This window comes from Tateyamaria sp. 7Alg 36 (assembly GCF_059882455.1).
The window spans coordinates 737,024-1,190,687 of sequence record NZ_CM187613.1 but is presented as its reverse complement, the minus strand read 5'-3'; the positions used below and the strand labels follow the sequence as shown (position 1 = coordinate 1,190,687).

At 61.4% G+C, this 453,664-nt stretch carries 424 protein-coding genes, 7 tRNA genes and 10 pseudogenes (1 of these 441 only partly in view); 204 read left to right on the top strand and 237 right to left on the bottom strand.

What is annotated here, in order from left to right; genetic code table 11:
- The 5 genes from AC6GQJ_RS05735 to AC6GQJ_RS05715 all read right to left on the bottom strand — a co-directional run.
- Positions 1-639, bottom strand: the 5' portion of a protein-coding gene (locus AC6GQJ_RS05735; RefSeq protein WP_500772648.1) for an imelysin family protein. The gene continues 624 nt to the left of window position 1, outside the view; 639 of the gene's 1,263 nt are visible here — the first part of the coding sequence; the start codon lies at positions 637-639; its stop codon lies beyond the left edge, outside the window.
- Positions 640-652: 13 nt separating this feature from the next.
- Positions 653-1,144 carry a hypothetical protein gene (locus AC6GQJ_RS05730; RefSeq protein WP_500772646.1) on the bottom strand — a complete coding sequence of 164 codons (492 nt, stop codon included), beginning with the start codon at positions 1,142-1,144 and terminating at the stop codon, positions 653-655.
- Positions 1,141-1,305: a hemin uptake protein HemP gene (gene hemP, locus AC6GQJ_RS05725; RefSeq protein WP_500772644.1), complete on the bottom strand. Its 165-nt coding sequence runs from the start codon at positions 1,303-1,305 to the stop codon at positions 1,141-1,143. The genes AC6GQJ_RS05730 and hemP overlap by 4 nt, the downstream gene beginning before the upstream one ends.
- Complete coding sequence (locus AC6GQJ_RS05720; protein WP_500772642.1) at positions 1,302-1,475, bottom strand: hypothetical protein; 174 nt, start codon at positions 1,473-1,475, stop codon at positions 1,302-1,304. The genes hemP and AC6GQJ_RS05720 overlap by 4 nt, the downstream gene beginning before the upstream one ends.
- A gap of 278 nt (positions 1,476-1,753) precedes the next feature.
- Positions 1,754-1,837: transfer RNA gene (locus AC6GQJ_RS05715), tRNA-Tyr, on the bottom strand.
- 121 nt (positions 1,838-1,958) lie between these two features.
- On the opposite strand from AC6GQJ_RS05715, the gene rlmB reads away from it, so the two are divergent.
- The 3 genes from rlmB to AC6GQJ_RS05700 all read left to right on the top strand — a co-directional run bounded on the left by rlmB (position 1,959) and on the right by AC6GQJ_RS05700 (position 3,748).
- The gene (gene rlmB / locus AC6GQJ_RS05710) at positions 1,959-2,735 is read left to right on the top strand and encodes a 23S rRNA (guanosine(2251)-2'-O)-methyltransferase RlmB (RefSeq protein WP_500772640.1); all 777 of its coding nucleotides are present in this window, start codon (positions 1,959-1,961) and stop codon (positions 2,733-2,735) included.
- 12 nt (positions 2,736-2,747) lie between these two features.
- A complete protein-coding gene (locus AC6GQJ_RS05705; protein WP_500773817.1) occupies positions 2,748-3,044 on the top strand; it encodes a hypothetical protein in 297 nt (98 codons plus the stop codon).
- Positions 3,045-3,274: 230 nt separating this feature from the next.
- Positions 3,275-3,748, top strand: a complete 474-nt coding sequence (locus AC6GQJ_RS05700) for a CoA-binding protein (RefSeq protein ID WP_500772638.1) — start codon at positions 3,275-3,277, stop codon at positions 3,746-3,748.
- A gap of 70 nt (positions 3,749-3,818) precedes the next feature.
- On the opposite strand, the gene AC6GQJ_RS05695 is transcribed toward AC6GQJ_RS05700, so the two are convergent.
- The gene (locus AC6GQJ_RS05695; RefSeq protein ID WP_500772636.1) at positions 3,819-4,199 is read right to left on the bottom strand and encodes a DUF2147 domain-containing protein; all 381 of its coding nucleotides are present in this window, start codon (positions 4,197-4,199) and stop codon (positions 3,819-3,821) included.
- 134 nt (positions 4,200-4,333) lie between these two features.
- On the opposite strand from AC6GQJ_RS05695, the gene hisA reads away from it, so the two are divergent.
- Positions 4,334-5,053, top strand: a complete 720-nt coding sequence (hisA, locus tag AC6GQJ_RS05690) for a 1-(5-phosphoribosyl)-5-[(5-phosphoribosylamino)methylideneamino]imidazole-4-carboxamide isomerase (protein ID WP_500772634.1) — start codon at positions 4,334-4,336, stop codon at positions 5,051-5,053.
- Between the two features lie 4 nt (positions 5,054-5,057).
- Here the strand turns inward: hisA and AC6GQJ_RS05685 are convergent, their stop codons facing one another.
- Positions 5,058-5,510: a DUF302 domain-containing protein gene (locus AC6GQJ_RS05685; RefSeq protein ID WP_500772632.1), complete on the bottom strand. Its 453-nt coding sequence runs from the start codon at positions 5,508-5,510 to the stop codon at positions 5,058-5,060.
- A 173-nt stretch (positions 5,511-5,683) separates the two neighbouring features.
- On the opposite strand from AC6GQJ_RS05685, the gene hisF reads away from it, so the two are divergent.
- From hisF to AC6GQJ_RS05645, 8 genes are all read left to right on the top strand, one after another.
- Positions 5,684-6,445 (top strand): imidazole glycerol phosphate synthase subunit HisF, encoded by a 762-nt coding sequence (hisF, locus tag AC6GQJ_RS05680; protein WP_500772630.1) that lies wholly within the window; start codon positions 5,684-5,686, stop codon positions 6,443-6,445.
- Between the two features lies 1 nt (position 6,446).
- On the top strand, positions 6,447-6,755 hold the full coding sequence (locus AC6GQJ_RS05675) for a phosphoribosyl-ATP diphosphatase (RefSeq protein ID WP_500772628.1): 309 nt from the start codon (positions 6,447-6,449) through the stop codon (positions 6,753-6,755).
- A gap of 130 nt (positions 6,756-6,885) precedes the next feature.
- Positions 6,886-10,332: a pyruvate carboxylase gene (gene pyc, locus AC6GQJ_RS05670; RefSeq protein ID WP_500772626.1), complete on the top strand. Its 3,447-nt coding sequence runs from the start codon at positions 6,886-6,888 to the stop codon at positions 10,330-10,332.
- A gap of 65 nt (positions 10,333-10,397) precedes the next feature.
- The gene (locus tag AC6GQJ_RS05665) at positions 10,398-11,117 is read left to right on the top strand and encodes an SH3 domain-containing protein (protein ID WP_500772624.1); all 720 of its coding nucleotides are present in this window, start codon (positions 10,398-10,400) and stop codon (positions 11,115-11,117) included.
- Between the two features lie 113 nt (positions 11,118-11,230).
- Complete coding sequence (locus AC6GQJ_RS05660; protein ID WP_500772622.1) at positions 11,231-12,379, top strand: MFS transporter; 1,149 nt, start codon at positions 11,231-11,233, stop codon at positions 12,377-12,379.
- Between the two features lie 22 nt (positions 12,380-12,401).
- Positions 12,402-12,797: a VOC family protein gene (locus AC6GQJ_RS05655; RefSeq protein WP_500772620.1), complete on the top strand. Its 396-nt coding sequence runs from the start codon at positions 12,402-12,404 to the stop codon at positions 12,795-12,797.
- 81 nt (positions 12,798-12,878) lie between these two features.
- Positions 12,879-13,265, top strand: coding sequence for an MAPEG family protein (locus AC6GQJ_RS05650; RefSeq protein WP_500772618.1), 387 nt, complete (start codon positions 12,879-12,881; stop codon positions 13,263-13,265).
- A 161-nt stretch (positions 13,266-13,426) separates the two neighbouring features.
- Positions 13,427-13,501: transfer RNA gene (locus AC6GQJ_RS05645), tRNA-Gly, on the top strand.
- A gap of 241 nt (positions 13,502-13,742) precedes the next feature.
- On the opposite strand, the gene AC6GQJ_RS05640 is transcribed toward AC6GQJ_RS05645, so the two are convergent.
- The gene (locus AC6GQJ_RS05640; protein WP_413821080.1) at positions 13,743-14,063 is read right to left on the bottom strand and encodes a DUF6280 family protein; all 321 of its coding nucleotides are present in this window, start codon (positions 14,061-14,063) and stop codon (positions 13,743-13,745) included.
- A gap of 221 nt (positions 14,064-14,284) precedes the next feature.
- Between AC6GQJ_RS05640 and efp the strand changes: the two genes are divergently transcribed.
- Positions 14,285-14,848, top strand: coding sequence for an elongation factor P (efp, locus tag AC6GQJ_RS05635; RefSeq protein WP_500772616.1), 564 nt, complete (start codon positions 14,285-14,287; stop codon positions 14,846-14,848).
- Between the two features lie 85 nt (positions 14,849-14,933).
- Here the strand turns inward: efp and ygfZ are convergent, their stop codons facing one another.
- A complete protein-coding gene (gene ygfZ / locus AC6GQJ_RS05630) occupies positions 14,934-15,692 on the bottom strand; it encodes a CAF17-like 4Fe-4S cluster assembly/insertion protein YgfZ (RefSeq protein ID WP_500772614.1) in 759 nt (252 codons plus the stop codon).
- A gap of 67 nt (positions 15,693-15,759) precedes the next feature.
- On the opposite strand from ygfZ, the gene AC6GQJ_RS05625 reads away from it, so the two are divergent.
- Positions 15,760-16,428: a TIGR04283 family arsenosugar biosynthesis glycosyltransferase gene (locus AC6GQJ_RS05625; RefSeq protein WP_500772612.1), complete on the top strand. Its 669-nt coding sequence runs from the start codon at positions 15,760-15,762 to the stop codon at positions 16,426-16,428.
- 22 nt (positions 16,429-16,450) lie between these two features.
- Here AC6GQJ_RS05625 and AC6GQJ_RS05620 read toward each other — a convergent pair whose 3' ends face one another.
- Positions 16,451-18,325: an ABC transporter ATP-binding protein gene (locus tag AC6GQJ_RS05620; RefSeq protein WP_500772610.1), complete on the bottom strand. Its 1,875-nt coding sequence runs from the start codon at positions 18,323-18,325 to the stop codon at positions 16,451-16,453.
- A gap of 155 nt (positions 18,326-18,480) precedes the next feature.
- On the opposite strand from AC6GQJ_RS05620, the gene AC6GQJ_RS05615 reads away from it, so the two are divergent.
- On the top strand, positions 18,481-19,689 hold the full coding sequence (locus AC6GQJ_RS05615; protein ID WP_500772608.1) for a pyridoxal-phosphate-dependent aminotransferase family protein: 1,209 nt from the start codon (positions 18,481-18,483) through the stop codon (positions 19,687-19,689).
- 77 nt (positions 19,690-19,766) lie between these two features.
- On the opposite strand, the gene AC6GQJ_RS05610 is transcribed toward AC6GQJ_RS05615, so the two are convergent.
- Complete coding sequence (locus AC6GQJ_RS05610) at positions 19,767-19,985, bottom strand: hypothetical protein (protein ID WP_500772606.1); 219 nt, start codon at positions 19,983-19,985, stop codon at positions 19,767-19,769.
- Between the two features lie 58 nt (positions 19,986-20,043).
- Positions 20,044-21,147: a pyridoxal phosphate-dependent aminotransferase gene (locus AC6GQJ_RS05605; RefSeq protein WP_500772604.1), complete on the bottom strand. Its 1,104-nt coding sequence runs from the start codon at positions 21,145-21,147 to the stop codon at positions 20,044-20,046.
- A gap of 97 nt (positions 21,148-21,244) precedes the next feature.
- On the opposite strand from AC6GQJ_RS05605, the gene AC6GQJ_RS05600 reads away from it, so the two are divergent.
- A complete protein-coding gene (locus AC6GQJ_RS05600) occupies positions 21,245-21,412 on the top strand; it encodes a Tat pathway signal protein (RefSeq protein ID WP_500772602.1) in 168 nt (55 codons plus the stop codon).
- Positions 21,413-21,493: 81 nt separating this feature from the next.
- Positions 21,494-22,291: a crotonase/enoyl-CoA hydratase family protein gene (locus AC6GQJ_RS05595; protein ID WP_500772600.1), complete on the top strand. Its 798-nt coding sequence runs from the start codon at positions 21,494-21,496 to the stop codon at positions 22,289-22,291.
- A gap of 144 nt (positions 22,292-22,435) precedes the next feature.
- Here the strand turns inward: AC6GQJ_RS05595 and AC6GQJ_RS05590 are convergent, their stop codons facing one another.
- From AC6GQJ_RS05590 to AC6GQJ_RS05510, 17 genes are all read right to left on the bottom strand, one after another.
- Positions 22,436-25,474 (bottom strand): valine--tRNA ligase, encoded by a 3,039-nt coding sequence (locus AC6GQJ_RS05590; protein ID WP_500772598.1) that lies wholly within the window; start codon positions 25,472-25,474, stop codon positions 22,436-22,438.
- A gap of 131 nt (positions 25,475-25,605) precedes the next feature.
- The gene (locus AC6GQJ_RS05585; protein WP_500772596.1) at positions 25,606-27,069 is read right to left on the bottom strand and encodes a mannitol dehydrogenase family protein; all 1,464 of its coding nucleotides are present in this window, start codon (positions 27,067-27,069) and stop codon (positions 25,606-25,608) included.
- On the bottom strand, positions 27,069-27,842 hold the full coding sequence (locus AC6GQJ_RS05580) for an L-iditol 2-dehydrogenase (protein ID WP_500772594.1): 774 nt from the start codon (positions 27,840-27,842) through the stop codon (positions 27,069-27,071). The genes AC6GQJ_RS05585 and AC6GQJ_RS05580 overlap by 1 nt, the downstream gene beginning before the upstream one ends.
- The gene (locus tag AC6GQJ_RS05575; protein WP_500772592.1) at positions 27,839-28,843 is read right to left on the bottom strand and encodes an ABC transporter ATP-binding protein; all 1,005 of its coding nucleotides are present in this window, start codon (positions 28,841-28,843) and stop codon (positions 27,839-27,841) included. Before AC6GQJ_RS05575 ends, AC6GQJ_RS05580 begins: the two co-directional genes overlap by 4 nt.
- Before the next feature lie 12 nt (positions 28,844-28,855).
- Positions 28,856-29,686: a carbohydrate ABC transporter permease gene (locus AC6GQJ_RS05570; RefSeq protein WP_500772590.1), complete on the bottom strand. Its 831-nt coding sequence runs from the start codon at positions 29,684-29,686 to the stop codon at positions 28,856-28,858.
- 14 nt (positions 29,687-29,700) lie between these two features.
- Complete coding sequence (locus AC6GQJ_RS05565; RefSeq protein ID WP_500772588.1) at positions 29,701-30,567, bottom strand: carbohydrate ABC transporter permease; 867 nt, start codon at positions 30,565-30,567, stop codon at positions 29,701-29,703.
- 128 nt (positions 30,568-30,695) lie between these two features.
- Complete coding sequence (locus AC6GQJ_RS05560; protein ID WP_500772586.1) at positions 30,696-32,009, bottom strand: ABC transporter substrate-binding protein; 1,314 nt, start codon at positions 32,007-32,009, stop codon at positions 30,696-30,698.
- A 105-nt stretch (positions 32,010-32,114) separates the two neighbouring features.
- The gene (locus tag AC6GQJ_RS05555; protein ID WP_500772584.1) at positions 32,115-33,152 is read right to left on the bottom strand and encodes a LacI family DNA-binding transcriptional regulator; all 1,038 of its coding nucleotides are present in this window, start codon (positions 33,150-33,152) and stop codon (positions 32,115-32,117) included.
- Between the two features lie 205 nt (positions 33,153-33,357).
- On the bottom strand, positions 33,358-34,320 hold the full coding sequence (locus AC6GQJ_RS05550) for an XdhC family protein (protein ID WP_500772582.1): 963 nt from the start codon (positions 34,318-34,320) through the stop codon (positions 33,358-33,360).
- Complete coding sequence (locus tag AC6GQJ_RS05545; protein WP_500772580.1) at positions 34,313-34,765, bottom strand: SRPBCC family protein; 453 nt, start codon at positions 34,763-34,765, stop codon at positions 34,313-34,315. The genes AC6GQJ_RS05550 and AC6GQJ_RS05545 overlap by 8 nt, the downstream gene beginning before the upstream one ends.
- A 111-nt stretch (positions 34,766-34,876) precedes the next feature.
- Positions 34,877-35,671, bottom strand: a complete 795-nt coding sequence (locus tag AC6GQJ_RS05540; RefSeq protein WP_500772578.1) for an XdhC family protein — start codon at positions 35,669-35,671, stop codon at positions 34,877-34,879.
- Positions 35,668-36,849, bottom strand: a complete 1,182-nt coding sequence (locus AC6GQJ_RS05535) for a vWA domain-containing protein (protein ID WP_500772576.1) — start codon at positions 36,847-36,849, stop codon at positions 35,668-35,670. The genes AC6GQJ_RS05540 and AC6GQJ_RS05535 overlap by 4 nt, the downstream gene beginning before the upstream one ends.
- A complete protein-coding gene (locus AC6GQJ_RS05530) occupies positions 36,846-37,721 on the bottom strand; it encodes an AAA family ATPase (RefSeq protein WP_500772574.1) in 876 nt (291 codons plus the stop codon). Before AC6GQJ_RS05530 ends, AC6GQJ_RS05535 begins: the two co-directional genes overlap by 4 nt.
- A 59-nt stretch (positions 37,722-37,780) precedes the next feature.
- Positions 37,781-40,210, bottom strand: coding sequence for an aerobic carbon-monoxide dehydrogenase large subunit (locus AC6GQJ_RS05525; RefSeq protein WP_500772572.1), 2,430 nt, complete (start codon positions 40,208-40,210; stop codon positions 37,781-37,783).
- Entirely contained in the window at positions 40,207-40,701 is a 495-nt protein-coding gene (locus AC6GQJ_RS05520; protein ID WP_500772570.1) for a (2Fe-2S)-binding protein, read from the bottom strand. The genes AC6GQJ_RS05525 and AC6GQJ_RS05520 overlap by 4 nt, the downstream gene beginning before the upstream one ends.
- Before the next feature lie 13 nt (positions 40,702-40,714).
- On the bottom strand, positions 40,715-41,569 hold the full coding sequence (locus AC6GQJ_RS05515) for an FAD binding domain-containing protein (protein ID WP_500772568.1): 855 nt from the start codon (positions 41,567-41,569) through the stop codon (positions 40,715-40,717).
- Positions 41,570-41,680: 111 nt separating this feature from the next.
- Positions 41,681-42,832: an MHYT domain-containing protein gene (locus tag AC6GQJ_RS05510; RefSeq protein WP_500772566.1), complete on the bottom strand. Its 1,152-nt coding sequence runs from the start codon at positions 42,830-42,832 to the stop codon at positions 41,681-41,683.
- Between the two features lie 193 nt (positions 42,833-43,025).
- Here AC6GQJ_RS05510 and AC6GQJ_RS05505 point away from each other — a divergent pair, with 193 nt between their 5' ends.
- On the top strand, positions 43,026-44,324 hold the full coding sequence (locus tag AC6GQJ_RS05505; protein WP_500772564.1) for a malonyl-CoA decarboxylase: 1,299 nt from the start codon (positions 43,026-43,028) through the stop codon (positions 44,322-44,324).
- 136 nt (positions 44,325-44,460) lie between these two features.
- Entirely contained in the window at positions 44,461-45,147 is a 687-nt protein-coding gene (locus AC6GQJ_RS05500) for a D-lyxose/D-mannose family sugar isomerase (protein WP_500772562.1), read from the top strand.
- Between the two features lie 42 nt (positions 45,148-45,189).
- Here AC6GQJ_RS05500 and AC6GQJ_RS05495 read toward each other — a convergent pair whose 3' ends face one another.
- The 3 genes from AC6GQJ_RS05495 to AC6GQJ_RS05485 all read right to left on the bottom strand — a co-directional run bounded on the left by AC6GQJ_RS05495 (position 45,190) and on the right by AC6GQJ_RS05485 (position 48,601).
- Complete coding sequence (locus AC6GQJ_RS05495) at positions 45,190-46,173, bottom strand: 2-dehydropantoate 2-reductase (RefSeq protein WP_500772560.1); 984 nt, start codon at positions 46,171-46,173, stop codon at positions 45,190-45,192.
- Between the two features lie 4 nt (positions 46,174-46,177).
- On the bottom strand, positions 46,178-47,707 hold the full coding sequence (locus AC6GQJ_RS05490) for an acyl--CoA ligase (protein ID WP_500772558.1): 1,530 nt from the start codon (positions 47,705-47,707) through the stop codon (positions 46,178-46,180).
- A gap of 207 nt (positions 47,708-47,914) precedes the next feature.
- The gene (locus AC6GQJ_RS05485; RefSeq protein WP_500772556.1) at positions 47,915-48,601 is read right to left on the bottom strand and encodes a fumarylacetoacetate hydrolase family protein; all 687 of its coding nucleotides are present in this window, start codon (positions 48,599-48,601) and stop codon (positions 47,915-47,917) included.
- A gap of 142 nt (positions 48,602-48,743) precedes the next feature.
- Here AC6GQJ_RS05485 and AC6GQJ_RS05480 point away from each other — a divergent pair, with 142 nt between their 5' ends.
- A complete protein-coding gene (locus AC6GQJ_RS05480; RefSeq protein ID WP_500772554.1) occupies positions 48,744-49,463 on the top strand; it encodes a FadR/GntR family transcriptional regulator in 720 nt (239 codons plus the stop codon).
- A 251-nt stretch (positions 49,464-49,714) separates the two neighbouring features.
- Positions 49,715-51,937 (top strand): NADP-dependent isocitrate dehydrogenase, encoded by a 2,223-nt coding sequence (locus tag AC6GQJ_RS05475; RefSeq protein ID WP_500772552.1) that lies wholly within the window; start codon positions 49,715-49,717, stop codon positions 51,935-51,937.
- 101 nt (positions 51,938-52,038) lie between these two features.
- On the opposite strand, the gene AC6GQJ_RS05470 is transcribed toward AC6GQJ_RS05475, so the two are convergent.
- Together AC6GQJ_RS05470 and AC6GQJ_RS05465 are read right to left on the bottom strand one after the other, a co-directional pair.
- Positions 52,039-52,950: an NAD(P)/FAD-dependent oxidoreductase gene (locus tag AC6GQJ_RS05470; protein ID WP_500772550.1), complete on the bottom strand. Its 912-nt coding sequence runs from the start codon at positions 52,948-52,950 to the stop codon at positions 52,039-52,041.
- Positions 52,951-53,046: 96 nt separating this feature from the next.
- Positions 53,047-54,240 (bottom strand): alpha-D-ribose 1-methylphosphonate 5-triphosphate diphosphatase, encoded by a 1,194-nt coding sequence (locus AC6GQJ_RS05465; protein WP_500772548.1) that lies wholly within the window; start codon positions 54,238-54,240, stop codon positions 53,047-53,049.
- On the opposite strand from AC6GQJ_RS05465, the gene AC6GQJ_RS05460 reads away from it, so the two are divergent.
- On the top strand, positions 54,239-54,910 hold the full coding sequence (locus AC6GQJ_RS05460; RefSeq protein WP_500772546.1) for a DUF1045 domain-containing protein: 672 nt from the start codon (positions 54,239-54,241) through the stop codon (positions 54,908-54,910). The genes AC6GQJ_RS05465 and AC6GQJ_RS05460 overlap by 2 nt on opposite strands.
- Here the strand turns inward: AC6GQJ_RS05460 and phnN are convergent.
- The 7 genes from phnN to phnG form a co-directional block, all read right to left on the bottom strand.
- Positions 54,892-55,464 (bottom strand): phosphonate metabolism protein/1,5-bisphosphokinase (PRPP-forming) PhnN, encoded by a 573-nt coding sequence (phnN, locus tag AC6GQJ_RS05455; protein WP_500772544.1) that lies wholly within the window; start codon positions 55,462-55,464, stop codon positions 54,892-54,894. The two genes, AC6GQJ_RS05460 and phnN, sit on opposite strands and share 19 nt — an antisense overlap.
- Entirely contained in the window at positions 55,461-56,144 is a 684-nt protein-coding gene (phnL, locus tag AC6GQJ_RS05450) for a phosphonate C-P lyase system protein PhnL (RefSeq protein WP_500773815.1), read from the bottom strand. The genes phnN and phnL overlap by 4 nt, the downstream gene beginning before the upstream one ends.
- Positions 56,145-56,147: 3 nt before the next feature.
- On the bottom strand, positions 56,148-56,918 hold the full coding sequence (gene phnK, locus AC6GQJ_RS05445; RefSeq protein WP_500772542.1) for a phosphonate C-P lyase system protein PhnK: 771 nt from the start codon (positions 56,916-56,918) through the stop codon (positions 56,148-56,150).
- A complete protein-coding gene (locus tag AC6GQJ_RS05440) occupies positions 56,915-57,778 on the bottom strand; it encodes an alpha-D-ribose 1-methylphosphonate 5-phosphate C-P-lyase PhnJ (RefSeq protein WP_500772540.1) in 864 nt (287 codons plus the stop codon). Before AC6GQJ_RS05440 ends, phnK begins: the two co-directional genes overlap by 4 nt.
- Before the next feature lie 91 nt (positions 57,779-57,869).
- Positions 57,870-58,958: a carbon-phosphorus lyase complex subunit gene (locus AC6GQJ_RS05435; RefSeq protein ID WP_500772538.1), complete on the bottom strand. Its 1,089-nt coding sequence runs from the start codon at positions 58,956-58,958 to the stop codon at positions 57,870-57,872.
- On the bottom strand, positions 58,958-59,521 hold the full coding sequence (gene phnH, locus AC6GQJ_RS05430; RefSeq protein WP_500772536.1) for a phosphonate C-P lyase system protein PhnH: 564 nt from the start codon (positions 59,519-59,521) through the stop codon (positions 58,958-58,960). The genes AC6GQJ_RS05435 and phnH overlap by 1 nt, the downstream gene beginning before the upstream one ends.
- On the bottom strand, positions 59,521-59,976 hold the full coding sequence (gene phnG / locus AC6GQJ_RS05425) for a phosphonate C-P lyase system protein PhnG (RefSeq protein ID WP_500772534.1): 456 nt from the start codon (positions 59,974-59,976) through the stop codon (positions 59,521-59,523). The genes phnH and phnG overlap by 1 nt, the downstream gene beginning before the upstream one ends.
- Positions 59,977-60,057: 81 nt before the next feature.
- Between phnG and phnF the strand changes: the two genes are divergently transcribed.
- Positions 60,058-60,777, top strand: a complete 720-nt coding sequence (gene phnF, locus AC6GQJ_RS05420; RefSeq protein ID WP_500772532.1) for a phosphonate metabolism transcriptional regulator PhnF — start codon at positions 60,058-60,060, stop codon at positions 60,775-60,777.
- On the opposite strand, the gene AC6GQJ_RS05415 is transcribed toward phnF, so the two are convergent.
- The 5 genes from AC6GQJ_RS05415 to phnC form a co-directional block, all read right to left on the bottom strand.
- Complete coding sequence (locus AC6GQJ_RS05415) at positions 60,755-61,414, bottom strand: LbetaH domain-containing protein (RefSeq protein ID WP_500772530.1); 660 nt, start codon at positions 61,412-61,414, stop codon at positions 60,755-60,757. The genes phnF and AC6GQJ_RS05415 overlap by 23 nt on opposite strands.
- A complete protein-coding gene (gene phnE, locus AC6GQJ_RS05410; protein WP_500772528.1) occupies positions 61,414-62,727 on the bottom strand; it encodes a phosphonate ABC transporter, permease protein PhnE in 1,314 nt (437 codons plus the stop codon). The genes AC6GQJ_RS05415 and phnE (AC6GQJ_RS05410) overlap by 1 nt, the downstream gene beginning before the upstream one ends.
- Entirely contained in the window at positions 62,724-63,599 is an 876-nt protein-coding gene (gene phnE, locus AC6GQJ_RS05405) for a phosphonate ABC transporter, permease protein PhnE (RefSeq protein WP_500772526.1), read from the bottom strand. The genes phnE (AC6GQJ_RS05410) and phnE (AC6GQJ_RS05405) overlap by 4 nt, the downstream gene beginning before the upstream one ends.
- Positions 63,600-63,663: 64 nt before the next feature.
- On the bottom strand, positions 63,664-64,581 hold the full coding sequence (phnD, locus tag AC6GQJ_RS05400; RefSeq protein ID WP_500772524.1) for a phosphonate ABC transporter substrate-binding protein: 918 nt from the start codon (positions 64,579-64,581) through the stop codon (positions 63,664-63,666).
- A 54-nt stretch (positions 64,582-64,635) separates the two neighbouring features.
- Positions 64,636-65,451, bottom strand: coding sequence for a phosphonate ABC transporter ATP-binding protein (gene phnC, locus AC6GQJ_RS05395; protein ID WP_500772522.1), 816 nt, complete (start codon positions 65,449-65,451; stop codon positions 64,636-64,638).
- 210 nt (positions 65,452-65,661) lie between these two features.
- Here phnC and AC6GQJ_RS05390 point away from each other — a divergent pair, with 210 nt between their 5' ends.
- Positions 65,662-65,955 carry a hypothetical protein gene (locus AC6GQJ_RS05390; RefSeq protein ID WP_500772520.1) on the top strand — a complete coding sequence of 98 codons (294 nt, stop codon included), beginning with the start codon at positions 65,662-65,664 and terminating at the stop codon, positions 65,953-65,955.
- Between the two features lie 106 nt (positions 65,956-66,061).
- Here the strand turns inward: AC6GQJ_RS05390 and AC6GQJ_RS05385 are convergent, their stop codons facing one another.
- Positions 66,062-67,564, bottom strand: a complete 1,503-nt coding sequence (locus AC6GQJ_RS05385; protein ID WP_500772518.1) for a CoA-acylating methylmalonate-semialdehyde dehydrogenase — start codon at positions 67,562-67,564, stop codon at positions 66,062-66,064.
- A 96-nt stretch (positions 67,565-67,660) separates the two neighbouring features.
- Between AC6GQJ_RS05385 and AC6GQJ_RS05380 the strand changes: the two genes are divergently transcribed.
- Complete coding sequence (locus tag AC6GQJ_RS05380; RefSeq protein WP_500772516.1) at positions 67,661-68,554, top strand: LysR family transcriptional regulator; 894 nt, start codon at positions 67,661-67,663, stop codon at positions 68,552-68,554.
- Positions 68,555-68,571: 17 nt separating this feature from the next.
- On the opposite strand, the gene AC6GQJ_RS05375 is transcribed toward AC6GQJ_RS05380, so the two are convergent.
- The 6 genes from AC6GQJ_RS05375 to AC6GQJ_RS05350 form a co-directional block, all read right to left on the bottom strand.
- Positions 68,572-70,239, bottom strand: coding sequence for a GMC family oxidoreductase (locus AC6GQJ_RS05375; RefSeq protein ID WP_500772514.1), 1,668 nt, complete (start codon positions 70,237-70,239; stop codon positions 68,572-68,574).
- 157 nt (positions 70,240-70,396) lie between these two features.
- The gene (locus tag AC6GQJ_RS05370; RefSeq protein WP_500772512.1) at positions 70,397-71,203 is read right to left on the bottom strand and encodes a DeoR/GlpR family DNA-binding transcription regulator; all 807 of its coding nucleotides are present in this window, start codon (positions 71,201-71,203) and stop codon (positions 70,397-70,399) included.
- A gap of 69 nt (positions 71,204-71,272) precedes the next feature.
- The gene (locus tag AC6GQJ_RS05365; protein WP_500772510.1) at positions 71,273-72,328 is read right to left on the bottom strand and encodes an ABC transporter permease; all 1,056 of its coding nucleotides are present in this window, start codon (positions 72,326-72,328) and stop codon (positions 71,273-71,275) included.
- A complete protein-coding gene (locus AC6GQJ_RS05360) occupies positions 72,325-73,884 on the bottom strand; it encodes a sugar ABC transporter ATP-binding protein (RefSeq protein WP_500772508.1) in 1,560 nt (519 codons plus the stop codon). Before AC6GQJ_RS05360 ends, AC6GQJ_RS05365 begins: the two co-directional genes overlap by 4 nt.
- Positions 73,881-74,513, bottom strand: coding sequence for a DUF2291 family protein (locus AC6GQJ_RS05355; RefSeq protein WP_500772506.1), 633 nt, complete (start codon positions 74,511-74,513; stop codon positions 73,881-73,883). Before AC6GQJ_RS05355 ends, AC6GQJ_RS05360 begins: the two co-directional genes overlap by 4 nt.
- A gap of 59 nt (positions 74,514-74,572) precedes the next feature.
- The gene (locus AC6GQJ_RS05350) at positions 74,573-75,526 is read right to left on the bottom strand and encodes a D-ribose ABC transporter substrate-binding protein (protein WP_500772504.1); all 954 of its coding nucleotides are present in this window, start codon (positions 75,524-75,526) and stop codon (positions 74,573-74,575) included.
- A 254-nt stretch (positions 75,527-75,780) separates the two neighbouring features.
- On the opposite strand from AC6GQJ_RS05350, the gene AC6GQJ_RS05345 reads away from it, so the two are divergent.
- The 4 genes from AC6GQJ_RS05345 to AC6GQJ_RS05330 are packed head-to-tail and all read left to right on the top strand — an operon-like array spanning position 75,781 to position 80,490.
- Complete coding sequence (locus tag AC6GQJ_RS05345) at positions 75,781-77,253, top strand: L-fucose/L-arabinose isomerase family protein (protein ID WP_500772502.1); 1,473 nt, start codon at positions 75,781-75,783, stop codon at positions 77,251-77,253.
- Positions 77,254-77,258: 5 nt separating this feature from the next.
- Positions 77,259-78,092 (top strand): transketolase, encoded by an 834-nt coding sequence (locus AC6GQJ_RS05340; RefSeq protein WP_500772500.1) that lies wholly within the window; start codon positions 77,259-77,261, stop codon positions 78,090-78,092.
- Positions 78,089-79,054, top strand: a complete 966-nt coding sequence (locus AC6GQJ_RS05335) for a transketolase family protein (protein ID WP_500772498.1) — start codon at positions 78,089-78,091, stop codon at positions 79,052-79,054. Before AC6GQJ_RS05340 ends, AC6GQJ_RS05335 begins: the two co-directional genes overlap by 4 nt.
- Positions 79,051-80,490 carry an FGGY family carbohydrate kinase gene (locus AC6GQJ_RS05330; protein ID WP_500772496.1) on the top strand — a complete coding sequence of 480 codons (1,440 nt, stop codon included), beginning with the start codon at positions 79,051-79,053 and terminating at the stop codon, positions 80,488-80,490. The genes AC6GQJ_RS05335 and AC6GQJ_RS05330 overlap by 4 nt, the downstream gene beginning before the upstream one ends.
- 7 nt (positions 80,491-80,497) lie before the next feature.
- Here the strand turns inward: AC6GQJ_RS05330 and AC6GQJ_RS05325 are convergent, their stop codons facing one another.
- Positions 80,498-81,163 (bottom strand): GntR family transcriptional regulator, encoded by a 666-nt coding sequence (locus AC6GQJ_RS05325; RefSeq protein WP_500772494.1) that lies wholly within the window; start codon positions 81,161-81,163, stop codon positions 80,498-80,500.
- Between the two features lie 136 nt (positions 81,164-81,299).
- On the opposite strand from AC6GQJ_RS05325, the gene AC6GQJ_RS05320 reads away from it, so the two are divergent.
- The 6 genes from AC6GQJ_RS05320 to AC6GQJ_RS05295 all read left to right on the top strand — a co-directional run bounded on the left by AC6GQJ_RS05320 (position 81,300) and on the right by AC6GQJ_RS05295 (position 88,462).
- Positions 81,300-82,772 carry an FAD-binding oxidoreductase gene (locus AC6GQJ_RS05320; RefSeq protein WP_500772492.1) on the top strand — a complete coding sequence of 491 codons (1,473 nt, stop codon included), beginning with the start codon at positions 81,300-81,302 and terminating at the stop codon, positions 82,770-82,772.
- Between the two features lie 42 nt (positions 82,773-82,814).
- A complete protein-coding gene (locus AC6GQJ_RS05315; protein ID WP_500772490.1) occupies positions 82,815-83,771 on the top strand; it encodes an MBL fold metallo-hydrolase in 957 nt (318 codons plus the stop codon).
- Positions 83,772-83,802: 31 nt separating this feature from the next.
- Positions 83,803-84,750: a tripartite tricarboxylate transporter substrate binding protein gene (locus tag AC6GQJ_RS05310; RefSeq protein ID WP_500772488.1), complete on the top strand. Its 948-nt coding sequence runs from the start codon at positions 83,803-83,805 to the stop codon at positions 84,748-84,750.
- A 62-nt stretch (positions 84,751-84,812) separates the two neighbouring features.
- Positions 84,813-85,241, top strand: coding sequence for a tripartite tricarboxylate transporter TctB family protein (locus tag AC6GQJ_RS05305; protein ID WP_500772486.1), 429 nt, complete (start codon positions 84,813-84,815; stop codon positions 85,239-85,241).
- Between the two features lie 9 nt (positions 85,242-85,250).
- Complete coding sequence (locus tag AC6GQJ_RS05300; protein WP_500772484.1) at positions 85,251-86,804, top strand: tripartite tricarboxylate transporter permease; 1,554 nt, start codon at positions 85,251-85,253, stop codon at positions 86,802-86,804.
- Complete coding sequence (locus tag AC6GQJ_RS05295) at positions 86,804-88,462, top strand: sulfatase-like hydrolase/transferase (RefSeq protein WP_500772482.1); 1,659 nt, start codon at positions 86,804-86,806, stop codon at positions 88,460-88,462. Before AC6GQJ_RS05300 ends, AC6GQJ_RS05295 begins: the two co-directional genes overlap by 1 nt.
- An 18-nt stretch (positions 88,463-88,480) precedes the next feature.
- Here the strand turns inward: AC6GQJ_RS05295 and AC6GQJ_RS05290 are convergent, their stop codons facing one another.
- A complete protein-coding gene (locus AC6GQJ_RS05290) occupies positions 88,481-90,361 on the bottom strand; it encodes an FAD-binding monooxygenase (RefSeq protein WP_500772480.1) in 1,881 nt (626 codons plus the stop codon).
- Between the two features lie 94 nt (positions 90,362-90,455).
- Between AC6GQJ_RS05290 and AC6GQJ_RS05285 the strand changes: the two genes are divergently transcribed.
- Entirely contained in the window at positions 90,456-90,890 is a 435-nt protein-coding gene (locus AC6GQJ_RS05285) for a MarR family winged helix-turn-helix transcriptional regulator (RefSeq protein WP_500772478.1), read from the top strand.
- Between the two features lie 52 nt (positions 90,891-90,942).
- Here the strand turns inward: AC6GQJ_RS05285 and AC6GQJ_RS05280 are convergent, their stop codons facing one another.
- From AC6GQJ_RS05280 to pobA, 5 genes are read right to left on the bottom strand one after another with little or no spacing between them, the layout of a single operon-like run.
- A complete protein-coding gene (locus AC6GQJ_RS05280) occupies positions 90,943-91,776 on the bottom strand; it encodes a 3-oxoadipate:acetyl-CoA acetyltransferase (RefSeq protein WP_500772476.1) in 834 nt (277 codons plus the stop codon).
- 6 nt (positions 91,777-91,782) lie between these two features.
- On the bottom strand, positions 91,783-92,397 hold the full coding sequence (gene pcaG / locus AC6GQJ_RS05275; RefSeq protein ID WP_500772474.1) for a protocatechuate 3,4-dioxygenase subunit alpha: 615 nt from the start codon (positions 92,395-92,397) through the stop codon (positions 91,783-91,785).
- Between the two features lie 2 nt (positions 92,398-92,399).
- Entirely contained in the window at positions 92,400-93,146 is a 747-nt protein-coding gene (pcaH, locus tag AC6GQJ_RS05270; RefSeq protein ID WP_500772472.1) for a protocatechuate 3,4-dioxygenase subunit beta, read from the bottom strand.
- Positions 93,143-93,523: a 4-carboxymuconolactone decarboxylase gene (pcaC, locus tag AC6GQJ_RS05265; RefSeq protein ID WP_500772470.1), complete on the bottom strand. Its 381-nt coding sequence runs from the start codon at positions 93,521-93,523 to the stop codon at positions 93,143-93,145. The genes pcaH and pcaC overlap by 4 nt, the downstream gene beginning before the upstream one ends.
- Positions 93,524-93,534: 11 nt before the next feature.
- Positions 93,535-94,704 (bottom strand): 4-hydroxybenzoate 3-monooxygenase, encoded by a 1,170-nt coding sequence (gene pobA / locus AC6GQJ_RS05260; RefSeq protein ID WP_500772468.1) that lies wholly within the window; start codon positions 94,702-94,704, stop codon positions 93,535-93,537.
- Positions 94,705-94,812: 108 nt separating this feature from the next.
- Between pobA and pcaQ the strand changes: the two genes are divergently transcribed.
- Positions 94,813-95,727, top strand: coding sequence for a pca operon transcription factor PcaQ (gene pcaQ, locus AC6GQJ_RS05255; RefSeq protein ID WP_500772466.1), 915 nt, complete (start codon positions 94,813-94,815; stop codon positions 95,725-95,727).
- A gap of 519 nt (positions 95,728-96,246) precedes the next feature.
- Positions 96,247-100,839, top strand: coding sequence for a Hint domain-containing protein (locus tag AC6GQJ_RS05250; RefSeq protein ID WP_500772464.1), 4,593 nt, complete (start codon positions 96,247-96,249; stop codon positions 100,837-100,839).
- Positions 100,840-100,938: 99 nt separating this feature from the next.
- Here the strand turns inward: AC6GQJ_RS05250 and AC6GQJ_RS05245 are convergent, their stop codons facing one another.
- Together AC6GQJ_RS05245 and AC6GQJ_RS05240 are read right to left on the bottom strand one after the other, a co-directional pair.
- Positions 100,939-101,613, bottom strand: coding sequence for a flavin reductase family protein (locus AC6GQJ_RS05245; protein ID WP_500772462.1), 675 nt, complete (start codon positions 101,611-101,613; stop codon positions 100,939-100,941).
- A complete protein-coding gene (locus tag AC6GQJ_RS05240) occupies positions 101,610-102,299 on the bottom strand; it encodes a GntR family transcriptional regulator (protein ID WP_500772461.1) in 690 nt (229 codons plus the stop codon). The genes AC6GQJ_RS05245 and AC6GQJ_RS05240 overlap by 4 nt, the downstream gene beginning before the upstream one ends.
- A gap of 166 nt (positions 102,300-102,465) precedes the next feature.
- Between AC6GQJ_RS05240 and AC6GQJ_RS05235 the strand changes: the two genes are divergently transcribed.
- The 9 genes from AC6GQJ_RS05235 (at position 102,466) to AC6GQJ_RS05195 (ending at position 111,787) form a co-directional block, all read left to right on the top strand.
- Positions 102,466-104,043 (top strand): ABC transporter substrate-binding protein, encoded by a 1,578-nt coding sequence (locus AC6GQJ_RS05235; RefSeq protein ID WP_500772460.1) that lies wholly within the window; start codon positions 102,466-102,468, stop codon positions 104,041-104,043.
- A gap of 73 nt (positions 104,044-104,116) precedes the next feature.
- Positions 104,117-105,100, top strand: coding sequence for an ABC transporter permease (locus AC6GQJ_RS05230; RefSeq protein ID WP_500772459.1), 984 nt, complete (start codon positions 104,117-104,119; stop codon positions 105,098-105,100).
- A gap of 13 nt (positions 105,101-105,113) precedes the next feature.
- Positions 105,114-106,070, top strand: a complete 957-nt coding sequence (locus tag AC6GQJ_RS05225; protein WP_500772458.1) for an ABC transporter permease — start codon at positions 105,114-105,116, stop codon at positions 106,068-106,070.
- A 5-nt stretch (positions 106,071-106,075) separates the two neighbouring features.
- A complete protein-coding gene (locus AC6GQJ_RS05220; RefSeq protein ID WP_500772456.1) occupies positions 106,076-107,257 on the top strand; it encodes an amidohydrolase family protein in 1,182 nt (393 codons plus the stop codon).
- Positions 107,257-108,693: a chlorohydrolase family protein gene (locus tag AC6GQJ_RS05215; protein WP_500772454.1), complete on the top strand. Its 1,437-nt coding sequence runs from the start codon at positions 107,257-107,259 to the stop codon at positions 108,691-108,693. Before AC6GQJ_RS05220 ends, AC6GQJ_RS05215 begins: the two co-directional genes overlap by 1 nt.
- Positions 108,690-109,685 carry an ABC transporter ATP-binding protein gene (locus AC6GQJ_RS05210; protein ID WP_500772452.1) on the top strand — a complete coding sequence of 332 codons (996 nt, stop codon included), beginning with the start codon at positions 108,690-108,692 and terminating at the stop codon, positions 109,683-109,685. The genes AC6GQJ_RS05215 and AC6GQJ_RS05210 overlap by 4 nt, the downstream gene beginning before the upstream one ends.
- On the top strand, positions 109,682-110,656 hold the full coding sequence (locus AC6GQJ_RS05205; RefSeq protein WP_500772450.1) for an ABC transporter ATP-binding protein: 975 nt from the start codon (positions 109,682-109,684) through the stop codon (positions 110,654-110,656). Before AC6GQJ_RS05210 ends, AC6GQJ_RS05205 begins: the two co-directional genes overlap by 4 nt.
- The gene (locus AC6GQJ_RS05200; RefSeq protein ID WP_500772448.1) at positions 110,646-111,143 is read left to right on the top strand and encodes a nucleoside deaminase; all 498 of its coding nucleotides are present in this window, start codon (positions 110,646-110,648) and stop codon (positions 111,141-111,143) included. Before AC6GQJ_RS05205 ends, AC6GQJ_RS05200 begins: the two co-directional genes overlap by 11 nt.
- A 2-nt stretch (positions 111,144-111,145) precedes the next feature.
- Positions 111,146-111,787, top strand: coding sequence for an aspartate/glutamate racemase family protein (locus tag AC6GQJ_RS05195; RefSeq protein WP_500772446.1), 642 nt, complete (start codon positions 111,146-111,148; stop codon positions 111,785-111,787).
- 155 nt (positions 111,788-111,942) lie between these two features.
- Here AC6GQJ_RS05195 and AC6GQJ_RS05190 read toward each other — a convergent pair whose 3' ends face one another.
- Genes AC6GQJ_RS05190 through AC6GQJ_RS05165 form a run of 6 tightly spaced genes read right to left on the bottom strand, consistent with a single transcriptional unit; the run spans position 111,943 to position 117,722 of the window.
- Entirely contained in the window at positions 111,943-112,407 is a 465-nt protein-coding gene (locus tag AC6GQJ_RS05190; RefSeq protein ID WP_500772443.1) for a phosphatase domain-containing protein, read from the bottom strand.
- Positions 112,404-112,949 (bottom strand): histidine phosphatase family protein, encoded by a 546-nt coding sequence (locus AC6GQJ_RS05185; RefSeq protein WP_500772442.1) that lies wholly within the window; start codon positions 112,947-112,949, stop codon positions 112,404-112,406. Before AC6GQJ_RS05185 ends, AC6GQJ_RS05190 begins: the two co-directional genes overlap by 4 nt.
- Positions 112,946-113,962, bottom strand: coding sequence for an MBL fold metallo-hydrolase (locus AC6GQJ_RS05180; protein WP_500772440.1), 1,017 nt, complete (start codon positions 113,960-113,962; stop codon positions 112,946-112,948). The genes AC6GQJ_RS05185 and AC6GQJ_RS05180 overlap by 4 nt, the downstream gene beginning before the upstream one ends.
- Positions 113,963-114,013: 51 nt before the next feature.
- Positions 114,014-115,063 carry an ABC transporter ATP-binding protein gene (locus AC6GQJ_RS05175; protein ID WP_500772438.1) on the bottom strand — a complete coding sequence of 350 codons (1,050 nt, stop codon included), beginning with the start codon at positions 115,061-115,063 and terminating at the stop codon, positions 114,014-114,016.
- Complete coding sequence (locus AC6GQJ_RS05170; protein WP_500772436.1) at positions 115,051-116,754, bottom strand: ABC transporter permease; 1,704 nt, start codon at positions 116,752-116,754, stop codon at positions 115,051-115,053. The genes AC6GQJ_RS05175 and AC6GQJ_RS05170 overlap by 13 nt, the downstream gene beginning before the upstream one ends.
- Positions 116,754-117,722, bottom strand: a complete 969-nt coding sequence (locus AC6GQJ_RS05165; RefSeq protein ID WP_500772434.1) for an ABC transporter substrate-binding protein — start codon at positions 117,720-117,722, stop codon at positions 116,754-116,756. Before AC6GQJ_RS05165 ends, AC6GQJ_RS05170 begins: the two co-directional genes overlap by 1 nt.
- A gap of 118 nt (positions 117,723-117,840) precedes the next feature.
- On the opposite strand from AC6GQJ_RS05165, the gene AC6GQJ_RS05160 reads away from it, so the two are divergent.
- Complete coding sequence (locus AC6GQJ_RS05160) at positions 117,841-118,656, top strand: DeoR/GlpR family DNA-binding transcription regulator (RefSeq protein ID WP_500772432.1); 816 nt, start codon at positions 117,841-117,843, stop codon at positions 118,654-118,656.
- A 219-nt stretch (positions 118,657-118,875) separates the two neighbouring features.
- On the opposite strand, the gene AC6GQJ_RS05155 is transcribed toward AC6GQJ_RS05160, so the two are convergent.
- Entirely contained in the window at positions 118,876-119,793 is a 918-nt protein-coding gene (locus tag AC6GQJ_RS05155; protein ID WP_500772430.1) for a hydrogen peroxide-inducible genes activator, read from the bottom strand.
- A 95-nt stretch (positions 119,794-119,888) separates the two neighbouring features.
- Between AC6GQJ_RS05155 and AC6GQJ_RS05150 the strand changes: the two genes are divergently transcribed.
- The 7 genes from AC6GQJ_RS05150 to AC6GQJ_RS05120 all read left to right on the top strand — a co-directional run bounded on the left by AC6GQJ_RS05150 (position 119,889) and on the right by AC6GQJ_RS05120 (position 125,479).
- Entirely contained in the window at positions 119,889-120,860 is a 972-nt protein-coding gene (locus AC6GQJ_RS05150; RefSeq protein WP_500772428.1) for a sodium-dependent bicarbonate transport family permease, read from the top strand.
- A 122-nt stretch (positions 120,861-120,982) separates the two neighbouring features.
- Positions 120,983-121,315, top strand: coding sequence for an ArsR/SmtB family transcription factor (locus AC6GQJ_RS05145; RefSeq protein ID WP_500772426.1), 333 nt, complete (start codon positions 120,983-120,985; stop codon positions 121,313-121,315).
- Positions 121,316-121,341: 26 nt separating this feature from the next.
- Positions 121,342-122,409 carry an ACR3 family arsenite efflux transporter gene (gene arsB, locus AC6GQJ_RS05140; RefSeq protein ID WP_500772424.1) on the top strand — a complete coding sequence of 356 codons (1,068 nt, stop codon included), beginning with the start codon at positions 121,342-121,344 and terminating at the stop codon, positions 122,407-122,409.
- Positions 122,406-122,828 (top strand): arsenate reductase (glutaredoxin), encoded by a 423-nt coding sequence (gene arsC, locus AC6GQJ_RS05135; RefSeq protein WP_500772422.1) that lies wholly within the window; start codon positions 122,406-122,408, stop codon positions 122,826-122,828. The genes arsB and arsC overlap by 4 nt, the downstream gene beginning before the upstream one ends.
- Positions 122,821-123,531, top strand: coding sequence for an arsenical resistance protein ArsH (gene arsH, locus AC6GQJ_RS05130; RefSeq protein ID WP_500772420.1), 711 nt, complete (start codon positions 122,821-122,823; stop codon positions 123,529-123,531). The genes arsC and arsH overlap by 8 nt, the downstream gene beginning before the upstream one ends.
- 140 nt (positions 123,532-123,671) lie before the next feature.
- Positions 123,672-124,712 carry a tRNA dihydrouridine(20/20a) synthase DusA gene (gene dusA / locus AC6GQJ_RS05125; RefSeq protein WP_500772418.1) on the top strand — a complete coding sequence of 347 codons (1,041 nt, stop codon included), beginning with the start codon at positions 123,672-123,674 and terminating at the stop codon, positions 124,710-124,712.
- Positions 124,712-125,479: a hypothetical protein gene (locus AC6GQJ_RS05120; protein WP_500772416.1), complete on the top strand. Its 768-nt coding sequence runs from the start codon at positions 124,712-124,714 to the stop codon at positions 125,477-125,479. Before dusA ends, AC6GQJ_RS05120 begins: the two co-directional genes overlap by 1 nt.
- 18 nt (positions 125,480-125,497) lie before the next feature.
- Here AC6GQJ_RS05120 and AC6GQJ_RS05115 read toward each other — a convergent pair whose 3' ends face one another.
- The 4 genes from AC6GQJ_RS05115 to AC6GQJ_RS05100 are packed head-to-tail and all read right to left on the bottom strand — an operon-like array spanning position 125,498 to position 127,610.
- Positions 125,498-125,749 carry a DUF1289 domain-containing protein gene (locus AC6GQJ_RS05115; protein ID WP_500772414.1) on the bottom strand — a complete coding sequence of 84 codons (252 nt, stop codon included), beginning with the start codon at positions 125,747-125,749 and terminating at the stop codon, positions 125,498-125,500.
- On the bottom strand, positions 125,746-126,222 hold the full coding sequence (gene ruvX / locus AC6GQJ_RS05110) for a Holliday junction resolvase RuvX (RefSeq protein ID WP_500772412.1): 477 nt from the start codon (positions 126,220-126,222) through the stop codon (positions 125,746-125,748). The genes AC6GQJ_RS05115 and ruvX overlap by 4 nt, the downstream gene beginning before the upstream one ends.
- Complete coding sequence (gene ccmI, locus AC6GQJ_RS05105; RefSeq protein ID WP_500772410.1) at positions 126,219-127,436, bottom strand: c-type cytochrome biogenesis protein CcmI; 1,218 nt, start codon at positions 127,434-127,436, stop codon at positions 126,219-126,221. Before ccmI ends, ruvX begins: the two co-directional genes overlap by 4 nt.
- A complete protein-coding gene (locus tag AC6GQJ_RS05100) occupies positions 127,437-127,610 on the bottom strand; it encodes a hypothetical protein (RefSeq protein ID WP_500772408.1) in 174 nt (57 codons plus the stop codon).
- 51 nt (positions 127,611-127,661) lie between these two features.
- Here AC6GQJ_RS05100 and AC6GQJ_RS05095 point away from each other — a divergent pair, with 51 nt between their 5' ends.
- The 6 genes from AC6GQJ_RS05095 to AC6GQJ_RS05070 all read left to right on the top strand — a co-directional run bounded on the left by AC6GQJ_RS05095 (position 127,662) and on the right by AC6GQJ_RS05070 (position 134,043).
- Positions 127,662-128,906: a sarcosine oxidase subunit beta family protein gene (locus tag AC6GQJ_RS05095; RefSeq protein ID WP_500772406.1), complete on the top strand. Its 1,245-nt coding sequence runs from the start codon at positions 127,662-127,664 to the stop codon at positions 128,904-128,906.
- 112 nt (positions 128,907-129,018) lie between these two features.
- Positions 129,019-129,210, top strand: coding sequence for a hypothetical protein (locus tag AC6GQJ_RS05090; RefSeq protein WP_500772404.1), 192 nt, complete (start codon positions 129,019-129,021; stop codon positions 129,208-129,210).
- A gap of 102 nt (positions 129,211-129,312) precedes the next feature.
- Positions 129,313-129,642, top strand: coding sequence for a sarcosine oxidase subunit delta (locus AC6GQJ_RS05085; protein WP_500772402.1), 330 nt, complete (start codon positions 129,313-129,315; stop codon positions 129,640-129,642).
- Between the two features lie 58 nt (positions 129,643-129,700).
- Positions 129,701-132,715, top strand: a complete 3,015-nt coding sequence (locus tag AC6GQJ_RS05080; protein ID WP_500772400.1) for a sarcosine oxidase subunit alpha family protein — start codon at positions 129,701-129,703, stop codon at positions 132,713-132,715.
- Positions 132,708-133,286, top strand: coding sequence for a sarcosine oxidase subunit gamma (locus AC6GQJ_RS05075; protein ID WP_500772398.1), 579 nt, complete (start codon positions 132,708-132,710; stop codon positions 133,284-133,286). The genes AC6GQJ_RS05080 and AC6GQJ_RS05075 overlap by 8 nt, the downstream gene beginning before the upstream one ends.
- Before the next feature lie 157 nt (positions 133,287-133,443).
- Positions 133,444-134,043, top strand: coding sequence for a superoxide dismutase (locus AC6GQJ_RS05070; protein WP_500772396.1), 600 nt, complete (start codon positions 133,444-133,446; stop codon positions 134,041-134,043).
- A 134-nt stretch (positions 134,044-134,177) separates the two neighbouring features.
- Here the strand turns inward: AC6GQJ_RS05070 and AC6GQJ_RS05065 are convergent, their stop codons facing one another.
- Positions 134,178-134,717, bottom strand: a complete 540-nt coding sequence (locus AC6GQJ_RS05065; protein ID WP_500772394.1) for an LOG family protein — start codon at positions 134,715-134,717, stop codon at positions 134,178-134,180.
- 127 nt (positions 134,718-134,844) lie between these two features.
- Here AC6GQJ_RS05065 and AC6GQJ_RS05060 point away from each other — a divergent pair, with 127 nt between their 5' ends.
- A complete protein-coding gene (locus tag AC6GQJ_RS05060; protein WP_500772392.1) occupies positions 134,845-136,194 on the top strand; it encodes a LysM peptidoglycan-binding domain-containing protein in 1,350 nt (449 codons plus the stop codon).
- Between the two features lie 82 nt (positions 136,195-136,276).
- Positions 136,277-138,151 carry an ABCB family ABC transporter ATP-binding protein/permease gene (locus AC6GQJ_RS05055; protein ID WP_500772390.1) on the top strand — a complete coding sequence of 625 codons (1,875 nt, stop codon included), beginning with the start codon at positions 136,277-136,279 and terminating at the stop codon, positions 138,149-138,151.
- A gap of 61 nt (positions 138,152-138,212) precedes the next feature.
- On the opposite strand, the gene AC6GQJ_RS05050 is transcribed toward AC6GQJ_RS05055, so the two are convergent.
- Positions 138,213-138,566 (bottom strand): hypothetical protein, encoded by a 354-nt coding sequence (locus tag AC6GQJ_RS05050; RefSeq protein WP_500772388.1) that lies wholly within the window; start codon positions 138,564-138,566, stop codon positions 138,213-138,215.
- A 320-nt stretch (positions 138,567-138,886) separates the two neighbouring features.
- Between AC6GQJ_RS05050 and AC6GQJ_RS05045 the strand changes: the two genes are divergently transcribed.
- Together AC6GQJ_RS05045 and AC6GQJ_RS05040 are read left to right on the top strand one after the other, a co-directional pair.
- The gene (locus AC6GQJ_RS05045) at positions 138,887-139,273 is read left to right on the top strand and encodes an NUDIX hydrolase (RefSeq protein ID WP_500773813.1); all 387 of its coding nucleotides are present in this window, start codon (positions 138,887-138,889) and stop codon (positions 139,271-139,273) included.
- Positions 139,274-139,353: 80 nt separating this feature from the next.
- Complete coding sequence (locus AC6GQJ_RS05040; protein ID WP_500772386.1) at positions 139,354-140,838, top strand: inorganic phosphate transporter; 1,485 nt, start codon at positions 139,354-139,356, stop codon at positions 140,836-140,838.
- 107 nt (positions 140,839-140,945) lie between these two features.
- Here the strand turns inward: AC6GQJ_RS05040 and AC6GQJ_RS05035 are convergent, their stop codons facing one another.
- Positions 140,946-144,836 carry an efflux RND transporter permease subunit gene (locus AC6GQJ_RS05035; RefSeq protein WP_500772384.1) on the bottom strand — a complete coding sequence of 1,297 codons (3,891 nt, stop codon included), beginning with the start codon at positions 144,834-144,836 and terminating at the stop codon, positions 140,946-140,948.
- Complete coding sequence (locus AC6GQJ_RS05030) at positions 144,833-146,128, bottom strand: efflux RND transporter periplasmic adaptor subunit (protein ID WP_500772382.1); 1,296 nt, start codon at positions 146,126-146,128, stop codon at positions 144,833-144,835. The genes AC6GQJ_RS05035 and AC6GQJ_RS05030 overlap by 4 nt, the downstream gene beginning before the upstream one ends.
- 251 nt (positions 146,129-146,379) lie before the next feature.
- Between AC6GQJ_RS05030 and AC6GQJ_RS05025 the strand changes: the two genes are divergently transcribed.
- From AC6GQJ_RS05025 to der, 3 genes are all read left to right on the top strand, one after another.
- Positions 146,380-147,051, top strand: coding sequence for a hypothetical protein (locus AC6GQJ_RS05025; RefSeq protein ID WP_500772380.1), 672 nt, complete (start codon positions 146,380-146,382; stop codon positions 147,049-147,051).
- Between the two features lie 13 nt (positions 147,052-147,064).
- Positions 147,065-148,441 carry an outer membrane protein assembly factor BamB family protein gene (locus AC6GQJ_RS05020; protein ID WP_500772377.1) on the top strand — a complete coding sequence of 459 codons (1,377 nt, stop codon included), beginning with the start codon at positions 147,065-147,067 and terminating at the stop codon, positions 148,439-148,441.
- An 82-nt stretch (positions 148,442-148,523) separates the two neighbouring features.
- Positions 148,524-149,984, top strand: a complete 1,461-nt coding sequence (gene der, locus AC6GQJ_RS05015; protein WP_500772375.1) for a ribosome biogenesis GTPase Der — start codon at positions 148,524-148,526, stop codon at positions 149,982-149,984.
- Between the two features lie 30 nt (positions 149,985-150,014).
- Here the strand turns inward: der and AC6GQJ_RS05010 are convergent, their stop codons facing one another.
- Positions 150,015-150,713, bottom strand: coding sequence for a TspO-related membrane protein (locus tag AC6GQJ_RS05010; protein WP_500772373.1), 699 nt, complete (start codon positions 150,711-150,713; stop codon positions 150,015-150,017).
- 103 nt (positions 150,714-150,816) lie between these two features.
- Here AC6GQJ_RS05010 and AC6GQJ_RS05005 point away from each other — a divergent pair, with 103 nt between their 5' ends.
- The gene (locus AC6GQJ_RS05005) at positions 150,817-151,920 is read left to right on the top strand and encodes a T6SS phospholipase effector Tle1-like catalytic domain-containing protein (protein WP_500772371.1); all 1,104 of its coding nucleotides are present in this window, start codon (positions 150,817-150,819) and stop codon (positions 151,918-151,920) included.
- On the opposite strand, the gene serS is transcribed toward AC6GQJ_RS05005, so the two are convergent.
- Both serS and AC6GQJ_RS04995 read right to left on the bottom strand, forming a co-directional pair.
- A complete protein-coding gene (gene serS, locus AC6GQJ_RS05000; protein WP_500772369.1) occupies positions 151,912-153,204 on the bottom strand; it encodes a serine--tRNA ligase in 1,293 nt (430 codons plus the stop codon). The genes AC6GQJ_RS05005 and serS overlap by 9 nt on opposite strands.
- Positions 153,205-153,328: 124 nt before the next feature.
- Positions 153,329-154,786 carry a pentapeptide repeat-containing protein gene (locus tag AC6GQJ_RS04995; protein ID WP_500772367.1) on the bottom strand — a complete coding sequence of 486 codons (1,458 nt, stop codon included), beginning with the start codon at positions 154,784-154,786 and terminating at the stop codon, positions 153,329-153,331.
- Positions 154,787-154,921: 135 nt separating this feature from the next.
- Between AC6GQJ_RS04995 and yajC the strand changes: the two genes are divergently transcribed.
- The 10 genes from yajC (at position 154,922) to AC6GQJ_RS04945 (ending at position 161,826) form a co-directional block, all read left to right on the top strand.
- Positions 154,922-155,200 carry a preprotein translocase subunit YajC gene (gene yajC, locus AC6GQJ_RS04990; RefSeq protein ID WP_500772365.1) on the top strand — a complete coding sequence of 93 codons (279 nt, stop codon included), beginning with the start codon at positions 154,922-154,924 and terminating at the stop codon, positions 155,198-155,200.
- Positions 155,200-156,864 (top strand): protein translocase subunit SecD, encoded by a 1,665-nt coding sequence (secD, locus tag AC6GQJ_RS04985; RefSeq protein WP_500772363.1) that lies wholly within the window; start codon positions 155,200-155,202, stop codon positions 156,862-156,864. Before yajC ends, secD begins: the two co-directional genes overlap by 1 nt.
- 3 nt (positions 156,865-156,867) lie before the next feature.
- Complete coding sequence (secF, locus tag AC6GQJ_RS04980) at positions 156,868-157,836, top strand: protein translocase subunit SecF (protein ID WP_500772361.1); 969 nt, start codon at positions 156,868-156,870, stop codon at positions 157,834-157,836.
- Between the two features lie 18 nt (positions 157,837-157,854).
- The gene (locus tag AC6GQJ_RS04975) at positions 157,855-158,640 is read left to right on the top strand and encodes a sulfite exporter TauE/SafE family protein (protein ID WP_500772359.1); all 786 of its coding nucleotides are present in this window, start codon (positions 157,855-157,857) and stop codon (positions 158,638-158,640) included.
- A 3-nt stretch (positions 158,641-158,643) separates the two neighbouring features.
- Entirely contained in the window at positions 158,644-158,997 is a 354-nt protein-coding gene (locus AC6GQJ_RS04970) for an Mth938-like domain-containing protein (RefSeq protein WP_500772357.1), read from the top strand.
- A gap of 113 nt (positions 158,998-159,110) precedes the next feature.
- Entirely contained in the window at positions 159,111-159,725 is a 615-nt protein-coding gene (gene ccmA / locus AC6GQJ_RS04965; protein ID WP_500772355.1) for a heme ABC exporter ATP-binding protein CcmA, read from the top strand.
- Positions 159,722-160,378, top strand: a complete 657-nt coding sequence (gene ccmB / locus AC6GQJ_RS04960) for a heme exporter protein CcmB (protein ID WP_500772353.1) — start codon at positions 159,722-159,724, stop codon at positions 160,376-160,378. Before ccmA ends, ccmB begins: the two co-directional genes overlap by 4 nt.
- A 36-nt stretch (positions 160,379-160,414) precedes the next feature.
- Positions 160,415-161,146 (top strand): heme ABC transporter permease, encoded by a 732-nt coding sequence (locus tag AC6GQJ_RS04955; RefSeq protein ID WP_500772351.1) that lies wholly within the window; start codon positions 160,415-160,417, stop codon positions 161,144-161,146.
- Entirely contained in the window at positions 161,139-161,294 is a 156-nt protein-coding gene (gene ccmD / locus AC6GQJ_RS04950; RefSeq protein WP_500772349.1) for a heme exporter protein CcmD, read from the top strand. The genes AC6GQJ_RS04955 and ccmD overlap by 8 nt, the downstream gene beginning before the upstream one ends.
- Positions 161,287-161,826, top strand: a complete 540-nt coding sequence (locus AC6GQJ_RS04945) for a DsbE family thiol:disulfide interchange protein (protein WP_500772347.1) — start codon at positions 161,287-161,289, stop codon at positions 161,824-161,826. The genes ccmD and AC6GQJ_RS04945 overlap by 8 nt, the downstream gene beginning before the upstream one ends.
- A 177-nt stretch (positions 161,827-162,003) precedes the next feature.
- On the opposite strand, the gene acnA is transcribed toward AC6GQJ_RS04945, so the two are convergent.
- The gene (gene acnA / locus AC6GQJ_RS04940; protein WP_500772345.1) at positions 162,004-164,772 is read right to left on the bottom strand and encodes an aconitate hydratase AcnA; all 2,769 of its coding nucleotides are present in this window, start codon (positions 164,770-164,772) and stop codon (positions 162,004-162,006) included.
- A gap of 242 nt (positions 164,773-165,014) precedes the next feature.
- On the opposite strand from acnA, the gene AC6GQJ_RS04935 reads away from it, so the two are divergent.
- Complete coding sequence (locus AC6GQJ_RS04935) at positions 165,015-165,740, top strand: DUF1223 domain-containing protein (protein WP_500772343.1); 726 nt, start codon at positions 165,015-165,017, stop codon at positions 165,738-165,740.
- Between the two features lies 1 nt (position 165,741).
- Here AC6GQJ_RS04935 and AC6GQJ_RS04930 read toward each other — a convergent pair whose 3' ends face one another.
- The 6 genes from AC6GQJ_RS04930 to purB form a co-directional block, all read right to left on the bottom strand.
- Positions 165,742-166,656 carry a lysophospholipid acyltransferase family protein gene (locus tag AC6GQJ_RS04930; protein WP_500772341.1) on the bottom strand — a complete coding sequence of 305 codons (915 nt, stop codon included), beginning with the start codon at positions 166,654-166,656 and terminating at the stop codon, positions 165,742-165,744.
- 9 nt (positions 166,657-166,665) lie between these two features.
- Positions 166,666-167,550, bottom strand: a complete 885-nt coding sequence (locus AC6GQJ_RS04925) for a DMT family transporter (protein WP_500772339.1) — start codon at positions 167,548-167,550, stop codon at positions 166,666-166,668.
- A gap of 117 nt (positions 167,551-167,667) precedes the next feature.
- On the bottom strand, positions 167,668-168,738 hold the full coding sequence (locus AC6GQJ_RS04920) for a flagellar motor switch protein FliG (RefSeq protein WP_500772337.1): 1,071 nt from the start codon (positions 168,736-168,738) through the stop codon (positions 167,668-167,670).
- A gap of 76 nt (positions 168,739-168,814) precedes the next feature.
- The gene (locus AC6GQJ_RS04915) at positions 168,815-169,420 is read right to left on the bottom strand and encodes a tetratricopeptide repeat protein (protein ID WP_500772335.1); all 606 of its coding nucleotides are present in this window, start codon (positions 169,418-169,420) and stop codon (positions 168,815-168,817) included.
- Between the two features lie 110 nt (positions 169,421-169,530).
- Complete coding sequence (locus tag AC6GQJ_RS04910; RefSeq protein ID WP_500772333.1) at positions 169,531-169,704, bottom strand: hypothetical protein; 174 nt, start codon at positions 169,702-169,704, stop codon at positions 169,531-169,533.
- Positions 169,705-169,845: 141 nt separating this feature from the next.
- Positions 169,846-171,153, bottom strand: a complete 1,308-nt coding sequence (gene purB / locus AC6GQJ_RS04905) for an adenylosuccinate lyase (protein WP_500772331.1) — start codon at positions 171,151-171,153, stop codon at positions 169,846-169,848.
- An 82-nt stretch (positions 171,154-171,235) separates the two neighbouring features.
- Between purB and AC6GQJ_RS04900 the strand changes: the two genes are divergently transcribed.
- Both AC6GQJ_RS04900 and AC6GQJ_RS04895 read left to right on the top strand, forming a co-directional pair.
- Positions 171,236-171,664, top strand: coding sequence for a DUF6314 family protein (locus AC6GQJ_RS04900; RefSeq protein WP_500772329.1), 429 nt, complete (start codon positions 171,236-171,238; stop codon positions 171,662-171,664).
- 225 nt (positions 171,665-171,889) lie between these two features.
- Positions 171,890-172,489, top strand: a complete 600-nt coding sequence (locus AC6GQJ_RS04895; RefSeq protein WP_500772327.1) for a biotin transporter BioY — start codon at positions 171,890-171,892, stop codon at positions 172,487-172,489.
- A 168-nt stretch (positions 172,490-172,657) separates the two neighbouring features.
- On the opposite strand, the gene AC6GQJ_RS04890 is transcribed toward AC6GQJ_RS04895, so the two are convergent.
- From AC6GQJ_RS04890 to fnrL, 10 genes are all read right to left on the bottom strand, one after another.
- Positions 172,658-173,875: a bifunctional alpha/beta hydrolase/OsmC family protein gene (locus AC6GQJ_RS04890; protein WP_500772325.1), complete on the bottom strand. Its 1,218-nt coding sequence runs from the start codon at positions 173,873-173,875 to the stop codon at positions 172,658-172,660.
- 96 nt (positions 173,876-173,971) lie between these two features.
- A complete protein-coding gene (gene ccoS / locus AC6GQJ_RS04885; RefSeq protein WP_500772323.1) occupies positions 173,972-174,112 on the bottom strand; it encodes a cbb3-type cytochrome oxidase assembly protein CcoS in 141 nt (46 codons plus the stop codon).
- The gene (locus AC6GQJ_RS04880; RefSeq protein ID WP_500772321.1) at positions 174,109-176,226 is read right to left on the bottom strand and encodes a heavy metal translocating P-type ATPase; all 2,118 of its coding nucleotides are present in this window, start codon (positions 176,224-176,226) and stop codon (positions 174,109-174,111) included. Before AC6GQJ_RS04880 ends, ccoS begins: the two co-directional genes overlap by 4 nt.
- Positions 176,223-176,672 (bottom strand): FixH family protein, encoded by a 450-nt coding sequence (locus AC6GQJ_RS04875; RefSeq protein ID WP_500772319.1) that lies wholly within the window; start codon positions 176,670-176,672, stop codon positions 176,223-176,225. Before AC6GQJ_RS04875 ends, AC6GQJ_RS04880 begins: the two co-directional genes overlap by 4 nt.
- Positions 176,669-178,087, bottom strand: a complete 1,419-nt coding sequence (gene ccoG / locus AC6GQJ_RS04870; protein ID WP_500772317.1) for a cytochrome c oxidase accessory protein CcoG — start codon at positions 178,085-178,087, stop codon at positions 176,669-176,671. Before ccoG ends, AC6GQJ_RS04875 begins: the two co-directional genes overlap by 4 nt.
- A 151-nt stretch (positions 178,088-178,238) precedes the next feature.
- A complete protein-coding gene (gene ccoP / locus AC6GQJ_RS04865) occupies positions 178,239-179,102 on the bottom strand; it encodes a cytochrome-c oxidase, cbb3-type subunit III (protein WP_500772315.1) in 864 nt (287 codons plus the stop codon).
- Entirely contained in the window at positions 179,095-179,310 is a 216-nt protein-coding gene (locus AC6GQJ_RS04860; RefSeq protein WP_500772313.1) for a cbb3-type cytochrome c oxidase subunit 3, read from the bottom strand. Before AC6GQJ_RS04860 ends, ccoP begins: the two co-directional genes overlap by 8 nt.
- Before the next feature lie 12 nt (positions 179,311-179,322).
- Positions 179,323-180,147: a cytochrome-c oxidase, cbb3-type subunit II gene (gene ccoO, locus AC6GQJ_RS04855; RefSeq protein ID WP_500772311.1), complete on the bottom strand. Its 825-nt coding sequence runs from the start codon at positions 180,145-180,147 to the stop codon at positions 179,323-179,325.
- Positions 180,148-180,158: 11 nt separating this feature from the next.
- Complete coding sequence (gene ccoN / locus AC6GQJ_RS04850; RefSeq protein ID WP_500772309.1) at positions 180,159-181,760, bottom strand: cytochrome-c oxidase, cbb3-type subunit I; 1,602 nt, start codon at positions 181,758-181,760, stop codon at positions 180,159-180,161.
- 127 nt (positions 181,761-181,887) lie between these two features.
- Positions 181,888-182,619: a transcriptional regulator FnrL gene (fnrL, locus tag AC6GQJ_RS04845; RefSeq protein WP_500772307.1), complete on the bottom strand. Its 732-nt coding sequence runs from the start codon at positions 182,617-182,619 to the stop codon at positions 181,888-181,890.
- On the opposite strand from fnrL, the gene hemN reads away from it, so the two are divergent.
- On the top strand, positions 182,618-184,024 hold the full coding sequence (gene hemN, locus AC6GQJ_RS04840; RefSeq protein ID WP_500772305.1) for an oxygen-independent coproporphyrinogen III oxidase: 1,407 nt from the start codon (positions 182,618-182,620) through the stop codon (positions 184,022-184,024). The two genes, fnrL and hemN, sit on opposite strands and share 2 nt — an antisense overlap.
- A 34-nt stretch (positions 184,025-184,058) precedes the next feature.
- On the opposite strand, the gene AC6GQJ_RS04835 is transcribed toward hemN, so the two are convergent.
- On the bottom strand, positions 184,059-185,627 hold the full coding sequence (locus tag AC6GQJ_RS04835; protein WP_500772303.1) for a peptidoglycan-binding domain-containing protein: 1,569 nt from the start codon (positions 185,625-185,627) through the stop codon (positions 184,059-184,061).
- 208 nt (positions 185,628-185,835) lie between these two features.
- Between AC6GQJ_RS04835 and AC6GQJ_RS04830 the strand changes: the two genes are divergently transcribed.
- A complete protein-coding gene (locus AC6GQJ_RS04830; protein ID WP_500772301.1) occupies positions 185,836-186,570 on the top strand; it encodes a heme-dependent oxidative N-demethylase family protein in 735 nt (244 codons plus the stop codon).
- On the opposite strand, the gene AC6GQJ_RS04825 is transcribed toward AC6GQJ_RS04830, so the two are convergent.
- The 5 genes from AC6GQJ_RS04825 to AC6GQJ_RS04805 all read right to left on the bottom strand — a co-directional run bounded on the left by AC6GQJ_RS04825 (position 186,567) and on the right by AC6GQJ_RS04805 (position 190,986).
- The gene (locus AC6GQJ_RS04825) at positions 186,567-187,010 is read right to left on the bottom strand and encodes a glyoxalase superfamily protein (protein WP_500772299.1); all 444 of its coding nucleotides are present in this window, start codon (positions 187,008-187,010) and stop codon (positions 186,567-186,569) included. The genes AC6GQJ_RS04830 and AC6GQJ_RS04825 overlap by 4 nt on opposite strands.
- Positions 187,011-187,203: 193 nt before the next feature.
- Positions 187,204-188,013 carry a lytic murein transglycosylase gene (locus tag AC6GQJ_RS04820; RefSeq protein ID WP_500772297.1) on the bottom strand — a complete coding sequence of 270 codons (810 nt, stop codon included), beginning with the start codon at positions 188,011-188,013 and terminating at the stop codon, positions 187,204-187,206.
- A 421-nt stretch (positions 188,014-188,434) separates the two neighbouring features.
- Complete coding sequence (locus AC6GQJ_RS04815; RefSeq protein WP_500772295.1) at positions 188,435-189,061, bottom strand: hypothetical protein; 627 nt, start codon at positions 189,059-189,061, stop codon at positions 188,435-188,437.
- A 149-nt stretch (positions 189,062-189,210) separates the two neighbouring features.
- The gene (glnA, locus tag AC6GQJ_RS04810) at positions 189,211-190,614 is read right to left on the bottom strand and encodes a type I glutamate--ammonia ligase (RefSeq protein WP_500772293.1); all 1,404 of its coding nucleotides are present in this window, start codon (positions 190,612-190,614) and stop codon (positions 189,211-189,213) included.
- A 33-nt stretch (positions 190,615-190,647) separates the two neighbouring features.
- A complete protein-coding gene (locus AC6GQJ_RS04805; RefSeq protein ID WP_500772291.1) occupies positions 190,648-190,986 on the bottom strand; it encodes a P-II family nitrogen regulator in 339 nt (112 codons plus the stop codon).
- A gap of 172 nt (positions 190,987-191,158) precedes the next feature.
- Here AC6GQJ_RS04805 and AC6GQJ_RS04800 point away from each other — a divergent pair, with 172 nt between their 5' ends.
- Complete coding sequence (locus AC6GQJ_RS04800; RefSeq protein ID WP_500772289.1) at positions 191,159-192,787, top strand: NAD(P)H-hydrate dehydratase; 1,629 nt, start codon at positions 191,159-191,161, stop codon at positions 192,785-192,787.
- A 72-nt stretch (positions 192,788-192,859) separates the two neighbouring features.
- Here AC6GQJ_RS04800 and AC6GQJ_RS04795 read toward each other — a convergent pair whose 3' ends face one another.
- Positions 192,860-193,360: a Hint domain-containing protein gene (locus tag AC6GQJ_RS04795; RefSeq protein WP_500772287.1), complete on the bottom strand. Its 501-nt coding sequence runs from the start codon at positions 193,358-193,360 to the stop codon at positions 192,860-192,862.
- 141 nt (positions 193,361-193,501) lie between these two features.
- Between AC6GQJ_RS04795 and AC6GQJ_RS04790 the strand changes: the two genes are divergently transcribed.
- Both AC6GQJ_RS04790 and AC6GQJ_RS04785 read left to right on the top strand, forming a co-directional pair.
- Positions 193,502-193,585: transfer RNA gene (locus tag AC6GQJ_RS04790), tRNA-Leu, on the top strand.
- Positions 193,586-193,874: 289 nt separating this feature from the next.
- Positions 193,875-194,807, top strand: coding sequence for a YihY/virulence factor BrkB family protein (locus tag AC6GQJ_RS04785; protein ID WP_500772285.1), 933 nt, complete (start codon positions 193,875-193,877; stop codon positions 194,805-194,807).
- Here AC6GQJ_RS04785 and AC6GQJ_RS04780 read toward each other — a convergent pair.
- The 7 genes from AC6GQJ_RS04780 to AC6GQJ_RS04750 all read right to left on the bottom strand — a co-directional run bounded on the left by AC6GQJ_RS04780 (position 194,773) and on the right by AC6GQJ_RS04750 (position 201,326).
- Positions 194,773-195,702, bottom strand: a complete 930-nt coding sequence (locus AC6GQJ_RS04780; RefSeq protein WP_500772283.1) for an AEC family transporter — start codon at positions 195,700-195,702, stop codon at positions 194,773-194,775. The genes AC6GQJ_RS04785 and AC6GQJ_RS04780 overlap by 35 nt on opposite strands.
- Before the next feature lie 67 nt (positions 195,703-195,769).
- Positions 195,770-196,573 carry an MBL fold metallo-hydrolase gene (locus AC6GQJ_RS04775; RefSeq protein ID WP_500772281.1) on the bottom strand — a complete coding sequence of 268 codons (804 nt, stop codon included), beginning with the start codon at positions 196,571-196,573 and terminating at the stop codon, positions 195,770-195,772.
- A complete protein-coding gene (locus AC6GQJ_RS04770; protein ID WP_500772279.1) occupies positions 196,570-197,373 on the bottom strand; it encodes a TatD family hydrolase in 804 nt (267 codons plus the stop codon). The genes AC6GQJ_RS04775 and AC6GQJ_RS04770 overlap by 4 nt, the downstream gene beginning before the upstream one ends.
- On the bottom strand, positions 197,370-198,488 hold the full coding sequence (locus tag AC6GQJ_RS04765; protein WP_500772277.1) for a DNA polymerase III subunit delta': 1,119 nt from the start codon (positions 198,486-198,488) through the stop codon (positions 197,370-197,372). The genes AC6GQJ_RS04770 and AC6GQJ_RS04765 overlap by 4 nt, the downstream gene beginning before the upstream one ends.
- 135 nt (positions 198,489-198,623) lie before the next feature.
- Complete coding sequence (tmk, locus tag AC6GQJ_RS04760; protein ID WP_500772275.1) at positions 198,624-199,253, bottom strand: dTMP kinase; 630 nt, start codon at positions 199,251-199,253, stop codon at positions 198,624-198,626.
- Positions 199,250-200,416 carry a D-alanyl-D-alanine carboxypeptidase family protein gene (locus AC6GQJ_RS04755; RefSeq protein WP_500772273.1) on the bottom strand — a complete coding sequence of 389 codons (1,167 nt, stop codon included), beginning with the start codon at positions 200,414-200,416 and terminating at the stop codon, positions 199,250-199,252. Before AC6GQJ_RS04755 ends, tmk begins: the two co-directional genes overlap by 4 nt.
- 25 nt (positions 200,417-200,441) lie before the next feature.
- Entirely contained in the window at positions 200,442-201,326 is an 885-nt protein-coding gene (locus tag AC6GQJ_RS04750; protein ID WP_500772271.1) for an SPOR domain-containing protein, read from the bottom strand.
- Positions 201,327-201,513: 187 nt separating this feature from the next.
- On the opposite strand from AC6GQJ_RS04750, the gene AC6GQJ_RS04745 reads away from it, so the two are divergent.
- Positions 201,514-201,603, top strand: a tRNA-Ser gene (locus tag AC6GQJ_RS04745).
- 246 nt (positions 201,604-201,849) lie between these two features.
- Here AC6GQJ_RS04745 and AC6GQJ_RS04740 read toward each other — a convergent pair.
- Positions 201,850-202,308 carry a hypothetical protein gene (locus AC6GQJ_RS04740; RefSeq protein WP_500772269.1) on the bottom strand — a complete coding sequence of 153 codons (459 nt, stop codon included), beginning with the start codon at positions 202,306-202,308 and terminating at the stop codon, positions 201,850-201,852.
- Positions 202,309-202,372: 64 nt separating this feature from the next.
- On the opposite strand from AC6GQJ_RS04740, the pseudogene AC6GQJ_RS04735 reads away from it, so the two are divergent.
- Both AC6GQJ_RS04735 and AC6GQJ_RS04730 read left to right on the top strand, forming a co-directional pair.
- A pseudogene (locus AC6GQJ_RS04735) lies at positions 202,373-202,694 on the top strand (transposase); the annotation flags it as partial.
- 173 nt (positions 202,695-202,867) lie between these two features.
- Positions 202,868-205,390, top strand: coding sequence for a calcium-binding protein (locus AC6GQJ_RS04730; protein WP_500772267.1), 2,523 nt, complete (start codon positions 202,868-202,870; stop codon positions 205,388-205,390).
- A 111-nt stretch (positions 205,391-205,501) separates the two neighbouring features.
- On the opposite strand, the pseudogene AC6GQJ_RS04725 reads toward AC6GQJ_RS04730, so the two are convergent.
- A pseudogene (locus AC6GQJ_RS04725) lies at positions 205,502-206,428 on the bottom strand (IS5 family transposase); the annotation flags it as partial.
- A gap of 374 nt (positions 206,429-206,802) precedes the next feature.
- On the opposite strand from AC6GQJ_RS04725, the gene AC6GQJ_RS04720 reads away from it, so the two are divergent.
- Complete coding sequence (locus AC6GQJ_RS04720; protein ID WP_500772265.1) at positions 206,803-208,317, top strand: hypothetical protein; 1,515 nt, start codon at positions 206,803-206,805, stop codon at positions 208,315-208,317.
- Positions 208,318-208,401: 84 nt separating this feature from the next.
- Here AC6GQJ_RS04720 and AC6GQJ_RS04715 read toward each other — a convergent pair whose 3' ends face one another.
- Both AC6GQJ_RS04715 and AC6GQJ_RS04710 read right to left on the bottom strand, forming a co-directional pair.
- Positions 208,402-209,217: a hypothetical protein gene (locus AC6GQJ_RS04715; RefSeq protein WP_500772263.1), complete on the bottom strand. Its 816-nt coding sequence runs from the start codon at positions 209,215-209,217 to the stop codon at positions 208,402-208,404.
- A 240-nt stretch (positions 209,218-209,457) separates the two neighbouring features.
- Positions 209,458-210,519, bottom strand: a complete 1,062-nt coding sequence (locus AC6GQJ_RS04710) for a glycosyltransferase family 61 protein (protein WP_500772261.1) — start codon at positions 210,517-210,519, stop codon at positions 209,458-209,460.
- A 210-nt stretch (positions 210,520-210,729) separates the two neighbouring features.
- On the opposite strand from AC6GQJ_RS04710, the gene AC6GQJ_RS04705 reads away from it, so the two are divergent.
- Positions 210,730-211,944, top strand: a complete 1,215-nt coding sequence (locus AC6GQJ_RS04705) for a calcium-binding protein (RefSeq protein ID WP_500772259.1) — start codon at positions 210,730-210,732, stop codon at positions 211,942-211,944.
- A gap of 96 nt (positions 211,945-212,040) precedes the next feature.
- Here the strand turns inward: AC6GQJ_RS04705 and AC6GQJ_RS04700 are convergent.
- A pseudogene (locus AC6GQJ_RS04700) lies at positions 212,041-213,126 on the bottom strand (IS3 family transposase).
- Positions 213,127-213,212: 86 nt separating this feature from the next.
- Between AC6GQJ_RS04700 and AC6GQJ_RS04695 the strand changes: the two are divergent.
- Positions 213,213-213,646 (top strand): annotated as a pseudogene (locus tag AC6GQJ_RS04695) (transposase); the annotation flags it as partial.
- Positions 213,647-213,721: 75 nt separating this feature from the next.
- On the opposite strand, the gene AC6GQJ_RS04690 reads toward AC6GQJ_RS04695, so the two are convergent.
- Positions 213,722-214,327, bottom strand: coding sequence for an acyl-homoserine-lactone synthase (locus AC6GQJ_RS04690; RefSeq protein ID WP_500772257.1), 606 nt, complete (start codon positions 214,325-214,327; stop codon positions 213,722-213,724).
- Positions 214,328-214,616: 289 nt separating this feature from the next.
- On the opposite strand from AC6GQJ_RS04690, the pseudogene AC6GQJ_RS04685 reads away from it, so the two are divergent.
- Positions 214,617-215,679: pseudogene (locus AC6GQJ_RS04685) on the top strand (IS3 family transposase).
- An 881-nt stretch (positions 215,680-216,560) separates the two neighbouring features.
- Here the strand turns inward: AC6GQJ_RS04685 and AC6GQJ_RS04680 are convergent.
- The 6 genes and pseudogenes from AC6GQJ_RS04680 to AC6GQJ_RS04655 form a co-directional block, all read right to left on the bottom strand.
- Positions 216,561-216,955: pseudogene (locus tag AC6GQJ_RS04680) on the bottom strand (transposase); the annotation flags it as partial.
- 463 nt (positions 216,956-217,418) lie between these two features.
- On the bottom strand, positions 217,419-218,606 hold the full coding sequence (locus AC6GQJ_RS04675) for a M20 metallopeptidase family protein (RefSeq protein ID WP_500772254.1): 1,188 nt from the start codon (positions 218,604-218,606) through the stop codon (positions 217,419-217,421).
- A 78-nt stretch (positions 218,607-218,684) separates the two neighbouring features.
- Positions 218,685-219,635: a TRAP transporter substrate-binding protein gene (locus AC6GQJ_RS04670; protein WP_500772252.1), complete on the bottom strand. Its 951-nt coding sequence runs from the start codon at positions 219,633-219,635 to the stop codon at positions 218,685-218,687.
- A 4-nt stretch (positions 219,636-219,639) separates the two neighbouring features.
- Positions 219,640-220,470, bottom strand: coding sequence for a creatininase family protein (locus tag AC6GQJ_RS04665; protein ID WP_500772250.1), 831 nt, complete (start codon positions 220,468-220,470; stop codon positions 219,640-219,642).
- A 17-nt stretch (positions 220,471-220,487) separates the two neighbouring features.
- A complete protein-coding gene (locus AC6GQJ_RS04660; protein ID WP_500772248.1) occupies positions 220,488-221,765 on the bottom strand; it encodes a TRAP transporter large permease in 1,278 nt (425 codons plus the stop codon).
- Positions 221,766-221,774: 9 nt separating this feature from the next.
- A complete protein-coding gene (locus tag AC6GQJ_RS04655) occupies positions 221,775-222,281 on the bottom strand; it encodes a TRAP transporter small permease (RefSeq protein WP_500772246.1) in 507 nt (168 codons plus the stop codon).
- A 96-nt stretch (positions 222,282-222,377) separates the two neighbouring features.
- Between AC6GQJ_RS04655 and AC6GQJ_RS04650 the strand changes: the two genes are divergently transcribed.
- Positions 222,378-223,295, top strand: coding sequence for a LysR family transcriptional regulator (locus AC6GQJ_RS04650; protein ID WP_500772244.1), 918 nt, complete (start codon positions 222,378-222,380; stop codon positions 223,293-223,295).
- A 22-nt stretch (positions 223,296-223,317) separates the two neighbouring features.
- On the opposite strand, the gene AC6GQJ_RS04645 is transcribed toward AC6GQJ_RS04650, so the two are convergent.
- From AC6GQJ_RS04645 to AC6GQJ_RS04625, 5 genes are all read right to left on the bottom strand, one after another.
- Positions 223,318-224,043 (bottom strand): SDR family NAD(P)-dependent oxidoreductase, encoded by a 726-nt coding sequence (locus AC6GQJ_RS04645; RefSeq protein WP_500772242.1) that lies wholly within the window; start codon positions 224,041-224,043, stop codon positions 223,318-223,320.
- Positions 224,040-224,690: an isochorismatase family protein gene (locus AC6GQJ_RS04640; protein WP_500772240.1), complete on the bottom strand. Its 651-nt coding sequence runs from the start codon at positions 224,688-224,690 to the stop codon at positions 224,040-224,042. The genes AC6GQJ_RS04645 and AC6GQJ_RS04640 overlap by 4 nt, the downstream gene beginning before the upstream one ends.
- 10 nt (positions 224,691-224,700) lie before the next feature.
- Positions 224,701-225,561, bottom strand: coding sequence for an isocitrate lyase/PEP mutase family protein (locus AC6GQJ_RS04635; RefSeq protein WP_500772238.1), 861 nt, complete (start codon positions 225,559-225,561; stop codon positions 224,701-224,703).
- 35 nt (positions 225,562-225,596) lie between these two features.
- Positions 225,597-226,325, bottom strand: coding sequence for a maleate cis-trans isomerase family protein (locus tag AC6GQJ_RS04630; RefSeq protein WP_500772236.1), 729 nt, complete (start codon positions 226,323-226,325; stop codon positions 225,597-225,599).
- Between the two features lie 126 nt (positions 226,326-226,451).
- On the bottom strand, positions 226,452-227,456 hold the full coding sequence (locus AC6GQJ_RS04625; protein ID WP_500772234.1) for a CE1 family esterase: 1,005 nt from the start codon (positions 227,454-227,456) through the stop codon (positions 226,452-226,454).
- Between the two features lie 166 nt (positions 227,457-227,622).
- On the opposite strand from AC6GQJ_RS04625, the gene AC6GQJ_RS04620 reads away from it, so the two are divergent.
- The gene (locus AC6GQJ_RS04620; RefSeq protein ID WP_500772232.1) at positions 227,623-228,399 is read left to right on the top strand and encodes a GntR family transcriptional regulator; all 777 of its coding nucleotides are present in this window, start codon (positions 227,623-227,625) and stop codon (positions 228,397-228,399) included.
- Between the two features lie 14 nt (positions 228,400-228,413).
- Here the strand turns inward: AC6GQJ_RS04620 and AC6GQJ_RS04615 are convergent, their stop codons facing one another.
- Genes AC6GQJ_RS04615 through AC6GQJ_RS04585 form a run of 7 tightly spaced genes read right to left on the bottom strand, consistent with a single transcriptional unit; the run spans position 228,414 to position 235,282 of the window.
- Positions 228,414-229,331: an MBL fold metallo-hydrolase gene (locus tag AC6GQJ_RS04615; RefSeq protein ID WP_500772230.1), complete on the bottom strand. Its 918-nt coding sequence runs from the start codon at positions 229,329-229,331 to the stop codon at positions 228,414-228,416.
- Complete coding sequence (locus AC6GQJ_RS04610) at positions 229,300-230,118, bottom strand: SDR family NAD(P)-dependent oxidoreductase (RefSeq protein WP_500772228.1); 819 nt, start codon at positions 230,116-230,118, stop codon at positions 229,300-229,302. The genes AC6GQJ_RS04615 and AC6GQJ_RS04610 overlap by 32 nt, the downstream gene beginning before the upstream one ends.
- 22 nt (positions 230,119-230,140) lie before the next feature.
- A complete protein-coding gene (locus tag AC6GQJ_RS04605) occupies positions 230,141-231,646 on the bottom strand; it encodes an aldehyde dehydrogenase (RefSeq protein WP_500772226.1) in 1,506 nt (501 codons plus the stop codon).
- Positions 231,643-232,359 (bottom strand): GntR family transcriptional regulator, encoded by a 717-nt coding sequence (locus tag AC6GQJ_RS04600; RefSeq protein WP_500772224.1) that lies wholly within the window; start codon positions 232,357-232,359, stop codon positions 231,643-231,645. The genes AC6GQJ_RS04605 and AC6GQJ_RS04600 overlap by 4 nt, the downstream gene beginning before the upstream one ends.
- Positions 232,356-233,282, bottom strand: coding sequence for a polysaccharide deacetylase family protein (locus tag AC6GQJ_RS04595; RefSeq protein WP_500772222.1), 927 nt, complete (start codon positions 233,280-233,282; stop codon positions 232,356-232,358). The genes AC6GQJ_RS04600 and AC6GQJ_RS04595 overlap by 4 nt, the downstream gene beginning before the upstream one ends.
- Before the next feature lie 9 nt (positions 233,283-233,291).
- Positions 233,292-234,038, bottom strand: a complete 747-nt coding sequence (locus AC6GQJ_RS04590) for a maleate cis-trans isomerase family protein (RefSeq protein WP_500772220.1) — start codon at positions 234,036-234,038, stop codon at positions 233,292-233,294.
- A 38-nt stretch (positions 234,039-234,076) separates the two neighbouring features.
- Positions 234,077-235,282, bottom strand: a complete 1,206-nt coding sequence (locus tag AC6GQJ_RS04585) for an FAD-dependent oxidoreductase (RefSeq protein WP_500772218.1) — start codon at positions 235,280-235,282, stop codon at positions 234,077-234,079.
- Between the two features lie 281 nt (positions 235,283-235,563).
- On the opposite strand from AC6GQJ_RS04585, the gene AC6GQJ_RS04580 reads away from it, so the two are divergent.
- From AC6GQJ_RS04580 to AC6GQJ_RS04555, 6 genes are all read left to right on the top strand, one after another.
- Positions 235,564-236,481 (top strand): branched-chain amino acid ABC transporter permease, encoded by a 918-nt coding sequence (locus AC6GQJ_RS04580; RefSeq protein ID WP_500772216.1) that lies wholly within the window; start codon positions 235,564-235,566, stop codon positions 236,479-236,481.
- Between the two features lies 1 nt (position 236,482).
- Positions 236,483-237,409, top strand: coding sequence for a branched-chain amino acid ABC transporter permease (locus AC6GQJ_RS04575; RefSeq protein ID WP_500772214.1), 927 nt, complete (start codon positions 236,483-236,485; stop codon positions 237,407-237,409).
- A complete protein-coding gene (locus AC6GQJ_RS04570; protein WP_500772212.1) occupies positions 237,406-238,203 on the top strand; it encodes an ABC transporter ATP-binding protein in 798 nt (265 codons plus the stop codon). Before AC6GQJ_RS04575 ends, AC6GQJ_RS04570 begins: the two co-directional genes overlap by 4 nt.
- The gene (locus tag AC6GQJ_RS04565) at positions 238,196-238,915 is read left to right on the top strand and encodes an ABC transporter ATP-binding protein (RefSeq protein ID WP_500772210.1); all 720 of its coding nucleotides are present in this window, start codon (positions 238,196-238,198) and stop codon (positions 238,913-238,915) included. Before AC6GQJ_RS04570 ends, AC6GQJ_RS04565 begins: the two co-directional genes overlap by 8 nt.
- A gap of 40 nt (positions 238,916-238,955) precedes the next feature.
- Positions 238,956-240,140 carry an ABC transporter substrate-binding protein gene (locus AC6GQJ_RS04560; RefSeq protein WP_500772208.1) on the top strand — a complete coding sequence of 395 codons (1,185 nt, stop codon included), beginning with the start codon at positions 238,956-238,958 and terminating at the stop codon, positions 240,138-240,140.
- Positions 240,141-240,229: 89 nt separating this feature from the next.
- Positions 240,230-242,164 carry a TRAP transporter permease gene (locus AC6GQJ_RS04555; protein WP_500772206.1) on the top strand — a complete coding sequence of 645 codons (1,935 nt, stop codon included), beginning with the start codon at positions 240,230-240,232 and terminating at the stop codon, positions 242,162-242,164.
- Between the two features lie 106 nt (positions 242,165-242,270).
- Here the strand turns inward: AC6GQJ_RS04555 and AC6GQJ_RS04550 are convergent, their stop codons facing one another.
- Positions 242,271-243,236 (bottom strand): TAXI family TRAP transporter solute-binding subunit, encoded by a 966-nt coding sequence (locus tag AC6GQJ_RS04550; protein ID WP_500772204.1) that lies wholly within the window; start codon positions 243,234-243,236, stop codon positions 242,271-242,273.
- A 244-nt stretch (positions 243,237-243,480) separates the two neighbouring features.
- On the opposite strand from AC6GQJ_RS04550, the gene AC6GQJ_RS04545 reads away from it, so the two are divergent.
- Entirely contained in the window at positions 243,481-245,199 is a 1,719-nt protein-coding gene (locus AC6GQJ_RS04545) for a thiamine pyrophosphate-requiring protein (RefSeq protein ID WP_500772202.1), read from the top strand.
- Positions 245,200-245,220: 21 nt separating this feature from the next.
- On the opposite strand, the gene AC6GQJ_RS04540 is transcribed toward AC6GQJ_RS04545, so the two are convergent.
- From AC6GQJ_RS04540 to leuC, 3 genes are read right to left on the bottom strand one after another with little or no spacing between them, the layout of a single operon-like run.
- Positions 245,221-246,171 carry a 3-hydroxyacyl-CoA dehydrogenase NAD-binding domain-containing protein gene (locus AC6GQJ_RS04540; protein ID WP_500772200.1) on the bottom strand — a complete coding sequence of 317 codons (951 nt, stop codon included), beginning with the start codon at positions 246,169-246,171 and terminating at the stop codon, positions 245,221-245,223.
- Positions 246,168-246,785: a 3-isopropylmalate dehydratase small subunit gene (gene leuD, locus AC6GQJ_RS04535; RefSeq protein WP_500772198.1), complete on the bottom strand. Its 618-nt coding sequence runs from the start codon at positions 246,783-246,785 to the stop codon at positions 246,168-246,170. Before leuD ends, AC6GQJ_RS04540 begins: the two co-directional genes overlap by 4 nt.
- On the bottom strand, positions 246,785-248,188 hold the full coding sequence (gene leuC / locus AC6GQJ_RS04530; RefSeq protein ID WP_500772196.1) for a 3-isopropylmalate dehydratase large subunit: 1,404 nt from the start codon (positions 248,186-248,188) through the stop codon (positions 246,785-246,787). Before leuC ends, leuD begins: the two co-directional genes overlap by 1 nt.
- A gap of 167 nt (positions 248,189-248,355) precedes the next feature.
- Between leuC and AC6GQJ_RS04525 the strand changes: the two genes are divergently transcribed.
- Complete coding sequence (locus tag AC6GQJ_RS04525) at positions 248,356-250,416, top strand: hydantoinase/oxoprolinase family protein (protein WP_500772194.1); 2,061 nt, start codon at positions 248,356-248,358, stop codon at positions 250,414-250,416.
- A gap of 3 nt (positions 250,417-250,419) precedes the next feature.
- Positions 250,420-252,195 (top strand): hydantoinase B/oxoprolinase family protein, encoded by a 1,776-nt coding sequence (locus AC6GQJ_RS04520; RefSeq protein ID WP_500772192.1) that lies wholly within the window; start codon positions 250,420-250,422, stop codon positions 252,193-252,195.
- 61 nt (positions 252,196-252,256) lie between these two features.
- Here the strand turns inward: AC6GQJ_RS04520 and AC6GQJ_RS04515 are convergent, their stop codons facing one another.
- On the bottom strand, positions 252,257-253,297 hold the full coding sequence (locus AC6GQJ_RS04515; RefSeq protein WP_500772190.1) for a LacI family DNA-binding transcriptional regulator: 1,041 nt from the start codon (positions 253,295-253,297) through the stop codon (positions 252,257-252,259).
- Between the two features lie 131 nt (positions 253,298-253,428).
- Between AC6GQJ_RS04515 and AC6GQJ_RS04510 the strand changes: the two genes are divergently transcribed.
- From AC6GQJ_RS04510 to hisD, 4 genes are all read left to right on the top strand, one after another.
- Positions 253,429-254,538: a sugar ABC transporter substrate-binding protein gene (locus AC6GQJ_RS04510; protein ID WP_500772188.1), complete on the top strand. Its 1,110-nt coding sequence runs from the start codon at positions 253,429-253,431 to the stop codon at positions 254,536-254,538.
- A gap of 5 nt (positions 254,539-254,543) precedes the next feature.
- Positions 254,544-256,154, top strand: a complete 1,611-nt coding sequence (locus tag AC6GQJ_RS04505; RefSeq protein WP_500772185.1) for a sugar ABC transporter ATP-binding protein — start codon at positions 254,544-254,546, stop codon at positions 256,152-256,154.
- Positions 256,151-257,158, top strand: coding sequence for an ABC transporter permease (locus AC6GQJ_RS04500; protein ID WP_500772183.1), 1,008 nt, complete (start codon positions 256,151-256,153; stop codon positions 257,156-257,158). Before AC6GQJ_RS04505 ends, AC6GQJ_RS04500 begins: the two co-directional genes overlap by 4 nt.
- Before the next feature lie 85 nt (positions 257,159-257,243).
- Positions 257,244-258,554 carry a histidinol dehydrogenase gene (hisD, locus tag AC6GQJ_RS04495; protein ID WP_500772181.1) on the top strand — a complete coding sequence of 437 codons (1,311 nt, stop codon included), beginning with the start codon at positions 257,244-257,246 and terminating at the stop codon, positions 258,552-258,554.
- Between the two features lie 81 nt (positions 258,555-258,635).
- Here the strand turns inward: hisD and AC6GQJ_RS04490 are convergent, their stop codons facing one another.
- Both AC6GQJ_RS04490 and AC6GQJ_RS04485 read right to left on the bottom strand, forming a co-directional pair.
- On the bottom strand, positions 258,636-259,514 hold the full coding sequence (locus AC6GQJ_RS04490) for an isocitrate lyase/PEP mutase family protein (protein ID WP_500772179.1): 879 nt from the start codon (positions 259,512-259,514) through the stop codon (positions 258,636-258,638).
- Between the two features lie 3 nt (positions 259,515-259,517).
- The gene (locus tag AC6GQJ_RS04485; RefSeq protein ID WP_500772177.1) at positions 259,518-260,261 is read right to left on the bottom strand and encodes a GntR family transcriptional regulator; all 744 of its coding nucleotides are present in this window, start codon (positions 260,259-260,261) and stop codon (positions 259,518-259,520) included.
- Between the two features lie 207 nt (positions 260,262-260,468).
- Here AC6GQJ_RS04485 and AC6GQJ_RS04480 point away from each other — a divergent pair, with 207 nt between their 5' ends.
- From AC6GQJ_RS04480 to AC6GQJ_RS04465, 4 genes are all read left to right on the top strand, one after another.
- Positions 260,469-261,458 (top strand): tripartite tricarboxylate transporter substrate-binding protein, encoded by a 990-nt coding sequence (locus tag AC6GQJ_RS04480; RefSeq protein WP_500772176.1) that lies wholly within the window; start codon positions 260,469-260,471, stop codon positions 261,456-261,458.
- A 105-nt stretch (positions 261,459-261,563) separates the two neighbouring features.
- Entirely contained in the window at positions 261,564-262,073 is a 510-nt protein-coding gene (locus AC6GQJ_RS04475) for a tripartite tricarboxylate transporter TctB family protein (RefSeq protein ID WP_500772174.1), read from the top strand.
- A 13-nt stretch (positions 262,074-262,086) separates the two neighbouring features.
- Positions 262,087-263,601: a tripartite tricarboxylate transporter permease gene (locus AC6GQJ_RS04470; protein ID WP_500772172.1), complete on the top strand. Its 1,515-nt coding sequence runs from the start codon at positions 262,087-262,089 to the stop codon at positions 263,599-263,601.
- A gap of 115 nt (positions 263,602-263,716) precedes the next feature.
- Positions 263,717-264,883, top strand: a complete 1,167-nt coding sequence (locus tag AC6GQJ_RS04465) for an iron-containing alcohol dehydrogenase (protein ID WP_500772170.1) — start codon at positions 263,717-263,719, stop codon at positions 264,881-264,883.
- A gap of 166 nt (positions 264,884-265,049) precedes the next feature.
- On the opposite strand, the pseudogene AC6GQJ_RS04460 reads toward AC6GQJ_RS04465, so the two are convergent.
- Together AC6GQJ_RS04460 and AC6GQJ_RS04455 are read right to left on the bottom strand one after the other, a co-directional pair.
- A pseudogene (locus AC6GQJ_RS04460) lies at positions 265,050-265,301 on the bottom strand (glycosyltransferase family 2 protein); the annotation flags it as partial.
- 17 nt (positions 265,302-265,318) lie between these two features.
- A complete protein-coding gene (locus AC6GQJ_RS04455; protein WP_500772168.1) occupies positions 265,319-265,528 on the bottom strand; it encodes a hypothetical protein in 210 nt (69 codons plus the stop codon).
- Here AC6GQJ_RS04455 and AC6GQJ_RS04450 point away from each other — a divergent pair.
- Both AC6GQJ_RS04450 and AC6GQJ_RS04445 read left to right on the top strand, forming a co-directional pair.
- Entirely contained in the window at positions 265,523-265,831 is a 309-nt protein-coding gene (locus AC6GQJ_RS04450; protein ID WP_500772166.1) for a hypothetical protein, read from the top strand. The genes AC6GQJ_RS04455 and AC6GQJ_RS04450 overlap by 6 nt on opposite strands.
- Positions 265,828-267,111, top strand: a pseudogene (locus tag AC6GQJ_RS04445) (O-antigen ligase domain-containing protein). The gene AC6GQJ_RS04450 and the pseudogene AC6GQJ_RS04445 overlap by 4 nt, the downstream one beginning before the upstream one ends.
- Before the next feature lie 93 nt (positions 267,112-267,204).
- Here AC6GQJ_RS04445 and AC6GQJ_RS04440 read toward each other — a convergent pair.
- From AC6GQJ_RS04440 to AC6GQJ_RS04430, 3 genes are read right to left on the bottom strand one after another with little or no spacing between them, the layout of a single operon-like run.
- Positions 267,205-269,394, bottom strand: a complete 2,190-nt coding sequence (locus AC6GQJ_RS04440; protein ID WP_500772164.1) for a xanthine dehydrogenase family protein molybdopterin-binding subunit — start codon at positions 269,392-269,394, stop codon at positions 267,205-267,207.
- Entirely contained in the window at positions 269,391-270,377 is a 987-nt protein-coding gene (locus AC6GQJ_RS04435) for an FAD binding domain-containing protein (protein ID WP_500772162.1), read from the bottom strand. Before AC6GQJ_RS04435 ends, AC6GQJ_RS04440 begins: the two co-directional genes overlap by 4 nt.
- Positions 270,374-270,880, bottom strand: coding sequence for a 2Fe-2S iron-sulfur cluster-binding protein (locus tag AC6GQJ_RS04430; protein WP_500772160.1), 507 nt, complete (start codon positions 270,878-270,880; stop codon positions 270,374-270,376). Before AC6GQJ_RS04430 ends, AC6GQJ_RS04435 begins: the two co-directional genes overlap by 4 nt.
- A 281-nt stretch (positions 270,881-271,161) precedes the next feature.
- Between AC6GQJ_RS04430 and AC6GQJ_RS04425 the strand changes: the two genes are divergently transcribed.
- From AC6GQJ_RS04425 to AC6GQJ_RS04415, 3 genes are read left to right on the top strand one after another with little or no spacing between them, the layout of a single operon-like run.
- Positions 271,162-274,500: a transglutaminase family protein gene (locus tag AC6GQJ_RS04425; protein ID WP_500772158.1), complete on the top strand. Its 3,339-nt coding sequence runs from the start codon at positions 271,162-271,164 to the stop codon at positions 274,498-274,500.
- Between the two features lie 3 nt (positions 274,501-274,503).
- Positions 274,504-276,921: a circularly permuted type 2 ATP-grasp protein gene (locus AC6GQJ_RS04420; protein WP_500772156.1), complete on the top strand. Its 2,418-nt coding sequence runs from the start codon at positions 274,504-274,506 to the stop codon at positions 276,919-276,921.
- A 3-nt stretch (positions 276,922-276,924) separates the two neighbouring features.
- The gene (locus AC6GQJ_RS04415) at positions 276,925-277,803 is read left to right on the top strand and encodes a transglutaminase family protein (RefSeq protein WP_500772154.1); all 879 of its coding nucleotides are present in this window, start codon (positions 276,925-276,927) and stop codon (positions 277,801-277,803) included.
- Between the two features lie 13 nt (positions 277,804-277,816).
- Here the strand turns inward: AC6GQJ_RS04415 and AC6GQJ_RS04410 are convergent, their stop codons facing one another.
- Together AC6GQJ_RS04410 and AC6GQJ_RS04405 are read right to left on the bottom strand one after the other, a co-directional pair.
- Positions 277,817-278,551 (bottom strand): proteasome-type protease, encoded by a 735-nt coding sequence (locus AC6GQJ_RS04410; protein ID WP_500772152.1) that lies wholly within the window; start codon positions 278,549-278,551, stop codon positions 277,817-277,819.
- A 139-nt stretch (positions 278,552-278,690) separates the two neighbouring features.
- Positions 278,691-279,473 (bottom strand): transglutaminase-like domain-containing protein, encoded by a 783-nt coding sequence (locus AC6GQJ_RS04405; protein ID WP_500772150.1) that lies wholly within the window; start codon positions 279,471-279,473, stop codon positions 278,691-278,693.
- A gap of 291 nt (positions 279,474-279,764) precedes the next feature.
- Between AC6GQJ_RS04405 and AC6GQJ_RS04400 the strand changes: the two genes are divergently transcribed.
- The gene (locus AC6GQJ_RS04400; RefSeq protein WP_500772148.1) at positions 279,765-280,877 is read left to right on the top strand and encodes a class I SAM-dependent methyltransferase; all 1,113 of its coding nucleotides are present in this window, start codon (positions 279,765-279,767) and stop codon (positions 280,875-280,877) included.
- Here AC6GQJ_RS04400 and AC6GQJ_RS04395 read toward each other — a convergent pair.
- The 9 genes from AC6GQJ_RS04395 to gabT all read right to left on the bottom strand — a co-directional run bounded on the left by AC6GQJ_RS04395 (position 280,855) and on the right by gabT (position 294,642).
- Positions 280,855-282,180: an aspartate aminotransferase family protein gene (locus AC6GQJ_RS04395; protein ID WP_500772147.1), complete on the bottom strand. Its 1,326-nt coding sequence runs from the start codon at positions 282,178-282,180 to the stop codon at positions 280,855-280,857. The two genes, AC6GQJ_RS04400 and AC6GQJ_RS04395, sit on opposite strands and share 23 nt — an antisense overlap.
- An 11-nt stretch (positions 282,181-282,191) precedes the next feature.
- Positions 282,192-283,163, bottom strand: a complete 972-nt coding sequence (locus AC6GQJ_RS04390) for a C45 family autoproteolytic acyltransferase/hydrolase (RefSeq protein ID WP_500772145.1) — start codon at positions 283,161-283,163, stop codon at positions 282,192-282,194.
- Positions 283,164-283,176: 13 nt separating this feature from the next.
- Complete coding sequence (locus AC6GQJ_RS04385; protein ID WP_500773811.1) at positions 283,177-284,637, bottom strand: biotin carboxylase; 1,461 nt, start codon at positions 284,635-284,637, stop codon at positions 283,177-283,179.
- Positions 284,638-284,648: 11 nt separating this feature from the next.
- Positions 284,649-287,390 carry an ornithine decarboxylase gene (locus AC6GQJ_RS04380; RefSeq protein ID WP_500772143.1) on the bottom strand — a complete coding sequence of 914 codons (2,742 nt, stop codon included), beginning with the start codon at positions 287,388-287,390 and terminating at the stop codon, positions 284,649-284,651.
- A 73-nt stretch (positions 287,391-287,463) separates the two neighbouring features.
- A complete protein-coding gene (locus AC6GQJ_RS04375) occupies positions 287,464-288,438 on the bottom strand; it encodes a carbon-nitrogen hydrolase family protein (protein ID WP_500772141.1) in 975 nt (324 codons plus the stop codon).
- Positions 288,439-288,507: 69 nt separating this feature from the next.
- A complete protein-coding gene (locus AC6GQJ_RS04370; protein ID WP_500772139.1) occupies positions 288,508-288,939 on the bottom strand; it encodes a universal stress protein in 432 nt (143 codons plus the stop codon).
- A 19-nt stretch (positions 288,940-288,958) separates the two neighbouring features.
- Entirely contained in the window at positions 288,959-291,730 is a 2,772-nt protein-coding gene (locus AC6GQJ_RS04365) for a TRAP transporter permease (protein ID WP_500772137.1), read from the bottom strand.
- 102 nt (positions 291,731-291,832) lie between these two features.
- On the bottom strand, positions 291,833-292,789 hold the full coding sequence (locus AC6GQJ_RS04360; RefSeq protein WP_500772135.1) for a TAXI family TRAP transporter solute-binding subunit: 957 nt from the start codon (positions 292,787-292,789) through the stop codon (positions 291,833-291,835).
- Positions 292,790-293,199: 410 nt separating this feature from the next.
- A complete protein-coding gene (gabT, locus tag AC6GQJ_RS04355; protein ID WP_500772133.1) occupies positions 293,200-294,642 on the bottom strand; it encodes a 4-aminobutyrate--2-oxoglutarate transaminase in 1,443 nt (480 codons plus the stop codon).
- Between the two features lie 220 nt (positions 294,643-294,862).
- Here gabT and AC6GQJ_RS04350 point away from each other — a divergent pair, with 220 nt between their 5' ends.
- Positions 294,863-295,417: a cupin domain-containing protein gene (locus AC6GQJ_RS04350; protein ID WP_500772131.1), complete on the top strand. Its 555-nt coding sequence runs from the start codon at positions 294,863-294,865 to the stop codon at positions 295,415-295,417.
- A gap of 10 nt (positions 295,418-295,427) precedes the next feature.
- Here the strand turns inward: AC6GQJ_RS04350 and AC6GQJ_RS04345 are convergent, their stop codons facing one another.
- The 4 genes from AC6GQJ_RS04345 to AC6GQJ_RS04330 form a co-directional block, all read right to left on the bottom strand.
- Positions 295,428-296,732 carry a glycosyltransferase gene (locus tag AC6GQJ_RS04345; protein WP_500772129.1) on the bottom strand — a complete coding sequence of 435 codons (1,305 nt, stop codon included), beginning with the start codon at positions 296,730-296,732 and terminating at the stop codon, positions 295,428-295,430.
- 77 nt (positions 296,733-296,809) lie between these two features.
- The gene (locus AC6GQJ_RS04340; protein ID WP_500773809.1) at positions 296,810-297,610 is read right to left on the bottom strand and encodes a metal ABC transporter permease; all 801 of its coding nucleotides are present in this window, start codon (positions 297,608-297,610) and stop codon (positions 296,810-296,812) included.
- Positions 297,603-298,388, bottom strand: coding sequence for a metal ABC transporter ATP-binding protein (locus tag AC6GQJ_RS04335; RefSeq protein ID WP_500772127.1), 786 nt, complete (start codon positions 298,386-298,388; stop codon positions 297,603-297,605). Before AC6GQJ_RS04335 ends, AC6GQJ_RS04340 begins: the two co-directional genes overlap by 8 nt.
- On the bottom strand, positions 298,379-298,861 hold the full coding sequence (locus AC6GQJ_RS04330) for a transcriptional repressor (protein ID WP_500772125.1): 483 nt from the start codon (positions 298,859-298,861) through the stop codon (positions 298,379-298,381). The genes AC6GQJ_RS04335 and AC6GQJ_RS04330 overlap by 10 nt, the downstream gene beginning before the upstream one ends.
- Positions 298,862-298,959: 98 nt before the next feature.
- On the opposite strand from AC6GQJ_RS04330, the gene AC6GQJ_RS04325 reads away from it, so the two are divergent.
- Positions 298,960-300,060 (top strand): zinc ABC transporter substrate-binding protein, encoded by a 1,101-nt coding sequence (locus AC6GQJ_RS04325; protein ID WP_500772123.1) that lies wholly within the window; start codon positions 298,960-298,962, stop codon positions 300,058-300,060.
- Between the two features lie 2 nt (positions 300,061-300,062).
- Here AC6GQJ_RS04325 and AC6GQJ_RS04320 read toward each other — a convergent pair whose 3' ends face one another.
- Complete coding sequence (locus AC6GQJ_RS04320; protein WP_500772121.1) at positions 300,063-301,289, bottom strand: FAD-binding domain-containing protein; 1,227 nt, start codon at positions 301,287-301,289, stop codon at positions 300,063-300,065.
- Between the two features lie 158 nt (positions 301,290-301,447).
- Between AC6GQJ_RS04320 and AC6GQJ_RS04315 the strand changes: the two genes are divergently transcribed.
- The 6 genes from AC6GQJ_RS04315 (at position 301,448) to AC6GQJ_RS04290 (ending at position 305,260) form a co-directional block, all read left to right on the top strand.
- Positions 301,448-302,086 carry an ATP-dependent Clp protease proteolytic subunit gene (locus AC6GQJ_RS04315; protein WP_500772119.1) on the top strand — a complete coding sequence of 213 codons (639 nt, stop codon included), beginning with the start codon at positions 301,448-301,450 and terminating at the stop codon, positions 302,084-302,086.
- Positions 302,087-302,269: 183 nt separating this feature from the next.
- A complete protein-coding gene (gene clpX, locus AC6GQJ_RS04310; RefSeq protein ID WP_500772117.1) occupies positions 302,270-303,535 on the top strand; it encodes an ATP-dependent Clp protease ATP-binding subunit ClpX in 1,266 nt (421 codons plus the stop codon).
- Positions 303,536-303,606: 71 nt separating this feature from the next.
- Complete coding sequence (locus AC6GQJ_RS04305; RefSeq protein ID WP_500772115.1) at positions 303,607-303,966, top strand: RidA family protein; 360 nt, start codon at positions 303,607-303,609, stop codon at positions 303,964-303,966.
- A gap of 80 nt (positions 303,967-304,046) precedes the next feature.
- Positions 304,047-304,430 carry an NADH:ubiquinone oxidoreductase subunit NDUFA12 gene (locus tag AC6GQJ_RS04300; protein WP_500772113.1) on the top strand — a complete coding sequence of 128 codons (384 nt, stop codon included), beginning with the start codon at positions 304,047-304,049 and terminating at the stop codon, positions 304,428-304,430.
- 12 nt (positions 304,431-304,442) lie between these two features.
- Entirely contained in the window at positions 304,443-304,895 is a 453-nt protein-coding gene (gene mlaD / locus AC6GQJ_RS04295; protein WP_500772111.1) for an outer membrane lipid asymmetry maintenance protein MlaD, read from the top strand.
- Entirely contained in the window at positions 304,892-305,260 is a 369-nt protein-coding gene (locus tag AC6GQJ_RS04290) for a DUF2155 domain-containing protein (RefSeq protein WP_500772109.1), read from the top strand. The genes mlaD and AC6GQJ_RS04290 overlap by 4 nt, the downstream gene beginning before the upstream one ends.
- Here the strand turns inward: AC6GQJ_RS04290 and aat are convergent.
- The 8 genes from aat to AC6GQJ_RS04250 all read right to left on the bottom strand — a co-directional run bounded on the left by aat (position 305,224) and on the right by AC6GQJ_RS04250 (position 313,371).
- Positions 305,224-305,856, bottom strand: coding sequence for a leucyl/phenylalanyl-tRNA--protein transferase (gene aat, locus AC6GQJ_RS04285; protein WP_500773807.1), 633 nt, complete (start codon positions 305,854-305,856; stop codon positions 305,224-305,226). The two genes, AC6GQJ_RS04290 and aat, sit on opposite strands and share 37 nt — an antisense overlap.
- A gap of 193 nt (positions 305,857-306,049) precedes the next feature.
- Positions 306,050-307,399: an acetyl-CoA carboxylase biotin carboxylase subunit gene (gene accC, locus AC6GQJ_RS04280; protein ID WP_500772107.1), complete on the bottom strand. Its 1,350-nt coding sequence runs from the start codon at positions 307,397-307,399 to the stop codon at positions 306,050-306,052.
- A 10-nt stretch (positions 307,400-307,409) separates the two neighbouring features.
- A complete protein-coding gene (gene accB, locus AC6GQJ_RS04275; protein WP_500772105.1) occupies positions 307,410-307,910 on the bottom strand; it encodes an acetyl-CoA carboxylase biotin carboxyl carrier protein in 501 nt (166 codons plus the stop codon).
- Between the two features lie 194 nt (positions 307,911-308,104).
- Entirely contained in the window at positions 308,105-308,860 is a 756-nt protein-coding gene (locus AC6GQJ_RS04270; RefSeq protein WP_500772103.1) for an ABC transporter ATP-binding protein, read from the bottom strand.
- A 66-nt stretch (positions 308,861-308,926) separates the two neighbouring features.
- Positions 308,927-309,691 carry an ABC transporter ATP-binding protein gene (locus tag AC6GQJ_RS04265; protein WP_500772101.1) on the bottom strand — a complete coding sequence of 255 codons (765 nt, stop codon included), beginning with the start codon at positions 309,689-309,691 and terminating at the stop codon, positions 308,927-308,929.
- A gap of 12 nt (positions 309,692-309,703) precedes the next feature.
- Positions 309,704-310,903, bottom strand: coding sequence for a branched-chain amino acid ABC transporter permease (locus AC6GQJ_RS04260; protein ID WP_500772099.1), 1,200 nt, complete (start codon positions 310,901-310,903; stop codon positions 309,704-309,706).
- 2 nt (positions 310,904-310,905) lie between these two features.
- Positions 310,906-311,937: a branched-chain amino acid ABC transporter permease gene (locus tag AC6GQJ_RS04255; protein WP_500772097.1), complete on the bottom strand. Its 1,032-nt coding sequence runs from the start codon at positions 311,935-311,937 to the stop codon at positions 310,906-310,908.
- Positions 311,938-312,033: 96 nt separating this feature from the next.
- A complete protein-coding gene (locus tag AC6GQJ_RS04250) occupies positions 312,034-313,371 on the bottom strand; it encodes a substrate-binding protein (protein WP_500772095.1) in 1,338 nt (445 codons plus the stop codon).
- A 230-nt stretch (positions 313,372-313,601) separates the two neighbouring features.
- On the opposite strand from AC6GQJ_RS04250, the gene AC6GQJ_RS04245 reads away from it, so the two are divergent.
- The 5 genes from AC6GQJ_RS04245 to AC6GQJ_RS04225 all read left to right on the top strand — a co-directional run bounded on the left by AC6GQJ_RS04245 (position 313,602) and on the right by AC6GQJ_RS04225 (position 319,696).
- Entirely contained in the window at positions 313,602-314,900 is a 1,299-nt protein-coding gene (locus AC6GQJ_RS04245) for a short-chain fatty acyl-CoA regulator family protein (protein WP_500772093.1), read from the top strand.
- Between the two features lie 98 nt (positions 314,901-314,998).
- On the top strand, positions 314,999-315,373 hold the full coding sequence (locus AC6GQJ_RS04240) for a response regulator transcription factor (protein ID WP_500772091.1): 375 nt from the start codon (positions 314,999-315,001) through the stop codon (positions 315,371-315,373).
- The gene (locus AC6GQJ_RS04235) at positions 315,370-315,663 is read left to right on the top strand and encodes a hypothetical protein (RefSeq protein WP_500772089.1); all 294 of its coding nucleotides are present in this window, start codon (positions 315,370-315,372) and stop codon (positions 315,661-315,663) included. The genes AC6GQJ_RS04240 and AC6GQJ_RS04235 overlap by 4 nt, the downstream gene beginning before the upstream one ends.
- On the top strand, positions 315,663-318,344 hold the full coding sequence (locus AC6GQJ_RS04230) for an ATP-binding protein (protein ID WP_500772087.1): 2,682 nt from the start codon (positions 315,663-315,665) through the stop codon (positions 318,342-318,344). The genes AC6GQJ_RS04235 and AC6GQJ_RS04230 overlap by 1 nt, the downstream gene beginning before the upstream one ends.
- A gap of 104 nt (positions 318,345-318,448) precedes the next feature.
- On the top strand, positions 318,449-319,696 hold the full coding sequence (locus AC6GQJ_RS04225; protein WP_500772085.1) for a hypothetical protein: 1,248 nt from the start codon (positions 318,449-318,451) through the stop codon (positions 319,694-319,696).
- Here AC6GQJ_RS04225 and AC6GQJ_RS04220 read toward each other — a convergent pair.
- Positions 319,693-320,127, bottom strand: a complete 435-nt coding sequence (locus AC6GQJ_RS04220; protein ID WP_500772083.1) for a protein tyrosine phosphatase family protein — start codon at positions 320,125-320,127, stop codon at positions 319,693-319,695. The genes AC6GQJ_RS04225 and AC6GQJ_RS04220 overlap by 4 nt on opposite strands.
- An 84-nt stretch (positions 320,128-320,211) precedes the next feature.
- Complete coding sequence (locus AC6GQJ_RS04215) at positions 320,212-320,436, bottom strand: hypothetical protein (RefSeq protein ID WP_500772081.1); 225 nt, start codon at positions 320,434-320,436, stop codon at positions 320,212-320,214.
- Between the two features lie 126 nt (positions 320,437-320,562).
- Between AC6GQJ_RS04215 and AC6GQJ_RS04210 the strand changes: the two genes are divergently transcribed.
- Positions 320,563-320,826: a DUF2312 domain-containing protein gene (locus AC6GQJ_RS04210; RefSeq protein WP_500772079.1), complete on the top strand. Its 264-nt coding sequence runs from the start codon at positions 320,563-320,565 to the stop codon at positions 320,824-320,826.
- Between the two features lie 65 nt (positions 320,827-320,891).
- Here AC6GQJ_RS04210 and AC6GQJ_RS04205 read toward each other — a convergent pair whose 3' ends face one another.
- The gene (locus AC6GQJ_RS04205) at positions 320,892-321,767 is read right to left on the bottom strand and encodes a hypothetical protein (RefSeq protein ID WP_500772077.1); all 876 of its coding nucleotides are present in this window, start codon (positions 321,765-321,767) and stop codon (positions 320,892-320,894) included.
- Between the two features lie 132 nt (positions 321,768-321,899).
- On the opposite strand from AC6GQJ_RS04205, the gene AC6GQJ_RS04200 reads away from it, so the two are divergent.
- From AC6GQJ_RS04200 to AC6GQJ_RS04185, 4 genes are all read left to right on the top strand, one after another.
- Positions 321,900-321,975, top strand: a tRNA-Thr gene (locus AC6GQJ_RS04200).
- 61 nt (positions 321,976-322,036) lie between these two features.
- Positions 322,037-323,215, top strand: a complete 1,179-nt coding sequence (locus AC6GQJ_RS04195; RefSeq protein ID WP_500772075.1) for a DUF6538 domain-containing protein — start codon at positions 322,037-322,039, stop codon at positions 323,213-323,215.
- Between the two features lie 769 nt (positions 323,216-323,984).
- Positions 323,985-324,518, top strand: coding sequence for a response regulator (locus AC6GQJ_RS04190; RefSeq protein WP_500772073.1), 534 nt, complete (start codon positions 323,985-323,987; stop codon positions 324,516-324,518).
- Positions 324,519-324,643: 125 nt separating this feature from the next.
- Positions 324,644-327,217, top strand: a complete 2,574-nt coding sequence (locus AC6GQJ_RS04185) for an ATP-binding protein (protein ID WP_500772071.1) — start codon at positions 324,644-324,646, stop codon at positions 327,215-327,217.
- Positions 327,218-327,636: 419 nt separating this feature from the next.
- Here the strand turns inward: AC6GQJ_RS04185 and AC6GQJ_RS04180 are convergent, their stop codons facing one another.
- The 4 genes from AC6GQJ_RS04180 to AC6GQJ_RS04165 form a co-directional block, all read right to left on the bottom strand.
- Positions 327,637-328,272 (bottom strand): tyrosine-type recombinase/integrase, encoded by a 636-nt coding sequence (locus tag AC6GQJ_RS04180; RefSeq protein ID WP_500773805.1) that lies wholly within the window; start codon positions 328,270-328,272, stop codon positions 327,637-327,639.
- A 346-nt stretch (positions 328,273-328,618) separates the two neighbouring features.
- Positions 328,619-328,900, bottom strand: a complete 282-nt coding sequence (locus AC6GQJ_RS04175; protein WP_500772069.1) for a hypothetical protein — start codon at positions 328,898-328,900, stop codon at positions 328,619-328,621.
- A 14-nt stretch (positions 328,901-328,914) separates the two neighbouring features.
- Entirely contained in the window at positions 328,915-329,397 is a 483-nt protein-coding gene (locus AC6GQJ_RS04170) for a hypothetical protein (protein WP_500772067.1), read from the bottom strand.
- Between the two features lie 8 nt (positions 329,398-329,405).
- The gene (locus tag AC6GQJ_RS04165; protein WP_500772065.1) at positions 329,406-329,711 is read right to left on the bottom strand and encodes a hypothetical protein; all 306 of its coding nucleotides are present in this window, start codon (positions 329,709-329,711) and stop codon (positions 329,406-329,408) included.
- Positions 329,712-331,258: 1,547 nt separating this feature from the next.
- Here AC6GQJ_RS04165 and AC6GQJ_RS04160 point away from each other — a divergent pair.
- The 3 genes from AC6GQJ_RS04160 (at position 331,259) to AC6GQJ_RS04150 (ending at position 336,642) form a co-directional block, all read left to right on the top strand.
- Complete coding sequence (locus tag AC6GQJ_RS04160; protein ID WP_500772063.1) at positions 331,259-332,932, top strand: hypothetical protein; 1,674 nt, start codon at positions 331,259-331,261, stop codon at positions 332,930-332,932.
- Positions 332,933-333,511: 579 nt separating this feature from the next.
- Positions 333,512-334,069, top strand: a complete 558-nt coding sequence (locus tag AC6GQJ_RS04155) for a heme oxygenase-like domain-containing protein (protein WP_500772061.1) — start codon at positions 333,512-333,514, stop codon at positions 334,067-334,069.
- Positions 334,066-336,642 carry an HWE histidine kinase domain-containing protein gene (locus AC6GQJ_RS04150; RefSeq protein ID WP_500772059.1) on the top strand — a complete coding sequence of 859 codons (2,577 nt, stop codon included), beginning with the start codon at positions 334,066-334,068 and terminating at the stop codon, positions 336,640-336,642. Before AC6GQJ_RS04155 ends, AC6GQJ_RS04150 begins: the two co-directional genes overlap by 4 nt.
- Before the next feature lie 61 nt (positions 336,643-336,703).
- On the opposite strand, the gene AC6GQJ_RS04145 is transcribed toward AC6GQJ_RS04150, so the two are convergent.
- From AC6GQJ_RS04145 to AC6GQJ_RS04110, 8 genes are all read right to left on the bottom strand, one after another.
- Complete coding sequence (locus tag AC6GQJ_RS04145; protein WP_500772057.1) at positions 336,704-338,089, bottom strand: PepSY-associated TM helix domain-containing protein; 1,386 nt, start codon at positions 338,087-338,089, stop codon at positions 336,704-336,706.
- A 67-nt stretch (positions 338,090-338,156) separates the two neighbouring features.
- Positions 338,157-338,528 (bottom strand): hypothetical protein, encoded by a 372-nt coding sequence (locus AC6GQJ_RS04140; protein WP_500772055.1) that lies wholly within the window; start codon positions 338,526-338,528, stop codon positions 338,157-338,159.
- Positions 338,529-338,610: 82 nt separating this feature from the next.
- Positions 338,611-339,492, bottom strand: coding sequence for a metal ABC transporter substrate-binding protein (locus tag AC6GQJ_RS04135; RefSeq protein WP_500772053.1), 882 nt, complete (start codon positions 339,490-339,492; stop codon positions 338,611-338,613).
- Between the two features lie 14 nt (positions 339,493-339,506).
- A complete protein-coding gene (locus tag AC6GQJ_RS04130; protein ID WP_500772051.1) occupies positions 339,507-339,845 on the bottom strand; it encodes a hypothetical protein in 339 nt (112 codons plus the stop codon).
- Positions 339,842-340,612 carry a DUF4198 domain-containing protein gene (locus tag AC6GQJ_RS04125; protein WP_500772049.1) on the bottom strand — a complete coding sequence of 257 codons (771 nt, stop codon included), beginning with the start codon at positions 340,610-340,612 and terminating at the stop codon, positions 339,842-339,844. Before AC6GQJ_RS04125 ends, AC6GQJ_RS04130 begins: the two co-directional genes overlap by 4 nt.
- 18 nt (positions 340,613-340,630) lie before the next feature.
- Positions 340,631-341,800 (bottom strand): ABC transporter permease, encoded by a 1,170-nt coding sequence (locus tag AC6GQJ_RS04120; RefSeq protein ID WP_500772047.1) that lies wholly within the window; start codon positions 341,798-341,800, stop codon positions 340,631-340,633.
- Positions 341,797-342,465 (bottom strand): ABC transporter ATP-binding protein, encoded by a 669-nt coding sequence (locus AC6GQJ_RS04115; RefSeq protein ID WP_500772045.1) that lies wholly within the window; start codon positions 342,463-342,465, stop codon positions 341,797-341,799. The genes AC6GQJ_RS04120 and AC6GQJ_RS04115 overlap by 4 nt, the downstream gene beginning before the upstream one ends.
- Entirely contained in the window at positions 342,462-343,043 is a 582-nt protein-coding gene (locus AC6GQJ_RS04110; RefSeq protein ID WP_500772043.1) for a hypothetical protein, read from the bottom strand. Before AC6GQJ_RS04110 ends, AC6GQJ_RS04115 begins: the two co-directional genes overlap by 4 nt.
- A 167-nt stretch (positions 343,044-343,210) precedes the next feature.
- On the opposite strand from AC6GQJ_RS04110, the gene AC6GQJ_RS04105 reads away from it, so the two are divergent.
- Genes AC6GQJ_RS04105 through AC6GQJ_RS04095 form a run of 3 tightly spaced genes read left to right on the top strand, consistent with a single transcriptional unit; the run spans position 343,211 to position 349,117 of the window.
- On the top strand, positions 343,211-344,611 hold the full coding sequence (locus AC6GQJ_RS04105; protein WP_500772041.1) for a hypothetical protein: 1,401 nt from the start codon (positions 343,211-343,213) through the stop codon (positions 344,609-344,611).
- A complete protein-coding gene (locus tag AC6GQJ_RS04100) occupies positions 344,608-348,663 on the top strand; it encodes a hypothetical protein (RefSeq protein WP_500772039.1) in 4,056 nt (1,351 codons plus the stop codon). The genes AC6GQJ_RS04105 and AC6GQJ_RS04100 overlap by 4 nt, the downstream gene beginning before the upstream one ends.
- Before the next feature lie 19 nt (positions 348,664-348,682).
- Complete coding sequence (locus AC6GQJ_RS04095) at positions 348,683-349,117, top strand: hypothetical protein (RefSeq protein WP_500772037.1); 435 nt, start codon at positions 348,683-348,685, stop codon at positions 349,115-349,117.
- Between the two features lie 33 nt (positions 349,118-349,150).
- On the opposite strand, the gene AC6GQJ_RS04090 is transcribed toward AC6GQJ_RS04095, so the two are convergent.
- The 4 genes from AC6GQJ_RS04090 to AC6GQJ_RS04075 all read right to left on the bottom strand — a co-directional run bounded on the left by AC6GQJ_RS04090 (position 349,151) and on the right by AC6GQJ_RS04075 (position 352,328).
- Positions 349,151-349,534 carry a response regulator gene (locus AC6GQJ_RS04090; protein WP_500772035.1) on the bottom strand — a complete coding sequence of 128 codons (384 nt, stop codon included), beginning with the start codon at positions 349,532-349,534 and terminating at the stop codon, positions 349,151-349,153.
- Positions 349,535-349,621: 87 nt separating this feature from the next.
- On the bottom strand, positions 349,622-350,332 hold the full coding sequence (locus tag AC6GQJ_RS04085) for a histidine kinase dimerization/phospho-acceptor domain-containing protein (RefSeq protein WP_500772033.1): 711 nt from the start codon (positions 350,330-350,332) through the stop codon (positions 349,622-349,624).
- 54 nt (positions 350,333-350,386) lie between these two features.
- Positions 350,387-350,776 (bottom strand): response regulator, encoded by a 390-nt coding sequence (locus AC6GQJ_RS04080; protein WP_500772031.1) that lies wholly within the window; start codon positions 350,774-350,776, stop codon positions 350,387-350,389.
- Positions 350,769-352,328 carry a sensor histidine kinase gene (locus tag AC6GQJ_RS04075; RefSeq protein WP_500772029.1) on the bottom strand — a complete coding sequence of 520 codons (1,560 nt, stop codon included), beginning with the start codon at positions 352,326-352,328 and terminating at the stop codon, positions 350,769-350,771. Before AC6GQJ_RS04075 ends, AC6GQJ_RS04080 begins: the two co-directional genes overlap by 8 nt.
- A 240-nt stretch (positions 352,329-352,568) precedes the next feature.
- On the opposite strand from AC6GQJ_RS04075, the gene tig reads away from it, so the two are divergent.
- A complete protein-coding gene (tig, locus tag AC6GQJ_RS04070) occupies positions 352,569-353,903 on the top strand; it encodes a trigger factor (RefSeq protein WP_500772027.1) in 1,335 nt (444 codons plus the stop codon).
- Positions 353,904-353,981: 78 nt separating this feature from the next.
- Here the strand turns inward: tig and AC6GQJ_RS04065 are convergent, their stop codons facing one another.
- The 5 genes from AC6GQJ_RS04065 to rpsF form a co-directional block, all read right to left on the bottom strand.
- Positions 353,982-355,085 (bottom strand): hypothetical protein, encoded by a 1,104-nt coding sequence (locus AC6GQJ_RS04065; protein ID WP_500772025.1) that lies wholly within the window; start codon positions 355,083-355,085, stop codon positions 353,982-353,984.
- 173 nt (positions 355,086-355,258) lie between these two features.
- Positions 355,259-355,813 (bottom strand): DUF4329 domain-containing protein, encoded by a 555-nt coding sequence (locus AC6GQJ_RS04060; RefSeq protein ID WP_500772023.1) that lies wholly within the window; start codon positions 355,811-355,813, stop codon positions 355,259-355,261.
- 149 nt (positions 355,814-355,962) lie between these two features.
- Positions 355,963-356,595: a 50S ribosomal protein L9 gene (gene rplI, locus AC6GQJ_RS04055; protein WP_500772022.1), complete on the bottom strand. Its 633-nt coding sequence runs from the start codon at positions 356,593-356,595 to the stop codon at positions 355,963-355,965.
- A 12-nt stretch (positions 356,596-356,607) separates the two neighbouring features.
- Positions 356,608-356,835, bottom strand: a complete 228-nt coding sequence (gene rpsR / locus AC6GQJ_RS04050; RefSeq protein ID WP_039018159.1) for a 30S ribosomal protein S18 — start codon at positions 356,833-356,835, stop codon at positions 356,608-356,610.
- 18 nt (positions 356,836-356,853) lie between these two features.
- Positions 356,854-357,216: a 30S ribosomal protein S6 gene (rpsF, locus tag AC6GQJ_RS04045; protein WP_500772019.1), complete on the bottom strand. Its 363-nt coding sequence runs from the start codon at positions 357,214-357,216 to the stop codon at positions 356,854-356,856.
- A gap of 301 nt (positions 357,217-357,517) precedes the next feature.
- Here rpsF and AC6GQJ_RS04040 point away from each other — a divergent pair, with 301 nt between their 5' ends.
- Complete coding sequence (locus AC6GQJ_RS04040) at positions 357,518-358,003, top strand: hypothetical protein (RefSeq protein WP_500772017.1); 486 nt, start codon at positions 357,518-357,520, stop codon at positions 358,001-358,003.
- Between the two features lie 156 nt (positions 358,004-358,159).
- Entirely contained in the window at positions 358,160-358,732 is a 573-nt protein-coding gene (locus AC6GQJ_RS04035) for a YceI family protein (protein WP_500772015.1), read from the top strand.
- 194 nt (positions 358,733-358,926) lie between these two features.
- Here the strand turns inward: AC6GQJ_RS04035 and AC6GQJ_RS04030 are convergent, their stop codons facing one another.
- The gene (locus AC6GQJ_RS04030) at positions 358,927-360,132 is read right to left on the bottom strand and encodes a cytochrome b/b6 domain-containing protein (protein ID WP_500772013.1); all 1,206 of its coding nucleotides are present in this window, start codon (positions 360,130-360,132) and stop codon (positions 358,927-358,929) included.
- 158 nt (positions 360,133-360,290) lie between these two features.
- Between AC6GQJ_RS04030 and fabD the strand changes: the two genes are divergently transcribed.
- From fabD to cysE, 26 genes and pseudogenes are all read left to right on the top strand, one after another.
- Positions 360,291-361,223 carry an ACP S-malonyltransferase gene (gene fabD, locus AC6GQJ_RS04025; RefSeq protein WP_500772011.1) on the top strand — a complete coding sequence of 311 codons (933 nt, stop codon included), beginning with the start codon at positions 360,291-360,293 and terminating at the stop codon, positions 361,221-361,223.
- Positions 361,195-361,659: a GyrI-like domain-containing protein gene (locus tag AC6GQJ_RS04020; protein ID WP_500772009.1), complete on the top strand. Its 465-nt coding sequence runs from the start codon at positions 361,195-361,197 to the stop codon at positions 361,657-361,659. Before fabD ends, AC6GQJ_RS04020 begins: the two co-directional genes overlap by 29 nt.
- Positions 361,660-361,681: 22 nt before the next feature.
- Entirely contained in the window at positions 361,682-362,086 is a 405-nt protein-coding gene (locus tag AC6GQJ_RS04015; RefSeq protein WP_500772007.1) for a hypothetical protein, read from the top strand.
- Positions 362,087-362,149: 63 nt separating this feature from the next.
- Complete coding sequence (fabG, locus tag AC6GQJ_RS04010) at positions 362,150-362,887, top strand: 3-oxoacyl-ACP reductase FabG (protein ID WP_500772005.1); 738 nt, start codon at positions 362,150-362,152, stop codon at positions 362,885-362,887.
- Between the two features lie 183 nt (positions 362,888-363,070).
- Entirely contained in the window at positions 363,071-363,304 is a 234-nt protein-coding gene (locus AC6GQJ_RS04005) for an acyl carrier protein (protein ID WP_407593363.1), read from the top strand.
- Between the two features lie 164 nt (positions 363,305-363,468).
- Positions 363,469-364,005: a GNAT family N-acetyltransferase gene (locus AC6GQJ_RS04000; RefSeq protein WP_500772003.1), complete on the top strand. Its 537-nt coding sequence runs from the start codon at positions 363,469-363,471 to the stop codon at positions 364,003-364,005.
- Positions 364,006-364,102: 97 nt separating this feature from the next.
- Entirely contained in the window at positions 364,103-365,362 is a 1,260-nt protein-coding gene (fabF, locus tag AC6GQJ_RS03995) for a beta-ketoacyl-ACP synthase II (RefSeq protein WP_500772001.1), read from the top strand.
- Complete coding sequence (gene mltG / locus AC6GQJ_RS03990) at positions 365,362-366,528, top strand: endolytic transglycosylase MltG (RefSeq protein WP_500771998.1); 1,167 nt, start codon at positions 365,362-365,364, stop codon at positions 366,526-366,528. Before fabF ends, mltG begins: the two co-directional genes overlap by 1 nt.
- A gap of 298 nt (positions 366,529-366,826) precedes the next feature.
- Positions 366,827-367,171: a hypothetical protein gene (locus tag AC6GQJ_RS03985; RefSeq protein WP_500771996.1), complete on the top strand. Its 345-nt coding sequence runs from the start codon at positions 366,827-366,829 to the stop codon at positions 367,169-367,171.
- Positions 367,095-368,450 carry a DNA-packaging protein gene (locus tag AC6GQJ_RS03980; RefSeq protein WP_500773803.1) on the top strand — a complete coding sequence of 452 codons (1,356 nt, stop codon included), beginning with the start codon at positions 367,095-367,097 and terminating at the stop codon, positions 368,448-368,450. The genes AC6GQJ_RS03985 and AC6GQJ_RS03980 overlap by 77 nt, the downstream gene beginning before the upstream one ends.
- 164 nt (positions 368,451-368,614) lie before the next feature.
- Complete coding sequence (locus tag AC6GQJ_RS03975; protein ID WP_500773801.1) at positions 368,615-369,802, top strand: phage portal protein; 1,188 nt, start codon at positions 368,615-368,617, stop codon at positions 369,800-369,802.
- Complete coding sequence (locus AC6GQJ_RS03970) at positions 369,795-370,019, top strand: GTA head formation protein, RCAP_rcc01685 family (RefSeq protein ID WP_500771994.1); 225 nt, start codon at positions 369,795-369,797, stop codon at positions 370,017-370,019. The genes AC6GQJ_RS03975 and AC6GQJ_RS03970 overlap by 8 nt, the downstream gene beginning before the upstream one ends.
- A 17-nt stretch (positions 370,020-370,036) precedes the next feature.
- Positions 370,037-370,600: an HK97 family phage prohead protease gene (locus AC6GQJ_RS03965; protein WP_500771992.1), complete on the top strand. Its 564-nt coding sequence runs from the start codon at positions 370,037-370,039 to the stop codon at positions 370,598-370,600.
- 37 nt (positions 370,601-370,637) lie between these two features.
- The gene (locus tag AC6GQJ_RS03960; RefSeq protein WP_500771990.1) at positions 370,638-371,828 is read left to right on the top strand and encodes a phage major capsid protein; all 1,191 of its coding nucleotides are present in this window, start codon (positions 370,638-370,640) and stop codon (positions 371,826-371,828) included.
- Positions 371,829-371,995: 167 nt separating this feature from the next.
- Positions 371,996-372,592: a head-tail connector protein gene (locus AC6GQJ_RS03955; protein WP_500771988.1), complete on the top strand. Its 597-nt coding sequence runs from the start codon at positions 371,996-371,998 to the stop codon at positions 372,590-372,592.
- On the top strand, positions 372,589-372,927 hold the full coding sequence (locus AC6GQJ_RS03950; protein WP_500771986.1) for a head-tail adaptor protein: 339 nt from the start codon (positions 372,589-372,591) through the stop codon (positions 372,925-372,927). The genes AC6GQJ_RS03955 and AC6GQJ_RS03950 overlap by 4 nt, the downstream gene beginning before the upstream one ends.
- A complete protein-coding gene (locus AC6GQJ_RS03945; RefSeq protein ID WP_500771984.1) occupies positions 372,924-373,334 on the top strand; it encodes a DUF3168 domain-containing protein in 411 nt (136 codons plus the stop codon). The genes AC6GQJ_RS03950 and AC6GQJ_RS03945 overlap by 4 nt, the downstream gene beginning before the upstream one ends.
- Positions 373,335-373,454: 120 nt before the next feature.
- Complete coding sequence (locus AC6GQJ_RS03940; RefSeq protein ID WP_500771982.1) at positions 373,455-373,874, top strand: phage major tail protein, TP901-1 family; 420 nt, start codon at positions 373,455-373,457, stop codon at positions 373,872-373,874.
- Positions 373,874-374,191, top strand: a complete 318-nt coding sequence (locus AC6GQJ_RS03935; protein WP_500771980.1) for a gene transfer agent family protein — start codon at positions 373,874-373,876, stop codon at positions 374,189-374,191. Before AC6GQJ_RS03940 ends, AC6GQJ_RS03935 begins: the two co-directional genes overlap by 1 nt.
- Positions 374,188-374,427, top strand: coding sequence for a rcc01693 family protein (locus AC6GQJ_RS03930; protein WP_500771978.1), 240 nt, complete (start codon positions 374,188-374,190; stop codon positions 374,425-374,427). The genes AC6GQJ_RS03935 and AC6GQJ_RS03930 overlap by 4 nt, the downstream gene beginning before the upstream one ends.
- The gene (locus AC6GQJ_RS03925) at positions 374,424-375,089 is read left to right on the top strand and encodes an RcGTA-type gene transfer agent tail tape measure protein (protein WP_500771976.1); all 666 of its coding nucleotides are present in this window, start codon (positions 374,424-374,426) and stop codon (positions 375,087-375,089) included. Before AC6GQJ_RS03930 ends, AC6GQJ_RS03925 begins: the two co-directional genes overlap by 4 nt.
- A 23-nt stretch (positions 375,090-375,112) precedes the next feature.
- A complete protein-coding gene (locus AC6GQJ_RS03920) occupies positions 375,113-375,748 on the top strand; it encodes a phage distal tail protein, Rcc01695 family (protein ID WP_500771974.1) in 636 nt (211 codons plus the stop codon).
- Positions 375,745-376,633: pseudogene (locus AC6GQJ_RS03915) on the top strand (phage/gene transfer agent baseplate hub protein). Before AC6GQJ_RS03920 ends, AC6GQJ_RS03915 begins: the two are co-directional and overlap by 4 nt.
- A complete protein-coding gene (locus tag AC6GQJ_RS03910; RefSeq protein WP_500771972.1) occupies positions 376,630-377,079 on the top strand; it encodes an NlpC/P60 family protein in 450 nt (149 codons plus the stop codon). The pseudogene AC6GQJ_RS03915 and the gene AC6GQJ_RS03910 overlap by 4 nt, the downstream one beginning before the upstream one ends.
- On the top strand, positions 377,079-381,044 hold the full coding sequence (locus AC6GQJ_RS03905; RefSeq protein ID WP_500771970.1) for a baseplate multidomain protein megatron: 3,966 nt from the start codon (positions 377,079-377,081) through the stop codon (positions 381,042-381,044). Before AC6GQJ_RS03910 ends, AC6GQJ_RS03905 begins: the two co-directional genes overlap by 1 nt.
- A gap of 193 nt (positions 381,045-381,237) precedes the next feature.
- Entirely contained in the window at positions 381,238-382,050 is an 813-nt protein-coding gene (gene cysE / locus AC6GQJ_RS03900; protein WP_500771968.1) for a serine O-acetyltransferase, read from the top strand.
- A gap of 75 nt (positions 382,051-382,125) precedes the next feature.
- Here cysE and AC6GQJ_RS03895 read toward each other — a convergent pair whose 3' ends face one another.
- The 6 genes from AC6GQJ_RS03895 to AC6GQJ_RS03870 all read right to left on the bottom strand — a co-directional run bounded on the left by AC6GQJ_RS03895 (position 382,126) and on the right by AC6GQJ_RS03870 (position 388,417).
- A complete protein-coding gene (locus AC6GQJ_RS03895; RefSeq protein ID WP_500771966.1) occupies positions 382,126-383,463 on the bottom strand; it encodes a pyruvate dehydrogenase complex dihydrolipoamide acetyltransferase in 1,338 nt (445 codons plus the stop codon).
- 10 nt (positions 383,464-383,473) lie between these two features.
- Entirely contained in the window at positions 383,474-384,856 is a 1,383-nt protein-coding gene (locus AC6GQJ_RS03890; protein ID WP_500771964.1) for a pyruvate dehydrogenase complex E1 component subunit beta, read from the bottom strand.
- 14 nt (positions 384,857-384,870) lie between these two features.
- A complete protein-coding gene (gene pdhA, locus AC6GQJ_RS03885) occupies positions 384,871-385,881 on the bottom strand; it encodes a pyruvate dehydrogenase (acetyl-transferring) E1 component subunit alpha (protein ID WP_500771962.1) in 1,011 nt (336 codons plus the stop codon).
- 126 nt (positions 385,882-386,007) lie between these two features.
- On the bottom strand, positions 386,008-386,307 hold the full coding sequence (locus AC6GQJ_RS03880; RefSeq protein ID WP_500771960.1) for an FtsB family cell division protein: 300 nt from the start codon (positions 386,305-386,307) through the stop codon (positions 386,008-386,010).
- Positions 386,308-386,398: 91 nt separating this feature from the next.
- A complete protein-coding gene (locus AC6GQJ_RS03875; RefSeq protein ID WP_500771957.1) occupies positions 386,399-387,175 on the bottom strand; it encodes an SDR family NAD(P)-dependent oxidoreductase in 777 nt (258 codons plus the stop codon).
- A 54-nt stretch (positions 387,176-387,229) separates the two neighbouring features.
- Entirely contained in the window at positions 387,230-388,417 is a 1,188-nt protein-coding gene (locus AC6GQJ_RS03870) for a phosphoglycerate kinase (protein ID WP_500771955.1), read from the bottom strand.
- Between the two features lie 126 nt (positions 388,418-388,543).
- Here AC6GQJ_RS03870 and AC6GQJ_RS03865 point away from each other — a divergent pair, with 126 nt between their 5' ends.
- Both AC6GQJ_RS03865 and AC6GQJ_RS03860 read left to right on the top strand, forming a co-directional pair.
- Positions 388,544-389,053 (top strand): peptidylprolyl isomerase, encoded by a 510-nt coding sequence (locus AC6GQJ_RS03865; RefSeq protein WP_500771953.1) that lies wholly within the window; start codon positions 388,544-388,546, stop codon positions 389,051-389,053.
- Positions 389,043-389,597 (top strand): peptidylprolyl isomerase, encoded by a 555-nt coding sequence (locus AC6GQJ_RS03860; protein WP_500771951.1) that lies wholly within the window; start codon positions 389,043-389,045, stop codon positions 389,595-389,597. The genes AC6GQJ_RS03865 and AC6GQJ_RS03860 overlap by 11 nt, the downstream gene beginning before the upstream one ends.
- 75 nt (positions 389,598-389,672) lie before the next feature.
- Here AC6GQJ_RS03860 and AC6GQJ_RS03855 read toward each other — a convergent pair whose 3' ends face one another.
- From AC6GQJ_RS03855 to bcp, 4 genes are all read right to left on the bottom strand, one after another.
- A complete protein-coding gene (locus AC6GQJ_RS03855; protein WP_500771949.1) occupies positions 389,673-390,191 on the bottom strand; it encodes a bactofilin family protein in 519 nt (172 codons plus the stop codon).
- Positions 390,181-391,512, bottom strand: a complete 1,332-nt coding sequence (locus tag AC6GQJ_RS03850; RefSeq protein WP_500771947.1) for a DUF5930 domain-containing protein — start codon at positions 391,510-391,512, stop codon at positions 390,181-390,183. The genes AC6GQJ_RS03855 and AC6GQJ_RS03850 overlap by 11 nt, the downstream gene beginning before the upstream one ends.
- A gap of 174 nt (positions 391,513-391,686) precedes the next feature.
- Positions 391,687-392,496 carry a ferritin-like domain-containing protein gene (locus AC6GQJ_RS03845; protein ID WP_500773799.1) on the bottom strand — a complete coding sequence of 270 codons (810 nt, stop codon included), beginning with the start codon at positions 392,494-392,496 and terminating at the stop codon, positions 391,687-391,689.
- Positions 392,496-392,957: a thioredoxin-dependent thiol peroxidase gene (bcp, locus tag AC6GQJ_RS03840; RefSeq protein ID WP_500771945.1), complete on the bottom strand. Its 462-nt coding sequence runs from the start codon at positions 392,955-392,957 to the stop codon at positions 392,496-392,498. Before bcp ends, AC6GQJ_RS03845 begins: the two co-directional genes overlap by 1 nt.
- A 73-nt stretch (positions 392,958-393,030) precedes the next feature.
- Here bcp and AC6GQJ_RS03835 point away from each other — a divergent pair, with 73 nt between their 5' ends.
- The 7 genes from AC6GQJ_RS03835 (at position 393,031) to uvrA (ending at position 405,342) form a co-directional block, all read left to right on the top strand.
- Positions 393,031-396,432, top strand: coding sequence for a YhdP family protein (locus AC6GQJ_RS03835; RefSeq protein ID WP_500771943.1), 3,402 nt, complete (start codon positions 393,031-393,033; stop codon positions 396,430-396,432).
- A 22-nt stretch (positions 396,433-396,454) separates the two neighbouring features.
- Positions 396,455-397,528 carry a tRNA preQ1(34) S-adenosylmethionine ribosyltransferase-isomerase QueA gene (queA, locus tag AC6GQJ_RS03830; protein ID WP_500771941.1) on the top strand — a complete coding sequence of 358 codons (1,074 nt, stop codon included), beginning with the start codon at positions 396,455-396,457 and terminating at the stop codon, positions 397,526-397,528.
- Positions 397,529-397,604: 76 nt separating this feature from the next.
- Entirely contained in the window at positions 397,605-398,867 is a 1,263-nt protein-coding gene (locus tag AC6GQJ_RS03825) for an MFS transporter (RefSeq protein WP_500771939.1), read from the top strand.
- 82 nt (positions 398,868-398,949) lie between these two features.
- Positions 398,950-399,531, top strand: a complete 582-nt coding sequence (locus tag AC6GQJ_RS03820; RefSeq protein WP_500771937.1) for a DUF924 family protein — start codon at positions 398,950-398,952, stop codon at positions 399,529-399,531.
- Between the two features lie 118 nt (positions 399,532-399,649).
- Complete coding sequence (gene lpdA / locus AC6GQJ_RS03815; RefSeq protein WP_500771935.1) at positions 399,650-401,047, top strand: dihydrolipoyl dehydrogenase; 1,398 nt, start codon at positions 399,650-399,652, stop codon at positions 401,045-401,047.
- 147 nt (positions 401,048-401,194) lie between these two features.
- Positions 401,195-402,349, top strand: coding sequence for an MFS transporter (locus tag AC6GQJ_RS03810; RefSeq protein ID WP_500771933.1), 1,155 nt, complete (start codon positions 401,195-401,197; stop codon positions 402,347-402,349).
- A 104-nt stretch (positions 402,350-402,453) separates the two neighbouring features.
- A complete protein-coding gene (gene uvrA / locus AC6GQJ_RS03805; protein ID WP_500771931.1) occupies positions 402,454-405,342 on the top strand; it encodes an excinuclease ABC subunit UvrA in 2,889 nt (962 codons plus the stop codon).
- 107 nt (positions 405,343-405,449) lie between these two features.
- On the opposite strand, the gene mmsB is transcribed toward uvrA, so the two are convergent.
- The 5 genes and pseudogenes from mmsB to AC6GQJ_RS03780 form a co-directional block, all read right to left on the bottom strand.
- Positions 405,450-406,322 carry a 3-hydroxyisobutyrate dehydrogenase gene (gene mmsB, locus AC6GQJ_RS03800; RefSeq protein ID WP_500773797.1) on the bottom strand — a complete coding sequence of 291 codons (873 nt, stop codon included), beginning with the start codon at positions 406,320-406,322 and terminating at the stop codon, positions 405,450-405,452.
- Between the two features lie 75 nt (positions 406,323-406,397).
- Positions 406,398-407,363: pseudogene (locus tag AC6GQJ_RS03795) on the bottom strand (enoyl-CoA hydratase/isomerase family protein); the annotation flags it as partial.
- Positions 407,360-408,502, bottom strand: a complete 1,143-nt coding sequence (locus tag AC6GQJ_RS03790; protein ID WP_500771929.1) for an acyl-CoA dehydrogenase family protein — start codon at positions 408,500-408,502, stop codon at positions 407,360-407,362. The pseudogene AC6GQJ_RS03795 and the gene AC6GQJ_RS03790, both read right to left, overlap by 4 nt.
- Before the next feature lie 39 nt (positions 408,503-408,541).
- Complete coding sequence (locus tag AC6GQJ_RS03785; RefSeq protein ID WP_500771927.1) at positions 408,542-408,997, bottom strand: hypothetical protein; 456 nt, start codon at positions 408,995-408,997, stop codon at positions 408,542-408,544.
- Between the two features lies 1 nt (position 408,998).
- Entirely contained in the window at positions 408,999-410,498 is a 1,500-nt protein-coding gene (locus AC6GQJ_RS03780; RefSeq protein WP_500771925.1) for a CoA-acylating methylmalonate-semialdehyde dehydrogenase, read from the bottom strand.
- 581 nt (positions 410,499-411,079) lie between these two features.
- Here AC6GQJ_RS03780 and AC6GQJ_RS03775 point away from each other — a divergent pair.
- The 3 genes from AC6GQJ_RS03775 to AC6GQJ_RS03765 all read left to right on the top strand — a co-directional run bounded on the left by AC6GQJ_RS03775 (position 411,080) and on the right by AC6GQJ_RS03765 (position 412,709).
- Positions 411,080-411,514 carry a CBS domain-containing protein gene (locus tag AC6GQJ_RS03775; protein ID WP_500771923.1) on the top strand — a complete coding sequence of 145 codons (435 nt, stop codon included), beginning with the start codon at positions 411,080-411,082 and terminating at the stop codon, positions 411,512-411,514.
- Between the two features lie 64 nt (positions 411,515-411,578).
- Positions 411,579-412,076 (top strand): pantetheine-phosphate adenylyltransferase, encoded by a 498-nt coding sequence (coaD, locus tag AC6GQJ_RS03770; RefSeq protein ID WP_500771921.1) that lies wholly within the window; start codon positions 411,579-411,581, stop codon positions 412,074-412,076.
- Positions 412,077-412,433: 357 nt separating this feature from the next.
- Positions 412,434-412,709: a hypothetical protein gene (locus tag AC6GQJ_RS03765; protein ID WP_500771919.1), complete on the top strand. Its 276-nt coding sequence runs from the start codon at positions 412,434-412,436 to the stop codon at positions 412,707-412,709.
- A 77-nt stretch (positions 412,710-412,786) separates the two neighbouring features.
- On the opposite strand, the gene gap (AC6GQJ_RS03760) is transcribed toward AC6GQJ_RS03765, so the two are convergent.
- The 3 genes from gap (AC6GQJ_RS03760) to gap (AC6GQJ_RS03750) form a co-directional block, all read right to left on the bottom strand.
- Positions 412,787-413,791, bottom strand: a complete 1,005-nt coding sequence (gene gap, locus AC6GQJ_RS03760) for a type I glyceraldehyde-3-phosphate dehydrogenase (protein WP_500771917.1) — start codon at positions 413,789-413,791, stop codon at positions 412,787-412,789.
- Positions 413,792-413,920: 129 nt separating this feature from the next.
- Entirely contained in the window at positions 413,921-414,064 is a 144-nt protein-coding gene (locus AC6GQJ_RS03755; RefSeq protein ID WP_500771915.1) for a hypothetical protein, read from the bottom strand.
- A 74-nt stretch (positions 414,065-414,138) separates the two neighbouring features.
- Positions 414,139-415,140 carry a type I glyceraldehyde-3-phosphate dehydrogenase gene (gene gap, locus AC6GQJ_RS03750; protein ID WP_500771913.1) on the bottom strand — a complete coding sequence of 334 codons (1,002 nt, stop codon included), beginning with the start codon at positions 415,138-415,140 and terminating at the stop codon, positions 414,139-414,141.
- 203 nt (positions 415,141-415,343) lie between these two features.
- On the opposite strand from gap (AC6GQJ_RS03750), the gene AC6GQJ_RS03745 reads away from it, so the two are divergent.
- Entirely contained in the window at positions 415,344-416,300 is a 957-nt protein-coding gene (locus AC6GQJ_RS03745; protein ID WP_500771911.1) for a DUF808 domain-containing protein, read from the top strand.
- A gap of 217 nt (positions 416,301-416,517) precedes the next feature.
- Positions 416,518-416,832, top strand: a complete 315-nt coding sequence (locus AC6GQJ_RS03740) for a DMT family transporter (protein WP_500771909.1) — start codon at positions 416,518-416,520, stop codon at positions 416,830-416,832.
- Between the two features lie 97 nt (positions 416,833-416,929).
- On the opposite strand, the gene tkt is transcribed toward AC6GQJ_RS03740, so the two are convergent.
- The gene (gene tkt / locus AC6GQJ_RS03735) at positions 416,930-418,945 is read right to left on the bottom strand and encodes a transketolase (RefSeq protein WP_500771907.1); all 2,016 of its coding nucleotides are present in this window, start codon (positions 418,943-418,945) and stop codon (positions 416,930-416,932) included.
- Positions 418,946-419,239: 294 nt separating this feature from the next.
- Between tkt and AC6GQJ_RS03730 the strand changes: the two genes are divergently transcribed.
- From AC6GQJ_RS03730 to AC6GQJ_RS03720, 3 genes are all read left to right on the top strand, one after another.
- Positions 419,240-419,740 (top strand): hypothetical protein, encoded by a 501-nt coding sequence (locus tag AC6GQJ_RS03730; protein WP_500771905.1) that lies wholly within the window; start codon positions 419,240-419,242, stop codon positions 419,738-419,740.
- The gene (locus AC6GQJ_RS03725; protein ID WP_500771903.1) at positions 419,733-420,125 is read left to right on the top strand and encodes a cell division protein ZapA; all 393 of its coding nucleotides are present in this window, start codon (positions 419,733-419,735) and stop codon (positions 420,123-420,125) included. The genes AC6GQJ_RS03730 and AC6GQJ_RS03725 overlap by 8 nt, the downstream gene beginning before the upstream one ends.
- Positions 420,126-420,223: 98 nt before the next feature.
- The gene (locus AC6GQJ_RS03720) at positions 420,224-420,448 is read left to right on the top strand and encodes a hypothetical protein (RefSeq protein WP_500773795.1); all 225 of its coding nucleotides are present in this window, start codon (positions 420,224-420,226) and stop codon (positions 420,446-420,448) included.
- 81 nt (positions 420,449-420,529) lie between these two features.
- Here the strand turns inward: AC6GQJ_RS03720 and grxD are convergent, their stop codons facing one another.
- From grxD to AC6GQJ_RS03705, 3 genes are read right to left on the bottom strand one after another with little or no spacing between them, the layout of a single operon-like run.
- Complete coding sequence (gene grxD, locus AC6GQJ_RS03715; RefSeq protein WP_500771901.1) at positions 420,530-420,892, bottom strand: Grx4 family monothiol glutaredoxin; 363 nt, start codon at positions 420,890-420,892, stop codon at positions 420,530-420,532.
- A gap of 1 nt (position 420,893) precedes the next feature.
- Positions 420,894-421,205, bottom strand: a complete 312-nt coding sequence (locus tag AC6GQJ_RS03710) for a hypothetical protein (RefSeq protein ID WP_500771899.1) — start codon at positions 421,203-421,205, stop codon at positions 420,894-420,896.
- Complete coding sequence (locus AC6GQJ_RS03705; protein ID WP_500771897.1) at positions 421,202-421,444, bottom strand: BolA/IbaG family iron-sulfur metabolism protein; 243 nt, start codon at positions 421,442-421,444, stop codon at positions 421,202-421,204. The genes AC6GQJ_RS03710 and AC6GQJ_RS03705 overlap by 4 nt, the downstream gene beginning before the upstream one ends.
- Before the next feature lie 162 nt (positions 421,445-421,606).
- On the opposite strand from AC6GQJ_RS03705, the gene AC6GQJ_RS03700 reads away from it, so the two are divergent.
- From AC6GQJ_RS03700 to AC6GQJ_RS03680, 5 genes are all read left to right on the top strand, one after another.
- Positions 421,607-422,611: an XdhC family protein gene (locus AC6GQJ_RS03700; protein WP_500771895.1), complete on the top strand. Its 1,005-nt coding sequence runs from the start codon at positions 421,607-421,609 to the stop codon at positions 422,609-422,611.
- Positions 422,612-422,785: 174 nt separating this feature from the next.
- Complete coding sequence (locus AC6GQJ_RS03695; protein WP_500771893.1) at positions 422,786-423,271, top strand: (2Fe-2S)-binding protein; 486 nt, start codon at positions 422,786-422,788, stop codon at positions 423,269-423,271.
- 149 nt (positions 423,272-423,420) lie between these two features.
- Positions 423,421-425,781 (top strand): xanthine dehydrogenase family protein molybdopterin-binding subunit, encoded by a 2,361-nt coding sequence (locus tag AC6GQJ_RS03690; protein WP_500771891.1) that lies wholly within the window; start codon positions 423,421-423,423, stop codon positions 425,779-425,781.
- A 99-nt stretch (positions 425,782-425,880) separates the two neighbouring features.
- Positions 425,881-426,669 (top strand): FAD binding domain-containing protein, encoded by a 789-nt coding sequence (locus AC6GQJ_RS03685; RefSeq protein ID WP_500771889.1) that lies wholly within the window; start codon positions 425,881-425,883, stop codon positions 426,667-426,669.
- A gap of 159 nt (positions 426,670-426,828) precedes the next feature.
- On the top strand, positions 426,829-428,691 hold the full coding sequence (locus tag AC6GQJ_RS03680) for an OmpA family protein (protein ID WP_500771887.1): 1,863 nt from the start codon (positions 426,829-426,831) through the stop codon (positions 428,689-428,691).
- Between the two features lie 91 nt (positions 428,692-428,782).
- Here AC6GQJ_RS03680 and infC read toward each other — a convergent pair whose 3' ends face one another.
- The gene (infC, locus tag AC6GQJ_RS03675; protein WP_500773793.1) at positions 428,783-429,247 is read right to left on the bottom strand and encodes a translation initiation factor IF-3; all 465 of its coding nucleotides are present in this window, start codon (positions 429,245-429,247) and stop codon (positions 428,783-428,785) included.
- A 291-nt stretch (positions 429,248-429,538) separates the two neighbouring features.
- Between infC and AC6GQJ_RS03670 the strand changes: the two genes are divergently transcribed.
- Positions 429,539-430,654 (top strand): hypothetical protein, encoded by a 1,116-nt coding sequence (locus AC6GQJ_RS03670; RefSeq protein ID WP_500771885.1) that lies wholly within the window; start codon positions 429,539-429,541, stop codon positions 430,652-430,654.
- A gap of 100 nt (positions 430,655-430,754) precedes the next feature.
- Here the strand turns inward: AC6GQJ_RS03670 and AC6GQJ_RS03665 are convergent, their stop codons facing one another.
- From AC6GQJ_RS03665 to cysG, 6 genes are all read right to left on the bottom strand, one after another.
- On the bottom strand, positions 430,755-431,606 hold the full coding sequence (locus AC6GQJ_RS03665) for a ferredoxin--NADP reductase (protein WP_500771883.1): 852 nt from the start codon (positions 431,604-431,606) through the stop codon (positions 430,755-430,757).
- A 62-nt stretch (positions 431,607-431,668) separates the two neighbouring features.
- On the bottom strand, positions 431,669-432,079 hold the full coding sequence (locus AC6GQJ_RS03660; RefSeq protein WP_500771881.1) for a DUF934 domain-containing protein: 411 nt from the start codon (positions 432,077-432,079) through the stop codon (positions 431,669-431,671).
- Positions 432,080-432,083: 4 nt separating this feature from the next.
- Positions 432,084-432,836 carry a phosphoadenylyl-sulfate reductase gene (locus AC6GQJ_RS03655; protein WP_500771879.1) on the bottom strand — a complete coding sequence of 251 codons (753 nt, stop codon included), beginning with the start codon at positions 432,834-432,836 and terminating at the stop codon, positions 432,084-432,086.
- 4 nt (positions 432,837-432,840) lie between these two features.
- Complete coding sequence (locus tag AC6GQJ_RS03650; protein ID WP_500771877.1) at positions 432,841-434,505, bottom strand: nitrite/sulfite reductase; 1,665 nt, start codon at positions 434,503-434,505, stop codon at positions 432,841-432,843.
- The gene (locus AC6GQJ_RS03645; protein ID WP_500771875.1) at positions 434,505-434,804 is read right to left on the bottom strand and encodes a DUF2849 domain-containing protein; all 300 of its coding nucleotides are present in this window, start codon (positions 434,802-434,804) and stop codon (positions 434,505-434,507) included. The genes AC6GQJ_RS03650 and AC6GQJ_RS03645 overlap by 1 nt, the downstream gene beginning before the upstream one ends.
- Before the next feature lies 1 nt (position 434,805).
- The gene (gene cysG, locus AC6GQJ_RS03640) at positions 434,806-436,221 is read right to left on the bottom strand and encodes a siroheme synthase CysG (RefSeq protein WP_500771873.1); all 1,416 of its coding nucleotides are present in this window, start codon (positions 436,219-436,221) and stop codon (positions 434,806-434,808) included.
- 146 nt (positions 436,222-436,367) lie between these two features.
- Here cysG and AC6GQJ_RS03635 point away from each other — a divergent pair, with 146 nt between their 5' ends.
- Entirely contained in the window at positions 436,368-436,835 is a 468-nt protein-coding gene (locus AC6GQJ_RS03635) for an Lrp/AsnC family transcriptional regulator (protein ID WP_500771871.1), read from the top strand.
- A 90-nt stretch (positions 436,836-436,925) separates the two neighbouring features.
- Here the strand turns inward: AC6GQJ_RS03635 and AC6GQJ_RS03630 are convergent, their stop codons facing one another.
- Positions 436,926-438,095: a cytochrome P450 gene (locus AC6GQJ_RS03630; protein WP_500771869.1), complete on the bottom strand. Its 1,170-nt coding sequence runs from the start codon at positions 438,093-438,095 to the stop codon at positions 436,926-436,928.
- Between the two features lie 151 nt (positions 438,096-438,246).
- On the bottom strand, positions 438,247-438,993 hold the full coding sequence (gene tpiA, locus AC6GQJ_RS03625; protein ID WP_500771867.1) for a triose-phosphate isomerase: 747 nt from the start codon (positions 438,991-438,993) through the stop codon (positions 438,247-438,249).
- Positions 438,994-439,082: 89 nt separating this feature from the next.
- Between tpiA and AC6GQJ_RS03620 the strand changes: the two genes are divergently transcribed.
- Positions 439,083-439,991 (top strand): isopenicillin N synthase family dioxygenase, encoded by a 909-nt coding sequence (locus tag AC6GQJ_RS03620; RefSeq protein WP_500771865.1) that lies wholly within the window; start codon positions 439,083-439,085, stop codon positions 439,989-439,991.
- A gap of 10 nt (positions 439,992-440,001) precedes the next feature.
- Here the strand turns inward: AC6GQJ_RS03620 and AC6GQJ_RS03615 are convergent, their stop codons facing one another.
- The 8 genes from AC6GQJ_RS03615 to rimK all read right to left on the bottom strand — a co-directional run bounded on the left by AC6GQJ_RS03615 (position 440,002) and on the right by rimK (position 445,236).
- Positions 440,002-440,325, bottom strand: a complete 324-nt coding sequence (locus AC6GQJ_RS03615) for a TfoX/Sxy family protein (protein ID WP_500771863.1) — start codon at positions 440,323-440,325, stop codon at positions 440,002-440,004.
- 1 nt (position 440,326) lies between these two features.
- Positions 440,327-440,704, bottom strand: a complete 378-nt coding sequence (locus AC6GQJ_RS03610) for a HesB/IscA family protein (RefSeq protein WP_500771861.1) — start codon at positions 440,702-440,704, stop codon at positions 440,327-440,329.
- A gap of 224 nt (positions 440,705-440,928) precedes the next feature.
- Entirely contained in the window at positions 440,929-442,161 is a 1,233-nt protein-coding gene (locus tag AC6GQJ_RS03605; RefSeq protein WP_500771859.1) for a glycerophosphodiester phosphodiesterase family protein, read from the bottom strand.
- A gap of 137 nt (positions 442,162-442,298) precedes the next feature.
- On the bottom strand, positions 442,299-442,661 hold the full coding sequence (locus AC6GQJ_RS03600) for an SUF system Fe-S cluster assembly protein (RefSeq protein ID WP_500771857.1): 363 nt from the start codon (positions 442,659-442,661) through the stop codon (positions 442,299-442,301).
- Between the two features lie 91 nt (positions 442,662-442,752).
- Positions 442,753-443,064: a hypothetical protein gene (locus AC6GQJ_RS03595; protein WP_500771855.1), complete on the bottom strand. Its 312-nt coding sequence runs from the start codon at positions 443,062-443,064 to the stop codon at positions 442,753-442,755.
- Positions 443,061-443,378 carry a helix-turn-helix domain-containing protein gene (locus tag AC6GQJ_RS03590; protein ID WP_500771853.1) on the bottom strand — a complete coding sequence of 106 codons (318 nt, stop codon included), beginning with the start codon at positions 443,376-443,378 and terminating at the stop codon, positions 443,061-443,063. Before AC6GQJ_RS03590 ends, AC6GQJ_RS03595 begins: the two co-directional genes overlap by 4 nt.
- On the bottom strand, positions 443,379-443,675 hold the full coding sequence (locus AC6GQJ_RS03585) for a hypothetical protein (RefSeq protein WP_500771851.1): 297 nt from the start codon (positions 443,673-443,675) through the stop codon (positions 443,379-443,381).
- Between the two features lie 184 nt (positions 443,676-443,859).
- On the bottom strand, positions 443,860-445,236 hold the full coding sequence (gene rimK, locus AC6GQJ_RS03580) for a 30S ribosomal protein S6--L-glutamate ligase (protein ID WP_500771849.1): 1,377 nt from the start codon (positions 445,234-445,236) through the stop codon (positions 443,860-443,862).
- Between the two features lie 132 nt (positions 445,237-445,368).
- Here rimK and tgt point away from each other — a divergent pair, with 132 nt between their 5' ends.
- Entirely contained in the window at positions 445,369-446,496 is a 1,128-nt protein-coding gene (gene tgt / locus AC6GQJ_RS03575; RefSeq protein WP_500771847.1) for a tRNA guanosine(34) transglycosylase Tgt, read from the top strand.
- Positions 446,497-446,657: 161 nt separating this feature from the next.
- On the opposite strand, the gene AC6GQJ_RS03570 is transcribed toward tgt, so the two are convergent.
- Positions 446,658-448,844, bottom strand: coding sequence for a glycosyltransferase family 2 protein (locus AC6GQJ_RS03570; RefSeq protein ID WP_500771845.1), 2,187 nt, complete (start codon positions 448,842-448,844; stop codon positions 446,658-446,660).
- A 21-nt stretch (positions 448,845-448,865) separates the two neighbouring features.
- Complete coding sequence (locus AC6GQJ_RS03565; protein ID WP_500771843.1) at positions 448,866-448,988, bottom strand: hypothetical protein; 123 nt, start codon at positions 448,986-448,988, stop codon at positions 448,866-448,868.
- A gap of 12 nt (positions 448,989-449,000) precedes the next feature.
- On the opposite strand from AC6GQJ_RS03565, the gene AC6GQJ_RS03560 reads away from it, so the two are divergent.
- The 6 genes from AC6GQJ_RS03560 (at position 449,001) to AC6GQJ_RS03535 (ending at position 453,591) form a co-directional block, all read left to right on the top strand.
- Positions 449,001-449,339 (top strand): hypothetical protein, encoded by a 339-nt coding sequence (locus AC6GQJ_RS03560; protein ID WP_500771841.1) that lies wholly within the window; start codon positions 449,001-449,003, stop codon positions 449,337-449,339.
- 115 nt (positions 449,340-449,454) lie between these two features.
- The gene (gene lon, locus AC6GQJ_RS03555; RefSeq protein ID WP_500771839.1) at positions 449,455-451,863 is read left to right on the top strand and encodes an endopeptidase La; all 2,409 of its coding nucleotides are present in this window, start codon (positions 449,455-449,457) and stop codon (positions 451,861-451,863) included.
- A 214-nt stretch (positions 451,864-452,077) separates the two neighbouring features.
- Positions 452,078-452,545: an HU family DNA-binding protein gene (locus tag AC6GQJ_RS03550; protein ID WP_500771837.1), complete on the top strand. Its 468-nt coding sequence runs from the start codon at positions 452,078-452,080 to the stop codon at positions 452,543-452,545.
- A gap of 61 nt (positions 452,546-452,606) precedes the next feature.
- Positions 452,607-452,681 (top strand) — tRNA-Val (locus tag AC6GQJ_RS03545).
- Between the two features lie 217 nt (positions 452,682-452,898).
- Complete coding sequence (locus AC6GQJ_RS03540; protein WP_500771835.1) at positions 452,899-453,480, top strand: histidine phosphatase family protein; 582 nt, start codon at positions 452,899-452,901, stop codon at positions 453,478-453,480.
- A gap of 35 nt (positions 453,481-453,515) precedes the next feature.
- Positions 453,516-453,591, top strand: a tRNA-Val gene (locus AC6GQJ_RS03535).
- The last annotated feature ends 73 nt before the right edge of the window (positions 453,592-453,664 follow it).

Below are 453,664 nucleotides of genomic sequence, written 5' to 3'. Positions count from 1 at the left end.
GCCACGGCGGTCGCAGTTGTCATTGGTGCAGTCAGCGCCAGTGGCATAATCGGTCCACGGACGGTTGCCTGCGCCGGTGCCGTGGCCGTTCAGATCCTGACCCCAAAGCAGGAATTCAATCGCGTGATAGCCCGTAGCCACATTCGCCTCGACACCGTCGGCTTCCTGCAATGTCTCTTCCAACAGGGCAGGGGTGATCGTGGTGGCATCGACCTCGGTTCCCGACAGGGTGAAGGTCGGGTTGGCGATCACATTCAGCGCGGCAAAGGCGTTTTCATCCGACGGCCCGCCATAGGACGCGTCCACATAGTCGATCAGCCCTTCGTCCAGCGGCCACGCATTCACCTTGCCCTCCCAGTCATCCACGATCGGGTTGCCAAAGCGGTACACCTCGGTCTGTTGATAGGGCACGCGCGCGGCCAGCCATGCGGCCTTGGCTGCTTGCAGGGCCTCGGCGGACGGATCGGACACCAGCGTGTTCACAGCCGCCTGAAGCGTTTTGGCGGTGGTCAGGCTGTCCTCATAGGCCGCAGCGGCAATATCCGCATAGGTTTGCAAAACGTCCGCGCGTTCAACAGCAAAAGCAGGCGTGGCCAGTGCAAGAAGCAAAGCCGTCGAAGTCAGATACGTGCGTTTCATCAATAAGTCCCTGTTAGTGAATCGTCGTTGGATAGGAATGGGGTGTCGGGGGCTGGCCGCGCAGATCTTTTGGCGCGGCGAGGTTCATACGCATCAGCGCGTGGCCGAAATCGGCGGCAAGGGCTGTGACCACGGGCGCCATATCGGGGCGCACCAGCAAGGTGGCGAACATCATCGCATCTTCGCGATTCCCCGTGGCGGCGCTGGCGATGAAATTGGCAAAGCAGGATTCGTCCGCGCCAAGGCATTTGCAGTCGACCGAATGGCGCATGAGCGGGCGGCGTCCGTGGCGGGCGCACAATCCGCACAGATCCTCGAACGCGGTCATGGCACGGCGTCCGCGATCCGATCCAAGGCTGCTGGTCAGATCGTTCCAGACGGCGGACTGGCTTTCTGGGCCGTCGCACCACAGGCGCAGATAGATGACGGATGCGGCTTCGATCTTGTCGAGTTCCGAAACAAAACCGACGGGCGCACCGCCGCGGTGGGTGTGCGCGCCGCTCATTTTGTCAGGATCAGTTTGCCCGCGCGCGTGATGCGCAGGGTATAGGTCTGATCCCCCAGCACGATCTGGGCGACGTCACCGTCCTGCGTCAGATCCTTGGCGGAATACGTGGGCAGGGTGGTTGCGGGGAATTGCTTGGGGGGGGAGGCGTGAAAGCTCATGCGGTGGTCCGTCCTTTGTCAGAGGTCGTGTCCAGTTGCGCGTCAACAAACCAGCCGATGTTGGTAATCCCCGCTTCCGCGGCGGCGGCCAGCAGTTCCATATCCTCGCCTTTGGTGCGGGCGGTGCTCAGCGGCGTGTGGTCGGGTTTGGGCATTTTGGGCGTGTTCATCTGGAAGTCCTCACATGGTTGGTGTGTCGGGCTTCCCTTCATTGGACTCAGGGTGGCTTGACTTGGCCCATTCCTGAGTGAAGGAGTCGGATAAGTCAACCTGACAAATTTAGTCGGATAAGGGGCGGCGGGCGTGCGCCGATAATTCGGGCAGTCGCGGCATCGTGTTTTTGGCATATAGATAGATGGGAGGGAGCGGCCCAAAACCGCGCAGGAAACGCCGCGTGCGGGGCATGTGCCCCGTGCGCGTCTCAACACTTATCTCTATAAAGGAAAAGTGGTGGGCGACCCTGGAATCGAACCAGGCGTGCGTCTCCGCGAGGGAGTTACAGTCCCCTGCCACACCTTGCGGCCTGTCGCCCACTGCGCCATTAGGGCATAAGACCCGATCTGGCGTGAGCGCGTGACTAACGCCACGCCCTTGAAGGGTCAAGGCAGAAATTGGCCCGAGTTTCTAATGAATACGGCCACGACGAGGTTCCTATGAAAAAACCCAAATGGGTCGTCCAGAAAGAGCAGGCGAAAAAAGCGGATGCAGCCACCACTGTATGGCTGTTCGGGCTGCATGCGGTGCGCGATGCGCTGATGAACCCCAAGCGCGAGAAATTGCAGCTTATCGTAACCCTGAACGCGCAAGCCAAGCTGGCCGACGCGATTGAGGCGGCGGGAATCACACCTGATGTGGTCGATGCGCGCAAATTCTCGGCCCCCCTTGATCCCGGGTCGGTCCATCAGGGCGCTGCACTTGAGGTGAAGCCATTGGAATGGGGCAGTCTGGCCGATGTGGCCATCGGGGCGGAACATCCGCGTCTGATCCTGCTGGACCGCGTTACCGATCCGCACAATGTCGGCGCGATTCTCCGCTCGGCCGAGGTGTTGGGCGCGTCCGCCGTGATCGGCATGCGCCATCACGCGGCCCCCGAAACCGGTGCGCTGGCCAAAACCGCCTCGGGCGCGCTGGAACGGCAACCTTATGTGCGCGTGCGCAATCTGGCCGATGCCATCGTCGAATTGCAGGGCATGGGCTATCTGGTCCTCGGGCTGGATGGAGAGGCCGAAGACACCATCGAATCCACCCTTGCGGGTCAAAAAGACCGCCCCGTCGCGCTCGTGCTTGGTGCAGAAGGGCCGGGCCTGCGGCAGAAAACCAAGGAAACCTGCGACAAGCTGGTGCGCATTGACGCAGCGGCCGGATTCGGATCGCTCAACGTCTCAAATGCGGCGGCGATTGCCCTATATGCATCCAAGGATCATGCATAAGGGGGCCATCCCATCGCTACACCGACGAAAATCGCGACCTGCTGTTATTGCGGCACGCGGGCGGCACTGGTCCTGACCGGATCGGTCCGCCACGAGCTGTCCTGCTCAAGCTGTGGTGCGCCGCTACGCGATCTCAAGATGATTCCCGCGCGTGCGGGCGGGGACAAGACGCCCCGCCGCACCGCGCAGCGCCCGCAGCCCAAGGTCAAAGCGCCCAAGCGCAAACCGAAAAAGCTTAAACGCAGGCTGGCGCGCTGGTCGGACATGTTCGAGGACGCGTTCGAGTTGATCGAGGACATCTTTGACTGACCTTCGCGCATCCCTGCTGTGCGGAAACTTGCCTATGCCGCTTAAGCATTCATTCACGGAATTGAGAGATGCTCTTTTTTATCGACGTGGAGGTCTTATGTCGTGTCATGAACCGCAGGCCTGGAACTCCTGTGGAAATTCACTGTCCCTCGTTCCATACCTTTACGCCCCTTTCGCTTTGCGATCGGGGCGTTTTTTTGTCAGCCTATCCTTAGAACAAGGATAACGCCGTGACAGAAACCTATAGTGACCCGCATCTGAAACAGGTTCTGGCTCGCACCAAGTCGGTGGCGGTGGTCGGTGTGTCGTCCAATCCGGTGCGCCCCAGCTATTTCGTGGCGCGCTATCTGATGCTCAAGGGGTTCACCATCTATCCAGTCAATCCGGTCTATGCGGGCCAGACCCTGTTCGGCAACACGGTGGTGGCCAGCCTGTCGGACCTTGCCACGCCGGTGGATATGGTCGACATCTTCCGCCGCTCGGACGCGGTTCCCGAGATCGTGGACGAGGCGCTGGCCGTCCTGCCCAAGCTGCAAACCATCTGGATGCAGATCGGAGTCACTCACGCCGCCGCCGCGCAAAAGGCCCGCGACCACGGGATCACGGTGATTCAGGATCGCTGCCCCAAGATCGAATACCAGCGCCTGTTCGGCGAATTGCGCATGGGCGGGTTCAACACCGGAATCATCTCTTCCAAGCTCTGACCCCGCCATAGAATGCAAAAAAACCCGCGCCTTTCAGCGCGGGTTTCATCATTGTGCTGGGGCGCGCAGATCAGTTCACGCGCGTCCATGTCTGTTTCTTACAGAATGGGCCGACACAGCCGGACACGTTCAGAACGTTGCCGTTCAACTGCATCTTGGACTTGAACTCTTTGCCCGTGGATGGCTGCCAGATCTTGCCAGAGCTATAGGTGCCGTCGCCTGCCGGAACCATATCCCAGACCAGCCGCTTGCCGACATTCTTGGTCTGGATCGGGCCGCTTGCGTCGAACGCCTTGGCGATCTTGCCGCAGATTTTCGCGCCACAGGTGGACATGGCGACATGGGCATAAGCGCCATCATCGACTTCGGTCTTCCACGTGCCCTCGACCGGATCGGCAAAAGCCGCACCGCCCAGAACGGCCATGGCCGCTGCAATCATCAGGTGTTTCATGTTTGTCTCTCCTCCGCTGTGGCACGACTGTGCGCGATAGGCCGCGATCAAATCAACAATGACGCAAGGTCGCGTTGCAAAAAGAGCCGCAAGGTGCCAAACCGCGCGCGAACAGTGAAAAAGGCGACCGACCCATGATCCTATACCCTGCCATTGACCTCAAAGACGGGCAGGCAGTGCGCCTGGTACACGGCGACATGGACCGCGCCACGGTATTCAACGACGACCCCGCCGCACAGGCGCGCGCTTTTGTGGACGCGGGCTGCGAATGGTTGCATCTGGTGGACCTCAACGGCGCGTTCGCCGGCACCCCTGTCAACGCCGCACCGGTTGAGGCGATCCTCAAAGCCTGCCCCGTGCCTGCCCAATTGGGCGGCGGCATCCGCGACATGGCGACGATCGAGATGTGGCTCGACAAGGGGTTGGAGCGGGTGATCCTTGGCACCGTCGCTGTGGAAAACCCCGATCTGGTGCGCGAAGCGGCCCGCGCCTTCCCCGGCCATGTGGCTGTGGGCATCGACGCGCGCGGCGGCAAGGTCGCAACCAAGGGTTGGGCGACAGAGACGGATGTGGACGGCACCGATCTGGCGAAATCCTTCGAGGACGCAGGTGTAGCCGCCATCATCTACACCGACATCAACCGCGATGGCGCCATGGGTGGCCCCAATGTGGAGGCGACGAAGGCCTTGGCCAAAGCGGTCAGCATTCCCGTGATCGCTTCGGGTGGCGTGTCCTCGCTGGCTGATCTTAACGCACTCAAAGATACCGGCGTGATCGCAGGGGCCATTTCGGGCCGCGCGCTTTATGACGGTGCGATTGACCTCGCCGCCGCCTTGCAAGCCCTCAAATCCTAAGGCGCTACTGCGCCGCCCCGTCGGTAAACTTCGCCAACGCGCCCGCCATGGTTTTGAGGTAGGGCGCGTCGGCTGACACACCGCCCAAGCGCGCCAGCATCGCGTCGGGGTCTTTATAGGCGATCATCGTCGCCCCCGTCGCATCCTCGTACACCAGTACTTTCAGCGGCAAAAACAGCCCCGCCACCGGATCATCCTTGATCGCTGGCGTACCGACTTTGGGACTGCCAAAAATCACCAGTTGCGACGCCCCCACATCTTCCCCGACAGATGCCGCGCCTGCGCCGTGATCCACACGCGCAAACACTGTCAATCCTGCCGCTTCTATCGCCGTGACCAGCGCCTCTGCCGTTGCATCCACATTCGCCACAGCCGCCTTGCGCACAATCCCGTTGTCCCCCGCAACCGCAGCCCCCGCCAGCGCCATTACCACGCCGAATACCATCAAAATCCGCATCGAACCCCTCCCGCCAGTTTCGCGTCGATCAGACACGATCCCCCACGTCCGCACCATAAAACTCTGCGTGACCACCGCCCCTCCTTCTCTGTTCCCAAAAATCCCGGGGTGAGGCCGCAGGCCGAGGGGCAGAGCCCCTTTCCTAACCCCGCAAACCGCTCTATCAGAACAGCATGTTGAAAACCCGTATCATTCCCTGCCTTGATGTCGCCGACGGTCGTGTCGTCAAAGGTGTGAACTTTGTCGATCTCATCGACGCCGGCGATCCGGTCGAGGCCGCGCGCGCCTATGATGCTGCTGGCGCGGACGAGCTGTGCTTTCTCGACATTCACGCCACGCATGAAAACCGTGGCACCATGTTCGATCTTGTGCGCCGCACGGCGGAACAGTGCTTTATCCCGCTGACCGTGGGCGGGGGCGTGCGCACGGTTGCGGATGTGCGGGCCTTGCTGCTTGCAGGGGCGGACAAGGTGTCCTTCAACTCGGCCGCTGTGGCTGATCCGGATGTACTGGCCCGCGCGGCGGACCAGTTCGGCAGTCAGTGCATCGTTTGTGCCATTGACGCCAAGACGGTCGAACCCGGACGCTGGGAAATCTTCACCCATGGTGGGCGCAAGCCGACGGGCATCGACGCGGTCGAGTTTGCGCGCACCGCCGCCGCAAAAGGCGCGGGCGAGATTCTGTTGACCTCCATGGATCGTGACGGCACGCGCGCGGGCTTCAACCTGCCGCTGACGCGGGCCATTTCGGACGCGGTGTCGATCCCCGTGATTGCGTCGGGCGGCGTTGGTACCCTTGACCATCTGGTGGATGGTGTGACCGAAGGTGGGGCCTCTGCGGTGCTCGCGGCATCGATCTTCCACTTTGGCGACTTCACTATTGCCGAGGCCAAGGCGCATATGGCCGCCGCCGGTATCCCGATGAGGCTGACCTGACATGACACTCGACGATCTTTTCGCCACCATCACCGCCCGCAAGGGCGCGGATCCCGACACAAGCTGGACGGCAAAACTGCTTTCCAAAGGGCCGGAAAAATGTGCCGAGAAGTTTGGCGAAGAGGCGGTCGAGGCCATCATCGAAGCGGTCAAGGGCGACCGCGACGGCCTGACGGGCGAGGCGGCGGACGTGCTCTATCACCTGCTGGTCATGCTGGCCGCACGCGACGTCGATCTGGCCGATGTGATGGCCGAACTGGCCCGCCGCCAAGGCACCTCCGGCATTGCCGAGAAAGCTGCGCGCGGCTGAACTGCCTGTTGCTTGTGCGCTTGGCGCAGAATGGCCTGAAAACTAGTCAAAGACTGGTTGTTTGCGCATGACAAACGTCTTAACAATTGCTGCAACTGCACAATACTGCCCCGAAGGGAACCCTCGCCAGATGCCTGATTTCCAGAAAATCCTTATCGCGAACCGTGGCGAAATCGCCATCCGCATCATGCGCGCCGCCAACGAGATGGGCAAGAAAACGGTCGCCGTTTTCGCCGAGGAGGACAAGCTGGGCCTGCACCGCTTTAAGGCGGATGAGGCATATCGCATTGGCGAAGGGCTGGGACCGGTTGCGGCCTATCTGTCCATCGACGAAATGATCCGTGTCGCCCGCGAAAGCGGTGCGGATGCGATCCACCCTGGTTACGGTCTGCTGTCGGAAAACCCCGATTTTGTAGATGCGTGCGAAAAGAACGGGATCACCTTTATCGGCCCGCGCGCCGAAACCATGCGCGCCCTCGGCGACAAGGCCAGCGCGCGCCGCGTCGCGATTGAGGCAGGCGTGCCTGTCATTCCGGCCACCGAAGTGCTCGGCGACGACATGAAGGCGATCAAGGCCGAGGCGAATGAGGTCGGCTATCCGTTGATGCTCAAGGCGTCATGGGGCGGCGGCGGGCGCGGTATGCGCCCCATCATGTCCGAATCCGAGGTCGAGGAGAAAGTCCTTGAAGGGCGGCGCGAGGCCGAAGCGGCCTTTGGCAACGGCGAGGGTTATCTGGAAAAGATGATCCTCAAAGCGCGCCATGTCGAAGTGCAGATTCTGGGCGACAAACATGGCGGCATGTACCACCTGTTCGAACGCGACTGTTCGGTGCAGCGCCGCAACCAGAAAGTGGTTGAGCGCGCCCCCGCGCCTTACCTGTCCGAAGAACAGCGCGCCGAGATTTGCGAGCTTGGCTATAAAATCTGTAAACACGTGAATTACGAATGTGCGGGCACCGTCGAGTTCCTGATGGATATGGACGACGGCAAGTTCTACTTCATCGAGGTGAACCCCCGCGTGCAGGTCGAACACACCGTGACCGAGGAAGTCACCGGCATCGACATCGTACAGGCCCAGATACTGATTGCCGAAGGCAAGACCATCGCCGAGGCCACTGGCAAGCCGTTGCAAGACGATGTTGTGCTGACTGGCCACGCACTGCAAACACGGATCACCACAGAAGATCCGCAAAACAACTTCATCCCCGACTATGGCCGCATTACTGCCTATCGCGAGGCGACCGGCATGGGCATCCGCCTTGATGGCGGCACGGCTTATGCGGGCGGGGTGATCACGCGCTACTACGACAGCTTGCTGACCAAAGTGACGGCCAAGGCACCGACACCGGAAATGGCGATCGCCCGTATGGACCGCGCCCTGCGTGAATTCCGTATCCGCGGCGTGTCCACCAACATCGCCTTTGTCGAGAACTTGCTGAAACACCCCACATTCCTCGACAACACCTACCACACCAAGTTCATCGACGAGACGCCGGACCTGTTCCAGTTCAAAAAGCGTCGCGACCGTGGCACCAAGGTGCTGACCTATATCGCGGACATCACCGTGAACGGGCACCCCGAGGTCAAGGACCGTCCGCGCCCGCGCGCCGATCTGAAACAGCCCAAGCCGCCGGTTCTGCAGGCCGATCCGGCCCACACAATGGGCACGCGTAACCTGCTGGAACAAAAGGGCCCGCAGGCCGTGGCCGATTGGATGAAGGCGCAACAACAACTGCTGATCACCGACACCACCATGCGCGACGGGCACCAGTCGCTGCTGGCCACGCGGATGCGCAGCCATGACATGATCAAGGTTGCACCCGCCTATGCCGCCAACCTGCCGCAACTGTTCTCGGTCGAATGCTGGGGCGGGGCGACGTTCGATGTGGCCTACCGTTTCTTGCAGGAATGCCCATGGCAGCGCCTGCGCGATCTGCGCGAACGCATGCCCAACCTGATGACACAGATGTTGCTGCGCGGTGCCAACGGGGTCGGCTACACCAACTATCCCGACAACGTGGTGCAGGAATTTGTACGTGTTGCCGCCAACACGGGCGTCGATGTGTTCCGCGTGTTCGACAGTCTCAACTGGGTGGAGAACATGCGCGTCGCGATGGACGCGGTGATCGAGAATGACAAAATCTGCGAAGGCACGATTTGTTATACAGGGGACATCCTGAACCCTGATCGCGCCAAATACGACCTGAAATACTATGTCGATATGGCCAACCAGTTAAAAGACGCGGGCGCCCATGTGCTTGGCCTCAAGGACATGGCTGGCGTGATGAAACCCGCCGCCGCGCGGGTGCTGGTCAAGGCGCTCAAGCAAGAGGTCGGTCTGCCGATCCACTTCCACACCCACGACACCGCCGGTATCGCCTGTGCCACCATTCTGGCGGCTGCCGAGGCGGGCGTGGACGCGGTCGATTGCGCCATGGACGCGCTGTCGGGCAACACCAGCCAAGCCACACTGGGATCTGTTGTCGAGGCGCTGCAAGGCAGCGACCGTGACACCGGCCTGAGCATCGACGCAGTGCGCGATATTTCGGACTACTGGGAATCGGTGCGCGGCCACTATGCCGCCTTCGAATCCGGCATGCAGGCCCCCAGTTCCGAGGTCTACCTGCACGAAATGCCCGGTGGCCAGTTCACCAACCTCAAGGCGCAGGCCCGCAGCCTTGGCCTTGAAGAACGCTGGCACGAAGTGGCGCGCACCTATGCGGATGTGAACGACATGTTCGGTGATATCGTTAAGGTCACGCCGTCTTCCAAAGTGGTCGGGGACATGGCGCTGATGATGGTGTCGCAGGGCCTCACACGGGACGAGGTCGAAGACCCCGCCAAGGACGTTGCCTTCCCCGACAGCGTGGTCGACATGATGCGCGGCAACCTCGGCCAGCCTCCGGGCGGCTTCCCGACAGCGATCCAGTCGAAAATCCTGAAAGGCGAAAAGCCAAGCCTGACTCGTCCCGGCGCGGATGTGCCTGCGGTGGATTTCGACGCCGTGCGCGCCGATCTGAGCGCGCAGCTGGAAGGGCACGATGTCGATGACGAGGATCTGTCTGGCTATCTGATGTATCCCAAGGTCTTCCTTGACTACATGGGCCGCCACCGCACCTACGGACCTGTTCGCGTGCTGCCGACCAAGACGTTCTTCTACGGTATGGAGCCCGGCGAGGAGATCGCCGCCGAGATCGACCCTGGCAAGACGCTGGAAATCCGTCTGCAAGCAGTGGGCGAGACGAACGAAGACGGTGAGGCGAAGGTATTCTTTGAACTGAACGGCCAGCCCCGCGTGATCCGCGTGCCTAACCGCATGGTTAAATCCAGCACCGTCCAGCGTCCCAAAGCCGAAGTCGGCAACGCCAACCACATCGGCGCACCAATGCCGGGTGTCGTGGCGTCGGTCGGCGTGCAAGTCGGTCAGGAAGTCAGCGAAGGCGACCTGCTGTTGACCATAGAAGCGATGAAGATGGAAACCGGCATCCACGCCGAGCGTGACGCAGTGGTCAAAGCCGTGCACGTCGCCGCAGGTGGCCAGATCGATGCGAAGGACTTGCTGGTCGAGTTCGAGTGACGATTAAGCGTTAACGCTTGTCAGAACTGTTAACCATTGGTTAACCTTCGCGTGGAGGTTGGCCAATGGGGCGGCTCAAAATGATCATAGTGTTAGGGTTGTTCGGGGTATCTGCCCTCAACGCCCTTATCGACGACGTAAAGACGTCAACTAGATCGCAACCGACTTCTGCTCCAATGACGGTTGAAAAACCGACATCCGTTACACGGCTCGCGAACGACCCTGACAAATTGGAGATGATGAACGACCTTGTTCAACCCGCGGCGTTGACGACGGGCGTGGACATTCCTGACGGCGCAGCGCGGGAATATGTGTTCGTTACGGGTAGCCGCGTGAACCTTCGGTCCGGTCCAAGCGTGTCGAACAATCGCATCGGTGCGTTTGATCGGGGTACGAAGCTCATTGTTTTTGAGAGGCAGGCGGGCTGGACCAGAGTAGGCGGGTCGGCTTCCAACGGGTCGATCACTGGATGGATGTCCAGCGACTATCTTTCGGCGCGTCAGCCCAAGGCAGTCGTTGTAAGCGCGCCAAAGCCTGTAAGGACGGTGGCTGTGCCATCCAACAAAGAGATTACAGCCGCCCGGTCCGCTCTTATCGCTCAAAGCTTGGCGGTTTATCCCGGCAATTGTCCGTGCCCCTATAACCGTGATCGCGCTGGCCGCTCGTGCGGAAAGCGCAGTGCTTGGTCCAAGCCCGGGGGATATGCGCCACTATGTTATGAAAGTGACGTGACACGGTCACATCTTGCTGCCTACTTCAAAAGAATGGGCCGCCAATTCCCCTAAGATTGACCGGCCCACGCCCTCGCCGCGGTACAGGCAGAGCGCGGCATTTGGCTCTTGCCACGGATACCCCACTGGATGAGTGTTGCCGCACTGACATCTGAGTGGACCGCGCCATGACCCAGCCCACAGCACGTGCCGCATGGATTGCGGTGTCGGCCATGTTCATCCTGAACGGGGCGCTTTACGGGATTTGGGCCAGCCGCATTCCGGCGATGGCTGTGCGCCATGATCTTGATGCGGCGGATCTGGGCTGGTTGTTGCTGTTGCTGGCGGGCGGGGCGATTGCGGCCTTTCCACTGGCGGGGCGGTTTGCGGACCGTCTGGGCGCGGCGCGCATCACTTTGGCGGTCGCGGTGGCTTATACTGCTGCGCTGGCGGTGACGGCGCTTGCACCGGGTGTGGCGACCCTTGCCGTTGCGTTGGCCCTGTTCGGCGCGACCCATGGCGCGATGGACGTGGCGATGAACACTTGGGCGGGCGAGGCCGAGGCCTATATCGCGCGCCCTGTCATGTCGTCCTTTCATGCGATGTTCAGCCTTGGCGCGGGGCTGGGTGCGGCAAGCGGATTTGCCGCCGAACAGTGGGGCATCGGTATCGCGCCGCACTTCATCGGTGCAGGCATTGCGGTGGCGGTGGTGACGCTGGCGCTTGCGCGCATCCGCTGGCAGTCGTCGCGCCGGGCGAGCCTGTCGGGCACGTCGCTGTTCCCCTTGCCACGTGGGCCGCTGGTCGCCGTGGGGTTGATCGCCTTTTGCACCTCGATGGGCGAGGGTGCGATGGTGGACTGGAGCGCACTTCTGCTGATCGAAACGGCGCAGGTGACACCGGCGCGGGCTGCCCTTGGGTATTCGGTGTTTTCGGTGGCCATGGTCATCACGCGTTTGCTGGGCGATCAGGCGACGCGGCTTTATGGGCCGACGCCGACCGCGCGCGGGGCAGGGGCCATTGCGACACTTGGCGCGCTCTGCGCTGTGGCCTCGGCCAGCTATGGCATCACGCTCACCGGCTTTGCGTTGATGGGGGTGGGGTATGCGGTGATCATGCCGCTGGCGTTCTCGCGTGCGGCGCGCGATCCGCACCTGCCGCCTGGCACGGCCATCGCGTCGGTGTCGACGCTCGGCTATGGCGGGCTGCTGCTGGGGCCGCCGCTGATCGGTTTTGTTGCCCATGCCACGACGCTGCGCACGGGCTTTGCTGTTCTGGCAGTGCTCGCGGCCTTGATTATCGTACTGGCGGGGGCGGTGCGGGCGCAGGTGCGCTAAGCGCTTGCACATGGTGCGGCGCATGACCAAGACTGGGGGCATGAAACTTGCCTCTGTCTCTCTCATCGTGCCGGATTATGACGCTGCCATCGCATTTTACTGCGGGCAGATGGGGTTCGAACTGGTTGCCGATGTGGATCAGGGCCGCAAACGCTGGGTCGAGGTGCGACCCGAGGGCGGCGGTCCGTCCTTTGTGCTGGCCCGCGCAGAAGGCGACGCGCAGACCCGCGCAATCGGGGATCAAGGGGCAGGGCGCGTCTGGCTGTTTTTGGAAACCGACGACTTTGAACGCGATCATGCGCAGCTCACCGCCGCCGGTGTCACCTTTGAGGAAACCCCACGCTTCGAGCCTTACGGCACAGTCGCCGTGTTCCGCGACCTGTTCGGCAATCGCTGGGATCTGATCCAGCGGCGGTGATTTGTCGAGGATCGGGTTGCCATTGCGATACAACCCTCGCTAGCGTTGTCCCAGTTGCAAAATGTCGCAAAGGATATCGCCATGAGTACCGAGGTTACGTCGATTTATGCCGTCTGTCTGGTCATCCTGTTCCTGACGCTTAGTGCGCGGGTGATCATCTACCGGCGGGCCAACCGGATCGGTCTGGGCGATCAGGGGGATGCGGCACTGCTCAAGCGCATGCGCGCCCATGCCAACTGCGCCGAATATGCACCGTTCGGGCTGTTGCTGCTGTTGCTGGTGGAACAGCAGGCGGGCCTTGGCTGGGTGCATGTGCTGGGTCTGTTGTTGCTGTCGGGGCGGATCGCCCATGCTATCGGGTTTTCGCGCTATCCGCAGATTCTCCAACTGCGCGTGGCGGGGATGGTAGCCACGCTGGCTATGTTCGTGCTGTCGGGGTTCATCCTGCTGGTGGGGGCGCTGTCCTGAGCGTTTGATGGCTGGCCGGACGGCGCAAAACCCTTTGTTTGCGCCTGTATTCGGCCCCTGCCGCGGGCATGAAAAAAGAAGTTTCAATTTTTTTGCGAAAGGGGCGATTTTGCTCTTGCAGCGCGCGGCAGGTAAAAGTATTCCACGCCTCACCAAAGGAAGCGGGCGTAGCTCAGGGGTAGAGCATAACCTTGCCAAGGTTAGGGTCGGGCGTTCGAATCGCCTCGCCCGCTCCAATTTGGTCCTGCATACCCAGCAGGAAACAGAGGCCGCCCAGTGGGCGGCCTTTCTGCTTTTACGGGTATCTCTACGTATGTGATCTGGCCTGAGTTGCAGGGCAGGGGCGTCGGGCGGGCCTGCGCGCGGCATATCGCGTTGCCTGCCTAAAAAATGGTCACGCACCCAAAATACGGTCGGGCAAAAGAAAACGCGCCCGGCAGAGGGGCGCGTTTTCCTTAGCAGCAGTTTAGAAAGAGATTAGGCGGCTTCTGCCTGTTGCGCAGCATTACGACGCTCGGATTCTTCGCGGCTCAGCGCGACCGAGGTGCGCACACCTTTGCCAACAAAGTCCATCAAACCTTGGACAACCCGTTCGTTCGGGTCGATACCCGCACAGCTCAACACTTCGCGACCATCACGCGACCGTGCCCAGCGGGCGATTTGCTCAGGACCATTGCCATATTTCTTGTCATCAGCGATGGCATCATCAAGCGCAGCCAATACGACAGCTGCAAACAATTTACGCGCACGATTGCCTTGTTCGTTATTGAAGGCTGTGCCGTCAACGAAGTCTTTCATTCGTCGTCCTTTCTTTTCTTATTGCTCTTGTCTTTTTCGGCGTGAGGCTGCTTATGAACTATCCGGTTCGATTCGGATACAGCGGATTTGCATGGCACGTATGCGTCTGCTGCATGGCTCTCTGCGGTTGCAGCACTCGATTTGGTTGTCTTGCATGCGTCCCATACGCCAGATATAGGCTGCGACATCTTATCATCAACCTTTTGCCACGGTTTTGCCACATGCCCAAAATTAACGGAAACGAGATTCGGCCCGGAAACGTGCTGGAACATAACGGAGGCCTCTGGGCCGCGGTCAAGGTCGACCACGTCAAGCCTGGCAAGGGCGGTGCCTTTGCTCAGGTCGAGATGCGCAACCTGCGCAACGGGTCGAAACTCAACGAACGCTTCCGCAGCGCCGACAAGGTGGAAAAGGTGCGTCTTGAGCAGAAAGACCAGCAGTTCCTGTATGAAAACGACGGGATGCTGGTGTTCATGGACACCGACACCTACGAACAGATCGAACTGCCAGCGGAAATCCTGGGCGAACGCCGCCCCTTCCTCCAGGACGGCATGACCATCGTTGTCGAATTCAATGACACAGAGGCGTTGAACGCGACCCTGCCACAGAAAGTCGTGTGCAAGATCGTCGAGACAGAGCCTGTCGTCAAAGGCCAGACGGCTGCGAACTCGTTCAAGCCTGCGGTTCTGGACAACGGGATCAAGGTCATGGTGCCACCTTTCGTCGGTCAGGACGAAGAAATTGTTGTGAACACCGAGACCATGGAATATTCCGAGCGCGCCTAAGCGGCACAGCGAAGAAACACTTGCCCTCCCTCGGGCAATTGAAGCGGCGTCGGATTTCGGTCCGGCGCCGTTTTTGCGTGTGGGTTCAGGCGTCGCTGGGGGCGGTGGCACCGGCCCACGTGACAGTCGCATCGCCTGCCTGCATCGGCCCCGTGGCGCGGTCAAAGCGCAGATAGGCGATGGCGAGGTCGCCCGCACGGCTTAGCAGCGTGCCAGCCGCCTTGCCGTCGGCGGTGATGGGCGTGCCAGTGTCGGCAGCGCCCGTGACTGCCACCTGCACCAGTCCTTTGCGCAGGGTGGTCTTGTGCTTCATCCGTGCAGTCACTTCCTGCCCGACATAACAGCCTTTCTTGAAATCCACGCCATGCAGCGCCTCGAAGCCCGCCTCAAGGATGAACGTGTCTGGGGTCAGCTCGATCCCCGTTTCGGGGATCACGTGGGCCACGCGCAGCGCGGTCCAGTCGGTGGTGTCGTCCGTCTGCGGCGTGTCCCGATAGGCGCGCCAACCCATGGCGTCGTGGCGCGGGTCCGCAAAGCCGTCTGGCGGTATGTCGCCAACCCCGCGATGCACGAACAAGTCCGCATCGGCAATCGCTACATCGGCCCGTAGCTTGTACATGCCAAGGCGGGCGCGCAGCATTTCGGCCTGTTCTGCATCCGCATCCAGCAACACATCATCCCCCGCAGCCGACAGAAAGAAATCCGCCATATACTTGCCCTGCGGTGTCAACAGCGCGGCATAGACAACGCCCGCGTCGATCCGGTCGACATTATTGGTGACCAACCCCTGCAGGAAGCTGCGTGTGTCGGCCCCTGTCAGTCGGAAAATATGACGCTGCGACATGTGACGTTCCTTTTTCAATCTTCTCAGGTCATATAACAGTCTGCTGCACCGGAAAAAGGGGGCGCGCGTGCCTGCACCACTCTCTGTCATCATCCCGACCCTGAACGCGCAGCATGTGCTGCCCGATTGCCTCTCTGCGTTGATGGAGGGGCTGGAGGCCGGATTGATCACCGAACTGGTGGTCGCTGATGGCGGATCGCAGGACGAGACACGCGCCATTGCCGATGCGTGGGGGGCCAACATCCTGACCGTACTGCCCAGCCGTGGCGGGCAGTTACGCGCAGGCTGCGCCGCGGCGCGGGGCGCGTGGTTTCTGGTGCTGCACGCGGACACGGTGCTGCAACCCGGATGGACCCAAGCCGTGGGCGGGCACTTGCGCAGTGGCAAGGCGGGGTATTTCCGTCTGAAATTCGACAAGGGCGGGCGGTTCGTGGCGGCATGGGCCAACCTGCGCGCGCGGCTGTTCGGGCTGCCTTATGGCGATCAAGGGCTGCTACTGACGCGCACGGCCTATGACAGGGCAGGCGGCTATCCCGACATTCCGTTGATGGAGGACGTGGCCATGGCCCGCGCCCTCAAGGGGCAGCTTGTGGCGCTGGATGCGGTGGCGGTGACCAGTGGCGCGAAATACCGTGCTGGTGGCTGGCTGCGCCGCGGTGCGCGCAACCTGTGGACGCTGGCGCGCTATTTCGCAGGTGTGGACCCTGAGGTTCTGGCCCGCCAGTACCGCCGCTAGGCAGGCGCCGCTTTCGGGCGTCCTAGCCCATCAACCGCGCCCTGATCCGCGCAAGGAAACCAAGGCTGGCCGTGGTTTCATCCTGCACATCCTTGCGCAGGAAGCGCGAGCGGTCGCGGTCAATCACGGTTTTGCCGTCCTTGAACTGAAGGCGGTACAGATCGGCATAAATGCCACCGCGCTCAAGCAGTTCTTCGTGAGTGCCCATATCCATGACCTCGCCGCGGTCCATGACGATGATCCGATCCGCGCCGCGAATGGTGGACAGACGGTGCGCGATGACCAGCGTTGTACGCCCCGAGGACAGACGGTCCAGCGCGTCCTGCACCACCTGTTCGGATTGCGCATCAAGGGCCGAGGTCGCCTCGTCCAGCAGCAGCACAGGCGTGTCACGCAGCAAGGCGCGCGCGATGACCACGCGCTGGCGTTGCCCGCCCGACAGGGCAGAGCCGCGCGGCCCCACATGGGTCTCAAGCCCGTTGGGCAGCTTGTCGAGGAAGTCGGTGACATGGGCCGCATCAAGGGCCGCCTTCAGGCGGTCGTCGGGCACATCGGTGCGTCCCAGCAGGATGTTCTCGCGCAGGGTCTCGTCAAACAGCAGCGCCTCTTGGGTCACGACGGAATAGAGGCTGCGCAGATCGTCCAGGTCCATGTCCGTTGTCGGTACACCGCCAATCCGCACGGACCCTTCCTGCGGGTCCACAAGCCGTGTGAGCAGGTTGAAAATCGATGACTTGCCCGCGCCCGAAGCACCAACCAGCGCCGTCGTCTCGCCCGGACGGGCAATCAACGACAGGTTCTTGAGCACCCGCGTGTCGCCATAGGACAGGGATACATTTTCAAGCGCGATCTCAGGCACGCCCGTGGGCGGCGACAGCGGCTTTGCGGGCGAGGACAGCGCAATCGGCGCATCCAGCAATTCCTTGATCCGCTCGATCGACGCCGCCGCGGCCTGCCATAGACCGGAAATCGCCCCAAGCCGTCGCATCGGGTCAAAGGCAAATCCCATGGCGGTAAAGAAAGTCATGAACTCGCCAATGGTCTTTTCACCGGAAATAATCTCGGACCCGCCATAAAGGATCACAGCCATGAACCCGACGCCCGAGATGATGTCGATCATCGCCGGAATGGCGGCACTGCCAAAGGCGGTCTTGGTCTCGGTCTTGACGAAACGGTTGGTCAGGGTGCGGTACTGCGCCGCCTGATAGCGTTCCAGCGCGTTCAGCTTGACCTGCACGATGCCGTGGAACACCTCGTCCAGACGGGTGGACAGGTTCGCGCCCAGATCGCGGGATTTGCGCGCTTGGCGACGTACATAGGACTGCGCAGTCGCTGCAGGAAGAACCAGCACCGGAATGCCGATACAAGCCATCAGCGCCCAGACCGGATCGACACTGATCGCAACGCCCAGCAGGACAATCAGCCCCAAAAGGTCACGCCCCGCGCCAGTGATGATCGCACGCCAGACATCGCCCACCGCGCCCACATCGTTCTGCACCCGCTGGATCAGGAAACCGGGCGGGTGCACCTGATGAAAGGCCCCGTCTTGCAACATGATCCGGTCCAGCAGATCCATGCGCAGCGCCGCACTGGTCTTGAGCGCGACACGCGTCAGCAGCAGCTTTTGCACCACCGAGGAGGACGCGCGCACCACAAACAACAGCACCACAAACAGGCCGACCCAGATCAGCATGCCGCCATTGCCCTCGACAAACACATCGTCGAACATCGGCTGCATCAGATAGCTGAGCGCGCCCAGCATCGATCCTTCGACCAGCATAAAGAACACGGCCACCGCCATGATAACGGTGTGCTTTTTCAGATAAGCGTGCCACAGCCAGCGCAGCAAAGGGCCGGACGGGGCATTGGGTGTGTCAGGAGAAGGGGAAGAGGTCACGCGTGGCAATCAAGCGACCGTGGGGGTCGCGCTCCGATGGTTTACCTAGATGGGTGGTGTAGCCTGCGCGCGCGGTTTCGGCAAGCGTCGTAGGCAATTGACGCCGCGCCGCAGCCCGCTAGGGTCGCGGTGAAATCCCCGCAGCGGAGAGCGTTATGCCCAAGCCCCCCATCGCCAGTTTTGGCCGCGACTACCTTGCCATCCCCGGTCCCTCGGTGATGCCCGACGCTGTGCTGAACGCCATGCACCGTCCCGCGCCCAATATCTATGCAGGCGAGATTGTCGATATCGCGGCAAGCCTTGTGCCCGACCTCAAGAAAGTGGCCCGCACTGACGGATATGTGGCCATGTATATCGGCAACGGCCACGCCGCGTGGGAGGCCGCATTGGCCAACACCGTCGCCCCGGGCGACACGGTGCTGGTCCCTGCAACGGGCCGCTTTGGCCATGGCTGGGGCGATGTGGCAACCGGCCTCGGGGCCGAGGTCGAGGTGCTGGACTTTGGCAAGCGCACGCCCATGGACATGGACCGCATCGCGGAAACCCTGCGCGCCGACAAAGGCCACAAGATCAAGGCCGTGCTCGCCGTGCATGTCGATACGTCTTCGTCGATTCGCAACGACATCGCCGCCCTGCGCGCCACGCTCGATGCCGCAGGGCACCCCGCCTTGCTGATGGCGGACTGTATCGCCTCGCTTGGCTGTGACGTGTTCGAGATGGACGCATGGGGTGTCGATGTGATGGTCGCAGGCTGTCAGAAGGGGCTGATGGTGCCACCCGGCATGTGCTTTGTCTTCTTTAACGACAAGGCCGCGGCAGTGCGCGCCAAGATGCCCCGCGTCAGCCGCTATTGGGACTGGACACCGCGCGCCAATCCGCAGGAATTCTATATGTACTGGAACGGGACCGCGCCGACGCACCACCTTTACGGGCTGCGTGCCGCGCTGGATATTCTGCACGGTGAAGGGATCGAAGCGGTGTGGAAACGTCACGCCCTTCTGGCCCGCGCCATCTGGGCCGCCTGCACCGAATGGGGCCGCGAGGGCCCGCTCGAGCTGAACGTCGCCGACCCCGCCCACCGCAGCACTGCCGTCACAGCGCTGCGCATCGGCACGCCTCATGGCACGGCGCTCAGGGACTGGGTGGATCACAATCTCGGCCTCACGCTCGGCATTGGCCTCGGCATGGCCGATCCCGGTGATCCTGCATGGCACGGCTTCTTCCGGTTGGGGCATATGGGTCATGTGAACGGCCAGATGGTGATGGGCATGCTCGGCGGCATCCAGACGGGCTTGACCGCACTGGACATCCCGCACGGATCAGGGGCGCTTGACGCTGCCGCCCGTACCATCGCCGCAGGCTAGGCGCTGCGTCCCTTCTTCTCTGTTCCAAAAAAATCTCGGGGGAGTCCCGAAGGGACGGGGGCTGGCCCCCGATGCCCTTACCAATTCTTTCCACGCCGGATCGCTGCCGCGCGCCGCGCTTCGGCCCAGACCTTGCCGCGTGCAATCAGGTGGTTGACGCCTAGGCCCAGCAGAACGGCCGCCACCAGCCCCCAGATCGCCCAGATTACGACCAACACCCACGTGATGTTGACCCCGAACATGGCGATGCAGGCGGTGGTATAGTTGGGCGCACGGCCCACAGGTTTGTTGATCATGGCAGGCTCGCGAAAGACGAACAGACTGCCGTGAAGTATAGCGCGCGATTTGCGTCTGTCAGCCGGCTTGCGCATCCTTGATCGCATCCGGAAGGGCGGCGGCGAAGGCATCAAGCTCTTTGCCCGTACCGCAACTGACACGGATGCAGCGGTCTTGGGGGGCAACAAAGGGCATGCGCACAAAAATGCCCTGCGCAATCAGCCCGCCCAGAACTGCCTTGGCAAAAGCTCCATCCCGCCCGCAATCAATGGTCACGAAATTGGTGGCCGAGGGCAGGGGGACCAGACCGTTTTCCTGCGCGATGGCGGCGATGCGGTCGCGGGCGTCGCCGATCTTGCCCAATACCTGCGCCAGATAGGCCTGATCAACCAAAGCGGCCAGCGCACCGGCCTGTGCGGCGCGGTTCAGACCGAAATGGTTGCGCACCTTGTTGAACGCGTCGATCAGCGGGGCCGCGCCGATGCCATATCCGACCCGCGCACCCGCCATGCCGTAGGCCTTGGAAAATGTGCGCATGCGGATCACGCGGGGATCGTCTGCCGGAATGTCCGGTGCGGTGCCATGGGGCGCGCAGTCGATATAGGCCTCGTCCAGAACCAGCAGCGTGCCGTTGGGCAGGTCGTCGAGTACGGCGAGCAGATGCGCGCCGTCATGCCATGTGCCCATCGGGTTGTCGGGATTGGCCAGATAGACCAGTTTGGCATCCACCTCGGCGGCCCTTTTGAACAGGGCGCGGGGGTCTTCGTGATCACCGCTATAGGGCACTTTGTGCAAGGTGCCGCCAAAGCCCGCCACGTGGTAGTTGAACGTGGGATAGGCCCCGTCGGACGTGACCACCGCATCGCCTGCGCCTACGAACAGCCGCACGAGATAGCCCAAGAGCCCATCGATGCCTTCGCCCACGATGATGTTCTGCGGCGTGATGCCGTGATGCGCAGCAAGGGCGGCACGCAGATCGAAACTTTCGGGATCGCCGTAGTTCCAGATATCCGCCTCGGCCATCGCCTTGATCGCCAGCGGGCTGGGGCCAAAGCCGCTTTCATTCGCGCCAAGCCGCGCCACGAACGGCGCGCCACGGCTGCGTTCCTGCGTCTCGGGGCCGACAAATGGCACGGTGGAGGGCAGCGAGGCGGCAAGCGGGGTCAGGCGAAGATTTGTCATGGCGCTGACGTACTCCGCACGCAGGCAAACGGCAAGGATTTGCATGCGACCCCCGTGTCCCCTATATTGAGAACGGTTCGCAACTGGAGGGTTGGAAATGGCCAAGATGACGCGTCGCGGGTTCCTTGCAACGGCGGCTGCAGCTGTCACTGTGCGCAGTGTACCGACACTGGCAGTGCGCAGCAGTTCGGGCCGTCGCATCCTGACGCTGGTCTACGACAAGGGGCTCGGCATGATGCGCGCGGTGGAACGGGTCGTTCCCTGATCCCCGAAATGCCGCAAGGTTTTGCTGGCCGCGGGCGGCACAATACGCTCTGACTTCTGCAAACAGAGGAAAGAGAGAGCCATGACCGATCCCGCCCGCGTGTCCGTGACCTATGAAAATCACATCGCCCATGTCCGCCTGACTCGGCCCGACAAGATGAACGCGGTCGATCAGGCGATGATCGACGCGGTGATCGCTGCGGGCAATGAAGTGGCGGCAAGCGATGCGCGGGTCTGCGTGATCTCGGGCGAGGGCAAGGGGTTCTGCGCCGGTATCGACATCACCAGCCTTGGCGCGATGGTGGGCAAAGATCCCAACGATCTGCTGATGCCGCGCACCCATGGCGCGGGCACCACCAACCAGTGGCAAGAGGTCGCGATGGTCTGGACCCGTTGCCCGATGCCGGTCATCGCGGCGGTGCATGGCGTGTGTTTCGGCGCGGGGCTTCAACTGGCCCTCGGCGCTGACATCCGCATTGCGTCGCCGGACGCCAAGTTTGCGGTGATGGAGATGAAATGGGGCATCGTGCCGGACATGGGGGGCATGGTCTTGCTGCCGCGCCTTGTGCGCGGGGATGTGCTGCGCCGCCTGACCTATACGGCCGAGCCGGTCGGGGCCGCGCAGGCCGAGGGCTGGGGGATAGTCACTGAACTGGCCCACGACCCGCTGGCGGCGGCCATGGCGCTGGCCGCGGTGCTGGCGAAAAAGTCGCCCTCTGGCTTGCGGGCCGCGAAGGCGCTGATCGCCTATGCCGAGAGCCATAGCGCCGACGATGTATTGCTGGAAGAAAGCCGCCTTCAAGCCGGATTGATCGGCAAGCCGGACCAGATGGAGGTGGTCGCCGCCACCTTCCAGAAGCGCGATCCTGTGTTCAAATAGGCATGCGTTTTGGGGTGGGTGGAGCATTTTCGGACAGCGCCCCCTTGTGATCGTCGGGGGCGCTGACGCGCTTTTTTATGAGGGAAGGGGGCTCTGCCCCCTGGCCTGCGGCCACCCCCGGGATTTTTTCAGAACAGAGAAGGGTTAGCCGAGTTCCTTGAGGCGGGTGAGGGCCTCGTTCAGTTTGGCGTCTTCCTCTTCGCGCAAGGCGAGGTTGGCGCGGGTTTCTTCGACCACTTCTGGTGGCGCGCTTTGTGCGAATTTGGGGTTCTTGAGCCGCCCGCGCAGCCCGCCCAGTTCCTTGGCGAGTTTGCCGAGGGTTTTTTCCAGACGCGCGATTTCCTCGGCCACATCGATCACATCCGCCAAGGGCAGGCCGAAGGTGCCGCCGGTCACCGCAAGGGCGACTGTGCCTTTGGGGAAGTCGTCGACTTCGCTGAGGTTTTCGAGGCGGGCAAAGCGTTTGATGAGCGCTTCGTTGCGCCCATAGGCGGCTTTGGCGTCGTCTTCGAACCCTTTGACCACCAGCGGCACATAGGCACCGGCGGGCACATGCATCTGCGCACGGGCCGAGCGGATGGATTCGATTAGGCGGATCACCCAGTTCAACTCGCGGTCTGCCGCGCTGTCCACAAGGTCGCTGCCATAGGTGGGCCAGTCGGTGTGGATCAGCTTTTTCGGGCGCTCTTTCTTGCCCCAGAGTTCTTCGGTGATGAAGGGCATGATCGGGTGCAGCAGGATCAGGCATTGATCCAGCGCCCAAGCATAAGTCGCCTTGGTCTCCGCGATCTCGTCCGCTGTGCCGTCATCGAAAATCGGTTTGGTGAATTCCAGATACCAGTCGCAGAACGTGTTCCATGTGAACGCATAGAGCGCGCTGGCGGCATCGTTGAACCGGTATTCGGCAAGCGCCGCGTCCACGGTTTCGCGGGTCTTGGCGACTTCGCCCTTGATCCATGCGTTCAGCGGGTGTTTCGTTTCCGGCACAGCGTCGGAATGGGGCACGTCGAAGGTGCCGCGCATATCGCCGTAGCTGGCCGCGTTCCACAGTTTGGTGCCGAAGTTGCGGTAGCCCGCGATCCGCTGTGTGTCGAGTTTCAGCGCGCCACCAAGGCTCGCCATCGCCGCATTGGTAAAGCGCAGCGCGTCCGCGCCGAATTCGTCGATCAGGTCCAGCGGGTCCACCACGTTGCCGGTGGATTTCGACATCTTCTTGCCCTTGGCGTCGCGCACCAGCCCGTGCAGGTACACGGTGTTGAACGGAATATCGTCCACCACGGCCAGTTGCATCATCATCATCCGCGCCACCCAGAAGAACAGGATGTCCTGCCCTGTGATCAGGTCCGAGGTCGGGAAATAGCGTTTCAGCGCATCCGTATCCTCGGGCCAGCCGAGCGTGCCGATAGGCCAGAGGCCGGAAGAGAACCACGTGTCGAGCACATCGGGATCACGCCACAGGCGCACGGGCTGGCCGTCTTCCTGATATTTCAGGCTAATGGATTCTTCGGGTGTCTGGGCCTCTTCATCCACGAGGAAGCCGCGCGCGCCGCTGGGCTGGTAATAGGCGATGGCCAGTTCCAGCGCTTCTTCGTGGGTGGCGGCGCAGAAATGCACGGGGTTCTTGGTGTCCCATTCGTCCGAGGCGGTGCCGTCGTCGTTTTCGATATGGGTCACGCTGGGACCGTACCAGACGGGGATCTGGTGCCCCCACCAAAGCTGGCGCGAGATGCACCAAGGTTCGATGTTTTCCAGCCAGTGGAAATAGGTTTTCTCGCCCGACTCGGGCAGGATTTTCACATCGCCATTGCGCACCGCATCCAAGGCGGGGCCAACGATCTTATCTGTGTCCACAAACCACTGGTCCGTCAGAAGCGGTTCAATCACCACTTTGGAGCGGTCGCCAAAGGGCTGCATGATCGGCTTGTTCTCGACGAAAGGCACCAGTTGCGGCGCTTCGCCTTCTTCGGTGGGCGCGACCTCGACCATCACGGCGAGGCCTTCGGCGGTGACATCGGCCACGACTTTCTTGCGCGCCTCGAAACGGTCGAGACCGCGATATTCGTCCGGCACAAGGTTCATGGCGGCGATCATCGCCTCGGTGAATTCCTGTTCGCCATTGGCGATCTTCTGGGCAATCGCCGCCTCGGTCGCATAGGGCTGGCCGTCGCTGCGCATCGCGCCCTTGGTATCCATCAGGTTGTACATCGGGATCTTGCCGCGCTTGGCCACCTGATAGTCATTGAAGTCATGCGCGCCAGTGATCTTGACCGCGCCCGAGCCGAAATCGGGGTCGGGATATTCATCCGTGATGATCGGGATCAGGCGGCGGTGCTCTTTCGGGCCAACGGGGATTTCGCAGAGTTTTCCAACGATTGGCGCGTAACGCTCATCCGACGGATGAACTGCAACCGCGCCGTCGCCCAACATGGTTTCGGGCCGCGTGGTCGCGATCGAGATATAGTCGCGTTCCTCGGTCAGGGTGACGTTACCGTCTTCGTCCTTTTCCACATAGGTATATGTCTGACCGCCCGCGAGCGGGTATTTGAAGTGCCACATGTGGCCTGCGACTTCGATATTCTCGACTTCAAGGTCCGAGATCGCGGTTTCGAAATGCGGGTCCCAGTTGACCAACCGCTTGCCGCGATAGATCAGGCCCTTGTTGTACATCTCAATAAAGACCTTGATGACGGCATCGTGGAAGTTGCCATCCTGACCTTCGGGCGCACCGGGGGCGCCGGACATGGTGAACGCCTCGCGCGACCAGTCGCAGGACGCGCCAAGACGCTTGAGCTGGCTGACGATGGTGCCGCCGGATTCCGCCTTCCAGTCCCAGACCTTTTCAAGAAACTTCTCGCGTCCCAGTTCGACGCGGGTAGGTTGCTGGGTTTCGGCCAGCTTGCGTTCCACAACCATCTGCGTGGCGATGCCCGCGTGGTCGGTGCCCGGTTGCCACAGCGTGTCAAAGCCGCGCATCCGGTGCCAGCGCACCAGAATGTCCTGAAGTGTGTTGTTAAAGGCATGGCCCATGTGCAGCACGCCGGTGACGTTGGGCGGGGGGATCATCACGCAATAGGTGGCGGCATCGGTGCGCGCGTTCGCGCCCGCCGCGAAACAGCCCGCGGCCTCCCAATCGGCATAGATGCGTGCTTCTACCTCGGCGGCGTTGAATTTTTCGAAAGCCATGGCGCGTGCCCCTTTATCTGTTGCGCAGTGAGATAGCGGCGCGGTCCTGTGAAGGGAAGGGGCTTTTGCCCCGCCACGGGGGGCGGACCCGCCGCAAGGGACGGATCGCGCCGGATTTCCGCGCCGTCAGGTTACAGCGCGAGATAGGTCTTGAGCGCGGCCTCGGTCCCGTCGCGCCAGACAAGGTCCAGCCAGTAGGCAAAGCGCTGTGCAAAGCGCGCGTTCTTGCCAAGGTCGCCGTAGAACTGCGTCTGGTCGATCCATGCCTGCGGCGACGATTTCGCGGTCAGCGCGCTGCCTTGCAGCCGGTCCCAATGGGGGTCGTTGGGGTTGATGGTGCTGCCGTCTTCTCGGGTGCCTGCGCACATGCGCGCCCACAGCGCCTCGATCAGGGCAAGGCCGTCCATTGCCGAATCTGCCGCTAGCGCGTCGCGCAGGACGGGGTGCAGGAACCCCGCGTGGCGCGAGGAGCCGTCAAAGGCCACCCGCCGCGTGGTGTCGCGGATTTCGGGATTGGCAAAGCGGTCGGTGATCAGGTCGACATAGGCTGTCGGCTCCATTCCCGGAACGGGGGCGACGTGGGGCACGATCTCGGTCAGTTCGATCTTGCGGAACAGATCGCGGATCAGCGGGTGCGCCATGGTGCCTGCGATGGTGTCCACGGACAGCAACTCGCCCGGGGTCGCGATGATCTGGTGGCCCGCGTTCAGCAGGCGCAGCTTCATCGCCTCGAACGTGTGCACGTCATCGGTGAAGGTCGCGCCAACCTTGTCCCAATCGGGGCGGCCTGCGCAGAATTTGTCCTCGATCACCCATTGGCGGAAATTCTCGTGGGTGACGGGGGCGTTATCCTCGATCCCGAAAGTACGGACGAGCGCCAGTTCCGCAGGGCCGGTGGCGGGCACGATGCAGTCGACCATGGAGTTGGGGAACGTGGCGTTGGCGTCGATCCATGCGGCCAGATCGGGATCCGACAGGTCGGCCAGTCCCAGCACCGTTTGGCGCAGGATGTCACCATTGCCTTGCAGGTTGTCACAGCTTTGGCAGGTGAACGCGCCCAGACCAGCCGCGCGGCGGGCGGCAAGGGCTGCGACCATCGCGCCATAAGCGGTGCGCGGCGTGTCGGGATGGGCGGCGTCATGGACAATGTCGGGGTGCGCCGCATCAAAGCTGCCATCGGCAGCGACGTAATAGCCGCCTTCGGTCACGGTCAGTGCGACGATGCGGATCGCGGGTTCCGACATATGGTCGATCAGCGGTGCGTTGTCATCGGCCACCGGAATAAAACCGATCATGGATCCGGTCACTTCGGCGGATTTGCCCGACGGGTCGAGTTCGATCAACGTTGTCAGGCAGTCCTGCGCCAGCAGCCGTTCGCGTTGTGCCGCATCACCGGCGCGCACGCCCGCGCCCAGAATGGCCCAGTCATGCGCCAGCCCCATGTTCATCAGGCGGTGCAGATACCACGCCTGATGGCCACGGTGGAAATTGCCCAATCCGATATGCACGATGCCCGCGCTAAGGGCGGCACGGTCGTAAGAGGGGCGGGCAACGCCGTCAGGCAGGGCGCTTAGGGTATTCAGTGACAGTTCCATCAACTCATCCATTGGCCGCCATCGACGTTATACGTCTGCGACACGATGTAATCCGCTTCGTTCGAGGCCAGAAAGACCGCCATACCAGTCAGGTCGGCAGGCTGGGCAAAACGGCCCGCAGGCACGCCTGCGGCCACTTCGGCTTTCTTCTGGCCCGGTTCCTTGTTTTCGAGTTTGGCAAACATGGAATCGACGTGATCCCAATGCGCGCCGTCTACCACTCCGGGGGCGATGGCGTTGACGTTGATGCCGTGACGGATCAGGTCCAGCCCCGCCGATTGCGTCATCGAAATGACCGCCGCCTTGGTCGCGCAATAGACCAGCACCAGCGGTTCCCCGCGACGGCCCGCTTGGGACGCCATGTTGATGATCTTGCCGCCGTGGCCTTGGGCGATCATCTGCGCCGCTGCCGCCTGCATCGTGAACAGGGTGCCCGACACGTTGACCGCGAAAAGCTTGTCATAGCTGGCTTGTGTGATGCCCACCGTTTCGGCAGCGTCAAACAGGGCGGCGTTGTTGACCAGTATGTCGAGCTTGCCCGCCCGCGCCACCACGGCGGCGATAGCGGCGTCGATGCTGGTCTGTTTGGTCACGTCCAGTTCGATCGCATAGGCCGCATCGTCGATGTCGTTCGCAGCGCGCGTGGCGGCATCAAAGTCGATATCCGCAATCGCCACCTTCGCCCCTTCGGCCACATAGCGTTCAGCAAAGCCGCGCCCGATACCGCGCGCGGCCCCTGTGATCAGGGCGGATTTGCCGTCCAGCCGTTTCATGCGATGCGCAGCCCTTGCGCATCAAAGCGGTGGATCATGTCGGCATTGGGCGTGAGGTAGATGGTGTCGCCATGCTTGGCCTCGATATCGCCGGTGATCCGCACGGTCATCATGTCGGCCAGACCGGTTTCATGAACGTGGATGAACGTGTCGGACCCGAGGTGCTCGGCCACGCCGACGACGCCTTTCCACGTGCCTTCAGTCTTGGACACATCCATATGTTCGGGACGGATGCCGATGGTGGTCGCGTCATGCTTGGCCGCTTCTGGCCCTTCGATCAGGTTCATCTTGGGCGAGCCGATGAAACCGGCGACGAACTTGTTGCGCGGTGTGTGATAGAGTTCGAGCGGGCTTCCCACCTGTTCGATCACACCGGCTTGTAGCACGACAATCTTGTCGGCCATGGTCATCGCCTCGACCTGATCGTGGGTCACATAGATCATCGTGGTGGCGAGTTTCTTGTGCAGTTCCATAATCTCAAGCCGCATACCGACGCGCAGCGCCGCATCAAGGTTCGACAGTGGTTCGTCAAACAGGAAGGCGGCAGGTTCGCGCACAATTGCACGGCCAATGGCCACACGCTGACGCTGGCCACCGGACAACTGTCCCGGCTTGCGGTCCAGATAGTCGGTGAGGTTCAGCGCCTTGGCCGCCGCTTCGATCTTGGCGTCCTGTGTGGCCTGATCCATGCCTGCCATCCGCATCGGAAAGGCGATGTTCTTGCGCACGGTCATATGCGGGTACAGGGCGTAGGACTGGAACACCATCGCAAGGCTACGCTTGGCTGGGGGCAGGTGCGTGGCGTCGTTGCCGTTGATGCTGATATGGCCCGATGTGGTGTCTTCCAGACCGGCAATCAGGCGCAGCAGCGTGGATTTACCGCAGCCCGACGGGCCAACAAAGACTACAAATTCGCCTTCGTTGATTTCCAGATCCAATGGCGGGATGACCTGCACATCGCCAAAGCTTTTTTCGACTTGGTTGAGGGTAATTTGTCCCATCTGTCAGGTTCCTTATTTCACCGCGCCAAAGGTCAGGCCGCGCACGAGTTGTTTCTGTGAAAACCAACCCATGATCAGGATTGGAGCGATGGCCATTGTCGATGCCGCGCTAAGCTTGGCGTAGAACAGGCCCTCTGGGCTGGAGTAGCTGGCGATAAAGGCCGTGAGTGGTGCCGCCTTGGCCGCTGTAAGGTTGAGGGTCCAGAACGCCTCGTTCCATGCGAGGATGAAGTTCAACAGCAGGGTCGATGCAATGCCAGGTACCGCCATGGGCGTTAGGACATACAGGATCTCTGACTTCAGGCCCGCACCGTCCATCCGCGCCGCTTCCAGAATCTCGCCCGGAATTTCGCGGAAATAGGTATAAAGCATCCACACGATGATCGGCAGGTTGATCAGCATCAGCACGATGGTCAGACCGACAACGCTGTCCAGCAGCCCCAGTTTGATGAACAGCAGGTAGATCGGGTAGAGAACCCCCACCGCAGGCAGCATCTTGGTCGACAGCATCCACAGCAGGATGTCTTTGGTCCGGCGCGACGGCACAAAAGCCATTGACCACGCCGCAGGCACCGCGATGATGATGCCAAGGATCGTCGATCCCCCCGCGATGATGATCGAGTTCCACAGGAACCGCCCGTAGTTCGACCGTTCCATCACGACGCCGTAGTTCTCAGTGGTCCAGTCAAAGAACAGGAACAAGGGCGGGTCCGCGATGGCCTGCGCTTCGGTCTTGAAGCTGGTCAGGATGGTCCAGAGGATCGGGAAAAAGATCAGCAGACCGATCGCCCATGCGAGTGTTGTGTTGATCGCTTTGCGATTTGTCGTAACAGCACGTGCCATAGTGTCGTCCTCCCTTAGTTGTCGAGGTTCTTGCCGACGATGCGCATCAGGAAGATGGCAACGATATTGGCAAGGATGATGGCATAGACGCCGCCCGCAGACCCCAGCCCGATGTTCTGGCTTTCCAGCACGCGCTGGAAGATAAGGTAAGACAGGGTACGGGTGCCGAACGCGCCGCCGGTGGTCACAAAGATTTCCGCAAAGATTGCCAGCAGAAAGATCGTCTGGATCAGCACCACAATGGTGATGGCGCGCGACAGGTGGGGCAGGGTGATGAAGGCAAAACGTGCCAGTGGCGATGCGCCATCCATCTCTGCGGCCTCAAGCTGTTCGCCGTCCAGCGACTGGATCGCGGTCAGCAGGATGAGTGTGGCAAAGGGTAACCACTGCCAAGAAACGATCAGGATGATCGACGGGGTGGCGGCATCCGACAGCCAGCTTACCGGCTCGGCTCCGAACAGGCGCCACAGGTGGGCAAACAACCCGTTGGTCGGATCCATAAAGATATTCTTCCACACAAGTGCGGAAACGGTCGGCATTACAAAGAAGGGCGCGATTACAAGGATCCGCACGACCCCCTGTCCCCACATCGGCTGATCCAGCAGGATCGCGAGCAGCACACCGAGGACAATCGTGATGACCAATACGCCGATAAGGATGATCAGCGTTGTGGAAATGGCGGGCCAGAAGGAACTGGAGGTAACGAACCGGACATAGTTGTCAAATCCGGTCCAGCCCTGATCACCGCCACGCAGCGGCAGATAGGTGCGGAACGAGAACCACAATGTCATGGTGAGAGGGACCAGCATCCAGCCCAAGAGCAGGACCACTGCGGGCGCCATCATCAGTCTGGCGGCGGATCGGGAAGCTTTGGTGGCCATTGGATACGTCTCCTCCGTGCACAGGGGGCGGCAATTGCCCCTGCTATGGACGTCAGTTGAATGTTTGGTGTCAGTTTATCAGAACCGGAGGGCGAACGCGCCGCCCTCCGATAGGGGGGAAGGGCGGCTTAGCGGTAGCCAGCTGCTTCCATAGCTTCGTTGGTCAGGGCTTGTGCCTTTTCCAGCGCTTCTTCGATGGTCTGCTGACCGGCATAGGCCGCCGAGAACTCTTGGCTCACTTCGGTCGCGATACCGGCAAATTCGGGGATCGCGGCGAACTGGACGCCAACATAGGGGCTTTCTTTAACGGTCGAGTTGTTCGGATCAGCCGACAGGATCGAATCCAGCGTCATCTGTGCGAACGGCACTTTCTGGTACTCTGGGTTCTCGTAGAGCGATGTACGCGCACCCGGAGGGACGTTCGCCCAACCTTCGTTTGCGGCAACCATTTCGATGTAGTCGGTGCCTGTCGCCCATTCGATGAACTGCTTGGCTTCGGCTTCTTGCTGGGTGCCGGCGGGGATCGCCAGTGCCCATGCCCACAGCCAGTTGGAGCGTTTGCCCATGCCTGTGTCTGGTGCCAGAGCGAAACCAACGCTGTCAGCAACGGTCGAGTCGTCGCCGGTCACAAAGGATGCCGCAACAGTGGCGTCGATCCACATGCCGCATTTGCCTTGGTTGAACAGGTTCAGGTTCTCGTTGAAGCCGTTTGTCGCGTAACCGGCAGGGCCGGATGCGTCCATCATGTTCTTGTAGAAGTTCAGGGTGTTAGCCCACTCTTCTGTGTCGAACTGGGCGTTCCAGTCCATGTCGAACCAGCGTGCGCCGAACGAGTTGGACATCGCGGTGATGAATGCACCACCTTCGCCCCAACCGGCTTTGCCGCGCAGGCAGATGCCGTTGATGTCGGCGTCACGGTCGGTCATCGCAGCCGCAGCTTCGGCGATGAATTCCCATGTGGGCGCTTCCGGCATTTCCAGACCCGCTTTTTCCATCAGGTCGGTGCGGTACATGATCATCGAGCTTTCGCCGTAGAACGGTGCCGCATAGAGCGTGCCGTCGTGGCTCAGGCCGCCTGCCATCGCGGGCAGGATGTCATCGGCGTTGTATTCGTCGGACAGGTCGTCCAGCGGGACCAGCCATCCGTTGGCACCCCAGATCGGTGTTTCGTACATACCGATTGTCATGATGTCGAACTGGCCACCTTTGGTGGTGATGTCCGTGGTCACACGCTGGCGCAGCACGTTTTCTTCCAGTGTCACCCATTCGACATTGATGCCGGATTCTTCGGTGAATTTGTCGGTGTAGCCCTGCATACGGATCATGTCGCCGTTGTTCACGGTCGCGATCGTCAGCGTTTTCGAATGGCCATCCGCGGCAGCGATGCCTGCGGAAAGACCCAGACCGACCGCTGTGGTCAGCAGAGTTTGCTTGATAGACATTTCGTGTCCTCCCATTTTTACACACGTAAACTTAGGCGGCGCGTCGATTTCAAGTCAAGCTATTTTAACGGGCAGTTGAATGCTGCACTGCGGAAAAAATGGGCGTCAGGCGGACTCGCGCAATTTTAACGCCCCGTCAAAAAGGGTGATCTCGGGCGTATCATGTTCACTTTCCTTGTGAATTATCTGAAGCAGCCGCGAGACAGCCTTCTTGCCGATGGCATCGGTGTTCTGCGCCACGGTGGTCAGCGCGGGGTTCAGGAACGGGCACAGCGGGTAGTCATCGTGACCTGCAATGCGCAAGCCCCCCGCCGCCGAACGCCCCGGTGCGAGCCCGTGGCGGGCCGCCGCGCGAATCGCGCCGATGGCCACGCGGTCGTTCACGCACAGGATCGACTGGTCGGTTAGGTCGCCATGGGCAAAGGCTGCGCTTAGAACCGCCTCGCCATGTTCCTCGAAGTCGCCTTCGGAGGTGACTTTTTCGGTGCCTATGATGCGTGGTTCGAACCCCAGTTCCTGCATTTTGGTCACATAAGCCGCCTCGCGCTCAAGCGCATTGAAGTTCACACGGGGCATGGCCAGAAACACCGGCGGATCGCCGACACGGCACAAATATTCGGTGATCAAACCTGTGGCCTGTTGGTGATTTGTGCCCACAAAATCGACGTTCGGCATGGTTTTGGGGCGTGAATCCATCAAAATGAAGGGCAGGCGCGATTTCAGCTTCATCTGCACTTCTTCGTCGCTGTGATCGCCCAAGGGGGCCACGATGGCGCCGTCAACGCTCATCGACATAAGGGTTTCTGCGGCGCGCGCTTCGATCGCGGGGTCCGAGTGCGAACACTGCGTGATGACGGTCATGCCCGCCTCCATCGCGGCGGCCTCGACCGATTCCAGCAGCTTGGTAAAGAACAGGTCGTTGAGATAGGGAATGATCACGCCGATCATCCCTGTGCTTTTGCGGTTCAGTCGCGTGGCAAAGAAGTTCGGCACATATTCCACGCGCGACAGCCCGTCTTCGATGCGGGCCACGGTGTTCGGCTTGACCGAGGTAGGGTCCTGAAAGAACCGCGACAGGGTCGGGCGCGATACGCCAATCGCGACGGACAATTCTTCCATCGTTTTGATGCGCGGCTTGCTCATGTGGTCCTATCCTCTTTGGGTTGTAAGTCTATGTAACCTTTTTCGCCGCTTTGTCGATGAACTTTTTACACGCGGTAAAAATGTGACCCGACGTTCTTTTACATCACGCAAGGCAAAAGCCCGCTGCCGTTCAATACGGGCACGGGTTCTGGATCGGTGGGTTTGGAAAGGTAGGGTGCGGAACCCTATGGGGCGGCGCGCGCCCCTAGACCGTCACGGGAACGGCGTCCGCGGCATCGTTTGCCGCGCCTTGCGTGATGCTGACAGGCAGGGCCGCGACAATCTCGGCCATGGCGGAAATTGCGATCAACGGGGCCTCGCGCAGCGAGGGGACCAGACCAATCGGCCCTTTGATCCGCGCGGCCGTCTCGGGCGGCACGCCAAGCGCCTCGAGCCGCAGCAGTCGCGCCGCATGGGTGCGGGTGCTGCCCAGACTGCCAAGAAAATGCGCGGGGCTGTCCAAGGCTTCGCGCAACAGCTCCGGTTCCCAGTCGTGATCGTGAAACAGGGTCAGAAAGGCAGAGAACGGATCAAGCATGTCCATCGGGGCCACATGCGCAGGCGAGGTCAGGTGTACCGGCGGGGCATCGGCCACGTCACGGACGGCGGCAATGTCATCCTCGTCCGGTGACAGGAGGTATAGTTGAAAGCCCGCCGAATGCACGACCTGCGCCATAGCGCGGAACACCGCCCCGCGCCCCGCCAATACAAAGCGGTATTTCGGCGTATAGGTGAACTGCACCGGCGCAGGCGCGTCCGGCACATCAAAGGTCAGCGACACAGGTTTGCGTGCAACGAACCCGTCATGTGCGGCCCGTATCGCATCCCCGTCAGGCGCGGGGTCGATCAGAACCGACAGCGCTCCGCCACAGGGCAGTTTCAGATCGGCATAGCGCGATCCGTTGCCATAGCGGACCAGTTGTTTCTGGCCGGTTTCCAGCGCCTCGCTTGCGTGCAACTGGATGTCGCGGTCGATACAGCCGTTCGACAGATAGCCGACCATCGCGCCCGCATCATCGACCAGCGCGAGCGAGCCGACCTCGCGCGCGGCACCGCCCTCGATTGCGACCGAGGTGATAAGGGCAAAAGCGCGGCCTTGCCCGATCAGCAAAGCCGCGTGCGCGATCACATCACTGGGATGTTCGACAAATGTGATGGGCTCAGGCAACGGGGTCCTCTTCCATGACATCGACGAAGTTCTTGAAAAACTTGGCCGCGAGTTTCTTGGCGGTGCTCTGGATCAGGCGGCTGCCCAATTGGGCCAGCTTGCCACCGATGGCCGCTTTGGCGTCATAGCGCAAGATCGTCTGATCGCCATCCGCGGTCAAGGTCACATCGGCCCCGCCCTTTGCATGACCCGCAGCCCCGCCATTGCCCTGTCCCGTCAGGGAAAACGCATCCGGCGCGCCGCTTTTGTCCAGTTGCACATCGCCAGAGAACCGCGCCTTGACCGGCCCGACCTTCAGGACAACTTTCGCCTCCAGCTCGGTGTCTGAATGCTGGATCAGCTCCTCACAGCCCGGAATGCAGCGTTGCAGCACCTCGGGATCGTTCAGCGCGGCATAGACGCGTTCCTTGGGGGCGTTGATGATGATTTCGTCTGCAAGTTCCATTGTATGTCCTCCGTTAGCAACATGGGAATTTCGTCTGGGCAAGCCGTTCGGCCTGTTCCGGTGTCAGGGCCAGTCTGGCGCGCAGGCGGCGCAAGCGGTGCCAGAACCGCGTCACGCCTCTGCCTCGGCAGCTTGGGCGGTTATCTTGCTGCGCCGCACGCTGACCAGTTCAGCGAGGATCGACAGGGCGATCTCCTCGGGCGTGACTGCACCGATATCCAGTCCGGCGGGCGCTTTGACCGCGTCGATGGCGGCGCGGGGCAGGCCGGTTGCTTCCAACTTGTCTGCCAGCGTGGCGAATTTGCGGGTGCTGCCGACAAAGGCGACGTGACGGGCAGGCGCGGCCAGCGCGGCTTGCAGCGCGTCCATGTCACCCTGTCCTTGGGTGGCGATAACGATGACTTGCGGGCGGGGGGAAGTCGCATCCTGCGAAATCTCGGACCCTGTTGCCCAGTGAAACTGCGGGGCCAGCCGGATCAACGCTTCGGCCACGGGCGACGCGCCCAGCACCACCAGAAGGGGCGCGGGCATGCAGGGTTCGATAAAAATATCGACGCTGCCACGGGACGGGCAGCCGTTGCGGGCAAAGCGCGTGCCATCCACCTCGTCCCCCGCCGCAACACCCTTTTCGGCCAGCAATTCCTCGGGTGCGACCGATACCAGTTGCGGCGTGCCCGACCGCAGCGCATCAAGTGCGGCGCGTTTTACCGCCCCGCGTGTGCATCCCCCGCCCAGCCAGCCGTGCAATATCGTGCCATCCGCGCTCAGCAATGCCTTCGCCCCCGGCTTGGCGGCAGTTGCCCCGGCAGTGCGCACGATGGTGGCAAAAGCAAAGGGCTGCGCCTTGGCACGCAACTCCTCGGCTGCTTGGGCGATATCGCCTGACTGAAACTCGGCAGGGGTCACAGCGCGGCAAGCTCCTGTTCCAAAGCGGCCAGATCACCCAGCGTGTTGGCAGGGGCAAACAGGTCCAGATGGGGCAGGGCGGCGGCCATGCCTTCGGCCACGGGGGCGTAGTCCTTCCAGCCCTTGAGCGGGTTCAGCCAGATCACCTTGCAGCCGCGTTTCTTCAGCTTGGACAGGGCTGCGGCCATAGTGTCGGGCGCGGCAGTGTCATAGCCGTCCGACAGGATCAGCACGACGCTGCGCCCGTCCACAAAGCGGCGCGCATAGGTGTCGGCGAACAGACCCAGCGATGGCCCGATCTTGGACCCGCCCCCGAACCCGTCCGCCATCAGCGACATGCGCCCGATCCCGCGCATGACGTCCTTGTCGCGCAACGCCTCGGTGATACGCACAAGGCGGGTGTGGAACAGATAGGCGTCAGCATGTGTGTCGGCGCGCATCAGCCCCGCAAGGAAGGCTAGGAACACCTGCGCATAGATCGTCATCGACCCCGACACATCGCACAGGGCCACAATCTTGCGCGCGCGGTCGGGGCGGCGCTTGCGCAGTAGGCGTACAGGCTCGCCCCCCGTGGACAGGCTGTGCCTTATCGTCTTGCGGAAATGCAGCCGGTCGCCCTTGCGTGCCGCAATGCGACGGCGCGAGCGTTTGTCGCGCAGCGCGGCACCTAGACGGCGGGCGACGGCCTCGGCCTCTGCCACATCTTCTGGGCGGACCAAATCGCGCAAATCCTTTCGGGCGAGATTGCGCGCTTTGGTGGCGATCAGCTTGCCGGTGCCGTCGCTTTCGGCCTCGTCCTGTCCGTCATCGGGCGCGGTGGCCGATCCGGCGGCGCTGGCATCCTTTCCCGTCCCGTCGCGCGATGAATGGACATCGTCGTTCAGCGTCGCGGCGGTGTTCTTGATGACCTTCTGTTTCACCCGCCCCGCATCCATCCAATAGCTGTCGAACAGCGCGTCAAAGCGGTCGGCCTCGTCTTTGCAGCCCGTGCACACAGCCCGCAGCGCGCGGCGGCACTGGTCAGGAGAGATCGCGTGCACCTGTGTCAGTGCGGCCATGCACAATTCCGCCTCGGCCACGCCAAGGCGCAGGCCGTTATGGCGCAAATGGTCGATAAAGCCGACAAGCCGCGCCGCCGGACCGCTGTCGCGCGCGGCAAAGCGACTAACGCGGCTCATGCGGCACGTCCCGCGATGCGCTGGGCCACTTCGGGGGTGATCTGCGCCTGATCCTCGCGGGTTTTCAGCAGGGTGGTCAGGGTGGATTGCAGCACCACCGGATCGTCTGTCAGATCGGCAATGCCCAGACCTGACAGGGCGGCGGCAAAGTCCAGCATCTCGGCCACGCCCGGTGTTTTATCAAGGTCTTCGGCCCGAAGCTTTTGCACAAAGCCCACCACCTGACGGGCAAGGCGGTCCTCGACCTCGGGACAACGGGCGCGCAGGATCGCCAGTTCGGTCTCGCGGTCGGGATAATCCACGTGGGTATACAGACACCGCCGCCGCAGAGCATCCGACAGATCGCGCGTACCGTTAGAGGTCAGTATGACAACAGGCTTGCTGGTGGCGGTGATGGTCCCCAGTTCGGGGATGGAGACTTGGTATTCTGACAGGATTTCCAGCAGATACGCCTCGAACTCCTCGTCGGCGCGGTCGATCTCGTCAATCAGAAGGACGGGCGGAGTATCTTGGGTAATAGCGGCGAGCAGGGGCCGTTCCAGCAGGAAATCGCGAGAGAAAATGCGCGCCTCGACCGCCTTGCCGGTTTCGCCGTCCTCGGCAGCGGCGCGGATCGTCAATAGCTGACGCTGGTAGTTCCATTCGTAAATCGCCTGTGCGGCATCCAGCCCCTCATAACATTGCAGCCGGATCAGCTTGGCCTCGCGCATCGTAGACAGGGCGCGCGCGACTTCCGTCTTGCCCACACCTGCCGCGCCTTCCAGCAGCAGCGGGCGGCCAAGCGTCAGCGCCAGATGCAGCGCCACGGCCAGATCGTCCGAGGCAACATAACCCGTGCGCGCCAGCGCGTGTTGTAAATCCGTCCAGATCATAACGATGTCCCCAGATCAGGCAGGGCGGGGCAGGCCGGAACCTGCCCCGCGCCATCCTATCAGTCGTGCAGGCCCAGCTTGTTGGCCGTCTGCCAGATGCGCCAGTGATCGTGCGGCATGTTGGTGTGACGGTTGCCAAACGGGCGGAACGCATCCTGCACCGCGTTCGAGAAACAAGGCACGCCACCCACATGGGGGCTTTCGCCGACGCCCTTGGCCCCGATAGGGTGGTGGGGCGACGGGGTGACGGTATAGTCCGTTTCGTAATTGGGTACCTCCCACGCTGTTGGCAGGAAAAAGTCCATCAGCGTGCCGGTCTTTACGTTGCCCATATCGTCATAGGCAATCTCTTGGCCCAGTGCGACGGCGAGCGCCTCGGTCAGACCGCCATGCACCTGTCCTTCGATGATCATCGGGTTGATCCGCGTGCCGCAATCATCCAGCGCATAGAAACGGCGGATGTCCGTGACACCCGTGTCCACGTCGATGTCCATCACACAGACATAGGCGCCGAACGGATAGGTCATGTTGGGCGGATCATAATAGCTGACCGCTTCCAGCCCCGGTTCCAGCCCCGGAATGGCCTGATTATAGGCGGCAAAGGCGATTTCCTTCATCGTCTTGAACTTTTCGGGCGCGCCTTTCACGACAAAACGGTCGACGTCGAATTCGATGTCGTTGTCGTGCACCTCAAGCAGATAGGCCGCGATCATCTGCGCCTTGGCGCGGATCTTGCGCCCTGCCATGGCCGTGGCCGCACCTGCAACCGGAGTCGAGCGTGACCCGTAGGTGCCAAGCCCGTAAGGCGCGGTGTCGGTGTCGCCTTCCTCGATTGTGATGCTGTCGGCAGGCAGGCCGATTTCCGAGGCGAGGATTTGCGCGAATGTCGTCGCGTGGCCCTGACCTTGGGAGATGGTGCCCAGACGCGCAATCGCAGAGCCCGTTGGGTGGATGCGGATTTCGCAACTGTCGAACATGCCAAGGCCAAGGATATCACAATTCTTGACCGGTCCTGCACCGACGATCTCGGTAAAGAAGGACAGACCGATGCCCATGATGGACCGCGTTTTGCCCGCTTTGAAATCCTCGACCCGCTGGGCCTGTTCGGCGCGCAGCCCGTCGTAGTCGACGGCCTTTAGCGCCTTGTCCCACGCGGTGTGGTAATCGCCGCTGTCATATTCCCAGCCAAGGGCGGCCGTGTAGGGGAACTGTTCCTTCTTGATGAAGTTGATGCGGCGCAATTCGGCGGCATCCATGTTCAACTCTATCGCCAGAACCTCGATCATGCGTTCGATGAAATACACAGCCTCTGTCACGCGGAACGAACAGCGGTAGCTGACCCCGCCCGGTGCTTTGTTGGTATAGACGCCATCGACCTCAAGATAGGCGGTGGGGATGTCGTAAGACCCCGTGCAGATGTTCATGAAACCGGCGGGAAACTTGGTCGGGTCCGCGCAGGCGTCAAAGCCGCCGTGATCGGCTGTGACATGACAGTGCAGGCCGGTGATCTTGCCCTCTTTGGTGGCGGAAATCCGGCCCGTCATGTGATAATCACGCGCAAAGGCGGTGGTCATCAGGTTGTCCATCCGGTCTTCGATCCACTTGACCGGCTTGCCGGTAACGATGGAGGCAACGACCGAACACACATAGCCCGGATAGGCACCGACCTTGTTGCCAAAGCCCCCGCCAATATCGGGCGAGATCACGCGGATGTTGTGTTCTTCGATCCCCGAGATCAGCGAGACAACCGTGCGGATCGCGTGCGGGGCCTGAAACGTGCCCCACAGGGTCAGCTTGCCGTTGACCTTGTCCATCGACGCCACACAGCCGCAGGTTTCCAGCGGGCAAGGGTGGGTGCGGTGGTAGTACATCGTTTCTTCGGCCACGACTTCGGCGGCACCGATCACCTGTTCGGTGGGTTCCTTATCGCCTGCCTCCCATGTGAAGATGTGATTGTGATGCTTGCGCGGGCCATGGGCACCGTCGGGCAGGCTGCCATCCTCGCCCACCAGATCCTCGCGCAGGACCACATCCGATTTCAGCGATTCAAACGGGTCCACGATGACGGGCAGTTCTTCGTATTCGACCTCGACCGCCTCGATCCCGTCTGCTGCGGCATAGCGGTCTTCGGCCACGACGAACGCGACCTCCTGACCCTGAAACAGCACTTTGCCATCGGCCAGCACCATCTGTTTGTCACCGGCCAGTGTCGGCATCCAGTGCAGGCCCAGCGGGCGCAAATCGTCCGCTGTCAGCACCGCTAGAACACCGGGGACTTTCAGGGCCGCTTCGCTGTTGATGCTGGTGATGCGCGCATGGGCATAGGGCGAGCGGACGAAGTCGCCAAACAGCATCCCGTCCAGCTTGATGTCGTCAACGTAGTTGCCCTTGCCTTGGGTGAAACGGGCATCCTCGACCCGCTTGCGCGAGCATCCCATGCCTTTGAGGTTGGCGACGCGGTCGTCGCGGCTTTCTACTTCGTCCTTCATTCTGCGGCCTCCTTGGCTGCATTCATCTCGGCCGCGGCGGCCTGAATGGATTTCACGATGTTCTGGTATCCGGTGCAGCGGCACAGGTTGCCGGCCATGCCAAAGCGGATGTCCTCTTCGGTCGGGTTCGGATTTTCCTCAAGCAGCTTGGTGGCGCGGGTGATCATGCCGGGCGTGCAATAGCCGCATTGCAGCCCGTGATGTTCCTTGAACGCGGTCTGCAACGGATGCAGGTCGTCCGGTCCGCCGATCCCTTCGATGGTGGTGATTTCCGCGCCATCGGCTTGGGCGACGAACATGGTGCAGGATTTCACCGACTTGCCGTTGATCGTGACGGTGCAGGCCCCGCAATGGGAGGTCTCGCAACCGATATGCGGGCCGGTGATGTTCAGCCGCTCGCGCAGCGTATAGATCAGCAATTCGCGCGGCTCGGCCAGAAACTCTTCGGCCTTGCCGTTCACATTCATCTGGATGTGCATCTTCTTTGACATGTTTTCCCCTCCCTTACGCCCGCGACCAAGCGCGTTCGATGGCGCGGCGTAGAATTACGCCCGCCACGTGTTTCTTGAATGCAATCGGCCCGCGGTTGTCCTCGGTCGGGTCGATGTCGTTCAGCATCGCTGCCACCGCGTTTTTCAATGCCGCGTCATCGAGTGATGTACCGACCAGCGCGTCGCTGGCCGCTTGCGAATAGATCGGCGTGTCGCTGAGGTTCGTCATCGCGATCGAGGCCGACGCGCAGGTGCCGCCATCCTTGGTGATCTGCACTGCGGCAGCAGCCGTGGCGTAATCCCCGATCTTGCGCTTTTGCTTTTCATAGGCATAGCCGCCCGCAGGCAGGGAGAGGGTCACAGCCGTCAGAACCTCGTCATCGGCGCGGTCGGTCATATAGGCCGCCTCGTAAAAGTCGCGCGCGGCGACCTCGCGTTCGCCATCAGGGCCGATCAGGGTGAAGGTCGCATCAAGGCATTGCATTAATCCCGGCATGTCGTTGCCCGGATCGCCATTGGCCACGTTGCCCCCCACAGTGCCCATGTTGCGCACTTGCGGGTCCGCGATTTGCAGCGCCGCCTCGCGCAGAATAGGTGCGGCGGCGAACAGGGCGTCATCGGCGATAATGTCGGTCTGTGTGACCAACGCGCCAATACGGATCCTGTCGCCGCCGACTTCGATTGCACTTAGACCCGCAATATCTTGCAGGTCGATCAGGTGCGGCACGTCGGCCATGCGCAGCTTCATCATCGGGATTAGGCTGTGGCCACCCGCCATGACGCGGGCGTCGTCGCCGTGTTCCTCTAACAGCGCAAGGACACCGCCCAAATCCTGCGGTCTGTGATACTCGAATGAAGCTGGAATCATGAGCTTTCCTCCCAAAAAGCGTAGTGACGTGCAGGAGGTCAGCGTGCATGCAACCGCATACGAAGCCTCTCGAAAACGAATGAAACGTGGGGATTTTGCACGAAATGCGCCTCAGGGCGCACCAGTTGCTCCGAGGTGCGGAACCAGCGCCTTTTGCACCATGCGCAGTTTGGACCGGCTGACCGGTGCAGGGGGCAATCCGTCGCCCTCAAAGATGCAGCGCCCCTTGTCCTTGGCCCGTTCGAACCGCGACACCATGGCCGGATTGACCAGATAGCTGCGGTGCGTTTGCAGGAACCCGATGGGTGTCAGGCGCTTGGAAGCTTCGGTGATGGGCCAGACGCAGAACATGCGATCTGTGCGGGTGTAGACTTGGGTATAGTGCCCGTCCGCGCGCAGCAGAGCGACCTCGTCCGGTGCGACGAACACCTTGGCCCCGTCCCGTTCGCAAGGGATGGCGATGGCGGCCTTGGTGGCGACGGGGGGCGTGGGCGCGTCCGGTGTTTCGGTCTCGGGCGCGGTCACTGGATCGGGCGCGGTCGCGGGGGCGGCGGGGATCAGATAGGTGATGCTGACCCACAGAAACGCGCCAAAGATCACAAAGCTGGAAAAGATCACGCCAAGGGCCAGCACCTCGTTGCTCATCCTCGGGCCGAATTCGGACGGGTCGGGGGCGGCGACGAACTGCGTGCCTGCCATGGCCAGAAAATGCACCGACACCACCGCCACGGCAAAGCATACGGTGCCCGCAAAGATGTTGCGGTTTGTGCGCCGCCCATAGGCCACGCGGAAGGCCAGCATGCACAGCCCGATGGCAGCGAGCGACGACAGAACGACCCCCATTGCGGGATAGATCGGGCGGCACAGCTTTAGCCCCGCCATACCGATGTAATGCATCAACAACACGCCCACCCCGACCAGCGCGCCCGCAGCGGCAATGCGCAGCGGCGTGCGCGGGGTGAAGTGCAGCAGGATCAGCGCCGCGCCCACAACCAGTATGGCTGTCAGTGCCGAGATCAGGGTGATCGCCGCGTCATAATAGAACAGCACCGGCAATTGCAGGCCCAGCATCGCGACGAAATGCATCGACCAGATGCCGCCCCCCAACGCGACCGAGGCAAGGGCGACTGACAGTTGTTTTTGGGGCACGGACTTGCGCGCAAGGTTGCGCGTCAGGGACAATCCGGTGAAGCCCGCCGCCAGCGCCACCACGCATGACATGATGACCAGCAAGAGGTTATGCGTGAAGGGCAGGGTGTCCATAGGCGCGAAACTGCCCAAAAAGGCGGCGCTTGGCAAATTGAGAATTGCCGCCCCGCACCGGATAGCACTGCCTGTGGCACGCGCACCATTGCGCGATACCGTTCCCTGCGCTCTGCTGACAAAGGGACATGGGTAGATTTCTGGCGCGATGCCGGTATTGTCACTCCCGTATCGTGATGAAGGAGATTAAGCCGTGCAGCGAAACCGTTTTTTAGGTGATGTCCTTTCGACCCTGTTCGACTACCGCGCCAGCATCAGTGGCGTCACAGATAAACGGGATATTTTCGAACTCTGCCGCGCACTCTTGTCCGAAGAAGGCGAGGTATCGGGCCTGCGTCTGGCGACGACAATCCTCAAACGGTATCGCGCGATGGATGATGCGGACAAACCGGCGTTCTTCTCGTTTCTCAATACCGATCTTGATATTGATGCGGCCAAGCTGTCGGATCTTGCACTGCAATATGCGGATGATCCCACGCCCGCCACCTATGCCGCCCTGTCGCGTGCAGCCGAGGCGCGGCGTCAGGAATTGCTGCGCCGCCTGAACCAGCCCCTTGGGGCGACTGCCGATATCGTGGCGATGCGGGTCGATCTGCTGCGCATCATCAAGGACGATCCCAGCCTTGCACGCATGGACTATGATTTCGTGCACCTGTTCCGCAGTTGGTTCAATCGCGGCTTCCTCGTCCTTAAGGCGATCAACTGGGACACGCCTGCGCGTATTCTGGACAAGGTCGTGGCCTATGAGGCCGTACACCAGATCAGCGATTTCGACGATCTGCGCCGTCGTCTTTACCCGCCGGACCGCCGCTGTTTTGCCTTCTTCCACCCCGCCATGCCGGACGAGCCGCTGATCTTTGTCGAAGTGGCGCTGACCGAAAAAGTACCCGGCTCGGTGACCAAGCTGCTGTCCGAGGACCGCACCCCGCTTGAGGCCGAAGATGCCAAAGTCGCCGTGTTCTATTCGATCTCGAATTGCCAGAAGGGCCTGCGCGGCATCAGCTTTGGCAACCTGCTGATCAAACAGGTCGTGGCCGAACTGTCCTCGACCTTTCCGCAACTGGAAAGCTTTGTCACCCTGTCGCCCATCCCGGGCATGATGGCGTGGATCAAGACGCAGACCGAGGTGGAAGAACACGCGAGCGCGGCCACCGCGATCATCGAAGGGCGCGCCGAACCGCAGGATGTGCGGGCCATGGCCGCGCGCTATCTGCTGAACGCAAAACGGCCCGACGGTTTGCCCGTCGATCCGGTGGCGCGGTTCCACCTTGGCAACGGCGCGCAGGTCTATGATATCCACGCAGATGGTGACACCTCGCCCAAGGGCATGGCCCAGTCGAGCGGGGCGATGGTCAACTACCTTTACGATCTGTCCAAGACAGAGCGTAACCACGAGGACTTCGCCCTGCGTCAGATCGTAACAGCGGCCAAGCCCGCCCGCGCACTGGCCAATGCGACGTTACTGGCCAAACCGACAGAACCCGCCGTTTAGGACATCTGCCACGTCCCCCGTCATGCGGCGCTGGCGGGGGCACATTTGCCATGTGCAGGGGCCGCGCAAGCGGCTACAACCCCGCCCATATTGCGGTGCCCGTCGCCGTCCTGTCCCCTATGAAGAAGGCCTAGTCATGAAGCGTTCAAGAATTAACGACATCATCACCGAATCCGATGAGATGATGCGCCGCTTTGGCTTTGTCATGCCGCCCTTTGCCTATTGGTCACCCGAGACGTTCAAGGCCCGCAAGGATCAGGCGCGCAATGTGATCGACGCGCGCTGTGGCTGGGACATCACCGATTATGGCGCGGGCGATTACGACGCGATGGGCCTGTTCCTGTTCACCCTGCGCAACGGGCGTCTGGCCGATCTGCAACGCGGTGGCGGCATGTGCTATGCCGAAAAGTTGCTGATCTCGAAACAGGACCAGCTCAGCCCGATGCACACGCATATCCTCAAGGCCGAGGATATTATCAACCGTGGCGGCGCGACCTTGGTGGTGGAACTCTTCGGCTCGGATGACAGCGGCAACTTTGCCGAGGATCAGGGCGGCACTGTATTCTGTGACGGGATCGAAACGCCCTATGCGGCGGGGCAGAAACTGCGCCTCGCACCGGGTGAAAGCGTGACCCTGATGCCCGGTGACTGGCATGCCTTCTGGGGCGAGGGCGGCGATGTCCTGATCGGTGAGGTGTCGACCGTGAATGACGACGAGAAAGACAATATTTTCCGCGCCCCCATCGGTCGTTTCGCAACTGTGGAAGAAGACGTGGACCCCAAGCACCTGCTGGTCAGCGATTACGCCACTTGGCTGGCTTGAACAGGGTAACAGGGCGCACGCAATGGCGCGCCCTGTAGACGATTAGCCGTCGTAAAGGCCGACCGAGCGCGCGCGCAATTTTACCAACGCCAGAACGGTGTCGATGGTGGGGGTAGGCGTGTCGGTGATGCGCCCCAGTTCCTGCACCGACCCGACCAGCGCGTCGATCTCCATCGGGCGGCCCGCATCAAGGTCTTGCAGCATCGACGTGCGGTGCGCGCCCACGGCGGCCCCGCCGTCGATACGCCGTTCCACGTCGATGGGGAATTTCACGCCCAGCTTTTCCGCGATCTCTTGCGCCTCGACCATCATGCCGCGCGCCACGGCGCGGGTGCCGTCATCGGTGCACAGCACATCCAGCGTCGCATGGGTCAGCGCTGAGATCGGGTTGAACGACAGGTTGCCCCACAGCTTGACCCAGATTTCATCGCGCAAGCGCGGCCGCACCGGCGCCTTGAGGCCCGCCGCCGACAGCGCCTGTGACAGGGCCACGGCGCGGTCGGATTTCGATCCGTCCGGTTCGCCAAGGCTGAACCGGTTGCCTTCGATATGGCGGATCGTGCCGGGTTCAGACACCTCGGCCGCCGGATAGACCACACAGCCCAGAACACGGTCGGGGCCGAATCCGTCCCATTGCGCATTGCCCGGATCGACCGAGGCCAGTCGCGTGCCTTCCAGATCGGTGCCGATCTTGTGGAAATACCACCACGGCACGCCGTTCACGCCGCTGACGATGGTGGTGTGATCGCCGATCAGGGGCTGCATTGCAGGCACCACGGGGGGCACCGAATGCGCCTTGAGCGTGACAATCACATAGTCCTGCGGCCCCAGATTGGCAGGATTTTCGCTGGCCGTGACCTGTACAGTTACAGGGTCTTTGTCCTCTTCTATCAGGGTCAGGCCTTGGTCGTTCATCGCCGCCAAATGCGGGCCGCGCGCCACAAGGCTGACATCTGCGCCCGCCTGCGCCAGTTTTACGCCCATGTAACCGCCAATGGCGCCCGCGCCAAAAATACAGATTTTCATGGGGTTATGCCTTTTCCACGAGGCCCAGCTTTTCAGCCAGACCAATCCGTTGCATCTTGCCAGTCGCGCCTTTGGGGATTTCATCCATGATGATGACTTTGCGCGGCACCTTGAAATCGGCCATGCGTTCGGCGGCAAAGCTGCGGATATCCTTGTCGCTCGCCTCTGATCCCTCGCGCAGGACCACGGCGGCGGCGACTTCTTCGCCCAGTTTGGGGTGGGGCAGGGCAAAGGTCACGACCTGCGCCACATCTGGGTGATCCAGCAACACACCATCGACCTCCAGCGGGCTGATCTTTTCGCCGCCGCGGTTGATGATTTCCTTAAGGCGGCCCGTCAGGTGCAAATACCCCTCATCATCGAAAGCCCCCTGATCGCCCGTGCGGAACCAGCGCGCGCCTTCATAGTCAAAGAAGTTCTTGGCGTTTGCCTCGGGGTTGCTTTCATATCCCGGTGTCACGTTCGGCCCCGAAATCACCACTTCGCCCGTGCCGTCGATCAGGTGGTTCTCGGTCTCGTGGGCGATGCGCATTTGTGGACCGGCAGGGATGCCCACCGCACCGGGTTTCTGGGTGCCGGATTCAAGCGGGTTGCAGGCCATCTGGTGCGCCGCTTCGGTCATGCCATAGGCTTCGACCACGGGGGCGTTGAAGGTTTCGTTCAACTGCACCATCACCTGCGCGGGCAGGCTGGCCGAGGACGAGCGCAGGAAGCGCAAAGGCGTGTCCTTGATCACATCAGCATTGCGGCCTGCGCGGCTCAGGATGGCTTGGTGCATGGTTGGCACGGCAGTGTACCAAGTTGGCTGTGCCTCTTTCATCCAGCTGAAAAACCGCAGCGCATCAAAACCCGGCGCACACCAGATCGACGCACCCGAGGCCAGCGATGCCGCCACGGCAGCGATCAGCCCGTGGATGTGGAACAGCGGCATCACGTTCATGCAGCGGTCGGCCTCGGTCAGCTTGAGGCTGTCGCGGATGTGTACGGCGCTGGCGGCCACATTGGATTGCAAAAGCGGCACGATCTTGGGGCGCGAGGTCGTGCCAGATGTGTGCAGGATCAACGCCACGTCATCGCCTTCGGGCGTGCGGGTGGCGGCGTCGGCCTTGATGTCGGAATGCAGCGTGAAATAGCCCGCAGGCGCGCCTTCCGGCACGGAAAGGCGGATCACATCCATGCCCAGCGTCTGCGCGGCGGCATAGGCGGGGCCGTCATAGCCGTCGGCCACCAGCAAGGCGCGCGCCTTCAGGTCTTCGAGGTAGAAGGCGTATTCGTCCTCGCGGTAGGCGGGGTTCAAAGGGGCGGTGGTCGCGGCCTGCGCCACGGTGACAAAGGCGGTCGCCATTTCCGGCCCATTCGGCAGCACGATGGCCACGCGCTGTGCGGCATCAATGCCCATGGCGTTCAGGCTTGCGGCGACCTCGTCCGTCAGGTCGCGCAACCCGCCATAGGTTAACCAGGCACGGTCCGGCGCGCCAATCGCGGGCTGGTCGCCTTCGTGGCGCGCGATCAACGCTTTTAATGTCGTGTCCATAAATCTCGTCCCTTGGTTCCGTTATCTCTGTTTCGCGGGCCTGCGCCCTGCGGATTTTTGTCAGAATATGCGCCGCCGTCGCGCGACATCAAGGCAAGTTAAAGATGTGCCGTAACGGGACGGGGCCGTGCCTGTGCGCGCGACCCTGAGAATATGGAGGAAACGTCAAGTGGACAGGCGCCGGAAAACCGTGACTGCGCCGCTGGTTCAGACCACAGAAACCTCGAGGCTGCCCAGTCCGTCGATACGCAAGACCATGACATCGCCCTTTTCAACCGCTGCCACGCCTGACGGCGTACCCGACAGGATCACGTCGCCTGCTGCCAGTTCGAAAAAGTCCGACAGGTAGGAAATCATTTCCGGCACCTTCCAGATCATCTGGTTCAGATCGCCCTGCTGACGCACATCGCCGTTCACCGTCAGTTCAATTTGGCCCTGATCCGGATGGCCGACATCCGTAACCGTATGGATCGGGCCGCAAGGGGCCGAACGCTCAAAGGCTTTGCCCACTTCCCACGGGCGGCCCATCTTTTTCTGCACGCCCTGCAAGTCGCGGCGTGTCATGTCCAGCGACAGGCCATAGCCATAGACATGGTCCAGCGCCTGTTCGACGGGGATGTTGGTACCGCCGGATTTCAACGCCACCAGCATTTCTGCCTCGTGATGCACGTCGCTCGACTGGTCGGGGTAGGGGAACACACCGCTCGGGTCGAGGTTGTCGGGGTTCTTCTGAAAGAAAAACGGATCGTCACGGTCGGGGTCATGGCCCATTTCGATCGCATGGGCGGCATAGTTGCGCCCGATGCAATAGACCCTGCGCACGGGAAACTTGGCGTCCGTCCCGTGGACGGGCAGGGCGGTGACGGGCGGCGTTTCGATCACGTAGTCGGTCATGGGGGGCTCCGGTCGAGGGATTCGTTTTGAGGGGAGGGTATGGGGCGCTGTCGGATAGATCAATCCAAACCAATCTTAAAATTGGCGGTTAAACCGTTGCTGGAACGTGCAAATCGGTGCTATTCCCAACCTTATGAGTGAATTGGCCAACCAATTAACCAAACACGTCACCGATCCCGTGCAGGCTGAACCCTCTGCGCGGGTAAACGACGTGGCCGCCCTACGCGCCTTCATAGCCAAGGGAGGGTATGGTGCAGGCGACAGGCTCCCGTCCGAGCGTGCCTTGTTGGTCGAGCTGGGGATGCGCCGTAATGCGTTGCGCAAGGCGCTTGATGCGCTGGAACACGAGGGCGCGATCTGGCGGCATGTGGGCAAGGGGACGTTCGTGGCCGCCGCCGACGCATCGAAAACCGTCGACGCCATCGCATCATTGGGGCGGCAGATGACGCCGGTGCGGATGGTGCAGGCCCGGCTGTGCATTGAACCCGCGCTGGCCCGCGAGGCGGCGATCCATGCCTCGCAAGGCACGCTGGCCCAGATGGAACAAGCGATCCGCGCCACGCGCGCCGCCACGACTTGGGCGGAATACGAGGCGCAGGATGATTTGTTCCACCGCGCCGTGGCGCAGGGGTCGGACAATGTGCTGCTGCTGACCCTGTTCGACAGCCTTAACGCAGTGCGCCGTGCGGTGGTGGGCGGCAGCGTGGTGCGCAGCACGCCCAAGCCGCTGCCGGATCACAAGAGCTTTGAGGAACACGACCGCATATATGATGCGATCCGCGCCCGCGATCCCAATGCCGCGCAAGGGGCGATGCGCCAGCATATCGGCTCGGTCTCTGACAGGCTGTTCGGAGAGGGCTAGCAAGCCCATAAAGCGCCGCGCGCAACACCAGTCCGACCGCACGCGCTGGCCGTCAAACCCGACAGTCCCATACGCACGCCCCTTCACCGACCCTACGTTTTGCGCATAACGCGCAGGGCGGGTGGCGCAGGCCGCATCAAACCGCTAATACTCCGCCAACTTCGTCTGACATCCAGCCGGATGGCGGGCGAGTCGTGAACTTCGGGGCGTCATGCCCCGCGTGATTTGAACAGACCAGAAGGTAATCGAATATGGCCAGCAGCACGTCTTCCGACATCATCTACACCAAGGTGGATGAGGCACCCCAACTTGCTTCGGCGTCCCTGCTTCCGGTAATCCAGTCCTTTGCTGCCGCCGCTGGCGTGTCGGTCGGGGTCAAGGATATCTCGCTTGCCGGACGTATCATCGCGGCCTTCCCCGAGAACCTGACCGACGCACAGCGCCAGTCCGACGATCTGGCCGAACTGGGCCAACTGGTGAAACAGCCCAACGCCAACGTCATCAAGCTGCCCAACATCTCGGCCTCGGTGCCGCAGCTTGTTGCCGCCGTAAAAGAGTTGCAGGACAAGGGCTATGCCATTCCCGACTATCCTGCCGATCCGTTCACTGACGCGGAAAAGGAAATCCGCGCACGTTTCGACGCGATCAAGGGCTCTGCCGTGAACCCCGTGCTGCGCGAAGGCAACTCCGACCGCCGCGCCGCCAAAGCGGTCAAGAACTACGCCATGGCAAACCCCCATTCGATGGGCGAGTGGAAATCCGACAGCAAAACCGTTGTCTCCACCATGTCGGGCAATGATTTCCGTTCGAACGAGAAATCCGTGACGCTGAGCGCCGAACAGGCGGGCGATGCGCGCATCGAACTGGTGGGTGCGGATGGCAACGTTACCGTGCTGAAAGACGCAGTGCCTTATGCCGCTGGCACCGTGGTCGATGCGACCTTCATGTCGGCACGCGCGCTGGATGCCTTCCTTGCCGAACAGATCGCCGAGACAAAAGACGCAGGCACGCTGTTCTCGCTGCACCTCAAGGCGACGATGATGAAAGTGTCGGACCCGATCATCTTCGGCCACGCGGTCAAGGTGTTCCTGCAACCGGTCTTTGACAAGTTCGGTGACGATCTGGCCGCAGCGGGTGTGAACCCGAACTCCGGTCTAGGCGCGGTGCTGGATCAGGTCGCGAAAATGGACAACGCGGACGAGATCAACGCCGCCATCGACGCCGTCATGGCCGAGCGTCCACCGATGTATATGGTCAACTCCGACAAGGGCATCAGCAACCTGCACGTCCCGTCCGATGTAATCATCGACGCCTCAATGCCTGCGCTGATCCGTGCAGGCGGCAAAGGCTGGGGGCCGGATGGCGAACCTGCCGACACAAACTGCGTCATCCCTGACAGCTCTTACGCTTCGGTCTATGACGAATCCGTGTCCTATTTCAAAGAAACCGGCGCGCTTGACCCGCGCACCGCAGGCACCGTGCAGAACGTCGGCCTGATGGCCCAAAAAGCCGAGGAATACGGCTCGCACCCGACCACGTTCGAAATCCCACATGCAGGCACCGTGCGCATCGTGCTGGCCAATGGCGATGTGCCGCTGGAACACGCTGTGCAAGCGGGCGACATCTGGCGCTCGGCCTCGACCAAGCAGGCCCCGATCGAAGACTGGGTCAAACTGGCCATTTCGCGCCAGAAGGCCGAAGGCTGTCAGGCGATCTTCTGGCTGGACGAAAGCCGTGCGCATGACGCGGAACTGATCAAATACGTAACACCGATCCTCGAAGCCGAAGGTGTCGCGGACAAGTTCCAGATCATGACCCCGCGTGACGCGACCCGCCTGTCGCTGGAAACCATCCGTGCGGGCAAGGATTCCATTGCCGTCACGGGCAACGTGCTGCGCGACTACCTGACCGACCTGTTCCCCATTCTGGAACTGGGCACCTCGGCCAAGATGCTGTCCATCGTCAAGCTGATGAATGGCGGCGGCATGTTCGAAACCGGCGCGGGTGGTTCGGCCCCCAAACACGTCCAGCAGATCCAACAGGAAAACCACCTGCGGTGGGACTCGCTGGGTGAGTTCTGTGCGCTTGGGGAAAGCCTGAAGTTCTTGGCCGAAACCAAGGACAACGAAAAGGCGCGCATCCTTGGCAACGCGGTGGACCGCGCGACCCAAGGGGTGCTGGACAACAACAAGTCGCCAGCACCGCGCGTCGGGCAGACCGACAACCGCACCAGCCACTACTACTTTGCGCTTTACTGGGCGCAGGCGCTGGCGTCGCAGAACGAGGACGCAGCTCTGCAAAGCCACTTTGCACCCATCGCCGCCGCGCTGGAAGAGAACGAAGATAAGATCCTTGCAGAACTGACAGCGGATGAAGGCAACGCGGCCGATCTGGGCGGGTACTACCTGACCGATGCGGACAAGACCGCCAGCATCATGCGTCCGTCCAAGACCCTGACCGAGATCCTCGGCTAAGGCGCAAGGCTGCACGTTATCTGTCGGCCCGACGGGGCGGACAGACACCGCGAAGGCGCGGGGGGCTTCCCCTCGCGCCTTTGTGCATTTTCGGGGGGCGGCTACAGCAGCGCGGTGCCTAGGCTGCGCCCGCTCTCAAAGGCATCCTCGGCGGTGGCACCCAGACACCAGTCACCGCACAGGCCCAGACCTAGCCCCGTGTCCAGCACATGGCTTTGCCCCAAGGCGGTGCGGGTCAGCCCGTAACGCCAACGATGCGCCATGATGATCGCGGGCGCGACGGGATCACAACCGATTGCGTCGAAAAACGCAGGCAGCAGCTGCGGCGCGACATCCTCTGCGGGATGTTCCAGATGTTTGCGGCTCCAGTCAGCTCCGGCCTGAATGACCCAACCGTCACCGCGCCCGCTGCGCTGCGGTTTCGCCCTCTCGCGGGCAAGGGTGGCAATCGGGCCGTGATCGTAGCGCTGAAAGGTCAGCGGCGTCTCAAGCGGGGCGTCGAAACCGACCATGACGGTCCAGCACGGGTCCATCTCCACCGGCGCGATCTGTGCCGCTATATCGGGCCACGGGGCCACCAGTTCCAGCGCTTGCGGCTGCGGAATGGCCAGCACCACGCGGTCAAAGACTATGCCCTGCGCCTCTTCGGGGCCGTCCAGCGTCCAGCCCTGTGCGCTGCGCGACAGGCCCGTCACCCGTGCGGTTTTGTGGATGCATAGCCCCTCGGCCAGCGGTTTTACAAGGCCGCTTGCACCAGGCAGACCGGTCCAGCCGCGCCCCGCATCCCAGAACGCAGCTTGTGGGTGATCTGTCAAAAATGCAGTGAATTCAGTCGTTTCAGGGCGCATGACAATGGCACCGTGGTCGAATTGCCAATTGTCCCTGCGCCGCGTGGCGATGCGCCCGCCAAGGCCGCGCCCTTTGTCAAAGACCGTCACTGCCTGTCCGGCATCTGCCAGCATGCGCGCACAGCTTAGGCCCGCAAGCCCTGCGCCGATCACGGCGGTTTTCATGTTTCGCGCCACTGCCGGCCCCTTTTGCCCTTGCCTGTTCGTCTATCAGGGTAGGGCGCGCAGGGCGGTGAACAAGCGCAAGGCGTCAGGGGCGCGTCAGGCGACCTTGTTGCCTTGGCTCCAGACCCCGCGCAGCACTGGTGTCTCGCCCATCTCGCGCACGCGCACCACGTCCCCGCGCAGGCCGACCTTTAGGGCCCCGCGATCCGTCAGGCGCACGGCGTGGGCAGGGTTGGTGGTCACGGTCGCAATGGCACGCGGCAGGTCGTCCCAGATGCGCGCAAGGCGGAAGGCCGACAGTAACAGGGCCGATGGCACGTAGTCGGACGAGACGATGTCCAGCAGGTCCGCCTCTGCCAGATCTTGGGCCGCGACATTGCCGGAATGCGATCCGCCGCGGATCAGGTTCGGCGCGCCCATCATCACGGCGATCCCGTGCTGGCGGCAGGCTTGTGCGGCCTCGATCGTGGTGGGGAATTCGGCAAATCCGACGCCGTTCTGCGCCGACGTGTCCACGTGGGCCGCTGTGGTATCGTCATGGCTGGCCAGCACGGCACCGAGGCGGCGCGCTTCCCTCACTGCGCCGACCTCATGCGCTGCGCCAAAGCGGGCCTGAAGTTCCAGCAAGCGCGCCACATGGTCCTTGAACTCCGCATCGTCCATACCGCGTTTCTTGGCCACATAGGTTTTCAGCGCCGTGAGGTCGCGGAACTGGCGCTGTCCGGGGGTATGGTCCATCAGGCTGACAATGCCGACGCGATCCTCGGGGCCGAAATTCGCCAATTCCTCAAGCAGCGTTTCGGAACAAATCTCGGCGCGCAGGTGCAGGAAGTGGCTGATCTTGAACATGCCCTGTGCGCGTGCTGCCAGCAATTCGTTGGCAAGCGTGCGGGCATAATCGGTATAGCGCGCCTTGCCGCTGTGGATCGACCCGACGCGCATTGCGTCAAACACCGTGGTGATACCGGTGGAGGCAAGCTCCGCATCATGGGCCAACAGCGCGGGCAGGTGGGGCCAGTCCACCTCGGGGCGGGGTTCGATGTGGCGTTCCACATTGTCGGTGTGCAGTTCCACCAATCCGGGAATGACAAGGTCGCCAGCGCAGTCTACCGCTCCGGTCGGTACGTGGTCGCCTTGGGTGATGTCGGTGATGACGCCCTCAGTGATCGAAATTGCGCCCGTGACCACCTGATCTTGCAGGACAAGGCGGGCATTGGCCAAAACCAGCGTGCCGGATATATCGCTGTCACAAACGGCTGCCACAGAGGGCGCGAGGATAGGGGAATTCATGTCATACTCTCGATTTGCGATCTATTACGTGCCGCCCGAAGGGGCCTTGGCCCAATTCGGTGCGGAATGGCTTGGCTGGGACGTGGTGCAGGGGCGCGCCTGTGCGCAGCGCGATGTGGACGGTCTGGCCGATGTCACCGCGACGCCCGCTAAATATGGTCTGCACGCCACGCTGAAACCGCCCTTCCGGCTGGCACAGGGGTGCAGCCGTGACGGGTTGGAACAGGCGGTGGCCGATCTGGCGGCGCATTGTGTGCCTGCGCACTGCGGCGGATTGGAACTGACCCCGCTGGGCCGGTTCCTTGCGCTGACCCTGCGCGGCGATACCAGCGACGTGGCGCGGGTGGCCAGCGCCTGTGTGCGCGACCTTGATACCTTCCGCGCCGCACCGGAGGCCGCAGAACTGGCGCGCCGCCGCTCGGCCAACCTGAGCGCAGAGCAGGACGCGCTGCTGACCCGCTGGGGCTACCCTTACGTGATGGAGGCGTTCCGCTTTCACATCACCCTGACGGGCCGCGTGCCCAAGGCCGACCTGCCCGCATGGCGCGAGACCGTGGCGCAGCATCTGCCGGACCTGCCTGCGCCCTTTGTGATGGACCAGATCGCCCTGTGTGGCGAGCGGCCGGATGGTCGGTTCGAGGTGATCCATCGCTATACCCTTGCCGGTTGAAGCAGCGCCGCCGCCCGCGCCACGGCGTCGGCCAGCGGGCCGTCATTGACCACTTCGATCACTTGCAGCCCGTCGGGCAAGGGCCGCTCGGCTTGGGCCAGACGTTTGGCGATGTCGCCCTCACTCTCGCGCCCGCGCGCGGCAAGGCGGCGTGCCAGCGTTTCGGCTGGCGCGGTGATGTGCAGCACCACAAGATCGGGAAACGCCTCTGCCGCCTCGGCCAGCGCGCCGCGTGACAGGTTGACCAGACAGTCGGTGCCCTTGTTCAACTGGTATTTCACTGTGATCGGCACGCCATAGAACAACCCGTGCGCGCCCCAGTGTAGGGCAAAGGCCCCGTTTTCCACCATTTGCGTGAATTCGGCAGGGGTGACCGCGTCATAGACCTCGCCCCCCAGTTCGGGGGCGCGGGTGATCACACGGCGCACCAGATGCAAGGCGGGCATCGCATCGCGCAGCCCCGCCATCACGCTGTCCTTGCCCACGCCCGAGGGGCCGACGACCCCGATCAGGCGGCCCTGTCGCGCGGCACTTCCTTCCGCACGCGCCGTCATGCCGCCAGTCCCGGTGTGAACTGGCCCACGTCAATCTCGCGGTCGCACACCTGTGTGCGCGCCGCCTCGTCGTGGAAGATACCGATGATCGCCGCACCGCGTGCCTTGGCCTCTTCGATCAGGCGCAGCACCACGGCGCGGTTCGTGGCATCAAGGCTGGCCGTCGGTTCATCCAGCAGCAGCGCGGGATAGGGGTGCGCAAAGCCGCGTGCGATGTTCACGCGCTGCTGTTCGCCGCCCGAGAAGGTCGTTGGCGACAGGGACCACAGCCGTTCGGGGATGTTCAATTGCGCCAGCAGGGTCTGTGCGCGCGCCTGTGCCTCTGGCGCAGGGACACCTACGGCGCGCAACGGTTCGGCCACCACGTCCAGCGTTGCCACACGGGGCACCACGCGCAAGAACTGGCTGACATAGCCAAGGCATTCGCGGCGCAGATCAATGATGTCGCGCGGCTTGGCCCGTACCAGATCGACCCCGCCGATGCGGATCTCACCGCGTTGCGTCAGGTAGTTGCCATAGATCATCCGCATCAGCGTCGACTTGCCCGCACCTGAGTTGCCGGTCAGCGCCACACATTCGCCCGCAGCGACGGACAGGGACACATCCCGCAGCACTTCGATCACCGCACTGCCCTGATTGTGCAGGGTAAAGGTCTTGGACACGTTGGTTAGGTCAATCATCATTCACACCTGCAATACGGAACTGACAAGAAGCTGGCTATAGGCGTGCTGGGGGTCGTCCAGCACCTGATCGGTCAGGCCGGATTCAACGACGCGGCCCGATTTCATCACCATCAGGCGGTCGGCCAGCAGGCGCACAACGGCCAGATCGTGGGTCACGATAATTGCCGACAGGCCCATGTCGCGCACCAATCCGCGCAGCAGGTCCATAAGGCGCGCCTGCACCGATACATCCAGCCCGCCGGTCGGTTCGTCCATGAACACGAGGCGCGGGCCGGTCACAAGATTACGTGCGATTTGCAGGCGCTGCTGCATGCCGCCGGAAAAGCTGGTGGGACGGTCATCCATGCGTGTCGCGTCGATCTCGACCCGCGTCAGCCAGTCGGTCGCGGTGGCGCGGATGTCGCCGTAGTTGCGCGCCCCCACCGCCATCAGGCGTTCACCCACATTGCCGCCCGCGCTGACGCCCATGCGCAGCCCGTCGCGAGCGTGCTGGTGCACAAAGGCCCAGTCGGTGCGCCCCAGCATCCGGCGCTCGGGTTCGGACATGGTGACTGTGTCTTTCGGCCCGTCGGCGCGGGTGTCGAACACCACCTGTCCCGCATCCGGCACCAGATGGCCCGCCATGCAGTTCAGCAGCGTGGACTTGCCTGACCCGCTTTCTCCGACGATGCCCATCACCTCGCCCGGGTAGAGGTCAAAGGACACGTCCGTGCAGCCGATATGCGCGCCGTAATGTTTGCGGATGCCCCGCACCGATAGCAACGGATTCATGCCGCGTCCTTTCCACCAAGTGTTCCGGTATGGCCCGCCGCCTGTCGCGCCGCGCAGTAATCTGTGTCGGAACAGACGAACATGCGCCCGCCCGCGTCATCGACGATCAACTCGTCAAGATAGCTGTCCTCGGCACCGCACATGCCGCAGGGGTGGTCGGCCTTGGTGGCTGTGAACGGGTGGTCCTCGAAATCGAGGCTGACCACTTGTGTGTAAGGGGGCAGGGCATAGATCCGCTGTTCCCGCCCCGCGCCGAACAGTTGGATCGCCGCCATATTGTCGAGCTTGGGGTTGTCGAATTTCGGGATCGGTGACGGGTCCATCACATAGCGCCCCTCGGCCTTGACCGGATAGGCATATGCGGTGGCGATATGGCCGTGGCGGCTGATGTCCTCGTAAAGCTTCACATGCATCAGCCCGTAATCTTCCAAGGCATGCATCTTGCGCGTCTCGCTCTCGCGCGGCTCAAGAAAGCGCAGCGGTTCGGGGATCGGCACCTGATAGACGATGATCTGCCCCTCGCGCAGGGCCTTTTCGGGGATGCGGTGGCGGGTCTGGATGACCGTGGCGGCGTCTGTTTCCGTGGTGGTGGCGACGCCAGCGGTGCGTTCGAAAAAGCTGCGGATCGATACGGCATTCGTGGTGTCATCCGCCCCTTGGTCAATGACCTTGAGCGTGTCGTCGGGCGTCAGCACCGCCGCGGACACCTGCACGCCGCCCGTGCCCCAGCCATAGGGCATCGGCATCTCGCGGCTGGCAAAGGGCACCTGATAGCCGGGGATCGCCAGCCCTTTCAGGATCGCGCGGCGGATCATCCGCTTGGTCTGTTCGTCCAGATAGGCAAAGTTGTAGTCGGTCATCACACGGCCCTCGGGGCTGGCACGGCGGTGTACGGCGCGCCGTTGTGGTCAAAGGGGAAAGAGGCGGGCGCGCATAGGCACGGCAGTGCAGTCATTCCGCAGCCTCCTGCATCTGAACGGCACCCGCCTCGCGGCGCAGTTTACGCACCAGTTCCATCTCGGACTGGAAGTCGACGTAGTGGGGCAGTTTGATATGCTCCAGAAAGCCCGTCGCCTGAATATTGTCGGCATGGTAGAGGACAAATTCCGCGTCCTGCGCCGGCGCGCCCTCGTTTTCCTCGCCCAGTTCTTCCCATCGCAAGGCGCGGTCGACCAGTGCCATGGAAATCGCTTTGCGCTCGGTCTGGCCAAAGACCAGCCCGTAGCCACGGGTGAATTGCGCCGGTTCGGTTTTGGAGCCTGCGAACTGGTTCACCGTTTCGCATTCGGTCAACGTCACTTCGCCGATCTCGACCGCAAAGCCGAGTTCGGGGATGTCCAGTTCGACCGGCACCGCGCCGATCCGCAATTCGCCGACAAAGGCGTGGTTGCGCGCGTATCCCCGTTGGGTCGAATAGGCGAGGCCAAGGGTAAACCCCTCGTCAGCGCGGGTCAGCGCCTGCAGGCGCAGGGCGCGACCGGCGGGCAGTTCCAACGGTGCGCGAGTCAGGTCCGGCGGCGGGGTGTCGTCATGGGGGGCCGCTTCGATCAACCCTTCGCGGTTCAGGAACTCGGTCACATGGGGCACCGCGTCCTGCGTTGCCTCTTGGGTCGGGGCGGTGGGAACATCACCTTCAGCGGCCAGTTTGAAATCCAGCAGGCGGTGCGTGTAGTCAAAGGTCGGGCCCAGCACCTGACCACCCGGTACGTCCTTGAACGTGGCCGAGATACGCCGCTCGCACGCCATCGCGCCGGTATCGACGGGACGCGACGCGCCGAAACGGGGCAGGGTGGTGCGATAGGCACGGATCAGAAAGATTGCCTCGATCAGATCGCCGTGTGCCTGTTTGATCGCCAATGCGGCCAGATCGGGGTCGTAGATTGACCCTTCGGCCATGACGCGGTTGACGGCAAGGCCAAGTTGTTCGCGGATCTGACCCACGTCGAGTTCGGCAATATCCGTGTCGCCGCGCCGTTCCTCGGCCAGCCACGCATGGGCATTTTCGATGGCGCGCGCGCCGCCTTTGACAGCCACATACATCAGGACACCTCGGTCGTTCGGGGCAGCGCCGCAAGGCGGTCGCCGCTGGTGAAAATGAAATCCAGCCCCATGGGAAAGCGCGCCGCGTTGGCCTGAAAGGCCGCTGTTTCCGGCAGAGACAGGGTCGCGGTTTCCTTGATCCCCGGTCCGCGCAGATGCGCGCCGTTCTGGATGAGGTCGGGCATTTCGACAATCAGGGTGGCGGAACGGTCGGGATAGGCCGCGCTGCCCACCGGATAGGGTGCGAGCGGCATCAGCGCGTCCCATGTGCCAAGCGCGAACATCGCCTGTTCCGGCCCCACGAAGGGCGCGCCGGTGTGAAAGGCGATCCATGCGCGCACTGCGTCGCAATCCATGTCGCCCGCAAGGTAGATCGGCGTTTCGCTGTCGCACAGGGTCAGCACCACAGCGCCCGCAGCGGCAGACATGGGCGCGGGCGGTTCAACGCCGCGCATCATGTGGATGGTTCCGGGACGGGCCATCGCCTCCATCACGGCGCGGAACAGGTGGGCGGAATGTATCGCCGGATCGGAAAGCCCGCCTGAAAGAAGTTCGGCCTGCATCAGTCTTCCCCTCGCGCCATGGTAAAGAATTCGACCTTGGTCGCGGCGGCCTTTTGCGCGCGCGCGGTTCGGGTCGCTGTGAGTTGCTGTGATAGCGGGTCAATGACGGCCGCCTGCACGGTTGGCGCGGCGTCGGTCTGCATCAATGCATCGACCAGCGCAGCGGCCTCGGCATCGGCCTTGCGCCGCCCTTGGATATAGGCGTGGCCGACAATCCCGTCCGCAAGGGTCAGTGCACAGCGCGTCACCGTCACTTCGCCCAGATTGAACGGCGCGCCGGTGCCACCCATGCGACCGCGCACCATGGCGCTGCCGATCTCGGGGGCGCGTAGCCACGTAAAGTCGGGGCGCGTCACGGCCTTGTCCAGCAAGGCGGCAACCTGTCCCGCAGGGGCCTTGGCCAGCACGCCCATCCACGCCTTGCGGGCGCTATTTTCGTCAAAACTGTCTTTCATCTCGACAACTTTTCCATTTCCTATACAACTATACATATTCTACCACATCGCCCCGTCAGGGACAGAGGAGATTTGTGAAACTTGCGTGACACATCCGGCAAAACACCGATCTGGCAGGCCATTGCGAACGCCTTGCGCGCCGACATGGCCGAGGGGCGCTATGGCGCGGGGGACAAGCTGCCGACCGAGGCGGCGCTGGCCGAACGGTTCGGCGTAAACCGCCACACGGTGCGCCACGGCATTGCCGCGCTGGTTGAGGAAGGGTTGGTGCGCACGCGGCGCGGGGCGGGGGTCTTTGTCGCCATGCCGCCCACCGATTACCCGATCAGCAAGCGGGTGCGGTTCCACGACAACCTGATCGCCGCAGGGCGCACGCCGGACAAACGTATCCTCACGATCGAGGCGCGCGCCGCCACCAAGGGCGAGGCCCGCGCGCTGGCCATTACCGAGGGCGATGCCATCTGTGCCTATCACGGGCTGTCGCTGGCCGATGGTATGCCTGTCGCCCTGTTTGTAAGCATGTTCCCGCAAGAGCGCCTGCCGGGAATTGCACAGGCCCTGGCCGGTGGGGGCAGTGTGACGGCGGCGCTGCAAACGGTTGGCGTGGCGGATTATACCCGCGCCTCGACCCGCCTCACGGCGGTGCGTGCAACTGCCACGCAGGCGCTGCATCTGCACCTCAAGGAAGGCGATCCGCTGTTGCGGTCTACAGGTGTGAATGTGGATGCCGATCAGGTGCCGCTGGAATACGGGCGGACGTGGTTTGCAGGTGATCGCGTCACGCTGACGCTTGATCTTTAGCCCGCACCTCGGACGCCTGTTGCCCCTCGTATTTCTCCAGAAATGCCTCAGCCGACAGGGTGCGGAAATCCGCGAGGGTAGCGCGCAGATCCGCGTGCGACCAGTCCCACCACGCCAGCGCGATCAGCCGCTCGGCAACCTTCTTGGGCTGGCGCAGGCGCAGCGGTTCGGCAGGCGTGCCCGCCACGATGGTGTAGGGGGCGACATCCTTGGTGACGATAGCTCCGGCGGCAACCACCGCCCCGTGGCCCACCGTCACCTCGGGTTTGACCATCGCGCTGGCACCGATCCATGTGTCATGGCCGATATGGGCAAGGCGCGATGCGCGCGCGGTGAAAAAGGCGCTGTCGTCCTCGGCATCATCCCAATAGGCGCTTGAGCGGTAGGAGAAGTGATGGCACGCCGCCGTGTCCAGCGGGTGATCCGTCGCGCCGATCCGGCTGAAGGCGGCGATATTGGCGAACTTGCCGATCCGCGCATTGGCGATGTCGGCATAGCGGTCGCAATAGCTGTAATCGCCCATCTGAACGCCCATGATACGGCTGCCACGCCCGATCTCGGTATAGGCACCAAAGATGCTGCCTGTGATCTCGCAATCGGGGTGGACCAGTGGCCCTTTGGAAGACAGGCGCGCCATCAGTCCTTGCGCCTGATCAGACGCCCGCGCAGCCAGCCCGACAGCCAGTCCATAAACATGACCATCACGATGATCAGCACGATGTAATAGGCGACTTCCTCCCAGTCTTTCTGGGTCTGGATCGCTTGGGTCAGCATCAACCCGATGCCGCCGCCCGTGATCGCGCCGATGATGGTGGCCGACCGTGTATTGGATTCCAGAAAGTACAGGATTTGCGCGGCCAGCACCGGCACCACCTGCGGGATCACGCCAAAGCGATAGCGTTGCATGGGTTTTGCACCCGTGGACGCGACGCCTTCGATCTGCTTTTGATCCACGTTCTCCAGCGCTTCGGAAAAAACCTTGCCGAATGTGCCGGTGTCGGTGACAAGGATCGCCAGCGCACCTGTCAGCGGACCAGGACCAAAGGCGCGGGATAGAACCACCGTCCAGATCAGCGCATCCACACCACGCACAAAGTCGAACAGCCGCCGCGTTGCGGCGCGCAGCGCCATAAAGGGGGAAAACCGCCGTGCCGCGAGAAAGGCAAGCGGCAGGGCAATGATCGCCGCGCCCATTGTGCCAAGGAACGCCATCAGGATCGTCTCGCCAATGGCCCATGCGACATCCTTGTGCCGCCACATCGCGTTGTTCCACCAATCCGACAGCGCGCCGGTGATGTTGGGGCGGGTCGGGTCGATGCGGTCCGCGAACAGGATCTCGGGCAGGCTGTGACCGTGATAGGGGCTGTCGAGGGTGAACCAGAACAGTTCCCACCCTGCGAAATAGTTGAACACCTCGGTGCGTGCGTCGGTCAGGGTGATGCGCCCTTCGGGTGTGGTGATGGCGACGCGGCGGTCCGAGGCGGAAATCCACTCGGGCAGGGCGTCGGGCAGGTTGGTGGTGACAACGCGCCCTTCGGCCTGTGCCGTGATCAGCGGGAAGTCGGGGATTGCCACCTCGGTCCGGTTGTCGGGCAGGTAGCGCACCGTATGGCCACGGCCAAGGTCGATGGTGGTGATCGCATCACCGCTGACCCAGTCGGGGCGCATGCCGTCGGGATAGCGGCCCTTGCGCTCTCCCTCGACCGTATAGGAAACCTCGCCCGAGCGGTTGTCGCGGGTCACGTGGACCTTGTGTGACCAGCTGTCCGACATCAGCGTCAGGGCATTGTCCAGATTGGCGCGCTGCGCCAAACCGGACAGATCAAAGGCCACAAAGATATAGGCGAAATAGACAGCCACCAGCGCCGGAACGCCGAATGCCATCAGGCGTTTGCGTTGGAACAGCCGGTCGGCGTTGTGCTTGAAAAGGTCAAGGTCTGCGGTGCTCACGGGCGCTGTCCTTCGGTCAGACGGTTGCGGAAACGGCTGGAAAGCTGGTCAAAGAACACGATGGTGCCGAACAGCAAGATAAAGATGGCCGCCGCTTCGTCGAAACGGCCCGGCCCCCATGCCATGGCGTTGCGCAGCTCGTAGCCCAAGCCGCCCGCGCCGACGAAACCAAGGATGGCCGAGGCGCGGATGTTGATCTCGAACCGCAGCAGGCCATAGCTGATATAGTTGGGCGCGACCTGCGGCAGGATGCCAAGGATCATCCGCTGGGACCAAGTGGCGCCGGTGGATGCCAGCCCCTCAAGCGGTTTGAGATCGGCGTTTTCGGCCACTTCGGAGAACATCTTGCCCAATGCGCCAGCGGTGTGCAGCGCGATGGCGATCATCGCTGGCACAGGCCCGCCGCCCAGAACAAAGATTAGCACCAGTGCGACGACAATCTCGGGCACGGCGCGCAGGATGTCGGAGATGCGGCGGAACAGGGGGATCAGGCGCGGCCATTTGGCAAGCCCCCGCGTGCCCAGCAGCGACAGGACCAGCCCGCCCATCGCGCCCAGCAGGGTAGACACGGCGGCGATGTTCACTGTCTCGACCAGAGCGGGGAAGTATTTGACGATCAGTTTCGGCAGGTCGGCGCGTTTTTCCCATGCCTCGGACAACACGTCGGCAGGGTAGTCGCCCACCTGATGCAGCCCGTTCCAGAACCCGCCCGCATTGCGGTCGTCGGCCACGTTAAAGCCCGTGACCATCAGCAGCACGAACAGCAGCAGGGTGATGCCCCCATAAAGGCGGCGGCGTTGTACCTGCGCCATATAGGTGGACTGGATCGTGTCCACGTGGCGCGGTGCGCGTCCCAAGGTTGTCTCTGTCATGCGGTCCCCGCGAAAAAAATGACCGGTGGCCCCGAAAGGCCACCGGTTGCGTCATGAAAATTGCTTAGCCGCCGATTTTGGCCTGACGGGCCGCAATGACGGAGTCATATGTGGAGTGTTCTACCGGCTGGAAGCCGAGCGTTTCGCCCGCTGCCACACCGTATGCGCAATCCTGATCTTTCTCGTGCAGGCCATCGACCAGCGCGACCATTTTGGCCTTTACGTCGTCGGGCAGGGCCTTGCGCAGCACAACCGGACCTTCGGGGATGACGTTGGATTTCCAGATTTCGACCAGATCGTTCATGTCGACCAGACCGGCATCAACTGCCTTGCGCAGCGCGCCGGAGTTATAGCCGTCTTCCCAGTTGCCCTGACCGTCGGCCCATGTGACGCCCGCGTCGATGTCGCCGTTGGTCACCGCAACGATGGTCTGTTCGTGACCGCCGGTGAACTTGACCTCGCCGAAATATTCACCGGATTCCATTGTGATGCCGTCTTTGGCCTGCGGGATCTCGATGGACGGGATCAGATAGCCGGAGGTGGAGTTCGGATCGCCAAAGCCGAAGACTTTGCCTTCCATGTCGTCCAGCGACGTGATGCCTGTATCTTTGCGGGCAAAACCGATGGAGTGATAGCCGATGGAACCGTCGATATTGACCTTGACCAGCACAGGCTCGACCGCTTCGGGGTCTTGCAGATAGGTCGCGGCATAGGCTGACGCGCCCAACCAAGCCATGTCGATTGTGCCGCCCAGCAGGCCTTGGATCACGCCGTTATAGTCGGCAGGGGCGAACAGTTTGGTTTCAACGCCCAGCACTTCGGTAGTGTAGTCCTGAAGGCAGGAATAGCTGTTCATGCGGTCCTGTGCGTTTTCACCGCCAAGGATGCCGATGCGGAATTCGGTGATCGTGTGACCGTCGGCCATGGCGGCTGTGCTCAGCGCGGTTGTGGCGGCAAGCGTAAGTGCAAGTGTCGATTTCATCTCGTGTCTCCGTGGATGAAGGGATTTGTCCGCACATGCGGAAGGGCAACTGGCTCAGACAAAGGCTTCCGCGAGGCGGACCTCTTCCCTGTCCAGTGTTTCGATTTCGGTGGATGTGGCGGCTTCGGAGAAATCCGCGCCCGCGCCATAGATGTCGCGTGCAACGCCGGTGGTCAGTTGCTCGGGCGTGCCGTCAAAGACGATGCGCCCGTCGCGCATCCCGATCACGCGGTCGCAATAGCGCCGTGCCGTGTCGAGCGTGTGCAGGTTGGCGATAACCATGCGCCCGTCTTCCTCGTGGATGGTGCGCAGAGACTGCATCACGATCTGCGCGTTCATCGGGTCAAGGCTGGCGATGGGTTCGTCGGCCAAAATGATCTTGGGGTCTTGCATCAGGGCGCGGGCAATCGCGACGCGCTGTTGCTGGCCCCCCGACAACGCCTCGGCCCGTTTGGGGGCCTGTTCGGCAATGCCCAGACGGTCAAGTATTTCGATCGCCTTGTGGATGTCCGCCTGCGGATAGAGGTTGAACATCGTCGCAAGGGTCGAGCGTTTGTTGAGCGTGCCGTGCAGCACGTTCGACACCACGTCCATGCGCGGGACAAGGTTGAACTGCTGAAAGATCATCGCGCATTGCGACTGCCAGTTGCGGCGGGCGGCGCCGCGCAGGCCGGTGATGTCCAGACCGTCGCAGGTAATGGTGCCTTCGCTCGCGTCACTCAGGCAGTTGAGCATGCGCAGCAGCGTCGACTTGCCCGCGCCAGAGCGTCCGATGATCCCGATCATGCTCGGGCTGTCGACACGGATATGTGCCGCGTCCACCGCAATCTTGTCCCCGAACCGTTTGGTCAGTGCATCAATTTCAAGCATATCGCCCCCATGTTTAACGGGGCGAATACGGGGCCGACGCGACAGCGACATGACGGTTTTGATTCAGATTTCTGACAGGGTGATGAAAGAATTGTAACGCTGCCCGCCGCTGCGCCAGCGGGGGATGGAAAATGCGCATTGGGGCGGAAACTCTGCACAGCGCGTCATAAAACTGTTACATCCTGCGTTTTCCGAGGCTACGCTTGGGGAATGATCACGCGTTTTGCCATCGCCCTGTTCACCTGCCTGTCGCTGCCCGCGGGCGTGCAGGCGCGGCTGGCCGAGGTCAGTTGCGATGACAGCACACGCCTTGCGACCAAGCTGGTGCAGGTGCTGGGGGCCGAACGGCAGGGCACCGGTCTGCGCGATCCTGAGACGATGCTGGAAGTGTGGGTAACGCGCCATAGCGGCGACTGGATGATCGTGCAGACCTATGCCAACGGCACGTCCTGCATCGTGGCGATGGGCGCGCATTGGGAAGGGACCGCGCCCGATCCGGCTTAGGCGCTTTTACCATTCCAACCGATGAAACGAAAAACGGCCCGACAGGTGTCGGACCGTTTCGTGTTGTTTGCAGGCTGCGGGGCTTACCAGCCCGCGCAGCACCCGATCAGCCCAATGTGGGCATGGTGAATTCGGGATCGGTGCGCTGCCCTGTGGGCCACCGTGTGGTGGTGGTCTTGATCCGGGTATAGAACCGCACACCTTCCATCCCGTGCATGTGGTGTTCGCCAAAGATCGACGATTTCCAGCCACCGAACGAGTGGTAGGCCATTGGCACGGGGATCGGTACGTTGATCCCGATCATGCCGACTTCGACATCCTGACTGAAGTTGCGCGCGGTGTCGCCGTCACGGGTAAAGATTGCAGTCCCGTTGGCAAAGTTGTGGCTGTGCACCAGATCAAGCGCCTCTTGGTAGGAGTTCTTGCGCACCACCGACAGGACGGGGCCAAAGATTTCCTCTTTCCAGACGGTCATGTCGGGCGTCACATTGTCCAACAGCGTCCCACCAAGGTAGTAGCCGTTTTCGTAGCCCTGCATGTCTTGGCTGAAATCCCGCCCGTCGACGACAACCTTGGCACCTTCCGCTTCGCCTGTGTCGATATAGCCGCGCACTTTGGCAAGGTGCTGTTCGGTGACCAGTGGCCCCATTTCCGAGGCTTTGTCGGTGGTCGGGCCGATCTTCAGCGCTTGGATTTTCGGCACCATGATGTCGATCAGCGCATCTGCTACGGCGTCCGTCACAGGCACCGCGACCGAAATCGCCATGCAGCGTTCACCGGCCGAGCCGAAGGCCGCGCCCATCAGAGCGTTGGCGGTCATCTCGAGGTCGGCGTCGGGCATGATGATCGCGTGGTTCTTTGCGCCACCAAGTGCCTGCACGCGCTTGCCGTTGGCGGTGCCGGTCTGGTGGATATATTTCGCGATAGGGGTCGAGCCGACAAAGCTGATCGCCTTGACGTCGGGGTTTTCCAGCAGGGCGTCGACCGCCTCTTTATCTCCGTTCACCACGTTGAACACGCCGTCGGGCAGGCCCGCTTCGGTCAGCCACTCGGCCAGTTTCAGCGAAGCCGAGGGCACGCGCTCCGACGGTTTCAGCACGAATGTGTTGCCGGTGACGAGGGCCACGGGGAACATCCACATCGGCACCATCGCGGGGAAGTTGAAGGGTGTGATGCCTGCCACGACGCCAAGGGCCTGACGGATATTGTGGCTGTCCACGACCGACCCGACGTTTTCGGAAAACTCGCCCTTCATGAAGTTGGGCGCGCCCACGGCGAACTCCACAACTTCCAGACCACGGGTGACTTCGCCCACGGCGTCGTCATGGGTTTTGCCGTGCTCGTACGCGAGGATCGAGGCCAGTTCGTCGGCGCGGTCCCACAGGATGCTTTTGAATTTGTCGAGGATACGCGCACGGCGCAGCACAGGTGTTTTCGACCATGCGGGCCATGCGGCCTTGGCGGTGGCGACGGCTGTGTTCACTTCGTCGGTCGAGGCAAGCGGCACGCTGCGTTCGGATGCGCCGATGGCGGGGTTGAACACGGGCTGCGAACGCCCCGAAGCGCCCTGAACATGTGCGCCGCCGATGTAATGAGTAAGTTCTGTCATGGTTTCCTCCTTGGGTACGGGGAACAGATACGCGCTTGCTATCAACAAAAACATGGACAATAGTGATGATCCGTTATCCGAAAATGGATGTAAGAGATGAACTGGGACGATTTGCGCTTTTTCCTTGCCGTCGCGCGCGAAGGGCAGATCCTGCGTGCTGCCGCGCGGCTTGGCACCTCTCAGGCGCGGGTCAATCGTAGGCTGACACAGTTCGAGGACGCGGTGGGTGCCAAACTGTTTGACCGCCGCACCGTGGGCTGCACGCTGACACAAGCGGGGCGTGATCTGATGCCTGCGGCCCTCGCAGCGGAAGAGGCGATGCTGCAATTGCGCAGCGTTCCGGCCTCGGAAACGGGGGGCAAGGTGCAGGGCACGGTGCGGATCGGTGCGCCGGACGGGTTCGGCGTTGATTTTTTGGCCGCCCATCTGCCGCGCCTGCGCGCCCTTCACCCCGACCTGCGGGTGCAATTGGTGCCCGCGCCGCGCGCCTTTTCCCTGTCCCAACGCGAGGCCGACATCGCCATCGTCATTGGTCGCCCTGAAAAGGGCCGCCTCAAGGCGACCAAGCTGACCGATTACGCCTTGGGCCTTTATGCGGCGCGCAGCTATCTGGCGGATCGTGGCACGCCGCAGAACCTGTCCGATCTGGGGCAGCATGATCTTGTCGGCTATGTGGACGATCTGATCTACACGCCCGCGCTCGAGTTCAACAAAAGCTTCTGGGCGGGCTGGGAATCACAGCTCGAAATCTCGAGCGCGCTGGCGCAGGTCGCCGCCGTGCGGGCAGGGGGCGGCATCGGGGTGCTGCATGATTTCGTGGTACGGGACGATCCCGACCTAGTGCCGCTGTTCCCCGAAACCAAGGCAACGCGCAGCTATTGGATTGCGTGGCACGAGGCGATGGATGCGATCCCGCATATCGCCGCCACAACGCGGTTTATCATCGACACAGTGCGGCAGGATCGGGCGTTGTTTTCCGACCGCAGCTAGGGTCGCTCTGGCGCGGCCTATTCCCCTGCCAATATCCAGCCCGCCGCCTTTTCCGCGATCATCAGCGTGGGCGCATTGGTGTTGCCGCTGGTGATCTGCGGCATGACCGACGCATCCACAACGCGCAGCCCCGCCACCCCTTTGAGGCGCAGATGCGGGTCCAGCACGGCGGTCTTGTCGTCGACCTTGCCCATTTTCACGGTGCCGGTGGGGTGGAAGATCGTGCTGGCGATGTCTCCGGCGAGTTTGGCCAGCTCCGCATCCGTTTGATACTGGATACCCGGTTTGAACTCTTCGGGTTCATAGGCTTGCATGGCGGGCTGGGCCATGATGTGGCGCACCTGCCGCAGGCTGTGGGCGGCGACGGTGCGGTCCTCCTCGGTATCGAGGTAGTTCGGCGCGATCTCGGGCGCGGTGCGGAAATCCGGCCCCGCGATGCGCACATGGCCGCGGCTGGTGGGGTTGAGGTTGCATACGCTGACCGTCATTGCTGGAAAGTCGTGCAAATCCTCACCAAAGGCTTCGAGGCTGAGCGGCTGCACATGGTATTGCAGGTTGGCATGGGGGCGCGACGGGTCCGACCGCGTGAACGCGCCAAGCTGGCTGGGCGACATCGACATAGGCCCTGACCGTTTCAAAGCATATTCCAGTCCGATCATCGCCTTGCCGAACAGCGATCCGGCGATTGTGTTCAGCGTCTTGGTGCCCTTCACCTTATATACAGCGCGGATTTGCAGATGGTCTTGCAGGTTCTCGCCCACATGCGGCGCGTCCAGCACCACGTCGATACCGTGTTTGTTCAGCAATCTCGCAGGGCCGATGCCCGACAGCTGCAATATCTGGGGTGAATTCACCGCCCCTGCGGACAGCACAACCTCTTTATTTGACCGTACTGTTACGGGCGTGCCCGCACGGTGCACAATCGCCCCGTCACAGCGCAGCGCGCCATCCGCGTCACGGGCAAAGGTCAGCTTTTCCACCTGCGCCTCGGTCCAGACGGTCAGGTTCTTGCGGTCCTTGGCGGGGCGCAAAAACGCTTTGGACGTGTTCCAGCGCCAGCCCGACCGCTGGTTCACGTCGAAATAGCCGACCCCCGCATTGTCACCTGTATTGAAATCCTCGGTCCGTTCGATGCCGGTCTGGGTGGCGGCGTCGGCAAAGCTGTCCAGAATGTCCCACCGCAGCCGCTGCTTTTCGATGCGCCATTCGCCGCCCTTGCCGTGCATGTCGGAAAAGCGGCTGTTGTCGCCCGTGGCAGGGTCGGCACCATTATCGAGCTTGTAGTGATCCTCGTGCACCATGAAGTCGGGCAGCGCGTTTTCCCACGTCCATGCCTGTTCGCCGGTCAGCTTGGCCCAGTTGTCATAATCCCGCGCCTGTCCGCGCATATAGATCATGCCGTTGATCGACGAACATCCGCCCAGCGTCTTGCCGCGCGGATACAAGAGGCTGCGCCCATTCAGCCCTGCGGCGGCTTGGGTTTTGTACATCCAGTCCGCACGCGGATTGCCGATGCAGTAAAGATAGCCGACAGGAATGTGGATCCAGTGATAGCTGTCGCGCTTGCCCGCTTCGAGCAGGAGCACACGGTTGGCGGGGTCGGCGCTGAGCCGGTTGGCCAGCAGGCATCCGGCAGAGCCTGCGCCGATCACAACATAGTCGAACCTGTGTGCGCTATCGCCCATGTCTTTCCCCCCAGTTGACCGTTCTCCCCGACCGCTCGCGCGCTAGCGCGAAGGGGGCAAACGATCCGATGACATTTCCCGAAAATCCGGTCCCGACTTTTGTACAGGGAGGGGGGTGAACATCAACCGGCATCGCATGCGGGGCCGTGCGGTCCGGTCAGGTGGCGATCAACATCTCGACGCCGCGCGCCTCGAACTGTTGGGCGTCGGCATCCGAAATACCGTCATCGGTGATGAATGTATGGATCAGGTCCAGATCGCCCAGACGGGTAAAGGACGACTGGTTGATCTTGGTGGAATCCGCCACCAGATACACGCGCTTGGCCGCGCGGATCATCGCCTGTTTCAGTTGCAGATCCGCGAAGGACGGATAGGTCAGCCCCGATTCCACATCGACGCCTGCCGTGGCCAGAAACAAGCGGCTGGCAAAGATCGAGCGGAAGTATTCCACCGATGCATCGCCCGTCAGCGACAGGGTGGGCGGCTTGAACTGACCGCCGGGCATGTGCACGCCGAACCCTGGCACGGACCCCAGCGTGATCGCGATGTTGAGCGCGTTGGTGATGACTGTCAGCGACTTCTTTTCCGGCAGGCGGTTGGCGACCTCGGTTGTGGTGGTACCCGCATCCAAAATCAGTGTTTCGCCATCCTCGACCAAGGCGGCAGCGGCGGCGCCGATCTTGCGCTTGCGGTCCATCTCGACCCTGTGGTGCAGCGCCAGCGCGATCACGTCCTTGGGCATCGACACCAGAAAGGCACCGCCATGTTCGCGTGCGATCCGGCCTGTCTTTTCCAGCCGCTCAAGGTCTGTTCTAATCGTGGCCTCGGTCACGTCAAAGGCAGCGGCAAGATCGCGGACCCGCACCGAGCCTTCTTCTTCGATCCATGCCAGAATGCTTTGACGGCGGACGGTGGACAACATGCCGGGTGCGGCGCGTGCGGAGTCTTTGATGGGTTTGTTCAAACTTCCGTCCTAACGAACTGCTCTCTTGGTCCCGTCTTAGTCGCAGATCATTCCTGAAACAACGTGTGGCTATGCGCCTTCTTGTGACAGGGCGATCCGCGCGCTGAGTTTGCGTTGAAATTGGTCAATGACCACGGCGGCGATGATAACGAGGCCCTTGATGACCATCTGCCAGAAACTGGAAACGCCCATCATGATCAGCCCGTCGGTCAGGATGCCGATGACGAAGGCCCCGATGATCGTGCCCCAGATGCGGCCACGCCCGCCCGCCATGGACGTACCCCCCAGCACCGCCGCCGCGATGGCGTTGAGTTCGAAAAACTCGCCCGTGGCCGGATGTGCGGCGCGCAGTTGCGAGGCGATGATGATCCCCACAATGGCCGCCATCAGGCCCGAGAACATATAGACGAACAGCTTGGTACGGTTCACGTTCACGCCCGATAGGGCCGCGCCGCGTTCATTGCCGCCCGTGGCATAGATCGCCCTCCCCAATGGTGTGCGCCGCGAGATGTAGATGGCGATCAGCGTCACGACGGCCAGAATCCACACCATCATCGGCAGGCCCAGAAACGTGCCCGCCCCGATGCTGGGAAAGCTGGCCGAGCCGAATGCCACATCGCCGTTGAGGTTGGGGAAAGTACGCCCCTCAGACATCAAGAGCGCCGCGCCGCGCGCCACGTATAGCGTGCCAAGGGTCGCGATGAACGGGGCCACCATCAGCTTGGTGATCAGCATCCCGTTGATCCAGCCCACGAATATCCCCACCGCACAGGTGATCAGGATGATCTCGGCCGTGTTGAAACGGATGCTCCACCCCAGCCCCAGATCAATGCCGTAGAGCACGAGATAGCCCGCAACCATGCCTGTCAGCCCCACGACCGAGCCGACCGACAGGTCAATTCCGCCGGTGATGATCACATAGGTCATGCCGATTGCCAGAAACGCATTGATCGCCACGTGTTTTGAGATCAGCACCGCGTTATCCAGCGTCAGGAAGTTCGGCACGATGATGGCAAAGACCGTGAACACTACGATCAGCGCCACATAGGTCCGCAGCTCCAGCAGGGTCATCAGCCAGCTTCCCGCAGGCGCTTTCGCAGAGGGGCGTGCAGTGGTGTCGCTCATGGGGCGGGGTCCTTTTGTAGTCGGGGCTGTTTTGCTGGGTTGGCGGCGGTGACGATCGTGTCGGCGGGGGTGCCATGCGGGAACGCGCCGGTGACACGCCCGTCCGCCATCACAAGGATGCGGTCGGACAGGGCAATGACTTCTTCGATGTCGGAGGTGACAAAGACGATGGCCAGCCCTTCGGAGGCCAGCTTGCGGATCAGGCGGTAGATTTCCGCCTTGGCCCCGATGTCGATGCCGCGGGATGGTTCGTCCATCAACAGCACTTTGGGCTGCGTCATCAGCGCCTTGCCGATCACCACCTTTTGCTGGTTGCCCCCCGACAGGGACGACACCGGATTTTCCGCCGAGGCGACCTTGATCACGAGGCGTTTGATAAACTCGGCGGCCTTTGACATCTCGACCTTGGGCGACAGGTCAAAGCCGCGTGCCAGTTGCGGCAGCGATGACAGGGTCAGGTTCTCGCGGATCGCCATGATCTGGATCAGCCCGTCGCGTTTGCGATCCTCCGGCACCAGTGTGACACCCCGCGCAATGCGCTTGCCGACTGAGATACCCGCGAGCGATTTGCCGTCGACCTGAATGTCGCCGCCCGCATTGGGGTGCTGGCCCATCACGCATTCAAGGAATTCGGACCGTCCCGCGCCCATCAGGCCATAGACGCCCAGCACCTCGCCTGCGCGCACCTGCATCGACACATGATCGACCGACCAGCCGCCGCCCTGACGGGGCAGGGTGACATCCTTTGCCTCGAACATGACGGGGCCAAGGGTGTGCGTGATTTCCGAGGCGAAGTCCTTGGACTTGTCCCCAATCATCGCGGTGACGATCCAAGGGATATCAACGCCCTGCATGGCGCGGTGGCCGGTAATCTCTCCGTCGCGCAGCACGGTGATGTAGTCGCCCACGCGGATCAGTTCCTCGAGCCGGTGCGAGATATAGACGATGCCGACACCTTGGGCCTTGAGGTCGTCGATGATGCGGAACAGCACCTCGACCTCTTGGGCGGACAGGGCCGAGGTGGGTTCGTCCAGAATGAGGATATTGGTGTCCTGCGCCAGCGCCTTTGCGATCTCGACGATCTGCTGCTGGCCGATGCGCAGATGCCCGACAGGGGTATCGGGGGCGATGTTCTGTTCAAGGCGGGCCATCAGCGCGCGGGTCTTGTCCGCGACCTCAGCGGCCGAGATGTCGATGCCTGCGCGCGTGGGCTCGCGCCCGATAAAGACGTTTTCGGCCACGCTCATTTCGGGAAACAGGTTCAACTCCTGAAACACGATGCCGATGCCCGCCTTAACTGCGTCATCTTTGGATTTGAAAACAACCGCTTGTCCGTTGACGTCGATGCGCCCTTCGGTCAGATCCTCGACGCCGGAAATCACCTTCATCAGCGTTGATTTGCCCGCACCGTTTTCACCCACAAGGACGTTCACCGCACCCATGCGAATGTCGAAATCCACACCTTTGAGCGCGCGCGTGCCCGGATAAACCTTGACCGCATTGCGGATCGACAGGCCGATCGGGTGGGTGGTCGGCGGGGTGACGTCCTGCTTCACGGCTGCACCGCAACTTCGGTCAAGGTGACGACAATACGGTCATCGGCGCGCTTGATCGGCACCACGCCGGTAAAGGTGACGCTTTGGCCGACCAGATCGCCCTCGGGCACTTCCAGCGTCGTTTTGATCCGGTCGTTGATGGCGCGGGCCAGTTTGGCAAACTCGATCTGGTCGCGGAAGTCGTCGAAATTGTAAAACGGGGCCACGTCGCGCAGCGCGGTGCCACGGATCACGGGGCCAAGTTGCAGGCGCAGATCGCCCGCGCCATCACCGTCGACATCCACTTCGGCAGTGCGCGCGCTTGAGGTCAGGTTTGCCTCGACGATCTGCCCTGTGTCGGTGACGGCAAAATGCCACGCGGCCCCTTGGCCTGCGCCCTTGTTGGCGTGTTTCTCGCCCGCCGCGTCCACTCCGCCTGCAAGGGCAGTGCGCAGGTTGGCCACAGACAGCGCCTTGGCCTTCACCAGCGGCAGCAGTTCGGAGTCGAAAGTGTCATCCAGTCGCGCCGCATTGCGCGCGTCGTCGCCTTCGGGACCGTCAGGAATGACCGAACCGTCAACGTCGGAATCATATACGATTTTGCAACCTGCCAGCGACAGGGCGCACAGCAGAACGAGGGCGAATTTCATGCAGGACCTCTGGCAGATCAAGCGGGGCGGCAGGCGCTTGGCCCACCGCCCCGACGGGGTCAGGACAGTTGGAAGTTTTCAAGCTGAGATGCATTGTCTGCGTTGATCAGAACGCAATCCATCAGCTGTTTTTCGTCCAGACCCGTGGAGCCTGTGGCGAGGTACTGGTCCGCTTGGCGCACGGCCAGCTGCGCCTGTTCATAGGCCGGTTGCAGCACAGTCGCCTTGATGCCGCCGCCAAGGATCGAGTCGCGCACATCGTTGGAGCCGTCGAAGCCGCAGACAATCACATCGCCGCGCCCTGCGGCCTCAAGTGCCGCATAGGCGCCCATGGCCATCGTGTCGTTGCCACAGATCACGCCCTTGATGTCGGGGTTTGCCTGCAACATCGATTCCATCACCGTAAAGCCTTCGGTCTGGGACCAGTTGGCGGTTTGCTGTGCGACCATTTCAAGGCCGTCATACTGGTCGATCACATCGTGATAGCCTTGGCTGCGGATACCTGCGTTGGTGTCGGATTCCTTGCCAAGCAGTTCGGCATATTTGCCGCTTTCGCCCATGTGGATCACGAATTCCTCGGCCCCGAGCTGCGCGCCCTGATAGTTGTTGGACACGATCTGGGACACGGCCACGCCTGTCGCCGTAATCTCGCGGTCGATCAGGAAGGACGGGATGCCCGCATCCTTGGCGCGCTGGATCGCGGTCACGGATGCATCGGCACCTGCGTTGTCCAGAATGATCGCCACCACCCCTTGGCTGATCACAGTGTCGAACTGCTCGGATTGTTTGTTCGGATCGTCATCATGGACAAGGATCGTGGTCTCGTACCCCAGTTCCTTTGCCATCGCGGCAGCGCCGTCCGCTTCGGCCTTGAAGAACGGGTTGTCATGGCTGGGCGTGATGATCGCGATTGTGCCACCTGCGTGGCTGGCGGCGCGCAGCGGCACGCCGGATGCGGCCAGCAAAGTGCCGGCGGCGGTGGTTGTCAGAAAAGTACGACGTTTCATCGTCATTGGTTGGTTCCTCCCATTTGTGCGCGGCGTCGCGCCAAGTGAAGGGATACTGACGGGACTCGACTATCGTTTGTCAATGGTAAATTTTTGAATGCTTTTGTTTTTAGGGCTTGGAACGCCAGTAAGCTAAATAGACTCAATGCCCTACGCCAGTTTGCGCCACCCATGCTGCGCAAATACAGATTGACGCCTTGGGGGTGGTATGCAAAAAAACGAAAATAAACAAAAATACCCACGGCTGTATCGGAGGAAAAATGTCGCGAATTTTTGAAAGGCCCGTGTCGCTTGGCATGATCATCGGCAGTCGCGCCTTTTTCAGTCCCGCGCCCTGTCTGGATGCCCGCACCGACATGCTGGCGCAGTTTGCGGCCCTCGGGATTGACGCGGTTACCTTGCCTGCCGAGGCGACGGCCAATGGCGCGGTGCAGTCGGTCGAGGATGCCAAACTGTACGCCGAACACTTTATCGCCAATCGCGACCGGATCGACGGGCTGGTTATTTCGCTGCCCAATTTCGGGGACGAGATTGCGGTGGTCGAACTGATCTCGCGGGCGGGGCTGGACGTGCCGATCCTGCTGCAAGCCTGCAATGACGAGATCGACAAGGTCGACGTGCATTCGCGCCGCGACGCCTATTGCGGCAAGATTTCGGTGTCCAACAACTTCTGGCAATATGGCGTGCCGTTCACCGAGACGTCGCAGCACACGATGGACATCGCCAGCGACGCCTTCCGTCAAGATCTTGACCGTTTCGCCCGCACCTGCCGCACCGTGCGCGGCATCAAGGGCGCGCGGATCGGTGCCATTGGCGCGCGCACAGGGCCGTTCCAGACTATGCGCTATTCGGAAAAGCTGTTGCAGGCGTCCGGCATCACGGTGGTGACCGTGGACCTGTCTGAGATGATGCAGGCCGCTGGCAGCATTCGCGATGATGCGCCCGAACTGATGGAAAAGATGGACCGCATCCGCGCCTACGGCACCATTCCCGCCCATATCACCGAGGCCCAGATTGCCACGCAGGCCAAATGGACCCTCGCCGTGAACCGCTGGATCGCGGAAAACGAATGCGACGCCTCGGCCATCCAGTGCTGGCGGTCCCTTCAGGATAATTTCGGCTGTGCCACCTGTGTCACCATGTCGATGATGGGCGAGGAGTTGATGCCCTCGGCCTGCGAGGTGGACGTGATGGGCGCGCTGTCGATGTATGCGCTGACCCTTGCGTCGGGCGCACCTGCGGCCATTCTGGACTGGAACAACAATTACGGCGATGCGCCCGACAAGGTCGTGTGCACCCATTGCGGCAACTTCCCCAAGTCGTTCACCGGCGCCACCCCCGAAATAGGAGAGTTGGACGTGCTGGGCGAGGCGATTGGCCGGTCCAAATGCTTTGGCGCGGTCAAGGGCAAGGTCAAGGCGGGTGATATGACCTATTTCCGCCTGTCCTCGGATGACCGGTCCGGCACGCTCAAGACCTATCTGGGGCAGGGGGCGTTTACCGATGATCCGTTCGGCATGGACGGTGGTATCGCTGTCGCCTCGGTGCCCGACCTGCGCCGCCTGATGGGGTTTGTGACGCAAAACGGGTTCGAACATCACGTGTCCATGGTGCGCGGCCATCACGGCGACGCACTGCACGAGGCCGTGACGCGATATTTGCGCTGGCCGACCTATCATCACGGGGCAGAGCCTGCTCCGGTTCCGACACTTCCCCCAAGCCCCGTGAGGTGACCAATATGGCGACAGATCAGGCCGCGACAGAAAACACCGAAACCGTGGATGCAATCAGGGAAAAGGCTGCGTGGATGCGCCGCCGTGCCTTGCGCATGGTGGTGGAAAAGAACCTTGGCCATATCGGCGGCGACTTTTCCGCCACCGATATCGTGGCAACCCTGTTCTTCGGCGTGCTGCGCTATGATGCGGCGCGTCCCGACTGGGCCGACAGGGACCGGTTTGTAATGTCCAAGGGCCATGCGACAGGGGTTCTTTATACCGCGCTGTGTGCGGCGGGCTATTTCGAAGAGGCGCTGTTGGATACCTACATGGCCCCCGACAGCCGTTTGAACGGCCACCCCAACCGCAATTACCTGCCGGGGGTTGAGGCGAACACAGGTCCGCTGGGCCACGGTTTTCCCATCGCCACGGGCATCGCCATTTCCGGCGCGTTGTCGGGGGCTGACTACCGCACCTATGTGCTGACCGGCGATGGAGAGCAGCAGGAGGGTTCCAATTGGGAGGCGGCAATGGTGGCCGCGCATCGGGGGCTGAACAACCTGACCCTGATCATCGACCGCAACAACCTGCAACAGGGCGCGCGGACCAGCGAAACCACCGCCCTAGATCCGCTGGACGAGAAATACCGCGCCTTCGGCTGGGATGTGATCGACGTAGATGGCCACGACCCCGCCGCCCTTCTGCGCGTGTTGTCGGGACGCAGTGACCGGCCCCGCTGTGTCATCGCGCACACAATCAAAGGCAAAGGCGTGTCATTCATGGAGGACAAGGCCAAGTGGCACCATGGTGTGCCCAATGCCGACGAATACGAGATCGCAAGAAAGGAACTGGCATGATGGCGCAGGCGGCGGAAACGTTCGATTGCCGCAAGGCATGGGCCACAACGCTCGAGGCGCTGGCGCAGGACAATGACCGCATCGTCGCGGTGGTGAACGACTCGGTCGGGTCGTCCAACCTTGGCGGCTTCCAGTCGGCCTTTCCCGACCGTCTGGTCAATGTGGGCATTGCCGAACAGGTAATGGTCGGCGTCGGGGCAGGGCTGGCCAATGGCGGCCATATCCCGTTCGTGTCGGCGGCATCCTGTTTCCTGACAGGCCGCGCGCTTGAGCAGGTGAAGGCCGACGTGGCCTATTCCAACTACAACGTAAAGCTGGTCGGGCAGTCGTCGGGTGTTGCCTATGGCGAGTTGGGCGCGACCCACCATTCGATCGAGGATTTCGCGTGGCTGCGCGCCCTGCCGCAGATCACGACCATCGTGCCCGCCGACCCGTGGGAGACTGAGCAGGCCGTGAAATGGGCGGCGGGCCATGACGGGCCGGTCTATTTGCGGTTGTCGCGGATGAAAGTGCCGGATATCGGCGCGGATGCGGATGGCACGCGCAGCTTCGAGCCTGGCAAGGCGCGGGTGATGCGGCGCGGTAATGACGCGGCGATCCTTGCCACTGGCACGACCGTGCACCTAGCGCTTGAAGCGGCCGAGGTGCTGGCGGCGGAAGGTGTGGACGTGCGTGTGTTGTCACTGCACACGATCAACCCGCTCGACCAAGCCGCGGTGCTGTCGGCCGCGGAAACCGGCGCGCTGGTCACAGCGGAAGAGGCGCTTGTGTCCGGCGGGCTGGGCGGCAGCGTGGCCGAACTGACCTCGGCCACCGTGCCTGTCCCGCTTGAACGTGTCGGCTTTTCCGGCTTTCAGTCCACGGGCGACGTGGACACGTTGTTCAAGGCCGCAGGGTTAAGCGCGACAGGGATCGCCGCCGCCACACGGCGCGCCATTTCCCGCGCCAAGGATCGCGCGTGAAGATACTTGCCATTGATCAGGGCACGTCGAACACCAAGGCGCTGGTGTTCGACGAACATGGGCGCACATGCGGTGCGGCCTCGGTCCCGATGCAGACGCAGTATCCGCAATCGGGCTGGGCCGAACAGGATGCAGATGCGATCTGGCAGGCGACGCGGCAGGCCATTGCCGAGGCAAGCGCCGACGCGGGAAACATTGACGCCATTGCCATCGCCAACCAGCGCGAAACGCTGGTGGTCTGGGACGGTGAAACCGGCGCGCCTGTCGGTCCCGCGCCGATCTGGCAATGCCGCCGCACTGCTCAGGCTTGCGCCGCGCTGCAACCCTTTGCCGACGAGGTCCACGCGCTGACCGGCCTCGGCATCAACCCGCTTTTCCCTGCGTCGAAACTGGCGTGGATTTTGGAGAATAGGCCCGAGGCGGCAGAATTGCACGCCCAAGGACGGTTGCGCGCTGGCACGGTGGATGCGTGGCTGATCTGGAAGCTGACCGGCGGGGCCAGCTTTGCCACCGACCACTCGAACGCCGCGCGCACATTGCTGTTCGACACCGCCGCACTGGGGTGGAGCGACCGCCTGTGCGAGATTTTCAACGTGCCTATGTCCTGCTTGCCCACGCCCATGGCGTCCGATGCGAGGTTCGGGGAACTGGCGGCGGGGGCAACGGCCTTGCCCGCAGGCATCCCGATCCGCGCCGTGATGGGCGACAGCCACGCCGCGCTGTACGGGCATGGCATCCGGCAGGCAGGCACGCTCAAGGCGACATACGGCACCGGATCGTCTCTGATGATGCCACTGGCGCAGCGCGCCTTGGCCAGCAACGGGTTGTCCACCACCATCGCGTGGACCGAGCAGGGCCAGACCACCCACGCGCTAGAGGGCAATATCACCGTTTCCGCGCAAACCGCGGCGTTCGCGGTTGATATGTTGGGGCTGAAGGACGTGGATGCGCTGACCGAACTTGCCGCGTCGGTGCCGGACACCGGCGGGGTTGCGCTGGTACCTGCTTTTGCAGGTTTGGGCGCGCCGCATTGGGATGACGCGGCACGGGGGCTGATTTCGGGCATGACACTTGGCACCACGCAGGCGCATATTGCCCGCGCCGCGCTTGAAGCGATTGCACACCAGATCGCGGATGTGTTCGAGGCGATGGCCGAGGTGTCGGAGGTACCGGTACACACGTTGCGCGCCGATGGCGGGGCGTCGGTCAATGACTGGCTGATGGCGCGGCAGGCGGATTTGATTGGCGCCACGGTCACACGTTCGGCCCTGCCCGAAGTGGGGGCGTTGGGGGTGGCAACCATGGCGGCGCGGGCGCTTGGCGCGGACATCCACGCGCCGTCCGAAGTGGCACAGTTTGCCCCGCAAACTGGCGCGCAGGCCCGTATGGCGGAACGCGCCCTCTATCGGGACGCGGTCCGGCGGGCGCGGCTGTGACGGACGTCTAAGGCGTCAGGTCAAACTGTTCTTCGCAGACATGTTCGACAAGGTGATGGACGTGCGTGGCACAGATCGCCTGCGCGCGTGCCACATCCTTGGCGCTGCATGCATCAAGTAGGAGGCCGTGTTCCTCCATCGACCGGTCCAACTGGACGCCGGTGATGGTGAACAGATGCGTGCGCAGCGCCATGAGGGGGCCAATCGTCGTCTCGTACACTTTGGAAATCGAAGTGTTGTCGCTGGCCGCGATGATGGTGCGGTGAAAGGCCAGATCGCCCAGCGAATAGGATTTTGTGTCAGAGGCCGCGATGGCCGTTTCCATCTGCGCGATCCCCGCACGCAAGCCGACCAGCAAATCGCGGTGGTTCCGTTCGATGGCGAGTTTCAAACAGGCGGTTTCAAGGATGATGCGATGTTCGCACAGGTCTTTGGTGATCTGCACATCCGGTGAAAACACGAACGTCCCGCGCTTGGGCGACACCCGCACCAGCCCCTCGATCTGCAACAGCACTAGCGCCTCGCGCACGGGCGAGCGGCTGACCTGTAACTGGTCGGCCAGCTTTTGTTCTGACAGTTTGGTGCCGAGCGGAAAGGAGCCCAGAATGATCGCTTCGCGGATGCGTTCCGCGACCCGTTCGGTGACAGATTTTTGCGGCGTGATCGGGTCCATATATCTGCGGCTCGCTCGGGAATGGCTGTGATAACGGGTGAAGCTTAGCACGGGAGAAGTCAATTGACAGATAATCTAGCGTGTAACATGGTAGTTTTCATCAACACATATTTCGGACAGGATCAGTTTGGGGGGAATGATCATGGTCTCTGGATTGGTCAAGGACAGGGTGGACGATGTGGTGGAGGGCTGCGCCGCCTGCGTCGGTGCCGCGCATTTATTCGCGGGGGATTCCGACATGGCCGCCCCGTATCGCGTCGACTGGACAGGGCAGTTCGACTGCACCCCACTGGCCGTTGTGCGCCCCGCATCCACGCAGGAAGTGTCCGACATCGTGCGTCTGTGCCGTGACAGCAACGTCGCCATCGTGCCAGCGGGCGGACGCACCGGCCTGTGTGGAGGTGGCGTTGCGACCAAAGGCGCGCCCAGCATCATCCTGTCGCTTGAGCGGATGAACAAGCTGCGCGATCTGGACGTGGCAGGGCGCAGCATGACGGTCGAGGCGGGCGTGGTCCTGCAAACTGCGCAGGACAGCGCGGCGCAGCACGGGCTGGTCTTTCCGCTGACGTTCGGCGCGCAGGGCAGTGCCATGATCGGTGGCGCGCTGGCGACTAATGCGGGCGGGTCGAACGTGGTGCGATACGGCACGGCGCGCGAATTGTGCATCGGGATCGAGGCGGTGCTGCCGGACGGAACGGTGATCAACGCGCTCAGCGGGCTGCGCAAGGACAACACGGGCTATGACCTCAAGAACTTGCTGATCGGGGCGGAAGGTACGTTGGGCATCATCACGGCGGCGGTATTCAAACTGTCCCCGATGCCTGTGACCCGCTGCACGGGGTTCTTGGCGCTTGGCGCGCTGGCGGATGCGCCACGGGTGCTGCACGCCTTGCAGGACTGCACGGGCGGCGGGGTCGAGGCCTTTGAATATATGCCCGCCGCTGCCGTCGACGTGATCTGCCGCGAGATACCGAACACCCGCCGCCCCTTTGCGGCATCGGCCGAAACGGGCCTGTTGTTCGAGGTTGCTTCGACCCGCCGCGACGATGCCGAACAGGATGCAGATGGCGATACGCGGTTGCAGCAACTGGTCTTCGCCGCCTTGGAACAACTGGCGCAGGACGGCGCGATTGAGGATGCGATGATCGTGCGGTCCGAACAGCAGCGCCTTGATTTGTGGGCCATGCGCGAGTCGGTGCTTGAGGCGATCACCGCCAACGGCCCTGCCTATCACACGGATATCTCGCTGCCCCTCGGGGCGATTGCTGAGTTTGTCACGACCATGGACCCGGTGATGGCGGAACTGGGATTCCAGCCGCTGACGGTCGGGCATCTGGGCGATGGCAACCTGCACTATGCGCTCAGTGCCGCGCAAGGAAGTGACTGGAACAGCCTGCCGCTTGCCGACGCCAAGGCGCGGATTTTCGAAACACTGGTTCGGCTGAACGGGTCGTTTTCGGCGGAACACGGGATCGGGCAAAGCAAGCTTGACGTGATGGCCCGCCTGAAAGAGCGCAGCCAACTGGAGGCAATGCGCACGATCAAACGGGCACTTGACCCTAAGGGCCTGATGAACCCCGGAAAGTTTCTGCCCGAGATGGACACGTAGAACGGGGCGGCACCGACCGCGCCAGAAGGAGGAGGAGAAGACATGAAAGCACTCATCGCGAAGGGCCTCGGCCTTGCCTTTGCCGCCGGACTTGCCATGCCCGCCAGCGCCGAAACGCTGTTTGACGGCTGCCCGTCCGACCAGATCATGGCGCGCTTTGCCGAATTCGGGCGCACGGGGCAAATGCCGCCCGATCTGGGCCGTTGGCTCAGCACACCGGACGCGCAGTATATCGAACCGTGGGCGCCTTTTGATAACGTGGACTATGTGGGCATCTGTTGGGTGTCCGCGTGGCTGGTGCACACCAACGAAGGATCGGTTCTGATCGACACGCTTTATGGGCCGTTCACCAAGACGCTGCTTGATAACATCGCCAAGACGGGCACCGATCTGGCGGATATCAAATATGTGCTGATGACCCATGGCCATTTTGACCATGTGGCAGGTGCATCCGCGCTCAAGCCGCTGTTGCCGAATGCGACATTTGTGATGACCCAAGGCGGCTGGGACGAGGCGGTGGAATCTGCCGAAGCCTCGGCGGGAGGGCCGCGCGCGTGGACCATGATCGAACCGGATATGACCGTTGCCGACGGGGACGAGATCACGTTGGGCGACAACACGTTCACCGTTCTGGAAACGCCGGGGCATACTTGGGGCACCGCATCCTATGTCTATGACGTGCGCGACGGGAACGACACCTATCGCGCGATCACCATCGGCGGTCTGGGCCTCAACGCCATCGAAGGTCCGCCACAGGTCGAAGCGTTCATCGAAAGTCTCGACCGAATGCGCGCCCTGACCGAGAAAAAGGACATGGGCATCGACGTGCACCTGACCACGCACGGCTTTTCCAACGGGCTGGACGAGGACCGGCAGGCCATGGCCGCACGCGCCGAGGGGGAGCCGAACATAATGGTCGCCCCCGACGAACTTCTGGCGCAGATCGAAGGCTTGCGCGCAGGGGCGGTCGAGCGTTTGGCCATTGAAGAAAACAAATAAACAGACCACGTTCAAATAGGGAGGAACGACAATGAAACTGACAACAAAACTGAAAGGGCTCGCTGCGGCGGCCCTGATCGCACTGGGTGCGCCCGCGGCGGCTCAGGATTGGGAGCCGACCAAACCGATCACGATCCAGATCGGTTTCGGGGCAGGGGGGTCCACCGACACGATGGGCCGGATTCTGGCCGAGGTGATCAAGGAACAGACCGGCTGGAATGTCATTGTCGACAACCGCCCCGGTGGCGGCGGTGTCGCCATGTTCACCGGTCTGTCGCAGCGCCCCGCGGACAACCACACGGTTGGCATGGGCGTTGGCATTCCGGTGCTGGTGCAACTGGTGCAGCGCGGCGACGAACTGCCCTTTGACATCGACAGCTTTGACTATCTTGGCACCATCGCCAAGGCAGAGCTTGCCCTCGTGGCCAGTGCCGACGCGCCGTTCGATACGCTGGAAGAGATGATCGCCTACGCCAAGGAAGCGGGCAACATGCCGCTGGCCACGATGGCCCCGCCGCAAGTCCTGATGATGAAGGCGACCACCAAAGCGTCCGGCGTGGATTTCAACCTTGTCACCGCCGATGGCGGGGCCGAAGTTATCCGCCTCATCCTTGGCGGTCAGGTTCTGGCCGGCTTTGCGTCGGGTGAACACGCGCCCTACCTTGAATCCGGTGACATGAAGGTCATCGCCAGCGCCAACCAGGCCCGCCTGAGCTATGCGCCCGAAACGAAGACCTTCATTGAATCCGGCGTCGATGCCTATGTGGACGCGGTGTTCTTCCTCGCGATGAAGGCAGGGTCCGATCCCGCCGCCGTCAGTGCCATCGCAGCGGCGATTGACGAGGCGGTGAAATCGCCCGAAATCGCGGAAATCGTGCGCAACGCTGTGCAGGGCGATCCCATCAACATGGGGCCGGACGGTGCCAAGCAGATGATGGTTGACGGTCTGGACAACGCCAAGCGTCTGTTCGCAAACTAAGCGATAACGCCCCGTTGCCACGTGCGGCGGGGCGTTTTCATGTCGACAGGAAAGGCCCGAGCATGAGCACGACCGCAGACCGCCTGAGCGGCGCATTTTTCCTTCTGTTCGGGTTGGCGATGGTGTTCCTGATCATCCCCGAATATGTCGAGGACGCCCAAGGCGGCAACCTGTCGCCCCGAACAATGCCGGTCATTGTGGCGTGGGTCATTGCCGTGTGCGGCGCGTTGCTTGTGATCCGCCCGACAACCCATCAGGCGCCTGACGCCCGGTTCTTCGCGCTTGCCTCTGTCTATGTCGCGATCTTGGGGCTGGCGATCTATGCCATGTCCAAGGTTGGTTTTCTCTATGTCGCGCCGGTTCTGGCGCTGGTGCTGATGCTGATGATCGGGGAACGGCGTCTGCTCTGGCTGGCAGTCGGGGTTGTTGCGATGCCTGCCGCGATCTGGGTTCTTGTCACGCAACTGCTGGAACGGGGCCTGCCCGGTTAGGACATCGCTATGGTCGATTTTTCAATCATTCTGGCAGGTTTCGGGGATGTGTTCACCCCGATCAACCTGCTGTTCGTGGTGTTCGGTGTGGTCCTTGGCCAGTTTGTCGGCGCGGTGCCGGGGATCGGGCCGGTCATGGCGATGGCCATCGCCATTCCATTCACCTTCGGCCTTGATCCGCTGCCTGCCATTGCATTCCTTGTAGGGGTGAACAAGGGCGGTCTGGTGGGCGGGGCTGTGCCTGCGGTGCTGATGAATACGCCTGGCACGCCCGATGCGGCGGCGACCGCGATGGATGGCTATCCGCTGGCGCGTCAGGGCAAGCCGCTGAAGGCGACAAAGATGGCGCTTTTTGCCTCGATCACGGGGGACACGTTCAGCGATATCGTCCTGATCACGGTTGCGGCGCCGCTGGCGATCCTTGCCCTGCGGATGGGACCGGTCGAGATTGTCGCGCTGATGGTCTTTGCCTTCTCGATCATTTCGGGCCTGATGGGGGAGTCGCTTATCAAGGGCGTGATCGCGGCGGCGCTTGGGCTTATGTTCGCCTTTGTCGGGACCGACCCCGAACATTACACGCCGCGCCTGATCTTCGGCTATTGGGATTTGTTCGACGGGCTGGCACTGCCCTCGGTCGCCATCGGGATGCTTGCCATTTCCGAAATTCTGCGCCGCATGACACAGGCACGCGGTGGGGGCGGCACTGGCCTGTCGGTGCTGGACACGGGCAAACCCGAAGACCGCCGCGTGTCCTTCGCCGAATACTGGGGATGCCGCTACACCATGCTGCGCGGTGCGTCGATCGGCACGGTGCTGGGCGCCTTGCCGGGGATCGGGTCGACGGCGGCGGCGTTCATGTCCTACGCGATGACCAAGGCGTCCTCGAAAGAACCCGAGACCTTTGGCAAGGGCAACCTGCACGGCATTGCGGCCACGGAATCCGCCAACTCGGCGGTGGTGGGGGCCAACCTGATCCCGCTGCTGACCTTGGGCATTCCGGGCAGTGTGACAGCCGCGCTGATCATCAGCGCCTTCATGATCCACGGCATGCAGCCGGGGCCGTTGTTGTTCCAGACGCAGGGGCGGCTGGTCTATGGCCTGTTCGGTGCGATGATCATGGCGAATTTTGTGAACCTCTGGGTCGGGCAGGCGGGTCTGCGGCTGTGGGTCAAGGTTGTTTCCGCCCCCGAGGCGGTGATCTTTTCATCGGCTCTGTTGCTGTGCTTTGTCGGGGTGTCTATGGCGACCAACGGGCTGTTCGGGGTCATGATCATGCTGATTTTTGCGGTGTTCGGGTTGTTAATGCACAGCTTTGGCTATTCGATGGTGATCTTCATCATCGCCTTCTTTCTTGGGCCGCAATTCGAAAAGTCGCTGGCGCAGGCGATTGCGCTTCTCGACGGGAATCTCCTGAACATCTATACCAGCCCCGTGGCGGTCGCGCTGCTGGTCCTGTCCGTGGTGGCGATGTTCTGGTTCCTGTCCAAGCGGACGAATGCAGCGGCGGACACGACCAACCTTGGCGTGCCTGACGGCGAAACACTGGATCAGAAAGCCCCCTGATGGCGAAGCCCAAGAATATCCTGTTCATCATGTTCGACCAGCTGCGGTGGGACTACCTGAGCTGTTATGGCCACCCGCATCTGCACACGCCCCATATCGACAGGCTGGCCGCGCGCGGGGTACGGTTCGACCGCGCCTATATCCAGTCGCCCCTATGCGGCCCGTCGCGCATGTCGACCTATACGGGGCGTTATGTGCACAGCCATGGCGCGTCGTGGAACAACGTGCCGCTGAAGGTGGGCGAGCGGACGATGGGCGACCACCTGCGCGCCTTGGGCATGGAATGTTGGCTGGTGGGCAAGACCCATATGAAGGCCGACGCCGAAGGCATGGCGCGGCTGGGGCTGGAGCCGGATTCAGTCATCGGCGCGCGCGTGTCCGAATGCGGCTTTGACGTGTTTGAACGCGACGACGGCATGCGCCCCGAAGGGCCCGACGGGTTCTATGACGATGGCGGGGCACTCAAATACAACGACTACCTGCGCGGCAAGGGCTACGAGGGCGACAACCCGTGGCACGACCATGCCAATTCGGCCAATGACGGGGCGGGCAATGTGCTGTCGGGCTGGTTCATGCAGAACAGTGACAAGCCCGCGAACATCCACGAGGAAGACAGCGAGACACCCTATCTGACCCGTCGCGGGATGGAGTTCATCGAAAGCCGTGGCGACGCGCCGTGGTGCTGCCACCTGTCCTATATCAAGCCGCATTGGCCTTATATCGTCCCAAGCCCCTATCACGACATGTTCGGTAGTGACCAGTTCCTGCCGCCCGTGCGGACCGAGGAAGAGCGTGCCACGACCCACGCCGTGTTCGGCGGTATGATGAACGCGCCCGTGGGGCAGGCGTTCTCGCAGGACCGTGTGCGCGACAAGGTGCTGGGGGCCTATATGGGCCTGATCAAGCAGTGCGATGACCAGATGGGCGTGTTGTTTGACTGGCTCGAACAGACGGGCCGGATGGCGGACACCCTGATCGTCGTAACCTCGGATCATGGCGATTACCTTGGCGATCACTGGCTGGGGGAAAAGACGTTCTGTCACGACACCTCGGTGCGGGTACCGATGATCGTTTACGATCCGTCGGAGGAGGCGGATGCGACCCGTGGGACCACCTCGGATGCGCTGGTGCAGTTGATCGACCTTGCCCCGACTTTCGTCGAGGTGGCGGGCGGCGATGCGCATGCGCTTGACCACGTGCTTGAGGGGCAGTCGCTGCTGCCACTGCTGCACGGGCAGGACCAGTCGCGCGGCTTTGCGTTCTGCGAATACGATTTCTCGATGACGCCCCTGTCGAAAAAGCTGGATCTGGACACGGCGGAGGCGCGGTTGTTCATGGTGGCCGACGACCGCTACAAGCTGATCGAATTCGGGGGCGGCATCAGGCCCATGCTGTTTGACTTGCAAGACGACCCTGACGAGTTGGTAGATCTGGGTGAAAGCGCGGCCCATGCCGAGGTGATCGCGCATCTGTCCGGCGTTCTGGACACATGGGCGCGCAGGCCCGCGCAGCGTACGACGATCACCAACGATGCCCTGCGCCAGACCCGCAGCCAGCGCAGCACCAAGGGCGTGATCCTTGGCGCCTATGACGAGAACGACGCCGATGCGGACCTGACCGAGAAATACCGCAACCGACGGGCCAAGCCGATTGTCTAAGGGCGCGAGGCGCGTGCGCTAGGGGCGGCGCATGAACCCGTCAAAGAACTGCGCCAGCCCCGCGAAATCCTCTAGCGGCTGGACTTTGGCGATGAACTGGTCCGGTCGCACGATCACCAGTGCACCGCGTGCGCGATCAATCCCGCGCAACTCAAAGATATCGGGGCCGTGCGTCAGGTCGGGGCAGAACACTTTTTCATAGTCGATCAGCCCATAGCGCCCCTTGCGCGGCAACAGCAGCGAGGGCAGGGCGTCAAGCGGCAGGTCGCGGTGGCTGGTCTGGAACACGGCGCGCAGATCGAACACGCTATCCGCATCTGCGCCTTTGCGTGTGTATTTCACCACGGGGCTGTCCGGATGCCGTTCAAGGAACGCGCACAGGCCCGCAACCGCGCCCCCGCCTTGGCCCGTGTCCTGCGCACCGGCAAAGGCAAACAGACGCCAGCGGCCATCGGCCTTGATCGTATGGCCCAATTGCATGCGCTTTGCATCGCCCAGCCGGATAACAGGGGCTGAATGGAACCGCATGCCGGTCCTCAGACCTCGGGCGAGGTGGGCATGCTCATCCGCCGCCGTGATAAGGGACGGGTCATAGCGCGTTTCGACCCCAGCGGTGTAGCGCCCGTGTTTCTTGAAATAGCGTTGGAATTGCGCCGCCTCTTCGGTGCTTTCGGGTTTGGCACTGAACAGGCGCGCCATATCGCGGTCGAAATCAATCAACTCCTTTGCCTTGGCGCGGCGTTCCTGCGAATAGGTGTGCAACAGGGTGGGCGTTGCCTGTCCCCGCAGAACCGCCGCCAGCTTCCAGCCGAGGTTGAACGTATCGGCCATCGACACATTCATGCCTTGGCCCGCCTTGGGGCTATGGGTGTGGCAGGCGTCACCGGCGATGAACACATGCGGCGTGCGGCTGTCACGCTCGGCCTCGGGCACATCGTCGAAGGCGTCGCAGACACGTTGCCCGATTTCGTAGGCGGACCACCACGCCACCTCTTTCACCTCAAGTTTAAAGGGGGCGAGGATATCGCGGGCCTTGGCGATCAGCATGTCGGAGGTGACACCGCGATCCGCCGCCCGTTCGTCGCCCCGCAGCGCGTCGAGTTCGATATACATACGCACCAGATAGCCCCCCTCGCGCGGAATGATCAGCAGGCTGCCGTGGTCTGCGGACTGGATCGCCGCCTTGAGGCGGATATCGGGAAAGTCGGTGACGGCAAGCACATCCATCACGCCCCAAAGCTGGCGCGCCGAGTCGCCCTTGAGGCTGTGGCCCATGGCGGTCCGCACCGCACTGCGCGCCCCGTCGCACCCCACCACATAGCGGGCGCGGATGATTTCGGTGCGCGCGCCGTCTTCGGCACAGGCAAAAGTGGCCGTCACGGGATAGTCGCCCCCCAGATCGGTGCGCAGGTCGATCAGGGTGCGACCATAATCCGGTTCCAGACAGCGCGGCGACCGGCGCATGATATCGAGGTAGAAGTCGTGCACTCGCGCTTGGCTCAGGATCAGGTGCGGCATTTCGGACAGGTCGTCTTCGACATCCTGAATGCGGTCGGCGCGGTGCAGGCCGTGGCCGTCGGGCTGGGGGCGCCAAAAGGCCACCTCGTTCACCCAATAGGCTTCTTGCATCACCTGCTCGGCAAAGCCGAACGCCTCGAACATCTCGACCGAGCGGCAGGCGATGCCGTCCGCCTGACCCATTTCGAGGGGGCCGGATTTGCGTTCGACAATGCGGGTGGAGATATCGGGAAAGGCCGACAGTTGCGCCGCCAGCGTCAGCCCCGCAGGGCCGCAGCCGACGATCAGCACGTCGACTTTGTCGCCGTTCCGAGGCAGGGGGGCGGCGGCATTTGCCACGCGGGGATCGCCGGTGGAAAAGCCGTTTAGGTGGTATTGCATATCCGTCGCCCCATTTGGTAGGTGCGCTTACTATATGCTGGACAGTGGGCTGCCCTGTCAATATCGTAAGTGTGCATACTATCTGGGGCGCGATATGGATAAACTCGACCTGTTCGACCTGCCTGGCCACCTGATCCGGCGACTACAACAGCACAGCACAGCCGTGTTTCAGGACGGGATGAAGGCGCACGGGTTTGATCTCACATCGGTGCAGTTCGCCGCCCTGAACACGATGGCGGCCGAGGCCGACCTTGACCAAGCCACGGTGGCGCGGCGCATCGCCTATGACCGCGCCACCATCGGCGGGGTGATCAAGCGGCTCGAGCAGAAGGGGCTTGTGACGCGCACGGCTGATGATCAGGATCGCCGCGCCTTCAGGCTGAACCTGACACAGAAGGGACGGGACCAACTAGCGGCGCTGCGCCCTGTGGTGGTCGCCTTGCAGGGCGATATCCTGTCAGAACTGTCGGAGAGCGAGAAAGCGACTCTGTTGGCGTTGATGACAAAGGCGCTCCGCCCCGAGGGGTAGAGCGCCAAGTTGCGCACCGATCCTGTGACGGGGCCGGTGCGTCGGGGTAAACTCAGGCGGCGCTGCGCAGTCCCAGAATCTCGCGCGCCTGCTGCCATGTGGCGACGGGGCGCTCGTATTTCTCGCACAGGTCCGCGGCACGCTGCACCAGAGCGGCGTTGGACGGGGCCAGTGTGTCGCGGTCAAGGCGCACGTTGTCCTCGAGCCCCGTGCGGGTGTGACCGCCCTTGGAAATGGCCCATTCGTTGATCGTCAACTGCGCAGGGCCGATGCCTGCGGCACACCACTGCGCATCCGGCGCAAGGCGCTTCAGCGTCTCGATATAAAAGTCAAAGATCGGCTCGTCCGCGGGCATCGCGTTCTTCACCCCCATCACGAACTGCACATAAAGCGGCCCCTTGAGGCGACCGTCTGCCGCCATGCGGGTGGCCTGCACGATATGACCCAGATCGAAGGCTTCGATTTCGGGTTTTACGTCATATTCTAGCATTTCCGAGGCCAGCCAGTCGACCAGATCGGGGCTGTTTTCATAGACGCGGGTGGGAAAGTTGTTCGACCCGACCGACAGGGACGCCATGTCGGGGCGCAGGGGCAGCATGCCACCACGCGCACGCCCCGCGCCGGACCGTCCGCCGGTCGACAGCTGTACGATCATACCGGGGCAGTGCTTTTCCAGCCCTTCCTTCAGCGCGGCAAAGCGGTCGGGATCCGAGGTCGGCTTGCCGTCGTCGTCGCGCACATGGCAGTGGGCAATGCTGGCCCCCGCCTCGAAAGCGGCTTGGGTGCTTTCGATCTGTTCGGTGACGGTGATAGGCACCGCGGGGTTGTTTTCTTTGGTCGGCAGCGACCCTGTGATCGCGACGCAGATGATGCATGGATTGGTCATATAACCTCAGATGTCAAAGAAGATGGTCTCTTGCGGACCTTGCAGATGGATGTCGAAACGGTACGTGCCGTCGCCGGTTTTCTTGGCCAGCAGGGTGGGCACGCGGTTCTGGTGTTCGATCCGCGACAGGATCGGGTCGGCGGCGTTCGCCTCTTCCTCGTCCTCGAAATAGATGCGGGTGTGCAGGCCGATGTTGATGCCACGCGCCACGACCCACGCCGTAATATGGGGCGCTTGCATCCGCCCATCGGGCCACGGCACCGCACCGGGTTTCACGGTGTCAAAGCGGAATTCGCCGGTTTCCATATCTCCGGGGGAGCGGCCCCAACCGGTAAAGTTCGGATCGGCCGTGCCGCGCGTTTCATTGGCAGACGGGAACAGGCCCGCCGCATCGGGTTGCCAGATTTCGATCATCGCATCGCGCAGCGGCGTCCCGGTGCCATCGAAAACGGTGCCGGTGATCGTGATCTCTTGTCCCTGAACGGGGCCGGTTTTCATCGCGGTGCCAAGGTCGCCGCCATAGATGTCGATGCCGGTGAAGTTCGGCGTGCAGCCGATATGCACATAGGGGCCTGCGGTCTGGCTTGGGCTTTCGCGCAAATAGTCGAGTTTCTGTACCATGATTACATCCCGTCCTTGCGGTTCTCGAAATAGGTCTGGCGTCGCCCACGCAGGACGATGTCGAACTTGAAGGCGCGGCTGTCCATCGGCACGGTGCGGTTCATGTCCAGCGGGGCGGTCAGCGCATCAATCGCCTCTTGCGACTTCAGCACGCCGACAATGGGGCACAGCGGGATATGCGGGTCGCCCTCGAAATACATCTGGGTGATCAGGCGTTGGGCAAAGCCATGGCCGAAGATCGAAAAGTGGATATGCGCCGGACGCCAGTCGTTCATCCCGTTGGGCCACGGATAGGGACCAGGCTGGATGGTGCGGAATTCGTAAGATCCGTCCTCGGCCGTGATCGTGCGCCCGCAGCCGCCAAAGTTCGGGTCAAGCGCGGCCTGATAGCTTTCTTTCTTGTGACGATAGCGCCCGCCGGCATTGGCCTGCCAGAACTCGACCAGCGCATTGGGCACGCCGCGCCCCATCTCGTCCAGCACGCGGCCGTGCACGATGATGCGGGGGCCAATCGCGCTTTCACCGGGCTTGGCGTAGTTCAGGATCAGATCGTTATCCAACTCGCCCAGAATGTTGTGGCCGAACACCGGTGCGGTTTCTTCGGACAGGGTGGTGGGAAAGGACAGTAAAGCGGCCTGCGGACTGCGCTTGACGCTGGTCTTGTACCACGGGGTCAGCGCGTCGGGATGCCAGTCGCGGTCGCGGGGCACAAAGCCGCCCGTGGGGGCCGGTTTGTTGATCAGGGTCATATCTCTACTCCCAGTTCCTTATAGGTTTGTTTGGCCAGCTTGATCGCGTGGTTGGCGGCTGGCACCCCAGCATAAACCGCCACATGCATAAAGGCCTGAAGCACATCCTGCGGCGCAGCACCTGTGTTCTGTGTGGCGCGGATATGCATCGGAATTTCTTCGAAGTTGCCGGTGGCGGCCAGCAACGCCAGCGTTAGCATCGACCGTTCGCGCCGCGTGATCGTGTCGTCCGACCACAAGGTGCCCCACGCGCCTTCGGTGATCATGGTCTGGAAGGGCGCGTCGAAATCGACCTTGTTCGCCTCGGCCTTGTCCACATGCGCATCGCCCAGCACCTGCCGCCGCGTTTGCATGCCGGTATCATATCTGTTTGTCATCTCACGCTCCATCAGTAGGGCAGCCCTACATAGTTTTCTGCCATGGCCTTTTGCGCCGCTGCGTTGCTGCGCAGGAATTCAAGTTCCGCGATCTGCATCTTGAGGTCGAATTCCGACTGGTCGGGATAGCGGTGCATCAGCGACGAGAACCACCAGCTGAACCGTTCGGCCTTCCAGACCCGCGCCAGCGCCTTGGCGGAATAGCTGTCGATGCCATCGGTGCTGTTGTTTTCATAAAAGTCGCGCAACCCGTTATAAAGGTAATGCACATCCGAGGCGGCAGTGTTCAGCCCCTTGGCTCCCGTGGGCGGCACAATATGGGCCGCGTCCCCGCACAGGAACAACCGCCCCCACCGCATCGGTTCGGTCACAAAGGACCGCAACGGGGCGATGGATTTCTCGATGCTCGGGCCGGTCACCAGCTTATCCACATGATCGGACGGAATGCGGCGTTTGAGTTCTTCCCAGAACGCGGCATCGGTCCAGTTGTCGGGGCTGTCGGACAGGGAACACTGGATGTAATAGCGGCTCAGCTTTTCATTGCGCATCGAACAAAGCGCAAAGCCGCGGGCCGAGTTGGCATAGATCAACTCGTGATTCAGGGGGGGCGTTTCGCTCAGGATGCCAAGCCAGCCGAAGGGATAGATTTTCTCGTATTCGCGCCGCACGTCCAACGGGATCGTCTGGCGGCTGACCCCGTGGAACCCGTCACAGCCCGCGACGAAATCGCAGTCGATATGGCGCGGTTCGCCGTTAACGCTGTAGCTGACGCGGGGGGCGTCGGTGTCGGCCCCCGTGATCACCACGTTATCCACGTTGAATTCGATCAGCCCGCCGGATTGTTCGCGCGCGGTATACAAGTCCCGCGTCACTTCGGTCTGGCCATAGACCATGACGCTGTGGCCAGTATGTTCGGCAAAGTCGATGCGGAACGCCTCGTCCCCGTAAGAGATCAGCGTGCCGTCGTGGACAAAGCCCTCTTTCTTCATACGGTCCGCGACGCCAGCCTCGTCCATCAGATCGACAAGGCCCCGTTCAAGCACACCTGCACGGATACGGCCCAGCACATAGTCTTTGGTTTTGCGTTCCAGAACAACGCTTTGGATGCCGCGTGTGTGCAAAAGCTGGGACAAAAGCAGGCCGGAAGGGCCGCCGCCAATGATGGCTACTTGGGTTTTCATGGTGCCTCCCCGTTTCACACATGATGGGTCTTGAGGGGCATTCTGATGTATTTAATTCGAAAGTAAATTGATATATAGGCGCGTTTAGTTACGCATATTGGAAAGTATATGGACCGCAGGATCAAGTTCCGCCATCTGGAGGCTTTTGTGGCCATCGCCCGTGCCAAACGGATGAAGCTGGCGGCAGAGCAGTTGAACCTGACGCAGCCCGCGATTTCGAAAACCCTGCGCGATCTGGAAGATATCCTTGGCGTGACGCTGATGGCGCGGGACAGGGCAGGGGTGCGCCTGACGCCCGAGGGGCAGGTGTTTCTGCAATATGCCGAACAAAGCAGCGCGGCCCTGCAACAGGGTATCAACAGTATCGCGAGCCTTAGTGCGGCGGGGGGCGCGGTGCTGAAGATCGGGGCGCTGCCCAGTGTTGCGGCGCAGGTGTTGCCCAAAGCGGTCGAACGGTTCCGCGCCGTGTCTCCGAACACGATCCTGCACATTGACGAAGGCGCGCATGGCTTTCTGACGGACCGGCTGCGCGGTGGCGACATTGATCTGGTGATCGGGCGTCTGGGGGCGGCGGATACGATGCGGGGCCTGTCTTTTACCGCGCTTTATACCGAACGGGTGGTAGCAGTGGTCGCCCCCGACCATCCCAGACGCCGCGCCACACGGCTTGAGCAGATCGCCGACGATCTGATTATCTATCCGCCCGAAGCCTCGGCCATCCGGCCGCTGGTGGCGCGGCTGATGCTGTCGCGCGGTCTGGCCCTGTTCGGCGACCGGATCGAATGTGTGTCCGGCGCATTCGGGCGGGCGATGACGCTGGGCCCGTTACAGCCGGTCTGGTTCATCTCGCGCGGGGTGGTGGCGGATGATCTTGACGCGGGGCGCCTTGTTGCGCTGGACATCGATATGGGCCCGACCGAAGGCGCGGTGGGCATCATGGCGCGTTCCGAAGAAACCCCGTCCCCTCGCGTCGGCCTGTTCCGCGCGGCCCTGTCCGACGTCGCCAAGGCGTTCGAGGGGTAGCCACGCGCAAGGCCGCGCCTGATCATCAAACGGCCTCTATCCCGCGTACGGTGGGGGCGCTGCACAGCTTCGAATTTTACGCAGATTTGACCAGCGCATTGCCCCGATTATGGCAAAGCCGTGCATGAAAAAGCACCTAAGACACCTCTAACCCGCCGCATTTCCACCTGATTTTAACCCGATGGTCTCAGAAAACCTCGGTCAACATTGTTGTTGTCCTTCGAAGAAAGAATCCGGTCCCGCGAATGTATGGGGTTGCAGCACACCAAGACGCCCTAGTCGGCGCTGCGCCACAAACCCTGACATTTCACGGACCAACAGGCTTGGATACGGGGCCCAGCTGCCAGCACCGCCCGTCCATCCTGACGACACTAAAGGCGCGTAAAATGACAGTTCTGAATGCTTCCTCTGCTGGGGCTACATCTTTGTTTCTGGGCGGCAACGCTTTTGACACGCGCCGCGTTGCGTCGGGAGAATTTACATCGACACGGCTGAGTGTCCTGACGGGGGCACGCTAAGATGGCGACCACATTCGACGTTCTTTACCTTGGCAACGCTGTCGACCTTGATCAGGACGAAGCGGGCACCAATTCCGGCAATGCGGCTGCGCTTAACGGTCTGACATATGGCGATGCCGGTCAGCCGCTGTCGTCTAATGTGCGGTCGTGGGCACCAGGGTCGACTGGTGCGGCAGCAGGGTCAAGCAGCAGCGACTATGACGCCAATAACGGAACGGTCTCTGACACGTTCACCATTGATGGCGGCCCCGACCTGATCGTTGATGCGGTCGTTATCTACAATGCGACGGTCACCTATATGGACGGGACGACCGACACATTGCGGATCAATGTGATTCAGGATTCGAACGGCGATCTCTACCTTCTTCCGCAGGAAACCTTCGACGCCGATCAGGCCAAGCTTGAGGCCGGTCCGATCCGGTCCCTGACAATCGACAGCGTACACGACCAAACGAGCACCATGTCGCCGGACCGGTACGACGCCAACTTTGCCGAGTTCACCGCAGGGGTCGATTCTACCGACGGCATTGACGGCACGAACAGCGGCGAGGAGATGGGCGTCGGCTTTACCGACGAGGATGGCGACCAGATCACCAATTCCGCCGATGTCATCCACGGCAATGGCGGCGATGATACGATCTATGCGGGCGGCGGTAGTGACGCGATTTACGGCGGGTCGGGCAGCGACGTCATTTATGGCGATGCGGGTGACACTGCCACTGCCAGCGGTGCTGCGGCCCCAGTGGGGCCGGGATCGACCGGTGCGGGTATTGACCGTGTAGGGGGCGTTGTTTCGGATGGGGAATGGGATTTCTCGACCGACGCGTTCTACCTCGGCAACGATATTCCTTCGATGGAAGGCGCCGCGCGCACCTATCTGGACAACACCACATTCTCGCAGGATGGCGCGACAACAGACCGCTCGGTCTCGCTGACCGAGATTGATTTCACCGGCGCGCAAAAGAACGTCTACGGCTATGTCACCGTGCAGCGTTCGGCCGTCAGCGGTGCAAATGACACGATGCAGGCACTGGATGACCCTGCACCGCTGGACATCCAGACCATCAACCCGACCTACGTCACCTTCATCATGAATGACGGGACCGTCTTCACTGACATCCAGATGACCTTGGTGCGCAGTTCGGACGGCGATACATTCTTGATCCCGACCGATACGACCGGCACCGGCAAGTTCCGCGAAACCGTCTATAACAACGACAGCGGGATCGAGAGTTTCGAGATCCAGTTTTCCTCGGGCGACAACAACGGCTTTTCGCCGGTATCAGGGGATTGGGCCGATGGCATGTTCCCACCGCCAGAAGGGGGCGATGACACGATCCACGGCGGCGACGGCGACGACACGATCTATGGCGAAACCGGACACGACAGCATCGACGGTGGTGATGGCGATGACGTCATCGACGGCGGCGAGGGGGCAGACAGCCTTTTCGGTGGTGCCGGTGATGACAGATTTATCTTTGATGACATCGACAGCGCGTTGTCCGCGCGGGTCGGCGGCAGCTATGACGACTTCGATGGGCATGTCGAGGCGCTGAACACCTACACGACCGGTTATCAGTCGCCGCCAAAGATTGTGACGCTTGCCGATGGCAAGACGATGTACATCTGGATCAACGATGCGGTCACGGATGGCAGCACCAATGCCGAAATCCAGACACGTCTGTACAATGCCGACGGAAGCCCTGCCACCGACCAGATCAGCCTGAACGCGCTTGCCGCCGTCGACGGTTATGACGGGTTCGATTGGGACAGTCTGGACGTCGACATGCTGCCCGATGGCAATGTTGTTATTTCCTATGTCATCAGCGGTGGCGATGCGGGTTCTGGCGCTGAACGGCCTGTTTTCGCGATTGTGGAGCCGACAGATACCGGTGTGAACATCGTGCAAGGCACGACCACCATCCCAGAGATTGACGGATCGACCTACCAGTCGCCACCGGTCACCACGGTGCTGGACAATGGCGACATCATGTTCGTGTGGTCGGAAAACGCGACCGGCGACGCCACCAATATGGACCTGTTCGGGCGCATCTATGACCCCGACGCCGGTACATTCACCAGCCAGTTCCCTGTGGGCGACGTTTCCGTTGACGGCACCAATACCGCTGACGTTCCCAATATGGAGATCGTCCAGCTAGAAAACGGCAATGTTGTCGTCACCTATGTGCGCAACGCCGGAGAGGTTGGCGGCAACGAACCCGTCTTCACGATTCTGGATTCGGCGGGCAACACGGTCGTGCCAGTCACGGAATTTCAGGCCACCGACACCACAACCTATGAATCCCCCGCCCAGATCGTCGCCATGGACGATGGCAACTTTATGGGGATCTGGATCAACAACGGATATTCCGACGACACCAACACAATGCAGTTGGAAGGCCGGATTTTCGACGCCAACGGCACGCCGCTGACAGGTGACATCGACCTGACCGGCGACGGCTATTCCGTGGATGGCTGGAACAGCTACGACATCCCGAACTTCACGATTGATACGCTCGACAGTACCCATATCGTCGTGTCCTACGTCAACGGCACGGTCAACAGCGGGACCGGTGCTGCGGATGATCCGCACTTTACGATTCTGGATATCTCGGACCCCACAAATCCGGTCATCACCGCGCAAGACGTGCCAATCGCGGTCAGCCCCGATCACGCCTATACCGGACCAGCCCTGATCGAACCGCTGGGCGACAGCGGCTATTTCGTTGCGGTTTACGGGGACGGCAACGCGGCCTCTGGCGGCGCGTATGGCCTGAACTATCGCGTGTTCGACGTTAACGGTAACCCGCTGACCGGCGACATGCAACTGACGGCCAATGACGGCTCTGCCGACACGGTTTCCGGCCTCGACAACTTTGACTGGGCCAATGTCGACGTCGAATACAACGCCATCGAAGGCGACTTTACCGTCACATGGGTTGGGACATCCGACGGCAGCAACACCGGCATCTACACGTCGGGACCGATTGATGTCAGCACCCTGACCGGCGATGGCCTTGGACAGGAATATGTCGTTGGCGGCGAAGCTGGCGAGACCGAGGGCGACTTGCTGGACCTTGGGGCGGTCACGGACGGTCTGGACGTCACTTTCGACACGACCGAATCCGGTACGGTTGTCGAAGACCCCTTTGGCCAGGAACTGCATTTCCGCGAAATTGAACGGCTTATCACCGGCTCGGGTGATGACACAATCGACGGCTCTTTGGCGACCGGTGATCTGGACATTGAGGCCGGAGACGGCAGCGACATCGTCACAGGCGGCCAAGGCAACGATCTGTTGTCGGGCGGGGCAGGGAACGACACGATTGCGGGTGGCGCGGGCGATGACACGCTGATCGGCGGCGCGGGCGCCGATGCGCTTGACGGTGGCGACGGTCTGGACGTCGCCGATTACAGCGCCTCCGACGCAGGGGTGAACGTCAACCTCGAAACCTCGACATTCTCGGGCGGTCACGCGCAGGGGGACAGCGGTTCCAATCTGGAAAACATCATCGGGTCGGGTTTCAACGACACGCTGGTCGGGATGGACGAACCGGGTTTCGGGCAGGACAATGTCATCGACGGCGGTGCCGGTGATGACTTTATCTCCGGTCTAGTCGGCGACGACACCCTGTTGGGCGGGACGGGCGACGACACGATTGATGGCGGCGCGGGCGCGGATATCCTGACCGGCGGCGACGGCGCGGATGTGTTCATCGTCGATGGCTCCGCCGACACTATCACCGATTTCGATACCTCCACGGGCATTGATGGTGGTGTCAGCGACGACAATGATTTTGTCGACCTCACGGGTTTTTACAACGACGACAACCTTGCAGCGTGGAACGCGGCCAACCCTGCCCAGACCTACAAGACTCCGTTGCAGTGGATGCGCGCGGATCAGGCTGACGGGTCTTTGGGTGAGGCGGGCAATCTGAGGATCGAACGCGCCGGTTCGCCTGTCGATCCGTTCGAGTTGAATGCCGAAAATACCGGCGTTGTCTGTTTTGCAGGCGGCACGCTGATCCGTGTGCCGGGTGGCGACGTGCCGGTCGAGATGCTGCGCCGTGGTGATCTGGTGCAGACCCGCGACAACGGGGTGAAACCGATTTTGTGGATCGGGCGCAGAACGCTGAGCGAGGCGGAACTTGCCGCCGCGCCAAACCTACGCCCCGTGCGTCTTGCCGCAGGGCATTTCGGTCTGGCGCGTGATCTGGTGGTGTCGCCCCAGCACGGTGTTCTGCTGCGCGATCCGAACTGCGGTAATTCCGACATCCTGTGGCGTGCGCGCCATCTGTCCAAGATGGAGGGCGGTGCGGCGCGCATCATGCAGGGCTGCAAACAGGTGACCTACTACCACATCCTGTTTGACCAGCACGAACTGGTGTTCTCAAATGGCATCCCGAGCGAAAGCTTTTACCCCGGGCCGATGGCCTATCAGGCGCTGAGTTCCGGCGCGCAGACCGAACTGATCACCCTGTTCCCTGATCTGGCCCACTGGCCTGCGGAAGAAGCGTTCGGACCATCGGCCCGCGCATATTCGCGCAACAAGATTCTGCCGAAACACCTGAGCGCACTCCAGTCGGCGCAATAACAGGACGGGCAAGGCGGCCTGCAGCCGCGCTGCGTCATGGGTTTCGTGGACGGAGAGTAGGTCGGCCCCCGCCTCATTAGGCAGGCGGACCGACACAGTTCAGCTATTGCTGACTTTCATCTGCTTCTGGCTTGGGGGCCGCACGTCTTCGGCCGCAGGTGTGGGCAGGTCGAAATAGTCGAACGTGCCGGAATAACCATTGCCGCCCATCCGCCCCAAGGCGTCGAGTTTCTCGTGATCGGAATAGAACGTGTCGGGGTCAATGATGTCTTCGCGGATATGCGCGCGCACGATCCGGCCAAGGATGATCTCGCGGGCGGAACTGACCGCAATGCCCAAGTAGCGTTCGCATTCAAAGGCAACCGGCGCTTCGGCGATGCGCGGGCAGGCCACAAGGTCACCGGGGGCGGCGGTCAGTCCGGCCATCTCCAATTCGTCGACTTCCGGCGGGAAAGCTGCGGCTGTCACTGCCATCGGTTCGACATTGGCGCGGTCGACGATGTTGACGGTAAAGCACTCGGTCATCCGTATGTTATAGGCCGTGTCCTTGAAACTGCGGTCCGGCTTGTTCTCGACCCCGAGGGCCAGGATCGGCGGATCGGCGGACAGACAGTTGAAAAAGGAATAGGGCGCGGCATTGACCACCCCGTCGGGCGAGATTGTGGTGACCCATGCAATCGGGCGGGGCACGATGGTGCCGATCATCACTTTGTACGCCTCGCGGGCGGAAAGATCGGCGAAATCGAAGGCGTGATAGCCGTTGTGCAGGGTCATTGGGCCAGTTCCTTGCCGTAATGTGAAAGAATGGATTGGATACTATCGGGCTGGGCGGCAAGCTCGGCGCGCTCGGCTACGGCGCCGAGGTGATGTTCCATGATCTCGATGGCGCGTTCGGCATTACCGGCGCGGATCGCTTCGATGATCTGCAGATGTTCATCTACAGCGCAGTCCGAGGAATGGCTGCGCGCATAAAGCGACATGATCAGCGAACAGCGCAGCACGACCTCGGCGACATAGCGGGTGAGGACCGGATTGCCGGTCAGTTCGGCCAGCAGCACATGGAATTCACCGGCGAGGCGAATCGATACCGGTCCGTCCTTGCCTTTCACCGCCTCTTCCTGACGCACATGCGCTTCAAGACGGTCATAGCCACTGCCCGGCATGCGCGCACAAAGCAGGCGAATCACGTCATTTTCCAAGCAACGTCGCACCTCGAACACATGCTGGGCCTCGTCGCGGCTGGGCTCGGCGACAAAGGCGCCGCGGTTGCGGCGCGTGACCACCAGCCCCTCGTGTTCAAGGCGTACAAGTGCGTGGCGTACGATGGTGCGAGAGACGCCAAATTGCTCTCCCACAGTGTCCTCGGGCAGCCGCATACCCGGTTTCAGCGCCTGTTCGATGATCGCCTTGCGCAGCAAATCATGCACCGCGTCAGTCAGCGTCGTTTTGTTCTCACTCATGGTCCGCTCTGCCTATCAAATTTGCACAATCACTATCGCATACAGTTCGATACGTCAATTGGATACAATTTTCTTGCGTTATGGGATTCGCTGTGCAATCCAAAATACATCGTATCCAATTTCTACCGACCGCCAGAGACAATCCACCGAGAAAAGGGACAAACACATGAAACTTCGACATCTCCTGCTTGCCACTGCGGCAGTTGCCTCTTTGTCAGGCGCAGCGCAGGCCGAGAACGTGCTGAAATGGGGCGCCAACCGCGATATCGGGTCGCTTGACCCGTATTCCTTCGGCGACAGCTTCACCATCAACGTGCTCAACCACGTCTATGAAGGGCTGGTGCGCTATAACAAGGATCTCAAGATCGAGCCCGCGCTGGCCGAAAGCTGGGAAATCCTTGATGACAAGATCACTTGGCGCTTCAAGCTGCGCGAGGGTGTGGCCTTCCACAACGGCAACCCCTTTACGGCTGAGGATGTCGTTGCTTCGCTGACCCGTGTCAGCCACGAAACATCGCCCCTGAAAGGCAACCTGCCTGCTTATGTCAGCTCAAAAGTCGTCGATGACCTCACGGTCGATATCACGCTGAACGGCACCTATCCGCTGCTGCTGAACGACCTGACGAACATCCATATTTTCGACGCTGAATGGATGACCGAAAATGACGCGCTGCTGCCGACCGATGTGGGCGCGGGCACCGAAGGTTATGCCACCTATAACGCGAACGGCACCGGCCCGTTCATCGTCGAAAGCCGTCAGCCCGACGCCAAGACCGTGTTTGTTGTGAACGCCGACTGGTGGGATGAACCCCAGCACAACCTTGACCGCATCGAACTGACGCCGGTGAACTCTGCCGCGACACGGGTGGCGGCGCTGCTTTCGGGCGAGATCAGCTTTACCAATGACGCGCCTGTTCAGGATTTGCCGCGCCTTGCCGCTGCGCCGAATGTCGAGGTGCTGGAAGGTGTCGACCTGCGCACCGTGATGATCGGCTTTCCCTTCCGTGACACGCTGACCACCGGCGAGGCGAACCCGTTCAAGGAAAAGGCCGTGCGCGAGGCGCTGTACAAGGCGATCGACCTCGACCTGATCCATCAGAAAGTGATGCGCGGCAAGTCCCGCACGGCGGGTGCCACCATTGCCCCTCCGATCCCCGGCTATACCGAGGCGCTGGATACGGTTCCCGGTTATGACCCTGAGGCGTCCAAGGCCCTGCTGGCCGAGGCCGGTGTGCCCGAAGGGCTGGAGTTCGAGTTCAACTGCCTTAGCGACGGGTTGGTGAACGAAGAACAGTTCTGTCAGGCCATCGCATCCATGTGGAGCCGTATCGGCCTGTCCCCCAAGCTGGACGTGGCACCCCGCGCGGTGCAATCGCCCAAGCGGACCAATGCCAAGACCGACGTGTACACGCTGGGCTGGGCCACGCTGCCGCTGCTCGACAGCTATTCGCCTCTGCTGCAAATCTTCCACTCCAAGGATGGCAATGCGGGCGTCTTTAACTGGGGCGGCTGGTCCTATCCCGAACTGGACGCGCTGATTGACGCGGCAGGCAGTGAACTTGACCTCGACGCGCGGCTGTCGCTGCAAACCGAGGCGCTGCAAATGGTCAAGGACGAGATGATCATGATCCCGCTGCACCAGCAGCCCATGGCATGGGCCGTGACCGAGGATGTGGCCGAGATGCCGCTGTTCCCCGACGCCAAGCCGCGCCTGTGGTTTGCGCAAATGGGCTCCGGCTCCTGACGCTTTGCCGGGCTGACCGCATCGTGGTCGGCCCGGCATTCCTGATCGCCGCAACATCGGATTGGACACCGGAATGATCGCTTTTCTTCTTAAACGCACCGCCAATGCGGCCTTTGTCATGCTGGCCGTGGCGCTTCTGGCCTTTGTGATCTTCCGCTTCTTCGGTGATCCGGTCGAGATGATGGTCAACGAACAGGCCACCCAGCAGGACCGCATTGAACTGCGCGAGCGGCTGGGCCTGAATGACGGCTTTGTCACCCAGTACACCCGATTTGTGACCAATGCGGTGCAGGGGGATTTCGGCATTTCCTACCGCAACCAGCAAGACGTCATGGTCCTGATCAAGGAACGGTTTCCAGCGACTTTTGAACTGGTGCTGGTGGCCACGGTAATCTCGCTGGTCGTGGGCATTCCGGCAGGCGTGATCACCGCCGTGTACCGCGACAGCCGCTTGGCCAATATGTTGCAGTTGGGGTCCATCGTGGGCGTGTCGCTGCCCAGTTTTGTGGTGGGCATTCTGTTGATCCTTGCCTTTTCCGTCTCGCTTGGCTGGTTGCCCGCTTTCGGGCGTGGCGAGACGGTGGACATCGGCTGGTGGTCGACCGGATTGCTGACCCCGTCGGGGCGGGCGGCACTGGTGCTGCCTGCGATTTCGCTATCGACCTTTCAGGTGACGCTGGTCATGCGTCTGGTACGGGCCGAGATGCTGGAAACCCTGCGCGCCGATTTCATCAAGTTCGCCCGTGCCCGTGGCGTACCCACCGCGCGGGTGCAGTGGCGGCATGCGCTGCGCAACTGCCTGATGCCGGTCATTACTCTGACGGGGATGCAGATCGGGAACCTCATCGCCTTTGCGCTGGTGACCGAGACGGTGTTCCAATGGCCGGGGATGGGGATGCTGTTCATTCAGGCCGTCACCTTTGTCGATCTGCCGGTGATGGCCGCCTATCTGCTGATCGTTTCCTTCATCTTTGTCGCCCTCAACACCCTTGTCGACATCACCTATGCATGGGTCGATCCGCGTCTGCGCGACGACAGTGCCCGTGGCAATGGCTGAACCGGAGAGCATAATGGAAAAGTCCCTTCCCCTGAGCACACCCGAGACCCCTGTGCGCCCTTCGCGGCTGACCCGCCTGCGCGAGAGTGACCTGTGGTATTCCTTCCGCGCGCATCCGTCGGCCATCTTTGCCGCGCTGCTGTTGCTGGTGGTCGCTGTCACCGCCTTTCTCGCGCCGTTCATCACGCCGCAGAACCCCTATGATCTGGCCGCGCTTGAGCTTTGGAATTCCGAGATACCGCCCATCTGGGAGGACGGCGGCCAATGGCCCTATCTGCTGGGTACCGATACGCAGGGGCGCGATATCCTGTCGGCGGTTCTGTATGGCTCGCGCATTTCGCTGATTATCGGTTTTGCGTCGGTGCTGCTGGCGCTGGCTGTCGGCCTCACGTTGGGGTTGATTGCGGGCTATTTCGGCGGCTGGATCGACAATGTGATCATGCGGGTGGGGGACGTGTTGCTGTCGATGCCCTTTATCCTGATTGCCATTCTGATCACTGCCATTGCCACCGCGTCCTTGCCCACGGGCCTCAAGGACGTGCTGGCCGCGCCGATCCTGATCTTTGCCATCGCGGTGCCGTCTTGGGTGCAATATGCCCGCACGGTGCGCGCGTCGGCCATGGTCGAGGCCAAGAAGGAATATGTGCAGGCGGCGCGGCTGATCCGTGTGAAATCGTGGCGCATCATGCTGCACCATATCCTGCCCAATTGTATGACGCCGATCCTTGTGGCGGCGACGCTGAACTTCGGCCTTGCGATCCTGTCCGAGGCGACGCTGTCCTTCCTTGGCGTGGGCATGCCACCCGATCAACCCTCGCTTGGCACGCTTATCCGCATCGGCAACCAATACCTGTTTTCCGGCCTCTGGTGGATTGTGGTCTTTCCCTCGATCCAGCTGTGCCTGATCGTGCTGTCGGTCAATATGATCGGCGACTGGCTGCGCGATGCGCTCAACCCCAAACTGCGGTGAAGAATATGAAGAACAAGACCCTGAAAAACGTCCGTCCGATGGGCGCACCGGCCACCGACCTGCACATCGCTGATGGCGTTTTTGTCGCCCAAGCGCCCGAAGGGGCCGAGGTGATCGACGCAGGCGGGCGCATCCTGATCCCCGGTCTGGTCGAGGCGCATACCCATCTGGACAAGTCGTTGCTGGGCCTGCCGTGGTATCATAACGAGGTCGGGCCGCGCCTGATCGACAAGATCAACAACGAGCGTGAGGTGAAAGTCTCGCTTGGTCTTGATCCGCAGGTTCAAAGCGAACGGCACGCCATCCTCGCCATGTCGCACGGCTGTACCCATATCCGCAGCCACGTGGATGTGGACACGCATCACGGGCTGGTCGGTGTCGAAGGGGTCATGGCCACCCGCGAAAAGCTGGCAGGCATGGTCGATATCCAGATCGTCGCCTTCCCCCAGTCCGGCATGATGACCCGCCCCGGCACGGCAGAGTTGATGGACGAAGCCTTGGCCATGGGCGCCGACCTAGTCGGCGGCATCGACCCCTGCGGAATGGAACACGACCCTAAGGGCCACCTTGATACCGTATTCGCGCTGGCCGAAAAGCACGGCAAGCCCATCGACATCCACTTGCACGAGGCCGACGCGCTTGGCTGGTTCTCGATGGAAGAGATCATCGACCGGACGGTCGCGCATGGCATGCAGGGGATGGTGTCGATTTCCCACGCCTTCTGCCTTGGCGCGGTCAACCGCGCCTATGTGGCCGGTTTGCAGGAAAAACTGGCCGAGAACCGCATGCATATCCTCACCACCGCGCCTGCATCGGCACCTGTGCCAGCGGTCAAGGAACTGCACGCCCTTGGTATTCTGACCGGTGCAGGCTGTGACGGGATCCGCGACACATGGGGGCCTTATGGCAACTCCGACATGCTGGAAAAAGCGATGCATATCGGGATGCGCAACAACCTGCGTCGCGATGATGAACTCGCGCTGGCGTTGGACATCTGCACCTATGGCGGTGCGGCGATCATCGGGGTCGACGGCTACGGTCTGGACGTGGGCTGCCGCGCGGATTGCCTGCTGGTGGAGGGCGAAACCGTTGCCGAGGCAATCGTGACCCATGCGCCGCGCAAGCTGGTCCTCAAGGGCGGCGAGGTTATCGCGCGCGATGGCGCCTGCGTGATCGAGGCACCCTGATGCAAGACCGCACGCTCCTTTCCGCGCAATGGGTGATCGGCCATCGCGATGGCCGCCATGTCGTTCACGAGAACGGTGTGGTGGTAATCGAAGGCACCGATGTGCTGCATGTGGGCGCGTCTTTTGACGGGCCTGTTGCGCGGCGGATCGACTATGGCGCGGCGGTGATTTCACCGGGGTTCATCGACCTTGATGCGCTGTCCGATCTCGACACCACGATCCTTGGCTATGACAACGGCCCTGCGTGGAAAAAGGGGCGTGTCTGGCCCGAAACCTATATCGCGCGCGGCCCTTACGAGATGTATGGCCCCGACGAACTGGCCTTTCAGAAACGCCACGCGTTTGCGCAACTGATCCGCAACGGCATCACCACCGCGCTGCCTATTGCCTCGCTGTTTTACCGCGCTTGGGGCGAAACGGTGGAAGAGTTCGAAGCCGCCGCCGCCGCTGCCGAAGACCTCGGGCTGCGCGCCTATCTTGGCCCTGCCTATCGCACGGGCGGGCAGATCACGGATGATGCGGGCAACATCCGCGCCGTGTTTGACGAGGCGCGCGGGCTGCAAGGGCTGGACGAAGCGGCCGATTTCGCACGCTACATCGACGGCATCGCGGGCGGGCGCATCAAGGCAATGTTTGCCCCCGACCGGATCGAGACATGTACCGAGTCATTGTTGAAACGCACCGCCGACATCGCCGCAGAGATGGGCGCGCCCGTGCGCCAGCATTGCAGCCAGTCAGCGGTCGAACTGCGATTGGTACGCGAACAACATGGCTGCGCGCCGATTGAATGGCTGCACCGTATCGGGGCATTGCGCGATAACTGGCTGCTGCCGCATGGCACCCACGCGACCGAAGCCGAGTTCGACCTGATTGGCGGGGCAGGGGCCACGCTGGTGCACTGCCCGCTGGTCGCTGCGCGCCACGGCGGTATGTTGAACAGCTTTCCCAACGTCCGCGCCAAGGGCATCACCATCGGGCTTGGCTCCGACACCCATCCGGCGGACATGATCCTGAACATGCAGATCGGCATGATGACCGCCCGCATTGCTGACGGGATGGAGGCGATCCGCGCCGAGCATATGTTCGATGCGGCCACACTTGGCGGGGCGGATGCCCTCAACCGCCCCGACCTTGGGCGTCTGACCGCAGGGGCCAAGGCCGATATTGCGGTGATCGACCTGCGCCAGACCTTGCAAACAGCCGATCCGGTGCAAACCCTGATGACCTCTGCCTCGGGGCGCGATGTGCGCGATGTGTTCATCGACGGGCGGCAGGTGATGGCCGATGGCGTCATCCCCGGCGTGGACGCGGCCCGTGACGCCGCCCGCGCACAGGCGCAGTTCGACGGATTGATCGCCAAATACCCCGACCGCACGGCGGGCCACCCGCCCGTTTCCGAAATCTTCACCCCCAGCTACGAGAGGGCCGCGCCATGAGCGATGTCGTTCTCGACGTGCAGAACCTGCGCGTCGAATTCCCCACACGAAAGGGCGTGCTCACTGCCGTCGACGATATCTCGCTCCAGATCCGGCGGGGCGAAATCCTTGGCATGGTGGGGGAATCCGGTGCCGGTAAATCCATGACCGGCATGTCGATCCTCGGGTTGCTGGAACCACCGGGACGGATTGCGGCGGGCACCATCCACCTGTCGGGGGACCGCATCGACAACTTGGATGACAAGGCGATGCAGACCGTGCGCGGGCGTCGTATCGGCGCCATCTTTCAGGATCCGCTGACCTCGCTCAACCCGCTGTTCCGTGTTGGTGACCAACTGGTCGAAACCATCCGCCTGCACACCAGCCTCGACAAGGCGGGCGCGCGCGAACGCGCCAAGGATTTGATGCGCGAGGTGGGCATTCCGGCGGTGGAGGAACGCATCGACAGCTATCCGCACCAGTTCTCGGGCGGGATGCGGCAACGGATCGTCATTGCCCTCGCGCTATGTGCTGAGCCTGAGCTGATCGTCGCGGATGAACCGACCACTGCGCTGGATGTGTCCATTCAGGCCCAGATCACCGCGTTGCTGAAACGTCTGTGCCGTGAACGGGGCACCGCCGTCATGCTGGTCACGCATGATATGGGCGTGATCGCCGAAACTGCCGACCGCGTGGCTGTCATGTATGCCGGACGTCTGGCCGAGATTGGCGGCGTTGACGATGTCGTCCGCCGCCCGCAGCACCCTTATACAAAGGGGCTGATGGGCTCGATCCCGTCCCTGCGCAAGGACGTCGAGGAATTGCAGATGATCCCCGGGTCGATGCCGCGCCTGAACGCCATCCCGCAGGGCTGTGCCTTTAACCCGCGCTGCGCCCATGCCGGACCGCGCTGCCGCACCGAGGTGCCGCGCATCGCCCCTGACGCGACCACCGGCGCGGCCTGCTGGCTGGCGCAGGCGGGCACCACCCTTAACCCCGGAGAAGCCGCATGACCCTTCGTCCCAATGCCATCCTCGAAGTGGACGCGCTTGAACGCCGGTTCGACGTGTCGGCCCCATGGCTTAACCGGCTGATCGAACGCAAGCCGCGCAAGACACTGCGGGCCGTCGATGGCGTCGATTTCATCATCCAGCGCGGCCAGACACTGGCGCTGGTGGGCGAGTCTGGCTGTGGCAAAAGCACGATTGCCAAGCTGGTCACCGGCCTGCACGCGCCGTCTGGTGGCAAGATCAACTTCCACGGGGATCGCGACCGGTTGCAGATGATCTTTCAGGATCCTTTTGCCAGCCTCAACCCGCGTTGGCGCGTGGCGCGCATCATCGCCGAACCGCTGCGCACCCTGAAACCCGACACGCCAGAGGCCGAGGTGTCGGCCCGCGTGGACGAGTTGTTGCGCACCGTGGGGCTGGCCCCTGCGGACGGTCTGAAGTTCCCGCACGAGTTTTCCGGCGGGCAACGGCAGCGCATCTCGATCGCGCGCGCCTTGGCGGGAGAGCCGGAATTTCTCGTCTGTGACGAGCCGACCTCGGCGCTGGATGTTTCGGTGCAGGCGCAGGTGTTGAACCTGATGAAGCGGCTGCAAAAAGAGATGGACCTGACCTATCTTTTCATCAGCCATGATCTGAGCGTGGTGCGTCACATGGCCGATGTGATCGCCGTTATGTATCTGGGCCGCATCGTCGAAATCCAGCCCACCGCCGATCTGTTTGCGAACCCATTGCACCCCTATACGCGGCTGCTGCTGGACACGATCCCCGATCTGGAAACCCCGCGCCGCGACCGCAGCCCGATGGGCGGCGAGGTGCCGTCGCCCGTTTCGCCGCCGTCGGGGTGCAGTTTCCACCCCCGCTGCCCGCTGGCCTTTGACCGGTGCAAAACCGAACGCCCGCAGCGCAGCAAGGAAAACCACAATCGCCGCGTTGCCTGTTTCGCGGCAGAAGAAGGCAGAACAGATGTACAATGAACAGTTTTTGCGGCGCGCCATCGAGATTTCGGCGCAGGCGCTAGACACGCCCGGCACCGAGCCGTTTGGCGCTGTCATCGTCAAGGACGGCAAGATCGTGGGCGAGGGGATCAACCGCTCTGTCATGCACCACGATCCGACCTCGCATGGCGAAACCGAGGCGATCCGCGATGCCTGCCGCAACCTCAAAACCGTCAACCTGCGCGGCTGTGACCTTTATTCCAGTTGCGAGCCCTGTGCGCTGTGCGTGGCGGCGATGAATATCGCGGGCATCGGGGCGCTGTATTATGCGGCGGGCATGGGGCAGGCCGGTGATGCAATTGCTGACCTGCCCGAGGCGGCGCGCTTTCCGGTGGATGTTGACCGGCTGACCCATGAATGCGGCCATGCCGTTGCCGACCGGATCATGCCTGCCGAACAGCATCTGGATGCCGAGGCCACGCAAATCCTGAACAATTGGGCCACGCTCGCGCGGTCGCGGGTCTAAGAGTGCGGCTGCTGTACCTGAACCCCAACGCGACCGTGGCGATGACCGACAGTATGGTGTCGGTCGCCCGTGCCATATCGGGGGCCGAGGTGCTGGGCTGGACCAATCACCTTGGTCCGCCCGCCATTCAGGGACCGGAGGATGGCGAGGCGGCGGTGGCGGGCCTGCTTGACCTGCTGCCACAGGCCAAGGCCGAGGGCGTCGATGCAATCGTCATCGGCTGTTTCGACGATACCGGCCTCGACCGCCTGCGCGCGGCGGCGCATTGCCCCGTGATCGGCATCGGGCAGGCCGCCATGTCGCTGGCGGCACTGCACGGCAACCGCTTTGGTATCGTGACAACGCTGGATGTGTCGGTGCCCGTGATCGCCGCGAATGTAGAGGGCTATGGCCACCAAAACGCCTGCGTCGGCGTCTTCGCCTCGGGTCTGCCAGTGCTAGAGGTCGAAGCAGGCGGACCCCATGTCGAAGAACGGCTGGCAACGACCATCGCCAACGTCAAAGCCGCAGGCGCAAGCGCCGTAGTCCTCGGCTGCGCAGGCATGTCAGGACTGCGCCATCGACTGGCTGAGCAGACAGGCACGGTGCTGGTCGACGGCGTCGTTGCCTCTGCAATTATGGCGCAGGCGTTGGTGGCTGGGTGAAAAAGGGCAGCTGTGTGCCATCGCACCGGTCCGAGCTTCTGCCGTCACTTTTCGCGAGTGCGGCTTATGTCAAAACCCTAAAGCTGACCACGGCATCGGAAACTGCTGAACGGGTGGCGGCTGTGAGGCGAAACCTGACCCCCACAAAATCCGCCTCAAAAATCTCCCGGTGCGCATTGTAGGCACACGAGCCCTTCGTTGCGCCATGCCTCGACGACCGAGGTTCGGTCGTCAATGACCAGCCACGGGGTAAAGCCATCCGCTTGCATTTCTGCCAGCGCGGCGCGCTTAACCTCCGGATCGCTGGCATTGTCCTGATCCTCGGCCCGCAAATACATGCCGTCGAAGGGCAGGTCGTGTTTGCGCAGCCATGCCGTCGTGTGCTCTGCCCAGCCGCTTGGCCGTCCGGAACAAATCAGAATGGTCTCTCCGGCCTCTTTCAGCCTGCGCATGAGTTTCGCAATCGGGGCAATCAGGGCGGCATCGGCCATGGCATCATGGAACGCATCCCAGTGCTTTTCGACGCCATGCACAAGGTGGCCAAGGCGGTCCGCATCGAATTCGGCAAGCGTGCCGTCGATATCGAAAACCACGCACGGGGTAGGGGCTGCTTGGGTCATAGATACTTTTCCATCATTTTGGTGCCGGTTCGTTGAAAGATGATCGGTGTCGCATTGGGCGGGCGCTGGCCTGCGTCCCCTGTTGTCCAAAGCACGCGCGCTGCGCGGACAAGACCGGAGTGACAGACCAGAACGGGCAGTTTTCCGTTGGATGCGGCGCAAATCTCCATGATCGCCGCTTGCACACGTCTCAGCATGTCGGGCCAGCTTTCGCCTTGGTCGGGCGTGTCTTCCCTTGCGGGTTGTTCGGATAAGGCGCGCCCTTCGAACACGCCCCAGTCACGCTCTCTCAGACCATCGTGGATGTCGAAAGGCTGGTTCGGAAAGGCAATGCGCGCGGTGTCTTGTGCCCGCAACATCGGGCTGGCGTAGAGTACGATGGGCGCGGGCCATGCCTTGCCCGACAGCGCGCACGCCTGATCGCGGCCCAGTTGGGTCAGGGGCACGTCTGTCACACCGGCGATGATTGCATCGGCGTTCGCGGTCGTCTCTCCGTGCCGGATCAGGCAGAAATCTTGCGGCGGGAGGGGAAGCATCGTCATAGGCGCACCGGATCGTGAAAGAACACCTCGGCATCCAGCCCTTCGACAAGGTAATCCTCGGGCTGGGTGCAAAAGGCGGGGGCAAAGCGTTTGGCCCCAAGGCGCTGTAGCATCTTGACCTGATCGCGCAGCGGCGGATGAACGTTCCACCGCTGGAAATAGCCGCCCGGAACACTGCAAATGCCGCGCGCATGGGCGGTCATATGGCCGGTGAACAACACATGGGCATCACGGCCCAACCGTCCGCTTTCGTGCCACGCACGCACATAGCCCCAAGCGGCGCCGCCGTCCGCATTTGGCGTATCGCAGATAAGAAAGCGTGCTTCCTCCATCGGGCCACGGTCCAGAAGCGGGGTGATCTTGTGCGCATTGGTGCTGACATTGCCGCTGTTCAATGCGGCGCGCAGCGTGCCTTGGCATTCAGGGTCAAGCATCACGCTTTCGCAGCCATAGCGCTGGATCAGGTGCAACGCCATCTCGCCCGCGCGCCCCGACGGGGGGACGGGTAAAAGTACCTGTCCCTCGACGCGGTCCAGCAGGTCATTCAACGCCTCGAACCGGTCCGATTGGGGCACGTCATCAAGGTGATAAGAACAGTCGAGGATCGCGGTCGCGGCAGGGGGTGGCGCATCGAAAGAAAACCAGTCGGATTCCTCGGACCAGTCGCCGGAATAAAACAGCCCCTCGCCCAGATCGAAATGGAACCAGACGCCGCCCATGGCGTGGCCGTTACGCCCCGTGGTCAGTGTGACGCCGTTGATGACCGTCTGGCCCTGTTCGGGCAACAGATGCACATTGGCGGCGGGGGGGAGCGCCTTGGCCGTTTGTGCCGTGGCATAGATGGGCAAGCCCGCCTCAACCGCGTGAGACGCACCGCCGATATGGTCGATGTGGTCGTGCGTGATGAACACCGCCTCGGCCCCCTCAAGCCAGTGGGGGTTGAAATGCGCGTTCGCCTCGGGGCCGAAACCGCAATCAAGCAGCCAGATCCGGCCCTCGACGGTCAGTTGCATGCATGCAGGGCCTTTATCCCCGATGCCGGAAAGTAGTCGTATGCTTTGCATTCAGTCCTCCAAAAAGGCCCAAGGCGTTGTGATTGTTAGGCCTAGTTGAGTCCCGACTTCGAAACGGGCGCGGGTTTCGGCAAACAGGCGTGCGCCGCAATCGGTCACCGCTTCCAACAGGTATTTGCCGCCCACATAGGTGACCCGCGCGACCTTGCTGCGCAGATCGCCGGTCTCGGTAATGGTCACGTTTTCGGGGCGCAGGCAGACATGGCTGACCTGCGCATCTTGGCTAGCGGATTGTACGGTGACTTCGGCCCCCAGAATGCGCGCCTGCTGGGCATTCCCGCCGCATTTGACCTCTTGCACCGGCACCACGGTGCCACGCCCGACGAATTCGGCAACAAAGCGGTTTTTGGGGCGTTCATACAGGGTTTGCGGGGTGTCGAACTGCTGGATGCGGCCCTTGTCCATAACCGCGATCCTGTCTGCCATCGCCATGGCCTCGGCCTGATCATGGGTTACATAGACCATCGTGGCACCGGTTCGCTTGTGGAAGTCGGTAAAGACGCCCTGCATCGCGGCGCGCAATGCGACATCAAGGTTGGCCAAAGGTTCGTCCAGCAGGACGGCGCAGGGGTCAGAGACAAGGCACCGCGCCAACGCGACCCGTTGTCTTTGCCCGCCCGACAGGTCGGACGGCATGCGGTCGGCATAGTCCTCCAATCCGGTCGAGGCCAAGGCGGCATTGGTCTGCCGTGCGATGTCGGCCTTGGACAATCTGCGAATTTCGAGCGGGTAGGATACGTTGCGCCGCACGGACATATGCGGCCACAGCGCATAGGATTGAAAAACAAACCCGATATTGCGCATCTCAGGGGGCAGGTTCGCGCCCGTTTCCGCATTGGCCATTTCGCGCTGACCGATGCGGATGCTGCCGTGGCTGGGCGCCTCGAACCCTGCAAGGATACGCAACAGCGTGGTTTTCCCACAGCCGGAGGGCCCCAACAGCGCGATAAACTCGCCGTCGTCAAAGCGTGTTGTGATGTCTTGTAGTGCAGGCGTACCTGCGAATGTCTTGCCAACGCAGGACAGGTCTATGTCTGCCATGGGACAACTCCTTTGGGAAAGCGGCGTGACAGCAGTTGCAGCAGCGCCATAAGGACCACGACGACCAGCACGATGGTCATCGCCAATGCGCTGGCCATGCCCGTTTCGCCGCTGTCATCAAGGTTGAAGATCACCACGCCAAGCGTCTCGGTACCCGAGGACCACAGCAGCGCAGAGACCGTGAGTTCGTTAAACGCGGTGAGGAAGACGAGGATCGCGCCCGCCGCCGCAGCAGGTGCCGACAGGGGAAAGATCACGTCACGCAAGCGCCGGTACAGCGATGCGCCGACCGACTGCGCCGCCTCGTCCATTGCCGGATCAAACTGCTTTAGGCTGGCCTGAACCGGACGGAACATGACCGCAAAGAAACGCGCGATATAAGCCAGAAAGATGATCCAGATCGTGCCGTAAAGCGTGGCGTCCGTGAACGGCAGTTTGATCAACAGAAGGATCATGGCAATCGACAGAACCACCCCCGGCAAGGCGTAGGGCAGGTCAAGCAGGCTGTCGAACAGCCGCGCCAACCGCGTCTTTCGCCGCTCCATCAGCCACGCCAGCGGCAGGCAAATCACGACCAGCACCAGGGACGCGCCCGCCGCCAACCCGAACGAGTTGGTAAAGGCGCGCGAGGTTGAGGGTTGGCGGAAAAGCACCTCTTGCCACGATGCAAAGCTTACCGTGTCGAAACGCAGCGGCACCCCATAGGCAGGGATCAGGGAGGTGGCCAACAGGCCGAACATCGGCAGGACAAGGATTGCGGCAACGACTGTCCACAGGATGATTTCAACTGGCAGGCGTGCGGCACCCAGCGGCAGAACCAAGGGGCGGGACGTGCTGCCAACAAGGTGCAGTTTCTGGCGCGTCTGGAAAAGACGTTGCAACAGGATACCGGCGACTGCCACGGCCCCGATCACCATCGCCAGCACCGAAACCTCGGCTAGAACCGTTGTGCCCATGCCCGCAAGCTTTTGGTACACCAGCGTCGGCAAGGTCGCATAGCCCGCTGGAATGCCCAACATGGCCGGAATGCCGAAATTGCCAAGGGCGGTGACAAAGGTGATTGCCGTACCGGCGCCAAGACTGGGCAGGGTCAAGGGCAGCACCACCTGCCACCATGTGCGCAAACCTTTGGCACCACTGATGCGGGCGGCCTCCACAACGTCTTGGGGGACGGATCGCAGGCCTGCGCGCAAGGTCAGGAAAATGATCGACATATGCTGAATGCCCAGCAGCAGGATGATCCCTTGCGGCGAATACAGCGGCTGTGGCGCCCCGAGTGGTGGCGCGATGCCCAGCGTCTTGAGCAAAGCCGAAGACGGCCCCATGATTTGCACCCATGACAGCGCTGTGATCTGCGGCGGGATCATCATCGGGATCATCAGGCAGAAAACCAGCGCCGCCTTGGCCCGCAGGTCCGTCAGGGCCACAAGAAACGCAAAGGCAGAGCCGAGCACCAGCGACATTAAAGTACCAAAACCGGCGGTGACCAAGGAATGCTTGAGCGCGCTTAGCGTCGAAGGTTGCGCCAGCACATCGCGCATCAGGGCAAGGCTGGGCGCGCCCTGAAAGGTGACGCCCTCGACAAAAAGGCGCAACACGGGCGCAAGCGTCAGGCAGATCGCGACAACCAGAATGGCAGAGAGCAGCCGAGCCTCGGACCGGCTGCCTCCATTATTTTGCGTGGCAATCATTACTCAGCGCCGAAAAGCTCTGTGAATTTGGCTTTGTTGGCATCTGCGTTTGCGAGGGCCTCGGCAGGGTCAAAAGCCATCAGCTTGATGTCTTCGCGCGCTGGAAAACCTTCGGGAACACCCATGCCGTCGCGTGCGGGAATATAGCCCATGTCCAGAACAAGGTTCTGGCCTGCATCGCTCAGCAGAAAGTCGACGAACTTTTGCGCGCCTTCGACGTTCTTGGCGCTCGACATGATCGCCACAGGTTCGGTCACATAAGAAACGCCCTCTTCGGGGAAGACGAATTCCACGGGCGACCCGTCGGCCTTGTTACGGATCGCAAGGAAGTCCACGACCATGCCATAGGGTTTCTCGCCCGATGCGACGGCCTTGAACGTGCCACCATTGCCGCCCTGTGCGCGGGCCTGATTGGCGGCGAGGCTTTCGTAATAATCCCAGCCCAAAGACGCGTCACCAGTCAACGTCGCAAGGTGGATCAGCGCAGCACCGGAATATAGCGGCGATGGCATCGCGATCTGGCCCTTGATCGAGGCATCCGACAGGTCGCCCCACGAAGTCGGCGGCGTTTCGATACCTGTGTTGTACACCAGACCCGTGGTGATCAGCTTCGTCGAATAGTAATACCCTTCGGGCGAATAAAGCGCGGCGTCATAATGACCCGCTTCCGGCGACTTATACGCACTCAGCAGACCTTGCTGCGCCATGCCTTCCAGCGTGACGGTGTCGGCGATCAAAAGAAGGTCGGGCTGGGGATTGCCCGCTTCGATTTCGGCGCGCAGCCGTGCCATCAGTTTGGTCGTACCATCGCGCACCCAATCCACTTCTGTACCGGGATTGGCGGCCATAAACGCATCAACTGTCCGCTGCGCATCGGCATTCGGCTGCGAGGTATAAAGGGTAATGGTGTCGGCCATGGCCGTGCTGGCCAAAAGCGCGAAGGCGGTGGATAGGGCGAGGGACTTCATTGGGCTCTCCTGAGAGTTATCTTTCGAACGAAAGCAGTTCACGAGTCGCCTTATCCCTGAGAAAATTGACAGTTTTGTAACAGTTTCATGAGGGTTTTATTTATATTGCGCCGCGAAAATGATTTTCCTAACCTGCCGAAATAATGAAGTATTTTTTAAGGAAACTGATGTGCGACGGGATGTTACCCAGCGACGAGACGAGATCATTGCGCTGTTGTCTCGGAACGAGGCGCTGTCAGCGGCTGAACTTTCGGCCGAACTTGCAGTCTCGGTTCAGACGGTCCGCGCCGATCTGCGCGATCTGGACGAAGCGGGGTTGGTTCAGCGTCGCAATGGCCATGTTCGACTGCGTCAGCAAAGTGAGAACATCGGATATCTGCCACGCAAAAGCATATCGCGGCAGGAAAAAGAACGGATTGCCTTGGCCGTCAAAAACCTGATCCCCGACGGGGCGCGCCTCGCTTTGGGCACGGGCACGACCGTCGAGACATGCGCGCGTTTTCTTGCGTCGCACAAAGACCTTTTTGTCGCCTCCAACAGCATCCACGCGGTCTGCGCCCTGCAACAGGCACCCCGCGTGGCGATTGAACTGGCAGGTGGCGCCGTCAGGATGCGCGATCTGGATATGATCGGGACGCCTGCGCTCGAATTCTTTGGCAAATTCAACGTGGATTACGCCATATTCAGCTGCGGCGGCCTGTCCGATACTGGCAAAGTCATGGATTACAATTCGGACGAAGTTTCCGCCCGCAACTCAATCGCCCGATGCGGGAAAACGAGCATACTGGTTATGGATAGCACAAAGAACGGCTTGGATTTGACCTGCCAGACAGGGCACGTCTGGGACTTCGATGTTGTGGTTACAGGGGCGAGGTTCTCAACGCCCATTTTGCAGGAATGTGCGCAACATGGCTGCCGGGTCATCCAAGTGTGAGAGTAACTTGGTCGGTGGGTCTCTTTCGCTTCTTCTTCGCGCAGGTCAGCGTGATTGGTTCAGATTCTAATCCGGCTAACGATTAGCCAACTGGAAACGGGCTGAACCAGACTTATCCTCGTCTGTTCCGCTCTCTGTACCGTTTGAATCCGTAGAACAATCCGCGTTGCGTAGAGCCTACGAAGCAAACCGCAAAGAAATGGAGGTCTTTGCCTTCACCTACGCCGGCTCCGGCGGTGCCAGATTAAGCGCACTCGCGGCTGTGCGCACGATGGAAACAAGGCGGTTCTGGCTTTTGTCGAACGATTGATCGCGCGAGAACATGAGGCTGATCCCGCGGTTTGCGTCAGGCATTTCCAAGGGGCGAACAGCGACCTCTTCACGGTGCACGGCTTGGCGGCGCGCGAACAGGTCGGGCAGTACGGCGATGCCTGCGCCGGTTGCCGCCATCAGCAGGATGGAATCGAGACTGGTGCCTTCGTAATCGTCGGACACAATGCCCCCGCTTGCGCCAGCCAGCCCGTAGACGATGCGCGCCAGCCGGTGCCCCGTGTCCAGCGTCAAAAGGCGCTGGCCGGTCAGGTCGGCTGCTTTGACCCGATCTCGTGCGGCGATCGGGTGATCCGGTGCAACGGCGACCCACAATGCCTCGTCAAACAGGCGGTGCTGGTACGTGTTGGGGTGATCTTCGGGTGTCGAGATAATCGCATCAAAGCGGCCGTTTCGAATGCCTTCGTCAAGGCTCAGGGTGTTTTCCTCGCGCACGATGACCCGCATATCGGGCTGGTCGCTGTGCAGGGATCGCATCACCTGTGGCAGCAAATAAGGGCCAATCGACGGCAACACGCCCAGCCGTAGCCGCCCGCCAAAGGGCAGCGCCGAGGTCATGACGCCGCGCAGCGCCTCGACCTCTGCGAGAATGCGCCGCGCGCGGTGCACACATTCCAGTCCTTTGGCCGTTGCCTGCGCACCGCCACGGCCACGGATGAACAGGCGCACACCAAAGTCCGCCTCGACCGCCGCGATCTGGGTCGACAGGCTCGGCTGGCTGATGTTCAGCTTTTCCGCCGCGAGGCTGAAATTGCCCAACTGATGCACGGCAACGATGTATTCCAACTGGCGCAGGGAAGGGCGCATGTATAGCTCCAAGCTATGTAACGAGAGGCAAGAAAGTATTTAAGCTATGCGCGGCGGCGCGGCAATGGCGGGGGAAATTTACCGGAGTTCCCGTTATGACCGCTATCCTCGACACTCTTGTTGGCAACCTGATGGTGCCGACCATTCTCTTCTTCGTGCTTGGGCTGCTCGCAGCGTTTGTGCGCAGCGATCTGTCGATCCCCGAAGGTGCTGCGAAATTCATGTCGCTCTACCTGCTGCTCGCCATCGGCTTTAAAGGCGGGCACAGCCTTGCCGACCATGGTGTGCACAGTGACTTGCTGCTGGCGATTGGGGCGGGGCTGATCCTGTCCTTTCTCATCCCGTTTCTGGCGTTCATGCTGCTGAGGCTGATGACGCGTCTGGACGCGATGAACGCGGCGGCGGTGGCGGGGCACTATGGCTCGATCTCCATTGTCACCTTCGTGGCGGCGACGAGCCTGCTTGACCTCTCGGGTATCGCCTACGACGGCTACATGGTGGCGGTCGCGGCCAGTATGGAGGTGCCCGCGATCCTGTCGGCGCTGTGGATCGCGGCGCGCCATTCCGGTGACCGCGATGCCCCCAAGGTGCCGGCCCGCGAGTTGTTCGCCAACGGTTCGGTCCTGCTGCTGACGGGGGCCTTCGTGATCGGGGCCGTCACGCAGGACAAGGGGATGGAGATGATCGCCCCCTTTGTGGTGACGCCCTTTGTCGGCATTCTGTGCCTGTTCCTGCTGGATATGGGGATCACAGCGGGGCGGAGCCTTGCCACCAACCGGCATATGCTGAATGCGGGGCTATTCACGTTCGGGCTGGTGATGCCGCTGGCGGGCGCGATGTTGGGGTGGGTGCTTGGCGCGATGATCGGATTGCAGACCGGCAGCCTGTTTCTGCTGATCGTGCTGGCCGCCTCGGCCTCCTATATCGCGGTGCCTGCGGCGATGCGCATCGCGCTGCCCAAGGCAGAGTCGGGGATTTACCTGACTCTGTCGCTGGGGGTGACCTTTCCGTTCAATATCACGATTGGTCTGCCGCTGTATCTGTGGCTGGCGCATGTCGGGTCATAGTGTCGGTGCGGCGACGTGCATTGCGTCGCCGCCTTTGATTGCATTTGGAAATCGGCTGCGAACGCCCCCGCGTGCCCCAGCAGCCATTGACTCGCATCCATCATATCAATACTTCCGGATATATGGATAAGAATCACGCTCTCGACGCTTTTGCCGCGCTCAGCCAGCCAACGCGGCTTGATGTTTTCCGCCTGCTTATCAAGGCCGGAGAAGAGGGCATGACGGCGGGCGATATCAGCGACACCCTCGGGGTGCGCCAGAACACGATGTCGGCCAACCTGAGCATTCTGTCACGCGCCAACCTGATCCGGAACAAGCGCGAAGGGCGGAGCATCCGTTATTTCGTGGACATGGACGGGATGCGCGGCCTTTTGGCGTTTCTTATGGAAGATTGCTGTGGCGGGCGCCCCGAATTGTGCCAGCCCGTCATCAACGAACTCGCCTGCGACTGCTAACCCTTTACAATGGATACATGCCCGACATGACCGATACATCATCCCCCGCTGCGGCGGGTCTGGGAACTTTTGAGCGCTGGTTGTCCGTCTGGGTCGCGCTTGCCATTGGCGCCGGACTGCTGCTTGGCAATATTGTTCCGGGTCTCTTTGCCTTTCTGGCCGCACTCGAGGTCGCCTCGGTCAACCTGCCAGTGGCCGTTCTGATCTGGGCGATGGTCTATCCTATGATGGTCGGCGTGGATTTCGGCGCGCTGCGGCAAGTGGGGGACAAACCCAAAGGGCTGGTTGTCACCTTGGTCGTCAACTGGCTGGTCAAACCCTTCACCATGGCGGCCCTTGGCGTGCTGTTCTTTGAATATGTCTTTGCGGGTCTGATCCCACCGGATGATGCGCAGGCCTATCTTGCCGGGGTGATCCTGCTGGGGGCTGCGCCGTGCACTGCGATGGTGTTCGTGTGGTCAAACCTTACACGGGGCGATGCGACCTACACGCTGGTGCAGGTCAGCGTGAATGACGTGATCATGGTCTTTACCTTTGCGCCGATTGTCGCCTTCCTGCTGGATGTGACGGACATCGTCGTGCCGTGGGATACGCTTCTGCTATCGGTGGGCCTGTACGTGATGCTGCCGCTGCTGGCCGGGTATCTGACTCGTCGCAAACTGATCGCCAAGGGTGGCGAGGCGGCGGTGGATGCCTTTAAATCCGCTGTGCAGCCGTTCTCCATCATCGGGTTGCTGGTGACGGTTGTGCTGTTGTTCGGGTTTCAGGGCGAGGTGATTATCGACCGCCCCTTGGTCATCGTATTGATCGCCGTGCCGTTGCTGATCCAGTCCTATGGCATCTTCTTTCTTGCCTACGGGGCCGCGCGGGCTTGGCGCATTCCGTTCAACGTGGCGGCACCTTGCGCCCTGATCGGCACGTCTAATTTCTTTGAACTGTCAGTGGCCGTCGCGATCAGCCTGTTCGGACTTGGGTCGGGCGCGGCCTTGGCCACGGTCGTCGGCGTGCTGGTGGAGGTGCCGGTGATGCTGTCGCTTGTCGCCTTCGCCAACCGCACGCAGCACTGGTTCCCGAAGGAAGGCACCGGATCATGAGCATCGTCATCCACCATAATCCCGACTGCGGCACCTCGCGCAACGTGCTGGCGATCATCAGGGCTGCAGGCGAGACGCCGGAGGTTATCGAATATCTACAAACCGGCTGGACGCGTCCGCAGCTTCTGGCGCTGTTTGCTGCTGCTGACCTGACGCCCCGTAGCGCTCTGCGAACTAAAAGATCACCGGCAGAGGAACTGGGGCTGCTTGACCCATCGGTGGATGACGAGGCGCTGTTGTCTGCGATGTTGAAGCATCCCATTCTGGTCAACCGTCCCATCGTCTGTTCGCCCAAAGGCGTCCGGCTGTGCCGCCCGAGCGAGACGGTGCTGGACCTGCTTGACCGCCTACCTACCGGCCCGTTTTCGAATGAAGACGGCACGCTGCTGATTGATTCCGAAGGATACCGCGTTGACTGATACACCCAACCTGGACGAAGCCCATTTCCGTGCCATTGATACAGAACGCCTACTGAACCCCACGAGGGCGACGCACGCCCCGCGCATCCTGCTGCTTTACGGATCGCTGCGGGACCGTTCGTTCAGTCGCCTGATGACCGAAGAAGCCGCGCGTATCCTGACGCGGCTGGGGGCCGAGACACGCACCTTCAGCCCATCGGGCCTGCCACTGCCCGACGATGCCGATACCGACCATCCCAAAGTGCAAGAGTTGCGCGACCTCGTCACATGGTCCGAAGGCATGGTCTGGTGTTCGCCCGAACGGCACGGCGCGATGACCGGCATCATGAAAACACAGATCGACTGGATCCCGCTATCGCTCGGCGGGGTGCGCCCGACGCAAGGCAAGACGCTGGCCGTCATGCAGGTCAGCGGCGGCTCGCAAAGTTTCAACGCGGTGAACCAGTTGCGCATTCTTGGGCGCTGGATGCGTCTGCTGACCATCCCGAACCAATCGTCTACGCCGAAGGCGTTTCTAGAGTTCGACGACGCGGGCCGCATGAAACCATCGCCGTTCTACGACCGGATGGTTGATGTGATGGAAGAGTTGATGAAGTTCACACTGCTTACCCGCGACAACAAGGATTGCCTACTAGACCGCTACAGCGAGCGTAAGGAAAGCGCGGCAGAGCTGTCAAAGCGAGTGAACCAGAAGTCGATTTAATTGGGGCTGCTTCGTCGGTCGGTTCCTTACACGGGGATGCAGCCCGTGCAAAAACCTGCTATTCGGTAGAACGCCTTTCCGGACACCCCCTAAAACGGGTGGAAATCACAGGAACTGCGCCAACGTCTTAAAACCTCGGAATGCCCGTTATGTCTTTGAATCTGGTCGTAGAAAAAGCGTCCCGCCTGTCTGTCGCACCGATGATGGATTGGACCGACCGGCATTGCCGCTACTTGCACCGCCAGCTGAGTGCGCGCAGTCTGCTTTATACTGAAATGGTGACCGCGCCTGCTTTGGTGCGGGGCGGGGCGTTGCATTTGCTGGACCACCATCCGGACGAACATCCTGTTGCCCTGCAACTCGGCGGGTCCGAGCCGCGCGAACTGGCGCAGGCGGCGCGGTTGGGGGCCGAGGCAGGCTATGACGAGATCAACCTCAATTGCGGTTGCCCGTCGGATCGGGTGCAATCGGGCACGTTCGGTGCGGTGCTAATGCGCGATGCGCCGCGGGTCGCGGCCTGCGTGGCGGAAATGCGTGCCGCGGTGGCTGTGCCGGTGACCGTGAAATGCCGGATCGGCGTGGACGAACAAGCCCCCGAAGAGGTGCTGCCCGAATTCCTTGCCCAGATCGTTGCGGCGGGTTGTGAGCGGGTGACCATCCATGCGCGCAAGGCGTGGCTGGCGGGCCTCAGCCCGAAAGAAAACCGCGATATCCCGCCGCTTGATTACGATCTGGTGATGCGGATGAAGGGGCTGTTTCCCAACCTGCACATCTCGATCAATGGCGGGGTCGAAACGCTGGATCAGGCGCTTGCATTGCTGGACACCGGCCTTGACGGGGTGATGGTCGGGCGTGCCGCTTATCACCAACCGGCGGACATTCTGGCGCAGGCCGACCGCCGCGTGTTCGGAGAGCACAGCGACAGCAGCGCCGAACAGGCCGTCGCCGCCATGCTGCCATATATCGAGGCGCACCTGACCGCAGGCGGGCGCCTGCACCAGATCACCCGTCATATGCTGGGCCTGTTCGCAGGCCGCCCCGGCGCAAGGGCATGGCGCCGCACGCTGAGCGAGGGGGCGACGCGCCCCGATGCCGGCCCCGAACTAGTGCAAGAGGCGCTGGATCATGTGGTCGCGCAGGCCGCGCGTGCTGCCGAAGCGGCGCAAGCGCAAGCGGGTTGATGGACGCCGCCGGAACCCATGCCGCCGCCCTTGCGCGGGACGGGTTTGCGGTTTTGGACGAAGACGAACGAACCTTCGCGTGGGCGCAAGAGGTGCGGCGCGTGGCGCAAGACTTACAGGCTGATCCGGTCATGCAGGCCACCCATCTGCGCCATAAGGGCACGTGGTTTGTCGGCGTCGATGCCTTGCCCAATGACGAGGCTGGCGCGCTGAACGATGTGCCACTGTCGGGTGGGTGGCAGGGGATCGTGCCGGACCTGCCGCTGCACAGGGCGCAACTGTCCATCATCTACCCCGGCTATCCGCAGCGAGACGAAAGCCAAAGTGCCGCGAACCACCGCTTTCGCGAAGTGCGGCACGCCGCGCATGTGGATGGTCTGTTGCCCGAAGGGCCGGAGCGGCGGCGTTATGCCCGCGAACACCACGCCTATATCCTCGGCCTGCCGCTGAACGCGGTCGACAACGCCCCGACGCTGGTCTGGCCACGCAGTCACAAGATCATGCAGGCCGCGTTCCAAGCAGAGATCGGCACGCGCCCCGTGCGGGAGGTCGATTTGACCGACGCCTATCACGCGGCGCGGCGCACAGTGTTCGAAAGCGGTGATCCCGTGGCAATTCGCGCGCGTCCGGGGCAGGCGTTTCTGATCCACCGTCTGGCGCTGCATGGCACTGCCGCATGGCAGGGCGACGGGGAGGAGGGGCGGATGATCGCGTTTTTCCGGCCCGAGTTCGCTGATGCACAAGACTGGTTGCACAGCGCGCCATGACGGCGAGGCGCGGCCGATCTATAGCTTGCGCTTCAACCGCGCTGCACGCCCGCCCCGACGCCCTTGTGGCGCAGCCTCACGGTTGGGCAGGTCCGCCATAATGGCGCTGCGTTCTTCCGCGCTCATCCGGCTCCAGCTACCGATCTCGTCGATGGAGCGGGCACAGCCCGTGCACAGTCGCGTCTCTGGGTGGATCACGCAAATCTGCACACAGGGGCTTTGGATTTCGTCGCGCTTCCAGACGAGGTTGTCGGGGACAGGGGGGGTCATGTTTGCCTCTTGATCGCTGCCATCCGGTCCAGCAGCCCTTGCAAGATATACCCTGCGGCCACGTGATCAATGACCTCGGCGCGACGTTTGCGTGTCGTATCCGCCTCAAGCAGGGCGCGTTCGGCGGCAACCGTGCTGAGCCGTTCATCCCAGAAGGTGATCGGCCCGTCCCAGAGCCGCGCAAAATTGCGGGCAAAGGCGCGTGTGGATTGGCAACGCGCCCCTTCCGACCCGTCCATGTTGCGCGGCAGGCCAAGGACCAGCCCGCCGACAGACCGGTCGTGCAGCAGTTCCTGCAAACGGGTCGCGTCCACGCCGAATTTCTTGCGCCGCACGGTCTCTAACGGGGTGGCCACTGACCAGAACGTGTCGGAAACCGCCACGCCAATGGTCTTGTCCCCAAGGTCCAGACCCATCACAGCCCGCATCGGGGGCAGGGCGGCGATGAACGCCTCTGTATCGTCGGTGATCATTTCAAACCTACCCTGTCTGCGGTGCGATCCAGCAGGTCCATCGCGGTGGCGTCATTTGCAAACACCTCGGTCGCGTCCCGCCAGATTGCATCGGCCTGTTCCATTTGCCCCAGCACCCCGAGGGCCGAGATCAGTTGCGCCCAATCCTCGACCGGCCCCCCTTCGGTGGCGAGCCGGTCGCTTAGCCCCGTTACCATCCCCTGGATCATCGCCATACGGTCGGCGGGGGTCATGTCGCTTGCGGCCTCGATATCCTCGGCGCTTGGGCCGCGCCCTGTGCCGACGGTGGGGCGGGTGTATTGCACGCCTGCGCGCATCGCCATGTCGTCGATCTGCGCCTCGATCGGGGGGATCCACGGCGCATCCGCAGGCCCCTCGCGCAGCAACTGGTCCCAGATGCGAAATGCAGTGTCGGGCCGTCCCGTCTGGGCCAGCATCAGACCAAAGTAATAGCGCGCCGCGCCATTGGTGGGATCAAGCGACAGGGCGCGCTCCAGCACTCGCTCCGCCTCGGGCGAGACATATCCGCCGGCGGCAAGAATTAGCAGGTCGGCATATTCCGATAGATCGGTCGCCGTGGCATCGGCCCCCTTGAGGCGGATCACCTGCGCTTTGGCCGCATGGGCGGCGGCAAAATTGCCCAAACGCGCCTCGGACTGGCTCAGCAGGACAAAGCCTTGCAAATCGTCGGGCCGCTCGGTCACGGCGCTGCGCAGCTTGTCCACAAGGGCAACGTAGTCGGCATTCACATCCACCGCAGGGGAGGCAGGCACGCTGTCTTGCGCGGTGCGCTGGCTGGGGCGGTCTGCGCGCAGGGCGCTCGCGGCTTCAATCCGGTCGGCCAGCGCCAGATCGCCATAGCCCGGCGCGCCAAGGGTCAGATAGAGCGCAAAGGCCCCACCGATCAGCGCCACTGCCACAGCACCCGCGATGACAGGCGCGCTGGCCTTGCGAAGGCCACCATTTCCGGCGGCTTGCAGCGTCGCGTCCGCCGCCAGAATGCGGCGTGAAATCTCGGTCACGGCGCGTTCGGCATCGCCCTCTGGGATAACACCACGGGCCACGTCACGCTCTACCTCGCGCAACTGGTCGCGATAGACATCAAGGTCATAGGCAACGGCAGGGCGCTCATCCACGCCACCGCGCATCAGGGCACGGGCCAGTGTTGCCACAACGACCAGCGTCAGACCTGCGGTGATAATCCAGAACAGCATTCACGCCTCGGCTTTCTTCACATCCTCTTCGCCATGTACCTGTTGATGCTGCATGACAAAAGGGACAAAGCAGCGCGCCCCCCGCCGCACCGTAACAGAACGCCGCAGGCCCATGTCGCAAATCTGATAGAAAGTGCCGCCCGTGCGGCCCTTTTTCTTTGTCCGGCGGGCCATTACACAACAAGTCACCCGAGATCCGATTCCAGTGTCCAAAGCGAGCTGCCCATGAAACGCTATTCCGCCTTTGCCATTGCCCGAGAGGCCGCGCGCTATCACTCCGGCTGGGAACGGGCGTGGCGCGCACCGGAACCCAAGGCAAAATACGATGTGATCATCATCGGCGCGGGCGGGCACGGGCTGGCAACCGCGTATTATCTGGGCAAGAATTTCGGGATCACCAATGTGGCGATCCTTGAAAAAGGCTGGCTTGGCGGCGGTAACACGGGGCGCAACACCACGATCATCCGCTCGAACTACCTGCAGGATCCGTCGGCTGCGATCTATGAAAAAGCGCGCAGCTTGTACGAGACGATGAGCCAGGATCTGAACTATAACGTCATGTTCAGCCCGCGCGGCGTCATCATGCTGGCCCAAACCCATCACGAGGTGCGCGGCTATCAGCGCACGGCCCATGCCAACGCGCTGCAAGGGGTGAAAACCGAATTCATCGGCCCCGAGAAGGTCAAAGAACTGGTGCCGATCATCAATATCGACGGCCCCCGCTATCCTGTGATGGGCGGGCTTTGGCAGGCACGCGGTGGCACGGCGCGCCATGACGCGGTGGCATGGGGCTATGCGCGGGCCTGTTCCGACATGGGCATGGACGTGATCCAGAAATGCGAGGTCACCGCGATCCGCCGCGAGGGCGGCAAGGTTGTCGGCGTGGATACCACGAAGGGTGCCATTGACTGCGCCAAGCTGGGCATCGTCGTTGCGGGCCATTCGGGCGATGTGGCGGGCATGGCGGGCTTCCGTCTGCCCATCGAATCCGTCGCCCTTCAGGCGCTGGTGTCCGAGCCGATCAAACCCTGCATGGACGTGGTCGTTATGGCCAACACCGTGCACGGCTATATGTCGCAATCCGACAAGGGCGAGATGGTGATTGGCGGCGGCACGGACGGCTACAACAACTACACGCAACGCGGCTCTTTCCAGCATATCGAAGAAACCGTACGCGCCTTGATCGAAACCTTCCCGATGATCTCGCGGCTCAAGATGCTGCGCCAGTGGGGCGGGATTGTGGACGTGACCGGCGACCGCTCGCCCATCCTGTCCAAAACGCCGGTCGATGGCGTGTTCATCAACTGCGGCTGGGGCACAGGCGGATTCAAGGCGATCCCGGGATCGGGCTGGGCCATGGCGGAACTGATGGCCAAGGGGCATTCGCCACTGGCAGACGAGTTCTCGCTCGACCGGTTCCGCGCGGGCAAGTTTATCGACGAAAGCGTCGCGGCAGGGGTGGCACACTGATGCTTGCGCACCGCCCTGATCCAACCGCGCGCGCCTTGCGCGCCCCCTACGGGAACCAACGCCCGCCTTTCAGTGTTTCTGTTGCAAGGAACATATCGAAAGGACCAAACCAATGGCCAATCAGAACCCACAGAACTCCGGCGGCGGCAACAGCGGCCTCGCATTCATCGTTGGCGCACTTGTCGTCGCGGTCGGCGTCATGGCCTATGTCATGTACTCCGGCGGCGGCGATGACGATGCTGACATTTCCATCAGTCTTGATGGCGCGGGCGACGCTGTCGAAGAAGCGGTTTCCGGCAACTAACGCCAAAACCACCGCCAGAAATCTATCACAATCACAACCAAAGGCGCATGTCTCGCGATATGCGCCTTTGTGCTGTCTGCAGACCCGAAACGGAGCCTTCCCATGCTGATGCTCACATGCCCCTGCTGCGGCCAGACCGGCGAGGAAACAGAATTCCATGCGGGCGGCGAGGCACACCTGAAACGCTTTGGTCCCGGATCGGATGATGCGGATTTTGAATCCTACCTGTTCATGCGCACCAACCCCAAAGGCGTGCATTTCGAACGATGGCGCCACGTCTATGGCTGTGGAAAATGGTTTCACGCGGCGCGCTGCACGATGACACTCGAAGTCTTCGGCACTTATCCCGCCCAAACCCTTGAGCCGCCCAAGGACATTCTGGACCGCATCGCCGAAAGACGCCCAGATCAGGCGCAGGGAACACAGCCTTGACCCATCATTGTTCCAAAAATATGCAATCCGACCGCCCAACAAGTGAAGAGGTGCGATCATGAGCACAAGACTTGCCACAGGCGGCCGTTTGATCTCAAAAGACGCCGCCAAGCGTTTCACTTTCAACGGAAAAACCTTCAAGGGGTACGCGGGCGACACGCTGGCCTCGGCGTTGCTGGCCAACGACCAGATGCTGGTCGGGCGCTCTTTCAAATACCATCGCCCACGCGGCCTTGTCGCCAGCGGTGTCGAGGAACCTAACGCTCTCGTAAACCTCGGCACGGACGGGCATTTCGAACCCAACCAGCGCGCCACCACGACCGAACTTTTTGACGGGTTGAGGGCAAGCAGTCAGAACCACTGGCCCAGCCTTGAATTCGACGTGGGCGCCATCAACGCGCGCCTGTCGCGGTTCATGCCTGCGGGTTTTTACTACAAGATGTTCATCCACCCGCGGCCCTTGTGGAAACACGTGTACGAACCCTTTATCCGCCACGCGGCAGGACTGGGCAAAGCGCCCAAGGCGCGCGATGCGGACACCTATGAACACTTCTATGCGTTCTGCGACGTGCTGGTCATCGGTGGCGGGATCGCAGGGCTAAGCGCTGCCCAAGCTGCCGCAGATGCAGGCGCCAAAGTTGTCCTTTTCGAACAAACGGCCCATTGGGGCGGTCGTGCGCCTGTGGACGGCGGCACAGTCGATGGCAAAACAGTGGATATCGCCGTCGACGAACTCGTCGCGGCCCTCCAGGCCATGCCCAACGTTACCTTGCGCACCCGCACGATGGGGGCGGGGGTTTATGACCACGGCTATGTGCTGGGCTATGAGCGGCTGACCGATCATGCGCCGGAAATGGCTGGACCGCGTCACCGCCTGTGGCGCGTGCGGGCAGGGCAGGTGATCACGGCCACCGGCGCGCTGGAACGTCCGCTCAGCTTTGCGGGCAACGACATTCCCGGCGTCATGCTGGCAGGGGCCGTGCGCGATTATGTGGTGAATTATGCGGTCAGCCCCGGTGATCGCACCGTGGTCGTGACCAACAACGACGACGCCTATCGCACGGCGATTGCGCTGAAACAGGCCGGACTGGATGTGCCCGCCATTCTGGATGCGCGCGTGCCTGCAATCGACAGCCCGCTGATGACCAAGGCCAAGGAACTGGGCATTCGCATCATGATGGGCCACGGCGTGTCCTCGGTTTTGGGCGGCAAGCGTGTCACCGGCGTTGCGGTCTGCGCGCAGGCGGGCGAGGGCGCCGTACTGGAAGAGATCGCTTGCGATGTCGTGGCCATGTCAGGCGGCTGGTCGCCCGTGGTCCACCTGTGGTCCCATTGCGGCGGCAAGTTGGTTTGGGACGCGGATTTCGCCATGTTCCGCCCCGATGCGGATCGCGCCCCGACAGGCGCTGACGGCAGCGGTTTTGTCAGCGCCGCGGGGTCGGCCAACGGCCACTTTGGTCTGGCCGAGATCATGGGTGACGCCCATGCCAAGGGCCGCGCCGCCGCCCGCGCCACAGGGTTCACACCGCCCCGCGCCACCGCCCCCGAAGGCATCAGCGAGGACGAAGCGCCGCTTGCCCCTGTCTGGTTGATGCCGCAGGGCGCGCCGGTCAAGCTGCGCAACAAGGCGTGGCTGGACTACCAGAACGACGTGAAGGTTTCAGACGTGCAACTGGCCGCGCAAGAGGGGTTCGAATCCGTCGAACACGCCAAGCGCTACACCACATTGGGCATGGCAACGGATCAAGGAAAGCTCAGCAACATCAACGGACTGGCGATCCTTTCTGATGCATTGGATCAACCTATTCCCCAGACCGGCACCACCACGTTCCGCCCGCCCTATACGCCGATCTCGATGGGCGCGATCGGGGGCGAGGCACGCGGCGAGGTGTTCCAGCCGATCCGCCGCACACCGATGCACGATTGGCACGCCGAGAATGGTGCCAGCTTTGAACCTGTCGGCCACTGGCAGCGCCCCTATGCTTACCTGCGCGACGGCGAGTCCATGCACGAGGCGGTGATGCGCGAGACAAAAAATGTGCGCGAGAACCTCGGGCTGCTGGATGCCTCGACCCTTGGCAAGATCGTGGTGAAAGGGCCGGATGCGGGCCGCTTCCTCGACATGCTGTACACCAACATGATGAGCACCCTGAAACCGGGGAAATGTCGCTATGGCCTGATGTGCAGCGAGAACGGATTCCTGATCGACGACGGCGTCGTGGCACGCATCAACGACGACACGTTCCTGTGCCATACCACCACCGGCGGGGCCGAACGCATCCACGCCCATATGGAGGAATGGCTGCAAACCGAATGGTGGGACTGGCAGGTCTATGTCGCCAACGTGACCGAGCAATATGCCCAGATCGCCGTGGTCGGCCCCAAGGCGCGCACCGCGCTCGAGGCGTTGGGCGGCATGGATGTATCCAAGGACGCGCTCGGCTTTATGGAATGGGCGGATGGCACCCTTGGCGGGTTCGAATGCCGCGTCTATCGCATCTCGTTCTCGGGCGAGTTGAGCTATGAGATCGCCGTGCGCGCCAGCGAAGGGCAGGCGTTCTGGGATGCGCTGATGACGGTGGGCGCGTCGTTGGGTGTGATGCCCTATGGCACCGAAGCACTGCACATTCTGCGCGCCGAAAAAGGGTTCATCATGATCGGGGACGAAACCGATGGCACCGTGATCCCGCAGGATCTGGGATTGCACTGGGCCCTGTCGAAAAAGAAAGACGACTATCTGGGCAAGCGCGCCCATTTGCGCACCCATATGGCCGACCCCGAGCGTTGGAAGCTGGTCGGGCTGGAAACCACCGATGGCGCGGTGCTGCCTGACGGGGCCTATGCGGTGGCCGAGGGACGCAACGAAAACGGCCAGCGCCGTGTGCAGGGGCGCGTCACCTCAAGCTATCATTCGCCGAACTTGAACAAGGGGATTGCCATGGGGCTGGTCCTGCACGGGCCGGACCGCAAGGGCGAGGTTCTCGAATTCCCGGGCACCGATGGCACCACCTATACGGCGCGCATCGTCAGTCCGGTGTTCTATGACCCAAAAGGGGAGAAGCAGGATGTCTAAGGCAGTCACCGCTTTGAACGGCGCGGCATGGGCCGACGGGATCGCCACCGTGACCGAGATGCCCTTGCAGGGCATGATCACCCTGCGCGGCGATCTGTCCGCCTCGGCCGTGAAAAAGGCGGCCACCAGCGTGACAGGCGCCAAAATGCCCACTGCGGGCGGCGCGCATATCGAAAAGACGGGCGGTCTGGTATGGATGTCACCAGACGAGTTGCTGGTGTTGTGCCCTTACGCCGACGTCGCAGCCAACCTTGAAAAAATGCGCAAGACGCTGGCGAAATCCCACGCCTTGGCGGTCGATGTGTCCGACGCGCGGGCCATGTTCCGGCTGGCGGGCAGGGGCGCACGCGGGGTCATGGGCAAGCTTGCGCCGGTCGATTTTAGCTCTGACCGTTTCACCATCGGCACGTTCCGCCGCTCGCGGCTGGCGCAGGTGCCTGCGGCCTTCTGGATGCAAGAACCTGACGCCTTCCATATCGTCTGCTTCCGTTCGCACGCGCAGTATCTGTTTGACCTGCTGAAGGTTGCCGCACAACCAGGCAGCCGCGTGGGTTTTTACGAGGAAATCTAGCGCCCACCATCCCCGCCGACCTTGCGCTTTGTGCGCCTTTGTCGGCGGGTTCCGGCCCTTCGGTTTCCTTATGTTTTACAGGCGTGCCCCTTGACCTTGCGGTAATGGGACCAATCTGTCAGTCAGAACATGCAATTCGAAAAAAGGGGGCCCAAACATGGCTTTTCAACTTCCCGACCTTCCCTATTCCCACGACGCGCTGGCGTCCAAAGGCATGTCCGCCGAAACGCTGGAATACCACCACGACCTGCACCACAACGCCTACGTCACCAACGGCAACAAGGCGATTGAGGGCACGGAATGGGCCGACAAATCCCTCGAAGAGATCATCAAGGGCACATATGACGCCAATGCTGTCGCCCAGAACGGCATCTTCAACAACATCAGCCAGCTGTGGAACCACAACCAGTTCTGGGAAATGATGGGCCCCGGTGACAACGCCATGCCAAGCGAGCTGGAAAAGGCGCTGGTCGAAAGCTTCGGTTCCGTTGACAAGTTCAAGGACGACTTCAAAGCCGCAGGCGCGGGCCAGTTCGGTTCAGGCTGGGCGTGGCTGGTCAAGGATGCCGATGGCAGCCTCAAGGTCACCAAGACCGAGAACGGCGTGAACCCGCTGTGCTTTAACCAGACTGCGTTGCTGGGCTGTGATGTGTGGGAACACTCCTATTACATCGACTTCCGCAACAAGCGTCCTGACTACCTGACCAACTTCCTCGACAACCTTGTGAACTGGGAAAACGTCGCAGGTCGTATGTAATCGCGAACGCGCTCTCCCAGTCACCTACGCGCATTGGCTGTGCCGCTACGCTGGGTGAACTGGGAAAACGCCGCAGGCTCAAAACAAAACAGCGCCCCACGGGGCGCTGTTTTTCGTTTCAAGCTGTCGGCAGCTTAACCAAGGGCCGCCAGCGCCTCGTCTGCCGAAGAGACGACGGTGAAGAAATCCAGCAGGGATTTATCGGCAAAGCCGTTGTCGACCACATGGTGGATCAGTGCGACCAGCGGGTCCCAATAACCGTTTGTGCTGACCAGCAGGACGGGCTTTTCATGCAGGCCCAACTGCCGCCATGTCAGCACCTCGAACAACTCGTCCAGTGATCCCGCACCGCCGGGCAGGACTGCGACCGCGTCGCAGTTCATGAACATGACCTTCTTACGCTCGTGCATGGTTTCCGTCACCACATAGCGGGTGAGGTCGGTTTTCCCGACTTCCCAGTCCACCAGATGGCGCGGGATGACACCGAATGTGTCACCGCCCGCGCTTTGGGCCGCGCGCGCCACCGCGCCCATCAGCCCGACATCGCCCGCGCCATAAACCAGCCGCCAGCCTCGCGATGCAATCCCGTGGCCAAGGGCGGTGGCGTCGGCCTCATATGCGGGGTCTTTTCCCGGGCGTGAACCGCAATAAACGCAGACGGACAGTGGGGCCATGGCAACAGTTCCTATCACTGGCGGATCAATCTCGACCCGAATTAAAGCTGTGTTTTGACCGTTCTAGGCTGGGCTGGTATGCAAGCGCAACAACAGTGCGCCGCGCTAGGCGTGCAAGTGGGGTGGAATGTCTAAACTCGCGGCGTTTGCTGGGACGAATGGGGCCATGATCGGCGGGGCGGCAGTCGTCGTTGCCGTGGCTATTGGCGGGGCCTTGATGGTGAACCGGCAGGGCGCTGACCCCGCCCCGCAGACCGATCAGGTGACCGAGGCGGCGGTGACGCCCGACACCACTGCCGCACCGGACACGCCTGCGCCAAGCGCCGCGCCAGAGGCGGCGATCAACACGCCCCCCTCTATCGACGAAGTACGGCTTGAGGGCGACGGGCTAGCCATCATCGCTGGTCGCGCCGCACCGGGTAGTGAGGTTTCCGTGCTGCTGGACGGCACGACAAGCACATCCGTCACCGCCGATACCGGCGGCAGCTTTGCCGCGATCACGACCTTGCCCACCAGTGCCAAGGCGCAAGTGCTGACCGTGGTGCAGAAACTGGGCGGGGACGAGCTTGCCTCGGTGGACGAGGTGATCCTTGCCCCGCAAGAGGCCGCACCGCAGACGGAAGAGGCCGCAGAGGCGGCAGAGACGGGCGCGGCAGCGGGGATCGAACTGGCGCAAGTGGCAGAGGAAGCCGAACCCACACCGGTTAGCGCAGCCACGCCTGAACCCGCACCAGCGGCAGAGCCTGCGAGTGAGGACGCAGCACCGTCCCCGCAACCAGCCGCGCCTGAAATCGCTGTGACGGAAGCCATTGAGGCCACCGAGACAGAGGTTCCACAAGTCGCCGAGGCGACGCCGGAACCCGAAACACCCGAAGTTGCCGCGTCCGCACCAGACACCACCGCGCAGGCCAACGCCGCACCGGACACTGCGGCACCAACCGCTGCCGCGCCTGTGGCTGTGCTGAAATCCACGCCCGAAGGGGTCGCGGTGCTGGGCAATACGCGGCCCGAACTGCTCGACAATATCGAACTCGACGCGATCAGCTATTCGACCCAAGGCGATGTGCAACTGTCAGGCCGTGCGCAAACCAAATCTCAAGCCGTGCGCGTCTATGTCGACAACCGCCCCGTGATTGATCTGGACGTGGACGATACCGGCAAGTGGAGCGGTGATTTGCCCGCCATCGATACAGGCACCTACACGCTGCGCGTTGATGAACTCGACCCGCAAGGGCAGGTGGTCAGCCGTGTGGAAACCCCGTTCCGCCGCGAAGACCCCAGCGTTCTGGCGGCCAGCGACGATACCGCCCAACCCGCCACGCGCATCACGGTGCAGGCGGGCAACTCGCTTTGGGCGATTGCGCGCGACCGCTACGGCGAGGGGCGTCTATACGTGCAACTGTTCGAAGCGAACAAGGACCGCATCCGCGATCCCGACCTGATCTTTCCCGGACAGGTGTTCGATCTGCCCGAATAGGGCGAGTTCGGACTACCCCCCTCTGGTACAGGGCGCGTAGGTGAACTAGATAGCAAAGCCTGCCCCAAAGGACGCTGTTGCTATGCCCGCTGATACCACGACCCCCGCTGACCCCTCTGGCCCCGCTGCGTCCCGTCCCGATCCCGCGCAAAAACCGCCCCAGCCTGAACGCACGCAAGATGCCGAGCGGATTTCGGGGATGCGCACCATTCGCAAGGTCGCGCCCTTTCTGTGGCCCGACGATATGCCATGGGTAAAAAAGCGGGTGATCTGGGCCATGGCGGCGCTCATCCTGTCCAAGCTCGTGTCTGTCTATACGCCGATCATTTACCGCGATGCGGTCGATACGCTGGCGGGCGAAGGCGTGTCGGTGCTGGCGCTTGGCGCGGTGGGACTGACGATTGCCTATGGCATGGCGCGGCTGATGAATGTCGGCTTCCAACAGTTGCGCGACGCGATCTTTGCCCGTGTGGCACAGCGTGCCCTGCGGATGCTAGCGTTGGAAACCTTTGAACATATCCACCGCCTTTCCATGCGCTATCACATCACCCGCAAGACCGGCGGGCTGAGCCGGATCATCGAACGGGGCGTGAAAGGGGTGGAGTTTCTGCTGCGCTTCTTGCTGTTCTCTATCGGGCCGCTTGTGCTGGAACTGGTGCTGATCGGGATCGTCCTGACCATCCTGTTCGATGCGTGGTACATGCTGGTGGTTGCGGTGACGATCGCGCTTTATGTGTGGTTCACTTTTGCGGTCACCGAATGGCGCGTGAAACTGCGCCGCGTGATGAATGATCAGGATACAGACGCCAACCAAAAGGCGATCGACAGCCTTCTGAACTATGAAACCGTCAAATATTTTGGTGCCGAAGGGCGCGAGGCCGCGCGCTATGACAACGCCATGGCGGGCTACGAGGCGGCGGCGCTCAAGACCAGCTATTCGCTGGCCTTTCTGAACTTCGGCCAGTCGGTCATCATCACCGGCGGCCTTGTGGGCGTGATGATCATGGCGGCCATCGGTGTGCAGAACGGATCGCTGACCGTGGGCGATTTCGTGATGGTTAACGCCTACATGATCCAGATCACCATGCCGCTGAACTTCCTTGGTACGGTGTACCGCGAAATCCGGCAGGCGCTGGTGGACATGGGCGAGATGTTCGACCTGCTCGAACAGCCCGCCGAGGTAAGCGATGCGCCCGACGCCAAACCGCTGGAGGTGACAGGCGGGCGGGTCGAGCTTGAGAATGTCTTTTTCGGCTATGATCCGGCGCGCGCGATCCTCAAAGGGGTTAGCATTACCGCCGAACCTGGACAGCAGGTGGCGATTGTCGGATCGACCGGATCGGGGAAATCGACCATCGGGCGGCTTTTGTTCCGCTTTTACGATGTGGGGGCAGGGGCCTTGCGCATCGACGGGCAGGATGTGCGCGATGTGACGCAGCAAAGCCTGCACGCTGCCATCGGGGTCGTGCCGCAAGACACGGTGCTGTTCAACGACACCATCGGCTACAACATCGCCTATGGCCGCGATAACGCGACCGAAGCCGAGATTATCGCCGCCGCCAAGGCCGCGCAAATCCACGACTTCATTGCGCAATTGCCTGACGGCTATGACACGACAGTGGGCGAACGTGGCCTGAAACTCTCGGGCGGGGAAAAGCAGCGCGTGGGCATCGCCCGCACCTTGCTGAAGAACCCGCCGATCCTGCTACTGGACGAGGCGACAAGTGCGCTCGACACCGAGACGGAGCAGGAGATTAAGGAGGCGCTGAACGCTGCCGGAGAAGGGCGCACCGTGCTGACTATCGCGCACCGTCTTAGCACCGTGGCCGAGGCGGATCGCATTGTGGTGCTGGAGGCAGGCGAGGTGGTTGAGACGGGAACCCACGACGCGCTTCTGGCCGCAAACGGGCGCTATGCCCAGCTGTGGCAGCGTCAGCAGGCGGACGAGGATATCTGAGAAGGTTAAAGAGGCGCGTCAGAACTGGCGCGCTTCTTCGTAACTGGCCCAGACGGGCCGGTCACATATCGACGGTGCTTTCCAGTGGCGTGACAACCACCTGCGGCGGAACGCCTAACACGCGCGGTGCGGGCGGCGTATCGTTCTGAAACAAGTGCGCGGCAAAGGCCAATTGCGATTGGCCGGTCTCGGGATCGGATAGCCAAACCGGCACTGTCAGCGTTGCGACGATACCAAGGGCGATTACCAGTGCCCGCCGCGTCCTCCATAGGTGCAGGGCAAGGGGTGCGATCAACAATATGCCCAGACTCGTATGCCCGTCACCCTGAACGATCAGGGCCAGACCCGTCAGCGACGTGACCAGATAAAAGGGCGTCGTCAGCGGTTTTGCAAATCTCTTGATCTGGGAAAACATTGATCGCCTTGTCCTTCATCTGCGCGGTTCCTTCATTGAACGCGGCAAAGATGAATATCCGTCGAACATTTCGAAAATTTTTTGCGCGCACGTACCGGATGCGGGCAGGCAAATCATCCCGTTTTTTGTGCAAACTTCAGTCGGAACTCGGCCCGTTTGGCGGCACATTTCCGGCCTGAATTGTAATTCCGCAGGTGCTGCGTTATGTTGCATCTAACAAAAAGAAAAAACTGTTGAGCGGTTTCAATATGCTACGCCACTACATTTCAAATCTGGGCGCGTTTCTCGCGCTGTTTTTCCGACGGCCCAAGCGGCTGCAAATGGCGGCGCTGTGCTATCGCGGCAAGGGTGAGGACAAGGAATTCCTGTTGGTCACCAGCCGCGATACGGGCCGCTGGATCATTCCCAAAGGTTGGCCCATTCGCGGCCTGTCCTCGCATGAGACCGCGCTGCGCGAAGCGTGGGAAGAAGCGGGCGTGGCCAACAGCAAGGCGTCGCACCAGCCCGTCGGCACGTACACCTACGAAAAGCGCCGTGATAACGGGCTGAAAATCCCCGTTGAAACCCTCGTTTATTCCGTTCCGGTCAAGGAATTGGTCGATGAATTTCCCGAAGTTGACGAACGCACGCGCAAGTGGGTGCGCGCTGCGGATGCTGCTGAAATGGTGCAGGAACCGGAGTTGAAGGCGATCTTCCGCGGTCAATGACCCATCCCTTTGATGTGCACGGCCCTTGCCGTGCCGCATAAGAAGCGGTTATGCCATGCCGTCAAACGGAGAGGATCAGTATGACCGACGAGAAGAGCGACCCGCGCCACCTTGAAACTCTGGACCGCGACCTTGCGCGCTTTTCCAACCTAGAGGCTGCGACCAGCAGTGTCAGCCGCCCGCTGAGCGCGGTTGGTGTGTCGCTGATCTTTGTGGTTCTGGCGGGGCTTGCTGCGATGCTGTTCTTTGGGCAGGCCAGCAATTCCTACATCGTGGTGATCGCCGCCTGTCTGGGTGCCTATATGGCGCTGAACATCGGTGCGAACGATGTGGCCAACAATATGGGACCAGCCGTCGGGGCCAATGCGCTGTCCATGGGCGGTGCCATTGCGATTGCCGTCGTGTTCGAAAGTGCCGGTGCCCTGATCGCGGGGGGCGACGTGGTGTCGACAATTGCCAAAGGCATCATCGAACCCGAACGCATGGGCACAGCCGAGGTGTTTGTCTGGGCGATGATGTCGGCACTGTTGTCGGCGGCCCTGTGGGTCAACATCGCCACATGGGTTGGCGCGCCGGTATCCACCACCCATTCGGTTGTGGGCGGTGTGATGGGCGCAGGCATTGCCGCCGCTGGGTTCTCGGCCGTTTCATGGGGCACGATGTCGGGTATCGCCGCGTCTTGGGTGATCTCGCCCGTTCTGGGCGGCGCGATTGCGGCGTTTTTCCTGTTCATCATCAAATCGCGCATCATCTATCAGGATGACAAGATCGCCGCCGCCCGCACATGGGTGCCGATCCTTGTCGGGATCATGGCGGGGGCTTTCGGGGCGTATCTCGCGCTTAAGGGCCTCAAGAAGATCATCAAGATCGACATGCCCACCGCCTTGCTGATCGGCCTGATCATCGCCGTTGCTGTTTGGCTGATCATGATCCCTGTGATCCGCAAACAGTCGGTCGGGCTGGAAAACCGGAACAAGTCTCTCAAGGTTTTGTTCGGCATTCCGCTAGTTGTGTCTGCCGCCTTGCTCAGCTTTGCGCACGGGGCCAATGACGTGGCCAACGCTGTGGGTCCGCTGGCCGCGATTGTGGATGTGTCGCAATCGGGTGACTTCACCGCGTCGTTCAACATCCCGTTCTGGGTGATGATCATCGGGGCCTTCGGCATCTCGTTTGGCCTGTTCCTGTTCGGTCCGAAGCTGATCCGCATGGTCGGCAGCCAGATTACCAAGCTGAACCCCATGCGCGCCTATTGCGTGGCGCTGTCGGCGGCGATCACGGTGATCGTGGCTAGCTGGCTGGGCCTGCCTGTGTCCTCGACCCATATCGCGGTGGGTGCGGTCTTTGGCGTCGGTTTCTTCCGCGAATGGGACGCAGAGCGTCGAATCCGCAAGGCACGCCTGTCCATGCCCGACCGACCGCAATACGCCCCCGAGGAACGCCGCCGCCGCAAGCTGGTGCGCCGGTCGCACTTCATGACGATCATCGCGGCATGGATTGTTACCGTGCCCGCCGCTGCGCTGTTGTCGGGGACGATCTTCTTCCTGATCAACGCGGTCGTGTCGTAAACCGGCACTTGTCCCGCCCCACGACGGGGGCAGGGCCGCAGATAGCGGACAAAAGAAAAGCGGCGCAGTCACCTGCGCCGCTTTGTCGTTTCTAGTTAGGCTAACGCTTACTCTGCCGCCTTCAACGCCGCCCCGTCAAAAGGGGCACCGGCACGGGGCGCGCCGTGCGCCTGTTCGTCGTCAAAGTCCCAGACCAATTCGCTTGTCCGCATCTTGCCAGTGGCGCGGGACAGGGACCAGTCGCGGGCGGCCTTGCTTGCACGGCCCAGCGACAGCTTGGCAAGCAGTTGGCTCAGCCACATCGCATAGGTCACAACCCAGACCCGCATGGCGAGCAGCGAGGGCGTCACCATCAGGGTCAGCACGGTCGCAATGCCAAGGCCAAAGACAACCGCCGTGGCCAGTTGTTTCCACCAAAGCGCGGTGGGGCTGTCCACGGAATAGCCGCCGCCACCGAAATCAAGGCTGAGGCCGAACATCATCGGCGCAAGCCCCGCCATCGTCGTGATGGTGGTCAGCAACACGGGGCGGATACGGTCCTGCGCGGTGCGGATAATCGCCTCGATCCGCGGCATATAGCGTTCGTATTCCTGATAGGTGTCGATCAGAACGATGTTGTTGTTCACCACGATCCCCGCCAAGGCGACGATGCCCGTGCCCGTCATGATGATCGAGAACGACTGTTCCATAACCACCATCCCGATCAGCACGCCTGTGGTCGACAGAACCACCGCACCCAGCACCAGCAGCGAGTTGTAAACGCTGTTGAACTGCGCCAGCAGGATGATGAACATCAGTCCCAAAGCACCGGCAAAGGCTTTCATCAGGAAGGCACCGGATTCGGCCTGATCTTCCTGATCGCCGGTCCATTCGGTTTCGATGCCCGTCGCGAATGGGTCGGTGTCGAGCCATTTGGTCAGCTCGGCAATACGCTCGTTCGGGTTCACCGGCACCATGCGCAAATCGCCTGCATCCAGTGCATCCTGAAGGTCGACGCCGCTCCCTGTGTCGTCCAAGGACAGGACCGTATAGGTGGTGCCGTCATCGGTGCGCACCTCGCCCCGTGGCGCAGGGCGCAGGGTGGCCACGATGGTCTGCACCTGCGCGCCGTCCACAGTGTCAAAGCGCACCAGCTTTTGCAGCCCGTCCATAACGTCGGCCTTCACGTCGAAATAGCGGGTCTGCGCGACGCGGTTGATCTGCGCCAGTTCCGCCACAGGCGTACGGGTGATGAAGTTCGCCAGCGGCACCAGCCCGTCGCCGGTGCGGACCTTGAGCGTATCAAGCGTCGACAGCACGCGGTCTTTTTCGGGCAGGCGCACGCGGATTTCGACCTCTTCATCCGAGGTGTCCACCCGCATCGTGTCCAGCAGAAGGCCACGTGTGACCAGTTGCACCATTGCGCCTACTGTCGCCACATCGGCGCCATAGCGTCCGGCCTTTTCCACATCGACGTCAATTTGCCAGTCGATACCGGGCAGGGGGCGGGTGTCTTCGAGCTTGATCAACCCCGGTGTCTGTTCGAACCGGGCGCGGGCGGTGCCCGTGGCGGCCATCAGGTCGTCCCAATCATCGCCCTTGATGCGCAGATGCACCGGCTTGGCGCTGGCTGGCCCTTGGGCAAGGTTCAGCACTTCGGTCTTGATGCCGGGGATGTCGTTCAGCTGGTCCGTCAGTTCCTGCATGATCGTGTCGCCGTCAAATTCCGACGCCTTCACCTCTCGCTGGACCGTGTAGTTCACGAAGGGCAGGGTGAACCACGCCTCGGACGCTTCGGGGCGTTCCTCCCACGGAATGGTCTCAAGCTGGATCTGGCCAATGGCGTCCTTGGGCGCACGTGCGCCGCCCGTGTTCGCGTTCAGCCCGCCGGTACCGGCAAAAGCAAAGGCGCTGCGGATGCCACGGTGGTTGTTCACCACCGCCTCGGCCTGACGCAGCAGGTCATCCTTTTCTTCAAGCGACAGGTTGCCCCGCGCCAGCACATAGACGATCGCCTGTTCCGGTTCGGTTTCGACAAAGAAATCAACGCCGTTATTGTTGTTGATAAAGTAGACCAGCGTGGTGCCGACAAAGACAAAAACGACGCCCAGCATAACCAGCGGCATGATCGCGTTACCGACGATAAACTGGATCACATAGCCAAAGGCAGACCGTTGATAGCCTGACCGCACACGGCGATTGCGCGCGCCAAAGACCTTGCGCCCCGCCCATTTGCCCGCCCAGCCAAGGCGCACGAACAGCGCCCCGATGGAAACGATCACCAAGATCACAGCGCTTAGGGCAAGGCCCACGGCCAGCGCCATGCCAAGCGCGTAAAAGAATACGTCCAGCAGGGCAGGCAGGACCGAGGACCAGATTTCGGTCTGATCCATACCGGCCAGCTTGGCCCCCGCCAGCCCTTGCAGGACCGGTATCACCCCAAGCCCTGCCAGCAGCAGGCCCGCCAAGGGGAACAACAGGATATGCGCAAGCAGCGGCAGGCGCGCCACTGCTTTGCTTTGGGAGGACACCCAATTGATGATCCGCGCAAGAACGCCGCCCATGACCGGCAGATAGATCAGCGCCACAATCAGCGAGGCCGACAGAACAAAGATCAGCGTCACAGGCAGCATGCCCATGAACTCACCCGGGACACCGGGCCAGAACAGCATGGGCAGGAAGGCGCAAAGCGTTGTCGCGGTCGAGGACACGACTGGCCAGAACATCCGCTTGGCCGCATCCACATAGGACTGCATCGGGCCTGCGCCCTCTTGCTGGCGCTTGTCGGCATATTCGACCACCACGATGGCCCCGTCGACCAGCATCCCCACGGACAGGATCAGCCCGAACATTACGATGTTCGAGATCGAAATCCCCATGATCGCCAGCAGCACGAAACACAGCAGGAACGAGGTCGGAATCGCAAAACCCACCAGCAGCGACGCGCGCAAGCCAAGAGCGGCCAGCGACACGATCATCACCAGCGCGATGGCGGTCAGGACCGAGCCCTGCAACTGCGCCACCATGGACGCGACCTCGCGGCTTTGGTCATTGGAGGTGCCGACCTCGACCGCCGCGATCAGCCCTTCGGGCCATTCCGCAGTCTTGTCCGCGACCAGTTGTTTCACAGCCGTCGCCGTGTCGATCAGGTTAAAGCCCTTGCGCTTGACCACCTGCAACGCGACCGTGTCGTTGCCGTTGAAACGGGCGGTCGATGTGCGGTCTTCAAAGGTCAGGTTGATCTGCGCCAGATCGCCCAATGTCACCACGCGGTCACCATTGGTCTTGACCGGCAGGCCATAGATATCGCCCACCTCGTCAAAGGAGGACGGGATTTTGACCGCGAACGCGCCATTGGCATTCTCGATCTCTCCGGCGGCGATCAATTGGTTGTTGTTGCGCACCACGTTGATCAACTCACCTGCGGTGACGTTGTAGGCCTCAAGGCGCAGGGGGTCGATGATGACCTCGACCATCTCGTCGCGACTGCCCACGATGCTGGCCTCAAGCACGGCATCAAGGGCTTCGATATCGTCCTGCAAATCCTTGGCCACGCGGGTGATCGTGCGTTCCGGCACGGGGCCGGACAGGTTCACGATGATGATTGGAAATTCGGAAAAGTTGAATTCGTCCAGCGTGTACTGTTCGTACCCGTCGGGAAACTCGGCCTCGGCGCTGTCCATGGAGTCGCGCACATCGGCCATAACTTGGGTTTTGTCCCAACCGAATTCGAATTCCAGCACCACGTTGGCATAGCCTTCGGCCGCGGTAGAGGTCATCCGGTTCAGCCCGTCGAGATCGGCCAGTTCGGTTTCCATCGGCTTGACCAGCAGCGTTTCACTGTCGCTGGCCGAGATGCCCGCAAAAGGAACCGAGATCACAAGCGTCGGGATTTCGATATCAGGCTCGCCCTCTTTGGGCAGGCTGACATAGGCATAGCCGCCCGCCAGAAGGGACAGCACGATGAACGCAACGACCATCCGCGCACGGGCGGCGGCCCAGTCGATCAGACCGTTCATTGGGTATGCTCCTGAAAGGTGGGCGCAACCTTGACCCCTGCGGTGACGAACTCCTGTCCGACCACGATGACGTCGATCACTTCGGGCAGGCCGGTCAGCCAGATGCCTTCGACCGTGTCGCGCAGCACGGTGACAGGCGCGAAGGTGACGGTGTTGTCGTCATCCAGCGTGCGCAGCCCCAACTGCCCGTCCGCGTTCAGTGTCAAAGCGGAGGAGGGCAGCAAATGCGCCTTGGTCCCAGCCGAAGAGATTGCGATTTCAGCCGTCTGACCGTCGCGGATTGCCAGATCGCCGTTGGGTACTTCGATTTCCACGCGGAAGGTGCGGGTTTCCGGGTCGGACGAGCGGCTTATAAAGGTGACCGCGCCGCCGATGTCATCCCCGCCAGCGGCAAGGCGCGCGCGGGCTTGCGCGCCAAGGCTGACGCGGCTGACCTCGGTTTCGGGCACGAAGGCCACCAGTTTCACCGGATCAAGCTGGATCACCGTGGCGCACAACCCACCAGGTTGCAGCAGGCTGCCCAGTTCGGCGGTGTCGCTTTCCAGCAACCCCGCAAAGGGCGCGCGGATTTCCAGACGTTCCAGTTCCTTTTCTGCCGTCGCAATGGCGGCCGCTGCGCTTTCGATCCGCGCATCGGCTGATTGCAGGCCCGAGGTCGCCGCCGAGACGGCCGCCTTGGCCGCTTCCAGTGCCGCTTGGGCCGACGCGACCGAGGCATCGGCGCCTTTCACGCGGGTTTCTGCGGCGAACCCGCCCTCGCTCAGGCGGCGGGCGGCGTTCTGGTTGACCATCGCCTCGTCGATGCGCGCCTGCGCCTCGACCACGCGGGATTGTGCTTCGGGCACGCGGCTTTCTGCTTCGAGCTTGCTGGCCTTCGCCCCCGCCAGTCCGGCGCGGGCATCGGTCAGGGCCGACTCGCGTGTTCCGACCGACAGTTCGCACAGCAACTGGCCTTCTTCGATGAACGCACCTTTGCGCAGGGGCGGGGATACCACGGTGGAGGATGTCTCGGCCCGCACATCTACCTCACGCATGGCTTCGGTCTGGCCGCGCAGGATGACGGCGCTGTCGATCTCGCGGGCGGTGGATTTGCGCGCCACGACCTTGATCAGCGCCTCGTTGGGCGTGTCCTCTTCGACGGCGGCTTCGGGCGCGTCCTGTTCGGCTGCGGCCTCGCCACTCGCGGTTCCGGTCTGTCCGGCGATAAAGGCCAGTGTCGCCTCGCGTTCGATCACCCACAGGTAGAGTGCAACCGCGACCAGAACGGCGAGGATGAAAGACAGAAATCGCATGTATTATTTCCTTGATCAAATAGCGGGTCGCAGCGGTGGTGCGACTCGCCCTTTTATATGCTGTGATACGGCTGAACTAACCAGTTCAGATTACTTTTTTTGACCGATAACCACACTTTTGCGTAAAAGTCACGCATACGGTCGGGTGTTGATGCCCTTGGCTTGGGCGCTTGGGCAGGCTAAGGAAGGTCCGAAAACAAGGGCAGCACGGCAGTCAATGTGCAGCACCAAACCAGACAGGAGCGCGGGGCGTGAGCGACACCGACAGCTTTATTGATGAGGTCACCGACGAGGTGCGCCGCGACCGGCTTTACGGCTATCTCAAGCGTTATGGCTGGATTGCCGCGCTGGTTGTTGTGGGCGTCGTCGCAGCGGCAGGGATCAACGAATTCCAGCGCGCCAAGGAAACCGCCAAGGCGCAGGAACTGGGCGACGCGATGATCGCCGCACTGGCCGAGAATGAACAGCCCGCACGGGTGGCCGCGTTGCAAGAGGTCAATGCCGAAACACCCCAAGGGGCGGCTGTCCTCGGCTTTCTGACTGCCGGTGCGCAGGCAGAAGCGGGTGAAGATGCGCAAGCCGCCGCGACGCTGACCGAGATTTCCAACAATATGGACGTGCCGCTGATTTACCGTCAGGTGGCGTCCTTCAAGGCGCTGATGCTGCAAACCGACACGCTTGACAATGCACAGCGCCGCGCAGGGTTCGAGGCACTGGCCGTTCCAGGCGTGCGTTTGCGACTGTTGGCCGAGGAACAACTGGCCCTTCTGGACATCGAGGACGGCAACACCGAGAGCGCCCTCGAACGGTTCCAGTCCATTCTGGACGATGCCGAGGTGACCACAGGCTTGCAACGCCGTGCCCTACAGGCAATGGTAGCTTTGGGCGGCACGCCTCGGGCCTCCGAGGCGGCCAATGAATAACGGGGGCACAAGCATGAAAGACAGCAGCATTCAGCCCATCGGGGCGAAAGGTCTGCGCGTGCGGCCAGCACAGGCGGTACTGGGTCTGTGCGCCGTGTCGATGGCGATGTTGATGGGCTGCGCCGAGCGCGAAGTCATCCTGCCAGGCAAGCGTGAACCCATCGACTCGGTCCTGTCCAGCAGCGCCGGTGCCGAAGAGGCTGACGCCGTCACCCAAGCGGCCCGCGCCATCCAACTGCCCGCGCAAGTCGCCAACGCCAATGCCGCACAAAGCTTTGGTACGCAGGATTTCCGCACAGACCATCCGCGTCTGAACGCCAGCCTCACCCCCGTCTTTTCCGTTAACATCGGCGAGGGCGACAGCCGCAAGCACCGCATCGTGGCCGACCCTGTCGTGTCCGGTGGGCGTATCTTTACGCTTGATGCACAAACCACCGTCACGGCTGTTTCCACCTCGGGTGCGGTTCTGTGGCAGCGCGACATCCTGCCCGACGGCGCGGAAGAGGGCGATGCCACCGGCGGCGGTCTCGCCGTGGATGGCGACGTACTTTATATCTCCAGCGGCTTCGGCGCGCTGACAGCGCTTGAGGCGTCCACGGGGCGCACCATCTGGGTGCAAGACCTTGAAGGGACCGGATCAGGCCGTCCGACCGTGTTCGGCAACCTTGTCTATGTGATGGCAGGGGACGACACGGGCTGGGCGCTGGACAAATCCAACGGCCGTATCGAATGGCAGGTCACCGGATCGGAAAGCCCCACCAACGTGTTGGGCGCCCCTGCGCCCATCGTGGTGGACGGGTTGACCGTGTTCTCTTTCGGCTCGGGTGAAATGCAGGCGGTGTTCCGTCAGGGTGGCTTGCGCCGCTGGGATGCCTCGGTTCTGGGTGAACGCAAAGGCCGCGCTCTGTCGAAATTCGACGATGTGACGGGCCGCCCGATTGCCGCCAATGGCGTGATCTATGCGGGCAACCAGTCTGGGCGGACCGTCGCGGTCTCTGCCGGTAGTGGCGGGCGCATCTGGACAGCCAACGAAGGCGCGGTCGATACCGTCCTGCCCGTGGCGGGCAGTGTGTTCCTCGTCAGCGACCGGAACGAGTTGCTGCGACTTGATGCGAATGACGGCACGCGGATCTGGGGCACCAAACTGCCCAACTACGTCAAGACCAAGCCGAACCGCCAATCCGAGATCTTTGCACATCACGGCCCGATTCTTGCCGGTGGGCGGATCATCGTGGCGTCGTCCGACGGCGTTCTGCGCAGTTTTGATCCCGCATCCGGCGCGCTGGTCGCGACCACAGAAATCGCTGGCGGGGCCTCGACCGCGCCTGTGGTGGCAGGGCAAACGCTGTATGTGGTGTCGCGCAAAGGGCAACTGATCGCCTACCGTTAAGGTGCGATTTTCTTTTGTGTCCTTTCCGCGGGCGCGCATATGGTCTATGTGCGCGATCTGATCTGACTTGCGGACCTGACACATGACCATGACCCTCGCCATCGTTGGCCGCCCGAATGTGGGCAAGTCGACGCTTTTTAACCGCCTTGTGGGCAAACGCCTTGCGTTGGTCGATGACCAGCCGGGTGTGACGCGCGACTTGCGCGAAGGTGCTGCGCGTCTGGCCGACCTGCGCTTTACCGTGATCGACACGGCGGGGCTTGAGGAAGCGACGGACGAAAGCCTGCAAGGGCGGATGCGGCGGTTGACCGAACGGGCGGTGGATATGGCCGATGTCTGCCTGTTCATGATCGACGCCCGTGTCGGTGTGACGCCGACGGACGAAATCTTTGCCGAAATTCTGCGCAAACGCTCTGCCCATGTTTTGCTGGCCGCGAACAAGGGCGAAGGGGCTGCTGCGGATGCAGGCGTGCTTGAGGCCTATAATCTGGGTCTGGGCGAACCGATCCGCCTGTCCGCCGAGCATGGCGAAGGGTTGAACGACCTGTATACGCAGTTGCAGCCCTTGGCCGACCTTTACGCCGAAAAGGCTCAAGCCGAAGCGCCCGAAGTTGACGTGGATCTGGCCGAGGATGAGGAAGGCGAAGAAGATGATTTCCGCCAGCCCACCAATGCCAAGCCGATGCAGGTCGCCGTGGTCGGGCGCCCCAATGCGGGCAAGTCCACCCTGATTAACCAGATCATCGGGGACGAACGTCTGTTGACCGGCCCCGAGGCGGGGATCACCCGCGATGCCATTTCCCTGCGCACCGACTGGAACGGCACGCCGATGCGTATCTTTGATACCGCTGGTATGCGCAAAAAGGCCAAGGTGCAGGAAAAGCTGGAAAAGCTGAGCGTGGGCGACGGTCTGCGCGCTGTGAAATTTGCCGAAGTCGTCGTCGTGCTGCTGGATGCGGCCATTCCGTTCGAACAGCAGGATTTGCGCATCGCCGATCTGGCCGAGCGTGAAGGCCGCGCCGTGGTCATCGCGATCAACAAATGGGACGTGGAAGAGGATAAGCAGGCCAAGTTGCGCGACCTCAAGGAAAGTTTCGAGCGTCTGTTGCCACAGTTGAAAGGCGCACCGCTGATCACCGTTTCGGCCAAGACGGGGCGGGGCATTGACCGCCTGCACGACGCGATCCTGCGCGCCTATGAGGTGTGGAACCGCCGTGTCAGCACCGCGCAACTGAACCGCTGGCTGACCGGCATGCTTGAGGCGCACCCGCCGCCAGCACCGCAGGGCAAGCGGATCAAGCTGCGCTACATGACCCAAGTCAAGACGCGCCCACCCGGATTCGTGGTGATGTGCAGCCACCCCGACAAAGTGCCGGAAAGCTATAACCGCTATTTGGTCAACGGGTTACGGTTGGACTTTGACATGCCGGGCACGCCGATCCGCATCTATATGCGCGGTCAAAGCGACGCGAACCCCTATAAGGGTCGCAAGAAGGCAGCGCCGTCAAAACTGCGCAAACATACAGATGGGCGGCGCGGCTAGGCTGCGCGGCCCGTCAGGGTTTTTCAAAGGTTACTGCGCGGCGCGCCAGCCGCGCAGGCCAGCCCACACCGTGACGGCAGCGACAACTGCGATCGCCACCAGCGCGGCGGTTGCAACACCTGCAGGGGCCGACACATAGATGCCGATAAAGGCCCAGACCACGGCGGCCCCGTAAGTGGGCGCGCGCATCAGGCGCATCTGCACCACCACGGCAAGCACAGTCGCCACGGCAATCATCAGATAGGCGGTCGCGTCTTCTCCCAACACGCCATAGCCTGCCAGCAGCAGACCGATGGACACGCAGGTCGCCGCACTCAGCCACCCCGCATAAAGCCCGACGGGCCATGACGCCCAGAGCGCATCCTGCGCCGGACTGCGCAGCAGCGCCATCAGGGCAGGGACCAGCATCACGATGATCAGCACAGTGGCCAGCACAGGCCCCAGCTTGGCCGCAGGCAGCCACACAGCCCCCACCGCAAGGGACAGGGCCAGAGGGGCGCGCATCGCCTCCCACGCGGGATCGGTGCGCCGCTTGAGCACGCCAAAGACGGCAGACACCACCAGCCACAGATAGATCAGCCCCCAGATCGCAAAGGCATAGCCCGCAGGCTGCACCGCCGGATCATTCTGCGGGATCGGATAGCGGTCAGGCTCGAACCCGCCAAAACCCGGAACCAGAAGAGGAGAGGCCGCAAAGGCCAACGCAGCGATAAGCACGATATAAGGCATGGTATTCCTGACCTGTGAAACGCTTTACCGATACTACGACGATGCCTATGATCCAACTGTAATTTAAGTACGCCAAACCCTTTGAACCCTTTGGATTTTGCCGATGAAACGCATTGTTGTGCTATGCGACGGGACATGGAATTCGCCCGATATCGCGGATACGACCCACTTGCCCGAACTGGCTGTGGCGCTGGAAACCGGACCGCATCAGGTGGTGAAATACTTCTCGGGCGTGGGCGTGAATGACGATGCCCGTTTCGAGACGTTCTTTGCCCGTGGCATCAACAAGGTGCTGGGTGGCGCGACCGGTTGGGGCCTCGGGGCCAAGGTCAAGGCGGCCTATACCGCCATCGCGGAAATCTACGAACCGGGGGACGAGATTTACCTGTTCGGCTTTTCCCGTGGCGCATTCACGGCGCGGTCGGTGGCGGGGATGATCCGCAAATGCGGGATTGTCGACGATACCTCGGCCAGCGGCATCAAGAGGGCCTTTCGCCTTTATCGCAAGGCGGGCAAGGGCAACCACCCCGACATGCCCAACATTCAGGCCGAGCGGGCGCGTATCTCTCCCCGTTTTGCTACCTCTGAGAAGGATCAGAAGGCGCGGCTGAAACCGGCGCCACTGGTCAATATCGCCTATCTGGGTGTCTGGGATACGGTGGGGGCGCGGGGCATTCCGGTGGCGATTTTCGGTTTTGTTGCAGCACTTTGGAACCGGCAGTACCAGTTTCACGACATGCAATTGTCGTCGCTTGTCGCCTCGGCCCGCCATGCCGTCGCCTGCGACGAACGGCGTGTGTTTTACGAACCGACCCTGTGGGACAACATGGATGACCTGAACGCGCGGCGCAGGGATGCGCAGGGCGGGGCGGCGTACCGGCAGATGTGGTTTGTGGGCGATCATGCGATCATCGGGGGCAGTGCGAACACCGACGCGCTGTCGCGCATCACGATGCACTGGGTGGCGGAAGGCGCGCCCGCGCTGACCTATCGCGACGGGATGGACCCGACCACGGACGGGGCGGACCACCTGTTTGTCAGCCCGCGCCTAACCGACCCGCGCGGGGTCTATGCCATCGCGCAGAACCTGCTGGCTTGGCGCAGCGGGCCAGAGCGCGATACGGACCTGCACGAGAGCACGCGCAACCGCCTACGCGATCTGGCCGACTACCGGCCCGGAAGCCTTAAGCGGTTCTTTTCAAACTAGAATACCGTCTGCGCCCAAAGTGGTCTTGCCGCCCAGATAGGGGGCCAGAACCGCCGGAAGGGCAACCGAGCCGTCGGCCTTCTGGCCGTTTTCCAGCACCGCGATCAGACAGCGCCCCACCGCAAGGCCGGAGCCGTTCAGCGTGTGCACGAATTGCGGCTTGCCGCCATCTGCGGGCTTGAAACGGGCGTTCATGCGGCGGGCCTGAAAGTCGCCCGTGGTGGAAACGGAACTGATCTCGCGATAGGCATCCTGACCGGGCAACCACGCCTCGATATCATAGGTGCGGCGCGCGCCGAACCCCATGTCGCCCGTGCAAAGGATCACGGTTCTGTAAGGGATTTCAAGGGCTTCCAGCAGCCCCTCGGCACAGCGCAGCATGCGTTTCTGTTCATCGTCGCTGTGGTCGGGGTGGGTGACGGAGACCATCTCGACCTTCTCGAACTGGTGCTGGCGCAGCATGCCGGACGTGTCGCGCCCTGCCGAACCGGCCTCAGAACGGAAGCAGAGCGTGTGCGCGGTATAGCGGCGCGGCAGGTAGGATTCGTCGATCACGTGGCCTGCGGCGATATAGGTCAGCGGCACCTCAGAGGTGGGGATCATCCACATGCCTTCGCGGGTCTGGTAGCTGTCTTCGCCAAATTTAGGAAGTTTATCAGTACCATACATGGCGTCGTCACGGACAAGAACGGGCGGGTTTACCTCGGTCAGGCCGTTTTCGTCCACGTGTGTGTCGACCATGAACTGCGCCAGCGCGCGGTGGATACGGGCCACAGCGCCAGAGAGCAGGACAAAGCGGCTGCCGGAAATCTTGGCCGCTGTTTCAAAATCCATGGAGGCCGCGACGGAGGGCAGTTCGAAATGTTCTTTGGGCGTGAAATCAAAGGCTTGCGGCGTGCCCCAACGGTTCACTTCGACGTTGTCACCCTCATCCGCGCCATCGGGCACGTCATCGGCGGGCAGGTTTGGAATATAGGCCAGCGCGTCGGTCAATTGCGCATCCAGCGCCTTTGCCTCTTCCTGCATGGCGGCAATTTCCGCTTTCTTTTCAGCGACTAAGGCGCGGAGCCGTTCAAATTCGGCCTCGTCCCCACGACCCTTGGCGGCGCCGACTTCCTTGCTGGCCTTGTTCTGTTCGGCCTGCGCGGTTTCGGCGGCGAGGATCTTGGCACGGCGGGCTTCGTCCATGGCCAGCAGGGCGGCGGATTGAGGCGCATCCCCACGGCGCGCAAGGGCGGCGTCGAAGGCTGTCGGGTTCTCTCGGATGGCGCGGATGTCATGCATGGGTGCTGTCCTTTGGGCGGGGCGTGTTGCGGGACATATGCCCGATTGTTGATGCCACGAAAAGGGGGAGGACTATAGTGGATGGAGGGACTGTTGCCTGTACATTAAACTAAAGGCAAACTAATCAAATAAATGGTAAGCCTTCGAGACCTAGCTTTTTAATCAATTTCGAATAATCCCATTCGGTTTTCATGTCGGTTCTCGGGTGTGGGGACCAGTGTTCGAACCCGCTCTTTCGTAGTGCCTCTGATACTCGCCGCGCCTCTTCACGGCTCCCATCCCTTAGTGCCTTTCGTAGCTTTAGCTGGTTTTCCTTTAAGCCTTGGCGCTGACTATCAACTGCATCGCTCAGTTTGGTGTCCGAGGTTCCGAATGTATCCGTGATTTCCTCAACGCTACCAAAATCATCCACGGCAGTTAAGTCGGCCCCGTCAAATCGCGCACCGCGTATTGATTTAGCCATGTTGAATGTTTCGTTCATTCCGCCCGCAGTCGGTTTTGGTTCGTTCAAAACAACTGTTCGGAATGACGCCCCCGTCAGGTCTGCTTCGTACCAATTGACATGGTTAACTATCGAGCCGTCGAAGTACGCTCCTCGAAAGCTGGCCTTGGCTAGAACGGCACCTTCGAGTCGGCATGATGCTAGTATCGCTGCATCGTAATTTCCATGCAAAAAGATGGCGCCACTGAGATCACTCCTGCGCAAGTCGAGTTGGTAATTGTGCATCGCCTCGTACTCCCGGCGATCCTTTTGCCTTCTGCCGATGACTGTAACGATAGTTTGAATGTCAACTCTTGGAGTTGCACGATTTTTCAATTGTTCTGTGGGACTGAGATCTAATGCTGGGCTATTCTGCCTGACGTACGCACAGAGTACCTCCATAATCTGAATGTGATCACGCAAGCTGTCTTGTGAAATGCGTTCCAAAGCGTAGATGGCCCCAACGCGAACTTCTAAATTTGGCTCAGTTACTTCCTCCATTGTTTGCTTTAACATTCCTGCTTGAGCATTTTTTGTTAGCAGGTATGGCCATTTACCGGATGTGCGCTTTCTTTGACGTTTGACTAGCTTTTCAGAACCGAGGCCTTCCACGGCCTTTGAGATGCGGTCGGTTATCAAGCCCTCTTGCGCTGTTTGGTTTTGTTCCTGCGTCAAGCGCAGGCGTGACATCGTGATCGGCAGGGCGATGACTGCACCCAGCACGGTGGTCAGCGCGGTGATCTGGACCAGTTTGAAGCGGAAGTCCCAAACGGTGGCGGGCAGGCGGCGGGTGGGGATAGCGTGGGCGATGACTTCGATCACCATGCCCAACAGCCCCAATGCCAGAACGCTTGCCAGCATGGTGTAGAAGGCAAGCAGGACCATGAACGGGATCGGGTGGAGTTTGCCGAGGCCGAGGCTTTCCCGCAGGGTCGATAGAGGTGGGGCGTCCCCATCCTTTGGCATAGAGATAAACACCAGTGCGCTGGCCACGAATAAGACGACAATGACCACCAGCCCCCACACGAGCGGGGCGGGGAGGGTGACGCTTATCGGGATCGTATTCTCCATCCCTGCCACCTTGACGCGGACCTGCGTCAAAGAAAAGTCCCTTGGCTTGCCTCTTGGGCGCGGTTTGCGCCCCTTTGCACCTTGCGCCTGACCATCCCCGACCATAGGTTCTGCCAAACTTTGGATACGGGCCGCGCGGCGGCTCTTGATATAAGGACCTCCTCCATGGAAGCCATTGGCCAGTTCGTTCCCCTGATTCTGATTTTCGGGATCATGTATTTCCTGCTGATCCGTCCCCAGCAAAAGAAAGTGAAGGAGCATGCCGCCATGGTCAGCGCCCTGCGCCGTGGTGATCAGGTCGTCACCCAAGGCGGGTTGATCGGCAAGGTGGTCAAGGTCAAGGAAGACAACGAAGTTGAGGTCGAACTGGCCGAAGGCGTCAAAGTGCGCGTTGTCCAGTCCACCATCGCGACTGTTCTGAGCAAAACCGAGCCGGCCAAGTAATGCTGCGGATCGAAGGCTGGAAACGGGTTCTGATCTGGGCCACCTGTGCCTTGGGTCTGTTGTTGGCGATGCCGAACGGGTTTTATTCCCGTGTCGAGGGGCATAACGATGCCGCCCAAGCGATAGAGCTGGGGGCGGACACGCCCGAGAACCAGACAGCCTTGGCGCAGTGGCCGGAATGGCTGCCTTCTTCGCTGGTTAATCTGGGGCTGGATTTGCGCGGTGGTGCGCATCTGCTGGCCGAGGTGCAGGTTGAAGATGCCTATGCCAGCCGGATGGAGGCGATGTGGCCTGCGGTGCGCGATGCGTTGCGCCCCGAGCGCGCCACGGTCGGTACCATCCGTTTGCAGCAATCTGCCCCCGATGTGTTGCGCGTGCGTATTGGCGAGCCGTCGGGCATGCAGCGCGCGTTGCAGGTTGTGCGCACGCTGGCCGTGCCGGTGCAGACTTTGACAGGTGTGGGGGCCAATGACATCGAGGTGCGTGCAGACGGGCCGGATGTGATTGTCGTCACGCTGAGCGATGCGGAAAAGCTGGCCAGCGACGAACGCGTGGTCAAGCAATCGCTGGAAATCGTGCGCCGTCGGATCGACGAGGTTGGCACGCGCGAACCCACGATCCAGCGTCAGGGTGCGCAGCGTATTCTTATTCAGGTGCCGGGCATCGGGTCCGCTGCCGAGCTGAAAGAGATCATCGGCACCACGGCGCAGTTGACCTTTAACCCCGTCGTGTCGCGCACATCGGATGAAAACCAGTCCGCCGGTGTCGGCAACAAGCTGATCCCGTCGCTGGACGAGCCGGGCCTGTATTACATCGTGGAAAGCGCGCCTGTGGTCACGGGCGAGGATCTGGTGGATGCGCAGCCGTCCTTTGATCAGAACGGCAATCCGGCGGTGAGTTTCCGCTTCAACACCAGCGGCGCGCGCGTCTTTGGCGATTATACGGCGGAAAATATCGGGTCGCCCTTTGCCATCGTACTGGATGACGAAGTGGTCAGCGCCCCCGTGATCCAGAGCCACATTCCGGGCGGGTCGGGGATCATCACCGGCAACTTCAATGTCGAAGAGTCCACCAACCTGTCGGTCCTGCTGCGGGCCGGTGCCTTGCCGGTCGAGTTGACCTTCCTTGAAGAGCGCACAATCGGTCCGGAACTGGGGCAGGACAGTATTGACGCGGGCAAGATCGCGACCATCGTGGCCTTTGGCGGCGTGCTTGTGTTCATGGTGCTGAGCTATGGGCTGTTCGGTCTGTTTGCCAATATCGCGCTGATCATCAACATCGGGCTGATCTTTGGCTTGCTGAGCCTGATCGGGGCGACGCTGACCTTGCCAGGGATTGCGGGGATCGTTCTGACGGTCGGTATGGCGGTGGATGCCAACGTGCTGATTTTCGAACGTATCCGCGAAGAACTGAAATCCGCACGCGGGCCTGCGCGGGCGATTGAACTGGGCTATGAAAAGGCGCTGTCGGCCATTCTGGATGCCAACATCACCACGTTCATCACCGCCGTCATCCTGTTTGCGATGGGGTCCGGTCCGGTGCGCGGTTTTGCGATCACGCTGGGGCTTGGCATCCTGACATCGGTGTTCACGGCGATCTTCGTGACGCGCCTGCTTGTGGTGATGTGGTTCGAGCGCCGCCGCCCTAAAACGATCGAGGTATAAGCGATGCGTCTGAGACTGATACGCGACGAGACGTCGTTCGACTTCTTTAGCCGCTGGAAGCTGTGGCTGGGCCTGTCGGCGCTGATGATGGTGGTGGGCTTTGCCTCTTTCGCCTTTCAGGGGCTGAACTTCGGCATTGATTTCCGTGGCGGTACGACGATCCGCACGCAAAGCGCCGAAACGGTCGATATCGGCAAGTACCGCGATGCGATGACGCCGTTGCAGATGGGCGATATTTCGATCACCGAAGTGTTCGACCCCACATTCGGTCCTGACCAGAATGTCGCCATGGTGCGCATTCAGGCCCAAGACGGGCAAGAGGCGGTGACGCCGGAAACCATCCGCGCGGTCGAGGATGCGCTGGCCCAAGCGGTGCCGGATATCGAGTTCGTGTCGGTCGAATCCGTAGGGCCGAAAGTGTCGGGCGAGTTGATCCAGACGGCGGCATTGGCCGTGGTTCTGGCGATTGGCGCGGTGCTGATCTATATCTGGTTGCGGTTTGAATGGCAGTTCGCCTTGGGCGCGGTTGTGGCCCTGATCCACGACGTGATCCTGACCATCGGCGTGTTTTCCGAACTGCAGATCAAATTCGATCTGGCCATCATCGCGGCCTTGCTGACCATTGTGGGCTATTCGCTGAACGATACGGTGGTTGTCTTTGACCGCGTGCGGGAGAACCTGCGCAAGTACAAGAAGCGCCCCTTGGCCGAGGTGCTGAACATCTCGATCAACGAAACGCTGAGCCGGACGCTGATGACCTCCGTCACCACATTGCTGGCGCTGATCGCGCTTTATGTGTTGGGCGGGGACGTGATCCGCGGGTTCGTCTTTGCGATGATCTGGGGCGTGATTGTGGGCACCTATAGCTCGGTCTTTGTTGCCTCGACCGTGCTGCTGTGGCTGGGCGTCAAGCGCGACTGGTCCAAGCCGGATGCCAATGCGGGCAACCAATACGCCAATATCGATGCCTGATACGGGCAGGTCAGGGGTGTGAGCGCCACATGGGCGTGCATCCCTGACTGCATCGGCGACATTCTTTTCCAGACATTGGCCATGGATGGCCTGTTCGCGGTCATCGCCATCACGGTGGTGGCTGGTGTCGTTTACGGCTTTGCCGGTTTCGGGGCGGCGCTGGTGTTCATGCCGGTGGCAACGCGGTTCATTCCGGTGGACATGGCAGTGGCGGCGTTTTCGGTGTCGGCACTGGCGTCCTTTGTTGCCGTGGTGCCGCGCGCATGGGCCGAAGCGGACCAGCGGTCGGTCACATGGATGACCGTGGTGGCAGCCCTGTGCCTGCCTGTGGGTCTGTGGATCCTGCGCAGCAACGATGTGACCACGATGCGGTGGGCGGTGCTGGCTGTCACCTGTGTGACGCTGGTCGCGCTGATGGCGGGCTGGCGTTATACCACGCAGCCCTCGCCACTGGCCCGCGGCGGGGTGGCGGCGGCCACGGGGCTGGTAGGCGGGGCCACGGGCCTTGTCGGGCCGATCATGGTGCTGTTCCAGCTAAGCGGGCAGGACAGCGTGGCACGGTCGCGCGCCAACACGCTGGTGTTTCTGACCATGACCGGATTGCTGACCGCGCCCCTGATGGCGTTGCAGGGGATGCTGAGCGTGCAGGCCGTGGTGCTGGGCCTGCTGTTGATCGTGCCTTATGGTCTGGCCGCGCGTCTTGGGCAGCGGTTGTTTGACCCTGCGCGACAGGCGCTATATCGCAGCATAGCTTATGGCATTATCGGGGCATCGATCCTGATAAGCCTCCCTCTTTGGAGTTGACCCATGCGCCTGAACGAGATCACCTATAACGATGCCAAGCCGGTTGAGGGCTATGGGCCGAATTTCTTTCGCATTGGCGGCGAGGTGATCGAGGGCGCGGTGCTGACCGGCCCGCAGGGCACCGGCCCGTGGGGTGGCTATGACGAGCCCGAGGCGCTGCTGGCGCTGGCGGGGCACGTGGATGTGCTGTTCATCGGCACGGGGGGCGAGATCGCCCATATTCCCGCCCCGTTTCGCGCCAAGCTGGAAGAGGCGGGCATCGGGGTCGAGGTCATGTCCTCGCCTTCGGCGGCGCGGACCTACAACATTCTTCTGAGCGAAGGGCGGCGCGTTGCCCTTGCGATGCTGCCTGTCTGAGCCGTGCAGGGGGCGCTGCCCCCGGCCTTGCGGCCGTCCCCCGGGATTTTTTTGGAACAGAGAAGGGGTGTGTGGGGCTTTCCTTGGTCCTGCACCCTCGCTAAGCCTGAGCTATGGAATTGCGCGTAACTGATCTGGCCGTGGGCCGTGGCGGGGTGCCGGTACTGGCGGGGGTGTCCTTTGCCCTGTCGGGGGGCGCGGCGCTTGTGCTGCGCGGGCCGAACGGGGCGGGCAAGACGACGCTGTTGCGCTGTGTCGCGGGCTTGCAGGAGCCGATGGCGGGCAGCGTGCAGGGGGCGGAGGATCAGGTCGCCTATGCTGCCCATGCGGATGGGTTGAAAGCGGCGCTGAGCGTGGCCGAGAACCTGCGGTTCTGGGCGGCGGTGTTCGGGCAGCGCGGGATCGATGCGGCCTTGGCGGCATTCAACCTTGAGGATCTGGCGGACCGGCGGGCAGGGCAATTGTCGGCCGGACAGAAGCGGCGGCTGGGGCTGGCGCGGCTGGTGGTGACGGGGCGGCCCCTGTGGGTGCTGGACGAGCCGACCGTGTCGCTGGATGCAGCATCGGTGGCCCTGTTTGCCGATGCCGTGCGCGCGCATATGGCGAGCGGTGGCGCGGCGCTGATCGCGACGCATATTGATCTGGGGTTGCGCGCCGATGTGCTGGATGTGACGCCTTATCGCGCTGTGGCGGGTGCGGTGCCCTTTGCGGACGAGGCGTTCCTGTGAGGGCGTTGTTCCTGCGTGATCTGGCGCTGGCCTTGCGGGCGGGGGGCGGTTTCGGCCTTGGGCTTGCGTTTTTCCTGATTGTTGTGGTGCTGGTGCCGTTCAGTGTTGGCCCCGCGCCGGATTTGCTGGCGCGGATTGCGCCGGGTGTGTTGTGGCTGGGCGCGTTGCTGGCCTGCCTGCTGTCGCTGGACCGGTTGCTGGCCGTGGATTGGGAGGATGGCGCGCTGGATCTGCTGGCGACGTCGCCCCTGCCGCTGGAGGGGGTTGTGGCCGTCAAGGCGGGGGCGCATTGGGTCACCACGGGTCTGCCGCTGGTGCTGGTTGCGCCGGTGCTGGGTGTGTTGTTGAACCTTGCGCCTCAGGGCTATGGCGTGGTGGTGGCGAGCCTTGCGCTTGGCACGCCGGCACTGTCGATGATCGGCGCGTTCGGCGCGGCACTGACTGTGGGGATCAAGCGGGGCGGGTTGCTGATGTCGCTGCTGGTTCTGCCGCTTTACGTGCCGACGCTGATCTTTGGGGCCGAGGCGGCGCGGCGGGGGGCCGAGGGGCTGGACCCGACGACACCGCTGCTGTTTTTGGCGGGGATCACTGCGGCTGTGCTGGCGGCGATGCCTTTTGCCGCAGGGGCTGTTTTGCGGGTGAATTTGCGATAAACGGGCGGGCAAAGGTCGCGCGTCTGAGGAGAAGCCATGTCACTTTGGGAATATGCCAATCCGGTGAAGTTTCTGCGCCTGAGCGAGCGCGTGCTGCCGTGGCTGTGGGCGCTGTCCGGCACCTGTCTGGTGGTGGGATTGGTGTGGGGGTTCTTCTGGACGCCTGACGATTTCCGCCAAGGTTCGACTGTCAAGATCATCTATCTGCACGTGCCTGCGGCGCTGATGGCGATCAATGCTTGGTTCATGATGCTTGTGGCCTCGCTCATCTGGATCATCCGGCGGCACCATGTGTCTGCCCTTGCGGCCAAGGCGGCGGCCCCTGTGGGGGTCGTCATGACGCTGATCGCGCTGATGACCGGCGCGATCTGGGGCCAGCCGATGTGGGGTACGTGGTGGGCGTGGGATCCGCGCCTGACCTCGTTCTTGATCCTGTTCCTGTTCTACCTTGGCTATATCGCCCTGTGGGAAGCGATAGAGGATCCGGACACGGCAGCGGACCTGACCTCGATCCTGTGCCTCGTGGGGACGGTGTTTGCGGTGCTGAGCCGCTATGCGGTCAACTTCTGGAACCAAGGGCTGCATCAGGGCGCGTCGCTGAGCCTTGATAAGGAAGAGAACGTGGCGGACGTGTTCTATCAGCCGCTGCTGGTCTGTATCGCGGGGTTTGTGCTGCTGTTTCTGGCGCTGGTGCTGTATCGCACGGGCACAGAAATCCGGCTGCGGCGCACCCGTGCGCTGATCATGAGGGAGACGCGCAATGCCTGATCTGGGGAAATATGCGGACGCGGTCCTGTCGGCCTATGCGGTGTCGCTGGTGCTGCTGGCGGTCTGCGTGGCGATGAGCCTGTGGAAAGGCCGCCGTGCGCGCGCGGCCATGCGCGACGTGGAAGACAGGGTGAAACGTAATGGCTAAGGTCTCGCCCCTGATGCTGGCGCCGATTGCGATCTTTGCAGGCTTTGTCGGCCTGTCGGCAGTGGGCATGTTCCGCGATAACCCGAACGAGTTGCCCAGCACGCGGATTGGCGGCGCGGCCCCCGAACTCACCACAGAAACGCTTGGCGATTTTCCCGGTGTGACGCCCGAAATGCTCGCCAGTGGAGAGGTCACGCTGGTCAACTTCTGGGCCTCTTGGTGCCCGCCCTGCCGCGCGGAACATCCACGGTTGCTTGAACTCGCCGCCGAGGGCGTGCCGATCATCGGCGTGAACTTCCGCGACAAGGAAGACGCTGCGATCAGTTACCTGACCGACGACGGCAATCCGTTCAGCGGCATCGCCTTTGACCCTGCCGGCCGCTCGGCCATCGAATGGGGCGTTACCGCGCCGCCGGAAACTTTTATCCTTGGACGAGACGGCACCGTGCTGTTCCGCTATATCGGACCATTGGTCGGATCGGATTACGAACAAAGGTTCGTACCAGCGCTTAGCAAAGCGCAATCCGACTAGCGCATCCAGACCGAATTTTCTTTCCCGTCTTCCCCATCATTGTTCCCATAAATATGCAAATCCTGCCTATGCTGCTGGCGTGGCATTTGCATATTTGAAGAACAATGAATGACAAAAAGCCCCGGAGGTTTCTCCGGGGCTTCTTTTGTTTCAGGTGGCACGTGGCCGGTGTGCTGATCAGGCCACTTTGGCGAGGTTGCGCAGCACGTAGTGCAGGACGCCGCCATGTTCGATGTATTCGATCTCGATCGCGGTATCGATCCGGCATTTCAGCTGGATTTCCTTGGTCGAGCCATCGGCCATTGTGATGGTGCAGGGCACCACTTCCAGTGGCTTGATGGTGTCGAGGCCGGTGATCGAAACGGTTTCCTCTCCGGTTAGGCCCAGCGATTTACGGGTGTCGCCGCCGGTGAATTCGAAGGGTATGACGCCCATGCCGACGAGGTTCGAACGGTGGATACGCTCGAAGCTTTCCGCGATCACGGCTTTCACACCCAGCAGGGCCGTGCCTTTGGCCGCCCAGTCACGCGAGCTGCCTGCGCCGTATTGTTCGCCGCCGAAGACCACCAGCGGTGTGCCGTCGGCCTGATGCGCCATGGCCGCGTCGTAGATCGAGGTCTGTTCGCCATCTGGGCCTTTGGTGTAGCCGCCCTCGACGCCGTCCAGCATCTCGTTACGGATGCGGATGTTGGCGAAGGTGCCGCGCATCATCACTTCGTGGTTGCCACGGCGCGAGCCGTAGGAGTTGAACTCGCGCGGTTGGACCTGACGTTCGATCAGGTACTGGCCTGCGGGTGTCGTTTCCTTGAACGAACCTGCGGGCGAGATGTGGTCCGTTGTGATCATGTCGCCAAGGATCGCCAGCACTTTGGCGCCGTCGATGTTGTCGATGGTGCCGGGATTGGCGTCCATGCCCTGGAAGTAGGGCGGGTTCTGCACATAGGTCGAAGCCGGTGGCCAGTCATAGGTCAGCGCGTCGGTTGTTTCGACCGCCTGCCATTTCTCGTCGCCTTTGAACACGTCCGCGTATTTGGTCTGGAACGCTTCGCGGGTGACGGTTTCCTCGACGAGGTCGGCAACTTCCTTGCTGGTGGGCCAGATGTCTTTCAGGAAGACATCGTTGCCGTCCTTGTCCTGACCCAGTGGCGCGGTGGTGATGTCGACGTTCATGTCGCCCACCAGCGCATAGGCCACGACCAGCGGGGGCGAGGCGAGGTAGTTGGCGCGCACGTCAGGCGAAATCCGCCCTTCGAAGTTGCGGTTGCCGGACAGGACGCTGACGCCGATCAGATCGTTGTCGTTGATCGTCTTGGAGATCGACGGAGCCAGCGGGCCGGAGTTGCCGATACAGGTGGTGCAGCCGTAGCCGACGAGGTTGAAGCCGATCTTGTCGAGGTCTTCCTGCAGGCCCGCGGCCTCCAGATAGGCGCTGACAACCTGGCTGCCTGGTGCGAGCGAGGTTTTGACCCACGGTTTGCGGTTCAGGCCCAGTGCGGCGGCCTTGCGCGCCACGAGGCCCGCACCGATCATCACATAGGGGTTCGAGGTGTTGGTGCAGGAGGTGATCGATGCAATCACGATCGAGCCGTCATGCAGTTGGTAGCCTTCGTCGGCATTGTAGCCGCGGCGGTGGCTGCCCTGATCGCCGGGAATGGCGGTTGGTTCGGGCTGGCCGCCTTCGGCTTCCCAGCGGCCTTCGGCGCGGGGGGTGGCGTCTTTCTCGTGGCGCTGGCCCTGCACATAGGCGTGGAACGTGTCAGCCGCGTTGTCGAGCGAGATATAGTCCTGCGGGCGTTTGGGGCCCGAGATCGCAGGCACGATGGTGCCCATGTCGAGGTGCAGCGTGTCCGAGTAGATCGGCGCATAGTCATCGCCGCGCCACATCCCGTTTTCCTTGGCATAGGCTTCGACCAGCGCGATGCGGTCTTCGGCGCGGCCCGTGTTGCGCAGGTAGCGCAGGGTTTCGTCGTCAATCGGGAAGAAGCCGCATGTCGCGCCGTATTCGGGCGCCATGTTGGCGATGGTGGCACGGTCTGCCAGTGGCAGGCGGTTCAGGCCTTCGCCGTAGAATTCGACAAATTTGCCCACCACGCCTTTTTCGCGCAGCATTTCAACGACTTTCAGCACGAGGTCGGTGCCTGTGGTGCCTTCCATCATGGTGCCGGTCAGTTCGAAACCGACCACTTCGGGGATCAGCATCGAGATCGGCTGACCCAGCATGGCGGCTTCGGCCTCGATCCCGCCAACGCCCCAGCCCAGAACGGCCGCGCCGTTGACCATGGTGGTGTGGCTGTCGGTGCCGACCAGCGTGTCGGGATAGGCGACTTCGGTGCCGTCCTGATCGGTGTCGGTCCAGACGGTTTGCGACAGGTACTCGAGATTCACCTGGTGGCAGATGCCGGTTCCGGGGGGCACAACGCGGAAGTTGTTAAACGCCGACTGACCCCATTTGAGGAAGGTGTAACGTTCCATGTTGCGTTCGTATTCGCGGTCCACGTTCATCTGGAACGCGCGCGGGTTGCCGAACTCGTCGATCATGACCGAGTGGTCGATGACCAGATCGACAGGGTTCAGCGGGTTGATCTGTTCAGCGTCACCACCAAGCGAGACAAGCGCGTCGCGCATCGCGGCAAGGTCCACAACCGCTGGCACGCCGGTAAAGTCCTGCAGCAGAACGCGGGCAGGGCGGTAGGCGATTTCGCGGGGGTTCTTGCCGCCTTTGTCGGCCCACTCGGAGAACGCCTTGATGTCGTCCGTGTTGACGGTCTTGCCGTCCTCGAAGCGCAGCATGTTTTCCAGCACGACCTTGAGGGCGGCGGGAAGGCGGGAAAAGTCGCCAAGGCCTGCTTCGGTGGCGGCATTGATGGAGTAGTAATCGACGGATTGGGTGCCGACGCTGAGCGTTTTGCGCGTTTTGCTTGAGTCGTGACCAACGGTAATGGGCATGAAGGGTTCCTTATCCGGAGAGGAGGGCAGTTATTCCCCCGCGTCATGCCTGATGGGTGCGGTTTATTCAACTGAAATTGGCCAAAATCCGCTGTTTTGTATACCATGGTGTACAGATTTTTAGCGCAACAGCGTGATCTGCCTGTCACATCGGCTCAACAAACCTTGATTGGCACATCGCAGCAGAGTTCCTTAGGGTGTAGCAACCGGTCATCAGAACCCGAAAGATGCTTATCCGACATATGAAATACGTGATTCCCCTGATCCTGGCGGCGTTGTTGCCCGTCGCGTCGCCTGCACTGGCGCAGTCGCAAGGTGGCACGCCCGCCGTGGCGAAATCGCCTGTGGTGGTCGAGCTTTTTACCTCTCAGGGGTGTTCGTCCTGCCCGCCAGCGGACAAGCTGATGCATGATCTGGCCAAGCGGGACGATGTGATCGCGCTGGCGCTGCATGTGGATTACTGGGACTATATTGGCTGGACTGACGAATTTGCCGATCCGGCCTATGCCGACCGCCAGCGTGGCTATGCGCGCGCGGCGGGACGCCGGTCGGTCTATACGCCGCAGATGATCATCAACGGGACCACCGATATTGTGGGCGCGCGGCCCATGGATCTGGCCCGCGCCATTGCGGAACATGCGGCGCAACCGTCGCCGGTATCCCTGCGCATTGCGCGCCAGTCAGACACGTTGTCCGTCGCGGCGCAGAATGCAGGCGGGCAAGGGGGCCCGATGCGGGTGCATCTGGTGCGCTATTTGCCCGAACAGACCACGGCGATCACGCGGGGCGAGAATGCGGGCCACACAATCAGCTATGCGAATGTCACGCAGGACTGGACTGTGCTGGGCGAATGGGACGGGCAAAACGATCTGACCCTTCAGGCCGAGCTGCGCGGTGATGCGCCCGTGGTGGTATTGATCCAGCAGGGGCCGCAGGGGCCGATCCTTGCCGCCGCCCAGATCAAGTAGATTAGCGCGGGGCGTCGGTGTCCTGATCCTCGGCCCGCCAGCGGCGCGCCACCCACAGCCATTGTTCGGGATGGGCGCGGATGCGCTTGCCGATGCTGTCGTTCATGGCCTGGGTCATGGTCATCGCATCTGTATGGGCAATCGGTTCTTCCAGCACACAGTCGAACCCCAGCCCGTCGCGCTTGCGAATACCGTAAAAGGGCATCAGCACCGCATCATAACGCAGCGCCAGTTCGGCGGCTGAAATGGCGGTGCGGGCAGGGCGGTTCAGGAATTTCAGCACCGGCGCGCCCTGCACATGCTGGTCAAACAGCAGCACAAGCTGGCCCCCGTCCTTGAGGTGGCGCACAAACCCTGCGGTGCCCTTGCGCCCTTGGGCAAAGACGGGGCCGCCCAGATCCTGCATGGTGCGCACGTAATGGGCGTTGAAATAGGGGTTGGACATATCGCGATAGAGCCCGCCCACCTCAAAACCCATGCCCAGCAGCGTGGCGCGCAACGCCTCGTAATTGCCGAAATGCCCCGAGACGAGGATAACGGGCCGTCCGTCCTGTGCCGCCTGTTGCAAATGCTCCAACCCGCCGCCCGAGACTTCGGCCCCTTCCTGACGGGCCAGCAAATCTTTGGTCGAATAGTTCTCGATCAGGGTGCGTCCGAAATTGTCGAGGCTGGCGCGCGCGATGCGCTGTTGTTCGGCCTTGGGCAAATGCGGCATGGCAAAGGTCACATGCTGTTCGCCGCGCGACAGGAAACCGGCGGCGGGGCCGATCAGGCGCGACATGATCCAGCCCATGAACGGCACCCGCCAGCGATAGGGCAACGCAAGGGCAAGGTTGATGAACAGCCGCGCGATCAGGTTGGTGATGTGATAGCCGACATTGGTCAGCAGGGGGATGTCGTCTGGATCGTGGCGCATGGCAACCTGTTACACAGCGGGCTTGATGCGGGCAGGGCGCCGCGTTTCTCGGTACCAGACATAAATCCCCGCACTGGCGATCACAAGCGCACCCAGCAGGGTGAGCGTGTCGGGCACCTCGTCAAACAGGACCAGCCCCCAGAACACGGCAAAGACCAGACCGCAATAGTTGAAGGGCGCAAGCAGGCCCGCCTCGGCAATGGACAGGGCGCGGATCAGCATCAACTGCCCCGCTGTGCCCGCCGCGCCGATGGCGATCAGCAGCAGAACAGCACGTGTATCCAGCGCCTCGAGGTAGAAGGGCACTACCGCCGTCAGCAGGATCGACCCCACAAGGCCGGTGTAGAAAAGCGACGTCCAGACATCCTCGCTTGGCCCCAAGCGGCGGGTGATGAGGGTATAGCCCGCAAAGCAGAAGGCCGCGATCAGGGGCAGAAGGCTGGCCAATTGGAAGACTTCCGATCCGGGGCGGATGACGATCAGCGCGCCCAGCATCGCCAGCGCAATGGCAAAGATGCGGCGCGGGCCAAGGGCTTCTTTCAAAAACAGCGCGCCGCCCAAAGTGATGAGGACCGGATTGACGGCGATGACGGCAGTCGCCTCGGCCAGACCGATCTGGCCCAAGGCGAGGAAGAAGAAGAACGTCGCCGCCATGAGCAGGATCGAGCGGGTGATTTGCAGCTTGGGGTATTCGCTGCGCACGACGGTTGACAGGCGCGGGGCGACCAGCACCAACACGATGACCATCTGTCCGGCATAGCGGGCCCAAAGGGCGGGGATGGTGCCGGTGGTCGGGGTGACGGCCTTGACCGACACATCCATCAGCCCAAAGCAGAAGATGGCCGCAATAGCGAGCAGGATGGCGCGGGTGGGCGGAGGGGAAATCGCTGTCATCCCTGCGCCATAGTGGGTTTGCCTGCCCAAGGGAATGGGCGCGGGGGATTTGGACGCGGCGGCAAGGGGTGGATAGTGCCGCTGCGCGCTGGGCACGCGGGGCCGACCGCGTTGCCGCTAGCCTTCCTCCTCGTTGACCAGCATCAGATCGCCCGAGGATTCCATGGTGCGGATCACGGTCACGATCGCGGCCATGGCGGCGTCGGTGTCGGCGGGTTTCGGGGTGCCAGCCTCGGCCACTTCCTCGCGCAGTTGATCGGCCAGACGGCCCGACATGTTTTCCAGAATGAAGGTCACGCTTGCCTCCATCCCCATGGCGGGCGCGCCGGCAAGGGCGGTGACAAGGTCGGACTGTTCGATATCGCGCAGGATGCGGGGGATATCACGCGGCGCAATGCGGGCGGGGATATTGGCAAAGGTAAAGATTGCCTTGCGCACCGCGTTGGCAAAGCCCTCATCGCTTTCGTCCAGTCCCGCCAGCACATCGTCGCGTGTGACGGAGGTGGAGGAGTTGAGGATCGCGCCCACCCGTTCCACCGGCCCGTCCGAAAAGGCCAGTACGGGGCGCGCATCAAGCTGCGCGGCCAGCGACAACCCGATCCGTTCCACCGCGTCGGGCGTCACGGCACCGGTTTTCGACACAGCATAGGTGATCTGGCGTGCGCGCGGTCCCGGCAATTTGCCCAGCAATTCCGCTGCCTTGGGCACGTCGAGCTTGGAAAGCATCACGGCAGCGATTTCGATACTTTCCTGTTCGAGGACAGGCACCAGAAGGTCGGGGCCCATGTCGCGGATACGCTTCCACGGATCGCCGGATTCGCGCACGCCCGCCTCTTTGCGCAGGCGCGCGGCGGTTTGGGCACTGATCTTGCCATCAAGGGCCGTCAGCGCCCCCGCCATACCACCTGAAAAGCTGAGCCCGATGCGTTCGAGTTCAGCGGAAAATTCGGAAATCACGGACTCGAGCGTGTCGCGGTCCACAAGGCGCATGGAGCCCATCGCCTTGGTCAGCTGGGCCTGCAAATCCTCTGGCAGATCCTCAAGCGGAATGTCGGCCCCTTCGTTCAGCAGCAGGCGCACGACAATCGCGGCCTTGGCGCGACGGCTAAGCGACGTGGGACGTGGAAGAGAGCCGCCGCCCTGACGCATAGGTGCAGGGGCGGCGGACATGGGAACCAGATCTGTCATGTCCTGCCTTCAAGCTGTTTGCGCTTGTTCTGGCAGGCAATGGTTGAAAAACCCTCAACCAGTCAGGATCAATCTGTCAGTAATTGTAGGTTTGTCCGCTTTCGATGCTTTGGCGCAGCGAGGTTTCGGCCCATGTGCCTGCACCGCCGCGTTGCTGGATTTCACGCAGTTGCGCAATGGCGGCCAGTTTGTCGCCCGTCGCCAGCTTGCCCTGCGCCATGTAGGACCGCGCAAGGATGTTGTCGGGGTTCACTGTAAGTGCCTGCTCGTAATACATATCTGCCAGTTCCAACTGGCCGAGCTTGCGCGCGGTAAAGCCGCGATAGGTCAGCACGCGGTCATCCATCTGGTCGGGCATCTGGTCCAGCACCTGCACCGCCTCGCCATAGCGTCCGGCATAGGCCAGTTCGCGCACCGCATCATAAAGCGTGTCGCTGTCCAGATAGGATGTCTTGTCGGGACGCACGCATTTGCCCAGCTTGGCGTCCCAGACCCCGTTCACCTTTTCCGAAAACCGGACATAGGCCTTCTTCTCCGGATCCCACTGGCGGACCTTGAAACAGTCCTGCGTGGTTTCGGTTTTCTTGGGCTTGGCTTCACTCTCGCCGCCAGCGGCAAGGCCCGCAACGGGAAGGGCCAGCGGCAGGACAAGGGCCGTGGTCAGAGCAAGTGTTTTCAGCATTTCGGTTCTCCGGTTGTTGGACGCGCTTTGGTTGATACTAGGGTGATAACCCCGCGCGCCCGTGATTTATGCGATCACGAAACCGTGAGTCCGACAGGTGGGCTGCCAGCTTAGCTGGTGGTGGGAATGCAGGACCGTGTCCCGCTGTCGTAGGTTGTGCCAGCGGCACAGGACATGGCCTGTTTCTGTTTGCTGTAATTGCATCCCTCGGCCAGTGCTAGGGTGGGGGCCAAAGTCGGGGCGAGGGTAAGGGCCAGCGCCGCAAGGCAGGTCTTGATCTTCATCAGTCTTCTCCTTTTCCGCTTGAGGTAGGAAATAGGGTAGGCCACGGCGCGCAATCTTCAAAACGATTTCGCGAAAAAGGCGCGCCGAAGCGCGCCTTTTGGGGTCTTTTCGGGCAATTTAATGCACCCGAGAGGGGGCAATCAATCCTCGCCGAACACGCGGGCAAAGATCGTGTCCACGTGCTTGGTGTGATAGCCGAGGTCGAATTTCTCTTCGATTTCGGCGGGGCTGAGCGCGGCTGTGACGTCGGGATCGGCCAGCAGTTCCTCTTTGAAGTCGGTGCGGAATTCCCAGACCTTCAGCGCATTACGCTGCACGTAGGAATAGGCGTCCTCGCGGCTCACGCCTGCTTGGGTCAGGGCCAGCAGCACGCGCTGGCTCATCACCAGACCGGGGAACTTGTTCATGTTGTCGAGCATGTTCTCGGGGAAGATTAGCATCTTGTCGATCACGCCGGTCAGGCGCGCCAGTGCGAAGTCGAGCGTAATGGTGGCATCCGGCCCGATCATCCGTTCCACAGACGAGTGCGAAATGTCGCGTTCGTGCCAGAGGGCCACGTTTTCCATCGCCGGAATAACCGACATCCGCACCAGCCGCGCAAGGCCGGTCAGGTTTTCGGTCAGCACAGGGTTCTTCTTGTGCGGCATCGCGCTGGAGCCTTTTTGCCCCATGGAGAAGAATTCGGCCCCTTCCAGCACTTCGGTGCGCTGCATGTGGCGGATTTCTGTGGCGATGTTCTCGATGCTGGAGGCAACGACGCCAAGGGTCGCAAAGAAGGCCGCGTGACGGTCGCGCGGGATAACTTGGGTCGAAATCGGCTCCGGTGTGAGGCCCAGTTTGGCGCAGACGTGATCCTCGACCGCGGGGTCGATATTGGCGAAGGTGCCGACCGCACCGCTGATCGCGCCGGTGGCGATTTCGGCACGCGCGGTGCGCATCCGGTCAAGGTTGCGGTCCATTTCCGCGTAAAAGCGCGCAAAGGTCAGGCCCATCGTGGTGGGTTCGGCGTGGATGCCGTGGCTGCGCCCGATGCGCACGGTGTTCTTGTGTTCGATGGCGCGGCGCTTGAGCGCGGCCAGCAACCCTTCGAGGTCGGTGATCAGCAGATCGGCGGCGCGGGTCAGCTGCACGTTAAAGCAGGTGTCGAGCACATCCGAAGAGGTCATGCCCTGATGCACAAAACGTGCCTCGTCGCTGCCGACATGTTCGGCAAGGTGGGTGAGGAAGGCGATGACGTCATGTTTGGTCACGGCTTCGATCTCGTCGATGCGGGCCACATCGAATTCCACGTCCTTGGCTTTCCACACCGCATCGGCGTTTTCGCGCGGGATCACGCCAAGGTCGGCCATGGCGTCGCAGGCGTGTGCCTCGATCTCGTACCAGATGCGGAATTTCGTGGCCGGTTCCCAGATGGCGACCATGTCGGGGCGGGAGTAACGGGGAATCATGGGGAAGCACCTTTTTATGGACTGTCACATTGCGCACCGCGCTCTTAGACTGCGCGGCAGGTAACGACAAGACGAGGGGCCGATGGCATCCCGCACCCAAACGCAGCACAGGCCCCGTGTTCTGGCCGATTTCGAAGGTACATGGGACATCACCCGCGATGTGATCCCTGTGACAGGCCCGCGCGCGCGGTTCGAGGGGCAGGGCATCTGGACGCGCGCCGCGGGGGGCTGCACCTATCTTGAGGTTGGCAAATTGCACATGCCCAACGTCGCCCCCATGCATGCCGAGCGCCGCTATTTCTGGAGCGACGGCATGGCCGTATTTTTCGATGATGGCAGATTTTTTCACGATGTACCGCCTGACGGGGGGCGAACGCAGCATGATTGTGCGCCCGATACCTATGTCGTGGAGTATGATTTTGGCGACTGGCCTGCCTTTCACGTACGCTGGTCCGTGACGGGGCCGCGCAAGGATTATGTCAGCGATACATGGTATAAACGTAGCGCCTAAGCAGATTTCGGGCGTTTCCGCGCCATTGGTGCGGTTGCGAAACTGTGCGCCATATTTGTTTGCAAGGCATGTCGGATCTGCCCGCAATAGAGGCGCATAGCCCCCATGCGGGCATCCCGCCGATCGGGGCGCACCCTGTCGGGGGGCGCGTGTCTTTGCACTTGCAGAAAGCGCACGGCATTGGCACAACGGGTCCAATCTTCTTGAAGTAACGGGCGAGAGTTCATGGAAACGACGTGGAATAACAAAGTACTGAGCGACGTATTTGGTGCCAATGACGGCACGGCGCTGCGTGTCAAACAGGCGGCACTGGTGTTGGGCGGCGTTCTGCTTTTGGCGGTTGCAGCGAAAATCAAGGTGCCCATGTGGCCCGTGCCTGTGACGATGGGCACATTTGCCGTGCTAAGCATCGGCGCGGCCTATGGCGCGCGTCTGGGTCTGGTCACCATCCTTGCTTATATGCTGGTCGGCGCGCTTGGCTTTGACGTGTTTGCCGGTTCTTCGGCCGAGGCAGCGGGCCTGACCTATATGATGGGTGGCACAGGCGGCTATCTGGTGGGCTATGTGCTGGCAACTATGTGCCTTGGCCTGCTGGCACGGCGCGGCTGGGACCGGTCGGTCCTGTGGATGGCGCTGGCGATGCTGATCGGCACCGCGCTGATTTATGTGCCGGGTCTGTTCTGGTTGGGTCAGCTTTACGGTTGGGACAAGCCGATCCTCGCATGGGGTCTGACACCGTTCCTGATCGGCGACGCGCTGAAGCTGGTGCTGGCAGCACTGGTCCTGCCCGCCGCATGGAAGCTTGTCGGCCGCGCGCGCGACTAAGCGACCTTCGATTATTGAGTTAATGAGGCGCGGCCCTGTGATGGGGCCGCGCCTTTTCTTTTGTTCGTTTGGCTGATGTGGTTCGAAACTGCCGGCGGCGCATTGGCGGCTGATCGGCCCTTCGGGGAGGATTTTTTTCGAACAGAGAAGAGGGACGTGGTGCGCCCTTCAGGCGGGTGGGGCGAGTTCTGTGAGGACAGAGGCGCTGGTTTCCAGCGTGCGGTGCACGGGGCATTTGTCGGCGATTTCCAGCAGGCGGGTGCGTTGGGCGTCATCCAGATCGCCCCGCAGGGTGATGCGGCGTTTCCATGTGTCGACCTTGACTGGCGTGGTGGTGTCGGCGTCTTGCGCGTGGACCTTGTCGTGGCTGACATCGACCATCACATGGTCCAGCGGCCAGCCTTTCCGGCGCGCATACATGCGGATGGTCATCGAGGTACAGGCGGCCAGTCCCGCGCTGAGCAGGCCATACGGCGACAGGCCCTGGTTCGTGCCGCCATAGGCGCGGGGTTCATCCGCCAGTAGGTGGTGGCGCGTGCCGTGGGTGATGTCCTGAAGGAAGCCGTCGGGATCGGCCTCGGCGCTGCGCACAACGCCTTCGGGGGCGCCCACGGGCGGGGCGGGCTGCTTCAGGGACAGGTATTTGCGCGCCCATGTGGCGATCACGTCGGCAGCGTATTCTGCGTGTTCGGCGCGCGAGATCAGGTGGTCTGCATCGTCCAGTGTCACAAAGCTTTTGGGATGTTTGGCGGCCATGAAAATACGGCTGGCGTTGTCGATGCCCACGATCTGGTCGGTGGGGGAATGCAGGACCAGCAGGGCGGCGTTCAGATTGGCGATGGCGGGGGCGAGTGCTTGGCCCTGCACGTCATCCACAAAGGCCTGCCCGATGCGGAAGGGGCGACCGCCAAGGGAGACTTCGGCCACGCCTTGGGCCGCGATTTGCGGCAGGGCATCGGCGAAGTTCTGCGTCACATGGGCCGGATCGAAGGGCGCGGCGAGGGTCGCTACGGCCTTGATTTGGGGCAGGTCGGCGGCACTTTTGAGCACGGCTGCGCCGCCCAGCGAATGGCCGATCAGCAGTTCCGGTGCCATGTCGCGCGCATTCAGGTAGGCCACGGCGTGGGCCAGATCCTGCACATTGGACGTGAGCGAAGTATTGGCGAACTCGCCCCCCGAATGGCCCAGACCGGTGAAGTCAAAGCGCAGCACCGCAAGGCCCAACGTATTCAGCCGTGCCGCGATCCGGCGGGCGGCGGCGATGTCCTTGCCGCAGGTGAAACAGTGGGCGAAGACGGCGGTGGCCAGATGCGGCCCGTCCGGCAGGTCGAGGCGCGCGTCGAGCTTGCCTGCGTGGCCGTCAAAGGAGATGCGTTCGGTGGGCATGGCGGGACCTTTTGTTGGGTCCCTCAAGCATGGGGTGCCAGCCGGCCCTTGTGAAGGGGCCCGCCGCCCTGCACGCGCAACCGTGATGGCGCGTGCCTATTCGTCATCCAGCAGGATGCGCGCGGCGTTGCCTTGTTCGTCGTCATATTGATCACTGCGCACGGTCCACAGAAAGGCGGCAAGGCCCAAACCGCCCAGCACAAGCGAGACGGGGATAAGAACAACAAGGACGTTCATTTTGAAAACCTGATCCGTTGGGAGTTCAGTAGCACTGTAATCGACGATAGCGACATGGCCAAGGCAGCGGCCAGCGGGGTCGCATATCCGGCGAGCGCAATCGGGATGGCAATGGCGTTATAAAGCGCGGCAATGGCAAAGTTCTGTTTCGACAGGGACTGGGTCAGTTGCGCGATGCGGCGCAGCAGGGGCAGGTCGGCAAAGCTGTCCTTGAGGATCACGATGTCGGATGCACTGCGCGAGGCGTCCATCGCCGTGGCGGGCGCGATCGAGGCATGGGCCGCCGCCAGCGCAGCCGTGTCATTAAGCCCGTCGCCCACCATCAGCACCTTGTCGCCCTGTGCGGCGAGTGTTTCGAGATAGGCGAGCTTTTCCGCCGGAGAGACACCGGCATGCACTGGCAGGCCGAGCTGTCGCGCAAAGGCGGCGGCGGGGCGGGGCGCGTCGCCGGTCACGATCTCGCTTGGCAGGTCCAGTTCCGCAATGGCCTTGGCCGCGCCTTCACGCGGGGTTTCGGTGGCGGTGATAGCCTGTGCATCTTGCCCGTCGATATGCAGGCCCAAGGCGTCGAAGGACGCGCCAAGCCATGCGCCGCGCCCCAACCGCACGGAGCGGCCTTGCCACGTGGCCTCGACCCCTTGGCCCGCAACTTCGACCAGATCTGACACGGGGGCGGCGGGGATATCACCAAGGGCGGCGTTCAGCGCCTTGGACATCGGGTGGTGCGAGGCCTGCGCCAGCGCTTTGGCCACGCGTTTGTCATTGTCGGAAAAGTTGGCGGGCAAGGTCACGGCGGGTTGGGACAGGGTGCCTGTCTTGTCAAAAACGATGCGGGTCACATCGGCCAGCCGTTCCAGCGCGGTGGCATGTTTCACCAGATAGCCGAGCGAGAACAGCCGCGCGATGGCCGCTGTGGATACCGCAGGCACCGCCAGCCCGAGCGCGCAGGGGCAGGTGATGATCAGCGTCGCGATGGCCACGTTCAGCGCGTGGCGCACATCGCCGTTCACCAGAACCCAGCCCACAAAGGCCGCAAAGGCCAACAGATGCACCGCAGGCGCATAGACCTGCGCGGCGCGGTCGGCCAGTGCGGTATAGCTGTTTCGGCTGTGTTCGGCGGTTTCGACCATCTGGGCCATGCGGCGCAGGGTTGTGTCCTCGCCCACGGTGGTGGCCTCCATCGTCAGGGCGGCGGCGACGTTGATCTCGCCCGCTTGCAAGGGCGCGCCTTGGGCCAGTTCAACGGCGGCGGTTTCGCCGGTCAGTACCGACCGGTCCACAAGGGCCGTGTTCGACAGCAGCGTGCCATCCACGGGCATGCGCGCGCCAGTGGGGACAAGGATGTGATCGCCCACCACCAGTGACGCGGCAGGCACTGTGTCCACGCGGTCATTGCGCAGTACTTGGGCGGTCTGGACCTCAAGCGCGCTCAGTTCCTTGGCCGCCGACCGTGCCGCACTGCGGGTGCGGTGATCCATATAGCGCCCGATCAGCAGGAAAAAGGTGAGCGACAGGGCCGCATCGAAATAGGCGTGCGCGCCGCTGTTGAGCGTTTCAAACAGCGACATGCCCGCCGCCAGAAGAATGGCGAGCGAGATCGGTACATCCATGTTCAGCCGCCGCACGCGCAGCGCCGCCCACGCATTCACAAAGAACGGCTGACCGGAATAGGCGACCACGGGCAGGGCAATTGCCGCCGAAATCAGGTGGAACAGGTCGCGGGTGGCATCGGTGGCCCCCGACCAGACCGCTACCGACAGCAGCATCACGTTCATCATGGCAAAGCCCGCCACGGCCATGCGGGTCAGCAGGGTCTTGCCCACGCTGTCCTGTTGCTGGCTCAGCGCCTCAAGGTTGAGGGGGTAGGCCTCGTATCCCAGATCCTCAAGCTGTGCGGCGATCACGCCGGCCTCGACGGGGCCGGAGACGGATAGCCGCTTCAGCGACAGGTTGACCCGCACCCGTGTCACGCCCCGCGTCTGGGACAGGCCGCGTTCGATCTTGCCGATGCAGGCGGCGCAATGGATCGTCGGCAGCGAGAATTGCAGATCCGGCGCGATGTTGAGGTCTTCGGCCTCTGGGATCGCCACGCAGGCAGGGCAGGCGGCTGTCATTCCAGGGTGTCCACGATAATGCGTTGCTGGAACAGGGTGCCATCGGCGGCGCGGGCCTTGAGGCGTAGGTTCCAGTTGCCTGGGCCTGCATGCACATCGGCATGCAAGGCGCTGCCATCAAAGGTAAATTCCGGCGTCTGGTCCGCATTCACATGGGTGGCGCGACCAAAGGTGGCCAAGAGGATTTCGGGCGCGATGGCGGTGCCGTTCTCAAGGATGGCAAGTGTCAGCACATCGCCGTCTAGCTGTGCGGACACGTCCCAGCCAAGGGCGGTTTGTGCGGCGCGGTCGTCGTCGAAGGACTGGCTGGCCACATAGGAATTGCGCACCTCAAGTCCGGGGAATGTGGCGACGGCCTTGAACGCGAGGGTCAGGTTCACCGCGATGATGATGCCGAATGCAACGGCAAAGCCTGCGAGGACATGCCATCCTTTTACTTCGGTCATTTGCTTTCCTTTCCATTAAAGACGGTCGCTTGCGAGGCGCGTGCGCCGCTGCCCAAATCCTCGACCCAGAGGCGCAGCGGCGTGCTGGGCGCACTGGCGGCGGGGTCTTGGGGGCGGGCGGTGACATAGACGCGTTGCAGGATCGTGCTGTCGGCAGGGACGGTCAGGGACAGTTGGTTGTTCTGCCCTTGCAGCCCGATTTGCAGGATTTCGTCGCTTGTCAGGCTGATGTGGAACTGCGCGTCCTCGCCCAGCTTGTTGCGCAGCCGCACGTCGTAGATGTTGCGGATCGACCCGTCCGATTGCAGCACATAAGTCGGGTTGCGCACGGGGCTGACGGTCATTTCGATATCGCTGCGGATGAACAGGGCATAGACCAGCCCCGCACCAATCGCCGCCCACATGGCGGTATACAGCAGCGTGCGTTTGCGCAGTACATGACGCCACAGGGGCTTGGGCGCAGCGCCTGCGCGCTCGGCTTCCTCATCGGCAAGCGAAAGGTAGTCGATCAGCCCGCGCGGCTTGCCGATACGCGCCATCACATCGTCGCAGGCGTCGATGCACAGCGCGCAGGTGATGCATTCCATCTGCTGACCGTCGCGGATGTCGATGCCCACGGGGCAGACGTTCACGCAGGCCATGCAATCGATGCAGTCACCGGCCGAGGCGTCGCGTTTTTTACCACGCGGTTCGCCGCGCCAGTCGCGATAGGCCACGGTGATGGTTTCGGGGTCCATCATCGCCGCCTGAATGCGCGGCCACGGGCACATGTAGATGCAGACCTGTTCGCGCATGAAGCCGCCGAAAACAAAGGTCGTCGCTGTCAGGATCGCGACGGTGATATAGGCCGCCGGATGGGCGGAAAAAGTCAGCAGATCGCGCAGCAGGGTCGGCGCATCCGCGAAATAGAACACCCATGCCCCGCCAGTGGCCACGGCAATCACCAGCCACACCGCCCATTTGGTCAGGCGCAACCGCCATTTGCGTAAAGACCAGTCCGCTTTCCACAGACGCACGCGCGCGTTGCGGTCGCCTTCGATCCAGCGTTCGACAAGGATGAACAGGTCGGTCCACACGGTCTGCGGACAGGCATAGCCGCACCAGACGCGCCCCAGTGCCGAGGTGAACAGGAACAGGCCCAGACCGGCCATGATCAGCAATCCGGCCACAAAGTAGAACTCGTGGCTCCAGATCTCGATCCAGAAGAAGTAGAAGCGGCGGTTGGCCATATCCACCAGCACCGCCTGATCGGGCAGGTTCGCGCCACGGTCCCAACGGATCCACGGAGTGAGATAGTAGATGCCTAGCGTGACGGCCATGATCCACCATTTGAAGGTGCGGAAAAACCCGCTGACCCGTCGGGGAAAGATCGGTTCGCGCGCGGCGTATAGGGAAGGGGGGTGATCGGTGGGCATAGTGGTGATTCCTGTTCGCTATCCACTGCTACTGCGGTGCAGGGGGGATCGCCTTGATCTGAATCAAAAACCCCCGGAACGGTTCGTTTTGCGAACAGGACCGTTCCGGGGGGCAGGGCCGCCCAGCCGAAGCCGGCGGCGCCCTTATGTGCTACTCCCCTCCACCGAGAGCATGCACATATGCTGATACGGTGCGCACGTCCGCCTCTGAGAGGCGCAAGCCCCACGCAGGCATGACGCCGAAGCGCGCGTATGTCACCGTGTGGGTCAAGCTGGCACGATCGCCGCCATAAAGCCAGATCGCGTCGGCAAGGTTCGGCGCACCAAGTTCGACATCGCCCAATCCAGCGTCGCCGTGGCACGCGGCACAGTTGTCCGCGAACAGCACCGCGCCCTCTGCCGCCTTGGCCGTGTCGGCATCTCCGCCCGACAGGGACAGGACATATTCGACGGTGGCCGCGATCTCGTCCTCTTTCAGCATCTCGCCAAAGGCGGGCATTTCGGACCAGCGCGCATCGGAGTCGTCCTCGTTGCGGATGCCGTGGCGGACGGTGTGCGCGATCTGTTCGATGCTGCCACCCCAAAGCCAGTCGTTGTCCAGCAGGTTGGGATAGCCCACAGCCCCCGCAGCGCCCGATCCGTGGCACTGTGAGCACTGCGCGCGGAACACCGCGCCGCCCCGTGCCACCGCATAGCGGTTGAGGTCGGGATCCTGAGGCAATTCCGTCATGTCGGCTGCCAGCAGCGCGGTCACAAGTTCCGCGTTCTGCGCCTCGTGGGCGGCGATGTCGCGTTCCACATTGGCCCGTGTGGACCAGCCCATGACACCAGCCGTCGCGCCCGAAATCATCGGCCAAGCAGGGTAGGCGATGGTATAGCCCACGCCCCAGATGATGGTCAGGTAAAAGGTCCACAACCACCAGCGCGGCAGCGGATTGTTCAACTCTTCGATGCCGTCCCAGCTGTGTCCTGTGGTTTCGACGCCGGTTTCATCGTCAACTTTGCGATCAGCCATTGCTGTCTCCTTTCGCGCCTGCGCCGTGCTCCGCCTTGGGCGAGTTCGGGGTCTCTAGGTCATTGCGCAGCGGGATCATGCTGGCCTGTTTGCGCGCATCGCTCTGGCTGGGCAGAAAGGCCCAGATGCCAGCGCCGACAAAAAAGGCAAACATCGCCAGCAACACCCAGCTGTCCGCGAACTGTCGAAGAAGGGAATAGGTATCCATGATCGCGCCCTCCTATCGGCTTGCGTCTGGGGTGAAGGTGGAGAAATCCACCATGGTGCCAAGCACCTGCAAATAGGCGATCAGGGCGTCCATCTCGGTCAGGGCCTCTTGGCCGTCAAAGTTGGACACAGCCGCGCCGGGATAGCGTTCGAGCAGCCCGTCATAATCGCCATCAGGATCGGCCTGCACCTTGAAGTCGAACAGTGCCTCTTCGATGTGCTCTTCGGTATAGGGCACGCCGACAAAACGGTGCGTCTTCAGCAGCGCCTCGATATGCTCTCCCTCGATCTCGGTATCAGCGAGGAAGGCGTATTTCGGCATGATGCTTTCGGGCACGACCGATTGCGGGTCTTTCAAGTGGTCCACATGCCACGCATCCGAATAGCGCCCGCCGACACGGGCCACGTCCGGCCCTGTGCGTTTGGACCCCCACTGGAACGGGTGGTCATATTTCGACTCTGCCGCCAGCGAGTAGTGGCCATAGCGTTCGACCTCGTCCCGCATGGGGCGGATCATCTGGCTGTGGCACACATAGCAGCCTTCGCGGATGTAGATGTCGCGCCCTGTCAGCTCGAGCGGGGAGTAGGGGCGCACGCCCTCGACATCCTCGATCGTGTTTTCCAGCCAGAACAGCGGCGCGATTTCCACGATGCCACCGATGGTGACCACCAGAAGGGAGAAGGTCAAAAGCAGCGTCGGGCTTTTCTCCAGAATGGCGTGGCGGTCCAGCAGCGCGGTGTGGTGCGGCAACTCGTTCGGGATCTGGTCGGGAAAGTCGGACACGGTCGCGACCTTCGGATCCTTGGCGGAGTCGGTGATCTTTTCGTTGTCAGCCATTGTGTCGCTCCTTATTCAGCGGCAATTGCTTGGGGGAGGGATGCGCGGGCGGGGTTGGCCCCGCGGATGGTCATCCACATGTTCCAGCACATCAGGACCGCGCCCGACAGGAACAGGATGCCGCCCAGACCACGCACCACATACATCGGGAACTTGGCGCTGACGGTGTCGGCAAAGGAGTTCACGAGGAAACCCTGGCTGTCGACCTCACGCCACATCAGACCTTCCATGATGCCGGTGACCCACATGGAGGCGGCGTAAAGAACGATGCCAAGGGTCGCGAGCCAGAAGTGCCAGTTGATGGCAGCCATCGAATGCATCTCTTTGCGGCCCCACAGGCGTGGCGTCAGGAAGTAGATGCAGGCGAATGTAATCATGCCGTTCCAACCCAAAGCGCCGGAATGTACGTGGCCGATGGTCCAGTCGGTATAGTGCGACAGCGAGTTCACCGCGCGGATCGACATCATCGGCCCCTCGAAGGTGGACATGCCGTAAAAGCCCAGCGACAGCACGAACATCCGCATGATTGGATCGGTGCGCAGCTTGTCCCACGCCCCTTGCAGGGTCATCAGGCCGTTGATCATACCACCCCAGCTGGGCATCCACAGCACGATGGAGAACACCATGCCCAGTGTCGCCGCCCAATCGGGCAAGGCAGTGTAGTGCAAGTGGTGCGGACCGGCCCAGATATACAGGAAGATCAGCGCCCAGAAGTGGATGATCGACAGTTTATAGCTGTAGACGGGACGCCCCGCCTGCTTGGGCACAAAGTAATACATCATGCCAAGGAAGCCCGCGGTCAGGAAGAAGCCCACGGCGTTGTGGCCGTACCACCACTGGGTCATCGCATCCTGCACGCCCGAGAAGACCTGCACGGACTTGCTGCCCCAGAAGCTGACGGGTATCGACAGGTTGTTGACCACGTGCAGCATCGCAACGGTGATGATGAAGGCAAGGAAGAACCAGTTGGCGACGTAGATATGCTTTTCCCGACGCTTGAAGATGGTGCCGAGGAACACGGCCAGATAGGCCAGCCAGATCACGGTCAGCCAGATATCGACGTACCATTCAGGCTCGGCATATTCCTTGGACTGGGTCGCGCCCAGCAGATAGCCGGTGGCGGCAAGTACGATGAAAAGTTGATAACCCCAGAACACGAACCATGCCGTGTTGCCGCCCCAAAGGCGCACGCCGCTGGTACGCTGCACCACATAGAACGAGGTCGCGATCAGCGCGTTGCCACCAAAAGCGAAGATCACCGCGCTGGTGTGCAGCGGGCGCAGACGACCGAAATTGGTAAAGGGCTGGCCCCAGTCAAAGTTCAACTCGGGAAAGGCAAGCTGGAAGGCGATGAAGGTGCCGACCAGAAAACCGGCGATGCCCCAGAACGCGGTGGCGATGACGCCTGCGCGGATCACGCCGTCGGCATAGGCCCCTGTATCGACAGGTTTGATCGGCTCATCCGTGTTGCGCAGCACCCAGATGAACATGCCACCCGCCACCAGCATGATGAGAATGGCGTGGACCTGATAGGCAACGTCATGCGCAAAGTTCGCAGCCATGGCAGCGACAAGCGTCACCAGACCCAAAAGGATTAGTTTCACATAGTTCATTGGTAATGCCCTCACGTTTCATCGAGCACCCGAGGACGCTCCTGTTCGCAAGGGTCTTCTATGGAGGGCGGGGCGGCGACTCTTTGATCTGAGTCAAAAAGCGGCGAAAATCGCCGCTGTGGGCAAATTAAATGATTACGCCGCCATCGGCGTCGTCGCCCGTGGCCTGACGCAGGGCCAGAAGGTCAACCACATCAAGGGACTTGCGCCCCGTAAAGCTAATAATACCCTCTTTTTTCAGCGCGTTAAGCTGGCGGCTGACGGTTTCGAGGGTGAGGCCCAGAAAGTTCGCGATCTGGTCGCGGGTCATGGGCATTTCGATATGGGACTGCTCGGTTCCGGTGCCGAAACTGGCGCGCCGTGCAAGAAGGTCGATAAATGTCGCGATCTTTTCGCGGGCCGATTTGCGGCCCAGCAGAATCATCCAGTCGCGCGCCGCATCCAGTTCATCCAGCGCCAGTTCCATCAATCGCTGCGCCACATGGGGCGTTTCTTCGATCAGCGTCTCGAAGGGGGCGCGTTCAAACCGGCACAGGGTGACATCGGTGGTGGCGGTCACGTCGAAATCTACCTGTTTGCGGCCCGGACGTCCGATAAAATCCGATGGCAGCAACAGGCCCACCATTTGCGTGCGGCCGTCTTCCAGCGTTTTGGACAGGCTGGCGACGCCGTAAACAAGCGAGGCCACGAAATCCAATGGCTCACCGCGCCACAGGATCACCTCGCCCGCCTTGTAGCTGCGATATGATTTCATCGCTTCAAGCGTTTGCAATTCGTCCCCGTCACAACGCGCACAGACGGCGCGGTGCCTGATCGGACATTCACTACACCGGATCGAGGGGACTTCTTTTAATTTCATGTTGATCTGGATCAATGCAAAGGACTTCTATCTGACGCTAAATCGTTTCATGGAAAACTTCGACCCCCTTTTGCGGCACGGGCTGTTCGATGCCAAAGTGCCGCGCTACACCAGCTATCCGCCGGCCAACCACTTTCAGAGTGATGTCGGTATGCGCAATCAGGCCATGTGGCTCGAACAGGTAGACCCGAGCGAAGATATCTCGGTCTATGTGCACATCCCGTTTTGCAAGCGGCTGTGCTGGTTCTGTGCCTGCCGGACCCAAGGGACGCGTACGATGCGCCCCGTGCGCGCCTATGTGGCCGTTCTGAAGAAAGAAATCGAGGCGGTGCGCCGTGGCTTGCCGGATGGCGTGCGCATGGGGCGGCTGCATCTGGGCGGGGGGACGCCCACGATCCTGCCCCCTGAAACCATGGCCGAACTGCTTGATGCGCTATTCGCGGCCTTTCCGCTGGGCGAAGGGTTCGAATTTTCGGTCGAGATTGACCCGACCGAGGCGTCGGAGGCGCTGCTTGAGACGCTCGTGCGCTATGGCATGAACCGCGCCAGCATCGGCGTGCAGGATTTCGCGCCCCGTGTGCAGGCAGCCATCGGGCGGCCTCAAACACTGGAACAGACCCGCGGGGTTCTGACCTTTTTGCGCGATGCAGGGCTGCGGGCGGTGAACCTTGATCTGCTGTACGGGCTGCCGCACCAGACCAGCGACAGTTTCCGCCAGACCCTGTCCCATGTGATGGAGATGGATCCAGACCGGTTGGCGATCTATGGCTATGCGCATGTGCCGTGGATGTCCAAGCGGCAGGTACTGATCAAGGCGGAAACCCTGCCGGACACCCATGCGCGGTTCGATCTGGCGACGATTGCGCATGATACGCTGGTGGCGGCGGGGTACGAGGCGATCGGGATCGACCATTTCGCCAAGCCGACCGACAGCCTGTCCAAGGTTCACGCGGCGGGACGGTTGCGGCGCAATTTCCAAGGTTATACCGACGATCAAAGCCGCACGCTGGTGGGGCTGGGTGCCTCTGCGATCTCGCGATTTGCGCAAGGATACCAGCAGAATGCCGTTGCCACATCGGCCTATCAGGACCGGATTTCAGCCAGCGGGCTGGCTGGCCACAAGGGCTATGTCATGTCCGAAATTGACAACCTTCTGGCGCAGATCATTGAGGATTTGATGTGCCGGTTCGTGATGGATGCACGAAAACTGCAAGAAGCGTATCCGCTGTACACCGACCTGATCCGCCAGACCAAGGTCGCGTTGATGGCGAAATTCGACGATGTGTTCCATTTGACGGGCGCAGGGCTTGAGATGCGGCCCGAAGCCTATCCGCTGGTGCGGATCATCGCCCATTTTGTGGACCGTTTTGCCACCCATGAAACCGCGCACGCGGCCGCGATCTGACCTGCGGCGCTGGGGATGGGAGAAAAGGCGGCGGTTACTTCGCCGCCTTCTTCATCGCCTTCACTTCGCTTGCGATCATCGCTTCGATCTTCGATGTAATCTCGCGATCCGACAGCAGGGCCGCTTCGGCTTGGGCTGTCAGGGCGCTGGCACTTTCGTGGCCCGTGGCGGTGCTGAACACGCTGTCATAGCCTTTGTTCAGCGCGCTGCCCTGTAGCTTGCCAATGATCTTTTGTGCCACGATTTCACGCTGTTCCGGCGTGATGGTGTTCGAACCGTGGATTTTTTTCATCGCGGTGGGGATCATCTTGAACCGCAGGATCAACTGGCTTTTGCCGGCCCATTTGGGTTTGAACTTGCCAAGGTTCTGGCTTAGCCCGCCCAGAACGGCAGATTTGACCACATCATCAAACAGTTTCTCGATTTCGGACTTGGTGGGCGGTGTGCCTTTTTTGATCCAGCCCTCGACCGCCTTGACCAGCGCGTCCATGATCGCCTTGGTCGCTTCCTGACCGACGCCCTGAATGTAGCGCGCCACAAAATTGGCGGCCATGCCTTTGGGAATAAAGGGAAACGCCTTGGTCACGGCGGGGCCGACGACTTTCATCAAGCGGGTCAGAACGGGGCCTTTGAACTTGATCTTGCCGCCGCACCAGCCCAGCACCAGTTCCTTGGCCATCGCATAGCTCATCCGCCCCATGGAACCGGAAACCGATACTTTCTGGCCCGCGATATGCTTGCCCAGATCGGTCGACAGGGATTCAATGCCCGCCACAGCCGTCTTGGACGCCAGATAGGCCTTGTCGGGGGGCAGGCGGGTATAGGTCATCACCACCGGCACGGCGAGGATTTCAACAGCCGTGAAAGCGGTCGAGTTGACCACTTTCAACGCGCCTTGGATCATCGCGCCTTTGCCCTCCATCCGCTGCACAAAGGTGCGGAATTCCAGAACAAAATCGTTGATGTCTTTTTCGGCGGTGCGCATTGCCTTGCAGAACTGCACAAGGTCTTTGGACCGCAGGCTGCGTTCCAGCGCGTTTTTGGCGTTCAGCGCCTTGATCATCTTGCCGTCATCGGGGAATTTCACCCGCCCGATGGTCATGATCGACGCCTGCACCAGCGCCATCGCGATGCCGTCCTTGACCATCGCTGTGTCCAGATAGAACTGGTAGCGGTCCATCGTATAATTGACCTGATTGATCAGGGTCTTGGTCGGCGTTTCGATGGTTTTGAACAGTTTGACCTTGGCGACTTTATAGTCGGCCTCGGACATTTCGTAGGTCTTGCCGTTCAGCTTGAAGGTCAGCATTTTGACATTGCTGGCCAGCTTTTCCGCCGCCGCATATTTTGGGGTCAGCGCCTTGCACACTTTGTCACCGGGCAGGATGACGCCGTCGATTTCCTTGATCCCCGCCTTTTTCTGCGCGCCCTTGATGACCGCGCCGAGCTTGGCATCGAAATTGCCTGTTTCCGGAATTTTATGCCCGTTCGCGATCAACATGCGCCGCAGGGTAAGAACATCGTTCGTGCTGTTCTTAACCAGTTTTGCGTTGCCCGTCTTGCCGGGTGCGCCAACGGGGGACTTCAGAGACTGTGCAGGCATAAAAATACAAAAACCTTAAGACTTTACGCCCCCTAATCGCGGGGGTGCCGTCACATTATCGGAGGTTTGGAAAAAGACAACAGTTTTAGATGCTTGGCGGTCGGGCGGCCCTTTTGCTGTGGGAAATACGCGCCTTGCGTGGCCCTTAGTACTGCGCTGGCTTGGACGCCGCGTGCTTTCACGCTAAGCGTCTGGCATGGGACCGGCATTGCACAAATATCTGCCCGAAGACATGCGCACGGCGCGCCCCTTGCCCGGCATCGCGCCGGAACGGGGGCCGTGGCTGCGCGTGGATGAGGCATACGCTGCGCAAATGGCGCGGCGCATCGCCTTGCTGGACGGGGCGCGGGACAAGGTGCTGTACGAAGACCCAGCTGCCGTACCTGCCTGCGAGGAATTGCTTGAGACGGTGAAACAGGTTTTGCCCGACCTCGGCTTTCGCTTGGATGGCAGTCGCGTGACCTGCCCTGACGGACGCTGCGTGGATATCGCGCCTATGTCGCCGCTGCTGGCCTTGGGCCATCTGCTGCAAAACGACTTTGTGCTGATGGAAAAGCGTGGCGACGAACATGTGCTCAGTGCCGCCGTGCTATGCTTTCCGGCGTCGTGGATGTTGCAGGAAAAGGCGGGCAGGCCCCTGACCAATATCCACGTACCTGTGGCCGAATATACCGACAATATTGCCGCGCGGGTGCAACGGCTGTTTGACGGGGTGCGCGTGGGCCAGCCGCTGTGGCGGTTCAACCAGCTTTGGTATGACGACCCCGACCTGTTCCAGCCGCGATCCGCCTCGGCGCCGCGCCATGTGGGGACGGGGCAGCGCACGGGCCCCTATTACCGTAGCGAACGGCAGACGCTGTTGCGCCTGCCGGACACGCGGGCGGTAGTTTTCGCGATCCACACCTATGTGCTGGAACGGGCGGATGTGCCCCATCTGGCCTAGCCGCCGGACCACGCATCCAACAGCACCAGATGCGGCACCCCGTCCGAGGTTTTCTGCGCCGAGCGCCCCGTCGCATCGACCACCGCCGTCACCTGCTGGCGGAAGGACGAAAACCGCGCCGAGGTCACAACATCCACCGGTGCGTCAAAACGTAATGTCAGGCGATGATGCCCGTCGCCGATCTGCGTGGCCGTTTTGATATGTCCGGTAAATCCTTGGCCCAGATAGCGCCCTGTGACGCGCTGCCCGATCTCGTAGCGCGGTCGCGGCGCATTGCTGGCGCGCGCGCTGAGCGTATTCCAGTCCCGTGCGCCCCATTGGCGGGCAATCGCCTCAAGCGCTTGGGCATGGGTGCAGGGGGTGCCTGCATCGGTGAGTGTGGCGCGCAAACGCTTGGCCTGTGCCTTGAGCGCGGCGCGCGAGGGAAGAGGGATATCCATATCCGTGTCCTTTCGTATGCGGTCGCGAAAGGGGCCAATTGGGGTCTGCGCGTTGCCCGTGGCGTGCGACCGGTCCAGAAAGATCGGATGCTCAGGCTTCACCGATTGCGCAGGGCAGGGGCCTGATCCCTTGGCCGCTGCCATACGGCACGCGCGCGGCCCTGACAAGGCCGCGCGTGCGTCATTGGATCGGTTAGCCGTCGATGCGCGCACCCATGATGGCGATGGCCTGTTGATATACCGTGGCAGCGTTCCACTGTTTGATCACCGCAAAATTGGGCTGGCCTTCCTGATACCCTTGGCCGGGTTTCCACCCCTTCTGGCGCAGGAAATTTGCAGTCGAGGCCAGCGCGTCGGTCTGGTTATAGAAATCAACCCGCCCGTCGCCATTTGCATCCACGCCGTATTTCAACGCATTGCCGGGCAGGAACTGGGTATGGCCCAATTCGCCGTGTTTCGCGCCTTGGGTGGCCCCGGTAATGGCCCCCTGATCGACTAGCTTCAGCGCGCCAATTGCGTGCGGCTCAAAGAAATCCGAGCGGCGGCAATCATAGGTCAGCGTCACAATGGCCGAGACGACCGCACTGTTGCCCATGAACCCGCCAAAAGCTGTTTCCATGCCGTGAATGGCGATCAACACCCCTGCGGGCACGCCGTATTGACGTTCCAGCGCGGCGTAGAATTCGGGGTTGCGCGCCTTGCGCTTGCGCCCTTGGGCGACAATCGTGTCGGCCCCGCGCACCTGCATGAATTTTGACAGCGAATAGCGAAAGGATTTCTGGTTCCGGTCCGCCGCGATGGTGCCGTTGGCATAGCGCGCCTGCGCCAGCGCATCGAGGCCGCGTTGCTTGACCCCTGCGCGTTTGGCCTTGGTCGCAAAGCCCGCTTTCCACGCCTCGAACCCGTTGGCCGTGTTGCCGCATTGCGCAACTGCCGCCCCGCTGCCAAGGGCCAGCGCAAAGCCCGCTGCCACCAGATATCGCGCCCGTTGAACCGTCATCATTACTCTCCCACCAGATCAATGGGGCGGATGATAGCGCCGGAACCCGTTACAACCCAAGCGTAAACTTCTGCGCGGGCGGTGGTGGGCGGATCAGGTGCCGCTGGACAGGATCAGTTGCAGGATCACGATGGCGGACGAGGCCGCGCAAATGCTGTAGCAGAACCGCAGGTGGGTCATCTTTGACATCCTTTCCCAACACACAAAGCTGTGGCGCACAGGGCGCCCGTCACAGCGCGGTGGGGGATGGCCTGTCTGGAACAGATGCGATCAACCCCGCCGCACCGTTTTTCTAGGCTGTGCGGGCAGGGCGTTCATGGGGAATAACCGGCGCGGCGCGTCACCACCTTTGGACACAGGCGCAGGGCAAAGCAAAAGCGGCGCAAGCCATGCGCCGCCATCAGGTCGTCAAATAAAGGCGCTGTCAGCCGCCGGTCGCGGCGCGCAAGTCGGCGTCAAACTTGGCCTGCACGTAAGCAAGGCAGGTGGTCGAGGAACAGGCATCCAGATCACGCACTGCGGCGTCGCCCAATGCAGGTTGTCCGGCCATCTCTGCCGACATCTTGATCATCCCGCTCATGGTGTCGCGCATTTTGTCGGCGGCACTGACGCCCTTGTTGCTTTCGATAAAGGCGCGGGTTTTACGCTCCTGCTCGGGTGTCAGGGTGCCGCTGGCCAGCCGTTGTTCCGCGGTACGCACGGCAAGGCCGATGCTCAGATCCGCGCCGCTGTCATTGTTGATCAACCGTGTAATGATCGTTGGCTTGCCCGCGATTTCGGCCTCGCTGGCGGCGGCCATCCGGTTCACATGGCCCTGTTCCGAGGACATCAGCAGCCAGACAAAGGCGACGCCTGCAATCACAAGGAAACTGACCGCCATCGACATGGCGATGCGCAACCCGCGACCGCCGCCACCACCGCCGCGCGGGCGTTTGGGGCCGGAAGGGGGGCTGGGGGGCCTACCGCCGCCGCCACCTGTCGGGGCATGAACCGCGCGTTTGGTTTCAATACGCGCCAGCCGTTCGCTGAAAGACGTTTGTGATTCACTCATCTTGGGCACCCTCAGATGTGCTTGCCATATCAATGTCCCTTCTGTGCCGCACGAATGCGGCGAAAATAGACAGACGCGATGACATCTTGCGGGCACATAAAAAAAGAGCGCCCCGAGGGCGCTCTTTCATGGTCAACTGCCAGAGAGGATTAGCAGCTGTAATACATAGCAAATTCAACAGGGTGAGGCGTGTGCTCGTATTTCTCGATCTCTTCCATCTTGAGGCCGATATACCCTGCGATCTGGTCTTTGGTGAACACGTCGCCTGCCAGCAGGAAGTCCATGTCGGCTTCCAGCTCGGTCAGGGCTTCGCGCAGCGAACCACAGACGGTTGGGATGCCAGCCAGCTCTTCGGCAGGCAGGTCATAGAGGTTCTTGTCCATCGCCTCGCCGGGATCGATCTTGTTGATGATGCCGTCAAGGCCGGCCATCAGCAGTGCCGCGAAGCACAGGTAGGGGTTCGCGCTTGGATCGGGGAAGCGGGCTTCGACGCGCTTGGCTTTGGGCGATTCTGTCCATGGGATACGAACGCAGCCCGAACGGTTACGCGCGGAGTAGGCGCGCAGAACGGGAGCTTCGAAGCCTGGGATCAGACGCTTGTAGCTGTTTGTGCCTGGGTTGGTGAAGGCGTTCAGCGCTTTGGCGTGTGTCAGGATGCCGCCGATGAAGTACAGGGCCTCTTGGCTCAGGTCGGCGTATTTGTCGCCTGCGAACAAGGGCTTGCCGTCTTTCCAGATCGACATGTTGACGTGCATACCGGTGCCGTTGTCGCCCGCGATGGGCTTGGGCATGAACGTGGCCGACTTGCCATAGGCGTGCGCAACGTTGTGGATGACGTATTTGTATTTCTGCAGCTCGTCGGCCTGTTTTGTCAGGCTGTCAAAGATCAGACCCAGCTCGTGCTGGCAGGACGCCACTTCGTGGTGGTGCTTGTCGACCTTCATGCCCAGACGCTTCATGGTGGACAGCATCTCGGAGCGCAGGTCTTGGGCTTCGTCTGTTGGGTTCACAGGGAAGTAGCCGCCCTTGACGCCGGGACGGTGGCCCATGTTGCCCATTTCGTATTCTGTGTCTGTGTTCCACGCCGCATCGGTCGCGTCCACTTCGTAGGACACTTTGTTCATCGAAACGGAGTAACGCACGTCGTCGAACAGGAAGAATTCTGCCTCTGGACCCATATAGGCAACGTCACCGATGCCCGAGGATTTCAGGAACGCTTCGGCTTTTTGCGCTGTGCCGCGCGGGTCGCGGTCATAGGCTTCGCCTGTGTCTGGCTCAACAACCGAGCAGTGCACGCAAATTGTTTTTTCGGCATAGAAAGGGTCGACATATGCGCTGTCCTGATCGGGCATCAGCTTCATGTCGGAGGCTTCGATCGACTTCCAGCCTTCGATGGACGAGCCGTCGAACATAAAGCCTTCTTCGAGGAAATCCTCGTCGACCTGATCGGCCATGATTGTGACGTGTTGCAGTTTGCCGCGCGGATCGGTGAAGCGGATGTCGACGTATTCAGCGCCTTCTTCCTTGATCATGTCGAGAACGGGGTTAGCCATGTCCGGAAAATCCTTCCTGTCTTGGTGATAGAGTTAGAGCGCGTCCGAGCCGGTTTCGCCGGTACGGATGCGGATGGTTTGTTCAACGGGGGTCACAAAAATCTTGCCGTCACCGATTTTCTCGGTTTTGGCCGCGTCAACGATGGCAGCGATAGCAGCATCGACCTGATCATCGTCCAGCACGATTTCGACTTTTACCTTGGGCAGAAAATCGACGACGTATTCTGCGCCGCGATAGAGTTCTGTGTGGCCCTTCTGCCGACCAAAGCCTTTGACCTCGATCACGGACAGACCTTGAACGCCAACCTCTTGCAGGGCTTCTTTGACTTCATCAAGCTTGAATGGCTTGATGATGGCTTCGATCTTTTTCACGTGTTGGCCTCCCCTTGGTGGTGTGATGATGCGTGTGGATCATTTGTGCTTTAGAGCGTCCATGCCATGCGGCATAGAATAGGGCGATCAGGGTGCGATTGGTATGGCTGTGCGTGTAAAATGTGCATTGCGCACAAAAAACAGGCGAAATTGAATCGATGGAATTTGACGGATGACCGAACTGCTGACCGCTGCGCAGATGCGCGCCATTGAACAGGATGCCATGGCATCGGGGTCGGTAAGCGGCCTTGAGTTGATGGAGCGGGCAGGGGACGGCGTGGTTGCTGCCGTCTTTGACCACTGGCCGCATCTGGCCACGGGCGCGCATCACGCGGTGGTCCTGTGTGGGCCGGGAAATAACGGCGGCGACGGCTTTGTCATTGCGCGGCTTCTGGCCTCCAAAGGCTGGCGGGTGGATGTGTTTTTGATGGGCGACGGGGGTGATCTGCCTACTGATGCGCAGGTGAACTTTGACCTTTGGTCGGACATGGGGGCAGTCAAGCCGTTGGCCGTGAACGACGTTTTCCCCGATGGTGTAGCGGCGGACCTGTATGTGGACGCTTTGTTCGGTGCGGGCCTCACTCGCCCGTTGACCGGCGCGGCGGCGGCAGTGATGCGCAGGCTCGCCAAGGATCATGCCGACCGCACCGTGGCAGTGGACGCCCCTTCGGGCCTTTGTCTGGACAGCGGGCGTATTCTTGCGGTTGCGGATGCCGCATCGGGCGATGGCCGCCCCTATCAAGGGCGCGCTGCTGCCCTCACCGTGACTTTCGATTCGCCAAAGACAGGCCATATGCTGGGTGGCGGTCCCAAGGTCTGCGGCGCGCTGGTGGTCAAGGACATCGGGCTGCACGACTGGCGCTGCGCCGCGCCCACCAGTCCTGCAACGAAACTGGTCACGCTGGACCCGTTGGTGCCTGATCTGCGCGCTTCTATGCGCACCGACATCCGCGCCGTCGCCCGCAAGTCCGGCGATGCGGGCCACAAGTTCGATTATGGCCATGCGCTGGTCCTGTCGGGCGGGGCGGGGCGCACAGGGGCGGCGCGGCTTGCGGCACGCGGTGCCTTGCGGATCGGCGCGGGGCTGGTGACGCTGGGTGTGCCACCGTCGGCACAGATGGAGGTCGCCACCCAGATCACCGCGCTGATGCTGACGCGGATTGCGGATGCCGACGCCCTTTCAGCCGCGTTAGAAGATGACCGCATCACTGCCTTATGTCTTGGCCCCGCCTTGGGGGTGGGGGATCACGCGGCCGCGCTGGTCGATGTGGTGTTGCACGGCGGGCATCTGCGCCCTGCGCGGCGGGTGGTGTTTGATGCAGACGCGCTGACCTTGATTGCGGCGGATGCGGCGCGGATGACGGCCCTGAATGAACATGCGGTGCTGACGCCGCACGGGGGCGAGTTCAAGCGCCTGTTCCCCGAGATTGCCGATCGGTTGGCTGCGACGCCGACACATGGCCCTGCCTATTCCAAGCTGGACGCAACCCGCGATGCTGCTGCCAGTTGCGGTGCGGTGGTCCTGTTTAAAGGGGCCGACACGGTGATCGCCCATCCCGACGGGCGCGCAGCGGTGCATTGTGCGGGCCATGGGCGCGCGGCACCGTGGTTGTCGACGGCAGGGGCGGGGGATGTGCTGGCGGGGTTCATCACGGGATTGCTGGCGCGCGGGCTGGACCCGATGCAGGCGGCAGAATGCGCCGCGTGGCTGCATGTGGAATGCGCGCGTAGCTTTGGCGCGGGCTTGATTGCCGAGGATATTCCCGAAGCGCTGCCGATCGTCCTGTCCGCGCTGGACTAATCGCGCAAGGCATCCGCGCCCCAAGGCCGCATCAGCACGGCCTCGGACAAAGAGTTTCGAAAGGGTGCGCTATCAGGCCGCGACGAATTCCGGTGCCATGGCGGGAACGGACATTTCCAGACCATCCGCATAGACCACAAAGGGCGCGTGGAAGCCCAGACGCACCAGCGTCATGTCGCGCTCGCCCAGCGATGTGACGAATTCACCGTCCACAAGGCATCCTGCGGGCATGACGGCTTGGGATGCGCCGCGCATGGCCTTGGCGCGCCAGTCGCGCACCAGCACCAGTTGGGCCGCAGGAACCATCACGTGATGGGTGGGTTTCTTGTCGCCCAGCGATCCGGCGGCGATTTTCACCGCCTCTTCGCGGGTGCGGATGCTTTCCACCGCGCTCAGCGGCACTAGGCCCGCATTGCGCGTAATGATGCGATCCCCGGGCGAGAGATACTCGACCGGAATTTCACCATCGGCTGTCAAAAGGAGTGTGCCGGACACGAGTCCGACATGGCATATTTCTGTGCGCAACGGGGGCTTCAGCCCGCTCAATTCGCGCCCGACCGTATTCGGTTTCATGGCGTCTCTCTATGTTACAACCTGCCTCTAGGTTAAGCCGATGATAGTACAACAATTTCTTAAAGTCCTGTAATTTCTGCCCGCCAAGGACACGAATTCCTCTCGCTTCCCTCGGGCGGCTTTGCTAAAGCGTGTCGCGTTGCGGGTGTGGCGGAATTGGTAGACGCACCAGATTTAGGTTCTGGCGCCTTTGGCGTGGGGGTTCGAGTCCCTTCACCCGCACCACCTCTCCTGACTTGGATGGCCCTAGCGCCCCGAAAACTATGGGCTTTTGCGCGAGGCGACGCATCTGGCACCGGCCCCTGTTGATCCCATACATGACCTTTGCGGCGTAACGCGCTGAATCCCGTGGGTTTTGGCCTGATCACGGGCAGGGCGACCCTGCCGCTATAGTGGCAGAACGGCCACATCCCTTCGTCCCCGGACCGCCAATCGCGCCCGTTTCGAACTGCGCAAGACGCATGCCGCGCGCAAAGACATTGCAGAGCGTCCCGCGTGCGCTATCCTCATTCCCATGCCCGAACGCAGCCACTCATCCGCCACCACGCCACCTGTGCAGGCCTCTGCGTCCACCCCGCCACGGGATGTGGCCCTGTGGTGGCGTGCAGGTCAGCATGTGCTGACGCTGATGGATGAAAAGAACCTCGGGCTGATCGCGGCAGGTGTCGCGTTCTATGCGATTTTGGCTGTGTTTCCGGGTTTGGCGGCAACCATTGCGCTGTGGGGGATCGTGGGTGATCCGGCCCTTGCACTGCAACAGTTGCAGGAATTCCAGACGGTCATTCCAGCAGATGTCTACCGCCTGCTGGCGGGGCAGTTGATCAAGCTGTCGACGACGGACGGGCTAACGCTGGGCTGGGCGTCGCTGCTGTCTTTTGGTTTTGCACTCTGGTCCTCGCGGGCGGGGGTGGCGGCGCTGATGCGCGGGTTGAACGCGATTTACGATGCGCCTAACCGCACCGGCGTGGCGCAGATGATCCGCGCCCTGATGCTGACGGGCAGCCTGATCGGCGTGCTGCTGGTGGCGATGGCGTGCATTGTGATCCTGCCGGTTGTGCTTGCCTTTATTCCGCTTGGGCCGCTCGCGGGATTTCTGGTCGAGGTGTTCCGCTGGATCGTGGGAATTGGCGTGCTGCTGGTCGGCTTTGCGGTGATCTATCGTCTGGGGCCGAACCTTGAAGGGCAGCGCCCGCGGCTGATCACGCCGGGGGCCTTGTTTGCAGCCGTGGGCTGGGTTGCCGCTTCGGTCGGGTTTTCGATCTACCTGCGCAATTTCGGTACGTATAACGAGGTTTACGGGTCAATCGGTGCGGTCATCGTCATGCTGATGTGGCTGTTCATCAGCGCCTATCTGGTGCTGCTGGGCGGCGCGCTGAATGCGGAACTTGCCCGCGCGCGCCGTGCCGCGAAAGCTATCCCAGAACCACGAGCCACACCCACGCCGTAACCACCGACGCCGCTGTGGCAACCAGCACCGATGACGCCGCCACCCGCCGCGCACGCCCGTACATATTGGCAAAGATATAGACGTTCACCCCAGGTGCCATGGCGGCAGTCAGGACGCCGGTATTGAAGATGCCCGATGGCACCGACAAGGCGCTACCAAGTGTCCACGTGACCGCAGGGTGCACCAGCAAAGACAGAACGCAGATCATCAGGATCACCCGCGCATCGCCTTCGGGCTTGTACTGGATCAGCACGCCACCAAGGGCGAACAGGGCCGTGGGCAGGGCGGCCCGGATCACCAGATCAAGCGCGTCCTCAATCAGTGGCGGGATCAGGATGCCTGAGAGGTTCACCACAAAACCGGCCGCGATGGCCATCACCAGCACATTGCGGAACATCGCCCGCACCACGCCGCGCGCCATGACAAGCGGGGACTGGCCGCGATTGCGCGCAATTTCCATCGCCGTGATACCAAGGCCGTAGCAAAAGGGCGAGTGGAAGGCGATGATCGAATAGGCCCCCGCCAGCGCGTCCGGCCCGTAGGCGCGTTCATTGATCGCCAGCCCCAGCAGGACCGAGTTCGAGAACAGGCAGCAAAAGCCGATAGCGACTGCGTCTTCCCAGTCACGCTTGAACACGAAGCGCGCGCCCAGAAGTCCGAGGAAAAAGCCGACACTCGCCCCTGCATAAAAGCTGAACAACAAATGGAAATTGATCGACACGGTCAGGTCGAGATTTGCGATGGCCGAAAACAATAGGCAGGGAATGGCGAATTGCTGCGAAAATTTCATCAGCGCATCGACGCCCGAAGCCGGAAAGAAGCCGCGCCACACCGCGACATAGCCGAAGCCGATCACAAGGAAGACGGGCAGGATGACGTCGAGGAGCGCTTGCATGGATCAGGCCTTGGCGTGGGCCGAAAGTGCGGGAGCCTCCGGCGGGGATTTTTTTGGAACAGAGAAGTCAGGGGGCGGGAATGGTGAACGTCATACCATCATAGGCAGGGTCGATATGGTCGGGGGTCTCGGCACGTAGTGTGTCGTAGTCGAGGTCGATATGCATGTTGGTCAGGATGGCGCGTTTCGGCGCGGCGCGGTCGATCCAGTCGAGCGTGTTGGACAGGTGGCTATGGGTCGGGTGCGGGTCACGGCGCAGCGCGTCGACGATCCAGACGTCGAGGTCGTTGAGCATGTCCCAGCCAGCCTCGGGGATTTCGGCCACGTCCGGCAGGTAGGCGACATCGGCAATGCGGAAACCCAAGGCGTCGATGCTGCCGTGGCCGACCTCGAACGGGGTGAAGGTGATGCGACCGCCCGCGCCCGTGATCTCGGTCGGGCCGTCCAGCGTGTTAAGGTCGAGGATCGGCGGGTAGGGCGAGCCTTTGGGCTGTACGAACACATAGCCGAAGCGCGACAGCAGCGCGTCCTGCGTCGGGCCATCCGCCCAGACCTGAAGCCGTTCGCGCATGTTGAAGACAATCATGCGCAGATCATCAATGCCGTGCACGTGATCGGCATGTGCGTGGGTATAGAGCACGCCGTCGAGATGTCCGATATCGGCCGAGAGCAACTGATTGCGCAGGTCGGGTGAGGTATCCACCAGCGCCGTGGTGGTGCCTTCGGGCCCGTGGCGCTGCACGAGGAGCGAGCAGCGCTGGCGGCGGTTCTTGGGGTTTGTGGGGTCACAATCGCCCCAGTGCCCGCCAAGGCGGGGCACCCCGCCGGAGGAGCCGCAGCCCAGAATGGTGAAAGTCAGTGTGTCGGTCATGGCGCGACTGTGAACGCAGCCGCCTTGGAGAACAAGGTGTCGAAGTTCTTCTGGGTCTGGGCGGCGAAATCTTCGTAGGCCATGTCGAAGACGTCGGCCCCTTTGCGCGCCGTGTGCGCGGTATAGGCCGGTTCGTTGCGCTTGCCGCGATGGGGCGGGGGCGCGAGGTAGGGGGCGTCGGTTTCTACCAGAATGCGGTCGATCGGGGCGGCAGCGAAGATGTCGCGCACCTCATGTGATTTGGGGAAGGCGGCGATGCCGGACATGGACAGGTAGAACCCAAGATCAAGGGCGGCGCGGGCCAGTTCGGGGCTGGAGGAGAAACAGTGCATCACGCAAGTATAGGCGCCGTTGTTATTGTATTCTTCGGTCAGGATGCGCGCCATGTCGTCATCTGCCGCGCGGGCGTGGATGATCAGCGGCAGGCCGGTCTGGCGGGCGGCGTCGATATGGATGCGCAGGGATTTCTGTTGGATTTCAGCGCTTTCGGCGGTGTAGTGGTAATCAAGCCCCGTCTCGCCGATGCCGACAAATTTCGGATGCGCGGCAAGGGCGATCAACTCGTCTGTGGTGGCGAGCGGTTCGTCAGCCGCACTCATCGGGTGGGTGCCCGCGGCGTAGAAAACAGGGGCGTAGGTTTCGGCAATGGCGCGCACTTGCGGCTCAAGCCGCAGGCGGGTGCAGATCGTAACCATGCGTGTCACGCCTGCTTCGGCGGCATTGGCGATGATCTGGTCGAGTTGCCCTTCGAAATCCGGAAAATCGAGGTGGCAATGGCTGTCGGTGATGTGGGGGATCATGCGGGTTGGGCCGTATCTGAAAGTTTGAAGAATGTGTCGAGCACCAGCGCACCCGCGTCGAGGTTGACGGCGCGCCCGTGGCGGGCGCGGGCCAATGCGGTTTGCGCGGTCTCGGCCCATGCGCGTGCGCGTGCAGGATCGGAGGCGAGGCGCTGGAAAATGGCCGTTTCGTTACGTGCGGCCTCGACCGCTGGGGGGTGGCCTGCGCCGCTGCGCGCAAGGCGGGACAGGGCGATGTCGATCAGCCCGTAGAGCAGGTCGAGCCGCGTTTCCGCGCCGCGTGCACTGGCAGCGTCCGCCAAAGCTAGGGCGCGCTGGCGGTCGAGATTGGGCATGCTCGACAAAAGTGCGATGATTTCGCCGTAGATTTTAAGGCCATCAAGCAAGGCAAGCCGCAAGGCCTCGCCGACCGAGCCGCCGCTGAGTTCGGCAAGTGCCGCGCTGTCGGGACCAGCCTCGACACCTGCTAGGGCCATGGCGCGGGCCATGTCGGCGCTGTTGAGCGGGCCAAGCCGCAACGTGCGGCAGCGCGAGCGGATGGTGGGCAACAGGCGGCTGGGCTGGTGGCAGATCAGCAGGAGCGTGGTGCGCGCGGGCGGCTCTTCGAGCATTTTCAAGAGCGCGTTGGCGGCGTTCACGTTCATCTCGTCCGCTGCGTCTATGATCACCACGCGTCGCCCGCCATCGGTGGCGGAAAGCTGGAAGAACGCGCCCATGTCGCGGATGTCGTCCACCACGATCTGGTCGCGCATGCGCTTGGTTTTGTCGTTGAGCGTGCGGTGTACGAATTTCAGCCCCGGTTCAGCCTCGGCAGCGATACGGCGGGTGACGGGGTGGTCGGTGGGGATGTCCAGCGAGGTCGGCAGGGGCGCGCCGAACATGTCGTCAGGATCAGGATCGGGTGTGGCCAGAAGGAAGCGCGCGATGCGCCATGCCAGCGTCGCCTTGCCCACGCCGCGCGGGCCTGTGATCAGCCATGCGTGGTGCAAACGGTTGGTGTTGAAGGCGTCGAGGAAATCCGCCTGCGCGCTGTCCTGCCCGATCACCTCGACCGTGTCGCGCGGGTGCGGTGCGCCTTGCACGCGTGTGGGGTCTGTTATCTCGGGATCAGCCATGAGGGTGATGTAGCACCCTGTCGGGGCGGGGGGAATGGGGGAGCGTTCGACTTGTATCAGAACGTGGTGAATGGGGGCGCTGCCCCCCGGCCTTGCGGCCTTCACCCCGGGATTTTTTGGAACAGAGAAGGGGGGTCAGGTGGCGAGGTAGGTGCGCAAGGTTTCCTGCACGTCATGGGCCACGGCGTCGATGTCGCGGGCGCCGTCGATCACCCTGAACCGGTCGGAAAATTCCTCGGCCAGTTGCAGGAAGCCTGCGCGCATGGCGACTTGGAGGTCGGTGCCGAAATCCTCGAACCGTTCTTCGGTGCCTTGGCGGCCCTTGGCGCGGGCGAGCCCTTGGGCGGGGTCCATGTCGATCAGCAGGGTGAGGTCGGGTTCGCGCCCGATCATCAGGCTGTGCAGGGCATCGACCGTGGCGCGCAGGTCGCCACGGCTGAGCCCTTGGTACATGCGGGTGCTGTCCGCGAACCGGTCGCAGAGGACGATCTTTCCGGCGTCAATCGCAGGAGTGATGAGCCGTTCGAGGTGGTCGCGGCGTGCAGCTGTGAACAGAAGCAGTTCGGTTTCTGCCGACCAGCGGTCCGGATCGCCCTGCAGCACGAGGGCGCGGATTTCTTCGGCCCCTGTGCTGCCGCCCGGTTCGCGGGTCAGGACAACGTCGTAGCCTTTGTCGCGCAAGTGGTCGGCAAGCAGGCGGGCCTGGGTTGATTTGCCCGAGCCGTCGATGCCTTCAAAGCTGATGAAATGGCCCTTGGCGCTCACGCGCCACCCGTCTCGGCAGGGCCGGCGCGCAATGTGTCGATCAGGGCCAGCGCCGCCGTGGAGATGCGGGCCAGAAAGCCGCCATGCGCCACATCCGTTTCTGCCACGAGGGCAAAGCGCTGTTCCGGTAGCCCTTGGGGTTGCAGTACCAGTTCGGCCAGCGGTGTGCCTGCGGCGATGGGCGCCTGCACGGGGCCGGTATAGACGACCTCGGCCGCGACATTCTTGTCGGCCAGAACGGGCAGCAGCACGCTAATATCTTCGGCCGGAACAAGGCCGACTTCGGGTTCCGCCCCTTCCCAGACGCGCGCCGTCGCAATGCGTTCGCCGCTGGTGGCCAGCGTGCGTTGTGCGAACTGGCGGAAGGCCCAGTTCACGATGGCTTCGGATTCTTCGGCGCGGATTTGCGGGCTGTCCATGCCGGACAGCACAAAGATCACGCGGCGGTCGCCCTGTTTCGCCGATCCGGTAAGGCCATAGCCTGCCTCTTGGGTGTGGCCGGTTTTCAGCCCGTCCGCGCCGATGCCGAGCCCCAGAAGCGGGTTGCGGTTCAGACGGTTGGAGGATTCGTTGGCATCGAACAGGAACTCTTTTTCCGAAAACATTGGGTAGTATTCGGGGAAATCCGTCAACAGGCGCTGCGCCAGCAGGCCCAGATCGCGCATCGACATCCGGTGCCCCGCCGCTGGCCAGCCGCTGGCGTTGGCGAAGGTGGAATTGGTCATGCCCATTTCCTGCGCGCGCCGCGTCATCAGGCGGGCAAAGCCGCCTTCGGTCCCATCGGGGCTGAGCGCCTCGGCAATCACCACGCAGGCGTCATTGCCCGACAGCACAATCACGCCGCGGATCAGATCCTCGACCTTTACCCGTTCGCCCTGTTTCAAAAACAGGGTCGAGCCGCCAAAGCTGTTGGCGTGGGCCGACACGACCAGTTCGTCGGTCATGCTCAGCTGGCCGCGCTCGATCGCCTCGAACGCGATATACAGCGTCATCAGCTTGGACATGGAGGCCGGTGGCAGTGGCTCGTCCGCGTTCTTGTTCAGCAACACGGTGCCCGTGGTGTGGTCGATCACATAAGCCGCCGTGGCGCGCGTTTCGAACGCGCCGAGGGGCAGGGCGGTGGTCTGCATCAACAGGGCAGCAGCAGCGAGAATGCGGATCACGAGGGGCACTCCTTTCGTGGCGGGCTCAGTTCGTGACAGCGTAGGCGTCAGTGAACCCTTCGTTCTTGATTTTGGTCAGCAACTGGGCGCGTTCGCCCGAGGTGTTTGCAGGGCCAACGACAACGCGCCAGAAGGATTTTCCGTCGCGATCAAAGGCTTTTACAATCGGGATGATGCCAGCGCCGCGCATCTGTTTGGCGGTGCGGTCGGCATTGGCCTCGACCGAGAAGATGCCGATCTGGATATAGGGTTTGGCCAGCGACGAGGCGCTTGCACGGGCAGGGGCTGTTGCCGCGACAGGCGTTGCTGTTGGTGCGGCGGCGGGCTGGATGCCTGTGGCGGGTGCATCAAGCGCGGCGGCGGCGTTCTGGATCGGATCGTCAAGCGACGTTTCCGTCACACCGACGGGGGCCGAGACGGCCACGACGTCCTCGGCAGGCGTTTCAGCGACTTCTTCCTTGCGCAGGGCAGTCACGTTCAATTCCGCAGGGGCACCCGCGAGCATGCCAAGCGCCTCGGCGGCGTCCGAGCTGATCTGCAGGCGCGGGCCGGGAATGTCGCGTTCACGCCGGAACAGTGCGCCGACGACGAATTTGTTGTTTGTGGTGTTGCGGATGATCACACGTTCGGGGTCGGTCACGTCGGGATGCGCAACCCAGACACCGCCCAGCGACGGGCGTCCGTCCCACAGGCCCGCTTCGCTGGCCGAGAACACCTCGGGCGCTTCGACATCGCGTTCCACCGTGGTGGTCGCCTTGCCGGACACGGGTGTGCCTGCGGTCTGGGTATTGGATTTGAACGCCTGCATGGCCACGAACTGGCCGCTTTCATCGCAGCCCGCCAAAAGTCCGAAGGCGAGGGTGAATATCGCGCTGCTACGAAGGGTGGATCGGGTGATGGGTCTGCTCATGGACCTGGTCCTTGCCTGCTGTTGCCTGTGGTGCCGTTTTGCCGGCCGTGTCGTTTTCGACATAAGATTGCGCACACCATAGCGCGCAGAAAGCCATCTGAAAAGCATAGCCGTCCCATATCGGCAATTTTCCCCGTGATGCGGGGCAATTGCAGAATCAGAAAACCATGCCTAAAGCGGGCGCACCGGAGGTTTGGCAGAGTGGTCGAATGCGGCGGTCTTGAAAACCGTTGGGCGTGAGAGCGTCCCCAGGGTTCGAATCCCTGAGCCTCCGCCATTGGTACCATCTAAGTGCATGAGAAGTTTGGCAATATTGCCGTATTGGCTATTTCGTTCCCACATTTGTTCCCTCACCGCGCATTTGTTTACAGTCCGCCGTTTCTGTCATCATCAGTTTTCTTACTAGTAACCAGCTTGCGCTGATCCTCGCAGCTGATTTACCCGCGGCGTCGCAAAGTTGTCAAAATACCGGCGTGCCTAAGGTTTTGCTATGCGACTACCAGTTCCGCTACAGATTTGGCGTTTATGGCCGCATAGCCTGCCAGCATGTGACGAAAGGCGTGGAGGCCTTATTGGGAACGCCTGCGGCTTCAAGTGCTCCGCGAACAATCTTGTGCACAGGTTCGGTACTTTTCCCGTGGTCGCGTGTACAGCCGTCCGCCTCAAATCCTGAACTTGACTTGGCTGCAATTGCCGTTGCGAGAAACAATGGAACATCGGGACCGTAGCGCGCCACTTCGTCAAGTAATGTCATCCAGTCGGTAGGTGCGGTTTCAGCTTCGTCAAACTCTTTGGCAGAAAAGGTGTCGATGATCTTGCCAAAATTGGTCGCCGCCTCGCGCGGGTTTTGACCGACGGACTGTTCCTGCAAATCAACGTGTTCGATCTTGAACGATGCCAAAGCGGCTATGCGGACGCCTGTCAGGCACAGCAGGGGAAAGACGGCCTTGTCTCGCTTTTGCTGCGGCGTGGCGCTGGGCATAAGCGTAAGGGCGCCTTTGGCTTGGTTGATGCTGGGCGCTGGGCGGGGCCGCGCGGGCCTCTGCTTCATCAGCGCCCGTGCATTGGTGAGCAGTTTGCCCAAGGTGGACTGGTTGCTTGAAAATCGTGGCTATAACGCGAGTTGGTTCCAAGAAGAGTTGCAAGATAAGGGGATACGCGCCTGCATCCCTTGTCGGAAACAACGAATGCAGCCGGAGAAATACGACAAGTGTCGGTACAAGCGGCGCAACCGGATTGAGGTCATGTTGGAAGGATTGGCGGCGTGTGGCAACCCGCTACGACCGACGCTCGAAGGTCTTACTTCCAGTCATCGTCCTCGCCGCACTTGTCATTCATTGGCTATTGGTTCTGACCCTAGGAAACTAGGGCGTCTCGCATGCTTTCCAAATTTGCCGGAGTACGTTAGGCCATTGAATCGTATAAAAAAACTGGGTCAATTTACTTAAATTGAAAACAGTTGCCACACTCTTGCCAATATAAGTGCTTATAATGGCAACTGATAGGTGCCAGTTACATCGCGAGTTGTGCGGAGTGGACTGGTGTCTGGGAACAATACTGTAGCGTTTGCAATTGAAGGCCTTGGTGTTCTTAGCGAGACACTTGGCGGAGAGCACTTCGGCACGAATATGCTTTTCCACGCGGATCGTACTGACGACAGTTCAGACTTTGTAAATATCATTGGGAATTTAGGCGTAACTTCTATTCGTTATCCCGGCGGAACAATTGCTGAACAATTTTTTGATCCGTCAAACCCCAATCAAAACGTAGCCTATAACTATTTTGATGCCAGATCTGGCCGAAGCGATATTCAATCCCGCGAAGTACTCCCACTAACAGATTATCTTAGCTTTATGGATGAGATTAATGGTCAAGTTACGATCGTCTTTCCAACGTTTAGGTACTTCGATAATACTTCACGTACCTTGAGAATCAATGCCGAGGCGGAAATTTCCCAATTTGTTTCAGCGCTACTCACAGGTGGATTTGGACCACTGAGTGATGTCAATATTGAGCTTGGTAATGAGTGGTACCAAAGTAACTTTGACTGGACAGCAGTCGAGTTTGGTCAACTGCAATCCGAAATTGCTCGAATCATTGCCGAAACGTCAGAAGTCTTAGGGATGCGCGAAAGGGTAGATATCTTCGCTCAAGGTGACGCTGATTTGCAAGACAACGCAGTGCTGGCCAGTTACTTTGAAGGAACATACAGCGCTTACTTGGATGGCGTTCTAGCGCACACCTATGGTACAAATTCACAAGGGAACACATTGGGCATTGGTGGTGCGATACAGCCTCGGCTCGAAACCATGATGCAACCATGGAACAGCTTATCGGAGCCGGAACTCCTTCTGGCAATTACTGAGTGGAATGTAGGAGAAAGCGGTGAAGATAGTACGGTCATTAATGGCTTGATGCGTTCTGCACCATTACTTCGAATGTTCGCTGAATTGGTTCAGTCCGGCGTAGATGTCGCGCATATCTGGTCTTCACAAACGGCTGGTCCTGCCGGCTTGAGCGGGCGAGAGGGTACTGGGTACGATTGGTCTCCGACTGGTTATCTTTACAACATGCTGATTGATGCTGCGTTGGGAGCTAACCTTGTGGATACAGGGACTTCATTCCGCTTACGTGATGACACGAATGCGGTTGTAGGCTACACTTACACATTTTCTCAGGATGACCGCACCGATATATTCGTTTCTTCAGGGGTCGACTACGACATCAGTGTTGAATTAGGCTTGTCTAGCTTACTTGTAGGCGCAACCCATGTCTACGCTTCGGTACTCACGAGTGCGCCCGGCACCACCGGCACAGAATATCATGCCGCCGCGTCCCTTGAATTTGTCACTGGTCTTGATGAACTTCTGTCTGAAGGGTCCTCTAGCGACTTGTCATTCGATGTCGGTTCTTACGAAACCGTACAGCTCACTATCACATACGGAATAGGAATAGATTTGAAAGCCGATAAACAAGTCGGGATCTCTGACTTACTCACCGGTAGCCAACTTGGGGATACTATTGAAGCAGGGATGGGTTCAGATACGATTATGGGATTAGGCGGGCGGGACGCTCTCTTTGGTGGTTCGGGCGATGACTTCATTTTCGGTGGGCATCATCACGACACAATCTTCGGTGGACAAGGCGACGACTCAATTGAAGGTGGCAATGGGCGCGACTCCCTGCAAGGAGGTGAAGGCGATGATACAATTTACGGCGGTGACTGGAACGATAGCATCTGGGGCGGCGGCGGTTCCGACTCTCTAGTCGGAGATCTCGGAAACGATAATATTTTCGGTGATGATGGCGACGATTATCTATTTGGCGGCGTTGGGAGCGACTTACTCGATGGCGGCGCGGGTAACGACATGCTCGATGGCGGCGCAGGTCACGACGAAGTGTTTGGCGGCGCCGGAAATGACATAATTGTCGTCGATCAAGAAGACAGCTTTGTAAATGGGGGAGAAGGCGTTGACACCGTCTCATTAGGAACCATCGATACAGGAGCTACCGTTTGGACACGCGCCGGAATTATTGAATTTGGAATAAATCAGATATTTTTCGAGGATGCTGAAGTCATCGAACTTACAGAGCACGCTGATAGAATATCGCTTTCTGGAAAATTCCAGACAATTCTTTCGCTCGGCGGCAGCGACAATTTAGAGATCTGGGACACAGAAAACACAACGGTGCAGTTGGGTGATGGCAATGATACCACCTTTGCTTACGATGGTCGTGATAATCAAATATATGGCGGCAATGGCGAAGACTACTTTCTTGTCGTATCTGGATTGAATACTTTCTTTGGTGGTGCCGGCAATGATACATTTGATATTTTTAGCCCATTAGGTACCGTTGTTGGTTTTAGCCATGGAGATGGACACGACATTATTGACAACTTCGTAGTTGGGCGGGACAGGTTGCTCTTAGACAATGACCTACAAGAAAATTTCAGTTTGGAAGGCGCGCAGTACGGTTCGTTCATTCGCTTTGATGATTTCAACTCGATTTCATTGCTCGGAGTGTATAATTTAGAGGTAGATGATCTCTTTGATTTATTTTGATACCTTCTCATGCGGCGTGCGCGATTTGATATATGGTTTTATGGGGTTTTTTGACGCTGGTGTGCAAATAGAGTGAACGCCGAGGTTCCCGTTTCCCCGAGGAAGGACACATCCCACTGTCTCTGTGACGGGGGTGCCGAGTGCACTGTAGCCATTCAAGACAGCGATACGGACCCAGAATTCTGTGGCCTGACCGTTAAAACTTCGTGCCGTGAGGCGCTGCTACAGCATCTTCAAACAATGCAACTCCGTTTCGACGCGGCTCCGGCGGTGGTATTCGCTCCATCGTCGCCAAGGGTCCCGGCAGGGGTAGGTGGAGGTCAGTAGAATTCCGTTTCGCGCGCCGGTTCCGGCAGCGACGGTCTGCCAAGGCTTCGCGTTCTTGCGGGGCGGGGTCACAGCGTTGGCGCCGCAAGCTGCCATACCATAGTGAAGCCTACTGCTGTCGTAAGCAACGTCGGCGGTCGCCGAGCCGATCTCTTCGCCGATCCGGATCTGGCCAAGCAGATCGGGTAAAGCCGGTGCATCGCCAACGTGTCTCCCGGTGATCTCGACAGCTCGGGTATCAGCGTTTCCTCATTGATCCCGAGCTGAGCCTTGCGCCGGTCGTGGCGTTTTGTGCCGCTATGCTTGCGGGCGTGCTTCTCGCCTTCACCCTCCACCTTGATGCCGGTGCTGCCGATCAGTAGGTACAGCGGGCCCTTCGACCTACTTTAGGAAAGGTTGACGACTAGGGTCTTTGACGACGGGGCAGCGTGCTGAAGTCGGGCACCGTCCAGTCGGGCCCCATGAGCCGCAGCAGGCTCTCAACTAACCTGGTGTCTGCCGGAGTTCCGTGCCGAACAAAACGTCCATCTAAAGGCGCGTCTGGATAGCGACATCGCCGAAGGTATTCTGTCGGCCACGTCTGCCTGCCGACGTGGCGTCCCTGTTCATCTCGGGGTCAAACCAGATCGTAAGCGAGCCCCGTCGTTTTAGCGCTTCATTCAAGGCTGGCCAGTTCCTCGTCTTGTATATCGGTGGGGGCGGTCTGCTCATGCATCCCAGCTATCATGCTGGGTTCCAAAGATGCCTCCCCAACAGAATTTGCGCAACAGAGCCGTAAGGGAGTAAAATCAATAGGTGTCCAGTATCCGTAGGCGCATCTGTCGAGAAAGGTGGCAACTTTCTGCTGCCTTGGCAATGTTGTATGCGCTGCCCTATAAATATTGAATGTGTGATCTTGTGCGCGGGGTTGCGTTGGGTAAAGTGTTGTATGCTAGACGTATGTTTTCGTACTAAGCAGAAAGCTGTGTGTTTTGCGATACCTTCATGTTCATTTGGGGCCACATAAGACTGGCTCAACGTCTATACAAGCGTTTCTAAAGGATCACATTCCGACCGACATCCTTACGGCGAGAGACGCGCTGTATGTGACTGATCCTCTGGTGAAGCAGCTTGGGACTGCATTGCAAGCCAAAGACTGGCCCGCGGCGCGCGCGGTGGCACAGGACTTGGAGAGTTTGCTGCTTGTAACTAATGCTAGAGAGGTGTTCATCTCGAATGAAGACCTGTCAGGTGGTCTAGTTGGTCGTGGCCGCATTCGGAGGGTGTATCCACGCCTGTTTGAAAACGTAAAGCTGATCGATGACGCTTTAGGCGATGTATTTGAATGCACCTACTATTTCTTTGTTCGGGAAGAAGACGATTGGCTGAGAAGTGTGTACAATCAGAACTTGAAGCACAGAGCCTCTGCTACAGACTTCGATAGATTTGCTGATGGAATTCGCGGGAATCGTGCTTGGCCATCAGTGCTCAAAAAGGTACAAGATCATTTTGGCGACCGTTTCGTTGCCTTGCCTTACACGCGGTACACTGAAGGTTCAGTGGTTCGATGTTTCGGCGACACGGCGATGCCGCGGCTTGCCATCAATGGGGACGCCTACAGCAAGTACCAAGAAAACAAGGCGCCAGATCCGCAGACTGTACAAGTCCTAGAGGTCGTTAATAGGTCTCATGCATCCGTGTTTGCGAAACAGAGTGCGCGGAAGTACCTCACCACACCCGCCGAAAAAAACATCGGCAATGATAGTTCGAAATCCAATTCAGCGTCGGAGGACTTGCCTGAAAACAGTGAAAACACGGTGGGCTGGCCTCCACACGTCGTTCGTCCAAATGAACTTGCAGGCGAGCTATCCGCTTTATGGGACCGGAGTGAGTGTCGTGTTCCGAGTCAGGAACCGTCAAACTTGCTGCCCGATTTTGCGACAGATTTCAAACAGGCGAGCATCGATCTGACAGAAGGTGACGAAGCTTTTCCACGCGGTGATCGAAATGATATGTATCAGCAAGAAAAAATCTTGCGTCATCGCTTCCGAGGTTTACCACTAGTATGCTTCTACAATGCGTTTGCGATAAGCTATCTGCGCCGATCAACACCGCACACTAAGCATGCGAAACGCCTGTTTTTACATCTGTGGGCGAATGAATATCACGTAATGCTCGCAACGTTGCCTACCCGTTGGCTCATCTCGGTGTTACAAACATTTATGGACCATGGAACATCTGAGGCGCAGCGCCACGTTGGTACCGCGGGCTTTTTTTTCTCAAACACACTGAAGGCTTATGAAGCGGAACGTGGACTAGAAGGTCAAGTGCCGGATAACATCTACAAGAATACTGAGCCTGCTACAAGAAACGGCTTTCCCGGGCTGGACCGCTTCGCACTTGGAAACACTGATCTGATGCTTAACCTTCTGGCCCAGCTATTGGAGGCGTCAGCACGGGATGAAGTGTCAGGCCGCGTGCTACGAGAATTTTTGCTGAGAACGCGAGCCGCACACACATTGTTCTCGCGGATGGATCAGAGTCGCATCCACCACAAAGCTGACATAAAAGGTTTTGAAAATTGCTGGAGTTTCTTTGAGCAGCCCGACCGTAGAAAGTAGGCAAGTTAGCTGTCCACACGATCTGCAGTTTGTGTTCCTTTGGGGTGTAAAAGCGCGCCTGCTGGCAATGCAATAGTTCTAGATCTATTCGGAGGTCAGAACACTGTCAGGCCACATCCCTGTGATTTCGCCCCATTCGTATTTGTATTGTGAACTAAGATAGCTTTTTTGCGCAGAGCTTCCAATCGAGAAGAGTGGAAACTCTGCCGACACAGGGAAGTGTTTTAACGCATAGCGTACCCTAAGGGTTGGTATATCGACCTTGCCATTCGCGTCTGCATTGTCTTGTAGGTATTGCATAGCCTGTGACGAGAGCAATTGCGATGATTTCGTTTGCTTAAGCACATCTAGAGTACCGTTCGTCAAATGGCTCAAAAGTACTGCAGACAAATGATCAAAGTCTTCATGCCGCCAGAGTAGAAATTTTGACCGGTCAAAGTGCGACTTGATCCATGCGATGATGGTATTCCAGGAGGTGAGGTCGCTCGATAATATTTTCTCAAGGCGCGGAACATCGGGCAGCGCGCGCCGCATTGCAACTCGACAAACTTCTTCTGAAATCAGGTCACCTTTGTTGCGGATCGAAAAAAAGACAGTTGTCGCCTCATTATCGATCCATTCCGGAAGCGCGGATAGCATTTTTTGTGCATCCGGATACAGCTTTCCATCCACAGTCAATCGCCTTGCAGATCCAAGTAAAGCGCTATCGGATATGATCAAGTGCTTTAGAGGATAGCGTTCCTGATGTTTTTTCATGAGCCTTCTAAGAGCGTCGTCATTGTGGTCCGCGCAAGCTTCTTGGCTCCGGTACTCCCGGCCATCCGGCAAAATCAAACCTGTCGGTCCCCTGAGTTGATCTGGCCCCAGATAGCAGATTCCATTGCGTTGCAGCAGTCCCATCTGCGACTTCAGAGTAGACTGTAGCGATAGGGCTGAGGTAGAGAAGGCACCGAGATGAACGCTTATGCTTGCGAGATCCGAGCTAATTTTTGACATGTTCAATACTTGCAGCTACAGCCGAAGCTGTTGTCAGCTTTGACAATGTGTCCATGATTTTATCTCCCCGAAGTCAACGCAAACAAAATGCCGTGAACGTCCATTAGCCCTTCAATCCTTTCCTTAGTTGCTGCCCTAACGTTTCTAGAGCTCCCAAGTACGCGATAGCAGTGTGACGTTTTTAGAAGAATCCACATCATTCAACGGACGCTTTTTTATCTGTTGTTGCCCCAAACTGAGTGTCAAAGGTGGTATAAATGACAGCTCCGTTAACGTTTGTAAAATCTGGGCGAAGTCAACGGTACTTATGCCGCGATAGTCGGGCCGCGCTGCGCCCATTTCTCCTTCAAAACTCATGATCGCGTCTATACCAACGATTTGGGCGCGTGCGAAGTAACGCGTGGCACGCTTTATCGAACTATGCAGCTTTGGTCGCCTTTGAAGCAGTGCTACTCTCTGGGTCGAGGAGCAGACCAAATTGATTAGATGGATTGCCGAACTCTCCGCTAAAATCACGTGTGACGCCTTCCTGTATACCTTTACTTGCTCGGATATCGAATGGTTCTGCGGATGTAAGACGTCGTAACCATAAGATCTCAAGGTATTTTCGAGTTGTACTTCGTTTTTGAAACGCCCCAGATTGGCACCTACTTTGCTTCTACTCACGTAGATCCTTGAGTCCCCTGAAGGTCTGTGATCAGGAAAAAGTCTTCGACGCCACTGCAAGCCGACAGCATCGCCATAGGGTGCTCTGTTTTGATGGAAGGAGACCCCTGGGATAGCGAGGTTTCGCACAAGTGTTGGACGACCTACGACAAACGCTTCATTTGACCAACCAAATGTCTTTAAAAGGTCAGTTTGCCAAGGTTGCAGCTGTTGCGATTTTCTATTTCCTGCTAAGAAAATCAGAGGCCCCGAGCTGGTATCAGAAGGCGCATTAGGCAAATAGCCTAGGCTCTCGGTCAGAAAATGGCCGAAATGGTCAATAGCGTACCCGCCAAAGACTGCCGAGGGCACAGTTCGAACTGTTGCGCCGCCATCTGTATCCGCGGCCAAGTTCTTGAGCCGGCCAATGCTCAAAACTTGCCGATTCAACGAGGTAATACCTGTCCGTACGCCGCCGCAAATCTGTTTGCGGTTTGGGCCAAATGCGGTTGGCACAACAACACTGGTATAGCGTTGGGCTGAACTGGGAATTGTTGTCACTCTGTTGTCCTCAACGTTAATTCACCAACATCAGTACACCGCAGGATGACGTATGAAGTGCTTGAATACTGAGGCGATGTACAGACCGCTAGAGATCGTCACTACACGCTCCTCAGCGGCTTAGTAGAACAGTTACCACTATCTCAAGCATTGGTTGCGATGCGTTCTAGGTTGGATAGTCTTGTACCGTGGTGGAAATGGTGAGTCTGCATGCTGTTATCTTTGGCCTTGGTTATGGGCGGCATTTTTGCCGGTAGTTTTTTTCTGTTTGATGATGATGATGATGATGACGGGCAATCCAAGCTCGGAGACGGAGAAGCATTGGATGACAATATAGTCGGGGACGTGGATCTAAGTCTATTAAACGACGATGATTTGTCCAGTAACCCAGCGATTTCGACGGATCATTCCTCCGACCTAGGGTCGGAAAACCTCACTGATGATCATGTCGTGTTGCACGTCCCGCTCGATGAGCAGACCCCATCAGGATACACAAATGTAATCGGTCAAACTGCAACATATTTTGCAGAGGATAGTGAGCTTCAAAACATAGATCTAGGCATAGGAAACAGTCATCTAGAAGTGAGTGGAGGTCTTGCAAATGTTGTAACTGGCGAAGGTCAAGACACGGTAGATGCGTCCAGACTTACGGGAGGAGTAATTCACGCTGATTTGGGCGATATTATCTACGGTTCTGACATAGTGTCCGACTCGAATTCGTTTGCCTTACTTGCCGTAAACGCTAACGGCGCCGAATTTTATGGGGGCGATGCAAACGAATTGGCAGTAGCGACAGGTCAGCACACGACCCTACATGGCGGGGGCGGGAACGATCATTTGCTCGCTTTTGCGGGAGACGCGGAGCTTCATGGAGGCGCGGGAGACGATTGGTTGATTGGAAACGCTGCAAGTGACAATTTCGACCAACATAGCCGGGTGTTTGACATAAAGCCTCTGACCAATGAATCTTTTGACACTCTTATGGGAGGCGAAGGTGAAGACCATTTACTGCTGTCTAATGGTGACATCGGTGTAGGCGGCGAGGGCGCAGACGTTTTCGAAATTTATCATCTGGGAAATGAACACAATCCTGCGGCGCAAATACTTGATTTTTCGCCTTCAGAGGATGGGCTTATTGTTTTCCTCGAAGGGGGCGCACCCGGTGACTTTGACGACGCAAGTTACGACTTGAGTGGTCGGATTGGGTCCAATGAATTGCCTACCGGGACAAACATTCTGGTGGATGGGGAAGTCGTCGCGTTCATTGGAGGTGTCACAGAATTGCGGATAGGTATCCCTGTTATCAGCCGAACAGGTGAAAGTTTCGCGCCTTCAAGCCTTTTCAAAGATGTTGTGACGGATGATGTCGCAAGTAGCGATAGTTTCGACATTATTGTAAAAGTATTCCCATCCACTTCAAGCTGAACCGGGCGTAGCCCTCTGAGAATGTTCCGCCCATTGGGATATATTTTGGCTGAATGGGGTAATCCGCCCGTCTTTGCGAGGGCTTGGTCGTAGAAGTTACGCGGCCATCTTCAGCTTTGGTGCAATTGTAATCCCGCCGCTGTTCATGTTCGCGCGTTCAAGGTTTTAGGAGTAGAGCCACTCGGTGGCAGTCTGCTGAGTCTCTTCGATGTTTCCGAAAATGTATAAGTCCAGCAATTCGTGCCGGACGGTCCGGTTGTAGCGCTCGTCATAGGCATTCAGATTAGGCTTTCTGGGCTGGGTGTATGCCAAGGTGATGCCCCGGTTCTCGGCCCATTCCATAGGTGTGCCACTGACGTATTACGGGCCGTTGTCGACTCAAATTCTCCCGAGGGCATCGCCCCAATCGATGATCTGGTTCAGACATCTGATAATCCGTTCAGCAGGCAGTGACATGTCGACCTCAATGCCCAGTCCTGTGCGATTGAAGTCGCCCAAAACGTTTAGCAGCCGGAATTGCAGTCCATCCCTCAGCCTGGCGGCCATGAAGTCTATCGTCCAGACCTCATTCGGGGCCTCAGGCACTGCCAGTTCGTCCGGCTTTTTCGGCTTCCGGCGCTTGTGCGGCTTGATCCTAAGAGCCAGCTCCAGCTCGCGGTGATTCCGGTACACCCGCTTGAGATTCCACTTGTGCCCCTGCACGTTGCGCAGAAACTGTAAATACAGGTCAAAGCCCCAAGTTTTCCTTGCAGCCGTTAGGCCTAGGAGCAGCTCGGCGATTTGCTCGTTCTCCCCGTCCAGCTTCGGGCTGTACCGATACCGCGTCTCACTAACATCGAATACTCGGCATGCCAGCGCAATGTGCACGTCGTTCATCGCCACCGCTTTTACGGGCAACTCTCGGCATTGAGCCGGCCGGATCATTTTTTCCTTGCGCCTCTTTCGGCAGGTCGTTCTTCATGCTGACGTCAGCGTACATGCGCTTCAGGCGCCGGTTCTCCTCGGCCATCGCCTTCACTTCACTGATGAGTCTGGCGTCCATGCCGCCAGGATTCGCCCGCCACTTGTAAAGCGTGGCGCTGCTCTTCCCTTGCTCGCTCCACAGGTTGGCGGCAGGCACACCGCCCCCATCTGGCGCAGCACAACCATGATCTGGGCTTCTGTGATTCGTGTCTCCTCTATCGAAATCTCCTCGTTCATTTTGCCGAGAAAATTATATTTCCGCATCCCCTTAAGATCGGTGGGATTATCCTAAGACCAAACCTGAGCAAAAATGGGGGTATTACCGCCTGATCGGTCGCACCAAGAGCCTACTTAATCCGAAGCTGTATGCCATAAGCTACAGTCAGGGGCGTCCGAGCAACTTCTTTCTCTCTGCAGGACTAGTGAGCGATACATTGGGGCGAAGGCGCTGCTCACCAGCCCGCCGAACGTCGTTTGGTTACTCGGAGATCGCGGATATGACTCCGGTTCGTTCAGGAAAGCGTTGGAAGACAAGGGGATACGCGCCTGCCTCCCTGGCCGAAAACAACGCGAGATCCCCATCAAATATTACAAGCGCCGCTACAAACGCCGCAACCGCGTCGAGATCATGTTCGGTAGGTTCAAGGACTGGTACCGGTTAGCAACCCGCTACGATAGCTGTCCCAAGGTCTTCTACTCAGCCATTGCTCTCGCTGAAATCGCTATCTATGGGCTATAGGACGACAATTAGGCCTGTTCCTAAGTTCTGCCGCCCAACCCGATATTGAGCCCCGAGTGCATCGCTTTCCAAAAATTAAGTGTCGCATAAAGCAGAGTTTGCAAAAAATAGTTCCATCTCGATTGCAGATAATCCGCAGCTATCCAACAAACGCGCGTAGTTGTCGAAACAGTACTTCCACAGTCCTACCTCGACTTTGTTGGTTTCGCCTTGGGACCACCTCAGCACATTCGGAACGGCGCCGTTCAAGCGATACACTGGCATCATTCTCCGGTCGAAGACGCCGACAAAATAATCAATGCAAATCTCCTGCATAACCTTGCCACCAGCCGCCATTAATTTGGTCGCCGAGTATGGTCGAGCATTTGGCGACGTACAAAAGCGGGTACACTCCCAAACAAGAGGATTTTCGATGGGCATGCCGTTAAGCAGGTTCGGGAAATAGTCTTTGACCATAGTTTGGCCTGTTAGCGGGAGCAGACGCATTGATGCTTCGTGTCGGCCATGCTCGTTTGCAACAATCACATACAGTGGGTTGAGCGAATCATGTTTGCCTCGCTCGTCGTCGACCATGACGTCCCAACCGAGATGCGAGTCGAACCGCGCTCCACGGTCTTGGAACATCGAATGCGCTAAGATTGGTTCAGATGCCAACGCTTCACTATGCAGAAAATAGATCATAGTCTCCGTCCTCGTTGTTGTGTGCAAAAATTTGCAGGATGGAGGTTAAAGATCTCTTCTGCCACCGAACGGTGACTTCGGAGGCAACGCAACACATCAAAATCGGTGAACTGAGATGCTCCTAGAGTTGTAGACGCTTTGCCTGATAATTTTGGAGCCAAGAAGTGGACCTGTCTTGCTTTCGTGCCGTTGACCTGAGCCCCTAAGAATCCTCCGGATTTGTGCAGAGTCCGCCCATTAAAAGGACGGATGAATGAAGGCACGGTTCACAGACGAGTAGATCGTTGCGATGACCAAAGTACAGGAAGCTGGCGAGAAGACCGCCGATGTGTGTCGGCAGCATGGGATCAGCGCTGCGACTTTCTACAAATACAAATTGAAGTATGGCGGAATGGAGCTTTCTGATGCGAAGCGAGTACGGGCGTTAGAGGACGAGAACGGCAAGCTGAAGAAGCTGTTGGCCGAACAGATGCTCGACAACGGCATGCTCCGAGCCGTTATTTTAAAAAAAACTGTGACGCCCGCCGAGAAGCGGAAATCGGTGGCGCATTTGTTGGAGGTCCATCAGGTCGGCCAGCGACGGGCGTGCGATGCGCTGCAAGTTGTTCGGTCATCGGTGCGATACCTGACGAGCTGAGGCGATGACATTGAGTTGCGGGATGCGACCAAACGGGTATCCAGAGAACGGCGGCGGTTTGGCTAACGTAGTGTCCATGTGATGATTGCCGGGGGAAGGATTTACGGTGATCCACGAGAAGTTGAGGCGTGTTTATACCGAAGAGAAGCTTCAGGTGCGCCGTTGAGGTGTCAGAAAGCGTGCTTTGGAAACAAAGAAGCCAATGGTGCTGCCGGATTGCCTACACTAACGCTGGAGCTTAGATTTCGTGTCAAATACACTGGCAGACGGGCGCAGGTCTCGCATCTTGGCAGTCGGTGATGATTTCAGTCGTGAGAACTTTGTTTTGGTGGCTGACACGTCGCTATCTGGCCAGCGCCTTGCGTGCGAACTGAACCAGATCATCACTGAATGCGGCATGCCGAAGGCTATCGTGTCGGACAACGGCACTCAGTTCACCAGCATGGCGATCCTTGATTGGGTTCAAGAAACCGGCATTGAATGGCATTACATTGCGCCTGGAAAGCCCCAGCAGAAAGGCTTCATTGAAAGCTTCAACGGAAAACTGCGAGACGAATCCCTCATTGAAACGCTGTTTGAAACATTGGGCGATGCCCGCGACAGACTTGAAGAATGGCAGGAGGGTTACAACTGGTGCAGACCACATTCAGCATTGGGCAGCCTGAGACCGCTAAAATTTTTGCAGAGAAAGACAACGGACGAGATGGCGGCTTAGCGCTAAGGATTTAAACCCAAGGACTCCGCTTAATCCCGGAGGGAAAGTGGGGCGCAGGTCAGGGTCACCGCGACGGCACCGACTTGGCCGTCGATTATTATTGGGTAAAAAACGGACTATTCTGTCCGGTATCATCTCTGTCCTCGTTTGCACGTTTGCATAGAAAAACCGAGCGCCCTAGTATAGCGCAGTCAGTAAATTTCTGTTCGTTTGCAATCGAAGACTGCAAAAGTATGTTATGGCGAGCTGCACTTATAGCGTCATCAAGCTTACTTTCTAAATGCGCCAAACGGTGTTTCCGTGCATAGGCCTTCAAGTCCTGACAAACTTCAACAATCCAGTCGTGGTCGTGCATTTGTGAATCCCTGCTTTGGTTTAGTCTTGACCAAAACGTCTCAGGGTTAATAATCGGTAAATGTATTCTTAAACGTCCGGCATCAAGGGGGCTTTTAAGCTACCCCCCCCCCAAAAAAAATTCGGGCGCTAACGTAAGCTGCGATTCGCTGTCTGATGATCTTCACCAAGAAGGAGATCGACGAAGTCGAAACGGAGACAAAATCACCCAGAGTTCAAGGCCAAGATCTCATCGGGAGCGCTGGAGGGCGAGACGGCGGTCAGCGAGTTGGCAAATCGGTTTGGTGTACATCCGACGATGATCGACAATGGAAACGGGCTTTGCTGAAAGGTGCGTCGGGTGTTTTTTGCGCTAGCAAGCCGGAGAATGCCGGAAGTGCATGAGGAATAGGTGAAAGATCTTCACACCAAGATCGGGGAACTGGCCGTCACCAATGATTTTTAGGCCAGAACGCTCGCACCTTGGACCGAAAAGTGAGGCGCAAGATGATCGAGCCGAACCTGCCGAGCTTGTCTGTCGGCAAGCAACGCACACGGTGGCTTAGAGGTACCTGAAACCATGAACAAAAAACGAAAAATCGGACCTGCAGCACTCGCCACATGGCCCGAACCGGAAACTGCTCGCGGTGCGCGCTGATGAACGCGCACTACACTTTGCAATGTGCGCGAGGTACGCGGCCGCCCTTTTTAAGATATCGCGCTCCTCGGTCATCTTGGCCCGCTCGCTCTTTAAGCGCCGGTTCTCGGCTTCATGGTCCATGCCGGGCTTTGGAACGAACTCCGCGAACAGTTTCAACCATTTGTAAAGAGAATGGGTGCTCACGCCCAAACTTCGGGAAACCTTCCGCACCTGATACCCACGCACCGTGATCTGATTCACTGCATCGCGCTTGACCTCATCGCTGTAATTACTTGTCCCCATGTCGGCCTCTTAGCCTCGAAGTGAGGGGGCAATGCGTCTACAAAATCTAGGCTCATCTCAGAAATTAGGGGCATCTCAGTATTCTCGTTTTAATCCACATCATCCAAGGCTGGGCGCAACAGGGTTTGCAGAAACCATTCGTCCATCGAACACTGGCCTGCAACGCGCGATCGGCCTCTGAATGCCCCCGTCTCTTTCCACCTGCCCTTCGCACTCGGCGACACTCGGCCAGATCAAGGCCGTCGCAAGTTCTTGAATCGTGGCGAGTTCACCTGACTACATACGCCGCTGACAGCCTATACGCGAGCCGCGCAGGGCAAATAGTTCGCGAGCGATAGGATGGTTCCCCCCCCCAAAAAAAAGAAGGACATCGGTGGCGCCGGTAAGGCGGGCCACCGATGTCCCCAACGCGCAGTGAGTGGTGGAGGGGAGCAGCGCGTTGTCAAAGGGGCCGGGGGCGGAGTTAGCCGTCCATCAGCCGTATCATGGCAAGGCTGAGGGCGCGTACCGCGGTGGGGATGCAGGCCTCGTCCAGATTGAAATCGCTGCGGTGGAGCATGGTTTCGTGCCCCTCCAGCTTGGAGCCGATGCGCAGGTGTGCGGCGGGCTTGCGGGTTGAAAACTCGGCGAAATCCTCGCTGCCCATGGATCCTTGGGGTAGTTCGATCACGTTTCCGTCGCCGATGATCTCGCGGGTGGCATCCAGCACCGGATCAAGGATGTCGCGGTTGTTCACCACCGCCGGAACGCCGGTGAGGAATGTGGGCGTTATCTCGACCCCGAACTGACTGGCGATACCGGCGCATTGCTGTTTGATCGCCTCGCGGATCTGGTCGCGCACGCTGGGGTCCTGACTGCGCGTGGTGCCCTCTAAGGTCACGGCGTCGGGGATCTGGTTGCGGGCGGTGCCGCCTTCGATGCGACCGATGGACAGCACGGCCGCCGACAGGGGCGCGATCTGGCGGCTGACGATGGTTTGCAAGCCGCTGACAAGGGCGGCGGCGGCGACAATCGGGTCTTTGGTCAGGTGGGGGTGCGCGCCGTGGCCGGATTTGCCGCGCACTTCGATGTCGAACGGGTCGGTCGAGGCAAAGGCGGTTTGCGGGTGGAAACCGATGGTGCCAGCGGGGATCAGCGGCCAGTTGTGATAGCCCAGAATGATGTCGGGGTCGCAATGTTCGAACAGCCCGTCGGACAGCATCGCACGCGCGCCGCCAAGACCTTCTTCGGCGGGCTGGAAGATGAACATCGCCTTGCCCGGTAGCGCATCAAGCCGCGCCAGAACCCGCACCACCCCCAACAGGATCGCAGTGTGGGCGTCATGGCCGCAGGCGTGCATCTTGCCCGGCGTTTTGGAGACATAATCCGGCGTGCCGGTTTCATGGATCGGCAGCGCGTCAAAGTCGCCGCGCAGGGCGATCACAGGGCCGCTGCCATCGCCAATCGTGGCGCAAATGCCGGTCTTGCCAAAGCCGCCGCGCCACGTGACGCCGAACTTGTCCAGTTCTTCCTTGATCATCGCCGAGGTTTTGACCTCTTCGAACCCAAGCTCGGGGTTCTCGTGCATCCAGCGACGGATGCGGATCAGGTCTTCGGTGATTTCGGCGGTCACAGCATCAATCTGCGAAACGACGGTAGTGGCGTGCGACATGAGGGTCCTCGGTCAGTAAATGTCCGCCCCTCGGCGCGTGGCCGAAGGGGGAGTTGGTTTTGATACGAGCGGGCTGGCTTATTTGCTGCCGATCTCGACGATCTGTTTGTAGATGTCCTCGCCCCAGACTTTGGTGCCGAGTTCGTCGCGCACCGCTTGGGTCGCTTCGATGAACGGGGCCTTGTCCGGGAAGGTGACGGTCACGCCTGCGGCTTCCATCTCGGCAAGGATCTTCTCTTGTTCCTGTGGCAGCAGTTCCGAGATGACCTGAGTGGAGGCTTCGTTCGCGGCAACCATCAGCGCCTTGTCTTCGTCCGACAGGCTCTGCCAGAAGCTGTCAGAGATGGTCACGTAGGCGGGTTTGATGATGTAGTCGACCATCGCCACGCCTTTCTGCACCTCATAGAATTTCTGGGCATAGATCGTTTCGATCGGGTTTTCCTGACCGTCCACAATGCCGGTTTGCAGGGCGGTATAAACCTCGGCAAAGGACATGGGCGTGGGGTTCGCGCCAAGGGCGGACAGGGATTTCACATAGTAGTCCCGTTCAGGTGCGCGCAGCTTGAGGCCTTGCAGGTCGTCGATGGTGTTGATGACCTTGTTGGCGCTGATCTGGCGCGGGCTGCGCGGCATGAAGCCGAGGATGCGGACCATGCGTTCGTCAACAAGGCGGGCGTTCCATTCAAGGCCGAACTCGGTTTCCAGCACTTCCTTGTAGTCGCCGACTTCGCTCATCAGATAGGGCAGGGCGAGGTATTCGATCTCTTTCAACCCTGGATCGCCAGAGGCGAGGATCTGCGTCGAACCGAGCGCCATCTGCGAATAGACTTCCTTGGGTTTGCCAAGCTGGTCACCGGGGAAGATGGTGACAGTGTGGTCGGAATTCGCCTCGACCACTTCCTTGAACTTTTTGGCCCCTGCATAGGGTGCCTCGCCCGGTTGGGCCCAAGTGGCATAGCGGATTTCGTCGGCTTGTGCGCCCAGTGTTGTGCCCGCCAGAAGAATGGCGGCGATTGTAAGCTTTTTCATGTGTTTATTTCCCTGTTTTTTGCATGGATGGAATGGTTGGATCGCTCTGGCGGAAGTGGGCGATGAAGTCGGTGCAGAACGCCACGAGGTGCTCTGCGATCCGTTTACCCTTGTCCGAGGAAGAGCGTGCGGGATCGCCAGCCACGATCCCGTCAGGGCACCGGTCATCCACGTTGACCGGCATCCCAATTTCGATGTCCTGAAATTTCACCCCCGACAGGCCCATGACCGGCAGGCCAGCCAGTTCACCCGCAGGTTCCGGCAGTTTGGCGCGGTCTTCGTGGGTCAGTTGGGGGAAGTAGTGCATGTAGACCGAGGTGACGGGATCGCCGCCATGTGAAAAGGCCTTTTTGCCGAAACTGCCGTGGATTTCGCTCCACAAAGCGTCCGGTACGGACCGCCACAGGTTGATGCAGGGCACCAGCACGCCGTGGCGCTTGCGCACATCGCGGATCACCTGATCGACAAGGGGGTAGTTGCCGCTGTGCCCGTTCAGGATGACGATCCGCGTGTAGCCGTGGTCCAGAAAGTTGTCGAGGATGTCGCGCAAAGTGGCGCGGAACGCGTCCGCCGACAGCGCGATGCCTCCGGGAACGGTGCGGAAATACTCGGCATAGCCGAAGGGCAGTGTCGGTGCCGCCACCGCGCCAGAGGCCAGCGCGACCTCTGCCGCGACTTCGCGGGTCAGCATGAAATCCCCCATCGGCACCATCGGTCCTTGGATTTCTTGCGAGCCGAGCGGGATCATCACCACCGGTTTGTCTTCGGCTTTGGTCCAGGTGTCGAACTCCTCGAAGGTCATGTTTTCAAGAAGGTTTTTATGTGCAGATGTCATTAGGGTCTCCGTTCGGCTCATTGACCGAAAACGAGGTTAGGAAGGAAAAGGCTGATTTGCGGAAAGCAGACCAGAAGGATGACCGCGCCGAATAGCGGGATGTAGAAGGGGATCATGGCGCGCACCATTTGCAGGTGGCTGATCTTGGCGATGTCCTGCGCGATGAACAGCAGCACCCCCACAGGCGGGGTTGCACCGCCGATGATCAGCACGAACACCATAAGCACCCCGAAATGCACCGGATCGACGCCGAATTGCAGGATCACCGGCACGAGGATCGGCGTCAGCACGATTTCGGCGGACGACGCGACCATCAGCAGGCCCACACCCAGCAGCATCAGCACGATCAGGAACAGCGCGATCAGCGGATCATCAGAGATGGTCGAGATGGAACCGGCGATGGCCAGTGGCACGCCTTCACGCACCATGATCCACGAAAAGGCCGAGGCAACCGCGATGATCGACAGGATGCGCGCCGATCCGAGGGCGGTCTTGTTCACCGCGCCCATGATGTCGCGCAGCCCGACGTTCTTGTAGATAAAGCCAAGGCAGAGCGCGTAGAACACCGCCACAGCAGCGGCTTCGGTGGGCGAGAAGATGCCCAGCAGGATGCCACCCACGATGATCACGGGGAACATCAGCGCAGCCATGCCTTCTTTGACGGCGACGCGGACCTCGGGGAAGGTGGCGCGTTCGTAACGGGGCAGCTTGGCAAAGCGGGCGTAGAGGTAGGTAAAGATCATCTGCGTGGCGATGATCACCAGCCCCGGCACGATCCCTGCCAGCAGCAGACGGCCCACCGACACATTCGCAAGCGTGCCATAGATCACCAGCGACACCGAAGGCGGCACCATCGGCCCGACCATGGACGACGCCACGGTAACAGCTGCCGAGAACGGCGCGGGATAGCCTTCACGCTTCATCGCGGGGATCAGGACCGAACCAAGCGCGGTTGTATCCGCAGTGGGCGAACCGGACATGCCCGAGAAGATCAGCGAGGCAAAGATGTTCACCTGTGCCAGACCGCCATGGATGTGACCGACGCAGACCTTGGCCAGATTGATGATCCGGTCGGTCAGTTTGCAGGCATTCATCAACTCGCCTGCAAGAAAGAAGAACGGGATCGCAAGGATCAGGAAGGAGTCGACCGAAGAGGTCATGCGTTGCGACAGCAGCGCCAGATTGATGTCCGAGAAGTAGAAGTAGACCATCGAGGACGTGCCGATTGCGAACACCAGTGGCAAGCCTGCGCACAAAAGGACCAGCAACAGCAGAATGATAAGTAGTGTGAGCATGGTTTCGCCTTACATCGCGTCGTTTTCGACAGTGGTCGGATCAATCCGGCTAAGACCGGGGCGGCGGTAGAAAATGCGTGCAAGGATGCCAAGGAACATGAGCAGACAGCCCACGGTCGCGGCCAGCCGTATATGGCCGATCTTGAGGGGCAGGGCGGACATGTCCTGCATCATGTCGATCATGACCAATGTCAGGGAATGCCAGCCCAGCACTGCCAGAAACGCGAGCGACACCAAGGCGTTGAACACCCGCAGTCCGGCGCGCACCGGTGCCGGCGCGGCCTTGAAGAACACCTCGACGTTCAGGTGGCGCCCGTCATAGCAGACGACAGATGCGCCGATGAATGTGATCCACACGATGACCAGCCGGACGAACTCCTCGCTCCAGATCAAGGGCGCGTTGAATGCATAGCGCATGACGATTTGCAGAAGGGTCACTGTCACCACGGTGACAAGCATGGCCGAGACGATCCATCGCACCGGCAAGAAGAGGTCTATTGGTTCTTTTTTGGGCATATCGGATTTCCTGTTGGTGCGTTCAGAAGGACAGTCTTGCGGAATCAAGTCCAATATATGAATAGTATATATTATTCTCTTTTAAGGAATAATGAGATGAAAGGCATAGAAATCCGTCACTTGCGCTATTTCATGCGGGTCGCGCAGGAGCTTCACTTTGGCCGCGCCGCTGAAATTTTAGGCGTCAGTCAGGCGCCGCTGTCCCACCAGATTCGTCAATTGGAAGAACGCATTGGCGTGCGTCTGTTCGACCGGACGACCCGAACGGTGACGCTGACCCCCGCAGGTCGGGCGCTGTTTGCAAAATCGGGCGAGGCGCTGGTCGGGTTCGAGGCGGCGATTGATCAGGCGCGCACGGTTGGCGGGCTGAATGCGGGGTATCTGCGCATCGGGGCGATGTCATCCGCAATCTATTCGGTGCTGCCGGACGCGCTGCGGGCCTTGTCGGAACGCGCGCCCGCGCTGCGTTTCGACATGCGGTTCCACACAACCGAGGAACAGTTGCCGCTGCTTGCCGATCGCAAGATCGACGTCGCCTTTATCCGCCCGCCGCGCAGCATGAGCGGCTTGCAGACCCTTGAAGTGCACCGCGAAGGATTTGCCGTGGTGTTGCCCGCAAGCTCGCCCCTTGCGAGCCGCAAACAGTTGCGTGTGCGCGATCTAAAGGATGAAAAATTCATCGGATTCAGCGATATTCGCGGCATCGGCTATCAGGACATCGTTTTCCAGCATTGCCGCGCCGCTGGCTTTACCCCGCAGATCATCCAGCGGGTGGGGCATACCAAGGCGGTGACGGTTTTGGTGGCCGCAGGGCTGGGGATCGGCATCGTGCCCCGCTGGGTAGAGCACGAACCGATTGACGGGCTGGTCATCCGCCCGCTCGAAGAACTGCCCGAGGCGATCTCGCTGGTCGCGGCATGGCGCGTGGACGGGTTGAACCCCTTTGTCGATCTGTTTGTGCAATCGCTCAAGGCGCTGTCCCTGCCCACGGGCGGGCGCGAGGTGCAGGGATAGAGGCGTTTGGTTGGCGCAGCCCCTAGGGCATGTAGCCGCCGCCGTTGATCCACAGCACCTGTCCGGTCATGAAACTGCTGTCCGGACCCAGCAAAAAGCGGATCGGCCCTGTGACGTCGCTGGGCTGGGCGATGCGGTCCAGCGGGGTGATCGCGCGATAGGCGTCCAGATCAACAATGCTCTGGCTGCTTTCCTCGGACCGGCCGGTGCCGCCGCGCAGAAAGGCGGTGTCGACCAGACCGGGTGCGACGGCATTGACCCGCACCTTGGGTGCCAGCTCCAGCGCAAAGGTTTTGGTCATCGCAATGACAGCGGCCTTGCTGGCAGCATAAGCGCCATAGCCGGGGCGCACATTGCTGGCGAGGCCCGAGGCGACATTCACCATCGCCCCCGCAGGCGCATCGGCCAGCAAAGGTGCCGCCGCACGGCCCGCAAGGAACGCGCCGCGCAGGTTGGCTTGGATCACTTCATCGAAATAGCTGCTTTCCATATCCGCCAGCGCGGTCAGGGCGGCGTTATAGCCTGCAAGATTGACAAACCCGTCCAGCGGGCCGTCGATCTTGCCAAAGGCCGCAGCGACCGACGCCTCGTCGGTCACGTCGATGTCGATCCCCGCAATGCCGTGGCGGTCCAGCGATGCGGGCAGGTCCAGCACGGTGACAGTGTCACCATTGCCCGACAACTCGTCGGCCAGAACACGCCCGATCCCGCCTGCGCCGCCCAGCAATGCGATGTGGCGACCGCTCATTCCGCGGCGGCCCCGTCCGACAGGCTTTGCAGATAGGCGAGGATCTCGCCCTCGGACACGACGTCGGCATATTTCGCGTTCATGTCGAACAGGTTTGCCTCGTGCGGACCTTCGTGGCGATCACCACAGGCGTCCGCGACCACAACCGTTTTGAACCCGTGCGACATGGAATCCACGCAGCTTGCGCGCACACAGCCCGATGTGGTGAGGCCGGTCAGGATCACGCTGTCATGGCCCGCTGCCGTCAAGGTCGACGCCAGCGAGGTGCCAAAGAAGGCGGACGGGTATTGCTTGGTAATAATCAGCTCGTCCTCGCGCGGGACCAGCCCGTCGGCAAACTGGCTGGTACGCTCGCCTTCCATGAACGCCTTGAGGGGCAGGGCCTTTTCAAAGAACCGCCCCCCGTCCTTGCCATCCAGCCCGCGTTGATAGCGCACCTCGGTCAGGATCACCGGCACGCCCGCCGCGTGGGCGGCCTCGCGCACCCGCAAGGCCGACGCCAGCGCGTCATCAACGCCGGCAAACAGGATGTTGTCGGGGTCGTAATAGGCATGGGCAAAATCGACCATCACCAGAACCGGATTTTTGCCATAGCCGGATTTGTTGGAATACGCCTTGGCATAGTTGGCTTGAAGATCACTGGACATGGCGTGCCTTTCAGACTTGCGCGTATTTCTTTTCGAATTCCCAAACCTCGGGGAAGCCGACCAGTTCGTTGAACTTGCCGAAGTCATAGAGGTCGATGGCATCGGTCGTTTCGCCATTTGTCTTGAGGTCGGCATAGGCCTTTTGCAGCGCCGCGCCCATGGCAAGGAAGCCAAGGGCAGGGTGGATACCGATGGAGAAACCCAGTTCGGCAAGGCGTTCGGCGGACAAGAGCGGCGTGCGGCCCCCGTTGACCATATTGGCGAACAGTGGGGCGTCGATCTCGTCGCAGATACGCTTCATCTCGTCTTCGCTTTCGGGGCTTTCGACGAACACCACGTCGGCACCGGCCTTGGCGAATGCCTTGCCGCGCGCGATGGCCTCGTCAAGGCCGTGGCCCGTGCGGCTGTCGGTGCGGGCGATGATCAGGAAATCGTCGCTGCGCCGTGCATCTGCCGCCACTTCGATCTTGCGCAGCATATCATCCAGCGGGATGACACGGCGGTTCGGCGTGTGGCCGCATTTTTTGGGAAATTCCTGATCTTCCATCTGGATCGCGCTCACGCCCGCATCCTCATAGCCGCGCACAGTGTGTGCTACGTTCAGCAACCCGCCATAGCCTGTGTCCGCATCCGCGATGACAGGCGTTTTAGTGCGTTCGCAGATGGTCGCGATGCGGCCCAGCATGTCGGAATAGGTGGCAAGACCCGCATCCGGCAGACCAAGCGCCGAGGCGACGGTGCCATAGCCGGTGACATAAAGCGCCTTGAACCCTTCACGGTCGGCCAGCAGGGCCGAAATCGCCTCGAACACACCGGGGGCGAGGATGAATTCGCCGTTCTTGATGGCTTGGCGCAAACTTGGATCGGGCATGGGATAGTCCTTTCAGATGTGGTGTTAAGCCGCTTTCAGGCGGCAAAGAGTTGACCGCCGCCATGAACGGTGTCTGTCACGCCACAGGCGCGCAGCATCGCCCACAGCGTGGCGGTGTTGGAAGAGATGACCGGCACGCCAAGCTCGGCTTCAAGCTCGGCGATCAGGGGCAGCGTTGGAAAATCGGTGCAGGCCAGCAGCAGCGCGTCGCTGGCGGGATCGAAGGTCGCAAGCGCGTGGGCGCGCACATCGGCAAGCGACGTCTGGGCGATGCGCACATATTCATGCGGGCCACCCGCGCCAATACCAAGGCCTGCGATGGCAAGCGTGTCGATACCGTGGGCGGCAAGGAAGGCGACCTCGTGATCGTTCAGCGCGTCGGCATAAGGGGTCGCCACCGAAATCCGCGTGGCCCCGACAGCGCGCAGCGCAAGGATGAGGGCGTGCGATGTGGTCAAAACCTTCTGGCCCGAGTGCTCTGACGCGGTGTCGGGCATCTGGGACGAGGGGGTGGTCATTGACCCAGCGGTGCAAGCGTATGCAATGGCATCCGGATTAACCTGCCCCAGCAATGCGATCGCGCCGAGCAAGTCGGGCATCATCGAGGCATCACCGGCGGCGTGCAGCTTCATCCGGTGGCTGTGAAAAGTCACGCCCTCGGGCATCATCTGCTGCCATTCGGCCTCGTTCACGCTGTTCGTCGGCGGCACGATCAGTCCAAGGCGCGCGCGGTGCGAATAGCTGGAGGCAGGACGGGAGTTCATGGATTTTTCCTTGTTTGGCCGAGGGATGGCAGGTCGAAAAATATTTGTCCATACCAATTTTGCACAAAGCTGTGAGGACATGTCGTCACAAAGCGCACCGGCGACCTGCGCCGCCGGTGCAACAGGTCAATCGTTGAGCGCATAGCCCTTCATCATGTCCCACGCGACCTGATAGCCGTTGAGCGTGCTGGTCGCCTGACCGGGGGCCCATGGCGCGTCATATCCGGGCACTGCATGGCCGACTTCCTCAAAGAACATCAGGCTCACGTCGCCGTCGCAGTTCTGGTAGTCGTGGCGTTCCACATCCTCGGTCACGTCGGTGATCTTGGGTTCGGGATCGCAGCCGTTATGTTCGACCCAGCGTTCCAGCGCCTCTTGCCCCGAATAGGCCCACGAGGTGCCGGGAGCGGGGGCGGGGGACATGACCTTGCCCGACCCGTCGGCCTTGTTGAACGGCGTTTCGCCGAGGGCGGTGTCGTGCCACGGGTTGGTCGGATCCCAATAGCCGTGCAGCGCCATCACCGGCACAGGGCGCGGCGGGATGCAGGAAATCGCATTGGGCAGATCGAACTCTTTGTCGGATTCCAGCGAGAACCGGATGCCCGCGATAGGGGCAACTGCTGCCAACTTGTCCCCGAGGTCACATGCCAGCCGCGAGGCCATCCGCGCGCCGCCGGAATAGCCCACGGCATAGATGCGGTTTTCATCGATACAGGCGACTTCCTTGGCTTTTTCGATCACCGCGTCCAGAAAGGCGACCTCGTCACGGGTGTCTTCGGGCGGGTAGTTCCCCATGCCGAAGGTCGGAACACCGGGCACGTTCCATGTCATGCCGGAAAAGATCGGGCCAACCGCGCCGGTGGGGGCGATCATGATGAACCCTTCTTTCTCGGCGATGTCGCGCGCGTCGTTCAGCGTGCGCAGGCCGGTGCCACCGCTGGGGTGCAGGTTCAGAACCATGGGCATCGGCGTATCTGCCGCCGCCCCTTCGGGCACATAGCCAAGCACCGTGTGCCGATCGATTTCAAAGGCGATCAGGCCGGTTTCTCCGCTACTGCAATCGGCCAATGCCGTGCCTGCCGACAAGGCAAGCGCGCTGCCTGCGGCGGCGATAAGGTGGTTAAATTTCATTTGTATTATACCTTTCGGTTGAGGGGAGGTGGAAAACGGTGTGCGGGTGCAACCGGCCATTGTTTGGCGGGTGCGGACACAAAAACGGTGGCGAATTGGCTGGACATTTAAATCCTGAGGGGACATGTGCTTTTTCCGATGAAACCTTGCAGGACCGGGGCAAGACATGACGAAAGACAGCGACGTGCCGTCCGAGGGTCAGGTGGCCCCGCGATATGCCCGCATCCAGACCGAGTTGCAGGCGCGGATTGCGGACGGAAAGTATCCGGTCGGAACGTTGATGCCCACGGAAATGGAGCTTTCGGCAGAGTTCGCGACCTCGCGCTTTACGGTGCGGGCGGCGCTGCGCAACCTGTCCCAAGAGGGCTATGTCGAGCGGCGGCAGGGCATGGGCACACGCGTTGTGTCGGTCAACCCGCTGGCGGGCTACGGGCAAAGTTTCGAGTCCCTGCAAGAGCTTTTCCAGATCGCGGTCGATACCTACCTTGTCATCCTGAACGAAACGCCCGTGGTGCTGGACGCCGATCTGGCGCGTCTGCTGGGCGGGGACGAAGGGTCGGTCAAGGCGGGCGAACGCTGGATCCGCGTGGATTGCGTGCGCTGGACCGCGCCGGGCGGGCGTCCCTTGTGTTATATCCAAAGCTATGTGCCGGAACGGTTTGCGCCGCTGGTGCCGGAGTTTTCCGAACAGAACGGGCCATTCTTTGACCTGCTGGAACGCAAGTCGGGCGAGACGATCATCGAGGCCCAGCAAGAGGTGCGTTCCGTGCCGATGCCTGCCGAGATGGCGCGGGCCATTGGCCTCAAGTCCGGTGCGCAGGCGCTGCAACTGTCGCGTCGCTATCTGACCACGCGCGGTGTGCTGATTGTGTCGGTGAACTGGCACCCTGCGGAACAGATGGTCTATCGCACGCGAGTGCGGCGTCGCCCTGCGGCGGACTGATCCACAGACCCCGATCACAGGTATTCCGGTCTGAAACCGGCAGGCGCGGATGCGTCTGCGCGGATCTGCATGGCCATCGCGCCGCGCAGATGTGCGGGCATCAACAGCGCGCCATCGCCAGCCGCCTCATTCAACAGGCGCGTGCGGGTCTGCGCGGCCTCTGCCGCATCATGGCAAAAGGCGGTGGACCAGTCGGGGCGGAACACATGCACCGGCGAATGCAATGCATCACCGCAGAAGCGCGCGCGCCCCGCCGGACCGCCATCTAGGTCCAGCCCGATCTGACCGGGGGAATGGCCCGCACAGGCAAAAATGTCCAAACCGGACGAGAGCGAAAAACCGTCTGACACTTCTTCGATCTGGCCCGCCTCGATCAGCGGCAGGACAGAGTCGGTAAAGGCCCCGTGGTTGTGTTGGCCGGGATGGGTTTCTTCCTCGGCCAGCCAGTGCGCCAGTTCGCCCGCCCCGACAAGATAGCGCGCCTTGGGAAAGGTCGGCACCCAATGCCCGTTATCAAGCCGCGTGTTCCAGCCGACATGGTCCGCGTGCAGGTGGGTGCACATGACCACATCGACATCGTCGGGTGTAACCCCGTGCTGGGCCAGCCGTGCCAGATATCCGGTGGCGCTGCGCTGGTGCCAGTCGGCACGACGGGGGCGTTCCTTGTGTTCGCCCACGCAACTGTCGATCAGAATGGTCAGCCCGCCGCTGCGCACCAGAAACGAATGCAGCCCCAGCAGCAAAGTATCTGCCGCAAAGTCCACGTGCAGCGGTTCTAGGCTGCCTGCCTCTGCGCGCAGTTCTGAAAGGTCACGGCCCGGCAGCAACAGGGACGCGGGCAGGACGAAAGGGTCCATATCCGTGATCTTTGCGATTGTGGCCTTGCCGAGGGTGAGCATGTCAGAGGATCCGTGGTACTTCGTTGCGGTCATCGCGCGCAGCCTTCGCGGCCTCGTCATCGGGCAGCGCCTCGTCCCAGAGCCGCGCAATGAACCGCCCGCCGCTGATCCCGTTCGACGCGTCCGAACAAAGCCAGCGGATGCCGCGCCGCATGATCGCGGCAGGCAACAGGTTGCCATCCGCGCCTTTCTTGTCGGGGCTGGGGGGAAGCAGATCGGTGTCTGCCGCACCGCCCGGAAGGTAGACGTTCACGTCAACGCCGGTGCCTTCAAGGTCTTGCGCCCAGACGCGGGAATAGGCGTCAAGCGCGGCCTTGGACGGTCCGTAGGGCGCATAGCCGCGGCGCACCATGGTCTGCGCCGAGGTCGAGACGTTGATGATCTTGCCAAAGCCGCGATCCACCATCCCCGGCACGGCGGCGCGGGCCATGTGGAAGGGGCCGTTCACATTGGCGCTGATGATCTCGGACCATGCGGCGGGCGGGGTTTCCCAGAACTTGGTCGGCGTGGTGTTGAAGGTTTCGCTGATGCGGCGCATGCCGATGCCCGCATTGTTCACCAGCACGTCGATGCGCCCGAAATGCGCCTCGGCCTCGGCCACAGCGGCGGCGGCCTGTCCGGCGCGCCCCACATCTGCGGTCAGGATCATCGTGTCGGGGATTTCTTCGGCCAGTGTATCCAGCGCCTCGGATGGTTGGGAACCCAGAAGCGCCAGCCGCGCCCCAGTTCCTGCAAGGGCGAGTGCCATCTCGCGGCCAAGACCGCGAGAGGCGCCCGTGATCAGAACAACGCGGCCCGTGAGTGATGGATGTTGGCTCATGATGTCTGTCTTTCTGTTCGGGTCAGTGGGGGATGCCCATGCGCGGCAGCTTGGGCTGCTCAAGGGCGACGATGGTCGATTTCATTTCGGTGAACATGGCGCGGGATCCTTTGGCCCCTTCGCGGCCAAGACCGGACTGGCGTACCCCGCCAAAGCCGGTGCGCAGATCACGCATGATCGGCGTGTTGACCAGCACCGTGCCCGTGGCCAGACGCCGCGACATGCGCAGCGCGCGTTCCAGTTCCGCCGTCCAGACATAGCCGACCAGACCGAACAGGCTGTCATTGGCGCGGTCTGTGACTTCCTCTTCGTCGGCAAAGGTTTGCAGCGTGGCGAAGGGGGCGAAAATCTCTTCCTGACAGATCGCCATCGCGTTGTTGTCGGCCAGCATAGCGGTCGGTTCGATGTAGAACCCGTCGCGGTCGGACAGCTGCTTGCCGCCTGCGATCAGGCTTGCCCCGTCCTTGAGGCCACTATCGACATAGCCCATGACGCGCGCCACCTGATCGGCGTTGATCATCGGCCCGATCTCGGTCGCGGGGTCGAACGGATCACCGATGCGCAGCGCCTTGGTGCGGGTGGTGAAGGCGTCGATGAAACGCTCGGCAATGCTCTCTTGTACAAAGATACGCGAACCGGCGAGGCACATCTGCCCGTTATTCATGAACGACCCGAGCATGACGCCATCCAAGGCTCGGTCGAAATCTGCATCTTCAAAGACAATCGAGGGGGACTTGCCGCCCAGTTCCATCGCGCCGCCTTTGATCCCCTGCGCCAGCGCGGACAGGATGCGCGCGCCCGTGGTGGTGCCGCCGGTGAAGGAAACCATGTCGATATCGCTATGGGCGGACAGCGCCTCGCCCGTCACATGGCCGCGCCCGTTCACAAGGTTGATGACGCCCTTGGGCAGGATGCCGGCGGCGTCGATCAGTTCGAACAGGCGGGCAAGGGTGAGGGGGGTAATCTCGGACGGTTTCACCACGCAGGTGTTCCCGAAGGCCAGCGCACCCGCCATTTTCATCGCCGTCAGTCCCAGCGGCATGTTCCACGGGCCAATCAGCGCGCAAACGCCAATCGGTTCATAGGTCACAAAGGACATATATCCCTGTTCCTGCGTGAACACCTCGCCGCCGTCCTGATTGATGAACTCGGCGAAAAAGCGGAAGTTCTGCGCGGCGCGGGGCACGTGCATGCCCTTGGTCTGGGTATAGGGAATGCCGGTGTTGAGGGTTTCGAGCGCGGCAAGTTCCTCGGCATGTTCAAGGATCAGATCGTGGATGCCCAGCAACGCCTTTTGCCGCTGTGCGACGCTGGCATTTGCCCAGTCGCCCGTGTGAAAGGCCGTGCGGGCAGCCTTAACAGCTGCGTCGACCTCATCCGCGCCGCTTTCGTGCAGCACGGTGACCTGCTGGCCGTCGGCGGGGTCGATGACCGGAATCTCGTGGCCGGACGGGGCGACGAACTGGCCGCCCACATAGCCGGTGGCGGGACGGAGCGTGGCAAGGGTGTCTTTGCGGAGGTCGTTCATTCAGGGAATCCGGTTTTCTGCTTGGGTTTATTGGGCCGTGTGGACAGGATATGCGCGGACATGATCGCCTCGGCCGCCATCGGGTTGCGGTTTTCGAGGGCGAGAAGGATGTCGCGGTGCTGCTGGTTGGAGCGGTGGATATTCACCTCTTGGGACCAGACGAATTGCTTGATCATCTCCAGCGGGATCGAGGTGGCGCGCGCCGACAGGTTCTGCATCTGCGGCGACTTGGTCGCGGCGATAATGGCGGCATGGAATTCGGTGTTCAGTTCGGCAAAACAGCGGATCATGTCGCGATCTGCGGGCAAGGCCGACAGGGTGTCGATTTCCGCGATGATGCGGGACAGGTTGCTTAGCTCATCGTCGGTGATGGATTCAGCGGCAAGGCGGGCGGCATAGCTTTCCAGACGGGCGCGGATGTCAAAGACGATCACGACTTCTTCGAAGGGAAATTCCGCCACAAAGCGCGAGCGGCCATCTTCATGCGCCAGCCCTTCGCTGACGATCCGGCGCAGCGCCTCGCGCACGGGCGTGCGGCTGGTGCCAGTCATTTGCGCCAGTGACTGTTCGCCCAGATGCGTCCCGCCCGGCAACATACCCGACAGTATGGCGCGCCGGATGCCTTCGTATGCGCGCTCGGCAGGCTTGTCGATGCCAGCGCTGTCCAGTTCGGCAAGAAGGGCGGTCTCATCCAGTGCGGGCTTCATGATCATGGGCTGGGGTCTCCTGACGGCGGCGTGATGTGGCTTGCGTGGTTTTGCAGATACCACTCTGCGATGTCCTCGCGTTTTGGAAACCACACACCGGCGTGTTCCTTGGCATAACGGATGAAATCGCGCAGCGCCCTGATGCGGAAGGGCTGGCCGATCACATGCGGGTGCAGGCCGATATTCATCACCCTGCCGGATGTGGCGCTTTCGGCGTAAAGCCAGTCGAACTGTTCCTTGAACATCGAGTAGCCTGTTTCGACCGTAAGCCCCTGCCGCAAAAACGAGAAATCGTTGACTTCGGAGGTGTAAGAGATCGACACCATCGGCGCGCCGGACTTGGTTTGCACCAGGTAGGGCTGGTCGTCATTGAGCAGATCGGTGGTAAAGATCAGCCCCTCGTCGGCAAGGATGTCGATGGTGTTGAGCGTGCTGCGCAGCGAGGAGGACAGCCAGCCTTTGGCCTTTTTGCCAATCGTGTCCTCGTAGACGTCAAGCGTCCGGCGGATCACGTCACGTTCGGCCTGTTCGTCGAACATGTAGTCGGTCAGAAGTTCATCCTGCACATAGTTATGCGGCACGATTTCCCAGCCGCGTTTCACGGCGGCGTCGATCACCTCGCGCCGTTCCAGCGCCATTTTGCCGTTCATCGTGCACGAGGCAGGCACACCCTCGGCGTCAAACAGGTCGAACATGCGCCAGACGCCGACTCGGTGCCCGTATTCGCGCCACGTAAAGTTCGGGTTGTCATAGACATTGCCCGGCAGATTGCCCCCCACGATCCCCGGACCACCGGGGTAGTAGGGTTTATCGCTGTCCTGAACCGGATCCCAATATTCCAGATTGATGGTCAGGATCACCGCCAACCGGTTGTTATCCGGCCATATCAGCGGCTTGCGTTCGGACAGGGGGACAAATCTGTATTCCATGTGCGCCCCCTAGTGATGCGACAGAAGGGTGCCAAAACCCTGAACCTTGTCCTCGATCCCGTTCATCCGCAGCGCGTGCCAGTAGGTCGCCGTGTTGATGGCGATGACCGGCTTGTCGAGCCAGAATTCTGCCATCGCCCCGACGCGCGCCATGGCAAGGTTTGTACCGGCTTGGATGATCGCTTCGACCGAGGGGTCGTTAACCTCGATAATCGCGTCGCGCAGCGTTTGTTCGGTTTCGTGCGCGATCAGCATCGGGCTTTTGCACTTGAGCCCCTTTACCGTCACCACGTCATAGCCGCAGTCGGTGAAAAAGCGGTGCACCTGTTCATCCCCGATGGGCATGTAGGGGGTGATCACGGCGATGCGTTTGACGTCGCCCATGACCGACAGGGCGGCACGGCAGGCGTCGGACCCCATGGCGACGTTCATGCCTGCGCGTTCTTCGATCTCGCGTTGCAGGATGTCGGCACGTTCCTTGCCGTCCCAAAACGTCTCGGCGGACATGCCCATCACGATGGCACCGGGGGAACAGGTTTTCACCGTGTCGATAGCGTCCATCGTCGCCTCGCGGATGCCCATGACAAGGTTATTGAAATCCTCGTCATTGTTCACCGGATTGTCGGGGATCTTGATGCGCGAAAAGTGGTTCGTGACCCCGACCGGGCGCATGTCATCGAATTCCGGCTGTACAGAAGTGTTGGTGGAGGGGGCGATCACGCCGAATTTCATACGGTAGCCAAGACTGTCGGTCATTTGATTTTCCTTTTCTGCCGGAGCGTTGGGGGGCGTGGTTATGCGATCTGTTCAAGATCCCTGAGGGATTGCAGCATCGACGAACGCATGAGGAAGTCCTTGTGGCGGACCGGATCGGCAACGATGGCGCGCAATTCGTCGTGGTAGCGCGCGCGGGCCTCGGGGTCGTTCTCGGCCATCATTTTGCGATTGCGCATGGACTGTTCCTGCACCGTATCGATGCAGACCTGACGGCGCTGGCGTTCATAGCGCTGCATCGAGTCCAGATCGGCCTCGCCGCGCCAGACGGGGATCAGTTTCTCGACCAGATTGACGGCATCGTGCACGCCGCCATTCATCCCCATACCGCCCAGCGGGTTGTTCAGGTGCGCGGAATCGCCCGCAAGGAAGGCGCGGCCTTTCACGTATTCCTTGGCGACACGCTGGTGGACGCGGTAGGCGGTCGCGTGGGCCACATCGTAGGGCGTGTCCTTGGGGCACAGCTTTTGCAGGCGCTGTTCCATCAGTGCCGGATCCTTGATCTGTTCGTCTGTCATCGACGGATCGGTCGGCAGCAGCACGCGCCACAGGGACGGGGTGCGCAGCAGCACCGCCCATTCCTCGGGATCGGTGAGGTAGGCGATGGGGGCCAGATCGGGAATCGCTTTGGCAAAGTCGAATTCGGTCGACATGGACAGGAAAATCTCGGGGATGGTCAGCCCTTCGAAGTCGATGTCGAGTGATTTGCGCATGTTGGAATGCGCGCCGTCGCTGGCAATCAGGTAACGGCCCGAAAACACTTCGGTGCTGCCGTCCTTATGTTCGGCAGTGACAGAAATCGTGTCGCCATCTTGCGTCACGCTGCGGCTGGTCACGCCATAGACCAGTTCGACGCAATCGCTTTCATCAAGACGTGCGCGCAGTGCTTCGGTCAGCTTCCACTGCTCGCACTGCAAACGGTAGGGGTGGTTGGTTTCGTCCGCGAGGATTCCAAGGTCGAAATGCGCCACAACGCCTTCGCTGCGGTCGCGGAATTGCCAGTTCGGGCAGACAAGGCCGCGCGCCACCAGTTGTTCAGAGATTCCAAAGCGGTCCAGCATGTCGAGGGTGGGCGGATGGAAGGTGGATGCGCGCAGATCCTGCGGCAGATCCGTGCTGCGTTCGAGGACTGTGACGGGGATATTTGCCTCGGCCAAGCTGGCGGCTGCCACCAGTCCGACCGGACCTGCCCCCGCAATAAGCACGCGCTCTGTTTTATTCACCATTTTATCGCTTTGCCTCCTACTGCCCGCTTGACAGGTACGATGTTGCTTTTCATTGTGTACAAAAGGTTTGGACAAATCTTCAAGAAAAAAACGATAACTACTGACAAAAACACAGGGACGGCACTTATGAGATGCTACAAAACAAGCAGTAACGGCGTGTTTCGATCCGAATGCACCCAAAAGGGCGCACAAATGCGGCTAGATAATACGGTGCAGCCAAACTGGGCAAATTCGGCGTGTGATGCTCATTTTGTGTACAATATAATGAAGGTGAAGCTCTGATGCTTTTCCTTCAGCAAGTCGTAAATGCCCTGATGCTGGGCTCTGTCTATGTTACGGTGGCGGTGGCCTTCACCCTGACCATCGGTATTCTGAACTTCCTCAACTTCACGATTCCCACACTGTTCATGCTGGCGGGGATGTTGGGCTGGGCGCTGTCGGCGTGGGGGCTGCCCTTTGGTCTTAGCGATCCGATGCACTGGTTACCTGCGGTCCTGATCGGGATTGCGGCGGCGGTGGTCGTGTCGCTTATTATCGAGCGGTTCACCTTCCGCTATCTCAAGACGAAATACGGTGACAGCACCGAACACGCGATTCCGCTGGTGTCGTCCTTGGGCTTTCTGCTGATCGTCGAGAACCTTGTGCGCATCGCCTATGGCACCGAAGGGCGCCGTTTCGAGGGGCCGGATGCGGATCTGACGCTGCATATCGGCGGCATCTTTATACGGGTGCCCCAGCTTGTGTCGCTGTTGATCACGGTGCTGATCGTGCTGGGGCTGACGCAATTGCTCAAACGCTCCCGCATCGGGCGCGGCTTGCGGGCGATTGCCGAAAACCCTGACGCGGCCAATGTGCTGGGTGTCGATACAACGCGCGTCGTGCCCGTCGTCTTTATGCTGACCGGCCTGCTGTGCGGGCTAGCGGGGGCGTTGTTCGCGGTCAACTACGGCGAGGTGTCGCCCATGATGGGCGAGGATGTGGGTGCCAAGGCGATTGCCGGCATGGTGATTGGTGGCTTGGGCTCGATCTGGGGCGCTGTTCTGGGCGGTCTGATCGTTGGGTTCCTTGAGCTTATGACCGTGCACTTCATCGGCGCGGACACGGTTCAGGTCGTCGTCTGGGGCGCGCTGCTGGCCATGCTGATCATCCGGCCAAGCGGGCTTTTGGGCCATCACTCTATCGGCAAGGGGAAACTCTGACATGTCTGGATATATGGCAGGGATCATCTCGATCCTCGCAATCAACGTCATCTTCGCCTACGGCATCTTCCTCGCCGTGGCGTCGGGGCAGCTTAATCTGGGGGGCGCGGGCTTTCAGGCGCTTGGCGCCTATGCGGCGGCGGTTGTGTCCTCGAACTATGATCTGCCCATTTTTCTGGCGCTGCTGGTCGGCACCGCGATTGGCGGGCTGGTCGGGGTGGCGCTGGCCTTTCCGATCCTGCGCACCAAGGGGGTCTATCTGGTGCTGGCCACCTTTGCCTTTGCCGAGGTGGTGGCGGGCGTCATCATCAACACTGATGCCTTGGGCGGCGCGATGGGCCTGTCGGTGCCGGGGTATGTCGACTGGCAACCGCCTGCGATCGCTGCCGTGATCGTGTGCCTGTTCGTGTTCTACCTGATGTCAACGCGGTTCGGCCTGTGCATGCGTGCGATCCATGACGACGAACAGGTGTCCGAACTGATGGGCGTGTCGATCCGGTCGGTCAAGGTCGCGGCCTTTGGCATCGGAGCGGCACTCGCGGGGCTGTCTGGGGCGTTCTATGCGTTCAGCTTCGGCTTTGTCGAAGTCCAGAGCTTTAACGCGCTCGTGTCGATCTATGTGCTTTTGTACGTTCTGCTGGGCGGTACGCAGACCCCGTGGGGCCCATTGGTGGGCGCGGCCTTTTTCACGCTGCTGCCCGAAGTGCTGCGCGAGTTCCTTCCGGCGGCGAAACAGTTCATCGCGAACCTGTTCGGGGCCACGGCGGATGTATCGCCCCCCGATGATAGCTGGCGTTTTGTCATCCTCGGCGTGCTTGCCGTGGGCATGATGGCGCTGCGCCCCGAAGGGATCATTACACGTACGATGGTCGACCGGCTGCGGTTCCGCCGCAAGTCCCGCGATCCGCTGAAGGAGGCCGCACAGTGAGCGACACGATTTTGCAACTTAAAGGTCTGTCCAAAGGATTTGGCGGCGTGCAGGTGATCGATGATTGCAGCTTTGATGTACCGCGCGGCGCGCGCATGGCGCTGATCGGTCCGAACGGGGCAGGGAAGACGACCATCTTCAACCTGATGTCCGGCGTCTACACGCCCGATGCGGGGCGGGTCATCTTCGATGGCGAAGACATCACCGACATTGCACCGCGGATGCGGGTGCGGCGCGGACTGGCGCGCAGTTTCCAGAACATCCGCCTGATGCCGCACCTGTCGGTGGTTGAAAACATCATGCTGGGCCAGCACGCCCGTGTGCAATCGCCCTTGGACATGGTGACCTCCCTTGTCGGTCGGTCCCGCTGGCGTCGCGAGGCCGAAGCGTTGCTGGACGACATGAACATGGACAGCTTTCCGGGCGAGGTGGTGGCGACGCTGCCGTACGGCGTGCGCAAGAAGATCGAAGTGGTGCGGGCCTTGGCCTCCAACCCCAAGATGCTGATGCTGGACGAACCGGCGGCGGGTCTGAACCCGTCCGAGACGGCGGAACTGCGCGATTTTCTGGTGCAGATTTCCGAGACCGGCGTGACCATCCTGATCGTCGAACATGACATGAGTCTTGTGCGCAGCCTGTGTGACAGGGCCGTGGTGCTGAATTTTGGCCGCCTGATCTATGACGGTTCCACCAAGGACGTACAGCGCGATCCGCAGGTGCTTGAGGCCTATCTCGGCTCTCGCCACGCCGATGCATCCCTGAAAAACCAGGAAAAGGGGGCAGCCCATGCTTGAGGTCGAAAATCTGAGCGTCAACTACGGGCGCACACAGGCGTGCAAGTCCGTGTCTCTGTCGGTCCAGACGGGCGAGATCGTGACCGTTCTGGGTGCGAACGGCGCGGGCAAGACATCGCTGCTGCGCGCGCTTCAGGGGGCGGTGAAGCCGTCCGGCGGGCGCGTTGTGTTCAATGGCACCGACCTGACCGCGCAGACCCCGTCGGCGCATGTGAAGGAAGGCATGGTGCTGGTGCCAGAGGGGCGGCAGATTTTCGTGTCCATGACGGTGCACGAAAACCTGCAAATGGGGGCGTACCTGCGCCGTGATAGTGCCGTATCGGCCGAGATCGACGCGATCTATGACCGCTTTCCCAACCTCGCCACACGCCGCTACGCCAAGGCCAGCGCGCTGTCGGGCGGTGAGCAGCAAATGCTCGCCATCGGGCGGGCGCTGGTGGCACGGCCCAAGCTGATCATGCTGGACGAGCCGAGCCTTGGCCTGTCGCCCCTGTTCGTCGAGCGGCTGTTCGACCTGTTTGGAGAGTTGAACCGCGACGGGATCAGCATCCTGCTGGTCGAGCAGAACACCTCGATGGCGCTGGAGATCGCGCAACGGGGTTACGTGCTGGAACTGGGGGCCGTGGCCTTGCAGGGCAGCGCCCAAGAATTGTCGGCCGATGGTGCATTGACCGATGCCTACCTAGGGGAAGCGGATACCGCCCCCGCCTGAGACTGAAACCCATAAACATACCAACCGGGAGACCTTAAAAATGAAAGTCTATCACAAATTTCTAGCAGCGACGCTGACGGCGGTGATCGCCACAGCATCCCCGCTGCTGGCGCAAGACACGATCAAGATCGGCCATATCGGCGTATCGTCCGGCTTTCTCAAAAGCTACGGCGAGCCATCCAACGTGGCGGTTGATATCGCCGTGGAAGAGATCAACGCGGCAGGCGGCATCAACGGCAAGCCGATTGAGTTGATCCGCTATGACACCGGATCCGACCCGAAACAGGCGGCGGTCGCGGCACGCTCATTGGGGCGCGATGACGAAGTGCTGGCCATTGCGGGGCCGTTTTCGTCCGGTGAGGCTGCGGTGGCCCTGAACGATGCGGATCGTCTGAAGGTGCTGATGCTGCCCACGTCGTCATCCGCTCCGGGTCTGACCGAAGGGCGCAAATACGGCTGGCGTCTGACCGAGGATGAAAGCAAGCAATTCTCGCGTCTGCTGGTCGCGATGAAAGAGGCGAACCTGCCGATGGAAACCGCCGAGATCGTATATGTCTCGGACGAGGTTGTGGCCAATGCGGCGGGCACGAAGCTGTATCCGCAACTGCTGGCCGAGGCGGGGATCACCGTAGGCGACCCCATTCCGGTGCAGTGGAAGACATTTGATATGTCTGCGCAGGTTGCCAAAATTGTGCAAAGCAGCCCCGACATCGTTGCGGTTGCGGCGCTGCCTGAATCCGCCTCCAAACTGATCGCGGAACTTGACCGTCAGGGGTTCGAGGGTCGTGTGATCGGCTCGCAAATCTTCTCTGACCCCAACGTGACCGAATTGTTCGGCCCCGAAGCAGACGGTACGCTGGTCGTGGCGGGTTTCTGGAAGGGGCGCACCGAACAGGCGGCGGCCTTTAACGAGAAGTTCGTGAAACTGGCCGCAGAGCGCAGCATCCACAAAGTCGGCGCGCACCATTCCGACGCGCAAGCCTATGACACGATCTATCTTATCAAGCAGTTGATGGAAGCGGCGGGCACCACCGGCGATCCCGATATGCTTGAGGAAGAACGTCAGGCAATTGCTGACGGGATGGAAGGCGTCCGGTTCTCTGGTATCCTTGGCGACGACATCTGCTTTGACGGTCATGACGCGGAGTTGCCCGGTTTCATCATCGAAATCACCGGTGGTGAGTGGACCAAGTTCGCCGAAGCACCAGCAGACGCCTGCGAATAAGACCCATGCCGCGCCTGCCAATTGGCGGGCGCGGTTGACCCTTGCCTTGGCCGCTGGTGCGGTTCGAGGCAGATGCTGAAAGACATAAAATGCCCCTGAACACCCTTCGCACATATTTCAGCCCGCTTGGCGCGATCCTTGCCTTTTGCGTACCTGTCGTGGCGGTAATCTGGGTGCTGTCGATCCCGCAGCGTATGGGGTTCCTGATCTATCCCGAGCAGACGGCGGCCCTGTTGCTGGGCGCGGCGATCTGCGTGGTGTTCATCCGAGAATTGGAGGCAGCGCAGGGCGTGCGCGGCTGGATAGACGCGGTGCTGGCGTTGTTGGCCCTTGGGCTGGGCCTGTGGGTCTTTGTCCGCTTTCCGGTTCTGATCGAAGGCAGCCACATGTACCCGACCGAAGCATTGGCCATCGGGGTCGTCGCCACGGCGCTGGTCCTTGAAGGGCTGCGGCGCGTGGTTGGCTGGACGCTGGTGGTGATCACTGGCGCGATGTTTGCCTATGCGTTCTGGGGCGACTACGTGCCTGGCCCCTTGCGGGGGCGCGGGCAGTCGTTCGAGGACGTGATGCGTTTCATCGGCACCGACAGTGCGGCCACATGGGGCGCGGCCCTGCAAATCGCGGCCTTTGTCGTTGTTATCTTTGTACTGTTTGGCGGCATTCTGCTGGCCGTGGGCGGCGGCGACTTTTTCACCCAACTGGCCACCCGCGTTGCTGGGCGCGGTCCGGGCAACACGGCGAAAGTGTCGGTCGTGGCGTCGGGCCTGTTCGGATCAATTTCGGGCAGTGCGGTGTCGAACGTCATGTCCACTGGCGTCATGACCATTCCGATGATGCGCCGTTCGGGGTTCCGCGCGGATCAGGCGGGCGCGATCGAGGCGGTCGCCTCGACCGGCGGGCAACTTGCGCCACCCGTCATGGGCGCGGCGGCCTTCCTGATGGCTGAGTTGTTGCAGATGCCCTATCGCGACATCCTGCTGGCGGCGATCCTGCCTGCGGCGCTGTATTACTTGTCGCTTTATTGCCAGATCGACTTTATCGCGCGCCGCGATGGCCATGCCGAGGCGGACTGGATCGAGCAGGTCAGCCTGCGCGATGTGCTGACCCGTGGCTGGTTGCCGCTGGGTGCGTTTGTTGTGCTGCTGGGGGCGATCTTTGCGTGGGACACGCAGGCCGAAGTGGCCGCGATCTGGGCGCTTGGACTGATTGTGACTGTGGCGCTGGCGCTTTGGGCTTATCAGCGGGCGACGGGGGCAGGGCAGCATTCTGCCTCGGCGCTATCGCCGGTCGAGATTGCGCAAACTGTGCGCAAGACGGGTGGGCAGGTCTGTGATGTGCTGCTGATCTGTGCGGCGGCTGGCATGATCATCGGGTTGCTGGCGACGACGGGCCTCGGCTTTTCCCTGTCGCTGTTCCTGATCCAGTTCGGCGGCAGCAACATGTTCGGCCTACTGCTGGTCACTGCACTTGTGGGAATTGTTCTTGGCCTTGGCCTGCCCACGACGGGTGTTTACCTACTGCTGGCGACGATGGCCGCACCGGCACTGGTGCAATTGGGTATTCCGGCCCTCGCGGCGCATATGTTTGTGTTTTATTATGGCATGTTGTCGATGATCACGCCGCCTATTGCCATGGCCGCATTTGCGGCTGCGTCAATCTCGGGCGCGCCGCAATTGCAGACGGGGATACAGGCGTTCAAGTTCGGCTGGATCGCGTATTTCCTGCCCTTTTTGTTCATCTACAAACCCGGCCTGTTGATGGCAGGCCCGTGGTTCGAGATTTGTTATGTCTTCGCCAGTGCCTTGGTCGCGCTGATCCTCGTATCGGCGGCGATCATCGGGCACGGGCGCGCACCATTGTCGCCGCTGATGCGGGGCGTTGCGTTGGTGACGGGGGTGTTGATCATTGTGCCGCTGCGCCAGCTTGGGCCTGCGGTGCTGGAATATGGCCTGTCGCTGTTCGGTCTGGCGCTGATTGTCGGCTATTCCATGATGATCCGTAAATCGGCTGCCAATCCCGCCTGAACAAGTTCCCAATAACTCAAGGCACAAAAAACCGGGCGCTGGCCCGGTTTTTTCGTTTTGGAAAAAATGGCCGGACGCGGATCGCGCCCAGCCAGTCGGGGGTGTGTTAGTCGATCAAGCCTTTTTCTTTGTAAAAAGAGATCGCACCGGGGTGGTATGGAATGTCCGCTTTCTTACCCATCTGCGCCGGATCGAATTCGGCCCAAAGCGGGGAGGTGCCTTGGAGGAACTCGACGCCGTCATAGATCGCTGCCGTGACCTTGGCGATCTGTTCATCCGGCACATCGGCATTGGCAAACAGCAAATAGTCATAGGCGAAAACGGCAGTGGCCGCATCAAGTCCCGGAATGTCGTCCGAGGCGTCGATATCCGCGATATAGGATCCGGGCAGGAATTCCTGCGCCGCCGAAAGCGTGTCCGCAGATACCGGCAGGAACTGGATGTCGCCACGGGACGCTTCAAGTTCGAATGTTGCCTGCGAACCGACAGCGCCGATGGTCACGTCAATGCGACCGTCTTTAAACGCCTGATATTGCTGCGGGAAATTGGCAATCGGCACCGAGGTCACGTCGTCATATGTCAGCCCGCCCGAGGCGAGGGCCGCCTGAACCACAAAATCACCCAAGGAGTTTTCGGGATAGCGCGGGACTGTATGCCCCTTGATGTCGGCGTAACTTGCGATACCGCTGTCTTCGGTCGCCAGCAATGCCGCTTTGAACGGCATCATGGTGGCAACAAGGCGCAGATTTTCCGCCGGTTCCGAGGACATGCCGGTGCCGGTCATCGCGAAATAGGTCTGGGGATAGTTGGCAATGCCCAGCTCGACTTTGCCCTGATCCAGCAGGACGATGTATTGCGAGGTGTTCGCGCTGATCTGCGGAATGACTTGCAGATCGCTGTTCATCGAGATGACTTGCGCAAGCGCGGTGCCGATCTGGCCGGTCGCGCCCCCTTGGGTGGTGCCGATCCCGAGGGCCTGCGCGCTGGCGCTGCCTGCAAATGGGATGAGGGCGACAGAAGCCAGAAGGCTCGCGCCGATACGGAACGTCCGTTTGGTCGATTGATAGGTCATGGTGTCCTTTCTCCCCCTGTCAGGGAATGCCGTGTTTTATTTTTGTATGCGTATTCATGTTAGGCGATTTTCGCGCGCATGTCATTGTTTTTCGCCATTGGCAGACATATCGCGAGATTTTGCTAATCAATTGGAACAGAATGATATTTTTTGATCAAACTCCGTCCTGTCGGGTTAAAAATCGCTATTGGTTTCGGGGGGTTTGCGATATTGTATGGACAAATTTAGCAAGGAGAAATCTGTGATGGCGCAAGGTGAAGAAGACGGGAACGGCGTGCGGCCCAAACTGGCGGCAGAGGCGTGGCTTGAGTCGCTGAGCGACGGGGGTGTCGATGCACTTTATGCCGTTGCGGGCACCGATTTTCCGTCCATCATCGAGGCTTATGAAAGGCGCTCGGACAAGGAAACCGCGCTGCCGCTGCCTTATACGGTGCCGCATGAAAACCTTGCTGTGTCGATGGCCCACGGCGATGCGTTGCGCACCGGACGAACGCAGGCGGCGATGGTGCACGTCAGCGTTGGAACTGCCAACATGGTGTGTGGCGCGCTAAACGCATCCCGAGATGCTGTGCCTGTTCTGTTGGCAGCGGGCCGCACCCCCCTGACGGAAGAGGGCGAACCGGGCACGCGGTCGCGGTTCATCCACTGGGCGCAAGAGATGTTTGATCAAGGCGGCATGCTGCGCGAAGCGGTCAAATGGGACTACGAACTACGCTCTGCCGATCAGGTCGAAGACGTGGCGATCCGTGCGCTTGATATCGCCGAAGCGCCACCGCCCGGTCCGGTCTATCTGTCTTTGCCGCGTGAATTGCTGGCCCGAGAGGTGCGTGCGGATCGCCCCAAAAGATCCCGCAGTCGCGTGAACGAGGGCGCCCCTGACGCCAACAGTATTGACCGTCTGGCCGAGGCGATCAAAGCCGCAGACTACCCCGTGATCGTGACCAGCAACGCTGGCCGTGAGGCCGGCGGATGCGCCGCGCTGACCGCCTTGGCGGAAAACTGGGCCTTGCCCGTGGTGCAATTCAATGCGCGTTCGGTGAACCTGCCGTTTGAGCACGATATGGCAATTGGCTTTGATACCAAGAACTTGCTGGTCGGAGCTGATCTGATCATTTCCATCGCGTGCGACGTGCCGTGGGTGCCAAATGCGACGCCGGTCAGGCCCACTGCGCCACTGTGGGAAATTGACCGCGACCCGCTGTTTGCCAACTATCCGCTGCGTTCGTTCGGAGCAGCAGAAAGTATCATCGCGTCGCCTGCTGCCGCATTGATTGCGCTGTCGGACGCGTTGGGCACGCCGCATGGCGACACGGCCAAGCGCGTGGCCGCGCGACGGGCCAAAGTGGCGGACGTGCGTGCGCGTCGTCTGACCCGCGAGTCGGTGGATCGTGGCCGTTTCACTGCCGAGCTGGCGTCGGCCATCCTTGCCGAGCATCTGCCGCAAAAGGCGGTGATCGTGAACGAATATTCCTTCCGTACCGACTTTGCTAAATTCTCGGAACCCGGGCAGTTTTACGGTTTCACCCCTGCGGGCGGGCTTGGCTTCGGTTTTGGCGCGGCACTGGGTGTGGCGGCGGCGGACAAGCGCGACGGAATCGCCGACCGCCCCGTGATCGCGATGCTGGGGGACGGGGCCTATATGTTCAACAATCCGGTGGCGTGCCACTGGGCGTCGGCGGCCCACGATCTGCCCATGGTGACGGTGATTTTCAACAACCGCCGCTGGGGTGCCGTGCGCAATTCGACGCTGGCGATGTATCCGCAAGGCGCGGCGGCAGCCGGAAACGGCATGTTCTTGGCCGATCTGTCGCCCGCGCCGGATTACGCGGCGATCTGTCGGGCGCATGGCGGGGCAGGTTTTGCGGTGAGTGATCCCGCAGACCTGCCGCGTGCCATTGATCAGGCACTGGCGGCAGTGGCGGGCGGCCAGCAGGCCCTGATCGACCTACAGATCGAGGCCTGAATAAACACCCCTCGGATACCGTCAGCGGTGTCCGGGGGGCGTGTCCGAATCCTGCAAGGCGCGTGTTTTGAGGATGCGCGCATCACGCCATGCCTGTGCGTCGGGAATGGTGTCCACAGGTTGCTGCGCGGCCATGCGGGCGTGGATGTCAGCGGCCAGTTCGGGGGGCCAGTCATAGGCGGTGTTCGCCTCGCGCCCCATGGTTTTCATCATGTCGCCCAGCTGGTCGACAAAGCCCTGAAAGCCCTCGCGCGCGTTCAAATGGGCCGTCATGAACGGCCCGATCGACGCCCACCGCAGTGCCAGCCCCGAAGTCAGAACGCGGTCGATATCCTCGGGCGAGCAGTAGCCTTCGCCGACAAGGTGCATCGCCTCGGCCACCAACGTGTATTGCAGACGGTTCAGCAGAAACCCCTCGATTTCCTTATTCAGAACAACGGGCTCCATGCCGCAGTGCTCAAGAAACAGGCGGGCGCGTGCGATGGTGTCGGGCGTGGTTTCGCCCGTGCCGCAAAGTTCCACCAGCGGAATATGCGAGGGTGGATTGACCGGATGCGCGACCAAGGCGCGGGCCGGATTGACCACATCCGTCAGGAACAAAGAGCCGCGCAGCGCAGAGGTGGAGGACATCAGCAGCGCATCTTCGGGCGCGGCGGCAGAGATGTCGCCAAACACGGCGCGCTTGATCTCCAGTTCCTCGCGCACGCTTTCCTGCACCGCCTCGACGCCGGTTACGGCCTCGGCCAGAGTGGCGGCGTGATGGATGCGTGCGAATGTGGCTTCGACGTCTTCGCCCGTCGGGCGCGCGCGGGCGAGGTCTTCGAGCGTGGCGCGGATGCGGGGCAGGGCGAAGCTGTCCACCGTGCTGGGCACCGCGTCAAACAGGCGAACCTCGTGGCCTGCACGGGCATAAACAGCGGCCCAAGCGCTGCCCACCGTGCCCGCGCCAATACAGGCGACGGGACGCGTCATTGATCCGTGCCTGTCAACGCGTCGAACCTGTCGCGGGTCAGGTTCAGCCACGCGGGGCGCGTCTGTTCAAACTGCGCGATTTCGTCCGCGTGGTCTTCGAGGATGAGGCCGATGTCATCCAGCCCTTCCAGCAGCATCCGTTTGCGGTGCGCATCGAGCGTGAAGGGAATGATGACATCGTTCGACAACTGGATTTCCTGTGCCTCCACGTCGATTTCGACCTGTTCGCCCGCTTTTGCAGCAGCTTCGACAGGCGCGATTTCATCGTCGGTCAGGCGGATCGGCAACACGCCGCTTTTGAAACAGTTGGAAAAGAAGATTTCCCCGAAGCTGCGCCCGATCACGCAGCGAATGCCCAGATCGGCAAGGCACCAGACCGCCTGTTCCCGTGACGACCCCGTGCCGAAATTTTCCCCGACGACGAGGATTTCAGCGCCCTTCCAAGGGGCGACATCCAGCGGGAAATCCGTGCCGCGCCAATCGGCAAAAGCGTGTTTCCCAAGGCCGACACGGTCCATCAGCAACAGGAATCGCGCCGGAAAGATGATGTCGGTGTCGATTGCGTTTTGCAGAACCGGCGCGGCGGTGCTGCGCAATGTTTTGAGCGGGGTCATCAGATAAGCTCCCTTACGTCGGTGAGATGGCCGGTGACGGCGGCGGCAGCAGCCATTTGGGGCGAGACAAGGTGTGTGCGTCCACCTATGCCCTGACGCCCTTCAAAATTGCGGTTGGAGGTCGACGCACAGCGTTCGCCCGAGGCCAGCGTGTCGCCGTTCATGCCGACGCACATGGAACAGCCCGCCTCGCGCCATTCAAAGCCGGCGGAAAGGAAGACTTCGTGCAGGCCTTCGGCCTCGGCGGCAAGGCGCACGGCGGCAGACCCCGGAACGGCGATGGCCACGACGGATTTGGCGACGCTACGGCCGCGCAGCACTGTGGCGGCGGCGCGCAGGTCTTCGAGGCGGCCATTGGTGCAAGAGCCGATAAAGACACGGTCGACGGGGATGTCGGAAAGCTTCTGACCGGCGGTCAGCCCCATATAGGCAAGGCTTTTGCGCATCCGCTCGGCGCGCGCAGGTTCGGCGATGGAATCAGGGTCCGGCACCTGACCTGTAACCGCGCCTGTCTGTTCCGGCGTTGTCCCCCAAGAAACTTGCGGCGCAAGGTCGGAGGTGTCGAAGGTGATTTCCTTGTCAAACACCGCGTCTGGGTCGGAAGGCAGAGTTTTCCAGTAGGACAGCGCCTCGGTCCAGTCGTCGCCTTGAGGCGCAAGAGGGCGGCCTTTGAGGTAATCATAGGTGGTCTCATCAGGCGCCACCATGCCGACACGGCTGCCTGCCTCGATCGCCATGTTGCACAGGGTCATGCGCGCTTCCATCGACAGGGCGCGGGTGGTGTCGCCCGCAAATTCGATGGCATAACCGACGCCGCCGCCCGTGCCGATCTGCGAGATCAGGGCGAGAATCACATCCTTGACCGTCACCCCAGCGGGTAGGCCGCCGGTGAGGGTCACGCGCATCGTCTTTTGCTTGGTCTGGCGCAGGGACTGCGTGGCAAAAACCGCGCCGCATTCAGACGCACCGATGCCAAAGGCCAGACAGCCGAACGCCCCGTGGGTCGACGTGTGGCTGTCACCGCAGACAAGGATGGAACCGGGCAGGGTGAAACCCGTTTCCGGCCCGATCACGTGCACAATGCCGTGGCGGTCCCCGTCTAGCGCCAGATAGGGTACATCGTGCTTGGCCACGTTTTCTTTCAGGCGGGCGACCTGTTTGCGGGCCAGTTCGCTTTTGATGGTGGCGCCACGGTCGGTGGTGGGTACCGCATGGTCGGCCACAGCAAGCTGCAATTCAGGTCGACGCATGGGGCGTCCGGTGCTGTCGAGATAGGCAAACGACTGCGGCGTGGACACTTCGTGGACCAGATGGCGATCTACATAGACCAGCGCCTCGCCCCCGCCGAAATCGTGCACAACATGGCTGTCCCAAAGTTTATCGTAGAGTGTCTTTCCTGACATAATTCCGTGTTCCTCACGCCGCGGGTTTGAAAATGACCCGTAGATTTTTCTTGAACTGAGAAGAATGTTAGGCTTTTGTGAATACGCATTCAAGATGTTTCGGAGCGGTGCAGTTTCCTTAAGGACGGCAACCGGAACCGAGACGAAAACACAGGAAGGGAAGTTGCATGAGGTTGGGAGTCGACGTTGGCGGAACCTTTACGGATCTGCTGCTGCATGACGATGTGGCCCGCAAGACTTACAGGGCGAAAACGCCATCAACGCCAGAGGATCAGTCCATCGGTGTCGCTGAAGGTGTGCGCCTGATTTGCGAAAAGGCGGGGGTGAAACCCGAAGATATTTCGTTGGTCCTGCACGGTACGACCGTGGCGACCAACGCGGTTCTGGAAGGCAAGGGGTCGCGGGTCGGTCTGCTGACCACTGCCGGATTCGAACATGTGCTGCACCTTGCTAAATCATGGACACCGGGCCCGTTGTTCGGCTGGATCGTGATGGACAAACCCGATCCGCTGGCCGCATTGCGCGACACGCGCGGCATTCCCGAACGGATGGATGCACGCGGCAACGTCATCACCGAACTGGACGAAGACGCGGCCACGGCGCTGATCAAGGACCTGTGTGGTTCGGGTATCGAAGCGCTGACCATTTCGCTCATGCACTCCTATGCGAATCCGGCCCACGAACAGCGCCTGCGCGAAATTGTGCTAGAGCATTTCCCCGACATGCATGTGTCGCTGTCCTCGGACATTCTGCCCGAGTTCCGCGAGTACGACCGCGCGATCACCACAGTGATGAACGACTATGTGCGCCCGATCATGACCCGCTATCTGGGCCGGATCGAACGTCGTCTGGACGAAGCGGGCGTTCAAAGCCGCCTGCACATCGTGCGTTCCGATGGCGGGCTGATGAGCGCCGAGGCCGCGGCCAAGCGCCCCGTCCATACGGTGCTGTCCGGCCCTGCCGGTGGTGTGACCGCCACGGCGATGGTGGCGCGGCGCACGGGGCTGAACAAGCTGATTGCTTTTGACATGGGCGGCACCTCGACCGATGTGTCCGTCATCATCGACGGCGAGGCGACGATCACGCGTTCGACCGATGTGGGGTATTTCCCTGCCAAAGTGCCGACGCTGGATGTGCGTTCGGTCGGGGCAGGGGGCGGTTCCATCGCCGAAATCTCTGAACTCACCAAATCGCTGCGGGTCGGTCCGCGTTCTGCCGGTGCGGCGCCGGGGCCGGTGGCCTATGGCCGTGGCGGTACCGAGGCGACCGTATCGGATGCTAACGTGGTGCTGGGCTATCTGCCGCCGAAACTGCTGGGCGGCGACATGAGCCTTGATCTGGAAGGCGCGCGCGAGGCGGTCGACCGGATCGGGCAACCGCTGGACCTCACGCCAGAGGCGGCGGCTCAAGGTATCCTCGACATCGCTAACGAGGTGATGCTGGGCGCGTTGCGGGTTATCACCGTGCAGCGCGGGCTTGATCCGCGTGACTTCGGCATCGTCGCCTTCGGCGGGGCGGGTCCGCTGCACGCCAATGCGATGGCCCAGATCCTCGGCTGCTATCCCGTTGTGGTCCCGCACAATCCGGGCGTCCTGTCTGCACTGGGCTTTCTTGAGGCCGAGTTCAAGAACGAGATGGTGCGCACGCTCATCGGCTCCATCGCGGGCATGAACGATGCGGATCTGTTCGAACAGTTCACCGCGCTGCGCGAACAGGCGGTTGCGTGGCTGGACGAGGAAAACGTCGCCGAAGCCGACCGCGGGCTGACCTATACGGTCGATCTGCGCTATGAACAGCAAGGGTTCGAAGTGTCGATCACCGTGCCGTCCGACGTGGTTGAAAGCTCCTCGGGGCTGGAATCGGTGCTGGATGATTTCCACAATACGCACGAACGCCTTTACGGTGTGCGCTTTGACCTGCCGATCGAGATGGTCGCCCTGCGCGTCGTGGCCACCGGCGCAACGCCGCCCGTGGAAGAGGCCGCGCCCGCCGAAGGCACCAAGGATATCGCCGAGGCCACGATGGAAGTCCGCCAAGGATACTTTAACGGGGCATGGGTCGACACACCCCATGTGGACCGCGACAAGCTTGCCGCCGGTGCGCGTATCGAAGGGCCTGCCATCATCCGCCAATACGACACCACCACCGTGCTGTTGCCCGATCACTATGCCGATGTCGATCCGACCGGCAACCTGCTGATCTGGCCCAACACGAAGAAGGGAGCATAAGCCATGACAAAGAAAGTCGATCCCATCGTTCTTGATCTGATCGAGAACGCCCTGCTCAACGCACGGTTCGAAATGGACAGCGTTGTGGTACGGGTCGCCCTGTCGCCCGTGATCCGCGAACAGCATGACGAATTCCCGATGATCTGTGACCCCCAAGGGCGCATGGTCGTGGGACAGTTCGGATCGTATATCCCCGGTATCGTCGAAGAATACGGCAGCGATATCAACGAGGGCGATATTTTCGTCTGGAATGATCCCTATGCGTGTAAGGGCTCCATCTCGCACAATAACGACTGGTGCGTGATGCTGCCGATCTTCCACGAGGGGGTCCATGTCGGTTTTTCCTCGATCTTCGGCCATATGGTCGATGTCGGCGGCAAGGTTCCAGGTTCCATGCCATCCGATGCCCTGTCGATCTGGGAAGAGGGGCTGCGCGTGCCGCCCGTCAAGATCTATGAAAAAGGGGTGCTGAACGAAGGTGTGTTGAAGATCATGCTCAACAACACCCGCACGCCGGACATGAACCGTGCCGACCTGATGGCGCTGGTGGCCGGATGCCGGACAGCCGAACGGCGCGTGCAGGAAACTTGCGACCGTTTCGGGCGCCAGACCTATCTGGATGCGTGCGAGTTGCTGTTGAACCGGACCCGCGACGCGATGCAGGTTCTGATCAAGAACTACATCCCCGAAGAGTCGGTGAGCTTTACCGATTATGTGGATGATGACGGTGTCGGCAACGGTCCGTTCAAGATGAAGCTGTCGATCTATCGCAAAGGCGACAAGGCGGTGTTTGACTGGACAGGCACCGATGATCAGGCCGAAGGGCCGATTAACTTCCTGATCCATGAAGGGCTGTGCAAGCTGTTCTTCGGGGTCTACATGATCATGGCTTTCGATCCGAAGATCATGTTCAACGAAGGTTTCTATGACCTGTTCGAGGTGATCCTGCCCGAGGGTAGCCTACTGAACCCCAAGTTCCCCGCAGCCCTGTCCAACCGTCTGAACACGCACACGCGGTTCTTTGACTGTCAGGCCGGTGCCTTGGGTCAACAAGCGCCGCACCTGTCGATGGCGGCAGGCTATGGCACCAGCCCGCACTTCATCTTTACCGGCCAAGACGACAACGGGAAATATTTCCAGTTGATGGAACTGTTGTTCGGCGGTGTACCCGGGCGTCCACGCGGCGACGGGCTTGACGGTCACGCGTGGTGGCCGCTGTTCTCGGCCACGCCGATTGAGTATGTTGAGAACTACTACCCCGTGATCGTAGACAGCTATCGCCCTGTGAAAGACGCAGGCGGGGCCGGTCTGCACCGTGGTGGGGCAGGGATCGAAAAGACCTATCGCGTGCTTGCGGCAGGGTCGGTCAGCATCCACGACGACCGCGAAGTTGTGCCACCATGGGGCATCAACGGCGGTCTGCACGGGGGCACATCCAGCAAGTGGATCATCCGCGCCGGTTCGGAAGAACGCGAACGGATTTCCTCCAAACTCGACAACCTCAAGGTCGAACCCGGTGATCGTATCGTATTCATCACAGCCGGATCGGGCGGCTGGGGCGACCCGCTGGACCGTCCTGCCGAAAAGGTGCTGACCGATGTGCAGAATGACCTCGTGTCGCGCGAAAAGGCGGAAAGCCAATATGGCGTGATCATTTCCGAGGCGGATGTGCTGGACACGGCGGCGACCGAAAAGCTGCGCGGCAGCATGAAGAAAGAGCGCGGTGCGCCCTCTGCCTTCGACTTCGGCTTTATCCCCGGAGTGCATGCGGCTGAATAAGCCGCTGTACTGCTGAAGCTCTCAGGGCGTCGCCGGAAACGGCGGCGCCTTTTTCGTGGCCTCAGTCGTCGCGCATACCAAGCGTCGCGCCGGGGATCATATCGCCCTGAATGATGCGCAGCGGGGCGGGGTTGTCCTCGTCCTCTTTGGCGGCGTCCAGCAGTTCAAGCGCCTCTGTCACCATCCGCTCAATCGGCTGGCGCACCGTGGCCAGACGATAGGGTGCGCGTTGTCCTTCGCGGATACCGTCAAATCCGGCCAGCATGATGTCGTCCGGAATGGACTTCCCAAAATGCCCGCGCAACGCGTCTGCCGCGCCAATTGCCATTACATCGTTCACCCCGAACACCGCATCGGGCCAGTTGGGCGACGGTCCGTCAAAGCGCGCCACCGTGGCGCGATAGGCACCGGCATAGCTGGACTGGCCGTCGATTTCTTCGATCTCTACATCCGAGAGGGACCGGAAACCGTCGCGGAACCCTTCGACACGGGCTTTGCTGGTGGACCCGTTGGGATCACCGCGCAGCACCAGAAACCGCCGCGCCCCAGCGGCGTACATGCGCCGCGCAAGCGCGCCCGCACCGGCAGTGTTGTCGCACACCACCGACGGAATATTCGCCCCCGGCACTTGCCGGTTGTACATGATGACCGGAATGCCCAAACCCTCGGACAGTTTGACCATGGTCGAAGTCACGCTGGCGGATGTCACCACGACCCCATCCACCGGATAGCGCAGCGCTTGCATCATGACTTCGTCGCTGTTCTGATCCTCTTGCACCGTAAAGGCGAGAACTTGTCGCCCTGTGCGCTGGATCTGTTCGACAAAACATTGCAGCGATTCGGAATAGAACGGGTTGTTCAGGTTGCCACTGATCACGGCAACGATCTTGGATGACCGCCGCGACAGGCTGGATGCAAAAACATTCGGCACATATCCCAACTCGCGCGCTGCGGCGAGGATGCGCTCGCGCTTTTCCTTGGTGATCGACGCACCCGGCGTAAACGCCCGTGAAACAGACGGCTGCGAGACGCCCGCCGCCTTTGCCACCTCAAAGGATGTGATGCGCGGCCTTTTCGACCGGATGCTTTTGCGTTCTGTCATTCCCGCTCCGTCGGCAAACAATCCAAGACAGGATCATTGACAGGTTACGAGCGAAACGCAAAGATGTGAATGCGTATTCAAAAAGCCGGACGAGTCGATAGAGCCCGCCGGTATCCAACGGAGGTACGAAGATGAAACTGAAAAGAACACTAAGCCTGCTGTCCGCCTGCGCCATGTTCGCGCCGGCAGTTCTGCACGCCCAAGACGATGCCGCGATGGCCCGTGCCAAGGAAAAACTGGCCGTCTACACGGCCAAGCCTGAATTCACCGCACCTGGTGAGGCGTTCGACATTCGTCAATGTGCGGCGGACAAGAAAATGCTGTCGATCCCCAACAACTCGGGCAACCCGTTCCTGAAAGGGATCATTGACCGCATGAAGGTCGTGGGCGACGAAATCGGCCTCGAAGTTGTGGAATGGGAAAATCAGGGCCAGCCCAGCCAGTGGGTGCAGGGCTTTGACTATGCGGTACGCGACGGGTTTGACGTGATCAACCTGATCTCGGGCATCTCGCCCGACACGGTCGAACCACAGATCAAGGCCGCGAACGAGGCGGGCATCAAAACGATGACCTCGCACTTCTATGACCCGTCGTTTGAGCCGAACCCGCTGATCTCAAGCTCGCTGCCCATCGGTTTTAATGAAATCGGACGCATTCTTGCAAACTGGACAGCCGTGAACACCGAAGGCAAAGGCAAGATCGCCGTGATCGTGTCGCGCGAAGTGCCGCCAACCATTCCGCTGATGGATGGATTCACCGAAGAACTGGCCGCGAACTGCCCCGATTGCGAGATCGTGACAGAGATCAACGTGGGTGTTGCCGAATGGGGCACCAAGATCCAGCCATCGGTACAAAGCGCGCTGCAAGCCAACCCCGACATCGACGTGGTGATCCCGATTTACGACTCCATGGCGCAATTCGTGGTGCCCGCGCTGCGTCTAACCGGCAAGATGGGTCAAGTGAAGGTTGCGACCTTCAACGGCACACCTTTCGTGCTTGATTTCATCCAGCAGGGATCGGTGTCGATGGACATCGGCGAAAGCCTCGACTGGATCGCATACGCCACGGTTGATGGTCACATGCGCGATCTGTGCGGCCTTGACGTGCCAGAAAAACTGGCCGTGCCGTTCTATATCTTTGACGAGAGCAACGCCGCCGAAGCAGGCACGCCTGCCCAGTTCGATACCGGCTATGGCGATGCGTATATCTCCGGGTTCCGCACCCTCTGGGGTCTGGAATAAGGCCCGTGGCGACATCCATCGCTGAAACACCCGCCAAGACGCGGACAGGCGCCTCCCCGCAAGGGGGCGCGCCGACCATCCGGCTCGAAGGGATCTCCAAGACATTCCGCGCCACCCGTGCGCTTGACGATGTCACGCTTGAGGTCCGCCCCGGAGAAGTACACGGGCTGCTCGGCACCAATGGGTCGGGCAAATCCACACTGATCAAAATTCTCGCAGGCTACCACGCGCCGGATGCGGGCGGACGCCTGTTTTTCAATGGCGAGGAAGTCTCGCTGCCTCTTGCCCCTTCCGATTTCCGGCGGCTGGGGATGAGCTTTGTGCACCAGAACCTCGGCCTGCTGCCATCGCTGACGGTGCTTGAAAACCTGCGCCTCAAACAGATTGCCGTGCAACCGCGCCTGCGCATCGACTGGCGTGCGGAAAAGGCTGCGGCACAGGCGGTGCTTGACCGCTATGGCCTCGACATCGACCAATGGCGCCGCGTGGATGAACTGGACGCGGTGAACCGCGCCTTGCTGGCCATCGTGCGCGCCTTCGAGGAAATCCGCGAAACCTGCGAAGTGACCGGCAAACCCGGACTGGTGCTGCTGGACGAACCGACGCCGTTCCTGCCCGAAGAGGGGGTGAAACGGCTGTTTGCGCTGATGCGGGAAATTGCGGACAGCGGATCATCGGTCATGTTTATCTCACACGATATCGACGAAGTGATGGAGATTACCGACCGCGCCACCATCCTGCGTGACGGGCGTATTTCCGGCAGTGTCGACACCAAATCCGCCACCCATGGCGAGATGATCGAACTGATCATTGGCCGGTCCCTTGATGAACTGTCGGGGGCAGGGCCGGAATTGCGCAGCTTTCCCCCATGTGCCGACATCAAGGGCATCACCGGCACGGGTCTGCCGTCCTGCGACATCTCGGTCGGTAAGGGCGAGATTGTGGGCCTGACTGGTCTGATCGGGTCTGGCTATGACCGCGTGCCCTATCTGGTGTTCGGCGCCAGCCCCGCCAGCGCGGGTTCGCTGGACATCGAAGGTGTGCCGCATGATCTGCGCCGCATGACACCGGCCAACGCCATCGACGAAGGTCTCGCGCTGTTGCCCGGGGATCGCGATGCCAAAAGCGGGGTCGCAACCCTGTCCATTGCGGACAACATGCTGCTTCCCGATATCGGGGACTGGTTTCGCGGTCTGCGCCTGCGCAATGGCGAGATGCGGCGCGAAGCGGCCCGTTTGGGCGATATCTACGAGGTACGCCCCAATGATCCCGACCGCCCGCTGGGGTCGCTGTCGGGCGGCAATGCCCAGAAGGTGCTGATCGCCCGCTGGATGAAGCGCAAGCCCAAGCTGCTGATGCTCGATGAACCCACACAAGGGGTCGACGTCGGCACCCGCGCGCGCATCTTCGACGCGCTCAAGGCCGAGGCGGCCGAGGGCATGTCGGTACTGTGCGCCAGTTCGGACGCGGAACAGCTTGCCCATATCTGCGACCGTGTTCTCGTCTTTGCACGGGGACGGATCGTGGGCGAATTGCGCGGTCCTGAGGTGACCAAAGACCACATTACGCAGGCTTGCTATGCCTCACTCGATACACAGAACCGGAGCCAAGAATGACTGACGCACAAAGTGCCGCCACCGACGCAGAACGCGCGCGGACGCGTGCCCGCCGCCTGCACCTTTTCGAACGTTACGCGCTGTTGCTGGTATGGGCGTTGCTGATCCTCGGGTTCAGCCTTGCCATGCCGAATTCCTTTCCGCGTTGGGGCAACTTTTCGATCCTCTTTGCCTCCTATGCGCCTGCCGCCTTGCTGGCGCTGGCAATAATCATCCCGCTTACATCAGGTGACTACGATCTGTCCGTGGGGGCGGTGATGACGCTGTCCTCCTGTTTGATCGCAGTACTGAACGCGTGGATGGGCCTGCCGATCGTGCTGTGTCTGATCCTGTCGGTTCTGGCGGGCGTTGCTGTCGGGTTGTTCCATGCGTTTTTCATCGTCTATGTGCGCATCCCGTCGTTGGTGGTCACGCTGGGCTCGACATCTCTAATCTCGGGGATTGTGCAGTGGTTCACCAACTCCTCCACCATCGGGGGCATCGACAATGCGCTGATCATGGCAGTTGTGGGCGGTCGTTTGTTCGGCGTGCCCTATGCGTTCTACTACGCTTTCGCGGCGGTGGTCGTGCTGTGGTACATCTTTGACTTCACGCCACTGGGCCGCCGCTTGCTGTTCGTGGGACGGGGCAGGGAGGTCGCGCGCCTGAACGGCATCGGCGTGGAAAAGGTACGCGTCGGGGCACTGGTCGCGTCCTCGGTTGTCGCCTCCTGTGCGGGCATTCTTTATGCGGGCGTGCTGGGGTCTGCAGATCCCTATTCGGGGCTGAACTACCTGCTGCCTGCCTTTGCCGCCGCCTTTCTTGGGTCGACCACCATCATGCCGGGGCGGTTCAACCCGTGGGGCGCGATGGTTGCCGTCTATTTCCTTGGCACCGGCATCACCGGGCTGACGATGCTGGGCATTCCGCTTTGGGTAACCAACGTCTTCAACGGCGGTGCGCTGATCGTGGCAGTGGCCATTTCGCAGTTCACCCGTGGCCGCGAGGCACCCGATATCGGCTAAGCCGACCCGTTCGCAGCCATAACGCGGGGGCGATTGCGCCCCCGCTTTCCTACATTTGCAGTCCTGACATCCGAGGAGGAACGTCATGCCCATCACCCATCTCAAACGCGGCAAGTCCGATACCGAGCGTAACGACGCCGCCGCCAAGGTGCGCACAACCGTCGAAAACACGCTGGCCGATATCGAAACGCGCGGGGACGCCGCCGTGCGCGACCTGTCCGAAAAGTTCGACAACTACAGCCCGCCTGCCTTCCGCCTCAGCGACAGCGAGATCGAGGCGCTGATGCAAAAGGTTACGACCCGCGAGATGGCGGATATCGACTTTGCCCAGACCCAAGTGCGCACCTTCGCCGAGGCACAGCGCGCCTCGATGACGGATGTGGAGGTTGAAACCATGCCGGGGGTCGTGTTGGGGCACAAGAATATCCCCGTGCAATCGGTGGGCTGCTATGTGCCGGGGGGGAAATTCCCCATGGTCGCGTCGGCCCATATGTCGGTGCTGACGGCCTCGGTCGCAGGGGTGCCGCGCATCGCCGCCGCCACCCCGCCGTTCAAGGGCGCGCCCAATCCTGCCGTGATCGCGGCCATGGCCAAGGGCGGGGCGCATGAAATCTATGTCATGGGCGGTATTCAGGCGGTCGGCGCACTCGCCATCGGGACCGAAACGATCAAGCCGGTCGATATGCTGGTCGGCCCGGGCAATGCCTTTGTGGCCGAGGCCAAGCGCCAGTTGTTCGGCAAGGTCGGCATCGACCTGTTCGCAGGCCCGACCGAGACGCTTGTGATCGCGGACGATACGGTTGACGCCGAACTCTGCGCAACCGACCTTCTGGGGCAGGCAGAGCATGGCTATGACAGCCCCGCCGTCCTGATCACCAACTCGCGCAAACTGGCCGAAGAAACCTTGGCCGAGATCGACCGCCTGCTGAAAATCCTGCCCACCGCTGAAACCGCAGGGGCAAGCTGGCGGGACTATGGCGAGGTTATTCTGTGCGACAGCTATGACGAGATGCTGCAAGCGGCAGAGGAGCTGGCGTCTGAACACGTGCAGGTGATGACCGACCGCGATGACTGGTTCCTTGAGAACATGACCAGCTATGGCGCGCTGTTCCTCGGGCCGCGCACCAACGTGGCCAATGGCGACAAGGTGATCGGCACCAACCACACGCTGCCCACCAAGAAGGCGGGGCGGTATACAGGCGGTCTGTGGGTGGGCAAGTTCCTGAAAACCCACAGCTACCAGCGGATCACCACGGACGAGGCCGCTGCGAAAATCGGCGCTTACGGATCGCGCCTGTGCCTGCTGGAAGGGTTCGTGGGCCATGCCGAACAATGCAATGTGCGGGTCCGGCGCTATGGCGGGCAGAACGTGCCCTATGGCGGGGCCGCTGACTAACCGCCCCCACGGACGCTCAAACGCAAAAGGCCGGGCAATTGCCCGGCCTTTCCACTTTTCGGCACCCTTAGGGGTGGCGTTTTACTCTGCCGCCTCCGGCACATCGCCCCACTTTTTCTCGAACTCCCAGACCTCAGAAAACCCGATCAGCCCGTTGAATTCCTGAAAGTCAAACAGCGGCACGTCGGGCGACAGCGATGTGCCCGTGGCCTTCAGCGTGTTCAGCGCGGTTTCCACCGCTGCCGCTGCTGCCAGTCCGGTCAGGGCAGGGAAGATAGCAAGGGAATAGCCGATGTCCTGCAACTTGCTGGCTGGCAGGATCGGGGTGCGCCCGCCATCGGCCATATTCGCCATCATCGGCGCGTCGATCAGCTCGCAGGCCTTGCGCATCTCTTCCTCGGTATCCAGCGCCTCAAGGAACACCACATCGGCACCGGCATCGCGATACCGCAGCAGACGTTCAACCGAGGCATCAAACCCTTCCATCGCCTTGGCATCCGTACGCGCGATGATCAGCGCGTCAGCCCCGTCGCGTGCGTCGCAGGCCACCTTGATCTTCTGTTCCATCTCGGCGGACGGGATAACCTGCTTGAACGGGGTATGCCCGCATTTCTTGGGGAATTTCTGGTCTTCCATCTGGATCGCCGTGGCGCCCGCGCTGATATAGCCGCGCACGCTGTGCGCGACATTCAGCAACCCGCCAAAGCCCGTGTCCGCATCGGCAATCACGCCTGCATCGCAGGTCCGCGCAAGAGTGCGCAGGCGCTGCACCATCTCGGTATAGGTGGTGATGCCCGCATCCGGCAGCCCCTCAGCCGAGGCGGTGCCCCAGTAGCCCGAGGAATAGACAAAATCAAACCCGACCTTGTTGGCAATCACCGCCGAAATCATGTCGTGAATGCCGGGGGCGGTGACGAACTGCCCTGCCTCTAGGGCCGCTTTTAAACTGGGTTTGCTCATGGGTTAGGTTCCTTTTTGACTTGTTTTCGTCGGAGCCTTGCGCTCCGCTGGATCTGTTGCGTTGTCCTCGTAGGTGCCCTTGAACACGCGCGCGGCGGCCAGAATATGGGCGCGCATCACGGCAGCGGCCCAATCGGCCTCGCCCTCGCGGATCGCGGTGACAAGCTGGCGGTGGTCGGACAGCGACCGGTTCACGTCCTCCTGTTCGAACAGGCGGTAGGACTGTACGAGGAACCCGAGGTCCATCAGGTTCAATGCGATATCTTCGATGCGACGATTGCCCGACATGCGCAGGATATGGCCGTGGAAATCGCGGTTCATCTCGGAATAGCCGTGCACATCGCGCAAAGGCTCTCCGGCGGCACCTTCCATACGGCGCGCCAGATCGTCGAGAATCTGAATGTCCTGCGCCGTGGCGGCGCGGGCGGCGCGGCCTGCGGCTTCGGCTTCGATAATGGCGCGGGTTTCGAACACGTCGCGCGCGTCCTGCGACGACCAGCCTTTTACCAGCGCGCCCGCATGGGGCGACAGCGTCACGAATCCTTCCGATGCCAGACGGCGCAGCGCCTCGCGGACGGGCGTGCGCGAAACATCCAGCGCCTCGGCCAGCGCCCCTTCGGTCAGACGATCCCCCACACTGTAGACGCCGGCGGATATGTCGTCGCGCAGCGTTTCATAGACACGGGACGAGGCTGTCTTGTTGGGTTTTTTGGTTTTTGGGCCGTCTTTGGAAGGGGGGGTTGCCATGGCGAATTCTCCTGTCGGCACAATATGGCACATGTGCCGTCAAAAACCTCTCTTATCTCTAAGTTGTATGCAATCTGAGATCAATTGGTAAAATTTAACGGCAATGCTTGACTAATTGTATACCAAGCGTAGTGTCGCCCTCGGGATCGGGCAGGTCGTCACATGGCGTCTGTCCGCATATCGGATCATCAGGAGGAGAGATTGATCATGAAGTACGGATTTGGCCGCAGGGCTTTTCTTGGCGCTATGACAGGACTGGCGCTTGCCGCGACGGGCGCTGCTGCGCAAGACGCCTATGAACCCGGACGATTCGAGATCATCGTGCCGTTCAACCCCGGTGGATCGGCCGACCGCATGGCGCGTTCGATCAGCCAGTTCCTGCCCGAAGAACTGGGCGTGCCGGTCACGGTCACCAACCGCCCCGGCGGCAGTGGCGCACTGGGTCACACCTTCTTCCTGCAACAGCCCGATGATGGGTCTGTTGGTCTGGTCAGCCCTGTGAACCCCTACCTGATTTCCAACATCCTGCGCGGGCAGGGCATGGTGGAATGGGACAAGTTCCACTTCATCAACGGCCAGTGGCAGGACTATTACGTGCTGCTGGTGAACAAAGAACAGCCGTTCCAAACAGGGGCCGAGCTGATCCAGTTCATCAAGGACAATCCGGGCGAGGCGACCTCGGCGATCATCAACGGCGATGGCGGGCATCTTGCACAGGTCATCATGCTGCAACGTCTGGGGCTGGAACCCGATGCGATCAACTTCATCAGCTACGATGGTGGCGCGCCGATGCGGACCGCGCTGGCCGGTAATCAGGTCACGTTCTCGCTGATCTCGGGCCTCGGCTCGTCTGTCATTGCCGAAGACGTGCGTCCGCTGGCGGTGATCAAGGCCGAACCCGATGACATCTGGGACGCACCGAACATCAACGACGTGCTGGCCGAATTCGACGCCGAAATCCCCTTGCTTGCGGCAGACCTGCGCACGCTGGTTGTGCACGCCAGCTTTAAGGAAAAGCACCCCGAGCGGTACGAAACCCTTGTCGCGGCCTACAAGCGGATGCTTGAGCGCGACGACTACAAGGCGTTCATCCAAGAGGGCAGCATTGGAGGCCAGTGGATGGGACCGGAAGCAACCGCCGAGTCGCTTGAAGCAAGCTATGAAGCGTTCTCAGAAAACATCGGCGCGCTGGAATAATCCTGCACAGACGGGGCCGGACCGGGATTTACGGTCCGGCCCCGATTGCCATGATCCCCACCGCGGATGCGGGGCAGGGACGACGAGAACAAAAGGGAGGCAGCGATGCGCAGTATCATGAAGCGTTTGAGCGGGGCCACGGGACATGTCCTGCTGTTGGGCGGTTTTGCAGCCTACGCGCTGTGGTATGCGAACGACGCATGGAGCGCGCAATCCAAGGTGCAGAACATGCTGCTGATCGGTCCTGCCGCCGCACTGGCGCTGGTGATCATCGCGGCCTTGCTGCTCAAGGAAATACAGCGCGCTGTCTCGGACGCGCCTGTCCCGCCAGAGGATGATCCGGCGGCAGATGTGCCCACGGGCGACGCGGATCAGCGCAGCTTTCGTCAGGTCTGGGGCACGCCGCTGTCCGCGATCCTGTTACTTGTCTATGTGCTAAGCGTGCCGTTCGTCGGCTTTGACATCGGTACCGTCACCTATATCGCGCTGTGCATGTTGCTTCAGGGCGCGCGCGACTGGCGCGTGATTGTGCCGTTCTCGCTCGCTGCGGGACTGCTGCCGCTCTGGGCGATTGAAACGATCCTGTCGATCTCCATTCCCACCACCTTTTTGTGAACTGAGGCCCCTTATGATCGATCTCGCTGCTGCAAGCGACGCCATCGCCCTTCTGGCCGGAAACCCGATGGCGTGGCTGGTTGTGCCCCTCGGATTGCTAATCGGCCTGACCTTCGGCGTTCTGCCCGGACTGTCGGTGCCGATTGCCATGGCGGTGGTGCTGCCGTTTACGCTGAACATGGATTTCCTGTCGGCCATCCTGTTCCTCACGGCGATCTTCACGGGGGGCGGCTTTGGCGGTTCGGTCCCTGCGATCCTGATGAACGTGCCGGGTACGACGGCGGCCATTGCCACCTGTTTTGACGGCTATCCCATGGCGCGCATGGGCCGCCATAACGAGGCACTGGGCCTTGCGCTGGCCGCGTCGACCGTTGGCACGATTGTCGGCTACACGCTGCTGTTTGTGCTGCTTGAGCCGATTTCGCGGCTCGTGCTGAAACTGGGCGCGCCCGAACTGTTTCTGGTCGCGGTGGCGGGTCTGTTCCTGATCGCCGCCCTGTCGGGCCGGTTCTTCTGGCGCGGTGTGCTGGCGGGCGCCGTCGGACTGATGCTGGGCACAATGGGGATGAGTTCATCCGGCGTCATGCGCGGCACGGCAGGGTCGATGTACATGCTCGACGGGATCGCGACGACTGCCGCCATTATCGGCCTGTTCGCAGCCTCTGAAATCTTTGCGCTGGTCAAAAGCGATTATATCGTCGCGGATGCCTCGGCCCGTCAGGTGAAACTGTCGCTGATCGCCAAAGGGTTCACCGGCGCGTTCAAACACTGGTACCTGATGATACGCGGCGGCGTGATCGGTGCGACGGTCGGCTCGGTGCCCGGTGTCGGCTCTACAGTCGCCAATCTGGTCAGCTATTCCTTTGCGCGCGCGCGGTCTGACACTGGCGCGAGCTTTGGCAAGGGCAACCCCGAAGGCGTCATCGCGGCGGAATCGGCGAACTCCTCGTCCGAAGGCGGATCCATGGTCGCGCTTCTGGCCCTCGGCATTCCGGGCGGGGCGGGCACGGCGATCATGCTGGGCGCGTTTGCCATGCACAACGTCACAGGCGGGCCACGTTTTGTGTCTGATAACAAAGACATCGTCTATGCGATCATCGGTGGCAACCTTGTGCAGGCGATCCTGCTGGCGGGCATGGGGCTTTTGTTCCTGCGCATCGCGGTCACCATCGTCAAAGTGCCGTTGCGCTATCTTTTGCCGGTGATCACCGTGCTGACCGTGCTGGGCGCCTATGCGCTGTCGCAGAACATGGTGGGGCCGATCACCCTCGCCGCCGGTGCGATGCTGGGCCTGATCATGAAGCATTTCAACTATCCCGTGGTGGCCATGGTCATCGGCCTGTTGCTGGGCCGGATGATGGAGGGCAACCTGCTGCGCACATGGCAACTGGGGCGCGGCGACTTCACCATCTTTTTCGAACGCCCGATCTCGCTGGGCCTGCTGATCGCGCTGTGCCTTGTTGCCGTCCTGCCTTTTGTGATGAAGCGCGTGAATGCGCGTCAGGCACAGCAGGATAGCGGGCTGTGACCCGGCCTTGCGCCGGATCCGCCGGGGCCGTGCCCATCAAACCTACTTTCGCGGCAGCGCCGATGCTGCGTAACATCACCTACGTTTCCAACCCTCTGACCAAGGACAGCTTCCGATGACGCAGACACTCGCTCCTTTTTCTTTCGACACTCCCGGCTCGATGCTGGTGGAATGGGATGGCGCTGCACGCATGGGCGCGCTGCTGGGCGGCTGGTTCTCGGAACGCAATGTGTTGATCGTGACGGACAAGTTCCTGAACGACTCCGGCCTGCTGGCCCCTGCGATTGCGTCGCTGGAAGGCGAAGGGTTCACGATCTCGATCTTCGACGATGTGGTCGCGGACCCCCCCGAACATATCGTCGCCGCCTGTGTCGCGCAGGGCAAAGAGGCGGGCGCGGATATCGTGCTGGGGCTGGGGGGCGGTTCTTCGATGGATATTGCCAAGATCACCGCGCTGATGCTCGGCTCGGACCAGCCTTTGTCCGAGATGTACGGCATCGGCAATGTGCGCGGCAATCGTGTGCCGCTGGTGCAGGTGCCGACCACCGCAGGCACGGGATCGGAGGTGACAAACATCACCATCCTGACGACCGGAGAGACGACCAAAATGGGCATCGTGTCGACCCAGCTTTATGCCGACCGCGTGATACTGGATGCCAAGCTGACCACAGGCTTGCCCCAGTGGCAAACAGCCGCCACGGGCATCGACGCCATGGTTCACGCGATCGAGGCCTATACCAGCCAGCACAAGAAAAACCCGCTGTCGGACGTCTTCGCCCGCGAGGCGCTGCGCCTGATGGCGGCGAACCTTCTCACCGCCTGCACCGATGGCACCAACCGCGCCGCGCGCGAGGCGATGTTGCTGGGCGCGACACTGGCAGGGCAGGCGTTTTCCAACAGCCCCGTCGCGGCGGTCCATGCGCTGGCCTATCCGCTGGGCGGGCACTACCACCTGCCACACGGGCTGACCAACGCGCTGATGCTGGGGCCTGTGCTGCGCTACAACATGACCGCTGCGGCCCAGCATTACGCCGAACTGGCCGATGTGGTGCTTGGCCCGTCGGACGAGGGGATACAGGCCCGTTCCGCCAGTTTCGTGGCGTTCATGCAGGATCTGATGGAACGCTCCGGCGCGCCGCTGCGCCTGCGTGATGTGGACGTGCCAGAGGGCGATCTGCCCATGCTGGCGCGCGATGCGATGCTGCAAACGCGCCTGCTGGTGAACAACCCTGTCGAAGTAACCGAGGCAGACGCGCTGCGCCTCTACCGCGAGGCTTACTGACGCCTACGGCGCCACGACTTCCTGCGCTTGCGGGGCGGGCGATAGGCGATCTCTTCAAAACGGCGCGGCGGAGCACAGCGGCAAAGCTGTGGCCGATCGGGTTGGGCTTGAGGATATGCGCGGCAAGTTTCGTCGGCTCCCAGATGTCATCGGCGTCGCAGAACCCGATCACATCGGCACGCGTGGCGTCGATGCCGGTATTGCGTGCTGCCGCCAGACCGCGGTTGCGTTGGTGGATGATGCGCAGGCGTGGTTCGGACGCGAAGCGGTCCAGAACCGGCGACAGCGCATCGGTCGAACCGTCATTGACCACGATTATTTCGAAGTCGGTAAAGGTTTGCGCGACAAGCGCTTCAAGCGTGGCGCCCAAGGTGCGGGCAACGTTGAAGGCGGGGACGATGAGGGATGCAGCAGGCATGGCGATCTCCGAAGGGATTAGCGGGCGAACAGGGCGCGGGTAAGGGCGGCGGGGAACACAACCGCGCAACAGGCGGCTCCAAGGGTCAGCACCCCGCGCATCGGTTGCGCGAAAAAGCCGACAGGGCTGGTCACGACGCCACGCAGCGCAAGGGCAAGGGGGCTGGTTCTGCTGCCCGTCAGGCGCAGGGCGCAGCGGGCAAGATAGCGGTAGTAGACAGAATGCACGGCCTTGTCCCCGTTGCCGCCGACCTCAAGGATCTGGAACGGAATTTCTCGGTTGCCGAGGCGGTCTTTGCCTCTGCGATTGCGCGGGCCGAAACAGGCAAATCGGATGTCTACGCGTCCTATCCGCTGGTGCAGGTGCTGGAAAACCCGTCCCTGCCGGATCGCCCGTCCTCGCCGAACCGCAAGTTGGCCATCGCGGCGGGCATCGCGGCGACATTCATGATGCTGATGGGCCCGTCGCTCGGCTGGATCCGCCTCGCGCTGATCTCTCGTCTGCTGCGCAAACCGGATGCCACGCCATGACCGGCATGAACCCGACCGAACGCTTCGTCTATCGCACGTTGGTGTGGACGTGGCCGTTTTATGGGCTTGGGGCGCTCTATGTGGTCGGGCCGGTGATTGCGTGGCTGCTGGGCGGGCTGGCGGTGCTGGTGCTGTATCTGGGCGAAGCGGTGCGCGATGATATGCGCGCGACCGGTTCAACCTCGCCGGTGGTCTGGGCGTGGATTGCGGGCATGTTTGTGCTGCTGGTCGCGCTCTGGATCGGGCATCTGGATTGGGCGCTTGGTACCAAACAGACGATTAAATCCTCTATCGGCTGGGCCAAGGGTTGGGCATTGCTGGCGTTGTTTCCGCTGATCGGGGCGGTGGTGCCGATCCGCCGGTCGGTTCTGGTGCGTGGCCAATGCGTGATCGGCCTTTGGACGCTGATTCTTACACCGATGCTGCTCGCCGCGCCTTATCCGGGCCTGCCCGAACGTATCTTCACCTCCCCGCTCAAGGCGATTGGCGGGCCGGGGCCTGAGTATTTCTCGGTCTTTCTGTTCACATGGGATCCGGCCAGTTGGACGCCACGCTGGCAGTTCTATGCGCCATGGTCGCCCTTTGCCGCGCTGTTGGGCGTGGTCATGGTGCTGCTCGCGCTCGAAGAACGCTGCATCAAATGGCGCAGCATCGGGATTGCAGCGGGCACGCTGATGATCCTTGCCTCGAAATCGCGCATGGGTCTTGTGGGCCCTGTTGCCTGCACCATTGGTCCGCGCATGATGCCGCTGCTGCTGCGCGGTTGGGCGTGGCAGGTCGGGGCGGCGCTGATGGCGTCGATGGCTATGCTGGGCACCTTCGTCGCGAATGCCGCCCTTGATGCGGTGGCGGCGTTCAAGGGCGCGCGCAGTGAGAGCACCCGTGTGCGCAGCTCCTTGCAGCGCATTGCGTCCGAACGCTGGTAGAACGATGGGTTCTGGTTTGGCCACGGCACCGTCCATCCGGGCAGTCATGCGGTGGAATACATGCCCATCGGTAGTCAGCAAACATGGTTCGGCCTGCTGTTCGTGAAGGGGCTTGTGGGGCTGCTGGCGCTGCTGGTGCCGTTTGTCTGGCAAACGGGGCTGGCGCTGGTCGACGCGGCGCGCCACCCGCGTGGCTATCTGCCGTTGGGTGTGATGATGACGCTGACGCTGCTGTCTTTTGGCGAGAATATCGAGATCGAGGCCTATCTGCTGTGGCCCAGACTGGTGATTCTCGGCATCCATGCGCGCGAATGTGCGGACGGGCCGGATTGTGTGGCGGATGGTCCGCTGTGATGAGGGAGGTGCGAGTGTTCGCAGGATGATGCTCGACGCAAAAAGGCCGCCGGAATGCGGCGGCCCTTTCTGATCATCACGGATCAACGCGTCTCACATCCCGGCAATCACCTTGTCCAGCGTCGCAGGGTAGTCGCGCACCCGCACGCCAGTCGCGTTGAAGATCGCGTTGGTGATCGCCGCCGCCGCGCCGCAAATGCCCAACTCGCCGATCCCTTTGGCCTGCAAGGGGTTGGCCCAGTCGTCGCGTTCTTCCAGCAACTCGACCGTCAATTGCGGCACATCCGCGTTCACAGGGATATGGTATTCGGCTAGATTATGGTTCGTCACATGCCCGTCCCGCGGGTCAAAGGCCATCTCTTCGGTCAAGGCGATGCCGATGCCAAAGGTCATCCCGCCCAGACATTGCGAGCGCGCCGTCTTGGCGTTCAGGATGCGCCCCGCGGCAAAGCTGCCGTGCATCCGGCGCACGCGGGTTTCACCCGACGCGGCGTGCACCGCGACCTCAGCGAAATAGGCCCCGAACGTGGCCTGCCGCACAGCTTTGGACGTCTCGCCCGGTACCACATGGCCGACCTTGGCGATCTCGTCGCCTTGCAGAATGTCGGACAGCGCCTTGGTCTGGTTGTCGAAGGTGGCGCGCCCGTCTTGCAGGGTTATATCCGCCTCGCTCGTGCCTAGACGGTCGGCCAGCTGGCGGCGGATCGCCTCGCACGCAAGGTAGACCGAGGTACCGCTGGACGCAGCCCCCCACGACCCACCCGATCCCGCGCCTGCGGGCAGGGTGGTGTCGCCCAGCACAACCTCGATCGCGTCGTGGGGCAGGCCCAGCATATCGCCTGCGATCTGGCCAAGGATCGCATAGGTGCCGGTGCCGATGTCGGTCATATCCGTTTCGACCCGCACCTTGCCCTCGGGCAACAGGGTCACCCGCGCCTCGCTTTCCATCAGGATGTTCACCCGCGCAGCCGAGGCCATGCCATAGCCGATCAGCCATTCGCCTTCGCGCCGTTCCCTGACGGCGGGGCGGTCTTTCCAGCCAAAGGCCTCCGCCCCGCTATCCAATGCCTCGCGGAACCGACGGGATGAATAATCCTTGCCGCTTTCGGGGTCGGTTTCGGGGATGTTGCGGCGGCGCAGTTCCACCGGATCCATGCCGATTTCATGGGCCAACTCGTCCATTGCGTTTTCCAGAACGGTGACGCCCACCGCTTCACCCGGAGCGCGCACCGATCCGGCGCACATGCGGTGCAAGCGCGCCAGTTCCAGCGACATTTTGCGGTTTTCACCGGCGTAGAGGAAATGGGTGGCCTGCAAGACAGGTTCGGCAAATGCTTCGCCGGGCAAGTTCGAGACGCGCGCGTCATGGCCCAGCCCGCTTAGCCGTCCATCGGCATCGGCGGCAAGGCGCACCCGTTGCGAGGTTTCGGACCGCCGCATCGTCGCCTCGTAGACCTGCGGGCGTTGCAGCGCGACCGACACAGGCCGCCCGAGTTCCTTCGCGGCGATGGCGGCGGCGACCGCTTCGGGCGACAGGCCCAGCTTGGCCCCGAACCCGCCACCCACATAAGGAGAGATAATGCGGATGGTGTCGGGGTGGATTCCAAGCGCGTCGGCCAGTTCGTTGCGGTTGTATTTCAGCATCTGGTAGCTGCCGCGCAGGGTCAGATTGTCGCCCTCCCACGACGCGATACTGGCATGCGGTTCCATGGCGGAACTGGAATGGGACGGCGTGGTATAGGTGACATCGACGCTGTAGGGCGCATTGCGCATCGCGGCGTCAAGGTCGCCCATGTCGACCGCTTCGTCCTCTTGCGGCTCGACAGCCGCGGTGGCGGGGTCCACCGGCACTTCCTCGCCGCCCTCAAGCACGACGCGCAGCGATTGTGCCGCATGGCGCGCCTGTTCAAAGCTTTCTGCGACAACGACGGCGATCAACTGGCCGGTATAGGCGATCTTGTCCGCTGTCTGGATCGGGGCGGCGTTCGCGGTGCCTTGGGCGGGATTGCGCAGCAGGCGGTCGTCCTGGATCACGGCCAGAACGCCCGCCATGCCTGCCACTTCGTCGCGGTTGGACAAAACGGCGCGCCCGCTATTGCCCGGTGCGCGCACCATGACACCATGCACCATGCCCTCAACGTGCCATTCGTTGGCGTATGTCGCGGTGCCGGTGACCTTTAACGGTCCTTCTGGCCGGTCCAGTGGCGCGCCTACCAGACCTTGGTGCATGTCATCCAACCGGCGTGCGGTGGCGGGGGCGTCCATCTTGAAACGTTCGGTCATGTGCGCACCTCTTGCGTCAGTTCCGTCAGCACCGACACCAGCGTGCGGCGGGTGAGGGGGATTTTGAAATCGTTGTCGCCAAAGCCCTGCGCATCGGAGAGCAGCAGGTCAGCGGCCTTGTTGAACAGCGCCTCGTCGGGAACTTCGCCCACCAACAACTCTTCAACGCGCGCATCGCGCCACGGTTTCGGGGCCAAACCGCCAAAGGCCAGATCGGCGCGGGCAATGCGCCCGTCCGTCACCTCGACGATGCCTGCCACCGACACGAGCGCAAACGCGTAAGAGGCACGATCCCGCACCTTGCGATAGGTCTGCCGCCCCGCGACAGGGGCGGGTAGGACAACGGCGGTGATCAACTCGCCATCTTCCAGCACAGTCTCGCGGTCGGGGCGATCCCCGGGCAACAGGTACAGTTCATCCAGTGTCAGGCGGCGGGTACAGTCGTCTTGCTTTAGCGTCTCGACCTCGGCCCCAAGGGCACGCATGGCCACAGCCATGTCGCTGGGATGGGTGGCGATGCAGTGTTCGGATGTGCCCAGCACGGCAAGGATGCGGTTGAATCCGTCGCGCGCGGCGCAGCCCGATCCGGGGTTGCGTTTGTTGCACGCGGCGGCGCGGTCGTAGAAATAGAGGCAGCGCGTGCGTTGCAGCAGGTTACCACCGGTGGTCGCCTTGTTGCGCAACTGCCCGCTGGCACCGGCCAGCAAGGCGCGGCTGAGGACAGGCCAGCTTTCCCGTACCCGCGTGTCATTCGCCAGATCACTGTTCGTAACAAGCGCGCCAATGCGCAGCCCGCCATCTTCGGTCTCTTCGATCTTGTTCAGGTCCAGCCGGTTGATGTCCACCAGACTGTCGGGTGTCATCACCTCAAGCTTCATCAGGTCCAGAAGGTTGGTGCCGCCTGCAATGAACGTCCCCCCGTTTGAGGCGTGGCGCGCGGCGTCAACGCTGCTGTCGGCGCGGGTATAGTCAAAGGCCCTCATGCGCTTTTCCCCGCTGCCTTGCGGATCGCCGCGACGATGTTGGGATAGGCCGAACAGCGGCAGAGGTTCCCGCTCATCCGTTCGGAAATTTCTTCGTCCGTCATCTCAGCCACGGCTGTCAGATCGTCAGTCACATGGCTGGGCCACCCGTTCGAAATTTCTTCAAGCATAGCAGTGGCCGAACAAATCTGGCCGGGGGTGCAATAGCCACACTGGAACCCGTCCTCTTCCACAAAGGCAGCTTGCAGGGGGCTCAGGTTGTCAGGCTGGCCGACACCTTCGATGGTTGTCACCTCGTCCCCGTCATGCATGCAGACCAGCGTGAGGCAGGAATTGATGCGCCGCCCGTTTACCATCACCGTACAGGCCCCGCATTGGCCGTGATCGCAGCCCTTTTTGCTGCCTGTCAGTCCCAGATGGTGGCGCAATGTGTCCAGCAGCGTGGTGCGTGGATCAAGGTCCAGATCATGGCGGGTGCCGTTTATGGTCAGGTTTGTCTGCACGGGGGGAAGTCCTTTGGCTGAAGTTCAGGGCTGGCAAACAAACCGCCCCGCCTGTCATTGGTTCCGAATTATCTCGGCCCCCGTGGTATCCAAACCATCGGTCAGTCACCCCGTGCGCCCAAAAAAGCGCCGCTTGGTGACGGCCACGGCCCGCCCCTTGGGCAGAACCCTGTTTGCCTGCGCCGCCACGGCACAGATCACCGCCGAAAACGGGCCGCGCCGGAATTTGGAGGTTGCTGCGACGCAGCGCCCCCCTCATTGTGAGGGGAAGGAGACCCTTTATGTCGATTACCGCCAGTATCTATCACCTGACCCATTACAAATATGACCGTCCGGTCACGTTGGGGCCGCAGTCGATCCGCCTGCGCCCTGCGCCGCATTCGCGCACACGGGTGATTTCGCACAGCCTCAAAGTCTCGCCCGCGGGGCATTTTGTGAACCACCAGCAAGACCCTTACGGCAACTGGCTGGCGCGTTTTGTGTTCCCCGAGCCGGTGCGCGAGTTCAAGATCGAGGTGGATCTGGTGGCCGATATGTCGGTCTACAACCCGTTCGACTTTTTCGTCGAGGACAGCGCCAAGGATTTCCCGTTCCAGTACGACGACGACATCGCGCCGGATCTGAGCATTTACCTCAACCGCGATCCTGTGGGCCCGCTGCTTGAGGCGTTTTTGCACTCCATCTCGCGCACGCCCACGGTGACAATCGACTTCCTTGTGGGGTTGAACATGCGCCTGTCGAACGAGATCAACTATGAAATCCGCATGGAACCCGGTGTGCAAACGGCCGAGCAGACCTTGGGCCGCGCCGCCGGATCGTGCCGCGATTCCAGTTGGCTGCTGGTGCAGGTGCTGCGCAACCTCGGCATCGCGGCGCGGTTTGTGTCGGGCTATCTGATCCAGTTGAAACCCGACCTTGTGGCGCTGGATGGCCCTGCGGGCACCGACAAGGATTTCACCGATCTGCACGCGTGGGTCGAGGTTTATTTGCCCGGTGCGGGCTGGGTCGGGCTGGACCCGACCTCGGGCCTGTTGGCAGGGGAAAGCCATATTCCGCTGGCCGCCACCCCGCATTACCGTCATGCCGCACCGATTTCCGGTGTGGCCAGCGTGGCGGATGTGGAATTCTCGTTCGACATGCAGGTGACACGCACCGCCGAGCATCCGCGCATAACCAAGCCGTTCTCGGATGACGCATGGGATGCGCTGAACTCCCTTGGCCATGCGGTGGACAAGCGGCTTGAGGCGGGCGATGTGCGCCTGACCATGGGGGGCGAGCCGACCTTTGTGTCGATTGACGATTTCGAAAGTGCAGAGTGGAATTCCGACGCCGTCGGCCCCACCAAGCGCGGGCTGGCGGATGATCTGATGCGCCGCTTGCAGGGCAAATTCTCGACCGGCGGGCTGCTGCGCTACGGGCAGGGCAAGTGGTATCCGGGCGAGACATTGCCGCGCTGGACCTTCTCGCTGTACTGGCGCAAGGACGGTCAGCCGATCTGGCACAATCCCGACCTTCTGGCCCGCGAGGACACCCAAGAGGATGTTGGCCCCGACGATGCACAGGCGTTGCTGTCGGCCATCGCTGCCCATCTGGACGTACCCACGCAGAACGTGCTGCCCGCCTATGAAGACCCCGCTGAGTGGATCATTAAGGAAGGCAATCTGCCCGCCAATGTGACGCCGGAAAACTCCAAACTGGCCGATCCCGAAGAACGCGCGCGGATTGCGCGGGTGTTCGAACGCGGCCTGACCACGCCCGCAGGCTATGTCCTGCCCGTGCAACGCTGGCAGGCGCGCGCCTCCAGCCGCTGGATGTCCGAAGTCTGGCAATTGCGGCGCGGCAAGGTCTATCTGGTCGCGGGCGACAGCCCCGTTGGCTACCGCCTGCCGCTTGGCACCCTACCGCATATACCCGAAAGCAGCTTTCCCTTTATCGTGCCGCAGGATCCGACCGAACCGCGGGGCCCGTTGCCGGACGCCAAGCCGCCCGAGGCCGAGGCCGAACCCGCCTTGCCGGACCAGCCCGTGGCACAGCGCAGTCAGGACAGGTCGGGCCAGCAAGAGGTGGTTGAACAGACCCTTGGCGACCTCAGCGGGCGCGTGCGCACCGCCATTTCCGTCGAACCCCGCGACGGGCGTCTGTGCGTGTTCATGCCGCCGGTCGAAACGCTGGAAGACTACCTTGACCTCATCGCCGCCGTCGAGGCCGCCGCCACCTCAACAGGGCGGAAGGTGCTGATCGAAGGCTATGCGCCGCCGTCCGATCCGCGCATCGAAGTGATGCGCATCGCCCCCGATCCCGGCGTGATCGAGGTGAACATCCACCCCGCCGCCACGTGGCAGGATTGCGTGAACACCACCCAAGCCGTCTATGAAGAGGCGCGCCAGTGCCGTCTTGGCACCGACAAGTTCATGATCGACGGTCGTCACACTGGCACAGGCGGGGGCAATCACGTGGTGGTCGGGGGCGCGACCCCTAACGACAGCCCGTTCCTGCGCCGCCCCGATCTGCTCAAAAGCCTGATCCTGTTCTGGCAGCGCCACCCGAGCCTTTCCTACCTGTTCGCGGGCACTTTTGTCGGGCCGACCTCGCAAGCGCCGCGCATCGACGAGGCGCGCCATGACACGCTGTACGAGCTGGAAATCGCGCTGGACCAGATCTGGCCCCCAGGTGATGGCACTGCCCCGCCGCCGCCATGGCTGACCGACCGGCTGCTGCGCAATGCGCTGATCGACGTGACGGGCAACACCCACCGCACTGAAATCTGCATCGACAAGCTGTTCTCGCCCGACGGGCCGACGGGGCGTCTGGGCCTTGTGGAATTCCGCGGCTTTGAAATGCCGCCCAACCCGCGGATGAGCCTTGCGCAACAACTGCTGCTGCGCGCCATCATAGCCCGCTGTTGGGAAGAACCGATCAGCGGCAATCTGGTCCGCTGGGGCACCACGCTGCACGACCGTTTCATGCTGCCCGCCTTTGTGTGGGAGGACTTCGAGGAGGTGCTCGCCGATCTGCGCGCGCATGACATGGTCTTTGACCCTGCATGGTTCGCCGCCCAGTCCGAGTTCCGCTTCCCGTTCTGTGGCGAGGTTGCCTATGAAGGGATCACGCTGGAACTGCGCCAAGCGCTTGAGCCGTGGCATGTCATGGGCGAAACCGGCGCGATTGGCGGTACGGTACGCTATACCGACAGTTCCTCGGAACGGTTGCAGGTGGCGCTGTCGGGGGCCAATCCCGACCGCTACACCGTCACTGCGAACGGGCGCAGCGTGCCGCTGACCCCGACGGCCAATGCGGGCGTGAAGGTGGGCGGGGTACGCTTCAAGGCATGGAAACCGGCGATGTCGCTGCATCCGGTGCTTGAGGTGGACGCGCCACTGACCTTTGACATCTTTGACACATGGACCGGCAAATCCCTTGGCGGCTGCCGCTATCACGTTGCCCATCCGGGCGGGCGCAACTTTGATACCTTCCCCGTGAACGGTAACGAGGCCGAGGCGCGCCGCCTGAGCCGGTTCGAGAAAATGGGCCACAGCACCGGCACCCATGTGCCGCCCCCCGAACGCACGCATCCCGAATTCCCGATGACGCTGGACTTGCGGCGCAGGGCAGGGCTCTGACGGATGCAGACAGCACAGGACAGCAGCAGCGCCGATGCGGCGAACGCGCAGCGTCTTCTTGACGCCTATATCGCCCGTGGCGGCGCGCAAAACGACGAAATGCTGTTGCCCGATGGCACGATCAAACCGGTCTGGGCGCCGTTCTTCGAACACCTCAGCGCCCTGTCGCCCGAAGAGCTGAACGCGCGCTTTGCCCGTGGGGATCAACATTTGCGCGATGCGGGTGTCCTGTTCCGCCAATATGACGAGACGGTGTCGACTGAGCGGGAATGGCCCCTTAGCCACATCCCCGTGATCCTTGATGAAGAGGAATGGCAGGTCATCTCGGATGGGCTGATCGAACGGGCGGACCTGCTGGAATATGTGCTGCGCGACTTTTACGGCGACAACAGCCTTGTGGCATCGGGCCAGTTGCCCGCCAAACTGCTGAGCCAGAACCCCGCGTGGCTGCGCCCGATGGTCGGGGTTGGGGACCGCGAGGCCCCGTTACTTAACACTGTGTCCTTCGAGATCGGGCGCGGGCCGGATGGCAAATGGTGGGTCATCAGCGATCTGATCGAAGCGCCATCAACCGCCGGTTTCGCCATCGAGAACCGCATCTCGATGAGCCGCGTCTTTCCCAACTTCTTTTCCGGCGCGAATATCCACCGGTTGGCGGGCTATTTTCAGGAATTCCAGCAACGGTTGATCGACATCAAGGGGCGCACGCAGGGCGAGGTGGCACTGCTGTCGCCCGGGCCGATGAACCAGAACTTTGCCGAACATTCCTATATGGCGCGCTATCTGGGCCTGCTGCTGGTCGAGGGCGAAGACCTGATCGTGCAGGACGGCAAGGCGCAGGTGCGCACCGTGGCGGGGCTGAAACCTGTGGGCCTGCTGTGGAACCGCCTGCCAAGTTCGATGTTCGACCCGCTGGAACTGGATGCGTCATCCATGCTGGGCGCGGCGGGACTGGTCGAGGCGATCCGCAGCGGCGCGCTGAAGACGGTGAACATGGTCGGGGCAGGGGTGCTGGAAACCCGTGCGCTGATGGCGTTCTACCCCAAGATTGCCCGCACCCATCTGGGCCGCGGTCTTGCCCTGCCCAACATCGCCACGTGGTGGTGCGGGCAGGACAGTCAGCGCGACCATGTCATCGCCAACAGCGACCGCATGGTGGTGGGCGATGCGTTTTCCACTGTGCCACTGATGGCCGACCGATCGACCACCGCCTTTGGCCCCTTGGGCGCAGGGCCGCGTGCCCGCGAACTGGCCGATCTGTTGCAAACGGGCGGTCATCGCCTTGTCGGGCAAGAGGCGGTGACGCTATCCACCACCCCTGTCTGGGAAGAGGGGCAACTGGTGGCGCGGCCCATGTGTATCCGCATTTCCATGGGGCGCACGCAGGACGGCTGGACCGTGATGCCGGGGGGCTATGCGCGGATCAGCGCGGGCGATGACGCTAAGGCGCTGGCGATGCAGCAAGGCGGCAAGGTGGCCGATGTCTGGGTCAAAAGCCAGAAACAGGTTGAACCCCTCAGCCTGCTTGCGGTGTCGCGCACGTCTGTCACCAGCAGCCTGACCCATGCGCTTTTGCCCAGCCGTGCGGCGGACAACCTGTTCTGGCTGGGGCGCTATGTGGATCGGGCTGAACAATCCATGCGGCTGTTCCGTGCCTATTTCGCCCGCATCTGCGATGGGGCCGATCACAGCGACACGATGCCCACCTTTATCCGCACCGCGCTGATGGGCGATGCCGCGCCGGATGCTGCCGCGCTTGCCGCGCGCTTTGGCGATCCGCTGGCGCTGGCGCTGCAATCGGCCACGCGCATCTCAGACCGCTTTTCACCAGATGGTATGATGGCGCTGCGCGGGCTGGTGGCGGATGTAAAGGAACTTGATGGCAGGCCCGTCGCGCTTGAGGATATTCCCGTCCAGATCAGCTGGCTTTTGCATCAGGTCAGCGGCTTTGCCGGTCTGGTGCACGAAAACATGTACCGATCCGACGGCTGGCGGTTCCTGAGCATCGGGATATCGCTCGAACGCGCGGCCAATATGTGTGATTTGCTCGCTGCCTGTCTTGAGGCGGACCCCGCCAGCGGCGCGCTGGACCTCGCGCTTGAGGTTGCCGACAGCGTGGTGTCGCACCGCACGCGGTTTCGCATCGCGACCAACGCCGCCTCTGTCATCGACCTGCTGGCGCTGGACCCGAGCAATCCGCGTTCGGTCCGCTATCACATTACCCGTTCCAAGGACCACATCGCCAACCTGCCCAACAAACACGAAGGCCACCACATGAGTCAGGTCGCACGGCAGGTGCTGCTGCTTGAGACGCAACTGGCCACTGCCGGACCGGACGATATAACGCCCGAGGTGCTGAACGAATTCAAGCGTGGCATCTGGACCTTGTCCGACACGCTCAACACCTATCATCTGGCCTAGGCGATGATCTATTCCATCCGCCTGAAGATCGCGCATTTCTACGATCAACCTGCCGCCAACAGCCGCCATTTGATCCGCGTGCAACCGCGTAACCTTGCGGGGCGGCAAACGCTCAAGGCGCATCTGCTCGACATTTCTCCGCCAGCGGAATCGCGGTCGGAATCTGTGGACTTTTTCGGCAACGCCACCCATGTCTGCGCCCATCGCGAGCCGCATTCCGAAATGGCGATCAGCCTGTCCTGTCAGGTGCAGATGGCACCGCCCACCGACTGGCAGGACGTATCGCCCGATGTGGCGCAGGTGCGTGCGGCCTGCGACGGGCTCAGCGATCTGGGACCAGCCTCACCGCTACATTTTCTGGGGCCAAGCCCGCGCCTGCCGGACAATGACGCGATCCGCAGCTTTGCCTTTGACCTGTACGATGCGCAGGCCAGCACCGCCGCGAATGTGATCCGCATCGGCAAGGCGCTGCATGATGCGATGACATTCGACGCGACGGCGACCACGGTAGACACCGATGCGGCGGACGCCTTCAAACAGCGGCGCGGCGTCTGTCAGGACTTTTCCCATATCATGATCCTTGCCCTGCGCGCCTTGGGCATTCCGGTCGGATATGTCAGTGGCTATCTTCGCACGCTGCCACCGCCTGGCGGGGTCAAGCTGGAAGGGGCGGATGCGATGCACGCATGGGTGCAGGCATGGTGCGGTCCGGCGCAGGGATGGATCGAATACGACCCGACAAACGCCACGCTGGTGGGTACTGACCACATCGTGGTCGGGTATGGGCGCGACTATTCCGATGTGTCGCCCGTACGCGGGCATTTGCGATCCTCCGGCGGGCAGAAGAATACCCAAGCCGTGGATGTCGCCATCGTCGACTAACGGGCCCGTTGGGTCAGGGGCGCTTGTAGCTTGGCAGGTGCATCAGCGCATTGCGCAACGCATCCCCCCAACTGGCGCTGATCGACTGGAAATAAGCGTCATCCTTGGTCACGCGCGGTTGCGTATCCAGCTTGAAGCTATCCACATCGTAAAGCTGCAGATCCAGCGGTAATCCCACCGATAGGTTCGCCTTGATCGTGGAATCAAAGGACACCATCAGCAGTTTCACCGCGTCCTCAAAGCTCATGTCGGCGTCATAGGCGCGCACGATGATCGGCTTGCCGTATTTCGTCTCACCAATCTGGAAAAACGGCGCGTCCTCGGTCACCTCGATAAAGTTGCCTTCGGGATAGACCAGAAACAGCGTCGGCTTGCCGCCCTTGATCTGGCCACCCACAATGACCGATGCCTTGAAGGCAGAGGTGGCGGATTGGCCGTATTCGCCGCCGCCTTCGATCACCTGTTTCAGGGTCGCACCGACAAGGCGGGCCACTTCGAACATGGTGGGCAGTTCAAGGATCGACGGCGCGCGTTCGGTCGGCACCTTTGTACGCTCTTCCAGAATGCTGATCACCGCCTGCGTGGTGGCAAGGTTGCCCGCTGTCATGATGGTGATCGCGCGTTCGCCTTCGACTTCCCACGAAAACATCTTTTTCGTGGTCGAGAAGTTGTCGACGCCCGCGTTGGTACGCGTGTCGGACATGAAAACAAGGCCACGGTTCAGGTAAAGGCCAACGCAATAGGTCATTTCGGTTCCACGACATCCACACAGCAAGGGTGCGCTGCGCCGAAAGCTCTAGTCGGGAAACCTTAACTATACAATATTGCGCAACGCGGTTTTGCGCCGCACGGCACGCGAATTTACGCAGCGTCCGCGCCGTTGCCTGTCAATCGCGCAGCTTCGTGACCTCGACTGTTTGCTCTTGCAGGTTCAGCGCCCCGTAAGAGGTGAGGAAGGACGCATCGGCCGCATCACGGCCCACGCAAATGCGCACGATATCGTCGGCCTGCGCCATGCCGGTCGCGTCCATCAGGTGCCAGTCGCCCTCAAGATAGACCTCGACCACCGCATGGAAATCCTGCGGATCGACGTTGGGTGCATAGGCGCTGACGAACCGCGCCGGAATGCCCTTGGCCCGCGCCAGCGCGATCAGCACATGGGCATAGTCGCGGCATACGCCCCGCTGCGCGGAAAAGCTGTCGGTGGCAGTGGTGCCTGCGTTGCTGGCATAGATGTCATAGGTGAAATTCGACGCCACCCAGTCATTCATCGCCTGCACCAGTTCTCCGCCGGTTTTGTCCCCGAACTGCGTGCCGGTGAAATCCAGAAACAGGTCGGACTGGCAATAGCGCGACGGCATGAGATAGGGGATCACCGCACCTGGCAACTGGTCCCGCGGCGTCGCCTCAAGCGCGCTGAGGTCGGCAGCTTGTCGGTGCACCTCGATTTGCGCCTCGTAGATGCAATCCAGCCTGTTCTGCACCGACACCCAGCGGCGGGTACCTATCGTGTCGTCGCCCTCAAGCTCTCGCACGGTGGTGCCGGACAGCAGCAACAGGCGCGGGTCGTCACAGCGCTGGCCGGCCTCGGTGGTCGGTTCGATCTGGATCAGCGCATCGCAGGGCGCGGGCGCAGAATAGACAAGGCAGGCTTTGACACTCAGCAGCACGGGCGGACACTCCGGAAAAACGGGGAAGAAAGACGCGCTATCGCAGCCGGCTGTTCCCGTGTCGATAGCAATGTTGTCGCGGTTGGATGAAAGGGCGGGGCGGGCGCGTATCTGCACCGATCTTAGGCGAACGCGCGGAGGGGTGATTGGTTCCGGCGCTTTGTTTAAAGGCGCGGGTTTTGCGGCGTGGGGGATTTTTGTGGCCTGAACGGGCAAGCGCCGCTAGGCTTTGGGACATTCAGACGACCATGGCGCGGCCTTTGCGCCTGTTGATTTCAAAACCGACCCTTTTTGACCCGAATATATTTTGCCGAGATGCCCGATAAAGATCTGGAACAACTGCACGCCATAGACGCGGAACTCACGCCCCTTGTGCAGGCTTTGGCCGCGCAGGTCGCGCAGCCCGTCCAACAGCGCGACGGCGCGACGCTGCGCCAATTGTGGGGGCAGATTGATGCGCATCGCCGGACCTTGTCGCGGCTGAACCGGAGCCTGCATCGTCACGCCGCCCACTCGTGCAACAAGGCCGACCGCGCCGCCCGCCAGCGGCTGCGCAGGATCAAGGACACCTCGGACGCGCTGTCCGAAAGGATGGGCCAGTGGGACGCTGTGGCGAGGATTGTGACGCGCCACGTTGATCCCCCGCGCCGCGATCTGATCCGATGCCCTCCGCCAGCGCCTGCGGGCGATCTGGTGGACTGGACTTATAACGCGCTGCACCGGCTGGCCAATCCCAATCCGCAAACCGACACGGCCAAGGATCACGGATGCTTTGCCGATATTCCAATCCCGTTGCGCCAATTCGATGCGCTGATGGACGCGGCCTATCGCGTGCTGACGGTTCTGCAACGGGCAGGCAGTGCGCGGTTTCTGGATGTGGGTTGCGGCGGGGGCACCAAAGTGTGTGCCGCGCGCCGCTATGTCGGGGCGGCGGACGGGCTGGAATACGATTCCGACTATGTGCGCGCCGCACGTGCGACGATGGCCTCACTTGGCGCGGTGGACAGTGAAATCATCCATGCCGACGCGCTGCGCTTTGACGGCTACGACCGTTATGACCTGATCTATTTCTACCGTCCTCTGCGCGAGGATGACCTGCTGGAGCGGTTAGAGCGGCAGATCGTCAACACCGCGCGCCGTGGCACCTTGCTGCTGGCGCCCTACGACAGTGTGACGGTGCCGCGGGCGGGGTTCGACTGCGCACGGCTGGACGGCGCGTTGTTCATCACCGGCTGTTCACAGGACGCGGCTGACGCCCTGCGCTTCGCGGCAGAGCGGACGTCGCCCCGCCTTTGGCGGCACAAAAGGGCGATGCGCAATGGCTTCTGGTCGCCGGTGTTACAGGTGTGCAGCCTTTGGACCGACAAGCGCGGCCAACGCCTTAGCTGGCGAGGGCCGTCTTGATCGCGCCGGAAAGTTTTTGCACCAGCTCGTCCACCTGCGCATCGGACAGGATAAAGGGCGGGGCCAGCAGCACGTGATCGCCGCGTTGCCCGTCGATTGTCCCGCTCATCGGATAGCAGATCATCCCCGCCTCGAACGCGGCCTTTTTGATCGTCGCGGCGATCTTGCGGGACGGATCGAACGGCGCTTTGCTGTCGCGATCGGCCACCAGTTCCAGCCCAAGGAACAGGCCGCGCCCGCGAATATCGCCCACATGCGGATGCTGGCCGAATTCGGTTTGCAGCGCGGTTTTCAACACCCCGCCGATCTGTTGCACACGCGGGATCAAGTCGCGATCCAGCATCGCATTCACCACCGCGACCCCCGCGGCAGCGGCAACAGGATGGCCCAGATAGGTGTGGCCGTGCTGGAAAAAGCCGCTGCCGTTCTGGATCGTTTCGTAAATCTGGCGGCTGCACAGCATCGCGCCAATGGGTTGGTAGCCCGCGCCCAAACCCTTGGCGATGCACAGGATATCCGGCGCGACACCGTCCTGTTCGCAGGCAAACAGGGACCCCGTACGCCCCATGCCGCACATCACCTCGTCTAGGATCAGCAGGATGCCGTATTGGTCGCAAATCTCGCGGATACGCTTGAAATAGCCCGGGGCAGGGGCCAGCGCGCCCGCCGTCGCGCCCACCACCGGTTCAGCGGCAAAAGCCATGACGTTTTCGGGGCCGACGCGCAGCAGTTCCACTTCCAGCAGGTTGGCGGCGCGCAGCCCGTATGCCTCGGGCGTCTCGTCGTCGCGCTTGAGGCGGTATTCATAGCAGGGGTCGATATGGCTCATGTCGATCAACAGGGGGCCGAACTGCGCCCGCCGCCATGCGTTGCCGCCCGCCGATAGCGCGCCCATTGTGTTGCCGTGATAGCTTTGCTTGCGCGCAATCAGGCGGCCCCGCTTGGGCTCGCCCTTTTCAACGAAATACTGGCGGGCAAGCTTCAGCGCCGCCTCCATCGCCTCGGACCCGCCCGACACCAGATAGACGCGGTCCAGATCACCGGGCGCATGGGCGATCAGCAGATCGGCCAGCGTCTCTGCTGGTTCCGAGGTCAGAAATCCGGTATGCGCATAAGCCAGCGCGTCAAGCTGCGCCTTCACCGCGTCGATGATCGTCTGATCCCCGTGGCCAAGGCAGGACACCGCCGCGCCGCCCGACGCATCCAGATAGGCCTTGCCACTCGCATCATAGAGATAACAGCCCGACCCGCGCACGGCGACAGGGGGTAACTGCTTGGTATGGCGGGGAAATATATGGGACATGGGGGGCTTTCTTATGCGGCGCCGGGGATCTGGACGTGCCGTCCGCCTTCGTGGAACAGATCAAAGGATTGCGACCAGACCGTGCCGGGCCAGCGGGTTTCCATCTGCCCCAGACGCGGGCGGTACACAGCGGTGTAAAGCGTGCCAAAGCCGACCTTGAACGCCGTCGAATAGAGCGGCGGACGCAGGAAGGCGTTGATGAATTTCTCTTCGGGGTCGCGGTGCAGGGCCAGACGGTGCAGCAGGTACCGCTCGCGCTCGACCGTGGCGGTGAAACGCGCATGGCTGACCCATTCGACGTTTTCCTGATGGTTCGTGGCCACGGCGGCGCGGGTAATCACCGCCTCGCGGTCGGGCGACATCATCGCCGTCAGATACTGGCGGTTGGCGTCCAGCACGGTGACGTTATAGCTCATGTGGGTGGGCAGGCGGGCCAGTGCCGCGCCCGCCTCTTTGGCGGTTTCGCAGGTTTGCAGGATATAGCGCAGGATCAGCGGCACGCCAAAACCGGTGCCCACCACACGCCGCCCGCCAAAGGTGAGCGAGATCGCCAGCCCCGCGTCGTTCATGCCATCGACCAGCCCCCACAGCCCGTCCGAGGTGCCGATCACGCGGCGCCCCTGCCAGCCGGTGGACAGGATCAGACTGTCGAACGCCTTGGAATCATAGTCGTAATTGCGCACCAAAACCGGTTCTTCGCCGGTCCAGATCGCCTGTGAACAACCCGACAGATAGGGTGGGGGGCAATAGAAAGACAAAAAGCGCGCCGCCTGATCGCCACCGCCTGCAAGCTCGCACAGCGTATCATACAGCGGCACGATCTCGGGCATGTGTTCCTTGAGCGCGCGACGCCCTTCCAGATAGGTCGGACGCGCCGCGTCGCCTTCCTTTAGCCACCAGCGTTTGTAGTCGGGCCAGTATTCAGCAAATAACCCGGCCCATTTGGGGCCGGGTGCATATTCATTCAGCGCGCGCCAAAGCATTGGAGCGCACCCTTTACAACAGTTTGAACGCCGGATCTGCCAAGGCGGGTCCAGCGTTTGCGACAGGCAATTCCTTGCCCTCTACCGTGCTTTTGATCCCGTGAATCCATTTCTTGGCGCGCTCGTTCAGTTGGAAGCCCTTGGTCATCGACCGCCCCCGCGTCACAAGAATACCGATATCGGCACCCTCATAGCGGTAATCACCCGGCTGGAGGATGCGCAGGAAGAACGCTTCGTTCTCGGATTCCACGGCGCGGCGGTGATAGTCGAAACGGTCGAACACGACTCGCCCGTCCTCGAGCATCTTGTAGATGCCTGTTTCGGGGGCTTGGGTACAAATGTCCACACTGTCTTCGGTATGTTTGATGACCATTTGTGACCAACTGTCGATCATATCGGGGTTGGCCCAGCGGTCGTTCAGCTCGCTTGTGTCCAGATCGAATTTCTTTTTCGAGAATTCGAGCAGGTGGAACAGGAACAATGGCGCATCCGCATGGGCGAAAGCCGCGTGGTTCGTCATCGACGACGCGCCCGTGATGCGCGGGTTCAACTCACCCAGCCACAGATCGCCCGTCTTCTTGTCGATCAGGAAGTCGAGCTCGAAATAGCCGCGATACCCTTCCTTGCGCAGTTGTTCCCCGAATTTGAAGGTCAACTCGCGGGCGTGCTGGCGCACCTTGGGCGGAAAGGCGGTGGACAGAATTTCGTTGCCACACCAGCCTCCGCGATAGGGGGTCAGTTCCTTGAACCCGACCAGTTCGGTCATCAACGGACCAACAATTGTGCCTTCCTTGGTGGCGCAGGCCTCGATGGCGCTGCCACGGCAGTCGATCCGCTTCATGATCTTGATCTCGCCCTCACCGACGATCTCGTGCTCGTGACGGCGGAAATCGGCCTCGGACTTGATAAAGAAGGTCGTGTGGCCGCTGTCGCCAAAGGCCGATTGCAGCACCAGATCGTGGCCGATGCCCGCCTTTTCGCAGGTCGCCTTGAGGTCGTCGTAGTCTTTGACCTCGGCCAGCACGTTGGGCACGGATGGCACGCCGGCCTTGTTGCCGATGCGCACGGTTTCGATCTTGTTGTCCATCTTGGTGCGCAGCTTGGCCTTGGGGAACCACACGTCCGCGCCCAGTTCCTTGGACAGACGTTCGGTTTCCTCGTCAAACATCAGGAAGACGAACTTGGGCTTGCCACCACGACGCTTGATGAAGTCGATGACTTCCTTGTGTTGCAGCAGATAGTTGTTGATGTCCTCGATCGACTGGAATTCCGCATGGGGCTGTTCCGATGGGCAGAACACGTTGGGATGCTTGCCGCCATAGCAGTCGATATAGCAGATATATTTGAAATTCTTGACCCACTCGTCCAAGCCCAGAAGGTTGAAGTTCGTCGCCGATATGAAATAGATCGGATCCTCGTTCCGGTGGAAAAACCGGCGGATCTCCGAGATGTTCTTAAGCACAGTGGCCATAATTGTGTCCTTCCTTATTCGGCTGCGGTCTTGGTGATTTTAGCGTTCGGGGTCGGGCTAAGGGCTTCGGGTGTGAACACCCGCAAGCCCAGATCGGCGCGGTAGCCGTGAATTTCATTGACGTCCAAGGCCAGCATGAAAGCAAGGATTTCCTTGCTGATCACCTGTCCGGGCACGAGGATCGGAAATCCGGGCGGGTAGGGGATAATGAAGCTGGCTGAAACGATCTCCTGACCGGATTCAAGCGCCGCCATAAGGTCGTCGCCCAGTTCCATATAATCGCAATTCTTTTCGTCATAGCTCAGGTAATAGGCGGTTCGGATGTCTCCTTCGGGGGATTGGGGGTCGGGCCGGAACGTATCGTGGAAGCGGCTGAAATCGGGCAGCGGCGGATAGTTCTCGGTCAGGTTCTTGACGCGGCGGTCAAAGGCCATCCGCTCCATCTTGGAGGCGTCGTCCAGAAGGTCGTCAAGGTCGTTGGCGATCTCGACCAGCACTTCGATCAGATAGGCGACCGAAGACCGCGTGGTGCCGATATTCGTCATGAACAGCACGGTATTGCGCGAGGTCTTGTTGATCTGGATGCCGTATTTGTCCATCAGCACCGCGTTCTTGAACGTGTCGCCGTCCCAGCCCGTGCCGCCCACGGCAAGGGTCACACGGGTGGCATCCAGCACGAAATCGTCCTGCTGCCAGCAGTCCCACATATCGGTCCAGCCCTGTTCATCGTCGAAATAGCTGGTCACGCCGCTTTGACGGTGCTGTTCGGGGATCATGTCGCCCGCCGTCAGCACCTTGAAATACTTCTTGAGCAGCGGGTGCGAACTGATCGCGCGGCGCATCGACATGGCCGCCTCGATCTGGCGCTGGACGAATTCGAACCCTTCCAGTTCGACTTGCCTGCGCCCCACATCCAGCGAGGCGATGATCTGGTAGTTGGGCGAGGTGGAGGTGTGGGTCATGTAGGCTTCGTGGAAGCTTTGTTCGACCTCGCCTTTGAAGTCCTGATCGTTGACGTGGATCATCGACCCTTGCCGCAGCGATGTCAGCGTCTTGTGGGTCGACTGGGTCGCATAGACGCGGATGCGCGCATTGGGTGGCGCGATCAGCCGCGTATTGAGCAGCGTTTCCTCGTCTGCGTCCTTCAACTCTTTCTGCTGCGCCTCATAGGCGGCCTTGTGTTCGTCCGTGCGCAGACGCTTGCGCAGATCGTTGGCGGTCCGCATACCGGTGCGCTGGCGATAGGTCGGGTTGAAGCGGGCAAAAGCGAACCACGCCTCGTCCCACAGGAACACCAGATCGGGTTTGATGGCGAGGCATTCTTCCATCACGCGCTGCACGTTGTAGACCAGCCCGTCAAAGGTGCAGTTGGTCAACAACAGCATCCGCACGCGGTCCAGCTTGCCCGCCGCTTTCAGTTGCAGCAGGCGGTGCTTGATCTCGCGCAGCGGCACCGCGCCATACATCGAATATTCGTTCAGCGGATAGCTGTCGAGGTAACAGACTTCGGCCCCTGCCAGCACCATGCCGTAATGGTGCGACTTGTGACAGTCACGGTCCACCAGCACGATGTCACCTGGGCGCACGACCGCCTGCACAACGATCTTGTTGCAGGTCGAGGTGCCGTTGGTGGCAAAGAACGTCTGTTTCGATCCGAACGCGCGGCTGGCCAGTTCCTGTGCGCGCTTGATCGGCCCGTGCGGTTCCAACAGGCTGTCGAGCCCGCCCGACGTGGCCGAGGTTTCCGCCAGAAAGATGTTGGGGCCGTAGAACGCGCCCATATCCTGAATCCAGTGCGACCGCGTGATCGACTTGCCACGGCTGATCGGCATGGCATGGAACACGCCGGTCGGCTGTCGGGAATAGTCCACAAGTGCGGTAAAGAACGGCGTCTTGTTGCGCGCCTCGACACCCCGCAGGATGTTGAGGTGCAATTCCATAAAGTCTTCTTGGTTGTAGAAGACGCGGCGGCAGATACCCAGATCAAGGCCCGCGATATCCTCGACCGAGCGGTCGGTGACCAGATAGGCGTCAAGCTCGGGGCGGACGCGCTGGATCAGGCGGCACAGTTCGGGGCCGTAATCCTCGGGGCGCATGCTGTCGATGGCGTCCGAGCCACCGGCACGGTTCAGGAAACTGTGCAGGATTTCATTGTCGATGGTCGATTTCAGGTCGAGGCCGGGGCGTACAACGATGGCTTGGATATTGTGGTTGAACAGCACCGCGATCAGCGCGTCCTCAAGGCTGGGCACCACAACCGCCTCGTACAGGAACGGGTCTTCGGTGCGGCGCATCCGGTGCACGTTGTTCTTCAGCCAGCGTTCCTGCTGTTCGTTCACATTGTCGACGATCAGCACCTCGAAATAGGGCTTGGCCATGGCACGTGCTTCGGGCGACAGCAGCGCCTCGTCGTCATGTTCGTCCTTGTCGGCGCTGTCGCGTTCCAGCGGGATATGGCGGCGCCGGTAGGCCCCCGTGGTCAGCGCCCGCGTGACGCGGTGCACCGCAAAGGCAAGGTCTTCGAAATTGCTGTGATCGAACTGGCGGCGCATGTGGTCAAAGGCCGACATGCCCGGAAAGGCCCAGTAGGGTTCAATGACCGACAGCGCCTCGAACAGCTCGTGCGCGGTCTTGCGGTCCGCCGCCGTCACTTTGGACGGCGTCTTTTTCGACATGGAAGCGGTAAGTTCGCGCAGCGCGCTCCACCTGTCGGTGCGCAACTGCGTTGCCGAGTAATAGTCGCTGACGGAATCCATCAATCATCCTTCCGGTTTTAAGGCCGAAAAGCGATTGAGGGACCGGCCGTTGCGGCCGGTCCTCCGCCGCTTCTCAGCTGACTGTCGTCTTGCCTTTGAACGGCGACGCGCCATGCCCCAGATCGGTGGCATAGGCGTCGCGTTCCTCTTCGATAGAGGCGGGCACGTCCGTATGCAGACCTGCCCGCGATCCTTGTTGTGGCACCTCAAGCGGTCCGAGCGTCTTGAGGAAGTCGTCCGTGCCGCTGGTGCGGTCATAGACAGAGAAATCAACCGACCGGTCGCGGAAGCTTTTCAGCACCTGACCAAGGCCTTTCATGCCGGTTTCGCGCTGGCGGCGTACCATGTCGAGGTCGACCTCGATGGGGAACATGTCCTCTTGGCCCGCCGACTGGTGCAGCACCAGCGATGTGGGATCGACCACGCAGGATTTGCCAACCCCGCCGGACCCCAGCCCGTTCACGTCGATCACATAGCATTGGAATTGCGCCGCTGTGGCGCGTGCGATCGCCAGTTCCGCGTCGCGGTCCGTGGTGCCCGTCAGGACAGGGTGCAACAGCACCTCGACCCCTTGGGAGGTCAACTGGCGCGTGGTTTCGGGGAACCACATGTCATAGCAGATCGACAGACCGAACCGGCCCACCTCTGGCACGTCGAACACGCAGAAATCACTGCCCGCAGCCACACCCGCCTCGTAAGGCAGGAAGGGGAACATCTTGGCATAGCGGCGGATCACATTGCCATCGGGGTCGATCACCAGCGAGGTGTTATAGACCAGACCATCCTCGGGATGGGTCAGGAACATCGACCCGGGGATCAGCCAGATCTTGTGACGGCGCGCGGCTTCGCAGAACCGGTTGATCACGTCATTTTCCTGCGGCAGCTTGAACTTCTCAAGCGGACCGAACGGCGCCAGTTCGCTGAACAGCACCATCTGGGTCCATGGGAACCGCGCCATCAGGACGTCCAGGCGATGCATCATGCCATCGACGTTGGGTTGAAGGGCGTTGACGTACATCTGTACGCCTGCAATTGCGAATGGGGTCATCTAGGTCTCGTCTCCGTGCACGCAGGGCAGCCCGTTATGGGCGCTTATGCCGACTGCTTTGCGCATCCCTTACGCCCTTACGACCAGAACGGAAACAGGGGATCGACGCACCACACGGTCCGCATTGGACCCGACAAGGAACTCGCGGATGCGGTCCGGTTGATGCGATGCCATAACGACCAGATCGCATTTGGTTTCCTTGATCGTGGCAAGAACGCGGTCATGGATATTGCCATAGGCAAGATGCTGCTGCACCTCGATCTCGGCAGGGACTTCGGCCTGTACCAGCTGGTCCATGCCCTTGGCCGCCGCCTCAAGCGCCTTGTGTTCGAAATCCGGAGGGAAGAACCCTTCGACCATTTCCGAGCCCACATCAGGCACCACGGTCATGATGTGCAGGATTCCGTGCGAGGCGCGGACCAGTTCGATGGCTTGGGGCAGGGCCTTTTTCCACGACGCCTCGGCGTTCAGATCGACGGTGAGTAGAACAGTGTTGAACATCTCTTTCTCTCTCCTTTTCTCAGGTGGTTGCCGTGCGGCGGCTGGCGCGCGCGGTCCGACCCCGTTGCAGCATCACGATCCCGCCCAGCAGCAAAAGCGCAGGGATGAACATCAGGTACTTGCTGGGCTGGCTCACGGGGCGCAGCACGCGCAGCACTTCCTGATCCCAGTCCAGTCCCGCATCCGCCGCCGCGCTGCCAAAGGCCACGTCGTCGATGATCAGCTTGTCGCCGTCATTGCGGAACATCAGGCCTGCATTTTCCAAACGCTCTTCGCCGGTGGCACCTTCCTCGATTTCGACAATGGCCACGAATTCGACCGGATCACCCAGATCGTTCAGGCCCGCCACGCGCAGGCGCAGTTCCTCGCCCACAGGTGTGGCTAGGGCCGCATCTGCAATCTCGACCGGATTTTCCTCGGTATAGGGGGGCGATACCATGTCCATCCAGAAGCCGGGCCGGAACAGGGTAAAGGCGATCAGCAACAGCGCGATGGTCTCGTAGAACCGGTTGCGCGCAAGGAACCAGCCCTGCGTCGCCGCCGCGAACAACAGCATCGCTATGGTCGCCACAATGAAGACGAAGATGCCTTGCACCCATGTTACGTCGATCAGCAGCAATTCGGTGTTGAAGATGAACAGGAAGGGCAGGGCCGCAGTGCGCAGGCTGTAGAAGAACGCAACCACACCGGTCTTGATCGGATCACCACCCGATACCGCCGCCGCAGCAAAGCTCGCCAGCCCAACAGGCGGGGTCACATCGGCCATGATGCCGAAGTAGAACACGAACAGGTGCACGGCGATCAGCGGCACGATCAGCCCGTTCTGCTGGCCCAGCGTTACGATGACAGGGGCAAGCAGCGCCGAGACCACGATATAGTTCGCCGTGGTGGGCAAGCCCATGCCAAGGATCAGCGACAGCACCGCCGTCAGCAACAGGATGGCAAGGATATTGCCGCCTGACAGCACTTCGACCACATCCGCAAGTGCCGAACCAACGCCGGTCTGGCTGACCGCGCCGACGATGATGCCAGCAGTCGCCGTGGCGATGCCGATGCCGATCATGTTGCGCGCGCCGGTTTCCAGCCCGTCCACCAGATCGGTGGCCCCTTGCTTGATCGCCTGCGCCATGCGCCCTTCGCCGCGCATCATCGCCATTAGCGGGCGCTGCGTGACAAGGATGAACACCATATAGGCCGTCGCCCAGAAGGCCGAGAGGCCGGGCGACAGGCGGTCCACCATCAGCGCCCATACCAGCACGACAACCGGCAGGATGAAGTGCAGACCGGACCGGATTGTCGGACCTGGCAAGGGCAGGGAGGTGACGGGCGCGTTCGGGTCATCAAGCTCGAGCGGTTCCTCTTTCGAGGCAACATACAGCAGCCCGATATAAACCAGCGTCAGGAAGACAAAGATGATGTAGCCAGCCGTCTGCGGGAAGGCAGGGCGGATCCAGCCCATGCCGTAGTACACCGCAAAGGACAGCGCACAGATCACCGCAACGGTAAAGGCGATGCCGACAAGCCGTTGTACGATGGGCTTGGGCGTGTAGGCCCGTGGCAGGCCCTGCATACCGGCCTTCAGCGCCTCAAGGTGCACGATATAGACCAGCGCGATGTAAGAGATCACGGCAGGCAGGAAGGCGTGCTTGACCACGTCGAAATAGGGGATGCCCACATACTCGACCATCAGGAAGGCCGCCGCGCCCATAACGGGGGGCATGATCTGGCCGTTGACGGAACTCGCCACTTCGACCGCGCCCGCCTTTTCGGAGTTGAAGCCGACTTTTTTCATCAGCGGAATGGTGAAGGTGCCGGTGGTCACCACGTTCGCAATGGACGAGCCGGATATCAGCCCTGTCATGGCCGAGGACACAACCGCCGCCTTAGCGGGGCCGCCCTTCATATGGCCCATCAGGCTGAACGCGACCTGAATGAAGTAGTTGCCCGCGCCCGCACGATCCAGAAGCGATCCGAACAGCACGAACAGGAACACAAAGCCGGTCGAAACGCCAAGGGCGATGCCGAACACCCCTTCGGTGGTGATCCACTGGTGGTTCACGATCTCGGAAAGGCTGTTGCCCTTGTGGGCGATGATGCTGGGCATATACGGCCCCAGCACTGTGTAAACGAGGAAGACAGACGCCACGATCATCAGCGCAGGGCCCAAGGCGCGGCGCGTGGCCTCAAGCAGCAGCATCAGACCGATCACAGCGACTACATAGTCCTGCATGATCGGCGCGCCGACACGGCCCGAGATATCGCGGTAATAGACAAAGAGATACAGCGCGGCGAGCGCGCCCACGATGGCCAGCGCCCATTCCCAGACCGGCACGCGGTTCTTGGGAGAGCCGAGCAGGATCGTGCCAACCAGCACAGCCGCGATAATCGGAATCCACCATGTGGCGGTGCCGTCCTTGGCGCTGGTCATAAAGAGAAAGGCAAGGACAACGGGGACAATTACCCCCAGCCCAAGCTGGAATTTCGTTCGTGCCGCCGGAAAGGCTGCAAAGGCTAGAAAGATGGCAAAGGCCAGATGGATCGACCGGCTTTCGGTGTCGTTAAAGACACCCCAACCGACCATGAAGGGGATGGGCGATGCGATCCACAACTGGAACAGGGACCATGCCAGCGCCACACAGGTCAGGAACAGGCCAACCGCGCCTTTCGCGCCGCGCCCGCCCGTGTCAGAGGAGGCGACAAGTTCGTCCAGTTCGGCCTGTGACAGTCCGGCGTGACCTGCGGCCGCGTTCTCGACGGCTGCTGCGTGTTGCTGGTTTGGATTGTCCGACATCTTAGTCCCCCTGCGGCCCGTTTTCAGGCACTTTTGAGCGTTGGTGGCCGTGCGGCGGGATCAGGCCCGCCGCACCGCATGTCGAGGCAAAAGCCGCGTGGATTACATCCAGCCGCGCTCTTTGTAGTATTTCTCGGCACCGGGGTGCAGAGGCGCGGACAGACCGTCCTTGATCATTTCCTCTTCCTTCAGGTTCTCGAAGGCGGGGTGCAAACGCTTGAAGCGGTCGAAGTTGTCAAAGACAGCCTTAACCACTTGATAAACCACGTCATCACCCACATCGGCAGAGGTCACAAAGGTCGCCTTTACACCGAATGTTGTGGTGTCCTCGGGGGAACCTTCATACATGCCGCCGGGAATGGTGGCCGACGCGTAGTAGGGGTTGTCCGCGATCAGTTTGTCGATCTCTGGGCCGGTGACGGGGATCATTACCGCGTCCACTGTCGATACCGCTTCTTGGATCGAACCGTTGGGGTGACCGACGGTGTAGATGATCGCATCGACCTTGTTGTCACCCAGTGCGGCGGCTTGCTCGGCTGGTTTCAACTCGGACGCCAGCGCAAAGTCATCCATTGTCCAACCCAGTGCGTCCATGACGACCTGCATGGTCGCATATTGGCCGGAACCGGGGTTGCCGATGTTCACGCGCTTGCCCTTGAGGTCTTCGAAGGTCGAAATGCCTGCATCTGCGCGGGCAATCACGGTGAAGGGTTCGCCGTGGACCGAGAATACCGCCCGTTCCTTGTCGAACTTGTTGCCTTCGAATTCGGACGTGCCGTTATAGGCGTGATACTGCCAGTCGGATTGGGCGACACCCATGTCCATGTCACCGGCCTGAATCGCGTTGATGTTCGCGATGGACCCGCCTGTGGACGGCGCTGTGCACTTGAGGTTGTGTTCGGCGGTGCCACGGTTCACCAGACGGCAGATCGACTGACCGACCACGAAATAGACGCCGGTCTGGCCCCCTGTGCCGATGGTGATGAACTGCTCCTGCGCGGTCGCATGCGACCCGGCAAGCAGCGCACCAGCGACGGCAAGATGTTTAAAAAACTTCATAGCTTTCTCCCGTTTTTGTTTTTGACGCTCCGCCTGTCTGAGGCGGGATGTCAGAGTTGGATCGCTTTTGGGAAACGACGAACCGCCAGAAATTCATCTGAAAAAGAAACGGTTCTTAAATAATCCAACAGCAGACTCAACTGTCAGTTCAGCCTGATTCCCGACATAGCGCAACCGTTGATTTTCAAACGGTTAAACTAAGCTGCTTATTTTATTCATTAGGAAGGATCATCCGAAGGTGCCGCAACAGCACAGCGTCAGGCGCCCGCGCAGGCGCGCGCAAAACAGGTCGGACAGGCCTTTGCACTATTGCGCATTTTACGCCTGAAATGCGCCGTTTACCTAGCACTAAAAACGAAAAAGGGCGGACCGAAGCCCGCCCTTTTTAAACTGTCTGAACCGTGCCGCGCTTAGCGCTGTTCGGCCATCGCATCGGCCAGTGCGGCCTCGAAAATGGCAAGGCCTTCTTCGATGATTTCATCCGACGCGGTAAGCGGTACCATGATGCGCAGCGCGTTGCCGTGCATGCCGCAGGCCAGCAGGATCAGGCCGCGTTTCAGGGCATGGGCCACGACCGATTTGGTCAGGGCCGCGTCCGGTGCCGCGCTTTCGAAATCGGTGACGAACTCGACCGCCAGCATCGCACCAAGGCCGCGGATGTCCCACATGCGGTAGGGGGCCGTGCGTGCGCCGATTTCGGCAAAGCGCGCGCGGAAGGTTTCGCCCAACGCGGTGGAGCGTGCGAGCAGGCCTTCTTCCTCGATCGCCTCGATCGCGGCGAGGGCAGCGGCGCAGGCAACAGGGTTGCCGCCATAAGTGCCGCCCAGACCGCCCGGAATGACCGCGTCCATCACGTCGGCGCGTCCGATCACACCGGCAATCGGATAGCCGCCCGCCATGGATTTCGCCACGGTGATCAGGTCAGGCACAACGCCGGAATGTTCCACTGCGAACCATGTGCCGGTCCGGCCAAAGCCCGCCTGAATTTCGTCCGCGATCAGCAGGATGCCATGGGTGTCGCAGATTTCGCGCAGGGCACGCATCATCTCGAACGGCACCGGCGTATAGCCGCCTTCGCCCAAGACGGGTTCAATGATGATCGCCGCCACACGCTCGGGCTGCGCATCGGTCAGGAACAGGTTTTGCAGGCCGGTCAGTGCGTCCTGCACCGTGATGCCGTCACGCGCATTCGGGAACGGTGCGCGGAAGATGTCGGACGGGAACGGGCCCACGTCTTTCTTGTAGGGGCTGACCTTGCCGGTCATGCCCAGCGTCAGCAGCGTGCGGCCGTGATAGCCGCCGGTAAAGGCGATCACACCGGGGCGACCAGTTGCGGCGCGCGCGATCTTGACGGCGTTTTCCACCGCTTCGGCACCTGTGGTGACCAGCAGCGATTTCTTGGGCGCGTCACCGGGGGCCAGTGCGTTCAGCTTTTCGGCCAGCGCGACATAGGGCTCGTAGGGGACAACCTGAAAGCTGGTGTGCGTATAGTGGTCTTCCTGCGCCTTGGCGGCGGCGACCACTTTGGGGTGACGATGGCCGGTGTTCAGAACCGCGATGCCGCCCGCAAAGTCGATATAGCGGTTGCCTTCGACGTCCCAGAGTTCGGCGTTCTCCGCGTGCTCGGCAAAGACAGGGGCCGCCGAGGCAACGCCGCGTGCCACAGCCGCTTCGCGACGGGCCACCAGCGTGGCGTTCGTCTTGATCGGTGTCGCGGCCACGGTGTCGGGCACAACGGACATGATCGGCTTGGTCTCTGCCGTCGTCTTGGCCGATGTCTTGGCGCGCGCGCTCGCGGTTTGCTTGCGCTTGGGCGCGCTTTTGGCTTGCTTGTTTTTAGGTGTCGATGCCATGGATAAAAACCCTTTGAGGAAGACGAGAAATCGAGTCGCGTAACGGGTGCGTTTAAAATTCTCAATAATCCGTTTAATAAAACTGTCAACTGCTTTTTAGCGTTGTTTTTAAGGGCGAAACGTACCCCTTAAGCATTGCGTTTTTGTCAGATTTGTTCCACTCATCCGTGGCTTAGCCGCTGAGGCTTGTTGAGATACCGACCCGTCAGGAGCCGAGTTTTTGGACATCGGAAAAAAACTTCAGGCCCTTCGCAAGGCACATGGACTGTCTCAACGAGAGTTGGCGTCCCGTGCGGGGCTGACGAACGGAACGGTCTCTTTGATCGAACAGAACAAGACGAGCCCGTCGATTGCGTCGCTCAAAAGCCTGCTGGATGCGATCCCGATCAGCGTGGCCGAGTTCTTTGCCACGCTCGAACAAAGCGACGAGGACAAGGTGTTCTATACGGCGGATGAATTCGTCGAGGTCGCGCCGCAAAACCACCCCGCGTCCCTGTCGCTGCGCCAGTTAGGCAATGCGACGCGTCACAGCCTTCAGGTGCTGGACGAAACCTATCCCGCTGGGGCTGACACAGGGCCGGGGATGATGACCCATCAGGGTGAAGAGGCGGGCGTTGTGATCTCGGGCGAGATCGAGGTGACGGTGGGCGATCAGGTGCGCGTGCTGCGTGCGGGCGACGGATACCTGTTCGAAAGCGCGCAACCCCACCGTTTCCGCAATGTCAGTGGTGCGGAATGCCGCGTGATCAGCGCCTGTACGCCACCAACATTCTGACGGTCTGCGGTTAGGCGCCCTTGGCCCACGCGGCCAGATGCGCTTCGATCGCGTCTGACGCCGTTGCCACACCATCTTCCGGCCGCATGGCCTTTCCCAAAGCACGGGCGTTTTCCTGCATAGTCTTGTCGCTGACCGCCTGCCGGATTGCATGGGCAAGCTTGTCTGCCGTCAGCCCCGTGCGCGCCACGGGTGCTGTGCCCACGCCCAGCCGTTGCGCGCGTTTGGCCCAGAACGGCTGATCCCCGAAGAAGGGGCAAATCACGCTCGGTACCCCTGCGGCCATGGCCTGCGCCGTGGTGCCTGCGCCACCATGGTGCACAATCGCGGCCATCTGCGGGAACAGCCAGCCATGGGGCATCGCTGGCACGGTGATCAGGTCGCCGCCCTGCATCGCGTCAAGGCCTGCCCAACCCGCGCCGATCACCCCGCGCATGCCGACCTGCCGCAAGGCGTCGGTCACAATCCGGCTCAGTTCTGCCGGATCGCTCGCCATCATGGAGCCGAAGCCGATATAGACAGGCGGCGGTCCGGCGGCGAGGAAGGCCAGTAGTTCCTCCGAAGGCTCGAAAACCTCTCCACCCTGCGGCATCTGCCAGAAACCGGTCATATGGGCGTGCTCGGGCCAGTCATCGGGGCGGGGCAGAACCGCGCCACTGATCGCGTGCAGCACTGGCATCGGTTCAAGCCGTGGCGGGAACATCACGGCCCGTCTGCCACGAACCGGATCAAGGTGCAGTGAGCTGGTGCGAAACGCATTCACCCGCTTGCGCAGGAACCCGTAGGCCAGATCGACCAGCCGATAGGAAAAGCGGTTCCAGCCGGGCAGGGGCAGGTGCGGCACCGATATCGGCGCAAAATCCCGCGTCGGCACCAGCATCGGCTGCAACAGCGTCATCATCACAGGCACGCCGCGCGCCTCGGCGATGTGGGGTACCACCGACAGTTTGGGGTGATAAACCACCAAATCGGGCGCGCTGTCGTCAAAGGCGCGCAGACAATCGTCGGCGACAGCCTGAAACATGCCTTGGGACAGTGCCATCAGCCGCTGGTTGGCGGCGCGCCGTTTGCGCAGATGCCAGACGGGGTGTTCCATCAGCACCCGCATCTCGGGCGACTGGAACAGGTCGATAGACCGGTTGGTAAGCGGCGTAAAACCGATACCGAACCCTTTGACCCAATCGCCATAGCGTTCAGCCGAGGCGATGGTGACCCGATGGCCGCGCCCCTTTAGCCCGAGGGCGAGGGCGATAAACGGCTCGATATCGCCGCGCGTGCCATAGGTCATCAACAGGATATGCGCGGGCGCTGTCACGGGCGGGACCAATCGTGTTTTCGTCATCCAATGACACAGGGGTATAAGCGCGCGCGTCCCCGTGCAACGCTTTGCTGTCAGCCCTGACGGCGCAAACCCACCCGCGCCAGCACAGCGGTCAGACAGAACAACGCCCCCGCAACGCAGACAATCGTTGGCCCCGTTGGCGTGTCCACGTGATAGGACACGCCCAATCCGGCCACAGCGGCAAGGCTACCGACGGCGGCGGTGATCAGGGCCATCGCCTCGGGCGTGCGGGACAAGGGGCGGGCGGCAGCAGGCGGTATGATCAGCAACGCCCCGATCAGCAGTGCGCCAACGGCCTTGATCGCCACCGCGACCGTTACCGCCAGCGCGACGGTCAGCACCAGTTGCTCGGCACGGGGGGAGATCCCGCTTGATTGCGCAAGGTCGGGGTTCAGCGTTGCGGTCAGCAGGCGCTGCCAGCGCCACCCCAGAAGGGCGATGACCGCCGCCGCACCGGACCATATCAGCACAAGGTCGAACTTTGTCACCGCAAGGATGTCGCCGAACAGGTATCCCATCAGGTCCACCCGCACACCGGAAAGCAGCGATACCGCCACCAGCCCGATGGCAAGGGCGGCATGGGACAGCACGCCCAGCAAAGTATCCTCGGCCAGCCCGCGGCCCGACAGCCCTTGGACCAGCACCGCCATGACCATCGCCGTGGCCAGCACACCGACCATCACCGGCCCCTCAAAGGCAAGCGACAGCGCCACACCCAGCAAGGCCGCGTGCGCGGTCGCATCCCCGAAATAGGCCATGCGCCGCCAGACGACAAAACAGCCCAAAGGCGCCGCCGCGAGGGCCGTGCCGATCCCCGCCAATCCGGCGCGGACCATGAAATCGTCAAGTATGGTCATGGTCTGCCCCGTTCGCTTTGTCGTGGTCGTGAGTATGGTGGTGGTGATCATGATCGTGGTCGTGGCCATGATGGTGGTCGTGCTCATGGCGATAAAGCGCAAAGGCCCCGTTGGTGCCGGTGCCGAACAGGGCGCGGTATTCGGGCGCATCCTGCACCACATCGGGCGTCCCTTCGCAGCACACATGCCCGTTGAGGCACAGCACACGGTCCGACGCTGCCATGACCACGTGCAAATCGTGGCTGACCATCAGCACAGCACAATTGAGCGCACGGCGCACATGGGCGATCTTGCGATAGAAATCCGCCGCCCCCGGCTGGTCGAGGCCCTGCGTCGCCTCGTCAAGGATCAGCAGGTCAGGCTCCATCAACAATGCGCGCGCCAAAAGAACCCGCTGGAACTGACCACCGGAGAGGGCGCGCATCTGTGCATTGCCGAGGTCCGGCACGCCTGCTTCTTCCAATGCGCGGGCCATCGCATCGCTGCTGTGGCGGTGCGGCAGGCACAGAAAACGTGTGACGGTCAGCGGCAGCAACCCGTCCATGTGCAGGCTTTGCGGCACATAGCCGATGCGCAGCCCGCGCACCACGTTCACCGATCCACTGGATGGTTTAAGTGCGCCGATCAATCCTTTGATAAGTGTTGATTTTCCGGATCCGTTCGGGCCGACGAGGGTGACAATCTCTCCGCGGTCAATATGCATGTCCACATCGCGCATCACCGTCTTGCCCGCATGTTGCAGTGTCAGGTTCGTTGCCGTGATCAGGCGCATAGGCTGTCCTGACAGTTGGGGCATAGGCCCAAGGCCTCGATCACCGTGTGCGAGATGGCGAAACCCGTGGCGCGCGCGGCCTCGCCCAGACGGCCATGGGTGGCGTCGGTTTCGGCCTCGGCCACGGATTTGCACGAGGTGCAGATAAGGAAGGCAGGCGCGTGATCGCCGCCCAGATGGGCGCAGGCGATATAGGCGTTCAGCCCTTCGATCTTGTGCGCGAACCCTGCCGACGTCAGGAAATCAAGCGCGCGATAGGCGACAGGCGGGGCTGTGCCCAGCCCATCCTTGGCCAGTACCGCCAGCAGGTCATAGGCCCCGAGGGCACGGTGTTCCTGCAACAGAATCTCCAGTGCCCGCCGCCGGATCGGCGTGAACTTCAGTTTGTTTTCAACGCAGTGCGCTTCGGCCCGCGCCATGGTGCTGCTGACACAGCGGGCGTGGTCGTGGGCGGTGAAGCCTAGGGCAGTCATGAAATGCGGTCTCCGGTCGGTGAGGGGTTGCGTAAATGATATGTTATACCATAACAAAATTCAAGGGAATCAACAGTTGCAGTCGAAGGAATGGCAAAATGCTGAGAACAACAAGCGTATTGATCTGTGTGGCGCAGGGCGCTGCGGCCGAGGTGCCGAAGGTGGCCGTGGACATCGCGCCGCTGCATTCGATCGTGTCGGCGGTGATGGGCGACCTTGGCCAGCCCGACCTGATCGTTGCCCCCGGAGCCTCGCCGCACGGCTACAGCATGCGCCCATCCGAGGCCCGCGCGCTTGAGCAGGCGGATGTGGTGTTCTGGATGGGGCCGAAGCTGGGGCAATGGATGTCCGGCCCGATGGCCAGCCTTGCCGGTAATGCAGTGACAGTTGATTTGCTGGCGCATCCCGATACCGAATTGCTGCACGTTCGAGAAGGGGCGACATTTGCACCGCACGACCATGACCACGATGGCGAACATGGTGACGAGGCGCATGAGGATGAACATGACCACGATGCGCACGAGGGCGAGCATGAGCACGCCGAGGAGCATGGGCACGAAGGTGAGCATGAACACGAAGAACATGGACATGAAGAAGAGCATGGGCATGACGACGCGCACGACCATGAGGAAGGGCACGCGCACGAAGACCATGACGAACACGTCCACGAAGACCACGACGACCACGCCGCAGGACCGATTGATCCGCACGCATGGCTAAGCCCCGACAACGCTGTCATCTGGGCGGGCGTCATCGCGGATACGCTGTCGAAATTCGATGCCGACAATGCCAACACCTATCGCGCAAACGCAGCCTCTTTTGGAATTGAAATCAAGGGTTTGGTTGCGGAACTTCAAGCGGAACTTGACCCCGTGAAAGGGAGTCCTTTCATCGTCTTTCACGATGCCTACCACTACTTCGAACACCGCTTTGATATCGAAGCCGTAGGCGCAGTTTCACCCACCGACGCAGCGGCGCCAAGTGCTGCGCGCGTGGCCGATCTGCAATTGGAAATCGCGTCGCTGAATGCGGTCTGCGCGCTGAGCGAGCCGCAGTTCAACGATGGCATCCTGAACGCATTGGGCGAGGTGCGTCTTGGCGTGGTTGACCCCCTCGGCGCAACACTGACACCGGGCGCGGACCTGTATCCGCAAGTGTTGCGCAATATGGCAGCGTCGCTGTCCAAGTGTCTGAAGTAAAACTACTTTGGAACTTCCAGCCCGCGTATGTGCCCCAGAAGTGTCGGGATTTTATCCTTGAACCGGAAAAATCCATGCGTCGCATGGGGCCATGCGCGGGTATCGTAATCGCGCCTAATCTGTTTCACTTTAACTGATCCGGACAACGCGTTCACTTCGTTTAATAATTCCCGTATCGGACCTGTCGGCGCATAGGCTGTCACGATCTGGTCCAGCCCTTCGCGGTTGGCCCAGTTCGCCAGATCCTGCGCGGTGGCGGGAACATCCTCGACCATACCAAGATGACCGGCATAGCGCTTGACCGTGTCATGCGCCGCGCTGCGGGCAAAGGCCGTGACATGCGGGGCCACCGTAAGAGGTGACAAGGCCGCACGGGTTGTGATCACGGCGGTTGCGATGGGCGCAATGCCCGCATCCAGAATGAAATCGGGGCTGAGGTCGTCGTCATGCAGGATCAGACCTGTGCGTGCTGTCGGAGCGACACTGTCGCTGTCCGGCACGGCGCTGCGCACGGGTGCGGGCGGGGCGTCCAGCGGCACGGCCATGTCGGCCAGACCTTCGGGCGCGAACCGCCCTTCGGTGAAATCGCGGATGTTCGAGGGGCGCGCGAGGTAGGTCTTGCCCTGCGTCTGGATGCCCGCCACCCACCGCCAACTAAGCGTATTGCTTGCCGGATCGCCGTCCAGCAGATGCCGCAAAAAGAAATCCGCCCCAAGGGCCCATGGCAGGTTCAGCGTGAATATCCAGATCGAGGCGAACCACATACGTGCATGATTGTGCAGATAACCGGTCTCGACCAGTTCATTTGCCCAAGCGTCAAAGCAGTCGATGCCGGTGCTGCCGGTGCAGGCGGCCTCCCACCGTTGGCGCAGGCCGGATTGCGTTTGCACATTGTCGAGCGCGTGGCCAAGGGCGCGGCGGTACTGCGTCCAGATACCGGGGCGCATTTCAAGCCAGCCCTTCCAATAGGTCCGCCAGAACACTTCCTGAATGAACTTTTCCGCCGCTGCGGGGGCGTGGTGATCCAGCACTGCTTGCAGCACTTCGTCCTCGGTCAGCAGCCGTGCCCGCAAATAGGGCGACAGGCCGGACACGGCATCGTGAGCGTCCCTGCCCAGATCGTAATTGCGCCGCGTCGCATAATCACGCCCTGCGCGGGGCGCAAAGCGGTCCAGACGCGCCAAAGCGGCGGCTCGGGTCGGTGGAAAACGGGTCAAACTGTCTGACATGAACCTCAAGTAGAGGGCGCGAATGACACTTCAAGCGACCTCGTGCCCTTGCAGCCCGTGGGAGCCGATACTAAGACTCAGGTAACTAGTTTGCGGGTATGGTCTCGCAAATCTCTTTTGCGGGCAAAATCCGCAAATCTTTGACGAGGCAGGAACACATGCGCGACCCTATCGACCAATATGCGAACTTCACCAACAACCTCGTTCCAATGGTTGTTGAACAGACCAGTCGGGGCGAACGTGCCTATGATATTTTCTCGCGGCTGCTGAAAGAGCGGATCATTTTCATCAACGGCCCGATCCACAGCGGAATGAGCCATCTGATCGTCGCCCAGTTGCTGCACCTTGAGGCGGAAAACCCGTCCAAGGAAATCAGCATGTATGTCAACTCGCCCGGTGGTGAGGTGACGGCCGGTTTGGCGATCTACGACACGATGCAATACATCAAACCCAAAGTGTCCACGCTGATCTGCGGCATGGCGGCGTCGATGGGGTCGGTTATCGCCATCGGTGGCGAGCCTGGCATGCGTTTCGCGCTGCCCAATGCCGAAGTGATGGTGCACCAGCCCTCTGGCGGCGCGCGCGGCATGGCGACCGACATTCTGATCTCGGCCCGTCACATCGAACGCACACGCGAACGTCTGTACCAGATGTATGTCAAACATTCGGGTCAGGATTACGAGACGGTGCAAAAGGCGCTGGATCGCGATTCGTGGATGTCCCCCGAAGAAGCAAAAGAATGGGGCCATATCGACGAAATCGTCGAGAACCGCCCCAAAGACGACGACAGCAAGTAAGCAGTTCGCATGCCTGCGGATGATCCGTGGGCATGCGGTCAATTGATGCAGGGAACAGGCCCGCATCAAGGCAAAAAGACGATTGTGGACCCCGCTTCGCTGACCTAAGCTGATGGACGAGCGGGGGACGCGCGACTGGATCGCGGACCACAAGACTGCGGCATCTGCCGGGAAGGACGCAAAATGGCGACAAATACAGGCAGCGACAGCAAGAATACGCTCTATTGCAGCTTTTGCGGCAAGAGCCAGCACGAGGTGCGCAAGCTGATCGCGGGACCGACCGTGTTCATCTGTGACGAATGCGTCGAGCTGTGCATGGACATCATTCGCGAAGAGACAAAAGCCAGCGGGCTGAAGTCGACCGAAGGCGTACCGACGCCGCGCGACATCTGTGGTGTTCTGGATGATTATGTGATCGGTCAGGCGACCGCGAAACGCGTGTTGTCCGTGGCCGTACACAACCACTACAAACGCCTGAACCACGCCCAGAAGGGTGGGGATATCGAACTGGCGAAATCCAACATCCTGCTGATCGGCCCGACCGGTTGCGGCAAGACGCTGCTGGCCCAGACGCTTGCGCGGATTCTGGATGTGCCGTTCACCATGGCCGATGCGACCACCCTGACCGAGGCGGGCTATGTCGGTGAAGACGTTGAAAACATCATTCTGAAGCTGCTGCAAAGTTCGGAATACAATGTCGAGCGCGCACAGCGCGGCATCGTCTATATCGACGAGGTCGACAAGATTACCCGCAAGTCCGAAAACCCGTCTATCACCCGCGACGTATCGGGCGAGGGCGTGCAGCAGGCCCTGCTGAAGCTGATGGAAGGGACCGTCGCGTCCGTGCCCCCACAAGGCGGGCGCAAGCATCCGCAGCAGGAATTCCTGCAAGTGGACACGACCAACATTCTGTTCATCTGTGGCGGTGCCTTTGCGGGCCTCGACAAGATCATCGCGCAGCGCGGCAAAGGGTCCGCCATGGGCTTTGGTGCCGATGTGCGTGACAACGATTCCCGCGGCGTGGGCGAGATTTTTACCGATCTGGAACCCGAAGACCTGTTGAAGTTCGGTCTGATCCCCGAATTTGTCGGCCGTCTGCCGGTTCTCGCCACACTGGAAGATCTGGACGAGGACGCGCTGGTCACCATCCTGACCCAGCCCAAGAACGCGCTGGTTAAACAGTACCAACGCCTGTTCGAGCTTGAGGACACGGTGCTGACCTTTACCGATGACGCGCTGTCGGCCATCGCCAAGCGGGCCATCGAACGTAAAACCGGTGCACGGGGTCTCCGCTCGATCCTCGAAGACATCCTGCTGGACACCATGTTCGAATTGCCAGGGCTGGATTCGGTGACCGAAGTCGTCGTGAACGAAGAGGCAGTGACCTCGGACGCGGCACCTTTGATGATCCACGCAGATGCCGAGAAAGAACCGGCAACCGCAGGCTAAGTACTGAACAAGACAAAGTAATATCGAAGGCGGGCATTATGTCCGCCTTTTTGCCGAAAGGGCCAGATCCGATGATCAAACGCATTTCTTCGGGCGGAGAGTTCGAAGCCAAGATCGGTTATTGCCGCGCTGTTGTAGCAGGCGGTTGGGTGCATGTGGCGGGCACCGTGGGGCAGGGGGACACGGTTGTTGTCCAGTGCCGCAATGCCCTTGGCACCATCCACAACGCGTTGAAAGAGGCCGGTGCCGACTGGTCCGACGTTGTGCGCGTGACCTATATGCTGCCCGATCCGGCGGAATTCGAACCGTGCTGGCCGGTGCTTGCGGAAACTTTCGGGGACAACCCGCCCGCGGCGACGATGATCTCTTGCGCGCTGATTGACCCGAAATACCGGATCGAGATCGAAGTGACCGCGCTGTTGCCCGCCTGAAACGGGGCCAGCGCGCCCATGTCCACTGGACGACGGCGCGCTGATGCGGCATAGAAAGATCAAACCCTTGGAGGCAAATCATGGGCATTCTGAATACGCTGCTGCGCGCCGTGACATGGTGGAACGGCCAGACCCTTAACACGCAACTGTTCACATGGCGCAAAGGCGTCAAGGTGGGCGAGGATGCACAGGGTAACACGTTCTACAAAACGCAGGACGATGCGCGCCGCTGGGTGATCTTCAACGGCGAGCCTGAGGCAAGCCGCGTTGATCCCGAATGGCACGGATGGCTGCACCGCACATGGAACGAGCCGCCCACCGACCGGCCGCTTGTGCACAAGTCGTGGGAAAAGCCGCACCAGCCGAACCTGACAGGCACGGCCATGGCCTATGCGCCCGCCGGTTCGATCCGGCGCAGGAAACCAGCGGATCGGGCCGATTACGAAGCCTGGTCGCCCGAATAAGGCCCACCGTTCATGGCGGAAAACACTTCTGAAGTACTGGTTGGCGGCGTTGTGCTTGCCGCGGCCATCGGCTTTGCCATATATGGCGCGCAGGTTGCGGGCTTGGGCAATGGCGGGGGCGCGAACTATCCCCTGACGGCCAGTTTCCGCAGCCTCGAAGGGGTCAATGTGGGCACCGATGTGCGCCTTGCGGGTGTCAAGATTGGCACCGTGACGGACGTGTCCCTGAACCCCGACACCTACCGCGCCGACACGGTGGTCAGCCTGCGTGCCGCGACACAGGTGCCGGATGACAGTTCCATCATCATCAGTTCCGAAGGGCTGCTGGGCGGCAACTTCGTCGAGATCGTCCCGGGTGGTTCGCCATTCTATTTCGAGGCGGGCGATGAGATTACCGACACTCAAGGCGCGGTCAGCCTGATCTCACTGCTGCTTAAATTCGTATCGGGCGGATCGTCGGAATGATTGCGCGCCTGCTGGCTGTGGCGGCCTGTGCCCTGTCCCTTGGCGGGGCGGCGTTTGCGCAGGAAAAGACCGAGAACGCACCCGGTGCCGTGTTGCGCGGTCTGGACAAGTTCAGCGGCAAGGTCGTGGACATCACCCTGCCTGCGGGCAGCACTGTCCGGTTCGAGCGTTTGAACATCACCCTGACCGAATGCCGCCATCCCGCCGGGAACCCCTCGGGCAACGCCTACGCGGGCTTGCAGATCACCGAAACGGGCCGCGAAGGCGTCTTGTTTTCCGGTTGGATGATTGCGTCGGCCCCCGCGCTGAGCGCGATGGAACACCCGCGCTATGACGTGTGGGTCATCCGTTGCACCACATCCTGAAGCGTTGGCGCTGCCGCGCTTAGAAACTGCCCCTCATGCGCGAGGGCGTTGGCCAGTTGTTTGTGATATTGACTGCGGGTGATCTCCACGGCGCCCAGACTGGCCAGATGGGTGGTCAGGAATTGCGTATCGAACAGTACAAAACCCGTGCGCGCCAGATGATCGACGCAGGCCGCCAATGCCATTTTTGACGCATTTGTGCGGCGCGAGAACATGCTTTCGCCAAAGAACGCGCCGCGCAGGGTCACGCCGTACACCCCGCCGACCAGATCCGCGCCGTCCCACACCTCGACCGAATGGGCGTGGCGGTTGCGATGCAAGTCCATGTAAAGGCCGTAGATTTCCGCGTTGATCCACGTGTCGGCCCGATCGGCGCAGCCCTCGACCACGCCTGCGAAGTCGGTGTTGATCCGCACCTCCCACGGGGATTTGCGCATCGCTTTGGCAAGCGAACGGGACATGTGGAACCCGCCCAAGGGCAGAACACCGCGCAACCGTGGATCGACCCAGAAGATATCGGGATCATCACGGGATTCCGCCATCGGAAAGATCCCCGACGCATAACCTTGCAGCAAAAGTTCGGGAGTCAGGGTCAGTGTCTGTATCGCTTTGCTAGGGCCGCATCCGGCATGCGGGTCGCGGCAATACTAGACGGCGCAGAATGCAGAGGAAAGCCGCGCCTTGAGTGGAAAAGACGCCGAACCGCAGTTCGGCGTCGATATGGGTGCTGTGCAGCACGGGTCACGGGGCAGGGTCTGGCGCAAGGCGCCCGCCCATTGCCAACCCGCGTCAGCCCTGCATATGGGTTTCCAGCCAGTGTTCCAGCCAGTGGATGTTGTAGTCACCGGTATGGATGTCTTGCTCGGCCAGCAGTTCGTGGAACAGCGGCACGGTTGTGTCCACACCGTCGATGATCAACTCACCCAAGGCGCGGTTCAGACGGGCCAGCGCCTCGGCACGGTCGCGCCCGCGCACGATCAGCTTGCCAATCAGGCTGTCGTAATAGGGCGGGATCGAATAGCCGTCATAGAGCGCGGAATCCATCCGCACGCCCAGCCCGCCCGGGGCGTGGTACTGCGTGATCCGCCCGGGCGAGGGCGAGAAGTTCGGCAGTTTCTCGGCGTTCAGGCGCACTTCGATCGCGTGACCGGTGATTTCCAGATTTTCCTGTGTGAACGACATATCAAGGCCCGCTGCCACGCGGATTTGTTCGCGCACCAGATCGACGTCGAAAATCGCCTCGGTCACAGGGTGTTCCACCTGAAGGCGCGTGTTCATCTCGATGAAAAAGAACTCGCCCTTTTCGTACAGGAACTCGATGGTGCCCGCGCCAATATAGTTGATTTTGGCGACCGCATCGGCACAGACCTTGCCGATTTTCGCCCGTTCCTCGGCAGAGATGCAGGGGCCGGGGGCTTCCTCGAACACTTTTTGGTGGCGGCGTTGCAGCGAACAGTCACGTTCGCCCAGATGTACCGCGCGGCCTTTACCATCGCCGAACACCTGAATTTCGATGTGGCGCGGCGTGGTCAGGTACTTTTCGATATAGACTTCGTCGTTGCCGAACGCGGCCTTGCCTTCGGCACGAGCGGTCATGAACGCGCTTTCCATGTCCGCTTCGGTCTGGGCGACTTTCATGCCGCGCCCACCACCACCGGCCGTGGCCTTGATGATGACGGGATAGCCCATCTCGGCCCCCAGTGCCTTGGCCTCGGCCAAGGTGGCGACACCGCCGTCGGATCCAGGAACGCAAGGCACGCCAAGCGCCTTCATCGTGTCCTTGGCCGTGATCTTGTCACCCATGACGCGGATATGTTCGGCTGTGGGGCCGATAAAGGTCAGGTCGTGATCTTCGACGATCTGCACGAACTGCGCGTTCTCGGACAAAAAGCCGTAGCCGGGGTGGATCGCCTCGGCACCGGTGATTTCACAGGCCGAGATCAGCGCCGGAAAAGACAGGTAGGACTGCGCGCTGGAGGGCGGGCCGATACAGACAGATTCGTCGGCCATACGCACATGCATGGCGTCGGCATCGGCGGTGGAGTGCACCGCAACAGTTGCGATGCCCATTTCGCGTGCCGCACGGATGACGCGCAGGGCGATCTCTCCGCGGTTGGCAATCAGGATTTTTTTGAACATGAGGTCGCCCTTATTCGAGGATGACCAGAGGCGCGCCAAATTCGACCGCCGCCCCGTCATCGACAAGGATTCGTTTGACGGTGCCTGCACGTGGGGCAGGGATGTGGTTCATGGTTTTCATCGCCTCGACGATCAGCAATGTGTCGCCTTCTTCGACCGACTGGCCGACCTTGATAAAGGACGGCGCACCCGGTTCGGCCTGCATATAGACCGTGCCGACCATGGGCGATGGCACTACGCCCGGATCGTCGGACGGATCAGAGGCCGCAGCAGGCGCCGCTGCCGGTGCGGCAGCCGCCGCAGCAGGGGCAGCCAAGGCGGGCGCGGCGGCGGGGGCGGCGACCATTTGCGCCGACACATGTTGCCCCATATGGCGCGAGACACGCACATTCAGGCTGTCATCTTCGCCATATTCACGCTTGACCTGCAGTTCTGTCAGGTCGTTTTCACGCAGCAATTCGGCCAGTGCCTGAATAAAGGCAACGTCCGCGTCATGATTGTTTTTGCTCATTATTATCCTCAACCGATTGGCATAGACGGCAGGAAAACCCGTCAGATATCCACCCGCTTATAACGGGCATGGCTGATATAGGAAAGCATCCATGCTGACGTGGCGGAAAACCACGCGCAAACGGGGGGTAAAGGCGCAAGGCGGGACAGCGGCCCCGCCTTACCTATCGGTTGTCTGGCCCGAGGCCCACGCCGTCAGATGGCGAGGTATTCGGCCCGCAATTCGGCGTTGGCCAGCACTTCGGCGGCGGTCCCGTCATAGACGATGCCGCCCGTGTCCAAAATCACGGCGCGGTCGGCCAGTTGCAGGGCGCGGACGGCGTTCTGTTCCACTAGGATGGTGGTGATCCCCTGTTCCTTGATGATGCGCAGGGTCTTTTCGATCTCGTCCACGATCACGGGGGCAAGCCCCTCATAAGGTTCGTCGAGCAGCAGCACCTTGATGTCGCGGGCAAGGGCGCGGGCGATGGCCAGCATCTGCTGTTCGCCGCCCGACAGGGTCACACCCTCTTGGGCGCGGCGTTCGCCAAGGCGCGGGAACAGGTCGTAAAGGCGTTCGATCGACCAGCCGATGGGCGGCGCGATCTGGGCCAGTTTCAGGTTTTCCTCGACCGTCAGGCCGGGGATGATGCGGCGGTCTTCGGGGACAAGGCCCAGACCGGCTTGCGAGGCCTCATGGCTGCTCATCTTGTGCAGCGGGTTGTGGTCCAGCCAGATTTCGCCGTGCGTGACCAGTGGATCACCGATGCGCGCGATCGACCGCAGGGTCGAAGTCTTGCCCGCGCCGTTACGTCCCAGAAGGGCAAGAATTTCGCCTTCGTGCACGTTAAAGCTGATGCCCTGCACGATATAGCTTTCGCCATAATAGGCGTGCATGTCCCACACGCTTAGAAAGGCGGGGGCGGTCTGGGCGTGGTTGATGCCTTTGGAAAAGTCGGGTTTCACGTTCATGTTTGTATCCTCGCTTGGATGCGGGGTAGGGCGCGTGGATGCGGCGCCCTACTGTGATGTGACGGATCAGGCGGCGTCCTGCGTTTCGCCCAGATAGGCTTCGCGCACTTTGGGATGGCCCTTGATCTTTTCCGGCGTGTCCTCGACCAGCGGCGTGCCTTGGGCCAAAACCGTAATCCGTTCGGCCAGCGAAAACACCACATGCATGTCGTGTTCGATGATCGCGATGGTGATGTCCCGTTCGTCCTTGATCTGCTTGAGCAGGTCGATGGTGTTGTTGGTGTCGGCCCGCGCCATGCCGGCGGTCGGTTCGTCCAGCAGCAACAGTCGGGGTTCCTGTGACAGGCACATGCCGATCTCAAGCCGGCGCTTGTCGCCGCGCGACATGGAGGCCGCGTGCATGTGCTGCTTGTCGGCCATGTTCATGTCTTCCAGCATGTGCTGGGCGCGGTCCATCATCTCTGCATCCTTGTGCAAATTGGCCAGCGCGTTGGGGGTGAACGCCCCGTCACGCTTGGCAAAGCACGGGATCAGCATGTTTTCCAGCACGCTCAGGTCGCCAAAAATTTCCGGTGTCTGGAACACGCGGGAAATGCCCATCTGGCAAATCTCGTAAGGCTTGCGCCCCAGCACCGATTTACCGTCAAACATCACCGACCCTGTGTCGGGGATCAGCTTGCCCACAAGGCAGTTAAGCAAGGTGGACTTGCCCGCGCCGTTCGGCCCGATGATCGCGTGGCAGGAATTTTCCGCCACGCTGAGGTTCACGTCGCCAAGCGCCTGAAGACCGCCAAACCGTTTGCCCACGTTTCTGATTTCGAGAATACCCATATGTCAGGTTCCTTATTCTGCGGGTGTGGTTTTGCCGTCGGCCGTATCGGTGCCGGGCTTTTTGCGTTTGAACAGGCCCGCGATGCGCTGGCCGCCTTCGACGAGGCCACCAGGCAAGAAGGTCACGACCAGCATAAAGATGATGCCAAGTGTCAGGTGCCAGCCCTTGCCGATGAACGGATAGACCATGGTGACCAGCACGTCCTCAAGCCCGTCGGGCAGGAAGGCGAACCATTCATGCAGGATGGTCGAGTTGATCTTGGACATGATGTTTTCCATGTACTTGATCATGCCAGCGCCCAGAACGGGGCCGATCAGTGTGCCCGCACCGCCAAGAATGGTCATCAGAACAACCTCGCCGCTGGCCGTCCAGAACATGCGTTCCGCGCCCACCTGCGTGTCCATCGCGACCATCAGGCCGCCCGCAAGACCCGCATACATGCCCGAGATGACAAAGGCCGCGAGTGTATAGGGCCGTGCGTTGAGGCCCGTGTAGTTCAGGCGCTGCTGGTTGGATTTGATCGCACGCAGCATCATGCCGAAGGGCGAGTTGAAGATGCGGATGGCGACGTAAAAGCTTGCCAGCATCGCAAAGGCCGCCACGTAGTAGCCCGCGTTGAAGGTGAACACCCACGATCCCAGCGACCATTCCATGCTTGCGCCCATATCGAGGCCGAACAGGTTGGCTTTGGGCGATGCGCCTTCGGCCAGTGCGCCGTCAAGGATGCGCGGGTCTTGCAGTTTGGGCTGCAGGCCGGTTTCGCCGCCCGTGATCGGGGTCAGCACCGAATAGGCCAGCGCATAGGACATCTGGGCAAAGGCCAGCGTCAGGATCGAAAAGTAGATGCCCGAGCGGCGCAGCGAAATCCACCCCACCAGCAAAGAGAACAATCCCGCCACGATGACCGCCACGATAATGGCGGGGATCACGTTCATGGTCAGCAGCTTCATCATCCACATCGCCGCATAGGAACCGACACCCAGAAAGGCCGCGTGCCCAAAGCTGAGATAGCCCGTGAGGCCGAACAGGATGTTAAACCCGATGGCGAAGATGCCGAAGATCACGAAACGCTGCATCAGGTCGGGATAGCCCGCGTTGAACTGCGCCATGCCGGACCCTTCGGGGAAGGGGTTGAGGATGAAGGGGGCCAGCATCGTCAGTGCGGCAACGAGCAGCAAAAGCTGTAGGTGTTTTTTATCGAGACCAAGCATGATTATTCCTCCATCACGCCTCTGCGGCCCATCAAGCCACGGGGGCGGGTGAGCAGGATGATGATTGCGACCAGATAGATGATGATCTGGTTGATTCCGGGGAGTATCTCGAGAACCTCACGCATGGAGGCAAAGCTTTCGAGGATACCCAGCAAGAAGCCCGCCAGCACCGCACCGGGCAAGCTGCCCATGCCGCCGACGACCACCACCACAAAGGACAGCACAAGGAAATCCATGCCCATGTGGTAGTTGGGTGAGTTGATGGGCGTGTACATGACACCTGCCAGTCCCGCGACTGCCGCCGCCAGTCCGAACATCAGCGTGAACCGCTTGTCGATGTTGATGCCCAGCAGTTGCACCGTCTCGCGGTCTGCCATGCCTGCGCGTACCACCATGCCGAACGTGGTGAACTGAAGGAAGGCAAAGACCCCGCCGATAATCACGGCTGCAAAGGCGAAATAGACCAGACGCCAATAGGGGTAGATGATGACATTCGGATCCATACCGAAGGCAGCGCCGAAATCGAACGAGCCGCGGAACGCTTCGGGCGCGGGCGTCGGGATCGGGTTGGCACCGTAGTAATATTTGATGATCTCTTGCAGCACGATCGCAAGGCCAAAGGTCACAAGGATCTGGTCCGCATGGGGGCGCTTGTAGAAATGCTTGATCAACCCGCGTTCCATGATCACGCCGATGCCGATCATCACGGGGATTGCAAACAGGATCGACAGCGGCACGGCCCAGTCAATGATGGTGTTGCCTGCGCTTTCTCCGAACCAGCCGTAAACGTAAGGCACCTGCACTTCGAGCGGTTGGCCGAGGAAGTTCTTTTGCGTTTCGTCAACGACCGTATAGCTCATCGACAAAAGGCGGCTGAATGTGACCGCGCAGAACGCGCCGATCATGAACAATGCGCCATGGGCAAAGTTCACGACACCGAGTGTGCCAAAGATCAACGTCAGCCCCAATGCGATCAGCGCATAGGCGGAGCCCTTGTCGAGTCCATTGAGAATTTGGAGGATTATCGCGTCCATCTGTGCCAGACCTTTGGTTTGAATGGGAAAAGTGGCCACCCCAGCGGGCCACGAGGGGTGGGCGACAGCGCGCCCACCCGTGGTTTTTGCCTGCGCTTATGCGCCCGGGTTACACGCGCCCAGCTCACCGCCGAAGATCGACGCGTCATAGGTGACTTGGCTGGTTGGTGTGACTTCCACGATCTCAAGAAGGTCGAATTCGGACGTGGGGTTCTCTTTCCCTTTCACGACCAGAACGTCCTTGAAGCACTGGTGGTCTTCGCCACGGTACAGCGTCTTGCCGTTGCCCATGCCGTCGAACTCGAAGTCTTCGAGCGCTTCTGCAACCGCACATGGGTTGAACGAACCCGCACGTTCCACGGCATCTGCATAAAGCAGGGCCTGAACATAGCATGTGTGCGCCGCCTGGCTGGGTGGGAAGCCGTATTTGGTGCCGAAGGACTGAACGAACTGCTTGGAACCTTCGTCTTGCAGAGACCAGTGCCAGTTGGTGGAACCGAAGATGCCTTTAACGTTTGCACCAGCACCTTTCGCCATCAGGCGGGAGTACAGCGGAACAACGATTTCGAAGTTCTTGCCGTTGACCTGCTTTTCACGCAGACCGAACTGAACCGCGTTGGTCAGCGAGTTCACCATGTTTCCGCCGTAGTGGTTCAGAACCAGAACGTCGGCGCCGGACTGAAGGACAGGCGCGATATACGAGCTGAAGTCGGTCTGTGTCAGCGGCGTTTTCACGGCGGCGACAGTTTCCCAACCCATGGCTTCGGTCGATGTGCGCACGGCTTCTTCTGTGGTGTAGCCCCAGTTGTAGTCGGCGGTCAGGTGATAGGCCTTGCGGTCCGTGCCATAGTTGGAGGCAAGGATCGGCGCGAGGGCGGCACCGGACATGTACGAGTTAAAGAAGTGGCGGAAGCCGTTGGCTTTCTTGTCTTTACCCGTTGTGTCGTTGGAGTGTGTCAGACCGGCCATGAAGATGATGCCCGCCTCTTGGCAGAGCGCCTGAACAGCCACGGCCACACCGGAGGACGAACCGCCGGTGATCATCACGGCGCCGTCTTTTTCGATCATCGAACGGGCCGAAGCGCGCGCGGCGTCGGATTTCGTCTGCGTGTCGCCTGTGACGTATTCGACTTTCTTGCCCATGATGCCGTTGCCTTGCAGGGCTTTGGACGAGAACGTGTTCATCAGGCCGCCGTCGCCACCACCGTTCAGGTGCTCGACCGCAAGTTCGTAGGCGCGCAGTTCATCCGCGCCCTCGTCGGCATAGGGGCCGGACTGTGGAACGTTGAAACCCAGTGTGACGCTGCTGCCTGTGGGCGCGTTGGTAAAGCCGGAGTGGCCATCCGCGCGCAGGTATGTCGGCAGAGCAAGGCCCGCACCGGCGACCGCACCAGTCTGGATCAGACCACGGCGTGTCAGGTTCATCTTGGACATGAAAATCCTCCCATTTGTTGATTTGCGCACTTCCCTCTCCTCAGCGGCAAGGCGCGGCACCTATTGATGCAAAGCAGTTATGGCCCCAAGTCAGAAAATTGCGCAATAAACCCCTTGTTTTTCACAACTATTTTGTAAACATATCCACAAGGTTGCCGAATTTCTGTAAAGTTTCTTATGTTGCGGCGCAGAAACCCATTGAAAAAGCTTGCAAACAGGGGCCCAAGGACATGGCGCGCGACGCATTGACCGGCACGCGGATCCGCGAACGCCGCACCATGGCGGGGATCAAGCAATCCCAGCTTGCCCGTGAAATCGGGATATCGGCCTCTTATCTCAATCTGATCGAACACAACCGGCGCAGAATCGGGGGAAAACTGCTGCTGAACATCGCTGGCGCGCTTGGCGTCGAGGTGTCGGCCCTGACCATCGGGGCCGAGGCGGCGCTGGTCGCCACCCTGCGCGAGGCCGCCGCCACCGCCAATATGCCCGCCGCCGATCTGGAGCGAGTGGAGGATTTCGCGGGCCGTTTTCCCGCGTGGGCCGACGCATTGGCCGAGGCCTATCGCAAGCGTGCAACCCTTGAAAACACGGTCGAAGCGCTCAGCGACAGGCTGAGCCATGACCCCGAATTCGCGGCCTCCGTGCACGAGGTTCTGTCCACCGCCGCGTCGATCCGTGCCACCGCGTCCATTCTGGCGCAGGACAAGGATCTGGCCCCCGAATGGCGCGACAGGTTCCATGCCAACATCGACGCCGACAGCCGCCGCCTTGCCGAAAGCTCCAAAACGCTGGTGGATTTTCTGGATACCGAAACCGGAGAGGCGACAATCACCGGCACCCCGCAGGACGAGGTCGAACATTTCCTCGAGGCGCATGACTACTCCTTTGCCGATCTGGAAGAGGGGCGCGCTGATGCGGTCGGGATGATTGACGCTTCGCCGCACCTCAACTCGGGTGCGGCGCGCCATATCGCACGCGGCGTGCTGGACCGGATCAAATCCGACAGCGCTCGCGTGCCCCTGCCAGCCTTGCGCGACGCGGTTGCGACGCTGGGCCTGAACCCGCCCGCGCTTGCGGCGCATTTCAATGTGGCGATGCCTTGCCTGCTGCGCCGCCTTGCCGCGCTGCCAGAACTGGGCTGTGGTCTGGTGGTGGCGGACAGGGCGGGCAGTCTGCTGTTCCGCAAAAGCGCTCAAGGCTTCCCGATTCCCCGCTATGGCGCGGGCTGTCCGCTTTGGGTGCTGTTTCAGGCGCTCGGCCTCAGCGGGCAGGTGCTGTACCAGCGGGTGCATATGGCGGGACGGCCCGATGCGCTGTTTGACTGCTATGGCGCGTCCGAAACCATGGGGCATCTCACGCTGAACGCGCCGCCATTGACCCAAGCCACCATGCTGGTTGTGCCTGTGGACAGGGACAAAGTCAGTGCCGGACCGTCCCCGATCGAAATTGGCCCTGCCTGTCGCATCTGCGCTGCGACCGACTGTGTAGCGCGCCGCGAACCCTCGATCCTGAGCGACGGTTTCTGACGTTTTGACAGCCCCCGAAAAACGGCACATACTGCCTCCTGCACCGCAGACGGGGAAAACCCGCGGCGTCGGTGTGGCTTAGGGGAGAGGGCCGGAGGATGGGCAAGCATGTCCTGCTCGTCGAGGACGAGATCAATATCATAGAGGCATTGCGTTTCTTGCTAAGCCGAGAGGGCTGGACCGTCGACACGCATAGTGACGGCGCCGATGCGGTTGCGCGCATCCGTGCGCTGCGCCCCGATCTGGTAGTGCTGGATCACATGCTTCCGGGGAAAAGCGGGCTGGACATCCTGACCGAGTTGCGCGGCGATCCCGAGTTTGCGGCGCTGCCGGTCTTGATGCTGACCGCGCGCGGGCAGGCCCGGGACCGCGAACAGGCCGAAAAGGCAGGCGTAAGCCGCTTTATGACCAAGCCATTCTCGAACATCGAAGTCATCACCGCCGTGCGCGATCTGGTGCAACTGGCACGATGAGCCGCCCGATGCGCCCTGCGGTCTTTCTGGAGCGGCGCAGCTATCGCCGCCGCCGCATGATGGACGCCCTGCGCATCCTGCCTGTGGTGGGGGTGCTGTTGTGGATGTTCCCGCTGTTCTGGCCCACAAAATCCGAAAGCACCGAGGCCACCGGCCCGATGGCCATGTCGGACGCGGTTTTCTACGTCTTTCTGGTCTGGGTGCTGCTGATCGCGGCGTCTTACGCGCTCTATCTCGCGCTGCGCCCCGGGGATGACCCGCCCGATGGCAGCCCCCCCGAGGACGCATGATGGCGACGGTCAATCTCCTTGTCGGGGTCAGCCTGTGCTATGTGGTGTTCCTGTTCGCCATTGCCTTTTTTGCGGAACGTGTGGCCGCGCGGGGCGGGGGGGCGTGGTTGCGATCCCCGCTGGTCTACACGCTGTCGCTGTCGATCTATTGCACCGCTTGGACGTTCTATGGCGCGGTTGGCTATGCGGCGCGGTCGGGTATGGAATATGTGACCATCTACCTCGGTCCCAGCCTTGTCATGGTCGGCTGGTGGTGGGTGCTGCGCCGCTTGGTGCGCATCGGGCGGGTGCAGCGTGTGACATCCGTGGCGGACCTGATTTCGGCGCGGTTCGGTAAGTCCAATCTGCTGGCTATTGTCGTCACGATCATGGCTGTGGTCGGCGTCACGCCCTATATTGCCCTGCAATTGCAATCGGTTACGCTGTCCCTATCCATCTTCGCCGGTCCGCAGGATGGCGAGGGGCTGAACCGTCTGGTCGCAGGGTTCTGGGTCGCGGTGGGGCTAGCGGTGTTTACGGTCGTGTTCGGCACGCGCAACCTTAACGCAAATGAACGGCACGACGGTGTAGTGATCGCCATCGCGGTCGAGGCGGTGGTAAAACTGCTCGCTCTGCTGGCGGTGGGGGTCTTCGTGGTCTGGGGCATCGCGGGTGGCGTCGGGCCGATGATGGACCGCATTGATGCGTCGCAAATCGGGACGTGGGACATGGACCGCAGCCGTTGGGTCGCCCTGACGGCGCTGTCCGCCGCGGCCTTTCTGACCCTGCCGCGCATGTTTCAGGTCATGGTCGTCGAGAACGCGGATGAACGCCACCTCAAGATCGCCGCGTGGGCCTTTCCGCTGTACCTGATGTTGATGAGCCTGTTTGTCGTCCCCATCGCGGTGGTCGGCCTTGATCTGCTGCCCGCAGGGTCCAATCCCGACCTGTTCGTGCTGACCGTGCCGCTGGCCCACGATCAGGTGGGGCTGGCGACGCTCAGCTTTCTTGGCGGGTTTTCGTCGGCCACGTCGATGGTGATCGTGGCGACGCTGGCGCTGTCGACGATGATGTCCAACCATGTGGTCATGCCTGTGTGGCTCAGCGCGCGGCGCGACGGCGCGCATGTGTCGGGGGATGTGCGCAATGTGGTGATCTTGGCGCGGCGTGCGTCGATCCTTGTGATCATCGGGCTGGGCTATCTGTACTACCGCTTTTCCGGCGGCGGCGGGGCGCTGGCGGCGATCGGTCTCATTTCCTTTACCGGCGTGGCGCAGTTTTTGCCCGCAATGCTGGGCGGGCTGTTCTGGCGCGCGGCCACCCGTTGGGGCGCGTTGGGCGGGCTTTTGATCGGCTTTGCCATCTGGGTCTATTGTTCGCTGCTGCCCAGCTTTGGCCCCGATGTTTTACTGTCCCAAGCGGTGTTCGACAAAGGCCTGTTCGGCTGGGGTTGGCTGCGCCCGCAGGCCCTGTTCGGCATCGAAGGGGTCGATCCCACGGTCCATGCGGTCGTGTGGTCGCTGACGCTGAACATGGCGGTGTTTGTGGCGTTGTCCCTGTGCACTTTCCCCAGTCCGGTTGAACGGCTGCAAGGCGCGCAGATCGTCAACGTCTTTGACCACTCGCCGCAGGCGCGCGGCTGGGATGCGGCCCGCGCCACTTCTGAGGATCTGATGATCATGACCCAGCGAATCCTTGGCGCGGAAGAGGCGCAGATGCTGTTCCGCGCCGAGGCCAAGCGCCAAGGGCAGGAGGGGCAACTGCCTGAACCCACACAGAAATTCTTGCAAAGTCTTGAGAGAGAACTGGCCGCCTCGGTCGGCGCCGCCACAGCCCATGCGATGATCAGCCAACTGGTCGGCGGCGCGTCGGTCACTGTGCAGGATCTGATGGCGGTGGCCGATGAATCCGCGCAAATCCTGCAATATTCCAGCCAGCTTGAGGCGAAATCCGACGAACTCAGCCGCACGGCGCGGCAATTGCGCGAGGCGAACGAGAAGCTGACCGCGCTGTCGGTACAAAAGGACGCGTTTCTGGGCCAGATCAGCCACGAATTGCGCACGCCTATGACGTCGATCCGGTCGTTCTCTGAAATCCTGCGCGACACCGACGGGATGGGTCACGAGGAAAAGACGCGCTATGCCTCGATCATCCATGCCGAAGCGATCCGTTTGACCCGTCTGCTCGACGATCTGCTGGATCTTAGCGTGCTGGAAAACGGGCAGGTGTCGCTGCGGTTCGAGACGGGTGACTTGAAGGACGTGCTGGAGAAAGCGACACTGACCGCGCTGGCGGGCGGCGGGCGCGACATGCAGATTGACCGTCGCTTTCTGGACGAAAGTGTGGCGCTCAGGACCGATCTGGACCGGTTGGGGCAGGTGTTCATCAACCTCATTACCAATGCGCGCAAATATTGTGACGCCGAGACGCCGCGCCTGACTATTTCGCTGCGCCGTGATGGCAATGATGTGTCGGTCGAATTCAAGGATAACGGCACGCCGATCCCGCCCGCCGCACGCACGCTGATCTTCGAAAAGTTCTCTCGGGTCAGCGATCAGGAAGGGTCGGGGGCGGGGCTGGGCCTTGCCATCTGTCGCGAGATCATGACCCGTTTGGGCGGCGGTATAACTTATGCGCCCTCGATCGACGGCAACTGTTTTGTGGTTCATTTGCCGCGTCAGGATGCGCTGGCCGCGCAATAGCTGCGCAGGCACAAAGGTGACAAATCCCCTGTGCGTGAAAGGGGTTGGTAACCAATTCTCTCTAGGTATCGACAGGTATGTCAGCGCGGATACCGGCGGAGGATATGGCCGAGACCACATCAAAAACAGTTTTGGGGCGCATCGCCGCCACCGGAAAGGAAGAGCGTAAGGCCCGTGCCATGACGCTGCAAAAGGCGTTCCGCGTGATGATTGCCAAAGTGGCGGACGCGCTGATGGACCTGCCTGTTGCGGTGATTGGTGCGGTGGTCCAGACGCTGGCCGGTGATGATGTCGAAGCGGCGCTTGACGATGCGCGGTTGCTGATGCTGCTGGACGGTCCGGCGCGTTGTTCCGGCGCGGCGATGATCGACCCGTTAATTGTTGGCGCTCTGATCCAGCAGCAGACCATCGGCACGGTGCTGCCCGACACGGGCGATACGCGCCGGATGACGCGCACCGATGCCGCGATCTGTGCGCCCTTGCTGGACACGGTTTTTGCCCGCGCCGCGCCTATTCTGGACGATCCGGCCGAACGTGCCTTGATCGAAGGGTTCCAGTTCGGGGCCAAGGCGGATGATGCGCGTACCCTGTCCCTGTCGCTGGATACGGCCGAATATGTGACGATCAAGCTGACCTTGGATATCGCGCGCGGGGTGCGGCAGGGCGAAATCACCCTTGTGCTGCCCACAGTGGACGCGCGCGTGCCCGCCTATGACGACCCCGAAGACGACATTGCGGATGCGACGCCCAAGGCCGATCTGTCCAAGGTGGTGATGGCGCTGAATGCCGATCTTGAGATGATCGTGTGCCGCTTGCAAATGCCACTCAGCCGCTTGCGCGGATTGCAGGTGGGGCAGGCGCTGAAACTCACACCGGGGGCATTCCCGAATGTCCAGATCACGACGCGCACGGGGCGCATTCTGGGGCGCGGGGTTGTGGGCCATGTGGACGGGCTGCGCGCGGTGCGGCCCGAAACGCCGCCCGCCCATGCGACCCACCCGCTGCGCCGTGCCAGTGACAAGGACAAGGTCGACATGCCCGAGGTGGAGGTGCTGACCTCATCGGGCCGTCGCGCCACGGTGCCGCGTGCCGTCGATGTGACAGAGGATGAGGTAGAGGCGGCAATGCTCGCGCTGCCACCGCTGGACCCGATGCCCAAAGGGTCAGGCGCGGGGGCAGGGGCCAACGGAATGGACGATGATGCCCTGTCGGATCTTGATCTGCCCGATCTGGATGACCTGCCTGATCTGTCGGACCTGCCTGATCTGGACGATCTACCGGACCTTGATGACTTGCCCGATCTGAATGATCTGCCCGACTTGGCTGACGTGCCCATGCGCTCAGCGGGTTAGGCGCCTTTGCTTTGGGCGATGGCGTCCAGCGTGGGGGCGATACTGGCAAGGTCATAACCGCCTGCGCGGGCCGCTGCCAGAATCTCGTCCGTGGGCATGTCGCCTGCCTGACCGAAACACCACACGACCGTGGATCGCGTGCCAGACGCGCAATAGGCCAGAACCGCACCCTTGGCCGCAGCCGCATGGCCCATCTGTGCCGCCACATTTTCAGGCGTCATGGTCTGGTGCGTCAACGGCAGACGGTGGAATTCCACCCCCGCCTCGCGCGCGGCGGCTTCCATCGCATCGGCCTGCAATTGGGGCGGGATTTCGCTGTCCGGACGGTTGCAGATGACGGTGGTGATCCCGAGGTTTGCAAGCTGCGCCATATCGCCAGGCTCAAGCTGTGGCGAAACGAAATAGGTCGGTGTGATTTGTCTGATATCCATGCCTGCGGACTTACTGTGCGCAAAGGGCGCTGTCCAGCATGGGCAGATGTCAGGGGCGTGGAAAAGACGCGGTAGGGTCGGCTGCTATTGCAGGAAAATCCCGACGATCACCAGCATCAGGCCGATCACCGACAGGAACAGCGCGCCCAGATTATAGGGCAGAACCCGTGCCAGAACGGCGCGTATCGCCTCGTCATCCAGCGCTTTGCGCCGCGCGCCCCACACGGTGACGATGCACCACACAAGCCCCGCAAGGCCCAGCAGCGACAGCACAGCGCCGCCCCAGATCAGGCCATCAAACAGGGTCATTCCAGTTGTCGTTTCCATGGCGCAAGCGCTATCGGACTGCCAAGCCCTTTGCAAGCAGGGTTGCCCCTTGCAGCGCTCACAACGCATCGCTAACACACGCATTCATCGCCAAACAGGAGCCCGCGCATGTCTGAAACAGCCACCAACGCCGAAAGCTACCGCGTCACCGCCGACGAATTGCGTCAGTTCATCGAACGGATCGAACGGCTGGACATGGAGAAAAAAGACCTCGCCGACCAGCAAAAGGAAGTGATGGCCGAAGCCAAAGCGCGCGGTTACGACACCAAGGTGATGCGCAAGGTGATCGCACTGCGCAAGCGCGACAAGGATGACATTGCCGAGGAAGAGGCGGTGCTCGACATGTATAAAGAAGCGCTTGGCATGTCCTAAGGCGCTGTTACGGAAAAGTTTTGCGGCAGCGGGCATTTGTCCGCGCCGCCTTTGCCCCGCGTTACCTAGGGCGCGATAAAGGTGACACCGGGAATGCGCGCAAGCGCGTGCATGTCCTCTTCGTAGATGTCGGTCATCATCTCGATATCGTCTTCGCTCCACCCGGGGGCGTTCAACTCTTCTTCAATGGCGTCCTCGATCGCGAACTTGTCCAGAAAGGCCGAGATCACGCGCCGTTTCTGCATTTCGGTCATCGTCGGGTGTGATTTGAGGTAGGCGCGGAAGCGTTTCATGCCCTCATCGGTCATGATGTCGGAGAGCAGATCGAAACCGCCGATAATCTTCTCGCCATGTTCAAGTCCCGCCATCTCGCGGATGATTTCCGCCCAGATCAGCGGCATGTCTTCAAAACACCATGCGGTGATCTTGACCGAGGGCGCGGCGGCGCGGATCGCGGTCAATGTGTCGGACCATTTGATCGCAAACGGATCGGCACCGCGCAAAAAGCTGGCCATATCCTCTTGGGGCGCTTTCTCGAACAGGGCCGGCAGGAACGTCGCCGGATTGCGCAGGGCAAGGAACAGTTCGACCTCGTCATGCTCAAATAGCTCGGCCAGTTTCGCCATGCGCGACGGCGCGGCCTCATAGATCATCCCCTCGTGCACGCTGGACCGTGGCGGGCCGAACAGGAACATGTGGCTGAGAATCACGCGGTCGGCGTTCTCGTCATCGAGAATCATGTCGAACAGGATGTCGCGCGCATCAGGGGCAGGGGGCGCGTCCTGCAACGCGGCCATCGTCGCCTTGAGCAAGCTGCGATACTTGCCCGGACCGGGGACAGCGACCCCGCGCTTGGAAAAATCGTCGGTATTGCGAAGAAGACAGCGCAAAAGGCGGTCTTCTTCCGTAAAATATGCGCCTGCGTGCAGGACAAGTTGCATGTCCGGTGCCTCGTTTTTGCTGTTCCGTCTGCGCGATAGCTATACTGCAATTGTGTCGAGATAAAAGCGTTACCAAAGATGCGTTTTTTGTCTTGTCACCGCCCGCGCATACATTTAGACGCTCTTTCCAGCGCCCCTATAGCTCAGCTGGTAGAGCAACTGATTTGTAATCAGTAGGTCCGCGGTTCGAGTCCGTGTGGGGGCACCACTTCTTCAGCTAACGCATTGGTACCACTCCAGCTTTTATCTTAAGCTAGGAGCCGTAGACCATGTCGGAGACCATTTCACCCACGTTCACCTTCGTAAAAGGCGGTGTATTTTACTTTAGTCGTCGCATCCCGAAAGAGCTGCGTCGTCATTACTCGTCACCTCGAATCGCTTTCTCTCTACGTACAAGGTCCCGAAGGGTAGCTGAGGCGAGAGCTAGAAAGGCGGCTGATCAACTGGATGATTACTGGTTCGTTCTCAGGTCGAAAGATGCGGAACTGCCAGGAAAGCACATGTTGCGGCGCGGACATACGGTGTCAAATGAGCTTGGCACCATCCCGCCCGCTGACTCGTCTTCATTTGTACTTTTATCAGAAGCTGTGGAAATCTATCTCCAGCAAAAAGGAAAAGGCCGCCCGATAACCTTTCGCCGAGCTGCTGAGAGAGCGTGTGGCTACGTGATCGATGCCTGTGGAGACAAGCCCCTCGACGTTTATACCAAAGCTGATGCGAATGCGTTCCGTGACGCCCTGATTTCCCGTGGTTTGGCTGGCAGCAGTCTGACCCGCGTCTTCGGGACAGTTAGGGCTGTGATAAACTTTGCTGCTAGTGAGCAAGGACTGTCTCTAACCAACCCCTTCGCGGGTGTTTACTACGACAGGACCGCTGGGGTTTCTGGTCGCAACGCAGTTCCCAAAGATGCCATCGCAATCATCCAGCGAAAATGTCGCGAGGCAGACGACGATCTACGATGGTTGGTCGCGATGGTCTCAGATACAGGTATGCGCTTAGCGGAGGCTGCAGGTCTGACCAAAGACGACATCGTAAGAGAGGAGGATGGGTCTCTTGTTGCCCTTGTCCGTCCGCATCCTTGGCGGCGCCTAAAAACTAAAGGCAGCGAACGTGTTGTTCCTCTCGAAGGACACGCGCGATGGGCCGCAGAGCGTATTCTGGAACAGCCGTCCAGCTCCTTATTCGCCTTTCCACGCTACAACGCTACGAAAACAACGAACGCGAACGCTGCCAGCGCTGCATTAAATAAATGGATGAAAGAATACGTGCCAGATGGCTGCACAATGCACGGCTTCCGTCACTCAATGCGAGACCGTCTCAGGGCCGTCGAGTGCCCCGCTGATGTCGTAGATCAGATTGGCGGGTGGCAAACAGACGGAGTAGGTCACGGATACGGCTCCGGCTACCCCATTAACGTTCTTCGTAAGTGGATGAAGAAAGTAACGTGAGCCGACATGGTCTACGGCTCCTAGCTTAAGATAAAAGCTGGAGTGGTACCAATGCGTTAGCTGAAGAAGTGGTGCCCCCACACGGATGTTGTGTTCCCGTTACAGGCACTGCTTCAGTTGATAACTCCAGCAAAACAAGGGATATCGGAGGTGGAGAACTCCAGTCAATAGGCGCGGTCTGGTCTACGATATGGTCTACGGTGGCCAGTGCAGCCCCTAAGCTGCTCCGAGAGGCCTATCTGCGCTGTCAGGCATAACTGACCACCGACCAGCCTAAGCTGCCCCTGTAGCTGTCTGTACGAGTCCCTGTAGCCAGCTTAGGTGGTTGGGGGTGGGGGAAGAAACGAACGCCCTATCTAATGTTAAGGCGCTCGCATTTTTTTAGCTTAAACACCCGCGATATAGCTCGCGCCTTCCACAGGGCCGAAGAGACTGGGCGTCATCTGAAGAGCATTGCGGTAACGGAAGTTGCCAACAGTGACCTCGACCACGCCGAGCGAGAAGGATGCACAAAAAATTATTCGGTTTGGGCGGGAAGGAGACCTTCGCTGCGGTTGCGTGACTTTTTGGCGCGACGACTAAAGCGGACTTTGGACCTGACCTCAGCGATCTGTTTAAGTTACAGGCGGAGGGTGGGAAAGGGGCGTTCGCCATAGATGTGCAAGCAATTCCGTTCTTATGCATCAGCGGAGCTTCCGTACGGCGTCCGAGCTCCAGCGTGTAGCGAACATGCATCAAGTTATTTGTCATGCCGCATTGGCCGTCCGCCTTGCAGCTTCGGACCCTGGTCCGCAACGCTTGCCGCAAAACACAATTTGGTGCACGCTCACCCGAAAAGGGTAAAAAACGCTATGAGCTTGACGGCAAATTACAGAAATCAATTCAATCGGACCATTTCATGCGCCATCTAATTATCGCTGAAGACGATCCCGAGCTTACGAACGTATATAGATCGTTTGCTGAACGCGCTGGTTGGAATGTCCAGACGTGCAACTCGGGGGCCGGCATCAAAGCGTTGTTGGCTCAGGGGGATGAGCCGGTCCTCTTGCTGATCGATATCAACATGCCGGAAAAAGATGGCATCGAGGCAATCGATGACATTCTCTCCGTGCCCAGACCAATGCGTCTACGTTTTATGACCGGTGGGGACGATGCGCCGATCGTTGCCGCAAAGCTGATCGCCGCGGCGCGTGATCTATCGGTGGGCAAGAATGTCTATAAACCCATCGCAAAAGAACGCTTCCTCAACATTCTGGAAATCGAAGCTGAGCTCCTTGATCAGATAGCAACGCGTGACGATTGACATGCGAAAGGAATACCCCCCTCAATTCCGGCCTCATACCCGCTCCCTTGCATCGCACGCCGCTGTGACGGCACCTTCTTCTAAGTGTTCTTCATCACGGAAACCCAAAAAATGAGCGTCCCGCGATGAGTGAAATTTTCGCATCCATCATCGACACCGCTGTGGCGACCACCTTGCTTGGCGCGACTTTGGCGTTTGTCTTTCTGTACCGGAATAAACCGCGAACAGGGGCGGTGCATCGCAGCTTGCTTGGTCTGGCCTTCGGCATCACTGCGGCGCTTATGGTGCGCGCCGGATATGAACTGCCAAACCAAGCGGGGTTGATAAACGGCGTCTCTGGCCCATTGGTTTTTGCGGCATATATCGGCGGGCCGCTGAGCGGGCTGATCGCGTTTCTCTTGGCTGGTGTCACCCGCTATGTAATGGGGGGCGAATTGCAGATCATTGGCGTCGCGGTAGAGGCAGGTCATGTTTTGGCAGGTCTTTGGATGCAAAGCCTGGTGCCGTTCAAAAAATGGCCCAATCCTCCGATACGCACCGTTCCGCTTGCCGTCGCTTTGGTCTGCACGGTGGTCGTCATCGGATATCTGTTTGTAGCCAACCGGACCGCCTTTGCCCATGTCCTGTCGGGCTTGCCGATTTTGGGCATCGCTCTCGCCGCGCAGGCCGTTTCCGTCGCTCTGGTCTGGTTCGTCGTTCGGGATCTTGCGCGCCTGAGCGATGCAAGGCGTCAGAGCACGACACGCGAGCGCCAGATGCAACTGTTGTTCAAAGAGGCCGGTGTCGGGGCATTCAGCAACAATCCCGACGAGGCCGGTACCGGCTCATTTGACGCAACGCCAGATTCCCATGGCTTCTTCTGGAGCGATAGCCTTCTTGAGATGTACGGCATGCAAGACTTGCCGCCGGAGCAACGCGCGCAAGTCTACGCAGAGCTTATCCATCCTGAGGATCGCGACGAAATGCTGGGCAATGGTTTCCGAGCAACAAGTGGTGACAACACCATCACGCATGATTTTGGCCGGATTTACAAGACCACCGGCGAGATGTTGTATGTCAAGCGAGTCTGGCATTTCAACGAAACGCAGAGTGGGCGGGATGCGACGCTGTTCGGTCTGAACATTGACTTGACCGACATCTGGAACCTCCGCGCGCAACACGACGAGACCTCCGAACGTCTCAAGCTAGCGATCGAGCGCTTCCCGGGCTTGGTCTTCCAAGCGATCATTGCACCCGATCGGATCGTTCAGAACATCTACCTGAGCGACAAGCTTATTGATATCTGGGGCGTTTCCCCTCAGCAGGCCTACGACGATCCAAACGTGTTGGGCGACCTGCTTCCGAATGACGTGTTTCAGGTGGTCTTTCAAAAGATCGTTGAAAGCGCGCGAACCGGCACGCCGGTGTATGTGCGGCATCAGGTGCCCCAGGGCTGGGCTGATTTCCACGGCCAAGCGACGGATCTGGGCGATGGCACCTATCGCATTGAAGGGGTGCTGATCGACGTCAACGCCGAAGTGGCCGCGCAGCAGGATGCGGAACGCCAAGCTAAGATCGCCCAAAGCGCACAGCGCATGGAAAGCATCGGCAGGCTAACCGGCGGCATTGCCCATGATTTCAACAACCATCTGGCGATCATTATGGGCAATCTCGAGTTGCTCAAGGATGACGAGACGGACGAGGAAAGGCTGCGCTACATCGATTCCGGTCTGGAGGCGACCAAACGCGGCGCAGCGTTGACGCAGGCTATGCTGGCCCACGCGCGCAAGGCGCATCTCGATCCCGCGGTGCTGGAACTCAACTGTGTCGTCCGGAACGCAAAAAACTGGATGGAACGCGCTCTGCCCGAGGCTATCGAGATCGAAACCTCGCTTCTGGCCGGTCTTTGGCACACAAAGCTTGATAAGGCCTCGCTTGAAAGCGCGCTGTTGAATCTGTTGCTGAACGCCCGCGACGCCATGAAAGGTCACGGCAAGCTAACCATTGAGACGGCCAATGTGCGCATCGACCAAAGCTATGCCGATCAGCGTGACGAAGAGCTGCAACCGGGCCGCTATGTCATGCTTGCGGTCAGTGATACCGGGTCAGGCATTGACCCGGACACGCTGAAGGAGGTTTTTTCACCCTTCTTCACAACCAAGGGGCCGAGCGAAGGCTCTGGCATGGGACTGGCCATGGTGGAAGGCTTCGTCAAACAATCGAACGGCACGGTTCAAGTCTATACCGAGCTTGGTGTTGGCACGACGTTCAAGCTGTACTTTCCTGCTGTGAATGCACCGGCGCCACTCCCATCGGGCTACGCTACGGCTCGGTTCGGTGCAACCGCCAATGATGCTGGGCGCATCTTGCTTGTCGAAGACGAAATGGAGGTCCGGCAGGTGCTTTCGACCATGCTGCGCAGTGCAGGCTATGATGTGGCGGAGGCGGCAAGCGGGGATGATGCGCTGAGGGTGTTCCAAAGCTCGGCGGGCTTTGATCTGCTTGTCACCGATATCGTCATGCCCGGCACGCTTCAGGGCACCACCCTCGCCAAGGCAATTCGGGCTTTGGATCCGGAATTGCCCATGATCTTCCTGTCCGGTTATGCCAACGAAGCAACCGTCCACGGCAATGGTCTGCGACCAAAAGACATACGGCTCATGAAGCCTGTTGCCAGATCCGACTTCCTCAATGCTATTGCGGGCGCTCTGAGATCATAAGCGGCTGTGTAGAACGCCAAAATCGCGGCCCTGGGCAGTACGCCTGCCGCCTAAACGGGGCGACGTTTGCACCAAAGTCGGCAAAAGCGATCGCTTCTGTACTTCTAATGGTGTTGATTGCCTCTTCAAATTCCACTCGGCCTCCCGCAATCAGATTGCTCGTGCCAATAATCGCCCCAGTTTCGGTTGCACCCACTGGCGACCAACCAGCCCCGCCTTCGAGCTCTTAGATTTCGGTCTTGAAGCGCAACCCATTCAAAATAGGGATATCCACAACATCTCCGTCAGCTGATCGACGTTTGACCCTCTCCAAAATGCTGTACAATGCACGAATGTCGGCAATGCGGAATGCGACCGCAGTATGAGAGTTGGTTGGTGAATGTTTCTTATGGGCCGTCCTTTTCGAACGGCCCAAAGATTTAGATTTCAATGGCCTCCGAGATTGTCAAGGCATCTTCGAGTTCAACGCCAAGATATCGTACTGTACTGTCCATCTTGGTGTGACCCAGCAAAAGCTGAACAGCACGCAAATTGCCCGTTTTCTTATAGATTTGTGTGACCTTCGTCCGTCGTATTGAATGCGTACCATAAGCTGTAACTTCCAAACCAATGGACCCAACCCAGTCCCGCACGATCCGCGCATATTGACGCGTCGAGATGTGCAGGCGCTCGTGGAAACGTCCTGGCCAAAGAAATTCGGACCCGACCATCAGGGGGGCTTCCATCCATTTCGCGACCGATACCCGCGTGCCTTCCGAAATTTCAAACTGAACCGGTTTTTGAGTTTTGCTTTGTAGTACGGATGCCCGCGCTTTGATCTGCCCTGACGCCATCACATCAACGACTTTCATCCGGACGAGATCACAGCCACGCAGTTTGCTGTCGGTAGCCAAATTAAACAGGGCAAGGTCGCGATGGTTCTCCGCCAGCTCGAGCCGTACGCGGATTGCCCAGACGTGTTTGGGCTTCAGCGGGAATTTTTGACCGACGATGCGCCCTTTGTTCCAAGCGGGCCGAAGCGCGCGAATGGCCGGTAAGTTTGGTGTTTGCTTGATAAATCCTCCGATCCACCATTCCCTCCCACAGCGGCAACCAGACGTTGACAGCCCTGTATATCACAAGATGTGCAAAAACCGCGAAAGTCCGCAATGAGCCCATTTTGCTTGATGCTGCACCTTGCACCAAAGTCCGCTCCTAGCGCTGTGGACAAAAACATGACAAAATAAAATCGAGTTTTGCCAACGGTTTGTAACACAGTGTTTTTCAATGATTCCGGCGGCATCAACGCCAGTGAAAAAAAACGACCGTTTTTAACCATGATATTCTGGCATAGGGTTATTGGCACGCACAGACATCTTCGCAGCGCGCACCACTAATTTTCACTGATCGGTGGAGGAGCGTTCAGTTGTTATCGATGTGGCACTTAACAGACGCTACGGCTTCCCGAGTTTGGAAATCTAAAGATACCACATCAACCGACCCCTCTACATAGGCGCTGGTTGTATCAAGCGGCTTTCCATCGGAGTTATACGCAGTGCAGAGGAAAAACGTTTCTGACTGCTTCAGATCAGATAGCCGTATATCGACTAATTGGGTCACCGAAATGATGTCGCTTTGCGAAAACGCAAACACAGGTGGTGATGGCAGTGCGGTGAGCAGAATGAAAAAAGTCGTTTTTCGCATAAACTTCGATCCACTCACGATGAAGAAGCTTCTGAAAGACAGTGTTCTAATACTGTACGGCCTGCCGCGGTACTACCGCGCGGACTAAAGGTATCGGACACCTTGATATCGAGTGTAGGAACAATAATCCCCACAGGTATGGACTTGCTAGCTACGATCATATGCTCGGCGAGACGGCGCAATGCAGATTTATCCGTGACCTTAACGGCCACATACTTGTCATTCCACGATGTTAGAAGAGCGTCCGCCTTGTATCTTTGACCAGTTTTGTCGACATGCAAAAACTCAGCGGAAATTTCTGGAATACTACCCGTGTTATCTCGAATCAGGAACACAAAAAACGGCTCTGAAGAACTGCCGCACTCAAACCGTATCAGGTTACCATTGTCGCCAATGGAAGACGCCGTAACGTTCACGTTTCCAAAAACATCTTCGCCAGAGTTTTGAACGTCCCAATACGCCAATGCGCTTGAAGAAAACGCCAAAAAGAAAGACACGGAACACATTATGCTTTTGAGCATGACAACCTCTCTTTGTATCCTGCAAGGACCGTTTCTAAGGAAAGCGGCCGCAATGTAAATTGTTTTGTTAGAAGGTTACGGGAAAGGTCAGATATCTTGACTTTCTCTTCCCTCTTTTTGATCGGCGAAAACCACCGTTTTTGACCGGGCAGGTTTCTTGAAAGCTGACCTTGGCGCAGCCGCAGCGAAAGCACACTATGTCCGGCATTGCAGTCATCGGCTACGCCAGAATGCGGCGCTTCATTGCCAATGTCCGCTTCGGGTAAGCTGCACCGCAGCGTATTGATCACCTGCGAATGTCCGGTAAGGGCCATTCCAGTTTGAGGCACAGCTATGCTATACTGCCCTATGCAGACGTACTTTCAGGTCAGTCCATTGTTGACAGAACTTTTCAACTCGCACCTTGATCTCTTCGCTCGGGTTTAACACAAAGAATGTCCTCGGGCTGTAGGCGGTCGCCCTTACTGCCAAGCCTGGCATCCCGATTTCTCCAAGCCAATAATTGACCTCGGCGTCATGGCCACCTCGCCGACGAGTGTTATGATGGTAGATTATAGCGCACCGCCCTTTGGCAAGCTCCTGGACCTCGGAGAGTGGCATCTGCTTGCCGAATGCCGCCCGCCCCCTTCGCCAATCTGAGTCATCAATGATTCCATTATCGGGGTCTGCGAATACGAGGTCGCACTGGGATAGACTGTCCGCCAGCTGCTTGAACCAAGCGGTGCGCCAGCCACGGCGTTCACGAGGTGATATCACACTGTGGTCTACGCTCTCGTCAAATGAGATCGCGCCTCCCAGCATCGGCAGCAACGAGTTGATCGAACGTGCATCTTTCGTGATATTTCGAAGGTGGCTGAACAGGGTCGGGTCTAAGTGTTTGTATCGTTGCGGTTGATCGAGATAAGAGACGTGCCGCCCATTCCCGTTGTGATCTTCGTCAGGGTACCGGTACCAAGCAACGCCCAGCTGTCGTCCCGATGAAAGGGCTCTCAGTAGCCCGAGTTTTACAAAGTCGCCAACATCTCCAGCGTATCGGTCTTGCATTTGGTTTATGCGGTTCCCTTGGGGCGTTAGTGCAGCACCAAAAAGTATAGCGGATTTGACGCGTGTGGACCACCGACGCGTCATAGCAACTACACTACATGATGGATGAACACCCCGGGAGGCAGCGAGCGGCGCGGAAGGACCAATTTTGCAGTTGCAGCACACATCTGGTTTTGCGGACCGTACCCCACCCAGTGACGCTGATTGCAGGTGTCCGCTTTGGCCCGCTTCCACTCAATAAGAACGTCAGCTTACAGCTCGAACACGGGCATCGTGATCTAACCAAAAATGCTGAATGGGGGCAGAACGTTGAGACCCCAATTAGGCAATCCGCGCGGTACCTTTCTCCGTATCCGCTTTGGTCAGTGGAGACCATCCCTCGGCCTCACCCCACCAAGATATGGCCCTCAGCCACAGCTCTGGCGTTTAGGGACCACCATCACAATACCCAACAACTGAATGTCGGGGCAGCAGCGTAGCAATAGCTTCAGCTGGCTATGCTGTCTGACCCTCACACTCACTCCCCATCAACATCAACATAAAGGAAACGCTTATGGCGCACGCTTCAGCTTTGGCCACTGGGACCGCTATCTCTATTCCGCATGGCATGGCCCCGGTGGTACAAACACCATTAAGACCCTTAAATGATAACTGTACCACTAAGCTAAGCTCGAATAGCTTGGCTGATGCTACGATCTCCTCCCTCCTTTCCGTGTTGGAGGGAAGGGCTGGGGGTCAGCTCCATCAGGATGTAGCAGAAGCCTTACGTGTATTGGTTGCTACGATGGAAGCTATGGCTGACGGGTCAGCACCGTCTCACTTCTACCTGTCCAGCCTTGATCCTGGAATAGGGAAGACCACCACGCTGATCCATTTCGTTCAGGAACTCCTGAGGTCTGAACAGCATAAAGATGTTGCTATGCTACTCTGCTTTGCGCAGTTGGAGGAGATAGAGCGGCTGGTCAAAGATATGGGTCTGGATAAGGCTGACTTCGCCGTCCTGACAAGTGACGATAAGGTAAATGGCTTAAGCTCCACCCCTGAGGCTGAAGCTCGTGTGTTGTTCACGACCCATGCCATGATCAAAAGCCGTTGCGGTGGCCGTGATCGTGACTTCTCGGAAGCTGAGGAGTTCTACTTCAAAGGCAGTGTTCGCACGGTCCGTATATGGGATGAGGAAATGCTGCCAGGTGAGGTGGTCTCTCTCAACACTGACCAACTTGCCGCGCTGCGTGACCCACTGAGAACTTCGCATCCAGCGCTAGCATCGATTGTCGAGGATCTGGAGTTGGCCCTTAAAGCATCTGATGGCAAAGGCACCTTTGATTGGCCCGACATCCGACAGGTCGCAGGGATTACCCTACGAACAGCTCAGAGTGGTCAAGAAAAGCAACATGCTGATTACCTCGGAAGACTTTACGCTCTATCAGGGCGCCGTGTTCTGCTGCGCCGGCCCCACAACGCACAACAGGTTATCTCTGCGCTCGACTGCCGAGACGCGATACCAGAAGACTTTGCCCCTGCGGTGATCCTTGATGCCTCAGGCCGTGTGCGTTCAACCTATGGCCAGTGGGAGAAGCACAGGGGTAACCTCGTGCGATTGCCATCAGCGGTCAGGGGCTACAGCAATCTTTCTGTCCGCGTCATGGATAAAGGTGCTGGTAAGACCGCATGGGCTAAAGACGGAGAAGCGCTGGCTCACGAAATTGCCAAGCTAATCGACAGTAAACCCAGTGAGGAATGGCTGGTGATTTACCACCAAGGGGTCAATCGTGGAGCCATCCCCGATCTGGTCAGGGGGCAACTCAGTTCAGACCCGAGCCGTGTCCGCTTCCTCAACTGGGGCAAGCATAGGGGGACGAATGAGTTCCGTGATATCCCGAACGTCATTCTAGCAGGTCTAAATACCTACTCGGAGACCGACTACGAAATGTTGGCCAGGTATTATTGCGACATCCCAAGCAGCCAAAGTGTTCCCAAGTCCCTCATCAACGACATGCAGGATGGCGAACACATGCAACACATTCTGCAGGCACTGTGTCGTGCAGCGCTTAGGCAGGGCAGCGGATTGGAGTGTGGTCCCTGCAACGCCTACATCATAGCCTCGGCACGTTCGAGGGTGCGCGAGCTGCTCCCCGTAGTCTTCCCTGGATGTAGGGTTGGCACTTGGGCGCGGTCTAAGGAGAAGCCCAAAGGCAAGGTTCAGGAGGCTCTGTCCTATATCAAGAGGTACTTTGAGAAACATCCAAATGGAGTTTTGATGTTCACAGAGCTACGATCTCACTTGGGGTATGATGCTTCCAACTTTAGCAAGCGCATACGCAAACACGACAGCTACATAGCTGGGCTGGAAGAGCTCGGCGTGGTCGAGGTCACTGTTGGCAACTTCCGTTACCGCAATGCTCTTCAGATGACGCCTAGTCTCTTCGGTCCTGTGGAAGGCGCGAGCTATATCGCGGGTGTTTAAGCTAAAAAAATGCGAGCGCCTTAACATTAGATAGGGCGTTCGTTTCTCCCCCCACCCCCCCCACCTAAGCTGCCTACAGGGTCTCGTACAGTCAGCTTCAGGGGCAGCATAGGCTGGTCGGTGGTCAGTTATGCCTGACAGCGCAGATGGGCCTCTCGGAGCAGCTTAGGGGCTGCACTGGCCACCGTAGACCATATTGTAGACCAGACCGCGCCTATTGACTGGAGTTCACTACCTCCGATATCCCTTGTTTTGCTGGGGTTATCAGCTGAAGCAGTGCCTGTAACGGGAACACAACATCCGTGTGGGGGCACCACTTCTTCCAAATAGCTGAAGATCCGTTGACGTGCTGTTGCGCCGATTGGTGGCGCGTATCCGGGAAAATCCCAGTGCTTTTGCCCAACCGGCAGGCCACGCTGCGGCACCTTTCGCCCGTTCACCAGACGTTAATTTGTGGTTCTCAAGGCAAATCAAATGTGCTGCTATGTCACAGGTTAAAGACACGTCGGTGACTGAGTGCTAGGCTGTTGGCCTAGACAGCAAGATGCCCTACACGTCTTCGCTTTCGTGGGGGCCACTTTGAATACAGATTTCCGCCAGATTCTGCGTCTTGAAACGCGACAGGCACATGACGATCTTGATGCGCGCATCTCGACGCTGGATATCGCGCAGCCTGATGGTTTTGCACGGTTTTTGCGCCTGCACCTGACGTGTTTCTCGGCGATGCATGCCCATACGAATGAGGCGTGTCAGTCGCGCGCGACGCTGGACGGGATGGTCACGGCACTGCGGGCTGATGTGCAACGCTTTGACGGGGGGCAGCCTGCGCGCGCGCATCCCCTGTCTGGTCCGCTTGATCCGCTTGCCATCGACTACATGGTGGCGGGATCGCGGCTTGGGACGAAAATCTTGCACAAAACATGGGCGGCATCCGCGCATCCGGCTGTTTTGCGCGCCAACAGCTATTTCGGGCAGGAAATCGACGCGACATTGTGGCCGCAGACCTGTCAGGCGCTAACGAGCGTCAATGCTGCCAGCGCACGCGCCGACAAGGTGGTGGCGGACACCCGACGACTATTCAAGATGTTTGTGACCGTTTTCCAAGACCTGGGCACAGATCAGGAGGCCCTCGTATGAATACCGACAACGTGCACCTTGACCCGAATGAAACGGTCGATCTGACCAATTGCGACCGCGAGCCGATCCACCAGTTGGGCGGCGTGCAGGCCTATGGCTGTCTGATCGCGACCTCGACGGATTTCATGGTCAACCACGTATCGGCCAATGTGCAGGATCTGCTGGGCATCTCGCCGGTTGATGCGGTGGGGGCGCGGCTGCACGATCTGTTGCCCGAACCCACGGTGCATGAACTGCGCACCAAGCTGCAATTGCTGAACATCGAAACCTCGTCCTCGCGGGTGTTTGGCATGGATGTGCTGGGCGACGGGGTGCTGTTCGACGTGTCGGTACACGCGCTTGGCCAGAACTATGTCTTTGAATTCGAACCGAAACTCGACACCGAAGACCGTGACGAGATGAGCATGGTCCAACCCCTTGTGGCGCGGGTGCGGCGGGCCAAGGATGTGCAGGCGACCTGCGAACAGGCGGCGATGGCGCTGCAAATCATGTCCGGTTTTGACCGCGTGATGGTCTACCGCTTTGACGAGGACGGCGCGGGCGAGGTGATCGCCGAAAGGAAACAGCCCAATATGGAGCCGTTTCTGGGCCTGCGCTATCCGGCGAGTGACATTCCCAAACAGGCGCGCGCGCTGTATCTGCGCAGCCACTTACGCCTGATCGCGGATGTGGACGGGGCGGTGTCACCCATCGTCCCGCAGACCAATGTGATGGGTGAACCGATGGACATGTCGCTGGCCGTGACCCGTGCAGTGTCGCCGATCCATCTGGAATATCTGCGGAATATGGGCGTTGCCGCCTCTATGTCTGTGTCGATTATCAAAGAGGGCAAGCTGTGGGGCCTGTTCGCCTGCCACCACCAGACGCCGCATCATATCGACTTTGAACGCCGCACGGCGATCGAACTGTTTGCGCAGTTCTTTTCCTATGAACTGATGCAAAAGATCGACCTTGTCGCCCGCGAGCACAGCGTCGATGTGCGCCGGATGCATGACAACCTGATGATCCAGATTTCGGGCGGCACCAGCCTGATTGAAGGGTTCGAGGTGATCGCGGACGAATTGTCGGGCCTGATCGCCAATGACGGTGTCGCGGTATATTCCGATGGGCATTACGCCGCCTTGGGCGAGGCACCGGACGAGGCGGAGTTCAAGAAAATGGCCCGCTTCTTGAACACGGCGCCGATGGGGCAGGCCTTTGCCACACAGAACCTCGCCGCGCTTTATCCCGATGCCGAAGGGTTCAAAGCCGATGTGGCGGGCCTGCTGGCGGTGCCGATTTCGCGCACGCCGCGCGATTACATCGTGTTTTTCCGCCGCGAGGTCGCGCGGTCGGTCCGGTGGGCGGGCAATCCCAACAAGCCGGTCGAGGCAGGGCCAAACGGCACGCGCCTGACCCCGCGCAAAAGCTTTGAGGCCTGGACCGAAATGGTGCGCAACACCTCGTCAAAGTGGACCGAAAACGAAATCCAGATCGCCGAATCCCTGCGCGTGTCGCTGATTGAGATCGTGCTGAAACTGACTGATGATGCGTCAGAAACCCGCCGCAAGGCTGCTGACACCCAAGAGTTGCTGATCGCGGAGCTGAACCACCGCGTGCGCAATATTCTTAACCTTATTCAAGGGCTTGTATCGCAAAGCCGAAGTGGCGCGCAGGATGTGGCCACCTATACCAAAGTGCTGGACGGGCGCGTGCACGCCCTTGCGCGTGCGCATGACCAGTTGACCAACAAGGAATGGGCCCCCAGTTCGCTGCGCCGCCTGATCGACGTGGAGGCGAACGCCTTTCTGGACGGGGCAAAGGACCGTCTGGTGATCACCGGCGACGCGCCCATGCTCCTGCCCGAGGCGTTCTCGACCGTGGCGCTTGTTCTGCACGAATTGGTGACAAACTCGGCCAAATACGGGGCGCTGGCGGACAGTTCGGGCATGGTGACGGTTGATCTGCGCATTCAGGACGACGGCGCGCTGTTGCTGGAATGGCGCGAGCGCGGCGGCCCGCCGGTCAAGGCGCCCACGCGTCAGGGCTTTGGCACCACGATCATCGAAAAGACCATTCCATATGAGCTGAAGGGCACGGTCGCCACGCGCTATGCGGTGACGGGGTTCGAGGCGGATATCATGCTGCCCTCGACCGCGATTTCCGACCAGCAAGAGGTCTATACCCCCGAGCCCGCGCCAGAGGCCAAAGACCCCCGCAAAGCGCCAAAAAACCTGCACGGCGAGGTTCTGATCGTCGAGGATAACATGGTGATCGCGCTGGATGCCTCTGACATTCTGACGGCCAACGGCGCGGCGCATGTGCATATGGCCAGTTCGGTCGAGGACGCGCTGAAATTACTGGAGGAGAACGAGATCACGTTCGCGCTGCTGGATGTGAACCTTGGCGCGCAGACCTCATTGAAGGTGGCCGAGGCATTGGCCGCGCAAGCCATCCCGTTCATCCTTGCCTCGGGCTATGGCGACGCGGGCGAGATCACCGCGCAATACCCGCCCGCACTCGTGGCGCGCAAACCGTTCACTGCCGAGGCGTTGAGCAAGGCGATCACCGCCTGCCTGCCCGATCTGGACTAGTCGCACCGCAGCATCCCCAAAGTGACATGCGCCGCCCGTAAAAACGGCGCATGTCAGGGATTTAGCTCAGGCTCGCGCGCAGGCGGGGCAGGCGGGACAGCACCAGCAGATCAAAGCTGAGAAGGCAGAGCACGGCGATCCCCGCCATGGGAAAGGCCATGCACAGGGCCAGTCCGACCAGCACCGCGCCCTTCCACAGCGGCACATCTTTGGGCATGGGCGGCGCGGCAAGGCGCCCGGCCTGCGCAGGGCGACGCTTCCACCACATCACCACAGAACTCGCGCACAGGAACAGCACCAACAGACAGACGGCGGTGTTGGCCAGCACGCTCCACAAACCCAGCGTGCCCATATGCAGCGCGATCCCGACCGCCATCGCCTTGCCCGCAAGGGAATAGTCGGCAAACCGCACATCGGCGAGGATCTTGCCGCTGAACTGGTCCACATGCACCGTCCGGTCCGACATCGGGTCCGTGCTGTCGGTGTTCATGGAATCGCGGCTGATCGTCCAGACGCCGGTGCCCGATTGCGGCAAGTTCAACTGGTAGCGTTCGGTAAACCCGATCTCGCGGGCGAGGGCGTCCATACTGTCAAGTGTCACAGGCCCCTGTACCCCATCCTGCCCCGCCATACTGCCCGAGGCAGGCATTGGGGTCTGTTCCAGCGCCCAAGGCACCTCGCGGCGCGCATGGTTCATGCTGGCGTGGATGTCGTCGGACAGGGGGACATTGTCCCATTTCTCGGCTGGAAACTGGCTCCATGCCTGCACCATCTTGCCGCCCCAGATGCCCGCCCATGACAGGCCGGAGATCAGGAAAAACACCAGAAACACAGACAGCCAAAGGCCGACGACCCCGTGCAGCGACCGCCACAGGCCGCGCCCGCGTCCCAACCGTGGCAACAGCGCGCGCCGCCATGCGCCGCCCCGTGGCCACCACATGTACAGCCCCGTCGCCACCAAAACCAAGGCGAGCGAGGCGGCGGTTTCCACCATCCGGTCGCCGGTAACGCCCAGCATCAGGTCCGAATGCAACGCGTCGGCAAAGTCATACCAGCCGCTGCGGCGGGGAAAGGTCTGTACGACCTGCGCAGTGTAAGGGTCCACCGCGACCATGATCGCATCGCCATCCGCATCCACGCGGAACAGCGCGGCAAGACCTGCATCGCGGGGGGCCACATATTGTTTCAGAACGCCGTCAGGCACGACTGCCACGGCTGCCTTGGCCTGTGCGCTGACGGGCTGCGTGATCTCTTGGGCCGTCACGGCGGTGCGTTCGCCGTCGCGCCCGTCGATCCACGCGATCCACAGCATTGCCATGCCGGTCAGGGCCAGCACGGCCAGAAAAGGGATCACGAACAGCCCTGCATAGAAATGCCAGCGCCATGCGGCAAAATAGAATTTGGATACGCGCCCCTCGGGCTGCGCGTCAGTGGTGGTCGATGTCATATTGTGGCTCCACGCCTGTTGGCCCGCATTTGGCGGGCGTTGATCTCGAGAAAGGGAAAGGTCGAGGTCAGGCGTGGGGTGGGGCGCGGGTCAGGCGGGCTGGGTCAAGGGCGCGCGTCTCGTGCAAGCGTTTGGCGACAAAGGCAAAGCGCTGCGTGCGGTCGGTTGTGACAGGGCGCGCACAGGGGGCAAAGGGTGGGATCAGGGCCGCGCCGGTCAGGCGGCAAGTCTCGCAGCTTTGGTTCTGCGCGCCATCCTGTTCATCGACGGGGCCGCAGATGTCGCCCAACGCGCCCCCCGCCGCCACATAGCGCGCCAGTTCCGGCGTGAGGTTGGTATAGCCGTTGGGGCTTTTATGGGCGAATCCCGTTGCCACCATCGCGCAGACCAGCGCGAGGATCAGGGCAAGTTTCGACAGGATAAGCGGGCGTTTTTTCACACAACAGCGCGTAGAATGTTCCGCGCCCCATGTCGAGAGGGCGTGTCGAGAGGGCAGGCAAAGATGCCCGCCCGCCGCGTTCTTATTCTGCGCCCGCTTCGACCAGTGCCGTGACGGCCGCCATATAGGCCTGCGGATAGGATTGCCCCTCAACCCCGTGCGCAAGCGGTGCAAACACAACGTTCTTCACCCCCAAGGCGCTGGTCGCCTCAAACGCGGCGGGTGGCGGCGTCGCCTCCCAAATCAGGATGCGCGCGCCTGTGGTGTCGATGAGGGTCGTTAGGTTGGCAAGGGCGGCTTCGTCGGGCATCTCGCCGGCTTCCCACTCAAGTGATGCTATGGACACGTCATAGCGGCGCGCAAAATACTGATAGCGCGGGTGGGTGGCGATCATCGGCACGTCGACCAGACCGGCAAGCGCCGCCTCGGCCTGCGCATCCATCTCTGACAGGGTGTCGCGCAGGCTGGTCAACCGCGCGTCCACATCGGCCTCGGGCGCGAGGTCGCGGGCCGTGATGGCGCTGGCAATGGCTTCGGCCTGTGCAATGAACAGGGACGGGTCCAGCCATGTGTAGGACGCCAGCCCCTCGTGCGAATGTTCGCCGCCATCGCCATGGCTGTGGGTGATGCTTTCGGTTGTGATGAACCGGTCCTCGATCCCCGCTGTGGTGTTCACCACCTTGGATCGCGGCAGCGATACGCGGTCCACCCATGTGGCAAAGCCCGCACCGTTCAACAGGATCAGGTCCGCCGCTTGAAAGGCGCTGATGTCCGCAATGGCAGGCCGCCAGAAGGACGGGTCCACATCCGCTGGCACGGAAAAGGATACGTCGCCCGCATCGCCCAGCAGCGTCTGCGCCACAAATTCTAGCGGATGGTTCACCACCACCACGCGCGCGGCCTCTTGCGCCGTGGCGGCAAATGTCGTGGCCAGCATCACGCCGCTGGCAAGCAGGGTTTTCATAGCATGTTTCATGGTCAGCTCTGACAGCTTTTGGCTATGTCGTCGGGGGTGACGATCCAGTAATTGTCGTGGCTACCGGTATCGACTTCGATCACAAGGCCGCCCGAATGGTCCACATCACTTAGCGGCACAGACAGCGTGCCGTCTTTCTGGATCGGCAGGGTTAGCAGCAGGGCGTTTTCACCGTCAAGCACGCGCACATCCGCGATCTGCACCGCGTTCCCGTTCGAGAATTTCGCCTCTACCAGAACCGCCTTGCAATCGACCGAGGCAAAGACGGTCAACTGGTGTGCAGCCGCCCCCACAGGGGCGACAGCGGCGCAAAGACAGGCAAGGGCGGTGGCCCGTATCATTGGCCGGTCCAGTCTTCGAAATGGACCCAGATCACCGCGCCCAGTTCAACGGCCTTGTCCTGCCCGTCCTGATCCAGCGTGTAATCGGCTGTGTTCAGCGCGGCAAAGCCCCACCAGCCCGCCGCAGGGGGCGCATAAGTGAACACGCCGTTGCCATCAGCCTTGACCGTCTGGGTGATCATCAGATCATCCGGAGCAGTCGCCCCTGCGTCTTTGTTGTAGAACTCGACCTCCACCTCGGCGTAAGGCACGGCCTCTCCGTCCAGTTTGACGATGCCCTGAAACACGTTGTGTTCCCACAGGCCAAAGGGTTTGGACAGCGGCACGATCTCGGTCTTGAGGCCCAGTTCCGTGTCCCAGCCTTCGTCATCGCCATAAGCGGTCACATAGGTCTTGGTGTAGTGGATGATGAACGCATCTTCGGCAGGTTCCCAATAGGGCTGGGGTTCCATGGCGAAAACATAAGTGCCGGGCCGGTCAAGCGGATAGTCCAGCGTATAGCCCTGTTCGTCCAACACCGTCTGATCCGTCAGTTCGTTCAGCAGGTCGGTGGTGTTGCCGTCATGCGTAACAGAAAAGGCCACCGGCGTGTCCAGCGTCATGCCCGCCAGTTCGAACGGGTGGGAAAAGGACATGGTCAGCCCGACGCTGCGCCCGTCCTCTTGGCTGATCATCGGATCGGAGGGGATGATCATCCCGTAATGGGCCAGCGCGGGCGAGGCGGCGATCAATCCTGCAAGGGATGTGGTGATAAGATGACGGAACATGAAACCTCCTTGAACGTATTAAGATCCAAGCGCGAGCAGCCAGCCCACCCACGCTTCTGCATTTCTGGACACGATAGCCGCACCAATCACGGCAATCACCGCTGAAATAGAGAGTAATGTGATTGTCTCGGCTGACAACAGCCGCAACACCATGCCCCGCCGCGCGCCCAGTTTGACGGCAGTGGCAATTTCCTTGGCCCGCAAGCGATAGCTGAGGAACACCGCCAGCCCGATGGCCGCAAAGGCTGCGATAGCGATGATCAGCGTCACCACATCGAGCAGCGATTTGATGCGGAAAATACGGTCCACCAGTCCTTGGATCACAGCAGCGGGGGCGATCAACTGGCTGGGGTTGTCGCTGTCCAGATAGCGCCCCTTGAGGATCGTGGCCGACCGGTCGTCATACGGCACCACAATCACCGCCGAAGTGGGAAAGCCGTCCTGACTGCCGTGAAAATGGAAGCTGTCGATATTGTCATCCGTGATGCGCTGGTACTGGACCACGGCAGCATTGGCGACAGCGTCACCGCCTGCGGCAACTTCGTCGGCGGTCACCACATCCTCGTGGCCGTGGCCAATGCCCTGGATCACCCATGCGGTCTTGATATCCACAAACACGGCCTGATCGTCCGGTGTATTGGTGCGCTCCAGCACGCCGACAATCGGCATTTCCAGCGGGTAGACACCGTCAAGGTCGAACAGGTTCTCGGGCGAGGACACAAGCGTGTCGCCCACGCCCTTGCCCAAGGCCGCAGCCACATCCGCGCCGATCACCGCATCGCCCAGCACCGACAGGCCGCGCCCTTGCGCGATGCTCAGGTCACGGAAGTCGAAGTAGTCCAGTGACGTGCCGACAATGCGAAATCCGGCGGTCGAAAACGCCGCGTGCACAGGGATGGGCAGGGCAAGGCTGCTGTCCCAGATCGCTTCGACCTCGCGCATGGGCACAGGGTCGGGCCGTTCGTCCGAGAAATACAGCGCGGCCATGGTCAGATCGAGTTGCGAGCCGCGACTGCCCAGCAACAGGGGCGTCGCATCGCCCCGCGCCACCAGCGCGCGTTCACTGGTGGACAGCAGGATTTGCGTGGCCACCGGCACAAACAGGATTAGCGCCGCTACCAGCGTCAGCACCAGACTGCGCGCCCAGTGATAGCGCAGGTAAGCAAAGGCGAGGTAAAGCGCGTTCATGCTGCACCTTTCTGACGGAACTGCGCAAAATCCAGCACCCGTTCAAAACGCGGCAGCAATTCATGGTCATGCGTCACGGCCAGCACGGCGGCACCGGCCTCGGCGGCCTGTTCGAACAGCAGATCAAGGATGCGCGCCTTGCTTTCGGGATCAAGGTTGCCGGTCGCCTCATCCGACAGGATCAGCTTGGGCTGAGTGACAAGCGCACGGCAAATGGCGACGCGCTGCTGTTCCCCTTGGCTGAGGGCGGTGGGGTGGCGGTCAAGCTTGTCGCCGATGCCGCACGCATCCGCGAGCGCCTGCGCCCTGTCACGTGCCGCTGTGTCGAGTTTCAACGCCGGTGTGATCCGGTAGGGGTACAGAATGTTCTGCCGCGCCGAGAGGTAGTCGAGCAGCGCAAAGTCCTGAAACACAAAGCCGATCGTGCTGGCGCGAAAGCGGCGGCGCTGTACCTCGGACAGGGTGGCGACATCGGTGCCTGCCACGTCGATACTGCCCGATTGCGGCGTCAGAATGCCCGCGATCAGGTTCAACAGCGTGGTCTTGCCACTGCCGCTGGGGCCGACGATGGCCACCCGTTCCGTATCGCCTAAGGTAAAGGACGGCACATGCAGGCCGAAACTGGTCGCGCTATAGCGAAAGGAAAGGTTGTCGATGCTGATCATTGATCTTCCGGCGGCGCGACAAAGGTTTCACCGGCGGCGTCGCGGTTGACCCCGCGCAGCTCGAAACCGGTAATGCGCCACGCCCCGTCCACGGGCGCCACGTCCAGATCGGCGCTGTAGGTGTTGCCGCGCACGTGCAGATGTTCGGCATGGCCGACCGTGCCGACCACCTGCCATGAGGCATCAATTGCCAATGTCGCCCCGTCGCGGGCAATGCGCGTGTCCAGAAGCTTGATCTCGTGAATGGTCTGGTCGGCCTCTTCCAGCCCGCCGCCCGCCATCGCACCGACCCGTTCAAGGTACAGGTATTCCAGCGCCTCGCCATGGGTCACGCTTGCCAGCGTGTCATAGATCGCGTCCTCTTCGGTCTGGCCGAAGGCGTCATAGACCACCAGCAACAGGGCAGGGGTCAGCCGCCAGAACTCCAAACTCGCATCGTCCACGGTCATCGGTTCCAACCCCGGGGCGGTGTAGGCCTGCGTGTCGTCCGCACCATCGCGCGTCAGCACATAGGACCCGATGGCCACACAAAGGGTCAGGCCAAGCGCAAGGCCGATCAGGGTCACGGGTCGGTTCATCGGCACAAGCATCCAATCGGAAAAGCCATCAACAAGGGCAACATGTTACAGACGCCTGCGGGTTACAAGCGGGTCCGGCGTGGGTGGCGGCAGGTACAACTATGAATTGATCTGGCGCGGCAGTGGCCCTAGGGTCAACGGCATTTGATAGGGGGAATTGATCGCCCATGCCGCTGACATCGACACAACTGGCTTTTCTTGAAACGTTCATTCTGAAAAGTGCCATTGGCGCGAATATCCACGACGACCGCGTCGCGCCCCCTGACGGGCAAAGCGTGAATGACCTGCGCGCGGCGGCCTCGAAAATTCTGAAAACCGTGCAGGATCTGAAAACGCCCCCTGATGCTGTGGCCACGGATGTGCAGGCGCTGGCCAGCGCCCGCGGCGCGGTGTCTTCGATGCTGGATGATCCGCCGACGGCCGCAGGCGTGCGCGCCGCCGCGCAAGAGGCCAAGGCGATGAGCGCGCTGCACGCCGAGGTGCTCGAACGGGTGCGGCTGGACCGCGAGGCGCGCACTGCCCGCAAGGCGAGCCTGCAAAAGGCGCTGGGCGCGGTTGGCGATCTGGGCGACGCCGAAACCCTGCCGCAGGAACGGCTAGACCTTGCCACCCTGAAACAACAGGTGGCCGAGGCACTGGCAGGCACGCCGCCCTCGGGGGATGATCTGGACCGCGCCGAAGGTGATATCGACCGCGCCACGGCCCTGATCGACACAGTCACCAAACGCATCGCCGCAGAACGCGCCGCCCGCGCCGAACAGCGCAAGGACATCCTGACCCAAGCCGACAAGGCCACCGTGGATGACAAGGCCGAGGCGAGCGAAAAGGAACGCCGCCTTGAGCTGTTCAAGGCCGTGGTCAGCTCGCTGGAAAGCGCCACGCCCAGTGCGGACGACATCACGGCAGGCGACAGCGCGCTGAAACTGCTGCTGGAATATGTGCAACAGGTCACAAAATCGCTGGAGGAAGATCGCAAGCCCCGCTTTGAACGGGCCAAGGCGGCGCTGGATCTGCTTGGCAAGGTCGATACTTCTTTGCCCGATGCGACACCCCCGACCGAAGCGACCCCCTTGGTCGAGGCGCAGAGCAAGCTGCAAACCAAGCTGGAGCGGCTCGCCAACTGGGATAACATCACCAGTTGGGGCGCGACGGATCTGGATGGCGTGACAGAGGAGATCACGCAGATCGATCAGCAATTCACGCAATTGCGGGACAAAGTCACCCAAGCCGCCGAGGCGCTGAGGCTGGCCGTTGAGGATGCGCGCGCCAAGATCGCTGCGCCCGCGACGGGTGGCGCGTTTTCGACCTCACAATCCAAGGCGCTGAGCGATGATGTGGACGCGGCAGAGAAGGAAGCGCAGGCCGATATCCTGAACGCCGCTGCCGCGCTGGCGAAACTGGCGGGGATGAGCAAACGCGCGGTGCAACTGGCCCGCGTGCGTGGCGATCTAGACCGCCGGATCAAGGCGGTGACGGCCCCCACGGGCGGCACCAAGGCCGAACAGGACCGCTGGGCCGTCCTCAAAGCAGCGGCAGAGAACGCGCGTGACGCAGTGGTGATCTCATGAAACTTGATACGGCACTCGCCGCCATTGTGGCGCTGGAACGTTATACTGCCGAACTGGCCGATATTCTGGCCGCGCGGGCCAAGCTGATGCCGAATGTGGACAGGGCGGATGTGGATGCGTTGGCCACATCGCTTGGCAGTATCGAAAAGGTCGAGGCGATGGCCAAGGCGCTGCCGTCCAAACCACCACTGGCGGACCTGATCGGCGCATTCGGCTCGGCCAAGGAATTCGGTGATTTCGTCGCCGGAAGTCTGGGCGGCAATGCACAGGCGCTGGTCGCGCTGGTCGACAAAGGCTGCAAGCGCAAGCCGGCCAAGTTGAAGGAACTGGCCGACGCCTTTGCGAGCGATCCGGCGCAGTTGTCCAATGTGCTGGACGGCGGCGGGCTGGGCGCGCATCCCGACGCCTTGGCGGAGGTTCTGGCCACCGGCTGTGGTGGCGATGCGGCCAAGATGGTGGACTTTTGCAAGACCTTTGATGACACGACCAAGCGCGAACAGTTGCGCACCGCGCTGGACGAAGGCGGTCTGGGGCAGGCCCCCGCCGCGCTCGGCCCTTTGGTGGATGGCGACGATGGCGCACTGTTGCTGAAAATCGGCAAGGACGCGGACAAACCCGCGCTTGCCAAACTGGTGCAATCGGGCGGCATGGGGGGCAAGCCGCCGGATCACCCCGCCACCCTCAAATCGGTGCTGGTGGACGCCTTGGGCAGCGATCCCAAGAAACTGAAAGAGCTTTATGACGGCTTCCCCCATGACGCGCAGGGCGACGTGCCGCAGCTGCAATCCTTTTTGCAGGCGATGAACGGCAAGTCCCAGACGGGCGAGGCGATGGCGGGCGAACGGATGGCGGACCTGATGGACGGGTTCAAGCGGCGCGATCCGACCAATGCGGGGACAACCGCGCAACAAGTGCAGAAAATGGCCGCCTTTCAGGGCCATGTCACCACCAATGTCGTCGCCGCCCGCGCCACACGGGAAAGCGGCGCAGGCGGTCTGGCGGCGGCGGGTGCGGTGCTTGAGGCGCGCAGCGATCCGGCGGGCGGTGTGACCGTCGGCGGCGCGCTTGGCGCGATGCCCGACGGCGGGCAGGGCCTGTTGATCGACCTTGCCACCGGTGGCGACAAGGCGCGGCTGGCGGCAGCGCAGGCCGTACTGGCAACCGGCCCCATGCAGATCACCGCGTTGGAAGGGGACACTGCCAACCGCACCCCCGACACCGAGGCAACCGAAGCCACCCGTGCCGCGATCAAACAGGTGACCGACCTCTCCACCGCCCTTGCCAAGAAGACCGACGGCGGCACCGCCACCGAGGTCGCCGCCCTGTCCACGGCCTGCGACGCGCTGATGCTCGCCGCAGCGGGTGAGCCCGACAAGGATGTGCGCGCCGAGGCAACGACCAAGGCCAAAGCGGCGCTGGACACCCTTAAATCCGCGCTGGCATTGCAGGTGATCCACGCCTTCGGCGCTGTCACAGGGGCGGATGACCAGAAATCCGCCCTTGGTCGCCTCGCGGCGGTCGAGCAGCGTATCGCCGACGACGGCACCGCGACCGAAGACGAAAAACAGGCGATGGCGACCCTGTCGCAAGCAGCGGCGCAAGGGCTGCGCGCGCAGGTGTTGGCGGGGCAGATCACCGACACAAGCGCCAGTGCGGACACGGTCAAAGCCGACGTTGCCAGCGCATTGGGCAAGGCCGACACCGACCCCGCCGTGACAAAGGAACTGGCCGACCGCAAAGCCGCCGCCGAGGCCGCAACGCTGCGCGCCACCCAAATGGTCGACGTGCTGAAAACCGCCAAACCGCCCGTTGATCCGCAACTCTTGGCCCAAGCGGGGGAGGTGGCGGAACAGGCCGCGCTGTGCGGGCGCGCCACGGCGGATGCCGGTGCGATGGCAGCAGCACTTCAGGCGGCCAAGGACGTGTCGGCAGAACTTGCCAAACTGTCCAAGCGCCTTGCTGCGGCGGCTGAATTCGCCCGCGTCGCTGCCGCGCCCGCCGCCAAAGATGGACTTGTCGCAGCGGGCGAAATCTCGGCCCTGATGCAAGGGCTGACCCGCGATGTGCGCGACGGGGTGGCCAATGCCAGCACGGCCCAAGCCGCGCTTGAGGACGCGTTGAAAGCCGCACAAACCAGTGCCATTGCCGTCGCCGAGCTTGCGCGGTTGAAAGCGGCAGGCGACAGCGCGCTGGACAGTGCCGCGCAGGCTGCCGCCGAACGGCAGGCTGCCCTTGATGGCACCAGCGTGGATGACGCCAAGCAGACCGCCAACACTGCCGTCCATAAGGCGTCGGAGGCTGCAAAAACTGCCATCGCCGCGCTGTCGGGCCTAAGCGCGCCCATTGATCCCGTTCTGATCAAGGCGGCAAGCGACGCGGCAGAGGCTTGCGCGCGCACCGCCGGCGCTGCCACCGACAAGACCGAGCGGGACGCCGCGCTGACCCAAGGGCCGCTTGCCTCGAAGGCAGCAAGCGACGCGCTCAGGGCCAATGCGGGCCACATGCAAGCCGCCCGCGCCAGTGCCGCCACCGCGAAGGCCAAGACCAAGATGTCCGACACCCGCGCGCTCGAGGCCGGATTTTGCGCCAATATCCCGGCCAACCGCGCGGGCGTCAAAGCGGAACTCGACAAGGCATTCGCCCAGATTGACGAGGCCGCAAGTGCCGAATTGGCCGTGCTGGCCGCCGCCGATACGGATGTTCAAACCGCCCGCGCCGACGCCACGAAAGCGGCCGCAAAAGCCGCCCGCCCCGGCGCGCGCAGTATCGAAGGTTTGAGGGCACTGACCGCCGATATGGCGTTGCAGGCCAAGGTGGCGACCCTTGCCAAAACGGCGGCGACCAGCGCGGTTGCGGGCCTTGCCATGCCGCCGGATTCGCCGTGGCCGCCATCGGGCCCGCCCTATGCCGCGCCCACCGCACCGGTCGCGCCGACGGCGGACCAGTTGAACAAGGCGACCGTTCTGGTGCAGGCGGCGATCTCTGCCGCGACGGCCCGCGTTGCCCTCGCCACGAAATACGTTGATGCGGCCAAGGAATATGACCGCCTTGCCAAACTGATCCCCGAGCCCGAGCGCACGACCGAGGAAAAAGCCGACGCCAAGGACATCGCCGATATCTGGAACTCTGGCGGCACCGACAAGGGCGCGCCGAAAGAGAAGAAAGACGCCGCCGACGCCTTGGTCGCGCTGGTCACGCTCAGCGACAGCCTGAGCGAAAAGGCGGCGCGGACCATGAAGATCACGCAATTGTCGCGGATGGTTTTCGTCTCGACGACCAGCTATAAAATGCCGCCCACAACCGTTAATGCAGCCTCGGATGCGGATCTGGAAAACGCCGCCGGTTTTGCGGATATGACCGGCACGCGGGCGTTCAAAACGGTCAAGATGCCCGACACCAGCCTGTCCACCACGCCGCCCGCCACGGGCGATGACCTGCTGGCCACAGGGGCGAACATGGCCAAGAAACCGCTGCCCAGCATTGCCACCGCCAGCGTCGCCATCCCGTCGCATAGCGACAGCGTCATGGACCTTGAACATATGTGCGAACGCCATGCGCGCGAGAATTTCACCTATGCCCCCGGTGAATTGAAAGACGAAACCGACGTGTTGATGAGCCAGTTTGTAAAGACCCGCGCGGGCGGCTTGTCACGCGGTCCGGCGGATGAACCCACGGCGGCCATGATGTCGATGGCTGAAAAGAACGTGCGCAATATCGGCACGGGCAAGACAACGTCGCTTTGGCCCGAGGGGATTTCCGCGACCGAGATCAAGGACGGGGCAGCCGCGGCGCTGACCAAGTTGAAGGCTGCCGCAGGCAATCCAACGAACTTTGTCGCGCATGTCTGGGCGCAGTCGGGTCATCGCCTGTCGGACATGCTGGACAATGTGACCGTCGGCTCGCACACGCTGAAAGTGTCGCTAGGTGTCTCTGCCACCGGTGACGGGACAAATACGGGCGACAAAATCAATGTGCGCATGTTCTATCCTATCGGTCAGGAAAGTCTCACGGTAAAAGGCTGTAACAACCTCAAGAACGCGTTGGGCACATAGGCGCGAGTAAGGAGACCGGATGTCGGTAACAGTTTCACTTTTCATCATCGACCCCAGCCTTGGCACAGTGGACGAGGATGATTTCGACAACCACGATCTGGCCGAACTGCTGGCCGCCGACCGCGAGGCAGGGCTGGCCATCGAATCCAATGGTGAGGTGATCGTGCGCGACGGGATCGACGATTTGCTGTTGGGGATGTGCATATCGGTCCCCGAGATGCTGGATCAGGGCGAGGACCACACCCATGTCTCCTTTGCCGGATATGACAGCGCCGAAGTGTCGGTCGAGGTCGAATCGGTTTCGATCGAATGTGACGGCGAAAGCGTGATGGCCGACAAAGAGGAACTGGTAACCGCCTTGCGCGAGGCGGGCGAACGCTATGGCGAGATGCTGAAAGAGGCATTTCCCAAAGCGACATCGCGCTGGCAGGAATTGGTGGACGCCGCCAGCTAAGGGCATCTGCGCAGGGGTTATCCGCGCGGCGCGTCAGGCCACCTGCATTTCGGGGGCGTCGGCAGTGACATGTTTGATCATCGTGTCCAACTCGCCCAGATGTACGGGCTTGCGCAGCACCAGTCGCGCATTCTGTGACATGCCGAACAGTTCCCCTTTGGGAAACATGCCGCTGCCGGTCATAAAGATGACGGCAGCGTCGGGCGCGGAATAGGCGGCATAGTTGGCCACATCCGTGGACATGCCGTTTTCGACCATCAGGTCCAGCAGCAGGATATCGGGGGTATGGCGGCGCAACACCGCCATGGCCTGTTCGTTGTCACAGGCCACATGCACCTCGTGCCCCGCGCCGCGCAGCGCCTCACCGATAACGAATTGCAGCCCCACGTCATCTTCCACCACCAGAACTACCGCCATCTCACCCTCCTATGCTCTGGCGTTAGTGGTAGGGCGGGACGCTGAAATAGTTCTTAACGCAGGCGGGAACGTTTACGGTTTTGCCCTTCAAATCTTAGTCAAATCGGCGCTGCACAGAACGTCAAAGCGCGCGCCGCTGTCTCCTTCAGCCGTGGCGGTGATCTGCCAGCCGTGTCGTTTGCAGATCATGGCGCAGGCTAATAGTTCGGCGTCGTCGGGGGCTGCACTAGGCAGGAACGGCGTCGCATCTGCAAGGCCCGCAGAGATGTCGGTGATGCGGAGATGGTGGGGGGCGATCAGGGTGACGGTGCCGTGCGGTGCTTCGGTCGGATGCGGGTTACGGTCCGCATGCGTCAGCAGGGTTTTTAGCAGCAGGTGCAGCAAGTCGGGATCGGCCTGCTGTGTCCATGTGGTGCCTGTGACGTGAACGCGGGCGTTATCGGCACAAAGGTCGGCGACCACCGCATCCACCGCTGCGCGCATATCCACGGGGCGGGGGGAAAGGGCGTTCACGTCAGCGCGCGCCTGATCCAGCAGGGCGGTGGCCAGATCGTCCAATTGCTGCGTCGCACGGGTCATATAGTCGATGTATTCCAACGCCTTTTCTGGCAGGTCGTCCGCCATCTGGGTGTTCAGCAGGTACAGCAAGCCGGACAGCGTATTGATCGGTGTGCGCAAATCATGGACGGCGGCGTGGGTTGCGCCCTCTTGCACTAGCAGGCGGGTTTGCACAGCGTCCAGACGGGTACGTACGCTGTCGCGGACGGGCAGGGCGGGCATCAGAACCACGGTGCGCACAGCGCGCTAGCATTGCGCCTGTGTGCTGGACATGCGCGCCAAAGGGGCATGGACCTAGCCTGCGGCACAGTAGCTCTCGATCAGGTCGGTCAGCCGCTCGGGCGACACGGGCTTGCTCGCAAAACCGTTCATGCCAAGCGCCTTTACCCGCGCGTCGTCATGGAAATTCACATCGGCCGTCATGGCGACGATGGGCACGTCGCGCGCGACCGTATCGGCAAAGGCGCGGATGGTGCGCGTCGCCTCCACCCCCGACATGACGGGCATGTGCAAATCCATCAGCACCAGCCCGAACCGGTCTGGCGCGTCGGCCAGCACTTCGCAGGCATGCTGGCCGTTGCAGGCAGCCTCCACACGCGCGCCCATGGTGGCAATGATTTCGGTCATCATGAAACGGGTAAGGTCATCATCCTCTACCACAAGGACTTTCTTGCACTCAGCCATGGTCGGCCTCCGGTCGTTCGACATCATTCAGGGTGATCAGAAAACAGGTCAGGTAGTCGTGTCTCTCCGGCGCGCTCAGCGTCAGCGTCGCGCCCATGAGGCGGGCGATTTCCTTGCTGATGGTCAGGCCAAGCCCCGCGCCGCCATGAGCGCGTTCGATACCGTCCTCGCTTTGGGTGAAGCGGTCGAAAATGCGTGCCTGCGCCTTGATCGGGATGCCGATGCCGGTGTCGCAGATGCGGATTTCAATGCTGTCAGGGGCGGGTTGGTGCAGGGCGATTTTGATCTTTCCCGCGCCGGTGAACTTGGCGGCATTGTCGATCAGGTTCTCGACGATCTGTGTCAGGTGCGGGCCATCCAGCAGGTAGGCCCGATGCAGATGCGGATCAACGTCCAGCGTGACGGCCAGCGACTTTTTGTAAAACCGCACCGAGGCGAGGGCGCTTTCATGCCATTCCTTGGCCAGTGCGCGCAGATCGGTGGGGCGTTTGGCAATGGTTACCGCATTGGAATCAAGGCGCGACAGTTCCAGCACGTTGGTCAGTTGTTTCAGCAATTGCTGCGCCGCCATGGCCGCACAATGCACATATTGGCGCTGCCGTTCGGCCATGTCGTCGGTCGCTTCCAGCAAGTGCAGAAAGCCGAGGATCGCGTTCAGAGGCGTGCGGACCTCGTGACTGATTGTGCCGATGAAACTGGTGCGCACCGACAGCGCCTCGCGCGCGGCGCGTTCGCTTTTGGCCCGTTCGCGGATTTCGGTGTTGGCACGGGCAAGGGCGGTATTGGCGCGCTGTTCGAAACTTTTAATGGCCAGCACGATCTGGTCGATGTCATCGGGGGCTTCCCGCGGCGTGCGGTCTAGCCGCAAATCCGCGATCCGGCGGTCGGGATCCGACCCCGCCAAATGATGCGCGATGCTGCGCAGATGGCGGATGATCAGCCGGTGTACTGCATAAAGCAGCACAAGGGCCGCCAGATTGGCCTTGGCCAGATTGCTCAGCAGCGTCACCCAAAGCTGTTCCCAGATACGCGCGTTGATCGAATCGAGCGAAATTTCGATCTCGAGCGTGCCCATGACCTGCACCTCGCCGGTGTCGCTTTGATGTTCCAGCACGATGCGGTCCAGAATGGGCGAATCTGTCGAGGTGCCGCGTTCCCATTGCGTGCCGGTCTGGCTGGTCAGGGCGACGAAGGTGACGGATTCGTTGGTCACAAGGCCATCGAGGATGATGTTGATCTGGTCGTAATCGAAGGTCCACAGCGCAAAGGCCAAGGGCTGGCTCAAGGCGCGGTCCACCTGTTCCAGCGCGTTGATCGCATCGTTTTTCTGTCGCTCGAAACTGCTGACGATCTGGATGGCGGTGGAGAACACGGACAGGACCGACCCGATTAGCAGGGACACCACCACCAAACGCCAAGCCAACTGGTTGCGAAACATGCCCACGCCAACACCCGCGCCCTGAAAGGCACCGAACCGCCCAAGGCGTGGCCGGTCAGGCCGGATCAGGCCCTGTCGTCGGTCAGGTCGATGGGCGGGGGCGGGAAGGGGCATCAGAGTCCAGTAAAGTGCAGCTGCGCGAAGGGGTCCGCCCATCTTGCGCACGCCGCCTTAAACCGGAGTTAACGCGCGCGAAGGCACCGCAGACGCGGGGCGAGACAGAAAAACACGCGCGCAAACCAGCCTTTTTCGCCTGTTTGGCCCAATCCGCTTGCACACCGCCTGCGCGCTGCATAGAAGGGCGCGAATTTCCGATCAGCCCCATTAAGGGGCCTATACCCCATGGGAGCACACATGCAGGTCACCGAGACGCTGAACGAAGGTCTGAAACGCGGATATGCGATCACCGTAACCGCCGCCGAGCTTGAGGCAAAGGTCAACGAAAAGCTGGTCGAGGCACAGCCCGGCATCGAGATGAAAGGTTTCCGCAAGGGCAAAGTGCCAATGGCATTGCTCAAGAAACAGTTCGGCCAACGCCTGATGGGCGAAGCGATGCAGGAAAGCATCGACGGCGCGATGTCCGAGCACTTCGAAGCCTCCGGCGACCGCCCTGCGGCGCAGCCCGAAGTGAAGATGACCAACGAAGACTGGAAAGAAGGCGACGACGTTCAGGTTGACCTGACCTACGAAGCCCTGCCAGCGATCCCCGAAGTCGACCTTGGCAAACTGACGCTTGAGCGTCTGGTGGTCAAAGCCGGCGAAGCGGACATCGACGAAACTCTGGGTTCGCTTGCCGAAAACGCGCAGGACTTCGAAGCGCGCAAGGCGGGCAGCAAAGCCAAGGACGGCGATCAGGTTGTCATGAACTTTGTCGGCAAGGTTGACGGCGAAGCGTTCGAAGGCGGCTCTGCCGAAGATTACCCGCTGGTATTGGGGTCGAACTCGTTCATCCCCGGCTTTGAAGAGCAGCTTGTCGGCGTGAAAGCGGACGAAGAAAAAGACGTTACCGTCTCCTTCCCCGAAGATTACCAAGCCGAGCATCTGGCAGGCAAAGAGGCCGTGTTCTCTTGCACCATCAAAGAGGTGAAAAAGCCCGTTGCTGCCAAAATCGACGACGAACTGGCCAAGAAATACGGCGCAGAAGACCTCGAAGGTCTGAAAACACGTATCTCCGAGCAGCTTGAAGGCGAATATGCCGGTGCGGCCCGCGCGGTGATGAAGCGTTCGCTGCTGGACCAGCTGGACACCGCCGTCAGCTTTGAACTGCCGCCAAGCCTTGTCGAGGCCGAAGCCAAGCAGATCGCACACCAGTTGTGGCACGAAGACAACCCAAACGTCCAAGGTCACGATCACCCCGAGATCGAAACCACGGACGAGCACACCACGCTGGCCGAGCGCCGCGTGCGTCTGGGTCTGCTGCTGGCCGAACTTGGCCAGATCGCCAATGTCGAAGTGACCGACGCCGAAATGAGCCAAGCCATCATGGCACAGGCCCGTCAGTACCCAGGTCAGGAACGCCAGTTCTTTGAATTCGTTCAGCAAAACCAGCAGATGCAACAGCAGCTGCGCGCGCCGCTGTTCGAAGACAAAGTGGTCGATTACATCGTGGAAAACGCGACAGTGACCGACAAGGAAGTGTCCAAGGAAGATCTGCAAAAAGCCGTCGAAGCACTGGAAAACGACGACTGATCCAAGCGATCATCCTAAAATTAGAAGAGGCCGCTCCTGCAAGGGGGCGGCCTTTTTGCTGGGGCGGTCGGGCGGGCGTTAATTCGGGAACTTGGCCCGCAGTGAATCGTCCACCTTCTTGATGCCCTTCTTGTTGTCGAAATGGTGGCATTTGATCCCTTCGGAGTTGCCGTCCTTTTCCGCAAGATAATGGCCGAACACCATCTTCAACGCCTCAATGATCTTCTTGTCGGTGGCGAGCGCAATATCGACGGCCTCACCGCTCAGGTGGCGCGAGACGCTGCCCCACGGGGCCTTGGACATCATGCAACTGATAAAGCCGGCCATGTTGCCTGCGGCGTGCAGATCGTCGAGTTCTTTCCACAGCGGCTGGTTCTTGGACTGGCGCAAGAACACATAGACGCCGCCGTTTTTCCCGTCTTTCTTCAGATGCTTGTCCCAGCCTTTGAACATGGCGCGGGCTTGGCCCTTCTTGTCGCGAAGGCCGGATTTCACGTCGATCGCCACGCCGCCATAATGCGAGGACACGGCATATAGCGCGTCGATCAGCGGCTTTTTCACGCCGCTTGTCTTGCCTGTCACCTTGCCGGGGCAGGTGTCGGGGCCAGTGTCGATCTCCTTGATCTTCTCGTCGATCTTCTTTTTCACGGCCTTGTTCATCTGGTCCGAGATTTTCTTTGCCTGCTTTTGTGCATCCTGCGGGGTGCCCACGACGCCCTTCTTTTCATCGCTGTCCCAGAAGGAATCAAAGAACTCCTCGGCCTGCGTCGAGATGGATTTCCACAGATCGCCCCATGACGAACTTTCCACCTTTTGCGCCTTGGCGGCCTTTTCCATGTCTTTCTTGACTTGGGCCAGGGCCTTCTGGCGTTCCTGAGTTTTCACCTGCTGGACCTTGGCGTCCTCTTTCTTCTTCTCGGCCTTGGCCTTGCCGGGGCCCGCGTTCAGCTTGGCAAGCGTGCGCTTGCCCGGATCGACGCGCCCATCAGGGCGGAACAGGCAGATTTTCTGCTGGAAGTCGCTGATCGCTTTCTCCAGCTTGGGGCTCGCCTCGCCATTGGGTTTGAGTTTGGGAAAGCCGACTTCGCTGGCGAACGGGTTCAATAATCCTTGGATCGCCTTAACGTCTTCGGGCATGTTTTTACCGCCTTTTCCGACGGAGGATTTAATTTTTGCGGCCATGACAGGCTCCTGAAAATGAGGTGACAGCACGCTGATAATTGTCAGCTGTGATGATCGTATGTCGAAAGGGTCGATTTCTCCAAACGCTATGAGTGTAAAACCGCCTGTGCGCGGCGCAGGCGGGGGCAGGAAGGGGGCGCAAGGCGCGCCCGTGTGGTCAGGGTAGGCGGGGCCTAGTACTGGCGCAGCTGGTCCAGCGTATAGGTCGGCGCGACAAAGAAGTCGGGATCGTCGCGGTGGTTCGGGTCAGGCACAAGGCAGTTGCGCCCGCAAATCTGGCGCGCCACGCGGTTGCGCGCGTCCACATACCACATCCGCCCGCCCGGCGTGGCGATATAGCCGTCTGTGCCGTCCTCGATATCGGTGCGCATGTCGTCAAAGGACGGCACCTCGGTGAAGTATTCGAGACTGTAGGATCCGTGCGTATGGTACGAGGCAACGACGGTGAAATCCGCGCTGCTGGGCATCGGCGGCAGGCACGAGGCGCGGCGTCCCCGGCGCGGTTCGCTGGCCACATATTGCCCGTTGCTGTCCACGCCGATCAGCCCGCAATATTCGCGATCCTGCGCGATGGACAGGGGCTGCAATTCGTTGAACAGGCGACTGACAAAGGCGATCTCGGTCGGGGTTTGCGCCACGGGGCGCTGCGCCATCTCCAATGTCTCAAGATCCTCGACCACACAGGCGGCGAGCGGACAGAATAGCACAAGTAGCAAAGCGTATTTCATAGCGCGCATCCTTACGGCCTGATCCTGCGCTGTCCAGAGATTGGTGGCACCCGCCGCGCGCTTATGGCTGCGCAGGGCAGGGCGGATACGAAAAAACCGCGCCCTGTGACGGGGCGCGGTTTTCAATGTCTTTAACGGTCGCGTCAGGCTTAGGCCTGCGTTTCCTCGGAAGAGTCGCTGTCGTCCGCAACACCTGCGGATTGGGCCAGATCTTCGTCTTCGGACGCGGCAGAACCGATATCGTCGAACAGTTCCTGAATTTCGAATTCGGCTGCTGCTTCTTCTTCGGCGGCCAGTTCCTGAATGGATTTGCCGGACGCTTGCAGTTCGGCTTCTTCAGGGGAACGGGCGACGTTCAGTTGCACAACAACTTCGACTTCGGGGTGCAGGGTGACGTGTACGTCGTGCAGGCCCAGCTCTTTGATCGGACGTGGGATCACGACCTGTTTACGATCAACAGAGAACCCTTCGGCAGTTGCCACATCGGACGCATCGCGCGGTGTGACGGAGCCGTAGAGGTTGCCACCATCGGACGCCTGACGGATCACAACGAATTGCTGACCGTTCAGTTTGTCGCCGAGGGCCTGTGCCTCTTTGCGGGTTTCGAGGTTGCGGGCTTCGAGTTGCGCTTTTTGCGATTCGAAGTCGGCGATGTTGGCTTTGGATGCCACGAGCGCCTTTTTCTGCAACAGCAGGTAGTTGCGCGCATAGCCTGGTTTGACGTCTACGACGTCGCCCATCTGGCCCAGCTTCGCAACACGTTCAAGAAGGATCACTTGCATGTCAGTTACTCCTTATTTCACTGCGTAGGGCAGCAGGGCGAGGAAGCGGGCGCGTTTGATGGCACGGGCCAGTTCGCGTTGCTTCTTGGCCGAAACGGCGGTGATACGGGAAGGAACGATTTTGCCACGCTCAGAGATGTAGCGCTGCAGAAGACGTGTGTCTTTGTAATCGATCGCAGGTGCATTGTCGCCCGAGAAGGGGCAGACCTTGCGGCGGCGGAAAAACGGTTTGCTTGCCATGGTTCAGGTCCCTCTCTCTCAGCGGCGCTCGCGGCGTTCGCCACGGCCTTCGCGCTCGTCGCGCTTTTGCATTTGGACGGACGGGCCCGACTGGTGCTCGTCGACCTTGATCGTCAGAACGCGCATGACATCGTCGTGCAGGCGCATCAGGCGTTCCATTTCTTGGATCGCTGTTGCGGGGGCATCTGTGCGCATGAACGCATAGTGACCCTTGCGGTTCTTGTTGATCTTGTAGGCCATGGTTTTGACGCCCCAGTACTCGTTATCAACGAGGGTGCCACCATTGTCCGACAGGACTGTTCCAAAATGTTCGATGAGGCCCTCGGCCTGAGTGTTGCTCAGGTCCTGACGGGCGATCATCACATGCTCATAAAGAGGCATGGACGTGCTCCACTTCTATCAAGGCGCATTTCATAGATCGACCAAATGGCCCTGCGGGTCGATCACGAGGTGATGCGCGGCAAAAGGTATTTGCAGGGACGCGTCCGTATACAGGCATCAGCGCACAGGGCAAGGCAAAAGATGCCCCAATGGCAGGGTAAAACGCGCCTTTGGCCGTTGTTTTGCGCCTTTCGGGCCGGTTTTGCGGGGTTCTACACCACAGGTTAACCAAACCCGTGCCCTATTTTGGTCAAATTCACAGGGAAGGGTGGCCCCATAGTGTGAATAGGATCAGTGTATTATGACCGCTTCGACAGATATTGCCCACTACACGCGTATTGCTGACGCCCCCCACATGATCAATGGCCAACGGATGTTGGCGCGCGGTGCCCGACGGATCGGCGGGCTGGCGCTGGTGCTGGCCGCCCTTGGCCTGTGGTTCGCGCCCGGTGCGTCGTGGGAGGCGGACACGGCGCTGTTCAAACTGGCCGTGTCGGTGATGCTGGCCTTTGGTGGCTTGGGCGTTCTGCATGCGGGGCGTTCCGTCCCCGCGGTCGAGGTCGAGGTGGACACGCTGCGCCGCGAAGTGCGCCTTGTGCGCGGCAAGGGGCGGGCGCGCAGTCTGGTCAGCCGCACGCGCATGGCCGATCTTGGCCCTGCCGAGGTGCGCGGCACGATGGTGCGCCTTTGGGGGCCGGACGGTGTGCTGCTGGTCGAACTGGCGATGACGGACCCGACAGGGCGCTATCACCTGATCTCGGCCCTGCGGGATGCGGGCAAGCTTTGATCCGCGCCGACTGACTGTTTCCTACGCAGATGCGCACAAAAGCGCCGGAGTTGTGTTCAATTTCGCGCAGATGCTGTTGAACCCTGTGCGGTTGCGCATCCGTCCCAAGACGCCACATTGGTCTCAGGTACATTCACCCATGGAGACCAACGACCAATGAAATCCCTGCTTCTTCTTTCTGCCGCGCTGTCTACGACGGCCAGCCTTGCCTTTGCTGCTGACCGTTACGAGCTGGATTCCAGCCACAGTCAGGTGGTCTTCTCTTACAACCACTTGGGCTATTCGACCACGTTCGGCATGTTCTCGGGCTTTGAAGGCGAGATCATGTTCGACGCCGAAGCCCCAGCGAATTCCAGCGTGAGCGTGTCCATGCCGACAAAAAGCATGTTCACCGGCTGGGAACAGCGCGACGGCCACTTCATGTCCGACGACTTTTTCGGCGCAACGGACGAGGATATGATCACTTTCGTGTCCACCGGCATCGAAGTCACCGGCGAGGACACAGCGCTGATCACCGGCGATCTGACCATGAACGACGTCACCAAATCGGTGGTTCTGGACGCGGTCCTGAACCAAGCAGGTACGCACCCGATGGCGAACAGCGAATGGCTCGGCTTTAACGCCACAACCACGCTGATGCGCTCGGACTTCGGCCTTGGCGCTTTTGCGCCTGCGATTGGCGACGAAGTGAAAGTGCAAATCTCGCTGGAAGCGGGCAAAGCCGAGTAACGACTATTTAGTCAGACAGGTTTGGAAAAGGCCGCGCAGGGTTGCGCGGCCTTTTTGCGTGGGCGGTTCCCTGATCCGTCTGTCGAAAAGACGCGCTGGCGCGCGGCGCGATTTTATTCAGAGCCACCTTTTCAGGTGGCTCTGGTTTTTGCCTTCGGCGAGGATTTTTTTGGAACAGAGAAGGGGGGGACGCGTCAGCCTTGGGGGGCGCGGGTGGCTTGCAGGTCGATGTCGATATCGACGCCGAACTTGAGGCTGTTTTCGTCCGCCATATTGTCGCCGATACCAAAGCTGCGCCGATCCACCGAGGTGCTGCCGTTGGCCCATGCTGTGTCGCCTTCGAGGCGCAGGCCGAAGGGCAGGGTGAGGGGCATGGACTGGTCCTTGATCGTCAGGGTGCCTTGCGCCTCGTAGCCGTCAGGGACGGGCACGATGTCGGCCTTGAACGTGGCGGTGGGGAAGTCGGCGGCGTTGAAATAGTCCGGGCCCATGGCCTGATCCGTGACAGAGCCGAGGGTGAGCGAGGCGATGGCCACGGTCACGTCGACCTGTCCGGCGGTGCCGGTTTCGGTGGTTTCGTCAAAGCTGATCGCGGCGGTCCAGTCGGCAAAGGTGCCGGACACTTCGGAGCCGAACTGGGTCACGGTGATGCGCAATGCGCCTTCGGTCACCTGCCAGTCGGATTGCACCTGTTCGAGTTCCGCTGTGGCGCGCGCGGCGCTGTGCGGGGCATAGACACCAAGGACCGCGCCGATCGACAGGGCCACTGCCCAGAGTGCCAGTGCCGCCAACGCGGGTTTGGTATGACTGTGTTTGGCGGGGGTGTCGGGCAGGGCCGCATTGCCGAACCACATGCGACGCAGGGTGGCGTCCTTGTCGATGATCTGGTGTTTCAGCGCGCCTGCGATGTGCAGCAATACGGCGACGGCGAGCACTTTGGTCAGCACCCAGTGGGCCCCGCCAAAGATCGCCTCGATACCGGCGGATTTCGGCACGAGCGGCAGGTTCTGGCCGAGGGGCCACCAGATCGGGGCAAAGCCGGAGGTGGCGGCGTGATGTATCCAGCCCGACAGCGGCACCACCACAAGCGAGCCGTAAAGCAGCCAGTGCACCGTTTCCGCGACGAGGTTCTCGGCCTTGCGTTCGGGGTGCAGCGGGCCGGGTTTGGGCTGTGTCAGCGCCCAGCCGATCCGCGCCAGTGCGACAAAGAACACCGCCACGCCCAGCGTTTTGTGCAGCGAGAACAGCCATGCCTTGCGGGCCAGTTGCTCGGACGTGTCAAAGGGCAGTTCATTGGCGATCAGACCCATCGGGATCAGGCTGATGATCAGCAGGGCCGTCAGCCAGTGAAAGGTTTTTGCGACAGAGCCGAACCGGTGTGCGGTATTGGTCAGGGGCATGGGGATCCTCGGATGGGGTGGGGCGTGATCGTTCCAATGTTACGCAGTGGGCAGGGGTTGCAACTGCAAATTCCCGCACAGGCGGCGTGCAGGGGTGCTTGTCTGTGCTGTGCCACCGGATTAACCTTAAGGACGTAACAAAAAAGGCACGTTAGGCAATGAGCACAGCATTCGTATTTCCCGGACAAGGGGCGCAGACCATCGGCATGGGCCGTGATTTGGCCGACGCCTATCCTGCGGCGCGGGCGGTTTTCGAAGAGGTCGACGCGGCCTTGGGCGAGAAGCTGAGCGCGCTGATCTGGGAAGGGGATATCGAGACGCTGACCCTGACGCAGAACGCGCAGCCTGCGCTGATGGCCACCTCTATGGCTGCGATGCGCGCGCTTGAGGCCGAAGGGGTGGGCGTGGAACGCGCTGCCTATGTGGCGGGTCACAGTCTGGGCGAATATTCCGCGCTATGTGCGGCAAAGGCGTTCAGCGTGGCGGATGCGGCGCGGTTGCTGCGCATTCGCGGCAAGGCGATGCAAGAGGCGGTGCCGGTTGGCGTTGGCGCGATGGCCGCCATTCTGGGGCTGGATTTCGAGGCGGTGACTGCCGTGGCCGAAGAAGCCGCACAGGGCGAGGTCTGTCAGGCTGCCAATGACAACGATCCGGCGCAGGTTGTCGTGTCGGGGCACAAGGCCGCTGTGGAACGTGCCTGCGAGATTGCCAAGGCCAAGGGGGCGAAACGCGCGATGCTGTTGCCCGTGTCCGCGCCCTTCCACTGTGCGCTGATGGCCCCTGCGGCGGATGCGATGGCCGAGGCGCTGCAATCGGTCGAGATCGTTGCCCCTGTTGTGCCTGTGGTGGCGAACGTGCTGGCCGAGGCGACCAGCGATCCGGCGCAGATTCGCGAGTTGTTGATCGCGCAGGTCACAGGGCGCGTGCGCTGGCGCGAATCCGTGGCGTGGATGGCCGCGCAGGGTGTCACCGACATGTGGGAGATCGGGGCAGGCAAGGCGCTGTCCGGCATGGTGCGGCGCATCGATCGCGCCATCACGGCCCGCAATGTGGGTGCGCCTGATGATGTCACGGCTGCCCGTGACGCCTGAACTGGTCAAATTCGATGCCGTCCGCATGGGCGGCATCGTGCGGACGATTCCCATGATCGACCGGATGCAGCGCATTCCGACCCTGTTTGAACGGCTGGACGATGCGCTGGATCAGGCGCAGGTGTTCTATGCGGGGCCGCAAACTGCGCTGTACCGGATTGATGGCGACCGGATGGAGGTGCGGATCGGCGTGCCGCTGTTCCAGCCCTTGGACGGGTTCGAGATGTTCGACGCTCCTGCGGGCCGGGCCCTGTGCCAGCGGGTGACGGGGCCGCTGAATGGGTTGCCCGGTGTCTATCGCAGCCTCACGGACGAAATCAGCGCCCTTGGCCTAACCCGTGGCACTTGGGCGCGTGAGGTTTACCGCTTTATCGCCAAGGATGCGGCGCTGAATGTGACGGATGTCAGTATTGATGTGACGGACGTGCTGCATTGACACGCGCAGGCCGCGCCCTCGGATGAGTTTTGCACAGGCCATGGCGGCGCAGCCCGACTGGGTGGTGATCTGGATGAACATTCTGCTGCTGGGCGGTTTCATCCTGCCCGTGGCGCTGTTGATCTGGCCCGAGACGCGGCTGGCCGGTGTCGCATCCATCCTCGGCAATATCATCAACGCAGGTGTGGTCACGGCGATGTATAACGCCATGGGCTATGTCAAGCTGTTGGGATTGCCACATATTATCCTGTGGGGGCCGTTGGTCATTTATCTGCTGATGCGTGCGCGCGATCCCGCCACAAGGGTCTGGCCGCGTCGCATTTGCTGGATCATCGCGATCACGCTTGGGATATCCTTGGCATTTGATATTGTGGATGTTGTGCGCTGGCTTTGGGGTGAACGCACGGCGACAATCCTGCCGGCGTGACTTGCGTTAGCGCAAACCCCGTGGCAGGGCTGGGCAAACGGGAATGCGGAAGAAGGGAGTACTATGTTTGATCTGACAGGGAAATGCGCGCTGGTGACAGGTGCGTCGGGTGGAATCGGTGCCGATATCGCACGCAGCTTGCACGCGGCGGGCGCAACTGTGGGCCTGAGCGGCACGCGGGTCGAGCCATTGCAGGCCTTGGCGGATGAACTGGGCGAACGCGTCCATGTGCTGCCCTGCAACCTCAGCGATGGTGAGGCGGTTTCCGCCCTGCCGAAACAGGCCGCCGAAGCGATGGGCGCGGTTGATATTCTGGTCAACAACGCAGGCATCACCCGCGACAACCTGTTCATGCGCATGTCCGAAGAGGAATGGCAGTCGGTTCTGGATGTGAACCTGACCGCGACGTTCAAGCTGTGCAAAGGCGTGATGCGCGGCATGATGAAGGCCCGCTGGGGCCGGATCATCAACATCAGCTCGATTGTGGGGGCCACCGGCAATCCGGGTCAGGCGAACTATGCCGCCTCCAAGGCCGGTATGATCGGCATGTCCAAAAGCCTTGCCTACGAGGTTGCCAGCCGTGGCATCACGGTCAATGCGGTCGCTCCCGGCTTTATCGAGACGGCGATGACTGAAAAGCTGACAGATGATCAAAAGTCTGCAATCATGGAACAAATCCCCGCCGGTCGGATGGGGCAGGCCCAAGAGATCGCAGCGGCCGTCCTGTACCTTTCCAGCGCCGAAGCGGGATATGTCACTGGGGCGACCTTGCACGTAAATGGCGGCATGGCCATGTTGTAAGAGGGGTCACCCTCAAGCCTTGCCATCCTTAGCTGTTATGCTAAAGGGGGCGCAGAATTCGACGTTGCGGCAGGTTTGCCGTGGCGTTTCACCGCCCCAAGGGGCAAAGACCAGAGCCCCGACTTTCATGGGGACACCACTTGGGGGCCGTACCATTCGCCCCGGCAGAACGAGGACAGTCATATGAGCGACATCGCAGACCGCGTGAAGAAGATCGTTGTGGAACACTTGGGTGTAGACGAGGACAAAGTCACTGAAAACGCCAGCTTCATCGACGACCTGGGCGCAGACAGCCTGGACACCGTGGAACTGGTGATGGCATTCGAAGAGGAATTCGGCATCGAAATCCCCGATGACGCCGCAGAAACCATCCAGACATTCGGCGACGCAGTTGGGTTCATCTCCAAGGCGTCCTAAGCCAGTCACCTGACCCGCTAAACGCGAGTTCAGGGTAAACGGCGCGCTTCCATTTGCGGAAGCGCGCCGTTTTTTTATGTCCGGCGGGTGCATTGCTTGCATTCGGTTCGCTGATGCCCGCAAGGTCGGGGCAATCAGAAAAGAGATGGGTCAGGACGCCATCCATGAGCAGACATGTTCCGACGATCAACACGGCGCGCATCACCTTGCGGGCGATGCGCCCGAGCGATTTTGACCGCTTTGCCGAGATTTGGGCGATGCCTGAAGTCGTGCGCGATGTGGGCGGTGGGCCGTGGTCGCGTGATCGGGCGTGGTCGTCCTTTGTGTTTCAGGCGGGGCATTGGCAGATGACCGGCTTTGGCCAGTGGGCGATCGAGACGCACCGCGCCAAGCAAATGATTGGCCAGACCGGCTTTTTCTATGGAGCGCGCGGTCTGGGACAGGATTACGACGCCTATCCCGAGGCGGTGTGTTTTATCGATCCGGCCTTTGCCGGAACGGGTTTGGGCCAAGAGGCGGCGCAGGCGGCCCATGACTGGTTCGACCGCGTCGTGACCGGCCCCTTGGTCTGTCGCGTGATGCCGGACAATCCGTCGGCGGCGCGGCTGGCACAGCAGTTGGGCTATGCGCCGCTGCGGGAGGCCGAGTCCGAGGGCTGCACCTATCAGTTGTATTTCCGCAAATCTCCGCCGCAGGTCTAGGGCAGGCGGACAGAGAGGCGATGCGTGCTGCGGGGCTTGAACAGGGGCCTTCGGGCGCGGTATGAGGCATGAAAGAGACATGAGAGGGCACGAGCAGATGCGCAGAGTGGTTGTGACGGGATTGGGGCTGGTGACACCGCTGGCCGATGGGGTCGAAGCGTCGTGGAGCCGTATTCTGGACGGTCAGTCCGGCGCGGGCCCGATCACGGGGTTCGACCCCGAGGGGCTGGCCACCACATACGCCTGCGAAGTGCCCTTGGGCGACGGGACGGACGGCACGTTCAACGCCGACGCCTATATGGAGCCGAAAGAGCAGCGCAAGGTCGACACGTTCATCATGTTCGGTCTGGCCGCTGCACAGCAGGCGGTCGAGGATTCCGGCTGGATGCCCGAAGATGACGAAGGTCGCGAGCGCACGGGCGTTCTGATCGGTTCCGGCATCGGGGGGCTGAATTCAATCGCGAACACTGCCGTGATGATGGAGGCCAAAGGCCCGCGTCGCGTCAGCCCGTTCTTTGTGCCAGGGGCGCTGATCAACCTGATTTCGGGGCAGGTCAGCATCCGGTACCAGTTCAAGGGGCCGAACCATTCGGTCGTGACCGCCTGTTCGACTGGCGCCCATGCCATTGGTGATGCGGCCCGTCTGATCATGCTGGGCGATGCGGATGTGATGGTTGCCGGTGGGGCCGAGGCCGCGATCTGCAAGATCGGCATCGCGGGCTTTAACGCCTGCAAGGCGCTGTCCACCAAACGTGCCGACGATCCCAAGAAAGCCAGCCGTCCCTATGACGCGGACCGTGACGGGTTTGTCATGGGCGAGGGCGCGGGAATTGTGGTGCTGGAAGAATACGAGCACGCCAAGGCGCGCGGTGCCAAGATCTATGCCGAAGTGTGCGGCTATGGCCTGTCGGGCGATGCCTATCACATCACCGCACCGTCCGAGGACGGCGACGGGGCCGAACGGTCCATGCGTGCCGCCCTGCGCACCGCGGGGATCGAACCCAAAGACCTCGACTATATCAACGCGCATGGCACATCGACCATGGCCGACACAATCGAACTGGGCGCGGTCCAGCGGATGCTGGGCGAGGATGCGGGCAAGGTGACCATGTCGTCGACCAAATCCGCCACCGGCCACCTGCTGGGCGCTGCGGGCGCGATCGAGGCGATCTTCTCGGTGCTGGCGATCCGCGATCAGGTTTGCCCGCCGACCATCAACCTCGACAATCCCGCCGTGGATACGCCGATTGATCTGGCGCCCAACGCCAAGCGCGAGCGTGAGGTGAAATACGCCCTGTCCAACAGCTTTGGCTTTGGTGGCACCAACGCGTCGGTGATCTTCGGGAAAGTCGACTGATGTGGCGATCAGTTGCGTCGAATGCGCTGACATTCCTGATTGTAGGTCTGTTTGTGGCTGGCGGTGTCATCATCTGGGGACGCGGGCAGTATGAATCTGCCGGTCCTCTGGCCCAACCCATGTGTTTGCAGGTGGAGCGCGGGACAAACTTCCGCCGTGTAAGCCGCAACCTGGAAGAAGAGGGCGCTGTGAGCAGCGCGTCGATCTTCCGGATCGGGGCGGATTATGCCGACAAGACGGACCAGTTGAAGGCTGGCAGCTATCTGGTCGAGGCTGGTGCCTCGATGGAAGAGATCGTGGAGATCATCACCCAAGGCGGCGCAAGCACCTGTGGGACCGAAGTGGTCTATCGCATCGGGGTGAACCGTCTGAGCGCACAGGTGCGCGAGCTTGATCCTGCGACCAACCGCTTTGTGGAACGTGCCGAGTTCCAGCCGGGTGTGGACGAAACGCCAGAGGTCTATACCGCCGTTCGGGATGCGCAGGACACGCGCTATCGCATCGCGTTGGCCGAAGGGGTCACAAGCTGGCAGGTGGTGACGGCGCTGCGGAGCATGGAAGTGCTGAAGGGCGCGGTCGAGACTGTGCCGCCGGAAGGTGCGCTGGCGCCGGACAGTTATGAAGTCCGCCCGGGCGACGAGCGGGGCGCGTTGCTGGCCAAGATGCAGGAACAGCAGGAGCTGTGGGTCGCTGCCGCGTGGGAAGCGCGTGCCGACGATCTGCCCATCGAAAGCCCCGAAGAGTTGCTGACCCTTGCGTCCATCATCGAAAAGGAAACCGGTATGGCCGAGGAGCGCCGTCAGGTGGCGTCGGTCTTTGTGAACCGTTTGAACCGTGGCATGCGTTTGCAGACGGACCCGACGGTGATCTATGGCATCACCAAGGGGCAGGGTGTGCTGGGGCGCGGTTTGCGTGCTTCCGAGCTGCGTGCGGTGACGCCGTGGAACACCTATGTCATCGAAGGGCTGCCGCCGACGCCGATTGCCAATCCGGGACGGGCGAGCCTGATGGCCGCGGCACAGCCGGACGAGACGCCCTATGTGTTCTTTGTGGCGGATGGGACGGGCGGTCACGCCTTTGCCGAGACGCTGGAAGAGCATAACCGCAACGTCGCACGCTGGCGCGAGATCGAAGCCGAGCAGGCGAACACGTCCGATGACGGCTAAGCATATCGGCGCGGCGGGCCTTGGTGTTCGCTGCGCCGCACTCGCCTAGGTTGTGTGAGTGGCTTCAAGGGTTTGCGCGGTGCGCGGCCTGCAAATATCTGAAATATAAAGGTTTTGTTAACCCGAGCGTACGCTGTGGCGTGCGCCTGTTTGCGCAAATGCCTTGACTTTGCGAACGGTCACACGTATAACTTGTGGCAAGCTAGGAAAAGTGGGCAAGCGACCGTCGGAGGGATCCGAGGTCGCTTTTTCATTTTGCTCGTGCGGGGGGATCCCAACGCATGAGAGGTTTGCACATATGACACTTATCACCCCGGGGCTTGAAGAAGCCCGCACCGATGAGCTGCTGCTGTCGGTGCACGACTCGTTGAGCGATCTTCGCCGCGAGATCACAGCCCTCAAAGAAAGGGTAGCGGCGGGGGAGGACGTCAAGCTTGCTGAGTTGAAATCCAGAGGTACGGAGCTGAACTCGGCGCTTGTGAATTGCCAAAAGTTGGAGACAACGCTTGCAGAAGTCAGACAAAAACGCAGCCAGATTGCCCAAGGGGGATACGCCCTTGACCTTGATGCTGCCAGGGTTGAGGTCAGGTGCGCACTTGGTCGCCTGCGCACCTGTCGAGGAACAGGAAGCGTTCCTGAATGAATTGGGGGAGGGCGCGCTGTGCGCCCTCCCTTATCTTTTCGAGTTCTGGGCGATGGCGCACCAGTTGCCCCCCGAGGGCGCGTGGCGCAACTGGGTGATCATGGGCGGACGGGGCGCGGGCAAGACCCGTGCGGGGGCCGAGTGGGTCCGATCCATGGTCGAGGGTGCGACCCCGTTTGACAAAGGAAAGGCGCGCCGTGTGGCACTGGTGGGCGAGACGCAGAATCAGGTGCGCGAGGTGATGATCTATGGCGAGAGCGGCATTCTGGCTTGTTCCCCGCCCGACCGTCGCCCGACATGGCAGGCGGGGCGCAAGCGGCTGGTCTGGCCCAATGGCGCGGTGGCGAGCGTGCATACCGCCCACGATCCCGAGGGCTTGCGTGGTCCGCAATTCGATGCGGCGTGGGTGGACGAGCTGGCCAAGTGGAAGAAGGCGCAAGAGACGTGGGACATGCTGCAATTCGCGCTGCGGCTGGGGGAGGAACCGCAGGTTTGCGTGACCACCACGCCGCGCAATATCGGGGTGCTGAAGTCCCTGCTTGAAATGCCATCGACAGTGACCTCCCATGCCCCGACAGAGGCGAACGCGGCCAATCTGGCGCGATCGTTTCTGGAAGAGGTGCGGGCGCGCTATGCCGGGACGCGGCTGGGGCGGCAGGAGCTGGACGGTATCCTGCTGAGCGATGCGGAGGGCGCGCTGTGGACCAGCGAGATGCTGGAGGCGTGCCATTCCAAGGCCATGCCCGATTTTGACCGTGTGGTGGTGGGGGTGGATCCGGCCGTGACCAGCGGGGGGCAGGCGGATGAATGTGGCATTGTCGTGGTCGGGGCCACCATGCAGGGGCCGCCGCAGGACTGGAAGGCCCATGTCATTGCCGATGTGACTGTGCAGGGCGCGCGCCCGTCGGAATGGGCCGCTGCCGCGGTGGCGGCGGTCGAGACCTTTGGCGCGGACCGTCTGGTGGCCGAGGTCAATCAGGGCGGGCAGATGGTGGCCGAGGTGATCCGGCAGGTCGACCCGATGGTGCCCTATCGCGGGGTGCATGCGACGCGCGGCAAGGTGGTGCGCGCCGAGCCGGTGGCCGCCCTGTACGAGCAGGGCCGTGTCACCCACGCGCCCGCGCTGACCGCGCTGGAGGACCAGTTGGTTCTGATGACGCGGCGCGGCTATGTCGGGGAGGGATCACCTGACCGTGTCGATGCGCTGGTCTGGGCCTTGCATGATCTGATGATCGAACCGGCACGGGCCTATCGCAGACCGGGGATCCGGAGCCTTTAACGCCCGAAGCGGGTGGCAGGCCGGCCCTACGGGGTGAGTATTTTCGACGAAGAGAAGCAGGGTCTTTGCCCCTGTTCCAGAGGGCGGTGCCGGTCGGGCGCGCGCCCTTTTTGCGTTTAGACATGGCGGGCCGCGGGCCTGACGGATCGGATAGGAGACCCATGATGGTGTTTGATTTTTTTCGCAACCGAGCCGCGGTAGATGTGCCCGAGCAGAAGGCGAGTGCGACGGGAAAGGTGGTGGCGTGGCAAACCGGCGGGCGGGTGGCGTGGAGCCCGCGGGATGCGGTGTCTTTGACGCGCTCGGGCTTTTCCGGCAATCCGGTGGGGTTCCGGTCGGTGAAGCTGATTGCGGAGGCGGCGGCGGCCTTGCCCTTGGTGTTGCAGGACGACGTGCAGCGGTTTGATACGCACCCCGTTCTGGCGCTGATGCGGCGGCCCAATATCGGGCAGGGGCGGGCGGAGTTGCTGGAGGCCCTGTATGCGCAGCTACTGTTGTCGGGCAATGCCTATGTGGAGGCGGTCGCGGGGGAAAGCGGCGCGCCGCTGGAGTTGCATGTGTTGCGGTCCGACCGGATGTCGGTGGTGCCGGGGCCGGATGGCTGGCCGGTGGCCTATGAGTACAAGGTGGGCGGCAAGGTGCACCGCTTTGATGCCAGCGGGCCGGTCAGTCCGGTCTGTCACATCAAGTCCTTTCACCCCCAAGACGACCATTACGGGTTTTCCCCCATGCAGGCGGCGGCGATGGCGCTGGATGTGCATACCTCGGCCACGCGCTGGTCCAAGTCGCTGCTGGACAATGCGGCGCGCCCATCAGGGGCGATTGTCTATCGCGGGCAGGACGGGCAGAGCCAGTTGAATGCGGACCAATATGACCGTCTGGTCAGCGAGATCGAGAGCAACCATGCAGGTGCGCGCAATGCGGGGCGGCCCATGTTGCTGGAAGGGGGGCTGGACTGGAAGCCGATGGGCTTTTCCCCGTCGGACATGGAGTTCCAGAAGACCAAGGATGCCGCCGCCCGCGATATCGCGCTGGCCTTCGGGGTGCCGCCGATGCTGTTGGGCATTCAGGGGGACGCCACCTATGCCAATTATCAAGAGGCCAACCGCGCCTTTTACCGTCTGACTGTTCTGCCCCTTGCCACCCGTGTGGTGGCGGCGCTGTCGGAGTGGCTGGGCGCGCATACGGGTGATGAGGTGGTGCTGTCGCCCGACCTTGACCAAGTGCCCGCGTTAAGTGCGGAGCGCGACGCGCAGTGGGCGCGTGTGGCGGGGGCCGATTTCCTGACGCAAGCAGAGAAGCGCCGTCTGTTGGGCCTGCCTGCCTTGGCGGCGGAGGAAGCGGATGGATGAGCCGCTGATCGAACGGTTTGCCTGCGCGCCGGGGCTGCGTCTGGAGGCGCATGAGCGGCTGACCGAGGTGCATTTCGAGAACCTGTTGCGGCGTCTGGACCGGCTGGAAGAGCTGATGGAGCGTTTGGAGCGCCGCCTTTGGCTGACGGTTTACGGCGTTGTGGCCGCGGTTCTGGCCACGGGGGCGCAGTCCCTCATGGCCGCCATTCCACATTAAAGCGAAGGAGAGACGTGATGCAGGACGACACCGGTCTGGAGACCAAGTTCGCGCGTTTTGGCGAGGCGATCACCGTCAAGGGCGATCATGTGATCGAAGGCTATGCGAGCCTGTTCGGCGCCCGTGATCAGGGCGGCGATATTGTCAGCAAGGGCGCCTATGCCGCATCGCTGGCCACAAGCCATGCCGAGGGGCGGCGGGTCAAGATGCTGTGGCAGCACGACCCGCTTCAGCCCATCGGCGTCTGGGACGAGGTGCGCGAGGATGCCAAGGGGCTGTGGGTCAAGGGCCGCTTGCTGCCGGATGTGGCTCGGGGGCGCGATGCGGTCGAGTTGATCGCCGCCGGTGCCATTGACGGGCTGTCCATCGGCTATCGCACTGTGAAGGCGACGAAGAACACCAAGGGCCAGCGGCTCTTGACCGAACTGGAGCTTTGGGAGGTGTCGTTGGTCACGTTCCCGATGCTGCCCAGTGCGCGCGTGGCGGCCAAATCCGAGGCGAGCGTTTCGCAGACGGACGCCATGTTGCGCGACATGGCGGCGGCCTTTCGGGGTGTGCGCGCCACCTTGGCGCGGCGCTGAGGCGCGCGCCTTTCACTCACAATCCAAGGAACTGCTGATGAGCAAGACCGAACGTAGGGCTCGGATCGGGGAAGATATGTCTCCGGTCGAGGACGTGGCTGATGCCGTGCAAGGTTTCGTCACGGAATTCAAAGGCTTTCAGGCCGAACTGAACACCAAACTTCAACAAACAGAAGAGCGATTGACTATGCTGGACAGCAAACACATGACCGCTGTACGGACACCTCTGGCCGGTGGGATCGACCACGGCGCGCCCCATCAGAAGGCGTTCAACGCCTATCTGCGGTCAGGCGATGATGACGGGCTGCGCGGCCTTGAGCTGGAGGGCAAGTCGCTGTCGACGGCGGTGAATTCCGATGGCGGGTATCTGGTGGATCCGGTGACCTCGGACAGTGTGAAGTCGGTGCTGAACGCGACCGCGTCGATCCGGTCCATCGCGTCGGTGGTGAATGTCGAGGCGACGTCCTACGACGTGCTGGTCGATCATGGCGATGTGGGGACTGGCTGGGCCTCGGAAACGGGGAACCAGAGCGAGACGGACACGCCGAACATCGACCGCATCACCATTCCCCTGCACGAGTTGTCGGCGCTGCCCAAGGCGTCGCAACGTCTGCTGGATGATGCGGCCTTTGACATTGAAGGCTGGCTGGCGGGGCGCATTGCGGCGAAGTTCGCGCGTGACGAAGCGGCGGCTTTTGTCTCGGGTGACGGGGTGGACAAGCCTAAGGGCTTTTTGACCTATGCCTCGTCTGAGACGGGTACTGAGGTCTGGGGCGAGTTCGGCCATGTGCTGTCCGGCGCGGATGGCGATTTCCCGACGCTGAATGCGGCGGATGCGATCATTGATCTGGTCTATGCCCTTGGGGCGCAATACCGCGCCAATGCGACATTCGTGATGAATTCCAAGACGGCGGGCCGTGTGCGCAAGCTGAAGGACGGCGATGGCCGTTTTCTGTGGTCTGACGGTCTGGCGGCGGCAGAGCCTGCGCGTCTGCTGGGTTACCCTGTGCTGATTTGCGAGGACATGCCCGACATCGCCACATGGGCGCCCGCCATCGCCTTTGGCGACTTTTCCGCCGGTTACACCGTCGCAGAGCGCCCCGACCTGCGCATTCTGCGCGATCCGTTCAGTGCCAAGCCCCATGTCCTGTTCTATGCCACCAAACGTGTGGGCGGCGATGTAAGCGATTTTGCCGCCATCAAGCTGCTGAAATTCGCGGCGGCCTAAGGGCCGAAGTGGATGGCCGGGGAAGGGTACAAGCCTGACCCCGGTTCCCGGGTGCGTGCTGGATGTGCGCCGCATTGTCTAGCTGCTCCCCTCCGACCGAGCAATGCGGACTGGTGCGCGCCCGGACCATTTGGAGGCGAGGGGCCGAATTTCTGTGGAGATGTTCCATGAGTGTGATCGAAGAGACCACGGTGCCGGACACGGCCCTGCCGGTCGAAGAATTCAAGGCGCATTTGCGTCTGGGCAGCGGGTTTGGGCAGGACGACGTGCAAAACGCGGTTCTGACCAGCTTTTTGCGGGCCGCTGTGGTCGCCATCGAGGCGCGCACGGGCAAGATACTGATCGAGCGGGACTTTGTTCTGTCTGTGGTGGCGTGGCGCAACGCGACGGCGGAGAACCTGCCGGTGGCACCGGTGCGGGCGGTGACGGCGGTTACGCAGGTGGATCGTCTGGGCGCGCGCGTCGCGGTGTCGGGGGATGCCTATTGGCTGGAGCGGGACGGCCACCAGCCGAGGTTGCGCCCTGTGGGGTCGTGTCTGCCCACCATTCCGGTGGCGGGCACGGTCGAGATCGCCTTTCGCGCCGGATACGGGGCGGACTGGGCCGAGGTGCCTGCCGATCTGGGGCAGGCGGTGATGCTGCTGGCCGCCCATTACTACGAATTCCGCCACGAGACGTCGCTGAGCGAGGGGTGCATGCCTTTCGGGGTCACATCGCTGATTGAGCGTTACCGCGTGCTTCGTCTGGGCGGGGGCGCGAGATGAGTGTGCCGCGCCTGAACCGGCGCTTGAGCCTTGAGAGCCCTGGCCGTCTGTCCGACGGGGCCGGAGGATTTAACCAAACGTGGACGACAATGGGGGTGCTGTGGGCCGAGCTGACCGCACGGGCGGGGCGCGAGACGCATCTGTCCGGCGTGCCGCTGTCGTCGGTGCCCTATCGCATCGTGGTACGGGGTGCGCCGCAGGGTCATCCCGAACGGCCTTTGCCCGATCAGCGGTTCCGTGACGAAGGGCGGGTGTTCCACATCCGGTCCGTGGCGGAGAGCGATCCCGAAGGACGGTATCTGGTCTGTATGGCCGTAGAGGAGGTGGTCACATGAGTTATGCTGTTTCAGCCGCGCTGCAGAGCGCCGTTTACACGACCCTGAGCGGGGATGCGGATGTCTTTGCCGCTGTGGGGGACGCGGTGTTTGACGGCGTGCCCAGCGGGACGGTGCCAAGCCTGTATGTCAGCCTTGGGGCCGAGACCGTGCGCGCCGAGGATGACAAGACCGGCAGCGGTACGGCGCACCGGTTCGTCGTCTCGGTCGTTACGGATGCGCAGGGGTTCCATGCGGCCAAGGGGGCCGCCGGAGCGGTCTGTGACGCGTTGCAGGACGCGGATCTGGCGCTGACACGGGGGCGGCTTGTGTCGCTGCGGTTTCAGCGGGCCAGTGCCCAGAAGATCGACAACGGGTCGGGGCGGCGCATCGACCTGACCTTTCGCGCGCGGGTCGAAGACGACTAGCGCCGCCGCGCCGCAAGGGCGGAGCGCGTTTTCGTTGTCGCGCCTGTCGCTGAGGCGAGCCTGACCGTGCGCCTGCACGGCACCGACATCTTTCAATTTCAGACCTAATGGAGAAGACCTATGGGTGCTCAGAACGGAAAAGACCTGCTGATCAAGGTGGATATGACATCGGACGGCCAGTTCGAGACAATCGCGGGGCTGCGCGCCACGCGTGTCAGTTTCAACGCCGAGGCCGTGGATGTGACCAGCCTTGAAAGCCAGGGCGGCTGGCGTGAGTTGCTGGCGGGGGCAGGGGTTCGCACCGCCAGCATTTCGGGGTCGGGTGTGTTCAAGGACGAAGGAACAGACGAGCGGGCGCGGCAGATCTTCTTTGACGGGGAAGTGCCGGATTTTCAGATCATCATCCCCGATTTCGGCATTGTGGAAGGCCCGTTTCAGGTGACGGCCCTTGAGTATAGCGGCAGCCATCAGGGGGAGGCGACCTATGAGTTGTCGCTCGCCTCGGCGGGGGCGTTGACCTTTACCGCACTGGTTGCGTGATGGGTAATCCGTGGCGGGGGGAAGTCCGCCTTGTGGTGAATGGCCAGCCTTGTGTCATGCGACTGACGCTCGGGGCGCTGGCGGGGCTGGAGGCGGCACTTCAGGAGCCGTCACTGGTCGCGCTGGTGGAGCGGTTCGAGCAGGGGCGGTTTTCCAGTGGCGATGTTCTGGTCCTGCTGCGGGCGGGGCTGGCGGGGGGCGGGTGTCCTGTCCCCCCCGAGGCGCTGGATCATGCCGAAATTGAAGGTGGTCCCATGGCGGCGGCACGAGCGGCGGCCGAGTTGATCGCGCGCGCCTTTGTGGTGCCCGATCCATGACAGGGAACCGCACGAAGGGATTGGACTGGCCTGCATTGATGCGGGCCGGTCTTCAGGGGTTGCGCCTGACGCCCGAGGCGTTCTGGGCGCTGACCCCTGCCGAGTTGCAAGTGATGCTGGGCGATCCGGGGCAGTCCGCCCCGTTGCTGAGTGACGGGTTGGAGGCGTTGATGGCTGCTTGGCCCGATGCCGCTGGCCCCGCCACGGACGAGACACCGCAAAGGGGCGAGATATGAGTGACTATTCAGACGAGATCGCAGGGCTGGAGGAGAACACCGACGGGTTGCGACAAAGCTTGGACGCGGCATCGGTGATGGTGACCAGCTTTGACAGCGAGCTACGCCGCATGCGGGAGAGCCTGTCGGCCACCGGTAAGGACGTGGCGACCCTTGAGAAAGGGCTGTCGCGGGGATTGCGCAAGGCCTTTGACGGGTTGGTGTTTGACGGGATGACCCTGTCGGATGCGTTGCAGACTGTGGGGACGTCGATGATGAACGCGACCTATAACGCGGCGATGAAGCCGGTGACGGACCATTTCGGGGGGCTGATCACCTCGGGGGTGGGCAGTCTGGTGCAGGGGTTACTGCCCTTTGCCGATGGGGCGCCGTTTTCCCAAGGCCGTGTGATGCCCTTTGCCAATGGGGGGATCGTCAGTTCTGCCACCCCGTTCGGAATGCGCGGGGGCATGGGTGTCATGGGAGAGGCCGGCCCCGAAGCCATCATGCCGCTGGCCCGTGGTCCCGACGGGAAGCTGGGGGTGCGCGCCGGAGGGGGCAGTGCCCCTGCCACGGTGGTGATGAACATTACCACGCCGGATGTTCAGGGCTTTGCACGGTCCCAGAACCAGATCGCCGCACAGATGAGCCGCGCCCTTGGGCGTTCCAACAGAAATCGCTAAGTTTTTTTCAGGGGAGAAAAGACATGTATTTCCATGAAGTACGCTTTCCCGCGTCTCTGAGCTTTGGCTCGGTCGGGGGGCCGGAACGGCGCACCGAGGTTGTGACCCTTGCCAACGGGTTCGAGGAGCGCAACACACCGTGGGCCCATTCGCGCCGCCGCTATGACGCGGGACTGGGGATGCGGTCGCTTGACGATGTCGAGACATTGATCGCCTTTTTCGAGGCCCGTATGGGTCAGATGTACGGGTTTCGCTGGAAAGACTGGTCGGATTACAAATCCTCCGCTGCCAGTGGCACTGTGGCCTTTGAGGATCAGCGGATCGCGCTGGGCGACGGGGTGAGCCAAGCGTTCCAGTTGCTCAAGACCTATCGGTCGGGCGGCCATTCCTATGCAAGACCCATCACCAAGCCTGTGTCGGGCACGGTGCGCGTGGGGCTTGGTCGTGACGAGATGCGTGAAGGTGTGGATTACGATGTCGATCTGGCCACGGGCGTTGTGACCTTTCGCCATCCGTCGGAACAGGATGTCGAGATCACGGCAGGCTTCGAGTTCGACGTGCCGGTGCGTTTCGACACAGAACAGATCCAGACCTCGGTTGCGAGCTTTCAGGCGGGCACGGTGCCGAATGTGCCCATCGTCGAGGTGCGTGTCGCATGAGTGGGCAAAGCGAAGAGTTTCTGGCGCATGCGTCCACGGGGCTGACGACCCTGTGTCGGGCATGGGCAATCACCCGCACAGATGGTGAGACCTTCGGGTTCACCGATCACGACTGTGCGTTTTCCTTTGAGGGGATCGAGTTCCGCGCGGCCTCTGGTCTGACGGCGTCGGCCTTGGCGCAGTCCACGGGTCTGAGTGTGGACAATACCGAGGCGCTGGGGGCGTTAACCGATGCCGCCGTGCGTGAGGATGACATTGAGGCAGGCCGGTTTGACGGTGCCGAAGTGCGTGCGTGGCTGGTGAACTGGGCGGAGACGGACACTCGTTGGCTCCAGTTTCGTGGCACGATCGGGGAAATCCGTCGTGCGGGCTGTGCCTTTCACGCCGAGTTGCGCGGGTTGACCGAGGCGTTGAACCGTCCTTTGGGCCGTATCTATCAAAAGCCGTGTACGGCGGTGCTGGGCGATAAGGCCTGCGGGTTTGACACCTCGCAGGCGGGGTATCACGTCGATGTGCCGTTGCTGCGGGTCGAGAAGGGCCGTGTGTTCGAATGGGACGCGCTGAACGGGTTCGAGCCGGAGTGGTTCCAGCGCGGACGGTTGGATGTGCTAAGCGGTGCCTCTAACGGGCTGTGGGGCATGATCAAGCGTGATGCCATCGAAGACGGTGTGCGCCGGCGTCGAGCTGTGGGAGCCGATCCGCGGGGCGCTGGCGGCGGGCGATATGCTGCGTTTGACGGCGGGTTGCGACAAGCGGTTCGAGACCTGCCGCCTGAAGTTCGCCAATTTGCTGAACTTTCAGGGCTTTCCCGACCTTCCGGGTGACGACTGGGTCATGGCCTATCCCACCAGTGGACGCGCCAATACCGGAGGGAGTCTGCGATGAGTGACATGGCCCTTGAGATTGTCGGCCATGCGCGGGCGTGGATCGGGACGCCGTATGTGCATCAGCAGGCTACGCGCGGCGCGGGCTGTGACTGTCTGGGCCTTGTGCGCGGCGTGTGGCGCGGGATGAAGGGGAGCGAGCCGGAGCGCCCGCCATCCTACACCATGGACTGGTCCGAACCGCAGGGCGAGGAGCGCCTGTGGGCCGCTGCCCTGCGCCATCTGACCCCGAAACCCGTCACGCACGCTGCCGTGGGCGACGTTGTGCTGTTTCGCATGCGTGCGGGCGGCGTTGCGAAACATCTGGGTATCCAGACCGAAACCGGCGCGCAGGCGGCATTCGTGCACGCCTATAGCGGCCAAGGCGTGGTGGAAAGCCCGCTGAGCCAACCATGGGCGCGACGTATCGTGGCGCGCTTTGAATTTCCGACCGAGGAGGTCTGCTGATGGCGACTGTTGTACTTTCTGCTGTGGGGGCTGCCGTTGGCGGGTCTTTGGGCGGTACGTTTCTGGGGTTGTCCTCGGTTGTGCTGGGCCGCGCCGTGGGGGCGACCCTTGGGCGGGTGATTGACCAGCGCCTGATGGGGCAGGGATCGGATGTGGTGGAGCATGGCAAGGTGGACCGTTTCCGTCTGACCAGTTCCGGCGAGGGGGCGGCCATTTCGCAGCTTTACGGGCGCATGCGCTTGGGCGGGCAGGTGATATGGGCGTCGGATTTCCTTGAAACCGTTTCCCAGAGCGGCGGTGGCGGGAAGGGCGCGCCCTCGGGGCCGACGGTGAATTCCTATAGCTATTCGGTCAGCCTTGCGCTGGCGATCTGTGAGGGCGAGATCACGCGCGTTGGCCGCATCTGGGCCGATGGCGAGGAACTGGCGATCAACGACCTGAACATGCGCGTCTATACCGGCTCGCAGGACCAGTTGCCCGATCCGCTGATGGAAGCGATCGAGGGGCAGGGGCTGGTGCCTGCCTATCGCGGCACCGCCTATGTGGTCATCGAGAACCTGTCGCTGGCGCAGTTCGGCAACCGTGTGCCGCAGCTGTCCTTTGAGGTGGTGCGCCCCGAACAGCCCGATCAGGACGGCGCGCAGGACGAGATGACCCGCGCCATCCGCGCAGTCGCCATGATGCCGGGCACGGGGGAATATGCGCTGGCCACCACGCCAGTGCATTATGTCGACCAGTCTCGCGCGCGTTGGATCGCCAATGTGAACACCCCTGCGGGTCAGACCGATTTCGCCGCGTCGATGGAGGGGCTGAATGACGAGTTGCCCAATTGCGAGGCGACGTCGCTGATTGTGTCGTGGTTCGGTGACGACCTGCGCTGCGGGTCGTGCACGCTGCGCCCCAAGGTCGAACGCAAGGATGTCGAGGGCGAGAACATGGCGTGGCGCGTTTCGGGGATGGACCGTGCTGCGGCCCAGCAGATCGCAAGCGTCGAGGGGCGGCCGATTTATGGCGGCACGCCGTCGGATGAGTCGGTTGTCGAGGCGATTCAGTCGCTGAATGCGGCGGGCAAGGCGGTGATGTTCTATCCCTTTGTGCTGATGGATCAGGGGCAGGATAACACGCTGCCCGATCCGTATGATCCGGTCGACACGCAACCGCATCTGCCGTGGCGTGGGCGCATCACGCTGTCGGTGGCACCGGGGGTGGCGGGATCGCCGGATGGTACTGCCGCAGCCGATGCCGAAGTGGACGCGTTTTTCGGAACCGCCACGGCGGCGGATTTCGAACTGTCGCCGGTGCTGAACCTCTTTGACCTGCTTGCGGGCCGTGAAGAGGAGTTGGTGCGGTATAACGGACCCGAGGAGTGGTCGCTGTCGCGGTTCATCCTGCACTATGCGTCCCTGTGCGCGGTGGCTGGGGGCGTCGATGCATTCTGTATCGGGTCGGAATTCCGTGGGCTGACGCAGATCCGCGGGGCGGGCAACAGGTTTGTCGTGGTGGAGAAACTGCGCGCTCTGGCGGCAGAGGTGCGCGCCATTCTGGGGCCGGATACCAAAATTTCCTATGCCGCCGACTGGACCGAGTATTTCGGCTATCAACCGCAGGACGGATCGGGGGACCGTTATTTCCATCTTGATCCGCTGTGGGCGGATGCGAACATCGACTTTGTCGGCATCGACAACTACATGCCGCTGTCGGATTGGCGCGACGGTCAGGACCATGCGGATGCGGGCTTTGGCAGTATCTACAACCTCGACTATCTGCGCACCAACATTGCGGGCGGCGAGGGCTATGACTGGTATTACCACTCGCCCGAGGCCGAAGCTGCGCAAATCCGCACCCCGATCACGGATGGCACCCATGACGAGCCTTGGGTGTGGCGGTATAAGGATATCCGCAACTGGTGGGCGAATGTGCACCACGACCGGATCGGGGGCCAGCGTGCGGCGCTGCCCACCGCGTGGGAGGCCGGATCAAAGCCGATCTGGTTCACCGAACTGGGTTGTGCGGCAGTGGACAAGGGCACAAACCAGCCCAACAAGTTTCTGGATCAGAAATCCTCGGAAAGCAGTCTGCCGAAACATTCCAGCGGTGCGCGCGACGATCTGATCCAGAAGCAGTATCTGCGGGCGATGCATTCCTATTGGGCGGATGAGGCGAACAACCCGGCGGCAGTGGCGTATGACGGTGCCATGGTCGACATGCGCCGCGCCTTTGTCTGGGCGTGGGACACGCGGCCCTATCCGTTCTTTCCCAACGCGACCGGCACGTGGAGCGACGGCGAGAACTATACCCGTGGCCACTGGATCAGCGGTCGGACCTCGGGGCGGACGCTGGCGTCGGTCGTGGCCGAGATCTGCGAGCGTGCGGGGCTGACGGCCTATGATGTCTCGGGTCTGTTCGGCTACGTGCGCGGCTATGTGATCGACGATGTCGCATCGGCCCGCAGCGCCTTGCAGCCTTTGATGCTGCGCTATGCCTTTGACGCGATTGAACGGGACGGTGTGCTGCGCTTTGTGATGCGCACGGGGCTGGACGCGACGGCGTTGCCGTCCGAGCAGTTTGCCATCAGTTCCGATCTGCAGGGGCGGCTTGAGCAGTCGCGCGAGTCCGAGGCCGATCTGGCAGGGCGGGTGCGCCTTCGCTTTGTCGAAACGGACGGGAATTTCGATGTGCTGTCGGAAGAGGCCATTCTGGCCGATGATGCGACCCATGCGGTGTCCACATCCGATCTGCCGATGGCGCTGACACGTCCCGAAGGGCGGCAGGTCACAGAACGCTGGCTGGCCGAGGCGCGGATCGCGCGCGAGGCGGTGCGGCTGGCCTTGCCCCCGTCCCTGATCGGGGTGGGCGCGGGTGACGTGATCGAGATCGCGGCGGACCAGTCCGAGGGGCCGGGTCTGTACCGTGTGGACCGCGTCGAAATGGGCGAGATGCAGTTGCTGGAGGCGGTGCGGATCGAACCGGAGGTCTATGTGCCCTCGGAACTGTCCGATGAACTGGCCGCTGTGCGAGAATTTGTGCCGCCTGTGCCGCTTTCCTCGGTTTTGCTAGATCTGCCCCTTCTGACGGGGGAGGAGGTGCCCCACGCGCCCTATGCCGCGATTTCCGGCACGCCGTGGCCGGGAACGGTGGCGGTCTATCAGTCGCCGACCGACTCGGGGTTCTTCCTCAACTCGATTGTGGCGGCGAGATCGACCATCGGCTTTACCAAGTCGCCCTTGGGGCGTGCACAAGGCGGGCTGGTGGACCGTGGTGACGCGCTGGAGGTCGAGCTGATGCATGGCGCGGTGGAATCGACCTCGGATGCGGCTTTGCTGAACGGGGCCAATCTGGTCGCCATCGGGGACGGGACGCCGAACAATTGGGAGTTGTTCCAGTTCCGCGATGCCGAACTGATCGCGCCGGGGCGGTATCTGCTGAGCCATCGCTTGCGCAACCAGTTGGGCAGCGATGCGGTCGGGCCGGATGTGTGGCCGGTGGGATCGTGGATCGTGGTGATGAACGGGGTGCCGTCGCAGATCGAGCTTGCGCGGAACCTGCGGCGTGTCGCCCAGACCTATCGCGTGGGACCAGCGCGGCGCGGCTATGACGATCCGTCCTACCAAACGTTCGTGCACGCGTTCGACGGCAACGGGCTGCGGCCCTACCGTCCTGTGCATCTGCGGGCGCAGGAGGCGGGTGGCGATCTGCATGTGTCTTGGGTGCGCCGGACCCGTCTGGATGGTGACGACTGGGATCTGCCGGATGTGCCATTGGGTGAAGACAGCGAAAGCTATACCGTGCGGGTACAGCAGGGGGGGCAGGTGATCCGCGAGGTGGCTGTTTCGTCGCCCGCGTGGACCTATGACAGTGCGATGCGGCAGGCTGACGGGCTGACGGCGGGTTATCGTATTGCGGTGGCGCAGAACTCGGCGCGGTTCGGTGTGGGGCCGTTCAACACCATTGAGGTTGGGGTTTAGGGCGGCCGTTACAGGCTCTGGACGTTATTCCTTACACGCGTGGCGCGGTGTATCTTGACGGTGCACCGCGTTTTGTCACGTCCGCTCAACGCCCTGATTTTCCTGACATCGTCCCTCGTGATCGCACACATAACAGCTTTGCGTTTGGATTATCGGGCTTATGTAGGGTAAGGACGCACCGAAAGGACATGCCATGGCTGATCTGAGAACGAACATTTCCGCGATTGACCCTTTGTGGGAACAAATCAACGAAGAGGCACGCCAAGCGGTTGCGGACGAACCCTTGGTCGGAGGGTTCGTGCATGCATGTATCCTGCATCACAAATCCATCGAGAAGGCGCTGTCTTATCGGATTGCGGCCAAGTTGGCGTCGAACGAAATGTCGATGGTCGTGGTGCGCGAGATCGTTGAAGAGGCCTATCAGAAAGCGCCCGAGCTGGTAGATGCGGCCCGTGCGGACCTTGTAGCGGTCTACGAGCGTGACCCAGCCTGCCATCGCATGGTGCAGCCGATCCTGTATTTCAAAGGGTATCAGGCGATCCAGGCCTATCGCGTCGGGCATTTCCTGTGGACCGAGGGGCATTACGATCTGGCCTATTTCTTCCAGATGCGCGTGTCGGAAATCTTTGGCGTCGACATTCACCCTGCTGCGAAGATCGGCAAAGGGATCATGATCGACCACGCCCATTCCATCGTCATCGGTGAAACAGCGGTGGTGGGCGAGAACGTGTCGATGCTGCATTCGGTGACACTGGGCGGGACCGGTAAGGAAGAAGAGGACCGTCACCCGAAAATCGGCAACGGCGTGCTGATCGGGGCGGGCGCGAAAGTGCTTGGCAATATCTCGATCGGGAATTGCAGCCGGATCGCGGCCGGGTCGGTCGTGCTGGAGGATGTGCCGTCGTGCAAGACCGTTGCGGGTATTCCGGCGCGGATTGTGGGCGAGGCGGGCTGTGACCAGCCAGCGGTTTCGATGAACCACATGTTGGGCAAGAACGAAGCCTGAGCGTTTCCAGACAGTTAGAATGAAAAAAGCCGGAGCGGTATGCTCCGGCTTTTTTTGTATTTATGGGACGTAAAATTACGCCAACATAGCCAGCGGGTTTTCCAAGTTTTCGACGATGGCGTTAAGCAGTTGCGCGCCCAGTGCGCCGTCGATCACGCGGTGATCGACCGACAGGGTGACGGACATCACCGTAGCCACGGACAGTTCGCCATCTTTGCCGACGACAGGTTTCTTGACGCCCGCGCCCACGGCCAAAATGGCGCCGTGCGGCGGGTTGATGACCGCGTCGAAGTTGTCGATCCCGAACATCCCGAGGTTGGAGATGGCAAAGCTGCCGCCCTGATATTCATGCGGTGCCAGTTTGCGATCGCGCGCGCGGGTGGCGAGGTCTTTCATCTCTGCCGACAAGGTCGACAGCGATTTCTGGTGCGCGTCTTGCAGGACGGGAGTGAACAGCCCGCCTTCGATGGCGACCGCAACGGCCACATCCGATGGCGTGAGTTTCAGCATCCGGTCACCGGCCCAGACGGCGTTGGCGTCGGGTACGGTTTGCAGGGCAAGGGCGCAGGCCTTGATGATGAAATCGTTCACCGACAGCTTCACACCGCGATCCGCCAGTTGCGCGTTCAGCGTGCCGCGGAATTCGAGCAGGGCGTCCAGCTTGATATCCCGACGCAGATAGAAATGCGGGACGGTTTGCTTGGCTTCGGTCAGACGGGCGGCGATGGTTTTGCGCATCCCGTCCAGCTTGACCTCTTCGTATTCGCGACCCTCGTACATGCGCGCAACGGCATCGGCGGACAGTCCTGCGGGCGCTGCTGCTGCGGCGGCGGCCGGCGCGGAGGCTGCTGGCGCGGCGGATTTCTCGGCCGGTTTGGCTTCGGCGGCTTCCACGTCGGCTTTGACGATCCGGCCATGCGGGCCGGAGCCTTTGATGTCGGTCAGGTCCAGACCCTTTTGCGCCGCGATGCGACGGGCAAGGGGCGAGGCAAAGATGCGCTTGCCATCACCACCAGTCGGGGCGGCGGGGCTCGGCGTGGCATCGGTGGCGCCGCGCCCGTGGCCCTTAGCCGGTGCGGTGGCGTCGGAGGCTTCGGCGGGGGCCGCGTCGCTGCTGGCCGGTTCCTTGGCGGGGGCAGCAGAGGTGTCGCCGATGTCATCCGCGCTTTCACCATCTTCGAGAAGCACGGCAATCGCGGTGTTGACCTTGACCCCTTCGGTGCCTTCCTCGATCAGGATCTTGCCGATTGTGCCCTCATCGACGGCTTCGAATTCCATCGTGGCCTTGTCGGTTTCGATTTCGGCAAGCAAGTCGCCGGACGACACGGTGTCGCCCTCTTTTACCAGCCATTTCGCGAGCGTGCCTTCCTCCATCGTAGGGGACAGGGCGGGCATGAGAATTTCTGTCGGCATCTCCGGCTCCTTAGCGGTAAGTGACTTGTTTGACAGCGTCGATGACCTCGTCCGTGGTCAGCAGCGCGTGCTTTTCGAGGTTCGCGGCATAGGGCATCGGAACATCCTTACCGGTGCAGTTGATCACTGGCGCGTCCAGATAGTCGAACGCTTCCTGCATGATCACCGAACTGATGTAATTGCCGACGGAGCCTTGCGGCCAACCTTCCTCCACAGTCACGCAACGGTTTGTTTTGCGGACTGAATTCAGGATCGCGGCGGTGTCCATCGGGCGCAGGGTGCGCAGGTCGATGACGTCGCAGTTGATCCCGTCCTCGGCCAGCTTTTCCGCAGCGGCCAGCGCGTATTGCATGCCGATCCCGAAGGACACGATGGTGCAATCGTCGCCTTCGCGCCAGATACGCGCCTTGCCGAACGGTACCGTATAGTCTTCGAGGTCCGGCACATCGAAGCTGCGCCCGTAAAGGATTTCGTTTTCAAGGAAGATGACGGGGTTGGGGTCGCGGATCGCGGTTTTCATCAACCCTTTGTAGTCCGAGGCCGCATAAGGCATCACGACTTTCAGGCCGGGGATTTGCATAAACCACGCGGCGTAGTCCTGGCTGTGTTGCGCGCCCACGCGGGCGGCGGCACCGTTCGGGCCACGGAACACCATGGGCGCGCCCATCTGGCCGCCGGACATGTACAGCGTTTTGGCCGCCGAGTTGATGATCTGGTCCATCGCCTGCATGGCGAAGTTGAAGGTCATGAACTCCACAATCGGGCGTAGACCGCCAAAGGCCGCGCCGACCCCGATACCGGCAAAACCGTGTTCGGTGATGGGCGTGTCGATCACGCGTTTGGAGCCGAACTCATCCAGCATCCCTTGGGAAATCTTGTACGCGCCCTGATACTCGGCCACTTCCTCACCCATGAGGAAGACCGTTTCGTCGCGGCGCATTTCTTCGGCCATGCCGTCGCGCAATGCCTCGCGCACGGTCTGGGTTTTCATCTCGGTGCCTTCGGGCCAGTCGGGGCTGGTGTCGGCCTTGGGCGCGTCTGGCACGCTGGCTGGTGTCGATGCCGTGTCGGGCGACGCGGGCTTGCCTTCCTCGCTGTCGAGCGCGGCGGGGGCAGGGGCCGAGGACGTTTCGATGTCGTCGACGCTTTCACCTTCTTCGATCAGGATGGCGATGGGGGTGTTAACTTTGACGCCCTCGCTGCCCTCTTCGATCAGGATCTTGCCGATGATGCCTTCATCGACGGCTTCGAACTCCATCGTCGCCTTGTCGGTTTCGATCTCGGCCATGATGTCGCCAGAGGAGACAGTGTCGCCTTCCTTAACGAGCCATTTGGCCAATGTGCCTTCTTCCATGGTCGGAGAGAGGGCGGGCATAAGAATTTCGGTTGCCATGTTAATCTCTCCCCTTACGCGTTCTGCGGTGCCGTTTCGGCGTAGATATCTGTCCAAAGCTCATCAAGCGCGGGCTCGGGGCTTTCCTTGGCGAATTCGGCGCTGGCGTTCACGACCTCTTTGATCTCTTTGTCGATGGCCTTGAGGTCATCTTCGGTGGCGTGTTTGCCGGTCAGCAGCATGGTGCGCACCGCTTCGATCGGGTCGCGTTCGTCGCGCATTTTCTGCACTTCCTCGCGGGTCCGGTACTTGGCCGGATCCGACATGGAGTGGCCGCGATAGCGGTATGTCTTAATTTCGAGAATATAGGGGCCTTTGCCCGCGCGGCAGTGTTCAACGGCCTTTTGACCAGCAGCCTTGACCGCCAGCACGTCCATGCCGTCCACTTCCTCGCCCGGGATGCCGTAGGCCGCACCGCGTTCCCAATAGCTGGGCGATTTGGTGGAGCGTTTGGTCGAGGTGCCCATGGCGTATTGGTTGTTCTCGATGACAAAGATCACCGGCAGCGCCCACAGTTCGGCCATGTTGTAGGCCTCATAGACCTGACCCTGGTTCGCGGCACCGTCCCCGAAATAGGTGAAGGTCACGTTGTCGTTGCCCTTGTACATGTCGGAAAAGGCAAGACCCGCCCCCAGTGGCACCTGCGCGGCAACGATGCCGTGGCCGCCGTAAAAGTGCTTTTCCTTGCTGAACATGTGCATGGAACCGCCCTTGCCTTTGGAATAACCGCCTTCGCGGCCCGTCAGCTCGGCCATGACGCCGTTGGGGTCCATGCCGCAGGCCAGCATGTGGCCGTGGTCACGATAGGATGTGATGCGTTTGTCGCCTTCCTTGGCCGCAGCCTCAAGCCCCACAACAACCGCCTCTTGACCGATATACAGGTGGCAGAAGCCCCCGATCAGGCCCATGCCATATAACTGGCCCGCCTTTTCCTCGAACCGTCGGATCAAAAGCATGTCGCGGTAGTAGCCCTTAAGCTCCTCCGCCGACACGTTCGGTTTTGTCGTGGCTTTGCGCGCGGCCATGGGCAACCTCCCTCAAGAGAAATAGTTTAGCGTTAAACTATCTATTACAGGATTCGGACACGGGGGGCGAGTAGGAATGTGCCGCCACGTCATAGCGGTTGCAAGCTGCTGCAAAAGCGGGCGGTGTCAGCGGATCACGATCTCGTCGCTGCGCAACATGCCCAAGACGCTGCGCGCCTGTTCGTCCAGCAGATCAAGGTCCAGATAGTCGTCGGACAGGCGGCGGGTCAGGTTTTCCATCTCGGCCACTTGGGCCTGCACAGACTTTAGCTGCGCGGTCAGGTCATGCACTTCGGCGTCGATTTCGGCGCGGCGGAACAGGCCGTAATCCCCCTGCACGGCGGCAAAGGTAAAGTAGACGCCCAACGCGAACGCGATGGCGAAAAAGATGACTGTTCCCAATGCGGGTCGTGCTGTGCGGGTCATGGACTGCTGCCTTTGTGCCGCCTCTTGTGGGCGGTCCAAGGCAGTATGACACAGGTGATTCGCCGTGTGAATCCCCTTTGCACCCGCAGCGTCAGTGTTTTTTCATTATTCTGCCGTTCATCCGCGCCGTCAGCGCACGCGGCGTCAGGCGGGGCAGGAAGGCGATCAGCTTGTTCATCCAACCGGGCACAACGATGCGCGTGCCTTGCATGGCCTGTGCCCAGCCTTGTTCGACCACGGGGCGGGGCGCCATCGGTTTGGCAAATTTCAGCAGGCGGGAATTGCCCATGCCCGCATCGTCGAAAAAGTTGGTCGCCGTGGTGCCGGGGCACAGGGCGGTGACGGTCACGGGGCTGCCGCGCAATTCCTCGGCCACCGCTTCGCTCAGCGACAGGACATAAGACTTTGTGGCGCAATAAACCGCCATATGCGGACCCGGTGCAAAGGCCGCGATTGAGGCGACGTTCAGGATACGGCCGCGCCCCAGCGTTTTCATATGCGGAATGGCCAGATGCATCAGCCGGGTCAGCGCCAGCATGTTCACCTGCATCTCGGCCAGTTCACGGTCCCACGGGACACTGTCGGAAAACGTGCCGTTCGCGCCAAGGCCCGCATTGTTGACCAGCACATCCACCTCGCGCCCCTCGGTCGCTTCGGACCACAGGCGTTCGACGTCGTCCATGCGCGACAGGTCGGCCGTGATCACCACCGCCTCGACCCCCATGGCGCGGACCTCGGCGGCGACCTTGTCCAGCTTGTCGGTGGAACGCGCGGCAAGGATCAGATTGCGCTTGTCCTTGGCCGCGACGCGGGCGAATTCCACGCCCAATCCTTCGGATGCGCCCGTGATCAGTGTCCAGCCAGCCATGTGTTCTTCCCTTCGGGTTGTCGTTTGGTCTGGCCCGTCACGTAGGGCGGGGGGCTATTGCATCAATGCCGCAACGCCCGGCAATTCCTTGCCTTCCATCCATTCCAGAAACGCGCCACCGGCGGTGGAGATATAGGTAAAGCTGTCGGCAACGCCCGCTTGGTTCAGGGCCGACACTGTGTCGCCACCCCCTGCAACTGTCACCAGTTCGCCCGCATCGCTCAGGGCGGCGGCGGCTTTGGCGGCGGTCACTGTGGCGGTGTCGAAGGGGGCAATTTCGAACGCGCCAAGCGGGCCGTTCCAGATCAGGGTTTTGAGTGTGCCGAACGCTTCGGCGATCTCGGCGGCGGCGGCATCGCCCGCATCCAGCACCATCTGATCGGCCTCAAGCACTGTGTCGGCATTGAGCGCAATGATCTCGTGATCGGCATGGGCGGCGAATTCACGCGCCACGCGCCCGTCCGTCGGCAGGATCACGCGGCAACCGGCCGCTTCGGCCGCGGCAAGGATGTCGCGCGCGGTGTCGTGCAGATCCGCCTCTTGCAGGGATGCGCCAAGGTTTGCGCCTTGGGCGGCGATAAACGTGTTGGCCATGCCGCCACCGATCACCAGCAGGTCGATCTTTTTCACGAGGTTCTGAAGAAGGTCGAGCTTGGTCGACACTTTGGCACCGCCCACAACGGCTCCGACAGGGCGCTTGGGTGTGGCAAGGGCCGCTTCCAGCGCGCTCAACTCGGCCTGCATCAGACGGCCTGCACAGGCAGGAAGCAAATGCGCCACGCCGGTGGTCGACGCATGGGCACGGTGCGCGGCGGAAAACGCGTCGTTACAGTAGACATCGCCCAGACCGGCAAGGAACTCGGCCATGGCGGGGTCATTCGCCTCTTCCATGGGGGAGAAGCGCGTGTTCTCGATCAGGATCACTGCATCGGCGGGCTGGGCATCGATGAAGTCACGGCTGGGGCGTTCCACGAAGGTGACGAGGCAGCCAAAGGCTTCCTCAAGCGCGGGTACCAGCGGGGCAAGGGACATCTCGGGCACGACCTTGCCCTTGGGGCGACCGAAATGTGCCAGCAGGACGGGGCTGCCGCCTGCGGCGCGGATGTCTTTGACGGTCGGCACGATCCGTTCAATGCGGGTGGCGTCGGTGACCTTGCCGTCATCCATCGGCACGTTGATATCGACCCGCGTCAGCACGCGTTTGCCCGCAAGGTCCATGTCGTCGAGTGATTTCCAGCCCATCGTGATGCTCCTGTCGTTTTGTCACGCCTTGCATCGCGGCAATTGGCCGTGGGGTCAATGCGCGTCTTGTCGTTGCGCACCTCTCGGCTTAGGTAGGTGGGCAAATAAACGAGGAAAGTACACATTATGGCCGAAATCAAAGACCCAGAGAACACGATCCTGATGGAGCTGAAAGGCGGCACCGTCGTTATCGCGTTGATGCCCGACGTCGCCCCTAAACATGTGGAGCGTATGAAGGAACTGGCCCGCGCAGGTGAATATGACAACGTCGCATTCCACCGCGTGATCAAGGACTTCATGGCGCAGACCGGCGATGTACAGCACGGCGACATGGAAGACGGGTTCAACATCCGCATGGCCGGTACCGGCGGGTCCGACAAGCCTGATGTGCCTGCCGAATTCTCCAAGATCCCCCATGCGCGCGGCACTCTGGGCGCGGCACGTTCGTCCAACCCGAACAGCGCCAACAGCCAGTTCTTCATTAACTTCAAGGACAACGATTTCCTGAATGGCCAGTACACCGTGTACGGTCAGGTTATCGAAGGCATGGAACATGTGGACGCGATCACCTTGGGTGAACCGCCCGCCGAACCCGACCGCATGATCAGCGTGAAAGTGGCCGCCGATGTTGCGTAAAAGCGCGGCACTGCTGGCCCTGCTGGCCGCGTCTCCGGCGCTGGCCACGGGCATCGACATCACCGTCGCGGGCGAAGCCAACGGCGTGATCTCGATCGACCTGCTGGAAGATGTCGCGCCCAACCACGTGGCGCGCATCACCGAACTGGCAGAAGAGGGCGCCTATGACGGCGTCGTCTTCCACCGCGTGATCGAAGGGTTCATGGCCCAGACCGGTGACGTGCAGTTCGGCAAGCAGGAAGCCTATGGCGACGGCATGGCCGGACGCGGCGGGTCGGACAAGCCCGACCTTGATGCCGAATTCTCGGATGTCAGCTTTGAGCGTGGCGTGGTCGGCATGGCCCGTTCGCAAAGCCCCAACAGCGCCAACAGCCAGTTCTTCATCATGTTCGCACCGGGTCCGTTTCTGGACGGCCAGTACACGGTAGTGGGCAAGGTGACATCCGGTCTGGACGTGCTGGACGGGATCAAGCGTGGCCGTGGCCAGTCGGGTTCCGTTCCGGGTGAGCCTGATGTGATGTCCAGCGTCACCGTCACCGAGTAATCACGCCGGATACAGAAACGAAAAAGGGCGCCGCATCGGATATGCGGCGCCCTTTTTTATGACTGGAAGCTTGGCTTAGTCTGCTTTGGGCGCAGGGGCCGCTTGTGCAGGCGCGCGGCCTTGGGCTTGCTTGGCACCGGCGTTCAGAGGGTCGTCCTGACGCTGCACGGAGCCTTCGAAATGCGCACCGCTCTCGATGGCGATGGTTTTGTGGATGATGTCACCTTCGACGCGGGCGGTCGATGTCAGGCGGACCTTCAGGCCACGCACGCGGCCCACAATGCGGCCGTTGATCACAACATCATCGGCAATCACTTCGCCCTTGATGGTGGCGCTTTCGCCGATGGTCAGCAGGTGGGCGCGAATGTCGCCTTCGACAGTGCCTTCGACCTGAATGTCACCGGTGGTTTTCATGTTGCCGGTGATGTGCAGATCCGACGACAGAACAGATGCAGGGGGCTTGGCCTTTGGGGCGCTTGCCTTGAATTCGCTTTGCTTTGGTGCGGCCGACGCCGGAGCAGGAGAAGAGGAGGCTGCCGATTTGGTCGTGTCAGCGCCTGGGCCTGGTTCGTTGATTTTGCTTTTAGAAAACATCGTTCGCTGCCTTGATATAGATCATGGGGTTTACGGCTTTTCCGCCAACGCGGACTTCATAGTGCAAGTGTACGCCTGTCACCCGTCCAGAAGCTCCCATATCACCAATCCGCTGCCCGCGCGAGACCCTTTGACCAACTTTCACGTTAAGTTTCGCAAGGTGCGCATAGCGGGTTTCGATGCCGAATTCGTGCTGGATTTTGACAAGGCGGCCATAGCCGGATTGCCAGCCGGAGTGGGTCACAACGCCATCTGCGGTCGCATAAAGCGGTGTGCCAAGCCCTGCGGCAAAGTCCACACCGTTGTGCATGCGGCGACCACCGGTTTTGGGGTCGCGGCGATAGCCGAAGGAAGAGGTGAAGCGGAAAGAGCTTTTGACCGGCGACGCGAAAGGCGCCTTTTGCGCGGCGATGCGGTACAGGTTCAACTGGTCCATCTGGTTCAGCAACTTGTTGGCGCGTAGGGTGTCGGGGCTGGGTTCTTCGCCACGGGTCGAGAATGTCAGCGGGGTCAGCGGACCACCCTGACCGGAATAGCCACGGCGCACCTGTTCGATGATGCGTTCGGTCGGCATGCCAGCGGCGCGGAACATCTTGTCCAGCGGCGACACGGAGACGGTCATCGCTTCTTCGAGCTGGCGGAAAATCTGGTCGTTCTGTTCTTTCATCAGCGCGATTTCCGAGGCCATCTCGTCCGCAGCCAACAGCGCCTCTTGGGCGTCCTCGACAACCTTGTCACGCTCGGCGGCGGTCTTGGCGAGGGCTTGGGCAACAAAGTCCATCGGCGCGCCTGCGCCCGATCCGGCCAGAACGCTGCCTGCACCTTCGGATTCAATCTGGGTTTGCAGTGCGTCAAGCTGGTCACGGGCAGCTTCGCGGTCCTGCATGGTGCCGCGAAGGGTGGACTGGATCACTTCGATCCCTGTCTCAAGCTCGCGGCGGCGTGTTTCAGAGGCGAGAAGCTCGGTCTGCATCACGGAAATCTGGGTAAGGGCGGCGTTGAACCGCTCTTGCGCGGCAAGCGCCTCTTCGGCGCGGCGGTCGCGCTGGCTGGACAGGTCGTTCAGGCGGGCCTGATAGGTGCGCTGGTCGCGCTTGGCCTGTTCGCGGAAGTTGCCCGCGCCGATGCTGTCCATCAGCAGGATCGCGGTCGCCACAATGGCCCAAGCAACCACAAAGGAACTGCCCGCAAAGGCCAGAAGCTGTGTGCCGGATCGCAGACGGATGAACCGCGTGTCACTGTCAGATTTCAGAAACACCCGACGTTCCGGAAAATAGTGTTCCAGAAGGCCATGAATTTTTATACCGAGGCGTGTTCGCAAAGCGCTCGTCCCTTGTCCCGTCCCAATTGTGCCACGCGTATCCCCAATCGCGTGCCATGCGCGTTGTGCATAAGAGGGTGGCCCGCTTGCGGCAACCCTCTAGGCTGTGACCGGCCAAAACCCGTCGCAATCTGTTGCAAATGAGCGGAAATCCGCGCATGCCGACCATACGGATCAGTCTGCTACGGCAAGCGGCCAGTAGAAATCAGGTGGCAGGCCCGCATCGGCGCGCTTCTCTTCGTTGAATGGCGGTTTCAACTGGCTGTGGAAATAGCGCTGCACCAAGCCGTGAAAAGCGTCCTTGGGATCGTGTTCATGACGCCCGCACAGAAAGTGGAACCACTTGGAGCCATAGGCGACATGGGCCACTTCCTCGGCATAGATCGTTTCCAGCGCTTCGACTGCCTGATCGACCTTTGCTTTGCGGAACAGCTCGATCATGCCGGGTGTCACATCGAGGCCGCGCGCCTCAAGAACCATGGGCACAACAGCAAGGCGGCCCATGAAATCCTCGGCCGTGTCTTCGGCGGCGCGCCACATGCCTGCGTGGGCAGGTAGGGCGCCATAATGGCTGCCCAACGCCTCAAGACAATCGCACATCAGATTGAAATGTTTGGATTCTTCATCCGCTGCCTTCACCCAGTCGTCATAGAAACCGATGGGCATTTTCACATCTGTAAAGCGCGCAATGATGTCCCAGTGCAAGTCCACCGCGTTGAGTTCGATATGCGCCACGGCGTGCAGCAGGGCGATGCGCCCCTCGGGGCTGCCGGTGCGGCGGCGCGGCACGTCCCGCGGCGACAGGAGTTCGGGACGCTCGGGGCGCGCAGGGTGCATGGGCGGGTTGGCCTGCCCGATCTCGGGCTGGGTGCCATCGGCCCGCGCAGCACGCCATTCGGCGGCATATTTGTGCGACAGCGCGGTCTTTTCGCGCCCGTCCGCCGTACGCAACACCGCCTCGGCCATCTGCGCCAATGGCAGCATCATAGTGCCTGCACCGCCGCCATTACCGCCTCGGCATGACCGGCCACCTTGACCTTGTTCCAGACCATCGCCACATCGCCATTTGCATCAATCAGGTAGGTTGTCCGCTCGATCCCCATAAAAGTCTTGCCGTACATTTTCTTCTCTTTCCAGACGCCGTAATCCTCGCAGGCAGACCCGTGTTCGTCCGACAGAAGTGGCACGGTCAATTCCTTCTTGGTTGCAAATTTTGCATGGCTCTCGACGCTGTCTTTCGAGATGCCAAAGACTTTTGCCCCCGCCGCGTGAAAGGCGTCGAGATGTGCGGAAAAATCGATGGATTCCGTTGTGCATCCTGGTGTGTTGTCGCGCGGATAGAAGTACAACACGACGGGCGAGCCTTTGAGATCGGACAGGGTGACCTCGGTCCCGTCGCCCGTCGGCAGCGTGAAATCGGGGGCGGGCGTGGCTATATCGGGCATGGATGTCGGCCTTTTGATCTGGATGGGAAGGTTGTGACTGGCATGATAGGCCTAATGGGACAAGAATAAAGCCATGAGCAGCACAGAAAACACAAATCCCCCGCCGCCCGTGCGGCGCAAAGGCTGGTGGCGGCGTCACAGGGTGGGCAGCCTGCTGGTCACGCTGGTGCTGACGGCGCTGCTGGGGGCGGTTCTGTATGTGCTGATGGGACGGCCCATCGCCGCACCCGACTGGTTGCGCGCCGAGATCGAGGCACGCGCCGCTGAAGCTTTGGGCGATGCGACGCTGCGCTTTGACACGCTCGAAGTGGTGATGGAGGACGGCGCGGTTCCGACCGTGCGGATGAGCGACGTGCGCATCATGACGCTGACAGGGGCCGAGGTGGTCGCCTTTGGCGAGTTGCGCGCGGGCCTGTCGCTGAGCGAGGTTTTGCAGGGCAACACGCGCCCCACTTCTATCGGGATCACAGGTATCTTCGCCAAACTGCGCCGCCAACAGGACGGATCCATTGTGCTGTCGGGCGGGCTTGACCTGTCTTCGCCCACGCAAAGTGCCGCGTCCCTGCCGGAACTAATCAGCAGCATGGATGAGATGCTGCTGCGCCCCGGTTTCGAGGCTCTGGTCGAGGCGGATGTGCGCTCTCTCACCCTGCGGGTGGAGGACGTGCCATCGGGGCAGGCATGGACGGTGGATGGCGGGCGAATGCGCCTGACCCGTGAGGACGATGCCTTGCGCATCACCACCGATCTGGCACTGCTGAGCGGTGGGCAGGGGGTGGCGACGCTGGAGGCGAATTATGACAGCGTGATCGGGGATGTGGCGGCCACCTTCGGGGCCACGGTCACGGATGTCGCCTCGGGCGATATCGCGGCCCTTGCGCCGCCATTTGCGTGGCTTGACGTGTTGCGCGCCCCGATTTCGGGCGCGATGCGGGGCGGCATTGAATCCGACGGCACCTTTACCACACTGAACGCGACCCTCGCCATTGCCGAGGGCGTGATCCAGCCCACCGACGCCACACGCCCCGTGCCATTCGACACCGCGCGCGCCTATTTCAGCTATGAACCCAAAGACCGCGTGCTGACCTTCAACGAGTTGTCCGTGGACAGCGCGTGGATCACTGGCCAGATCGACGGACAGGCGGTGCTGGGCGTGGATGACACGGGCCAGCTTGAGGAGCTTGTCGGCCAGTTCCGGTCCAGCACGCTCACGGCCAATCCCGACGACCTTTATCCCGAACCGGTCAGCTTTGACGCGGCCGAGATGGATTTCCGCATGGTGCTGAACCCGTTCAGGCTGGATGTGGGGCAGGCGCTGTTTCAGGATCAGGGGCAGATGTTGCTGGCGCGCGGCATGCTAGAGGCCACGCCCAAGGGGTGGGCGTTTGACGTTGATGGCCAGATGGACGGGCTGTCGCCGGAACGGCTGCTGGCGCTGTGGCCCGAAGGGGTGATCACCAAGACGCGCACATGGCTGGTCGAGAACCTGCTGGGTGGGCGGATGAGCGATCTGGACGTGGTGGTGCGGGGCAGGCCCAATGCCAAACCATCGGCCTATGTCAGCTTTGCCTATGAGGACGCGCATGTGCGCTATGCCAAGAACCTGCCACCCGTCGAAGACGCGCGCGGCACGGCGAGCCTGCTTGATAACCGCTTTGTGGTGATGGTGGATCAAGGGCAGGTCAGCGCGCCGCAGGGCGGGCTGCTGGATGTGGCGGGTACGTCCTTTATCATTCCTGACACCACCGTGAAGGACGGTGCGCCTGCCGTGGTGCGCATCGCCGCCAACAGTACCGTGACCGCCGCCCTTGCCATGCTGGACCAGCCACCGCTGAGCGTGATGGAAAAGGCGGGGCTGTCGCCCACTCTGGCCGATGGGCAGATCAGCGTCGATGGCACGCTGGCCTTGCCGCTGCGCAAGGGGCTGACGCCGGATGATCTGACCTTTAACGCGACGGCCATTGCCCGCGACGTGTCCAGCACGACACTGATCGACGGGCGCAGGCTGGCCTCGGGCGCGCTGCGCGTATCGGCCAGCAACGAGGGCGTGACTGTGGGTGGGCAAGGGATGCTGGACGGGGTGCCGTTCGATGCCACTTGGGAGCAGCCCATTGGCAAGGGCGCGCAGGCCAGCCGCGTGGTGGGCACGATTGAGCTGTCCGAGCGCACGATTGATGCCTTCCGCATCGGCCTGCCTGCGGGGTTGGTCAGTGGCAAGGGCAGCGGTGACATCGTGGTGAACCTGCCCACCGGCGGGCGCGCGCCGAGTTTCACGCTGTCCTCCAACCTGCGCGGCATCCGCCTGTCCTCGCCCCCGCTCGGGTGGTCCAAACCCGCATCCACCGCCGCGACCCTGACGCTTGAAGGGGCCTTGGGGGATCAGCCCCGCATCGACCGCTTGTCGCTTGACTCACCGGGGCTGGTGGCAAATGGCGAGATTACCCTGACAGCCGGAGGCGGGCTGGAAAGGGCACGGTTTGACCGCGTGCAGGTGGGCCAATGGCTGGATGCGCCTGTCGATCTGGTGGGACGCGGCGCGAATGTCGCCCCTGCGGTCGAAGTGCGCGGCGGCACGCTGGATTTGCGGCGCGCGGATTTCGGCGGCGCGGGGTCCGGTACGGGCGGCGGGCAGGGGGGCGGGCCGATCAGCCTGTCACTTGATACCTTGCAGATCACCGACACGATCCGCCTGACCGGCATGCGCGGTGCGTTCGACATGGCGCGCGGACTGGATGGCAAGTTCAGCGCCAAGATCAATGGCGGCGCGGATATCACGGGGCAGGTGCTGCCGCAGAACGGTCGTAGTGCCATCCGTATCACGGCTGCGGATGCCGGTGCGGTCGCGGCCTCTGCCGGATTGCTGAAACAGGCACGCGGCGGGTCGCTGTCGCTGACTTTGCTACCGGTGGGGGCGGCGGGTTTTGACGGCTCCCTTACCATCAAGGAAACGCGGATCAAGGACGCGCCCGCCATCGCGGCCCTTCTCAATGCGCTCAGCATCGTGGGGCTGCTGGAGCAGATGGGCGGCAGCGGCATCCACTTCCAAGAGGTCGAGGCCGCCTTCCGCCTGACCCCGTCCACCATGACCCTGACCCAAGCCAGCGCGGTCGGCCCGTCCATGGGGCTGTCGATGTTCGGCACCTATGATGTGACGCGATCCATCTTGAACATGCAGGGTGTGATCTCTCCGCTTTACCTCGTGAACGGGATCGGCAGTCTGCTGACGCGCAAGGGCGAGGGGCTGTTCGGCTTTAACTATGATCTGAGCGGACCGGCATCGAACCCGCGGGTGCAGGTCAATCCGCTGTCTGCCCTGACACCGGGCATCTTCCGCGAGGTGTTCCGCGCACCACCCCCCACTGTGCCCGAAGCGGCACCGGCCCCAGCCGCACCCGCAGCGGCACCGGAGGCGCCCGTAGAGACCAACGCAGAACGCCTCCGACGCGAACGCCAAGAAGCGAGTGACAATCGGTAAAGCCAACGCTAGGGGGACGGCCATGAAGCTCTCTGATTTTGATTTCGACCTGCCTGAAACCCTGATCGCGACGCGCCCTGCCGTGCCGCGTTCCTCGGCGCGCCTGCTGGTGGCCGATGGGGATACCATTCACGACCAGCGCGTCACCGACCTGACGGACTGGCTACGCCCCGGTGATCTGCTGGTGCTGAATGATACCAAGGTGATCCCCGCACGCCTGTTCGGCACGCGCGCGCGATCTTCGGCCCAAGGCGACACAACGGCGCGCATCGCTGTGACCTTGCTGGAACCGCGCAGTGACGGCACATGGGCCGCGCTGGTGAAGCCGCTGAAAAAGGTGAAGCAGGGCGAGGTCATCGTGTTCTCGGACGCGCTGTCGGCCACTCTGGACGGGGTCGCGGACGGGCAGGGCTATTTGCGGTTCAACCTGACGGGCGACGATTTTGACGCCGCTTTGGCACAGGCGGGCGCGATGCCGCTGCCGCCCTATATCGCCGCCAAACGCGAGGCGGACGAGCAGGACAAGACCGACTACCAGACGATCTGGGCGCGCAATGCGGGCGCGGTGGCGGCCCCGACTGCATCGCTGCACTTTGACGACAGCGTGATGGCGGCATTGGCCGCACGCGGGGTCGAAACCACCCATGTGACGCTGCATGTGGGGGCGGGCACCTTTCTGCCGGTGAAGGTGGACGATGTGACCACCCACAAAATGCATGCCGAATGGGGACAGGTCAGCGCACAGGCCGCAGCGGATATCGCAGCGGCCAAAGCACGGGGCGGGCGGGTCATTCCGGTCGGCACCACCGCGCTGCGCCTGATCGAGACGATGGCCCGCGACGGCGGTATCGCCCCGTGGGAGGGCGAAACAGACATCTTTATCTATCCCGGTTTCACCTTCCGCGTGACGGATGCGCTGATGACCAATTTCCACCTGCCCAAATCCACGCTGATGATGCTGGTGTCGGCGCTGATGGGGCAGGACCGTATCGCGCGCATCTATGATCACGCGGTTGCGCAGGGCTACAGGTTTTTCTCTTACGGGGATGCCTCCTTGCTGTTGCCAGCCAAAGGTGAAACGAAAACGACACTTTAGAGTCGCATAAGGGACCGACACCCGAAAGCGGCACCTGCCATTGCGGGCACAACCAGACGCGTAGGAGTTCGAAACGATGATTCAGGTACTGAAAAGCGCGTGGGCCCTATTGCTTGGCATGTGTCTTTTGATGGTGGGCAATGGGATGCAGGGCACCTTGCTGGGTATCCGTGGCGAGATCGAGGGATTCTCGACCCTTGAGATGTCTATTGTCATGTCTGCCTATTTCGCAGGCTTCCTTGGCGGGAGCCGCATGGCCCCTGTGATGATCAAGCGCGTGGGCCATGTGCGGGTCTTTGCGGCGCTGGCCTCGCTGATCTCGGCAGTGATCATCCTGTATCCGACTTTTGCCAACCCGTGGGTCTGGGCCATCGGGCGTGTGGTGATCGGTTATGGCTTCTCGGCGGTTTATGTGACGGCGGAAAGCTGGCTGAACAACGCGGCGGACAATTCCAACCGTGGCAAGGCGCTGTCGCTGTATATGATCGTCCAGACGATGGGCATCGTGATCAGTCAGGCGCTGCTGCTGACGGCGGATCCGTCCGGCTTTGTGCTGTTTGTGATCCCGTCGATCCTTGTTTCCATCGCGGTGACGCCCGTGTTGCTGTCGATCAGCCCGACGCCGGCCTTTGACACGACCAAACCGATGACGCTGCGCCAGCTTGTCACCACGTCGCCGCTGGGATGTTTCGGGATGTTCATCCTTGGCGGCATCTTTTCGGCGCAGTTCGGTATGTCGGCGGTTTATGGCGCACAGGTGGGGCTGAGCGTGGCGCAAATCTCGACCTTCGTGGCGACGTTCTTTGTCGGCTCTGTGCTGCTGCAATACCCGATTGGCTGGGCGTCTGACCGTATCGACCGTCGCTTGCTGATCATCGGCGTGTCTGTGGTGGGGGCGTTCGGGTCGGTGCTGGGACTGGTGTTCGGGGCCAATTTCGAACTGCTGCTGGTGGCCGCGTTTGTCATCGGGGGCATGTCGAACCCGCTTTATTCGTTGCTGATCGCGCACACGAACGACTTTCTGGAGCATGAGGATATGGCCGCCGCCTCGGGCGGGCTTCTGTTCATCAACGGGCTTGGCGCCATTCTGGGCCCGATCACCGTGGGTGCGATGATGGAAAGTTCGGGACCGGGGGCGTTTTATCTGTTCACTGGCATCCTGTTTGTCATTCTGGTGGTCTATGCGGCTTACCGTTCGACACAGCGGTCTTCGGTCGAGGATACAGGTGCCTATGTGGCGATGGCGCAAAGCTATGCGACGCCGGTTTCGCTTGAGCTTGCACAAGAATACGCCATCGAGACCGAGCAATCGGAAGAGGATGACGGAAAAGCTGCATAGTGTCGTATTTCGTGATTGGGCGGTTGCGACATTTTATGTAACGATTCCATGACAGCGCAGGACAAACACAGGAGCAGGCGCAATGGTAGGTCCCGACGAGATTTTGAAATTCTGGCTGGACGAATGCGGACCTAAAGAGTGGTTCGAGCAGGATGATGCCTTGGATGAAACCATACGGACCCGTTTCGGGGCGACATGGGCCGCGGCGGCAGAAGGCAAATTCGCCCTGTGGCTGACCTATCCGACCGGCGCACTGGCCTATATCATCCTGACAGACCAGTTCTCGCGCAATATGTTCCGCGGGCAGGCGCAGGCCTTCAGCACCGACAAGGCGGCACTGGCTGTGGCCAAATCCGCCATCGCCAAGGGGTGGGACATGAAGGTCGACGCACCGGCGCGTGTGTTCTTCTATATGCCGCTCGAACATTCGGAAAACCTGTGTGATCAGGACCGCGCCGTGCGGCTGATCTGCGAGCGGATGAAGGACGAAAGCTTCCTTCTGCATGCCCGCGCGCACCGCGAGGTGATCCGCGACTTCGGACGGTTCCCGCATCGCAACAACTCGCTGGGACGCAAGGCCACCGTGGCCGAGCAGGCCCATCTGGACGCGGGCGGCTATGGCGCGGTGCTGCGCACCATGCAGGGTGCCGCGCAAGCCGCGTGAAACAGGGGCGGCGTCCGCGCCGCCACCCGTCCTTGTGCGCACATGTTTGATTGAGGTCGCGTCGAATATAGTTTAACGGTAAACTATATTTGATGCAGCACCTCGAGAGGACATTGAAATGGCAGCGAAATCCTTTGACGTTGTGGTGGTCGGCTCTGGCCCCGGCGGGTATGTGGCCGCAATTCGTGCCGCTCAGCTCGGGCTGAACACCTGCGTCGTCGAGCGTGAACATCTGGGCGGTATCTGCCTGAACTGGGGCTGTATCCCGACAAAGGCGATGTTGCGGTCTTCCGAAGTGTTCCACCTGATGCACCGCGCCAAGGAATTCGGCCTTAAGGCGGACAATGTCGGCTATGATCTGGACGCGGTTGTCAAACGCTCGCGTCAGGTGGCGGGGCAACTGTCGGGCGGCATCGGCCACCTGCTGAAAAAGAACAAGGTCACCGTTATCATGGGCGAGGGCACGTTGACCGGCAAAGGCAAGGTCAGCGTCAAGACCGACAAGGGCACCGAGGAAGTCACCGCTAAGAATATCATCCTCGCCACCGGCGCGCGCGCGCGCGAATTGCCGGGGCTTGAGGCGGATGGCGATCTGGTCTGGACCTACAAGGCGGCGCTGACGCCGAAACGGATGCCGAAAAAGCTGCTGGTCATCGGATCGGGTGCCATCGGTATCGAATTCGCGAGCTTCTACAACACGCTGGGGGCCGACACGACCGTGGTCGAGGTGATGGACCGCGTGCTGCCGGTGGAAGATGCAGAAATCAGCGCCTTCGCCAAGAAGTCGTTCGAGAAACAGGGCATGAAGATCATGCAAAAGGCGATGGTCAAGCAGCTTGACCGTGGCAAGGGCAAGGTCACAGCGCATATCGAAGTGGGCGGCAAGGTCGAAAAGCACGACTTCGACACCGTGATCTCGGCCGTGGGCATTGTCGGTAACGTCGAAAATCTGGGCCTTGAGGATCTGGGCGTGAAGATCGACCGCACCCATGTGGTGACGGACGAATATTGCCGCACGGGTGTTGATGGCCTCTATGCCATCGGGGACATCGCGGGCGCGCCATGGCTGGCGCACAAGGCCAGCCACGAAGGCACGATGGTTGCCGAACTGATCGCGGGCAAGAAAGACGTGCACCCGATCAAGCCGAACTCGATTGCGGGCTGCACCTATTGCCATCCGCAGGTCGCCAGCGTCGGCCTGACAGAGGCAAAGGCGAAAGAGGCCGGCTACGAGATTAAAGTGGGTCGCTTCCCCTTCATCGGCAACGGCAAGGCCATCGCCCTTGGCGAACCCGAGGGGCTGATCAAGACCATCTTTGACGGGAAAACCGGCGAACTGCTGGGTGCGCATATGGTCGGGGCCGAGGTGACGGAACTGATTCAGGGCTATGTGGTGGGTCAGGCACTCGAAACCACCGAAGAAGACCTGATGCACACCGTCTTCCCGCATCCGACCCTGTCCGAGATGATGCACGAATCCGTGCTGGATGCCTACGACCGCGTCATCCATATGTAACGCACCGAACTTTCACGGTTCAAAGCCACGCGGCGCGCACCCCGCCCGCGTGGCTTTTTTATGGGCGCGTCCGTTTTTGTGACGCTACGGCAATTTTCTGGCGCGGGGTATCTTGCAGGCACGCGCGTTCAGGCATAGCCCGTTGCCATGGAAACACGGACGAATTTTTTCATGGTCCTGTGCCTCTGGGGCGCAGGGCTTGGTGCGGCGGGGCAATACGCCAAAATCAGCGTGATCTTCGATCAACTGGCCGCTGTCTATCCCGACGCAGGCGCGGCGCTCGGCTTTCTCGTGTCGCTTGTCGGCTTTGTCGGGATCGTGCTGGGCGTGGTTGCCGGACTGGTCGTGGCGCGCATCCGCTATAAGCGGGCGATGCTGTGGGCGCTGTGGGCAGGGGCGGCGGTGTCGCTGTTTCAGGCCACCTTGCCCGCGCTGCCCCTGATGCTGCTGTCGCGCGCGGTCGAGGGCATGTCTCACCTTGCCATCGTGGTGGCCGCGCCGACCCTGATCGCCCAACTTAGCGCGCCGCAACACCGCGGTTTTACCCTGTCGCTGTGGAGCACGTTCTTTGGCGTGGCCTTTGCGCTGCTGGTCGCCTTTGGCCTGCCGCTGGTCGACGGTTTCGGCCTGAATGCGTTGTTTATCGCACATGCGATCTGGCTGGCTGTGTTCGCGGTGGTGCTAGGGCTGTTCTTGCGCCCGCTCGAAGTCCCTGCCGAGGGCGCGCTGTCGCTGCGCGGTATCCTTGCTGACCACCTGACCATCTACCGCTCGCCCTTTGTGGCGGCACCGGGGGCGGGGTGGCTGTTCTATACATTCTCGTTCCTTGCGATCCTGACGGTGCTGCCGCCTTATATCGCGCCGGAATCCCGCGCGTGGGTGATGGGGGCGATGCCCTTGGTGTCCATCGCGGTTTCCATGACCCTTGGCGTGGTGCTGATGCGCGTGATCAAGGCGGTGACGCTGGTTCAGATCGGCTTTGCTACGTCGGTGGCGGCGCTGTTCTGGCTGCTGGTCGTGCCGGGCTATCCTGCGGCTTGTCTGGCGCTGGCAGGCGCGCTCGGGCTGGTACAGGGCGCGACATTCGCCTCCATCCCGCAGCTGAACCACACGGCGGCGACGCAGGCGCAGGCCTATGGCGCGCTGGCACAGACCGGCAATCTGGGCAACACGCTTGGCACGCCCGTATTGCTCGCCGTGCTGGGGGTTGCGGGTTATCCGGGGCTGGTGTGGACCGCGATCCTCGTCATGGGGGGCGGTTTAGCCGTGCACGCATGGATGGCACAGCGCCGCCGCGCGTGACAGAACGGACCTTCCGTCGCGGATGTTCCCGATAAGTTCTTACTTTACCATTGGCGCTTTGCCCATGCTGACCTATGTACAACTTGTTAATCGGGGGGCTGAACATGGCCGAGCTAAAGAATATCGAGGTGCGCGGCGCGCGCGAGCATAACCTCAAATCCATCGACGTGGACATTCCACGCGACCAACTTGTTGTAATCACGGGTCTTTCGGGGTCGGGTAAGTCGAGCCTTGCCTTCGACACGATCTATGCCGAGGGACAGCGCCGCTATGTGGAATCGCTGTCTGCCTATGCGCGCCAGTTTCTGGACATGATGCAGAAACCGGATGTGGACCATATCAGCGGGCTGTCACCCGCGATTTCCATTGAACAAAAGACCACATCGAAGAATCCGCGGTCGACCGTTGGGACCGTGACCGAGATTTACGACTACATGCGGCTGCTGTTCGCACGGGTCGGCACACCCTATTCGCCCGCGACGGGCAAGCCCATTGAGGCCCAGCAGGTGCAGGACATGGTCGACCGGATCATGGCCCTTGAGGAAGGCACACGCGCCTATCTTTTGGCCCCGATCATCCGCGACCGCAAAGGCGAATATCGCAAGGAATTCATCGAGTTGCGCAAGCAGGGTTTCCAGCGCGTCAAGGTCGATGGCACCTTCTACGAACTCGACGAGCCGCCAACGCTGGACAAAAAGTTCCGCCATGACATTGACGTGGTGGTGGACCGGATCGTGGTGCGCGAAGGTTTGGAGACGCGACTGGCGGACAGCCTGCGCACCGCACTGGATCTGGCTGACGGCATCGCGATCCTTGAAACTGCCCCGTCCGAGGGTGACCCCGAACGGATGACCTTTTCCGAGAAGTTCGCCTGTCCGGTCAGCGGCTTCACCATCCCCGAGATTGAGCCGCGCCTGTTTTCCTTTAACGCACCTTTCGGAGCGTGCCCGACCTGCGACGGTCTGGGGCAGGAACTGTTCTTTGACGAACGGCTGGTGGTGCCGGACCAGAACCTGAAAATCTATGACGGCGCGCTGGCCCCGTGGCGCAAAGGCAAGTCGCCCTATTTTCTGCAAACTATCGAAGCCATCGCCAAGCATTACGAATTCGACCCGAAGACCAAGTGGAAAGACCTGCCAGCCTATGTGCAGCAGGTGTTCCTGCACGGATCGGGGGACGAGGAGATCTCGTTCCGCTATGACGAGGGCGGGCGCGTCTATCAGGTGACCCGCGTGTTCGAAGGGGTGATCCCGAACATGGAGCGCCGCTATCGCGAGACAGATAGCAACTGGGTCCGTGAGGAGTTCGAGCGGTACCAGAACAACCGCCCCTGTGGCGCGTGCAACGGCTATCGTCTGCGCCCAGAGGCGCTTGCGGTCAAGATCGGCCCCGTCGATGGCGACCCGTCCGAACGGCTGCACGCGGGGCAGGTGGTACAGATGTCCATCCGCGAGGCTTTTGATTGGTGCTCGCAGGTGCCCGAGCATCTGACTGTGCAAAAAAACGAAATTGCGCGCGCCATTCTGAAGGAAATCCGCGAGCGCCTTGGGTTCCTGAATAATGTTGGATTGGAATACCTTACGCTGTCACGTTCAAGTGGCACGTTAAGTGGCGGTGAAAGCCAGCGGATTCGTTTGGCCAGCCAGATCGGCTCGGGCCTGACGGGGGTTCTTTATGTGCTGGACGAACCGTCCATCGGCTTGCACCAGCGCGACAATGACCGCCTGCTTGGGACGCTGAAAAACTTGCGCGACCAAGGCAACACTGTGATCGTGGTCGAACATGACGAGGAAGCCATCCGCGAAGCCGATTATGTCTTCGACATCGGCCCTGGTGCCGGTGTGCATGGCGGCGAGGTGGTGGCCCACGGCACACCCGCCCAGATCGCCGCGAACGAGGCGTCGATCACCGGCCAATACCTGACCGGCGTGCGCGAGATCGCTGTGCCCGCAACGCGGCGCAAGGGTAAGAAGGGCAAGAAAAAGCTGACCGTGGTCAAGGCCACCGGCAACAACCTACAAAACGTGACCGTGGACTTCCCACTGGGCAAATTTGTCTGCGTGACAGGCGTATCGGGCGGCGGCAAATCCACGCTGACCATCGAAACCCTGTTCAAAACGGCCTCCATGCGGCTGAATGGGGCGCGCCAAACGCCTGCGCCGTGCGAGACGATCAAAGGGCTGGAACACCTCGACAAGGTAATCGACATCGACCAGCGCCCCATCGGGCGGACACCACGGTCGAACCCCGCCACCTATACGGGGGCTTTCACGCCGATCCGTGACTGGTTCGCGGGCCTGCCCGAGGCCAAGGCGCGCGGCTACAAGCCTGGGCGGTTCTCGTTCAACGTCAAGGGCGGGCGGTGCGAGGCCTGTCAGGGCGATGGTGTCATCAAGATCGAGATGCACTTCTTGCCGGACGTCTATGTGGAATGCGAAACCTGCAAAGGTGCGCGCTACAACCGTGAAACGCTTGAGATCAAGTTCAAGGGCAAGTCCATCGCGGACGTGCTGGATATGACCGTTGAAGACGCGCAAACCTTCTTTCAGGCGGTGCCGAGCATTCGCGAAAAGATGGACGCGCTGATGCGTGTCGGTCTGGGCTATATCAAGGTGGGCCAGCAGGCGACGACCCTGTCGGGTGGCGAGGCGCAGCGCGTGAAGCTGTCCAAGGAACTGTCCAAACGCTCCACCGGTCGCACGCTGTACATTCTGGACGAGCCGACCACCGGTCTGCATTTCGAGGATGTGCGCAAGCTGTTGGAAGTGCTGCATGAATTGGTCGAGCAGGGGAATTCCGTTATCGTGATCGAACACAACCTCGACGTGGTGAAAACCGCCGACTGGATCATCGACATAGGCCCCGAAGGCGGTGATGGCGGGGGCCGTGTGGTTGCCACCGGCACGCCCGAGGACGTGGCCGAGGTCAGCGAAAGCCATACGGGCCACTACCTCAAGCCGATGCTGTCTCCGCGCAAGGTGGCGGCGGAATAGGCGTTCGCCGCGAACCTGCGATCTGAAACAAAGACGCCCGCGCCTTCGATTGAAAGGCGCGGGCGTTTTTACGTTCTGGGGCAGGGGCCAGAGCCCCGCCGCGCTGGTCAGCTGCGACCGCGTGCGGCCAGCCGTGGCAGCATGGCGCTGAAATCCTTGCCGCGCCCGTCTTCGTCCTCGACAAAGGTGCGGTACAGTTCCAGCGCACGCGCACCCATCGGCGTGTCGGCATCCACCGCCTCGGCGGCCTGCTGGCTCAGGCCAAGGTCTTTCAGCATCAGTTCCGCCGCAAAGCCGGGGGTATAGCCGTTATCCGCAGGGCTGGTCGGCCCGACACCGGGGGCGGGGCAATAGGTGTTCATCGACCAGCTAAAGCCGGACGAAGTGCTGACCACATCAAACATTTTCTGCCGCTCAAGTCCCAGCTTGTCCGCCAGCGCGAATGCCTCGCAGGTGGCGATCATCGTCGCGCCAAGGATCATGTTGTTGCAGATCTTTGCCGCCTGTCCTGCGCCCGCGTCGCCACAATGCACAGCCTTCTGGCCCATGATGTCGAACAGCGGCTTGGCGCTCGCGAATGCCTCGGCGCTGCCGCCGGCCATGAAGGTCAGCGTGCCACCCGCCGCGCCCCCGATGCCGCCGGACACGGGCGCGTCAACGGCCAACAGGCCCGCCTGGTGCGCCTGTTCGGCCACCGCGCGGGCGCTGTCCACATCGACGGTGGAACAGTCGATCAGGGTCGCCCCTTTGCGCATCGCGGGGATAACCTCGGCCGCGACGGCGCGCAGGATGTTCCCGTTAGGCAGCATGGTGATCACCACATCGCAGTCCTGCGCGGCCTCTGGCGCAGTGCTGACCTGTGTCACGCCCTCGGCGGTGGTGCCCGCCACGTCAAAGCCGACAACGCTATGGCCTGCGGCGGCAAGGTTGGTCGCCATGGGCGCGCCCATATTGCCCAGTCCGATAAACCCGATTTTCATTGTATTTCCCCCCAATTTCAAAGCCTTATCTCCCAAAGGCACTAACATTTTGCTCAGCGCGCTTGGCGGCACGGCTTGATCCGCAAACTGCCATTTCGGGCTGCGGTCCTTGTCGATGATCGCGGCGCGGATACCTTCCAGAAGATCACCATGCGCCATGGACCGCGAGGTAAAGCGGTATTCGAGGTCCAGCGCCTTTTCCATGGTCAACGACGGCCCCCGCAGACGGTGCAGGATTTCAATCGTGCAGGCCATGGACAGGGGGCTGTTGCGGTCCAGCATCTTGAGCGTGGCGCGGGCGAAATCACTGTCCTCGGCGCGCAAGGTGGTGAGCACATCAGACAGGGAGGCGCCGTGAAAATGCCGGTCGATATCCGGCATCAGCGCCTCGATCTTGCCCGCTGGCGGTGTGCCTGCCGCTGCTTCCAGCAGGCTGGTATCGCCTCTCTCTTCCAGCTTGGCGATCAGGTCGGGCCACTGGCTTTCGGCAATGTAAAGGTCTGCAAACCCTGCGAAAATCGCATCTGCCGCCCCCATGCGCGCGCCTGTGGTGCCAAGGTACTCCCCCAGACGCCCCGGTGCGAGGGCCAGCATCAGCGTGCCGCCCACATCCGGCACCAACCCGATGCCGCATTCCGGCATGGACATCTGCGTACTGTCCCCGACCACGCGATGCGATCCGTGACAGCCGATCCCGACACCGCCCCCCATGGTCAAGCCCTGAAGGAAGCTGACCACCGGTTTGGCATAGTGGAAAATCTTGTGGTTCAGGCGGTATTCATCGGCCCAGAACGCCTGCCCATAGGCGAAATCGCCCGCACGGCCTGTCGCATACAATTCGGCAATGTCACCGCCCGCGCAAAAGGCGCGGTCGCCTTCGGCGTCGATGATCACGAGGGCCACGGCGTCATCCTTGGCCCATGCGTCCATCGCCTTTTCAATGGCAAGGCACATCTCGTAGCTAAGCGCGTTCAGCGCCTCGGGGCGTTGCAAGGTGATCCGGCCCGCGTGGCCGATGACGCGAATGGAAAGATCGCTCATCGGTTTTTCAACATGTCGCGGGCCACGATGACGCGCATGATCTCGTTCGTGCCCTCAAGGATTTGGTGGACCCGCAAATCGCGCACCAGTTTTTCGATCCCGTAATCGGCAAGGTATCCATAGCCGCCGTGCAGTTGCAGACACTGGTCCACGACTTTCGATCCGGTTTCGGTGACAAACTTCTTGGCCATGGCGCAGAACTTGGTGGCGTCGGGCGCGTCTGTGTCCATCTTCCATGCCGCTTGGCGCAAGAAGGTGCGCGCGGCCTGCAATTCGATCTCCATATCCGCAAGGCGCCATTGCAGACCCTGAAACTGGTCGATCGGTTGGCCAAAGGCCTTGCGTTCGCCCATATAGTCCAGCGTGGCATTCAGGGCGGACTGCGCCGCACCCAGCGAACAGGCGGCAATGTTCAGACGGCCACCATCCAGCCCTTTCATCGCATATGTGAAACCTTTGCCTTCCTCACCCACCAGATTGTCGGCAGAAATGTTGCAATTGTCGAATTGCACTTGGGCCGTAGGTTGGCTGCGCCAGCCCATTTTGTCCTCAAGTCCGCCGAAACTCAGCCCGTCTGTGCCATCCTCGACATAGACGGTGGACACGCCTTTTGGCCCGTCCTCTCCGGTGCGGACCATGCAGACATAAGCATCGGAATAACCGCCGCCCGAGATGAATGCCTTGGTCCCGTTCAGCACATATCCTTCGTTGGTGCGCTCGGCCCGTGTGCGCAGGGCGGCGGCGTCCGACCCCGATCCGGGTTCGGTCAGGCAATAGCTGAGCACGGTTTCCATCGACAGCACACCCGGCATCACGCGGGCCTTCAGATCGTCGCCCGCAAAACTATCGAGCATCTTGGCACACATGTTGTGGATCGACAGGAAGGCCGCGACAGAGGGGCAGGCCATGCTCAGCGCCTCGAACACCAGCGTCGCGTCCAGTCGGCCCAGCCCTGCGCCGCCCGCGTCTTCGGACACATAGAGCGAGGCAAAGCCAAGCGCGCCAACCTGCGGCCACAGCTCTTTCGGGATGGTGCCTGCCGCTTCCCAGTCGCGCGCATGCGGTGCGATCTGTTCTTGGCCAAAGGCATAGGCCATGTCGAAAATTGCGCTTTGTTCTTCCGTTAAGGAGAAGTCCATGATGCCCCTTTCAGCACGGCCAGTTGCAGTGCGGATACGTTAATGGTTGTTCGTTGTGACCAGTTTTCCGACCTTTGCGGTCGGTGCCTCGATCAGTTCGTTGATGCTGGTTTCGCGTTGCCCCAGCAGTTCCAAGGCGTCGGCCTCGTTGTGCTGGATCATGGTGACCACCGCATCGACCCCCGCCCATGATCGGGTGAACAGCGATGCCAGTTCGTGCGAAACCGGCGTGGGCGCGATGTAGACCGCGATGGATTGCACACCCAGACCCGCCAGACGCTCGGCCTTGGCGGCCTGAATGTTCATGAACCGGACATAGTTCTTCTCGAATCCGGTGATGTCGGACATGTTGACCAGCTGTTTCTGTCCGGGCGCATAGTCATTGTCGGCGACATAGGCCGCCGACAATTCGATGAAATTATCGATAGTGAAAAACCCGGAATAGTCGCAGACAACAAGGCCACGGTCCGAGATTATCCGATAATTAAGCGGCATATCACTCCATGACGGGGATCGAGAATTCTCCGCCTTCCTTGATGCCCGACGGCCAGCGCGCTGTCACGGTTTTTGTGCGGGTGTAGAACTTGAACGAATCCGGTCCGTGCTGGTTCAGGTCGCCGAACACCGACTTTTTCCAGCCGCCAAAGGTGTGATAGGCCAGCGGCACAGGGATTGGCACGTTGATGCCGACCATGCCGATGTTGATGCGGTTGGCGAAATCGCGGGCCGCGTCGCCGTCACGGGTAAAGATCGCGGTGCCGTTGCCGTATTCGTGATCCATGGCAAGGCCGATCGCCTCTTCGTAGCTTTGGGCGCGCACAGTGGACAGGACGGGGCCAAAGATTTCCTGTTTGTAGATGTCCATGTCCTTGGTCACGTTATCAAACAGGTGCGGGCCGACGAAATAGCCGTCCTCATAGCCCTGAAGCGAGAAGTTGCGCCCGTCCACCACCAGTTTGGCGCCCTGATCGATGCCGGTTTGCACCAGACGTTCGATATTGGCTTTGGCGGCTGCGGTGACGACGGGGCCGTAATCCACATCCTTGCCTGCGGTGTAGGGGCCGACTTTCAGCTTTTCGATCCGTGGCACCAGCTTTTCGATCAGGCGGTCCGCGGTTTCATCGCCCACAGGGACAGCCACCGAAATCGCCATGCAGCGTTCGCCCGCCGCGCCGTAACCCGCACCAATCAGCGCGTCTGCCGCCTGATCCATGTCGGCGTCGGGCATGATGATCATGTGGTTCTTGGCACCGCCAAAACACTGCACCCGTTTGCCGTTCGCACAGCCTGTGGCATAGATATATTCCGCAATCGGGGTCGAGCCGACAAAGCCGATGGATTGCACGATGTCGTTGTGCAGGATTGCGTCGACGGCTTCCTTGTCGCCGTTCACCACTTGCAGGATGCCTTTGGGCAGGCCCGCTTCTTCCATCAGTTCCGCCAGCATCAGCGGCACGGACGGGTCACGTTCGGAGGGTTTGAGGATGAAGGCGTTGCCGCAGGCGATGGCGGGCGCGAACATCCACATCGGGATCATGGCTGGGAAGTTGAAGGGCGTGATACCCGCCGTCACCCCAAGGGGCTGGCGCATGGAATACATGTCGATGCCGGGGCCGGCGCTGTCGGTATATTCGCCTTTCAGCAGGTGCGGCGCACCGATGCAGTATTCCACAACCTCAAGGCCGCGCTGCACGTCACCGGCAGCATCCGGCAGCGTCTTGCCGTGCTCGCGGCTAAGTGCTTCGGCCAGTTTGTCCATGTCGCGGTTCAACAGGGCGACGAACTTCATCATCACCCGTGCGCGACGCTGCGGGTTCACGGCGGCCCAAGCAGGCTGGGCCTTGGCCGCGATCTCGACCGCGTTGGCCACTTCCTCGGTCGAGGCCAGAGGCACCCGTGCCTGCACTTCGCCCGTGGCGGGGTTCATGACGTCGGCAAAGCGGCCCGATGTGCCCGAGACATGGGCGCCGTTGATATAGTGGGTCAGGTCTTGCATTGGTTCTCCTGTCGCGCCGTGCCGCGCTGCTGCATGTTCAAATGGGGTCGGGCAGGGTGCGCACCGGATGGGGCGGCACAGTGCCGGACTTTGTGCGCGCCACGATAGCCACGCAATTTGCCGCGTAAAGGCGGGAGGCGGAAATATTTGCGCAATCTACATTCGGACCCGTTTGGCGGGTTTGCCTGTCGTTGCGTGATCGGACGGGTGCGAGGGCGAGAGTGGGGCGCGGTTGAGGGCCGTGAGTCTGTGTGTGAGACGGCGTGAGTGAAGCGCTTGCGGTAAGCGTGGGGAGACTGCGCGCATGCAGGCCGGACGTTGAAACGGCAGCGCACGGGGGCGCTGAGAAGTGCAGCCGAGATAAGGCGTGCATTTTGAATTGAACTGTTTGGAGTGAGAGTAAACCGATACTTATCAATTGGTTGTCGCGCTAATTTCATTCAACTGCCGCACCAACGGCACCCCCTCCGAAACGCCAGCCAAACCCAGCCCGAACCGCGCCAGACGCAATGCACACTTGACAGAAGCACGATTTGCAACCGACGCTTGTTCCAACGCAACGTCAAAGGAAGGCCAAACGTATGCTCGTGCACCAGATCCTGAAATCCAAATCCGACGATGCGGTGGTCACTGTCACGCCGGGCACGCCGGTCTCCGAAGCGGTGAAAATCCTTGCCGAGCGGAAAATTGGGACGGTGGTGATCTCTGCCGACGGGCAAACTGCCGAGGGCATCCTGTCAGAACGCGACGTGGTGCGGGTCATGGCGCAACGCGGTGCGGCGATCCTGTCCGACACGGTCGATACGCATATGACCTCGAAAATCGTGACATGCGGACGCGAGGATAGCGCCGATCATATCCTGCAAACCATGACCAACGGACGCTTCCGCCACATGCCTGTGCTGGAAGAGGGCAAGCTTGTCGGGTTGATCACAATCGGTGACGTGGTCAAGGCGCGACTGACGGAATTGGCGATGGAGAAGGATGCACTCGAAGGCATGATCATGGGGCATTAACCCTGCTTGCATTCGCGTGGCGTAAATGGTGCATTGCGCGGAATTGGACAGACGGAGGCGTCCCATGCGCATCGCCCTTTACCCAGGTACTTTCGATCCGATCACCTTGGGGCATATAGATATCATCCGGCGCGCAAGCCCGATGGTGGACAGGCTGGTGATCGGGGTCGCCATCAACCGCGACAAGGGGCCTTTGTTCTCTCTCGAAGAACGGGTCGCCATGATCGAGGCGGAATGCGCCAAACTATCTGAACAGACTGGGACCGAGATTGTCGCCCATCCGTTCGAGAACCTGCTGATCGACTGCGCGGTGGATGTGGGGGCGCAGATGATTGTGCGCGGCCTTCGCGCCGTGGCGGATTTCGAGTATGAATTCCAGATGGTCGGCATGAACCGCAAGCTCAACAACAGTGTCGAAACGGTGTTCTTGATGGCTGAGGCCGAGCATCAGGCGATTGCCTCCAAGCTGGTCAAAGAAATCGCGCGGCTTGGCGGCGACGTCAGCAAGTTTGTGACGCCCTTGGTGAACGACGCGCTGCGCACGCGGTTTGCCAACGAATAAGCATACGTGACGGGATGGCGGGGCGCTTTGCGCCTTCGTCCTTTGGGCAATCGGCCTGCTATGGCGTCGCTTGGGCGAATTTGTGCCGATCTTCGGTGTTTGGCGGTGTGAACACCGCGCTAGACCCCTTGAAAACAACGATTCCGCTACATCTGTCCGAAATCATAGGGAAATCCCCGTTCATGCTGCGTAGCGGCATAAAACCATGGCGATTTTCCGCCTGAGCGGATCAGACGTTTGGGGCCTTCTTTGCCCAAAACCCGCCCAAACCCGCCCGTCAATTGTATGAAATTGGGAACCCGCTAACTTGTATGGGAGTTCGGATATCAAACGAAACATAGAGTTAGGATCAATTTCATGCGCAGTTTCATCATCACCGCCGGTCTTTGTCTGGCAACGACGTCTGTATTTGCGGCGCCCACGGATGGTGTCGAAAAGCTTTCTGAAACACGCGTGACACTGGCCAATGGCTGTGTCTACGCCCCCAGCAGTTCCGGCCAAACGAGCCAGTGGACGCTGGTCGACAAGGAAACCGGTTCCTCCAAGGTTTGCAAATTCAAAACGATGGACCACGCCTCGTTCCTGCAACTGGCGAACCTTGATCTGAATTTCTTTGTCGGTGTGTTCCGCTAACTTTCCCCAGTTATCAGCGGATAAAAAAAGGCGCCCCTGCGGGCGCCTTTTTCTTTTGTCGGTCGGGGGGCGGTTCCTTACAGGAACTTGCCCATCGCAACGGCCGTATCGCTCATCCGGTTGGAGAAGCCCCATTCGTTGTCATACCATGTCAGGATGCGCAGCATGTTGCCGTCCATCACTTTGGTCTGATCGGTCGCAAAGATCGAAGAATGCGGATCGTGGTTGAAATCGGTGCTGACCAGTTTCGCATCCGTGACGCCCAGAACACCCGCCAGCGGGCCAGAGGCTGCGGCGGCGTGCATTGCTTCGTTCACTTGCGCTTCGGTCACGTCCTTGTTCAGTTCCACCGTCAGGTCCACGCAGGACACGTTCGGGGTAGGGACGCGGATCGCGACGCCGTCCAGCTTGCCTTCGAGTTCCGGCATCACCAGCGACACGGCCTTGGCCGCACCGGTCGAGGTCGGGATCATGGACAGGGCTGCCGCACGCGCGCGGTAGAGATCCTTGTGCATTGTATCCAGCGACGGCTGGTCGCCGGTATAGCTGTGCACCGTGGTCATGAAGCCGCGCTTGATGCCGTATTCGGCGTGCAGCACCTTGGCCACAGGGGCCAGACAGTTGGTGGTGCAGGACGCGTTGGACACAACGATATCGTCGCCGGTCAACTGGTCGTGGTTCACACCGAACACGATGGTCTTGTCGGCATTCGCACCAGGGGCCGAGATCAGCACGCGGCTGGAGCCGTTTTCGAGGTGCGCCTGACATGCGTCCTTGGAGGTGAAGATGCCGGTGCATTCCAGCACGATATCCACGTGGCCCCAAGGCAGGTCGGCGGGGTTACGCTCGGCGCTGACTTTGATCGGGCCATAGCCCACATCAATGCTGTCCGCGCCGGTTTTTACCTGAACGGGGAACCGCCCGTGAACCGAGTCATATTGCAGAAGGTGGGCATTGGTTTCGACGGGACCAAGATCGTTGATCGCAACAACCTCGATATCTGTGCGCCCGCTTTCCACGATTGCGCGCAGCACATTGCGGCCGATACGGCCAAACCCATTGATAGCGACTTTGATGGCCATGGTTTCCCCCATGTCTGGTGTCAAAATTCAGACCGGCACGTGCAACCCGAAACAGGGTTCGTGCCGTTAACGCTAACAAGGACAAAACACGTCGAATGTCAACCGGCGCTGGCAAAAGGCGCGCAAATCTCAGCGCCAGAATGCCATCCATTCCAACATATCGGCCAGCTTTTTGGCGAGAAACAGCAGATGCTCGGACCCGTTTATCATCACATCATAGGTGATGAGCCCGATCAAAAGCAGGGCAAGGATCAGCGCGCTACGATTTGTCATTGTCACCCGAATGTCAGCGTTATGTCTGACAGGGTTGTGACAGCAGGGGCGCGCGCGTGCAAGCGTATCGGCCCCTAGACCAGACGCCCCATCGCCACGGCCACATCCGCCATGCGCACCGAAAACGCCCATTCGTTGTCATACCACGCCAGCACCCGCACCAACCGCTTGCCCATGACCTTGGTCTGGTCGGGGGCGAAGATGCTGGAATGTTCGGTATGGTTGAAATCGACCGAGACTTTCTGTTCCTCGTCATAGGCCAGAACGCGGCCCATGTGGCCCCTGGCGGCGTCGGCCACGGCGGCGTTCACCTCTTCGACCGTCACGTCGCGCCCTGCGTGAAAGGTCAGGTCGACCGCGCTCACGTTAGGGGTGGGGACGCGCATGGCGGTCCCGTCCAGCTTGCCTGACAGGGATGGCAGCACCTCGCCCAGTGCCTTGGCAGCCCCTGTCGAGGTCGGGATCATCGACTGCGCCGCGGCGCGTGCGCGGTAGAGATCATCGTGGCGACGGTCCAGCGTGGGCTGGTCGCCGGTGTAGCTGTGGATCGTGGTCATGATCCCGTGTTCGATGCCGAACGCGTCGTCCAGCACCTTGGCCAGCGGTGCAAGGCAGTTGGTGGTGCAGGAACCGTTCGACACCATCCGATCATTCGCCGCCAGATCGCGGTGGTTCACGCCGAACACCACCGTCTTGTCCACGTTCTTCCCGGGCGCAGAGAGCAGCACCTTTCGAGCGCCGCGTTCAAGGTGGACATTGGCCTTTTGCCCGTCGTTGAACTTGCCGGTACATTCCAGAACCACGTCAACGCCGTCCCAGTCCAGCGCGTTCATGTCATAGGTCGACATCATGCGGATTGGTCCGCGCCCAAGGTCCATGCTGTCATTGGACAGGGTGATCTTGTTGGGGAACCGTCCGTGCACGCTGTCATAGCGCATCAGATGCGCCGAGGTTTCCAGCGGGCCGGTCGCGTTGATCGCCACCACGTCGATATCGTTGCGCATAGAGGTGGCGATATGGGACAGGGTGCAGCGCCCGATCCGGCCAAATCCGTTGATACCGACTTTGATGGTCATGGTTGCTGGTCCCTTTGCTATTCCACGCTATAGTTCTGGTGCACTGGTAGCGGGCAGTCCTGCGCGTGCCTAGAGTGAAAAAGACAGAAAATCAGTATGTTAGCGATAAAGCTGTATCAAAATTTGCCGGTGGCGCTAACAGTATACGCAAGGCGCGCAGCATGTTATGCGCTAACGCGAAATGACTTAGAGGAGCAGGCCTGATGAGTGGACTTCTGGCGCTTTTGGATGACGTGGCATCAATCGCCAAGGTGGCGGCAGCCAGTGTGGACGATGTGATCGGGCAGGCGGCCAAGGCGGGGGCCAAGGCGGCGGGCGCGGTGATCGACGACGCGGCAGTGACGCCGAAGTATGTGCACGGCTTTGCGGCAGAACGTGAATTGCCGATCATCTGGCGCATCACCAAGGGCTCGCTCAAGAACAAGCTGGTCTATCTGCTGCCGGTCGGGCTGCTGCTGGCGAACTTTGCGCCTTGGGCAATTCCGCCGCTGCTGATGCTGGGCGGCGGATACTTGTGTTTCGAAGGGGCCGAAAAGGTCGCCCATGCCTTGGGCTTTGGGCACGGGCACGAGGATTACGAGGGCAAGGAAACCAAGGTCGAAGACCCCGCGCACCTCGAAGAGGAAAAGGCCGCAGGCGCGATCAAAACCGATTTCATCCTGTCTGCCGAGATCATGACCATCTCGCTTGCCGCGATCCCCGAAAGCAATTTCTGGTTCGAAGCGGCCACGTTGGCGGCGGTGGCGGTAATGATCACCGTGGCGGTTTATGGCTCGGTCGCGCTGATCGTAAAGGCGGACGATGTGGGCCTTGCCATGGCAGGCAATGGGCGTCTGGGCCTCACACGCGCCTTGGGCCGCGGCATCGTGCGCGTCATGCCTGGTTTCATGAAAACCCTGACCGTCGTGGGCACCGCCGCGATGCTGTGGGTGGGGGGTTCGATCATCGTCCACGGGCTGGCCGAAATGGGCTGGCACACCCCCGAAGAGGTCATCTATGGCATCGGCAAAGCAGTCGGTAACGGCTCCGGCGCGCTGGAATGGGCGACCAAGGCCGCGATTGACGGTGTTCTGGGTCTGGCCCTTGGCGTTATCCTGATCCCGATCGGGGAAAAGGTGATCACGCCGATCTGGCGCAAGTTCGCACCCAAAGCGGTTTAAGCCCGAAACCCGAGACCGAAATTGATCGCCAGTCCGTTCTGCCGGCTGGCGATTTTCGTTTGGGCCATGCACTGGTTTCGCGGCCTAGCGGCGCACGCCATTCCCCCCAATTGACCACGCAGCAAGGCGGCGCTACCACAGCGCCATCTGGCCCGTCGGGACGACCCGACCCTGCAAGGGCCCTTGTCAGGACTACCTGAAGCAAAACGAGGTCAGTATGGCGTGGTTTTATCTTTTTAGTGCGGGTCTGTTGGAAGTTGTCTGGGCGACGGGGCTGAAGAAACTGGGCGCGGGGTTCTCGTTCACGCTCGCCTTTTTGACGCTGGTGGCCATGGCGGCCAGCATTGCCGCCCTTTACGCGGCCATGGCGCGATTGCCACTGGGCATCGCCTATCCGATCTGGACGGGGCTTGGATCCATCGGGTCGGTGGTGGTCAGCGTCTATGCTTTCAACCACAGCATCAGCCTGTCGGGCATTCTGGGCCTGATCCTGCTGCTGGCGGGTATGGTTCTGCTGGGCATGGACGCCTGAACATCCCGCTGGGCCTGTCACCCGTATAACTGCATAAAAAAAGACCCCTGCATTACACAGGGGTCTTCCAAAACTTACAAATCCGACAGGACGGCGATCAAAGCAGCGCTTTGACCTTTTCGACAATCGCCTCTGCCGTGATCCCGAACTTCTCGAACAGCACGTTGGCAGGGGCAGAGGCCCCGAAACCTTCCATGCCGACAAAGTCCGCTTTCTTGGCCGTGCCACGTTCGCCCAGCAACCACTGGTCCCAGCCTTGGCGCACAGCGGCTTCGACGCCGACGCGCACGGGGCCTGCGGGCAGAACCTTGCGGCGGTAGGCTTCGTCCTGCTCGGCGAACAGCTCCATGCAGGGCATGGAGACGACGCGCGTGCCGATCCCAGCCTCTTGCAACATGTCACGGGCGGTCATGGCCAACGATACTTCGGAACCGGTGGCAATCAGGATCGCCTGACGCTTGCCTTCTGCTTCGGCCAGAACATAGGCGCCTTGGGCCGTCAGGTTCTTCAGCTTGTGCTCGGTCCGGACGGTGGGCAGGCCCTGACGGGTCAGGGACAGAACCGAAGGCGTGGTCTTGGACGACAGCGCCAGTTCCCATGCCTCGGCCGTTTCAATCGCATCGGCAGGGCGGAACACATGGGTGTTCGGCGTTGCGCGGCTGATGGCAAGGTGTTCGACCGGCTGGTGCGTCGGGCCGTCTTCGCCCAGACCGATGGAGTCGTGGGTCATGACGTAGACAGTTGGCACCTGCATCAGCGCCGACAGACGCATCGCGGGGCGGGCATAGTCGGTAAAGCACATGAACGTGCCGCCATAGGGGCGGATGCCGCCATGCAGCGCCATGCCGTTCATCGCCGAGGCCATGCCATGTTCGCGGATGCCCCAGTAGACATAGCGCCCGCCACGGTTGTCGATATCAAAGACACCCATGTCGCCGGTCTTGGTGTTGTTCGAACCCGTCAGGTCGGCCGAGCCGCCAACGGTTTCGCCCATCACAGGGTTCAGCACCTCAAGCGCCTTTTCGGACGCGGCACGTGTCGCCAGTTTGGGCGCACTTTCCGACATCTGCTTTTTGAAGGCTTTGACGGTGGCCGACAGCTTCTTGGGTGCGTCGCCCGCCATGATGCGGGTGAATTCGCGCTGTTTGCTTTCCGAAACAGAGGCAAAGCGTTCTTCCCACGCCGCGCGTTCCTCGGCACCGCGGGATCCGATGGCTTCCCATGCGGCTTTCACATCCGCTGGCACGTCGAACGGGCCGGTGGTCCAGCCATAGGCGGCCTTGGCGGCGGCCATCTGGTCGGCATCGGTCAAAGCGCCGTGGCCCTTGGACGTGTCCTGTGCCGCGTGACCCAGAGCGATATGCGTTTTGCACGCGATCATCGTGGGTTTCTTCTGTTTTTTGGCTTTGGTGATGGCGGCGTCGATCTCGTCGGGGTTGTGACCGTCGATTTCGATCACCGACCAGCCTGCCGCCTTAAAGCGCTGCGGTTGGTCCGTGGTGTCGGACAGGGTGACGGGACCGTCGATGGTGATGTTGTTGTTGTCCCAGAACACGATCAGCTTGCCCAGTTCGTGGCGGCCCGCAAGGGTGATCGCCTCTTGGCTCACGCCTTCCATCAGGCAACCGTCACCGGCGATGACATAGGTGTAGTGGTCCACCAGCTTGCGCTTGTACTTGGCGCGCAGAATTTCCTCGGCCATAGCAAAGCCGACCGAGTTGGCGATGCCCTGACCCAGCGGGCCTGTTGTCGTCTCGATCCCTGCGGCGTGGCCGTATTCGGGGTGACCGGCCGTAATCGCGCCCCATTGGCGGAAATTGCGGATCTGGTCGATCGTCATGTCCTCGTAACCCGTCAGGTGCAGCAGCGAATACAGCAGCATGGACCCGTGGCCCGCCGACAGGATGAACCGGTCGCGGTCGGGCCAGTTCGGCGCGGAGGCGTCGAATTTCAGGTGCTTTTCAAACAGCACGGTTGCCACATCGGCCATGCCCATGGGCATGCCGGAGTGGCCGGAATTAGCCGCAGCAACCGCGTCCAGCGTCAATGCGCGGATGGCAGTAGCCTTGGACCAGTGGTCGGGATGGGCGGTGCGAAGGGCGGTCAAATCCACGTGTGTCATTTCCTTTGAGCAATAAGCGTTGAGGCTGCATATCAGCCAAGGGGCAAAGATCAAGGCGCTCTGAGCCTTCAGTAACATCCCCTATGACGTCAGTTTGGTCATCCAAACATTAACGCCACCGCGCAAGTGGTTGATCGTAAAGGGGGGGCGCAATTCGCAAATGCATTGGATAAACTGGCGTGCAACCGCATGGCGAACCGATTCGCTGCGGCGGACGCGTGAAACATGTTCGGGGCTGCGCCTTGGGGCATGTGCAGATCGGGAAATAAGGGGACAGGCATCACGATGAGCGAGATTGATGCACTACAACAGCGGCTGACCGCAGCCATGGACCGGATCACTGCCGGCATGGGCAAAATGCAGGCAGGCGGCGCTGGCAATACCGCCGAACTGGAATCCGCGCTGGAAGACGAAAAAATCGCCAACGCACAACTGACCGAACGGGTGCGCAAGCTGGCCACCTTGCAGGAAAAGGCCACCTCGGACGCCGAGGCCGCGCGCGCCGCTTCCGAGGCGGCCCAGTCCCGTCTTGAGGAGCTTGAGCTTGAGATGCAGCGACTGCGCAAGGCCAACGACCAGTTGCGCGACTCGAACGCCGCCCTGCGCGCCGCCAACGAGGAAGGCGTGGGCGATCCCCACCTGATCAACAAGGCGATGATGGCCGAACTGGACAGTCTGCGGGCCGCTCGCGCAGTGGACGTGGCCGAGACATCCAGCATTATCAGCGCGTTGGCGCCACTGCTGGACCGCATCGAGGTACAGGGCGAGGAGGACGAAGATGCCTGAAGTAACGGTAATGATCGGCAACCGCCCCTTTGTGGTGGCCTGCCAGGAGGGGGAAGAACCCTATCTGAAATCCGCCGCCAAGATGCTGGATGACGAGGCGCAGATCCTTGCGGATCAGGCGGGCCGGATGCCCGAGGCGCGGATGCTGCTGATGGCCGGTTTGATGCTGGCCGACAAGACCGCCAGCGTCGAGGACAAGATCGCCGAAGTGCGCGCCGAACTGGCCGAGCGTGAAGCCGAACTGGAAGGGCTGCGCACCATGGGTGCGCCCGAACCCGAACGGATCGAAGTGCCCGTTGTGCCGCAGGCCGTCACCGAAACGCTGGCCGAACTCGCCGCCCGCGCCGAGGCATTGGCCGCGGATGTAGAAGAAAAAGCAGGCTAGGCCGACAGGTCGGACAGGATCGGGCCGCGTGCTGCACTAGGGCAGGGCGCGGCCTTTTTGTTTGGTGGCGCGGGGGAAAGGGGACGTCATTGGCACATGTGAACAAGGTCATGCGCTCGATCAATCTGGAGGGCGAGACCATCTGCGTCGATATTTTCCAGCGTCCCGACGGCACATTCGGCTTTGACGAATTCCGCCGCGATCCCGAGGACGGGCGCGGCTGGTACAGTATCGGCTATTACGGCGATCAGGTCTTTTCCTGCGAAGCCGACGCGCTGGCCAAGGCGCAAGAGGCCGTACACTGGCTGGCCGACGCACTATAGCAAACACGAAAACGGCCCGCGCAGGGCGGGCCGGTATCTTGCAGATCACAGACGGGCGCAACGCCCGCCGCCAATACGGGTTTAGCCGTTGGCTTCGCGGATCTTGTCGGCGGCGTCCTTGTCATAGGTCACGCCGTTTTCTTCGAACAACGTGTCCAGTTCACCTGAAAGGGTCATCTCGGTGATGATGTCACAGCCGCCGACAAACTCGCCCTTGACGTAAAGCTGGGGGATGGTGGGCCAATCGGAAAATTCCTTGATGCCCGAACGGATTTCTTCGTCCGCCAGCACGTTCACGTCGGCGTAATCGACGCCCATATAGTTCAGCACACCCGCCACACGGCTGGAAAAGCCGCATTGGGGCATGGATTTGGTGCCTTTCATATACAGCACCACATCGTTGGATTTGATCGTTTCGGATATACGTGCGTTTGCGTCGCTCATGTCAGTCATCTTTCTTGATATAGGCGCTGTAGTAGCGCGCGGCATAGGTTTCGTCTTCGGGCATGGCAGGGACCAGAAGGCTTGCCCCCGTGGTCGCGGTGTTGTTGCGTCCGTGCGAACGGGCGGCAGTGGCGCGTTCCAGTGCGTCGTTCTGGCGGTTCACCTTTTGCACCAGTGACAGATCTGTGGCTTCCATGCCCAGCGGGGTGACCTGTTCCTGACCCATTTCGCGGCGGTCAGGACGGCGCGTGGCCAAGGGACGGCGCGGGCCGGATCGGAAGGGAAAGCTTATGATCTGCCAAAGGGCATTCATCCCGGCGCTTTCGTGGTCAGCGCAAGGGCGTGCAGTTCACCGTGGCTGCCATCCATCTTGCCCTTGAGGGCCTTGGTGACGGCGCGGTGCTGCTGCACGCGGTTCATTCCGGCAAAGGACGCGTCGATCACCTCGGCGGAATAGTGGTTTCCGTCGCCTGCAAGGTCGGTGATCGTGATCTTCGCAGAAGGAAAGCTTTCGCGGATCAGCTCTTCGATTTCGTGGGCTTGCATGGGCATGGGGCGGTCCTTGGATGATGTTGATCCAGATTTAGGGCGGCAGGACGAAGGGTGCAAGCGGTTGACAGCGCCAAAGCGCGTTGTGCGCCCGCGGGCTTGTGTCAGGCAGCCCCTCAGGACTAGGTTTCAGGCAATGCAGGATCCCCCGCAGCGGAGAGTGATATGACGCCCACCGACAACCACCCCGACCCGAACAGCGACAGCAGCACCGAGCAAGCGCCCGAACAGGCGCTGGCATGGGCGCGGGCCGGAGAAGGGGCCGCGCTTGCCACCGTGGTGCAGACCTGGGGCAGCGCGCCGCGCCGTGCGGGGGCGCAAATGGCGGTGTCGGGCGCGGGCGACATGGTCGGATCGGTGTCGGGTGGCTGTGTCGAGGGCGCAGTGGTGGTCGAAGCGATGGAGGCCATCGCGGACGGCACGCCCCGCCTGCTGGAATTCGGGGTCAGTGACGGCGATGCCTTTGCTGTTGGGCTGGCCTGTGGCGGCACGATCAAGGTGCTGTTGGAGCCTGTGGGCGCAGGCTTGCCCGTCGACATGCTAGAAGAACTGGTCGCGGCGCGGGCCGAGCGGCGTGCGCTGGCCTATGTGATCGACCTGCAGGACTGGACGCGACGGCTCGACAGCACGGGCCACGCGGCGCGCTTTGCGAGCGACCGTAGCGGGGTAGAGGAGGACGGCCGCACCTTTGTCGCCATTCACAACCTGCCCTTGCGGCTGGCGGTGGTGGGGGCAGTGCATATTGCCCAAGCCCTTGTGCCCATGGCGCGGGTGGCGGGGTTCGATCCGGTGGTGATTGACCCGCGCGGGGCCTTCGGGTCGGCGGCGCGCTTTCCGGACGTTGTGATACTTGACGACTGGCCCGATGCGGCGCTGGAGGCATATGGCTTGGATGCGCGCACGGCGCTGGTGTTGCTCACCCATGATCCGAAACTGGACGATCCGGCGCTGCACGTCGCGCTGCGCTCTGACGCGTTCTATATCGGCGCACTGGGGTCCACCCGCACCCACGCCAAGCGGGTCAACCGCCTGCAAGAGGCGGGGTTCGCGCCCGACCAGATCGCGCGGATCCACGGCCCTGTCGGCCTTGATATCGGCGCGGCCAGTCCGGCGGAAATCGCCGTGTCGATCCTTGGCCAGATGGTCCAGACCCTTCGCCGCCCGGCCTGAGGCGGCGGCAAGCACGGCGGCTATGTCCTTGAGTGCGTTGAAAAGGTCGCGGGGCGTCGCGCTGCGCCTTGCATGATCCTGCGAATTGTCGGTGCCTCGCAAGTTTAGTGTTCTCATGTGGCAAGCGGCGTGCTTAACTCCGATCCAAACAGGTTTGCCAATCGGGAGGATGCTATGGCTCAGGTCACCATGACCGTGAACGGAAAAGCTGCGTCGGGCGAAGTGGAGGGGCGCACGTTGTTGTCGTCTTTCCTGCGCGAACAGCTGAAATTGACCGGAACCCATGTGGGGTGCGACACGTCCCAATGCGGGGCTTGCGTGGTCCATGTGGACGGCAAGGCGGTCAAGGCCTGCACCATGCTGGCGCAGGAAGCGGACGGCGCAGAGGTTGCCACCATCGAAGGTCAGGCCAATGCGGACGGGTCGCTGAACGTAATCCAGCAGGCGTTTCAGGACCATCATGGGCTGCAATGCGGTTTCTGCACACCGGGCATGGTGATGTCGGCGGCGATGCTGCTGAAGGACAACCCAAAGCCGACCGAGGCCGAGGTGCGCCATTATCTGGATGGCAATATCTGCCGCTGCACGGGCTATCATAACATCGTCAAGGCGATCATGGCGGCGTCCGGTCAGGATGTCGGGGCCATCGCCGCAGAATAAGCGCCACGGTGTCGGGGGGCAGCGTTTCCCCCGATTGCAAGGACAGCCGGGGGCCAGCCCCCGGACCCCCGAGGTATTTAAGACCCAAAGAGGGGGAGGGTCGGACGGGCGGCCGATGTGCCGCGTGAGGACATTCAGGGAGGAATGACATGCCAAAGGACAGCGGCATCGGTGCCAGCAGCAAGCGGCGCGAGGACATACGGTTTCTGACAGGGGCCGGTAATTACACGGACGACATCAACATTCACGGGCAGGCGCATGTGTATTTCCTGCGCTCGGATATTGCCCATGGCACGCTGAACAGTGTCGATACCAGTGCGGCGGCGTCGATGCCGGGTGTGGTGCAGATCTTTACCGGTGCGGATTTCGAGGCGGTCGGGTCGATCCCTTGCGGCTGGCAGGTGACGGACAAACACGGCGATCCGATGCAGGAGCCGCGCCACCCCGTTCTGGCCCATGGCAAGGTGCGCCATGTGGGCGAGCCGATTGCCGCTGTTGTGGCCGAAACGCTGGAACAGGCGCGGGATGCGGCCGAGGCGATCGAGGTTGATATTTCGGAACTGCCGGCGGTTGTTGATATGAAGGATGCGCTGAGTGATGGGGCGCCCAAGGTCCATGACGATCTGAACAACAACCTTTGCTATGACTGGGGCTTTGTCGAGGAAAACAAGGCGGCGACCGACGCGGCCTTCGAGGCGGCGGCGCATGTGACCACGCTGGAACTGGTCAACAACCGTCTGGTGGCCAATCCGATGGAGCCGCGTGTGGCCGTAGGAGATTATGCCCGCGGGACGGACGAGCATACGCTTTATACCACCTCGCAGAACCCGCATGTGATCCGCCTGCTGATGGGCGCATTCGTGCTGGGCATTCCCGAGCATAAGCTGCGCGTCGTGGCACCGGATGTGGGTGGCGGTTTCGGCACCAAGATCTTCCACTATCAGGAAGAGGCGTTCTGCACCTTTGCGGCCAAGGCCTGTAACCGCCCCGTCAAGTGGACGTCGAGCCGGTCCGAAGCGTTCATGTCCGACGCCCATGGCCGCGACCATGTGAGCAAGATCGAACTGGCGCTGGATGCGGACAACAACTTTACCGCGCTGCGCACCGAAACCTACGCCAATATGGGGGCCTATCTGTCGACCTTTGCACCAAGCGTGCCGACATGGCTGCATGGCACGTTGATGGCGGGCAATTACAAGACGCCGCTGATCTATGTGAACGTGAAGGCGGTGTTCACCAATACGGTGCCCGTCGATGCGTATCGCGGGGCGGGACGGCCCGAGGCGACCTATCAGCTGGAGCGTGTGGTGGACAAAGCGGCGCGCGAGCTTGGCGTTGATCCCATCGCGCTGCGGCGGCAGAATTTCATCACCGAGTTCCCCTATGCCACGCCTGTGGCGGTGGAATATGACACTGGTGACTACCACGCCACCATGGACAAGATCGAAGAGATCGGGGATTTCGCCGGTTTCGAGGCGCGCCGCGCCGAGAGCGAGAAGAACGGCAAGCTGCGCGGTCTGGGTGTGAACTGCTATATCGAGGCATGCGGCATCGCGCCGAGCAACCTTGTCGGCCAGTTGGGCGCGCGTGCGGGTCTGTATGAATCCGCGACGGTGCGGGTCAATGCCACCGGCGGTCTGGTCGTGATGACCGGCAGCCACAGCCACGGGCAGGGGCACGAGACGTCCTTTGCTCAAGTGGTGGCGGATATGATCGGTTTGCCGGAAAATATGGTCGAGATCGTGCACGGGGATACGTCTAAAGTGCCAATGGGTATGGGCACCTATGGCTCGCGCTCGATCGCGGTGGGCGGATCGGCCATGGTGCGCGCCACCGAGAAGATCATTGCCAAGGCCAAGAAGATCGCCTCGCACCTGCTCGAAGCGTCGGAGACCGATATCGAGCTGAAGGACGGCGCGTTTAGCGTGGCAGGCACGGACAAGTCCGTGGCGTGGGGGGATGTGACCCTTGCCGCCTATGTGCCGCATAACTATCCGCTGGAGGATATCGAACCGGGACTGGAAGAGACGGCGTTTTATGATCCGTCAAATTTCACATATCCGTCAGGGGCTTATGCCTGTGAAGTTGAAGTGGATCCCGACACGGGCCATGTCACCATCGACCGCTTTGCGGCGGCGGATGACTTTGGCAATATCATCAACCCGATGATCGTGACCGGACAGGTGCATGGCGGTCTGGCCCAAGGGATCGGGCAGGCGCTGATGGAGAACTGTGCCTATGACGAGAACGGCCAGCTGCTGAGCGCGTCCTATATGGATTACGCGATGCCGCGTGCCTCGGACCTGCCGATGTTCTCGGTCGATCATTCTTGCCAGACGCCGTGCACGCACAACCCGCTTGGGGTGAAGGGCTGTGGCGAGGCGGGGGCCATCGGGTCGCCCCCTGCGGTGGTGAATGCGGTGGTGGATGCGCTGCGCTCGGCCGGTAAGGATGTGACCCATGTGGACATGCCTTTGTCGCCGGACCGCGTTTGGGCCGCGATGCAATAGGGTGAGACGGCGGGACCGGGGCGCTGCCCCGGACCCCGGGATTTTTTGGAACAGAGAAGGGCGCAAAGCCGGCATCTGTTTCGCGCGAAAGGAGAGATTATGTATAACTTCGAGTTCGAAAAGCCGCAGAGTGTTGCGGATGCGGTCGCGGCGCTGAGCAGCGAGGACGCGCAGGCGTTGGGGGGCGGGCAGACATTGCTGCCGACCATGAAGCAGCGCCTTGCTAGCCCTGCCAAGCTGGTGAGCCTGTCGGGCATTGCCGAGATGAAGGGCGTGTCGACCGGCGCGGACGGGTCTGTGTGCATCGGCGGGGCGACCACCCATGCCACCGTCGCGGCAGAGGCGACGGCCTATCCTGCACTTGCGGCGACAGCGGCGCGGATCGGGGATCCGGCGGTACGCAACCGTGGCACCATTGGCGGATCGCTGGCCAATAACGACCCGTCGGCCTGTTATCCGGCGGCGGCGCTCGGGTCCGGCGCGACGATCGTGACCAACAGCCGCGAGATTGCGGCGGACGATTATTTTCAGGGCATGTTCACCACGGCGCTGGAAGAGGGTGAGATCATCACCGAGGTCCGCTTTCCGGTGCCGGAAAAGGCGCGGTACGAGAAGTTCATCCAGCCTGCCTCGCGCTTTCCTTTGGTGGCGGTGTTTGTTGCCAAATACGCCGACGGGGTGCGGGTGGCGATCACCGGCGCATCCAATGACGGTGTGTTCCGCTGGAGCGAGGCAGAGGCGGCGTTGTCGGCCAATTTCTCGGCCGATGCGCTGGACGGGCTGACCTTGAGCGGGGAGGACATGATTTCCGATCTGCACGGCACGGGGGCGTATCGCGCGCATCTGTGTGCGGTCATGGCCAAGCGCGCGGTTGCCGCCGCAAGCTAACCCATCCTTGCGCAACTCTTTGCCGAAGACCCCGCCCGTCACCGGAGCGGGGTCTTTCTTTGTGCGCGGATCGCCTTACGTCATTGCAGGAAGGGGGCAGTCTGCCCCGTAGTATCAAGCGGCCCGAACCGCCTGTAGTTTGGTTGGAGGACCACCATAATGAAACGGATTTTGAACACCACGGCCAGTATCGCGATGATCGCGGCGCTGGCGGTGCCCCATACGGTACTGGCCCAAGCGGTCGAGCTTGAAGTCGACCCGGCGGCGGAAGTGAACCTGCTGGAAGAGTTGAAGAAGAAGCAGGCCGAGGAAGCGGCGGCTGCGGAGGCGCAGGCGGCAGAGGCCGAGGCGGCAGCGGCGGATGCCGAAGCGCAGGCGGCGGCCGAGGCACAGGCAGCAGAAGAGGCTGCAGCGGCGGAAGCTGAAGCTCAGACAGCGGCGGAAGCAGAAGCGCAAGCCGCCGAAGAGGCTGCGCAGGCTGAGGCACAAGCTGCTGAGGAAGCGGCGCAAGCAGAAGCGCAAGCGGCGGAAGAGGCTACACAGGCTGAGGCAGAAGCGGCGGCTGAGGCTGAAGCGCAAGCGGCTGCTGAAGCGGAGGCACTGGCAGCAGAGGAAGAGGCGGCGCAAGCCGAAGCACAGGCTGCTGAAGAAGCGGCGCAGGCTGAAGCCGAGGCAACTGCAGAGGCCGAGGCGCAAGCCGAAGTAGAAGCCGAAGCGGAGGCCGAAGTGGCCGATACGCAAGAGCCTGCCGCGCAGGACGATGCGGAAACGGTGACCTTGGAAGAGGCGCTGAGCACGCAGGAGGAAGCCGAAGCGGCGGAGACTGGCGCAGACGAAGCCGAGGTTGAGACAGCTGCCGAGGAAGAGGCCACTGCCGAAGGCGACGTTGCCGCAGAAGCCGAGGCCGCAGCCGAGCAGGCCGATGAGGTCGAAGCAACCCCGATGACCGAGGAAGAGATCGCTCAGCAAGAAGAGCTGGCGGCAGAGCGTCAGGCAGAGCGTGAGGCCGAGGCGACTGCCTCTGCCGCGGTGACGGCCAATGACAGCGAAGCCGAAGTCGAAACCGAAGCGGTGACCGAAGACACCAGCCGCTCCTCGAATGAGGAGTTCGCGCAGCAACCCGTCGCGACGGATGACGATGACGGGCTGAGCAAGTTTGAGAAGGCTCTGCTGTTGGGTCTTGGCGCTGTTGTCGTCGGGTCGGTCCTGAACAATGGCGACAAAGTCGTGTCCAACACCGGCGACCGCGTGGTGGTCGAGGGCGAAGATGGCCTGCGTGTGCTGAAGGACGACAACGAATTGATGCGCCGCCCCGGTTCGGACGTGCGGACCGAGACGTTCAACGACGGCTCTACCCGTACCATCGTGACGCGCCCTAATGGCAACCGCGTGGTGACCATCGCGGCGGCAGACGGGCGCGTGATCCAGCGGCTGGTGATCCGTCCGGATGGGTCCGAAGTGGTGCTGATTGACGACACGACACAAAGCGCGCCGGTGGACACCGCATCGCTTCAAACTGTGCAGCGCCCGAAACAGCGTGACGTGAACCTTGAGGACGAACTGGCGCTGCGCATGGCGCTGTCGGGAGAGGCGCGCACCGATCTGGGGCGCACATTCTCGCTGGGTCAGGTGCGCGGCTTGCGCTCGGTCCGTGAACTGGCGCCGATGATCGAACTGGATGCGCTGACCTTTGCAACCGGTTCGGCTGCGATCCTTCCCAATCAGGCGGAACAGCTGGTGGCGCTAGGCCGTGCAATCGGTGACGTGATCGACAACAACCCCCAAGCGGTGTTCCTGATCGAGGGGCACACGGATGCGGTCGGGCGCGATGCCTATAACCTTGCGCTGTCGGACCGCCGTGCGGAAACTGTGGCGCTGGCGCTGACCGAGTATTTCGACGTACCGCCGGAAAACCTGATTACCCAAGGCTATGGCGAAAGCGCGCTGAAAATCCAGACGCTGACGGCCGAACAGGCAAACCGCCGTGCGGTGGTGCGCAACATCACACCGCTGCTGCGCTAACGCCCGCAGACAGCCATCACACAATAAAAAAGAGCGCTCTCAGGGGCGCTCTTTATCGTTTGTCAGTATCGTTTGGCAGCGATGGACCGGATCAACCTTTTTGGGGCAGGGGGCCGATCAACATGACCATCTGGCGGCCTTCCATCTTGGGGAAGTTCTCGACCTTGCCATGTTCTTTGGTGTCTTCGGCCACCCGTTCCAGCAGCTCGCGACCGAGGTTCTGGTGCGCCATCTCACGGCCGCGGAACCGTAGCGTGACTTTGACCTTGTCGCCATTTTCCAGAAACTTGAAAACATTGCGCATCTTGACGTCATAGTCGTTCGTGTCCGTGTTCGGACGGAACTTGACCTCTTTGATCTCGATGATCTTCTGCTTTTTGCGGGCCTCGGCCTCGCGCTTCTGGGTCTCGTACTTGAACTTGCCGAAGTCCATGATCTTGCACACAGGCGGTGCTGCGTTCGGCGAAATCTCGACGAGGTCAAGGCCGGCATCAGCGGCCATTTCCATTGCGCGGTCAGGTGTCACGACGCCTACGTTTTCGCCATCTGCGCCGATCAGGCGGATTTCAGGGGCGCGGATCTTGTCGTTGACGCGCGGGCCGGTGTCGCGTTGCGGCGGCGCGTTGTGTGGTCTGCGAGCGATGGTGGTTGTCCTTTGATTATTGCAGAAATTCGAGGCTGGAAGGTAGCCGCAGACCTGAGTTTCTTCAACCCACGAAATAGGATATAGGGGGTTTGAACCCGAGATTTTCCCCCTTGCACCTTCGCCTTTTGGCGCGCAATTGAGGTTCGGGAAGAAAAAACGTGCTTATCGCGTATTTCCGCAGTCGGAAAAAAGGACAGAGATATGAAAAACCTGATTTGGATCGTAGTGGCCGCTGTCGTGGCCGGTGGGGCGTATCTGCTCTACTCCGGACAGACGCCCCAAGAAGCATTGAACGAAGCCGCAGAGGCCGTGAACGCGCCCGAAGCGCTGGAAAGCGCCAGTGAGGCTGTGGGCGACGCGGTTGAAGCGACCGAAGGTGCGGTTGCAGAGGCCGTTGACGCGGCAACAGAAGCTGCCGAAGAAACCGCCGATGCGGTTGCGGGCGCTGCCGAAGCGACAGGCGAAGCCGTGGGTGACGCGGTCGATGCCGCCACAGAAGGTGCCCAGTCCCTGCTGGAAACCACAGGCGAGGCGGCGAGCGACGCGGCAGATGCGGCCACCGAAATGGCAGGCGATGCGGTTGATGCCGTGACCGAAACAGCTTCGGACGCGGCGGATGCAGCGGCTGAGATGGCCGACGACGCCGCCGATGCGGTATCCGGTGCCACCGAAGAAGCGGGCGACATGGCCGCCGACGCAGTTGACGCCACAACCGAAGCCGCAGGCGACGCAGTTGACGCAACCAGCGAAGCAGCCTCTGACGCCGCGGATGCCGCAGCCGACACAGCGGATGCAGCAGGCGACGCCGCAGCAGATGCCGTCGATGCAACAACCGAAGCAGCCGGTGACGCAGCAGAAGCAACAAGCGAAGCAACCTCCGACGCGGTAGACGCGACATCCGAAGCCGCGACTGATGCTGTCGAGGCCACAAGCGAAGCGGCCTCCGACGCCGTGGATGCGACAGCCGACACAGCAAGCGACGCCGCAGATGCCACAGCCGAGGCAGCCAATGACGCCGCCGACGCGACAGCAGACATGGCCGACAACGCTGCCGAAGCTGTCAGCGAAGCGACCGAGCAAGCGCCAGCAACCGAGCCGCTGACAGCCGCCGATGCGATGACTGCCGATGGCACACCGCTGAGCGACCTGCTGACCGTGGACGGTTTTGATTACGACAAAGTGGCCGAGTATATCGACAATTCGGAACTGGGTGCCCTGCAGAAGACAACGCTGAAAGCGGGTCTGGAGCAAGCGCGTGACAACCCCGAAATGCTGTCGGAAATGCTCGACCGTCTGAAGGAAGCGTTGGGCAACTAAGCCCACCGCAAATCCTGCAAACAAAGAAAAACCGCGCTTGGTCCCAAGCGCGGTTTTTTTGTGTTTTGCTACGGCGGGGCTGGCCCGCCGAGCGGTGCGATCAGTCCAGAAACGCCTTTTCCACCACGTAATGGGCAGGCTTGGAATTCGCACCTTCCTCAAGGCCGTAGGCTTCGAACATGTCCTTGAGTTCAAGGTTGAAGGCCAGATTGCCGCAGATCATCGCGCGATCCGTTTCGGGGTTCAGCGGTTCGACCCCCAGATCAGCGAAGGCTTCGCCCGACTTCATCAGATCGGTGATGCGGCCCATCTTGGGGCTCTCTTCGCGGGTGGTGGTGGGGTAATACTTGATCTTTTTCCAGAAACCGTCGCCGATGAGTTCGTTCAGCAGCTCGTCGGATTTCAGATCCTCGATCAGTTTCGCCCCATAGGTCAGCTCGCCGACTTCGCGGCAGGTATGGGTGATGATGATCTCGTCATAATCCTCATAGGTCTGCGGTTCGCGCAGCAACGATGCAAAGGGCGCAAAACCGGTACCGGTGGCAAAGAACCACAGCCGTTTGCCGGGCAACAGGGCGTCATGCACCAGCGTGCCCACGGGTTTGGGGCGCAGGATGATCTCGTCACCCACATTGATGTGCTGCAAACGCGAGGTCAGCGGCCCGTCAGGCACCTTGATCGAATAGAATTCCAGTTCTTCGTCCCAGCTGGGCGAGGCAATGGAATAGGCGCGCAGCAGCGGCTTTTGCTTGCCCGTTTCGGGGTGCGGATCGCCCATCAGGCCGATCATCACGAACTCGCCCGACCGGAACCGCAGCGAGGCGGGCCGTGTCACACGGAAGGAAAACAGCCGGTCGGTCCAGTGCGTGACCTGCGTCACAGTCTGGGCGTCGGGCAGGGTGGGGACGGCTTTTTGGGCAGCGGTTTGGTTCACGGGTGTTTGCTCGGTCATGTCAATGTCAGCGCAGGCTTACACCTCCGCTGCCTCAATTTGAATGGTGATATTTGTCGCGATCAGTGGTTGGACGTGCCGCGCAGGCGGGCCTGATAGTCGTTCTGTTGCCAATCAGCGCGGAACACCCACTGGTCTTCGGGCTGGCGGGCGGCAAGGGACTGGCTGATCTCGACCTCGTCAAAGCCTGAACGACGCGCCATGGCGTACTGATCCGCGATCACGTGGCCACGGGCGCGCAGTCGCCCCTGATAGCCGCGCAGGCGCAGCATCCGCGCAATGGTAAAGCCGCGCCCGTCCGCAAAGCTGGGAAAATCCACGCGGATGATCTGGGCATTGAGCGGGATCGCATCGGGGTCCGCATCGCTGGCCACATCTAATGCGACGGCGTCGTTGGCCGCTTCGCCAAGGGGGGTGTAGCCGCCTTCCCATGTGTCGGCGGTAAAGCCTTGGTCGGTTACGATAATCGTCATGTTCTTACGCTCCTTTGCGGACCATTTTGCCATCGACAAAATGGATGCCACATTCATCTTTTTCACTGTTGCGCCAACGGCCTGCGCGGGGATCTTCACCCTCGGCCACGGGGGTGGTGCAGGGCGCGCAGCCGATACTGGGATAGCCCTTGGCCACCAGCGGGTGTTTCGGCAGGCGGTTCTCGACCATGTACTCGCGGATGTCCTCTGGGGCCCAGCGGGCCAGCGGGTTCACCTTGATCCGTCCCGAGCCTTCCTCGACCTCGAAAAAGTCGAGCGCGGCGCGGGTGCCGGACTGGTAGCGCTTGCGCCCCGTGATCCACGCCCCGAACGGTTCAAGGGCCGCTTGCAGGGGGCGTGTCTTGCGCAGGTCACAGCACGCGTCGGGATCGCGCTGGTGCAAGGTGTTGTCGCTGTCCTCGTCCGGAATATCGGCGGCGGTGATAACGCGCACATCCGACAGGCGCAGCCGTTCGGCCAGTTCCTGTTGATAGACCAGCGTTTCGGGAAACAGCATCTGCGTGTCGATGAATATCACCGGCACATCCCGTTTCACCATCGCCGCAAGGTGCAGCAGCACCACGGATTCCGCCCCGAAGCTGGAGACCAGCGCCACGTCCGGCAGTTCAGAGAATGCCGCACGCAACACATCCGTCGCGCCGTGATGGCGCAAACGGCTATTCAGCGCGCTGACATGCGCCTGTGCATCCGTGGATACCGGCCCTCCGGGGGCAGCATTTTCAGCCAAAAGAAGCATGGGGCTACTCGGCTGCCACGGTCATCTCGGGATAGAGCGCCGCCTTGAAAGGCGCCAGACCGATGCGGGCATAGGTGTCGATGAACGTCTCGTCCTCGGAATTGCGCAGGTCCAGATAGGTGTCGATGATCCGCTCAACCGCAGGCACGATGTCGTCCGCCGAGAAACCGGGGCCGACGCGGTCGCCCACGCGCGCGGATTCGGTGTGATCGCCGCCCAGTGTGATCTGGTAGTTCTCCACACCGGCGCGGTCGAGGCCGAGGATACCGATATGCGCCACGTGGTGGTGACCGCAGGCGTTGATGCAGCCCGAAATCTTGATCTTCAGCTGGCCGATATCGTGTTCACGCTTGAGGTCGTCAAAGCGGCTCGCGATCTGCTGGGCAATCGGGATGGAACGCGCCGTCGCAAGCGCGCAATAATCCATGCCGGGGCAGGCGATGATATCGCTGACCAGACCAATATTGGCCGTGGCAAGCCCCGCCTGTTGCAGACGTGCGTGCAGGGCAGGCAGGTCGGAGACATGCACATGCGGCAGGATCACGTTCTGCTCGTGGCTGATGCGCAATTCGTCGTGGCCATATTCCTCGGCCAGATCCGCCATCAGGTTCATCTGTTCGGCACTTGCATCACCCGGCGTTTCGCCATGTTTCTTGAGCGAGATCGACACGATCTTGTAACCCTCGGCGCGGTGCGCGGTCAGGTTCGTATCAGCCCAGGACCGGAACACGGGATCGTTGTGATAGGCATCCTTGAACGCGGCCTCGGACGCGGTGCGGAAGGCGGGCGGGGCGAAATGGGTCTCGATCTCGCGCAGCATCTGCTGGTCCACGCCGGTAAAGGCCTTGCGGGTCTGTTCAAAACGCTCTGCCACCAGTTCGCGGATTTCGTCGATGCCGTGTTCGTGCACGGTGATCTTGATGCGCGCCTTGTACTTGTTGTCACGGCGACCGATCTGGTTCCAGACCGATACGATCGCTTCGAGATAGGGCAGCAGGTCCGCTTCGGGCAGGAAGTCGTGGATGACCTTGCCGATCATCGGCGTACGGCCAAGGCCACCGCCCACGATCACCTCGAACCCGCGCGCGCCATCGCGTTCCAGCATCCGCAGCCCGATGTCATGGGCCTTGGTCACGGCGCGGTCATTGGGCGAACCGGTGATCGCGATCTTGAACTTGCGCGGCATGAACTGGAATTCCGGATGGTCGGTGGACCACTGGCGCAGCAATTCGGCCACGGGGCGTGGATCGGCGATCTCGTCCGCTGCAGCGCCTGCGAAATGGTCCGCCGTCACGTTGCGGATCGTGTTGCCCGAGGTCTGGATCGCGTGCAGACCCACTTCGGCCAGTGCGTCCAGCATGTCCGGCACATCGCGCAGTTCGGGCCAGTTATACTGGATGTTCTGGCGCGTGGTGAAGTGGCCATAGCCCTTGTCCCAGCGGGTGGCGACCTCGGCCAGCTTGCGCATCTTGGCGCTGTTCAGCGTGCCATAGGGGATCGCCACACGCAGCATGTAGGCGTGCAGTTGCAGATACAGGCCGTTCATCAGGCGCAGCGGCTTGAATTCGTCCTCGGTCAGGCTGCCGTCGATACGGCGTTCAACCTGCGCGCGGAACTGCGCGTTGCGGGTGGCGAGGAAGTCTTTGTCAAATTCGGAATAGCTGTACATTACTGTTGCTCCACCTGTTTGCCGTGTGCGTAGTTGGATGGCCCTGTGGCGCGGAACGCCTCGCGGAAATGGGCGGGGGCTGGGGTGCCGTTTTCAATCTTCACATCCGCCAGATAGGCACCGACCACTTCGCCGGTTTGCTGGCTGGCGTCGATCAGGCGCAGGTCCGCATCCGCCTCGTCGGTCAGCACTTCGGCCTGTTGCAGCTCGCGCGTCCAGCCCGTGGCGGTCTGATAGATCACGTCGCCTGCCAGCAGATGGTTGGCGGTGACGACTTTGGGGGTAAAGGGTTTGGGCATGTCAAAGGGCCTTTCGTTGCGCGCTTGGTTCCGCGGCGCTTGGGATCTGGGCGAGGCTGTTCAGGGCGGCGCGCGGGGCCAGACCGATAAAGGTCAGGGCAGGGCCGCTCAGGTTCGCATCGGTGATTGTCGGTTCCATCTCGGCCACGGTGGTGGACAGGATGCGCTGATCGGGGCGCGAGGCGTTTTCGATCACGGTGACTGGGGTCGCGGGGTCGATGCCGTGCATCAGCAGACGGCCCTGCACAAAGCGGGCGGATTTCTTGCCCATATAGACCGCCGCCACCTCGCCCGAACGGGCCAGCGCCTGCCAGTCGTGATCGGCAAAGCCCTTCATGTCATGCCCCGTGAGGAAGCGGACAGACGTGTTGCGCCCGCGCTTGGTCAGGGATTGCCCGATGGAGGCCACCGCCGCCGAGGCCGAGGTGATGCCCGGCACGATATGCCAGTCGATACCCGCCTCTGTGACCGCGTCGATTTCTTCATCCAGACGGCCAAAGATGGTCGCATCGCCCGATTTCAGCCGTACCACTTGCGCGCCTTGCAGCCCGTGTTCCACGATCAGATCGTTGATCACTTCCTGCGGGGTCGAGGGGCCATAGGCCTCTTTCCCGACATCCAGCATCAGCGCCTCGCGCCGTGCAAGTTCGAGGATTTCGGGGCTGATCAGGCGGTCGTAAATGACCACATCCGCCTCATCCAACGCCTTGCGCGCCTTGAGGGTCAGCAATTCGGGATCACCCGGACCTGCGCCGACAAAGGCCACGTGCCCACGCCGCGCGTCTTTCATCAGGTGGTCGCCCAGCAACGCATCCAGCGCGGGCTGCACCGCCTCGACACCGTTCGCAATCGCCTTGGGGCCTGCGTTGAAATAGTAGTCACGCCAGAAATCGCGGCGCGCCCGCCCGAAAGGCAACGCGTTGGCCGCCCCGCGAAACGCCTTGCCGATGCGCGCCAGCGTCCCGAGGGAGGGGGACAGGCGCTCTTCCAGATCGGCCTTGATCGCACGGGCCAGCACTGGGGCCGCGCCCTCGGTGCCGATGGCGATGGTGACGGGGTCACGGTCCACGATGGCGGGGGTGATGAACTGGCTGTCGGCCAGATTGTCCACGATATTGACCAGCGCGCCGTCGGCATGGGCGATTTTAGCAGTGGCCGCGTCCTTGGCCTCATCCTCGTCCGCCGCATAGAACAGCGCAGCACATAGCGCATCGCCCGGTTCCATGTCGCGCCGGATCAGGGCCAGCTTGCCCGCCTCAGCCCATGTTTCGATCTGCGGATCGGGGTCGGTAGCAAAGACCGTCAGGTTCGCTTCGGTTTTCAGCAACAGGCGCAGTTTGGCCAGCGCCGCTTCACCACCACCGGATACGACGATACGGCGGCCTGCCGTGTTCAGGAAGATCGGAAAATGGTTCATCTGGGCGGCCTCTGTGATCGCTGCGTTCTGCCCATAGATATAGAATATTGTTCTGGTTTATTGACAGGTATGCCGATAGATAAGGATGATTGTTCTAAATCATGTCGGGCATGGAACGCCTGTCCAGATTTTCGGGAGTATGCAGAATGGCTGTTCGCATTGACGACGTAGATCGCAAAATTCTTGCGCAGATGCAGCGCGATGCCAGCCAGTCACTGGACGAAATCGCCCGCGCGGTGGGCTCTTCCAAGACCCCTGTGTGGAATCGTATCCGCAAGATGAAAGAGGCGGGGATCATTGGCCAGCAGACCGTTTTCCTCAATGCAGAGGCCTTGGGGTTCGAGGCGTGTTTCTTCGTGCTGATCCGCACCTCGGAACATGACGCAGGCTGGCAACAACGCTTCCTGCAAGCGCTGCGCGACCGTGCCGAAGTGCAAGAGGCGCACCGCCTCGCCGGTGATATTGACTACATCCTCAAGGTACGCGTCCGCAACGCACGCGCCTATGACGCTTTCTATCAGGCGCTGATCTCCGAAGTGCGCGTGCACAACGTGACCGCGCTCCTGTCCATGGAAGAGATTAAATCTACCACCATGCTCCCCCTCGAAGACTGAACCGCGTCATACGTCTTTGGGTCAAAAATACCTCGGGGGAGACGCGTCAGCGTCGGGGGCAGCGCCCCCAAACCTTTCGGCTACCACTAATCACGCCGTGACGATCAACTGATCCAGCTTGTGGAAATGGTAACTGTCCGCAAATTCAGGCGCTTGCACGATCTTCAGGCCCGGTGCCGCCGCGAACAACGCGGGCAGGGCGATCTGCATCTCCAACCGTGCCAAAGGGGCACCGACGCAGAAATGCACGCCGCCGCCAAAGGCCAGATGCGCGGGCTTCTTGCGGTCGGGGTCAAAGCGGTGCGGGTCGGCAAAGACCGCGCCATCGCGCCCCGCCGCGCCAAGCATCAGCGCAATCTGGTCGCCGCGCCGCATCTGGTGACCGCCAATCGTCACGTCCTCATAGGCAAAGCGGGTGAACATGTGCAGCGGCGGGGTGAAACGCAGCAATTCCTCGACTGTATTGTCGATCCTGTCGGGGCTCAGCGCGGGTTGGTGTCCGGTCTCGATCAGGCATTTCACCGCGTTGCCAAGGCTGTGCACCGTGGCCTCGTGGCCCGCGTTCAGCAGCAGCACAATGGTGCCGATCATCTCGTCCTCGCTTAGCACCTGCGCGCCATCCCGTGCTGCGATCAGCTCGGTGATCAGATCATCGCGCGGGTCCGAGCGGCGCTGCTGGATATAGTCCTTGAGGAAGGCGGTGAATTCGAGGGCGGCGTTGTTGGCGGCGTCCTCGATCTGGCGCGTGCGGCCTGACTGGTACATGGCGACCATCGCCGCGGACCAGCGCAGCAGGTCGGGGGCCATCTCCTCGGGCACGCCCAGAAGCCGCGCGATGACGCGCACCGGCACAAGCTGGCAATAGGTCGGGATCAGGTCGAACGGCCCCGATGGCAAATCGGTTAGCAGGTCGGCGCAGATCGCGTGTATATCGTCCGCCAGCCCCGCAATCCGGCGCGAGGTGAAGGCGTGCAGCACCAGCCGCCTGAGCCGCGTATGTTCGGGCGCTTCAAGCTCCAGCAAAGAATGCCGTTCCAGCGCATCAAAGGCCGCAAGGTGCGCGGGCACCTCTTTATGGCCCGCCAGTGGCGCCCGCCCGAACCGCTTGTCCCGCAGCAGCGCATGGACCGTCGCGTGATCGAAGGCCGCGAGCATATCGTAGTCTTCCCAGAACAGTACAGGACCGCGCGCGCGGGCGTCGTCATAGACGCGGTAGGGGTCTTGGATAAAGGCGGGGTCGTGCGGGGACTGGACGAGCATGGCAAGCTGAGCCTCGGGCAGAGGGTTGTGAGGGTGGGTGTATACGGGGCGGGGGAGGTGGTGTTTTTGGATAGGGCGGTTGGGGGGCGCTGCCCCCCAGCCTTGCGGCTTCCCCCCGAGGTATTTTGGACCCAAAGAGGGCGTGGTGCTTTTAGGAGGCGGCCAGTGCGTCGATGATGGGTTGGAAATCGGCGGCTTTCAGGGATGCGCCGCCGACAAGTGCACCGTCGACGTTTTCGGCAGTAAAGATTTCCGCCGCGTTGCTAGGTTTGACCGAGCCGCCATAGAGGACGCGCATGTTCTGCCCTTCGGTGCCGAAGCGTGCGACAAGGCGGTCGCGGATCATGTCATGGGTTTCGACGATCTGTTCGAGGGTCGGAACGCGGCCTGTGCCGATGGCCCAGATCGGTTCATACGCGATAACGATCGTGTCGGCGGTCGCGCTGTCGGGCAGGGAGGCGTCGAGTTGCGTCGCGATGATGTCGAGCGTGTCGGGGCTGAGCCGTTCGGCCTCGGATTCGCCGATGCACAGGATGGCCAGCAAGCCGGCTGCGCGGGCCGCTTCGACCTTGGCGCGGACCTGTTCATTGGTTTCGCTGTGATCGGCGCGGCGTTCGGAATGGCCGATGATGACCGCCGTCGCGCCGGTTTCGGCAATCATGGGCGCGGCGATATCGCCGGTATGCGCGCCGCTTTCATTGGCGTGGCAGTCCTGACCGCCAATTTCAACGTGGCTGCCTTTTGTGATCTCGCAGGCCGTCGTCAACAATGTTGCGGGCGGGCAGATGATGATCTGCGGCGCGCTGTCGTCCTGACCTTTGGCAAGGGTGCGGAGTTCCTCCATCAACGCCGCGTTGCCGTTCATCTTCCAATTGCCTGCTGCCAATTTGCGCCGCATGTCGCTGTCCTTTCGCATATTTGCCCAAGGACTAGCATCACGGATCATGCTGCGCTAGGGCTGCGCGGACAGTAGGGAGGGCATTGGATATGATCCCACGGATTGATGCGGCACTTTTGGCGTCCGCCGACGCAGACAGCCTTAAGGCATTGCGCGAAGCGGCCACCGGCGTCGGTTTTGCGACCGTGTTCAACACGCGCCTGACGGGCGCGCGGGTACGCGAGGTGATCGAGGTCTATCGCGGTTTATTCAAACGTGCGGACGCGGAAAAAGCGGCGTTGGACATGGCGCGCACCGGTGCGAACCGTGGTTGGGGTGCGGCAGGATCCGAACAGGTCGATCCGATGGCGAACCCCGATTTCAAACAATTCTTCGATGTCGGGTTCGAGGTGCCAAAATCGCACCCGCTGGCGGACAAGACATTTTATGCGCCCAACCTGTGGCCCCAGGACGGGGCGTTCCGTGCTGTGATTTCGGATTACTATTCAGAGGCTTGCGCGGTGTCTTTGGACCTGTTGCGCGCGATTGCCCGCTGTCTCGGGTCCGATCCGGCCTATTTCGACACGGCCTTCGAGACGCCCATGGCGCTGCTGCGCGGCAACTTTTATCCTCAGCGCCCCGAATGGGCGGGGCCGCAGGATTTCGGCATTGCCACCCATACTGATTACGGTTGCCTTACCCTGTTGGCCACGGACGGCTCGCCCGGGTTGGAGGTGCGCAAACGCGGCGGGGGGTGGATCCCGCTGTCGGCCCCTCCGGGAGAATTCATCATCAACTTTGGCGAGATGTTGGAGTTCTGGACCGCAGGCCGAGTGAAGGCGACGCCGCACCGTGTCGTGGGCGGCGAGGACGAGCGTATTTCCGTGCCGCTGTTCTTTAACCCGTCTTACGACACCAATGTGGCCCCCGAAGGTGCTGCGCCGATCCTTGCCGGAGAGCATCTGAGCGCGCGGTTCCGCGAGACCTACGTGCACTTGCAGGACAAGACCGACAGTTAAAGGTGGGCAGCTAAAGGCAGGCAAGCGCGGCGCGGGCCAGCGCCGCAGCTTCCTGCGGGTCGTCCAGCGCGCTGTCGGGCAGGGTCCAATAGGGCATGGCGGTCGGGGCCTTGCGGTCGCTCTCATGCACCCAGCGGTCCATGCCACGCGCGTCAAAGCGTGCCTGCATCTCGCCCTGACCTTTCAGCATGATGCGCCCGTCCGACAGGACCAGCGCAAAGATTGTACCGTCATGATAGATGGACAGCCCGCCGAACATCTTGCGTGTGCTCAGCCCGCCAAGGTCGGAAAAGAGGTCGAGCTCGTGTGCGATCTCTTCCTCTCTTATCGCCATCTCAGGCGCTGTTTTCCGCGCTGAGCGTGTCGATATCCTTGAACGAGATGCTTTCGCCGCAGCCACAGGCATCGGCCACGTTCGGGTTGTTGAACTTGAAACCGGATTCCAGCAACGAGGTTTCATAGTCGATCTCGGTGCCGAACAGGAACATCTGCGCCATGGGGGCGATCAGAACGCGCGCGCCTGATTGCTCGACCACCTCGTCATTGGGGTCGGCCACATCGACATATTCCATCGTATATTCCATGCCCGCACAGCCGCCTTTCTTGACGCCGATGCGCAGGCCGGAATGCCCGCCCTTTTCCATCAGCCGCGCGATATGCGTGGCGGCGCGGTCGGTGATGCTGACGGCCTGTTTGCCGGGAATTGAAAACATGGTATGTGCCTATTGCTCGGATAGGGCCAACGTATGGGCTCTGGCGTGGTCCTGCAAGGGGTGGGGTGCAGGGCGCGGGCCTGTGTGGCCGCGTTCGCATGTGCGGATCGCGGGATCGTGACAGGCGATGCGCTGACTGCTGCCCGACAAAAAAGGGCCGCCGGGGGTGCGGCGGCCCTTGTCGGGTCCTGTAGGGTTGCGGGGGGACGCAACCAGGGGCGGGGTTACAGGCCCATGCAGTTGGCGTAGTAGGTGACCGTCGCGGGCCAGTCCGAGAATACGCCTGTCACGCCTACATCCTGTGCCAGAACGTCCAGCAGTTCGTATGTGACGCTGTCATTGTCGGTCACTTCGGCAATCGACTGGTAGTACCAGCCACCACCCGTGGCGAGCGGGCCGGAACGTTCCAGCGTCCATGCGACCATGTTGAGGCCAGCGGCCTTGGCCTCTTTTGCATAGACGGATGGCACGATTTCGCCATCTTCGACCGTGACCAGCAGCCACAGGGGCGGCGCGATATAGTTCACGCCCATATCCGCCAGTTCCTGCATCGTGGGTTTGAAGGTCGACGCATCCATCGGATCAATCAGGCCTTCGTCGTCGTCCGACGCCTCGTAGCGGTCATCAAGGTACACTGCCTGCACGCCGAATTCCGGTTCGTTTTCAATCCAGTACTTCACGTCGTCAAGGTTGAACGACTGGAGCCATACGTCCGAGGCGGGGATGCCTGCGGCCTTGTATTCGTCCACCAGCTTCTGGGCATAGTCGGCTTGGGTAAACCCGTTATAGGGCATCTCGACCGAGGCGCTTTTCAGTTCGGGCGTGAACTTGGCCCCAAGAGATTTGAACAGTTCGATGGACTCGGCATGGGTCATCAACTGCGCACCGTCGGAATAAAGGCTGGTGCGATAGCCCGCGATGCCGCCCTGATAGGCTTCGGGCGTTGTGGCGCTTGTGTCGGCCGCGTCCATCTTGGGCGTCAGGGTGCGGAATTCGGCCAGCGTCAGGTCCGAGGCGCGGCATTCCGCGCTGGCCTTGGCGTCGCCCGAGGCGGGCGAGAACGGTGTGGTGCACTTGTCCGCCAGATCGCTGACCAGAATGTTGGTGGTTGTGTGCAGGTCGTTCTGCGCGTGACGGCAGACCAGTTGGAGATCCGAGGTAAAGGTCACGTCGCATTCCAGAATGCCCGCGCCCATACGTGCGGCGGCAACGTTTGCCTCAACCGTGTGTTCGGGGAACATCAGCGGCGCGCCACGATGACCGACAGAGAAGTCGCTGCGCTTGGGCGTCTGGCCCTCACAGCTTTGCAGTTTGGACTTCAGCTCACCCTCGGGCAGCTTGTCGATCAGATAGGCGGGGCGCGGGCCGTAATCGACGGCGGGGCCAGTGGCATGGCCATCCGCCAGAACGGTCACGGGGAAAAGCGAAAGAATGAGGCAAGCGGCAGTGCGTTGCATGTCGTGCTCCTTTAAAGGGTATTAACCCAGTCAGGATGGCACGGCATTGTAACGATTGCACGTTATTCGGGTAACAGGCCTGCGAAACCTATGTAACGGTTCCACGACGCGGGGCGCCGTGGACCATGCGAATTGGCTTACATAAAGCCGAGTTCGAGGCGCGCTTCGTCCGACATCATTTCCATGCCCCAGGGTGGTTCCCACGTCAGGGCCACATCGACATGTTTGACACCGGGAAGGGGTTCCACCGCATCCGCAACCCAGCCTGGCATCTCGCCGGCGACGGGACAGCCCGGTGCGGTCAGGGACATGATGATCTTGACCTCGTTCTCTTCGTTGATGTCGATCGTATAGATCAGGCCAAGTTCGTAGATATTCACAGGAATTTCGGGGTCATAGACAGACCGACAGGCCTCGACCACGGCTTCGTGCAAGGGATGGTCGGTCGAAGACGGCGCAATCAGCGGCGTGCCTTCGAGCTTGTCATTGGTCTGGTTCATAGCGGGCCTCACACTGTTCCTGAGCGTTTATATAGGGTTTGGGCGGGGCAGGGTAAAGGGCAGTCCGGCGCGCAAACCGCCCCCCGTGACACTAGGGCGCGATCACCCGCACCACGGCAGAGCCAAGCAAAAGAACATAGCCGATGCGCAGGCAGGTCTGGTCAATGGGGCGCCATTGGTTGGCAAGCTGTTGTGCGTCGCTTTGCAATTCGGTTGCGATGTCGTCCAGTGCGCTGGTTTCACCGCGTTTTTCGCGGGTTTCGACAATGGTTTCGATGCGTTTCAGCAGGCGCTTGCGGAAGTTCAGCGAAAAGGCGGGCACGGCCAGAATGGCGATGCCAAGCGCACTGGTCAGGTTCAGAAAGCGCGCAAAGGTAAAGTAGGTGTCGGCGTCCGCGCTCAAATCACCGCCCGCGATTGTGTGGCGTCATCCACATAGGATCCGGGCGCAAAGGGGGCGATCACCAATGTCTCGCCACAGCCGTGCACATATTTGGCACAGGATTCGATTTCCGGCAGGCCGCCAGCGGCGCTTTCCATTTTCGAGATATGGGATTGCGACAGCCCGCATTTCGCGGCCAGCTGGCTTTGTGTCAGGCCGGATTTGCGGCGCAATTCGCGCAGCATCATTGCAATCTCTCGCTTGGCACGGGACGCATCATAGGCGCGGGCCAGTTCCGCGTCTTCGGACAGCAGCATGGTCTTGAGGGATGTCATCTATTGCTCCTTGGCGGGGGGTGTCAGGCCGCGATGCAGTTTGGTCTGCCGCTTGACCTCGGCACAGCAGCCATCGCCCGCGCGCGTCACACCGTGCAGCATTACAGGCGGGGCCAGCTTGCCCGACCGGATGTCGACGGACACGCCCAGACGGTGGGTCTTGCAGCCGGGGATGGTCATGGCGAACACCTTGTAACGCTTTGCGATAACCCCGCATTTGTCGTCGGTTTCGGGGTCGTTATACTTCAACTCGTCTTCCAGCATGAGCACATTCAACCGGTCCTCGATCCGCGGCAAAGACCTTATGCTGTCTTTCAGCGCCTCCAGATGGGGCGGGGCGGGATATTCGATTTCTCTGCGCTCGTAGCGTCTATATATATTTGAAGGCATATTCAGTCAAGTGTATATTCAAAAGGGCGCAGTCTCGGCAAGCTGGCACTGAATGCCTGCTGTGGCAAGGTTGCGCCCTGATGAACCGGCACTAGCGGCGTTTGCGCACCGCTTGCGGCTTTACCCGTGCCTCGACCAGATCATAGACCATGCCGACGATGTCCTTGCCGGTCGCCTTTTCGATCCCCTCGAACCCGGGGGAGGAGTTGACCTCAAGCACTTTGGGCCCCGTTTCCGAGCGCAGCAGATCCACCCCCGATGTGCCCAGACCAAAGGCGCGGGCAGCGCGCACGGCGGTCTCACGCTCGGCCTTGGTGATGCGCACGGATTTGGCGGTGCCGCCACGGTGCAGGTTGGACCGGAAGTCGCCTTCGGCCCCTGTGCGTTTCATGGACGCGACCACTTTGTTGTCGATCACGAGGCAGCGGATGTCCTCGCCTGCGGCTTCCTTGACGAAGTTCTGCACCAGAAAGTTCGCGCGCAGACCACGGAAAGCGTCGATCACGGATTCGGCGGCTTTCTTGGTCTCGGCCAGCACGACGCCCTTACCTTGGGTGCTTTCCAGCAGTTTCACGATCACGGGCGCCGATCCGACCAGTCCCAGAATATTGGCCGTGTCGTGCGGGCTGGCGGCAAAGGCGGTGGTGGGCATGCCGATTTTCTTGCCTGCAAGGATCTGGTGCGCGTGCAGTTTGTCACGGCTGGCGGTGATGCCCGCGCTGCCGTTCACACAATAAGTACCGACGGTTTCGAACTGGCGGATAACGGCGGTGCCATAGGCGGTGATCGTGGCGCCGATGCGCGGGATCACAGCGTCATAGCGGGGCAGGCGCTTGCCATCGTAATGCACTTCGGGGGCCATCGCGTTGATCGCCATATAGCAGCGCGTGGTGTCGATCACCTCGACCGTGTGGCCGCGCGCCTCGCCCACCTCAACCAGACGGCGGGTGGAATAGTTGTTCTCGCGGCTGAGCACGGCAATGCGCAGGGCACGTTTGGGGGCCGCTTTGCGCATCTCGGCAGAGTGATAGACATCATAGCTGAGTTCGGGTTGCAGCCGCTTTTCCGAGGCGGTGATGGTGATGTGGTCCTGCAGTGCCTGACGGCCCAGCAACATCCGCGCACTCATAGAGGACCGGTCGGTCAGGGTGATCTCGATGGGCCAGCTTTGCCCGCCCACATCCAACCGCGTTTCGATCACATAGCGCCGCTCGGTCTCGCCGTTCGAGGAAGTCACGTCGCGCCGGTCCAGAATCGGGGCCGAACAGGTGATGTCCACATTGTCGCGCCCCGCGACGGGAAACACGTTAAACCGCACCTTGGGCTTGGAGGCAGGGCCGAACACTTCGATATTGTGGGCATGCAGCGCAGAAGTGCGCGCGCCCGTGTCGATCTTGGCCTTCAGCGCGGGCAGGCCCAGTTCGGGCAAGGCCACCCATTCTTCCCAACCGAAATTCAGAGTGTCCATGCGCCACGTATCCTTGTTTGTACTGGCGGGCTACCTAACACGTTGGCATGCGGCGGCAACGTGAAAACCAAGGACGCGACGGCGGGTCATACCCTCTTGGCATTTGCGCCGCGTCACGGCATGACAGCAGGTATGAGCACATTTTCCTTCGATCTTGCCGCCACTGATGGCCGCGCCCGCACAGGCACCATCCACACGCCACGTGGCGACATCCGCACACCTGCCTTCATGCCCGTCGGCACCGCCGCCACGGTCAAGGCCATGCTGCCGCAATCGGTGCGCGACACCGGTGCCGACATCTTGTTGGGCAATACCTATCACCTGATGCTGCGCCCCACCGCCGAACGGATCGACGCGCTTGGCGGTTTGCACAAATTCATGAATTGGGACCGGCCCATCCTGACGGATTCGGGCGGGTTTCAGGTGATGAGCCTTGCCGATCTGCGCAAGCTGACCGAAGAGGGCGTGACCTTCAAATCCCATATCGACGGGTCGAAACACACGCTTAGCCCCGAACGGTCGATGGAAATCCAGCGCTTGCTCGGCTCGGATATCGTGATGTGTTTTGATGAATGTCCGGCCTTGCCCGCTGACCGTGACCGTATTGCGCGTAGCATGGAGTTGTCGATGCGGTGGGCCGCGCGCAGCCGCGCCGCCTTTGGCGACCGTCCGGGTTATGCGCTGTTCGGCATCCAGCAGGGCGGGTTGGAAAAAGACCTGCGCCAGCAAAGTGCCGAGGCTCTGCGCGAGATCGGCTTTGAAGGCTATGCCGTTGGCGGTCTGGCCGTGGGCGAGGGGCAGGCGGCGATGTTCGACTGCCTTGACTACGCGCCCGAACAACTGCCCGAGGACAAGCCGCGATACCTGATGGGCGTGGGCAAGCCTGACGACATCGTCGGCGCGGTGGCGCGGGGCATCGACATGATGGACTGCGTGCTGCCGTCACGGTCGGGGCGCACGGGGCAGGTGTTCACCCGCCACGGGGTTCTCAACATCAAGAACGCGCGCCACCAGAATGATCCGCGCCCCTTGGATGAAAACTGTAGCTGTCCGGCCTGTCACGGCTATTCCCGCGCCTATCTGCACCATGTTTTCCGCAGTCAGGAGATCATCTCTTCCATGCTGCTGACATGGCACAATCTGCAGTATTATCAGGATATTATGGCAGGTATGCGCGAGGCGATCGCCGCCGGTACCTTTACTGCTTGGCAGGCCGATTTCCACAGCGCCCGCGTGGGCGGAGATATCGAGCCGATCTAGGCGCAAGGTCAGGAATTCCTCAATACATTTTTAACGAATTCCAACCTACCTTGGGGCAAATCATCTGTCCTCGGGGGGACGTCCCAATGCCTTATGCCATCTTTTCTGCTGTCTGGTTTGCCGCGTCGATTCTGGCGGCGTTCTTGCTGGTCTGATCGTGCCTAGCCTTCGCCGCGCAGGCGGTTCAGCAGGTTCACCACCCAAGGGCGCGCGCGGATCGTGATGCTGTAACGCGGCTTGCCCTCCTGCGGTGTCGTACTGTCGACGGTGGCAGGGGCAGGCGGGTTTTCCCCTGCGATCTGTGCGCCCACATCCAGCAGGGCGTGAAGATGCTCTAGCGGGATCGCCTGTGGCGGCTCCCAATCGGTGGCGTCGATCTGCGCGTGCATCGCGTCAAGGTCCGGCGCGTAGCCGCGTGTCTTGCAAAACGCCGCGCTTGATCGGTCAAAGCGTTCCACAAGGTCGTGCTGGCTGGCCGGATCAAGCAGCGCCATCTTTGCCTGCGCCGTGCGGCTGTGATCCGCGAAATAGGCCTGCATCAGCCGTTGCCGCCGCATCTGGCTGCTGACCAGCGTGTTGATCGCCTGCATCAACAGCACGCTGGCGCGGTCGGGCGTGGAATAATGCGGCAATTCGATCTGCGGCATGGTCACGGGCAGCGCCGCGAGGTCGCAGAATGCGGGCCAGATCCCGCGCCCCGCCCGCGCCGCGTCGAAATCCGCCAACGCCACGGTGCGGCCCGACGCGGCCTCGAACGGGGCGAAGAGGGCGACAAGGTCGGTCAGGCTGTCGCCGTGATCGACAAGGGTTTCATGGATGCTGCGCGCCCCACCCGGATGGGCCGACGTGACCCATTCGGCATAGAATGCCTCGATATAGGCGTGCGGCGCGCGCACCATCGCCACCACGTCAATCTGCGCGAAAGTGCCCAGACGCTGGAACAGTTGCGCGATCATCTCGTCCCGCTGCGCCACTGTGGGAAAGCCGAGGTTTTCAGCCGAGATCACAACCGTGCGCGCCGGACAGTTGTCGATTTCGTCGTGCAGATCGCGCCAGATCTGGTCGTCATTCTGCCGCAACGCCCGCACCAGCCCCTGATGCCCCGACAGCGCGCCGGGGCGTCCGCCGACATCTGTGTCAAATCCGGTTTGCGGTACCAGCACGCCGTTGGCACGCAGCGCTTGGGCGTGGTGCCTCAGGTGGTGCTGGATGAAGGTCGTGCCGGTTTTATGCAAGCCAATGTGCAGCACCAGCCGTTTCAGCGGATGGGCATGCGGCGTCGGGGCAGGCGCGGGGGCAGGCGCGCGGGCCTGCATGATCTTTTGCGCGCCCTCATACTCGCCGGTACGCCATGCGCGGTGCAAGGCAAAGAAATCAACGCGAGAGATCAGGCCGCGCCGCGTCTGCATCCCGACCCGCGATGTCGCCGCCACCATCGGATCGTCAAAGATGTTCTGGCCGAAACTATCCGTGCCCAGCAGGGCCGTGATGCGCGGGCCCATCTCAGCATAATCCGGATCGCCCGCCGCCAGCGGGGTCAGAATATTCATGTCCCAGATCAGGCGCGACACGGTGTTGAACAACTCGCGCTTTTCATAACGGGGTGGCAGCTTGTGCGCTTTGCTGGCCGCACGGATATGGGCCATGCATTTTTCCAGCAACTGCACCTGCAACAGATGGGTTTCGGGCGTCGTGGCCGCGGATGAGATCGAGTTTGCCCGCCTGCGCCAGACTCGCACCGCCCGCCCCAGAAAGGCGACCTTGCGCGCCGCCGTTACCGCTTCGAGCACGAACAGGCGGTCTTCGAATTTACGTTGCTCGGGGTCGAACCACAATTCGTGCTTGCTTAGGAAATCAGCGCGATACAGGCTGGACCAAGACGAGACGATAAACTGTGCCTCTTGCGCGGCCATGCGCCCTGTGACGACGCGCTGTTGCATGTGCAGGCGCGCATCGCGGTGCAGCAGCGTCGAATGGACCGAGCTTTCCGCACCAAGGTAACAGGCCGCGTGTGTGATGTCGGCCCCTGTTTCGCGCGCATAGGCCAGTTGCGCGGCAAGCCCCTGATGGGTGTAGTAATCGTCACCGTCCAGAAACCCGATCCAGTCGCCATTGGCCGCGACAATGCCGGTGTTACGGGCCGCCGACAGGCCGCGATTTTCGGTGTGGTGGATCACGCGGGCGTCAAACCCGTCAGTCAGGCGGCGCAGGGCGGCATCGTCAAAACGGTCGGGATTGTCGTTGATGACGATCAGTTCCAGATCATCAATGCCCTGATTGCGCACTGACCGCAGCGCGGTGCGCAAGAAAGCTGTTTCGTCATAGAAGGTGACAATAAGGCTCAGCATAAGAAAGTAAGTGCCTGCGCCCTAGCTGACGGGATCGTTATCCTCGCCCGTGTCGACGCTGTCGGGGTCGTTTTCTTCCTCGATCTGCAAGGTGATGGACCCAGCCAAACCCGAGAGGAAAAGAAAGAACGCGAAAAAACCCACAACAGAACCTGAATGATTACAAAGATATTCCTGATTTTTAGTCAAATAATACTCAACTTCAAAGTGATTCCCCGTGGTCGCGCCACGAAAATGCCATATTTGTCTGAATCACGACGACAAAGCGGGCGCGGCAAGGGTATTCGGACCGCCTTGGAAACAATGCCCACAGCGGTGATGCGCGGTGACGGGGCAGGGACGCGGCAAAATCCGTGTCTGATCCCCGACGTGACGGAATTGGCAAATCTGGGGGGCGTGCCCGCACCGCTGCCTAGAGTTTGTGGTAAAAAACTTGTTGATGCGGGTGCGCCTGCCATTGCACCCGATGCCTGCGCAAGTCAGGATAGGCCTTGAATCTGCACCTGTGGACACACAGTTTAAGCAGCCATGACACGAAATGGGGACGAACATCGGGTTGCCGCAAGAATTGGGGCCTTGTTCGTCTTGCCAATGATAAGGAAACAAACGCATGCAAGAGCCAATGAACGCCTCTTATCCGGTGCTGCCGCTGCGCGATATCGTGGTCTTTCCACATATGATCGTGCCGCTTTTTGTGGGCCGCGAGAAGTCTGTGCGCGCCCTCGAAGAGGTGATGGCCGACGACAAGCAAATCCTGCTGTCCAGCCAGATCGACCCTGCTATTGATGATCCGGAAGCCTCCGGCATCTACAAGGCGGGCGTGCTGGCCAATGTGCTGCAACTGCTGAAACTGCCCGATGGCACCGTCAAGGTGCTGGTCGAAGGGCAGGCGCGGGTGCGCATCACCGAATACCTTGAAAACGAAAACTTTTTCGAAGCGCGCGCCGAGTATCTGACCGAGATGCCGGGCGATATGACCACGACCGAGGCGCTGCTGCGCAGTGTCGCGGAAGAGTTCGAGCGTTATTCCAAGGTCAAGAAAAACATCCCCGAAGAGGCGCTGGCCGCTGTCGGAGAGACAACCGAACCTGCGAAACTAGCGGACCTTGTTGCGGGCCATCTGGGCATCGAAGTCGACCAGAAACAGGATCTGCTGGAAACCCTGTCAATCAGCGAGCGGCTTGAGAAAGTCTATGGGCTGATGCAGGGCGAATTGTCCGTCCTTCAGGTCGAGAAAAAGATCAAAACCCGCGTCAAATCGCAGATGGAGCGCACACAGCGCGAATACTATCTGAACGAACAGATGAAGGCGATCCAGCACGAGCTGGGCGATGGCGAGGATGGCAAGAACGAGGTTGCCGAACTCGAAGCGAAAATTGCCGAGACCAAGCTGAGCAAGGAAGCGCGTGAAAAGGCCGATGCCGAGCTGAAAAAGCTAAAGAACATGTCGCCAATGAGCGCCGAGGCGACCGTCGTGCGCAACTATCTCGACTGGATGCTGTCGATCCCGTGGGGCGTGAAATCGCGCGTGAAAAAGGATCTGTCACGCGCCGAGAAAATCCTTGATGACGATCACTACGGACTTGAAAAGGTTAAGGAACGCATCGTGGAATATCTGGCTGTGCAACAGCGCAGCAAGAAGATGAAAGGCCCGATCATGTGCTTGGTCGGCCCTCCAGGTGTGGGTAAAACCTCGCTCGGGAAATCCGTTGCCAAGGCCACAGGGCGCGAGTTCATCCGCATCAGCCTTGGTGGCGTGCGCGATGAATCCGAAATCCGTGGCCACCGCCGGACCTATATCGGCTCCATGCCTGGTAAGATCATTCAGGCGCTGAAAAAGGCAAAAACCACTAACCCGCTGATCTTGCTCGATGAAATCGACAAGATGGGTCAGGATTTCCGCGGCGACCCTGCATCTGCGATGCTCGAAGTGCTGGATCCGGAACAGAACTCGACTTTTGTCGATCACTATCTTGAGGTGGAATATGACCTCAGCAACGTGATGTTCCTGACCACGTCGAACTCCTACAACATGCCGGGGCCGTTGCTGGACCGGATGGAGATCATTCCGCTGTCGGGCTACACCGAGGACGAAAAGCGCGAGATCGCGAAACAGCACCTCATCTCGAAACAGGTCAAGAACCACGGGCTGAAATCCAAAGAGTTCGAACTGACCGACGAGGGGCTGAGCGACATCATCCGTTACTACACCCGCGAGGCGGGCGTGCGGAACCTTGAGCGCGAGATCGCCAAAGTGGCGCGTAAATCGCTGACCAAGATCGTGCGCAAAGAGGCGAAAGAAGTCGTCGTAACCGACCAGAATCTTTCGGATTTCCTCGGCGTGCGCAAGCACCGTTATGGTCTGGCCGAACAGGCGGATCAGGTGGGCGTCGTGACCGGTCTGGCGTGGACGTCCGTTGGTGGCGATCTGCTGCATATCGAGGCGCTGAAATTGCCCGGTAAGGGGCGGATGAAGACCACGGGTAAGCTGGGCGATGTGATGAAGGAATCCATCGATGCCGCGGCAAGCTTTGTTCGTTCGATCAGCCCTGAAATCGGTGTGAAGCCACCGCAGTTCGACAAGATCGACATCCACGTGCACGTCCCAGACGGTGCCACGCCCAAGGACGGCCCAAGCGCCGGTTTGGCCATGGTGACGTCGATCGTGTCGGTTCTGACGGGTATTCCGGTGCGCCGTGACATCGCCATGACGGGCGAAGTGTCGTTGCGCGGTAACGCGATGCCAATCGGCGGGCTGAAAGAAAAACTGCTCGCAGCGTTGCGTGGCGGGATCAAAACGGTCTTCATCCCTGAAGAAAACGAAAAGGATCTGGCCGAGATTCCGGACAACGTCAAAGAAGGGCTCGAGATTGTGCCCGTGACGCATGTGCGCGATGTCCTGTCGCGTGCGCTGACCGCAACGCCGGAACCCATCGAATGGGACGAAGCCGCAGAAGAGGCTGCTGCCGCAGCCGCTGCTGCCGCCAAGGACAATGGCGTCGGTGCCGTCGCGCACTAAGCCTGCACCATAATGCAATACAAAACGCCCCGAGGTCCGCTTCGGGGCGTTTTTTGTTGCGGCGATGATTGCCGCATCGCCGTGCCTGACCTGCCGTTTCACACGCTTGCCACAAAGGCGCGCGGCGCATCTTATTTACCCAATTGCTGCTGAGACGTAGATTTTTCCTGCAAAATCCGCTAAACGGGGGCCAATAGAAAAATAAGAGGCAGAGATGGCAACTTCGACCACCAAATCCACATCCACGCGCAAGACCAAGACAACTGCGCCGAAATCCACCGCGAAATCGGCGGCCAGCAAGGCATCCACCGCCGCTGCGGCGCCCAAACCCGCGCCCGCCGTTGTGACCGACAGCCCCAAGCCGGTTGTTGTTGGCCCGATGATGCGCAAACCGGAATTGATCAACGCCGTGGTTGAGAAATCCGGCATGAAGAAGAAAGACGTCAAGCCGATCATCGAGGCGACGCTGGCAGTGCTCGGCTCTGCCTTGCAGGACGCGCGCGAGTTGAACCTTGAGCCGATGGGCAAGATCAAGGTGACCCGCGAAAAGAAACGCCCCGTGGGCAAAGTGCTGGTGGCCCGCATCCGCCAGACCAAGGATCTGCCCACCGCCGTGGCGCATCCCGACCCCAAAGATATCGAGGATGAGACCGACGCATCCATGGTATCTGCGGCAGAATGACATTTTCGGGCGCTGCACCTCTTGCCAGCGCCCGCACGCCCCGCTAAGACGCGCCCACTTTGGGTGATTAGCTCAGTGGTAGAGCGCTTCGTTCACATCGAAGATGTCAGGGGTTCAAATCCCTTATCACCCACCATCCTCCCCCCTTCGTGATTGTTTCGGCCATTGTGCCTAGCGGCGAGGCTTGACCGGCGCGCACCGCCTGCGGCGGTGCTCTGGGTCAGGGGGGCAAATTCCTTATCACCTCAACTGCGACGCAGGTGTCAGTGGTCGAATGGCACCGCCAATCTAATCAAACGGGCAGGGCGCACCCGCATCTTGCGCCGGCGCGCCGTCCGGCGTAGCGATTGCCCATGACATATCCCGACCTTCTGATCCTCCGCCACGGCGAAACCGAATGGAATCGCGTAGGGCGCATGCAAGGCGCTTTGGATAGCCCGCTGACTGACAAGGGCGAGGCACAGGCCAAGGCACAGGGACGGTTGCTCGCGCAGTTCGGCATTGATGGCTGGGACTTATTCAGCAGCCCCTTGGGCCGTGCCAAGGCGACCGCGACCCATGCCCTTGGCCCGCGTATCTCCGACGTGCGCTTTGATATCCGTCTTGTCGAAATCGGCATGGGAAAGTGGACAGGGCAAAGCCGCAGCACCATCGCTGCCGAAGCACCGCACCTGTTCGAAAACGACGCCGACCTAACATGGTATGACCACGCCCCCGAGGGCGAAGGGCTTGAGGCGCTTTACACGCGCGCAGGAGCGTTTCTGGCGGACCTGACCGGCCCCTCGGTCATCGTGACCCACGGCATCACCTCGCGCATGCTGCGCTGTCATGCATTGGGCCTGCCGCTCGAGGCTTTCACCGAATTGCCCGGCGGGCAGGGCAACGTTTACCACCTTTCTGGCCGCAACCAAAATTGTCTGTCCGAAGGGGCTTGAACGTCCCCGTGACCTTAGCTATGAGAGCGCTCATCGGGTCGTTAGCTCAGTTGGTAGAGCGCTTCGTTTACACCGAAGATGTCGGGAGTTCGAGCCTCTCACGACCCACCATTCTCCCCCTGCCGGTTTTGATTTTGTGAGTCGCAAATAGTGGCTCGTCTAAACCATCGTGTGCCGAGAATGT

Bases quoted from the DNA above. Each gene is read 5' to 3' on its own strand.
- AC6GQJ_RS05730 (WP_500772646.1), bottom strand. From the start codon at position 1,144: ATGAGCGGCGCGCACACCCACCGCGGCGGTGCGCCCGTCGGTTTTGTT.
- hemP (WP_500772644.1), bottom strand. From the start codon at position 1,305: ATGAGCTTTCACGCCTCCCCCCCCAAGCAATTCCCCGCAACCACCCTG.
- AC6GQJ_RS05720 (WP_500772642.1), bottom strand. From the start codon at position 1,475: ATGAACACGCCCAAAATGCCCAAACCCGACCACACGCCGCTGAGCACC.
- rlmB (WP_500772640.1), top strand. From the start codon at position 1,959: ATGAAAAAACCCAAATGGGTCGTCCAGAAAGAGCAGGCGAAAAAAGCG.
- AC6GQJ_RS05695 (WP_500772636.1), bottom strand. From the start codon at position 4,199: ATGAAACACCTGATGATTGCAGCGGCCATGGCCGTTCTGGGCGGTGCG.
- hisA (WP_500772634.1), top strand. From the start codon at position 4,334: ATGATCCTATACCCTGCCATTGACCTCAAAGACGGGCAGGCAGTGCGC.
- AC6GQJ_RS05685 (WP_500772632.1), bottom strand. From the start codon at position 5,510: ATGCGGATTTTGATGGTATTCGGCGTGGTAATGGCGCTGGCGGGGGCT.
- hisF (WP_500772630.1), top strand. From the start codon at position 5,684: ATGTTGAAAACCCGTATCATTCCCTGCCTTGATGTCGCCGACGGTCGT.
- AC6GQJ_RS05675 (WP_500772628.1), top strand. From the start codon at position 6,447: ATGACACTCGACGATCTTTTCGCCACCATCACCGCCCGCAAGGGCGCG.
- pyc (WP_500772626.1), top strand. From the start codon at position 6,886: ATGCCTGATTTCCAGAAAATCCTTATCGCGAACCGTGGCGAAATCGCC.
- AC6GQJ_RS05665 (WP_500772624.1), top strand. From the start codon at position 10,398: ATGGGGCGGCTCAAAATGATCATAGTGTTAGGGTTGTTCGGGGTATCT.
- AC6GQJ_RS05660 (WP_500772622.1), top strand. From the start codon at position 11,231: ATGACCCAGCCCACAGCACGTGCCGCATGGATTGCGGTGTCGGCCATG.
- AC6GQJ_RS05655 (WP_500772620.1), top strand. From the start codon at position 12,402: ATGACCAAGACTGGGGGCATGAAACTTGCCTCTGTCTCTCTCATCGTG.
- AC6GQJ_RS05650 (WP_500772618.1), top strand. From the start codon at position 12,879: ATGAGTACCGAGGTTACGTCGATTTATGCCGTCTGTCTGGTCATCCTG.
- AC6GQJ_RS05640 (WP_413821080.1), bottom strand. From the start codon at position 14,063: ATGAAAGACTTCGTTGACGGCACAGCCTTCAATAACGAACAAGGCAAT.
- efp (WP_500772616.1), top strand. From the start codon at position 14,285: ATGCCCAAAATTAACGGAAACGAGATTCGGCCCGGAAACGTGCTGGAA.
- ygfZ (WP_500772614.1), bottom strand. From the start codon at position 15,692: ATGTCGCAGCGTCATATTTTCCGACTGACAGGGGCCGACACACGCAGC.
- AC6GQJ_RS05615 (WP_500772608.1), top strand. From the start codon at position 18,481: ATGCCCAAGCCCCCCATCGCCAGTTTTGGCCGCGACTACCTTGCCATC.
- AC6GQJ_RS05610 (WP_500772606.1), bottom strand. From the start codon at position 19,985: ATGATCAACAAACCTGTGGGCCGTGCGCCCAACTATACCACCGCCTGC.
- AC6GQJ_RS05605 (WP_500772604.1), bottom strand. From the start codon at position 21,147: ATGACAAATCTTCGCCTGACCCCGCTTGCCGCCTCGCTGCCCTCCACC.
- AC6GQJ_RS05600 (WP_500772602.1), top strand. From the start codon at position 21,245: ATGGCCAAGATGACGCGTCGCGGGTTCCTTGCAACGGCGGCTGCAGCT.
- AC6GQJ_RS05595 (WP_500772600.1), top strand. From the start codon at position 21,494: ATGACCGATCCCGCCCGCGTGTCCGTGACCTATGAAAATCACATCGCC.
- AC6GQJ_RS05590 (WP_500772598.1), bottom strand. From the start codon at position 25,474: ATGGCTTTCGAAAAATTCAACGCCGCCGAGGTAGAAGCACGCATCTAT.
- AC6GQJ_RS05585 (WP_500772596.1), bottom strand. From the start codon at position 27,069: ATGGAACTGTCACTGAATACCCTAAGCGCCCTGCCTGACGGCGTTGCC.
- AC6GQJ_RS05580 (WP_500772594.1), bottom strand. From the start codon at position 27,842: ATGAAACGGCTGGACGGCAAATCCGCCCTGATCACAGGGGCCGCGCGC.
- AC6GQJ_RS05575 (WP_500772592.1), bottom strand. From the start codon at position 28,843: ATGGGACAAATTACCCTCAACCAAGTCGAAAAAAGCTTTGGCGATGTG.
- AC6GQJ_RS05570 (WP_500772590.1), bottom strand. From the start codon at position 29,686: ATGGCACGTGCTGTTACGACAAATCGCAAAGCGATCAACACAACACTC.
- AC6GQJ_RS05565 (WP_500772588.1), bottom strand. From the start codon at position 30,567: ATGGCCACCAAAGCTTCCCGATCCGCCGCCAGACTGATGATGGCGCCC.
- AC6GQJ_RS05560 (WP_500772586.1), bottom strand. From the start codon at position 32,009: ATGTCTATCAAGCAAACTCTGCTGACCACAGCGGTCGGTCTGGGTCTT.
- AC6GQJ_RS05555 (WP_500772584.1), bottom strand. From the start codon at position 33,152: ATGAGCAAGCCGCGCATCAAAACGATGGAAGAATTGTCCGTCGCGATT.
- AC6GQJ_RS05545 (WP_500772580.1), bottom strand. From the start codon at position 34,765: ATGGAACTTGCAGACGAAATCATCATCAACGCCCCCAAGGAACGCGTC.
- AC6GQJ_RS05535 (WP_500772576.1), bottom strand. From the start codon at position 36,849: ATGAGCCGCGTTAGTCGCTTTGCCGCGCGCGACAGCGGTCCGGCGGCG.
- AC6GQJ_RS05530 (WP_500772574.1), bottom strand. From the start codon at position 37,721: ATGATCTGGACGGATTTACAACACGCGCTGGCGCGCACGGGTTATGTT.
- AC6GQJ_RS05525 (WP_500772572.1), bottom strand. From the start codon at position 40,210: ATGAAGGACGAAGTAGAAAGCCGCGACGACCGCGTCGCCAACCTCAAA.
- AC6GQJ_RS05520 (WP_500772570.1), bottom strand. From the start codon at position 40,701: ATGTCAAAGAAGATGCACATCCAGATGAATGTGAACGGCAAGGCCGAA.
- AC6GQJ_RS05515 (WP_500772568.1), bottom strand. From the start codon at position 41,569: ATGATTCCAGCTTCATTCGAGTATCACAGACCGCAGGATTTGGGCGGT.
- AC6GQJ_RS05510 (WP_500772566.1), bottom strand. From the start codon at position 42,832: ATGGACACCCTGCCCTTCACGCATAACCTCTTGCTGGTCATCATGTCA.
- AC6GQJ_RS05500 (WP_500772562.1), top strand. From the start codon at position 44,461: ATGAAGCGTTCAAGAATTAACGACATCATCACCGAATCCGATGAGATG.
- AC6GQJ_RS05495 (WP_500772560.1), bottom strand. From the start codon at position 46,173: ATGAAAATCTGTATTTTTGGCGCGGGCGCCATTGGCGGTTACATGGGC.
- AC6GQJ_RS05490 (WP_500772558.1), bottom strand. From the start codon at position 47,707: ATGGACACGACATTAAAAGCGTTGATCGCGCGCCACGAAGGCGACCAG.
- AC6GQJ_RS05485 (WP_500772556.1), bottom strand. From the start codon at position 48,601: ATGACCGACTACGTGATCGAAACGCCGCCCGTCACCGCCCTGCCCGTC.
- AC6GQJ_RS05475 (WP_500772552.1), top strand. From the start codon at position 49,715: ATGGCCAGCAGCACGTCTTCCGACATCATCTACACCAAGGTGGATGAG.
- AC6GQJ_RS05470 (WP_500772550.1), bottom strand. From the start codon at position 52,950: ATGAAAACCGCCGTGATCGGCGCAGGGCTTGCGGGCCTAAGCTGTGCG.
- AC6GQJ_RS05460 (WP_500772546.1), top strand. From the start codon at position 54,239: ATGTCATACTCTCGATTTGCGATCTATTACGTGCCGCCCGAAGGGGCC.
- AC6GQJ_RS05465 (WP_500772548.1), bottom strand. From the start codon at position 54,240: ATGAATTCCCCTATCCTCGCGCCCTCTGTGGCAGCCGTTTGTGACAGC.
- phnN (WP_500772544.1), bottom strand. From the start codon at position 55,464: ATGACGGCGCGTGCGGAAGGAAGTGCCGCGCGACAGGGCCGCCTGATC.
- phnL (WP_500773815.1), bottom strand. From the start codon at position 56,144: ATGATTGACCTAACCAACGTGTCCAAGACCTTTACCCTGCACAATCAG.
- phnK (WP_500772542.1), bottom strand. From the start codon at position 56,918: ATGAATCCGTTGCTATCGGTGCGGGGCATCCGCAAACATTACGGCGCG.
- AC6GQJ_RS05440 (WP_500772540.1), bottom strand. From the start codon at position 57,778: ATGACCGACTACAACTTTGCCTATCTGGACGAACAGACCAAGCGGATG.
- AC6GQJ_RS05435 (WP_500772538.1), bottom strand. From the start codon at position 58,958: ATGTATGTGGCTGTCAAAGGCGGCGCGCGCGCCATCGAAAATGCCCAT.
- phnH (WP_500772536.1), bottom strand. From the start codon at position 59,521: ATGCAGGCCGAACTTCTTTCAGGCGGGCTTTCCGATCCGGCGATACAT.
- phnG (WP_500772534.1), bottom strand. From the start codon at position 59,976: ATGAAAGACAGTTTTGACGAAAATAGCGCCCGCAAGGCGTGGATGGGC.
- AC6GQJ_RS05415 (WP_500772530.1), bottom strand. From the start codon at position 61,414: ATGGCGCGCCTGTCTTCCAAAGGGCCACTGGTCCACCCCGATTGCGAG.
- phnE (WP_500772526.1), bottom strand. From the start codon at position 63,599: ATGACAGAGACAACCTTGGGACGCGCACCGCGCCACGTGGACACGATC.
- phnD (WP_500772524.1), bottom strand. From the start codon at position 64,581: ATGAAATCGACACTTGCACTTACGCTTGCCGCCACAACCGCGCTGAGC.
- phnC (WP_500772522.1), bottom strand. From the start codon at position 65,451: ATGCTTGAAATTGATGCACTGACCAAACGGTTCGGGGACAAGATTGCG.
- AC6GQJ_RS05390 (WP_500772520.1), top strand. From the start codon at position 65,662: ATGATCACGCGTTTTGCCATCGCCCTGTTCACCTGCCTGTCGCTGCCC.
- AC6GQJ_RS05385 (WP_500772518.1), bottom strand. From the start codon at position 67,564: ATGACAGAACTTACTCATTACATCGGCGGCGCACATGTTCAGGGCGCT.
- AC6GQJ_RS05380 (WP_500772516.1), top strand. From the start codon at position 67,661: ATGAACTGGGACGATTTGCGCTTTTTCCTTGCCGTCGCGCGCGAAGGG.
- AC6GQJ_RS05375 (WP_500772514.1), bottom strand. From the start codon at position 70,239: ATGGGCGATAGCGCACACAGGTTCGACTATGTTGTGATCGGCGCAGGC.
- AC6GQJ_RS05365 (WP_500772510.1), bottom strand. From the start codon at position 72,328: ATGAGCGACACCACTGCACGCCCCTCTGCGAAAGCGCCTGCGGGAAGC.
- AC6GQJ_RS05355 (WP_500772506.1), bottom strand. From the start codon at position 74,513: ATGAAATTCGCCCTCGTTCTGCTGTGCGCCCTGTCGCTGGCAGGTTGC.
- AC6GQJ_RS05350 (WP_500772504.1), bottom strand. From the start codon at position 75,526: ATGACGATGAAACGTCGTACTTTTCTGACAACCACCGCCGCCGGCACT.
- AC6GQJ_RS05345 (WP_500772502.1), top strand. From the start codon at position 75,781: ATGTCGCGAATTTTTGAAAGGCCCGTGTCGCTTGGCATGATCATCGGC.
- AC6GQJ_RS05340 (WP_500772500.1), top strand. From the start codon at position 77,259: ATGGCGACAGATCAGGCCGCGACAGAAAACACCGAAACCGTGGATGCA.
- AC6GQJ_RS05335 (WP_500772498.1), top strand. From the start codon at position 78,089: ATGATGGCGCAGGCGGCGGAAACGTTCGATTGCCGCAAGGCATGGGCC.
- AC6GQJ_RS05325 (WP_500772494.1), bottom strand. From the start codon at position 81,163: ATGGACCCGATCACGCCGCAAAAATCTGTCACCGAACGGGTCGCGGAA.
- AC6GQJ_RS05320 (WP_500772492.1), top strand. From the start codon at position 81,300: ATGATCATGGTCTCTGGATTGGTCAAGGACAGGGTGGACGATGTGGTG.
- AC6GQJ_RS05315 (WP_500772490.1), top strand. From the start codon at position 82,815: ATGAAAGCACTCATCGCGAAGGGCCTCGGCCTTGCCTTTGCCGCCGGA.
- AC6GQJ_RS05310 (WP_500772488.1), top strand. From the start codon at position 83,803: ATGAAACTGACAACAAAACTGAAAGGGCTCGCTGCGGCGGCCCTGATC.
- AC6GQJ_RS05305 (WP_500772486.1), top strand. From the start codon at position 84,813: ATGAGCACGACCGCAGACCGCCTGAGCGGCGCATTTTTCCTTCTGTTC.
- AC6GQJ_RS05300 (WP_500772484.1), top strand. From the start codon at position 85,251: ATGGTCGATTTTTCAATCATTCTGGCAGGTTTCGGGGATGTGTTCACC.
- AC6GQJ_RS05295 (WP_500772482.1), top strand. From the start codon at position 86,804: ATGGCGAAGCCCAAGAATATCCTGTTCATCATGTTCGACCAGCTGCGG.
- AC6GQJ_RS05290 (WP_500772480.1), bottom strand. From the start codon at position 90,361: ATGCAATACCACCTAAACGGCTTTTCCACCGGCGATCCCCGCGTGGCA.
- AC6GQJ_RS05285 (WP_500772478.1), top strand. From the start codon at position 90,456: ATGGATAAACTCGACCTGTTCGACCTGCCTGGCCACCTGATCCGGCGA.
- AC6GQJ_RS05280 (WP_500772476.1), bottom strand. From the start codon at position 91,776: ATGACCAATCCATGCATCATCTGCGTCGCGATCACAGGGTCGCTGCCG.
- pcaG (WP_500772474.1), bottom strand. From the start codon at position 92,397: ATGGTACAGAAACTCGACTATTTGCGCGAAAGCCCAAGCCAGACCGCA.
- pcaH (WP_500772472.1), bottom strand. From the start codon at position 93,146: ATGACCCTGATCAACAAACCGGCCCCCACGGGCGGCTTTGTGCCCCGC.
- pcaC (WP_500772470.1), bottom strand. From the start codon at position 93,523: ATGACAAACAGATATGATACCGGCATGCAAACGCGGCGGCAGGTGCTG.
- pobA (WP_500772468.1), bottom strand. From the start codon at position 94,704: ATGAAAACCCAAGTAGCCATCATTGGCGGCGGCCCTTCCGGCCTGCTT.
- pcaQ (WP_500772466.1), top strand. From the start codon at position 94,813: ATGGACCGCAGGATCAAGTTCCGCCATCTGGAGGCTTTTGTGGCCATC.
- AC6GQJ_RS05250 (WP_500772464.1), top strand. From the start codon at position 96,247: ATGGCGACCACATTCGACGTTCTTTACCTTGGCAACGCTGTCGACCTT.
- AC6GQJ_RS05245 (WP_500772462.1), bottom strand. From the start codon at position 101,613: ATGACCCTGCACAACGGCTATCACGCCTTCGATTTCGCCGATCTTTCC.
- AC6GQJ_RS05240 (WP_500772461.1), bottom strand. From the start codon at position 102,299: ATGAGTGAGAACAAAACGACGCTGACTGACGCGGTGCATGATTTGCTG.
- AC6GQJ_RS05235 (WP_500772460.1), top strand. From the start codon at position 102,466: ATGAAACTTCGACATCTCCTGCTTGCCACTGCGGCAGTTGCCTCTTTG.
- AC6GQJ_RS05230 (WP_500772459.1), top strand. From the start codon at position 104,117: ATGATCGCTTTTCTTCTTAAACGCACCGCCAATGCGGCCTTTGTCATG.
- AC6GQJ_RS05225 (WP_500772458.1), top strand. From the start codon at position 105,114: ATGGAAAAGTCCCTTCCCCTGAGCACACCCGAGACCCCTGTGCGCCCT.
- AC6GQJ_RS05220 (WP_500772456.1), top strand. From the start codon at position 106,076: ATGAAGAACAAGACCCTGAAAAACGTCCGTCCGATGGGCGCACCGGCC.
- AC6GQJ_RS05215 (WP_500772454.1), top strand. From the start codon at position 107,257: ATGCAAGACCGCACGCTCCTTTCCGCGCAATGGGTGATCGGCCATCGC.
- AC6GQJ_RS05210 (WP_500772452.1), top strand. From the start codon at position 108,690: ATGAGCGATGTCGTTCTCGACGTGCAGAACCTGCGCGTCGAATTCCCC.
- AC6GQJ_RS05205 (WP_500772450.1), top strand. From the start codon at position 109,682: ATGACCCTTCGTCCCAATGCCATCCTCGAAGTGGACGCGCTTGAACGC.
- AC6GQJ_RS05200 (WP_500772448.1), top strand. From the start codon at position 110,646: ATGTACAATGAACAGTTTTTGCGGCGCGCCATCGAGATTTCGGCGCAG.
- AC6GQJ_RS05190 (WP_500772443.1), bottom strand. From the start codon at position 112,407: ATGACCCAAGCAGCCCCTACCCCGTGCGTGGTTTTCGATATCGACGGC.
- AC6GQJ_RS05185 (WP_500772442.1), bottom strand. From the start codon at position 112,949: ATGACGATGCTTCCCCTCCCGCCGCAAGATTTCTGCCTGATCCGGCAC.
- AC6GQJ_RS05180 (WP_500772440.1), bottom strand. From the start codon at position 113,962: ATGCAACTGACCGTCGAGGGCCGGATCTGGCTGCTTGATTGCGGTTTC.
- AC6GQJ_RS05175 (WP_500772438.1), bottom strand. From the start codon at position 115,063: ATGGCAGACATAGACCTGTCCTGCGTTGGCAAGACATTCGCAGGTACG.
- AC6GQJ_RS05170 (WP_500772436.1), bottom strand. From the start codon at position 116,754: ATGATTGCCACGCAAAATAATGGAGGCAGCCGGTCCGAGGCTCGGCTG.
- AC6GQJ_RS05165 (WP_500772434.1), bottom strand. From the start codon at position 117,722: ATGAAGTCCCTCGCCCTATCCACCGCCTTCGCGCTTTTGGCCAGCACG.
- AC6GQJ_RS05160 (WP_500772432.1), top strand. From the start codon at position 117,841: ATGATTTTCCTAACCTGCCGAAATAATGAAGTATTTTTTAAGGAAACT.
- AC6GQJ_RS05155 (WP_500772430.1), bottom strand. From the start codon at position 119,793: ATGCGCCCTTCCCTGCGCCAGTTGGAATACATCGTTGCCGTGCATCAG.
- AC6GQJ_RS05150 (WP_500772428.1), top strand. From the start codon at position 119,889: ATGACCGCTATCCTCGACACTCTTGTTGGCAACCTGATGGTGCCGACC.
- AC6GQJ_RS05145 (WP_500772426.1), top strand. From the start codon at position 120,983: ATGGATAAGAATCACGCTCTCGACGCTTTTGCCGCGCTCAGCCAGCCA.
- arsB (WP_500772424.1), top strand. From the start codon at position 121,342: ATGACCGATACATCATCCCCCGCTGCGGCGGGTCTGGGAACTTTTGAG.
- arsC (WP_500772422.1), top strand. From the start codon at position 122,406: ATGAGCATCGTCATCCACCATAATCCCGACTGCGGCACCTCGCGCAAC.
- dusA (WP_500772418.1), top strand. From the start codon at position 123,672: ATGCCCGTTATGTCTTTGAATCTGGTCGTAGAAAAAGCGTCCCGCCTG.
- AC6GQJ_RS05120 (WP_500772416.1), top strand. From the start codon at position 124,712: ATGGACGCCGCCGGAACCCATGCCGCCGCCCTTGCGCGGGACGGGTTT.
- AC6GQJ_RS05115 (WP_500772414.1), bottom strand. From the start codon at position 125,749: ATGACCCCCCCTGTCCCCGACAACCTCGTCTGGAAGCGCGACGAAATC.
- ruvX (WP_500772412.1), bottom strand. From the start codon at position 126,222: ATGATCACCGACGATACAGAGGCGTTCATCGCCGCCCTGCCCCCGATG.
- ccmI (WP_500772410.1), bottom strand. From the start codon at position 127,436: ATGCTGTTCTGGATTATCACCGCAGGTCTGACGCTGGTCGTTGTGGCA.
- AC6GQJ_RS05100 (WP_500772408.1), bottom strand. From the start codon at position 127,610: ATGGCCCGCCGGACAAAGAAAAAGGGCCGCACGGGCGGCACTTTCTAT.
- AC6GQJ_RS05095 (WP_500772406.1), top strand. From the start codon at position 127,662: ATGAAACGCTATTCCGCCTTTGCCATTGCCCGAGAGGCCGCGCGCTAT.
- AC6GQJ_RS05090 (WP_500772404.1), top strand. From the start codon at position 129,019: ATGGCCAATCAGAACCCACAGAACTCCGGCGGCGGCAACAGCGGCCTC.
- AC6GQJ_RS05085 (WP_500772402.1), top strand. From the start codon at position 129,313: ATGCTGATGCTCACATGCCCCTGCTGCGGCCAGACCGGCGAGGAAACA.
- AC6GQJ_RS05080 (WP_500772400.1), top strand. From the start codon at position 129,701: ATGAGCACAAGACTTGCCACAGGCGGCCGTTTGATCTCAAAAGACGCC.
- AC6GQJ_RS05075 (WP_500772398.1), top strand. From the start codon at position 132,708: ATGTCTAAGGCAGTCACCGCTTTGAACGGCGCGGCATGGGCCGACGGG.
- AC6GQJ_RS05070 (WP_500772396.1), top strand. From the start codon at position 133,444: ATGGCTTTTCAACTTCCCGACCTTCCCTATTCCCACGACGCGCTGGCG.
- AC6GQJ_RS05065 (WP_500772394.1), bottom strand. From the start codon at position 134,717: ATGGCCCCACTGTCCGTCTGCGTTTATTGCGGTTCACGCCCGGGAAAA.
- AC6GQJ_RS05060 (WP_500772392.1), top strand. From the start codon at position 134,845: ATGTCTAAACTCGCGGCGTTTGCTGGGACGAATGGGGCCATGATCGGC.
- AC6GQJ_RS05055 (WP_500772390.1), top strand. From the start codon at position 136,277: ATGCCCGCTGATACCACGACCCCCGCTGACCCCTCTGGCCCCGCTGCG.
- AC6GQJ_RS05050 (WP_500772388.1), bottom strand. From the start codon at position 138,566: ATGTTTTCCCAGATCAAGAGATTTGCAAAACCGCTGACGACGCCCTTT.
- AC6GQJ_RS05045 (WP_500773813.1), top strand. From the start codon at position 138,887: ATGGCGGCGCTGTGCTATCGCGGCAAGGGTGAGGACAAGGAATTCCTG.
- AC6GQJ_RS05040 (WP_500772386.1), top strand. From the start codon at position 139,354: ATGACCGACGAGAAGAGCGACCCGCGCCACCTTGAAACTCTGGACCGC.
- AC6GQJ_RS05035 (WP_500772384.1), bottom strand. From the start codon at position 144,836: ATGAACGGTCTGATCGACTGGGCCGCCGCCCGTGCGCGGATGGTCGTT.
- AC6GQJ_RS05030 (WP_500772382.1), bottom strand. From the start codon at position 146,128: ATGCGATTTCTGTCTTTCATCCTCGCCGTTCTGGTCGCGGTTGCACTC.
- AC6GQJ_RS05020 (WP_500772377.1), top strand. From the start codon at position 147,065: ATGAAAGACAGCAGCATTCAGCCCATCGGGGCGAAAGGTCTGCGCGTG.
- der (WP_500772375.1), top strand. From the start codon at position 148,524: ATGACCATGACCCTCGCCATCGTTGGCCGCCCGAATGTGGGCAAGTCG.
- AC6GQJ_RS05010 (WP_500772373.1), bottom strand. From the start codon at position 150,713: ATGCCTTATATCGTGCTTATCGCTGCGTTGGCCTTTGCGGCCTCTCCT.
- AC6GQJ_RS05005 (WP_500772371.1), top strand. From the start codon at position 150,817: ATGAAACGCATTGTTGTGCTATGCGACGGGACATGGAATTCGCCCGAT.
- serS (WP_500772369.1), bottom strand. From the start codon at position 153,204: ATGCATGACATCCGCGCCATCCGAGAGAACCCGACAGCCTTCGACGCC.
- yajC (WP_500772365.1), top strand. From the start codon at position 154,922: ATGGAAGCCATTGGCCAGTTCGTTCCCCTGATTCTGATTTTCGGGATC.
- secD (WP_500772363.1), top strand. From the start codon at position 155,200: ATGCTGCGGATCGAAGGCTGGAAACGGGTTCTGATCTGGGCCACCTGT.
- secF (WP_500772361.1), top strand. From the start codon at position 156,868: ATGCGTCTGAGACTGATACGCGACGAGACGTCGTTCGACTTCTTTAGC.
- AC6GQJ_RS04970 (WP_500772357.1), top strand. From the start codon at position 158,644: ATGCGCCTGAACGAGATCACCTATAACGATGCCAAGCCGGTTGAGGGC.
- ccmA (WP_500772355.1), top strand. From the start codon at position 159,111: ATGGAATTGCGCGTAACTGATCTGGCCGTGGGCCGTGGCGGGGTGCCG.
- AC6GQJ_RS04955 (WP_500772351.1), top strand. From the start codon at position 160,415: ATGTCACTTTGGGAATATGCCAATCCGGTGAAGTTTCTGCGCCTGAGC.
- ccmD (WP_500772349.1), top strand. From the start codon at position 161,139: ATGCCTGATCTGGGGAAATATGCGGACGCGGTCCTGTCGGCCTATGCG.
- AC6GQJ_RS04945 (WP_500772347.1), top strand. From the start codon at position 161,287: ATGGCTAAGGTCTCGCCCCTGATGCTGGCGCCGATTGCGATCTTTGCA.
- acnA (WP_500772345.1), bottom strand. From the start codon at position 164,772: ATGCCCATTACCGTTGGTCACGACTCAAGCAAAACGCGCAAAACGCTC.
- AC6GQJ_RS04935 (WP_500772343.1), top strand. From the start codon at position 165,015: ATGAAATACGTGATTCCCCTGATCCTGGCGGCGTTGTTGCCCGTCGCG.
- AC6GQJ_RS04930 (WP_500772341.1), bottom strand. From the start codon at position 166,656: ATGCGCCACGATCCAGACGACATCCCCCTGCTGACCAATGTCGGCTAT.
- AC6GQJ_RS04925 (WP_500772339.1), bottom strand. From the start codon at position 167,550: ATGACAGCGATTTCCCCTCCGCCCACCCGCGCCATCCTGCTCGCTATT.
- AC6GQJ_RS04920 (WP_500772337.1), bottom strand. From the start codon at position 168,738: ATGACAGATCTGGTTCCCATGTCCGCCGCCCCTGCACCTATGCGTCAG.
- AC6GQJ_RS04915 (WP_500772335.1), bottom strand. From the start codon at position 169,420: ATGCTGAAAACACTTGCTCTGACCACGGCCCTTGTCCTGCCGCTGGCC.
- AC6GQJ_RS04910 (WP_500772333.1), bottom strand. From the start codon at position 169,704: ATGAAGATCAAGACCTGCCTTGCGGCGCTGGCCCTTACCCTCGCCCCG.
- purB (WP_500772331.1), bottom strand. From the start codon at position 171,153: ATGATTCCCCGTTACTCCCGCCCCGACATGGTCGCCATCTGGGAACCG.
- AC6GQJ_RS04900 (WP_500772329.1), top strand. From the start codon at position 171,236: ATGGCATCCCGCACCCAAACGCAGCACAGGCCCCGTGTTCTGGCCGAT.
- AC6GQJ_RS04895 (WP_500772327.1), top strand. From the start codon at position 171,890: ATGGAAACGACGTGGAATAACAAAGTACTGAGCGACGTATTTGGTGCC.
- AC6GQJ_RS04890 (WP_500772325.1), bottom strand. From the start codon at position 173,875: ATGCCCACCGAACGCATCTCCTTTGACGGCCACGCAGGCAAGCTCGAC.
- ccoS (WP_500772323.1), bottom strand. From the start codon at position 174,112: ATGAACGTCCTTGTTGTTCTTATCCCCGTCTCGCTTGTGCTGGGCGGT.
- AC6GQJ_RS04880 (WP_500772321.1), bottom strand. From the start codon at position 176,226: ATGACAGCCGCCTGCCCTGCCTGCGTGGCGATCCCAGAGGCCGAAGAC.
- AC6GQJ_RS04875 (WP_500772319.1), bottom strand. From the start codon at position 176,672: ATGACCGAAGTAAAAGGATGGCATGTCCTCGCAGGCTTTGCCGTTGCA.
- ccoG (WP_500772317.1), bottom strand. From the start codon at position 178,087: ATGCCCACCGATCACCCCCCTTCCCTATACGCCGCGCGCGAACCGATC.
- ccoP (WP_500772315.1), bottom strand. From the start codon at position 179,102: ATGGCTGATCGCAAAGTTGACGATGAAACCGGCGTCGAAACCACAGGA.
- AC6GQJ_RS04860 (WP_500772313.1), bottom strand. From the start codon at position 179,310: ATGGATACCTATTCCCTTCTTCGACAGTTCGCGGACAGCTGGGTGTTG.
- ccoO (WP_500772311.1), bottom strand. From the start codon at position 180,147: ATGGCTGACAACGAAAAGATCACCGACTCCGCCAAGGATCCGAAGGTC.
- ccoN (WP_500772309.1), bottom strand. From the start codon at position 181,760: ATGAACTATGTGAAACTAATCCTTTTGGGTCTGGTGACGCTTGTCGCT.
- hemN (WP_500772305.1), top strand. From the start codon at position 182,618: ATGTTGATCTGGATCAATGCAAAGGACTTCTATCTGACGCTAAATCGT.
- fnrL (WP_500772307.1), bottom strand. From the start codon at position 182,619: ATGAAATTAAAAGAAGTCCCCTCGATCCGGTGTAGTGAATGTCCGATC.
- AC6GQJ_RS04835 (WP_500772303.1), bottom strand. From the start codon at position 185,627: ATGCCTGCACAGTCTCTGAAGTCCCCCGTTGGCGCACCCGGCAAGACG.
- AC6GQJ_RS04825 (WP_500772299.1), bottom strand. From the start codon at position 187,010: ATGGATATCCCTCTTCCCTCGCGCGCCGCGCTCAAGGCACAGGCCAAG.
- AC6GQJ_RS04820 (WP_500772297.1), bottom strand. From the start codon at position 188,013: ATGATGACGGTTCAACGGGCGCGATATCTGGTGGCAGCGGGCTTTGCG.
- AC6GQJ_RS04815 (WP_500772295.1), bottom strand. From the start codon at position 189,061: ATGAGTGAATCACAAACGTCTTTCAGCGAACGGCTGGCGCGTATTGAA.
- glnA (WP_500772293.1), bottom strand. From the start codon at position 190,614: ATGGCTAACCCCGTTCTCGACATGATCAAGGAAGAAGGCGCTGAATAC.
- AC6GQJ_RS04800 (WP_500772289.1), top strand. From the start codon at position 191,159: ATGACCGAACTGCTGACCGCTGCGCAGATGCGCGCCATTGAACAGGAT.
- AC6GQJ_RS04795 (WP_500772287.1), bottom strand. From the start codon at position 193,360: ATGAAACCGAATACGGTCGGGCGCGAATTGAGCGGGCTGAAGCCCCCG.
- AC6GQJ_RS04785 (WP_500772285.1), top strand. From the start codon at position 193,875: ATGCCCGAACGCAGCCACTCATCCGCCACCACGCCACCTGTGCAGGCC.
- AC6GQJ_RS04780 (WP_500772283.1), bottom strand. From the start codon at position 195,702: ATGCAAGCGCTCCTCGACGTCATCCTGCCCGTCTTCCTTGTGATCGGC.
- AC6GQJ_RS04775 (WP_500772281.1), bottom strand. From the start codon at position 196,573: ATGACCGACACACTGACTTTCACCATTCTGGGCTGCGGCTCCTCCGGC.
- AC6GQJ_RS04770 (WP_500772279.1), bottom strand. From the start codon at position 197,373: ATGATCCCCCACATCACCGACAGCCATTGCCACCTCGATTTTCCGGAT.
- AC6GQJ_RS04765 (WP_500772277.1), bottom strand. From the start codon at position 198,488: ATGGCTGATCCCGAGATAACAGACCCCACACGCGTGCAAGGCGCACCG.
- AC6GQJ_RS04750 (WP_500772271.1), bottom strand. From the start codon at position 201,326: ATGAGCAGACCCATCACCCGATCCACCCTTCGTAGCAGCGCGATATTC.
- AC6GQJ_RS04740 (WP_500772269.1), bottom strand. From the start codon at position 202,308: ATGCCCAGCGCCACGCCGCAGCAAAAGCGAGACAAGGCCGTCTTTCCC.
- AC6GQJ_RS04715 (WP_500772263.1), bottom strand. From the start codon at position 209,217: ATGGGACTGCTGCAACGCAATGGAATCTGCTATCTGGGGCCAGATCAA.
- AC6GQJ_RS04705 (WP_500772259.1), top strand. From the start codon at position 210,730: ATGCTGTTATCTTTGGCCTTGGTTATGGGCGGCATTTTTGCCGGTAGT.
- AC6GQJ_RS04690 (WP_500772257.1), bottom strand. From the start codon at position 214,327: ATGATCTATTTTCTGCATAGTGAAGCGTTGGCATCTGAACCAATCTTA.
- AC6GQJ_RS04675 (WP_500772254.1), bottom strand. From the start codon at position 218,606: ATGTCGCACGCCACTACCGTCGTTTCGCAGATTGATGCTGTGACCGCC.
- AC6GQJ_RS04670 (WP_500772252.1), bottom strand. From the start codon at position 219,635: ATGAAAAAGCTTACAATCGCCGCCATTCTTCTGGCGGGCACAACACTG.
- AC6GQJ_RS04665 (WP_500772250.1), bottom strand. From the start codon at position 220,470: ATGACATCTGCACATAAAAACCTTCTTGAAAACATGACCTTCGAGGAG.
- AC6GQJ_RS04660 (WP_500772248.1), bottom strand. From the start codon at position 221,765: ATGCTCACACTACTTATCATTCTGCTGTTGCTGGTCCTTTTGTGCGCA.
- AC6GQJ_RS04655 (WP_500772246.1), bottom strand. From the start codon at position 222,281: ATGCCCAAAAAAGAACCAATAGACCTCTTCTTGCCGGTGCGATGGATC.
- AC6GQJ_RS04650 (WP_500772244.1), top strand. From the start codon at position 222,378: ATGAAAGGCATAGAAATCCGTCACTTGCGCTATTTCATGCGGGTCGCG.
- AC6GQJ_RS04645 (WP_500772242.1), bottom strand. From the start codon at position 224,043: ATGAGCGGTCGCCACATCGCATTGCTGGGCGGCGCAGGCGGGATCGGG.
- AC6GQJ_RS04640 (WP_500772240.1), bottom strand. From the start codon at position 224,690: ATGTCCAGTGATCTTCAAGCCAACTATGCCAAGGCGTATTCCAACAAA.
- AC6GQJ_RS04635 (WP_500772238.1), bottom strand. From the start codon at position 225,561: ATGCCCGATCCAAGTTTGCGCCAAGCCATCAAGAACGGCGAATTCATC.
- AC6GQJ_RS04630 (WP_500772236.1), bottom strand. From the start codon at position 226,325: ATGAACTCCCGTCCTGCCTCCAGCTATTCGCACCGCGCGCGCCTTGGA.
- AC6GQJ_RS04625 (WP_500772234.1), bottom strand. From the start codon at position 227,456: ATGAAATTTAACCACCTTATCGCCGCCGCAGGCAGCGCGCTTGCCTTG.
- AC6GQJ_RS04620 (WP_500772232.1), top strand. From the start codon at position 227,623: ATGACGAAAGACAGCGACGTGCCGTCCGAGGGTCAGGTGGCCCCGCGA.
- AC6GQJ_RS04615 (WP_500772230.1), bottom strand. From the start codon at position 229,331: ATGACCGCAACGAAGTACCACGGATCCTCTGACATGCTCACCCTCGGC.
- AC6GQJ_RS04610 (WP_500772228.1), bottom strand. From the start codon at position 230,118: ATGAGCCAACATCCATCACTCACGGGCCGCGTTGTTCTGATCACGGGC.
- AC6GQJ_RS04605 (WP_500772226.1), bottom strand. From the start codon at position 231,646: ATGAACGACCTCCGCAAAGACACCCTTGCCACGCTCCGTCCCGCCACC.
- AC6GQJ_RS04600 (WP_500772224.1), bottom strand. From the start codon at position 232,359: ATGATCATGAAGCCCGCACTGGATGAGACCGCCCTTCTTGCCGAACTG.
- AC6GQJ_RS04595 (WP_500772222.1), bottom strand. From the start codon at position 233,282: ATGGAATACAGATTTGTCCCCCTGTCCGAACGCAAGCCGCTGATATGG.
- AC6GQJ_RS04590 (WP_500772220.1), bottom strand. From the start codon at position 234,038: ATGACCGACAGTCTTGGCTACCGTATGAAATTCGGCGTGATCGCCCCC.
- AC6GQJ_RS04585 (WP_500772218.1), bottom strand. From the start codon at position 235,282: ATGGTGAATAAAACAGAGCGCGTGCTTATTGCGGGGGCAGGTCCGGTC.
- AC6GQJ_RS04580 (WP_500772216.1), top strand. From the start codon at position 235,564: ATGCTTTTCCTTCAGCAAGTCGTAAATGCCCTGATGCTGGGCTCTGTC.
- AC6GQJ_RS04575 (WP_500772214.1), top strand. From the start codon at position 236,483: ATGTCTGGATATATGGCAGGGATCATCTCGATCCTCGCAATCAACGTC.
- AC6GQJ_RS04565 (WP_500772210.1), top strand. From the start codon at position 238,196: ATGCTTGAGGTCGAAAATCTGAGCGTCAACTACGGGCGCACACAGGCG.
- AC6GQJ_RS04560 (WP_500772208.1), top strand. From the start codon at position 238,956: ATGAAAGTCTATCACAAATTTCTAGCAGCGACGCTGACGGCGGTGATC.
- AC6GQJ_RS04555 (WP_500772206.1), top strand. From the start codon at position 240,230: ATGCCCCTGAACACCCTTCGCACATATTTCAGCCCGCTTGGCGCGATC.
- AC6GQJ_RS04550 (WP_500772204.1), bottom strand. From the start codon at position 243,236: ATGACCTATCAATCGACCAAACGGACGTTCCGTATCGGCGCGAGCCTT.
- AC6GQJ_RS04545 (WP_500772202.1), top strand. From the start codon at position 243,481: ATGGCGCAAGGTGAAGAAGACGGGAACGGCGTGCGGCCCAAACTGGCG.
- AC6GQJ_RS04540 (WP_500772200.1), bottom strand. From the start codon at position 246,171: ATGACGCGTCCCGTCGCCTGTATTGGCGCGGGCACGGTGGGCAGCGCT.
- leuD (WP_500772198.1), bottom strand. From the start codon at position 246,785: ATGACCCCGCTCAAAACATTGCGCAGCACCGCCGCGCCGGTTCTGCAA.
- leuC (WP_500772196.1), bottom strand. From the start codon at position 248,188: ATGTCAGGAAAGACACTCTACGATAAACTTTGGGACAGCCATGTTGTG.
- AC6GQJ_RS04525 (WP_500772194.1), top strand. From the start codon at position 248,356: ATGAGGTTGGGAGTCGACGTTGGCGGAACCTTTACGGATCTGCTGCTG.
- AC6GQJ_RS04520 (WP_500772192.1), top strand. From the start codon at position 250,420: ATGACAAAGAAAGTCGATCCCATCGTTCTTGATCTGATCGAGAACGCC.
- AC6GQJ_RS04515 (WP_500772190.1), bottom strand. From the start codon at position 253,297: ATGACAGAACGCAAAAGCATCCGGTCGAAAAGGCCGCGCATCACATCC.
- AC6GQJ_RS04510 (WP_500772188.1), top strand. From the start codon at position 253,429: ATGAAACTGAAAAGAACACTAAGCCTGCTGTCCGCCTGCGCCATGTTC.
- AC6GQJ_RS04500 (WP_500772183.1), top strand. From the start codon at position 256,151: ATGACTGACGCACAAAGTGCCGCCACCGACGCAGAACGCGCGCGGACG.
- hisD (WP_500772181.1), top strand. From the start codon at position 257,244: ATGCCCATCACCCATCTCAAACGCGGCAAGTCCGATACCGAGCGTAAC.
- AC6GQJ_RS04490 (WP_500772179.1), bottom strand. From the start codon at position 259,514: ATGAGCAAACCCAGTTTAAAAGCGGCCCTAGAGGCAGGGCAGTTCGTC.
- AC6GQJ_RS04485 (WP_500772177.1), bottom strand. From the start codon at position 260,261: ATGGCAACCCCCCCTTCCAAAGACGGCCCAAAAACCAAAAAACCCAAC.
- AC6GQJ_RS04480 (WP_500772176.1), top strand. From the start codon at position 260,469: ATGAAGTACGGATTTGGCCGCAGGGCTTTTCTTGGCGCTATGACAGGA.
- AC6GQJ_RS04475 (WP_500772174.1), top strand. From the start codon at position 261,564: ATGCGCAGTATCATGAAGCGTTTGAGCGGGGCCACGGGACATGTCCTG.
- AC6GQJ_RS04470 (WP_500772172.1), top strand. From the start codon at position 262,087: ATGATCGATCTCGCTGCTGCAAGCGACGCCATCGCCCTTCTGGCCGGA.
- AC6GQJ_RS04465 (WP_500772170.1), top strand. From the start codon at position 263,717: ATGACGCAGACACTCGCTCCTTTTTCTTTCGACACTCCCGGCTCGATG.
- AC6GQJ_RS04450 (WP_500772166.1), top strand. From the start codon at position 265,523: ATGCACGGCCTTGTCCCCGTTGCCGCCGACCTCAAGGATCTGGAACGG.
- AC6GQJ_RS04440 (WP_500772164.1), bottom strand. From the start codon at position 269,394: ATGACCGAACGTTTCAAGATGGACGCCCCCGCCACCGCACGCCGGTTG.
- AC6GQJ_RS04435 (WP_500772162.1), bottom strand. From the start codon at position 270,377: ATGAGGGCCTTTGACTATACCCGCGCCGACAGCAGCGTTGACGCCGCG.
- AC6GQJ_RS04425 (WP_500772158.1), top strand. From the start codon at position 271,162: ATGTCGATTACCGCCAGTATCTATCACCTGACCCATTACAAATATGAC.
- AC6GQJ_RS04420 (WP_500772156.1), top strand. From the start codon at position 274,504: ATGCAGACAGCACAGGACAGCAGCAGCGCCGATGCGGCGAACGCGCAG.
- AC6GQJ_RS04415 (WP_500772154.1), top strand. From the start codon at position 276,925: ATGATCTATTCCATCCGCCTGAAGATCGCGCATTTCTACGATCAACCT.
- AC6GQJ_RS04410 (WP_500772152.1), bottom strand. From the start codon at position 278,551: ATGACCTATTGCGTTGGCCTTTACCTGAACCGTGGCCTTGTTTTCATG.
- AC6GQJ_RS04395 (WP_500772147.1), bottom strand. From the start codon at position 282,180: ATGTCCCATATATTTCCCCGCCATACCAAGCAGTTACCCCCTGTCGCC.
- AC6GQJ_RS04390 (WP_500772145.1), bottom strand. From the start codon at position 283,163: ATGCTTTGGCGCGCGCTGAATGAATATGCACCCGGCCCCAAATGGGCC.
- AC6GQJ_RS04380 (WP_500772143.1), bottom strand. From the start codon at position 287,390: ATGGATTCCGTCAGCGACTATTACTCGGCAACGCAGTTGCGCACCGAC.
- AC6GQJ_RS04375 (WP_500772141.1), bottom strand. From the start codon at position 288,438: ATGACCCCATTCGCAATTGCAGGCGTACAGATGTACGTCAACGCCCTT.
- AC6GQJ_RS04370 (WP_500772139.1), bottom strand. From the start codon at position 288,939: ATGTTCAACACTGTTCTACTCACCGTCGATCTGAACGCCGAGGCGTCG.
- AC6GQJ_RS04365 (WP_500772137.1), bottom strand. From the start codon at position 291,730: ATGTCGGACAATCCAAACCAGCAACACGCAGCAGCCGTCGAGAACGCG.
- AC6GQJ_RS04360 (WP_500772135.1), bottom strand. From the start codon at position 292,789: ATGAAGTTTTTTAAACATCTTGCCGTCGCTGGTGCGCTGCTTGCCGGG.
- gabT (WP_500772133.1), bottom strand. From the start codon at position 294,642: ATGGCATCGACACCTAAAAACAAGCAAGCCAAAAGCGCGCCCAAGCGC.
- AC6GQJ_RS04335 (WP_500772127.1), bottom strand. From the start codon at position 298,388: ATGCGCCTGATCACGGCAACGAACCTGACACTGCAACATGCGGGCAAG.
- AC6GQJ_RS04330 (WP_500772125.1), bottom strand. From the start codon at position 298,861: ATGACTGCCCTAGGCTTCACCGCCCACGACCACGCCCGCTGTGTCAGC.
- AC6GQJ_RS04325 (WP_500772123.1), top strand. From the start codon at position 298,960: ATGCTGAGAACAACAAGCGTATTGATCTGTGTGGCGCAGGGCGCTGCG.
- AC6GQJ_RS04320 (WP_500772121.1), bottom strand. From the start codon at position 301,289: ATGTCAGACAGTTTGACCCGTTTTCCACCGACCCGAGCCGCCGCTTTG.
- AC6GQJ_RS04315 (WP_500772119.1), top strand. From the start codon at position 301,448: ATGCGCGACCCTATCGACCAATATGCGAACTTCACCAACAACCTCGTT.
- clpX (WP_500772117.1), top strand. From the start codon at position 302,270: ATGGCGACAAATACAGGCAGCGACAGCAAGAATACGCTCTATTGCAGC.
- AC6GQJ_RS04305 (WP_500772115.1), top strand. From the start codon at position 303,607: ATGATCAAACGCATTTCTTCGGGCGGAGAGTTCGAAGCCAAGATCGGT.
- AC6GQJ_RS04300 (WP_500772113.1), top strand. From the start codon at position 304,047: ATGGGCATTCTGAATACGCTGCTGCGCGCCGTGACATGGTGGAACGGC.
- mlaD (WP_500772111.1), top strand. From the start codon at position 304,443: ATGGCGGAAAACACTTCTGAAGTACTGGTTGGCGGCGTTGTGCTTGCC.
- AC6GQJ_RS04290 (WP_500772109.1), top strand. From the start codon at position 304,892: ATGATTGCGCGCCTGCTGGCTGTGGCGGCCTGTGCCCTGTCCCTTGGC.
- accC (WP_500772107.1), bottom strand. From the start codon at position 307,399: ATGTTCAAAAAAATCCTGATTGCCAACCGCGGAGAGATCGCCCTGCGC.
- accB (WP_500772105.1), bottom strand. From the start codon at position 307,910: ATGAGCAAAAACAATCATGACGCGGACGTTGCCTTTATTCAGGCACTG.
- AC6GQJ_RS04270 (WP_500772103.1), bottom strand. From the start codon at position 308,860: ATGAACGTGAAACCCGACTTTTCCAAAGGCATCAACCACGCCCAGACC.
- AC6GQJ_RS04265 (WP_500772101.1), bottom strand. From the start codon at position 309,691: ATGGGTATTCTCGAAATCAGAAACGTGGGCAAACGGTTTGGCGGTCTT.
- AC6GQJ_RS04260 (WP_500772099.1), bottom strand. From the start codon at position 310,903: ATGCTTGGTCTCGATAAAAAACACCTACAGCTTTTGCTGCTCGTTGCC.
- AC6GQJ_RS04255 (WP_500772097.1), bottom strand. From the start codon at position 311,937: ATGGACGCGATAATCCTCCAAATTCTCAATGGACTCGACAAGGGCTCC.
- AC6GQJ_RS04250 (WP_500772095.1), bottom strand. From the start codon at position 313,371: ATGTCCAAGATGAACCTGACACGCCGTGGTCTGATCCAGACTGGTGCG.
- AC6GQJ_RS04245 (WP_500772093.1), top strand. From the start codon at position 313,602: ATGGCGCGCGACGCATTGACCGGCACGCGGATCCGCGAACGCCGCACC.
- AC6GQJ_RS04240 (WP_500772091.1), top strand. From the start codon at position 314,999: ATGGGCAAGCATGTCCTGCTCGTCGAGGACGAGATCAATATCATAGAG.
- AC6GQJ_RS04235 (WP_500772089.1), top strand. From the start codon at position 315,370: ATGAGCCGCCCGATGCGCCCTGCGGTCTTTCTGGAGCGGCGCAGCTAT.
- AC6GQJ_RS04230 (WP_500772087.1), top strand. From the start codon at position 315,663: ATGGCGACGGTCAATCTCCTTGTCGGGGTCAGCCTGTGCTATGTGGTG.
- AC6GQJ_RS04225 (WP_500772085.1), top strand. From the start codon at position 318,449: ATGGCCGAGACCACATCAAAAACAGTTTTGGGGCGCATCGCCGCCACC.
- AC6GQJ_RS04220 (WP_500772083.1), bottom strand. From the start codon at position 320,127: ATGGATATCAGACAAATCACACCGACCTATTTCGTTTCGCCACAGCTT.
- AC6GQJ_RS04215 (WP_500772081.1), bottom strand. From the start codon at position 320,436: ATGACCCTGTTTGATGGCCTGATCTGGGGCGGCGCTGTGCTGTCGCTG.
- AC6GQJ_RS04210 (WP_500772079.1), top strand. From the start codon at position 320,563: ATGTCTGAAACAGCCACCAACGCCGAAAGCTACCGCGTCACCGCCGAC.
- AC6GQJ_RS04205 (WP_500772077.1), bottom strand. From the start codon at position 321,767: ATGCAACTTGTCCTGCACGCAGGCGCATATTTTACGGAAGAAGACCGC.
- AC6GQJ_RS04195 (WP_500772075.1), top strand. From the start codon at position 322,037: ATGTCGGAGACCATTTCACCCACGTTCACCTTCGTAAAAGGCGGTGTA.
- AC6GQJ_RS04185 (WP_500772071.1), top strand. From the start codon at position 324,644: ATGAGTGAAATTTTCGCATCCATCATCGACACCGCTGTGGCGACCACC.
- AC6GQJ_RS04175 (WP_500772069.1), bottom strand. From the start codon at position 328,900: ATGCGAAAAACGACTTTTTTCATTCTGCTCACCGCACTGCCATCACCA.
- AC6GQJ_RS04160 (WP_500772063.1), top strand. From the start codon at position 331,259: ATGGCTGACGGGTCAGCACCGTCTCACTTCTACCTGTCCAGCCTTGAT.
- AC6GQJ_RS04150 (WP_500772059.1), top strand. From the start codon at position 334,066: ATGAATACCGACAACGTGCACCTTGACCCGAATGAAACGGTCGATCTG.
- AC6GQJ_RS04145 (WP_500772057.1), bottom strand. From the start codon at position 338,089: ATGACATCGACCACCACTGACGCGCAGCCCGAGGGGCGCGTATCCAAA.
- AC6GQJ_RS04135 (WP_500772053.1), bottom strand. From the start codon at position 339,492: ATGAAAACCCTGCTTGCCAGCGGCGTGATGCTGGCCACGACATTTGCC.
- AC6GQJ_RS04130 (WP_500772051.1), bottom strand. From the start codon at position 339,845: ATGATACGGGCCACCGCCCTTGCCTGTCTTTGCGCCGCTGTCGCCCCT.
- AC6GQJ_RS04125 (WP_500772049.1), bottom strand. From the start codon at position 340,612: ATGTTCCGTCATCTTATCACCACATCCCTTGCAGGATTGATCGCCGCC.
- AC6GQJ_RS04120 (WP_500772047.1), bottom strand. From the start codon at position 341,800: ATGAACGCGCTTTACCTCGCCTTTGCTTACCTGCGCTATCACTGGGCG.
- AC6GQJ_RS04115 (WP_500772045.1), bottom strand. From the start codon at position 342,465: ATGATCAGCATCGACAACCTTTCCTTTCGCTATAGCGCGACCAGTTTC.
- AC6GQJ_RS04110 (WP_500772043.1), bottom strand. From the start codon at position 343,043: ATGAACCGACCCGTGACCCTGATCGGCCTTGCGCTTGGCCTGACCCTT.
- AC6GQJ_RS04105 (WP_500772041.1), top strand. From the start codon at position 343,211: ATGCCGCTGACATCGACACAACTGGCTTTTCTTGAAACGTTCATTCTG.
- AC6GQJ_RS04100 (WP_500772039.1), top strand. From the start codon at position 344,608: ATGAAACTTGATACGGCACTCGCCGCCATTGTGGCGCTGGAACGTTAT.
- AC6GQJ_RS04095 (WP_500772037.1), top strand. From the start codon at position 348,683: ATGTCGGTAACAGTTTCACTTTTCATCATCGACCCCAGCCTTGGCACA.
- AC6GQJ_RS04090 (WP_500772035.1), bottom strand. From the start codon at position 349,534: ATGGCGGTAGTTCTGGTGGTGGAAGATGACGTGGGGCTGCAATTCGTT.
- AC6GQJ_RS04080 (WP_500772031.1), bottom strand. From the start codon at position 350,776: ATGGCTGAGTGCAAGAAAGTCCTTGTGGTAGAGGATGATGACCTTACC.
- AC6GQJ_RS04075 (WP_500772029.1), bottom strand. From the start codon at position 352,328: ATGCCCCTTCCCGCCCCCGCCCATCGACCTGACCGACGACAGGGCCTG.
- tig (WP_500772027.1), top strand. From the start codon at position 352,569: ATGCAGGTCACCGAGACGCTGAACGAAGGTCTGAAACGCGGATATGCG.
- AC6GQJ_RS04065 (WP_500772025.1), bottom strand. From the start codon at position 355,085: ATGGCCGCAAAAATTAAATCCTCCGTCGGAAAAGGCGGTAAAAACATG.
- AC6GQJ_RS04060 (WP_500772023.1), bottom strand. From the start codon at position 355,813: ATGAAATACGCTTTGCTACTTGTGCTATTCTGTCCGCTCGCCGCCTGT.
- rplI (WP_500772022.1), bottom strand. From the start codon at position 356,595: ATGCAAGTGATCCTTCTTGAACGTGTTGCGAAGCTGGGCCAGATGGGC.
- rpsR (WP_039018159.1), bottom strand. From the start codon at position 356,835: ATGGCAAGCAAACCGTTTTTCCGCCGCCGCAAGGTCTGCCCCTTCTCG.
- rpsF (WP_500772019.1), bottom strand. From the start codon at position 357,216: ATGCCTCTTTATGAGCATGTGATGATCGCCCGTCAGGACCTGAGCAAC.
- AC6GQJ_RS04040 (WP_500772017.1), top strand. From the start codon at position 357,518: ATGACCGCTTCGACAGATATTGCCCACTACACGCGTATTGCTGACGCC.
- AC6GQJ_RS04035 (WP_500772015.1), top strand. From the start codon at position 358,160: ATGAAATCCCTGCTTCTTCTTTCTGCCGCGCTGTCTACGACGGCCAGC.
- AC6GQJ_RS04030 (WP_500772013.1), bottom strand. From the start codon at position 360,132: ATGCCCCTGACCAATACCGCACACCGGTTCGGCTCTGTCGCAAAAACC.
- fabD (WP_500772011.1), top strand. From the start codon at position 360,291: ATGAGCACAGCATTCGTATTTCCCGGACAAGGGGCGCAGACCATCGGC.
- AC6GQJ_RS04020 (WP_500772009.1), top strand. From the start codon at position 361,195: ATGATGTCACGGCTGCCCGTGACGCCTGAACTGGTCAAATTCGATGCC.
- AC6GQJ_RS04015 (WP_500772007.1), top strand. From the start codon at position 361,682: ATGAGTTTTGCACAGGCCATGGCGGCGCAGCCCGACTGGGTGGTGATC.
- fabG (WP_500772005.1), top strand. From the start codon at position 362,150: ATGTTTGATCTGACAGGGAAATGCGCGCTGGTGACAGGTGCGTCGGGT.
- AC6GQJ_RS04005 (WP_407593363.1), top strand. From the start codon at position 363,071: ATGAGCGACATCGCAGACCGCGTGAAGAAGATCGTTGTGGAACACTTG.
- AC6GQJ_RS04000 (WP_500772003.1), top strand. From the start codon at position 363,469: ATGAGCAGACATGTTCCGACGATCAACACGGCGCGCATCACCTTGCGG.
- fabF (WP_500772001.1), top strand. From the start codon at position 364,103: ATGCGCAGAGTGGTTGTGACGGGATTGGGGCTGGTGACACCGCTGGCC.
- mltG (WP_500771998.1), top strand. From the start codon at position 365,362: ATGTGGCGATCAGTTGCGTCGAATGCGCTGACATTCCTGATTGTAGGT.
- AC6GQJ_RS03985 (WP_500771996.1), top strand. From the start codon at position 366,827: ATGACACTTATCACCCCGGGGCTTGAAGAAGCCCGCACCGATGAGCTG.
- AC6GQJ_RS03980 (WP_500773803.1), top strand. From the start codon at position 367,095: ATGCTGCCAGGGTTGAGGTCAGGTGCGCACTTGGTCGCCTGCGCACCT.
- AC6GQJ_RS03975 (WP_500773801.1), top strand. From the start codon at position 368,615: ATGGTGTTTGATTTTTTTCGCAACCGAGCCGCGGTAGATGTGCCCGAG.
- AC6GQJ_RS03970 (WP_500771994.1), top strand. From the start codon at position 369,795: ATGGATGAGCCGCTGATCGAACGGTTTGCCTGCGCGCCGGGGCTGCGT.
- AC6GQJ_RS03965 (WP_500771992.1), top strand. From the start codon at position 370,037: ATGCAGGACGACACCGGTCTGGAGACCAAGTTCGCGCGTTTTGGCGAG.
- AC6GQJ_RS03960 (WP_500771990.1), top strand. From the start codon at position 370,638: ATGAGCAAGACCGAACGTAGGGCTCGGATCGGGGAAGATATGTCTCCG.
- AC6GQJ_RS03955 (WP_500771988.1), top strand. From the start codon at position 371,996: ATGAGTGTGATCGAAGAGACCACGGTGCCGGACACGGCCCTGCCGGTC.
- AC6GQJ_RS03950 (WP_500771986.1), top strand. From the start codon at position 372,589: ATGAGTGTGCCGCGCCTGAACCGGCGCTTGAGCCTTGAGAGCCCTGGC.
- AC6GQJ_RS03945 (WP_500771984.1), top strand. From the start codon at position 372,924: ATGAGTTATGCTGTTTCAGCCGCGCTGCAGAGCGCCGTTTACACGACC.
- AC6GQJ_RS03940 (WP_500771982.1), top strand. From the start codon at position 373,455: ATGGGTGCTCAGAACGGAAAAGACCTGCTGATCAAGGTGGATATGACA.
- AC6GQJ_RS03935 (WP_500771980.1), top strand. From the start codon at position 373,874: ATGGGTAATCCGTGGCGGGGGGAAGTCCGCCTTGTGGTGAATGGCCAG.
- AC6GQJ_RS03930 (WP_500771978.1), top strand. From the start codon at position 374,188: ATGACAGGGAACCGCACGAAGGGATTGGACTGGCCTGCATTGATGCGG.
- AC6GQJ_RS03925 (WP_500771976.1), top strand. From the start codon at position 374,424: ATGAGTGACTATTCAGACGAGATCGCAGGGCTGGAGGAGAACACCGAC.
- AC6GQJ_RS03920 (WP_500771974.1), top strand. From the start codon at position 375,113: ATGTATTTCCATGAAGTACGCTTTCCCGCGTCTCTGAGCTTTGGCTCG.
- AC6GQJ_RS03910 (WP_500771972.1), top strand. From the start codon at position 376,630: ATGAGTGACATGGCCCTTGAGATTGTCGGCCATGCGCGGGCGTGGATC.
- AC6GQJ_RS03905 (WP_500771970.1), top strand. From the start codon at position 377,079: ATGGCGACTGTTGTACTTTCTGCTGTGGGGGCTGCCGTTGGCGGGTCT.
- cysE (WP_500771968.1), top strand. From the start codon at position 381,238: ATGGCTGATCTGAGAACGAACATTTCCGCGATTGACCCTTTGTGGGAA.
- AC6GQJ_RS03895 (WP_500771966.1), bottom strand. From the start codon at position 383,463: ATGCCGACAGAAATTCTCATGCCCGCCCTGTCCCCTACGATGGAGGAA.
- AC6GQJ_RS03890 (WP_500771964.1), bottom strand. From the start codon at position 384,856: ATGGCAACCGAAATTCTTATGCCCGCCCTCTCTCCGACCATGGAAGAA.
- pdhA (WP_500771962.1), bottom strand. From the start codon at position 385,881: ATGGCCGCGCGCAAAGCCACGACAAAACCGAACGTGTCGGCGGAGGAG.
- AC6GQJ_RS03880 (WP_500771960.1), bottom strand. From the start codon at position 386,307: ATGACCCGCACAGCACGACCCGCATTGGGAACAGTCATCTTTTTCGCC.
- AC6GQJ_RS03875 (WP_500771957.1), bottom strand. From the start codon at position 387,175: ATGGCTGGCTGGACACTGATCACGGGCGCATCCGAAGGATTGGGCGTG.
- AC6GQJ_RS03870 (WP_500771955.1), bottom strand. From the start codon at position 388,417: ATGGGCTGGAAATCACTCGACGACATGGACCTTGCGGGCAAACGCGTG.
- AC6GQJ_RS03865 (WP_500771953.1), top strand. From the start codon at position 388,544: ATGGCCGAAATCAAAGACCCAGAGAACACGATCCTGATGGAGCTGAAA.
- AC6GQJ_RS03860 (WP_500771951.1), top strand. From the start codon at position 389,043: ATGTTGCGTAAAAGCGCGGCACTGCTGGCCCTGCTGGCCGCGTCTCCG.
- AC6GQJ_RS03855 (WP_500771949.1), bottom strand. From the start codon at position 390,191: ATGTTTTCTAAAAGCAAAATCAACGAACCAGGCCCAGGCGCTGACACG.
- AC6GQJ_RS03845 (WP_500773799.1), bottom strand. From the start codon at position 392,496: ATGCTGCCATTGGCGCAGATGGCCGAGGCGGTGTTGCGTACGGCGGAC.
- bcp (WP_500771945.1), bottom strand. From the start codon at position 392,957: ATGCCCGATATAGCCACGCCCGCCCCCGATTTCACGCTGCCGACGGGC.
- AC6GQJ_RS03835 (WP_500771943.1), top strand. From the start codon at position 393,031: ATGAGCAGCACAGAAAACACAAATCCCCCGCCGCCCGTGCGGCGCAAA.
- queA (WP_500771941.1), top strand. From the start codon at position 396,455: ATGAAGCTCTCTGATTTTGATTTCGACCTGCCTGAAACCCTGATCGCG.
- AC6GQJ_RS03825 (WP_500771939.1), top strand. From the start codon at position 397,605: ATGATTCAGGTACTGAAAAGCGCGTGGGCCCTATTGCTTGGCATGTGT.
- AC6GQJ_RS03820 (WP_500771937.1), top strand. From the start codon at position 398,950: ATGGTAGGTCCCGACGAGATTTTGAAATTCTGGCTGGACGAATGCGGA.
- lpdA (WP_500771935.1), top strand. From the start codon at position 399,650: ATGGCAGCGAAATCCTTTGACGTTGTGGTGGTCGGCTCTGGCCCCGGC.
- AC6GQJ_RS03810 (WP_500771933.1), top strand. From the start codon at position 401,195: ATGGAAACACGGACGAATTTTTTCATGGTCCTGTGCCTCTGGGGCGCA.
- uvrA (WP_500771931.1), top strand. From the start codon at position 402,454: ATGGCCGAGCTAAAGAATATCGAGGTGCGCGGCGCGCGCGAGCATAAC.
- mmsB (WP_500773797.1), bottom strand. From the start codon at position 406,322: ATGAAAATCGGGTTTATCGGACTGGGCAATATGGGCGCGCCCATGGCG.
- AC6GQJ_RS03790 (WP_500771929.1), bottom strand. From the start codon at position 408,502: ATGGACTTCTCCTTAACGGAAGAACAAAGCGCAATTTTCGACATGGCC.
- AC6GQJ_RS03785 (WP_500771927.1), bottom strand. From the start codon at position 408,997: ATGCCGCTTAATTATCGGATAATCTCGGACCGTGGCCTTGTTGTCTGC.
- AC6GQJ_RS03780 (WP_500771925.1), bottom strand. From the start codon at position 410,498: ATGCAAGACCTGACCCACTATATCAACGGCGCCCATGTCTCGGGCACA.
- AC6GQJ_RS03775 (WP_500771923.1), top strand. From the start codon at position 411,080: ATGCTCGTGCACCAGATCCTGAAATCCAAATCCGACGATGCGGTGGTC.
- coaD (WP_500771921.1), top strand. From the start codon at position 411,579: ATGCGCATCGCCCTTTACCCAGGTACTTTCGATCCGATCACCTTGGGG.
- AC6GQJ_RS03765 (WP_500771919.1), top strand. From the start codon at position 412,434: ATGCGCAGTTTCATCATCACCGCCGGTCTTTGTCTGGCAACGACGTCT.
- gap (WP_500771917.1), bottom strand. From the start codon at position 413,791: ATGGCCATCAAAGTCGCTATCAATGGGTTTGGCCGTATCGGCCGCAAT.
- AC6GQJ_RS03755 (WP_500771915.1), bottom strand. From the start codon at position 414,064: ATGACAAATCGTAGCGCGCTGATCCTTGCCCTGCTTTTGATCGGGCTC.
- gap (WP_500771913.1), bottom strand. From the start codon at position 415,140: ATGACCATCAAAGTCGGTATCAACGGATTTGGCCGGATCGGGCGCTGC.
- AC6GQJ_RS03745 (WP_500771911.1), top strand. From the start codon at position 415,344: ATGAGTGGACTTCTGGCGCTTTTGGATGACGTGGCATCAATCGCCAAG.
- AC6GQJ_RS03740 (WP_500771909.1), top strand. From the start codon at position 416,518: ATGGCGTGGTTTTATCTTTTTAGTGCGGGTCTGTTGGAAGTTGTCTGG.
- AC6GQJ_RS03730 (WP_500771905.1), top strand. From the start codon at position 419,240: ATGAGCGAGATTGATGCACTACAACAGCGGCTGACCGCAGCCATGGAC.
- AC6GQJ_RS03725 (WP_500771903.1), top strand. From the start codon at position 419,733: ATGCCTGAAGTAACGGTAATGATCGGCAACCGCCCCTTTGTGGTGGCC.
- grxD (WP_500771901.1), bottom strand. From the start codon at position 420,892: ATGAGCGACGCAAACGCACGTATATCCGAAACGATCAAATCCAACGAT.
- AC6GQJ_RS03710 (WP_500771899.1), bottom strand. From the start codon at position 421,205: ATGAATGCCCTTTGGCAGATCATAAGCTTTCCCTTCCGATCCGGCCCG.
- AC6GQJ_RS03705 (WP_500771897.1), bottom strand. From the start codon at position 421,444: ATGCCCATGCAAGCCCACGAAATCGAAGAGCTGATCCGCGAAAGCTTT.
- AC6GQJ_RS03700 (WP_500771895.1), top strand. From the start codon at position 421,607: ATGACGCCCACCGACAACCACCCCGACCCGAACAGCGACAGCAGCACC.
- AC6GQJ_RS03695 (WP_500771893.1), top strand. From the start codon at position 422,786: ATGGCTCAGGTCACCATGACCGTGAACGGAAAAGCTGCGTCGGGCGAA.
- AC6GQJ_RS03690 (WP_500771891.1), top strand. From the start codon at position 423,421: ATGCCAAAGGACAGCGGCATCGGTGCCAGCAGCAAGCGGCGCGAGGAC.
- AC6GQJ_RS03685 (WP_500771889.1), top strand. From the start codon at position 425,881: ATGTATAACTTCGAGTTCGAAAAGCCGCAGAGTGTTGCGGATGCGGTC.
- AC6GQJ_RS03680 (WP_500771887.1), top strand. From the start codon at position 426,829: ATGAAACGGATTTTGAACACCACGGCCAGTATCGCGATGATCGCGGCG.
- AC6GQJ_RS03670 (WP_500771885.1), top strand. From the start codon at position 429,539: ATGAAAAACCTGATTTGGATCGTAGTGGCCGCTGTCGTGGCCGGTGGG.
- AC6GQJ_RS03665 (WP_500771883.1), bottom strand. From the start codon at position 431,606: ATGACCGAGCAAACACCCGTGAACCAAACCGCTGCCCAAAAAGCCGTC.
- AC6GQJ_RS03660 (WP_500771881.1), bottom strand. From the start codon at position 432,079: ATGACGATTATCGTAACCGACCAAGGCTTTACCGCCGACACATGGGAA.
- AC6GQJ_RS03655 (WP_500771879.1), bottom strand. From the start codon at position 432,836: ATGCTTCTTTTGGCTGAAAATGCTGCCCCCGGAGGGCCGGTATCCACG.
- AC6GQJ_RS03650 (WP_500771877.1), bottom strand. From the start codon at position 434,505: ATGTACAGCTATTCCGAATTTGACAAAGACTTCCTCGCCACCCGCAAC.
- AC6GQJ_RS03645 (WP_500771875.1), bottom strand. From the start codon at position 434,804: ATGCCCAAACCCTTTACCCCCAAAGTCGTCACCGCCAACCATCTGCTG.
- cysG (WP_500771873.1), bottom strand. From the start codon at position 436,221: ATGAACCATTTTCCGATCTTCCTGAACACGGCAGGCCGCCGTATCGTC.
- AC6GQJ_RS03635 (WP_500771871.1), top strand. From the start codon at position 436,368: ATGGCTGTTCGCATTGACGACGTAGATCGCAAAATTCTTGCGCAGATG.
- AC6GQJ_RS03630 (WP_500771869.1), bottom strand. From the start codon at position 438,095: ATGCTCGTCCAGTCCCCGCACGACCCCGCCTTTATCCAAGACCCCTAC.
- tpiA (WP_500771867.1), bottom strand. From the start codon at position 438,993: ATGCGGCGCAAATTGGCAGCAGGCAATTGGAAGATGAACGGCAACGCG.
- AC6GQJ_RS03620 (WP_500771865.1), top strand. From the start codon at position 439,083: ATGATCCCACGGATTGATGCGGCACTTTTGGCGTCCGCCGACGCAGAC.
- AC6GQJ_RS03615 (WP_500771863.1), bottom strand. From the start codon at position 440,325: ATGGCGATAAGAGAGGAAGAGATCGCACACGAGCTCGACCTCTTTTCC.
- AC6GQJ_RS03610 (WP_500771861.1), bottom strand. From the start codon at position 440,704: ATGTTTTCAATTCCCGGCAAACAGGCCGTCAGCATCACCGACCGCGCC.
- AC6GQJ_RS03605 (WP_500771859.1), bottom strand. From the start codon at position 442,161: ATGCAACGCACTGCCGCTTGCCTCATTCTTTCGCTTTTCCCCGTGACC.
- AC6GQJ_RS03600 (WP_500771857.1), bottom strand. From the start codon at position 442,661: ATGAACCAGACCAATGACAAGCTCGAAGGCACGCCGCTGATTGCGCCG.
- AC6GQJ_RS03590 (WP_500771853.1), bottom strand. From the start codon at position 443,378: ATGACATCCCTCAAGACCATGCTGCTGTCCGAAGACGCGGAACTGGCC.
- rimK (WP_500771849.1), bottom strand. From the start codon at position 445,236: ATGGACACTCTGAATTTCGGTTGGGAAGAATGGGTGGCCTTGCCCGAA.
- tgt (WP_500771847.1), top strand. From the start codon at position 445,369: ATGAGCACATTTTCCTTCGATCTTGCCGCCACTGATGGCCGCGCCCGC.
- AC6GQJ_RS03570 (WP_500771845.1), bottom strand. From the start codon at position 448,844: ATGCTGAGCCTTATTGTCACCTTCTATGACGAAACAGCTTTCTTGCGC.
- AC6GQJ_RS03560 (WP_500771841.1), top strand. From the start codon at position 449,001: ATGATTACAAAGATATTCCTGATTTTTAGTCAAATAATACTCAACTTC.
- lon (WP_500771839.1), top strand. From the start codon at position 449,455: ATGCAAGAGCCAATGAACGCCTCTTATCCGGTGCTGCCGCTGCGCGAT.
- AC6GQJ_RS03550 (WP_500771837.1), top strand. From the start codon at position 452,078: ATGGCAACTTCGACCACCAAATCCACATCCACGCGCAAGACCAAGACA.
- AC6GQJ_RS03540 (WP_500771835.1), top strand. From the start codon at position 452,899: ATGACATATCCCGACCTTCTGATCCTCCGCCACGGCGAAACCGAATGG.